Here is a 461,373-nt window from a genome sequence, read left to right as displayed (position 1 = left end):
TTCCATTAACATACCATATGAGGAACAGGTTCTGAAAATAATACTATTTTTGTCGAAATTATTAATTAATAACCATATGAGAAAAAAAATGATGGGTTTATTACTGGCTGTTTCTTTGACTGCGGTTTCTAAAGGACAATGTTTGAAAACAGTTCATACACAATTTGAAACGGTAGCTGCGATAAGTGCTGATGGAAATATCTGGGAGTGGGGAAGCAACCATTATGGGCAGTTGGGGACAAATGATTATACAGACAGAGGCACGCCCTTCCAGCTTACCACATCAGGTGACTGGAAAAGCGTTTCACATTCCTATATGTCGACAGTAGCCTTGAAGAATGACGGAACCCGTTGGGGATGGGGAGAAGGGAATCAGCTTGGAAATGGATCTACATCTCCGGTTCATTTACCTGTACAAATAGGTACGGATCATTGGAAAGCAATCTATAATGGGCTTTTTACCGTTTACGGTGTTAAAATGGATGGAACTCTCTGGGTTTGGGGAACGGGAATTGAAGGTCAGTTTGGAAACGGAACTATGCCGGCTGATCCTTCATTAGTCCCTGTACAGGCTGGACCGGATACAGACTGGCAGTTTCTGGCCGTAGGCAGTCACCATACACTTGGGCTGAAGAACAACGGAACATTATGGTCCTGGGGAAACAACGGTGTGGGGCAGCTAGGTATAGATAGCACAGTAAGTAATTTTTCTATCCCGCAGCAAATAGGAACAGATAGCAATTGGAAAACCGTTTCTACAAAAGGAGGTTATAGTCTGGCACTGAAGTCGGATGGAAGCTTGTGGGCCTGGGGAGCGAATGAACATGGTGAACTGGGTGATGGGACAACAATCCAACGGAGATCCCCGGTACGTATTGGGAATTCCTTTGATTGGAAAATAATTACTACAGCTACTTATGATAAAAGTTTTGCAATTAAGAACGATGGAAGTTTATGGGCGTGGGGAAAAAATGAATATGGCGGATTGGGGGATGGAACTACCATACAACGAACCTCTCCTATACAGATTGGAAATGATTACGACTGGAAAAGTATAGACTGTGGGGCCCTTCAATGCGTAGCAATAAAACAGGATAATTCCGTATGGTCGTGGGGAGGAAATCATTCCGGGCAGCTTGGAAATGGAACTATTTCAGCGTCATTTACACTTACTCCTACTATGGTTATGGGACCTTGTTCTTTGCTTGGAACTGCTGACAATAAGCTTTTTTCAGCAAAGCAGGTAAAGATCTATCCTAATCCAGTGTTAGAAAAGATTCATTTTTCTAAAGAAATCAAAAGCATCAGGATTTACAGTGTAACCGGTGCGCTGATAGAATATTTTTCAGATTTAAACACTAATGTATTGGATGTTTCGACATTGCTACCTGGAACATATACTATAGATGCGGTTACTGTTGACGGAAATAATTTGCAGGAGAAGATAATCAAAAAATAATGATGACCCGGTGACAACTGGTTTTATTACAAAATAAAAAACAGCACCATTAGATTTCAATGGTGCTGTTTACATTTAGTGTTTTTACCTTAGTTATTGGTGTTCGAAATTGTTTTTTTATTGGATTTAATCACTTTATCATCTAATGCTTCATCATTATGGTATGAACATTTTAACTGAGGGAATACACTCTGGGAACCATTTAACGGGAGGATCATTTAGATTAAACTGAATATTCTGATTGACCCTGTCCGAAATATGGGATTGATCAAAATTGATGGTACTTTTTTCAATCGAAATTGTGTTTTATATATGCTGAATGGTTTAGTTCGTGCAAATATACACAATTAGACACTATGTAGTGTTTAAAATAATAAAATTTTTCTTAAACTTGTATAATTGAATCTCAAATCATGGAAAGAAAACCAGTAGCCGGCAGTATCCGCAACAAAGAACGAAGTAAAAAAAAGTTTTTGGATGCCGTTGGAAAAATTCTGAAAACAAAAGGATATGCCGCATTGAAGGTCAATGATATCGCTGCCGTTGCCGGAGTGGATAAAAAAATGATCTACACCTATTTTGGCGGTATGGACGGCCTTATGGACGAGTATATCCGTTCCAGGGACTACTGGAGCAATGTATTAACCGAAGGAGAAATGCCCGAAATAAATGACGGAGGAAGACTGCTCACAGAGGCCATGCTCCATCAGCAATATGATTACGTAGCTAAAAACAAAGAGCTGCAGAAGCTGTTGATCTGGCGTTTATCCGAATACCGGAAATCCCTGACAAAAATGACCAATCTGCAGGAAGAAAACGGCGAGCATCTTTTTAAATTGATTATTGAGCCCCATTTCGGTGAAAAGACGCAGAGCTACCGGGCCATAACAGCGATTATTATTTCCGGGCTTTATTACCTGAACATGTATTCTGCGGTGAATGGCAGTGTCTTTTGCGGAATAGACCTTAGTACACCTGAAGGACGCGATGAAATTAAAAAAGCGGTGTCTTTTTTAGTAGATCAGACCTACGAAAATCTCTGATGCTTTTTTTCTCACGCAGATTATGCAGACCGTGCAGATTTTTTTAACCTCGGATTTACACAGATTTCCACAGATTATTTTGAGAAAATTATTTTCTACAACTGCAATAAAAACCGACATAGGAAAATGGGCGTTAAAAAATAAACCCTGTGAGCGTTAAGAAAATTCTACTGTCCGAAGCACGGCACTGCGATTGATCCGAAGAAGAAATAGCAAATCCGCGCAAGTTTTAGAATTTTTAGAGAACAGGATTTATTTTTAGCGGAAGTTTCCCGGTCTTGAACTTTTGCTTCTTTTGTTTGACTAGGTCGAATCTTTGATTTCAAGACAAAAGAAGATATAAAGAAAAATCAAACTATTTATTAGAAAATATCATGCAGATGACGCTGATTAAGCGATAATATGGATAAAATCTGCATTATCTGCTTGATCAGCGAGAAATTTTAAAACGTTTTGCTTAAAAAAAAATCTTGATTTTTTTAACTATTCTTATCTCCTTAATCAATCTTAATGTTTAAGAAAGGCCAAATTTGATGGTTTATGATCTCACGCAGATGGAGCTGATTGAGCAGATAATACGGCTAAAATCTGCATTATCTGCTTGATCAGCGAGAAATTCTAAAATGTTTCGCTTAAAAAAAATCTTGATTTTTTCTTAATTATTCTTACCTTCTTAATTCCTCTTAATGTTTAAAAAAACAGCAGCAGAAGGCAAAACCTGATGATTTTATGATCTCTCGTAGATTACGCCGATTAAGCAGATCATAAAGATAAAATCTGCATCATCAGCTTAATCAGCGAGAAATTTTAAAACGTTTCGCTTAAAAAAATCTTGATTTTATCTTAACTGTTCTTATCTCCTTAATTCCTCTTAATGTTTAAAAAAAACAGCAGCAGAAGGCAAAACCTGATGATTTTATGATCTCTCGCCGATTACGCCGATTAAGCAGATCATAAAGATAAAATCTGCATCATCAGCTTAATCAGCGAGAAATTTTAAAACGTTTCGCTTAAAAAAATCTTGATTTTATCTTAACTGTTCTTATCTCCTTAATTCCTCTTAATGTTTAAAAAAAACAGCAGCAGAAGGCAAAACCTGATGATTTTATGATCTCTCGCCGATTACGCCGATTAAGCAGATCATAAAGATAAAATCTGCATCATCTGCTTAATCTGCGAGAAATTCTAAAACGTTTCGCTTAAAAAAATCTTGATTTTACCTTAACTATTCTTATCTCCTTAATTCCTCTTAATGTTTAAAAAAACAGCCACAAAAAAAGACTATCCTTGTGAGATAGCCTTGTAGGTTTTATATTTTCCGGATTATTTTATCCCTTATGATAAGGACACCCCGGAGGAGGATTCACTGAACTGTCCGGAACATTCATTTTAGGTGTTTTATCAAAAAACTGTTCCTCTATGATGGCTCTCTGATCCGCAGGGATATCCTCCAGTTTACGAAGCGTATTTACCTGGATATGAGGCCAGCTCGTGGTACCGCCGTCATTTCCGAAATCAAATTCAAAAAATACAATCTGCTCATACTGCAACTGTAGAATTTCTTTTCCGTCCTCAATCACGGTTTCAATCCATAAACGGAAATCTACTTCAACGGTAGGAACAAATCGGTTTACAAAAGGAACATTTAAAATTCCGCCCTGAGCGCCGGTCTTCATTTTTGAGGACATCTGAACAAGGACGTAATTAGCCACCTCCTGACCGCTTAACGTATCTCTCAGCCGTAAATCTGGTCTTACTGAATAAGGATAGAGATCATCGGCAAGAATGCGCTGGGTATAAATTTTATTCGAACCCGGGTCATTCTCATCGGTCAGCTTTTCGTGAACCCATGCCGGTGCCGGCTCATCAAGATTAATAGGATTTTTAGCGCTTGCACCGGCTCCTCCCATCGTTTGTGAAATGGCAAGATGATCCGTCTGCCAGGCAGCATCACCATACGGGAATTGCGGGGAACCGTTAATTAAATAGTTGTTACCGCTTGGTGCAATATCCCCCAATAAGGTAATGGTGCTGCCATGCGGGATCACACCGCTTCTTGAAATAGAGTAGTCCGGAATAAAGTAAGGCCCGGTGATGCCGTCCCCCGGTTTTATTTCCTGAGCGGGAATGATTTCATAATACTCCTGTCCCGGCTCCAGCTGGCTTAAAAGGATATATTTTTTATTTTTCTCGTCTGCTGACACCTGAACCAGAGGTTCATCCCTGTATTTCCCGGTATAGCCATAATTTTTAAAATCTTCATCAGAGAAAGCATGAATACCACGGTCTTTTTCAATGGACTCTTTGGTGGCAGCATGATTGTAAACGTCACTCAGCCAAAGGTACATCCCGTTTTCCTCATGAATAGAGGTGTATTGCAGGGAAGGCTGGCCTTCTGCTTTGTTGACACTCTTAATCGTCTGCTCGTATTTCACGGCTCCGCAAAACAATTCGCTGGCACCGCCCCGGTTACGGACACCACCGGGAACCAGGGAAAAGGTCAGCTTCTCAATATATTCTTCACTGTCAAAACTGAATTTACCGGGAATTGTTCCTGGATTGGTTCCCGGGGAAGGCATGATGGTCGTGTGAATTCCGCTGCCTAACGAAGGACGGGTTACATTTTTATTGTAATTCGCGTTATAGCTCACCCATGTTCCATCCAGTGCTGCAAGGACTCCGTAATCCACGTTATCCGCTATGGCCTGCAAATTTTCTTCCTTGAAAGGTGTTACAGGATCATCAATAAGAAGTTTTGAATAGCCGTCCATTATTTGAGCAAGGGTACCCTGGCTGAGGTCCTGACTCTTACGGAATAATTCACTTCCTTTTTCGAGGCTTTGTTTTTTTCGTTTAAGCATGATGTATAGTTTTTATGGTTATTAATTAACTGGATATTCAAAAGTAGGTCCTGCATTCTGCTGGGCGTTCAGCGGCTGGCTTATCAATCCGGTAGCCTGCTCCTTCAGGTCATACAATTGCGGATTAGATTCAAAATCTGCATTTTCGGATTGGCTTTCATAGGATACGCTGCGTTGCATTCTACCGGCAGAGCTTTTCCTATTGATCAGAACGGATCATTTCTTTAAAATTTGATGGTTAAAGTATCTTCAACTCCGGTTGGGAGACCGCAGTATCGATTGAGCTAGACCTGCCGGACCCGGGATACAGTTTCATAACCCATCTCTTTTTTCAGGAAAGGTAAGTGGTTGTTTAAACGATCCATTGTTATCAGTTTTTGTTTACTCAAAATTAGAAACAATGTGGTACGGGATGTTCAGTATTTCTACGTAATTTTTATTTGTTTTTTGTTGAAAAGTCCCTTGGATAAAAGAGTTCAAGCGTGTTTTATTGTTGCTTAATTTAGAATTATTTTAAATTACGAACGATGAGGTTTCGTAAAAAATAAAAACATGCGGATAGAACCATTGTTTTGAAAATAATCAGAAAGAATAGAAGTGAAAAGATCAGCCGGATCTCTTAGATGGTCAGTCCATGGTTGTTTTTTACCTCAGCCATCACAAATGTACTGTGTGTACTCCCGATGGAATCTACGGACCCCAGTTTATTAAAGACAAAATCCTGATAATGCTTCATATCCCGGACCTGAACTTTAAGCAGGAAATCAAAATCTCCTGAGATATTGTAGCATTCGGCCACTTCTTCTATTTCCAGGATTTCCTTTACAAAATCGTAACCTACGGACCGGTCATGGATCTTTAATTTGATCTGGCAGAAAACAGTAAACCCGCGGTTCAGTTTTTCAGCGTCCAGAACGGCGGAATATCTTTTGACATATCCATCCTGTTCCAGCCTTTTTATCCTTTCAAAAGCGGGCGAAGGGGAGAGATTGATTTCTTTAGCCAGTTCTTTAACAGTCAGTTTGGCGTTTTTCTGAAGCAGCCTGAGCAGCTGAATATCCTTATCGTCAAGATGGTCCATAGAATAATATTCTTTAATACTTTTGAATTATGCTAATTTAAAGAATAAAATTTGGTTTTTATTTTTAATTGCGGATTAATTTGCTTAATTAATAAGCATTGATTATTTATATATTCTGTATGATTAATTTTACTCAAAATTAAAATCTGCAATAAATGCAGGTTTGTAATAAAATACAGTTCTTTATATACTTCATCAAACAGGAAAGGTTTTACTTAAGGTAGATTAATAGGGAATCGTGTGAGAATCACGAGCTGTCGCGCAACTGTAAGTAACACACCAAAGGTTTTTGTCCTTGTGGATCCACTGCCGAAAGCGGGAAGGATGGCAGAAACCGTTACAAGTCAGGAGACCTGCCTTTACTGAATTGACAATGCTTTCGCGGGATGAAGCTTTGGATCATCAAGATGATATGTATCTGTACGCTTTTCGTAACCGGATGGCGTTCAGGTTGGTCATTATTTTTCCAGATTTTCTACCCGTTCAGGCATTACGAAGCATTTCAAGGGCTTTTCAATTAAGTTTAATTAAAAGTGAAAAACATGCAAACTCACATTCTGGGCTATCCGCGTATTGGTAGCAAAAGAGAACTCAAAAAAGCCTGCGAGCAGTATTGGTCAGGTAAAATTGTTTTGGAAGAACTTCTTACAGCAGGAAGAAATATCTGCAGCCAAAACTGGAATATTCAGAAAGAAGCAGGAATAGACCTCATTCCCTGCAATGATTTCTCGTATTACGATCAGGTTCTGGACATGAGCTTAATCGTAGGTGCCATTCCGGCGCGTTATCATGAAGTGGCTCTTAGAAATAACAGCTCTGAGCTGGATCTTTATTTTGCCATGGCCAGAGGATATCAAAAGGAAGGGTTGGATATCACCGCGATGGAAATGACGAAATGGTTTGATACCAATTACCATTATATCGTCCCTGAATTTTATAAAAATCAGCAGTTTAAGCTGAATTCAAATAAAATATTCAATGAATTTTCCGGAGCAAAACAGGCCGGAATTAATGCAAAACCGGTAATTATCGGCCTTGTTTCTTATCTGCTTTTAGGAAAAGAAAAAGAAGAGGGATTTGATAAGCTGGATCTTGCTGAAAATCTGCTTCCGGTATATATTGAGATTTTATCCAGACTTCAGGAGCAGGGAGCGGAATGGATCCAGTTTGATGAACCGTTTTTAGCATTGGACCTGACTGAGAAAGCAAAAGAAAAATACCAGTGGGTATATGAGAAGATCAGAAAGCAGTTTCCAAAGCTGAAATTCATTCTGGCCACCTATTTTGATGGATTAAAGGATAACCGGTCACTTGCTCTTTCCCTTCCGGTAGATGTTCTGCATATTGATCTGGTAAGAGATCCGGAACAGCTGGATGAGGTGCTTCAGGCAGTTCCTGAAAATGTAGGTCTGTCATTAGGCGTGGTAGACGGAAGGAATATCTGGAAAAATGATTTTGAAAAATCCCTGACATTTATTGAAAAAGCAATAGAAAAATTAGGTGCTGAAAGGATCTTTATTGCTCCATCGTCTTCATTACTGCATTCACCTTGCGATCTGGATTTTGAAACGGATCTGAATCCTGAAATTAAAAACTGGCTGGCCTTCGCCAAACAGAAAGTAAAGGAAATAGTGACGCTTAAAGAACTGGCAGCCGGAACTCCGGACGAAACTATTCTTACCGCTTTTGAAGACAATAAAAAGGCAGTGGCAAGCAGAAAAACATCTTCACTGATTCATAATGATGCAGTAAAACAAAGGACTGATGCCGTGACAGAAGCAGATTCCCGCAGAAACAGCTCCTTCAAAATAAGGAAAGAGGAACAGCAGAACGTATTACAGCTTCCATTGTTCCCAACCACCACCATTGGCTCATTCCCGCAGACGGCAGAAGTGAGAAGCTGGAGGGCAAAATTTAAAAAAGGAGAATTGACTGCAGAACAGTATCATACTTTACTAAAAGAAGAAACCCAAAGAACGATCCGCTGGCAGGAAGAAATAGGAATTGATGTACTGGTTCACGGAGAATTTGAACGTAATGATATGGTTGAATATTTCGGAGAGCAGCTGAAAGGATTTGTATTCACGAAAAACGGCTGGGTTCAAAGTTATGGAAGCCGCTGCGTAAAACCTCCGGTTATTTTTGGAGACGTTTCCCGTCCTGACCCAATGACGGTATACTGGTCTCAATACGCACAGTCACAGACGGAAAAGTGGGTAAAAGGAATGCTAACCGGCCCGGTAACGATTTTACAATGGTCTTTCGTACGTGATGATCAGCCGCGTTCGGAAACGTGTAAACAGATTGCTTTGGCCATCCGTGACGAGGTGGTGGATCTTGAAAGAGCAGGCATCAGAATTATCCAGATTGATGAACCGGCTATCCGGGAAGGGCTTCCTTTAAGAAAATCCGAATGGCAGAATTACCTGAAATGGGCCGTAGAAGCCTTCAGGATTTCATCCAGTGGAGTGGAAGATGCAACCCAGATCCATACCCATATGTGCTATTCCGAATTTAATGATATTATCAAAAACATAGCAGATATGGATGCAGATGTGATTACCATTGAATGTTCACGCTCACAGATGGAACTTTTAAATGCATTTGCGGATTTCAAATATCCGAATGAGATCGGTCCGGGAGTCTATGACATCCACTCGCCGCGGGTTCCGTCAAAAGAAGAAATGATCGAACTGCTGATCAAAGCCCAAAAAGTAATTCCGGCAGAACAACTTTGGGTAAATCCTGACTGCGGACTGAAAACAAGACACTGGGATGAAACGGAAAAAGCCCTGATTGCGATGGTGGAAGCTGCCAGACAATCAGCTTTTGCATTGGCGGAAAGTAATTAATTTAATTTTTCACCCATATTCCATACATTCTGATGCAGAGCAGGCGTAAAGCTTGCTCTGCTATTTTTTTATATTCAAATTAACCCAATATTTTCAGAATAAAATCACCCAAAAGGGTACCTGAAAAGCTTGTGGTTTTGGCTTAGATTTGTTTGTGAAAGCACTTCGTATCATCATTAACAAAAAACTCAAAATCATGAAAATTTCAATTCTTTTATTGGCATTTTTAGCCATTCTAAGCTGTACTGATAAAAAATCAGAAGCTCAGTCAAGACTTTGTACCGAACTTTATTCCGATCCTTTTTACTGGTCACCTATTCAGCCTAAGGCTGCTGTTGTGAAGAAAAGTCTTTGGCCGCATTCAGTTCATTTTCCGTTGAAGATCACTGTGAAATTTTTAAACGGAACGGAATTTCAGAAAAATAAAGTCAGGGAATATGCAAAACTGTGGGTGGAAGCTTCTGCAGATGGTAGTGAATATAAATTCCATACAAAGAAAAAAGTTAATTTCCGGTTTATTCCTTATGATGTAACTACCAGTGGAAACACTGCAGATATCCGGATTTTCTTTCATGAAGGTGGCTCTTCCTCTTACATTGGAACAGACGGTAAGACGATACCGCAGGACAAGCCCACCATGTTTTTTGGCTGGATCAATGAAAATGAACCTGAGGAATCTATAAAGCAGGTAGTTCTTCATGAATTCGGGCATGCGTTGGGATTTATGCACGAACATCAGCATCCCGGAGCGGTTATTCCCTGGGATAAGGAAAAAGTATACGAATATTACAAAAATAGCCAGTCTCCTCCCTGGACCAAAGAAATGGTGGATTATAATATATTCTACAGGTACAGCGTAAGCACAACCAATTATACAGCCTATGACCCTAAATCAATTATGCATTATGCGGTTCCTGCCTTTTTAACGGTAGGAGGATATTCCACTCCCTGGAATTCAGATCTGTCTGCTTTGGACCGGTCATTTCTCAAGCAGATTTACCCTTATCATCCGTGCATTGTAAATGAAAGCTGCTGTTATGATAAAAACGGGAAGCAGATATTATGCCCCTGATAAAAACAAAATATAAAGAAACCCGGAGCCTGGGCTCCGGGTCAAAAAACAATTGGATATAAAAGGATAAAACGACTATTTTTAATGATATGAATAGGTTATTCTGTACAATTCGGACACTGTTTTACCTGTCCGTCTGTATGCTGCAACGGCTATTTTGAGAAGATAAAGTGTGAGAAATGTATCAAAGGGTTCCTGCTATGATCGCAGGAGGAATCAACAGAAGAGAATCTGCTGATGTAATGGCTTACTTGTATTTAACGAATGTAGCCTGTACCTTTTTGGTTTTGATATTGGTGGTGATTGATCCTCCGGTGTAGGTATTGTTTTTGCTGCCGTTTTTCATATTCCCGAAATCACTTTTCTGGCTTCCGGTAACTTCTTCGGTCAGTTTCATAACTACGCCGTCTGCTCCCTGTGCTTTACCCAGCTCGATCACTTTCTGCTGCACGGCATTCAGAGAGCTGAATCCCTGGCCTACATCCGTTGTTCCCATTATTTCGTGTTCTCTTTTGATATCGGCGGCATCAAAGTATACGTCTACATGCTGAGTGGCTGCATAGGTTTTCCCGAAATAAGACGGTGCACACGATGTAGCAGCAGAGAGCGCGAAAATTCCAATAGACTGGATGAATAATTTTTTCATTGTTTCTGAATTGTAAATTAAATTGTTAGATTTTATGTTGATGATTATTAGTTATTGCTTATTACCTATTACTTATTATTTATGGTGCAGATTCAATGGCGCCGGGATTTTCTTTACCTTTATTGGTCAATACTTTGTCCATCATTTGCGCCATAAATGAGTCACGGTAGGTCTGGCCGACAGGGATTTGGTTTTTTGTAAACTCGAGCTGTACAGTGTTTCCCTGAATCATAATGATAAACGGAACAGCGATGATAAAGGATTTATGGATGCGCATAAAACGTTCCGCCGGCAGTTTTTCTTCAAGTCCACCGATATTCAGGAGGGCCATGATCTGTTCACCCTCTGTGGTATGAAAGCAAACATATTTACCCTTTCCTTCAATATAGATAATATCGTGGGTATTAATTTTCACAAGCTTTCCTTTGTATTCCGTTTTCACCAGGATAAAGTCCTCCGTTTCGTTTTTAGGAGCCGAAACCATTTCCTGTGCACGCTGTACCGCCATAAGGAATCTTGGAAAGAAGATAGGCTTCAGCAGATAATCCACAACCTGATGATCAAATCCTTCAAGCGCATATTCACGGAAAGCGGTGGTCAGGATCACTTTGTAGCGGCCATTCAGGACCTGCAGTAATTCTATCCCGGACATTCCCGGCATCTGGATATCCAGAAAAATAAGGTCAACGTCCGTGCTGTTAAGCAGTTGTAATGCTTCCGCGGGATTGGTGGCAGTACCTACCAGTTTCAGGAACGGAGTCTGCTCAATATGCAGGGTCAACAGCTCTATCGCGTGGGCTTCATCGTCTACTACAATACAGTTCATCATAATTTACAGATTAATGATTATTTCGTTTAAATAATAATTGTCATCTTCTTTAATGGTAAAAGAATGCTTGATCCCGTACATCAGCTGAAGGCGCTGCTGTACATTGCTCAGGCCGATTCCTTTGGAAGGTTCTTTCGGACCGGTTTTCTTCTTATTGCTCACCAGGAAGTATATTTTACTTTTCGTGGCGATCAGTTCAATAGATACCTGGTTTTTCTCATCGGTAAGGTCACCATGTTTAAAAGCATTCTCCACAAGGGTAACGAAGGCCAGAACAGGGATAGATGCATAATTCGCCTGAATATCTTCATAATACCTTATTTTGAGATTGTGGCTGAACCGGATCTGATTCATTTCAATTACCTTTTTCATATGTTCAGCTTCTACCGCTAAGGGAACGGTACCCAATTCTCCCCAGTCATCAAGGGCATAGCTCATTATTTCGGACAGGAGATGTACGGCATGGGCGGCTTCCGGACTGCTTTTTAGGGTTTTTGTATAAATAAAGCTCAACGAGTTAAACAGAAAATGAGGGTTGATCTGGTATTTAATTGCAGCAAGTTCTGCTTTAAGCTTTTCTTTTTCCAGTTCTTCCTTATGTTTACGCATTTCATTGGAAGTAATTGAGGTGGCAACAAAATAGGCGATCAATGCAATAAGAACATCCAGAACGGCAGTGGTAATAAAAAATATTCTCAGTGAGTGATCAATAGCTGATGAAGGATCCGGCTTTACGATGAAAAAATTCCATACATATTCATACACGGTAAGCAGGATAAAAAATACAGCGCACTGAAGGATCGTTGTTCTCCATTTTCTATTCCGTGTCAGTGGGATCATGACATGGTAGATCAGAAGATAATACACAAGTGTTCCCTTAATAATCGTATGAACCGCATTGATATAAATTTTGTTGCCCGGACCAAACTGCCGGAGCGTTACCTCAAGCCCCTGAAGTCTTACCAGAAACAGAAATACCGCAACATTCCATGCTGTATACAACATAAAGATGACCAATATTTGTTTCCATTGTTTTCTGACCGACTCTAACATTTTAACGCTCACTTTAATTTAAGGTATAAATTTTTTGTTATATCTGATAAACAGACTATTCATACAAATAATGCTCTACTAAAATTACAACAAATCTCTTTTGACACTGCAATATTAGTTCATCTTATACTCCTGCTAAAATATAATACGTCAATAGCCGGATTAGCACCATCAATAATCGTATTGTAGCAACATTATGTATTTAATAAGAGTAAAAAAGAAGAAAAAGGGAAAATGAAATTAGAAAGATCTATGAATCACAGAAAATTTATTATTTTATGCTTACTAATACTAATAATCTCCAAGATCATCTGTGAAAATCTGTGCCATCTACGGGAGAAAAAATTAACCACAAAAGGGACAAAAGTTTTTGAACACTTTAGTGATTTTAAGTTTAATATTAGAATGCGTAGAAGTTCACATAAGTTTTTAAAAAATCAAAGATTTTTATTTACCATCCTAAAAAATCTGCTTTATCTGTTCGATCTGCGAGAGGAAAATTAACCACAAAGTGACAAAAGTTTTTGAACACTTTAGTGATTTTAAGTTTAATATTAGAATATGTAGAAGTTCACATAAGTTTTTAAAAAAATCAAAGATTTTTATTTGCCACCCTAAAAATTCTGCTTCACCTGTCTGATCTTCGGGAGGAAAATTAACCACAAAAGGGACAAAAGTTTTTGAATACTTTAGTGATTTTAAGTTTAATATTAGAATGCGTAGAAGTTCACATAAGTTTTTAAAAAATCAAAGATTTTTATTTGCACCCTAAAAAATCTGCTCCATCTGTCTGATCTGCGGGAGGAAAATTAACCACAAAAGGGACAAAAGTTTTTGAACGCTTTAGTGATTTGAAGTTTAATATTAGAATGCATAGGAATTTACATAAGTTTTTTAAAATCAAAGATTTTATTTGCCACCCTAAAAATTCTGCTGTATCTGTTTGATCTGCGAGAGATAAAAATCTTTAAGCAAGAACCAGATAAAAAAAGCAGAGATCAATTCTCTGCTTTTTCTTTTTTAACGGCCTGATGCATGAAAAGGATAATTCCCAGGAGCATCACGGCAATAGCCAGATAACGCCACGCAAGTCCCTGCTGCTCCGTCACATTTCCGCTGACAGAAATAATAAAACTCGTCACAGAAGTAATGACGTAGACCAGTCCACCCATTAATCCACCCGCAGTTCCCGCATTTTTCGGGAAATAGAGCATACTCGTGGTAAAAAAAGAAGTAAACAGTATCCCGGAACAGATATGTATGAAAAAGGCAAAAGGAACCATAATGAAGAGACTTTCCGCATAGAAACTGGTAGTGATCAGTCCGGCGATCAGGATCAGCTGTAAAATAATAGGCTGAAGGATTCTTTCCTTAAAATCAAGTTTAAGCCTGCGTTTTCCTATAAATCCGCCGATCATCCATGAAAAACCTAAGATCAGAGTACAGTATCCTATTACCACAGGGGTAAAATGGAATGTATTTTCAATGATAAAAGGTCCGGTAATATTGAAAAGCATCACAATGGAGTAGCTCAATCCCAGGATAATAATTCCGAGCATAAAAATCCTGTTTTGCAGCATCATCTTGTACAGGGAAATGTTTTCCGAAAGATTCAGCTTCTTTTTCTCCGGAAGGCTTTCCCCACTGAAAAACCATTCAAACAGAAACAGGATGCCTGCATATAAAGCCAGGAAGTGAAAATTGGCATGCCAGTTAAACAGTTTTTCCAGGTACCCTCCAAGGAAAGGAGCCAGAATGGGCCCGCACGACCATACAATCGTGAAATAGCTCAGGTAGTGTTTTACTTTTTCAGAGTCGTAAAGATCTACAAAAATGGCGCGCGTGGCTACTACGAGGATAGAAACCGCGGCTCCCTGCAGAATACGCAGCAGGCAGATCAGCAGAATACTGTCCGTCATTGTGATCAGGATGCTGCTGATGATCAGTAAAAACAAGGCAACAAGTTTGGGACGGTACCGCCCGATACTGTCCAGGATTCCTCCTACAAAAAGCTGCGAAATCCCGTAGCTGAGCAGATAGGAAGTCAGGGTGATCTGGATGTCTTTTTCAGAAACCTGCATTTCCTTCGCCATTGAAGGAAAGGAAGGCAAATAAATATCAGTGACAAACCCCGAAAGCGGGATAGACACAAAGGCCATAATGGTTATTAATCTGATTCTTTTTTCAGATGCTTCTTTCAACAACATATTCATTCGTTATTTACTATGCAAAAATAAGCCGGGAATTATTAAGATGAATTTTAAAAGACAAAGTAAAAATTACAAAAATCAAAGAATTAAACTGTGCTTTTAAATTTCAGCGGAGAAACCTCAGCATGTTTTTTAAAGAAATTATTGAAGTGGGAGGGCTGCTCAAAACCAAGCGTATACCCAATTTCAGCGATATCCCAGTTGGTGTACTTGAGCAGGTTTTTAGACTCCTCAAACACCCTTTCCTTAATGATCTGGGTGGTCGTAAGATGAGTGACCGATTTTACCGATGAATTCAGGTGATTAACATGCACATTGAGATGATCTGCAAAGTCGGAGGCCGTTTTTAAAGCCAGCGGGTAAGCCGGCGAATCCAGTGGGAACTGTTTGTTGAGCAGTTCGTCAAATAAGCGGTACAGACGTACATTGGCGGGAAGCTCATCAGGATTGATATCATCTACACGGTTCTCCAGGGCCAGGTGTAAAACGGAAGCGAGGTGGCTCTTGATACTGCTGCACCGGAAAGCATAGGCCGAATTGTTCAGTTTATACATCTGCTCAAAATAAAGATTGGCAAGCTGGGCCTGTTCATCCGTTAAAAATACAATAGGCTGGCTCCATTCCTTGAAGAGGGAGGTCTTTTTAAACAGGTTGAATTCTGTATTTCCATTGAAAAACTCCTGATTAAACAGGCAGAAATAGCCTTCCTGAAGATCACCGTCGCATTCCCATGAATAAGGAATATGGGGCGAAGGAAAAAACAGGGCAGGACGGTCTACATACAGCTTGTGGGCGCCGTACTGAAAGGTTCCTTTTCCCAGGATAAAGCTTACTTTATAATAATCACGGCGGTTGTATGGGCTTTTAAAGCTGCAATACTTCCGCATGGAAATATTGAAGTGTGATTTTCCGGTCTCAAAATCATCCGAATCAAACATTTTCATCTGATTCTTCCGCAACCGGTTGTAATAATCTTCAATAGTTTCAAGCTGATCACTCATGAGTTAAAAATTATAAAAATCAAAGATACGGAAACCTGAATTAACTTTGAATTATTTTCAATGACACAGTGATAATGAACACTATAGATATCGTCAATTTATACTGAATCATTATCCATCTGCTAAATCAGCATCATCCGCGGGGAAATTAAATATTATATCAACCACAAAAGTCACAAAAGCTTTACAATCCTAAAATACTAAGTCCAGGGAGAAAGAAAATCTCAGATTTTCATAAAACTTAAGTGTACTTCTTGACGGAATGATTTTAAACTTCAAAATAACTACAGTGTTAAAAAACTTTTGTGACTTTTGTGGTTAATTTTTTTCTCCCACGGATTATAGATTTTCACGGATGATTACGGATATTTTTAAACCATTAAGATCAGTGAAGGAGATAAGATTATTTAAGGGAAATCTAAAGATTTTTTAAATGAAACTTTCTAAAGCGAAGCTCAAACTTAATATTCTTAACAACTTAAATTCATCTTAACGGTTCATTTTTTTTTGATCTCTCGCAGATCAGGCAGATGGAGCAGATTTTTAGGATGATAAATAAAAATTTTTGATTTTTTAAAAACTTATGTGAACTTCTACGCATTCTAATATTAAACTTCAAAATAATTTAAGTATAAAAACTTTTGCGGTTAAAAAAATTAACCGATTTCTAATTGAAGAATATGCGATGGCAGCTCAAATGGCCCGGCCACAGAATCAGCAACAACACGGAATCCTGCTTCTTTTAAAAACTCCAGAAGAGGATCATGCGTCATCATATTGATCCAGATGATATCCGTGAAACTGGCGGCAGATCTGCTTTTTTTCCAAAGTGACTGTCTGGTCTCCTCCGAATCGAATTCCGGAAGGATCACAAAGCTGATTTCCGTGGCTCTTTTTTCCTCAGGCAGGGAAGGGTGGCTGGTGCCGCTTTTGATGATGCTGTATCCGGCCGGCCGGTCGTCTGCATAGGTGATGATCATCTGGTTGGAAAGATTATTCAGGTCATTGATCATTTTTCTGGGATCAATGTTATTTTGGATATATTTTTTGATATCATCTTCAGGAACCATGCCTTGGTGTAATGTATAAACGGAAGAATCAATAAGGCGTATAAGATCAGAAATTCCCTCTTCAGAACCCACTGTAAATTTCGAATTGATATTCATGAATATTTTTTTATTCAAATTTAGAAGATTATAGCGTTAAAAAGGGATACAGTTCTGATTTATTTAACCAATACAGTTCATAGTGTAATTAAATTTTGTACTTTATAGCTGATCTTGTGTTGTGAAAAAGCATAAACCGGAATAAAAATCGGAAGATAAAGTAATTTTATCATAAATAGCAGATGATTAATAGTGTTTATAAAGCATAACAATTTAAAGATAGAATCTATTACATTTCCGTTGTTTTATTATCGGAAATAGATTTTGAAATGTATTGAAAATTAAAAATAGTTTGAGGAAAACTTTTCGTTACATAAATATTTTTTAATTTCGCAGGATTCAAGTCATTTGTAAATCTACCCATTGAGAACGACGAGGCATTTTAAAAATTTCCTTACGGCAATATTTATTGCTGTTTATGCCTTTGCTGTTTCTCCGGCAGAATATCTCCACCGCCACCTTCTTCATGGTCAGGATGCAGGAAATATCTTCCGGCAACCCACAGAAGAATATGGAAAGATCTTTAAGAAAGCCTTTTCCTCTTGTGATACCAAATGTCCGATCTGCCATCATAAATTGTTGGCCGAAGAAGAAACCGGGAATATTTACAGTGCTTCATTCTCACTGACAAAAATTACAGGAAAGATCCTTTCTTCTCCTGAATTTCTATTTTCTTTTACCTTATTTTCTTTAGCGGACAGAGGCCCTCCGGCTGTATTATAATTTTTTAAATATCCGATGCCTGCTTTTGCGGGCTGAACCTTTTTATTATTTAAACACTATAATACATTTTTCATGTCAATATTACAAGCTATTGAGCTTAGTAAGCAGTACAGCCATGTTACTGCACTAAGTGGTCTCAACATATCCGTACAAAAAGGAGAGGTTTTCTGCCTTCTGGGACAGAACGGCGCCGGTAAAACCACGACCATTAATATATTTCTGGGTTTCTTGGAAGCAAGCTCCGGTCAGGCGCTTATCAATGGAATTCCTGTAGAAATCAATGGGGAAACCACTAAAAAGTTTATCGCCTATATTCCGGAGGTCGTTCAGCTTTATCCTCATCTTACAGGAATTGAAAATCTGGATTTTTTCAGTCAGATGGCAGGTTTCCGGTATTCCAAAGAAGAACTGGGTAAGTTTCTGGACAATACAAGTCTTCAGAAAACTGCCCACGACAAAAAGCTGTCAGCCTATTCAAAAGGAATGCGCCAGAAAGTTGCCATTGCCATTGCTGTTGCTAAAAATGCCGATCTTATTTTAATGGATGAACCTACTTCCGGTCTCGATCCGAAAGCCACTGCAGAATTCACCAGAATCTGTAAAGAGCTCGCTGCTGATGGGAAAACCATTATGATGGCTACCCACGATATTTTCAATGCCGTAAATGTGGGAACCAGGATCGGGATTATGAAAGAAGGAAGTCTGGTGCACACCCTTGAAGCCAAATCTGTGACGGCAGACGAACTGCAGAAGATCTATCTGGAAACCATTTAAGAACAGGGAATGAAGTATTGGTATATCACAGTTGCACTGGCCGTCGCCAGTGTGAAGGTCTGTGCGCAGCAGACATTATCCGGCGAAGTGGTGGGAGATCATCATCAGAAAATAAAAAATGTCCGGATCAGCATTAAAAATAAAGAGAATACATATGAAACAACAGCTCAGGACGGAACATTCAGCATTCCGGATTTTAAAAGCGGAGTCTATGAGATAAAAGCAGATGCAGAATCTTATGATACATACATCGAACAGATTGAAGCAGACAGCACGTTTTTGACAAATAATCTGGTGATACGGCTTTATAAAGTCGGGGCTATTCAGGAAGTGGAAATTATAGGCAGGGCATCCAAAAAATACTACAGCGATTATTCATTCTCGGCTACTAAAATAGGAGTTCAGAACAAGGATATTCCTTTTTCCATTTCTACCGTGAGCAAGGAAATGATCAGTGACCGTCAGGCTTTTCAGATCGGGGATGCCGTTAAAATGGCCAGCAGTGTAACGCCGGTAAGCTACTACAACCAGTTCAGCATCCGGGGAATTGCTCAGAATGAAGAAGGGACCATCATCAACGGAATGCGTACGCGGCAGTATTATTTTATGCAGCCTATTACCACCAACCTTGAGAAAATTGAGGTGATAAAAGGTCCTGCGAGTGCTGTGCTATCAAGCGTGGATCCTGGCGGAAGCATTGTTCTGGTCACTAAAAAGCCGCTGAAAACACCTGCGAAGGAGGTGAGTATGAGTGTGGGGAGCTTTAGCACAATAAGAAGCTCTCTGGATTTTACAGGCCCTTTAAACAAAGAGAAAACCCTTCTATACCGGTTGAATGCAGGATATGCCCAGGCACAAAGTTTCAGGGATATCCAGTCTCAGAAGAGCCTTCTGGTTTCCCCTTCGTTTTCCTATGTTCCCAATGACAGGACCGCTATCAATGTAGAAATGATCTACAGCGACCTGAATGGTAAAATAGACCGCGGGCAGCCGATTTTCGGAGCGGTAGACGGAATGACGGATCTCCGGAGCACGCCCATCAGCTTCAATCTGGGAGCAGTGAATGATTATTTTAAATCAAAAGAACTGATCATCATGTCCAATTTCACCCACCGGTTCAGCGATAAGATCAGCATCAATGCCTCTTATATGAAACAGACCTGGAAAGAAGACCTCCAGGAGCACAGAACCACCAATGCTTTCGGGGTAGATGTCAATAATAAACCTATTCCAACCCTTGCCGGGATGCAGATGGTACAACGGAACCAGTTCTGGAATACGGATAACCTTAATGCTTATCTGGTATTCAATGTAAAAACCGGTCCTGTTGAGCATAAAATTCTGGCAGGTTATGATTTGATCAGCACTCATAAACACAAAGGAGGAGCACAGAACACGGCAAGAGGATACCTTTTGACCAACGGGAAAACGGCTTCGTCCTATAATCCGCAGAATGCAGATGCCTATCAGATGGTGACCGTCAACGGAATTACCATGCCCAAACCGAATGTGGAACATTTTGACCTGTCTAATCCGGTATACAGCATTAAAAATCCGGATGAATATGTTTTTTCCAAAACGGCACTACCGGCAGCACTGATCCGTTCCCATGGAATTTATTTGCAGGATCAGATCAAATGGAACCGTTTCAACCTGTTTCTGAGCCTGAGACAGGAATGGTTCGAGGATATCACCCGGTATAAGGAGAACAATGAAATCAAAGTGAAAGATACAAAGCTGATCCCAAGGATAGGTCTGACCTACAATGTCAGTGAGCAAATCAACGTATATGCTTCCTATATCGAAGGATTCCAGCCCCAGTCGAATACGGCATCACTGGCCCCGGTCACTATTCCCGCAGGCAGAGCCTTTGATCCGTTAAAAAGCAATTCGAAAGAGATCGGTATGAAGGCTGATTTCTTTAATAAAAAACTGCATATAGACCTGGCCATCTATGAAATCCGACAGCAGAATATCCTGCTGAACGCCAATGATCCTGCAGAACCCGACCGTCTGGTAACGAGGGGGCAGGAGCGGAGCCGCGGTTTTGAGATGGACATCATAGGAAATATACTTCCCGAATGGCAGGTTTTCGCTTCTTACGGGTATAATGATGCAAGAATTGTGGATGATATCAATCCAGCACTGATTGGGGCAAGAAAACAGAATACTCCGTTTCATAGTGCGAATATCTGGCAGAAATACTGCTTCAGAGATTCTTCTTTCCTTAAAAATATGGCTGTAGGTCTGGGCGTGCAGTATAGCGGGAATAAAGTTCCGATGTACAACCGCTCATTTGTGGTGCCTGCCTATACCGTTTTCGATGCGGCTGTGTACTACACCCCAAAACAGGGACCCGTGAGTATTTCTTTCAATATCAACAATCTGTTTAATACGACTTACTGGCTGGGGGCACAAAATTACCTTCGACTGTTTCCCGGAGCTCCGAGAAATGCAGTGCTTACCGCCGTATATAAATTTTAAATCTACAACAATGAGAATATCTATTATCCGTCTGATTTCCATACAGCTTTGGAAACAGTCATTACAGAACAGGGCGGTTATTTTTCTTCTGCTGATCCTCAGTGTCCTATTTGTATTTGCAGCCTATACCGGCTGGAAGGATTATAAAGTACAGGAAGATATCAGGATAAAACACCAGGCAGAGGTACGCCATCAGTGGGAAGAAAAACCGGACAAGCATCCTCACAGAATGGCGCATTACGGCTATCTGATCTTCAGGGCGAGATACCCATTAAGCTTTTTTGACTACGGTCTGGAGCGGTATATGGGGAATTCCGTATTTCTGGAAGCTCATAAACAGAATACCGTTAATTTTTCCGAAGCCGGCTTTTCATCGGGAATGCTGCGTTTTGGGGAAGTAAGTACAGCCATGATCCTTCAGACCCTGATTCCTTTATTCATATTTTTTCTCGGATTCAGCTGTATTTCGGCGGAACGGGAAAATAATACCCTGAAAGTTTTGCTGAGCCAGGGTGTACGATGGAAAGAACTGCTGGCAGGGAAGATCCTGGGACTGTTATACCTCGTAGGAATGGTTTTTATGCCTGTTATGCTTCTGTCAGTCGTGATGTGGCTTTTCCTCACCGGCTTTAAGTTTAATATAACTGAGTTTTTACGTTTATTATTGATTGGTGGGACTTATTTTCTCTATTTCTTTATCGTATGCAGTATCTGCGTACTGGTGTCTGCAGTGAGCAAAACCTCAAGATCTTCTCTGATCAAACTGATAGGGCTGTGGCTTTTGTTTATCGTAATTATTCCGAGAACGGCACAGGCTTTTGGGGCTTACCTTCATCCGGCACCGTCAAAGATAGATTTCGATACAAAAGTAGAAAATGAGCTCGTGAAAACGGGAGACAGCCATGACCCCAATGATATTTACTATAAGGGAATAAAAGATTCCCTGCTGCAGGCTTATAAAGTAGAAACCGTGGAGGAACTGCCTTTTAATTACAGTGGTTATATTATGGCTGAAGGAGAGAAAATCAGCTCCGGGATTTATAACAGACACTGGGCAAGACAGCTTGAGATTTATGATGAGCAGAATAGCGTGAATCATTCACTTTCTTTTATCAACCCTTTCCAGGCGGTGAGAGATCTGTCTATGGCACTTACAGGATCAGATTTTAATTCCTATGTCAGCTATCAGGGGCAGGTGGAAAGTTACAGGTATCAGCTGGCTCAGCTGATGAATAAACTGCAGATGGAAAATATCAGTAATAAAAAGCCAAAGGAAAATGAAAAGCCATACACCATCAGCAGGGACCATTGGAATGAACTTCCTGATTTTAAGTATCAATACCTCAGCCAGACCGCATTGTTTCAGAATGAAGTGGCGTCTGTGCTTTCCCTTTTGGTGTGGGCATTGGGCCTTCTGGTTGTCCTTCATTTTATGTCTAAAAAAATAAAAGTAAGTTAATCGTGTATTTATTATTATTTAAAAACTTTATCCGTTCCCAGTCTGCCTATCTGGGAATGTTGTTCCTGCTGTTGTCGGGACTGGTAAGTATTTTTGTGGGCAGGCAGTTTATAGATCAACAGAAAGCAGATATTGAACATACTTCAGTGTATCAGCAGGAGCATATTCAAAGGTATACAGGCTATATAAAGAATGATCTGGGCCTTTTACTGTATTATCTGAAGTTTGGATTAGTCAATGAAACGGACAACCTGAATGCGCTGTCAATAGGGCAGCGGGACGTGAATCCATCCATCCAGAGTGTTACGATCAGGAACCTGGAAGGGCAGAAATATGATACGGATTTAAAAAATCCTGTCAGTTTGCTTCTGGGAAGCCTGGATCTGGGATTTGTGATTATTTTTCTCTTCCCGCTGGTTATTATATCCTACTGCTACAATCTTCTTTCGGAAGAAAAGGAAGAAAGTACATGGATATTACTCTCCGTGCAGTCTCAAAACCCTTTCCGGGTTCTGTTTAAAAAATTTGCAGTCCGTTTTGTGGTAATCGCCGGAGTTCTTCTGGTTCTGGTTCTTTTGGCTGTTTTTATTTTAAATCTTAAGTTCAATGCAGTGCTGGCGGGTTTTGTCCTGGTTTCGCTTTTTTATATTATGGTATGGTTTGCGCTAAGCTTCTGGGTGGTTTCCTGGAATAAAAACTCCAGGGCTAGTGCGGCCGGACTTCTGTGCTTCTGGATTGTGCTGACGATTATCTTTCCTGCGGTTCTCAATAATTTTATTTTAAGCAAATATCCTTTGCCGGAAGCTTTGGATACTGCTATTGAACAGCGGGAAGCGTATCATGAAAAATGGGATACGGATCAAAAACCGACCCTGGAAAAGTTCTACCAGCATTATCCGCAGTTCAGATCATTTGGCTTTCCGAAAGAAAATTTCAGCTGGCTCTGGTATTACGCCATGCAGCAGATGGGAGATGATGAGTCGAAAAATCAATCGGATCAGCTGAAGGCAAAACTCTGGAAGAGGGAAGAAATGAGCCGAACGCTTTCTTATTTTGTGCCGGGTTTGCATGTACAGCTTCAACTGAATGACCTGACGGGTTCCGGACTGGCGGATCAGCTGAGGTTTATAGAGGCCACCGAAAAGTTCCATGAAAACAAAAGACTTCATTTCTATCCTAAGATTTTTGTAAATGAGCCTACAGGGAATATCAACTGGAAAAACTTTCCGCTGGAATATTATAATGAACGGAGTGCCATCAACTGGTGGGCTGCACTCGGTCCGCTGCTGTTGTTCAGTGTACTTTTTTATTATTTAGGGGTAGTCAATTTCAGAAGGCAGACGGTTTTGTAACATTGGTTTTAAGGTTCAGGAAAATCTGTTTTAAACAGAATTTTGGAATCAGAATAAATATTTTCTTTCTGCAAATGAAATAATATTAGAATAAGTGTTCAAAAGTCCCTTTACACCTAAGAAAAGTGCTTGTTTTTTACCGGAAACATAAAAAATTAAGATCCAAAGGGTGAAAAGCGGAAAAAAATAACATTTTAGTCTAAACTTTTTGGGCTGGAGTTAGGCTGGAATCACCATAAAACCTATATTTGCAGCCTAAATTTTAAAAATAATGAAAGAACTAATTGAAAAAATCAACGCTGAATTCGAAGCGTTCGCAACTGAGGCTAACCAACAAGCAGAAAAAGGAAACAAAGCTGCCGGTACAAGAGCTCGTAAATCAGCTTTGGAACTTAGCAAATTGTTCAAAGAATTCAGAAAAGTTTCTGTAGAAGAAGCTAAAAAATAATTCGTTCCCAAAGCCGGCTCGCAGAGCCGGTTTTTTTATGCCTTATTTCCCCAAAAACCTGATCATCACATCAATTCTTTAAAGACCTCAGCAGATCAGCAAATTTATTTTCTCAGCATACTTTCTTTTAGCGATCCGGTTATATATTTGTATACTTGGTTTTTTTAATCGGTTATACTTATATCATGAAATATTTTTGCCTTTTTGCTTTATTCCTTTTTGGATTTTTTTCCGCCCAAAAACTAAAAGTAGTAGATTCTGAAAGTGGAAAACCCGTTTCCCAGGCACGTATTATTCTTCAGCATCAGATTGTTTATACTAATGAAGATGGCTTTGCTCCGGTAAGCTCTGATGCTTCCGGCTTTGAAATTAAAGCTTCCGGTTATCAGAAAAAGAATGTTTCCGTATTTAATTCAGTGATTAAGCTGGTTCCTTTGTACAGGAATGTGGGTGAGGTTAAAATTGTGAGTGTAGATATTAAGAAGCTCTTTCAGGATGTGCATAAAAATTATCAGAAAAGATACTATAATGGTCCTTCTCTTTATGATGTGGTGTATAAAGAAAAAAAATCGGACAATAACCAGCTTTATTTCCTGGTGATTGCTGAGGCAAAATTATGGAGCAAAAGCAATCATTATAATTACTCAGATGGCCGTCATAAAAATTATGATGAAATTCTCCAGATGCAGCTGAATAATGTAAAATACCTCAGAAATATAAAATCCGATACCATCTTTACAACGGGAAATAATGAATTCTCTCATGAATACATGGGCAATTATTTTTTCAATTTTGAACTGAACCGTACCCTTGGTCATATAAAGGATGGTGATTCAAAGTATTCCGGTAAAATGATCTTTGAAGAAGGAGATGAGCAGCTGATTACCTTCAAAATCAAATCAGGGGTAGGTATTGAAATGAAAGGAGAATTCAGGTATAATAAGACAGACAAAGTAATCACTTATTTTGAAATTCATTATCTCCAGAGCGGTTATCCGCCAATCAGGAGAGAGACAGCAGAAGGAATAGGATATGATTATCAGCTTGGCGATGCTTCCCTTATTTTTGATTTTTACAGGAAAGACGGCATGTATCTGCCTGCCCTGACCAGATTTGAGGCCGATAAGTATTCAGCTTTATATCTTGGAAAAAAACATGAAAGGAAATTCAGCAGGGAAATCATCTATAATACCTTTGAAAAATCAGATGCGCAGGGTCTCAGCCAGAAAATGGATTTCAGTAAAAACATCTGGGAAAACATTCCGACCAAAGAAGATAAAAGCGAAACCATTCTCCTTTCCACCGAAGAACAGACTTTCGTTAATGAGAAATAGATGAGAATGCAAATTAACCCATTTGCTTTTTCGCCATTTTACCCTTTTTGCCTGTTCGCTTTTCCGCCTTTTTGCCCTATCTTTAAGCATTCAATATATGTTATGAAGATAAATAATTTTTTTGTTGTGCCCGCCGTGGTGCTGGCCGCTCAGTTTTCATGGGCACAGGTAAAGGTGGATCCCAAAGAAAAGCTGGATCCGATTGTAAAAAGTTTTGTAGATGAAATCAATAACAATTCCCAGCTGGAAAATATGGCGTATGAGCTTCTGGACAGGATCGGGCCGCGTCTTGTAGGAACCCCTGAAATGCTGGCTGCCAACGAATGGTCTGCAGAGAAACTTCGTTCATGGGGAGTAGAATCCAATCTTCAGCAATTCGGAACATGGAAGGGCTGGCAGCGCGGAATTACCCATGTAGATATGGTGTATCCGCGTGTGAAATCATTGGCTGCAACCCAGCTTGCATGGAGTCCGGCGACGAAAAAGGCAATAGAAGCTGAAGTAATTGTACTGCCGAAAGTTTCTTCGAAAGCTGAGTTTGATGCATGGCTTCCAGCCGCGAAAGGAAAAATTGTGCTGATGGCGCAATATCAGAAAATCGGGCGTTCTGATGAACAGATCAAAGAATTTGCAACCACAGAGCTGTATGAAAAGCTGAAAGCAGAAAAAGAGCAGGCCGGAAAAGACTTCCGCGATTATGTGAAGAACATCGGCTATGATAACAATACCCTTCCGGAAGCTTTAGAAAAAGCAGGAGCAGCTGGAATTGCCATTTCCAACTGGACCGGAATCATGGGTGCGAACAGGATTTTCGGAGCGAAAACTTCAAAGATCCCAATGATAGACATTGATATAGAAGATTACGGCATGCTTTACCGAATGGCTGAAAAAGGAACAAAACCGAAGATCAGGCTGGAAGCACAGTCTAAAATTCTTCCTGATGCGAAGAGTTTTAACACAATCGGAATGATTAAAGGAAAAGAAAAACCTGAGGAATATGTTATTCTTTCTGCTCACCTGGATTCATGGGATGGTGCACAGGGTGCTACGGACAACGGAACGGGAACTCTTACTATGCTTGAAGCGATGAGAATCCTTAAAAAATATTATCCGAATAATAAAAGAACCATTGTGATCGGGCTTTGGGGAAGCGAAGAACAGGGACTGAACGGTTCAAGAGGTTTTGTAGCCGATAATCCACAGATTATGAAAGGAACCCAGGCTGTATTCAATCAGGATAACGGGACCGGACGGGTAGTCAATATCAGTGGACAGGGATTTGCAGACTCGTACAGCTATATCGGGAAATGGCTGAACGGTGTTCCGAAAACAGTGAGAGACCACATCAAAACAGATTTTCCTGGAATGCCGGGCGGCGGCGGTTCGGATCATGCCTCATTTGTAGCGGCAGGAGTTCCGGGGTTTTCTTTAGGGTCCCTGAACTGGGGCTATTTTGGCTATACATGGCATACCACAAAAGATACGTATGATAAAATCGTTTTTGATGAAGTAAAGAATAATGTGGTTCTAACGGCTGCGTTAGCCTATATGGCATCGGAAGACCCTGAATTTACCAGCAGAACAAAAAGGGTAATGCCTCAGGATGACAAAGGCGAAACGGTAAAATGGCCGGAAGCTAAGGAACCGAGAAGAGATTCCAAAGAATATAAATAAAATATCAGTTGTTAGACTTCAGATATGAGGTCAAAGCTGCACAAATTATTGTGCAGCTTTTGTTTTTGACGGGTAAAGAAGGTTTCTTATTTCCTGAATTTTATTTTCCTTAACGATGTAGGTTTTACAGATTTTATTGTTCAGGTTCATACTGAAATTCATCTGAGTAGATTCTTTTTCCCATGTATGGTTTACCGGCGGGATATAATCTGAAAATATTGGATGGAAATTCGCAAGACATAGAAAGTTTCGTTTTAAAGATAATAACAGACCGGGATAATTTCCAAAATCATCAATTACCCTTATTTTAAAAACAGTTTTTCCTAAAGTGGTTCCACGGTACAATTCGCTTACAGTCCCTGAAATAATAACACAGGGAATAGAATAAAGAAAACAGAGGATCACTATTTCTTTAAACAGAAAAAAGAAAATAAGGAAGAAGGGTATTATATCAATCAATTTAGCGAAAAGCCTTTCTCTTTCGCTGCCTTTATAAGTAGTATCATAGGGGAAATCATATTCATAGGAATTATAAATCCTGTACCCGTATTCATCAAATTGGCGGGTTGGTCTGCGAATGATTCTTCTCTCCTTAAGTTCGGATATTCTCACGGATGTTTTTTTGATTTGTATTTTTTCCAATTATTCAAAAATAAAAATAATAGTTCAATAAAACACGTCAGGTTCTGTCGCTTCCGGCGTTTACTTTTGCTTTAATAGAGTTTATGAGGAATTCTGTTATTAACCAAAATTAACCCAAAAAAACAAAATTTTATGATTTACGCAAATGCATTTTTTACACCGGGTAACAGCTATCCGAATGACGACATTGTACAGCTGGTAGATAACTACACTCATCAGGCTGTTACATATAAAAAAGTGGGAACCGCTGTTGAAGATGGTGTGATCTACCGGAAAAAAGATAATGATTTTTACGAAAGACAATGGTCAGGGTATGTCAATATATTGTGGTGGAATATCAGGGAAACCGGAATTTTAGCACCTACCGTTACCCAGCGTATTAATCAGGCCCTAGCGATGGGATATGATACATTTTTTGATGAAATGTCTATTGAGATTGAGGGAACCTTATATCTACAGTGCAACCAAAAAATCCTATCCAATAACTGTAGTATAAAGCAGAAATCAAAAAGCAAGGAAATTTTTAACTGTGAGGGTAAAGAAAATATTTCTATTAAAGGGTTCAGTTTAGAAGGAGAAGGAGATGAGTATGAAGGCGGTGCCAGTTCCAGAAATGTAGGTGTTATGGCTCACCGGTCTAAAAATATTATTATCGAGAAGAATATGTTTAAAGATTTCACTTATTCCGCCGTATCAGGATGGGGAGGTGTAGAGCATTTTATTTTCAGATTCAACAGGGTTAAAAATGGATTATTTACTCATGCCTGGGCAAATATCAATTACAAAAAAGATAATGCTGGTATTGTAGTAGCCGGAAAAAACATCACTATTTTGAAAAACTATTTTGAAAATTCATCACAGGGTATTTATATCGCCGAAAATTCTGATGTTGTGAGTGTTTCAGATAACGACGTTGAAAATACAATTCTTGAGCATGGAATGTACCTTGATTCCGGTATTTCAAATCTTACGGTGATTGGAAACAGAGTACGGAATACGTTGAAAGCAGGGATCAAACTTCAAAATTATGAGTCTTCAGAGGATACTGATGATCATTATGTTAGTAATAATATTGTGATTTCCAGTAATATTATTGAAAATACAGGTGATGGAGGCGATGGGATTTTAATTAATAATACAACATCGCCGGCGGTTCCCCAGCTTTATGCAAAAAATGTGGTTGTTTCCGGAAATGTGATCAGAAATGCTGGTCAGCACGGAATTAATATCAGGTACGTAGATCTTGGAGTTATTTCCAATAATGTGGTTAATAATACTGCTGCCACAGGAATTTATATCTCAGATACAAAAGGGGTAGAAGTCAGCCATAATAATATCAGAACAACACAGGAGAACGGGATTATGATTGAAGCCCATAATTATTTATTATCAGCTAGTTTCAACACCATTGAAAACCCGGCAATGAGAAACTCAGGTCTCACAGATCTGTTAACAGGGATTACTATACGTGGAACGCTAAATAAAGAAATTACTTTAAGAAACAATAAGATGATAGGGAGTGGTAATACTATGGAATACGGAATTTTTGTTGAATTTATAACACCTACGGAAGGAAATCCGGTGAAAAAGACTTTTCAGGAGACTTATGAAATTGTAGGAAATACAGTCCTGAATGCTGTTACTCCATATAGATTTAACAGTGATATAGCTTTAAGGCTACTTAATAACAATTACAAAAATTTATTATCAAGTCCGGGTCAGGAATAGTAAAAGGCTAATAAGTTTTATTTTTAATGATTAAAACTGATGAGGCTGTCTCACTTTTGAGACAGCCTCATCTATATTAAAGTCAATTAATTCCCTATTGAAATAGATTTTCCAATTCTGAAAGCCTTGAAATCGAGGGCTGGTATTTCCGGTCATTCAATGTTCCGAAACCATATTCACAGAAAATAAACGGCAAATGGCTGGCTGTAGCGGAATTATAATCCGTTTGGGTATCCCCGATATACACTGAATTTTCAGAATTTAAGTGATTCCTTTCCATAATCAGCCGGATATTCTCAGATTTCGGTTTTCCGGTCCGCCCGTAAGATTCAAAATCTTTAAACAGGTTTCCAAACTGAGTAAATTCCAAAAATGCTTCAATATAGTCTTCCTGACAATTGCTGACGATAAAAAGAGTATGGCTTTTTGCCAGACTTTTCAAGGTTTCTTCCACACCGTCATAAAGAATACCACCATGGATATGTAAAAGCTGATTCTCATTTCGTACAATTTCAGAAAGAACTTCATGAACCTTCTGATCAGAAATTCCGGGAACAATATCTCTTAAAATATCATCAGCCAGCAAGCCCATATATTGGTTCATATCTTCAGGTTTTAAATCTTTCTGAATCAGTTGATGTTTATTTAAAACCTCGTTCCATATCGTGATGATGGTTGCTCTGGAATCCCAAAGTGTTCCGTCCAGATCGAAAATTAAATTTTTAGCGCTCAAAATGAGTAATGAATTTATCGTATTAATTAATCGTAAGGAAGTTCAAAGTTGTGTTTACAGGATCATGCTTAGCTGCACTCTTTTTCTGGTTTCATCCACATCTGTCACTTTTACACGGACATGCTGATGGAGTTTTACCACTTCATTGACATCGGAAACAAACCCGTCTTTCAGCTGAGAAATATGAACCAGCCCGCTTTCCTTAATCCCAAGATCCACAAAACATCCGAAGGCAGTAATATTATTGACAATTCCGGGCAAAATCATTCCGACTTTTAAGTCTGTGATTTTTTTTACATTCGGATCAAATTCAAAAATTTTGGCTGCTTTTCTCGGATCCAGTCCCGGTTTTTCCAGTTCTTTTACAATATCCTTGATTCCCAGGATTCCAATCTCTTCCGTAGTGTATTTTTCAGGCTGGATCAATGCAATTTTCTCCTTATTGGCGATCAACTCATGGGTTTTAATGCCTAAATCTTTAGCCATTTTCTCTACAATTCCGTAAGCTTCAGGATGAACCGCAGAATTATCCAGAGGATTTTGAGCATTGGTGATCCTAACGAACGCTGCAGCCTGCTGATAAGCCTTTTCTCCAAGCCTCGGAACTTTTTTCAACTGTTTTCTGTCTTCGAAAGGACCGTTTTCAGTTCTATAATTCACAATATTTTCTGCCATTTTTTCACCGATTCCCGAAACATAGCTCAGGAGGGATTTGCTGGCTGTATTTAAATTGATTCCTACAGAATTCACACATTTCATCACGGTAGTATCAAGCTCACTTTTCAGCTGGGTCTGATCTACATCGTGCTGATATTGCCCTACACCGATAGATTTGGCGTCAATTTTTACCAGTTCCGCAAGCGGATCTGCCAGTCTTCTCCCGATAGAAACAGCGCCACGTACCGTCACATCATAGGACGGAAATTCATCCCTTGCAATTTTGCTGGCCGAATACACCGATGCGCCGGCTTCCGAAACCACAAAAACCTGCAAAGGCTTATCGAAAGCAATTTTTTTAATAAAGAACTCAGTTTCACGGCTTGCCGTTCCGTTTCCGATAGAAATCGCTTCAATATTGTAAGCATTCACCATAGACCGGATCTTTTTCATGGCCATTCCGCTTTCATTCTGCGGAGCATGGGGATAAAGGGTTTCATTGTGGAGAAGATCACCTTTTTCATCAATGCAGACCACTTTACAACCGCTTTTATATCCGGGATCTATCGCCAGGATTCTTTTTTCACCCAACGGCGGGGCAAGAAGTAACTGGCTGAGGTTTTCAGAGAAGATCTCAATGGCTTTTTTATCCGCTTTTTCTTTGGCTTCCTGCAAAGCTTCATTCGAAATGGCTGGCTCCAGAAGTCTTTTATAGCTGTCTTTTATCGCTACAGCAATTTGATCCGAACTTTCATTATCGGATTTAATCACCGCTTTTTCTATAAAGTCTATTGCTTCTTCCTTATCAATTCCGATATTTAGTTTTACAAAACCCTCCGATTCAGCTCTGAGCATAGCCAGAAGCCTGTGAGAAGGAGTTCGCGTAAGATTTTCTTCCCATTCAAAGTACTGTGAGAACTTTTGGGCTTCTTCTTCATCTTTTTTGGCCTTTACAGCCTTTGAAGTGATCATGGCTTTACGTTGGAAAAGTCGGCGCAGGTTTTTGCGGACATACATATTTTCATTAATCCATTCTGCCATGATATCTCTGGCTCCCTGAAGCGCTTCTTCCTCATTGGGAACTTCAGCGTTCAGATATTTGGAAGCCAGGAACTGCAAATCACTGCTTTTCTGGCTCATAATAATTTTAGCTAATGGTTCCAGTCCTTTTTCCTTAGCGGCATCAGCTTTTGTTTTTCTGCGTTTTTTGAAGGGCAGATATAAATCTTCAAGCTCAGGAATATCAAAACTTTCTTCAATTCTTTGTTTTAATTCAGGCGCCAGGGCATTCTGTTCTTCAATTGCTTTTAAAATCGCTTCCTTTCTCTTTACGATGTCTTCAAACTGCTTGCTGATCTTTGAAATCTGCTCAATCTGCACTTCATCCAGATTTCCGGTCTTATCCTTTCTGTATCGTGAAATAAAGGGAATGGTGCAGTCTTCTGCTAACAGTTGTAAAGTATTGTTGATGCTCTTCTCGGAAATATTGAGCTGCTGCTGTATAAATGTTACGGTCGTCATTACTTTGTTTTCGGGAAGCTAAAATAATGTTTTGGAATGAGAAAAGGCGAGTCGCCCCGCCTTAAATGTGTATTCTTAATTAATGAAATCAATGAATCGGATTTAATTAACAACCGCAATCGCCATCCCGTCATATTCTTTGGCACCTACAGTTTGCATAATGGTGGCGGTAACTTTTGGATGGTCAGCCAGCAGCTGATTAAACCGCTGTACGCCTTTCACTCTTTCATCAGTTGTGTTTTCATCAAGGACTTTGCCTTCCCGGATCACATTGTCGCAAATAATCATGGTTCCCGGATGTGAAAGCTGTAATGCCAGTTCAAAATATTCAGCATAGGGAGGTTTATCGGCATCAATAAAAATAAAATCAAAAGCTTCTTCACCTTTGGCAATAAGTTCGTTTAATACATCCATCGCCTTGCCAATCCGCAGATCAATTTTATCTGAAAGTCCGGCTTTTGCAATGTTTTCACTGGCAACCTGAGCATGATGAGGATCGAATTCCACAGTAATTACTTTTCCGTCCGCGGGAATAGCCCTTGCCATCCAGATGGTGCTGTATGCTCCTAAAGTACCCAGTTCCAGAACACGCTTAGCTTTACAGGTAAGCAGCATCAGCTGCAGAAATTTGCCCTGAGTGGCTGTTACACTGATCTGAGGCATGGAAGCCTTATCCAGAGACGCTATGGTTTGTTGTAGAATTTCATCTTCAGGTGCAACCAGATTACTGATGTACTGATCTACTTTTTCAAATAACTGCTGATTCATAGGTTTTAATTTTCGTGATTGGAAATAGCTCAGGAGGAGGTTTATATATAGGCGTATTGTCCCGGAGCTTTACTTAGGCTAAAGTTAGTCAATTTTGAAATGAAATTTAAAACCTTATTTCACGTTCATAGATTAATAGTAAGCAGTAAAACCAGATTTTTTTTATTTCTTGATGTATGTTAAGATGATAATTAATATGGTTTTTCTATTTTTGGAATCTTAAAATGAATATTTTAAAACAATTTTCTAAACAAACAAACAATATGAAAAAACTTAGTGTAATCGCATTAGTAGGAATTGGGTTGCTTGCAGCATCATGTAATAAAGAAAAATCAGCAGAAACTACAGCTGCCACTACTGAGCAGACCGTAGCAGAAAGCAAAGGAGAAGTATTAACAGTAGACGCTGCTACTTCTGTAGTAAACTGGAAAGCTTTCCACAAAGGAGGTATGGCTCCACGTTGGGGAACACTTAACGTGAAATCAGGTGATCTTAGCATTGAAGGAGGTCAGCTTACTGCCGGAAACTTTGTAATTGACATGAACTCTATCAAAGTAGATCCTGCTTCTGTAACAGAAAAAGATAAAAAACCTGCAGATCTTGAAGCACACTTAAAAAATCCTGATTTCTTTGATACGGCTAAAAACCCTACATCAGATTTCAAAATTACAAGCGTAGCAGATCTTAAAGAAGCTCCTGCAGATGCGGTAGCCGGAGCGAATAAAACCGTAAGCGGAAACCTTACATTATCAGGAAAGACAATGAACGTTACTTTCCCTGCTAAAGTAGATGTTGCTGAAGGTTCAGCGTCTGTTCAGGCTAAATTTACAGTGAACAGAGCAGACTGGGGGATTAAATTCGGTACTTCAGAAGCAGATCCTGCGGAATGGATGATCAGCAAAGACATCGAAATTGCAGTAGATGTAAAAGCTAAAAAATAATTCGTTAGATACAATTTTCTTAGGGCTGCCTTTTTAGAAAGGCAGCTTTTTTATTTAGACATATCCTCATAAAAGTACTGTAATAATATTTTTATATTTATGAAAACACGGGACCTTCGACACTCGAAGCCACCGTCTAATTCACTACTTTTGCACAGATGATATACATTTTCCTTTTGTTAAACCTTTTCACACTGATAATCTTCGGATGGGATAAAAGACTTGCTGTAAAGCATAAAAGGAGGATTCCGGAAAACACGCTTTTAGGTTTGGCTTTTATGGGCGGAACGGCAGGAGCGGTTCTGGGAATCCTGATTTTCAGACATAAAATTTCAAAACGATCTTTTTTACTGAAACTTACAGGAATTATTTTGGTCCAGGCGGCATGCATTTATTTTTTTCAAAGATATTGGGGAACTTAATTCATAAAATCCAATCATATATTCTTTATCTATGCTAAAAATTGATTGATAAAATATTCAATTTTAAAGCATTAACAGGGCGGAGGACAGAAAATGCTCATTATGAATTTGTTAATTAATTGATATTCTTGCTTATTATTCATTAGAAATCACTATTTTTGCACCCGTAAAAATCATTCATGCAAAACATTAGAAATATTGCGATTATCGCGCACGTTGACCACGGGAAGACGACTTTGGTTGACAAGATTATTCATGCTACAAACATTTTCAGAGAAAATCAGGAAAGTGGAGAATTAATAATGGATAACAATGATCTTGAAAGAGAGAGAGGGATTACGATCTTATCCAAAAATATTTCTGTTACCTATAAAGACACAAAAATTAACGTAATTGATACACCTGGTCACGCCGATTTCGGTGGGGAAGTAGAAAGAGTTCTGAAAATGGCGGATGGGGTAATTTTGTTGGTAGATGCCTTTGAAGGGCCGATGCCTCAGACAAGATTCGTACTTCAGAAAGCTTTGGAGCTGGGATTGAGACCATTGGTGGTAATCAATAAAGTAGATAAGCCAAACTGTCGTCCGGACGAAGTTCACGATCAGGTATTTGATTTATTCTTCAACCTTGATGCGACTGAAGAGCAGCTGGATTTCCCAACGTTCTACGGATCTTCAAAACAAGGTTGGTTCAACACTTCATTAGAGCAGACTGAAGATATTTTACCGTTATTGGATGGTATTTTACAGTATGTTCCTGCACCGAAAGTATCAGAAGGAACCCTTCAGATGCAGATCACTTCTCTTGATTATTCTTCATTCTTGGGAAGAATTGCCATCGGGAAAGTGACAAGAGGGGAGATCAAAGAATCCCAGTGGATTGGTCTTGCTCAGGCAGACGGTAAAATTGTAAAAGGAAAAGTAAAGGAATTATACGTTTTCGAAGGTTTAGGAAAGAAAAAAGTAACCGAAGTACAGGCAGGTGATATCTGTGCTGTAGTAGGTTTCGATGCTTTCCAGATCGGGGATTCTTTCGTGGATCTTGAAAACCCTGAGCCGTTGGAAAGAACAGCAATTGATGAGCCTACACTGAACATGACGTTCTCTATCAACAATTCACCTTTCTTCGGAAAAGACGGTAAATATGTTACCTCAAACCACCTGAAAGAAAGATTGTACAAAGAGTTAGAGAAAAACCTGGCACTTAGAGTTCAGCAAACTGATGATGCCAATACATTCCTTGTTTTCGGTAGAGGTATTCTTCACTTATCGGTTTTAATCGAAACGATGAGAAGAGAAGGATATGAAATGACGATTGGTCAGCCGCAGGTTATCCTTAGAGAAATCGACGGAGAAAAATGTGAGCCTTACGAATCTTTGGTAGTTGACGTTCCTGAAGAATATGCTTCAAGAGTAATCGACCTGGCTACTCAGAGAAAAGGAGATCTTCACATTATGGAAACCAAAGGGGAAATGCAGCATATGGAATTCGAAATTCCTTCAAGAGGTTTGATCGGATTACGTTCCCAGATGTTGACAGCTACTGCAGGTGAAGCTATTATGGCACACCGTTTCACAGAATACAAGCCTTTCAAAGGGGCGATTCCTGGAAGAAATAACGGGGTATTGATCAGCAAAACTCAAGGTCCGGCAACTGAATATTCTATTGCTAAACTGCAGGACAGAGGTAAGTTCTTCGTAGATCCGGGTGAGGAAATCTATGCAGGGATGATCATCGGTGAACAAAACAAGCCTGGTGACCTGGTAGTAAACATCGTGGAAGCAAAACAGCTGAACAACATGAGAGCTTCCGGAAAAGATAAAGATACCGGTGTTGCTCCGAAAATCTTATTCTCTCTTGAAGAATGTATGGAATATATTCAGGGTGATGAAGCGATTGAGGTAACTCCGAACTTCATCCGTATGAGAAAGAAACTACTTTCAGAAGAAGAAAGAAAAAGAGTGGAAAGATCAGCGAAAGCTTAATCAATTCCTATCAATATAATAAAGCCCCGAATTTTTCGGGGTTTTTTTATGAGACTATGCCTTTAATTGTTTATTTTGGCATAATAATCTCTTAGAAAGAATAAATTTAAAGCAGTTTGCAGACGATGAAAATGAATATTATAAAACTGACCGTTTTAGCCGGAGTTTTTACACTATATACAGGTTGCTCCGTACAGAACAATACGGTAAAAGCAACTCCAACAAAAACTACTACACCTAAACCCAGCGGCACAAAGCCCATACCTAAACAGCAGGTATCCGTAGCTAATCCGGTGACGGGAACGCCCGCTGCAGACGATACATTCAGAACAACACTTCCGGAAATTAAACGCGAATTCCGTGGCGCATGGATTGCCAGTGTTGCCAACATCAACTGGCCTTCAAGGAATAATCTGACCGTTGACCAGCAGAAAGCAGAAGCCATCAGTATGCTTGACATGCTTAAAGAAAATAATTTCAATGCTGCGATATTCCAGATCAGACCTTCGGCAGATGCCTTGTATACAAGTAGCATAGAGCCCTGGTCGTTCTTTCTGACCGGACAGACCGGAGCTGCTCCTTACCCGAACTATGACCCGCTTCAGTTTTGGATTGAAGAAGCCCATAAAAGAGGAATAGAGCTTCATGTTTGGTTAAATCCTTACCGTGCCCATCATTCCAATGGAGGCGCTGTAAACAGTATGTCGATGGCCAGCAGGCTCTCCGATATTGTCATAAGGCTGAAGAACGGGATGTACTGGTTTGATCCGGCAAACAGGAGAACACAGGATCATGTTTCCAATGTGGTCAAAGATATTGTAAAGAGATATGATATAGATGCCGTGCATTTCGATGATTACTTCTATCCGTATGCAACCTACAACAGGGGCGCAGATTTCCCTGATAATGCAAGCTGGAACGAGTATCTGAGAAGCGGCGGTACCTTATCCAGAGCAGACTGGCGAAGAGATAATGTGAATAGGTTTGTGGAAAGGATCTACAAGGAAATTCATGCAGAAAAAAATTACGTAAGATTCGGGATAAGTCCTTTCGGAATCTGGAAGCCGGGTTATCCTGCCGGGATTGTAGGGTCTTCACAGTATGACGAATTATATGCCGATGCCAAATTATGGCTGAATAAAGGCTGGGTAGATTATTTCTCACCACAGCTCTACTGGCCCATAGATTCAAAAGGGCAGGGCTTTGAAGCTCTGTTAAACTGGTGGAAATCTGAAAATACTATGAACCGCCATCTATGGCCGGGACTGAATACCGTTGAGATCAAAGTATCAGACCGTCCTTCCGAAATCAGAAACCAGATCGAAATTTCCAGACAGGTTTTAAAGAATGATGCCGGAGAGATTCATTGGAGTATTGCTGGGCTTACAAAAAACCCGGGGATGCTTCCTGTCCTGAAAAACGGACCATACAAAGAAAAAGCACTGGTCCCGAAAACTCCATGGATAAAAGCTGTTCCGCTACAGACGCCTACGATTTATGTTGCAGATAACGGAAGCTCGGTACAGGTAAGTTGGAGTATTAAAAATGCTTCTGAAGTTTTCCAGTGGGTACTTTTCACCCAATACAACGGAGTCTGGGAAACCGAAATTTTAACAGTGGATACCCTTACGAAAGAAATCCCAAAAACCAAAGACGGGAAAAAATTAAATGCAGCCGCTATAAAAGCTGTTGACCGATTAGGAAATGAGAGTGATTATATGGCGAAGAAGATAAAATAGATGGTACAATGCAGACGGGCAAAAAACGAAAATGCAAAAAGCAAATTTGATTATTGGCGGCTTAATAATTGGCGATTATCAGAATATAAATAACGGAACCGGTTCAGAAATGAGCTGGTTCTTATTTTAGAATAACTATAAATAATATCTGTAAAATGCTTTATTTCATAGTTTTATTGTTTTAACTTAAAGTTAAATTTGGAAAGGACAATTTGCATCGGAACCATTTTTGTATCTGTATTATTATCACAAAAATATAGCATTATGAATACCAACAGACTTTCCCCAACAATGGAAAAAGCATTGAGCGATCAGATGAACAAAGAAATTCACGCCTCACACGTCTTCCTGTCCTATGGAATATGGGCGGATGATAAAGGATACCAGGGAATTGCCAACTTTTTATACAGGCACGCGCAGGAAGAGAGAAACCATTCCATTAAATTCATGGAATATGTTCTTAACAGAGGTGGAAAACCAAAAGTAGATGCTATCCCGGCACCTCCGGCTGATCCGGATTCTTTGACCGCCTGTTTCGACGGAGTTTTTAAACATGAAGTGGATAATACTACAGCCATCTACAGAATCGTAGATCTGGCTTTAGAAGAGAAAGACTGGGCAACATGGAATTTTATGCAGTGGTTTGTTCAGGAGCAGATAGAAGAAGAAACCCTGGCGTCCAACCTGATCGATAAACTGAAAATTGCAGGAGGAGACAGAGCCACCGATGAATCTTTATTTACTTTAGATAAAACATTACAGGAAGCACCAAACGATGTTCCGCTGGCCCAGGACGCTACCGGAGATAACCCATAAAACCGATTGTTGAATTAAAATTATTAAAAATCTGTCAGAAGCCTGGCAGATTTTTTTATTATGAATCTCCCTCAAAATTCCCTATCTTTGCACGCTGAAAGTTCAAGATTCAACAAATCGGGTGAAAAGCCTTATAATTTTAAGCATTGAACTTTAGACTTTAAACCTTTAAACTTTGAATTTTACAATATGAAATGTGGAATCGTAGGCCTTCCGAATGTAGGTAAATCAACGCTCTTTAATTGCCTGAGCAATGCTAAAGCCCAGTCAGCAAACTATCCTTTCTGTACCATAGAGCCGAACTTAGGAACGGTATCCGTGCCGGATCAGCGACTGTTTGAGCTGGAAAAATTAGTAAACCCTGAGAGAGTACTACCCGCGGTTGTTGAAATCGTAGATATTGCAGGTCTTGTAAAAGGCGCCAGCAAAGGGGAAGGACTGGGAAATCAGTTTCTGGCCAATATCCGTGAGTGTGAAGCTATTATCCATGTTTTAAGATGTTTCGATAATGGAAATATTATCCACGTAGAAGGTTCTGTAGATCCGCTTAGAGATAAGGAAATTATTGACATAGAGCTTCAGCTGAAAGACCTTGAAACCGTAGGAAAAGCAGTTGAGAAAGCTAAAAAGTTCATTAAATCCGGAAAGAAAGATGATATCCTGGTATACGAAACCCTTCAAAGCCTGGAGAAATTTATTGAGGACGGAAAAAATGCAAGAGAATTTCCTGTAAACGATCTTACAAAAGCAATCATCGACGATATTCAGCTTTTAACGAAAAAGCCTGTACTTTATGTTTGTAATGTAGACGAAAATTCCATCAAAAACGGAAACGAATGGGTAGGAAAGATAGAAGCAATGGCTAAAAATGAAGGAGCAGAGATTGTAGTTCTTGCCGCACAGATTGAGGCTGATATCAATGAGCTTGAAACGTACGAAGAGAGAGAAATATTCCTTGAAGAGCTTGGCCTTGAAGAGCCGGGAGTAAACCGTTTGATCAGAAAAGCCTACGACCTTCTGAAACTTCAGACGTATTTTACTGCAGGAGTGAAGGAAGTAAGAGCATGGACGATAGGACAGGGATGGACGGCACCACAGGCAGCAGGAGTAATTCACACAGACTTCGAAAAAGGTTTCATCCGTGCAGAAGTAATCAAGTACAACGATTATATCAGCTACGGGTCTGAAGTAAAAGTAAAAGAAGCCGGAAAACTTTCTGTAGAAGGTAAAGAATACATTGTTCAGGATGGAGACATCATGCACTTCAGATTCAACGTATAAGAAAATATTAAAGTTAGTTATTATAGAAAAACGCTCCAGGGTTTATCTCTGGAGCGTTTTTTGCAATTGTTCTGCAAATTTAACCGATGAAATACGTCTATCTTTTAATATCTGTACTATTCATTTCCTGCTCGGAGAGTATTGAAAAGAAATGTTTTATTGATGATAAAGATGATATATTTAAAGGCTATGTGGAAAAAGAAACATATACTGTAAAACAGATTCTTGATGATCAGCCGGATTATCTGGAAATCGTTAATCTCAAAAGATACAGAACTTTTAAAAAAGATAGTACTGAAGCACGCTTATTTGGATATTCTCTTGAAGAAGCTGAAAAGAAATGGAAAGCCGATCAGGAAGAATTTGAGATTTTCAGGGCAAAGTTTTCAGATCAGTTTGAATATTCTCACAAACAGCTTTTAAATAATGTGTGGTATGCCCTGGGAAGCAATAGTCTGGGGTATTGGTTGTTGAAAATTGAAAAAGGTCAGGCAGATGCCTATTTTCTTGGAATCAGTTTTAGCCATTATTATATTAACAAAGTCCAGGAGAATCCTATTGTAAAGGATGGTTTTTTTCAGGCTGAAGGAAGTCTGGTAAAAATTATAAAAGTACCGGGACTTCCGGGATATGATGATTATTCAGCTATGGAAGACGGTAAGCTTTTTAAAATTAAATTGAAAGATTTAATGATAGACTCTGATAATGATGGATATAACGATATATTTGAGAACAGTTTGGGTCTGAATGCCCGTAGTAACGATACAGATGGAGATGGAATAAATGATTTTGATGATATGAATCCTATGTTCAAATCTGAGAAGAACAAGTTTAGTCAATTATACGAAATGCTGTTGCCTGATTATGGTGCATTGAATTTTAAAAAGCTTCATTATTCTTTTGCTGTTTATGAAAGTGATTGTGATTATTTTCACCAGATCAATCCCGGATTGAGAGTATTATTTATTCCTGAAAAAGAAAGCAAGCAGGGGTATTATGTTCGAATGACGGATGTAGTCGGAGGAAGTATTTCAAAAATCAAAAGAGATAAGAAGGATCCCGATAAATTCTACATTTACACATCGGGGAATAGCTTTACGAATGATTATTCCGCTGAATTTAAGAACGGTAAATGGATTCTTGAAATAACAGGAGGAACTGTTGTTTAAAACTACTGTTCAGAATTGAGCAATATATTTAATGGAGATAGCAGAAAAGGGATCATAACAGAAAAACCGCCTCAGGAGGCGGTTTTTATAAGGTATTTCTAAGTTTATATAACTTCGATAGGATCTATAATGATAATACGGCACTTTGCTTCAGCACAGCCATTACCATACTTTCTGCACTCTCCGGTAGCCGGATCAATGCACTGCTCCTTACCACCTGTAATAGATCTTAATTCTCTTTTGTTCAATTTTTTCCCCTTGTCTAAGTGTAAGTTTTTCATGGTTCTTTGGTTTTAGTTGATGTTGAATTTAAAAATTAAAGTTGAGGTCTGCATTCTTTCTGTGCACAAACCTTTGAAATAATTGTACATCCAAAAGGATCAGAAGATGGTTCGCATGGCGGGTTCTGGCAAAGTACCGGCTCCATACAGTTCAGGAGACCTCCTGCGATAGTTTTTAATTGTTTTTTGCTTAGCTTTTTTCCTCCTTGTAAAAACAGGTTTTTCATTATTTTGATTTTTAGTAGGTTAGTTGGAAACGAATATATGGAAAATATCCACATATTTCACCTGTTGAAGAAAAAAAACTATATTTTATGTTTTCTAATTAATAAAAGCAAAAAGCCTACTTCAATCAAAGTATTGTATTCTGTATGAAAAGCAACACTCTGCTTAAAAATCTTTAGATTTTCTCTTAACTATTCTTATCGTCTTAAATCATCTTAATGTTTAAAAAGTTAATCCTGCAAATCTGCAGGATAAGGATGTCACCACCTAAACTTTTGCAGCACATAAAAAAACCGTTCACTATCGAACGGTTTATGTATTTCCTATAAAGGATCAATAATTGGCCTGCATTGCAGCTGTGCGCAGCCCATTGATATTTTTCTGCAGCCTCCGGTCATTGGATCAATGCAGTCCATTAATCCCCCAGTAATGCTTCTCAACTGTTTTTTGTTCAGTTTTTTTCCTTTTGGTACATCTTGATTTTTCATTGTTTTGATTTTTAGTGAGTTAGTTGAAAACTAAGTTAATAAAAATCTTCAAATGTATATCACCTGATGAAGAAAAAAGTAAAATATTTTTTAATTTTAAAATCCTGCTAACTTTGTATATTTGAATTTTACAAATCATCGGTTATGGAAAAGATTGCTCATGCCTCCCTGGAAGATTTTTATAAAGAGATGGCTGCCAAGCTGGGAAAAGACCTTGAAAGTATTTTTCCGAAAGGGCTTCACAAAGATATCGGGCACTTTAATGTATTCGATATCCGGCAGACGATAGAACGGGCGAAAACCACCTCAGAAATGCCCTATAACCGCAGGAAATACTATAAAATCAGCCTGATCAGGGGTAAAAACAGGGCTGAGTATGCAGATAAAATTATAGCGATCAAAAAAAATGCATTGTTGTTTGCAACGCCAAAAGTTCCTTATCATTGGGTTCCTGAGGACCCCGCACAGTCAGGAAGTTTCTGTGTCTTTACCGAAGATTTTTTCATTAAGGCACAATCGAGGTTTTCCCTGGAAGATCTGCCGATATTTCAGCCCGGAAATATTCCTTTATTTGAGATTGAAGATGAGCTGGCAGATGAAATAGAAACCCTGTTTACTAAAATAAAGCAGGAAATAGCCTCCGATTATGTTTTTAAATATGACCTGATCAGAAACTATGTGCTGGAGCTGATCCACTATGGACAAAAACTCCAGCCTGCCGCAACATTATCTGCTTCCAGCAACGCTTCATTAAGGGTGGTTTCATTATTTATAGAGCTTTTGGAAAGACAGTTTCCCATCGAATCTTCCGAACAGAGGCTTCAGCTAAAAACCGCAAAAGATTATGCCGACAGGCTGGCGGTTCATGTGAATTATTTAAATAAAAAACTCAAAGAAAACACTGGGAAGACGACAACGGAATTCATCGCGGACCGGCTGGTTCAGGAAGCAAAAATCCTGCTGAGACAAACCAAATGGAATGTTTCCGAGATCTCCTATGCGCTCGGTTTTGAAGAAATCGCCCATTTTTCCAACTTTTTTAAAAGGAAAACATCAGTCACCCCAATGGAATTCCGGTCGTGATTTGATTTTTGCAAATTTCAGATTGATTGGGGCAAAGGTTTCTTCTGCAGAATGTGCCAACTTTGTATCATTAAATAACAACAGTAAATCATACTAATAATGAATACAAAATCAAAAATCGCATTGGTAACCGGTGGAAGCCGCGGACTTGGAAAAAATGCAGCCCTTAAAATTGCCCAGAAAGGATTAGACGTTATCATAACCTATAACAGCAGCAGAGAAGAAGCGGATGCTGTGGTCAATGAAATAAAAGCATTGGGGCAAAAGGCCATTGCTTACCAGCTTGATACCAGGGATGTGAAAAGTTTCGATGCATTCATTAAAAACATCACAGATTATCTGGAAAGTGAAACCGGAAATTCAAATATTGATTATCTGGTTAATAATGCAGGAACCGCTTTGTACGCACCCATTACGGAAACTACTGAAGAACAGCTGGATGATATTGTAGATGTTCATTTCAAAGGAGTCTTCTTTCTGACCCAGAAAATGCTTCCTTTTATCAATGATGGCGGAGGAATCATTAATATTTCATCAGGACTGGCAAGATTTGCTTTACCCGGATCATCCGTATATGGCTCTATGAAGGCGGGAGTAGAGATGCTGACCAAATACATGGCCAAAGAATTAGGATCCCGCAGGATCAAAGCAAATGTAATTGCACCGGGAGCGATAGAAACAGATTTCGGAGGCGGAAGAACCAGAGATGATGAACATGTGAACTCAATGGTATCAAGCATCACAGCGTTGGGAAGAGCCGGACTTCCGGATGATATCGGCGGAGTAGTGGCCTTCCTGTGCACGGATGATGCCGGCTGGATCAACGGGCAGAGAATTGAAGCTTCGGGAGGAATGTTTTTGTAGAGGCGAAAAAGCGAAGAGGCAAAAGGGCAAAACAGCGAAAAGGTAGATTTGCTAATTTGATTTTACGAGATGTAAAGCAAAGAAGTAATCCTATATAATAGCCATAATAAACCGGTTCTGAAAAAGGACTGGTTTTTTTTCGTCGCGGAATGAATAGATAAGAAGTTTTATCAAATTTGCCTACCTTTAATATCAATAATAAACTTCATTCCTATGATTAAAGAATTTTTTAACCAGTTTCCCTATATCCTCGTAGGGCTTGAAGTTCTTTATCTTATAGGAATTATTTTTCTGGCTGGGAAAATTATCATGGATACGAAGAATACAAGTAAAACCCTGGCCTACCTCATGCTTATTATTTTTCTTCCTGTGGTGGGCATTATCATTTACTTTGTTTTTGGAGTGAATTACCGGAAAAATAAATTTTATACCTTTAAAATAGAACGGAATGAGCAGGTGTATCAGGCCGTTAGCACGTATATCAGGGAAACTCATCATAAAACCCTGGAACATCATAAAGAGGACATAGATCAGTTTCTGACGACCATTAATTTTCTTTATAATGCAGGACATTCTCCTTTGTCACAGGGAAATCATGCAGAAGTGCTGATCAACGGAGAAGGTAAATTTGAAAAAGTTTTTGAGGTTCTTGAAAGGGCCGTTCATCATATTCATTTGGAATATTATATTTATGATAATGATGAGATAGGGAACAGGCTGGCTGATGTATTGATCAGAAAGGCTGAAGACGGCGTGATTGTCCGTTTTCTGTATGATGATATGGGAAGCGGAAAAATAGGAAAAAAACTTCTGAGCAGACTGAAAGATGCCGGAGTGCAGGTTTCCCCTGTTAATAAAATTACGTTCAGGCTTTTGGCTAACCGGGTTAATTACCGAGATCACAGAAAAATGATCATTGTGGATGGGGCAGAAGTTTTTACAGGTGGAATCAATGTTTCCGATAAGTACATTAACCCTAACCCCGGTCAATATTGGAGGGATATCCATCTGTATATGAAAGGAGAGGCGGCTTTCTACTTTCAGTTTCTGTTTTTCAGCAACTGGGTTTTTGCAACGGAAAAAATTCCTGAAGTCTCCCAGCTTTATTTTACAAAAAAGGAAGGCGGGGGAAATTCATTGATTCAGACGGCGGCCAGCGGCCCGGATACCCAACCTTCTATTATGCTGAGTACAACATCTGCGGTGCTTTCTGCTAAAAAGAGAATTTATATTGTTACTCCTTATTTTGTTCCGGTTGAAACGGTGCTGAACGCGATTAAACAGGCTGCTCTTTCCGGTGCTGACGTCAGATTGATGGTCCCGAAATCCGGTGATTCCGTTATTGTAAATGCGGCTGCCTATTCTTACTACGAAGAGCTTTTAGAAAATAAAGTGAGGATATTTTTTTACAAAAAAGGTTTTATTCATGCCAAAACAATGCTAATAGATGATTATTTTTCATCGGTAGGTACAGCCAATATGGATGTGCGGAGTCAGGAACTGAATTTTGAAGTTAATGCATTGGTTTTTGACCAAAAGATCAACAGGAAACTTCAGGACCTTTTCCATGAGGATATGAATGACTGCGAAGAAATTTCCCTAGAATCCTGGAGAAAAAGGCCAAAATCCAAAGTTTTCTTTGAACATATGGCCAGACTGCTTTCTCCGCTGATATAAATTTTAAAGCCTGGAAAGGTTTTCTGTAGCTCTTTCCAAAGTCTCCTGTTTTTTGCGAACATAATCTGGACGCAAAGGAAGCTTAGAAAGCAAAGAAAGCCATTTGCCTTTTTTGCTTTCTTTACCATCTTAGCCTTTTCGCCATTTAGCCTCTTTGCCCTTTTGCCATAAAATCACAGTTTAGATAGGTTTTCTATAGCCCTCTCCAACGTTTCCTGTTTTTTCGCAAAACATAATCTGATCACATGATCGTTCCTTTTATTTTTGTAGAATGAGGAAAAGGGAACACTGGCTACTTTATGGTTGATGGTAAGTTCTGAAGCGAAGTCAAAATCATTTTTATCGGAAATTTTATCGTAGGTAAGGGCCTGGAAATAGGTTCCTTCACAATCGAGGAGTCCGAATGAGGTTCCTTCAAGGCCTTTTCTGAGGAAATCCCTCTTTTCCTGGAAAAAAGTATTCAGGTGATTGTAATGTTCATCGTTTTTCATGTATTCCGCCAAAGCGAGTTGGATAGGGGTATTTACACAGAATACATTGAACTGGTGAACTTTTCTGAACTCATCGGTAAGATTTTTAGGCGCTGCACAATAACCGGTTTTCCAGCCGGTAACGTGAAACAGTTTTCCAAACGACGCAACAAGAAGACTTCTTTCTTTCAGTTCGGGATAGCGGCAGATGCTCAGGTGCTTGTTTCCGTCAAAAACAATATTTTCATATACTTCATCACTGAGGATAAGAATAGAAGTATCTTTCACAAGTTTGATCAGCTCCTGCAGGTCATTTTCCTTTAAGATCTTTCCGGAAGGGTTATTCGGGTTGTTCAGGATAATCATTTTGGTTTTGTCGCTTACCAGATCTTTTACGATATTCCAGTCGATCTCATAATCCGGGGCTTTCATTTCAAAACGTTTTACAATGCCTCCGAAAAGCTCTACGGTAGGCTCATAACAGTCATACGCAGGTTCAAAAATAATTACTTCATCATCTTTTTTCACAAATGCCGCAATGGCAGTGAAAATAGCCTGGGTTCCTCCTGCGGTTACTGTAATTTCGGAATCAGGGTGATAAACGGCCTGGTTGCTGTTCTCAATTTTTCTTGCTATTTCTTCCTTTAGCGGGATCATTCCTCCCAGCGGGGCGTATTGGTTGAAGCCTTTTTGAATGAAATGGGTCACATGGTCCAGCAGTTCAGGATCCGGCATAAAGTCCGGAAATCCCTGAGAAAGGTTGATGGCCTCGTTTTCGTTGGCCAGTTGGGTCATCTGGCTGAAAATAGTGGTCCCTACATTGGAAAGCTTGGATAAAGGAAGTTGTATCATGAAGAGCAATTTTATTAAACCGAATTTAATTTATTTTTCGCAATCATGAAACAGTGATACGCAAAAAGGCTGCTTCTTCCGAAACAGCCTTCTATTTATTTTGCGTTATTTAAAAGAGTAGCATAGATTCTACTCTGTTGTTGCAATAGCCCAGGATTCCCCAGAACATTACGGTAGAACCACCCCATCCTGCAAGTGAAACCAGATGTTTTTTGAAGAATTTCTTATCATACAAATGTTCCACCATGTAGAGATGCTGTCTTTTGTAGCAACCAATTTTATTATTCCAGTTATCAAAGAACCAGAATCCAAGAGTAGGAACGAAGGGTGACATCACATATTTATTGGACCCATACGGGATAATGTCATCATACACCCGCAGCCATCCCGGACTGAAGGCTCCAAAGAAGGCCTGATACTGCTGGTTTTCAAAGGCATAATAGCTGTCGGGAAGCTGTTCTCCTGCTTCTGCCATCTGAACCAGCCCATTGACTTCGGCGTATTTTTGTATGGTTTCATTAAATGCTTTGGTTTCACGGAATTTCAAACCTTTCTGGTCACCGTAAACAAGGTATCTTTCTTCGCTGGAAAAAGTTCTTACGGTAATGACCGCAGACTGGTCTACAGGATTTTTTACGAGAGACGCTACAGGATACTTACCTTCGAGATCTGCAATCATGTCGACAGGCTGGCCGTCTGAGAAGTATTCAACGCGTACTTTATCAATGTTGATACCGTCCTGGGCAAATTCTTCCCGGATTTCCGGTGGTGCCGGTGGCAGGTCGGAGTTTTTGTTTAGCGCAGTGGCTGTTTTTTCTGCCACTGGTTCTTCAAATTGTTCATTGTTTTCACGGCAGCCTGATAGAATAAACAGGCATGCTGACAATCCTAAGATGGTCATGTTTCTGAGTTTCATATACAATAGTTTTTATGGTTGGTTAGTTTTTGAGAGCCGGATCATCTGAATAATATGGTCCGACTCTCATTTTAGTTTTAAATAAAGTTAAATGGATTATCAATTCCCTTTTATGTGAATTGGTAAGTGTAGGTGTTTTTCTAGTAAGTGTCAACAAATCAGAGATAAGTGTTAATTTTCCCGGGATAATTGGAATGAATAAAACCATTTGTTTTAACAAAAAAAGTCATAATTCACATCAATTTTGAGGAATAGAACCCGGATGGTAAAATCCTGGACCATATCATTTTGAATATCATGCTGATATTTACTGTTTGCCTGAAAGATCTTACCGGACTAATTCCTGCATTCCGTAGTGCAGGATGGCTTTTTCTTTCAGAGGATTGGTGCTCCAGTCTTCCCATTCGCAGGTGTAGGGATCATACCCGCATTTAAGCGGAGCAGAATACAGATCGTCCGGATTATCAGTGTAAGCACGACAATCGGTGCAGATATGCCTGAACTCACAGTCTTTACATTTTATAATCAGGTCTTTTGTAATATTCCAGTATTTTTTAAATTCCGGATGGTCCACAGCTTCCTGCAACGAGGTGCTTCTGATGTTTCCGAAACTTTCTTTCATACTGGGGCAGTTTTTGATATTGCCTTCTGTGTCTATACTTATCTTGCGGTTGAGACAGGAGTTATGAGCTAAAGACTCGGTGTACGTTGGAATATTAACCGAAAATAAACTGGTGTCTACCATCCCGCAGTGGTACTGACTGGTGATATGCTTTTCAGTCTGCAGGATGAATCCCATACCGTAAAGCCCCTCCTTGTATATTTTTTTTTCTGAAGCTCCGGATAGAGTAAGGTTACTGATTTTTCCGTTTGCGCTGACAAAAGATTCTGCTTTTTTATAAAATTCCCCGTCTTCTTTATCGAAAGGAAGTATAATTTCGACAGATTTGATCTGTGAGGGATTGATAAGTGCCATTATCCTGTCCAGCTCCTGCCATGTAACTTTTTTAAAGAACCGGAACTGAATGAAATTACAGCATAAAACTTCCAGTTGTTTTAAGAAAGATCCGTTAAAATAGGGGAGTTCATTCCACGCGTCCAGTATACAATGGGAAATATGGGCGGGAAACAACCATTCTTCAGTCATTTTTGGAAAAAGGGGAAAGTCCTCTGAGGAACAATAAAATGCCAGCTCATTTTCTTCCAGGAACTCAAAATATTCTTTTAATATTTCATTTCCTTCATCATCCAATTGTGAAACGGTTTCGGGGATATCAATATACCTTCCGTCCTTGAACAATGCACTGAAGGCATTCGGGACAGGGTAGATGTTCTGGCGCTGCAAATCGCAGATGACAGAACGTTCGGCCCCTTGTACGATGATACAGTGGCTGTACAAAAGTAATAATGTCTCAGTTATCACAAGAGAAATGTTTTAGAGTATGGTTTATAAAAAGGATCGGAAATCATAATCCGGGCATTGTATTTACCCAATTCTATGGATGCAGGCTTTTTATTTTCTTTATTTCTGCTCACATGTATTTCCCAGCTATCTACATTAAGAGGTAAAGAACCTCTGTTATCATCAATCCATTTTTTTATTTCTTCTTTTATTTTATCTTCTTTTTTCATCATCTTTCTTTTATAAGTTCAAGAGCAATTTCTCTTTCAATATCATAATTGCAGTTTTTTGACAGCCACTGGAACTGGCCTACAGGATTTACTTCCAGAAAGACATATTCTTTTTCAGGGGTGTAGATCATGTCTATAGAACCACAATTCAAATCAATGCTTTGCATAAAATGGTGCAGTTTTTCTTCAATTTCTTTTGGCAGCTGATAGGGAACGCATCGGTTCGGCCGTTCGGTATCATAATTCCTGAAATCTATTTTTGTTTTTTCGTTGGCTTGCGAGAAGATAGCCATGGTGTAGAATTTACCCTTCAGATAAAATATGCGGAGCTCATACTTTTTTTCGATGTATTGCTGGTAGAAAGCAGGGAATGACGTTTTTATATTCTGTTTCTGATCTACATCTTTTATATTGATCATTTCAGTCGCACAATGCATATGAACTTTATAATCATCGAGATTTAATTCATAATTACTGGAAGAAATAGCTTTTGTAATAATCTTTGTATGTTTTTGAGCAAATAGCAGTAATTCTTCAGCTTCATTGGTGATTAAAGTATCGGGAATTCTTAATCCTGTCTGTGATGCTACGATCAGGTTATCTGTTTTATTAGTGCCATTATCCGAATATGTATTGATTCTATTTTGGGAATGGGTTATGTTTTTATCAATTAATTTTAAAATATAATCCATTTCTTTTTTAAGATAATTCTGTGTAGGATAAGAAACATGAGAGGTTTTGTGATCCTTTGGTAAAGCTATCTCATCAAAAGAAAACGCACCCCTTCTGTACCATCTCCGGCTGATTTCATCAGAATCAAAAATGGTATTGATCGTGCTTCCTTTTATCCGGACATCTTTATTGATATGAATGGATACCTTATCAAGGGAGGCGATATCATTCTGCCGTTGTATTTTTTTGTGAATATCTAAATACAGAATCCAGTCAAGGATGTTGTTTGTAGAGGAATCATTCTGTGCCGACTGTATAAAAATCATACGAATAATTATTACGAAAAATATAATGGGTTAAAAATTCCTTCTAACCCATTATATTTTCTATTCAACATCACATGGAGATTACAATTTTGCTTCCATCTTTCAGATAAAGAATTTGTGTGGTCCAATGATTGGTGTCATTATTATAGACATTGATGTCGCTGGTTGTTGAAATTTCACGCCCCTGATAATAAGCAGGGCCACCGCCGGTTGCAACATTATATCCTCCTTTAATGACGCTCATTTTATCAGCTGTCATTGCTTCAAATTTCTCTGATTTTAAACTTTCTAGTTTCATGATATTGTGATTTTAGTTCTACTTCTGTCTTACCGCCGTGAAGTAATTGTTCAGCGTACAGCATTTTACTCAGGTGATCGCTGTGTCCTGTTTATTAAAAAAAATAATTAAAGAATTTTAAGACTATTTCGACTGAAAATAAGTAAGTCAAGAACTTAATTTACTGATTGAACAGTCTTATTACTGAATAGAAATAAAGTACTATTGTTTGTATGTTCCTTCAAAAATACATTTTCCATTAACATCATAAAGATATATTTTTTTGTCGGATATAGATACTTCATCACTTGCGTATTGCATCCCATTAGCCCAAACACCGTCTCTTGTACAGTCACCACCAAACACACGTTGCATTTGTTTTTTGTTAAGGACTTCGAATTTCTCTGATTTTAAACTTTCCAGTTTCATGATATTGTGATTTTAATTGTACTTCTGTCTTTCCGCCGTGAAGTAATTGTTCAGCGTACAGCATTTTGTTCAGGGATAGCTGTATCTTCCTGTTTCCTTTTTGATGTGAGGCCAATAAGGATAAACCTGTAATCCGTCGCGACCGGAATATACTTGCTGGTAACAATGTATATACAAGTTTAATCAGATTATGGTTAGAAATCCAGCCATAATTAGTAAGTGTAATGAGTTTGTAATTAAGTGAAAATAAAAATCAGTTAAGTGTGAATTAGTTTTGTCGGGAAAATCACTGACATGATTATTCTATAAAATCTATCCTGGCAAGGAAATCATTTTTCTTGCGTACGGAAACGTCAAGCACGGAATCATCCGTCATAATGACCTGCCCGCCTTTTCCTTTGATATATTCTTTAAGATGGAACAGATTGATCAGGTGCTTGTGATGAATCCTGAAAAAATTATACCTGATAAGATGTTCCTCAAAATCATGAAGTGTTTTGGAGACAATAATTTTGGTCTTATCTGTCAGATAAAAAGTAGTATAGCTTGAATCCGCTTCACAACGGATGATGTCATTAATATTGGTCAGTTTGAAACCCTGAAGGGTCGGCAGGCTGATTTTATTGTCGGATAATGAAATACCGGAAGAGCCTTTATTTTTTTTAATATGTTCCAGGACCTTATTGATGGCAATGATGAAATCCATTTTGTTGATGGGCTTCAGCAGATAATCTGCCGCACTGTTTTTAATAGCCTGAATCGCAAATTTTTCAAATGCCGTAATGAAAATAATCTGGGAATCCAGCTCCCTGAATTTTGAGAGCAGATCGAAGGCGGTACCGTCTTTCAGCTGAACATCCAGAAAGATAATGTCCGGTGAATTTTTGGAAAGATAGATATACGCTTCTTCCACACTGGATGCCTGAAATACAGTTTGGATCTCAGGAAATTCATTTTCCAGGAGGAGAGCAATATAATCTCTTCCATCCTGTTCGTCATCAATGATGCATGCTTGTATTTTGGTTTTCATAGGGTTTTATATAAAGTTTGATCTGAGTTCCCGGCCTCTGCTCTTTTTCAGAAAGGTCATAAATCTCTAATAGTATATGAGTCTCAAAAAGCTGCCTGAATGTTTCAATTCTTTTCTGAGATAATTTTACCCCGAAAGAATCTGCTTTTGCCTGTCTTCCGCTGCCGATGCCTACACCGTTGTCTTCAATGGTAACGCAGAGGGAGGTTCCGTCATGGTCAAATAATATCTCTATTTTTCCTTTTCTGCCCTTTAAGCCGGCCACTCCATGTTTGATGGCGTTTTCTACAAATGGCTGTATCAGCAGGGAAGGCACGATCCAGTTTGTATCCATCTTTTCAGAAATCCTGATGCGGTAATCAAACAGGTCTTTTAACCTGAGTTTTTCCATATCCAGATATAAAGACAGATATTCCGACTCTTCTTTGATGGGCATAAATGTTTTCTCAGAATAATGCAGGGTTTTCCTGATCATCCGGGCAAATATTTCAAGATAATTTTCCGTTTCCCGGTAATCTTTTTTATAGAGGAGAAACTGTATGGAATTAAGACAGTTGTAAATAAAATGGGGATTGATCTGTGCTTTAATGGCCTGAAGTTCCAGCTCGGCAATCTTTTTCTCATAATAAAGCGTTTCCAGCTTTTTATTTCTTTTTTTCTGGAAATACAGGGTAATGGCTATAAATAGAGCTGCAGCGCCGAGACTGATGATCATGGTCTTAAACCACCAGGTCTGCCAGAATTTCGGACGGATTTCAAAATAAAGCTTAGTAGGAGCATAAGACCGATTCCCATTGTACCCAATTCCAAAAACGGTAAAAGTATAGTTTCCCGGAGGCAGGGAATAAAAACTTATTTTCTGGGAACTGCTGGTCTGCCATACATTACTGAGCCCTTCAATTCTATAGCGGTAACTTATTTTTCCCTGTGAAGTAAAATCAGGGAAACTTACATTGAACGTAATATCATTATCGGGTGTTTGTCCCGTCAATGCCTGGTGGATATCGAAAATCTCCTTACCCCCGATCACAACAGAATTGATGATTACTTTTTTGTTAATAAATTTTTTTTGTTCCATCAGGCTTCTGGCCGAAAGAATACCAAGTCCCTTTGATGTACCTACAAACACAGTATCACCGGACAGTACGCAGCCGGCTACCGTATTGGAAGGAAGTCCGTCTGTTTGGGTGAAATTATTGATTTTAATATCATTTCCTCTCAGTTCTATTCTGCTGAGCCCATAATTGGTGCTTGCCCAGAAGATATTTTTATTCTCAACTTCTATTTTTTTGATCTGGCTGGTGGGCAGGCCTGTATTTTCGTTGATTTTCCGGATAATTGAGTTTTTATCAAAGAGAATGATCCCGTTCAGATTAGTTGCTCCGGCATATAAATTCTCTCCGAGTTTTTTCAGATCTGTGAAATAATACCCCTCCAGGAAAAGTTTTTTCTTTTTGGTAATTGTACTCACTTTATACAGATCTTTAAAACTTCCTGCAAACAGGCTGTCACGGGCATAGGGAAGGGCAGTATAGATCCTTTCTTTGCTGAGCACATCCGTATATTTTCTCGAACCATAGTTGTAGGCAAAAAGTCCTTCTGATGTACAGAGCAGTACAGATCCCGGTGTATAAGGAACAATATTTTTCAACACAAAATTGTTTAAAGAATGTGTCTCTTTGGATTTGATGTCATACTGAAAAAGCCTGCTCGTAAGACCGAATATAACTGTATTTCCTTCTGCAAAAATAGCTTTGTGCTCTATTCTGATATTCTTTTCAAAAATGAGATCCGTAACTTTTCCGTTGTGATAGACACCGCTTTTAGCTTCATTGTATCCAAGATATATCCCGTCATTGTTTTTGCCAATAACCGTAATGTGTGAGGTATTATTACTGATGGGGAGATGAATATAGTTTTTGAAAAAACGGTCTGCAATGAAAAAAAGTCCGTTGTTACGGGTAGAAAACCAGGTGTTGTTGTCCTTATCTATCAAAACATCACTGATGATGTAGTTTTCCATCATTTTTACAGGCCTTGAGAATTCTCTATTTTCCAGGAGCGACTCTTTGAAGTAAAGTGCTCCGCCTGATTTCAGAAACAGCCAGAGCCGGTAATTATTATCAACAATATGTTTGCCTATATTTTCCTGTACCCGGTAACTTTTAATTTTTTTAAAATAAGTCTTGTTATGCAGCTTATAAACATTAATATTTCTTTTATTTCTGAACACGAAAATATTACCTTTTCTGATGATGAAAGTACCTTTATCAGCGGTAATATTACAGAAGGTTTTCTTTCTGCTGATAACGTCATAGGCTATAATATTTTGATTGCTGCCTTTAAGATAAAGAATATGATCAGCCATGTTCAGGCCAAAGGCATAATAACCAGCCATAGATTTTTTTTTTGTAGCCAGCGGAATTCTGTTCACTTTTCCGTTGTTGTAGATATAAATGGTGTCAGGGCTGTAGGTGGAGTGTAAATACAGAGAACTTCCATCAATGTAATAGTCAGGATTATAAGAGAACTGTATTTTCTTAATTTCGCTGTTCATATCTGAGTTGATTACCTTTCCATTTTTGAAGTAGGCAAAATCATTCAGAAAAGGAGCAATGAAAACTTCTCCGTTGGAGAGGGGAAAACAGGAAAGGACATCAATGTTTTTCAATCCGTTTTTGCTGCCGAAATGTTTGAATTCCTTCCCATCAAACCGGAACATTCCGTTATCGCTTCCTATCCAGAGAAAACCGGAAGCATCCTGACTCAGCGAGTAGGTATATGAATTATTCAGGCCGTCTTCTTCATTATAATTGACCATCCCTGGGATCTGAGAAAAAAATAATGATGAGGAGTGCATGAGAAAAGAAAATAAAAGAAAAAGAAATATTTTTTTCACTCGGCATTGAATAATGCTGTAAATATATAATTTGCTTGATAATAATGCAATATAAACAGGGAAATAAGCTTTATTCCTAAATGAAAAAGCAGCAGAAACTTTAAAAATTTCTACTGCTCGTAATGATTTGTGTTTTATTTGCTTAGTTTTTAAAAATATATGAATATCCTATAATCAATTATTCTTTAATTAATTTGTGAACTGTAGCAGATCCTTTGGCATCCTGGATTTTAACAAGATAAATACCTTTATGCAGTTTATTTATGTTCAATGTTATAGAGTTTTTTCCAGCCTCTGCTTTTTGAGAATGGTCCATTACTGTTTTTCCCTGCATATCGGTCACTACAATCTTCACAGTAGTTTTATATTGGGATTCCATTGTTAATGTAACATCATCTTTTGCCGGATTTGGAACGAGTTTAGATGGGATCTCTGTAATACTTTCTTTTGGAATGGTAGGGCTTGGCGGGGTCTTTTCCATTCCGAAATTTTCAGAATCTCCATTGTTTTTTAACGTTTGTGCAGCATTCCAGAAATAGTTTTGCATAAACCCATTATTTCCCCTGTAGAATAATTTGTTGCCAGGTCCTACGCCTATAGAACCAGCTACATTATTGGCATTGGGAGCCTGCCAGCTGGTCTCCACCCAGTCATGAATCCAGGTATTATTGTTACTGCGGTAGTATAGATGCATCTTCCCGTCAGTACCACGGTAAAAAATCTGGTTACCTTCCCCAGCACTTACATCTCCGTACACATTGGCATCATTGTTTGTTCCCAGCCATTCATGCTGCCAGGAATTGGAGCCCCAGTAGTATCTGTGCATCCTATTGTCTGCGCCACGATAATAAACTGTATTGTTATTGTTTTTATCAATACTGATAGCTCCCGGAGCGGAATGGATATTATTATTTGAAGAAGCGTTACTTCCGGCAGGGTCCACATAGGCATGTACCCATGCATTATTACCCCAGTAATACATCTGCAGTTTTCCGTCTCCGCCTCTATAAAATATCTGTCCACCATTGCCCATTACAATATCTCCTGCAATTTTGGTATTATTATTAACAGCTCCTGAGATCACACCATGGTGCCATGCGTTATTACTCCAGTACAAAATATGCATTTTATCATCAGTGCCCCTGTAAATCACATCATTGTTGTCACCTAATACCAAACTATGGGGTGCAACATGTACATTGCCTCCTACCACACCATACTGCCAGGTATTGTTGGCCCAATACATTGTTCCTACATTTCCATTGGCATTTCTATAAAACACCTGATTTCCCAAACCTACAGCAATATCTCCACTTACTGCAGATGATCCGGAAGGCTGAACCGCTCCATGCTGCCAGCCTGCAGCAGTCGAGTAGTACAAATTAATTTTGTCATACTTTGTTCTGTAGAAAATTTGGTTACCAAGCCCAACTTGTACAACGTCATATGGACCGTTGTTAACTTTCCTGCTGTCATAATCTGACGGGAATTTGTAATGTCTCCAGCCAGCAGGGATAAGACCTTGTATGGATATTTGATTGGTATTACCAGGATCCAGATGTTCTTTAAGGCTTTGATTTGATGTTCCATTATTCCATGCTACAGATAGACGGCCAAAATGTGATATATTATTGGGAGGGCATACATATTTTGGTTTTGGTTCAGAAAATATACCGTTGGTAAATCCATCAATCTTTGTTGCAGTAGTGTGCCCCACAATTTTTCCTTCCTGATTGAATAAGGGGGATCCTGATGAGCCTCCTTCTATAGTACCGCTGTCAGGCCATGATTCCCACATTGTCCCTGATTGCCATCCTAATACAGGTGACGTATTAGGAGCTAAGGTTTGATTATCTAAAGTTATTTTTTTTGGATTTCCGTTAGGATGGTGAATCACAACACCTCTGGAAGGATTGTTTCCGGATCTGTCCCAACCGGGAAAATAGGGCTTATAAGAAGATGGTATTCTATCATTCAATTGAAGCAATAGCATATCAGAATAATTATTAGAGCTTACCCGGGTAGCTCCTGATATTTTAATAACATCATCGTTTTTTCTGTAATCTGAGTTAGGTCCGTCGCAATTTTCCTTCTCATGGTTAAAGTAGAAAACGCTGTTTGCGGGGTTGCTCAGTAAACCATAACAATGGTCAGCGGTCAGGAATAAAGGTTTTCCGTTAGTAGCCGTATTATTGATTAAAGATCCCGAGCAAAGTCCTTTACCCCCAATGGTAATAAGAGCAACCCCTCTTTTGTGAGTCTGCCATTCACTGCCGATATTGCAGTTAATATCATTGTGACATTTCAGGATTTTACCAGGTTTCTGGGTACCGCTTGCCAGATCAAATACATCAAGGAAATCATGAGATACATTACCTATAGTGAAGTATGGTGTTCCTTCTTTATAGCTGCTGTCTTTAATAACGAGTTCTACGATGATGATGCTTCCGGGGATCAGTTCAGTGGGAAATATGCCGCTCTCCGTATTGTAGGTCTTGGTGACCGGACCTACCACATAGCTCATATCTTCGTTATAAATAAAAAGGCTGGTGTCATCCGGAAGGCGCATGTTTTTGAAGATCAACATCATGGAATAAGCGTCTTTTGAGCTGATTCTGTACCGCCATACATGAAGATCATCTACTTTTTCCCATAGACCGGAATTTGTGGTTGTGATGTCAGTATCAAATTTTTTTGCAAAAATAACAGGAGCCGGCTGTTGGTCAGAATTATTTTCCTGCAACGTTTCCTGAATACTGAAAGCTGGACATACAAAAGTTTCGATGTCGGTGCTCAAACCATCATAAACGGTTGTTGTAGGATTCAGCAGAGCTTCCTGGGCTGATAATGCATTTCCCAGCAATGCGAATAGAACGAGGGGAATATTTTTTCTAAAAAGAATAGGTATTGTTTTCATAGTTATAGTTTAGATTAAAAGTTTTTATACGTCTGAACAATCCGGCAACGAATATTGGGATAAATTAAAACACATTCCGGCCCACAGGCTGGAATGTGTTTCACAATCATCATTATTTGGGCTCTACCCATGGAAGACCTCCCCATGGCATTGTGTAGATAGCTGGAATCCCGCCAATAGGTTGGTTGGGATTTAGAACAATAGGTGGCTGGGCTGGATTAATTGCCCCCGGACTACTTGGCGTAATAAAAGCGGTTCCACCTGCAATAGAATTCATTTGTTTTTTCTTAAGGACTTTTCCCGTGATTTTTTTCATGATAATTTTTTTTGGTTAACATGACGAAAATAAAGAAGAGCTTTAATAAAAAACAGGAACAACTAGTAAGTGCGTAGGCCGGGAAAGTAAATGCGAAAAGGAAAATTTTTAATCAGTATTCCCTATTTTATGAAGAAATTCATTTTTTTTTCGGAAAGATACATCCAGAACGGAGCCGTCACTCATCACAACCTGTCCGCCTCTGCCTTTAATATATTCCTGAAGGTGATCCACATTAATCAGGTGCTTGTGGTGTATTCTGAAGAAATTAAGCTCGGGAAGGGTCAGTTCAAATTCATGGAGCGTTTTGGATACCATTATTTTCGTTTTATTGATCAGATAAAACGTCGTATAGCTTGAATCTGCTTCACAACGGACGATATCGGCAATATTGATGACTTTGAATCCCTGAAGGGTAGAAAGAATGACTTTATTATCCTGCAGGGGATTGGTATGCACAGGCTGTGTTTTTTTTATATTTTCCAAAGCCTTGTTGACCGCAACAATAAAATCTATTTTTTTGATGGGTTTCAAAAGATAATCGGTTGCTCCGTTCCTGATGGCCTGGATGGCATAGTTTTCATAAGCCGTAATAAAAATGATCTGTGAGGGAATTTTATTGAATTTTGATAACAGATCAAAGGCTGTACTCTCATTAAGCTGGATATCTAAAAAAATAATGTCCGGGGTAATTTTTAAAAGATTTTTATAGGAATCTTCAATATTTGAGGCCTGAAAAACAATCTCAAACTCAGGAAACTCTTTTTTCAGTAAAAGGGCAATATAATCTCTCCCATGTTTCTCATCATCGATGATGCAGATTCGTGTTTTGGTTTTCATATGGTGCAATGTATAGTTTAACTTGTGTTCCTCGTCTTTTTTGTTCAGAAAGATTGATGATTTCCAAACTGATATCGGTTTCAAAAAGCTGCTGGAAGGTTTTAATCCTTTTTCTGGATAATTTCAATCCAAAGGAATTTTTTCTGGTAAGCGGTTCATTTTTAATACCTGTACCGTTATCTTCAATCGTAATGCACAGTGTTGAATCCTGCTGATCAAAAGAAATTATAATGTGGCCTTTCCGGTTTCTTAAGGCTGAAATTCCATGTTTGATGGCGTTTTCTACAAAAGGCTGTATCAGCAACGATGGAATCACCCAGCTTTTACTGACATTCTCAGAAATGTATATTTTATAGTCGAAGGCCTCATCCCAGCGCAGTTTTTCCATGTCAAGATACAGGGACAGATAGGCAATCTCTTCTTCTATGGGCATAAATGTTTTTTCCGAATAATAAAGGGTCTTCCGGATCAGATCTGAGAAAATATCCAGGTAATTATCCGCCTCTTTATAATCTTCTTTTAACAGCAGAAACTTAATAGAATTAAGACAGTTATAAATGAAGTGAGGATTGATCTGTGCTTTAATGGCCTGCAGCTCCAATTCCGCAATCTTTTTTTCGTGGTAAAATTGTTCCAGTTTTTTATTTCTTTTTTTCTGCAGATAGGAATTGATGAGAGCGGAAATCATAACTATGGCAATGGCCGCCAGCAAAAGTTTGAACCACCAGGTCTGCCAGAATTTTGGTTTGATTTCAAAATAAAGGTTAGAGGAAGTATAAGACTGTTTACCGTTATAGCCAAGGCCATACACGCTGAAAATATATTTTCCGGGTGGAATGGAGTTGAATATGATCTTCGGGGAACTGCTGACCTGCCACACATCATCAAGTCCTTCCACTTTGTATTTGTAACTTATTTTTCCCTGCGAGGCATAATCGGGAAAACTTAGGTTGAAAGTGATAGGGTGGTCGGTATAACCGGTGAGGTCTTCATTCAGATGGTAATATTCATTATCCTTAATGGTTACGGAATTGATAATAACTTTTTTATGGATGAATTTTTCCTGGGTTAACAGCTTTTTGATAGAAAATACTCCCAGCCCTTTGGAGGTACCGATGAAAGCAGTATCATTCCTTATGACGCAGCCCGCAACAGCATTGGAAGGAAGGCCATCCGTTTGCGTAAAATTATTGATAAGGAATTTACTGCCTGTGAGTTCAATTCTGGATATCCCGGAACTGGTACTTGCCCAGAACGTATTTTTATTTTCAATCTCTATTTTTTTTATCTGGTCGTCTATTAATCCATCTTTCTTTTCAATCTTCCTGACAATGCCTTTTTCATTGAAAATAATGATCCCGTTGAGGTTGGTGGCTCCCACATACAGATCATCCCTTAATTTTTTGAGGTCTGTAAAATAGTACCCTTTCAGAAATAAAGTCTTTTTTCCCGTCCTGATATTCAGTTTGTACAGATCGCTGAAATTCCCCGTAAACAAGCTTTCTTTTGTGTAGGGAAGAGCCGTATATACCCTTTCATTGAGCAGGTTTGTAGCTTTTCCGGTTTTTAAATGGTATGATACCAGATTTTGGGCGGTGCAGAACAGGACCGTATCCCGGTTGTAAGGAACAATATTTTTTGAATTGTACAATAGCTCTGTACTTCTGTTTTGGAATAGATCGTAAATAATAATTTTATTGGACAGTCCGAAAATAGAAACATTATCGTTGATGTACACCGATTTATTTTCATCCTTACTATTTTTGTTCAGATTAATATCCCGTATTTTGCCGCTTTTGTCGATAATCGCTCCTGCTGACTTGTTGTAGCCCAGGATAATATGGTTGTCATCCCTGGCAATCGCCTTGATATATTCGGAATTATCTTTTACAGAAGATCTGATGTAGTTGGCAAACAGTGTTTTGGTAATGAAAAATACACCGCTGTTCCTTGAATTGAACCATACATTATCATCCTGATCTGTCAGAACATTGTTGATCACATATTCACCCAGTATTTTGACGGGTTCTGCAAATTCTTTTCCGGGTTTCTGTAAGGGCTGGTCAAAGTATAATACACCTCCGTTTTGTATATTCAGCCACAGCTTATTGTTTTTGTCGATCATCCCGTAGAACACGTCCTCCTTTGTGTGATAAGTATGAATTTTCCTGATGGTATATGCGTTGGTTAGCTGATAAATATCTATCCGTCCTTGATTGTTAAACACAAAAAGATCATCCTTTTCACAGATAATTGCTCCCGGATTGATTTTTATTTCCTTTTCTTTCCCGGTCATCATATTGTATGCGAGAATTTTGCCTTTCTGTGGTTGGTTTAAATAGAGATGGTTCGTTCGGAAGTCAAATTTTATAGTTTCAAACTCTCTTCCTCTGTAATTTAAAAGAATCGGGGTCTTTCTTACTTTTCCATTTTCGTAGATAAAAATATTTTCAGGATTACCGTTGCCGTACAGATAAAGCCTGTTTCCGTTGCTGATTATTTTAGGGATCGATCCCGAAAACTGGTTTTTTACATAATTATTGATATTTAAATTGATCACCCTGCCGTTTTTCAGATAAGCAAAATCATTCAGAAAGGGAAGGATAAAGATCTCGCCATTGGGCAGGGGTTCACAGGATATAATGTCAACGTTTTTCAGTCCTTCGTTTTTACCATACTGTTTGAATTCCTTACCGTCAAACCTGAATAATCCGTTGTCGCTGCCTATCCATATAAATCCGTTGCGGTCCTGTTTCAGACGGTATGTATATGAGCTGTTCAGGCCGTCTTCTTCATTATAATTGATCATTCCGGGAATCTGGGCAGGAAATAATGATGAAAACAGTTCTATGCAGGAAAATAAAAGAAAAATAAATATTTTTTTCACATGGTATTGAATAATGTTGTAAATATATAATTTGATTGATAATAACACAATCTTTATAACTGAATATTGAAAAATTCAGACTGAAAAAATTCGGATAATTTTGTACAATTTCGTACTTTTGTATGTTTGCTGAAATCATATATGTCACAAGAAATAAATCCAATCTACTCCGAAGATAATATCAGAACCCTCGACTGGCAGGAACACATCCGTCTGCGCCCCGGAATGTATATCGGGAAGCTCGGAGACGGGTCTTCCGCAGATGACGGTATTTACATTCTCCTGAAAGAAATCCTGGATAACTCCATTGATGAGTTCAGAATGAAGGCAGGGAAAAGAATTGAAATAAAACTGGATGACGGTAAAGTCAGTATCCGTGACTTTGGCCGTGGAATTCCTTTGGGAAAAGTAGTAGATGCCGTTTCCAAAATGAATACGGGAGGAAAGTACGACAGTAAAGCCTTCAAGAAATCCGTAGGTCTGAATGGGGTAGGTACCAAAGCGGTCAATGCACTTTCAGAGTACTTCCGGGTAAGATCTTTCCGTGAAGGAAAAATGAAGGTGGCGGAATTTTCCAGAGGTCTCATCACCGAGAACCACGAAGAAAGAGACACCTCAGACCGTAACGGGACTGAAATTTCTTTCATTCCTGATGGTGAAATCTTCCTTCATTTCAAATACAGAAAAGAATATATCGAGAAAATGCTGCGCAACTATGCGTATCTGAATCCCGGTCTTAAAATTCTTTTCAATGGGGAAACCTACTATTCTGAAAACGGTCTTAAAGATCTTTTGGAGGAAGAAATGGAAAATGAAATTCTCTATTCCATTATTCACCTGAAAGATAATGATATAGAAGTAGCGATCACGCATTCTGACAAATCACAGACGGAAACGTATTTTTCTTTTGTAAACGGACAGAATACCACGCAGGGGGGAACGCATCTTAATGCTTTCCGTGAAGCCTATGTAAAAACGATCCGCGAATTTTTCAATAAGAATTTTGATGCATCAGATATCAGAAAGTCTATTATTGCAGCGGTTTCCATAAATGTGGAAGAACCCGTATTCGAATCCCAGACCAAAACCAAGCTTGGATCCAATGATATGGGACCCAACGGACCCACAGTAAGGACCTTTATTATTGATTTCCTGAAAAGTAAACTGGATAATTTCCTCCATAAAAATCCTGAAATTGCCGAGGCGATCCAGAGAAAGATCCTCATCTCCGAAAGAGAAAGAAAAGAACTTTCCGGAATTCAGAAGCTGGCAAGAGAAAGAGCCAAAAAAGTATCTCTGCACAACAAAAAACTGCGCGACTGCAGACAGCACTATAACGATCAGAAAAACGAAAGAAAAGGAGAAACCCAGATCTTCATCACCGAGGGAGATTCCGCATCCGGATCTATTACAAAATCCAGAGACGTGGAAACGCAGGCCGTATTCTCCCTGAAAGGGAAACCGCTGAACTGCTACGGGCTGACTAAAAAAGTGGTGTACGAGAATGAGGAATTCAACCTTCTGCAGGCTGCCCTGAACATTGAAGAAAGTCTGGAAGATCTCAGATACAACCAGGTGATTATTGCTACCGATGCCGATGTGGATGGGATGCACATCCGTCTTCTGATGATCACGTTCTTTCTTCAGTTTTTCCCGGATCTTATCAAAAACGGACACCTTTATATTCTTCAGACCCCATTGTTCCGGGTTAGAAATAAAAAGGAAACCAGATACTGCTATACAGAAATGGAAAGAATAAAAGCATTGAATGAGCTTGGCAAAAACCCTGAGATTACCCGATTTAAGGGACTTGGGGAGATTTCACCGGACGAGTTCAAGCATTTTATAGGGAAAGATATCCGCCTGGAACCTGTGGTAGTAGGAAAAGATCAGACCATAGAGCAGCTATTGGAATTCTACATGGGTAAAAATACACCGGATAGGCAGGTGTTTATCCTTGAGAACCTGGTAGTGGAAGATACAGATATTGATAAAAAAGAGATATTGGATGAAGCTATGAATTAAAAACTAATAACAACCAACCAGACACAAAACGAAAAAAATGAGACTTAGTAACCGCAACAAAGCTTCTGTGTACAATTTTGTACATACGCTTCTGCTTATGATGGTCATATTTGGCATCGCCGTATTTTTATTGAATGAATACAGGTTCAACGCCTTAGAAGAAGAAAGTTATATCTTTCTTATTGTTCCAGTCATACTTTTAATAACTTTTCATCTGAATGGCAGACAGATCTTTGAATATGACAGTGATGGGGAAGCACTGAACTTTAAGAACAGGAATATCATCCCCTTTTTGGACAGGCCCCTTCATGATGAATTTCCAAAATATAAACTGATCTCCTATGAGCTTGTAAAAATTTTGTTTATCAAAAGATTATACATTAACATATCAAGCAGGAATGGTGGCTCTACCATACTTAAATATGAAATATCCTATTTGAGTAAAAAAGAAATAAATGATTTAAAACTCTCTCTGAATAAAGTAGTGATAGCTAATAAAGAGAAAAACGATTAAAACTGATGATGACAGACGAAAACTCGCACGAAGGTGAGAGCTTGAAAAAAGTCTCAGGACTTTATAAAGACTGGTTTCTGGACTATGCTTCCTATGTAATTCTTGATAGAGCGATTCCATCCGTGTATGACGGGCTCAAGCCCGTTCAGAGAAGGATCATGCACTCTATGCGGGAACTGGAAGACGGACGTTATAATAAAGTGGCCAATATCGTGGGGAATACCATGAAGTATCACCCTCACGGGGATGCCTCCATTACGGATGCTATGGTACAGATAGGGCAGAAAGAACTCCTGATAGATACCCAGGGAAACTGGGGGAACATCTATACCGGAGACTCTGCTGCTGCGGCCAGGTATATTGAAGCCAGGCTGACCCCTTTCGCACTGGAAGTGGTCTTTAACCCTAAAACAACGGAATGGGCAAAATCCTATGACGGAAGAAATAATGAACCTATTGATCTTCCCGTAAAATTCCCGCTGCTTCTGGCACAGGGGGTAGAAGGGATCGGGGTAGGGCTTTCCACGAAAATTCTTCCCCATAATTTCAATGAGCTGATTAACGCATCCGTGGCTTACTTAAAAGGAAAGAAATTTGAACTTTTCCCGGACTTTCTCACCGCAGGATATCTGGATGTTTCCGAATATAATGACGGGCACAGAGGAGGAAAAGTGCGGGCAAGAGCAAGAATTACCCAAACCGACAAGCACACGCTCGTTATTTCCGAGCTTCCTTTCTCAAAAACAACCACCGACCTGATAGATTCTATCCTGAAGGCCAACGAAAGAGGAAAGATCAAGATCAAAAAGATAGAGGATAATACTTCTGATAAGGTGGAAATCCTTGTTCATCTTCATAATGATGTGTCGCCGGATAAAACCATTGATGCCCTGTATGCATTCACGGACTGTCAGGTAACGATTTCTCCGAACGCGTGCGTGATCGTAGGAGACAAGCCTATGTTCATGAATGTTTCCGATATCCTGAAAATGAATACGGATCACACCGTTTCTTTGCTTAAAAAAGAACTGGAAATAGAGCTTCACGAACTTCAGGAAAGCTGGCATTTCTCCTCACTGGAAAGGATCTTCATCGAAAACAGGATCTATCATGACATTGAAGAAGTAAAAACCTGGGAAGATGTTCTGAAAACGATTGATAAAGGGCTAAAACCTCATACCAAACATCTTTTAAGGGCGGTAACGGAAGAAGATATTTTAAAACTGACCGAGATCAGGATCAAGAGGATTTCCAGATTCGATTTAGATAAATTTAAAGAAAACATCGCAGCCCTTGAAGGTAAAATAGAGCAGGTGAAACATCATCTGGCCAATTTGATTGCGTATGCCATTGAATACTATTTAAACATTCAGAAAAAATACGGTAAAGACAGACAGAGAAAGACCGAGCTCAGGATTTTTGATACCATTGATGCCACAAAAGTAGCGGTAGCCAACGAGAAGTTCTATGCCAATTTTGAAGAGGGATTTATTGGAACCTCTTTGAAAAAGGATCAGTACCTGTTTGACTGTTCAGATATTGACGATATCATTATCTTCAGAAAGGACGGAACGATGAAGGTGGTAAAAGTAGATGCCAAAACATTCGTCGGAAAAGACATCCTGCATGTAGCCATCTGGAAAAAAAATGATAAAAGAACGGTCTATAACATGATCTACCGCGAAGGCAGGGACGGTCCTTATTATATGAAACGTTTTTCCGTAACTGCGGTGACAAGAAACACGGATTATCCGCTGGCTTCGGATAAAAAAGGCTCGGAGACTCTGTATTTCTCAGCCAATCCGAACGGAGAAGCAGAAACGGTTACCGTTCTTTTAAAACCGAATCCAAGGATCAGGAAGAATAAAATGGAAATTGATTTCTCCGATCTGGCGATCAAAGGAAGAGATTCCAAAGGAAACCTGGTCACCAAATATTCCGTGAAGAAAGTAGATCTGAAGGAAGAAGGCGTTTCTACACTGGCTCCCCGCAAGATCTGGTTTGATGATACCGTAAGAAGGCTGAATGCAGATGCGAGAGGAACACTTCTGGGAAGTTTCAAAGGGGATGACAGGATTCTGACCATCAATACCAACGGTGAAGTAAAGCTGGTTTCTTTCGATCTGGGCAACCGTTTTGACGACGAATACCTGGTACTGGAAAAATGGAAGCCGCAGCAGCCGGTAACCTGCATTTATTATGACGGGGAAAAAGACATGTACTTTATCAAAAGGTTCCTGCTGGAAAATACGGTGAACCTACAGACGTTTATGCCTTCCGAACATCCCAAATCGTTTATTGAAAACGTGATTGTGGCCGATGGAGCAACGGCAGAGATTATTTTTGCCAAAGACAAAGGAAAAGACCGTGATCCGGAAACCATCAGTATTGATGAGTTCATTGCTGTAAAAGGAATAAAGGCAATTGGGAACCAGTTTACGAAATTTAAAGTTAAAACGATCAACATAACGGTTCCGGAACCGGTAGAAGAGGAACCCGAAGTGTATGAAGAGCCGGAAACCGGAGACGGTATTGTGGATGATGACCGCACCGTCATAGGAGATCTTTTTGAAACCGGAGAACCTGAAAATTAAGAATTAAAATTATGAATATTCTAATCGTATTTATTATCATTACAGCGATTATCAGTTTTGTTGCCTTCAATAATCCCGGTATTACTGAAAAATATAAATTCAATGTAGGTGCCATCCTGCACAGAAAAGAATACATCCGTCTGCTTTCATCGGGATTTCTGCATGCAGATATCATGCACCTGGTGTTTAATATGATGACGCTGTATTTCTTTGGTCCTGTGGTGATGCAGGGATTTGGAACTGTAGGCTTTGTTATTATTTATCTGGGATCTATATTGCTGGGGAATTTTCTCTCTATGTACATCTATCAGAAACAGCCATGGTATTCAGCGGTAGGGGCCAGTGGAGGAGTTTCCGGGATATTGTTTGCTTCCATAGCACTGTATCCTCAGATCGGGATTTATATTTTCTTCATTCCGATTCCGGTTAAAGGGTTTATTTTCGGATTGCTGTATTTCGGGTATTCTGTTTACATGATGCTGAATCCGAGACCGCATGACAATATAGGGCATGCAGCACACCTTGGCGGAGCTTTTCTAGGACTTGTTTATGCCGTGGTAACTGCTCCGGACATGGCAATGCATAATGCGCTGTACCTGGGGATAATGTCTCTTCCGTTGATCTATCTGGGGTACGAAATTTTTATCAGAAAAAGAATAGGATAAAAGCCTATCTTTAATAAAAAATACCAAAACCAATGAACACATCAGAATTAAACCGTTTTATCGTTGTATTAATCTATGGTTCATTGGTTTTGCTTTCCTTACTGAAGCTTTCCAACCCTTTGCGGGTCAACAGAAAGGCCAATTTCTGGTTTGGAATCTTCCTTTTCCTTTGGTCAAGCTTCTGGCTCGATGAGGTTCTTACTTTGGTCAAAGATGCTCAGGTTGAAGTTCATTCTATTATTTCAGTTCAGGTGATTCAGTACCTCACCCCTGTAATGTTTTATTTCAGTGTATTGTTTTACACCAATCCGTCCTTTAAATTTAAAATTTCAGACCTGAAATATTTCATCCTGCCCATTATCTTCTGGATCAATATCATGCTGCAGCGCTTTGGCGGATTTGAAGATGATGCTGTTTTTAATTTTGTATTTATTGGGTTAATTCTTTTTCAGGCCTTATTTTACACCGGTTTGTCTTATCTTACGATCCGCAGACATAAAAAAAGGATTCAGCAGTTTTCTGCCAATACGGAAGGGATCAATCTGAACTGGCTGGAATATATCACGATTATCATTTTTGTGATCAACATCATTTATGTGGTTTACAATTTATCCTATGATTCCACAGCTCTGAATTTCTTTATCAACGGAGCTTTCCTGCTGGTTATTTATTTCGTAGGCTATTATTCATTAAAGCAAAAAGAAATTTACCCTTTGGAAGAGAAACAGCGCGAAGAGCTGATCTCCATAGATGATGATCCGGAAACGGAAGAAGTAAGGAAAAAGCTGATCTCCGATGAAGAGCTGATCAGAATAAAAAACAAGCTGGAAGAAATCATGAGCAGACAGCAGCCTTATCTTGACAGTGAGCTTAACCTAATCCGGCTTTCAGAACTTTTATCCATTTCTACCCATCATTTGTCTTATGTGATCAATACCGGCTTTAAAAAAAATTTTTTCCAGTATGTAAATGAATACCGGATTGAATATGCTAAAAAACTTTTAAAAGATTCCCAAAGTAAACTGTCTATTTTAGGAATTGCCTATGAATCTGGATTCAATTCCAAGACTTCTTTTAATACTACCTTTAAAAAACTGACAGATCAGACTCCTTCCGAGTACAAAAATGGTTCAGGTTTATAAATTTTAACGTTCTAATTTCTGTAACTTTCTGTTTTTTAGCAGATTGTAAGGTTGTTTTTTAGTGTTGGAAATTAGGTTCACTCAGATAATACTGAACATTCAAAGACCATTTTCACGATAGCTTTGTACCATAAAATTGTGTTATGGATACCAAAGAATCATATGCTGTAGTTACAGGTGCCAGTCAGGGGCTGGGAAAAGCATTTGCCGAAAACCTGGCAGGTAAAAATATCAATGTTATTCTGGTAAGCCTTCCGGGTCAGCATTTAAAAGAGTTCTCGGAACAGCTTGAAAAAACTTACCGGATTAAAGCCCATTACTATGAAGTGGATCTTTCAATAAATGAAAATGTCATGAAGCTCACAGAATGGATTAATAATTCATTTAATATCCATATCCTGATTAATAATGCAGGGCTGGGAGGGACTAAGAAATTTGTAGATGCATCGCCTTCCTATATCAACACGATCCTGCAGGTAAATGTTACGGCTACCTCATTGATTACCCATCAGCTGTTGCCCAACCTTTTAAGACAGCCTAAAGCCTATATCTTAAATGTATCGAGCATGGCTGCATTTTCACCTATTGGGTTCAAAACGGTCTATCCTGCTTCCAAAACTTTCATCCATTCATTTTCCAGAGGGCTTTATGAAGAGCTTAAAGACACCAATGTATTTGTCAGTGTAGTGAATCCCGGTGCCATGAAAACCAATGTTGATGTCTGTAAAAGAATTGAAAAGCAGGGTGTTTTGGGAAAGCTTACCCTTCTGGACCCCAATAAAGTGGCTGCCTACAGCATCAGGCAACTTTTCAGAAAAGATTCCGTTATCATGGTGAATCCTATAAGCTGGCTAGTGATGAAAATCCTGCCGATCTGGATCAAACTGCCTTTGATGACCAGTGCCATAAAAAAAGAAATTGAAGCATGAAAAAAGTTTTCGTGACCGGAGCCACAGGGCTTCTGGGTACCAATACCATTATTAAATTATTACAATATGATTATTCTGTTACTGCTCTGGTGCGCAAAAAAAGCAGCTGGATGGGCCAAGAAAATGAAAATCTCAAACTCGTAGAAGGAGATCTGTTCTCAGATATTTCCGCACATCTGCAGGATGTGGATACCTTTATTCATATTGCGGCAGAAACCAGTCAGGATCTGCTGCATTATGAAGATTATAAAAAAACAAATTATGATGCTGCTGTGCATCTGTTTGCCCAGGCTTCAGCGGCTGGAGCAGAGAAATTCCTGTTCGTAAGCACAGCCAATACGCTAGGTTACGGTAATTCTGCCGTTTGGGGAAGCGAAAAGGCTCCGCAGATTTATCCGTTTACCCATTCCTTTTATGCGCAGAGCAAGCTGGAAACTGAAAATTATCTGCTTCAGCAAAACAGGGACACCAAAGTGGTTATTGTAAATCCTACTTTCATGATCGGAGCCTATGATCGTAAACCGAGTTCCGGGAAAATCATCTTCTGGACCTGGAAGAAAAAACTTGTTTTCTATCCGAAAGGAGGGAAAAATTTTGTTCATGCTGAAGATGCGGCAGAAGGAATTATAAAAGCTTCCGAATACGGAAAAAATGGCGAAAAATATCTGCTGGCCAACGAAAATCTTAGCTACAGGGAATTTTTTAAGAAAGTGAATACACTAACCATGCAGAATCCTGTCATGATCCCAATTCCCAATGCAGGTCTGGCCATACTGGGAATAATAGGGGATGTCCTGAGAAAACTGAAGATAAGGACCAGCCTTAGTTCTCCAAACATGAAAGCACTGAGAATTAATAATTTTTATTCAAACCGGAAATCAGCAGAAGAACTGGGAATCCGGTATCAGCCTGTTGATAAAGCTGTGGAAGACGCAATTCGCTTTTTTGAAAGAAAAAACACAGAAATTAAAACAACTGGACCGGGTTAAAGAGTTCAAAAGAATTTAGAGATAGGATTTCCTGTACCTCTTATTTACGTAGTTGTCTGTGAAAATCTATGTGATCTGCGTTGAAAAAAATTAACCACAAAAGTCATAAAAGCTTTTTTAACACTTAAGTATAATTAAGATTAAATTGCTGCTGCGAAAAAGTGCACTTAAGTTTTTTGAAAATCTTAGATTTTCATTCATTATGCTAAAAATCTGCTCAATCAGCTTGATCTGCGGGAGATAAAGATAAAACCATTAAGATTGATTTAAGTTTTTAAGAATATTAAGTTTGAGCTTCGATTTAATGCATACAGTTTAAAAAATCTTTAGATTTCCCTTAACTATGCTTATCTCCTTCACTCTTCTTAATGTTTCAAATCTATCCGCGATTATTTAAAAATCTGTGCGATCTGTGGGGGAAATTCACCACAAAAGTCACAAAAGTCTTTTGACATTTGAGTTTAAATTATTACTATAGATAAGTACAATTAAGTTTTTTGAAAATCTTTGGATTTTCATTACGCTAAAGTCTGCTCAGTCAGCTTGATCCGCGAGAGATAAAGATAAAACCATTAAGATTGATTTAAGTTTTTAAGAATATTAAGTTTGAGCTTCGCTTTAATGCACACAGCTTAAAAAATCTTTAGATTTTCCCTTAACTATGCTTATCTCCTTCACTCTTCTTAATGTTTCAAATCTATCCGCAATTATCTGTGAAAATCTGTGCGATCTGCGTTGAAAAAATTTAACCACAAAAGTCACAAAGTCTTTTGACATTTGAGTTTAGTTTAAATTTAAATTATTACTGCAGATCAGTACAATTAATTTTTTTGAAAATCTTTGGATTTTCATTCATTACGCTAAAATCTGCTCAATCAGCTTGATCCGCGAGAGATAAAGATAAAACCATTAAGATTGATTTAAGTTTTTAAGAATATTAAGTTTAGGCTTCGCTTTAATGCACACAACTTAAAAAATCTTTAGATTTTCCCTTAACTATGCTTATCTCCTTCACTGATCTTAATGATTCAAAAATATCCGTAATCATCCGTGAAAATCTGTGCGATCCGTGGGAAAACATTAACCACAAAAGTCATAAAAGTTTTTAAACACTTTTTTTTTAAGTAAATAAATTAATTCTTAAAAGAACACTTAAGAATAATTAGCTTCCAAGTCTGTTCAAAGCCTCATCCAAAGTTTCAGCAAAGTTGATATGTCTCGTTTTATTGCTTTCAAAGATAAAATCCCTGATACTTTTGCTTTCATACTTTTCAAAATTTCCTACGATAGCAAGGCCGATCCGGTAATTGGAGAATTTCTGTAAAATATCTCCCGCTATTTTTGTTTTCAGATCAAAGAATTCCGGCGTGATATTCTTCTCATACAGAATCACTTTATCAAATCCCTGGTAATAAACATTTCCAAGAAGATCCAGTCCATCCTGAGCAGATTTGATTATCACTTCGTCAGAAATAATTTCTGCAATTTTTATATTATGAATGTCATGAGATTTAATCTCCATATGGTTCTATTCTATGGTTGTTTTCATATCTTTTAAAAAATTCCCAACAGGAAATGCATCTCCCTGATTAGTCAGTGCTATGATACAGCTGTTATGTTTCAGGTCTCTCCAGAATATTGCCCGGAAGCCGCTCAGACCGCCGGTGTGACTGACTGATTTCCCGCCTTTTGATTCTTCAATAAACGACCCGAAGCCGTAGTTGGAAGCTTTTCCGTCAGACAGTGTAGCGGGTGTGTACATAAGATCAGTATTGCTTTTATTGATCAGCCTGAAATTCCTTAGTGCCTGATCGAAGCGGTACAGGTCTCTTGGAGTAGAGTAGATGCCGCCATCGCCGGTGGTCAGGATTGAATAATCATCCGGCTGTTTCTCGTTATTATAACCTCTTGCTCTATTTTTATGAGCACATGAGGATTCATAAACCCAGGTGTTTTTCATCCCCAAAGGGATAAAAATATGTTCATTAAGAAAAGTTCCGTAAGATTGCTGTGAAATTTTTTCTATGATTAAAGACAGAATAATAAATCCGCTGTTACTGTATTCAAATGTACTGCCGGAGGGGAATTGCAGCTTGTTTATCCCGCTTAACCACTTCAGTACTTCCTGATTGGTTAATCCTTTTTTATGAATGATCAATTCATAATCCTTGATGCCCGAGGTGTGTGTTAGAAGCTGTCTGATAGTCACATTTTGGGCATATGCAGGCAGGTCGATATATTTTGAGGCTTTATCATCGTAATGAAGCAGTCCTTTTTGCTGCAGAAGCATAATGGAAACTGCCGTAAATGGTTTGCTCAAAGATGCGATGTAGAAGGGTGTTGTTTTATCCAGCTTTATATTTTTCTCAATATTGCTGAGTCCTAATGCAGTATCACAAACAGCTTTTCCATCTTTTAAAACCAAAACAGAACCATTGAATTCTCCCTTGTGATAATACTTTGAAACCACCTCACAAGGACTCTTTTCACAGGATGAAAGCTGCAAAATCAGAAACAGACTGAGCAGGAAAGTGAATAGGGAAGACTTCATACATATTATTACGAAACTAAAATTACTTATTTCTTCCCGATTATAAAACGGTCATTTTCAGATAAATCTTTGATGAGTTGTACATCAGAAAAATGTTCCGTATATAATTCCAGCGTTTCAGGTCCCAGCTTTTGATTAATTTCCAAAAACAGAAGCCCGTTATCATTTAAATGTTGTTTGGAGTCTTCAGCAATTTTCCTGTAAAAGATCAGGGCATCCTGAACAGGGGAGAAAAGTGCCATTTTAGGCTCAAATTCTTTCACTGAATCCGCAATCTCAGTTTCCTCTTCAATCCCGATATAGGGCGGATTGGAAATAATGATATCATAGTTTTCCTTCAGCTCAAAATGGAGATAGTCTTCATAAATAAAATGAATGTCCAGTTTATGGTATTCAGCATTTCTCCGGGCAGTCTGCAGGGCCTTTTCAGAAAAATCAATCGATGAAATTTCAGCCGTCGGAAAATGTTTTTTCAGGACAAGTGGAATTACACCACTCCCGGTTCCGATATCAAGAATCTTTAAACCTTGAATATTAAACCTTGAACTTTGAATTTTCCTGATAGCAATTTCAAGCAGTTCCTCCGTTTCAGGACGAGGAATCAGAACATGTTCATCCACGAAAAGCAACATTCCGTAAAATTCAGTTTCGCCAAGAATCTGCTGATAAGGCCTGCCGGTTTTTAATTCAGCAATAGCTTTCAGAAGCTGCTTTTCATCATCAATAAGAAGTTCCTGATGAGCCAGTTTTCTTTGGGTAAAAGAATCAAAGCCAACAATTTTTTGGATAAAAACAGAGTATAAAAAAGTGCTTTCCGACTCATTATAAAGACCGGAAAGCTCTGTTTTGAAATATTTTTTTAAAGCTGATATCGTCATTTATCTCGTGAAAACCAGTTTTGTGTCGGTAGATTGTTCTTCATTGATCAGGTAGCCTTCGTAGTTGAATGCCTTTACATCATTCAGGGTTTTGGCATTGGTTTCCGCACAGAACCGTACCATAAGCCCTCTGGCGTGTTTGGTATATACCACGATGGTTTTCAGCTTTCCGTCTTTTAATTCATAGAAGTCAAAATCAATGACTTTATGGTTCAGCTTTTTCCTGTCGATTACTTTTCCGTATTCATTACTGGCCAGATGGAGCAGGATTTCACCTTTTTTCATTTCGGAATTCAGCTGTTCCGTGATTTTTTCCCTCCAGAATTCGTACAGATTTTTATATTGATCGAATTCAAAATGACGGCCCATTTCCAATCGGTACAGCATTACTTTATCGGATGGCTTCAGCAGACCATACAGCCCTGAAAGCATTCTGTAGTTTTTCTGAAGATAATCCACCGCATTTTTGTCCAGTGTTTTGGCATCCAGTCCTCTGTAAACTTCGCCGGTAAAAGCAAACAAGGCAGGTGCAGATTCTTTTGCCGTAGGTTTATCTTTCCATTTTTGGTTTCTTTCCCAGTTTTCATCTGCCAGTTTTGGAGAGATTTCCATAAGCTCAGAAAGATATTTGGGCGATTTATGTTTTAAATAAGACTGTATAAAAGCAGCTTCCTGAATGAATTTCGGAGTGGTAGATCTTAAAAGGTCCGTTGAGTTTTCAACGTTCATCAGTTTGGCCGGAGACGTTATAATTTTCATAATGTTAAAATGCAGATAAATGTTTAATGTCCATAAAATTCATAATCATCATAGACACAAAGTCGTACATAAAATGGCTGATGATTAGTATTTTAATGTTTGAATATAGTTTATAAAATACAGCAAAAACAATTCCGATAAAGAATGGGACAACCACCTGTCCGATGGTTCCGTACGTGCTGTGTAAAATGCCGAACAGTGCAGCAGAAACAAAAATACCAAGGAATTGACTGTTATATATTTTTTCAAATCTCGGCTGAATGTATCCCCGCATGAGAAGTTCTTCCACAACGCCTGCTGTAAGGCAGATAGAGATAATTAGCATATAATTGTTCCTGAAAAGAGAAGCGATCTGAATCACTTTTCTGCTTAAGTTTTCCTGAGCAAAAACCTGAATGATAAGATTCAGAACAGCCCCGCCGAAAGCACATATAATGTAAAGACTTATTATGGCTTTAAGGTAAAAAAGGACAGGATATTTCTTTTCTTTCCATAAGAGAAAAGGGTCCTTTTCCAGGAAAAAATTGTACAGAAAGATCAGTAGAAGAACAGTCCACAGCGCAAGCCGTGTATATAAAAAATTAGTTGCCGTAAAAGCTTTTACCCCGGTGACGAAATAAATAAGCGGGAAAGCATAAAGCATTGCCACTGCCAGAAAAACAAAGGTTAAAAGAATTCCCAGCGCATATTTTCCATTCAGACTCATATTTCCTAATGACCTGTTTCTCTATGTCCAATTAAATAATTCCCTTTCCCTGACGGATAATTTCCGGTTCTCCGGAGGTGAGATCCACAATAGTAGACGCTACATTATCACCATACCCTGAATCGATTACGATATCTACCAGATGGTCATACTTTTCAGCGATCAGTTCGGGATCTGTAGAATATTCAATGATCTCGTCATCATCTTTGATAGAAGTTGAAGCAATAGGATGTCCCAGTCTTTCCACAATAAGCTGTGGAATGGGATGGTCAGGAACACGGATCCCAATAGTCTTATGGTTTTTATAGGCCAGGGGAACACTTTTATTGGCATCCAGAATAAAGGTAAACGGTCCCGGAAGGTGGCTTTTCAGAAACCTGAAAACGGAAGTATCTATTGGCCTTGTAAAATCTGAAAGATGGCTCAGATCATTACAGATAATAGAGAACTGAGCCTTATCCAGCTTGATTTTCTTGAGCTGGGCCAGCTTTTCCATGGCTTTTATATCAAAAATATTACATCCGAGGGCATAGATGGTATCGGAAGGATAAATAATCAGCCCGCCATTTTTTAAGGTTTTAATCACCTCATTCACAAGATTTTCCTGAGGGTTGTCAGGGTAAATTTTCAGTATTTTTGCCATTAAACAAAGATACAAATAATAAAATAGTTTTCATAAAAGTCCTTTATTTAAAAGAAAAATTAGGATTTTCAAAAAATAGCCGTATCTTTGCACTCACAATATCGCGGGATGGAGCAGTAGGTAGCTCGTCGGGCTCATAACCCGAAGGTCATCGGTTCGAGTCCGGTTCCCGCTACTAAGCAAGTGCTTTCGGTAAGCACTCTAAAAATACACCGCGGGATGGAGCAGTAGGTAGCTCGTCGGGCTCATAACCCGAAGGTCATCGGTTCGAGTCCGGTTCCCGCTACTAAGCAAGTGCTTTCGGTAAGCACTCTAAAAATACACCGCGGGATGGAGCAGTAGGTAGCTCGTCGGGCTCATAACCCGAAGGTCATCGGTTCGAGTCCGGTTCCCGCTACTAAGCAAGTGCTTTCGGTAAGCACTCTAAAAATACACCGCGGGATGGAGCAGTAGGTAGCTCGTCGGGCTCATAACCCGAAGGTCATCGGTTCGAGTCCGGTTCCCGCTACTCAATAAGTAAAACGGTATAGCAAAAAGTTATACCGTTTTTTTATGTATGATGCAGGAAATCTTGGCTTATACATGATGGTTATTTCACCGGATCAGAGGATTGGGTTTCCCATTCGAAAATTTTTTCAATTCCAAATCTTTTGGCAACACTTTTGCCCGTGCTTCCGGGAACAGACGTGCTACCTGAAAAACTTTTCCTGTCTTTTTCTTTCAATTCTATAAGTCTTTTCATTTGAACTTTTTCTAACTTGGGAAATTGAGGATTGTAATCAATTACATCTGTATTATCCAATTCCACTTTTATAGCTTTCCATAAATCATAATTTAGTCCGTCTGCCCTGACGTCGAGAATTGCACCCGGTAAGCCATAGAATTTAAAAGGTCCCACAGAATAAGGTATTTTTTTTGCAAAATAAGCAGTTATATTTGACCCTCTAAATTTGGCTGTAGCTTTAGTACACTCATAACCTAAAATAGATTTGGTTGAATTTTCATCTATTATCCAATCTATTTTAGGGACAGCATCATGGACGAAATACTCATTTTCTGCGGAATATCCTATGCTTTCTGTAAAGAAAAAGTCTTTTGAGTCCTGTATGGAACTGTTTATAGTTGAAATGAAATAATAGTCTTTTCCTTTCTTTTTTTTATCATACTCCGGGTTTGTGTAAAGCACATTTCCATCTTGTTTAGAAACGACATTTGTTCCGTTAGTGTACAAGTCCTCATAAACATTCGCTATAGGAGACCTAACACTTAAATATTTTATATGTAATTGTTTTTGTGCTAATAAAGCTGACGAAAACATGATAAAAGAAAGAAAAAAATACCTAATCATAATTACAATTTTAGTTCACATCAGTGCTTATTTCAGTTTGCTGCTGCTGCTCAACTCTAAATCCTTTCTCTCGCAAATCTGCAATGACTCCAGCCTGATAAGCCATACATGATGCTAAATTTGGTTGATCCGAAGTAAACCATTGCTGATCATATATTTTCCCTTCAGCATTGTAAAATGTTACCATGACAACACATAGTTGAAATGTCACTTCAGCACTTTCTTTACTTTCAATTTTGTTTTCAACCGTTTCTTTAGCTCCCATAAGGCCGACAACTCCGAATGCTGCCAATAAAATAATTTTTTTCATAATTGTCTTTTTTTAATTGTTATTTGTGATTTCATTCTGAAGACAAGTATACAAATTATTTGTTATTCACCATTGCGGGAATACGTCTATCCTAAACTCTCTTTCTTTTGTATAATTTCAGTATGATTAGTTGCTGTTTTGTATTAATATTTTCTTTACCCAACAGATTTTGTTTCAAAATTTAAATCCATTATAATCTGTAAATCAGTTAGAAATGAATAAAATACCTTCCGGATTTTGCCTTTACTTCCTTTTCTGTCTTTGAAATTTACTAAACACATTAATTCAAAGATTTTTTCTTTTTCCAAAAATCATATTCTTCCTTCATACAATGCCCGCAGGGACGGTAGTTATGTTCCAGCGCTTCAGTTTCGGATACAAAAAATACCCGGTTTTCTCTTTTTATCCTCTTACCTGATGCACAATGGAGCTTTCCATAAATTTTCAGCTTTCTGTTTCCCCCGAAACGGATTTCTCCTTTCCTGATCTTGCTCCTAAGTACGAAGCCCGATAAATCAATATGCTTCTCCATACCGTAAATTTCAGGATTTAAAAGCGACTATACAATCCGGAATATGCTGTTTCCCAATATGAAATTTAGAAAACTGAGATTACAATAATCACACAATTACTTATCACCAAATCACTATAGCACCACATCATCAAATTAACACATCACCACATCAAAAGTAGAATTACTTCTACAAGCTTTGCGATTTAATTCTACATTATTTTTTTGAGCTCTACAGGTACGAATCTTACTTTTGTACTGCTCATACAAATCAGGGGAAGACTGATGGACAGAGCTTATTTATGTTTATATCTCCGCCTCATTTTCTACTTTTTCCCGAATGTTTTTATGATTAGTACATAACTGCTTTCCCGGCGGAGATTTTTTCTTATGCTTGAAAAATGGTTCATCCTTGATATGATGATTTAAATGTATATGTTCCCACCCAAAAGAGAGTCACGGTTTTGTATTCTCTTTTTTTATATCGTCTTTATCAGAAAACTCGGTTTATAGAAAATATGGTCATTTATTTTTGATGTAAAACGGAAAATAATTCTTTCTGAAGAGGGAATAAGGCTTTATTACGGGAGAAATGTGTTAAGTATAATAATACCCTGGAACTGGTTAGATTTGAAGAACATCCGGATACGATCCTGAAAATTTCTCGTGAATTTCAACAGAATCTGAAAAACATTAATCCGGAATTAAAATAAAAATCCCGCTTTTGGAAGCGGGATCGGATATGTTTTAAAATAAATATTATTGAGGGATCTGAGCGAAAGGGGTAAGCTTGTTGTCATCGGACATCGTCTGTCCTAAAAAGTCTTTTTTCTGCTCTCCCTTCATTCTTCCGGCAGCTTCACTGGCATTAAAATAGGCTTCGCTGAGTTTCGTAGTAATTTCAGCCGGTTTGAAATCAAATTTTGTATCTCCTTCTACCCCAAGATATCCGTTCTTTCTGGTAAGGTTTGAAATATAATTGTTGTAGTTGATGAAAGTATTTCTCAGGTATTGGGTATGATATTCCATACATTTTTTAGCTTTTTTGGAAGAATTGTTAAGGATACAGTTCTTCATATTGTTTCTGTACAGGAACCATTCGGACTCCAGAATACCGTATTCTTTTCCTAATGCGGTTTTACCATTCGTTACGATTGTGTTGTCCCCTTCTTTTTCAGCAATCGTCTGTAAGTGCTTCATCACCAGTGGAACAGTGTTCTCAATTTTAGTTTTGGTTTCCGGCAGAATACTGAGATCTGCAGCAGGAGAATTTTTCTTTTGAGCTGTAGTAACGTTAAAAATAAGCAGTAATAGTACAATCAATAAGTTATATCTTTTCATGAGAAATTTTTAAAGCACTAAAATAAATATATTTTCTCAGTTTAAACGAATTCATTTTAATTTTATTTAATAAAAATTAACAAGTTTTAAGAATTTATAGCCTATTGTGAATTTTTTCTGACAATTAAACAGGCGATAAATGGACTGTATTAAAAATTTAACATATTTTAATAAAATTTATCTAATTGATTAACAATGGATTATGTAAATTTATGTTTTATCACTAAGAAATTAGTTGTTTGAATGGATTTTATTTCTACATTTGTATAACTAATTTCTTAGTGATATAGAAATAAGTTAAAATAATCGATCACTTTTAATGATAAATGGACAGGATATGAAAATTCAGAATTTAACAAAAGCAGAAGAACAGGTAATGCAGTATGTATGGAAACTCGAAAAAGGATTCCTGAAGGATATTCTTGATCTGTTTCCGGAGCCCAAGCCTCATACCAACACGGTATCTACTATTTTGAAGGTATTGAAAGACAAAGAATTTGTAGACTATCATGTACACGGAAGGCAGCATGAATATTTTCCTCTGGTTACCAAAGAGCAATACTCCGGGAAAACCATGAAAAGTCTGGTGAAAAATTATTTCAAGGGATCTTATAAAAGTGCCGTTTCTTTCCTGGTGGAAAAAAATGAGATGACTGTAGAAGATCTTGAAATGCTTCTGAACGAACTTAAAGAGAAAAACTAACATATCATGGAAACTCTACTTCTGTACTTTGGAAAAGTAATAATAGGCTCCGGTGTAATGTTTTTATATTACCGGTTGTCTTTAAAAGACAAGACATTCCATCATTACAACAGATTTTATTTGCTGTCTGCAATGATTATATCGCTGCTGCTGCCCCTCATCAGGGTAGAAGATTTTACGATAGAAGTAAATAATGATATGTATATGCTTCTTGATAAGATACAGAATTTTAATACTGATAAAAATATAGACAATGGCCACATTTATTTTAGAATTATTTTTTCAGCTTTGGGACTGGTTTCTCTCTATTTTGTAGGGAAATTAATGTTCGGAATCTTTAAGATTCAGAGACTTAAAAAGCAGTTTCAAAAAGAAAGTTTTGACGGGATCAATTTTTACCGTACAGACCTGACTGAAGCTCCGTTTTCATACTTTAAAAACCTTTTCTGGAAGAATACCATCACATTGGATTCTGAGGTAGGGGAACAGATTTTAAAACATGAAATGGTTCATATTGAGCAGAAACACTCTTTCGATAAGATATGTATTGAGATCATCACCTCTGTTTTCTGGTTCAATCCGTTTTTTCATATCATTAAAAAAGAAATCAGTCTTATTCACGAATACCTGGCTGATAAAAAAGCCGTAAAACAATCGGACACCAAAGCATTTGCGCAGATGCTTTTAGCAAGCCACTTTTCCGGAACACAGTTGCCTGCTGCCAGTCCGTTTTTAAGTTCAAATCTAAAAAAACGACTCAAAATGTTACAAAAACCTAAAACCAAATTCGGATATGCGCGGAGAATTTTTGCATTACCGGTTTTATTTTCAGTGGCCTTTGCCTATATGGTGAATGCCAAGAACAAGGAAATTAAAGAAACCAATATAGCGATTGAGGAAGCCGTTTCTCAGATCAAAAAAGACACCATCCCTCAGACAACAGGGAAACTGGAAATCGTAAGTCCAAAACCTTTCAAAGAGTCTGCCAGTAAGAAAGAACTGACAGAGCTTGGAAAAAAGATTGAAGAAAAAAGCAAGGCTTTAAAAAACCTGAAGCCGGAAAGTAAAGAATTCCAGAAAAACCTTGATGAGATTGGTGAGCTTTCCGGAAAGATCGGGAAAATCACAAGTTCGGATGATTTTAAAATGGCACATTCCCTTTCCCCGGAAGATTCAAAAAGAATTAAGGAATTTTTCAAATCCGATGACTGGAAAAATAATATAAAAGAGCTTGAAAACCTTGATATAAAAATCCCTGACCTTTCTGATCTGAATTTTGATTTTCCTGATGCGCCGCCTGCATATCCTAAGGCGCCTGATGCTCCCAGAGTAAAAGTGTTAAGGTTTAATGATGCCTTTTATCATAATTGGAGCTCTGCTGATACCAAAGAATCAAGGAGAGCTATTAAAGCTGCAAAAGCAGCACAGAAAAAAGCAGACAAAGCCAGAGACGAGGCTATAAGGCTGGGTGAAAAAGCCAGAGTAATGGGAGAAGAAGCCAGGATGCAGGGCCAGGCAGCGAGAATAACCGGTGAAAAAGCAAGACTGGACGGGGAAAAGGCAAGAAGGGAAATTGAAAAAGTAAGGCTGGAAGTTGCCAGAAAAGTAACAGATGGGGCTAAAGGAAATGTGTACTTTTTTAAAACTACCGATAGTGATAAGCCTATGATGAACAGAACCATGGAGATGAGTGCAGATTTCATGAAAAAAGATTCCAATGGTAATATTGCTTTAAACGGAGTGAGAAAATTTAAAGTAACCGGTGGTTTGGATGATACCAAAGTTTTCCTGGACGGGAAAGAAATCACCAGGGAAGAAATGAATGCCATTAAGCCTGAAACCATTGCCAGAGTTATGATAAATAAAGCAAACGGGGCAGGTGGTTCAAAGGGAGAAATAAGAATTGAGACAAAAAAATAAAGTACCGTTAAGCTTTGCCAGTGATTCTTCAAAATTGGCAAAGCTTTTAAATAAACTAAGGAAAAAAGTATAAATGATGAAAAATAATTATTTCATTTTATTATTGGTTCTGGGAGTATTCGCGAACGCGCAGGTCAACAGATTCTTTTACGATTATAAATATATTGCAGATTCTACAAACAGGGCGGAAGTGAAAAGTGATATTATGCTTCTGGATATTGATAAAGACGGATCCAAATATTACAGCCGTGAAAAGTTTGTTTCTGATTCCACCACAAAAGCTGATATTGCCAAGCAGATGAAAGGCGGTTTCGGAGGAAGTATTAATATTAAGAGAAATATGAAACCCGGAACAATCTTTACCACGGTGACTAAAAAGTATCCGGATTTCGGAGTGTCTTTTTCCGATAAAATAGGAAATACCACCTATAAAGTGGCAGAAGATCAGAAACCGGAATGGAAAATCCTGCCGGATAAAGAAAAAATAGGCGAATATAACACTCAAAAAGCGACCACCAATTATGGAGGAAGAAGCTGGATCGCATGGTTTTCCACAGATATTCCTTTCCAGGACGGACCGTATAAATTTTATGGACTTCCGGGGCTGATTATAAAAATTGAAGACACCACCGGTTCCCATATTATGACTTTAATCGGAAACAAAAAATCTGGAGCAGCTTCAGAAGAAGATATTCAGATACCGGGTCTCACCATGGTAGGCATAGGGGGCAAGGAAATAGAGGTGAGCAAAAAACAGTTTAAAAAAGCCTGGAAAGACTACCTTACAGATCCTACGAAAGATATGAAACAAATGATGAGCACGCTTCCTGCAGGTGCTGTGGTTAATATGAAAAATCAGGACGGAAAAACCATTGACCCCAATGAAATGTACAGGAATATAGAAAAAAGAGCAAAAGAAGATGCTTTAAAAAATAACAATAAAATAGAACCAGACCTATACAAATAAGTACGTTTCTATTAGATAAAAACAGGATGGTTATTAATAATCATCCTGTTTTTTGATTATTAACCCTATCTTTAAACCTTAAACCTTAAACCTTAAACTTTGAAATGCAATTTATGACAGAAAAAGAAAAATGTGCTGCCGGGCTTTTATATGACGCCAATTATGATAAAGAACTGATTCATGAACGGATTGCCTGCAAAGACCTATGTCTGGAATACAATCATCTGAAGAACTCTGATGCCGAAAACCGGGACCGTTTAATCAGGCAGATCCTTGGGGAAGCCAAAGAACGTATTTGCATAGAACCAAATTTTTGGTGCGACTACGGATACAATATTAAAGTAGGAGAAAATTTTTATGCCAACCATAATCTTACCATCCTGGACTGCGCTGAAGTGAAGTTCGGGGATAATGTTTTCATCGGCCCGAACTGCAGCTTTTATACCGCCGGACATCCGCTTGATGCCAAACAGCGCAATGAAGGCCTGGAATATGCCCATCCGATTAGCATAGGAGATAATGTATGGCTGGGAGGAAATGTGGTCGTCCTGCCCGGTGTTTCCATTGGAAATAATGCCGTGATAGGAGCGGGAAGTGTAGTCACCAAAGATATTCCCGATTATGCGGTTGCGGTGGGAAATCCCTGCAGGGTAATTAAAAATGTTGAAGAAAATTTAAAATCATATTAATCATGATCATGAAAAAATTAGCCATCTTATTCATTCTGCTGTTAACCCTTTCAGTCGGTGCTCAAAGGCAAAGATTCATGTATGAGTATAAGTATAGCATTGATTCTACTGCAAAAAATACCCCGGAGACTGAAATAATGTTTCTGGATGTTATTCCGAAAGGATCTAAGTTTTACAGTAGTGATGTTTTTAAATCGGATTCTACCTGGGCCGCTGCTATGGATATGTGTGCTAAGCGTGGAATAGAAACGGATCTTTCAAAAATTAAGTTCAAGGGTAAAATTCGTTATAGTGTTGAAAAGTCATATCCTGATTATTCGGTCAATTTTTTCAATTCTCTGGGTATGGATATGTATAGGGTAGAGGACGGCAGAAAGCAAAAATGGAAAATTCTTCCTGAAAAAGCAAAGATCGGAGAACTGACTGCTCAAAAAGCTGTTTGTGAATTTGCCGGCAGAAAATGGACCGCATGGTTTACCACAGACGTGCTTATTCAGGACGGACCCTATAAATTCTATGGACTTCCCGGACTTATTGTAAAGTTAGAAGACTCCAGCCAGACACATTCATTCGAACTAAAGGGAATTAAAAAGCTTCCGGAAGGGTATGAATGGAAGAATTCCGGAGAGAATAGTTTTAACCTTATTAAATTGAATGAAGCAAAATATAAACAAGCTTTTAAAGATTACTGTAAAGATCCCATGAAAAGTGAAAAGCTGATGCAGGCACAAGGCCGTAATATTATGGAAATTGATGATTCAGGAAAACTGGTAAAAACATCTGATGCGAAGAGAAAAGAAAGAGAAATGCAGTTGATCAATCAAATTAAAAAAGAAAATAATATTCTGGAACTAGATCTGTTGAAATAAAAAGAAAATCCCGGAGCAAGAAAGTTCCGGGATTTTTATATCTGAATAGCTTTTAATAATTAAGCTAATTTTTGAGAATCTGCCACAAACTGAGCCAGTCCGCTGTCTGTTAAGGGATGCTTCAGTAAGCTCAAGATCGGAGGAAGTGGAGACGTGATCACATCTGCCCCGATTTTAGCACAGTCGATGATGTGCATGGAATGACGGATAGACGCTGCAAGGATTTCAGTTTCATACATGTAATTGTCGAAAATTAATCTGATTTCCTGGATAAGTCCCAGTCCGTCTGTAGAGATATCATCCAGTCTTCCCAGGAAAGGAGAAACGTAAGTAGCTCCGGCTTTAGCTGCCAGAAGCGCCTGTCCTGCTGAGAAAATCAGCGTACAGTTGGTTTTGATCCCTTTGTCGGAGAAATATTTTAATGCTTTGATCCCGTCTTTGATCATTGGGATTTTCACAACGATATTCGGGTGGATTGCTGCCAATTCTTCCCCTTCTTTAATCATTTCTTCATAGGTAGTAGAAAGTACTTCAGCAGAAATATCTCCGTCTACAAGCTCACAGATCGTTTTATAGTGATTTTTGATGGCTTCGCTTCCCTGAATTCCTTCTTTTGCCATTAAGGAAGGGTTGGTTGTTACCCCATCTAAAATTCCAAGGTCTCTGGCCTCTTTAATCTGCTCTAAATTGGCGGTGTCAATAAAAAATTTCATTTTGTTTGATAGATTTATTGTTGCAAAGATAAGAATTCCGTTTGTGAGTGGAAAGTTTTAATTTTGTGTAGATGTCAGATGTCAGATGTCAGATGTCAGATGTCAGATGTCAGATGTCAGATGTATTATCTTTGCTTATTGCTTATTGCTCATATACAAACAAACATGAAAAACACCAGTTTCACTGCAGCCCTTGATATTATAGGAATTAATCCCTTTGTTTTTGTTCCGGAAGACATCTTAGCCCTGATTTTTGAGAAAGCAGGGAAGGATAAAAGCCCGGTTCCCGTAAAAGGTACGGTAAACGGAAAAGAATTTCAGCAAAACCTTATGAAATATAGGGGAGAATGGAGGTTGTATGTGAACCTTGTGATGCTGAAAAATTCACCGAAACGAATAGGGGAGGCGCTTGAAATTTTTATAGAATATGATGATTCAGACCGGAGTATTGCAATCCATCCTAAACTGGATGAAGCGATTAAAGCCAGTCCTTTAGCTTCCGGTAATTTTGAAAACCTGGTTCCATCCAGAAGGCATGAACTGATCCGGTATATCAACAATCTGAAAACAGAAGCGAGTATTGACAGGAATATAGAAAAGATCATGCGGCATCTCCATGGGGAAACGGATTTCTTTGGGAAGAAGATTGATTAAGTTTGTGGAAAGGGTTGGAAGAAGGAAGAGAGAAGATGGAAGTTCATGTTGGACAGGTATACACTTATTGTATAGTTGAATAAATTCTAAACTGGGATTGAAACGACGACTAAAAATAAAAAAATCCGGATTTCTCCGGATTTTAACTATGAATTTAAAGCTTTGCTAAGTTTTAGAGCGTCCTGATTGGTAGGATCATACTCCAGGGATTTAGCAATATGTTGTTTTGCCTTGCCTGGGTCAGTTTTCTGTTCTGTAAAGGCAAGATAGAAATAGGCGTAGGCCAGATTCTTTTTATTTTGTTCTACTTCTGCAGGTTTTACAGCGGCTACATATTTTTCATAGGCCAGTTTTGCATTGGCATCATCTTTAGCTGATTGGTAGGCATAAGCCTGACTGTAATATGATGGAGCCCAATCCGGCAATAAAACTGATATTTTTTTCCATGTATCTACTGCGTTGGTCCAGTCTGAAGCATCCTGATAGGCGGTTGCCAATTTCACCAGTGCATCCGTATCTTTCGGATTGGCTTCAATCTGCTTTTTAAGACCTTCAATAGATGTATCTCCTGTTTGTGCTGTAGTGGCTGTAGTTGTTGTGCTGGCTGCCGTATCTGTTTTAGTAGTCTGTGCATTGACAAGACTTGCAGTTCCGGCAAATATTAACCCCAGAAATAAGTTCTTAATATTGATTTTAGTCATTTTCATAATCTTACATTTTTAAAATTCTTTTTTCTAAAATCCAAGAATAATTCCAGAAAACCTCAAATTTTAGAAGCTTTAAGTTTTTTTAGAAGATATTAACGGATCAATTGTTTTTTTTAGCTTAATTTTTGATTCGTCGGTGTTTGAGTTTATCTTTGTATCAGTTTTTCACATAATCACTATAATTTTCCTGAAATGAATATCATATTAGCGTCCACTTCCACCATTTTCGGTGGTGAATATTTAGAATACTTAAGAGAAGAATTAATCACATTATATCAGGGTATTGATGAAATTATTTTCATTCCGTTCGCAAGGCCCGGCGGTATTTCTCACGACGATTATACCACAAAAGCACGTTCATTTTTTGAAACCATCGATATAAAAGTCAAAGGCCTTCATGAATTTGAAAACAAGAAAGAGGCCCTGAATCATGCCAAAGGATATTTTACAGGCGGTGGAAATACATTCCTCTTGGTGAAAACCCTGCATGAAGAAGGTTTAATGTCGGTTTTAAAAGAAAATGTTGAATCCGGAAAAGCGTATCTGGGATGCAGTGCCGGGAGCAATATAGGAGGACAGAATATGAAGACTACCAATGATATGCCTATTGTATATCCGCCAAGCTTCGATTGTATGGGATTGGTTCCTTTCAATCTCAATCCGCATTATCTTGACCCAAATCCAGACTTGAAGCACAACGGGGAAACCAGGGAAACAAGGATCAGAGAATTCCTGACTCAGAATGATGTAAAAGTAGTCGGCCTCCGTGAAGGAAACTGGATCAGAAGGACAGGAGACACCATTACGGTGGAAGGAAGTGAGCTGACGAGGATTTTTGAAAAAGATAAAGAACCTTACGAAATAGAGGCAGGCAGCCTGCTTTAAGCCATTAAAATCAAACTCTTATTTTTATTATATTTGATTAAGAATTGAATATAATGTTGTGAAATACATTCCAAAGCGTCAAAACCGTAGCGTTGGAATGGAAAACCCGGATTTATCAAAAAAATTGCAATGAAAAAAACACTTGCAGTGCTTACACTGTCGGTTCAGATGATTTCTGCTCAGAATATTGCGCAGAAACTGGATAAAGCCACCAAAGACCTTATGGAATCTTCGGGAGCGGTGGCATCCGGATTATCGTTCTACGTTACCGATGAAAACGGGACGCTTATTTACGAGTATCAGGGAAATAAAGGTCTTTCCACAGCTTCTACACAGAAAGTTTTCACCGCAGCAGCAGCTTTGGAAACATTGGGAAAAGACTATACTTTTAAAACAACCGCCGGATATTCCGGAAACCTGTCTTCAGGAACATTGAACGGGGATCTGATCATCAGTTCCAACGGAGACCCTACGTTGGGAAGCTGGAGGTATGAGGCCTGTAAACCGGAAAATTTTAAAAAGAAGTTTATTGAAGCGGTAAAGAATTCAGGAATCAAAAAGATCACGGGTAATCTGGTGGTTGATGATTCTTATTTTGACCATCAGACGATTCCGGGAGGATGGCCGTGGGATGATCTCGGGAACTATTACGGGGCCGGTGTCTGGGGAGTTAACTGGCGGGAAAATCAGTTTGACATTAATATTAACGGGACCGAGTTTAAAGGTTTTTCCTATCCATTGGGAAATATTAAATGGCTTAATGACCTGAAGGCAGGAGGAAGCTCGGATCAGAGTCTTATTTTTACTGCTCCCCATTCTGAAGTCGCATTAATAAACGGAACATTGCCGGCTGGAAAAACAGTGACGGTTTCAGGGGCTCTTCCCAATCCGCCGCTTCAGCTGGGAACCGAAGTTGGGCAGTGGCTTAAAGAATCCGGTATTGAAATCTCAGGAAAGACGGTAACGGCTTCACAGCTCGAACTGGAAGGGAAATCTGCTCCGGCAGTGGCAAAAAATACCATTCTGACCTATCAGTCGCCGACTCTGGATAAAATCGTATATTGGTTTTTAAGAAAAAGTGTCAACCTGTATGGGGAAACTTTAATTAAAACCTTGGGAAAGGAAAAGAAAGGAAATTCCAGCTTTAAAACCGGAGTGGCTTATTTAAAAGAATTCTGGAAATCAAAAGGTATCAACCCGAATATGATCAATTTTGCTGATGGAAGTGGTCTTTCACCCCAGAATTATGTAGCCGCGAAAGCAGAAGTCCAGGCGTTGCTGTATGCAAAAAAACAATCCTGGTTTGATGCTTATTATGATGGTTTTCCGGTTCAGGAAAACGGAATGAAGATGAAAAGCGGAACCATGAGGGATACCAAATCTTTTGCCGGCTATCACACCGCGAAAGACGGAAAAAAATATACATTTTCAATCATTATCAACAACTATCAGGGAAGCGGAAATGCAGAACTGCAGAAAATCCTGAATGTTTTAAAATAACAGATTTTGAGGAAATCCATATTTGCCAGGCTGAATAACTGGATCATATTTTTGCTGATGACCATTGTGGTGGTGACCATTGTGGTCGCTTCAACTATTCTTATCAATTTTCTCAGGAAAGAGGAAATCAAAAGGGTAGATATCCTCGTAAGTGCGCTGAAATTTCAGCAGGAAGTAACACCAAGTCTGGAAGTACAGGAACTGATCCTTAAAATATACAGCTCCAATACAACCATTCCAATGGTTGTGCTGGATCGGGAAGACCGTCCGATGGTTCATAAAAATATTCCACAGGAAATTGAAAAAGATCCTGTTCTGGTTACCCTTTTAGCAAAAAAAATGGCAAAAAGCTATCCGCCTATTGAAATCAAAGTTCCGGACGGGAACAATCAGTTTGTGTATTATGACAACTCTCAGATTCTTAATAATTTACGCTATTTTCCTTATTTCTTAGGTTTTTTTATTCTATGTTATTTCCTGTTTTCATTCTGGTTTTTGAGGACTATCAAGAAAACGGATGAAGGATACCTCTGGGCCGGACTGGCAAAGGAAACAGCCCACCAGATCGGAACTCCTTTATCATCTATGATCGGCTGGATAGAAATTATGAAGCTGGATCATCCGGATTCGGACGGTGTACATGAAATAGAAAGAGATATCGAAAGACTGAGGACCATTTCCGAACGTTTCTCAAAAATAGGCTCGGTTCCTGAGCTGAATGACCTGAATTTTAATGAAACCATTTCAGAAAATTATGATTATTTAAAAACCCGGATTTCCAGAAAAATAGATTTCAGCCTGCACCTTCCTACCTATACTATTCTGGTGCCCCATAACAAGATTCTGATGAGCTGGGTGATTGAAAACCTTGTAAAAAATGCGGTAGATGCCATGAAAGGTGAAGGAATACTGGAAATGTATGTCTTTGAAAGAAATAAAAATATCCTTGTTGAAGTAAAAGATTCCGGAAGCGGAATGACCAAACAGCAGGTAAGAAATGTATTCAAACCGGGATATTCAACCAAGAAGAGAGGCTGGGGACTGGGACTTTCACTGGCCAGAAGAGTCATTCATGAATACCACAACGGAGACATTAAAATTTCCCAGACCGAAGTAGGGAAAGGAAGTACTTTTAGAATCACAATTAAAAAAGGAAAAGCGTAAATATATCGTTTTCTTGCTGCCTAACGAGTCTAAGGCTTCATCAGACTTTTATAGTATTAAAAAAAGTTAAATCCTTCTGATGCCGGTTGGATTAGATAAATTATAGATAAATTTGCACTTCTTTCAGGCCTCAATTGATTCCAATGGGCCCTTTCAGCAATTTACATTTCGATTGTTCAATTAAATACGATAAAAATTATGAAGAAAAGTGTTAAGGTTTTTACGGTGTTGTTTTTATTTTTAATTAATTTTTTTAATGCGCAGGTGCGTGATTTTGTCATTGAGAAACCTTTTGGTGAAAACCTTTATCTGTACAAAACCTTCGGTGTTTTTGGCGGTAAAGAATATTCTACCAATGCGCTCTACCTTGTGACCAAAAAAGGAGTGGTGCTGTTTGATGTTCCCTGGCAGAAAACCCAGTATCAAAGCCTTATGGACACCATAAAAAAGCGTCATAATTTACCGGTAATTGCTGTATTTGCTACGCATTCACATGAGGACAGAGCCGGAGACCTGAGCTTTTACAATAATAAAGGAATCAAAACCTATGCAACAGCCAAAACCAATGAGCTGTTGAAGAAAGAAGGAAAAGCAACCTCCAATACCATAACAAAGACCGGAAAAAAATATAAGATCGGCGGCGAAGAATTTGTAGTAGATTTTCTGGGTGAAGGCCATACAGCAGATAATGTGGTGGTATGGTTTCCGAAATATAATGTTCTGGATGGTGGCTGTCTGGTAAAAAGCAGCTCTGCAGTTGATCTTGGGTATACGGGAGAAGCCAATGTACAGCAATGGCCTGCAACTATGAAGAATCTGAAGGCCAAATATCCTGCCAGCGCCAAAGTGATCCCCGGCCATGACGAATGGAAAGGAAATGATCATGTAAAACATACGCTGGAACTTTTGCAAAAGCAAAGCAGCAAGTAACAAAATAAAAAAGCGGGAAAATTTTTCCCGCTTTTTTTATACCTGTATTTTTATTATTTCTTTCCGGTCAGCCATTGGCTTTGCAGCTTCTGTTCTGCTGCGGTTGGGCTGGCTTTATACTGAAGCGTTTCTATAGTCATTTTATCCAGTATGGCCTTACCTTTAAGGTCTATCTTATCTGTTTTATCACCATTTTTTCTGATAATGGTAACGGTAACATTTTGCCCTTCTTTAATGGTTTTGGTATAGTTGATGAAATCCTGAATCTTCTGGATATCAATAGTTTTTCCGTCAAGCGCAAAAATCTCGTCTGTAATTTTAAATCCTATGCTTTTGGCGAAAGGAGAGAGTGCAGAGCTTTCGTCAAATACGAACGTGTTGTTCTTATCGTTAAACCCTGTCTGGTTAGGATCTTTAATGAACCAGAAAAGAGGCGGTGTATCCTGCTTTTTAGCTTCTACGCCTACCATGCTCAGGTATTCTGCGTATGGCGTCGGCTGGTTGCCTGCGATATATTTATTGTAAAAATCCTTCACCTGAGGGTATCCGGTAACCGTAACCAGTTCATCAATCAGCTTGTCATCTTTGAACGGCTTGTTTTCCCCGAATCTCTGGGACAGCTTTCTGATCATATCACGATAGCCCATTTCCCCGTTGGACAGTTTTCTGAGTTCAATATCCAGACACATAGCCAGTAACGCTCCTTTCTCATACACGTTTCTATACTGGTCTTTGTATTCATCCTTCAGAACGTTTTTACTCATCACCGTAAAAGGCATGGTATCATCGTAGTTCTTTGAATTGGTAATTTTCTCATTGATTCTCTGCAGGAATTCGTCCTTATTGATCAAACCTTCCTGGATCTGGAAAAGATTGGCAAAATATTCCGTTCCGCCTTCGTACATCCAAAGATGCTGTGACATTTTAGGATCGGCATAATCAAAATAATGAATCTCTTCAGAATGTGTTTTCAGTGGATTTACGGTATGGAAAAATTCATGCGAAACCACGTCTGTGATTGTTTTATCAATCGCTTCTTTCGGCATCATTTCAGGAAGTACCACACTGGTGGATTCGTGATGTTCCAGTGCCCCGAAACCTTTGATCTGCGGACCGTCACCTCCGGAAAGGTAAAGCATGATCGCATATTTTTTATTGGTATTCATGTCACCCAGGAATTTTTTCTGGGCCATTACCATTTTTTCAAGATTATCTTTGAAGTCTGCCGCTTTGTATTTTCCTGTCGGAGAATAAACACCCAGTACCAGATCCATTCCTCCGGCATTGAAGGTAATATAATCAGGTTTGGTGTACATCAGCGGCGAATCCGTTACTTTGGCATAATTAGCGAGGGTAAAGGTATCTGTAGCATCGGATTTGTCCTGGTCTACCAACGCGGTTGTTCCATAGAATCCGGCCGGCTTCTGAATGATCAGCTGGTAAGGAACATCCTGCATATTATCAATATATCCAATGAATCCATGGGTATTGATCATAAAGATTTTTCCTTCTTCGATATCGGTTCCTGACGGGGAAAATACAGCCTTGTGTTTTGAATTGTCCATTTCATCATCAAAACTGTCATTCACGAGGTAGGTTACCTTGCTTAAATCTTTAGCATTTTTTAGTGAATACGTATTATCATTAACCTTGGTATACGTTAGTTCCCTTCCTTTATTATCATAAAACTTGATGCCTTCCACAAATCTTCCGTAATCATCTACAGAATAAGTACCGGGAACGGTTTTAGGAAAATGAAATTTGATGTCTCCCGATTTCATTTTAGGGAATTCCATCGTTACGGCTACCTTGTCGTCTTTTACATTCACAAGATCAATCGTTGTTTTGATGGACTGGGCATTGGCCATAAAGGCTGCGAAAAGACCCAGGCTGATTGCTGCTTTTCTCATTAGGTTTAAATTTTTATAGTTAAATAGTAGTTTTTTTATCAGTTTGTTACGGGGGAAGACATAAAGTTTTCTTAAAATTTGTGAGGGAGAGGCAAAAAGGTAAAAAGGCAAAATTGCGAAAAAGCTTTTGGAGGTTTAAATATAAAAAGACTACCTCGTATTTTGCAGTTTCACCCTTTCGCCTTTTTGCTCTTTCGCTTTACTGAATGTTATTATAATTAATAAAATAGTTCTTATTAAACTCTACCGGACCGTTTTTCTTAAGTTTAATTGTCTGCCAGTTTTCCGTTGGGGCGATGGTTTGATCACCATTAATCATAAGAGGAAGTTTCAGATCTTTAACCACATCGGTGTAACGGAATTTTAAAGAATCCCCCGTTTGAGAATATTCAAGGGTAGGGATTTTTGTCGTTCTTAAATACTGATTGAAGATGGTGGAAAGATCAATTCCTGATTTGGATGACATATAATCTTCGATCTGTTTGGTGGTGACCGTCTGATGATAGAAATCTTTACCCAGTCCTCTCAGGATCTGTCTGAATTTTTCATCATTATTGATCACCTGGCGTATGGTATGCAGCATATTGGCTCCTTTCGGATACATATCACCGCTTCCTTCATTTCTTACACCGTATTTTCCAATAATGGGAACATCGTTCTGGATCATATTACGAACCCCGATTCCGTATATATCCGCTGATTTCTTATCCATATATTTCTCCGTGAAAAGCACCTCGGAATACATGGTGAAACTCTCATGGATCCACATATCCGCCTGGTCTTTGGCGGTAATATTATTGGCAAACCATTCATGGCCGCTTTCGTGGATAATGATATAATCCCAGTTGAGTCCTACACCGGTTCCGGAAAGGTCTTTGCCCAGATATCCGTTCTTATATCCGTTTCCGTAGGCTACATTGCTCTGGTGTTCCATTCCGAGATAAGGAGAGTCTACCAGCTTGTAAGAATCCTCATAAAAAGGGTAGGGCCCGAACCAGTATTCAAATGCGGAAAGCATCGGTTTTACCTGCTGAAACTGCTTCTTTGCTTTTTCCAGGTTGTGGTCCAGAACCCAGTAATCAAGGTCCAGTTTTCCTTTTTCACCGGTAAATGTATCTTTAAAATTGACATATTTGCCGATATTAGGGATGATAGAATAGGCGTTGATCGGATTTTTAACTTCCCAGGTATAAGCCGTTTTTCCTCCTTCTGTTTTTTTGCTGATCAGTCTTCCGTTTCCTATGCCTACAAGGTCGTTCGGGGTAATAATCTTCATAATGATTCCGTTGTCCGGCTCATCACTCCAGATATCTTTGGTGGGAAGCCATATGGAAGCACCGATTCCTTCATCGGCAACACTCATCCACGGATTTCCATTTTCATCCTTAGCGAAAACCCAGCCGCCGTCCCAGGGTGCGTTTTTTGCAATCACAGGATTACCGGAATAGCTGACATCAATGGTATATTTTTCTCCCTTTTTGAATTTCTTTTTAGCGGTAACAAAAATAAAGTCACCATCCTGATTGTATTTGGAAACAGGGAAATTAGCCTCTACTTTGTCCGCTTTCATTGGCTTTTGAAGATCAATCTGAAAAACAGGATCGGTGATGTCCCTGGTGATTTCAAAACTGATTTTGTTATAGCCTTTGATACTTTTCTGTGCAAAATCAGGTTCCACGGAAAGATCATATTTTTTTACATCCCAGAAATTTCTGAATTGGGTATCAGATCCTTTTAAAGTATCCTGTTTGGTGAAAGCTTTATCTTGCTCGAAAAACTGTCCGAAAGCAAGCCCCGAAGCAAATAAAAGTGTATATGTCAGCTTTTTCATTTAAAATCAAATTAAATTCAACCAAAAATAGAAAAATTAATGTCAATTATTTAGATTTTAGTACAAATAGTTTTAGATGACGTACTAAAAGCAGATGATCCAAAACAATCCGCTCAGGTATACCCAAAGCAGGGAAAAAATAATGTGGACAATGGTTTCAAAAGTTTTTCCTTTCCATAACGCTGAAGAATAACCAAAAAACTGGATGAACAGCCGGATGGTCCAGAAGACGGCAAATCCAAGGGCAATTTTTCTACCGAAAGCGGTTCCTGTAAGCTCTTGCGGGGAGGTTACACAAAGCAGGCCCATAAGAAATACCGTTAAGGCTATAAAGATGGTATGAACCCACATCATTTCCCGGTTCATCAGGCTTAATGACTGAAGTTCCTTTTCCCAGTTAAAATATTTCGGGAAAATAATATGAACACATGCTAAAACAATTAAAAGCGTTCCTGTGATCTGTAGGTGAATTTCCATGGCATTGGATGATTAAGGTGTAGAAATAAAAACTGACATAAAAGAGGTGAATTTTACCTCTTTGAATGATGCAAAACCGGCATTAATAAAAGCATTTCTCCATACAGCTTTTGAGAAAAAATGAGTAAAGCCTACAGAAAAAGCCAAAAAATTCGGAAAATCCCTCAGGTGCTCTACCATAATTATCTTCCCATCCGTTTTGCATAAGCGGCGGCATTCTTTTAAAAAGATGATCTTTTCTTCATGTGACCTTATTTCGTGTACAGCAGAGAGCAGAAAAATAATATCAACTGACTGATCAGGCAAAGGAATTGAACCGGTATGTATCTGTTGGGTGTCTGGGTATACAATACTCACTTTTCTGGCTCTTACTATAGCCGGTTCCGTATGCCGTTTCGCATCATAAAAATCAAATACTTTTAAATGGGCTTGTGGAAATTTGTCTTTGATAATGTAGCTCGTTTCATCAAACCCCGCATTGATATTTAAAATATTTTTTGCTTTTGACTCATCAATGGAACAGTCTTTCAGCCACTGAAACTCATAATACCCCGAAAAATCATAGATGTATGCTGATACTATTAATGGCGTGATAAGCCCATAAAGAAATGCAGCTATAATAATCCAGTATAAAAGATCCGGCCATTCAAATATCTGATGACTGGCTGTTATTAAAGCTAAAACTCCTATTCCTATAATATAAAAATGACGGTTGAAGCTTAGAATATTCAGGACACCCTGAAATTTTCTTCTTTTTGTTTCCATGATTCAATTTTTCCTTTTTTCCAGTAGTATGGAATGTTGTTAATGATAAAAGCATTGGCCAAAACAGCGTTTTCCAGTTTAAGCGTATCTAAAAATCCGAAATTATAGTTGAGAATCTGTACCGGTGCGGGAGTCCAGTTTTGTCTTACCCCTTCGATGATAAGTACTTCCCGGGTTTCTTTATTGTAGGTAAAAGTGAATGGCAGCGGCCCTGCAAATCTCCTTGCTTCTTTCCAGTCTGCAAAGGGAGAGTTGGGTGAGAGAGGAATATTTTCTTCTTTTTTACTGATGCTTACTTTAAATTTTGACTTAACAGATTGTATTTCTTTTACATTTCCCTTTTCCTTCTGCTGAATGTCTGTTGTGGAATAATTGTAATGGGTAAATAGATTACCCATCACTTCCATTTTCTTTTTATCCGTTTCAGATTTAAGAATATACAGTCCGCGCAGGTTTTTTCCGGTATTGCTCCTGTATCTTACAAATACGCGGTAGCCGATCAGGAAAAAGTCATTTCCCATGAACTTCGGAAACCCTTTTGGGCGTAAATTTTTTGTCTGAACCATTGCTGCTGCTACAAAAGCCCATTGATCCTGGAAAGTATCGAGTTCCAGACACTCCGGAATAAGAGGTTGCAGCTGTTCTTTGGGAACTGCAAACGTCAGTACAAGAGAGCTTTCAAAAAAAGCTTCTACTGAAAACGGATGGTTTTTTAAAAAGTCAAACATGATGGTTTAGTTTTTTTGGATTTAAATGAAACTCATTAAAATAAATAAGTACAATAAAGAGAAAAGCAAATAATGAATTGTACCTGCCCCAAAGCAGTAAATCAGGAGCCAATATAAATTCAAGGATATTCATAGATGCAATGATTGTAATTTGAGCGAGTGCATTGAATCTGGAATGAATTCCCGTTATAACCCAGACCGCCATTACAATTTCTGAGCAGCCGATCAGAACCGTTAAAAACCTTGAATAATGACTGTCTAAAATTCTTGCAACAATCTCCTCATGACGCGGAACAAAATTCAGTATTTTACAGAAGAGACCATTAATAATCCAGACTGTAGCTATACCGTAATTGATTATTTTATAAATGCTTTTCATAGGATTAAGAATTAGTCTTGTTAATTTCTATTCAAAGATAAAAATATTTTTGAACTTTCAGTAATTATTGAAAATAAAATATTAAAAAAATTAGAATGACACGGATAACTGATAAAAACCAAAATAAAAAGCCCGGCTTTTAGCCGGGCTCTGAGATTATAGAATAAAAGGTTTATTTCTTAATGAACTTCAGTTTTGAAACAGTTCCTTTGTCCTCAATCGTAATAACGTATACTCCTGTGCTTAATTTAGCTACCGGGATTTTCTGACCGGAAACAGTACCGTTCATTACAGACTGTCCTGCCATATTAAAGATGCTGAATTGTGCCTGGGAAGAAATATTAGTCACATTCAGAACATCATAAGCCGGGTTAGGATAAATCTGTACAGAGATATCGTCTTTCACTACATCGCTGGTACCTAATGCCTGAGGAAGAATTTTTACCGCATAATCTTCAACTTCCCCGTAAGCGAAGATGGAACATCCGCTGGTTGGCTGGTCATCATAGGTAAGGATAACTCTCATTGTTGTATTCAGAGGTCCTGCATAAGCATCCGCCGGTACTGCAAATGTTGCTGAAACCGGTGTAACAATATTGGCTGCGCTGGTATGGATCATTTCAGAAGCAGAGAAGTTTCCATCCCTGTTGAAGTCTATCCATGCCGTTACCCCGTCATTATACTGATCGGCTGTCCACTGTTTTGTAATACTCACGGTATTACCGGTAGAACCTTGTGTAAGGGTAATCAGTTTGGAAGGGTCAGTTGCATAGTTGGTATATGCTGCACCGGCACTCGCATTTGACATTGGAGTTTGTCCGACAGGAGTTACCGTAACATTTGAAATAAATTCGTCCGCAGGACTGGCAGAGGCGTTGCTACACAATGTATAACCTAATGTCGTAAAGTTAGCCACTGCAGAGAATGTTCCGGTGGTAGAACCACAGATGTTGGCTATCTGGTATTCATACTGTGAAGCATTATCCAGTCCTGAAAGGAAAGATGAGTTAGCCGTTACCGTAGCGGAAATCCAGGTAGGAGCTCCTACTTTTCTGTATCGGATGGTGTACTGGCTTCCCTGAAGTGCAGCCCAGTTGATATTGGCCGAAGACATAGTTATTCCCGAAACAGCAATTCCTGTAGGCTCTACGGTAGAACATGCCGAAGAGTTGGCACTCACTGTTGCATTACCAATGGCATAGAATACATTGTTAATCGCACTTACCCTGATCTTCACAGCGGAACCGTTAGCCAGTCCGGTGAACATAAATGGTTCAGCTCCGTCATTTGGAGTAGAAGGGGTAATTACGGTCCAGGTTGCTCCATTATTGGTTGTGTAGTCAATTTTAACATTCTGCACATTATACGTACTGTTGTTGGTATTGGCTACGTCCCAGGTGATCGCTCCGGCTGTATTATTATAAACATTCGTTGAAGTTACTTTGAATGGACCTTCATTTCCTACTTCCAGATTGATTCTTTCGCTCTGAGTCTGTTGTTTTGTAACATCAGGGTTGTTGTCTCTTACGGTTACTTTGAATCTCATTCCTCTAGGAACCGTTGAAACAGTTTCCCAGCCGGCCACATTTGAAACAGAACCGTTAAGAACTGTCGTAAGAAGAGGGAAATATCTTGAAGGGGATGCAGAAGGCATTACAGATCTGAAATTAGCTCCATGTCTGCGGGTAGCACTTACAGCTCCGAAAGTAGCCTGAGCAAGATCATACTGTTCCCATGTATAAGTCATCGGGTCATTTTGGGCATCGGCAGCATCAGCTGTCAGGACAAATGCCGTGTTTTTTGGAATCGTTCTGCTGGCCAGGGGCTGAATAACAGGTGCAGTATTGGTGGTGATCGTAGTAACGGTACCGCAATCCTGGGAATTTACATAAGCCTGTACTTCTTCAATATTTTTTACGTGGAAGTAAGCATCGGAATTCATCTGAACATTGGCATTGGTGATACCGGCGTATCCCATAATGGTAGATCCTGATCCCGGTTCCATATGGGCACCGTGCTGAGCAAGCGACATGGTGTGCGCCCCTCCGAACTGGTGGCCAATTTCATGAGCTACAAAATCAATATCATAGGTATCTCCGAAAGGCTGGTCTACGATTAATGGAGAAGTAATTCCCGCTCCTTTTGATGTGGCGTCATTGTTATTAGCAGGATTTCTACATACATTTCCAACATCACCGGCACTTCCGCCACCGCCTCTGTGTCCGAAGAAATGGCCAATATCATAGGCATTATTTCCTATAGCAGCAGTAATGGCCTGCTGAACCTGAAGATTCCATGCTGACGGAGCACTATAATTTCCACCGCCACTGTTAATTACAGGGGAATAGGGATCTGTGTTAGCATCCGGGAAGATCAGTTGAGGAAGATCCAGAACATTCATATGAATACCAAAATCTTTTTCAAAGACCCCGTTTACTCTTGCCATAGTAGCATTGATACGGGTAGCTGCACCGGGAACGCCTCCTGCAAGCTGAGTATATTCACCATTTACGGAGATGGCTAATCTGTAAGTTCTGTATTTAAGGTCATTGCTTTTATTGAAACTTCCTGAACCCAGAACGTTTTTAGACTGAATTAAGTTGCTTATCTGTTTTTTTGAATGTTCAGGCTCAGCTGTTGTACATTCAAAAGGTTTTCCGCCTTGCGTTTTATTGGATTTGAAGAATACGCCATACACATCTTTTTCTTTATTGATAGGTTCAATAAACTCGTATTTTCCTGTAGTAGCGTCAAAAAGCATGGATTGGAAGTCATTTGGCGCCGTACTGAATCTGATCTGCTTATGCGGGTTGTCTATTCCGATCCCTGAATAAGCCCCCAGCTCATAACGGTCTGCCATAGATTTTTCAACTACAGGAGCGCTGTATACTGAAAATCTTTCTATTTTTCCATCGGCCGTAGGTAAGGAAATAATTACCGGACTGGCTCCGTTTCCTGCTTCAGGTGCATTTTTTAAAAGTGCTCTGATGGAGTTCACGTCTACCTTATAAGAATAGAGTACATTGACTTCCTTCCTTACGGGCGCAACTTTTTGAGCTACGGGCTCCCAGTTTTGTGCATGTAACCCAATAAAACTTGAAGCTAATGCACAAACAAGAATAATTCTCTTTTTCATAAAAATTTCTATATATCGTTTAAGCAAATATAGGATTATTTAGTATTATATCAATATTTAGTAAATTGTTTTATGTGTTTTTAATTGTACATTTTTAAGTTAGTTTTGTGAAAAAAATACTATTAATCAAATATTTAAGTTATTTAATTCTTTAATAATTTATTATTTATAAGATTGGATAAATTTTTATAAAAAGTATTTTTTTAACTACATCAATAAAGAATCCTGTTAAAGACTTTTTCAATCTTTAATAATATATTGAATCAATGTACTGAATAAAGAAACTTTCTGCTAAAAGTTATTTAGCTGACTGAATCGTAATTTTGCGAATAGGCGAATAGGCGAATAGGCGAATAGGCAAAAAAGTCTGTTAGCCTTTTTGCAATTTTACCATATTTATTTCTGTACTACAGGTAAATTTCCGGCTGCCTTCTGAACCTTCTTATAGGTAAAGGAACACATGATAATACTGATCTCATAAAGAACAAGCAGAGGAAAAGCTGCCATCAGCATACTCAAAACATCTGCAGGGGTAATAATAGCGGCTACCACCATAATCAGAACAATAGCATGACGACGGTAGGTTTTCATAAACATAGGCGTAAGGATCCCTATGCTGGTAAGGAAATAAATCAGAATAGGGAAGAGGAAAATAACTCCCATTCCCAAAATCACCTGTAAAAACAGAGTGGTATAATCACTTAAATCATAAAGTGGAATAATGATGTCGGAGATTTTGAAGATCACCCCGAAATTAACGGCAAACGGAAGAATCAGGAAATAACCGCATAGAACTCCGGTCATAAACAGGATCCACACCGCATTGATAATAAATATGGAATTCTTTCTTTCTTTAGGATGGAGCGCCGGCCCGATAAAACGCCACAATTCCCACACAATATAAGGAAAAGCACCTACGATACCACCGAAAACAGACACAGCCATCATTACATTGAACTGCTGATAAAGTCTTTGTACACGAACGGGGAATTCTTTCGGAAGCTTGATACTGTCTTCCCCTAAAAGCATTCTTGAAAAATGATTGACTACCTTGAAAGTTGGAAAATCATTTCTCGTAGGCCCAAAAAAGATATGGTCCATGATCCAGTTGATATTGAATCCTACGGCTATTGCAACAATTATTATGGCAATAATTGAACGGACAAGATGACCTCTTAATTCTCCAATATGTCCCAAAAAGGACATTTCTTTTTTTTCGTCCATAGTACTAGAGTCTATTCAGGTAGCAGATCCGGTGAGACCGGCTATTTAAGTCTGCGAAATTATGAAATAATAATCAGTATTCAGAATTATTGACGCGGATTTTATTGAAGTTGAACCCGCAAATATTTTTAAACCTGATTTTCAGAAAAAAAACAGACGGTATTGATGGATACCGCCTGATTGATTTATATATTGCAATGATTTGAAAAGATTAATTGATCCCTTCATCAAGCAGGGTGTGCAGGTCAATAATCCCGAAGTAATTTCCGTTTTCGGTGACGATGAGCTGGCCGATGTTATTTTCTTTTAAAATTTTCATAGCCTCTTTCGCCAATGTATCTTTTTCAATCGTTTTAGGATGGGCAGACATGATGTCTTTTGCCTGGATTGTAGTGATATCATCTCCTTTCATCAGCATTCTCCGTAAATCCCCGTCGGTAATAACCCCGATGATTTTTTCTTCGTGAGTAACCACCGTGATTCCATGGCTGGATGCACTGATCGAGATAATGACATCCCTTACCGGAGCGTTTTCTTCTACCTGTGGCTTTTGCGGCGATAAAAACTGATCTACTTTCGAAACCAGGTTTTTCCCCAGACTTCCTCCGGGATGGAATTTAGCAAAATCATTCTCCCTGAAATCATTCAGTTCCATTAAAGCTACGGCTAAAGCATCGCCCAGCGCCATCTGTATGGTGGTAGAGCTTGTGGGTGCCAGTTTATTCGGGCAGGCTTCAACGTCTACGTGAGTGTCCAGGACAATTTCAGAGAACTCTGCCAGTTTGCTGTTTTTATTCCCGGTCATTCCAATAAGAGCGGAAGAATAGTCTTTTAAATAAGGAACAAGGTTGGCTATTTCGGGAGAGTTTCCGGAATTGGAAATGCAGAGTACCACATCTTGCTTCTGAATCACGCCAAGGTCTCCGTGTATCGCTTCCGAAGCATGCAAAAACTGGGAGGGAGTTCCGGTAGAATTCAATGTTGCCACAATTTTATTGCCCACGTGGGCAGATTTTCCTATTCCTACAACAATTAATTTCCCCTTTGCGGAATGAATAATTTCAACTGATTTGGCAAAATCTTCATCAATTCTGTTCTTTAATTTTTCAAGTTCTGAAATTTCTATCTCCAAAGTGCTTTTAGCAATTGAAATAATATCGGCTCTTTCCATTTTATAAGTATAAGGTATACAAAAAATCCCCTGAAAAACGTTATATTTAAAAAAGAATATTTAATATAAGTTTTATTTTTTATAAATTCGTTCGCTTTTATTTTAAGCAGAATTTTTATAACTTTGGGTTGGATGCAAATTTAGCAATAGAAAATTAGATGAGTGCAAAAAAAGCCAATTTATCAGGCGAATTGAAAAAGTATTTTGGGTTTTCTACATTTAAAGGCCAGCAGGAACAAATCATAGAAAACCTACTAAGTGGGAAGGATATATTTGTCTTAATGCCGACAGGGGGTGGTAAATCATTATGTTATCAGCTTCCGGCACTTATTTCAGAAGGTACCGCAATCGTAGTTTCACCTCTTATCGCGTTAATGAAAAATCAGGTAGATGCGGTAAACGGCCTTTCATCTGATGACGGGGTGGCGCACGTATTAAATTCATCATTAAATAAGACACAGACAAAACAGGTTTTTGACGATATCAAAGCAGGAAAAACCAAACTCCTGTATGTAGCTCCGGAATCATTAATCAAGGATGATTATCTGGATTTCCTGAAAGAAGTGAAAATCTCTTTTGTAGCCATTGATGAAGCCCATTGTATTTCAGAATGGGGACATGATTTCAGACCGGAATACCGGAACCTTAAATCAATTATCGACAAGATCGCCGATGTTCCGGTGATTGCTTTAACCGCAACGGCAACACCAAAAGTCCAGGATGATATCCAGAAAACACTGGGTATGGCTGATGCATTGGTATTTAAGGAAAGCTTCAACCGTCCCAACCTGTATTATGAGGTACGCCCGAAAGTCAATATAGATAAGGAAATCGTAAGATTTATCAATCAGCACAAGGGAAAATCGGGAATTATCTATTGTCTGAGCCGCAGAAAAGTGGAAGAATTTGCCCAGCTGCTTCAGGTAAACGGAATCAATGCACTTCCGTACCATGCAGGTCTTGATCAGAAAGTAAGAGTGGCCAATCAGGATAAATTTCTGATGGAAGAAGTAGATGTGATTGTCGCGACCATTGCATTTGGGATGGGTATCGACAAGCCGGATGTACGTTTTGTGATCCATTATGATTTTCCTAAATCCCTGGAAAGTTATTATCAGGAAACGGGAAGAGCGGGAAGAGATGGCGGAGAAGGGTACTGCCTGGCTTTTTACGATCCAAAAGATATTGAAAAACTTGAAAAGTTTCTTGCTCAGAAGCCTGTTTCCGAAAGAGAAATCGGGTTGCAGCTCTTAAATGAAGTGGTAGGCTATGCTGAAACTTCAATGAGCAGAAGACAGTATATCTTATATTATTTCGGTGAAAATTTTGATCCGGTGAAAGGGGAAGGAGCAGATATGTGTGACAATTCTTCCAATCCTCCAAAGTTAAAAGATGCAACGGCCGATCTGAATAAAGCTTTGAAACTCATTAAGGATACCGGAGAAAAATTCAAGTCCAAGGACCTGATCTCAGTGATCATGGGAAAAGAAAATGCCGTTACGAAATCATATAAATTAGAGCAGACTTCTCATTTCGGTTTTGGGAAAGAGGAAAAAGACAATTACTGGAAAACCATTCTGAGACAGGCTACTGTTCAGGGTTTTCTGCAAAAAGATATTGAAACCTACGGGGTTTTAAAAATGTCTGAAAAGGCAAGAAATTTCTTAGATGGAAAATCAAAAGAACCATTCCTGATTGCTGAAGACAGGGAATTTGACCTGAGCCAGGCCAAAGCGGAAAGCGAACAGGTACAGATGCAGGCTGGTACAGGCCTGGACCAGAATCTGTTCGGACAATTAAAAGATCTGAGGAAAAAAGTAGCCAAAAAGCATGGAATTCCGCCTTATACGGTTTTCATGGATCCCAGTCTGGAGGACATGACCGTTCAATATCCTATTTCACTGGAAGAAATTGCGAAAATTTACGGAGTAGGAGAAGGAAAAGCCAAAAAGTACGGAAAAGAATTTGCCGACTTTATCAGGGCATACGTTGAAGAAAATAATATCGAGCGTACTCAGGATATGGTTCTGAAACAGGTGGCTAACAAATCCAGTCATAAAGTTTTCATTATCCAGAGCACCGACAAAAAAATTGATCTCGAAGACATTGCCAGAGCCAAGAATCTTTCCATGAACGAACTTTTGAAGGAAATGGAAAGTATTGTTTATCAGGGAACAAAACTGAATATTGATTATTATATTGAAGATAATTTCGATGAAGATATTGTAGACGGTTTCATGGAATTCATGACCGAATCTGAAAGCGACAGCATGAAAGTGCTTCTCGATGAATTCGGAGATGAGCTTTCTGATGAAGAAGTAAGAATGCTGAGAATAAAATTCATCAGTGATGTAGCAAACTAAGACAATCTCTTTTTAAATATCAAAGCTCTTCCTACCGAAGGGCTTTTTTTGTGGCGAACTTGTGAGGTATTCATTGCTTTCCGTTGTTCGGTTTAAGATTTAAGGTTCAAAGTTTAATGTTTTAAAAGTTTTAACGTCTAAAAAAAATCTGCTTTATCTGCATAATCTGCGTAAAATTATTTTCTTGAGACATTAAGAGCAGTTAAGAAGATAAGAAAAGTTAAGAGAAAAATCTAAAGATTTTTTTAAGTGATAGCGCATAAGCGAAGTTCAAACTTAATATTCTTAAAAGCTTAAATTAATCTTAACGGTTTAATTTTTTCATTTCTCGCAGATAAAGCAGATTTTTAGGATGATGAATAAAAATCTTTGATTTTTTTTAAAAAACTTACGTGAACTTCTTTTCTCAAAATTTTTAAACTTAGAAATAACTAAAGTATTCAAAAACTTTTGTGACTTTTGTGGTTAATATTAATTCTGCAATGGTATTAAAACCGATCAATCAGCCATTATTTGAAACTTACCAAAACTTTTTACTAATTTTACACTGATGAAAAAGATTTCTGTCATATTTATTCTGCCGGATCTGGAAACCGGTGGCGCAGAAAGGATTGTTACCACTATTGCGAATCATCTTTCCAGAGACCGTTTTGAACCCAAAATCCTGTTGCTTCGCAAACAGGGCGGATATCTTAATTTTCTAAAAAAAGATGTTGAAATCATAGATATCAACACGGAAAGGATCAGGCATTCCTTAAAGCCTATTTTAGGGGAAATCTACCGCAGGAAACCGGATATTGTTTTTTCCGGTTTTGGTGAAGTGAATGCATATCTGGCTTTATTTATTAAACTTTTTCCGAGAACAAAATTTATTGCAAGAGAAACGAATGTGGTGACGCAGCATGTAACCCGGAAAGAGATCAAGTTTTTCTACAATTTTTACAACAATTATCAGAAAATTATTGCACAGAGCGATGATATGATGCATGACCTTGTTGATAATTTCAATATCAGGAAGAAAAAAATCATCAAAATAAACAACCCTGTTGATTTTGATTTTATCAATGAAAAACTGGCACATTCCGTAAAACCTGATTGCTTTAAATACAATTTTAAAAATGTGGTCGCTATCGGGAATCTCTCTTCAAGAAAAGGATTCGATAATCTTTTAAAAGTCTTTTCGAGATTGAAAAATGAAAATATTTTATTGCACATTCTGGGCGATGGAAAAGACCGGGAAGTTTTGCATCAGATGAAAGATTTTCTGGGGCTAAAAAACGTTATTTTCCACGGCAGGCATGATAATCCGTACCAATTTTTGAAGTTTGCGGACCTTTTTATCCTTTCTTCGCGGTATGAAGGTTTCCCGAATGTCCTTCTGGAAGCCGGAGCATGCGGAACCTATTCTCTGGCCAACAACTGTCCCGGGGGAATCAATGAAATCATCCAGCATCAGGTAAACGGAGAAGTTTCAAACATTGAAAATTATGAAGATTTCTCTCAGAAAATTATGAAAGTGCTTCAAGGAAATTATAACCGTGATGCTATAAAAAATTCCATACGGTCCAGGTTTTCCAAGGATATTATTCTGAATAAATATGAGAAAGCCTTACTGGATTTGATGAAATCATAATAATTCTGTCAGGATATATAGATTCTTATTTTTACATTTGGCCTTTTAATTTTATCCGAAAATCAATGAACAAAGTCCAGCAAATAGGTTGCGCTTGTGAGAAGCCTACCCCGAATTATACTGAATACAGAACTTCTGAGTTAGGAATAGACCACACAAACGGAAGATATGGAGAAGTAAGTATCCAGCAGTGCAAACTCTGTCAGAGAATATGGATTCACTATTTTGTTGAATATGAGCATTATCCCAAATCAGGGAGATGGTATAAAGGAATTGTCAGCAAAAAAGATCGTTCGCATATCACCCCTGAAAATGCAGTAGAATTTCTGGAAAGTCTTGAATGGTATGTGTATGGAGGCTCTTTTTTTGAGAGCACGGGAGCGTTTGGTCATGGAAAACTGAATGTGTGAGTGCTGTAAAAAAAATAAATAACCTGAGTTCGGGATAAGAGATTTCTGTTTTTATCATATGGTCAGGAAGTTTGAAGGCAGAAGAGGGAAGTTATTGAAGTCTGAAAGCAAAAATTTTAAAATAATATTCATTTTTAAAGCCAGCTTTATCAAATTCTATGGCTGGTGTTTAATATGAGTGCCTGGTATTAACTTCCAGCCTCATTCTTCCAGCTTCCAGCCACTTCACCTTAAATTTCTTATCCCGAACTTAAGTTAAATAATAAAACAATAAAAACTAAAATCATAACCAGATAAAAAAACATGAATAGCCAAATAAAGGAAGAAATCTATAACAAATACAAAACTTACCTTGCCGGAAATTATAATGAAAAATATATCTATCGGTTAATTATTCAGGAAGGTTATAACCAACAGGATGTAGATGAAGTAATGAAAGACATCCATGCAGATCAGCAGAAAGTATTAAAACAAAAAAATAAATACCGCTCTGTTATAAGTATTCTGTTATATATAGCAGGTACCGCTGTACTTATTTCGGGAATTGTGCTGATGATGCTGGGAGGAATTAAATTTGGAATTGCTTTGATTATTTTTGCTGTAATTATATGGATCAATGCCAATAGATAGTACTTATTTTTTTAATCTTAACTTCAATACATAAACTTGATAAAACTCACTTGGGTGCTTGGTAATTTATATGTAAATTTGTGAGAATTAAGAATGATAATAATAAATAAATTCATATAAAAAATGAGTCAATTCGATGTTACCGTAATCGGTTCCGGTCCTGGAGGTTATGTAGCTGCAATCCGTGCAGCTCAATTAGGTTTCAAAACAGCTATTATTGAAAAATATTCAACTTTAGGCGGAACTTGTCTTAACGTTGGATGTATTCCGTCAAAAGCGCTTTTAGACAGCTCTGAACATTTCGAAAACGCAAAACACAATTTTGCAGGTCACGGAATCATTATCAATGAGCCGCAGGCTGATATCGCAAGAATGATCGAGCGTAAGAACGAAGTGGTAAAGCAGAACACAGATGGGATCAACTACCTGATGAGCAAAAACAAAATCACTGTTTTTGAAGGATTGGGAAGCTTCGAATCTGCCACTCAGATCAAAGTAACTAAAAACGACGGTTCTTCCGAAACCATCGAATCCAAATATACCATTATCGCTACAGGTTCCAAGCCATCTTCACTTCCTTTCATTTCTCTTGATAAAGAAAGAGTGATCACATCTACAGAAGCATTAAACCTTAAAGAAATTCCTAAGCACCTGGTAGTAATCGGTGGAGGAGTTATCGGTCTTGAATTAGGTTCTGTATACTTGAGATTAGGAGCTCAGGTAACGGTGGTAGAGTTTATGGATAAGATTATTCCGGGAATGGATGGTGCTCTAAGCAAGGAATTGACTAAAGTTCTTAAAAAGCAGGGGATGAAATTCATGCTTTCCACGGCGGTCTCTGCGGTTGAAAGAAACGGTGATACCGTTAAGATCACTGCAAAGGACAAAAAAGGAGAAGAAGTTGTGGTAGAAGGAGATTACTGTCTGGTATCTGTAGGAAGAAGACCTTATACAGACGGTCTTGCTCTTGAAAAAGCAGGAGTGGAACTTGACGAAAGAGGAAGAGTAAAAACAAATGACCATCTTCAGACTAATGTAGCGAACATCTACGCCATTGGTGATGTGATCAAAGGAGCAATGCTTGCCCACAAAGCTGAAGAAGAAGGAGTTTTGGTTGCAGAACAACTGGCGGGACAGAAACCTCACATCAACTACAACCTGATTCCTGGTGTGGTTTACACCTGGCCTGAAGTTGCCGGAGTAGGTAAAACCGAAGAGCAATTAAAAGAAGAAGGAGTAGCTTACAAAGTAGGTTCTTTCCCAATGAGAGCATTAGGAAGAAGCCGTGCAAGTGGTGATATTGATGGTCTTGTAAAAATCATTGCAGACGAAAAAACGGACGAAGTTTTAGGAATGCACATCATTGGAGCAAGAGCTGCCGATCTTATCGCAGAAGGTGTAATTGCTATGGAATTCCGTGCAAGTGCTGAAGATATTGCAAGAAGCTCTCACGCTCACCCAACCTATGCTGAGGCTATTAAAGAAGCAGCATTGGATGCTACGGCAAAGAGACCGATCCATATGTAATTTTTGATTGAGAGATTTAAAAATTCAAATATTTAATAATTAGAGAAGCATTTTTGCTTCTCTTTTTTTGTGATTTATTTCATATTAAAACAAAAGAAATTTGTTTTTATTTAGAAGAAATATAAATAAATTTATCCCTTACTATTGAAATAATTTAACAAATTTTTATTCTATGAAAAAATCTTTACGGGTATTGAGCTTTTTACTGTTACTCATGCTGTGTGGCTTTGCAAATGCTCAGCTGCAGGATGTTATTACCCTGAAAAAAATTGAAGCCTATGGTCAACAGTATACTTCCAATGTTACTCTTTATAAAAACGCTCCGGTCACTATAAAAGTGTCTTATTCAGTGCTGAAGCAAACCGCATCACATACCAATATCGCTGCGTCTGCTTATTTTGTGGCAGATATGGCAACCGGCTCTCCATTACAAATTCATGTTCACTCTGGTCCGGGATTCCCTATTAACTATGGGCAGAGCGGGGATTATGAATTTTATACCCAGGTACAGAATGCATCCATGCTGATCAAATCAGCCAATTCCGGAAATTTATACTTAAGATTAACTTCTTCAGCAGGTGGTGTAATCGCTTATTCTAATAAATTCAACACAACATTCTCAGATCCTACTGTTTTAAACAATACTATCTCAGGAGGCGGGCTTGTGGAATATATGGGTACCGGACCTTATATTGCTGGTTCCATACCAACCATAATGCCACCTGGAGGAACCGTTAAGTATTACTGGCAGAAAAGAATGCCCTGGAATCCCGCTTCAAGCAGCTTCTCCTGGACCAACATCAATGTTAATTCCCTGAATTACGTACCATCAGGAACTGTTAATATGAATCATTATTTTATAAGAAGAGCTGTACAGACTGAGCATTTTGGAACCTTTTTCAGTAATGAAGTCGAAGTCAAAGTGAATATTGGAGGTAATAATCTTGAATTGAAGGTTGATGAGACGAATTCACTTTATATTCAGGGTTACTATCCCGGAGGAGGTGAAGGTTTAGCTTCCATGACCTATCAATGGCAGGAAAAAATAAATTCTGTCTGGACAAATATTACTACAGATATCGGCAACCGACATAAATTAATGATTCCTTCTACAGCGGTTCCGAAATATTACAGACGTGTCGTTTCATCTCCTGGAGTAGCAGATAATATCAGTAATGAAATTGTAATAAACCCCGGTATTTATGGAAATACGATTTATAAAACCCAGAATCCAACTCTGGGAGTCGTATATGAAGGTGAAAAAATAATGCCCGGACATATTCCCCAAATGAGCAGGTTGGTAACTTATATGTTTGATGGACACCACTACAGTACAGAAGATCCTATGACTTTCCAGTGGCAGAAAAAAGAAGTAGGAGGAACATGGCAGGATATTATAGGAGCTACCAGCGAAATTTTCAATGTTGATACTCCGTTGTATGTAGATACAGAATTCAGGAGAAAAAGCAGTACTCCGAATTTGGGAGACAACTACAGTAATCCGATAATGTACGTAATTTCCCAATTTCCTGGTATAGCCAATAATAATATTCAGTTTGATTCAGGAAATGTACAGAACATTATGGGAAGTATCCCTACAGGTGGAGATGGAAACTTTGAATACCATTGGGTAGTAGATACACTTCCGGATGAATCGATTGGTGCTATACCAGCAATGGTCAATACTCAGAACAGTACAATAGACGGATTGGCAAGTACATATCCTATGAATATGGATGAATATTACTTCACGCGTTATGTAGTGTCAGATGGGGTTTGGCAGCCATCAAACACCATTAAATACTCATATACCAATGGAATTCTTCTTAAACAGGCCCTTCAGGCTAAGAATTTGAAAATGTCAGTAAATGGCCCTGAAAAGAAAATTCTGGTGATGGAAAATAAGGGAGAAGTACTGTTTAATTTTAAAAATTACAGTAAAGATAATGTTCAGATCTATCTGACAGGATTAAATGGTATGCAGTCTGAAAAGATCATTACAGCAACCATTGATAATGATAATTTTATGAGCAGCTGGAAAATTCCACTTTCTTATCTTCCAGGAGTTTACTTCTATAAAATCATATTTAGTAATGGAGAAGTAAAAAATGGAAAGGTAGTTTTGAAAAAATAATAATCGTAGAGGCAGTTTTAAACTGCCTCTTTTTTTGGTTCTTATCTACTAATAAGTAACTTTAATAAAAATGATTGATTTGTCCTGTCAATACCCTCTTTTAGCCTATTTTTAAATACGAACAATCACGATATTTGAATAAAAATATCAGACAATATGGAAAATAAAGAATTAGACTTATATTTTAAGCGTATAGAAGCAGGAATACCAGATAAAAATATAGAAAAACTTGAACTTCTGAAAAAGATTCATCAGCTGCATCCAAAGCATATTACCTTTGAAAATCTGGAAACATTTACAGGGAAAACGCCTTCCTTAAAGGTCGATGTAATATTTAATAAATTGGTGACAAATCGCCGGGGAGGATATTGCTACGAACAGAATTTATTGTTTAAAAATGTCCTGGAAAGCTTAGGATTTACTATCAGAATGCATCTGGCTCGGGTAATGTGGGGTAGCAGGGATGGTTCCGGAACCGCCCGTTCACATATGATGCTCACTACAGAAATTGAAGGAATGCATTATCTGGCTGATGTTGGTTTTGGCTCGATGACGCTTACTGCACCCATCTTATTGAAACCTGATGTTGTACAGGAAACTCCTAACGGACAATTCAGGCTTGTCAATGAAAATGGTTTTTACAGGCTGGAAGTATTAAAAGAAGAATGGCTGCCTATCTATAAATTTTCACTGGAAGAAGCAGAATTTTCAGATCTGGAAATGGCGAACTGGTATATTGCAACCGGCCCGGATTCGGTATTTAAGAGGTTTTTAATGATTACCAGGGTGGATGAGGATGCCAGATATGCTCTTTTTAACAGTACATTTAATATCCGGTGGAATGACGGAAGAAAAGAAAGTTCGGATATTTCAGATAAGGATCAGTTAACTTCTATTTTGAAAACTTATTTTAATCTTCATGATCTTTCTGATGAACTATTGGAAATGACTTTTGAAAAGCTGAAAGATATGCAGGCAGAATTCAGTGTGCCCCAATAACCGGAGCATATCAGGAATGAATTTTTTTACATCAGTTTTAAACGGTCATAAAAAGCAGAATTTTTCACCGGAGCAATATTAAACTGAACTCCAAAAGTGATTCCTTTAAAATATTTCTCCTTGTGAATCGGAAATGCGTACCCTGTATTAAGGTACATAAAATTAAACAGGGAAAAGCCTATTCTGGGTTCTATTGAATATGGGTTTACCGATACGCCTATCAGCTGACTTTTAATATTGGTATAATATATATTGGCTTCCGGAAGGAATTTATCTTTATGGTGAACAGAAGTGTAAAGCATGGATGCTCCTGCAACCAGAGACTGTTCCCTGGCGGTATTGACTTTGAATTCCAGGCCGGACTGCAGAACATTTCTTCCCGTATAACGGTAAGCAATATTAAAGGAAGTCTTGTCCCATTGGGCATTTAATACTGTGGTGATGAAAATAAAAAAAAGAACAACATGTTTTTTCATATCCCTAATTTTAGTCTATCAAATGTACACGTTTTATTGACTCTTAAAAGCATAAGAAGCCGTGGAAATAAGGCAATACAAAAGGAATGGTTTAAAATCTTCAATTTTCCGTACCTTTGTGGCTAATTTTATATTCAATGCAACCCGGAAAAACCCAGACTTTAAAAATTTCAGATAAAAACAATTCAGGATGGATCCTGACGGATGAATCAGGTGAAAAAGCTTTTCTTCCAAAAGTATTTACCAGCGATGAAAAAGAAATCGGTGATGATGTTGAAGTTTTTGTCTATCAGGATGACGGTAAATTAAAAGCTACCACTGAAATTCCACTGGCTGAAGTAGGTGAGTATGCGGTAATGAGCTGTGTACAAAGTCTTCCGAGCGGAGCTTTTATGGATTGGGGAATCATTAAAGATCTTTTTATTCCTTATAAACAGCAGAAATCCAAAATTATTGAAGGTAAAAGATATCTGGTCTATCTTTACATAGATGAAGATCTGGAACTGATTACCGGGACTACAAAATTCAAAAGAAACCCACAGTATCAGGATCTTCCTTTCCAAAAAGGAGATAAAGTAGATTTACTCATGATGAATGAAAGTGAGCTGGGCTGGAATGTAGTGATCAATAAAAAATACATAGGGCTGATTTATGCTTCAGATGTATTTAAAAAGCTCTATCCATTATCCGAAGAAAGCGGTTATATCAAGGCTATCCGTGAAGACGGTAAAATTGATGTCTCCCTGCAGCCTGAAGGTTTTGAGAATATTGATGAATTCAGACAGAAAATCCTGACTAAGCTGGAAGAAAACTACGGGCTCCTTTATTTATCCGACAAGTCTTCACCTGAAGAGATCAAAGATGAGCTTCAGATGAGCAAAAAGAATTTCAAGAAAGCACTTGGAGGACTTTATAAAGATAAAATCGTGGAGATCTCTGAGGATAAAATAAGATTACTGTAAAATGTAAAATATGGGCTGTTATTAAGACAGCCTTTTTTATGGCTTTTTGTTAAGTTCAGCATAGGTTTCGGCGGCCCTTTGGGCCGCCGAAACCTATGCTGAACCCAAAACTTTCTACACAAATCTAATTTCCCATTAAATAAATTGAATTAAAAACATGATGTAAATCATAACAATTTTGTTTAATTATTTTGTTTAACAATTTTGTCAAAAACAGAATTTGATTTACATTTGCACAAAATTGTTTAACAATAATGTCAAATCAAGCGAAAAAAGACCAAACACAGGAATTGATCAAAGAGATAGCGAAGAATTTATTCTTTGTGAAAGGGAAATTTGATGCTACTACCCAGGAGATTGCGGATGAAGCCGGAGTAAACAGAACGCTTATTAATTATTATTTCCGTTCAAGAGACAATCTGATCCAGATCATTTTTGATGAAGCTCAGCGGGTAGAACAGGAAAAATCCAAGATCATTCAGAATGCAGATCTTCCTTTTAAAGTAAAGATCAGCAAATTTATAGAGGGAAGCCTTTCTACAAGCCTTCAGTATCCGTACCTGGAAACTTACATCGTTTCACAGATCAATAAAGGAAACTGCCATCAGAAAGAAATAGAGGAAGATGTACTAGAAACTCTTTATAAAGATATCGAAAAAGAGATGGAACTGGGAAATATTGAAAAAATGGCACCCGTTCAGTTTATCCTGAATATGGTTTCACTTCTTGTATTTCCGAGTGCTGTGAGACCTTTATTCATGGAGAATCTGATGATCAGTGATTCAGAATATGACCAGATAATCTCTGAAAGAAAAGAGATCATTATCAATATGCTTTTCAAAAATTAAAAAAATGTTAAAGTATTTTACGAAATGATTCGTCCTTTAGAAACAAAACATAGGCTAGAAAATTTAATTAAAAAAATAAACGAAGTATAAATTATGAAAAGAAAACGTATCACTGCTAAAAAGCTAAAAATTGGGATAGCTGCGGCGTTTATGATTTTCGGCTTTTCATCAGTATCTGCCCAGCAGCAGGTTTCTTTACAGGAAGCCATCAAGCAGGCCCTGCAGAATAAAGCAGAAGCCAAGAAAGCGGCCTTGCAGATCAAGAAAGCGGAGTATAAAATTGATGAAGCCAGAGCAGGAGCTTTACCACAGATCAGTGCCACGGCAGGTTTAACCTACAATCCGGTTATTCAGGAATCTTTACTTGAGTTCGGAGGCGAGAGAATCAGAGCCCAGCTGGGACAGCCATGGAGCTCAAGTGCAGTAGTGGAGCTAAGACAGGCTTTATTTGATCAAAGGGTTTTTACCGGTCTTAAGGCGGCAAAATCTACAAGAGAGTTCTATGTATTGAATGCCCAGCTGACCAATGAACAGATCATTGAAAATGTAGCTACAGCTTATTATCAGGTGTTTGTACAGGAAGAAAATCTCAAAACAGTAGAAGCGAGCTATGCCAATACCGAAAAAGTAAGAAACGTAATCAAAAGCCTTGTTGATAACGGACTGGCAAAATCCATTGATCTGGACCGTACAAACGTACAGCTTACCAATATCGGTTCCAACAAGCAGCAGCTGATTAATTCCGTTGAGCTTTCCAAAAATGCTTTAAAATTTTATATGGGAGTTCCGATCGGGACAGACATCGAGCTTGAAGAGAAAACCATCGAGCCAAAACCTGAACTGATCGCCAGTAACGTGAATCTTGACAACCGTACCGAACTTAAAGTTCTGACTAAAAACAGGGAACTTCTCCAGTTTAATAAAAAAGCAACAGAAGCTTATCTGTATCCTACAGTAAGCCTTACAGCCAATTACGGCTGGGCCGGTATGGGGAAAAAATTCCCTCTAACCAACGGATTGAATAACGGCGTTCTTTGGAGTGATTATTCAGCAATCGGGCTGAACATCAGTGTTCCGATCTTTACCGGAGGGGCAACGAAAGCTAAGATTCAGCAGGCTGAAATTGATATCCAGGATATCGATCAGGACATTCAGAAAACACAGCTGAGCCTGGATCTTGATCATAAAAATGCTGTTACCAATATGGAAAACGCCATTATCAATATTCAGAGCATGAAAGACAATGTAGAGCTTGCTGAAAGAGTTCAGAAAAATACACAGTCAAACTATCAGTATGGTCTGGCAACGCTTACCGAAGTACTGGATTCTGAAAACGCTTTAACGCAGGCAAAACAGAACTATTCAAATGCATTGCTGGATTACAAGCAGGCTGAGATCAAGTTAATTAAAGCTAAAGGGGAACTGAACACACTACAAAATTAATAATAAACTAAAATGAAAAAAACTTTAATATATATCATCGTAGCTGCGGTACTGGTAGGTCTGGCAGCATACAAGATTGCTGGTAACAAGGAAAAGCAGACTCAGGAGGTAAAAGAGGTAGCCAAGCAGGTAGATAAGATCAATGTAAACGTTGTTACCGTAAAAAGAGAAAATATTGACACGGATTATTCTGCCAATGGAACATTCCTTCCCAAGCAGGAAATGAATCAGTCTTCAGAGATTTCCGGACGTATCGTAAGCGTTCTGGTAAAAGAAGGCTCTAGAGTGGGAGCAGGGCAGGTTCTGGCAACCATCAAAAGAGATGCTATTGAGGTGGATGTAACCCAGGCTCAGAATAACCTTCAGAATGCCATTATGGACAATCAGCGTTACGAAAATGCATACAAAACCGGAGGGGTAACCAAGCAGCAGCTTGATAATTCAAGATTACAGCTTAAAAATATGCAGGCTGCCGTACGTGCTCAGGGCGTGAAAGTAAATGACACCAGCATCCGTGCGGGAATCAGCGGAACGATCAATAAAAAGATGGTGGAGCCGGGAACCGTGGTTTCTCCGGGAACCGCTATGTTTGAAATTGTAAACATTAACAGCCTGAAACTTTCCGTTTTAGTGGACGAAAGCCAGATCGGAAGAATTCAGTTAGGTCAGGAAGTTCCTATTAATGTAAATGTTTTACCGGAAGATTCTTTCGTAGGCAGAATTACCTTCATTGCTCCCAAAAGTGATGCTTCCCTGAACTTCCCGGTTGAAATTGAAGTACAGAACAAAGGAAATCTGAAAGCAGGGATGTACGCAACGGCTACATTTAAAACCAACAACGGAGCGGAAACCCAGAATATGCTGACGGTTCCTGCGGAAGCGTTCGTAAACGGGGTAAGTTCCGGGCAGTTATTCGTGGTTCAGAATGGTGTTGCGAAACTGATCAAAGTAACCATTGGAAAAGTATATGGTGACAAAGTTCAGGTATTAAGCGGACTGAATGGAGGAGAGCAGGTAGTAACGAGCGGACAGATCAACCTTGACAACGGTTCTAAGATAAACATTATAAAGTAGAAGGTTTATGAAGTTAGCAGAAATATCGATTAAAAGACCCTCGCTGGTAATTGTATTATTTACAATTCTGACGCTGGGAGGTATCCTGAGTTATTCACTCATGGGATACGAATTGATTCCGAAGTTTGAAACCAACATGGTAACCATTTCCACCGTGTATCCGGGAGCTTCTCCTGCCGAGGTGGAAACTTCCGTAACCCGGAAAATTGAAGATGCCGTGGGTTCCCTGGAAAACGTGAAGAAGGTGGAATCTTCCTCTTACGAAAGTTTGTCCGTAATCATGGTTCAGCTGAATGACGGAGCCGATGTGGATTATGCATTGAATGATGCTCAGAGAAAAGTAAATGCCATCCTTGCAGACCTTCCGGATGATGTGGACGCACCATCCCTGAACAAATTCTCACTGGATGACTTACCGATTATCACGATGAGTATTTCATCTGATAAACTGAACAGCAAAGACCTTTATGACCTTTTGGATAAAAAGATCGAACCTATTTTCTCCCGTGTAAACGGGGTAGCTCAGGTAGATCTTGTAGGGGGACAGGAAAGAGAGATCCAGGTGAATCTGGACGAGAAAAAACTGCAGGGATACGGACTGTCAATTGCAGACGTACAGCAGGCGATTCTTTCTTCCAACCTTGATTTCCCTACCGGAAGTTTGAAAACCAGATCAACAAAATCTACCATCAGACTTTCAGGAAAATATAAATCGACTCAGGAAATGAATAACCTGGTAGTTTCCAATAAAAACGGAGCTCAGGTTCGCTTATCTGATATTGCCACGGTTTTCGATTCCCAGAAAGATGCTGAAAAAGTAGCGAGATTCAATCAGTTTCCTACGATTTTGATGCAGGTGAAAAAGCAGTCGGATGCCAATGCAGTAGCAGTGTCTGAAAGTGTTCAGAAAACCATTGCAACGGTAGAGGCTGCCTATAAAGTACAGGGTGTAAAAGTAAAAGTGGTAAACGATACAACAGACTTTACCCTTGAATCAGCGAACCACGTTATTTTCGACTTATTCTTAGCGATTATCCTCGTGGCGATTGTGATGTTATTATTCCTTCACAGTATCAGAAACGCCTTCATCGTAATGGTTTCTATCCCGGCTTCACTGGTGGCTACGTTCATCGGAATGAATTTAATGGGATATACCCTGAACCTGATGAGCTTACTGGGGCTGTCGCTCGTGGTAGGTATCCTGGTGGATGACGCGATTGTGGTACTGGAAAACATCTACCGTCACATGGAGATGGGGAAAAGCAAGATCAGGGCAGCTTATGACGGGGCTTCTGAGATTGGATTTACCGTAGCAGCCATTACCCTGGTAATTGTGGTGGTATTCCTTCCGATTGCGATGAGTTCCGGTCTGGTAGCCAATATCCTGGCACAGTTCTGCGTCACGGTAGTTATTGCAACCCTGTTATCGTTATTGGCTTCATTTACCATTATTCCTTGGTTGTCATCAAGATTTGGTAAGCTTGAGCATTTAACAGGTAAAAACTGGTTCCAGAAATTCATCCTTTGGTTTGAAGGTTTAATTGACAGATTTACACACTGGATTACAGGAATCCTTGAATGGTGTCTGAAAACTACGTTAAGAAGAATTTCTACAGTAGTGATCACCTTCATCGTTCTGATCAGCTCATTCATGCTGGTGGCGTTCGGTTTCATTGGTGGAGAATTCTTCCCTCCGATTGACCGTGGACAGTTCCTTGTTCAAATGGAGTTATCAAAAGATGCAACCGTTGAAAAAACAAACCAGCTTACCTTAGACGTTGAGAAGTTTTTAAGAAATGATAAAGATGTTGTGGACCTTATCACCACCGTAGGACAGCAGTCTACAGGTTTTGGTGGAGCTCAGGCTACTACGTACCAGTCGGAGGTTCAGGTAAATTTAACAGATAAATCTGAGCGTTCTGAAAGTACAAACATCAAGGCTGCGAAAGTAAAAAGAGCTTTGGAAGAGAAATTCACAGGGGTTGAGTTTAAAACAGCACCAATCGGTATTATGGGAGCAGAAAATGCCCCGATTGAAATGGTGGTAACCGCTCCGGATAACGCAACTGCGGTAAAAGAAGCAACAAGAATCCTTGAATTACTGAAAAAAGTTCCGGGAGCAGTAGATGCTGAATTATCTACCGATACAGGTAACCCTGAAGTTCAGGTGAATATCGACAGAGATAAAATGGCTTCCCTAGGCCTGAATCTTTCAAGTGTAGGACAAACGATGCAGACGGCATTCAACGGAAATACAGACGGAAAATTCAGAGCAGGAGAGTACGAATATGATATCAACATCCGTTTCGGTGATGCGAACAGACAATCCATTGATGATGTGAAAAACCTGATGTTCACCAATCCTCAGGGTGAGCAGGTTCGTCTGAGCCAGTTTGCAGATGTAAAAATGGGTTCGGGACCGAGTTTGCTTGAACGTAGAGATAAATCTCCTTCTGTAAAAGTAAGAGCAAAAGCAGTAGGTAGACCTGTAGGGGACGTTGCCAATGAATGGGCCAACCAGTTCATGGACGGTAAAAACAAACCTGTAGGGGTAGATTACATCTGGAGCGGGGATATGGAAAACCAGCAGGAAGGTTTCGGTACTTTGGGTATTGCTTTATTAGCGGCTATCGTATTGGTATACCTGGTAATGGTTTCCCTGTATGACAGTTTCGTGTATCCGTTTGTGGTATTGTTCTCCATTCCGCTGGCGATGATCGGGGTAATGGTGATCCTGGCCTTGACGGCAAACTCACTGAACATCTTTACGATGCTGGGGATGATCATGTTGATTGGTCTTGTAGCGAAAAACGCGATCCTGATCGTCGACTTTACGAACGCCAGAAAAGAGGCCGGTGCCAATACACATGATGCATTGATTCAGGCCAACCACGCACGTCTTCGTCCGATCCTGATGACCACTATTGCGATGATCTTCGGTATGTTACCGATCGCATTGGCAACAGGAGCCGGAGCCGAGATGAACAAAGGTCTTGCATGGGTAGTTATCGGTGGTTTAACATCGTCTCTATTCCTGACCCTGATTATCGTACCTGTAGTATATTCCCTGTTTGACTCTATTCTACGCAGAATGGGTAAACATGAAAAAGTAGATTACGACGCCGAAATGAAGGCAGATTACGTACACAAAGAACTAAGTGAAGACGGATATACTCCTAAGCACGTAGACTAAATATTTTAACCTTAATTAGCCTAAAATCGCCTCAGAATTTCTGGGGCGATTTTTTAATTGATGGGATTAAAAGATTTAAAAATTAAAAAATTAAAAAATTAAAAAATTGAGAGATTAAGGGTAATATTATCCGGTTTCTTTGTTAGGATTCGCAAAGGCGCAAGGTTTAAAAATAAAATGTTTTTAAGGCGCGAGAAAATCAAGATTTTCAGCAAAGATAGATGAGTTGATTGCGGTTACTTCAATCATTGGATTGACGGCATTATACAATTTTATCGCAGATAAAATCCTTGCGCCTTAACAACATAAAATAAATAAAAATCTTGCGTCCTTGCGATATTCCAACTCTAAAAATAGAAGCTTAAATAATCTTTCTCTATTAAATATTGAACAGAACTTCAACGGGATTTTCATAATCTCTCAATTCCCAAATCTCTTAATCTAAAATAAAAAAGGCTTCCAGAACTGATCTGAAAGCCTTCATGTATTTTATATGGAAAAAATTAATCCGCCATAGCCTCGCCGGCCTTTCTGTAGATAAAACTTCCGTAGATATGTCTTCTTGCAAAACGGCTTGGTGAATCCGAATTAACCATTTTAATATACGTGTTTCTTGGAACACCAAGGTATTCGTACATATTTCCGTTCAGGTGCTGAATTTTCAAAACCGCTTTTTCAAGATAAAAATCCTGAATATTGGATTTTGTAATGGTTTCAGTATATTCCTCTTTGTATTTTTCCTGTGTCTCCGGATTGATGCTCACCAGAAAATGATAGGCTTCAATCACAGATTTGCTTTTTTCCTCTGCTTCAAGTTTTCCGGCTTCATCATTGATAAATTTATCAGGATGTGTGTCTTTCATCGTGTTCCTATAAATGGTTTTCAATTCCTTTAAAGTAACCGTTTTATCAACTTCAAGAAGCTTTCTGTATTCGCCTAATTTTTTCATAACTCTAGAATCCTTATTTCGGGGTGCAAAATTAAGGAATTTAATTTATAAAATCATAAGTTATTCATTATTAATTTATTTGGAAGTTGGAAGGGGGTAGAGGAAGTACCCAATTACTTGTTATTGTTTGTGATAAGATGTTTTATTCCATATGCCTGTCCCATCGCTTATGCCATGCCTCTATGGAATCCAGTTTAACGGGATCAGTTTTCCTGCCAAGATCATCAGTGACTTCTTTAAAATAATTCGCATTGTCATATTTTTTGAGCAGGAAATAAATCTGCTCATTCGACGCGAGATAATTTCCGGAGGAAGTGTATTTCGTCCGATAGGCAATATCTTTCATCAGATTTTTGGCATCTTCCGTTTTATACCAGATTGTTGCTTTGGTAAGGTCTTCAAATTCGAAAAAAATGTCATCTGCCCGGAAAGTATTCCCCTTTATCCGTTCGTCATAGAACTCTCTTAAAATTGGAAAATAAGACGGTTTCGGATGTTTTCCGATGTATTCTACGGTAAGATTCATATGAATAGAACCTTTGTCAAAAATATTTTTCTTCAGAAAATCTTTAATGATCAGGCTGTCTTCCGGTTTGTTGTAATTGGAAAAATAATTGAGGAGGGTATAGTCTCCCATATAATGATCGGCTCCCGTTGTGATCATTTTCCTGACAGAGGAGTAATATTTTGGATCCGGGTTTTTCTCATGATCAAGCATATACATAAAAACATAGCCGTCAAGATGTGTTTTATGTTCTATGTCTGTGAGAATGGCTTCAAACAGTTCTTTTTTCTGTTCTTTAGTAAAGATATTTTTTCTGCTTTCCCAGAAGAGCATAGCTTCAGGAACCGTCATTGCATTCAGGGTATCATAGCTGGTACTGATGATGGAAGTCTTCTTATTGTCAAGGTTTTTCATCAGGACATCGAAACATTCTTCAGGGTATTTTTCCAGCAGGATCTGAAAAAAATACAATGCAACCTCTGCGTTTTCATGAGAAGAAAGCCGTATGATATCTGTTTTAGAAAATTCATTCAATAGATTTTTTCTGAAGCTTTCGTCAAATCTGGATGTATCCTTTTTGCTGATCTTCTGAATGATGTCCTGCTGCTTTTCGCTGTAATTACACGATGAGAGAGAGAATAAAAGTACGAAAGATAGGATTGCAGGTATTTTCATTAAAGAAAATATTGATTTAATCATTATTACTTAAATTTTTAAGTTCATTAATATCTTCAATATCCTTTTTTCTTCCATTTGATCTTTTATCATCTATCAGATCATTCAGGCTGATAAAATACATATTTACACCACCAGACTGAACCGTTTTTTTTCTAAGGTCTGCAATTGAATAGCTGGTTTTGGACCGGATTTCAGGAAGAAGATCTAGAGTGAAATCAGCAAATTCCAGTTTAAAGTAAGATTTTTTTGGATTTGGATTTTTCTCTGACCTGTATTTTGTAACATCTTTTCCCAAATCTTCCAGGGCATTGATGATACTGAAATAATTTTCATAGCTTGGATTGTACCAGATATCAATATCTGGCTTTTCGGAAATACTGCCATCCATATTTGTAGATTGTCTGTAGTATCCATAATAAGCTACTGCAGTACCGCCTATAATCATATATTGTATGGAATGTTTTTCGAAAAGCTCACAAATAGATAGCAGGCTGGTTTTGAAATCATTTTCCATATAAAAACTAATTACTTTTTCTTATCGGAAGACTGTTGAAGAGACTTGATAAATATTTCGAATTTTTTGTGTTTTTTATCCGCAGAATCTTTATCCAGAGCTTCGTGTTCACTGGATTTAAGTTGTTTGAAAGATGAATATTTTTTAACTGTTTTCATTCTGGATAAAAAACGATTTGTTAAAGCTAAGTTACAAAATATATTGTCTGCTTTGAAAAGAAAAATTATATTGTCTCAATCTCCACCACCTTCCTGCCATAGTCTCCCAGATACTCCGTCAGAAGTTTTTCATAGACCTTATATCCGTCATCTACATTCGTGAAAATTACAATTCCGTCTTTTGTTTTGGGAAGAAGAAAAAAGATGGTCTGCACGCCCTGATCGGCACCACCATGAGATAGGGCAATCTAGCCATCACCTAAATCGTAGATCTCGAATCCCAGCCCGAAAGACTTTCTTTTTTTGGTCACTACTTGTCCGGTTTTCATTTCATTAAAAACCTGTTTGGAAAGTCCATCACCATTCATTATACTGATTAAAAACCGGCTGTAATCAGACACGGTTGTTATGAGGTCGTCGGCTGCATTGGCTGTAGATGTTTTAACGGTCGAATACATTTTTCCCTCTTTGTCATAGCCTTCTGAAAATCGCAATGCATCCTTTTTCTCATCCCAGAGATAAGACGTGTCTTTCATTTTTAACGGCTTAAATATAAGTTCTTTTGCAAGTTTGTCCAGAGTGGTATTGAATTTTTTTTCCATAGCCTTTCTCAGGTACTCAAAACCCTCTCCGGAATACTGATACTTTGTTCCGGGATCAAACTGGAAATTCAGTTTTTTATCGGGATTCATCCATCGCCAGTTGGGAAATCCAGTCTGGTGGCTGAGGACAAGCCTTGTGGTCAGTTTTTTATTTCGGGGATCCTGAGCAACATCGGGATCCGTCCAGTAATTACTGAGAGGTTCATCAAGATTCCATTTTTCCGAACTGACCAGTTTTAAAGCAACGATAGCCGTCACAGGCTTTGTGAGTGAAGCGACATTGAATAAAGTGTTTTCAGGTGCGGGACTTGTTCCATGAAGCGCTCCGTATATTTTTACTTTTTCGGTTTTTCCGTTTTTAATAATGCTGAGACCAACCATCGGAACTTTATTTTCCTTCATCCACTGCTCAAAAGCCTTGTCTTTATCAATCTTGGAGGTCTCGTTTGATGAATGCTGTTGCTGCTCACCTTGCTTTTTTTCTGTTTGTGCAGATGCAAAAGACATCATAAGACAAACGCTCAGGCATAGGATCGATTTTTTCATCGGTAAAAATAGTTTCATAATTAAGATAATGCCAAAACTACAACAAATTTCATACGATATATATTAATTTCTCTGCCCTATTTCGATGGACTATTCACAAAAAAAACAGCACCCAACCGGATACTGTCTCTATAATCTTTAAATTCTTAAATCTTAATTTTTAAATCAATCTTACGGCTCATCACATTCCTGCTTCAGCTTCGTAAAGATCTTATCAAATTTTTCATATAACGTAGGCTCCTTATTAGGATCCGGCCTGAAGCTTCCGTTGGCACAGTTATAAAAGCCTAAGCCAATAAGGTCAATCAGTGCATAATCATCTTTTTGAAGGTCATTGAGCTGATCATTAAACTTTGTCATTATTGATTGCGGATCAGAATTCTTTTTGCTCTTTTCCTGTGCAAACTTTTCCCAGGCATCATACATTTTCTGTTTGTCGGGAGAAGTTACTGCATCAATATATTGCTTGCAGGTACTGTAAAACTTACTGTTCCTCAGGGTTGAAGGATCTGAAAAAGCATTAAGTTCCTCTTTTTTCAGCTGATATTCGTTTTCAAAAACCTGAATGGTTTCCTGCTGGAGCTTTTTCCATTCCGGAAGATTGATGACTTTAAGGCTGTAAAGCTCTTTTTTCTTTTCCTGGTACTGCTTGTCCAGCTGCTGCAGGTATTGATTTTTATTTTTCCTGATCTTGTCAAGATCGGAAAGGTTAAAAACCATATGATTGTCGAAATGAACGCCGCTGTAGGTATACAGAAGTTTAAAAACACCGTCGATCTCTTCTTTTTTATACTTCTTAGGATCAAAATAGCCTTTATTATCACAACTGAAAGTCTGGTAATTGTACTGCACCAGATTGTTCGTTTTTTGTCCCCAGACTGTTACAGAGGTAACTATAGAAAGAATTAATATTATTTTCTTCATGAATTTTATGATTTGGATTTTCGTCTAAATAATTAAGGTCAAAAATACTTCTTTTGATGTAAGAATTAGAGTTTGTCAGTGTATTTTTAATGATATAATCTTAATAAACTACCCTACAGATATTTCACCTGATTATTTTTAATCACCTTATCTTCATTTCCGGCTTCATATGGGTTTCTATAAAATGTTTTTAAGACGTAAATACTGCAGCAGCATAATGGTTTTGGCGTCCTTAATTTCTCCATGATCCACCATATCCAGAGTCTTATCAAAAGAAAGTTCCAGAACCTCAATATTTTCTCCCTCTTCTTCCAGCCCACCGCCATTATTGATCTTCATATCAGGCGCATATTCTGCAATAAAAAAATGAAGAATCTCCGTTACGGAACCCGGTGACATATAGGCTTCAAATATTTTCTCCACTTTTGAGATTTTGTAGCCGGTTTCCTCTTCTGTTTCTCTTTTGATGCAGTCTTCAGGGTTGTCTTGGTCCAGAAGCCCGGCACATGCTTCGATGAGCATTCCCGCTGAATTTCCATTGATGAAAGTCGGAAGCCTGAACTGTCTGGTCAGGATCACAGTACCGGAAACTTTGTTGTAAAGCATAATGACGGCACCATTTCCCCTGTCGTAAGCTTCTCTGCTTTGGGTTTCTATGGTTCCGTCTTTCTTTTCAAGATGATAGGTGACTTTCTTCAGGGTGTACCAGTTATCAGAAAGGATTTCTGTGTCGATGATCTGTATGTCAGGATTATGCATTGGGAATATCTTCAATGTTATAGTATATGGTTAAGCCACGCTCCCGGGCTATTCTTACGTCTTCATCCGCACCTTTTGAAGCGCCTTCAATTCTGAGGACGGCATCACATTTTTCCAGAATGCGGTGGGCGATTGGGTATTGTATTTCCTGCCATGCCTCGTCCCCGATCCGGGTAGAACCTGCAAGATGGATTAGAGGGAGTGCCAGCCATTCTCCAATAACAGGAATATGACCTTTTCTGAAAACAGGAAGAGCCGCCGCTTCCAGTTTATCCAGATTCTGACGGATCAGTACCGGATCATCATTGGTGCCGCTTCTGTAAGGGCCTGCAATTAGTATAAGCATAATTTTTTTGAGTAAAATAATGGAATTATATTTCTTAAAAAAATAAGATAGTTTAAGAGTACTCCTATTTTTGTTTATTCGTTTTGATGCTGCTTAAAAACTCAGGGGTAATTCCAAGATAAGAAGCAATCTGTTTCTGTGTGACCCGTTCTGCAGCCAGTGGATATTTTCGGAGAAATGCATCATAGCGTTCTTCGGCTGTCAGCGAAAGATTTTCGATGGTTCTGAGCTGCTCCCTTATATAAGCATTCTGCATCATGATCCTGAAGAATCTTTCAAATTTTGGGACTTTACGATAAAGCTCATCCAGACTTTTTTTCTGTAACTGAAGCACAGTACTTTCTTCCAGCGCTTCAATCGTCAGCATGGCAGGTTTTTCATTAATAAAGCAAAACATATCCGTAATCCACCAGTCCGGAACAGCAAACATAATGGTAGACTCCTTTCCTGACGGATCCAGATAAAAAGCTCTGAGAATACCTGACTGTACAAAATTGATTTCCCTGCAAAGATCCCGCTGTTTAAGAATCAGTTCCTTCTTTTGAATGGTTTTCTCTTTTAACAATGAAAGGAAATAAGAGGTTTCATCTTTGTTGAGAGTAATATGACGGAATATATTTTTTAAAATTAAACTTTCGTCCATAGGATCAGGCTCTTAATAAATTTTCCAGTGCTTCTTTCAGGTCCGGATGTGTAAAACTAAATCCTGCTTTCTGTATTTTTTCTGAAGAAGCTCTTGAGCCTTCCAGCAAAGCATCTGCCAGTTCTCCAAAGATTAGCTTTAAAACAAATCCGGGAACATTAGGCATAAAAAGGGGCTTTTTCAGTACTTCTGCAATTTTCTTTGTCAGATTTTCATTGGTGGTATGCTGAGGAGAAACGGCATTGTACGCTCCGTCAATAGCTGGATTTTTTAAGGCTGTTTCGTAGATCGAACAGATATCGTTAATATGAATCCATGGCATATACTGTTTTCCGCTTCCTAAAGCTGAACCTACGCCGGCTCGTATAGTGGGAAGCATCTTTTTTAATGCGCCGTCTTCTTTGGACAAAACTACAGCTGTTCTTATTTTCACCACTCTTTCGGCAAGATTCTGTTCCTTAAAATCATCGGCCGCTCTTTCCCATAAAACCACTACCTCGCTGAGAAAATCATTTCCGGGCGGATCGTCCTCAGTATAGATTTCATTTGTGGTCACGGTTCCATAATAATTAATTCCCGAAGCAGAAATAAAAGATTTAAGTTTAATATTTTTCTTTCTTACAGTCTCTAAAAGAAGGGCAGCAGAATCTACGCGGCTGGAAATAAGTTCCTGTTTTCGTTCCTTAGTCCAGCGTTTTTCAGAAATATTGGCTCCGGCCAGATGAATAATGTGGGAAACATTATCTAAAGCGGCCTCATCAATTGTTCCGTTTTTAATGTCCCATTCAAAATCATGATCATGCTTTTTCTTTCTGGTGAGGAATCTTACCGTATATTCTTCCTTTATTTTTTCGGACAGCTTACGGGCAATCATACCCCCGGCGCCGGTTATCAGAACGATTTCTTTCATACTATTTTTTTAGAAATTATGGTGTCTGGTTTTTTACGATCAGGATAAAATCATCTTCAAGTATTTTATAGCCGTAATCATAGATGAATCTATATTCAGAGCCGTTTTTATATACTTTCAGGTTGGTAAAATAATCAAAATCAAACCCTAAAGTATCCATTCTTGACCTGGCTATTTTTGCTTTGCCGTCTGTATTCAGTTCCAGAAGGATTCGGTAATTCTTGCGCAGCTTGTTATTCACATTGCGCATGAGGTTGGTAGAATCCTTATTCTGCTTATTATTGTAGGCATTCCGGCAGGCGTCATTGCAGAATTTTTTATCTGACCTTCCTATAATTTTTTCGCCACATTCAAGACAGTTCATGTTTTTTATTTTTTCAGTTTGTGTGGATGGCTGTGTTTTTTCTTTAATAACCGTTTGAATCTGCTGTGGGAAGGGTAGCTTCTGTTCGGGGTGATATTATTGAAGAAAAGAGCAGCCAGTAAAAGAATAATACAACCTGTCAGAACAGGAGAAACAACATACCAATAGCCCAGTTCCGGAATTTTTCCTGTGGAGCTTACCGCAATCAGGGCTGTGGCTCCTCCGGGAGGATGAAGGGTCTTGGTATACTGCATCAGCACAATGGAAAATGCTACAGCCAAAGGGGCAGATAACCAGATAATATCAGGAACGATTTTATAAACGGTAACTCCGACTAGTGCGGAAATAACGTGTCCGCCAACTAAATTTCTGGGCTGGGCCAGGGGACTCTGGATGGCACCGTAGATCAGAACACTGGATGCCCCGAAAGATCCGATCAGGAATATATTTTCGGTGGCAGATAAGGAATGCGACTGGATAAATGCAATAATCCCTATTCCTACGAATGCTCCCAGAAATGACCAGAAATGTTCTTTGTAATCTACCAGGGTTTCTTTATAGATCACGTATTTGGATACTCTCAACGTTCGTTTAATAGTCTTCTTCATTAATCTTCTTTATTTGTTATAATTTGAATTAAATTTTTCACAAAAGGTTTTGTGTACATTCCGTCTTCATCATAATCCGGATCCAGGATGGTTATTTCTATTCCAAAACATAGCGGAGAGTGAATCAATGGGATCAGGATTTCATGAAGGTTTTTATAATCAATACCTTCCTCCATTCTACTGTCTACTGCGGGCATCAGTCCGTCTTTTAAAACATCGACGTCGAGGTGGATAAAGAATCCATCAAGGCTTTTCTCTTCAACCATTTTCAGGAAATCTGCTGCCGTTTTTCCAAAACCATTTTTCCGGAGATGAGGAAGATCAAAATAATGGATATCAGATTGAACGATCTGGTGTACATATTCCTCATCGTCCGTTTCCGCATTTCCGGCGCAGAAAATATTTTCCTCCAAAAAGTAAGGCTTAAGTCCCTGAATATTGGTTAATTTTTCATGCCCTGTTCCTGTAATAATGGCGAGGTCCATTCCTGCAGCAGCTGCGGTAGAGGAGAGATTTGGTGGGATAAAATCTGTATGTCCGTCCAGATAAAACAATCCGAAATTACCAAGCTTCTTTAAAGCCAGCGCTGAGCCGATCAGGATGCTGCAATCACCGCCCAGCATAATGTGTAATGCACCTTTCTGATGATTATTCAGGATAAGATCTGCCTGTTTTTGAGCATATTTAATAATTTCATCCGCATTTAAAACACCTGATGCCTTATCAAGCTCCATTTTATATTCCGGTGCATCGAGTCTGTAAACAGTACTGGGATTGATTTTTTTGTGAAAATCAAATTTCCTGAGCCAGTCCGGAAGTTTTTTTACACCAGGCTCAGATTCATGTTCTTTTTTCTTCAGTCCGAGATTGAGAGGAAACTCAAAGATGATGATATCCCTTTTCATACAGGATGTTTCCTCAAAGATACTGAATTATCCGGTTGCAAACGGATAAAATTATGCCTAATTATGTTGTCCAAAATCGTAATCCACAAGAACTGAAATAGAAAATTAAAAGAATAATAAAAAATGATTTAAAATTTTATCTGATAATAACAAAAACTAAGTTTTTATGAATTGATAGAAAAATAAATTAGTAGTTAATCTTTTGCGACTTTCATCCAATGATGCTGTTTTTTAGGTATTTATCCGGTTACAAACGATTACAAACGAATTTAAATAGTTTATAACCGACTAAGCTGCTGCGCTGTGACCATCTTTGCAACAGAGATTTGAGAAAGACAGTGAACGTCTCTTATCTGAATTATTAATCTTAAAAATTTTAAAGCTATGTCACTAAGAAACAAAGTAACATTAATTGGTTACACAGGAAAAGAAGTAGAAATGATGAACTTCGAAAACGGAAATGTAAAAGCAAGTGTGTCTTTAGCCACCAGCGACCATTACACCAATGCAAAAGGCGAAAAAGTGGAAGAGACCCAATGGCACAATCTGATTGCTTTCGGGAAAACGGCTGAGATCTTTCAGAAGTATGTTTCTAAAGGAAAAGAAATTGCAGTTGAAGGAAAGCTTACATATCGATCGTATGATGATAAGGATGGTGTTAAAAAGTATATAACAGAAATCAGAGTAGATGAGATCTTGCTTTTAGGAGGCAAATAATCTAAAAACACAAATGATGAAAGTAAAAGTTTTTAAAATCAGACTTCCCAAAGAATTTTTGTATAAAGATCAGAAGATGCTTGATGATTTCCTGGAAGTGAATGAAATTATAAAGGTGGAGACCGCTTTTGTAAATGATGAATGTTATTGGTCCGTCATCCTGTATTTTGAAGAACTGAAAACAGTTAAAAATACAGTGAAGGAACCAAAGGCAGTAAAATATTCTGCAGAACATGATGTTTTAAGCTCCGACGAAGAAAAAATTCTAAATGCCCTGAAGTATTGGAGATCTGAGAAGGCGAAAGAACAGAACCTCCCCACTTATTTCATTGCGAGCAACAAAGAACTCATGTCTGTGGCCAAGTACAAGCCTGTAAAGAAAGAAGAACTGCTGGATATTAAAGGTTTCGGAAAACATAAGATTGAAAATTATGGTGAAGAAATCCTTGAGATTCTTGAAAGTGTCTGATTTTCCCGATGAAACAATAACAATACATCGTAAGCTGGAGAAGATTGCTTCTTCAGCTTTTTATGTTTCGGAAAAGTCCTTTCAATTCCTTATTTTTGCAAGGCCTATTAATTGATCCAAACTTAAGTGTTCTTTTAAAGCATTTTTAGGATAAACTTCAATGTAACTTAAGTGGTTTACTTTTGTACCTCTTGAGGTTTAAAGCTTTGGATCTGTTTAAGGGCAATTAATTATTATTATCATTTATCAATTATAAAATGAAGCCAAGTTTAGCAAAAGGAACGAGAGATTTTACAGCACAGGAAGTTTCCAGAAGAAAATATATCATTAATATTTTACAGAATAATTTCGAATTATTTGGGTTTCAGCCACTGGAAACACCAAGCTTTGAAAATCTTTCTACATTAACGGGAAAGTATGGAGAAGAAGGTGATCGACTGATTTTTAAAATTTTAAATTCAGGAGAGTATGCATCAAAAGTAAATCAGGAAGATTGGGACAATAAAAACCATCAGAAACTTATCTCCCAGATCTCTGATAAAGCTCTACGTTATGATCTTACCGTGCCTTTTGCAAGATTTGTAGCAATGAATCATGGTAAACTAACTTTTCCATTCAAACGCTATCAAATTCAGCCGGTTTGGAGAGCAGACCGTCCCCAGAAAGGAAGATTCAGAGAGTTTTACCAATGCGATGCAGATGTGGTGGGAAGCGAAAGCCTGCTGCAGGAAGTAGATCTGGTTCAGCTGTATCTTAAATCATTCTCGGATCTTGGAATTCCTGTGACCATTCATATGAACAACAGAAAAATCCTTTCCGGTTTAGCGGAATATGCCGGTATTACAGATAAGCTGATTGATTTTACTGTGGCTTTGGACAAACTTGACAAAATTGGAAAAGAAGGGGTTGTAAAGGAGCTATTGGAAAGAGAAATATCCCAGGAATCCATTGATAAATTAGAATTTTTATTCAACCAGTCAGATGATGCACTGGAAAATCTGCTTCAGCTGAAAGAAAAATTTGCAGCCAGTGAAATTGGTCTGAAAGGAGTGGAAGAACTGGAGTTTGTTCTTACACAATCTTTGAACCTTGGAGTAGATATGCAGAATCTGGTGTTTAATATTACTTTAGCCAGAGGTTTAGATTATTATACAGGCGCTATCTTTGAGGTGAAAGCTGATGAGGTGGCTATGGGATCCATTGGTGGCGGCGGAAGATATGACAACCTTACGGAAGTTTTCGGAGTGAAAAATATTCCGGGAATCGGGATTTCATTTGGCTTAGACAGGGTATATCTGGTGATGGAAGAGCTTAATCTTTTCCCTGAAGAAGCTTCATCGAAAATAGAATACCTGTTTGCTAATTTCGGAGGAGAAGGTGTTACAGATGCTTTAAAACTGATTATGCAGCTAAGAGAAAAAGGAACTTCAGCCGAACTCTATCCCGAAAATGCGAAACTGAACAAACAGTTCACCTATGCAGAAAAGAAAGGGATTAAAAACCTGGTGTTCTTAGGTGAAGAAGAAGTTAAAAACGGAACAGTTACTTTTAAAGACCTTGAGGCAGGAGAACAAAAGACTCTTTCTCTGGAAGAGTTTTTAGACCTGTAAAAAATATTTTAGATTAATAATCCCGTTACAGAAGCTGTCTTTTGATGATTCAAAGCAGGCATTTGTAATGGGATTATTATTTTATAAGACTGCAATTCTTTGTTGTTTCCGTTTTATTTTTACTATTCAGAATAAACTTTTTATATTTTTTATCATTCCAAAAGAAAAAATAATTACATTTGTCCTAATTTTATATGTATGAACATACCAACAAAGAATTTTACCATTGATCATAAAAGTAAGTTACCTTTACATGTACAGGTTGAAGAGCTTTTTCGTTCGCTCATCAAAGTAGAACCTTACAATAAAGGTGCATTACTTCCAAAAGAAGTGGATCTCGCGAATCTTTGGGGTGTTTCAAGAAATACAATCCGGCAGGCAACCAATAAGCTGGAACACGAAGGACTGATTGTTCGGAAAAAAGGAATCGGAACCCGTGCTGCGGAAAAGAAAAGCTTGGTAACCGGATTGGACCATTGGTATAGTTTCACGAGAGAAATGCAGGAAAAGGGAGTTGAGGTGATTAATCTGCTTCTGAAAACAGAATCAGTCAGCTCAAATGAAACAATATTTAATTTTTTTGATTGTTCTCCGGCCAAAAAGATATTCAAACTCTCCAAATTAAAAGGAGAAAATGCCGAGGAACCTATCGTGTATTTCGAAAGTTATTTTCATCCAAGGATAGGACTAAGCAATAAAGATGATTTCAATATCCCTTTGTATACCATGCTGCAGGATCATCATGGGGTAGTGGTGCATCAGTCGAGGGAGAATATCAGTGCCTGCCAGGCAGGTACAGTGATAGGGAAGAAATTAAAAGTACCGGCCGGTTTTCCTGTATTAAAGCGGGAACGTTTTGTGTATGACATCAATGGAAAGGCGGTAGAATATAATATAGGATATTACAGGTCTGATAAATTCACCTATACCATTGAAATTGCCAAGTCTTCTGAAAGTTAGATTTCATTTTTATTTATATATGTTCAAACATTCTTACATAAAACTTAAAATATAAAACTTATGAGTAACCGGTTTTTCATTTTGTTATTGCTTTTCATTGTATCTGCTCAGCATATGTACGGGCAGAAAAAAGTCCCTTTTTTTGGTAAGATAGAATCTGTAAGCGGATATGCCCGTGAGATAAGCGGCGAAAATATCAGCTATTTTTCAGCATTTCCGGAACATGCCACTCAGGCCTTACTTACACGCACCACAGATGGAAACAAAATAATAGAATGGGAAACGGCTCCGGTACCTGTAAAAACTTCCGGCCCTTATGTTTATTTCAGCTGGCTGGTATCGCACTCTTCAGGAACCAGTGGGGGAGAACGTCATTTTGATCTTTCTATTAATGATCAAAAGGCACTTACCCTTACCACACAACCAGGCAATAAGCAGTCGGACTGGATTTCCAAAGCGGCTGACAGTACGGCTTTTGTATTTCATCAGACCAAAACAGACGGTTTAAAAGACTCTTATGGCATTGCTTATTTACGGATTCCGGTTAATAAAGTAAACCCAGGAAAACCTCTCCGTCTGAAACTGACAGGGCATGCACAAAACAGCAGGGATTGGTTTATGACCTACAAATTTACATTTCAGGAAAAAATGGATGCAGTACTCACACCGTTCATACTGAAAGATGGAAGACGGGTTATAACCCTTACCACACTTCATTTTGGAAAAGATCAAAAAATAACCGCTAAAGTGAATAATCAGGAAACCTATTCCTTTACAATGCCAGATGGGGTTAAAAGTTTTGAAATTCCGGTACCGGCAAAAGAAAGTTCCGTACAGTTGAGTGTGAGCTCGGGAAAGCAGCAACTTTACATAAAAACATTGGGGGTTGAGAAAGTAGTGCCGCGGACCCTGTACTTTATTCATCATTCACATACGGATGTAGGATATTCTCATTTACAGGCGGAAGTAGAAAAAATTCACACCAAAAATATTTACGATGCACTCAAAATGATTGAAGAAACCCGTAATCTGCCAGAGGAAGCCCGTTTCAAATGGAATGTAGAAGCCCTTTGGGATGTTGAAAACTTTATGCAGAAAGCAAGCCCTGAAGACATACAGTCTTTTGTAAAAGCTGTAAAAGAAGGAAGTATCGGACTATCGGCCATGTATGCCAATATTTTAACAGGATTGAGCCAGCCTGAGGAATTATTCCACTATACAGAATATGCACAAAAACTGGAAAAAAAATATGGTTTATCTGTTAAAAGTGCCATGATGTCTGACGTACCCGGCTTTGCATGGTCTTTAGTTCCTGCATTGGCTGCCTCCGGGGTAAAATATTTTTCCAGCGGCCCTAACTATCTGGGTAAAAGCAATCCTTATCTCGGAGACCGTGTTGGGCACTTTGTGAAAAACTGGGGCGATCGTCCGGTGTGGTGGGAATCACCTTCCGGTAAAGAAAAAATATTATTCTGGACGGCAGGAAGAGGCTATTCTTCATGGCATGGAGTTCATCCCGGTGATGTTTTTGAAAACGGACAGAAAAAAATTGCAGAATATCTGGAAGACCTTACCAGAACCAATTATCCTTATGAAATGGTGCAATGGCGTTACAATATTGTAGCGGATAACGGACCGATTGATCCGTCTGTGTCAAAATTTGTAGACGAATGGAACAAAAAATATGAATCTCCAAAAATTGTATTGAGTACCAATGAAAAAATGTTTGAAACCTTCGAGAAAAGGTATGGCAACCAGATTCCTACGGTAAAAGGGGATATCAGCCCTTATTGGGAGGATGGAGCGATGTCTACGGCGAAAGAGGAAGGGATTAACAGAAACAGCAGCCTTAAATTACAGCAGCTGACCACTCTTTACTCAATGATAGATCCGGGAAAATATAATGCCGATAAATTTTATGATGCCTGGAGAAATGTGATCCTTTTTCACGAGCATACCTGGGGGGCTTTCAACAGCATTACAGCCCCTGATCTTCCCTTCGTTACCGATCAGTGGAAAGTAAAGAAACAGTTTTCATTGGATGGAAATACTCTGGCTCATACGCTGGACGAAGATCTCTTAAAACCGATTACCGGTTCTTCCTCAAAAAGCATTGCCGTATTCAATACCTCATCGTGGGCTCGAAGCGGAGCTGTAACCATTTCCGATATGGCTGATGGAAATGCTGTTCAGGATTCGAAGGGTAATCAAATTCCGGTACAGAAACTTAGTGACGGGAAGGCCGTATTCATGGCATCAGATATTCCTCCGCTGGGTTCCGCTGTATATAAAGTGATTGGAAAAGAAGCAAAAGCTGCAAGCCCGTTCGTGATCTCAGATACCCGGGTATCCAATGGAAAAGTGACTGTAGAATGGGATGTCAATACAGGAAGCATTACAAAATTTACAGATAATACTACGATAAATCATGCAGGAAATTTCAATAACCAGGGATTGAACAGCTATTGGTATATACCGGGTTCAAACCCTGAAGAAGCAGTTTCCAGCACAAATGTTAAGGTCAGAGTATTGGAGAACGGGCCGGTTATGGCTAAAGTTTCTTTAACATCTGAAGCACCTGGTGCCCGCAAACTTGAAAGAATCATCACCCTGTTTGCCGGCAGTGATGAAGTATCCCTGGAAAATATTGTTGATAAGACATCGGTCAGAACCAAAGAATCTGTGCATTTTGGCTTTCCCTTTAATACCGAATTTAAGAATATAACAGTGGATGCGGGCTATGGGAATATGAAATATTTAACAGACCAGCTGCCCGGCTCCAATATGGATTACTGGTACAGCCGCCGCTGGCTGGATGCTTCTTCAGCGAAAAAAGGAATACAGTGGATGATGATTGAAACTCCGTTAATGGAAGCTTCCGCCATGATAGACGAAAGAATGGTGATTGACAGTGCCCACAAAAGATGGAAGGATAAAGGAGTATCAGGGACTACCAACTGGTTCAGCTATGCCATGAACAATTACTGGCATACCAATTACAAAGCAGATCAGGAAGGGCCTGTGCATTATCATTATGCACTTCGTCCGCATGATGGATTTAATTCTGTAGATAACGAAAAGTCGGCTGCTGCATTTACCCAGCCTTTGATTGCAGTGAGAGCCAATGAAAAAGTATCGGCAGGAAGTTTATTTAAAATGAGCAATGACAGGATGGTGGTGACAACCGTTACCCCGCAGGAAGACCGGAGTTTCCTGATCAGATTGTATAATCCGGACGAAAAAGAACAGATTAATACTTTTATATGGGAAAAACTGAAGCCGAATAAACTTATCAATTTAAAGACGGGAAAGGCTTTGTCAGTTAATGATAGTATAAGTGTAGCCGGGATGGATGTTGTGGAAATAAAAGTGATCCCGTAATCAGCTATAAATTTAAATCAAAGCGATGTCGAAACCAGCTATTGTCATAGACATGGGAGGAACCCGGATTAAAATAGGAGTTGTAAAGGACAGTGTAATACTGGCTTCGGCCTCCATCGATGCAGATTCCGGGAATGGATTGAGAAACAGGCTTCCCTACATGGAAAAGACGGTGAAAGACCTTATGAATGAGCATAAACTTACTCCTGAAGATATGGCCGGATTAGGAATTGCTTCCCCGGGGATCATCGACAGCAATGAGAAGAAAATACTTTCCATAGACAAAAAATTTGGTGATGCTCCGGAAATTGATCTGGAAGAGTGGTGCCGGAAAGCGTTTGGCCTTCCTTTTTGCATAGAAAATGATGCCCGTGCCGCCCTCTTGGGAGAATGGAAATATGGAAGAGCAAAAAATTATGACAATGCTGTTTTAATGACGTTGGGAACCGGAGTAGGAAGTGCGGCTGTGATGGAAGGGCATCTTCTGAGAGGAAAACATTTTACAGCAGGAATACTGGGTGGGCATTTCATAATCAATTATAAAGGAGAAACCTGCAACTGTGGCAATAAAGGCTGTGTAGAAACCGAAGCCTCTACATGGAAACTTCCTTCCATCGCAAAGGAATACAGTAGTTTTTCCGATAGTAAAATTGCTCATGTATCCCCGATAGACTACGAGCTTATTTTTAAACTGGCAGGAGAAGGAGATTTTACAGCTATGGAAATACGGGAGCAAAGCTTGCAAGCCTGGACTGCTTGTGCCATTAATCTCATTCATGCGTATGATCCGGAAATATTGGTACTTACCGGAGGTATTATGGCAAGCAGTTCTTATATCATTCCTTACATCAGACAGCAAGTTGAAAACCATGCATGGACACCTTGGGGGAAAGTGAAAATTGAAGAAGCTGAATTTCCTGCCTCTGCGGCTCTGCATGGAATGGCTTATATGGTAAATAGCTCCGAATAAATGTTAACAAGGACAAAAATCAAAGTTTTTTTAAAGCTAATGTGCACTTTATCAGCAGCAGAATTTTAAACTAAAAAGACTTAAGTGTTAAACAACAGAGAATTAATGAAATCGAATTACAATAAATTTCCGGTCATTCCAATCAATGGTCACAGCTGTACAGCAGGCTGGGAAAATATCATCAGTACATGCAAAGACTACAATCATCGGGTCATAGCTATAGAATGCTATCCGGGAGTTTATGAGGACGAAATTACTTCTCAGATACAATTGCTGCTAAATCCTGAACTGATAATCAATACGGCAGAGGCAATGAAGTCAGAAGTTGAAATTACTACACTGGTCCAGCCTTATGTCACCGACGATCCTGTTTTCGGGTATATGAGCTCTCTTGAACTGGAAGATTATTTTGATGAAATAAAGATATCTGAGCTGAAAAACATAATGAAGGCTGTTGACGGGTGTGTAGCAATCATCGGGCCGGGAGCGCTTTTACTGAACCATCAGCCGGATTTAATCCTTTATGCGGATATGCCGCGTTGGGAAATACAGATGCGTTACCGGAATAATACAGCATCTAATCTCGGAAAAACAAACAATACAGATCCGTTCTCCTACCAATATAAGCATGCCTATTTTGTGGATTGGCGCGTCTCTGACCGCTATAAAAAAAGGATACTGAAAACCTGCGATTTCATATTGGATACCACTAAACCCGGTCATCCTAAAATGATCACGGTGGATGCACTGTATGATGCACTGGAGCAAATCGTAACTAGACCATTCCGGGTTGTTCCGTTCTTCGATCCGGGACCTTGGGGAGGGCAATGGCTTAAAGAAATTTGTGACCTGGACAGAAGCGTACAGAATTTTGCCTGGGGCTTCGACTGCGTTCCGGAAGAGAATAGTTTGCTGCTGGGCTTTGGAGATGAAGTAATGGAAATACCATCCTCCAACCTGGTCTTTTTTCAGTCTGAAGCCTTACTGGGAAAAAAGGTGTACGAAGGTTTCGGGGATGAATTTCCCATCCGTTTCGATTTTCTGGATACCATGGAGGGCGGCAATCTGAGCCTTCAGGTTCATCCTTTGAAAGAATATATCAGGGAAAAATTCGGGATGTCTTACACTCAGGATGAGAGCTACTATATTCTGGATGCTGGAAAAGATGCTTTTGTATATCTTGGACTTAAAGATCATGTACAACCTGAAATGATGATGAAAGATCTGGAACGTGCACAGGCTGGTCAGATAGCTTTTGAAGCAGAAAAATATGTAGAGAAATGGCCCGTCCGGAAACATGACCATGTATCCATACCTGCAGGAACGGTTCACTGTTCTGGAGCTGATTCCGTGGTGCTGGAAATAAGCGCTACCCCTTACATTTTTACTTTTAAATTGTGGGACTGGGGACGTATGGGACTGGATGGACAGCCGCGCCCTATATCACTGGAACACGGCAGAAATAATATCCAATGGAACCGTGATTCTTCATGGACAAAGGAAAATATCCTTCAATTGACGGTTTCCGTAGCAGAAGGAGACGGCTGGCGCGAAGAACGTACGGGACTGGATGCCTGGTCATTTATGGAAACCCGCAGACATTGGTTTACTAAAAAAGTGATTCATCATACGCAGGGTATTGTGAATGTTTTAAATCTTGTGGAAGGAAGGGAGGTCATTATAGAAAGCCCGGATAACAGTTTCGAGCCTTATATTGTCAGTTATGCTGAAACGTTTATCATCCCGGCTTGTGTCGGGGCCTATACTATTACTCCTTATGGCGAAAGTGAAGGCAAAGAATGTGCAACTATAAAAGCAAGCGTCCGTCCGGAAATGATTGCCGGTAAAATTTTAAACAACTGATATGAAACAGACTGGAAAATCAAATATGATCTATAAGGCCGTGCTGGTAGCATCAGTCGGTGGTTTACTGTTCGGCTACGATACAGCTGTTATTTCCGGCACAATTGGCTTTATGCGCACGTATTATCATCTGTCTGATGTAATGACAGGCTGGGCGGCTTCCTGCGCCTTATTGGGATGTCTTGCCGGTGCGATGTTCTCCGGAAAACTGAGTGACAGGATAGGACGGAAAAAAGTATTAATGATCTCTGCATTGTTGTTCACGGTTTCTTCTTTCGGAACGGCATTGGCTCCGGATCTTTCATTTTTTGTGATATTCAGGATTATTGGCGGAATGGGAATCGGGATTGCTTCCATACTTTCGCCTATGTATATTTCGGAAATGGCTCCTGCAGAGATTCGGGGGAGGCTGGTTTCAATCTTTCAGCTTGGTATTGTCACCGGAATTTTGGTGATTTATTTTGTGAATGCCTATATTGCAGGAATCTATGACGAAAACTGGAATGTTTCCCATGGCTGGAGATGGATGTTCGGTTCGGGAATTATTCCTTCCGTATTTTTTCTGTTGCTGCTTTTTACAGTCCCGGAAAGCCCGCGCTGGCTGGTTCGGCAGAAAAGATATTCTGATGCGTTCAGGATTCTCAATCTCATTCATGGGAATCAGAAAGGAAATGAGGAGCTTATTTCTATCAGACAATCACTGGAGGATACAACCCCTTTTTCATGGTCAAATCTGAATAATGTAAAATTGAGGAAACCGTTGATCATAGGTATTCTGCTGGCGGTTTTTTCACAGATCACGGGGATCAATGCCATTATGTACTATGCTCCCGAGATCTTTAAATCAACAGGGGTAGGATCGGGATCTGCTCTTTTCCAGACGATCATTATAGGAATTATTAACGTGATCTTTACTTTTGTGGCCATAAAATATGTGGATCGCTGGGGAAGAAAAACATTATTGCTGTACGGGATCACAGGAATGATTATCTGTCTGGGGATTGTGGGCTATGCTTTTTATCTGAACCAGAACGGATACATCATTCTCATTGCCATTCTCGGATATATTGCCAGTTTTGCGATGTCGCTGGGCCCGCTTACTTTTGTGGTCATCTCAGAAATTTTTCCTACCAAAGCACGCGGAACCGCAATGTCTGTCGCTACTTTTTTCCTGTGGCTAGCTGTTTTTGCGGTTTCACAAACTTTTCCTGTCATGATGGGTTCTATGGGTACTGCCAACACATTCTGGATATACATGTTTGCTGCAATTATAGCGTTGATTTTCGTGTGGAAAAAAGTCCCTGAAACCAAAGGCAAAAGTCTTGAGAAGATAGAAGAGGACTGGTGCAGAAAATAGGACTATAACTTTTGTTTTTCTTTGTAGTAAAAATGTTTTAAGAAATCAGTCATTTCAAATTGTAAAAATTACTTATTTTTAAAACAAATATTAAATGTGTACTCCATAAACAGGATTTATCCCGTCTATGTGATCAAATAGAAACATATAACCATGATGAACACTCAATGTGCTTTGTGCGGAACCCCGCTTACTTCCATGGATACGCTGCTGGGTGAAAATAAACTTTCAGATGGGGGAAGCCTGTGTAATGCATGTCTGGATAAACTGAGCAGTACCCATCAGGAGCTGCTTTATAATCTGCATTCATTCAGCATCAGTGATATTAAAAATCTTAAGGTAGGAAATACGGCACCGGAAGCAGCGCTGTCACGGGAAGAGGAAAACGAGGTAAAAAGCTTGTCCACATTCAGTAATCCTGATGAAATGCCTCATGATCTTTATAAAAAAAGACTGAAAGAGATCAAATACCAACTGGCACAGGTGGGAGCCAATCTTTCCATGTTTACAAAAGGGGAGATCAAAGAATTGCCCCGTATTCTGGCTGTGGATGAAGTGATTCTAGCTGCAACAGATGCCCAGTTTCTGAAAACGGTAGATGCAGGGATGCTTCTGGTAACCCCAAAACGGATGATTTCTGTTTCAAAAGCGATGTTTTCGCCGGTAAAAGTGAATGAATACCTCAATGAAAATATCACTGCAGTAAGCTATGTAGATCATCAGCTGTCACCGATTATTAAAATACATACCGAAGGCAAAACGGTTGATTTTGAATGTTTTTTTGACAGGCTGGATGCAGAACGGTTTTACGGATTTATCCAGAAAATCTATAATCAGGAAGAGGCTCAAAAAAAAGTACAGGAAGCAAAAGAAGCGACATCGGATCTTATTTTGGACCAGTTGGAAAAGTTGGGAAAATTGAGGGAAAACGGAATCCTGACCCATGAAGAATTTACAGAGCAAAAAAAGAAACTTCTGGATCAGCTTTCCTAATAAACAGAAACCCATGAAAGAAGCAACAACTCATGAGATTGTCGGGAAATGGCTGAAGGCCTGGTCACTATCAAGACAGGTTTCGCTTCCCGTGGAATATAAATCCGGTTTCAAAGTAGATGTAGGAGACGAAAAGCAAAAAGCCAGGTATGTGTTTTCAGAACTGAATGACGATTTTCTGGAGCTCTCCCAACAGATCGATGAGCCCTGGGTTTATCTTAAAGTATGCATCTCTCATGATCAGGTACAAAACGTGGTTCCCCGGAAATGGGACATACAGCCTCCCGGATATATGATGAAATGCTCCGGCCCAATGAAAAGTCCGGGCAGAAAGCTTGCTGACGTTTATCATCTGGAGTATGAAAAATACAATGCTGCAACCCTTGTAAAGATCATCGCTGAAAACGGCGAAACGGCTTCTTCCGGTTACATTGTGCTTATGGATGATCTTGCTGTATATGACAGGATTATCACAGACGAAAAACACCAGAGAAAAGGGCTGGGTTCCTTTTTAATGCTGGAACTTGAAAAAATAGCATTGGCTCAGGGAATTTCCAATCATTTACTGGTGGCAACAGAAGAAGGAAAAGCATTGTACGAATCCTTAGGATGGGAATTTTACAGCCATTATACATCAATAGTAATTTCAAAGTAGATTAAATTTAAACCGGATTTAAAAAAATTCAGGAAGAAATGGTAATTTAGGTACCTAAACTATTGCTATGAGTGAAATGTCAAGACTCGATGAAATAAAAGAAGAACTCGAAAAACTGGATATCAGTCCTACTATTTTTGCAAGAAAGGAAATCCGTGAACTTCCCGAAATCCTTTCCAGAACTGAAAAGATTATTTATCTGGTGGAAGGCAGGAATAAAACCACCAACCATCATATTGTTCTGGTTGCAACCGACAGACGCCTGATTTTTGTAGATAAAGAATTTATGTACGGATTAAAAGTGGAAGATTTTTCCTATGATAAAGTCAGTTCCATACAGTATGAAACCTCATTGATGCTGGGTTCCATAGATGTTCATGTATCAGATAATATTGTGGAGATCGACGGGGTTGGAAAATATGAGGCAGAACTCTTCTGTGAAAGAGTCAGGGACTTTATGGCCCGCCCAAAAGATTACATTCAGAATATACCCGAACCTACCGTTTTAGATCAGCTGGAACAACTGGGAAGATTAAAGGAAAGCGGAGTGTTAAGCGAAGAAGAATTTAATGAACAGAAGAGAAAACTGCTAGATCAGTAAATCGAAAATGAAGCCCTTGCATTTGTTGTTAACACTCATAATGGCCTGTTCCTGTACCAACCAAAAGAAAAACGACGCTTATATAAAAGAAACTGATCATCAGGTTCATTTACTTGATTCCGGCATCAGATTAAAAAAGGAAACCATCATATCAGGGATTGGAGACGGAGAGAATGACAGAACAGTATTCACTGTAAGTCTGATTTATAATCCCGGACAGCCGGAATATATAAAAATTGAGAAAAAAATTGACGCTGATTATACCTACAACAATCAGTTTTATTACATCAACCAAAAACTGGTTAAAGCGAAAATAAATAGAAAAAGTAATACAAATTCTGAAGCAGACTATTCAGCGGAATACTATCTGCAACGGAATTCATGCATTAAAACAATTAATGAAGACCCGGAGAAATCTGACTGCCGTAAAATAAAAGCCGATTCAGAAACTGCTCTTCTGGACGTATTTCCTTTACTTCCGGGAAAATTAAAATAATAAACAGACCATCATGGAAAATTATCTTGAAATCAATAAAAACTCCTGGAACGCCAAAGTAGATCCGCATCTGAAGTCAGATTTCTATTTTGTAGATGAATTCCTTAAGGGACGAAGCTCACTGAACTCAATAGAACTCGACCTGCTGGGAGATATAAAAGGGAAAACCATTTTGCACCTGCAGTGCCATTTCGGGCAGGATTCTATTTCACTCTCAAGAATGGGAGCAGATGTTACGGGAGTGGATCTCTCTGATAAGGCGATTGAAACCGCAAAAGATCTCGCCCGGAAATGCGGAACAGATACAAATTTTATCTGTTCAGATGTGTACAGCCTGCCGGATATTCTGGATCAGAAATTTGATATAGTGTATACCAGTTACGGAGTCGTGGGATGGCTTCCTGATCTGGACAAATGGGCAGGAGTGATCAGCCATTTTCTAAAGCCGGGCGGAAGGCTTGTCATGGCAGAATTCCACCCTGTAGTCTGGATGTTTGATGATGATTTTACGAAGGTGGCCTATAATTATTTTAATGAAAAACCGATTGTGGAAACCTATGAAGGCACGTATGCAGACCAGTCTGCGGATATTGTCCAGGAATATGTGATGTGGAACCATTCCTTAGCAGAGGTTCTCCAGAATCTGATCAGCCATGGAATAGAGCTGGAAGTATTCCGGGAATTCGACTGGTCACCATATCCCTGTTTCCGTCACGTAGACGAATTTGAAAAAGGAAAGTGGAGAATTCCGCAATTTGGAAATAAAATCCCGATGGTATATGCTTTGGTAGGTAAGAAAAAATAAAAGGCAGGAAGAGGGAAGAAGGGAGCTGGAAGCTACTACCAGGCGTTAATAGTAAAACCCAGCTTTAAAATTGCATGATGTATTTTAAAGAAATTAATAAAACTTTCCTTAATCAAATCAATCGAAGATTGATGCTCCTTTGCTCTCTTTAGAATATACAGTACAAGAATCAGCCTTTGCGTGAAAAAAATAAAAGCATTCACAAATAAAAAAAGTCATCACAATCCTGAGACTGTGATGACTTTCTATATATGAATGTTAAAAAAAAACTAACCTGATTTTAGCTTACTGAATCTTCAGCTTTTGTTTTAGCTTCATCTACTTTGTTCTGAACCTGGGAAGCCACTTCATTCGCTTTATTTTTCATATCATTTCCCCATTTATTCAGATTGTCTTTAGCCGTATTGATTTTATCTTTTACTGCCTGCTTTTCTTCAGGAGTGGAATTTTTGTATTTCCAATATGCTAAAGCACCAATACCTAATAGAGCTAATAAACCTTTTGCTTTGTTTCCCATGATTTCTATTTTTTAAAATTGTGTATTAAAATTTGTTACTGGTAAACATGTAAAATGCGTGCCAAAAAATTAGGACACCATGATAAAAAAATGTTAAAATTATGAAAAGACCTTAAATTCTTCACCATCAAAACTTGCAAATACCATCGTAGGATAAGAATCCTGATGATACATATTTCCGTCTTTGTCAATGGCAATAGCGCCTGCAAATCCGTCGATGGTTTTCAGTTCCTCAAAAGTCTTGTTAAAGGCCTGTTCAAGGCTCATCCCATCAGTGGTTCTGGTGACAATCTTGGCGGCTGTCGCATTGCTTACAATATCTTCTCCTACGCCTGTACAGCTTACGGCACAGATGGCGTTGGCATAATTTCCCGCCACCGTGGCTGAATCTGAAATTCTTCCGGGAATCTCAAATCCTTTTCCGCCGGTAGAAGTGGCTACAGCCAGTTTTCCGTCTTTATCAAGTGCCACACAGCCTACGGTACCTTTTCCTCCGTTAGCTATTTTGGCTTCATATTCTTTTCTTCTTTGGGGAATTTCAGTGGAGAAATTTTCGAAACCGTGCTCAGAAGCATAGATTTTCGCTCCTTTTCCTCCTAAAACGCGGTCATCTTCCCCAATCAATTCTTTGGCCACCAAAATTGGATTTTTCACCTCCTGAAGATTGATTACTCCACTCAGTTTCTGGGTTTCACCATCCATAATGGCCGCACTCATCCGGATCACGCCGTCACTTTGGATCTGCGAACCTATTCCTGCATTGTACAGCGGATCGTCTTCCAGCAAAGAAACAGCATAAGCAGCAGTCTCAAATGCAGAATGATTCTGAAGATATTCAAAAGCCTTTTGGGCAATCTGTTTCAGGGAATTCTGTTTGGCAGTTTTTACTTCATGGCTCTGATCACTTTCAGAGAAGAAACCGCCGTGGATGATTATTTTCATAGTTTGTATCTGTCAATTGTGAAAAATCAATGATCAATTTTAAAGATAAGGATAAAAATTTCAGATGGTGAAATGCCTGTTCAATAATTGACTATTGACTATTCACCATTCACATTATTTATCCTGCGGTATCGGGTTAAACTGCGAGTTTTCGATCGTAAGTTTTTTCGTGGTAAGATCATAATGATCATTCATAGACATCACATGAACCGTAAGATTATCAATGGAAATAGGTTCTCCTAGATTGATATTGGTAAGATTGGTATCTTTAATGAATCTTCCGTCTACCAGGATGACAAGGCCGGATCCTACTGCAGTCATCACATCATTGTGGATGAAAAGTCCGGTATCTTCACCAAGTCCTATCCCTAAGGTTCTCGGATTGTTCACAACAGCCTGGAAAAGTCTCCCGATTCTTCCTCTCTGTACAAAGTGGGTATCAATAATTACATTGTCGATAAGTCCAAGACCCTGGGTGGTTTTTATTTCACCTTTTAAAAGAGACTCCGAGCTGCTTCCCTGATAGATCATATTTTCAGAAGCCGCAGCAGCACCGGCAGAAGTTCCGGAGTATATAAAGTCCTGTTCCTGGTATTTCAGTAAAATAGTATCGTGGAATCTTGTACCGCCAAGGATAGACGTTAGCCTTAGCTGGTCCCCTCCAGTGAACATCACTACATCAGCGGCATTGGCTCTTGCGGCCATGGCATCAGAATTGGCTTCATCCCGGTTGTGGATATCAATGATATTTACATTTTTGGCTCCTAAAAATTCAAATGCTTTTTTATATTCCGTCCCTACAATTTGTGGGATTTGTGAGGCTGTGGTAACAATTTCGATGACAGAGTTCTCCTTGTGCTTGGATTCGTTTATGATCTTTCGCAAGATCCCTCTTTCAAAAAAGTTAAGATTTTTTTCAATATTCTGGTCGAAATCGGTTTCTGCAAAGCTTCCTTTGTTTACAGCGCCTCCGATAATAATAAGTTTTCCAACGGGTTTCATCATAGTGCACAAATTTAAAAAATAATTAACATTTAGCGAAATTCATAGCACATTTTAAATTGATTTTTAATGTTTTAGGATTGTTAATTTTTTCTTATTTTTTCTTGAGAAATCTTTAAGCGTGGTATAGTTTCGTTTAGGCTTTTACATTATCTTTGATTTCTGAAGGAGTTATTGTTAACAGATAAAAATACAAATAGATTATGAAAATTGAGAAGATACAGGCACTGCGCGGCCCGAATATCTGGAGTATCAGAAGGAAGAAGCTGATTCAGATGAGGTTGGATCTTGAGGAAATGGAAAATTATCCTACCAATAAGATCGACGGGTTTAGGGAAAGGATTGAAAAACTGATCCCATCTTTATTTACTCATAGATGCTCAGAGGGAGTGGAAGGAGGTTTTTTTCACCGGATTGAAACAGGAACCTGGATGGGACATGTCATAGAACATATCGCCCTGGAAATACAGACCCTGGCCGGAATGGATGTCGGATTCGGAAGAACGCGTGAAACAAAGTCGCCAGGTGTTTATAATGTAGTTTTTAATTATATTGAAGAAAATGCGGGAATTTATGCTGCGGAAGAATCTGTAAAAATTGCCCAGGCTTTAATTGAAGATAAAGAATATGATCTGAATGCCTGTATCCAGAAGCTAAAGGAGATCAGGGAGCGCGTACGTCTTGGTCCTTCTACGGGAAGTATTGTAGAAGAAGCTGTTTCAAGAAAAATCCCATGGATAAGACTGGGAACAAATTCCCTGGTACAGTTGGGTTATGGGGTAAATCAGCAGCGTTTTCAGGCTACCATAACCGGAAAAACAAGTTCTATTGCCGTAGATATTGCCTGTAATAAAGAATTAACCAAAAAAATGCTTCACGATGCGGCAATCCCTGTTCCGGTAGGCGATCTTGTAGTGGATGAAGAAGGCTTAAACGGAGTGATCAGAAAAATAGGTTATCCGATTGTTTTAAAACCACTGGACGGGAACCATGGAAAAGGCTCATCCATCAATGTTAATAATTGGGAAGCTGCAAAATTAGGTCTGGAACATGCCCAGAAATATTCCAAAAAAGTAATTGTAGAAAAATACATCACAGGATATGATTTCAGGGTACTGGTGATTAATAATAAAATGGTTGCTGCGGCAAGAAGAGTACCAGCCCACGTAGTAGGAGATGGTGAATTGAATCTTCAGGAGCTAATTGACAAAGAAAATAAAGATCCGAGAAGAGGCTATGGCCACGAAAACGTTCTTACGGAAATAGAGGTGGATAAAGATACGCTGGAGCTTCTTGACAAGCTGCAGTATACACTTGAAACAGTACCCCAGAAAGGAGAAGTGGTGTATCTGAAATCTACAGCCAACCTATCTACCGGAGGAACCTCCATTGATGTTACGGACATGGTACACCCGGAGAATATCACCATGGCAGAAAGGGTTTCCAAAATTATAGGTCTGGATGTCTGCGGTATCGATATTATGGCTGAAAACCTTACCCAGCCGCTGAAAGAAAGTGGCGCTGCCATTATAGAAGTGAATGCTGCACCGGGATTCAGAATGCACCTGGCCCCAAGCGAAGGTCTTCCGAGAAACGTAGCGGCTCCGGTAGTGGATATGCTGTATCCTCCGGGAAAACCTTGTACCATCCCGATTATTGCGGTAACCGGAACCAATGGAAAAACAACAACTACGCGACTGATCTCACATATTGTAAAAAGCAACGGCTACAGAGTAGGCTTCACTACTTCCGACGGGATTTATATCCAGAATACGATGCTTTCCAAAGGAGATACTACCGGACCGCTTTCTGCTGAATTCGTCTTAAAAGATCCTACCGTTGAATTTGCCGTTCTGGAAACTGCCAGAGGAGGGATTCTGCGTTCGGGATTAGGATATTCACAGTGTGATATCGGGGTTTTGACTAATATTGAAGAAGATCATTTGGGACTGAATGATATTCATAATCTGAAAGACCTTACGAAGGTAAAAAGAGTGGTTCTGGACAGTGTAAAGAAAAACGGCTGGAGCGTTCTGAATGCAGACAACGAATATTCTATGAAGATCATTAATGATCTTGACAGTAATGTTGCAATCTTCAGTATGGATGAGAACAATCCGCATATCGTAAAATTTGCCAAAGAAGGAAAGATCACCTGTGTGTACGAAGAGGGTTTTGTAACCATCAAGAAAGGTGACTGGAAAATCAGGATCGGAAAAGCCAAAGATTTCCCTATTACAATGGAAGGCAAAGCCAGATTTATGATCGAGAATGTGCTGGCAGCAAGTTTGGCGAGTTATCTGTATGGCTTTGGAATTGAAGATATTTCCAACTCTTTGAGAACTTTCATTCCAAGTGCCCAGCTTACACCGGGAAGACTGAATATTTTTAAATTCAAAAGCTTTAAAGTACTCATTGATTTTGCCCACAATCCGTCAGGATATGAAGCCATCGAAGATTATCTTAAAAATGTGGAATCTACCAAGAAAATAGGAATTATCTCAGGGGTAGGCGACCGGCGTGACGGTGATATCAGAGAGTGTGGGAAAATTGCCGGTAGAATGTTTGACCATATCATCATCAGAAATGAAAAGCATCTGCGGGGAAGAACGGAAGATGAAATCAACGGACTGATCATTGAAGGCATGCAGTCTTCAGGAAAAGATGTAAGCTATGAGATCATTCCAAAAGAAATTGAAGCTTTAAAACACGCAATGGGCATGGCTGAAGACGGAACCTTCATCACTGCATTAAGTGACGTGATTTCCAATGCCATTGATCTTGTACAGGAATACCAGGCACGGGAACTCCTTGAAGATGATAAAAATTCATAAACTCAATAAATAAACATAAAAAACGGCTGAATTTTTCAGCCGTTTTTGTTTTTTCTCTCGCGGATTAAGCAGATCCGTCAAATGTTTTTATGCATTAAATCTGCATCATCAGCTCAATCTGCGAAAGATTTTACATAAACATATTGGAAAAACGCAAAGACGCTAATTTTTTATCTGCTTTCTGCTGTTAAGGCGCAAGGATTTTATCTTCGATAAAATTGTATACCGCCGTCAATCCAAGGAATCAAGTAACCTTATTCATCACATCTGTCTTTGCTGAAAATCTTTGATTTTCTAGCGCCCTAAAACAGTTTATTTGTAAAAACCCTTGCGCCTTAGCGTTTTCCAACAAACCATAGATTAAATCTGCCGGATCTGCTTAATCCGCGAGAGATTTAAAATAAAAAATTATTCCTCCGCAAAAAACGCATTGGAACTTCCAATCCAGATCGCATCTTTTTTGTTAAAATCCACATTCACCATCGCAGCTTTGGTCATTCTTCCCAGGTTTTCAAGGAGAACGGGACGGTCTTCATTTTCATGCCAGATATAGAGAAGGCGGATTTCCGCTTTTGAAAATTCTCCGTTGATATCTTCAAAGATCGGTTCGTAGTTTACTTTTCGCTGCAGAATATAATTTTCTTTATCTTCAATAGCTTCCGTAATTTCTCTTGTTGGGTTCAGATTTACTCCGCTTCCGGCAAATGAAAATAAAGGTTTCAGTACAAAATTTTCAAGGTTTTCAGTGTCCGGAAACTCGTGGAGAAAGTAGCTTTTCGGAACAAACTGATGATTCAGCATCGGAAGAAGGTACTTTGAGATCTTAAAGAACCAGTTAGGGTGGGTGATCCATTGTACATCAAGTTCGTCACGGAAATCAAAGCCTGCTTTTAAGTCGGGAATCCTGTCCAGCTCATCAAAAATCACACGGTTGTAGATTCTTTTGATTTCAGTAGGCTTTCCATCGTTTTCATAGAATAATTTTTTGCCTTCTTTTTTCACTTTGGTCAGACATACGGTTTTAATTCCTAATAATTTCTCCGTTAAGGCGAAATCAATGGCTGTTTTCTGTTTCTCAGGAAATATTTCAAGCAGGATAACATGTTGAGGGTTTTCTTCCCCTATGATCAGTTTTTTTAAATGATTTTTAAAATCATCATGGGGCATTTTGTTTTTAATTTCCGAAAGAAAAGGATACACCTCGCAGAACGTATCCTCAAAAGTCTTTTGAAAGGCATACAGAGACGGAAAGGCCTGAAGCTCTATAAGCTGTGGCTCAATTGCTCCGTTATCGCTGCGGCAGATGCCGAAATCAATGGTGAAAAAGTGGGGCTGACAGGTATCATTGAGAACCCTGCAGTTATCGGGAACAGCTTTATAGAGGACTTCAGCAGGAAGTTCTTTAATCTGGTCTATAATGCTTTCGCTGGCATCCAGAAGTTTGTTTTTAAACTCATTCGTAAGGAAAAGTGGGCTTTCTGAAATTCTGAAGGCCGGTTCTATGCCTCCTTTTTGTGCCAGGGATTCTTTAAGCTGGCTGTATTTTTCCTGTGAAAACTCCTGATTGAACTGTTTTCTGTATTTCGGGATCATATTTTTTCTTTGTGATTTGATTTTAAAAAATCGAGCATTTCTGCCCGATTTAATTGTTTTTTATTGTTTTAACGTAATTCCGGAATAAAATATTAATATAAAAACCGAATAATTTTTACCACAAAAGGCACAAAAGATTTAAACACTTTAGGTCACTTAAGCTGGTTTAAAATAATCCTGTGTAAAAAAGGTCACATAAGATGAAAATCAAAGATTTTCAAATTCTTAAGTGTTCTTCTCTTCGATTAGAATCATTGCTTATTTTACATAAGTGTTTAAATCTTTTGTGTCTTTTGTGGTTTATATTATAATTTCACGTTTTTTCTTTAAGCTAAAACCTCACATCCCTTCAAGATGTTTTTTTTTGCGGATTGAAGGAATCTCGGCAGGATCTGGCTTCTGGTAAGGATGATCTTGTCTTCATCGTCAATTCTGTCTACGGTTTCAAGATATTTCTCCATTCCGAAGTTCTCGATCATCGCTTCTTTATTTTTCTCGTCCTTAAGATTTTCAATCATGCCTTTTGGATCAGCTTCCGGATGAAACTGGGTTCCGAATATTTCATCTGAAAACCGTACGGCCATAACCGCTCTTTCCAGGTTGATATGCGGTCTGAATTTCTCAATAGCCGTGATTTTCATTCCCAGTTCTTCAAAACGTGCCATATCCGGCTCAATAAATTGATACGCCCTGGAATCTACCGCGTAGAAAGGGTCCTGAAGATTTTTGAATAAAAACTCCTGCTCGCCTTCTTCCGTTTTGTGAACCGGCATTACTCCGAAAGAATAGGATCTTCTTTTGCAGATATTTCCCAGTTTCCAGTGAATGCTTGCCAATTGGAATGAATGGCAGATCAGGAACAGGTATTTTTTATCTTCATGATACTGGTTGTGCTCCAGGACACCATCCAGAAAAGCGGCATAGCGTTCTTCCCATTCAAGACCTTCCCGGTGTGGATTCCCCGGTCCGCCTGAAGAAATAAAGATATCGAAATCATTGATGTCAGGCATTTCATTTTTGAACCTTACGTCAAATGTTTCAATAATTACATTTTCCTCAGAGCTTTGCTGGAATGCTTCCGAGATCTCTTTAATATTTCTAAAGCCTTGATTCACATGGTTGTTGTTCATGTCAATCAATGCAATTCGAATATCTTTCATACTACTTCATATTTTTTGCAAAGTTACCAAAAATATTATGAAGCGTTTCCTTCATGTGTTATGCCATACTCTGTTTCAGAGATCATATAGTCTACTACTTTGGTAAGATCGCCGGTCTCACGGAAAACTTTAAGCTGTCTGTCGGCTCCTGTTCCGTTTTCCAGAATGGTCCAGGCATATTCCACTTCTTTTCTGCAGTCGAGTTCATCCACCACATCATCAATGAATTCCAGTAATTCCTTAAGAAGATGCGGATAAGGAACGGATTCCTCTTTCCCGAAATCAATCAGATGGGCTTCAATACCGCTTTTGGATGCTCTCCATTTGTTTTCGTTCAGCAATAATCTTCTGTAGCTTCTGAAACTTAAGTTCTGCTGGTGAAGTTTATAGATTTTCGCGACTAAACTTTGCATAATGGCCGCCATACAAACCGTTTCGTCTATCCTTAAAGGCATATCACAAATCCTGAACTCAATCGTAGGGTAGAACGGATGGACCCGCAGATCCCACCAGATTTTCTTGGCATTGTCAATGGTTCCGGTTTTTACAAGAAGGTCTACATAGCTGTCAAATTCAGCTAATGAATTGAAATAACTTGGGATACCTGTCCTTGGAAACTTGACAAAAATTTCCTGTCTGTACGATTTGAAACCTGTATTTCTTCCTATCCAGAAAGGGGAATTGGTTGAAAGCGCATAAACGTGCGGAAGGAAATAACGCATCACATTCTGAATTCTTACGCCTTCTTCACGGTTGGGAATTCCGATATGAACGTGAAGCCCGAAAATCAAATTTCCGCGGGCAACATCTCCCATATCATCTACAATTTTGTTGTAACGTTCACCGTTCGTGATCGTATTATGTTCCCAGTTCGAAAAAGGATGGGTTCCGCCTCCTGATACCCGAAGTCCCTGTTCATGGGCGGTATTGATCAGATGTCTTCTCAGGTTGGTCAGTTCGGCTCTGGCTTCTTTAATATTCTGGCAGATGCCGGTTTCCATTTCAATCATGGATTCATGCATTTCGTGCTTTAAATTCTCACTTAAAACCGCTTTACCGCCTTCAATGATTTTGGAAACATGAGATATTAAGTCTCTGCTTTCAACATCAATGATCTGATATTCTTCTTCGATTCCAATAGTAAATTGATGCATTTTTTTTTCGTGTTTTTTTATTTTTTTCAAAGGTTATTTTACGGAGTCTTTTACAAACGTACCCCAGGAAATATTAGGCGTTCCGGGAACGTATTCTTTAGCTTTTTCAATGGCAAGCTTAGCAGCATGCTCTACAATCCATGCAAAGTTTTCTTCACCTACAGAGTTTTTATCAGCATCAGGAGCAGGATTACAGAAATCTATTGCATACGGAATCCCGTCTCTGATCGCAAACTCTACGGTATTGAAATCATAGCCAAGCGCTTCATTCATTTTTATGGTATAGTCATGAATTGTTTTCAGCAGTTTTTCAAGATCTTCTCCCTGGGTCTGATGCGTGGTGGCATATCTCAGGTGATGAGGGTTACGCGGTTCGTAAGGCATAATGTGGACATATTTTTTACCCAGACAATACACCCTGTAGTAATCGTCAAAAACAATTTCTTCCTGCACCATCATTACCAGCTGTTCGGTTTCGCTTAATTTATCCCAAAGGTCTTCCGGATTTTCCACACGGTATACGCTTTTCCATCCGCCGCCGTCATGAGGTTTCATATAAGCGGGAAAACCGACATAGTTAAAAATATATTCCCAATCGTGAGGGAATTTCAGGTTTCTGAACGATGTTTCTGAAGTATCCGTAGGCCTTTCGTGTGAAGGCAGCAATACCGTCTTAGGAAGCGGAATTCCCAGTTTTGTCATTAATGCATTATTGAAAAACTTTTCATCTGCACTCCACCAGAACGGGTTATTGATAACATAAGTGCCGTTAAGCGCTGCATTTTTAAGATACGCTCTGTAGAAAGGAACATCCTGTGAAATTCTGTCGATAATCACCGCATACCCATAATCAGCACCCTGCTCAAGTTTGTCGATATTTACTGCTTCAGCAACAACTTCTCCGCCGCCCAGCTCGTTCACCTTATCGATAAATGCCCAAGGAAACGTATCTTCCATACCGAATAGAATTCCCACTTTTTTTGCCATAATTTTTGTTTTTAAAATTGGTGTGTGTATAATTAATTTGTGTTATTAAATGTACAGTTTTTTAAGAAAAAAATGTACCGATAAATGTCGGAAATACCATTCTCCATAACGGCCAGTCATGATTGATCCATTTTCTTTCGTCATACCAGAAGTCAATCCCTTTTACACTCAGTATTTCTGCCATTTCAATATTTTTATCTTTGCAGATATCCTGATCAGAGGTGCTCAGAACAATGTGCATATGCTTGTATTTCCAGGCTTCATCATTCCTTACAAATTCCCTCGGACAATTGAAATATACCAGCTCATCCGAATATCCGTCCATGAAATTTCTTATGCTGAATGCTCCCGAAAGGCAAAACAGATGGGAAACCACATCCGGAAACCTGAATGCAAAATTGGCTGCATGATATCCGCCAAAGCTTGCTCCGGCCACAGCTACACGGTGGGTTTTGTGGATCTTCTGGATGTACGGTACAAATTCCTGAATCAGGAACTGCACATACAGTTCATAATTTTTTATTCTGCTCTGAGGCGAAATCTTGTCATCATAAAAACTCCAGCCGTCGATGGTCTGAACATTGTAAAGCTTCACTTTCCCCTGTTCTATAAACCAGTTGATGCTTCCGTTAAGGTGGAAATCATGATTTTGAGTGTACTGGCCCTGAGAAGTAGGAAACATAATGATGGGATGTCCGTAATGTCCCGTAACTTCTACTTTAAGGCTTGTTCCTAATATATTTGAGTAATAATCTGTATGTTCTATATGCGGCATTGATGTATTGCTTTTGTTATGGTTTTTTTAATTTAGTAAGGTTTGTTTTGGGCGGAAGGATATTCAGCATGTCAGCCTGTATTTTTTCGGCAGCACTGTCGAGCCTTTCCTGGATCACTTCCGGATCGCTTGATTTGTAAACAATTCCTACGTGATGATCAATGGGAAGGAACTTCACTACTTCTTCACTTTCAAAGGTGCTGTAGTCGGGCTCTTTGTCTTTGATCAGGGCTACGATCAGACCGGAATAATAGCCGGTAGGCTTAGCTGTTTCATAATGGTTTCCACGAAGCAGAGCGTCTTCAATTCTGGCCCACTCTCGCCAGATATTAATGTTGCTGGATGCTTCCACGAGGTCCGGAATATGCGCACCTCCCACTCTGGAGGAGGTTTCCAGGAAATACCATTTCCCGTCTGCTTTTCCGCGGATAAATTCGGTGTGGGTGGCTCCGTTAAGCAGTCCGAAACTGGACAGAACTTTGGTATTCGCTTCATCCAGGGCTTTGAATTCTTCAGAATATCTTCCTAATGTTTTTGATCGGAATACACCGCCTTCATGAGAAACCTGCATAGGGGGAGCAAGATATTTGGAGGCTGATGTGAACACAATTTCTTTATTGAATGTCAGGCTGTCTACATGATAAACATCTCCCGGTTTAAAGCTTTCCAGTAAAAACAGGTGTCTTTCGTCACCCAAGGCTTCCAGCTCGTCCCAGAGTTCATCTTTGGAAGAAAACTTTTTTATTCCTGATGCGGATGCTTCCGATCGTGGTTTCAATACCCACGGAGCCGGAACTTTATCTACAAAGCTGTTGACTTCATCATTATTAAAAACAGCGGTAAATTCCGGGACACTGATCCCCGAATCTTTCGCTTTCTGGCGCATAGCCAGCTTGTCTCTGAAGTACCGGTGGGTAGTTTGCCCCATCCCCGGAATGCGGAAAGTTTCCCTGATGAGTGCTGCTTTTTCCACATCATAGTCATCCAGTGCCACTACGGCATCTACTTTTCTGGTTTTCATAAGATGAGAGAATCCCTGGATGAGATGTTCCAGATTCCAGACCGACGGTCTTAATTCAGCCATATAAAATACCTCGTCAATAGCATGCCACGGCCAGTTTTTTTCTTTCAGGCTTTCCGAGGTGACCAAAATAATTTTATTACCGAGCTTCTTCATTTCATCCATGAAGTCATAGCCCTTATAATAGCATGAAATACACACTATGATTTTCTCCTCCATATAATGTTTTTTAATTTTTAGTAAATTATCAAAAATAAAAGCAAATTTCTATTGATTAATTAATGTTAAAAATAGAAATAACATGCGTTTTTGAAAATGTACACTCAAGTATACAGAGAAATTTTGTAAAAAACTAATTTTTACTGATAATTTTCAATTAAATCGGCCAGTAATTGTACTCCATAGCCGGTTGCTGCTTTTTCCTTAGCATATCCCATACTTCCAAAGGCAACCCCTGCAATATCCAGATGGGCCCATTTTGGGTGGTTTTCTGTAAACTGTTCGAGAAATTTGGCGGCAATAATACAGTCCCCGATAGGCTTCATGGAGATGTTCTTAAGGTCGGCCACATCAGACTGGATGTCATCTTTCCAGATGTCCCATAAAGGCAGGTTCCAGACCCTCTGATTGGTTTGGTCTCCGGTTTTTATTAACCGGTTTTTCAATTCTTCATTATTTGAAAACATCGCACCGCAGGTATCCCCGAACATTCTCACGGAGCTTCCGGTAAGGGTAGCAAGATCGATAAGAAAATCCGTCTTGTAATTTTTGGCAAGATAAGACAGGCCGTCTGCAAGGATCATTCTGCCTTCCGCATCGGTATTGAGAACCTCAATGGTTTTTCCGTTATATGCTGTAATGACGTCGCTCGGCAGGAAAGCCTTTTCAGAAATGGCATTGTCTGTGATAGGAAGCACTGCCACAATATTTACGGGAAGATTCATTTCTGCGGCATAGATCAAGGCTCCGATAACCGCTGTGGCGCCACCCATGTCAGATTTCATATAATGCATATTGGTATGGTCTTTCAGTGAAATACCTCCTGTGTCAAAAAGAACACATTTTCCTACCAGTCCAAATGTTTTAGCATTCTTAACGGAAGTTTTATATTCGATGATTGTGAAAGCGGCATCATAAGCACTTCCCTGATTGACCGACAGGTAAGCTCCAAGTCCCAGCTCTTCACATTTTTTTCTGTTGAAGACCGTATATTTAAAATCATATTTTTTGGCTAAATTTTTTAAATATGAACTTAAGATATCAGGCTTTTTAAGATTGGCAGGCTTATTCAGCCATTCCTGACACGCGGTTTGCCCATTGGTCAGTGCTTCCGCTTTTGAAAGGACGGCATCTAATTTTTTCTGACTAAAATTTTCAAAATGAATTTCAAACTGAGGATTCCAGAACGCATGCTTTCGATCAAAAGGATAGGTGTAAGTTCCCAGCAGCAATCCTTTGATAAATTCTTCAAACTGTTTTTCATTCATGAAATCTGCCAGTACGAGGGTCGGAGTAGTCTGAAGTTTATCTTTCTGGGTCTGGGAGAATTTAACGGCTACCTGCTGGATTTCAAAATTCTGCAGGGTTGATTTTCCTAACCCGATCATATAAATAATGCTGTCTTCATCTGCCTGGATAAAAACTTCATTTTTTTTTCCGGAAAACAGGGTAGCAAGATTTTTATGGTGCTTTTTTCTTGCTTTTTCCCAGGCTTCTTCGGTGAAAAGCTGAAAGATCTGGGTATAGTTTTTATTTTTTTTGTTGATTAATTTCATAAGTTTAATTTTTAATACTCTGTTGCTGTGGCTTTACTTCTACCGGGTTTTCCGTATTGTCATAAAACAGCCATTCAATAGCTCTCGGAAACTCCTGAGACCAGTAGAACTCACTGTGTGTACCTTCCGGGTTGATGCTGGTCCTGAATTCAAAATCAAAAAGATTTTTCTTTTCCCAACGCTTCAGATACTCTTCAAAAACATGGATTCTTTTTACCATTTTAGAACCTTCCTGGCCGCCTCCGTAGAGGTAGATCTTTGTTTTGAAAGGCACCCTGAAGCTCATCATAGGGAAGTTATTATTAGGTTCCACCCAAAGTGATGGTGAGAAGATCAGAAGCTTGGAATATACTTCAGGATATAAGAATCCGCTGTAAATGCTGATCAGTGCACCTAAAGAGCTACCCCCAATCCCCGTATTCTCCCGGTCTTTCTTTGTGCGGTAGTGTTCATCCACAAAAGGTTTTAAGGTATCCGTAATGAAGCGGATGTATTTTTTTCCTTCAGAGCCGTTTGCTACATTGTCATTATCAAAAATATACTCATTGATGCGTTCCTCGCTCCCATGTTCTATTGCGATAATAATAACGTCACCACGCCCGTATTCGGCAAGGATAGACAGCTTTTTGTCGATTTCCCAGTTGCCGTAGCCGCTTCCTTCATTGAAAAGATTCTGGGCATCCTGAAGATAGAGGACTGGGTAGCTTTTGTCCGATACATAATAATCATAGGGGAGTACAGCCCATATCTTGCGGTAACGTTCCAGCTGCGGAATATAAAATTCCTCCGAAATAACTTCAGCGATCGGAAAAAACTCTTTTTTGAACGGACCCCAGTTGAGTCTCCACTTTTCAATACTGTCAGATGTTTTTCCTGCTGTTTTTTGCGCTTTGCGGTTGGGGGTAATACTTCCGTATTTATCCAGTTCTACATTTTCCCAGCCTCCTTTGGTGAATTTGTATTCTACCGTGTCCGGAAGAACCTGGTCATCTATTTCTATAAAGTAGGAGTGTGGATCCAGCTGTTTAAGCTGATAATTGCGGTCTCTGGGGTTCCAGTTGTTGAAATTTCCGGTGATATACACCGCTCTGTCGTCGCTTTCTTCTGTATAAAGTTCAAACCTCATCGTATGTGTTTAATATAATTGGGTAGCTAAATTTATAAAAAAGATTGTTTTAAAATCATAAAAAAATAAATGTAAAAAATAATATATTTGATTAATCTGCCTAAAATTGAAGAATTGATGGATGGAAGCAGGAGGATGGAAGAGTGAAGCTATTGAAGTAGAAATAATAGCTACCAGATAGTTTATCGCTATCCTTGTCAAGGTTTGGAACCTTGACAAGGATAGCGCCCGGTAGCTTCCATCCTCCTTCTTCCATCTTCCAACTCGCTCTGATTTTCGTTCCCAAACTAACGTTAATTAACATAATAATAATTTGATTAATTATTAACCGTTATTGCACGGAATTTTCGTAGTTTCAGAGAAAAATAAAGTACAACGTTATCTTGATGAATTCTGTAAAAACCTATACGCTGTTCACAGACCACGATGTCTACCTTTTTAAGGAAGGAAGGCATTATAAGCTGTATGGGAAATTCGGAGCGCATTCTGTAGAAAAAGATGGGCTGAAAGGCGTCTATTTTTCGGTATGGGCTCCCAACGCAAAAAAAGTTTCTGTCATCGGAAATTTCAATAACTGGAATCACAAGGATCATATTCTGTTCCCGAGATGGGACGGATCAGGAATTTGGGAAGGCTTTATTGCCGGGCTCACCTGGGGTACTTTGTATAAATATGCGGTAGAAACTGCCAGAGGTGAAATTCTTGAAAAAAGTGATCCCTATGCTTTAAGTTGGGAGCAGAATTTGCAGGCTGCATCATTGGTTTCCACCACCTGGTATGAGTGGGGTGATGAAGAATGGATGGAAAAACGCTGGAAAATAAACAGTCTGGATGCCCCATTATCTGTTTATGAGCTTCATTTGGGTTCATGGGTCAGGGAAGGCAGTGCACCGGACAGATATTTAAACTACCGTGATATTGCAGGAAAACTGGTTCCTTATGTAAAAGAAATGGGTTTTACCCACGTAGAGTTCATGCCGGTAATGGAATATCCGTATGATCCGAGCTGGGGCTATCAGATTACGGGATTTTATGCTGCAACTTCAAGATTCGGATCACCGCAGGATCTGATGTATCTGATTGATCAGCTGCATAAAAATGACATTGGCGTGATTCTGGATTGGGTACCTTCACATTTTCCGGGGGATGCCAACGGGCTGCACCGTTTTGACGGTTCTTATCTTTATGAACACGAAGATCCCAGAAAAGGCTTTCACCCGGACTGGAAATCCTATATTTTCAATTATGGAAGAAACGAAGTCAAATCTTTCCTGATTTCCAATGCCATGTTCTGGCTCACACGCTATCACGCAGACGGGCTTCGTGTGGATGCGGTTACTTCCATGCTTCATCTTGATTATTCCAGGAATGAAGGGGAGTGGGAACCCAATATTGAAGGCGGAAATGTAAACCTGGAGGCTAAAGCTTTCCTTCAGGAATTCAATACGGCGGTGTATAAAGAATTCGGAGACAGCATCATCACCATAGCGGAAGAAAGTTCTGATTTTCCATTGCTTACAAAACCCGTTCATGACGGAGGGGTAGGCTTCGGAATGAAGTGGATGATGGGCTGGATGCATGATACTTTGGACTATTTCAAGGAATATCCGGAAAACCGGAAATACCATCACCATAAAATCACTTTTGCATCCGTGTATATGTATAATGAGAATTATATGATGCCTTTGTCTCATGATGAAGTGGTTCACGGAAAAGCAAGCCTGATCTATAAAATGCCGGGTGACGAATGGCAGAAATTTGCCAATCTCCGCGCCCTGTATGTCTATATGTATACCCATCCGGGAGCCAAGCTGCTCTTTATGGGAGATGAATTTGCACAGACCGGAGAATGGAATTTCACCAGAAGCCTCGATTGGCATTTGCTGCAGTATCCGGTACACAAAGGAATGCAGAATTTGGTCAAAGACCTGAACCATTTGTACAGGGATGAATCTGCCTTATATGAAAATCAGTTTGATAAAAACGGTTTTGAGTGGGTCGAAGCAGACGACCTGGAAAATTCTGTGTATGTTTATCTCAGAAAGGGCAAGAGAAGGGATGATGTGTTGATGGTGGTTTTAAATTTAAAACCGGAAGTTCTGGACTACACCATCGGGGTGAATGCAGGGACCCATTGGGAAGTTGTTTTTAATTCTGACGATGAGCAATACAGCGGAAGCGGGATTCAGGCTGAAATTCTGAATGAACGGTACGAAGATTGGATGAGACATCCCAAAGCGGTGACCTTAAAGCTTCCTCCGCTGGCAGGAATTATTTTGCGCCAGAAAAAAGATAAAAAGTATAAATTACACCGAATAAAACATAAAAAGTAATACTAATGCTGACGTCCGAAAATGAAAAGAAAGAATACAAATGAAACTAAAACAATGGTAATATATCACTTAAGTACAGAATGTTATCCGGTAGCAAAAGTAGGGGGTCTTGCGGATGTTGTAGGAGCACTGCCCAAATATCAGAATAAAATAAAAGGAATAGAAGCTAAGGTAGTGATGCCTTGGTACAATAAGCCTTTCGTTCACGAGCATGAATTTGACATTGTTTTTGACGGTTTTATCCATCAGGGGGAAAATATGCTGCAGGTACAGGTGTTGAAGGAAAAAACAGATGCTTTGGGATTTGAGCTGTATATGGTGAAAATTCCGGGTCTGCTGGACCGGGATAACCCTTATGGCTATCAGGATGAAAGCTACCAGTTTCTGGCATTCCAGCATGGTGTACTGCATTGGCTGAGTGCGATGAAGATCCGTCCGGATGTATTGCATTGCCACGATTATCATACGGGATTGGTGCCATTTATGACCAAACATTGTCCGGAATTTGAATTCCTGAATGGGGTAAAGACCATCGGAACCATCCACAACGGAGAATACCAGGGAATGATGAGCTGGAATATGGCTAATTATATGCCTTCCTTTGATTCCTATAAATGGGGCTTAATGGACTGGAACGGCTATATGAACCCGCTTGCCAGCATGATCAAATGTTCGGATGCTTTTACGACGGTGTCCGAAGGCTATCTGGAAGAGCTTTTCATCAGTTTCCGGGGGCTTGAAAGCCTGGTGCGTGAAGAATTCGGGAAAGCTTATGGAATCATTAACGGAATTGACACGGAAGTCTGGAATCCTGAAACAGACCCGATGCTGGATTTTAATTTTAATGTAAAAAATGCGGTAGCGCAGAAGAAGAAAAACAAAGAAAAACTTTGTAAAGAATACGGTTTGAAACCCGAGCTTCCTCTTTTCGCTTTCATTGGAAGATTTGCCACGGAAAAAGGAGCAGATTTTCTGCCGGATGTGGTGTGGAGAAGTATTAAACAGAGCTATGGTGCTTTAAATATTATGATTTTAGGTTCCGGGAACAGCTATATTGAAAATAAACTTAAGGAATATCAGCATACCTACACCAATTTTGCATTGGATCTGGGGTATAAAGAGCATCTTTCCCACAAGATATACGCTTCTGCAGATTTCCTGCTGATGCCGTCAAGAGTGGAACCTTGCGGATTGAATCAGATGTATTCCATGAGGTATGGTACGGTTCCTGTAGTAAGGTACACCGGAGGGCTCCGGGATACTGTGGAAGATATTTCTACCGGAGGGGCAGGACTGAATTTTACCTATCCGGGAGTAGATGATATTGTCCATGCGATGAACAGAGCGCTGGCAATTTATAACCAGAAAGGCGTGATGGAAGACCTTATCCAGGCCAATATGAATTTTGATTTTGCATGGGAGAAATCTGCAGAAAAATATATAGCTTTATACAATAACTGATACATATGAAATTTTCCGGTTTTCTTCTGATGGCAATGACCGTTCTTTTTTCATGCAAAAAAGAAGATCAGGGCAGTTATCATGGAGAATATTACTGGATTTATACGTATGGATATCCAAACATGGATTTTTTCGAGGCAGCAGAAGGAGTTTCAGAAAAATGGAAAATTAAATACCATGCTGTTTCCGGATGTATGATTGATCAGAAACTGATGGACAGCGTGGATATACAAAATAAAAAGACCTATACAGCCATTGAAGAAAAATTGGGAAAAGGCTGGAGAGAGAAATACAATAATGATATTGATAATTTCATGATGAAGAAAGTAGATGTAATGGATGTTCTGATCACCAATAAATTATTCAGAGATGAACTTAAAAAGCATTATATTGAGATCTATAATCTGGATAAAGAAGTGTTTGAACTTAATGACCAGGGTGAGTTTAAAGTCATTGTTTACAATAATGACCTCAGATATGAAAATAAAGAATGCTTTAGATTAGCAGTAAATACCAAGAATAGAACAGTAAATTTAATACAATAAAACGCAATATACTTATGAAACGAAATGTAATCTCCATTGTTTTGGGAGGCGGCAGAGGGACAAGATTATTCCCGTTGACATATTCGAGATCAAAACCGGCAGTTCCTATTGCAGGAAAATACAGGTTGGTAGATATTCCTATTTCCAACTGTCTGAACTCGGGGCTGAATAAGATTCTGGTACTAACCCAGTTTAATTCAGCTTCTTTGAACTCACATATCAAAAATTCGTATCACTTCGATATTTTCAGCAAAGGCTTTGTGGATATCCTGGCGGCCGAGCAGAATGTGGAAAATGAAAGCTGGTACCAGGGAACGGCAGATGCGGTGCGTCAGTCTATGAAGCACCTGGAAAAGTATGATTATGACTATATCCTGATTCTTTCCGGAGACCAGCTGTATCAGATGGATTTCAGGGAAATGCTGGATTTTCATATTGAAAACGGAGGTGATCTCACCATTGCCACCATTCCCGTCGTTGCAAAAGATGCTACAGGCTTCGGAATCCTGAAATCTGATGATGAAGGGAATATCACTTCTTTCTACGAAAAACCGGAATACGATATACTGGATGGCCTGAAATCCGAAGTTTCCGAAGAAAATAAGCACAAAGGAAAAGAATACCTGGCTTCAATGGGAATCTATATTTTTACGAGAACAATCCTTAAAAAAATGTTTGATGAAGGGGCAGGGGATGATTTCGGAAAGGATATTATTCCTAATTCCATAGGGAAGTACAAAACATTGAGCTATCAGTATGAAGGATACTGGACAGATATAGGAACCATAGAGTCTTTTTATGAAGCGAATCTTGACCTTTGCCAGGATCTTCCGCAGTTTAACCTGTTCTCTTCTTCACCTATCTATACCAGGGCAAGGATGCTTCCACCTTCAAAAATCAACGGTTCTTATGTAAGCAAAGCCGTTTTTGGAGACGGCTGCATCATCATGGCGGATAAGATTGAAAACTCCGTGATCGGAAACAGAACCAGAATCGATAAAGGAAGCACCATTGTAAATTCCTACGTTATGGGTGCCGATTTTTACCAGAATACCACAGAAATTGTCCTCAACGACAGAAACGGACGTCCTAATATGGGGATCGGAAAATACTGCTATATTGAAAAAGCAATTCTTGATAAAAACTGTTATATCGGAGATAATGTAAAGATCATCGGCGGAAAACACCTTCCGGATGGAGATTACGGAACCCATTCCGTTCAGGATGGCATCGTAGTGGTCAAAAAAGGAGCAGTGCTTCCTTCAGGAACACATATAGGATAAGAAGGAAGCTGGAAGCTGGATGAGGGACGTACTGAAGCTGAAAAGAATCACTCAGATTGTTCCTAATAACTTTTAAACTTTGTTTAAACAGTTAATTTAAGACTAAAAATCAATTAAGTCAGGATATAAACTTCCATCTTCCCTCATCCATCTTCCTGCTTTAAACTTCAATCCGGTTAATGAGTGTTAAACATAAAACTAGAGTGATCAACATATTGGTCACTTTTTTTATTTGTATTACTTTTGTGTGATGCGTTTTTTTAAAATTACAGCCCTGATTCTTGTTCTGCTGGTAGGAGCTTATGCTGCTTCCATGTATTATTTCGTGGATGAAAATAAAGATTTCAAAATTGAAAAAGAGATTGATTATCCGCTGGATAAGGTCTTTTCCCAGTTTAATAATCTCCAGCATTTCACCCGCTGGAACAATTTTTTCACGAGCTCACCGACTATCGATATAGATTACTATACTCCGTACGAAGGGCAGGGAAGCGCCATCAGCTATGTAGATCCGAAAAATGATACAGACGGGGAAATGTTCATCCGGTATGAAAATCCTGCCAAAAGCCTCAGATACCAGCTTTTTGAAGACAGAAACGAGAACCCTACCGTAGTGGATGTTCAGTTTAAGCCGGTGTCTGCAGAAAGAACAAAAATAACCTGGCATGTGCATACTCCCAAACTTTCTGTGCTGAGAAGGGTGGAGAATTTCTGGACGGAAGACCGGTTCGCAGAAAATATCGATAAAAGCATGGTGAATCTCAAGAACGTGCTGGGCAATAAAGTGGAAAAAGACAACCAGATGGCTTCCATCAAATACGACAGTCTGATGGTGGAAAATGAAGAGGATAAACTGCTTTTGGGGATCAATGTAAGTGCATCCAACAAGAAAGAAGCACTGTACAAAAATATCGTGATGAATTACAGTAAGATTTATAACTATATCACGATGGATCTGGGTAAAAAAGACGATGAATTCGGCTTTCCGGTACTGATCACCGATGCGGATAACTATAAAGACAAAGAGGTTTCCTATTTCCTGGGAATTCCGCTTTCAAAAAAGTTCGGGGTTACGGACAATAATTTCAGTTTCCGGACGGTAAATCCATCCCAAAATTACGTGATCTATTACAAAGGAAATTACGAGGGCAGAATTCGGGCAGTTCAGCAGCTGATTCAGAAGGCGAAAAAAGACGAAATGCGCTTCGGAGATATCCGTCAGACCTTTATTGAACGTCCCGTTGAAGGGCAGGAAGTAAATATGAAGCTCTCATTATCAGTGTTTAAGTAATTTTTTTTTGATTATTTTTTTCTTAATATTTTTTAACGGTCTCAGGCTGTCTTAACTCGGTTTTTTTTATTAAATTTGAAGATTAATTCTACAAATAAATTTTAATAATAGATAAACTGTAATAATGGACAGATTTTCATTCCTAAACGCAGCTCATTCTCAGTTAATTGAGGATTTATACCAACAGTACTTAAAATTCCCGGATTCTTTAGAGCCTTCATGGAAAGCCTTTTTTCAAGGTTTCGATTTTGCTTTGGAGAACTATGGAGATGATGATAACATTCAATACATCCAGGCTCCGGCCAATGCTGCTCCTGCAGTACAGCAAATCTCTCAGGCAGTAGCCGGAGGAGAAGTTCCTGAGCACATCAAGAAAGAGTTTAAGGTAGTTAACCTTATCGAAGCTTACAGAACGAGAGGGCACCTGTTTACCAAAACAAACCCGGTTAGAGAAAGAAGACACTATACACCGACCTTAGACATTGAAAACTTCGGTCTGAGCAAGGAGGATTTAAATACAAAATTCAACTGTGCTGTTGAAACAGGAATGAAAGAGCCTGCCACACTACAGGAACTGATTACTCACCTTGAAAACATCTACTGCGATTCTATCGGGGTGGAATATACATACATCAACAACGTTGAAGAAAAAGATTTCATTAAGAAGTGGCTTCAGGTGAACGAAAATCACCCGAGTCTTTCCGCGAATGAAAAAACTGAGATTTTATTAAAATTAAATCAGGCGGTTGCTTTTGAAAATTATCTTCACACAAAATTTGTAGGCCAGAAAAGATTCTCACTGGAAGGAGGTGAAACGTTGATTCCTGCTTTGGATCAGCTGATTTCAAGATCTTCACAGCTGGGAGTGGATGAAGTGGTATTGGGAATGGCCCACAGAGGAAGACTGAATGTATTGACCAATATTTTCGGAAAATCGTACAAGCAGATCTTCTCGGAATTTGAAGGAAAAGAGTTTGAAGAGGATGTGTTCTCAGGGGATGTTAAATATCACTTAGGATCATCTAAAATTGTAAAAACAGCTTCCGGTGAAGAAGTGGCGATCAACCTTACCCCGAACCCGTCTCACCTTGAAACGGTAGCTGCCCTTGTAGAAGGGATCTGTCGTGCGAAAATTGATGATAAATACAAAGGTGACGGTTCTAAAATCTTACCGATTGTTATTCACGGTGACGGTGCGTTAGCTGGTCAGGGTATTGCTTATGAAGTGGCTCAGATGATGACCCTTGAAGGATACAGAACGGGCGGAACGGTTCATATTGTAGTGAACAACCAGGTTTCCTTTACCACGAACTATGCTGATGCCAGATCTTCCACTTATTGTACAGATATCGCAAAAGTAACGGAATCTCCGGTAATGCACGTTAATGCAGACGATGCCGAAGCAGTGGTTCACGCCATGCATTTCGCAGCAGATTTCAGAGCGAAATTTGGAAAAGATGTTTATATTGACCTTTTAGGATATAGAAAATACGGGCATAACGAAGGTGATGAGCCAAGATTTACGCAGCCTAACCTGTATAAATTAATCTCAAAACACCCGAACCCGAGAGAAATCTACAAAGATAAATTATTGAAGGACAGCATTACGTCCAATGATCTTATCGCAAAAATGGAAACTGAATTCAAAGCGCTTTTAGATAAAGACTTTGATGCTTCCAAAGAGATCGAGAAGAATGTTATGGATGTATTCATGGCGGACGACTGGACCAACTACCCAATCGGGAAAAGGGGGGCTGTTCAGCTTCCTGTAGATACAAAATATGACCTGGCGAAGCTGAAAGAGCTGGCAGTTAAAATGTCAACTCTTCCTGCTGACAAAAAGTTCATCAATAAGATCACGAGATTATTCGAAAACCGTCTGAAGGCTATCGATGGAAATTCACTGGACTGGGCACTTGGAGAATGGCTGGCTTATGCTACGCTTCTTGTAGAAGGGCACAATGTAAGAATATCCGGAGAAGATGTGGAAAGAGGAACATTCTCCCACAGACATGCGGTAGTGAAAACAGAAGATACCGAAGAAGAATATATCCCGTTAAGACATATTTCAGAAAGCCGATTTGATGTATACAACTCGCACCTTTCAGAATATGGGGTATTAGGTTTTGACTATGGATATGCCATGGTTTCCCCTAATACACTGACCATCTGGGAAGCGCAGTTCGGAGACTTTGTGAACGGTGCTCAGATCATCGTAGACCAGTATCTGGCTGCTGCAGAAGAAAAATGGAAAATCCAGGACGGATTGGTGATGTTATTGCCTCACGGTTCAGAAGGTCAGGGGGCAGAACACTCTTCAGCAAGATTAGAAAGATTCTTAACGCTTTGTGCGAACGAAAATATGGTGGTTGCTAATGTGACTTCACCAGCCAACTATTTCCACTTATTAAGAAGACAGCTTAAATGGTCATTCAGAAAACCGTTGATCGTAATGAGCCCTAAATCTTTATTGAGACACCCGAAAGTGGTTTCTCCGCTTGAAGATTTTGCGAATGGTGCATTCCAGCCGGTATTGGATGATCCTGCAGCAGATGCTAAAAAAGTAGAAAAACTGGTGCTTTGTTCCGGTAAATTATACTTCGAGTTATTAGCGAAGAAAGAAGAGCTTAACTGTGAAAATATTGCACTGGTAAGACTGGAGCAGCTGTATCCGCTTCAGGCTGATGCTATAGACGCTATCTTAAGTAAATATGACAGCAGAACACAGTTGATCTGGGCCCAGGAAGAACCTGAAAATATGGGAGCATGGTCTTATATCCTGAGAAACTTCAGAGATACAGGAATCCAGGTAGTAGCTCCGGTACCAAGCGGTGCTCCGGCTCCGGGTAGCCACAAAATGTTTGAGAAGAGCCAGAATGCTGTGATCAACAGAGTTTTCGACAGAGATGATGCACCTGTAAAAAGACCCGTTACCGTATAATTAAGAATAATATTCAATTAAAAAAATAAAAAATACTCAATATGTCAGTTTTAGAAATGAAAGTTCCTTCACCGGGAGAATCCATTACAGAAGTTGAAATTGCAACTTGGCTTGTGAAAGATGGTGATTATGTAGAAAAAGATCAGCCTATCGCAGAAGTAGACTCAGATAAAGCAACTCTTGAATTACCTGCTGAACAAAGCGGTGTGATTACGCTAAAAGCAGAAGAGGGTGATGTAGTACAGGTTGGCCAGGTAGTTTGTTTAATTGATATGGATGCTGCAAAACCTGCAGGAGCAAGTGCACCTGCTGCTGAAGCTCCAAAACAGGAAGAAGCGCCGAAAGCTGCTGAACCGGCTAAACAGGAGGCTCCAAAACCTGCTGCTCCGGCTGCTGCTGCACAAACTTATGCTACGGGAGCTCCATCTCCTGCTGCTAAAAAGATCCTTGATGAAAAAGGTATCGAAGCCGGACAGGTTTCAGGAAGCGGAAGAGACGGAAGAATCACTAAAACGGATGCAGAACTGGCTGCAGTTCCTGCATTGGGAGGAAGCCCTCTTACAGCAACAGGTTCAAGATCTACAACTACTACCAAGCTTTCAGTTCTAAGAAGAAAAATTGCTCAGAGATTAGTATCTGTAAAGAATGAAACAGCGATGCTGACTACTTTCAATGAAGTGGACATGTCTGAAATCTTCAGATTAAGAAAGCTGTATAAGGAAGAATTCGCTCAGAAACATGGAGTAGGACTTGGTTTCATGTCTTTCTTTACAAAAGCGGTAACAAGAGCCTTACAGATGTATCCGGATGTAAACGCATCTATCGACGGAGATTTCAAAGTAAACTATGATTTCTGTGATATTTCAATAGCAGTTTCAGGTCCTAAAGGATTAATGGTTCCTGTGTTGAGAAATGCAGAAAACATGTCTTTCGGATCTATTGAAGCCAACATTAAGGACCTTGCGACTAAAGTAAGAGACGGGAAGATTACAGTAGATGAAATGACGGGAGGTACATTTACCATTACAAACGGAGGTACTTTCGGATCTATGATGTCTACTCCAATTATCAACCCTCCTCAGTCTGCAATCCTCGGTATGCACAACATTATCCAGAGACCGGTAGCGGTTGACGGGCAGGTGGTGATCAGACCAATGATGTATGTGGCTATGTCTTATGACCACAGAATTATCGACGGAAAAGAGTCTGTAGGATTCCTTGTAGCGGTAAAAGAAGGTATCGACAATCCTGTTGAAATACTAATGGGAGGTGACGAAAGAAAAGGCCTTGGACTATAAAATTTAATAAAATTTTAAGATAACTTATAATCTCGCCTTAAAAAGGCGAGATTTTTGTATTTATTATAAAAACTAAAGTGATGTTCTCAAAAGTGACTTCCAATATCAGAGTTTCAGTAATACCTGAATATGATAGTAAAAACAGTTATCCTTCCGAAAACCGTTACGTTTTTAAGTACAATATTACCATAGAAAATGACGGAAGCTTTCCTATTAAAGTACTGAAAAGGAAATGGCTCATCTTTGATGTAGGTTTTGGATACACAGAAATTACAGGTGATGGTGTGATCGGATTAACACCGGAGGTTTCCATAGGTGAAAATTTCTCTTATTTTTCCAATGTGATGCTCCGGTCCGGAGTAGGCAGTATGAGCGGAAAATACCTTGTTAAAAACCTGGATACCCAAGAAACTTTCGAGATAGAGATCCCAAAATTCAACCTGTTGTCTGAAGTGTTAAGCAACTAGTATTATTCTTTGAGGAATTGATGTCTGCTTATTCCTTTCGGGGATTTGATTTCCAAAAAATACCCTCCTTTGGGCAGGCTGGAAACATCTATTTTGTCATCTGTAGAATTTTGCTGGATGAGTTTTCCTTCGGAACTATAAACTTTAATCCATTCAATGCTATCAGTGGCTTCTATTCCGATAAAACCATTTTTTACAGGATTTGGATAAATTTTTACGGCGGTATTTTTTACTGTAGTTTCTTTCGTTCCCAGAACTCCGCTGTCATAAAAAGCCTGGTCTCCAAGATGATTGGTAGCGACTAAATTTTTTGTATTTCCCGAATAGGTAATCTGGTAATTATGCTGTGTGGAATTGAATGCAAAATAATTCGTGTATTGATTGAAAAAACTAATGTTTTCAGGGATTGTACATGTTTGATTGGCTCCTGCACCATAGGTCCAGAAAGCAAAGCTGTTTGGTGTAATTTCCGTCAGATAGATCATCCCCCAGATACTGGCCCCACATACAGGGCTGCTCATGTTGGTGGTTGCCGGTGATCCCGGAGTGGGAGTGAAGGTCATCGTAGGAGAACCCATCTCACTGTTCTGGGGAAGCATATAGGAGGTATTGTTTTTACCACTTTTCTCAGATACCATGTGGTATTGACTAGCTCTGAGCTTTGTGCCTGAAATAAGCTGCTGACAGTGAAGACAGCCGGAAGTAAAATTTTTTTCATGAAGTTGGTGTTATAGTTTTTTAATATATCTGTTTAAAAAAGAATCATGTATTTCTTCATTTTCGGTGATAATTAATTTTTCAAAAGCCAGGAGTGAAATTTTTGCACAAGCTTCCGCATCGTCACCCGCCCGGTGGTGATTCAGGCTGATCTGGTGATGCTCTGCCAGGTGTTTCAGTCCGTATCTGGGAAGGTAATTCCAAGATTTTTTAGCCAGCTGTATGCTGCACAGATAATTCAGTTTTGGGGTAAACATCCCGTAATGTTGAAAGCAGCCCCTTAAAACACCTGCATCGAAGCTTGCATTGTGGGCAATCATGAGGCTTCCGTACATCATTTCCTCCGCTTCATACCATATTTCATCAAAGGTAGGCGCATCCTTTACATCTTCAGGAGTAATTCCATGAACGTCAATATTGAATCTGCTGAAATAAGGGAAACTGGGTGGTTTGATCAGCCAGGTCCTCGTTTCCACGATTTTGGAATCCTGAACCACGCAAATTCCCATCTCGCATGCCGAGCTTTTTTCATGTGTTGCCGTTTCAAAATCTATTGCGCAGAAGTCCATTTTTTTGAGTGATAAGTTATGAGTTGTGAATGATAAGTTGCTGGTTGCGGGTTTTGTTTAATGTTCAGAAGTTCAGGGTTTAAAGTTTTTGAAGTTAAGGATTTTTCCCGTAAGCATAAAAAAGTTCTTTGATATTTCAGAGATTTGTATTTTCCCTAATCCCTAATCCCTAATCCCTAATCCCTAATCCCTAATCCCTAATCCCTAATCCCTAATCCTATTTCCTGCCACCTAAAAAATACTTAAAAATCAGCCATTCCGATTGGTAGAATTCAGTTTTCTGATGCTGCTGACGCAGTTTCCATGTTCCGGGAAGCTGGGCATAAAATCCAAAATGGGCCCTTACAACCGCCCAAAGGTGTGGAAATCCGTTTTTCAGGCCAAAATAGATTCCTGCAATTCCGTCTAAACACAATCTGAAAAAAATTAACCAAACCAATCTTGGAAAGGGAAGGTTTTTCAGCATCATGGAAAGGTTATTTCTGATGTTCAGATAGGTTTTCTGCGCGCTCTGCTTGTTCAGGGTTCCGCCACCTACATGATAGACCCTGGATTTTCCGGTATAGAAAATTTTCTTCCCGGAATTAATGAACCGCCAGCAAAGATCAATTTCTTCCTGATGGGCAAAAAACCGCTCATCAAATCCCTTTTGTTCCCAGAAATCCTTTGACCGGACAAAAAAACTGCAGCCTGATGCCCAGAAAATCTCCGTTTCATCATCATACTGTCCGTAGTCTTCTTCCAAATCATCAAATACACGCCCACGGCAGTAAGGATAACCCAGATTATCGATAAGGCCACCTCCTGCACCGGCAAATTCAAATTTGTTTTTATGATCAAAAGATAAAATTTTAGGCTGTATAGCGGCAATGGAAGAATCTTTCTCAAACAGGTCCAATACAGGATTGATCCAGTTTTCAGTAACCTCCACATCCGAATTGAGGAGGCAGTAATATTCGTTTTTAATTTCTTTTAAACCTTCATTGTAACCGCCTGCAAAACCATAATTCTTAGTGTTTTTAACTATTTTTACAACAGGGAATTGCTTCTGCACAAACGCTACAGAATCATCCGTGGAAAGATTGTCGATTACATAAATATCTGAATTTTCAGAAAAGCGGATAACACTGGGAAGAAATTTCTCAAGCCAGTTTTTACCATTCCAGTTCAGGATAACAACGGCTAATTTTTTAGACATCGGGATTTATTTTTTATCGCCATCAAAAGTTTTAATGGAGCTTTGATATTTCCATTTTCTGTGTGACCAAAGATAGTTGTCGGGACTTTTATGAAGGGTGTTTTCAAGAAGCTTATGGAATTTGTTGACCACTTCATGTTCTGTGAATTTTTCTCCGTCCGGATAAATTCTGTGGTAATTTACCTGGTAATAGCCCCGTTTTACCTTCTTCATTTCGCAGTAAATAAAGGCAAGGTCCATTCTGGTAGCCAGCTTATCATACCCGATGAATGCAGGAGTTCTCTGGTTCAGGAATTCCAGCCCGTAATTAACGTGCGCTACATGGGGCGTCTGATCAGCTACAAACATATAGGCAGATTCACCGTCATTTTTAGATCGGAAGATGTTCATAATCACCTCATTGGCCTCCAGTGCTTCATTTCCGAATTTGTTTCTTACTTTTTTCATCTGGTTTTCCCAGAAATCGCTGTTGACTTTTCTGTAAACAGGATGGCAGTGTTTCTGCGGGATAATGGTAGCAAGCGCATTGATCCATTCCCAGTTAAAGACATGCCCGGCCAGCAGGATAATGTTTTTGCCTTCTGCTTTTGCTTCATGAAACAGTTCCTGGTTGATATGCTGCATTCTTACGCGTGCTTCCGTTTCAGAAATACTGAAAGATTTTATGGTCTCTACCAGATAGTCTGAGAAATTAAGATAGAATTTCTTTCTGATGCCCGTGATTTCTTCTTCAGATTTTTCGGGAAAAGAATTACGAAGATTTTGAGTAATTACCTTTTTCCGGTAGCCTACAAGATAATAATTCAGGAAAAATATAACGTCCGAAAAAATATACAATACTTTAAGCGGAAGTTTTGAAATGAAATATAATATTTTGATAAGGAAATTCATAAAACATGCAAATCTAGTGATAATAAAATTATGGTTCTATTTTTGCTTGCAATAAGTGTTATTTTTTTTTATTTTTATGTTATGAAAAAATTGTCAATCATAGCTTTTCTGGGATTAAGCGCCATTGGTTTTGCCCAGAATACTACAATTGTTCCGGAAGGTAGAAAGAAGGATAACGCCCTTCTGGTAAAAGCTGACCATGCAGAACTGGACGCGAAGAAAAAAGCAGGAGAGGAAAAGGCAAAACTTCCCAAGCCGTATGACCCGAAATCCAATGCTGAAGCAGATATCAATACATTAATTGCCAAAGCAAAAAAAGAAGGGAAGAACGTCATGATCCAGGCCGGTGGAAACTGGTGCATCTGGTGTCTCCGTTTTAATAATTTTGTTCAGACCACGCCTGAGTTGAAGGAAACGGTAGATAAGAACTATGTATATTACCATTTGAATTATTCTCCTGAGAATAAAAATGAAAAAGTTTTTTCCAAATATGTTGATGTTAAAGAACAGCTGGGCTATCCGTTTTTTATTGTTCTCGATAAGAACGGAAAAGTGGTTCATGTGTTGAAAGACAGTTCGGTTCTGGAAGAAGGAAAAGGATATAGTAAGGAAAAAGTGAAAGAGTTCTTTAATCAGTGGGCTCCGAAATCATAAACAAAAACCGGGAAATTTCCCGGTTTTTTATTTACAGCAGTTTCCTGATCCAGCTTAATTTCTTTTCAGAATAAGGTGGGTATTTTATATCAGGTTCGCCCCAGGTTGCTTTCTCAAGGATGGCTTTCTGATGCGAAAAGGCTTCAAAACCATACGGTCCATGATAACTTCCCATGCCCGAAGCACCGACACCTCCAAACGGCAGCCGCTCGTTGCCCAGATGCATAACCACATCATTGATGCACCCGCCGCCAAAAGATAATTTCGTTGTAAACGCCTCTTTTTCCTCTGAATTCCGGGTGAAAAGATAGGCCGCCAGAGGTTTTTCCAGCTCAAGGATAGTATTGAGAACCAGGTTAAAATTGGTGAAACCCATCACCGGAAGTATCGGTCCGAAGATCTCTTCCTGCATCACATCATCTTCCCACTCAACAGGATTAAGGATGGTTGGTTCTATATGGAGTTTTTCAGTATCATAATTTCCGCCGAAATAAATTTTATCCTTCTGGATCAGTTGGATCAGCCGGTCAAAATTTTTACGGTTAATAATTCTGGTGTATTGTTCAGAATCTGCAGTATATTTAAATTCTGTGATGTATTTTCTAAGCATTTCCAGAAACTGTTCCTGAACGGACTCTTCCACAAGCAGATAATCGGGGGCTACACAGGTCTGTCCGGCATTGAGGAATTTTCCCCACACGATTCTTTTGGCTGCAACCTCAAGATCGGCATCTTTGGTGACAATGGCGGGAGATTTTCCACCTAATTCCAAAACGACAGGCGTTAAATTTTCTGCAGCTGCTTGGTATACAATCTTCCCGACTTTTGTACTTCCTGTAAAAAATATCTTGTCAAATGAGATTTTTAAAAGTTCCGTGGTTTCATCAATACCGCCTTCGTACACATAGAGGTACTCTGGAGGAAAATTGTCATTGATAAGTTGGGACATTGCTTTCATTGTATTTTCCGCTATCTCGCTGGGCTTTAGAATACAGCAGTTTCCAGCAGCCAGTGCCGCAATCATAGGAGAAAGAGATAGTTGATAAGGATAATTCCAGGCACCTATTACCAGAATGCAGCCCAGAGGTTCCTGATGGATTTTACTTGTCCCGATCTGATTCACTAGGTTTGTTCTGACTTTTTTAGGCTTTGAAAGTGAATTCAAATTCTTCAGATAATAATTAATATCGTTGAGAACAAAAGAAATTTCAGTTGTAAAAGTATCGAATTTCGATTTTCCGAAATCCTTGTCAATAGCTTCGTACAAAAGATTTTCGTTATTCATGATTATATCCCGGAGCTTTTCAAGATACATTTTCCTGAACTTGATATTCTTGGTCTGCTGTGTTTTGAAGAATGCTTTCTGGCGGGATACGGTTTCCTGAATGTCCATATGATCAAATTTCAGGAAGTACAGCAAATTTTCGGCCTAAAATTACATAATATTCCTCACTGCGATTTTTACAGGATGGTATAGCAGTAGAGCGAACGCAGTAATCAAAGCCAGCCAGAACAGGCCGGTGAAAATTTCCATATTGGAAAGCAGGATGGATTGAGCCATTATTTTGGCTTTAAATGCTCCTGCGGTCACCGATAAAGACTCATTGACGGGAAGTTTCGAGATATTGGCTCCGAAAAGCTGACTCCACTGGCTGTAGAAAACGGGATTAGTATCGGTTAGGTCGGAGCTTAACGTGTCGGAATGTTTTAACGTTAGAAACAACATTAAATTTTGCATTAAAGCATAACCAATGGCAGTGGTCCAGAAACGGGTGGTAGTTCCCAGTGCGGTTGCATTGGCCACATATTGCTCCGGCATTCCGGAAATTAAAAAGAAAACAAGTGGTGTAAACAGCAATCCCTGGGAAATTCCCTGCAAAAACAGAGGTGGGCAAATGGTGGAAAGCGTAGTGTCGGGATAAAAAGTATAGGTAAACCAGGCACAGTCTATTGCCAGAAGCAGGAAACCTGAAAAGAAAACGATCCTTGAGGAAACGCCGCGTATCAGGCAAATTCCGGATATCATTACCCCCACAATAGTTCCGGCTACATTCCAGTACTGGATGTTGACGATATAATCCCACGGCCATTTCCAGACGATTGCCATAATGCTGTAGACATTATTCAATCCTGAACGGATCAGGTAGAAAATAAAAAACAGGATCATCCCTGCAATAACATTTTTTGAACCAAAAACTTCAAAATGAAAAATGGGCCTTTTGGAATTCCTCTGTTTCAGCATAAATAACCCTCCTGAAAGCAGGAAAATAAAAACGCACATAATAATGGTGTCGGACTCCAGCCACATGAGTCTTTTACCGTAAATAATAGCATAACCTCCGGACTGAAGACATGCCCAAAGCAGGAACCAGCTTGTAATATCCAGCTGATACAAGGGCATCTTAGGAAAAAACCGGTTGGTATTAAATAACGCAATCCCGATGATGAGCACAAATACATGAAAATATACTATCATCAGGATCATATGCTGGAAATCATAATCCTCAATGCTCGATTTCAGCAGGGATGTGGTGATGGTACCGCCCGTCAGCATAATGGTATACATAAAAAGATAGGCAATTACTTTGGCATGCCTGGTTTTTAATTCTGCAATAATCAGAGGCAGGAAGATGGCACCTTCCAGCAGCCCGAAGATGCCTTCCAGAAAACGGATGACCAGAATGACCTGGTAGTTATTAGTGACAGATAAGGCATACAAAATAATGACAGAAACAGACGCCATAAGCAGGATATAATACTTCACGCTGAAATAGGCCATAAATCTCTGTAAAACCAGAAGCGTAACCACAAACGTCCCATACATTAAAATCATTAAATACTGGATGTCATCCGGATCCACATCCATAAAAGAAGACGTGAAAGCACTATTGGAGTGTAATAGCGACAAAAGCATCAGGTGAGGAAACAAAGCCAGCACCAGAAGCGGAAGCTTCAGCCACTGCGGGACCCATTTGCGATATACGGTGTTGTGTTGCATGTCGATGTGATGATGTGATAATTTGTTGATACGATGATGTGTGTAAACGCAAATTTGCGAATTCGCTGTTTTGCCTTTTTACCCTTTCGCCCTTTCGCTAAATTTTCTTCGCGCTCACCAGAACATTCATCCCGGAAAGAAGCTTTTCATTATTTTTATTATTATCGAGGATGATTTTCACCGGGAACCTCTGTTCAATCTTGACAAAGTTTCCGGTAGCATTGTCGGGTTTTACCAGGGAAAACTGGGAACCTGAAGCGGGGGATACGGAAAACACTTTTCCTTTAAATTCAAGATCGGGATAAGCATCTGCGGTGATGGTTACCTCCTGCTGTGAATCTATTTGTCCGAGCTGGGTTTCTTTGTAATTCGCGATGATCCATTTTTCTTTACTCACAATTTGTACGAGCGCCTGACCTTCTTTAATCAGCTGTCCTTCCTGGATGGTCTTTTTTCCAACCCAGCCATCGTAGGGAGCAGTGATCACGGTATAGGAAAGGAAAAGTCTGGCGTTGCTGAGGCTTGCAGAACTCTGCCGGATCTGGCTTTTTACGGGAGCGACTTTGGATTGTTGCTCACTGGCACCCGCTCTTATGGCATTTTTCTGCTGTTCCAGAGCTAAAAGATTGGCTTTGGACTGTTCGTAGGAAGCTTTTACGGTTTCAAATTCCTGTTCTGTGGCGGCATCTTCTGCTACTAGATTCTTGTATCTCTTGAAATCCTGTTCCGTTTTCCAGATATCAATTTGGGCGGAAGCTATTCGGGCATCAATGATCTTTGAATCACTTTCTTTAGTATTGACCCCACTTTCAATGGTGGTAATGCTTTGTGTGTTGGCATGAAGGCCGGCTTCAGCTATTTTCACCTGATTGACGAACTCCCTGTTATCGATCACAATTAGAGTATCCCCTTTATGCACAAACTGGTTTTCTTCAAACCGGATGGTCTTGATAAATCCTGAAACCTTACTGGAAACCGGGGTGATATACTGCTCGATCTGTGCATCATTCGTAGTGACATTTTTTCTTGAGAAAAGATAAAAGCTGACCATTCCCGTAATCCCGCTGATGATCAGGATCCAGGCCAGCAGGGTGATGGTTTTGTTGATTCTTTTTTCCTTTTGTGTCAGTTGTTTCTTTGCCATAGTTTTTATAGATTTCCAATAGTGTACTGGAGCTGGTAATATTTTAATTGTCGGTTGATTTTTACGGAAATCAGATTGGATTCTGCTTCCAGATAAGCGTTGTCAGCATCAATGAGTTCTGTGATCAGGCTTAATTTATTCGCATATTTTGTTTTTACAATGCGGTAGTTTTCTTTAGCCTGGATGATGGCTTCTTCTGCAATTTTTATTTTCTGATCGGTTTCTTCAAATTTTTTAAAAGCTTCATAAACGGTATGTCTTATGCTCTCCTCATTTTCCTCAATCTGAAGCCGGGCCAGATGAATATTTTCCCGGGCTTCCTGCATTTTATATTTATTTTTATACAGATTTTCGATGGGATAGGTGAGATTTACCCCAATCATTCCCAAGCGGTAGGCATAAGGTTCTGGAGGGAAAAAAAGCATATTCGGATATTTGGTAAAATATTCGCCTCCGGCTGTGATTTTCGGTAAATAATTTGCCTTTATCAATTTCTGATCCAATTCTTTAAGGGAAAGGTTTTTATGGGCCATTGCTGCGGACTCATCTCTATCTAAAGCAGTTTCAGTCAATTCATCGATGTAAGGAATCGTTACATTTTCAGAAATGAGATCTTCCGTATCCACATGCATTTCCTGTCGTTCCGGAAGGGAAAGAAGGGTTTTAAGCTTATGCTCTGCTATTTGAACATCATTATTCAGTTCTGTCCAGCTCATGGTATGGTTCGAAAGCTGTAAAGAGGTTCTAAGGACTTCATTTGCCGTTACCAGTCCGTTAGCTTTTAAAGCTTTTACCTGTCTGATATTCACAGAATCTTCCTTCATTTTATCGTTGATAAGGTTCTGTTGCTCTTTCAGATGATGGATCTGTAGAAAGGCTGTGATGATCTCCATTTTAAGCTGTCTTTCATCCAAATGGGCTTTTAAGGCTGAAATTTCAGTGTCTATGGACGCTTTCTTTTCGTTATTTTTAATTTTTCCACCCATATACACCGGAATTGATGCAGACAGGGTAAAATCATACATTCCGTTGATCACGTCATATTTTGTGGCCTTATTGAAAAACCCGTTCTGATGCTGGAAAAGATTGGTCACCTGGTTATAGCTGGTATGAAATTCAACATCCGGAAGCTTTTCCATGGACAGATCCTTTTCCCGTGTGACTGCCATTTCCTGTTTTAGATGGCTGATCTGAATTTTTTTGTTGTGTTGTAAGCCTGTTTCTATTGCCTGCCGGAGGCTGAGATGGCTGTAATCGGTCATTTGTGAGTGTAAAAAGCTGCCGGTCAGCAGAAAGCACAACGCAATGCACTGATATCTGCATGCGTTAAATATCATATTCATAATGTAATTAAAAGATTTTTGCTAAAATGATTTTGATTCGGCAAAGTTACGATCCGGGTGATCTGACCCTATTTGTGAAAACAGAAAAAGATTTGTTCATTTACGCCAAATTGATTTTTTCTTTTTAATTTTACATGATGAATGACAGCCATTTTAAAGCAGTAGAAGAGGAAGACGCAGAGTTTTATGTCTATCATGTGCTTACGGGCAATGTAACAACGGATGTGCATTACCACAGTTCTGCGCAGCTGGTCTATGCAGAAGGAGGAATCGTTCATGTTTTTACAGACCTCAGACACTGGTATCTTCCGGCAAGATGCTTTATGTGGATTCCTGCCGGAACCCCTCATTATATTTTTTCAACCAGCCCGAAGGTGGATCTTTACAATTTTTACTTTAAAAAAGAAGAAAATGAAAATGGCTTTTTTGATGAAATTAATATTTATTCAGTCAGTCATCTGCTTAGAGAAATGATTTTATACACAAAAGAGTGGGATGGGAAAATCACAAAGAATGATACTTCAAAATATTATTTCCTTAAAGCCCTGAAAGGAATTCTTCCAGAAAAGAGAGATAAAAAACTGGCTTTTCCGGTACAGCATCCGTTCCCTAAAGATGAAACGCTGCTAAAGATTGCGAAATACATTCATGCCAACCTCGAAAAGCCGCTTACCATTGAATCTACGGCGAAAGAATTCGGAATGAGCACAAGAACCCTTTCCCGCAAATTTAAAGAGATTTTAGGAATGAATTACGTTCGTTTTCTGCGTGCGTTAAGAATTACACGTTCTCTGGAACTTATGTTGGAAGGAAAGTACAATATGTATGAAATTGCGATGATGGTAGGGTATAACAGCCTTTCTTCGTTCAGTAATATCTTCAAAAAAGTCATTGGAATACCGCCTACGGAGTATCAGCAGAAGCTGAAAGGGAGTCATTAGAAGTTGGAGGACTGTAGAGTTTGAGAGTTTGAAAGTATTAGAGTTTTGAGCGAAAGTATTGAATTAAGACAAACATCCGGTGGCTTAGGCCCTCAAAGCAACCAACACTAATATCTAGCGCTTAATATTTGAGATCTAATGTCAGTTATCTAAAGCGCTACCATCATTACTACATTTTACTTTCAACATGAATACAGAAAAAAACCACTTCAAACGAAGTGGTTTTGTATGTTGAGAAAATCCTCGGCTTATTAAGCTTCTTCTTCAGATTGTACTTCCTCTTTTTTAGCAGCTGGAGCAGCTACTACAGGAGCGTCAGATACGATGTCGAATTCATAGTTGTACTCAACATTTCTGTGAAGTCTGATAAGAGCTGAGAATTTACCAGTTCTCTTGATTGTGTTACCAGGAATTTTGATGTATTTTTTCTCTACAGAAACACCAGCTTTTCCTAAAGCTTCAGCAAGATCAGCATTGTTGATAGATCCGAATAATTTATCACCAGAACCTACTTTTGCAGGAATAGTAATAGAAGTTTTCTTCAATTGATCAACTACACCATTCGCAGCAGCGATTAATTTAGCTTCTTCTTCTTTTCTTGCTTCCAAAGTAGCCTCAAGAGCCGCTTTGTTTTTTGGAGTAGCCAAAAGTGCAAATCCCTGAGGAATCAGGAAGTTTCTTGCATAACCAGGCTTTACGCTTACTGTATCGAACTCAAGTCCTAAGTTTTCTACGTCTTTTTTAAGGATGATATCCATTGTTGTTGTCCGTTTTAGAGTTCCGGGTTCCGGGTTTTATGTTCCGGGTTTCCCATCCCTTCGTTAGAATTTATTTAATTAATTCAGCAACAAAAGAAGAGGTTGCCCTCTTCTCTTATTTATTTTTTTGTCTTATTTCAATAAGTCAGCTACGTAAGGTAGTAAAGAAAGGTGTCTTGCTCTTTTGATTGCAGCAGAAACTTTTCTTTGGTATTTTAAAGAAGTACCGGTGTATCTTCTTGGTAAAATTTTACCTTGCTCGTTTACAAACTGTAATAAGAAATCAGCGTCTTTGTAATCAACGTGCTTAATTCCGTATTTTTTGAATCTACAATATTTCTTTTCAGATTTTGTATTGATATCAAGCGGAGTAAGGAATTTTACTTCTGATTCTCCTCCAGCTGAGGCTTGTTTAGCCATTTCATCTATTGCCATGTCTTGTCTTTTTTAAAAAATAGGGTTAATAATTAAGCTTTAGCCGCTTTTAGTTTAGTTCTTCTAGTTACAGCGTACTCAACAGCATGCTTGTCAAGCTTTGTAGTCAGGTAACGGATTACTCTCTCGTCACGCTTGAATGCCAATTCTAAATCAGCAACTACAGTACCTTCACCTTTAAACTCAATTAAAGTGTAAAACCCATTCTTTTTCAATTGGATAGGGTAAGCTAATTTTTTTAATCCCCAATTTTCTTTAGCAACGATTTCGCAGTTCTTTTCTTTGATAAGATCTACATACTTGTTCACTGCTTCCTCTACCTGTGACTCAGATAGAACGGGAGTTAAAATGAAAACAGTTTCGTAATTGTTCATAATGTTAAATGAATTTGTTAATTATTTCGAGGTGCAAAATTAGAAAATATATTTGTAATATGCAATACAAGGAGTGAAATTGTTGGGAGGTTTTCGGTTTAACGTTCAAGGTTCAAGGTTTAATGTTCCAAGATGCGGGATTCAGGTTTAAGATTTCCGGGTGCAGGTTATCAGTTGATGGTCCTTAAACTTTAAACCTTGAACGTTGAACCCAAAACAGGAAATTACTCCTTCTCTCTGATTTCCGTCAGAAAGTTCACCTTAATCACATCGTACAGAGAATGTCTGCTCACCAGGATTGAAGCAATGGAAGAAACCATTCCGGCAAGCATCAGGTGAAAGATCAGCGAATGCCTGTCCGTCATTTCCAGCACAATAATGGCGGAAGTAAACGGTGCCCTGGTAATTCCGGTAAGGAACGCTACCATTCCGGCCAGGATAACCACATTGGTTTCGTTCGGCGTCAGATGAATGGCTCCGGAGATCACAGAACCAATGCTGGCACCTGCAGTGAGGGCAGGAGCAAAAATTCCGCCGGCACCGCCTGATGTAAATGACAGGGCAGGACCGAGCATCCTTAAAATCGGGACATACCAGTCCTCATGCTTATCCTTTGTAAAAAGAACCCGCTCCATAATTTCTTTTCCTGAACCGAGGATTTCACGGTTAATGAAATACGCTATAGAAGCGATAAACAGGGCGCAAGCGATCAGAAACAGGATATTGGCCTTATCTGTTTTCAGTTTTCTTTTTTTCCAGTCGTTCATTTTTAGCATGGTTACGGAAAGCTGGCTGGCCAGGATGCCCGCCGTTCCTGCGACAAGAATGATAGGAAACATAACCATTAATGAAACGTCATTCGTTTTCGGATATCCGAGGTATAAATAGGAACCGGCTAACGTTTGAGCAGTGAGGCCGGCAATAATCACCGCCGTAAATAAAGCCGTTTTGAAATAATTAATATGCGTTTTTGAAAGTTCTTCCACGGCAAATACAATTCCTCCCAAAGGGGTATTGAAAGCCGCTGCAAGTCCCGCTGCCGCACCGGTCATAATCATGTTTTTCTTGGATATTTTGGGCCACCAGTGGGGAAGGTATTCATTCACTTTTCTGAATACGGAACCGGCTATCTGAATGGTGGGACCTTCCCGTCCTACAGCTCCGCCGCCAATAACGAGAACAACGGATGAAATAATTTTAAAAACGATGATCTTAAGGCTTAAAAGGCTTCTGATTTTTGTGTGCTCTTTCGGGTTGGCAAGCTCCACGGCTGCCATTACCTGAGGGATCCCGCTGCCTTTTGCGTTGGGTGCAAATTCTTTTACCAGCCACCAGGACAGAACGAAACCGATAGGTGCAATAATGAAGATCATCCAATCATGCCAGTTCATCATGAAATTCAGGAGATTCTCTCCCCACGCGAATATTTTGGCATACATCACGGCAAAAAAGCCGGTAATTACAGAACCTATCCAGAAAGGAATGGCCTGCAGCAGATTGTTCTTCAGCTGCTCGTTACGGATATTGTCAAAGGATTTTTTAACACTCTTTCGGATAAGGTAGAGGAATTTCAACATTTGCAGGTTTTGAAATGTAAAAATAAACTTTAATTATGAAATGAGCCTGTGTTAAGACATTTCTGTTCCGATAGGGCAAAAATAGTATCGCCTGGCTTTAGTAATATAAAAAACCTCCGATAAAATCGAAGGTTTCTGTATGGTAAGATATTTTGAACAAGTGTTTTGTAACCGCCTGTCAATCATTATCTACTATATCTCTGTATTCAGATCCCAGTTCTGAAGGTAGTCATGAACATGTTTCAGCATCATTCCGCCCAAAGATCCGTCTACCACTCTGTGGTCGTAAGAGTGAGACATGAACATCAGCTGGCGGATGGCAATCACATCACCGTCTTTGGTCTCAAGAACCGCCGGTTTTTTAACGATGGCACCAATTGCCAGAATAGCTACCTGAGGCTGAGGAATAATAGGAGTACCCATCAGGTTTCCGAAGCTTCCTACGTTTGAAATAGTATAAGTAGCACCCTGCGTATCTTCAGGTCTTAATTTTTTGTTTCTTGCTCTGTAAGCCAGGTCGTTGATGGCTTTTGCCAATCCTGAAAGGGATAACTGATCAGCATTTTTAATAACAGGCACGATAAGGTTTCCGTCCGGTAAAGCCGTTGCCATACCAATATTGATGTTTTTCTTTTTGATGATATTTTCACCGTTAACAGAAACATTGATCATCGGGAAATCCTGGATGGCTTTCACTACAGCTCTCACGAAAATCGGCATGAAAGTAAGTTTTTCACCTTCACGCTTTTCAAAGATATCTTTATGCTTGTTTCTCCATTTTACAACGTTGGTAACGTCTGTTTCAATGAAAGAAGTAACGTGCGGAGCAATTTGTTTGGCTTTCACCATGTTTTCAGCGATGATCTTTCTCATTCTGTCCATAGGGATGATTTCATCACCCGCGGCTGTAGACACTGTAGAAACCGGTGCTGAAACCGGCGTTTTTGCAACTGCAGGAGCTGCCGCCTGTGCCGGTGCAGCCTGCTGAACAGGTTGATTTCCTCTGTTGGAAACATAGGCCAGTATATCTTCTTTGGTAATTCTTCCTTCCAGGCCGCTTCCTTTGATGGATTTAAGCTCAGATTCGGAAATATTTTCCTGTTGTGCGATAGATTTTACAAGTGGTGAAAGGTAAAGATCTCCTGAAAATTCTGCCGGAGATGCAGCTTGTAAAGGCTGTTCAATGGTTTTTAAAGTTTCAGCGTCCGGAGCGGCTGCAGGAACTTCTGTCTGTACTTCTTCTGAAGCGGTAGCACTGCCTTCTCCTTCAATTTCTAAAATGGCAATGGCTTCACCCACTTTTGCAACTTCGTCCTTCTGTTTCAGAATTTTTACAATTTTCCCCGAAACCGGTGTCGGAACGTCTGAATCTACTTTATCTGTTGCAATTTCAACTACGGAATCATCCTCTTTTACATTATCACCTTCATTGAATAACCAAGTGATAATCGTCGCTTCCATAACACCTTCTCCCATGGAAGGAAGCAATAATTTGTATTCTGCCATTTTTAATTTTTAGATTTTGACAAATATATAAAAAAAATCGGTTTTTTTATGAAATATATAATCTTACATAAATTCAACGTAGATATTCTCGCCTACATTGAGTCCAAAGAGGCTTTTGGCCCCGTTTTTTTTACTTCCTTTATAGATGGTAAGCTCCAAAAGCTGACTGTCATTGAAGATTGCTGCAGACTGCCCATGGAATTCCGTTTCCCTGGCCCAGTCGGAAACCACTTCCGTATGACTTGAAAACACCTTTGAAAGCGTTAAATTCCTGAATTTGATGGTAAAACCTTCATTCCCTTTGCCGCTGCTTTCGAAAAAGTCTTTACTGATATTTGAGATTATATTTCCGAAATTATCAATATAAGTAACTTCTCCGATGATCATCTTTTCAGACTCGTTGAAAACCGGTTTGGGGAACAGAAGCTGCTTCGCCGAATGGATTTTCCGTCCGATCACTTCAGGAAGCCCGCCATTGGCTAAATGAACAGCTACAGGTACGAAAACATCTGTGGATGTGAAGTTCACAATATCATCAAAACGGCTGTTTAGAGTAATCTCATAGATGGCTTCCGGTTTGATGTCGAAGAAGATAAGGCTCAAAAGTCCGTTGTCTGCGGCCAGAAAATAGGAGCCGTCGGCTTTGTACAGGATATTTTTCCGTGATCTGTTGTAAAAACTGTCCACAGAAAGGATATGAATGGTTCCTTTAGGAAAATATTTATAGGCATTTCTTACAATATATGAGGTCTGTATAAGGTTGAATGCCTGGATATCGTGGGTTATATCAATAATATTAACCTCAGGGTTTAGCGTCAGAATTTTGCCTTTCACAGCAGCGACTCTGTAATCTAAATTTCCGAAATCCGAAGTAAGGGTAATAATTGACATGGATTGGTGGTAGAATAAATAGTGTATAATGCAAAGTTATTTAAAATAAAAAGAAAGCCCGAAAGATTGTAGAAAAGAATTGACAGAAATTTGAAAAAAAGCTTTAATTTTAAAATCTAAAAAAATAAAAAAACTGCATGTTTGAATTAACATATGATTTGGAAGATGTCGATGTAAAGACCTTCTATGGCGTTAATAACCAATATTTCAATTTATTAAAATCAAGCTTTCCCACTATTAAAATCACCGGAAGAGATCATTTTATCTTTGCGATGGGAAATCAGGAAGCTCTGGATATATTAAAGCAAAAACTTGATGATATTGTCAAATTTATCTCTAAAAATAACTCTATTGCCCTAAAAGACGTTGAAAATATTCTAAATATCAAGGACGAAAATGAAAAACAATTGGTTTTTGATCAGGATATTATTGTAAAAGGAGTAAACGGTAAGGTGATCAAAGCCAAAACCACCAACCTTAAGAAACTGGTAAAAGAAACAGAGAAAAAGGATATGGTGTTTGCCATTGGCCCTGCCGGAACCGGAAAGACCTATACCAGTGTTGCATTGGCAGCGAGAGCTTTACGGGATAAGGAAGTAAAAAGAATTATCCTGACTAGACCTGCGGTAGAAGCCGGGGAGAGTCTCGGATTTCTGCCGGGAGACCTTAAAGAAAAGCTGGATCCTTATTTACAGCCTCTTTATGACGCATTAAGAGATATGATCCCCCACGAAAAGCTGGAAGGGTTTATGGAGAAAAAAGTCATTGAAGTAGCTCCATTGGCTTTTATGAGAGGACGTACGCTTGATGACGCTTTTGTGATCCTGGATGAAGCCCAGAATACCACCCATGCCCAGATGAAAATGTTCCTGACAAGAATGGGGATGAATGCCAAATTCATTATTACAGGAGATCCTACACAGATCGACTTGCCTCCGAAACAGCAATCCGGACTGAAGGAAGCGATGAGAATCCTTAGAGATGTTAAAGAAATAGGTTTTGTGCACCTTACTGAAGAGGATGTAGTAAGACATCCGGTAGTGAAAAAGATCATTCTGGCGTACAACGAGGAAGATAAAAGGCTGAAAGATTAGGCAGTAATTGTCTGAATTTTAATTTGTTGGATTTGATTTTTAAAGAATTTTACACTTAATAATTTTTGTTTGTGAGATTATTTTTAAGCACTATTTGGTGTTCTAAAAAAAAATATTAGTTTTGTTGCCGAATACTAAAAATAAATCATGAAAAAATTATTACTCGTTGCAGCAGCGGCTGTAATTGGCGTTAATCTAAGCGCTCAGGAAACCAGATTTGGTGTAAAGGCTGGTTATTCACTTTCAACTTTAAAATTCAAAGACAACGGAAATTCTGAAAGTACAGATCCTGCACATACTTTCTATGGAGGTGTTCTGGTAGAGCACAAATTAAGTGATAAATTTGCCCTTCAGGGGGAAGTTTTATATTCACAATTAGGAGGGAAGATCACGGAAAGAGTAGAGGATGAAGATGATGCAGGTACATTCTTTAATATTAAGAACAAAACCACTTTTGGAACGATTCTGATCCCGGTTTCTGCCAAATATTTCATTACAGAAGGTTTGTCAGTTTCTGCCGGAGCTAATTTCGGACTGATCATTTCTGCAAAAACAAAGACGGTAGCAGACCTTGGATTGGGAATGATTCCTGGATTTGAAATTTCTGCAGATGATGAAACGGATATTAAAGACCAGACCAATACTTTGAATATCGCTCCTTTCTTAGGCGCAGAATATGCATTGGAAAACGGATTGTTCTTTGATGCAAGATACAATATGGGAGTTTCTAATTTAGCAAAAGATTCCGGAGATGGAAAATTGACGAACAGCTTCTTTCAGGTAGGTGTTGGTTTCAAATTCGGAGGGAATTAATTCTTAAAACTGAATACAAGACATAAGGGCGGGACAGAATATTGTTCCGCTTTTTTATTTTTATGATGAATAGGTATTGTTAACTTTATGTTAACAAAGAAAATATTTAGTAATTTTGTGGTATCAATCAAACTATTTAAAATAATGAAAAAACTATTTTTACTAGGTGCTTTTGCGCTGTTAGGCGGTGCAGCACACGCACAGGAGGGTTTTAAACTGGGTGGCCACATTGGAGTACCGGTAGGGGATGCCGCTGATGCTTCTTCATTTACATTAGGGGTAGACGCTGCCTATATGTGGAATATTACAAAAGGTCTGGACCTTGGGGTTACTTCAGGATATTCACACTTCTTCGGAAAGGATAATTTTGATGACTTCGGATTTATTCCTGTAGCGGTTTCCGGAAAATATAAATTCTCGGGGGCACCTATCTTTGTAGGTTTAGACCTTGGTTACGGAATTTCTGTAAAAGATGGAGTAGACGGCGGATTCTACGCACAGCCTAAATTCGGATACCAGATGGCTAAGGGTGAGCTTTATTTAGGCTACCAGACCATCAGCAACAAACGCGATTACGGATGGTATACCGCAAGCTGGAACGTAGGAGCGATCAACATCGGATATAACTTCTTCCTGAAATAAGGGGATGTTAAAGATAATATCAGAACTCCGGCCGTCAGGCCGGAGTTTTTTTGTCTGTTTAAAGCTTTAATACACCCCAATTATATTAATATTAAGGAATAATCAGCTGATATTCATAAACATTTGTTTAATTTTAAGATATAAAGGCTTAAATATTAACGTTTTAACTTTGATTTATCCGCAATAATTGCCAATAATCAGAAACTTGATGGAAAATGATAAATCTAAAAAAATAAGTATATTTCAGTCTTGTTGAAAAATTGTAATTTTTTTATTCTAAATATTGTGAAAAATTTAAAAGCCCATGGTTACTGCATTTTATTTTCGGAAAAGTATCACTCCTCATCAATGATATTAATCACGTTAACAAATTTTAATATTAGAAAGGGCCACTGTAAATTTGCCCTCAGAAAGTATTAAAATTTTATACAATGAAAAAATTAGTATTAGCTGGTGCTGTTGCACTTTTCGGTTTATCTAATGCACAAATTGCAAAAGGAACTGTTTATGTATCTGGTCAGGTAGGATTTTCTCAGGAAAGCGACAACAATACAGATAAAAAAGTATCTGAAATCAATATTATCCCAACAGTAGGGTATTTTGTAAACACTAACCTTGCTATCGGTTTAGGAGTTGGTTACAAAAACGGAAAAACAACAGTTGAAACTAACCAGTCTCAGACAGTAGGTAACATCACTACTACTTCAGTTGGAAAAACAAAAGACATCAACAATGCAATCGTTGTTGAGCCTTTCGCTAGAAAATACTGGACTTTAAGCGATAAGTTATATATCTTCGGTCAGTTATCAGTTCCTATGGAATTTGGAAGCGGTAAAAATGAAGTAGAAGGTACGGTAACTACATCTTCTTCTACCGGTACTCCTGCCACTACAACTACAAGTGTTTCTACAAGTACTGATAAGCCAAAGTCAACTTCAATCGGAGTTAGCATCAAGCCAGGTTTAGATTATTTCTTGAACAAAAACTGGACGATCGAAGCTACTATCGGGGAGTTCGGTTACAACAACAAAAAATATGACATCGACGGTGCTAAGAGTGTTGATAACTACAACTTCGGGTTGAATTTATCTACTGTAACTATCGGAGTTAAATATGTTTTTGCTAAGTAATTAACAAAGCATTCAATTCAATATAAAGCCCTAAGATTCTTAGGGCTTTTTTATCTGGAACATTTTTTTAAAATAATAATCATGAAAAAAATCTTATTGGCATCAGCTCTTGCTTTATTTGCAGGAATGAATGCACAGACAACATTCGGTGTAAAGGCAGGGTATACTTTATCTAAACTTAATTCCAACGAAAACAGCATTGAATTTGGTGGAATCTCAGGAGATTTAAAATCAAAATCCGGGTTCTATGCAGGCGCTTTGGTTGAGCATAAACTGAATAATAAATTTGCGCTTCAGGGAGAAGTGGAATATGCCAATTTAGGAGGAACTGCAAAAGTATCGTTGCCGGGAGGGATTTCCGTAACTGAAAAACTAAACTTCAACAGAATTGTCATTCCTGTATCGGCGAGATATTATGCAACTCCGGAGCTGGGTCTTTATGCAGGACCTTATGTGAGCTTTAAAACAGGCACAAAAGTAAAAATGGAGGTGAATGGGGCACCATCAAATCCACAGGGGATTAATGCAGGGGAAGAATACCTTGAAAAAGCCTTTGATGATAACTTAAAGTCTACAGATTTCGGGTTATTCTTTGGTGCTGACTATAACGTGTACAAAGGTCTTTTCGTAGACGCACGTTACAGCTTTGGATTGACCAATATGATCAAAGATCCTGTAAATGATGAAAAGCTGAAGATGAATTTCTTCCAGATCGGACTCGGTTACAAGTTCAAATAAAACAAAAAACTCTCAGAAATTCTGAGAGTTTTTTTATATCTTGTTTGTTGTCGGTAAGGTTTATTTGCCCATCATACCGCCCATACCCGGCATATTCGGCATTTTGCTCATCATCTGCATCATCTGTTTCCCCTGAGGTCCCTGCATCATCTTCATCATTTTACCCATCTGCTCAAACTGTTTCATCAGCTGGTTCACGTCTTCAATTTTTCTTCCTGCCCCTTTGGCAATTCTCTGCTTTCTCTGAGTATTGATAATGGATGGTCTTCTTCTTTCATCCGGAGTCATAGAGTAGATGATCGCTTCAATATGTTTGAAAGCATCATCGCTGATTTCCACATCCTTGATGGCTTTACCAACCCCCGGGATCATTCCCATAAGATCTTTCATATTACCCATCTTCTTGATCTGGTTAATCTGCTTCAGGAAATCATCAAAACCGAATTCATTTTTAGCGATTTTTTTGTGTAATTTTTTAGCTTCTTCCTCATCAAACTGCTCCTGAGCTCTTTCTACAAGGGAAACCACGTCTCCCATTCCCAGGATTCTGTCAGCCATCCTTTCAGGGTAGAAAAGATCCAGCGCTTCCATTTTCTCTCCGGTAGAGATGAATTTGATTGGTTTTTCCACTACAGAACGGATCGTTAATGCAGCACCCCCTCTGGTATCACCATCTAATTTGGTAAGAACAACACCGTCAAAGTTCAATGCATCATTGAATGCTTTTGCAGTATTCACGGCATCCTGACCCGTCATGGAATCTACTACAAACAGAGTTTCCTGAGGTTTGATGAAATAATGCACGGATTTGATCTCGTTCATCATCTGCTCATCAATGGCAAGACGTCCTGCGGTATCCACAATCACTACATCATGACCGTTGGCTTTTGCAAAATTAATTGCATTTTCAGCAATAGTGGAAGGGTTGGTAGAGCCTTCTTCCGTAAATACAGGAACCCCGATCTGTCCACCCAGCACCTTAAGCTGATCAATCGCTGCAGGACGGTAAACGTCGCAGGCAACCAATAATGGTTTTTTAGTTCTTTTTGTCTTTAAATAATTGGCCAGTTTTCCGGAGAAAGTAGTCTTACCCGAACCCTGAAGCCCGGCAATAAGAATCACAGTTGGTTTTCCTGAAAGATTGATACCTTCCTGGGAACCTCCCATCAGATCTACCAGTTCGTCATGAACAATTTTGGTCATCAGCTGTCCCGGAGTAAGGGAAGTAAGAACATTCTGTCCTAAAGCTTTATCCTGAACTCTTTTGGTAAGATCTTTTGCAACTTTATAGTTAACGTCGGCATCTACCAATGCGCGACGGATTTCCTTTACGGTTTCCGCTACGTTGATTTCCGTGATTTTTCCGCGTCCGGAAATATTATGTAGAGCCTTGTCTAATTTATCCTGTAAACTATTGAACATATTTATTGTAAATTATAGGTCTGCAAAAATAAGGAATTTTTGGCATATACAAAGTGTTCAGGCACGTAATATTATATATATAATGTTTTTGGATGTAAAACGGCAGATAGTAACTGGCCCCTCTAACCCGTGTCAAGGTTTAAAACCTTGACACGGGTTACCGGCAATAATCCTCATCTTCCGTCTTCCACTTGTATTAGGCTGCTGCTTCAACCGAACTCCAATATTGGAAACAAGCAAAAGCTTTCCTTCATGATAAAAATCAAATCATAACAAAATACGATAGAAAAAGTCTATTTTTGCGATCAGTTAAAACAAACCTTGTATTGAAAGGTTGAAAATAAGTTCTATAATGAAGTTAAATCCTAACATACTGGTTACAGTATTATTTTTTTTAACGTTTCTGATTCATTTTTCCCTCTGGAAATTTGTTTTTCACTTAGATGAGATTATTATTGTTAAATTTTATCTTTTTTTAAGTGTGATGTTCATGATGATGATCACGCTGATTGTTTTAATTAACAGGATAGTCCCTGAATTTTTAGGATTGTCTGTAATTGGACTGATCCTTTTAAAATTCGGTTTAATGTACCTAATCAGGAAAAAATTGAACTTTGAAGTGATTCCGGGCTATAAATTTCATTTTATTATCCCGTATTTTGTCCTGACCACGCTGCTTACGTACTATGCGATCAAGCTGATTAATCATGACAAAAAACAGTAAAATTATTTATTGAAACTAGAAAAAATATTATATTTTTGCACAACGAAAAAAACCTATCAATGTTTAAGAAATTCGCAGTTTTATTCTACAGTATTTTTGTATTAAACTTAGTGTCTGCACAGCACGGTGAGACTCCTGCTGGAACAGCTCCGGCTCAGGAGCTTTCGGAAAAAGACAAAGTAAGTAAAGAAAACAAGGAGTTCATAGATCATCACTTACTGGATGCTCATGACTTTACATTGATGGTGGATAAAGAAGGTCATCACATCGGTTTCCCTCTTCCTGTTATTTTTTATGATAACGGTTTCCACAGCTTTATGAGTAACAAGGAAGGGTTTATGCACGGAGAGCCTACTGAAGTAGACGGATCTCATTATGTACTTCACCACGAAAAAATTTATAAGACAGATGCAGCAGGAACTTTAACTCTTGATGATCACGGTCATCCTACTAATGAGAAGCCTTTGGATCTTTCTATTACAAAGAGTGTACTTATTCTTTTATTAGTATCCATCTTTATGTTGGTATTATTCGGAGGAATGGCTAAGTCTTACAAGAAATCTGTTGTTCCTGCGGGAGCTGCAAGATTCCTGGAGCCGCTGATCATTTTCGTAAGAGATGAAGTAGCAATCCCGAACATCGGTCACAAGTATAAAAGATTTATGGGATACTTACTGACTGTATTCTTCTTTATCTTATTCCTTAACGTATTAGGACTAATGCCTTTCGGTATCAATGTTACCGGTAATATTACCATGACATTCTTCCTGGCGATCCTTACATATCTAATTACTACATTCTCTGCCAATAAAGATTACTGGAAGCACATCTTCTGGATGCCGGGAGTACCTGTACCAATGAAACTGATCATGTTGCCAATCGAATTGTTAGGAACCATCACCAAGCCTTTCGCATTGATGATCCGTCTTTTTGCCAACATGACGGCAGGACACATCGTAGTAATGAGTTTGATCGGATTGATCTATGTGTTTAAGAACTTCGCAGCCGGTGTTGCATTCCCGTTCTTAACGTTAGTGATCTATTTATTGGAAGTATTGGTTGCATTCTTACAGGCTTATATCTTTACGATGTTATCCGCTCTGTTTATCGGAATGGCTGTACAGGAGCACGAGCACGAACATCATGCAGCTCACTAATTGGAATTATAAATTAAAGTAAAACAAATTTTTTAAAATTATATATTATGGAAATCCCTAAAATTGTAGGTGCTGGTATCGTAGTACTAGGTGTAGGTATCGGTCTTGGTAAAATCGGAGCTGCTGCTCTTGAAGCTATCGCTAGACAACCTGAGCAATCTGGAAAAATCCAAACAGCTATGCTTATCGCTGCTGCACTTGTTGAAGGTGTTGCGTTTGCTGCTCTATTCGCAGTAAACTAATTAAAATCAAACCATTACCCGTAACGGTTGGTTACAGGTAATGGTTATTTAAGAAAAAAAGTAATAATTATTTATACATTTATATAATGGAATTAATTCACCAGTTTTCATCAGGATTATTTATTATCCAGTCTGTTATTTTTCTAGCATTATTATTTTTGTTAGGCAAATTTGCTTGGAAACCTATTTTAAAATCTATCAATGACAGAGAAACTTCTATTGTTGATGCTCTTAATCAAGCTAAATTGGCAAGAAAAGAGATGGAGACTTTAAAAGAGGATAACGAAAGAATTATTCGTGAAGCTAAGATCGAAAGAGATGCGATCCTTAAAGAAGCCAGAGAAATTAAAGATAGAATCGTAGGTGAGGCTAAAGATGCTGCAAAAACTGAAGGAGATAAACTGATCGAAGCAGCTAAGCAGACTATCCAGACTGAGAAAAATGCTGCTATGGCAGATATCAAAACTCAAATCGGTGCTTTATCTGTAAACATCGCTGAATCTATCCTTAAGCAAAAGCTGGACAACAGCGAAGCTCAAAACGAATTAGTTCAAAATTATTTAAACAAATCAAACCTTAACTAAGAATGCTTACATCTAAAGTAGCTAAAAGATACGCACAGGGACTGATTGATTTCACCAATGAATCAGGTCAGACCGCTGCTGTATTTTCTGAAATGAAAGATGTAGTGAAGATCATGTCTGAATCTAAGGATTTGAACAAATTTTTCCTTACGCCTTACATTGATTCCAAAAAGAAAATAGAGGCAGCAAACGAAATTTTTAAAGGTTTTTCGGTTTCTTCACAGAACCTGATCAGATTAGTGATCAAACACGGCCGTGAAAGCCAGTTGAAAAATATCGCTCAGGAGTTTATCAATAAAGTAGAGGACATCAACGGGGTACAGAGAATTACTCTTACCACAGCGACTCAGCTTTCCAAAGAGAACCTTGATCAGATCTTAAGATCTACCAATCTTGTAAAAGAAGGTTCAAACTTTGACCTGAACTTAAATGTGAAGCCTGAAATTTTAGGAGGTTACATTTTAAGAGTAGGTGATCAGCAGGTAGATGCGTCTGTAAAGACCAAATTGAACCAAGTTAAAAAAGATTTTCAGTTAAATTAAAGAAAAAACAACCATACAATGGCAGAAATAAATCCGGCAGAAGTATCTGCGATCTTAAAACAGCAATTGGCCAACTTCGACACTCAATCCAACGTTGAGGAAGTAGGTACAGTTTTAACCATCGGTGATGGTATTGCTCGTGTATACGGGTTAGAAAACGTACAATACGGAGAGTTGGTGAAATTTTCTAGTGATGTAGAAGGTATTGTACTAAACCTTGAAGAAGACAACGTAGGTGTTGCGCTACTTGGGGAAAGTAAATTAGTAAAAGAAGGAGACACAGTAAGAAGAACAAACAGAATCTCTTCTATCAAAGTAGGAGAAGGGATGTTGGGAAGAGTAGTAGATACTCTTGGTAACCCTATCGATGGTAAAGGTCCTATTACTGGGGATTTATACGAAATGCCATTGGAAAGAAAGGCTCCTGGAGTTATCTTCAGACAGCCGGTAACTGAGCCTTTACAAACAGGTATCGTAGCGATTGACTCTATGATCCCGGTAGGAAGAGGGCAAAGAGAGCTTATCATTGGTGACAGACAGACAGGTAAAACTACTGTTGCAATTGATACGATCATCAACCAGAAAGAATTCTTTGATGCAGGTAAGCCTGTATATTGTATATATGTTGCGATCGGTCAGAAAGCTTCTACCGTAGCACAAATCGTTAAAACCCTTTCTGATAAAGGAGCTTTAGCGTACACTGTAATCGTTGCGGCTAACGCATCAGATCCGGTTCCTATGCAGGTATATTCTGCAATGGCTGGAGCATCTATCGGGGAGTTCTTCAGAGACACCGGCAGACCTGCATTGATCGTTTATGATGATTTATCAAAACAGGCGGTGGCTTACCGTGAGCTTTCTCTTCTATTGAGAAGACCACCGGGCCGTGAAGCTTACCCTGGAGACGTTTTCTACCTTCACTCAAGATTATTGGAAAGAGCAGCAAAAGTAATTGCTGACGACCAGATTGCGAGCCAGATGAACGACTTACCAGACTCTCTAAAGCCAATCGTAAAAGGAGGAGGTTCATTAACTGCCCTTCCGATTATCGAAACTCAGGCTGGTGACGTTTCTGCGTATATTCCAACCAACGTAATCTCCATCACAGACGGACAGATCTTCCTGGAGTCTGACCTGTTCAACTCAGGGGTTCGTCCTGCGATCAACGTAGGGATCTCTGTATCAAGGGTAGGAGGTAACGCTCAGATCAAATCAATGAAAAAAGTATCTGGTACTCTTAAATTAGACCAGGCACAATATAAAGAATTGGAAGCGTTTGCTAAATTCGGTTCTGACCTTGATGCTTCTACTTTAGCAGTTATCTCTAAAGGGGAAAGAAACGTTGAGATCCTTAAGCAGCCGGTAAACTCTCCACTTCCGGTAGACAGCCAGGTAGCGATGATCTACGCAGGAACAGAGAACCTTTTAAGAAACGTTCCGATCAGAAAAGTAAAAGAATTCCAGATAGAATACATCGAGTTCCTAAGATCTAAGCACCCTGATACAATGGCGGCTATTAAAGCTGGTAAAATCGATAACGATATTACCAACGTTCTTAAGCAGGCAGCTAACGATTTAGCTTCAAAATATAACTAAAAAATTCAATGTTTAAGGTTTAGAATTCAATGTTTTAAACCTTAAACTTTAGACCTTAAACCTTGAACCACAATAATGGCAAACTTAAAAGAAATACGAGGCAGAATTAGTTCAATTTCATCTACGATGCAGATTACACGTGCTATGAAAATGGTTTCCGCTGCGAAACTTAAAAAAGCACAGGATGCAATCGTAATGCTAAGACCTTATTCTGAAAAACTACAGGAGCTTATCCAGAATGTAAATTCCAGCTCTGATCCTGATCAGATTTCTGTTTATGCTCAAAAAAGAGAGGTAAAAAGAGTGCTTTTCATTGCTGTTACTTCAAACAGAGGTCTTGCGGGAGCTTTCAACTCGTCTATTGTAAAAGAGCTTAATGCCCAGTTTCAGAACAATTCTCAATATGAGGTAGAAGTTCTTTCAATTGGTAAGAAAGCTTATGACGCAGTAAGAAAAACACGTGCGGTTTACGCTAATGAAAGTTCTGTTTTTGATAATCTGAACTTCGATACTGTAGCTCACGTGAGTGAAGGGGTGATGACAAGTTTCAGAGAAGGTAAATTTGACGAAGTATATTTGATTTATAATAAATTCGTTAATGCAGCTACACAGGAAGTAACCACAGAGCAGCTTCTTCCGATTTCAATGCCGGAAACTACGGAGCCTCAGGTTGAAACAGATTATATTTTCGAACCGAACAGAGCTGAAATCTTAGATAATCTGATTCCTAAATCGATCAAAACTCAGGTTTTCAAAGCCATCCTGGATTCAGTGGCATCTGAGCACGGAGCGAGAATGACTGCAATGCACAAAGCAACAGACAACGCACAGGCTCTTAAAAATGACCTGGTGATCTTCTACAACAAAGCAAGACAGGCTGCTATTACAAACGAGATCCTGGAGATCGTTTCCGGAGCAGAAGCTTTGAAAAATTCATAAGGAATTATTTTAATATCATACTAAGCATCGACATGGTCGGTGCTTTTTTGTTTAGATTGGAGACAGGATAAGGTTTAAAATTATTAAGCAGTTAAGGTTTCAGAAGTCAATCAATGAAAATTTCAATTCTTCTTTGCCCCGTAGAAACGAATATCTTATTAAATCCGTATTCCGACTCAAAAAATATTTTGAGCCTATTTTTCGCCCTCTAAAAACTTCTATCTTCAACCATCCCATCTTCCTGCTGAAAAATTGCATTCCCAAAATGTCTTAACCCCAACTCAGGTTATTTTTATTTTATCTATCTTTGTAGCTAAAATTATATAATTTCTAAATGGACTCGGACATAGTCAGGCTTTTGCTAGCCTTATTTCTTGTTTTATTAAATGGCTTTTTCGTAGCCGCAGAATTTTCAATTGTTAAAGTTCGTTACTCACAAATCCAGCTGAAAGCTGCAGAGGGTAACTCCATGGCCAAGCAGGCGGAACACATTATCAAACATCTTGATGAGTATCTATCTGCAACACAGCTTGGTATTACATTGGCATCCCTTGCATTGGGTTGGGTAGGTGAAAGTGCTTTGCACCACGTTGTTGAAGGTATTTTCCATTCTTTGAATGTAGATTTCACCCAGGCAACCATTACTACTATTTCAGTGGCGACAAGCTTTGTACTGATTACCGTAATGCACATTGTATTTGGAGAGCTTATCCCAAAATCTATAGCGATCAGAAAATCAGAAGCGACTACAATGGCTACGGCAGTTCCATTAAGAGTTTTTTACACGGTTTTCAAGCCGTTCATCTGGTTGATGAACCTGATGTCGAATACATTCTTAAGATTGGTAAAAATACATCCGGCTTCAGAGCAGGAAATTCACTCTACTGAAGAACTTCAGCTCCTGGTAAAACAGAGTGCCGATAGCGGAGAGATTGAAGAAGAGAATTATGAGATTATCAAGAATGCATTTGATTTTACAGATCATTCTGCCAAACAGATCATGGTTCCGAGACAGAATATCACCTCAATTGATTTTGAGGAAGAGATCAATGAAATTATCAACAAGATCATGGACAGCGGTTACTCCCGTATCCCGGTATATCTTGATTCCATAGATAACGTAATCGGGGTGTTCTATACCAAGGAAATTATAAGGGAATTCGTTAAAAGAAAAGGTGACCTTACCCATGAAGATCTGAAAGATCTGATGCGTGATGCTTTTTTCGTGGTGGGGAGTAAAAAAATCTCAGACCTTCTGAAGATATTCCAGCAGAAAAAACAGCACCTTGCCATCGTTATTGATGAATTTGGAGGAACTGAAGGTATTATTACCCTTGAAGATATCCTTGAGGAATTGGTAGGGGAAATACAGGATGAAGAAGATGACGAAGACAAGCTGGTAGATAAGATAGGCGATAATATTTATTGGGTTCAGGCTACGCAGCCATTGGATGAGATCAATGAATATCTGCCTAAAAGACTGCCGCTTTCAGAAGAAAGTGAATACAATTCACTGGCTGGATTTATTCTGCATGCCCTGGAAGATATTCCGGAAGAAAATGATGAATTTGATCTGGAAAATTACCATTTCAAGATTCTGAAAATGAACAATAAAAGCGTAGAGCTTGTAGAATTGGTTTATGAAGGCCCGAATGTTCTGAATGATCTGGCTGATAAAATTGGGGAAGTTTAATGGATAAAAAGATGTTTTTTTATAACAGCATAAAAGATTACGAAGATCCGAAACGGCAGTATGAAGAGGAAGTATTGGTTTTGGATGACACAGATGAAGTCTATAAGCTTGTTCTTCATAACGATGATGTTCACACGTTTGATTATGTGATCGATTGTCTGATCGAAATCTGCAAACATACACTGGAACAGGCAGAACAATGCACCATGCTGGTCCATTATAAAGGCAAATGCACGGTAAAAACAGGCGCTCTGGATTTGCTGAAGCCTATGCATGAAAAACTGCTTTCAAGAGAATTAACAAGCGAAATCGTATAAGTGAAACTCCACCTTTGGGTGGAGTTTTTGTTGAAAATGTAACTTTTGTTGCAAATTACTCGCTTTTTGGTGATAAATATGTTTAAATTTATTTATATTAGCAAATACAACGCACTATAAAATATAAATCAATGAAACAAAAAATTACTTCGATGCTTCTTTGCGGTATATTATGCTTTTCCGCATTAAATGCCCAGACATCATCTTTTGAAACCCCGGCCAGAAGCTGGATAAAAGAAAACACAAGAACTTTAGGAATTCCGGGATTCAGTACACTTAAACTTAGCTCAGTACGTAAAGGAAATACAGGCGAAACACTGCGTTTTCAGCAGATGATCAAAGATGTTCCTGTTTTTCAGTCTGAAATTTTAGTTCACTTCAATAAGGAAGGCAAATTAAGCTATACGGCGACGGAAAGTCTGAAAAAAAACCTGAAGGAAGTGGATACTGTTCCTTCTATATCTGCTGCTGATGCGTTCAAAAAGGCTATCGTGGCCAGTAAGGGAGAAGGAGCGATTACTTATCAGGAAAATAAACTGTTTGTTTATATAACGGATGAAGGTGATACCAAGCTGGTGTATAGAGCTGTAATTAATCCTTATGACAATCCTGGCAGCTGGGAAACGATTATTGATGCAAAGACAGGTACTGTAGTAAGCGTAAAGGATATTGCCGTATACCACCGCGGACATGAAGGCGACTCTGATGACCACAAAAAAAATAAAGCACCTAAAACACAGAAAAAAAACAGTTTTAAAGCTTCCGGCTCCGGCTATGTTTTTGATCCGGATCCGTTGTCGAAAACAGGATCTGCCTATACAGGTAATTTTGTAGATAATAATGACGCAACCAATGCCAGCCTTGATAATGCCAGAACTTTAGTGACTTTATCTGATATAGAGTTTGCCAATAATGTTTATAAATTAAAAAATGCTTACGTAGAAATTGCCAATGTAAGTAATCCTAATTCAGGATTATTCACTCAGGCTACCAACCAGTTTTTATTCAATAGAAGTGAATTGGGCTTTGAGGCGGTAAATGTATTCTGGCATGTAGATAAAAGTTTGAGATACATCAATGAAACATTGGGAATAACCTGCAGGCCGACAACGAATGGAGGGGCTGTTCTTTACGATCCTCACGCTTTAAATGGAGCCGATAATTCCAGTTATAGTACTTCCGGAGTGCTGCAGTTTGGCCAGGGAGGCGTAGATGACGCTGAAGATGCAGATGTTATTATACATGAACTGGGACACGGAATTCATCACTGGCTTTCCGGAGGAGTTTCCAATTCAGATGGATTAAGTGAAGGATGTGGTGATTATTGGGCGCAGTCCTACAGCAGAAGCTTAAATCAATGGGCTTCTTCAGCTCCTGAGTATAACTGGATGTTTAACTGGGACGGGCACAACCAATATTGGGCAGGCAGAATCACCAACTATACTGTTACGTATCCAGGAACGGGAGCAATCCATACAAAAGGACAAATCTGGGCTTCTGCACTGATGAGAATCTGGAACAGAATAGGAAAAGAGAAAACAGACAGAGCCTTTTTGGAAGGACTGGATTTAACAACCTCCAGCACAAACCAGCAGAATGCCGCTATTGCCGTAAGACAGGCTGGAATTGATATGTTAGGACAGTTTGGATTCAATTGTAATGATATTACGGCGATGACAGAGGAGTTTACCGCTGCCGGATATGTACTTCCGGAATACAACTGCGCCCTGAGCACAAAAGAAGTGAAGAAAGAAAACCAGGCTTCCGTATATCCGAACCCTGCTACTGACGCAATCTTTGTTGTATTAAAAGGAGATAAGGAAGAAAAAGCCGAAATCCATAACATGGAAGGTAGAAAAATAATGGAAACGACGATCGGAAACGGTAAAAATAAAATAGATATTTCGAACCTTCCGTCCGGAAATTATATCCTGACCGTAAAAGGAATTGATTTATCTTCAAAATTCATCAAGAAATAAAAGTTTTGAAAACCTTTTAAATCCGGTGCTTAGTCACCGGATTTTTTGTTAAAACCAAAATCTGCAGGGATTGTTTTACTTGCATTCATCTAAAATAGTATATTTGTACCAACTATAAAGAAACAAAAAAGGAATGCTTGTAATAGGAATTGCCGGAGGAACAGGATCCGGCAAAACTACAGTTGTTGACAAGATACTGCAGCAGCTTGATATTGAAGGAATGAATATCCTTTCTCAGGATAATTATTATCATGATAATCAGAATCTGACTCTTACCGAGAGAGAAGCTCTGAACTATGACCATCCAAAGTCCATAGATTTCGATTTGATGATCAAACATGTGAAAGCTTTAAAAAATAACGAGCCCATTGAACAGCCCGTTTACAGCTTTGTTACTCATTCCCGAACCGGCGACCATGTCACTGTAGAACCTAAAAATGTATTGGTAGTAGAAGGTATTCTGGTCCTTACGAACAAAGAACTGCTGAAGGAATTCGATTTGAAAGTATTTGTTCATGCTGATTCTGATGAAAGGCTGATCAGGAGGATCAGGAGAGATACACAGGAAAGAGGAAGAGACCTTGGTGAAGTGCTTCACAGGTACCAGACCACACTGAAACCAATGCATCAGGAATTTATAGAACCATCGAAGAATGAAGCAGATCTTATCATTCCGAATATGAGACAGAATTCCGTAGCGATTGATTTTTTAACTACTGTTATCAAAAATTCGTTGAGAAAACATTAAAATGAAAGAAAACAAACTTATTAAAGACATCCAGCCGAAGTCTGAAACATTCAAACTGATCCAGAAATATGTGCTGAACAAATATACCATTACCATCTGTATGTTTCTGGTATGGATGATTTTCTTTGATAAAACCTCTTTCCTTGTTATTCATGAACTGAACGGTGAGATCAGCCGATATGAAGACCAGCTGGAATATTATAAAAAAGAATATGAAAAGAACGATGCTTTTTATAAGAAGCTGATGAACAATAAGTCGGAAAAAGAAAAATACGCAAGGGAAAATTATTTTATGAAAAAACCAAATGAAGAAATCTTCATTCTGGTAGTAGACAGCGCTGATGCTGCTAAAAAATAAAATGTCAATAGTGAATGGTCAATGGTCATTTTTTATTAATTTCCAATTGACTTGCGAAGCAAAATTCACAATTGATCTTTCACAAATTAACCAATAGTCCATGTCCAATACAGATATACTTCCAAACTGGGAAAACTTAGTAAAAAAACAACTTAAAACAGAAGATATTTACGCTGTCCTGAAGAAAGAAAACCTTGAAGGGATAGAAGTAAAACCTTTTTACAGTGAAATTCAGAAGCCCGTGGCCAACCTGCCAAAAGTGGAAGAAAATACTCATCTGGTAGCAAGATACCATGAAAGTCTGGAAGAAGATGTATTTGCATTTATTTTGGATCAGAATGTAGAAACGCTGGAGCAGAAGACTCTTTTTGTTAATAATAAAGACCTTGCCGGGCATATCAGTCCTAAGGAAGAGGACCAATATTTCTCGCTGATTGATGTTTTTAACGAAAATGAAGGCATTATTGATGATCAGCTTGCAAAGGAACTTTTATCCAAGGACTTCAAAAGAAATATTTGTATAGATATTTCACTTCACCAGAATGCCGGGGCCGCCATTTATCAGCAGCTGGCCATTGCACTGGCAAAAACCAAAGAACTTGCAGAAGTTTACGGACCTGATATTTTAAATAAACTGATTTTCAGGATTGCAGTCGGAGGGAATTATTTCTTTGAGATGGCAAAGCTGAGAGCATTTAAAATAGTTTTTAACCAGTTATCCAAAGAATATGGCTGCAATGAAACCCCATACATTTTTGCGGAAACATCATTAAGGAACAAAGCTATTGCAGACACCGAAAATAACCTGATCCGTTCTACATTAGAGCTCGCTTCTGCGATGATTGCCGGAGCAGATGCCGTTTTCAGCAACAATTACCTGGTTGACAGAAGCACGGACAATTCCGAAGAAATTTCCTTTAAACAACAAATCGTGATGGCATACGAAAGTATCATTAATGTATTTGAGGATGCGTCCAACGGAAGTTATTATATTGAAGACATTACCCGTCAGATCGCAGAAAAATCCTGGACGCTCTTTGTTGAGATTGAAGAGGGCGGTGGATATCTTGAGCTTTTAAAGCAGGGAACGATCCAGAAAAAAATCTATGATCAGGCTGTTCAGGAGCAAAAATGGGTGGAAGAAGGAAAAATAAAGCTGATAGGAGTAAATTTATACCCCAAATTAGAGGTTAAAAGATCAATTGAGGATCTCTACAACGAAAAAGAAATAAAACCCGTACGATGGGCTGAAATGTTTGAATAATTTCATTTTTTTATAACAAAAAATATGCACAAGCATCCGTATAAATCTGTGCCATCTGTGGTTAACTCAAAAAATAATCTGAAATGATAGAAAAACTGATCGACCTATTTGAATACACCTATCATTTCAACAGAGAAATGATCAAAAAGATTTCAGAAAATATATCAAAAGTTGATGAAAAAACAATCAGTCTGATCAATCATACACTCAATGCCCAGCAAATCTGGAATGCAAGAATATCAGGAGAAGAGACCTTTGAAGTATGGCAGATCAATCCTTTCGAAGCGCTTGAAAACATCAACCACCAGAACTTTCTGAAAAGCACTGAAATAGTTCAAAGCCAGGATCTGGATACAAGAATTGGATACCGTAATTCAAGGGGAGACAGGTTTGAAAACAGTATTTTTGAAATGCTGTTCCATGCCGTTAACCATTCCACCTATCACCGTGGTCAGATCAATACGCTTCTTAAACAGAACGGTATCAAGCCGATATTGACGGACTATATTTTTTATAAAAGATAAGAAGGCACTTTGATTCTTCAGTAAGCCAGGTTAAGTTTTTAAAATTCCAAATGCCATACTGAACGGAGTCAAAGTATTTCTATTGATATGCGGGCGTTTTACAATATTATGAAAATTCAAAAAATCTGTGGGAAATAACTTAATCAGCAAAGAAATCCAGGACTACATCCATGCCAATCTAAACACAGATCTGCATACCCTTCTCCTGAAAAAATCAACATTTCCCGAAGTTTCCATGCAGGAAATCGTCCAGCAGATCAAAGGAAAGCAGACCGCGCAGAAAAAATTTCCCTTTCTTTTAAAGGAAGGAATTATTTTTCCGCCCCAGCTGAATCTGGAACAGGCATCCTCAGAGAAAACAGCTCTTTATAAATCGCAGATGTTCAAAGGTGAGAAATTCATTGATCTTACCAGTGGTTTCGGAATTGATGCCTATTACCTTTCCCAAAATTTTAATGAAGTTACTTTGGTGGAACAGAATCCGCAATTGTTGGATATTGTAAAGCATAACTGGGCTGTATTAGAGCGGGATGCAACTTTTATAAATCAAAACCTGGAAGATTTTCTGAATGACAGTCAGGAGCATTTTGACATTATTTATCTGGATCCGGCAAGAAGAGACCAGAACAAAAATAAAGTTTTTCTTCTGGAAGATCTTTCACCCGACATTCTTCAGATCAAAGAAAAGCTTCTGTCAAGAGGAGATCAGGTGGTGGTCAAGCTTTCTCCCTTGATCGATATAAAATATCTGGTCTCTGTGCTGCCGGAAATTTTCAGGATAGAAATTATCGCAGTAAGAAATGATGTAAAGGAGGCTGTTATTTTCCTGTCCAGTGAGGAAAAGGATGAAATTATGGTGAACTGTGTGAATCTCGAAAGTGAAGAATCTGCATTTTTATTCAGGTTTGGAGAAGAAGAAAAAAGCCAGGCAGCTTATTCCGAGCCGGAAAAATTCATATACATCCCGAACAACAGTATTTTAAAAGCAGGTGTTTTTAATCTGATCTCTGAAAGATTCGGACTTAAAAAGCTGCATCCCAATACCCATATCTATACTTCAGATCAAAAGGTTGATGATTTTCCCGGGAGAGTTTTTGAGATGGAAATTATTGAATCTAAGCAGATTAAAAAGAAAGACTCTTTCAATATCATTTCAAAAAATTATCCTCTGAAACCGGAAGAAATCAAAAAGAAATATGGGATAAAAGACGGCGGAAAAGACTACCTTATTTTTACACAATCCAAAAAAGGTAAAATTATTTTAAAATCAGTATAAAAATGTTGCCCCAAAAAGCAGGATTTCTTAATTTTGGGCAATTAAAAATTCAAGCTGGAAATCGCTTGCTGTTAAAATAAAGATAACCGGCTAAAAATTGCGATTCCACAGACCTTAAAAAATAAATTTTACATATGAAAAAACTAATTATATGTTTAGCTGTTGCAACGGTAGCCGTAAGCTGTAAAAAAATCCAGGCAGGAGGAAACAAGAATACGCTGAAACTGGAAGAAGGAGTAGAGAGATATTCTGATGATGCTCAGGGTGGAGGCGAAGCACACGGTCACGAGGCTGCAGCGGGTCACCATGAGGCAGCCCCAGCTGAAAAGCACGAAACTGCAGCTCCTAAAACAGACAGTACAGCAGCAGTAAAACCTGCTGAAGCTGAGAAAGCTCCGAAGACTGAACACTAATTAAGAGTACACAATATAAAGAATGTCCTGCCATGGTGCAGGACATTTTTGTTTAACAGATCCAATTCTTGAAATTCTTTTCCAAAAAAAAGACCAACTTTTTTGGAAACATACTTACTCTAGGCTGTTCATATACAAGATTTCTGATTTGTTTTCTCCGAGAATCTTCTTTTATAAATAAATACACTACCGAAAATATGATTTATTGAAGAGCACTATTTTTTGAAATTTTTGTTTACCGTTAAATCTACTATTTTAATGGTATCTCTACTTTTCTTTATCACAAATACACTGCCATTTCCATAATGTAAAGAATCTTTATTGTTATTCGTTAAACGGGCGGTCAACAAATCAGCATCAATGATCGTCTTTTCATACTTAAACAGACTATTAGCTACAACGATTGACGTTTGTCTGTCAACAATGACATTTGTAACCTTTGTCTGCCCCTTAAAAGATGCTAAATCAAATATGTCATTTGTATAATAAGTCTTGTACTTGTATTTAAAATTAAAATAGAAAGAGATTCCTAAGATGATCACAGAAAAGAGAATGAAATATTTCCGGGCTTTCTGAAAAACCAGTAATATACAGATCAGGCTAAAGAGAACATACGGCACCATAAATCTTGGTTCCAGCCCCGAAAAAAAAGTTCTGTATCTTAATAATACAATATAGCAATAATAAAAAATAGCCAGTACAAAAATATAAAGAATGTATCGGGAATATTTCTTGTAGTGTTTTAAATAAGTTCCAAAAGCTGCAATCATTAAAAATAAAATGGAGAAAAAATAAACATGATATTGCCTCTTAAACTCATGATAGTGGCTTATATTGAATGATCCTTTTATAATTTTTAGTAAGCTGTCAGAATTAGGTATTCTGTTTTCTCCGGTGATACTCCCTATAAAGTAGAGTCTGAGGATAAAAACAATCAGTAATGGCAAAGTAGTTAATACTAAGAGAAGTGATTTTCTATTGATGCTAAATCCATTCAGGTAGATGATACTAAACGGAATCAGAAAAATGCCGGTATGCTTTGTTTCAACCAGCAAAAAGAATAATCCGGCCAGAATTAAATGACTTCTTAAAGAATAATCAAAATTTTTGATAACATAAAGAATGGAAATAATGCAAAAAACAAATAAAGGTTCTGCCGCATTTGATTTATAAATACCATGGAAAAATGATAAGATCAGGATTGCAACAACATAACCATTTTCTCCTTCCAGGATCTTTCCAAGCAGCTTATAACTGGCAATAAATAACGACAAGCTCAGACTAAATAAACTTATTTTCAAAGGTAGACCAAGATAAGAAACAGCTGCTATAAGCAGAGGATATCCTAGTGGCCAAACCGTGCTGTATTCATTATTGGAATAGTAGAACCTTCCTTCTTTAATATAATTAGCCAGGCTTATGTAATCATAAGTATCTCTGGATAATGAGAAGAAAAAATAAGTGTAAATAGAAAATAGCAGAACTAGACCCAGTTCCATCATATAATTTAATCCTTTAGAATTTTTCATTTTGTGTTTTTGTGCATGGAAAAAATTGCTCATGGATAAATCATTATTACATAAACAATTTTATTTGGAAATATGATTTTTGATTATAAATAGCCACAACTTGATCTGCCAGGTTAGTGATATAGCTGGATTTTATTACTGTTGTCGCTTTTCCAGTTGGTGTTGCTCCTGCTATTTGGCGAAGATGAAGTCTAATACTTTAAGTTCATCATTTTTGGATGCTATAGATGTTTGGATGTATATTTAGCTGGTTTAGCCATGATAATTATGCCGTTATAGACAATAACTTAGCAGCCTTTCAACTTATGAGGGGTTGGAAATAGCATTGGATGTGATTGACATTTTTTTTCGATTTTAAGTTGAACATTTGTGAGGTGGTAAAACAAAATAAAACCCGCATAAAATCAAAATAAAATGCTGATGAATAAGAAAAATTGCCGGGTTTGTGTAATTTTGGTTATGATACTATAAAAAAATAATGGTATTTCTTCACTTTTCATTTATTTATTTCGCCGTCTGTAATGAGTTTTTGATCAACTTATCCATATAAACTTGAAAAATTACCCGTACAATTTACCAGAAGTTACATGGGTAATCTGTAGAAAGTATATGAGTGATTGTTTTATACGGTTTTAAGCGTATATAAAATGGCTTTCACCAGGAATCATTATAAGACGGAATATGCTGTAGATTCCAGCCATTACTTCTTGCATTTCCCGTCTTGCTTTATTGATAAATAAAAATGAATGAAAAAAAGTATTCCCTTTGCTTACTAAATTTTACTCTTATTCGGAAAATTATCTGTTTTTGCTTGCTGCTGCAGGCCAATTTTTTTATTTTTAACAAAACAAATTTTAAAATGCAAGAGACATTAAATTACATCAACGAAAACAAACAGCGTTTCGTGGATGAATTATTTGAGTTATTGAGAATTCCTTCTATTTCTGCAGATCCGGCCTATAAGAACGATGTATTGAAATGTGCGGACTTGTGTGCAGAACATTTGAGAAATGCAGGAGCAGATCATGTTGAAGTATGTCAGACAAAAGGCTATCCGATTGTTTTCGGAGAGAAAATATTAGATAAAAACCTTCCTACGGTATTGGTATACGGGCACTATGATGTACAGCCTGCTGATCCGCTTGAATTATGGAGAAAACCACCTTTTGAGCCGTACATTGAAAAAACTGAACTTCACCCGGACGGAGCGATTTTCGCCAGAGGTTCCGCAGATGACAAAGGACAGTTCTTCATGCATGTAAAAGCTTTTGAAGCGATGATGAAGACCAATACACTTCCTTGCAACGTAAAATTTATTCTGGAAGGTGAAGAAGAAGTGGGATCTGTGAGCCTGGGAGATTTCGTTAATGAAAATAAAGAAAAACTTTCCTGCGACTGTATCCTGATCTCTGACACGCATATCTACAGCAACGAACAGCCAACGGTAACAACTGGTTTAAGAGGATTGAGCTATGTGGAAGTGGAAATTGAAGGACCAAACAGAGACCTTCACTCAGGGCTGTACGGGGGAGCGGTTCCAAACCCTATCCACGTACTTTCCAGAATGATCGCCAAACTGATTGATGAAGACGGGCATATTACCATTGATGGATTTTACGACAACGTAGAAACTGTATCTGATGCCGAAAGAGCAGATATGAACAAACTGAAGGATAATCCTGAAGAGTTCAAAAAGTCTATCGGGCTGAATGGAGTGGAAGGTGAAAAAAGCTATACTACGCTGGAAAGAACCTCCATCCGTCCAACTTTAGACTGTAACGGAATCTGGGGTGGATATACCGGAGAAGGGGCTAAAACAGTAATTCCTTCCAAAGCTTCCGCTAAAATTTCAATGCGTCTGGTTCCTTATCAGACTCCTGAAGAAATCACAGAAAAATTCACTAAGTATTTTGAGAAAATTGCTCCTGAGAACGTTAAGGTTAAAGTAACACCGCATCATGGAGGAATGCCTTATGTTCTGCCAAGTGATACCAAAGAGTTTTTAGCAGCCAAACAGGCCATGGAAACGGCATTTGGTAAAGAAGTTCTGCCCTACAGAAGTGGAGGAAGTATTCCAATCACCGCAATGTTTGAAAAAGTATTGGGCGCTAAATCCGTATTGATGGGCTTTGGACTGGATTCGGATGCCATTCACTCACCCAATGAACATTACGGACTTTTTAATTTCTACAAGGGAATTGAGAGTATTCCATTATTCTTTGAAAATTATTCGAAATAATAAATAGCTTATAAGCATATTGATAAAGCGTTCCGGAATCGGAACGCTTTACGCTTTTTTATGAGAATATCCCTATCAAATGATATTTTTTTAGATGTGGTATGTGTTTATTTTTAGTTCTACCTAAAAATAATACCATGAAAAAGAACTATTTATTTGCATTCTGCTTGTTTTCAGCATTTTATTTGGCGCAGCAGCAGGTGGTTTCCTTTGAAACACTGGATGGATTTTACACAGGAGACATCAATGGACAGGGAACTTGGATCAGTACGCCCACAGGCGATTTCCCTGCTAATGTCCTCAACCAGACAGTTTGTTCAGATGATGCCTCTGATGGTTTTCATTCCCTCAGAATTATAAAGGAAAATACGTATGGAACCCAGTCTATCCCTATTATAGGAGCATTTAATAATCTTCCTGTCATGCTGCCCTATAATAATTTTACGGTTTCTTTTGATATGAAGATGTCTCAGCTTAACGGATCCATCTTTAGTTTTCAGGGACTGAGCAGTGCGGATGAAAAATTCGTCGTCAGATTGGATTTTGATCATACTGGAACAGTTAAAGTACTTAAAATGATTTCAGGTGTACCGGTCATGGAATCTGTATCTGCTATCTGGGAACCCAATCTTTGGTACAGTCTTACAGTGATGGGAACTGCTACAGGTATTAAATATTATCTGAATGGAATGCTGATTTGTTCAGGCACGGCCGCAGAATCAATAGATATGAATCAGCTGCGTTTTGTACATGATAATACTGAGGGAACAGCTTTTATTGATAACGTCAAAGTGTATAATGAAGCCCAGCTTTCATCATTAGATAAAACTTTGAACAAAAATACCGTCAATATCTATCCGAATCCGGCTGCGGATTTTATTTCAGTCTCTGTTGCCGGAAAAATAAAAAGCTCTGAAATATTTGATGTTGCAGGAAGAAAAGTGCACTCAGGATTGGAAAATGATAAAATAGAGGTGGCAAAGCTGCCGGCGGGTCTGTATTTAATCAATATTAAAACAGAGAATGGAAGTTTTTCCGGGAAATTTATAAAAAAATAATCATAACGCGATATGATATTGACTTTCCATTATTTACGAGATAATAATAATCATTTGGTGAATGTTTTTGTGATTTAATGATTTTTTAGTTAAAATATTTTTATTGTAGGAATTTTTTAGAAAAATAATTTAAATATTATATAATGTTTAAAATGGATTAAAATAACATATTGTTGGATTTATTGTTTAAAAAATTATTTTATTTCATATTTATGATTAATATTTTACCTATTTAGAATAAAAGTTCTATATTTACCAGGTAAATAAAAAAAATAACATGAAAAGAAATCTACTAGTTTGCTTAGCATTAGCTTCAGCAATTTCAACTTCTGCACAGCTTTTAGAATCCGACAACTATAATTCCTATACTATAGGAAATGTAGCTACTTCTACAGCAGGCACCGTGGCCGGACAAGGAGGTATGACTGTCTATAATGGAGCGGTTACTGATTTTCAGATTGTAAATGGTGATGCAGCTCATGGAAAATACCTTCAGGTAACAGGTGGAAATGATGGTGCGGCTACATCTGCACGTTACGTTTTTAAAAGCGGATTGGAGACAGCCTGGGCTGCAAGAACGCCTGGAAACAACATTGTTAAAGGAAGAGCCGAAATTTATACCGGAACCTCTACCAATCAGCATGCATCTGGAATAGCCCTTTTTGGTGCTGATGACGGAATTGTAGGAGTAAGATATAATTCTCAGACAAAACTGATGACAGGACTGGCTTATCTTGATACAGGATTAAACGCTGCCTTTTATACGATTACAGGGATCTCCGCAACTGTTTACCCAGCTAATACATGGGTAACCGTGGGATACAGTTATAATAAGACAACCGGAGAAATCACTTATACAATCGGAAACGCAGCACCTATTACGCTGACAGTAAGTGGAGCCACTACCGTAGCAGATATTGATCCTACGGAATTTGATGTGTACAGTTCTCCTTACAGAGCTTCTGCAACAGCTCCTGTAAATGCAGGACCAACTACTTTTGGTATCGATAATTATTCCGTACATGCCGGTAACAATACTACCTTGGCAACTGTTGAAAATGATGCCAGAAAATCTTCAATTATTGCAATCGGACCAAATCCTACGGTTGATTATCTGAATATCCTTACCGAGATGAAAATCAGTAATCTTGAAATTTATGATATGTCCGGGAAAAAAGTTCCGGCTCAGCTTGAAGGAAATAAAGTGGATGTAAAAAATCTTAATTCAGGAAGCTATATCGTAAGCTTTGAAACAAAAGACGGGAAAACAGTCGAAAAATTCATTAAAAAATAATACCTGTAAAATTCAGGACCAGCAAAACGCCTCAATTGGGGCGTTTTTTTTATTTTTAGAGGACTAAAAAAAATTAAAAATATGTCAGATCAGAAAGTAGCCTATATTACAGGGGGAACAAAAGGAATCGGTTTCGGGATAGCCCGGATATTGCTTGAAAATGGTATTTCAATAGCTTTTTCAGGACGAAAGCAAGAGGATGTGGAAAAAGCAGAACAAGAGCTTAAACAGTATTCAGAAAACGTTCTGGGGATCGTTTCTGATGTAAGAAGCCTCGAAAACGAACAGGAAGCAGTACAGCAAATAACGGAAAAATTTGGCAGGCTGGATTTTGTGATTGCGAATGCAGGCCTTGGAATATTCAAGCCTGTCGATGAGTTGAGTGCCGAAGAATGGAACTCTATGATAGAAACAAATCTCACAGGTGCTTTTTATACTTTAAAAGCCACTGTGGAAGAATTAAAAAAGACAGAGGGATATTATATCACGGTTTCAAGCCTGGCAGGGGCCAATTTCTTTGAAAACGGAACCGGTTATAATGCTTCAAAATTCGGAGTGGTAGGATTTACTCAGGCTGCAATGATTGATCTCAGAAAATATAACATCAAATCTACGGTCATTATGCCAGGTTCTGTGGCTACGAATTTCAACGGAAATATCCCTTCAGAAAAAGACAGCTGGAAGATCCAGCCTGAGGATATGGGAAATCTGGTTCTGGACATTCTGAAAATGAATCCAAGGGTTTTGCCAAGTAAGATCGAGTTTAGGGCTACTAAACCGGCATAAAAAGGACCGGAAGCCGGAAGAGTGAAGCAATTGAAGTTTAAAGGACATCTATATTAGTTTAATAGTTTTAAACTAGTTATTGGTTATGATAACGGTAAGAAATTTTCAGTCCGATACTGACTTCCAGCTTCCTTCTTCTGGCTTCCCTCTCTTTAACATATTGGAAATACATAAAATATTTTTAGTTCAGGGCAACCTTTTTAAAATTAGGTGGTCTTATCAATAGAAAGTGATTTGCAGAAACTTATTAAGGATTTTCCGGATAAGTTCATAAGATGGTTGAGAAGCTTTATAACCTTCAGAAGTGGCCTGAAATCAGCTTAAACAGGGGATTTGTATATCTTGCTTCCGGGATTTAAAACTCCCTAATTTTAGGTATTGATTTCATTTTTAAATTGAACTAGGTTTGCAGGCATAAAGCGAAAAATGTAAATAGATTGCTTGGAATTTAAGATAATTATTAAGTAGGCTTACTCATAATTGTTATATTGATATCGAATTTAAAAAAAATATTTTATGAAAAAAGTTTTATCAATGGGCGCATTTGTATTCGGTCTGGTTCAGACATTCAATGCCCAGTCCTTACAAAGTGATGATTTTAATGCCTACACGATAGGGAATGTGGGTACTTCCATTACCCCGACAGTACCAGGGCAAGGTGGATTTTATACGGACTTTGTGGGAGGCTCCAATTCAGATGCCCAGATTGTAAACATAGATGCGGCGCATGGTAAATCTTTGCAGCTTACAGGAAGTGCAACGGGAAGTGGAACAAAGTATATGTGGAAAAAAGGATTAGATATAGCATGGGCCTCAAGAACAGCGGGAAATGATATCCTTAAACTGGAATTTAATTTGTACACGGGAAGCGCTACAGGAGGCTCTGGCAGGGGAACTGTTTTAGTTTATGATGGAACAACCCATAAAACACTGCTTGGGGCCGGATATGATTATGCCTCGAAAAGAGCGATTGGGATAGCCTACTATACGAATACTGCGACTGGAGTAACAGGGAATTATCTTTTTTATCTTGAGCCCAATACCTATACATATCCTGCCAATACATGGATTAAATTAAGGTGTACATTTAATAAAACTACAGGAGTAGCTACCTGGACTAGCCCCGGAGGTACCGTTTACAGCCCGTCGGGAACATATACATCGGCTGCTGTAGGGGTAGATCCTTTTGAAATGGATTTTGTTTCAGCAGTTGAGACAGGAAATACGGTAGCTCATCCTACTTCTTTTGATGACTATACACTCATCGCTACCAATGCAACTGTATTAAACACAAAAGAAGTGATTGCAGAAGATGACAATATTTTGGTTTATCCTAGTCCGGCCACTGATATTATTACACTACAGTCTAAATCACAAATTACCAAAGCGGAAATTTATGATACAGCAGGAAGAAAGATGAATACGAAACTTGAACATAATAAAATTGATGTCAGAGGTCTTAATCCGGGAGTTTACGTCATCCATATGGAGAGTCACGGAGCTGTGTTTTCTAAGAAATTCATCAAAAAATAATACAGGCATCATCCATAATAAAATAAAAACGCTCTACATCAGAGCGTTTTTATTATTTTTAATGCGCTGAATAATAAATCGATATATATTATGCATGCATAATATATTTTTTGTTTATATTTACAGGAATTAAAAATATAAAATCCCGGCATTGAACCAATGGGTTTTCATGCGATAAAGGGAGAAAAATAAAATAGTACACATGAAAATATTAGTTTGTATCAGTAGTGTTCCGGATACTACTTCCAAGATTAACTTTACAGCAGATAAATCTGCCTTCGACAAAAATGGAATTCAGTGGGTAATCAATCCTTTAGATGAATTTGCATTAACAAAAGCAGTTAAACTTCAGGAATCTCAGGGTGCAACTGTAACAGTGATCAACGTAGGAGATGCTGCTACAGAACCGGTGGTTAGAAAAGCATTAGCGATCGGTGCCAATGATGCAGTAAGAGTAAACCTTGATCCTAAAGACAGCTATTCTACAGCAAAAGAAATTGCTGCCGTAGCGCAAAACGGAGGGTATGACCTGATCCTTTGCGGTAAAGAATCCATTGACTATAACGGAGGTTCCGTACCTGGAATGGTAGCTCAGCTATTGAATCAGCCTTTCGTGAATGCATCGGTAGGATTGGATGTAAATGGAAGTGAAGCCACTGCAGTAAGAGAAATTGAAGGTGGAAAAGAAACGATATCAGTAAAATTACCTGCCGTAATTGCAGGACAAAAAGGATTGGTAGATGAAAAAGATCTGATCATCCCGAATATGAGAGGAATCATGTCTGCAAGAACAAAGCCTTTGCAGGTGGCGGAGCCGTCTTCTTCTGAAGTGAAAGTTCAGGGAGTATCTTATGACAGCGTACCGCCAAGAGCTGCTGTGAAAATGGTTTCTCCTGACAATCTGGATGAATTGGTAAGATTACTTCACGAAGAAGCTAAAGTAATCTAAAGGTTAGAAGCTGGAAGCCAGAAGAAGGAAATTAAAAAACCTTGGACTGAATCCAATTTCTTAATCTATTAATTTTCAATCTTTTAATTTTTAAATTTAAAATAATGGCAGTATTCGTATACGCAGAAAATATAAACGGAGTTTACAAAAAAGCAGCTTTTGAAGCAGTTTCTTATGCTAAAGCAGTGGCAGATCAGGCAGGAGATACCGTAACGGCAATCTCTGTAAACCCAACAGATTCTTCAGATTTATTATACAAATATGGAGCATCCAATGTAATTAATATCAAAGACGAAGGTCTTAAAAACTTCTCAGCAAAAGCATTTGCCCAGGCTGTAAGTGAAGTGGCTGATGGAAATGTTATTGTTTTCCCTCACACTACAGACGCTTCATCTATCGCTCCAATGCTTGCAGTAATGAAGAATTATTCTTTAATTACCAATGTTCTGGAAGCGCCTGAAAGTCTTTCTCCGTTCCAGGTGAAAAGAAGAGCATTCTCAGGAAAAGGGTTCATGCATGCAAAAGCTGAAGGAAGCGGAGTAATTGTTACCGTATCTCAAAATGCTTTCGGAGTAAAGGAAAGTGCAGTGTCAGGTTCAGAAGAAGTGAAAAACCTGTCAGTAGCCAATGAAGATACTAAAGTAATCTCTCATGAGCAGAGCTCAGGGAAATTAGACCTTAAAGAAGCTGAAATCGTTGTTTCTGCAGGAAGAGGAATGAAAGGTCCTGAAAACTGGGGAATGGTTGAAGAGCTTGCTAATGTTCTGGGAGCTGCTACAGCATGTTCCAAGCCGGTTTCTGATATCGGATGGAGACCGCACACAGAGCACGTAGGACAAACAGGTAAAGCTATTTCACCTAACCTTTATATTGCAGTGGGTATTTCCGGAGCCATCCAGCACTTAGCTGGGGTAAACTCTTCTAAAACAATCGTAGTAATCAATAACGACGCTGAAGCACCATTCTTCAAGTCTGCTGATTATGGGGTAGTAGGAGATGCATTCCAGATCATTCCTGCTTTAACGGAGAAAATTAAAGCCATTAAAGGATAAAAAGTCAATAGTGAAGAGTCAATTCGCCTTGCTTGTCAATTAATAATCATTCATTTGCGAAGCAAAATTCACTATTGATAATTCACAATTTACAATTCACTTATAACATAAAAGCTCGGGCTTTTCCGGGCTTTTATTTTTGCGTAAAAAACTGAAAACACAACAAAAAATTAATCTATATTTGTACCTATGGATTATAAACAGCTAATTATTCGCGGAATATCGTACAGCCAGACCCAATCAGGGGCGTACGCTTTGTTATTGGAACATGAAGAGACACATATAAAATTACCTGTTGTCATAGGAAATTTCGAGGCTCAGTCTATTTCGCTGGGACTGGAAAAAGATATCCATCCGCCACGTCCGCTTACCCATGATCTGTTCACCAAATTTATCGTTTCTGCCAATTATGAATTGGTTTCTGTTATTATCTACCAGATCGTAGATGGCGTATTTTTTTCTAATATCAATTTTAAAAATAAAGCCAATGATGAGGAGCTGATCCTGGATGCAAGAACTTCTGATGCAGTGGCCATGGCCGTAAGGTTTGATGCTCCCATTTTTACCACGCAGCAGGTTCTGAATGAAGCAGGAATCCTTCTTGAACTGGAAGATGTTTCAAAAGAAGATCAGCCGTTCTCAGAAACCGTACAGTCTGAAGATAATTTAAAAGCTGTATCTATGGAGGAACTTCAGAAATTATTGGAGGATGCTGTAAAAGAAGAGGATTTTGATACCGCTCTGGAAATTCAGGAAGAAATCAAGAGGCGGAAAAAGAAAATTGATTAAGAGATACTTTATACTAAACTATGAATTTAAAATTACGACTGACCATCCTCAGCTTTCTCCAGTTCTTCGTTTGGGGAGCATGGCTGATTACGATGGCTAATTTTTGGTTCGGTACAAAACACTGGGACGGAACACAGTTCGGAGCTGTTTTCGGAACCATGGGAATAGCTTCCATTTTTATGCCGACCATTACCGGGATTATTGCTGACCGCTGGGTAAATGCCGAACGGATTTTTTCGGTACTGCATATTCTGTATGGTATTATACTTTTTATACTGCCTCATTCCGCAGATCCCAACTCTTTCTTTTATCTGATGCTTCTGGCCATGTGTTTTTACATGCCAACCATCGCCCTGGCGAATTCTATTTCCTACACCGTTCTGAAAAACAGTAATCTGGATGTGGTGAAAGACTTTCCGCCCATCCGTGTCTGGGGAACCATCGGGTTTATTGTAGCCATGTGGATTACCAACCTTACCGGGAATAAAGCCACTGAAGGACAGTTTTACATAGGGGGAGCCATTGCCATATGCCTGGGAATCTATGCGCTGACGTTACCGAAATGTCCGCCGCAGAAACTTATCGATAAAAATGCACCGCTTTCCGAACAATTGGGACTGAATGCATTCAAGCTTTTCGGAAGCTATAAAATGGCTCTGTTCTTTCTATTTTCAATGCTTTTGGGAGCTGCACTTCAGCTGACCAATGCGTACGGGGATGTATTCTTAAGCGAATTTTCACATTTCCCGAAATATGCAGATTCATTTGTTGTACAGAGATCCACAATTATTATGTCTATATCTCAGGTATCAGAGACCCTGTTTATCCTTGCAATTCCTTTCTTTTTGAAGAAATTTGGAATTAAAAAGGTAATGCTGATATCTATGCTGGCCTGGGTGTTGAGATTCGGGTTCTTTGCCTATGGTGTGCCGGATGGCTTCGGGCTTTCACTGATTATCCTTTCCTGTATCGTCTATGGAATGGCGTTTGACTTCTTTAATATTTCAGGCTCTCTTTTTGTAGAAACTACAACTGATAAAAAGATAAGATCATCTGCACAGGGATTATTTATGATGATGACCAACGGTTTCGGAGCTCTTTTCGGAAGCTATATTGCCGGTTGGGCCATTGATAAATTTTTTACCCACAAATTCACAAATGCTTCAGATCTGTCCGCTTATCTGGATACCACAGCGGATAATCCCACTTTTCTTGAGATCCTTAAAAACAGCTTTAATTCAGCGGTGAATGCAGACGGAACACTTTCTAATGTAGTGATGGTGAAAGACTGGCAGAACATCTGGCTTTCTTTTGCAATGTATGCGTTGGTGCTTGCTATATTTTTTGCCATATTATTCAGGCATAAGCACAATCCGGAAGAAGTTTCTTCAGTAAAACATTAATTATAATCAATTGATTATTAAAATATTAAATTGCACTTTCAAAAAAAGTGCAATTTTTTTTTATTTTCGGGCAACCTTTTATTATAAACCCCGTCTTATAGATAGAAACTGAAACATGGAGAATCTTGAAAAGAATTTTTTACTGGCAAAAAAACAGGACCGGCGAGCCCAGAAAGCTCTGTACGAGATGTTTTCAGCTAAAATGCTGGCCATAGCCAATTCTTATGTCAATAATATCCATGATGCGGAAGATATCCTGATCAATGCATTTATGAAATGCTTTACCAAGCTGGATGAATGCAGGGAATGGAAAAGTTTTCCGTTCTGGCTTAGGAAAATTATAGTGAATGACTCTATAAGCTTTGTCAGGAAAAACAGGAACATCCTCTATGCCGATATTGAAATTGCAGATGATTATTCTGATGACGATGGAGATGAGCGGCTGGAAGAGCTCAATGTTGAGGAAATCCTTTCACAAATGCCAACAGGATATAGATTGATTTTCAACTTATATGTCTTTGAAGAGAAAAAGCATCAGGAGATTGCAGAAATTCTGAATATTTCAGAAGGTACCAGTAAAAGCCAGCTGAGTAAAGCGAAAAAATGGCTGACGGAATTTTTAAAAGCTAAACAAAATGAGAAAAGAGATACTGAAACAATTAAAATCTGACTATGAAAAGCTCGAAATAAAGCCTTCTGCAGACCTTTGGGACAGGATGGAGCGGGAGATGGGAGATGAGCCGGCTGTGAGCCTTAAAAAGCCGTTTCAGTGGTGGGGATACGCTGCTGCCGTATTATTGGTATTGCTTTCGGTAGGAACCGTACTTTATTATAATCTCAGAACTGAAACTGATCATAAAAAGACAGATTACATCGTGAAAGAGAAGTCTCGTAAAAAAGTGAATCCTGTCAACTCAGATCTTTTCGTTCAGCCTGTGATTTCTGATGAAAAAGCTCCTCATAAAAATGAAATAAAGATAGCTGCAGAATATTCTAAAAAAATAGTAATCCCGGAAAAGGTATTAACTCCCGGAAAAGAAATACAAGTAAATGAAACTGTAATTCCTGAACAGAAGGAACAACAGATTGCAGGGCATCACACTGAAGAGATCAGAACCGTTCAGGAAAATAAAGGAATTAATCATTCTGATCTTGCTGTAATGGCAGAAGCGAACAGGCCAAAATCAAATTACATCAACCCGGATGAGCTTCTTTTGGGCAGGGAATTAGATAAAACCCGTGAAAGATCAAACAGGGAAGATCGGAAATATGGGGTCATTAAACTCCATAAAATAGTTCCGGATGTAGGTAATGTAACCGTTTTGGGAGTGACCGTTTATCTGGATCCCAAATAAATCATCAACACTTTATAAAAATAAAATACTGTTCTGAATGGAACAGGGAGAGCATATTGTCAAAAAAAATAAAAAAACATGAAAACCAAGTTTGCTTTAATGGCGGCTGCCCTTGCTTTTACGTGCAGCTTTGCCCAGGAAACCCCGGATGTTAACCAAAAGATATCACAGTATTCTAAAAAGATCGACAGCATCGTGGTAGCCGAAAAATCAAAAATGAACATAGAGCTGGATGTGATAGATCGTCAATTTAGTGAAAAGAAGATCACCTCAGAGGAAAAACAGAAACAGCGTGAAGAAACAGCTTTTAAATACCAGCAGATCATTAATGATAAGGTAGATGCACAGCAGGGAGAGCTTCAGCAGGCAACCCGGGAGATTGTAAAAAACTCCGTATTGATGAGCCATGATTCTGCCGGTTCTAAAAATGAAGCATGGCTGGGTATTGATGGGATTAATATGAAGTTTGGAGACAGAAAGAACACCAATGATCCAAGATATTTCCTGAAAACCCTTGACATCTCGGTAAGTCTCATGGGAAGCGGACTTACTTCAAAAGACCAGCCTTTCAGCTTTTATAACAAGGATTCGGAGACGAGGAATACGGTTTTCAATTCGTCCCAGTTTGCGCTCCGCTACGAAGCCCAGATCGGAGGCTTCAAAAGCCCGGTTTTCTACCGTTTTGGTTTAGGAATGAGGACAGACCAGTATGTGCCTAAGTACGGAAATGTTTTCAAACAGGAAAACACGAATCTTTTTATAGATGATTTCAACAGGGGAAATTTAAAGAGCACAAGACTCAATATTACTTATATCTACATCCCTGTGGACCTGAGGTTTGTTTTAAATCCTAGCTACACAGAGTATGAGGGTGTGAAATATCTGGACAACAGAAAAAGACAGCTGAGCCTGATCATGGGAATTTATGGCGGCGTAAAGGTAGGAAGCGTGAACTATATTAAGTATTCCAATGAGAATACCAAAAGGATGGTGGAAAGGGAAAGAATTATGAACGGGATCAACGATTTTGTTGTTGGAGGGAAATTTGGAATCAGTTATGCAGGCATTAAGCTTTTTGTTCAGAAAGATTTTAATCCGATATTTAATAACAGCGCCCTGCTGAAGAAAAAATATGGACTTCAGTTCGGCATCGAACTCGCTAACCTAGATTTCTAATTAAATATTAAAAGTTCGTTTTCATTGAATTAAATGCAATTTTTGTGGTTTTTCTTTATAACTAACAAGCGTTTGGGTAGAGATCAACCGTTTTTGAAACACACTGGTTAAAAGTGTGTTTTTTTTTGTATTTTGGCACTTTAGTAAATATGAAAAATATTCAGTTATTAGGATTGATTTTAGTAGTGGCAGGCAGTTTTCTGCCTCTTGTTCATGTGCCCATTATCGGCAACTGGAACTACTGGAAGCTGGACCACTATCTGGCCATTGCATGCTGGATTTTTTCGGCATGTGCCGTTTTTGGAATTGTGAATAGCAATACTAAAATAGTGAGATTTTTCGGAATCCTGCTGGTCCTGTTATTTGCATTCACGCTGGTAGCCGTTAAAATGCAGTCTCTGGACTATTTCAGTTTTCTTCCGTTTAAATCCTGGAGAGAAGCTTTTGCAGGCGTTGTAAAGTTGAAATGGGGATGGATTGTAGAATTTTTAGGGGCTTTCCTGATGATTGTGGCGGCTGGTAATAAAAAAGTTAATAAACGCACGCAGATATGAAACATTTAAAAATAGCATCAGCAGCTTTATTGATGTTGATATAAAATTGTGGAAACCCAGAATAGTATGATCAAAGTGCACTCCAAGATTGGAGACAGCAAGTTTGAGCTTATTAACATTAAAGTAAAAAAATAGAAAAGTATATCAGGGCCGCAAGGCTGAAAATTTTGTTTAAAAAGTAAAATATAATACACATGAAAGAAGTATTCATCGTTTCCGCAGTAAGAACACCTATCGGGAGTTTTATGGGAAGCCTTTCAACGGTTCCGGCTACGAAGCTGGGATCTGCTGCTGTAAAAGGAGCATTAAATAAAATCAATCTTGATCCGAAAAACGTTCAGGAGATCTATATGGGAAATGTTCTGCAGGCAGGAGAAGGTCAGGCACCGGCCCGTCAGGTGGCTTTGGGAGCAGGGCTGTCTATTGAAACACCTTCTACTACGGTAAACAAAGTATGCGCTTCCGGAATGAAAGCCGTAACGATGGCTGCACAGGCTATTAAAGCAGGTGATGCGGATGTGATTGTTGCCGGAGGTATGGAAAATATGTCTATGGTTCCTCATTACTATAATGCAAGAGTAGCCACGAAATTAGGCGATATTAAAATGCAGGACGGTATGGTTCTGGATGGTCTTACCGACGTATACAATAAAGTACATATGGGAGTATGTGCAGAGAAATGTGCCGTAGACTACAGCATTTCAAGAGAAGATCAGGATAATTTTGCAATAGAATCCTACAAAAGGTCTGCAAAGGCATGGAGTGAAGGGAAATTTACAGAAGAAGTGGTTCCTGTGGAAATTCCTCAGAGAAAAGGAGATCCTGTCATCTTTGCTGAAGATGAAGAATACAAAGCAGTAAATTTCGATAGAATTGCAACACTTCCTACGGTATTTAAAAAAGAAGAAGGCACAGTAACCGCTGCCAATGCTTCTACATTAAATGACGGAGCTTCTGCTCTGATCCTTGTTTCCAAAGAAAAAATGGAGGAGCTGGGTCTTAAGCCTTTGGCGAGAATCGTTTCTTATGCTGATGCAGCTCAGGAGCCTGAAAACTTCACAACAGCACCGGCTAAAGCCCTTCCGATTGCCCTTAAAAAAGCAGGTCTGGAGGTTTCTGATATCGATTTCTTCGAATTCAATGAAGCATTCTCTGTAGTAGGACTTGCGAACAACAAGATATTAGGATTGGATGCGGCTAAAGTAAATGTAAACGGAGGAGCCGTAGCCATCGGGCACCCGCTTGGAAGCTCAGGATCAAGAATCATCGTTACGCTAATCAACGTATTGAAGCAGAATAACGCCAAATATGGTGCTGCAGCGATCTGTAACGGCGGTGGCGGGGCTTCTGCCATTGTGATTGAAAATATGTAATATTCACCTTTAGAATATATTGCCATTAAGGAATCGATAATTTTTATAAATTCTTATCGATTTCTTAATGGTTTTTTTATTTTTGTGCTACTAATATTTATTTGAAATGTCTGAAATTGAGAATCAACAACCTCAAAACATAAAGAATAATCCGCGGATTATGAAGGCCTGGGCCGTATACGACTGGGCAAACTCAGTATATTCGCTGGTGATTACTTCTACTATTTTCCCTATTTATTATTCCATACTGACCACGGCTTACGAGAAAAAGGAGTACGTGGAGGAAACAAAATCATGGATTGACGTTCCGGTAAGGCATATGATAAAGATTTTCGGGAAAGAATACCAGCCGGATGCGGTGTACGGATATTCACTTACAATATCATTTTTTATTGTAGTGCTGCTTTCTCCGTTCCTGTCTTCGCTGGCGGATACCATTGGAAATAAAAAATCATTCCTGCAGTTTTTCTGTTACCTGGGTGCCACTTCCTGTATGGGGCTGGCCATGTTTACAGGCATGCATAACGTATTTTTAGGCCTTTTATTCAGTATTACGGCGAGTGTAGGCTTCTGGGGAAGCCTGGTGTTTTATAACTCCTTCCTGCCGGATATTGCCACGCGTGACAAGCAGGATGCGCTTTCTGCCAAAGGGTACGTATATGGATATATCGGTTCTGTGGTATTGGTTGTCATTTGTCTGGTACTGATCCAGGTTTTTGCAAAAGGAGCGGCACAGCAGCTTTTGTTTACAAGAATCAGCTTCCTTTTAACAGGAGCATGGTGGTTCGGTTTTTCCCAGTACACGTTCAAGCATCTGCCGCAGTTCGGGGATGTGAAGGAAAAGCTTCCGAAAGACCTTGTTCTGTTGAATTATAAGAATATTTTTAAAAAACATGAAGAGCAGGGTGGTTTCTTTGAGGTTTTGAAAGACAATATGAGCTTTTATAAAGATATTGCAAAAGAAAGTTTTCATGAACTGTTTAAAGTTGGAGGCGTATTGTTTAAGGATAAAAACTTAAAATTCTTCCTTTCAAGTTTCTTCTTTTACAGCGTCGGAATGCAGACTATTTTCCTGATGGCCACATTATTCGGAAAGAGTGAGATCAACCTGGCTCAGGATAAACTGATAGGAACGCTTCTGGTGATTCAGATTGAGGCTATCATCGGGGCGGTGATCTTCTCCAGGTTATCCAGAAAGATAGGAAACAAGAATGTAATTTCCATAGCTATTGTATTATGGATTGTCGCATGTCTTTGGGCCTATTTCCTTAATAAGGAAAACCCTACGGTAGAATACCAGTTCTATGGAGTAGCAGCGGTAGTTGGATTGGTAATGGGCGGACTTCAGGCGATGTCAAGATCTACATATTCCAAGCTTCTTCCGGAAGATTCCATGGAAAATACCACGTACTTCAGTTTCTATGACGTATTGGAAAAAATAGCCATCATTATCGGGACGTTTATCTTTGCAACATTGATTGAACATTTCAATAATATGCGTATCGCTGCACTTTCTATGACCATATTCTTTGCAGCGGGACTTATCCTGATCCGTTTTCTGAAAGTAAATATGCTGAAAAGCAGAGATACCCTGTAAAATCAGACAACACTTTGATTTTAGTAAAATAACAAGAGATGTCTTAAACTTAAGGCATCTTTTTTATTGAAGAACAATGAGATGAAAGAAAATTATTGTGTTTCAAATTAAGGTTCAGATCAATGAACAAAGTTTTATATTTGTGGGAGCTGTCAGCCACGTAGCTGGCATTTTAATTGTATCACATTCAAAAAAATAAATTAATATGAAAATTATGAAAAAAGCACTGGCACTTTGTATTCTTTTCGTGGGAATCAGTGTTACCTACGCACAAACAACGGTGAAAACCACCAGCACTCATGGCAAAAGCACCAAAAGTGATAAGAAAATCGAGGTGGACGGCGTGGGACATAAGCAGACCTATTCGTCAGATGGCGGAAATGCAGAAGTGGCCGGCGTAAATAATACAATTACCATTAACGGCTATGCTGCTAAGCTGGAAGTATCCGGTTCGGGAAATACGGTTTTTATCGATAAGGTTTCGCGTATTGTGCTGGAAGGAACTAATAATAAAGTCTTCTATAAGGCATCTACAACAAAATCAGGAAAGGCTGAAATTTCTTCAACGGGAGTGGGGAATAGTGCAGTGAAAAAATAACAGGACAGTACGGAATAAAATACACAGGGAGTTGGATTGTCATATTCAGCTCTCTTTTTGTTTTTATTATCCCGGATTCAGATATTTTTAGTATGCTGATTTTTTATTGTGATTTACTCATTAATTAAATATAAATCCTATTTATTTGTCACTAAATATTGATTTTTTTTGTTTATTTGCAGATCTAATTAACTGTAAAAATGATAAGGAAAATTCTACTATTGTGTCTGGCGCAATGCTTTGTCCTTGGTATGTCACAACACCTGAGACCCATTGCCCAAAAAATTTATGAATCTCATTCCGCGAAAAGTGATTTTCAAAAGTATGATCTGTTTCAGGTTAATAAATCTTCAGGCAAACTTGCCCAATACAAACGTGCTGCAACCGATATTACGGTGATCAATTTAAAATCTGCCGAGCTGGAAAGGCTGGTGAAAGAAAAACCGGAATACCTTGAAATAAGCTTCCCTTTCAACGGGGATCAGCAAATTACAGTGGAGCTCTATAAAAACCGGATTTTCACAAATGATTTTAGAGTGGTAACCAATAAGGGTAACATTGTCAATTACACTCCGGGAGCTTATTATATCGGAATAGTAAAAGGAGATAATACTTCTGTGGCTGCTTTCAGTTTCTTTAATGATGATATTGTAGGGATAGCTTCCACTTCTGAACTGGGGAATGTGGTGCTGGGAAAAGCAAAAAATGCAGAGGATTTTGTAAGCTATTCAGAATCTAAGCTTACCGGAGCCAATCCTTTTGTATGCGGAGTAGATGAGCTGAAAGAAAATCAGGAGAAACACATCTCATTCGATCCGGCAGCCGGTAAAAAAGCCATGACGGAAAACTGTGTACGAATCTACTATGAAGTATGCTTTAAGCCTTACCAGAATAACAATTCCGACGCGACTACAACCACCAACTGGCTGACAGCGGTTCACAACAATATTGCTGCACTGTACACCAATGATGAAATCAGGGTGGCACTGAATGAAATCTATATATGGACCACACAGGACCCTTATACAGGAGCACCTAACGCCAATCTTTCCAATTTTAGAAATAACAGGCAGACCTTTAACGGAGACCTGGCACACCTGATCAATGCTCCGTCTACTACAAGTGTTGCTTATATTAATTCTTTATGCGGAACCTATAAACATGCGTACTCAGGTATTTCTCAGACGTATTCCAATGTGCCGGTATACTCCTGGACTATTCAGGCCATGACGCATGAAATGGGGCACAGCCTTGGATCTCCTCACACCCATGCATGTGCGTGGAACGGGAACAATACGGCCATTGACGGATGCGGTGCACAGGCAGGGTACAGCGAAGGCTGTACAGGCCCGATTCCTTCTTCTACAGTTAAAGGGTCAATTATGAGTTACTGTCATCTGGTTGCAGGAGTGGGGATCAGCTTTAATAATGGTTTTGGTCCGCAGCCTGCCGCATTGATCAGAAATACGGTAGATTCAAAACCCTGTTTGGGAACCAACTGTACTACCGCCTGCAGTACGACCATTACCCAGATGAATATTTTGGATATTACCCAGATTTCAGCCAATGCAGCCTTTACAGATGCCGTTTCTACATCCTGGAAATACAAACTGACCAAAATGGATGAAACCTTGGTGCAATCCGGAAATACCAACTCTACCACCATTAATTTTAGCAGCCTTCAGCCTGCAACATATTATAAATTGTCTGTAGGAACTACCTGCTCAGGATCCAATGCCTATCAGAGAACCCAGGTATTCCTCACAGACGCGGCATGGTGCGACGGGGCGCTGTTTACAGACACCGGAGGCCAGACTGCAGGATATGGAAATAATGAGACGGTGATCAAAACATTCTACCCGTCTTCGGGAGCACTTACAATGACTTTTACGGATTTTGCCCTGGAGCAGGATTATGACTTTATGTATGTGTACAACGGTCCTTCCACAACATCTCCATTATTTGCCAACGGAAATAACCTGACCGGAAATACAGTTCCGGGACCATTTACTTCTACCCATCCATCCGGAGCAATTACTGTAAGATTTGTATCTGATCCGGGGGTTACAGGAAATGGCTGGAAAGCCGGGTTCTCATGTAATGTTTTAGGAGTTGATGAGGTCACTAAAAATGAAGGACAGGTGAGTATGTATCCTAATCCAGCTAAAAATATAATTGTTATTTCGTCTAAGGATGCGTTAAAATCCTATAAAATTTATGACGAAGCAGGAAGGCTTATCATGTCTGCCTCTTCATTAAAAGAAAACAAGCAGGAAATCAATATTTCATCCATGCTTGCAGGAAATTATGTAGTAACAATAGAAACAGAGAAACAGACAGTCAATAAAAAACTGATCAAACAATAGTATATTTTTGTCTGTTTAATAGTAAAAGCCTGATTATTTCAGGCTTTTCTGTTGGTACCAAGTCAAATGAGTTATGTTCTTTATAATATAGTAAAAAAGTGAAAGGGTTATTCCTGTAAAAAAATAAGAATTCGGCTCGGGTTTTGCTTATATTCAGCGGAATAATTTTAACTTTGTAAAAAGATTTATTGTCAAAATGACGAACCCTCTGTTTTATGCAAAAATAATTCTGTTTGGAGAATATGGGATGATTGAAGACTCCCAGGGGCTTGTAGTACCTTACAGTTTCTATAAAGGAACCCTTAAATTCTCAGATTTAAGCTCTGAATTTGAGCTTAAGTCCAACAGACATCTGCAGAAATATTCTGATTTTCTTGCTGCGCTTGATCTTTCTGATGATTTTAAATTGGATATCAACCGCTTTAAAAACGATATTGAATCCGGACTTTTCTTTGATTCCAATATTCCTCAGGGATATGGAGTGGGAAGTTCAGGAGCTCTGGTAGCGGCTATTTTTGAAAGATATGCCATCCGCAAACTGGATCCTGAACAGATTTCAAAAGATAATCTGAAAAAATTAAAATCTGTTTTCGGTGAAATGGAAAGCTATTTCCATGGCAAAAGTTCAGGGATGGATCCGTTGATCTGCTATATGAACCTGCCGATTCTTATCGAAAATAAAGAAAACCTGGACCGGGTTTCTATCCCTGAAGGAGAGGAAGGAAAAGGAGCTATTTTTCTTATTGACAGTGGAATTACCGGAGAAACCGGACCTATGATTCAGATTTTCTTCGAAAAAATGAAAACGGAAGGTTTCCGCAAAACATTAAAAGAAGAGTTCATCCGTTACAACAACGCATGCATAGAATCTTTCCTTAAAAAAGACATGAATCCTTTCTTCAGAAACCTGAAAAAGCTTTCACACTGGGCATATGAACATTTTCGCCCGATGATTCCTGAAAGTATTTTCAACATCTGGAAAAAAGGTCTCGATTCCAATGCCTATTATCTGAAACTCTGCGGAAGTGGCGGTGGCGGATATATTCTGGGCTTCACTAAAGATTACGCGAAAGCGGAAAAAATGCTTGAAGGCTTCCAGAAAGAAGTGATCTACAGATTTTAAACAGACTGGAATGAATTCTGAAAAAGAAACTTTCCAATCTAAAAATGATGTCTCTAAATCTCTATTTTACAGATTCTCACAATTCGTGGGCTTTCTGATTGGTGCAAGGTTCTTTGTTGCAGTTTTACTCACTTTTGCTCTGTATGTATCTACGTTCTTCCTGTTTAACCAGGATGAAACGTTCAGGAAATTTGTTTTTGACTTTAAAGTACACGGCATTATTTTCTGTACGGTAATCACTATTTTGGCAGGAGGAATTATCAATCAGTTTTATGACCTTGAAAAGGATCATGTGGTAAAACCTTTCCGGACCAGGATCCAAAGCTTTATCAAGCAGAAGTATTTTTTATATGCCTATCTGGCACTCACTGTGATTTCTCTTGGTGTGGCGTGGATGATTTCACACAAAGTTTTTGTTTTTTTCCTGGTTTACCAGTTTTTTATGTGGTTTTACAGCCATAAATTAAGCCGGATACTGATCATCAATAATCTTACTTTCGTAAGTCTTACTTTATATCCTTTCTTCGGAATGATGGTGTATTACGAAACTTTTTCCAGAAAAGTAATGCTCATGGCCATTTTTCTGTTCCTGATTCTTTTATGCATCGATATTGTGAAAGACATGCTTACGAAAAGCGTAGATAAAGCATTTGGATATACTACCATTCCCAATTATTTTAAGCATAAAAATACCTTGGTCATCATCATTTCCCTGCTGGTGATTACAATGGCTGTTTCCATGAAACTGATTACAAGAACAGGAATATCAGGTTTTATGGCCTATTATTTTACGGGAGGGCTTTTTGTGTTTATTGTATGTATCTATCTTTTGCTGAATGCTTCCCGGAGAAGTAAATTCTTCACACTCAATATATTAAGATTTTGGGTGTTTGTGGGAATTATTGCCATGCTTTTGAATGGAATTGAAAGTAAATTATAGAAAAATTTCTTTAAATAAACTGTGGTTATTCTTACCTTTGCAAAACTAAATTTAATAAAAGGAATGCCCATTTTTAACGATACCAAAGTAGCATTTGCAGACAAGTCTGATGCACAATTGAGAAAGGCGTACTGGATGTTTAAAATGATTGAACAGCCTGCTCTTACCAGCCTTGGAACTTCTGTCCTTAATTTTACGGTACACAATAATTTTCCGTTCGTTACGGGAATTGTAAAAAGTACTTTATTTGAGCAGTTCTGCGGAGGCGAAACCCGTGAAGAAAGTATGAAGGTGGTGAAACAGCTTTTCAAAAGAGGCGTGGGAAGTATTTTCGATTACTCCATTGAAGGCAAGGAAGATGAAGAAACCTTTGATGCGGTGTGCAAGGAGATTAAAGATATTATCAGATTTTCTGTTGGAAATCCTGCTATACCTTTTATCGTATTCAAGCCGACTGCTTTTGGAAGAATCGATCTTTATGAAGCAGTAGGAAAAGGAGCTGAACTTACATCAAGCCAAAAGGAAGAATGGGAAAGGGTGGTCAGAAGATTTGACGAAGTATGCAGCCTTTGTCATGAAAATGATAAGAAAGTGATGGTAGATGCTGAAGAAACATGGATGCAGGATGCAGCGGACCAGCTTTGTGAGGAAATGATGGAGAAATACAACCGGGAAAAACCGATTGTCTGGAATACCATCCAGATGTACAGAACCGGAAGACTGGAATATATGGAAGCCCATCTTCAGAGAGCAAGAGAGAAAAATTACTTTATAGGCTACAAGATCGTTCGTGGAGCTTATATGGAGAAGGAAAGAGCAAGAGCAGCAGAAAAAGGCTATGCAGATCCAATTCAGCCGACTAAAGAAGCATCTGATAAAAACTATAATGCCGGGATTGATTTTGTTATGAATCATCTGGATAAAGTTTCTGCATTCTTTGGAACCCACAACGAGATCTCTTCTGAGCTGGTGATGGATAAAATGAAATCCAGATCTCTTGAAAATGGGAATCCACATGTCTATTTCGGACAGCTTTACGGGATGAGTGATAATATTACCTTCTACTTGTCAGATAAGGGTTATAATGTGGCTAAATATCTTCCGTACGGGCCTGTAAAGGATGTGGTTCCGTATCTTACCAGAAGAGCCAGAGAAAACACTTCTGTAGCCGGACAAACCGGCAGAGAATTGGGCCTGATTAAGAAAGAACTGGACCGAAGAAAGAAATAATAATTTATTGTAAAATACCAATATCAACCTGCAGAAATCCTGCAGGTTTTTTTGTTTGATATAGGTTGAAAATAGGAGCATATTCTATCAACTCGGTGTTTTTAATAATTAGTTAAAATTCCGTATAAATTAATTATGTATTAAAATTATTCACTTTTTGTTGTTTATTTGAATATGATTTATTACATTTGATTGAATCATAAAAAACTAATACATGAAAAAAATTCTACTTGTTGCCGGCTTGATAGCGGCTAACTTTTCCATGGGACAAACCTACGCTAACGGAGGTTTAAGTACTGGGGCTACTTCTAAAGGCGGTACTGCTGCACCTGCCGGATACACATGGTCTGAACTTCAGAATAATACAGGAAATACTACAGAATCCAATACCAGCTTGGGATTGGGAGGAACGTCAAGCTCCGCCACAGCAAACTTTTTTCTGGCTGATGACTTTACGATTCCGGCTGGAAGTTCCTGGCAGATTACAACCATAGATTTTTTTGCCTACCAGACAGGTTATGCAGGAACTACAGCTCCCTTTAATACCGTAAGAGTCAATATATTCAGCTCTGATCCTTCGGTAGCAGGTGCTGTAAGTGTATTTGGTGATGATACTACCAACAGATTTTCAGCAGGAGCCGATGCTCTGATGTACAGGACCGGAAATACTACTGTGCCTGTTACAGTAGCTCCTGGGACCACCAGGAAAATATGGAAGGTAACAGCCAATACGCCAAAAACTCTGGGACCCGGAACCTATTGGATCAAGTATCAGCTGCAAAATGTAGTGATGGCTAATGCTGGCTTTTTACCACCGATTACGATCGTCGGAAGCAGGGGACTTCCTGCTTTTAATGCAAAACAGTTTGATGCCATTGCCGGAACATGGGCGCCGATAATAGATGGCGGAAATCCTGCAGCAGCTCCGGATGTTCCGGTGGATATGCCGTTTGTGATTACATTTACATCCACCACACTGGGAACACAGGAAACAATGCAGTATGACAACAGGGTACAGGTATATCCTAACCCGGCAAAAGACAGTTTCAGAATTAATAATCCTGAAAAATTAAAAATAAGCACCGTGGAAATCATGGATGCTTCCGGTAAGCTGGTAAGAACATTGAAAGGTTCGGATGAATATCAGGTTTCAGATCTGCCGAAAGGAAATTATATACTGAAAATTAAGAATGAAGGCGGACATACAAAAATTACAAAACTAATAAAGCAATAGCTTTAGTTTTCTTCTTCAAATATTTTTATCCTGGCCATTTTCTTGGCCAGGTTTTTTATGGTTCAAAACTCTCGAATTTTCCGTTTTCATAAAACAGAACAATCCGTTTTATTTTATTGGATTGATTTTCAATAGCTTGGCTTATAATCTGATTTCTGGTATTTTCTAATCGCTGAGAATCTGCTAAATTTTCCTGAGTCTTATATGGGGGCGGTATAAATGATTCTCGCGGGCTCTCCTGAACTAACTCTATTTCATCTTCTGTCCCAAAATCTTCATCATCTTTCATCATCGTAAAAAGATCGGGAAGCGGAGTAGGTTTTACTTTCTCATCCTCTGGTTTTTCTTGTGGGATAGAATCAGCACTTGGTAATTCTGACTTCAGCATTTCACCTTCCCCGGTAACCAGCCAGTCCCAAAGGATTTCAGGAAAACGGGATTTGATCTTGATAATAAATTCCAGTGAAGGTTTGTTTCTTCCTGAAGTGATGTGTGAAATAGAAGAACGCTGTACATCGATCTCATCTGCAAATTCAGAAGGACTGAGATGGTAGTGCTCTATAACTTTGGAAATTCTCTCATTTAAACTCATAAAAATAAGTTATTGATTGTTTTACAAATGTAAATAAAATGATTTACATTAACAAATTACAAATGTAATTAAATGCGATGTTTGTAAATAAACAAATGTAAATAGTTTTAAGTACATTAATATACAGGTATTTATGAGCTTTACTTTGTATTCAGCATAGTTATTTAACTTTGTAAATAACATATTCTATTAATTTCTTGCTCTGGATCAATTCACTAGTATACTTGTTTAAATTATGCATAAATTCATAAAAGAATACCTTTAAATACGTAAATTTCAATCATTTGAATAATGTTTAATGTTTTGAGCAATCATCAGGAAAAACTGAGTAATTTATCATAAATAGGCTATATACATATGTAAATAACAGAATAACACCTTAATAGTAAGGGTATTATCTATTTAATGAGTCCTTAGTCGTCTTTCCAACTATACATTTTTAATATGTTAAATATGCCAAAGTTTTTAGCCGGAAAATAGATAAATTTTAAGGGAATAAGGCCAAAATAGCCCATTAACATCTGTAAACAGAATAATGGAATAGAGTTTTCCACAATATTCCTGTTTAGTTATTTTATACGTATTTGCTTATAGATAGGCTATTTTTCACTTAAAGTAATATTGCAAATGTAGTTAAGATGAATTTTATAATTAATTGAATTTCAATTATTTGATTATTTATAATTACATTATTCTCAATTAACAATTTTATCCACAGTCAAAATGACAGATCGTGTTGTTTATGTAAATTACAAATGTTAATTTATTTTTTCTGTTCAAAAATCATTAAATTTGACTCTTGTAAATTATTTGTAATGAAATTTGAACAGATCTATTCTCCCAACCCTGATTTCTCAAACCGCTATATTTCCCCTGAAAAATTATTTACTTACCTACAGAGCAATCTCAGCGGTTACATTAGGGAGATAGGAAGATCATATCTGGATAAACCTATTTATCAGTTAAGCATCGGAACTGGAACCATTAATGTTTTGGCATGGTCACAGATGCACGGGAATGAATCCAACGCTACGCATGCGATGCTGGATTTGCTTCAGACCTTAGATAAAGCTCCGGAAATGAAAGAGCATCTTTTCGGCAAAATCACACTGGATTTTATTTTTATGCTCAATCCTGACGGCTCTGAAAGATGGACCCGATTGAATGCTGCAGATATTGACCTGAACAGGGATTTTCATAATGAGGCCAGCACAGAAATCAAATTTCTTAAAAAAGCAGCGGCTTCAAAAAAATATGATTATGCACTGAACCTCCATGAGCAACGGACCATTTTTACTACAGACGGTATACATCCTGCTACTTTATCTTTCCTGGCGCCTTCTGAAAATGTGGAACGTACAGTAACGGATAACAGGAAAAAATGTATGGCGGTGATTGGAAGAATATATGATGAATTGAAAGAATTAATTCCTGATCAGATCGGAAGATACTCCGATGAGTTTTACCCGACTTCCACAGGAGATAACTTTATCAAGGCCGGAATGCCCACTATTTTATTTGAAGGCGGACATTTCGCTGATGATTATACCAGAAAAGAAACTCGGAAATATTATACGGTTGCTTTATATTATGCGTTGAAAGCAATAAGTGAACTTAATTCAGACATTGAAGGCTGGGAAAAGTATCTTGAAATTCCCGAGAACCAGGAAACTCATTATGATATTATTTACAGAAATGTAAAACTAAATACCGATCACGAATGTATTCTGGATGTAGCAGTACAATATCGCGAAATGAAGGAAGAAGGAAAGGATGAAATATCTTTTATCCCTTTTGTAATGGAGGTGGGAGATGTGAAGAAGAGAAAAGGATGGATAGAGATAGACTGTACCGGGAAGAAATTTGTAGCTCCAACCAAATATCCTAAACTGGATGCTCCGGTGGAATTTACGATTGAAGATTAAGGAATAAATCTGCAGGATCGGAATGATCTGATATAATATGACAATAAAAAACGTCCTCAAAAATAATTGAGGACGTTATTTTTTATCATAAGGAATTATTAGTTCACCACCTTGATTCCGTTAGCTACAAATCTTATTTCTTCTTTAGGTGTAGTAATGGCATCAATTTCAGCCTGAGGTTTTTTAGCATCCTCCGCATAGTGCTTTTGCTCGTCAACAGAAGTTACCTTTCTTTCCGCAGTACCCTCTAATACTACATTTTTGCCTTTTAGAGCGGTAGGAACGAAAAACGCATAATCCTTCATTTTTACGAAAAACTGGGAGTTATCTTCGGTCTGGATCGTAAGCCAGCATCCTTTTTTCTCACATACATCGGTTACTTTTCCTTTAACGGCCACACCTTCCATCTTTTTGTTCTCTTTTTTAAGCTTCTTGCTAAGTTTATCTACACTGATCGCTTTAGATTCAGAAGCGGTACCTGCTCCGTAAGTATCCCCTACAATAGCATTTCCTGCCGGCGGTCCTGATTTTTTCTGGGAGGTCTCCTGTGCAAAAGCCAGGGCTGAAAAACTCACGGCTGCTGCCACTACTATGGTTTTGAATTTCATTTTTAATATTTTTTTCAAAAGTACTAATTAAAATTGAATAATAATTAGATAAAAGGTTGATAAAAAACAGGTGATACAGGAAATTTTAAACAAATATAAAAATCAATGAGAGATTTGTTTATATTTGACGCCTATACTTGACTATGCAGAAAAAACTGAAACTTTGGGACGCCGTGATGCTGGTAATGGGGTCCATGATCGGAAGTGGAATATTTATTGTAAGTGCCGATATGATGCGGAATTTAGGTTCCGGATTCTGGCTCATCATCGTATGGGTTATTACCGGAATAATGACGGTGGCTGCAGCAATCAGCTATGGAGAGCTTTCAGCACTGTTTCCGAAAGCTGGCGGACAATATACCTATCTGAAGGAGATTTTCGGTAAAAGGATGGGGTTTCTGTATGGGTGGGGTCTGTTTACAGTGATCCAGACCGGAACTATTGCGGCCGTTGCCATGGCTTTCGGAAAGTTTACGGCTTATCTGATCCCGTCGTTAAATGACGCAGCCCCTCTTTTCCAGAGCGGGGAATTTAAGATCACATGGATACAGATTCTTGCGATAGCAGTGATTCTTTTGCTTACCTATATCAATACAAGAGGAGTTCAGAGTGGAAAGCTGCTTCAGAATGTATTTACAGGTTCAAAAATTATAGCTTTATTAGGTCTTATCGCGGTAGGATTTATATTGGTGGATGTTTCACATATGGCGGAAAACTTTAGCCTTGGCATGGACTCTTTTAACAATCTTAAAAAAGACCTTAGCGGAAATTTCCTTAAAGAAGGCTGGCAGTCTATCGGGGGAATGACGCTTCTGGGTGGAATAGCAGCAGCCATGGTCGGTTCTGTTTTCAGTTCAGTAGCTTGGGAGAGTGTAACTTTTGTATCAGGAGAAGTGGAAAATCCAAAGAAAAACATCGTTAAATCGATGATCTACGGAACTTCTGCGGTAATGATCCTGTATTTAGCCGTTAATTTTGTTTATTTAAATGCCCTCGACAGGGACAGTATTGCTTTTGCAGCTAATGACAGGGTAGCCGTTGCGGCATCCCAGAATATTTTTGGAAGTGCAGGGACGATTATTATTGCCATACTTGTAATGGTTTCTACCTTCGGATGTGACAATGGACTGATCCTGGCAGGGGCAAGGGTGTTTCAGACGATGGCAAAAGATGGAATGTTTTTTAAATCTGCTGAGAAAAACAATAAAAATGAAGTTCCCGAAAATGCGCTGTGGATGCAGGGAATCTGGGCCTCGGTTTTATGTCTCAGCGGACAGTACGGAAATTTACTGGATATGATCTCTTTTGTAATTGTTCTGTTTTATATGATTACCGTATTCGGGGTTATTTATTTAAGGTTTAAAAAACCGGAGCTTGAAAGACCATACAAAACCTGGCTTTATCCGGTGACGCCTATTATTTATCTCCTGATTGGAACAGGATTTTGCGTATTGCTTTTAATCTATAAGCAGCAATATACCTGGCCCGGATTTTTAATGGTGTTGCTGGGACTTCCTGTTTATTATTTCATTAACAGAAAAAAGACTGCAGATCAATAGCAGATTTGAACTGTATGCTTCATACTTTAAGGCTTCCGGATTTGTCCGGGAGCCTTTATTTTGTACGATATTTTTAATCTATTTTTCCTTTTTATTTCATTAAAATGTGTATTTTGGTAGTCCGTTTTAAGTAAACTAGACCATGAAGTAAAAATTAGAAGCTGACTATGGATACACCAAATTACAGAATGCCTTTTTCCCCTTCCACACTAATGACAGAGGGGGGAAGCATTGATATATGCGATATGGGCGAAAGCATAGCCCACAATATCATGCTGCTCATCACTACCAAAAAAGGCGAAAACAGATATGATGACAATTACGGAAACGACGTTTGGAACCTGGAATTTGATAATGGAGTGACCAGTGCCGTTTGGGAAAGCGTTTTCATCAAAAGCCTCAGAAGGCAGATTCAGGAATATGAACCACGGATCGTACAGGCACAGGTAGATGCTCACATTCAGTTTGTAGAACACAGCTACGACACCAAAGAACACACAGAAATCAAAAAGAAAGTAAGAATTGCCATCAATGCAAAAATGGAGGCAACGGGGGAGCGTTTCAGCTTTTCCACAGAATTATTTTTAAGTCCGATGTCTATTGACTAATTAACCGCAAGAAAAATTTATGAACTTAGATCAAAATATATATTCCAAAGAGTCTGTAAAAGCGAGAATGCTTCAGAATGCCACCAAAGTGTGGGGTCTGAAAAGCCCGCAGTCTCTGGACCCTTTTGTAAAATTACTGATAGATGCGTTCAGTACGGAAGTCTTTAAAGCCAATAACGAGATTCAGACAGTGAACGCCCGTATTCTTGAAAAGCTGGCTAAACTTCTGACGCCGTCTATTTATACCCATCCGATTCCGGCCCATGCGGTGGCTTTTACGTTACCGTATGAATCTTCGGAAGTGCTGCTGGAACACACGGAATTTTTCTTCCGCAAGCAGATGACTTCTACCGTGAAGTCAGAATCAGATAAACAGCTTAATATCCCGTTTACTCCGGTAGGGAATGTAAGGATCAATAAAGTACAGACGGCCGTAATGTTTGTAGGGAATACATGTTACAGTGTAGATGACCGGCTGAATAAAATTCCTGTGGCAAGATTCCAGGGAAAGCCTGAGGATTACAGAAAAGTGACCATCGGAGTGGATGTCAGCAGATACGCCAGTGAGAATTTTCCTAAATATGTAAGTATATTCTGTTCAAATCCTGCTTTTGAACATATAGATTTCGTTTATAAACTTCTTCCATATATTACGGTAACCAGCAATGGAAACCCATTATTTGTAAGGGAAGGACTGAGCTATCTTACCAATAACCAGCAGGATGGTTACGAGCAGATGTTCAGGGAGCAATCTATAAGGAATAAAGTTATTGAAGATATCAAAAGTATTTACCGTCATAAATTTATTGAGATCACCGGAATTTCAAACAGCCTGTTTTCGGAGCCGGGACAATTGCCTCAGAATCTTGATTTTCTTAACGGAAAAGAAGAGATCAGAAAACAGATTGGTGACAAGCGGTATCTGTGGCTTACTTTTGAGTTTCCACCGCAATTTTCTGCTGAAATATTAGATAATTTCTCCTTTGTGTTAAATGCTTTCCCGATCTACAACAGAGGCTGGAAAAAAACAGAATACAGCCTTGATATTATGGGGAATAATATTCCTCTGGTTACGGATGAAGGTGAACATTTCCTGTATGTAGATGAGGTTCAGGACGGTGACGGAAGAAGATATACTGAAATTCCTTTTACGCCTGCGGATGACCTTAAAAAAGGTCTTTACACCGTAAGAAAAGGAGGGATGGAGCGTTTCACCAATAGAAATGCGGTCGATATGATCGCCAATGTACTGGAGCTGACAAGAGATGAGATCGCTGCATTTTCACTCTTAAACAGGGATAATGTGAAGGGCGTCCTGAGCGAAATGTCTGATAAAATGAAGACGATGGTTCAGAAAGTAAACAATGCCAAGAGAAATATCAGGCAGGAACTAAACTATGTGATCATGGAACCTGTAGAAAAAACGGATCATACCTACGCCTCTTTCTGGGTAACGCATTGCACACTTGCCAATCATATGCGTCCGGGAACAGAGCTTTCCAATCAGCTGAAATCGCAGACGGTGGTACTTCTTACGGAAACAATCGGAGGGTCTGAGGAACAAAAGGGAACAGACAGTATTCAGGCTTATAAATATGCCCTGACAACAAGGGACAAGATCATATCCCTGGAAGATGTTAAAAATTTCTGCAGAATGATCCTGAAAGATGAGCTGAAAGAAGTAAGGGTAAGAAGAGGAACCATGATCAGCAACCGCCCTAAAGAGGGTTTTGTAAGGACGGTGGAAGTAGAGCTGATTCCGCAGAATTATTCTTTTTATGGAAGAGCTTACTGGGAAAATATGGCGAATATCCTGAGAAACCAGATTATTTCAAAAGCGATCGACGGGATCGAGTATGTAGTAAAAATAAGCAATGAAGACATTGATATTGATGAAATATAAACCGAACTAAACCCACAAACTATAAAATATGAGAAAGATTATTGTACTTGCAATGGCCCTGACTTTTACGTCAGTCAGTGTAATCAGCTGTAAAAAAGATGTCAGCAAACTAGGGAAATCCATGATGAATATCGGCGGAGCAAACGATGCCAATGCAATCATTGAATTCAATAACAATTTTTTAGATTCTTACAAAAGCACATCCAGACATATAGAAAGTATTATGAAATATGCTGATGCAGCCTTAACGAAGGCAAAAGGGCAGGATGTACTGATCATGCCTATTGTGATCAGCTCTATGGATTATTCATTCAGCAAGATCAAAGAAGTGCCGTCTGGTTTTGACAAAGACAAAGCAGCAATAGAATCTGATTTTAATATCTATAAGGCTAAAAAGGAAAGCATAGAGAAAAAGTTTGAAGAACTGAAGTCTTATATGACGTCTGAAGATTATAAAGACGATAAAGGAGCCAAAGCAGAAACCCTGTCAAAAGAGATCGAAACGGAAGCCAAAGCCTTATTCATCGCAGGAGAAAATGTGGTAGCAAAGATCAAACCCGCCACTGATGCAGCCGAAGAAGTGATTCTGAAAGATCATCCTATGAAAGAATATATTATTTCTTCCAAAGGGGTGATGAACTCGCTCGATTCCAATCTGGATGTACTGGATAAACAATACGCCGGAACGTTCAATGAAGCAGAAGTTCAGAAAAAATATGATGAACTGGCGAAAGCAGTGGAATCAAATTCAAAACTGGAATTTAATGTGAAAGATCCTCAGTATGCTTACAAGAAATCACAGTTTGAAAGCTTTAATAAAACAGCTTCCGGATTCCTGGATACCTACAGAAAGGTGATCCGTGATTCCAAAGGAACAGGAAAAATCTCAGACTCAGATATCCAGCAGATCGATTCTGCTTATGAATCTGTATTGAATTCCTATAATTCTTTTGTGAAATAAAATCAGACAATGAACAAGGCTGATATGTTCTTTCAGCCTCTTTTAAATAGATAAGCCATTTTACAATTTGTGAAATGGCTTTTTTTGATTGGTTAGGAAATTTTAATCCAGCTTTTTATTCCAGTTTTCTGAAACAAAATCATTAAGCTTCTCTCTCATCACGATGTGGCTGGCTTCCGGAAGCCTGATGAGCTTTTCAACCCTCTGAAAGCTTTCCTTTGTTTTTGGCACTTTATTATTCTCAATATAAGCATTACAAAAGTCGACAACTTCATAACCTTCTTTTTTGTTTACCCTTTCACGATCACGTATGGCAACATAATCAGGATCATCCTTTTTTGTAGTGGTAAACACATAATCTTTTTTTAAAAGATCTGTTTCATCAAAATTTTCCATAATATTTATTTTAGTAACATCAAAAATACGCTGCTTTTTTATGCATACATTATGGCTTTCCGTAATTTGAAAAAATTATTTAACCCCATTAGTGGGTTTAATTATTCCACTGGGATTCATACTTTAAAATTTAACTAAAATTAAACTTTAATAAAGACTTTCCTGTTTATTCAATTCCATAAAATTCCGTAATTTTGCACATCGTGATTTTCATGCAGGATCACTCCAGATTATGAGTAAATCAACAGAATATATAGAAGTTTACGGTGCACGTGAACACAATCTGAAAAATATTAACGTAAAGATCCCACGCAACGAACTGGTGGTGATTACAGGACTTTCCGGAAGTGGAAAATCCTCCCTGGCTTTTGACACCATCTTTGCGGAAGGGCAGCGCCGGTATATTGAAACGTTTTCAGCTTATGCCCGCCAGTTTCTAGGCGGTTTGGAGCGTCCCGATGTAGATAAGATCGAAGGACTTTCACCCGTGATTGCCATTGAGCAGAAAACCACTAATAAAAACCCGAGATCTACGGTAGGAACAGTTACTGAGCTTTATGATTACCTTCGTCTTCTCTATGCAAGGGTTTCTGACGCCTATTCCCTGTCTACCGGTAAAAGGCTGGTAAGCTACACGGAAGATCAGATCCTTGAAACGATTAAAGAAAACTACAAGGGAGAAAAGATTATGCTGATGGCTCCTGTGGTACGTTCCAGGAAAGGTCATTATCACGAACTTTTTGTACAGATGGCCAAAAAAGGTTACGGACAGGCAAGAATTGACGGAGAGCTTCAGGACATTGAATATGATCTTAAGCTTGACCGTTACAAAACCCACGATATAGATATTGTGATTGACCGCTGGATCATCGGCGAAAACGCATCGGAATCCAGAATGGAAAAATCCCTGCGTACCGCCATGGAAATGGGCGAGGGTATTATCGGAATCCAAAAGCTTGGAAGTACCGACATCGAATATTTTTCCAAAAACCTGATGGATGCTGAAACCGGCCATTCATTGGCACTTCCGGAACCGAATACATTCTCGTTCAACTCTCCGAAAGGAAGCTGCCCGGACTGTAAAGGACTCGGGACCATCAAAAAGATCAATACAGACTATTTTGTTGATAATCCTAAACTTTCTATCAATCAGGGGGGGCTTTTACCGCTGGAAGATATTAAATCCAACAAATGGATTCTGTCCCAGATTAAAAACATCCTTGAAATCTTCGGATTGGGAATGGCAACGCCTGTGCAGGACATTCCGGAAGAAGCACTGGATTATATCTATAACGGATGCCACAAGGAATTTAATAAAGACCTGAAATACGCTGGAATCACTAAAAAGATTAAAATAAGCTTTGACGGCCTTATTCCTTTTATGGAGGAAATTATTGAGGAAAGGGAATCCTATGAAGCGGTATTGCTGGAAAGACATTTTACAACGGAAGAAACGTGCCCGGTATGTGGGGGAACGCGTCTGCAGCCTTCCAGCTTAAGTTTTAAAATTGACGGAAAGAATATTGCTGAGGTTAATGCTTTAAGCTTATCGGATTTAAAAGAATGGTTATCTGATGTTAAAGATAAATTCTCAGAAAAAAATAAAATTATCGCTCACGAGATCTTAAAAGAGATTGAAACCAGGCTACAGTTTCTTCTGGATGTAGGTTTGGATTATCTGAGCCTGAGCAGAAGCTCAAAAACTCTTTCGGGTGGAGAATCTCAGAGAATTCGTCTGGCTACGCAGATAGGTTCCCAGCTAGTGAATGTGTTGTATATTCTGGATGAACCGAGCATCGGGCTGCACCAGAGAGATAATGAAAGACTGATCAATTCGCTGAAGAACCTCAGAGACATCGGAAACTCCGTATTGGTGGTAGAGCACGATAAAGATATGATCCTGGAAGCCGATGAGGTGCTGGACATCGGCCCTAGGGCCGGAAAGTTCGGGGGAGAAATTCTCTGGCAGGGAAAACCGAAAGAACTGGTCAAAGCCGATACCATTACCGCACAGTACATCAACGGAAAGAGAAAGATAGAAGTTCCTGCAGAAAGAAGAGCAGGAAGCGGTAAAAATATTCTTTTGAAAGGGGCTACCGGAAACAATCTTAAGAATGTTACCCTCGATATTCCATTAGGAAAACTGGTAGTGGTAACCGGAATTTCAGGAAGCGGAAAATCTTCCCTGATCAACGGAACTTTGTACCCGATTCTTAACAAACATTTTTACAGGGCGGTTCAGGAACCTCTGCCTTACAAAAAAATCGAAGGCCTTGACAATATTGATAAAATTGTAGATGTAGACCAGACTCCGATTGGTAGAACCCCGCGTTCGAACCCTGCTACATATACCGGAATGTTTACAGATATCAGAAACCTGTTTGCAGAACTTCCGGAAAGTAAGATCCGTGGCTATAAGCCGGGAAGGTTCTCATTCAACGTAAAAGGCGGAAGATGCGAAACCTGTCAGGGCGGTGGATTGAAAGTCATTGAGATGAATTTCCTTCCGGATGTCTATGTTCACTGTGAAACCTGCAACGGAAAGCGTTTCAATAGGGAAACCCTGGAAGTTCGCTACAAAGGAAAATCTATTTCCGATGTGCTGGACATGACGATTGATGAAGCGGTAGATTTTTTCCAGCCGATTCCTAAGATCTTTGCTAAAGTAAAAACACTTCAGGATGTAGGGCTGGGTTATATTACGCTTGGACAGCAGTCAACAACCCTTTCCGGAGGAGAAGCACAGCGTATCAAGCTGGCGACAGAGCTAGCGAAAAGGCAGACAGGAAATACATTATATATCCTGGATGAACCTACTACCGGACTGCACTTTGAGGATGTAAAGATCCTGATGGAAGCCATTAATCAGCTGGTAGAGCTGGGAAACTCATTTATCATCATTGAACACAATATGGATGTCATTAAACTGGCGGACCATATCATTGATGTAGGTCCTGAAGGCGGAAAACACGGCGGACAGATCGTAGCGCAGGGAACTCCTGAGGAGATAGTAAAGTCTAAGAAGAGTTTGACCGGAAAGTTCTTGAAAAGGGAACTGGAATAAAGATTTAAAACTGTTATGAAAAGTTTGTCCCAAAAAGAGGGAAGAAATACAAGATATTTTGAAATTCAGGAAGATGGAGTTCTTGTAAGAACCAATATAGCAAAAGCATTTAACGAATATAAAATTCATTTCACGGATATTTATGATGATGAAAGTGTTTTCAGAAAAACAAAAGATTTTGTCCTGATAGGGATAGCTGTATCCGTAGTACTTAACTCAATAATGCTTACGATTATTATTAATGAAAGTTATCAGCTTTCCCAATCTGCCGGAATGATTGTTTTTGTTATTGCGATGATGCCTGCTTTTGTGATAACAGCTCTCTGTAATAATGAATTTAAAATAGAAAATGCTAAGAATATTGCGGCTTCAAAACCACTTTTATTTTCTTACCGAAAGAAAGAAATGGAAGAGGTGGATGCATTTATTGCTGAAATAAAAAAAGGCAAAAAGGAATATTATCTCAGAGAATACTATAAGGTGGATAAGTTGATTCCTACTCAGACCCAAATAGCAAGGATTCATTGGCTGTATGAAAATAAATACATTACGGAAAGTGATGCCGAGTTTATTATTGAAGAACTTGAAACCCAAAGAATAATCAGAGGTCAGTAATACATAAGAGAATAGAATAAGAAAAAAATTTGTGAAAACTGGTTTTTATTTAGTTTTTTCGCATTTCATGATACATCTTTTCGAGTCTCACCCAATACTCCTCCTGCATCCATCCATACCTCGCATAACTGATACTGATCATCATGGTATTTATCCTGTTTCTGGCAACAAGATGATCGGTAATGGCCTTAATCAGTATTTTTTCATTAAATCCGGCCCATTCACCGGCCGGCTGCATCAGATTGGATTGCAGAACAGGGAAAACCTCATACCTGTTGATACTTTTTATCTCCTCAAAGGTATAAGGACTTTCCAGAATGGTTTTAGCGATATACCGGAAATCGGAATCCTGAAGTTCCGTATCCAGATAAAAATCAGAAAGAGCGATCCAAATAGGGGTTCGCTCTTTAATATCTATTGGTGGTAACATTGTAATAGATTAAAACTAATCGTCTCTTTTATAACGGAGAGATGTAGACTTCTATTTTGGTACCATCATAGTTGAATGTTCCGTCTTCATTCTTTTTGCCCAGTACCCATTTCATATCCACGGGAATGGACCATGCCGTACCCAGTGAAAATCCGTTCACCGATCTGATTTCTGCCCCGTTTCCGGTAGTAACAGCAGAATGGAACCACGTTTTATCCCTTAGTCTGTAAAAACCAATGGCTTTTCCTTTGGGAATGATAGCATAACCATCCCATTTGTCGCCCGCAGAATAATTGAATTTATTAAGCCATCCCTGGGCACGGTACTGTACAAGTTCGTCCGGAGAAATAGCAGCACCCCTCATATAAAGGGCATAGGCTACTACATCATGGCATATGCCTTTGTTGTAATTGCCCATCTCATCCTGTCCGGAAAGCAGACCGTTGGAAATCTGTGATTTTTTTGCTGGCTCGAATTGCCCGACATGGGCTCCTTTTGGTGTGATCATTTTAATATTTTTAGTGATTAAGTGTGATGATTTTGGTTATCTAAAGATATAAAATAAATTTTAAACAGTTTTTCCTGTAATGATGCGGGTAATGGCTTCATTACAACCTATGAATAATGAAAGTTTTAAATATAAAACTGTAATAAATAGTGGGAAACTTCGTTATAAATTTGTCAAACATAAAATTAAAACGATATGAAAAATCTAAAGAAACTGACAAAAACTGATTTGAAATCCGTGTATGGAGGTCAACCTAAGAAATATTGCGTATACTGCGAATGGATGAACAAAGTAGTTTGCAGCGAGGTTCCCATCGCGCAATGTCCTTAAAAAACGAAAGCTGCCTTTCAAAGCAGCTTTTTTTTATGGGTAAGGTCTCATAATTATTTTGTACTTTCAGCAAACTCCCTGAGGCTTGCTTTCAGATCTTTAGAGTTTCCTATGCTGTCAAAGCGGATGTTGTCAATTTTCCAACCTTTACTATTATTAATCAAATGAATCTTGTCTGTCCACGTTACTTTTGGCGGAGATAGGGTATATTCAAAATGCACATCTGCATCTGCTGAGGTTCCGGAAGCATCTATTGTCACAGATTTTATGGTGTAGCTGCTATATCCCTCGTATAAACTTGAAAAAACAGCACCTTCAAACAGCAGCGGCTTTTCATCAGGATGATCACTGTTTTTTACTTTTTCTATATCTTCTTTGGAAGCAGTAATCGCTTGTTCTAATACTTTTTTCAGCTCCGGTGAGAACAGGTCGTCAGAGAACGGCTTCTTATAAAGAGCATCATTAGAACTTCCGTACTGGGAGTACAGTTCGTTGATTTTTTGATTCACCAATGTCTGTGCAGATGCAGAAATATTGGTTTCGTTTTTTTTACAGCTGATTAAAAGTGTAAAAAGACCGAGGCATACAAGGAAGTGTTTCATCATGTGGAGATATGCAAGGAGCCGTCAAATCACATGCCATATCCTAAAAATCTTATTCTGTTTTTAGCTGTAAAAAAATTGAACAGCCAATCATAAAAATGTATACATTTGATTATAAAATACAATCTGTGAATCCTATTCTTGATGTGGTGATCCGTTCCCTGTGCGTTTATCTTTTCATGGTAATTGCTATCCGTCTGTTTGGTAAGAATCAGCTTTCCCAACTCAATGCGGGTGATGTGGTATTGCTGCTGCTTATTTCCAATGCAGTTCAGAATGCCATGGTAGGACAGGATACTTCACTGCAGGGCGGTCTTATAGCAGCACTTGTACTTTTTGCGGCTAATTTTATTTTAAAAAGACTGATGTTTTCCAACCGGAAATTTGAAACCTTTATGGAAGAAGATCCGGTGATCCTGATTAGGGACGGCGTAATAGACCAGCCGGCTCTGAACAGGGTGAAAATTACAAAAGACGAATTAGAAGAAGCCATAAGAGAACATGGGGTGGAAAAAATAAAAGATGTGAAGCTTTCCATTCTTGAAGTGGATGGGAATATCAGCGTCATTTCGGAAGATGAGCAGCACAAGCAGACTCATTATTCGCGGATAAAAAGAAAGAATAAAAGAAAATACCATTAAATACAATGAACTACGAATTAAGAGAAATGCTTCCTAACGATGAGAAGAGGGTGCTGGAAATTTTTAAACAGGGTATCAACGGAGGAATTGCCACCTTTGAAACTGAGCTTCCAACACCTGAGGCATGGAATATGGAATATTTCAACGACTGCCGGTGGGTGCTTGAAAATGAAAGCAATGAAGTAGTAGGGTGGTGCGCTTTGAGACCGGTAAGTAAAAGAGAATGCTTCAAAGGAGTAGCTGAAGTGAACATTTATTTCGATAATATGTATCAAGGTAAGGGTTTGGGGTCAGTTCTGCTTAAAAAGATGATTCTTGACAGCGAGAGCCATGGCTTCTGGACGCTCCAGGCCAACATCTTCCCTGAAAATGAAATATCCATAAGATTTCACCAGAAAAACGGATTCAGAACAGTAGGAGTCCGTAAAAAAATAGGAAAACTCAACGGACAGTGGAAAGATCTTATCCTGATGGAAAAGCGAAGCGACACCGTAGAATGAGTAATGAGCAATAGGTAATCATTAATACAATGAATCTTTCAATCTTTTAATTTTTTAATCTTTTAATCAAAAAATTGGCACTAACCTTGTTATCTCCCTCTTGAAATTTGAAAAAGTAGAAAATGAAAAGTTTAATTAAAGTAGTTGGAGTAGTAACGGTCTTTTTCATGATGACTTCATGTGTGGTGCATGATCATCACGTAAGAAGAGTTCCTCCGGGACACGCCAAGAGAATGTATGGAGGAAGCGCAAGATACTATGCGCCGGGTCATGTGAAAAAAAAAGTGTATTATTATGATTATGACGACAGACGTCATGGCCACAGACACAAAGGCAGAAAACATTACAGAGATTGAAAAAAAATAAAAAAGCCCCGGATTTTTCGGGGCTTTTGATTGGTATAAAAATTAAGACCAGGGCTGGGAGCTGGAAGAGGGAGGCTGGAAGGTAACATTTGACAATTATTTTACTATTCTCGTAGAATCTAAAGCAATAGTCTTAATAAATATAAACGGCCGGTTATATTTAGACTTCAATTACTTCTTTCCTCCAGCTTCAGGCTTCATATCTCTATCCACTCACATATACTATTCAGAATCTGGATTTTTTAGGATTCAGGAAAGTATTGAAAATCATCACTTCCTGCCCGAATTTCTTCTCAATCCGTTCGGAAATATTCAGCATTTCACTTTGGATAAAGTCTTCCCTTACATCATCATTATCAAACATCAGGAGAAGATTATAATTCTTCCCTTCTTCTATGAAATCACTGTGTACTTCAGATAGGATATATTTGTTCACATCCATGAGGTTTTCTGCCATCAGAACCAGTGTTTCGTCGATATAATTTTCCCATTCTTCAATATTGTTTTTCGTGCAGTGGAAAGTTATACTCAATAAGCTCATATTTTATGAATTTTTAAGATTTTGTGGATAAATTCTAGAGCAAAAATCGGTAAAAATTTCGTAAATTAGCCCGTTAATAAAAATTGGAAATAAATAATTTTCAGACGCACAGCTAAAGGTCTGACTGTCATTATAATAAAATTTGTTTATGCAAAAAGAAGGAGAAAGACTGATTCCTATCAACATTGTTGATGAAATGAAATCGTCTTATATCGATTATTCGATGTCGGTTATCGTTTCAAGGGCGCTACCGGATGTAAGAGACGGCCTGAAACCCGTTCATAGAAGAGTACTTTACGGTATGTATGGACTAGGGGTTTTTTCTAATAGAAAATATTTAAAATCTGCAAGGATTGTTGGGGACGTTCTGGGTAAATACCACCCGCACGGAGATTCCTCTGTATATGATGCAATGGTGAGAATGGCTCAGGAATGGAGCCTACGTTATCCCCAGGTAGATGGCCAGGGTAACTTCGGTTCAATGGACGGTGACCCGCCTGCAGCAATGCGTTATACCGAAGCAAGACTGAAAAAAATCTCCGATGAGGTTCTTTCTGATCTTGATAAAGAAACGGTTGATTTTCAGAATAACTTTGATGACAGCTTGCAGGAACCTACCGTACTTCCTACAAAAATCCCGAATCTTTTGGTAAACGGAACATCCGGTATTGCAGTTGGTATGGCCACCAATATGGCGCCGCACAACCTTTCGGAGTCTATTGATGCAATTTGTGCTTATATTGACAACAGAGAAATCACGATCGATGAACTGATGCACCACATCACAGCTCCGGATTTCCCTACAGGAGGTATTATCTATGGCTATGATGGGGTAAGGGATGCTTTCCACACCGGAAGAGGAAGAGTAGTGCTGAGGGCAAAAGTGAATTTCGAGGAAATCGGAAACAGAAATGCAATCATCGTTACTGAAGTTCCTTACCAGGTTAATAAGGCGGACATGATCGCCAGAACAGCGGAACTGATCAAAGATGATAAAATTGTAGGTATTCATGAGATCAGGGACGAATCAGACAGAAATGGTCTCCGTGTCGTTTATGAGCTGAAGAATGATGCCATTCCTAATGTGGTCCTGAACCTTTTATATAAATATACGGCACTTCAGACTTCTTTCAGCGTTAATAATATCGCGTTGGTTAAAGGAAGACCTGAACAGCTGAACTTAAAAGATATCATCCATCATTTCGTAGAACACAGACACGAAGTGATTGTGAGAAGAACCCAGTATGAGCTTAAGAAAGCAAAAGAAAGAGCTCATATTTTAGAAGGTTTCATGAAGGTGATCGGAACTCAGGATGCTTTAGACAGAGCTATTTCCATAATCCGTCACAGTGCAAACCCGCAGGCTGCAAAAGAAGGCCTTATAGAAGCATTCGAACTTTCTGAAATCCAGGCTCAGGCCATCCTTGATCTTAGATTGGCACGTCTTACAGGAATGGAGCTTGACAAGATCCGTGATGAGTATGACGCAATCATGAAAGAGATTATGAATTTGGAAGATATTCTTGCCAATGAGCCAAGAAGATTCGAGATCATCAAAGAAGAGCTTCTTGAAATCAAAGAAAAATATGGTGACGAAAGAAGAACTGCAATTGATTATTCAGGTGGAGAAATGTCCATTGAGGATATTATCCCGAATGAGGCTGTGGTTCTTACCATTTCACATGCAGGATACGTTAAGAGAACTTCTCTTTCTGAATATAAGATCCAGAGCAGAGGCGGTGTAGGAAACAGGGCAGCCACAACAAGGGATGAAGATTTCCTTGAGTATATTGTTTCTGCCACCAACCACCAGTATATGCTGTTCTTCACAGAAAAAGGAAGATGTTATTGGTTAAGAGTATTTGAAATTCCTGAAGGGTCCAAGACTTCAAAAGGAAGAGCGGTACAGAACCTGATCAATATTGAGCAGGATGACAAGATCAAGGCTTACATCAGAACCAATAACCTGAAGGATGCTGAATACGTAAACCAGATGAGCGTAGTAATGGTGACCAAAAACGGAACCATTAAGAAAACCTCTCTAGAAGCCTATTCAAGACCTAGAGTGAATGGTGTGAATGCTATTGAGATCAGGGATAATGACCAGTTGTTGGGTGCTTACCTTACGAATGGTAATTCTCAGATCATGATTGCTACCAAAAACGGAAAATGTATCCGTTTCCCGGAAGAAAAAGTGAGAGAAGTGGGTAGAGGATCTATCGGGGTACGTGGGATTACCATGGAAGATAATGACGAGGCAATTGGTATGATTGTTGTGAATGATGTAGACAAAGAAACAGTACTTGTAGTATCTGAAAAAGGGTATGGCAAGAGAACTGCTGTGGAAGACTACAGAATTACCAACAGAGGAGGAAAAGGAGTTATTACCCTGAACATTACCGAAAAAACAGGAAACCTGATCGCTATTCAGAATGTGACAGACGAAGACGGATTGATGATCATCAATAAGTCCGGAGTTGCCATCAGAATGAATATGGATGAAATGAGGGTGATGGGAAGAAATACTCAAGGAGTAAGAATGATCAACCTTAAGAAGAATGACGAAATTGCAGCCATTGCAAAAGTAGAAATGGATAAGGATGTAGAAGATGTTTCTGAAGAAAGTGAAGAAGGAACAGGAATTATAGCGGATAACCAGGAAAACAATACACAACCTCAGGCTGAAAATGAAAATCCGGCCGGAGAAAATGAGAATTCAGAATCTGAAGAATAAATTGTACAATTAATATAATATAGTTATGAAGAAACTCATTTTAGGTATAGCAATCGTGGCTTCTGCATTCGTTTTCGGGCAGAAGGGTGATGTGAATGCCAAACTGCAGGAAGCTAACAAAGCGGCAATGGATGCATACAATGCAAAAAATTATTCCGCTGCAGCACCTAAGTTTTTAGAAGTGTACAACTTACTGAAAACCAATGGTCAGGATGATAAGATTTATATGTATTATGCAGGGTTAAGCTATGCTTTGGCAAATAACAGCGACGAATCCATCAAAATATATACGGATCTTGTTAATTCCGGATTTACTGGGGTTCAGACAACGTATACTGCAAAAGAGAAAAAATCCGGACAGGTAGTGCCTTTGGATAAAACGACCTGGGATCTTATGAAAAAGAACCCTGATTATTCAGATTTTAAAACTGAACAGTCTGCAAGTGTGGAGCCGGATTTGTATGAAACACTGACAACATTGCTTCTTAACGCCAAAAAGCCTGCTGAAGCGCTTGTAATCATTGAAAAAGGTTTGGCAAAATATCCAAATAATACCAAGCTTAAAGATGCTCAGGGTACCGCTTATTACGAATCAGGAAATACCGATAAGTTCATGGCAAATCTTAAAGAGCAGCTGGCTAAAAATCCTAATGATGCTACCAACTGGTATAATCTGGGAGTAATCCAGTCTAAGAACCCTGCCACAGTGGAAGATGCCATTGCGTCATTCAAAAAAGCAACTGAGATTAAGCCTGATTTTGATAATGCTTACCAGAACCTTGTGTACACGGTGATCGGTGACGATGCTAAAACGGTAGAACAGATCAACGCTTTAAGAAAAGACAAGCCGGATGAAGCTACCAAGCTTATCGATGGAAGAAGAGAGAGATTTGCAAAAGCACTTCCATATGCTGAAGGATGGTACAAAGCAGCACCGGAAAACCTGGATGCCGTTACAGCTTTGAAAGAAATCTATGTGGTAACGAAGAATATGGACAAGGTTAAAGAAATGAAAGCTAAAGAAGCTGAACTGAGTGCGAAAGCAAAAACAAAATAGTTCTTTAGTAAGAATATACAAAACCGGAGCAGAAATGTTCCGGTTTTTTGTTAAACCTGACCATCAAAAACCAGAAAAGCTGATTATTGATTCTGCCGTAATATTTATTCAGCCTTTTTCTTCAGGGCATTTATCAGCATATCGATAGATTCGTATCGTTTGATCTGATATTTTTCACATACAATATCAACATTTCCTTTCCTCCAGTATCCTTCCGGGCAAACAACCATCAGTTTATTGGTCCTGGCATAAAGTCCAAGTTCCAGTAAGCTTATGGGGCTTTGTGATTTAGGAGTAAAATACATGATGATAATATCTGATTTTTCTAATGCTTCCAGCTCCCATTCTAACTGTTTTCTGAAGTTAGGTTCTGTGCTTACAGGCTTCCAGTCCTTGTTCCAGTCATCCCGTCTTGGATTGAATAATATAATATCTTTTTCAGATAACGCTCCGGTAACCTTGGCTTGCCAGTCTTCAGCGTTGCCCATATCAATACTGCCGCCGAGAAATATTTTTAACCTTTTATCTTCAGCAGGTAATGCTGCCGGAGATTTTACAACCGTGACCTTTTGAGCAGATATACTCAATGATAAAATGTTAAATGCTAGTGAGAGGATTACTGATTTCATAAAATTGTTTATTAAATTTAGCTTAAGGAAAACTACTCATTCTTTATCCTAAATTAATAAAATATTTCTTACACATTCTTTTAATCCCATTCCTGGATTTATAATAAAAAATGTCACATTTATCTGTGGGTTATTATCATCAAAAATCAATGTTAAAATTCTCTGTAATTCCGTATCTTTGAGAAAAATTTTTACAAAATGATTGAGTGGAAAACCGCCAAAGAATACGAAGATATTACCTATAAAAAATGTAACGGGGTAGCAAGAATTGCTTTCAACAGACCGGAAGTGAGAAATGCCTTCAGACCCAAAACAACTTCAGAACTCTATGATGCTTTTTATGATGCTTATGAAGATTCTTCAATAGGCGTTGTCCTGCTTTCAGGAGAAGGACCAAGCGCCAAGGACGGTGGCTGGGCTTTCTGCAGCGGAGGCGATCAGAAGGCCAGAGGTCATCAGGGATATGTTGGGGAAGACGGAAGACACCGTCTGAATATTCTTGAAGTACAGCGTCTGATCCGCTTTATGCCGAAAGTGGTTATTGCAGTGGTTCCGGGATGGGCTGTAGGAGGTGGACATTCCCTTCATGTAGTGTGCGACCTTACTTTAGCCAGTAAAGAGCATGCTATTTTCAAGCAGACCGATGCTGATGTAACAAGCTTTGACGGAGGGTACGGATCTGCATACCTTGCTAAAATGGTAGGCCAGAAAAAAGCCCGTGAAATATTCTTTTTGGGAAGAAACTATTCCGCTCAGGAAGCTTTGGATATGGGAATGGTCAATGCTGTAATTCCACATGCAGAACTTGAAGATACAGCTTACGAATGGGCTCAGGAAATACTGGCAAAATCCCCGACTTCCATCAGAATGCTGAAATTCGCCATGAACCTTACCGATGACGGTATGGTAGGGCAGCAGGTATTTGCAGGAGAGGCCACGCGTCTTGCTTATATGACGGAAGAAGCTCAGGAAGGAAGAAATGCATTCCTTGAAAAAAGAAAACCGGACTTCGGAGAAAATCAATGGATATCTTAGATTGTAAAAAGTACAATGTAAAATGTATTAATGACATGCCGTTATACTTTTTACATTGTACATCATACATTATACAAAATTATGTCAGATTGGATAAAAGCCGCAAGGCTTAGAACACTACCGCTTTCATTAAGCGGAATTATTATGGGAGCTTTTATTGCAAAATGGAGGCTTTACGGCGAAGGAGGAACCTGGGACTGGAGGATTTTTGCACTGGCACTATTGGTGACCCTTTTGTACCAGATTTTATCAAATTACGCCAACGATTATGGAGACGGTGTAAAAGGAACAGATGCCAAAAGAATCAACGAAGCGGAAGCAAGGGCCGTCGCTTCAGGAAGAATTACGGCCAAACAGATGAAAAATGCAGTGATTCTTTTCTCGGCATTGTCACTGGTGGCAACAGTTGCTCTTCTGTATATAGCATTTTTCCCTGATTTTATGAAGGAATTCTATATATTCATCGGGTTAGGTGTTGCATGTATTCTGGCGGCCATAGGATATACTGTGGGGAAAAAGCCTTACGGATATATGGGATTGGGAGACCTTTTCGTATTTGTATTTTTCGGGCTGGTTTCAGTATGCGGAAGTTATTTCCTGTTTACAAAAACCTTCAGCTGGGATATGCTGCTGCCGGGAACTGCGGTGGGTATGATGAGTATGGCGGTTTTAAACCTGAATAATATGAGAGATATTGAAAGCGACAGGCTGTCCGGTAAAAACAGCTTTGCATTGAGAATAGGCTTCAGAAATGCAATGATCTACGAAATGGTCCTGCTGCAGCTTCCTTTGGTCTTAATTCTTATATTTTTAGGAATAAACGGTTTCTTACAATCCCAGAATTATTATGTTTTCATTGTAATGATCCTGCTGATTCCGATGGCTAAGCTCAGAAGAAAAATCATGTCTGTAAAAGAACCTAAAGAACTGGATCCTTTCCTGAAGCAGGTAGGTATTCTTACGTTTACTATGGCAGTTCTTACAGCAATAGGACTTAATTTTTTTAACTAAATAAATCACAATTGTTATGAATTCAGATACTTACGTTGAAGCTCAAATGCTTATCAGAAAACCGGTTGAAGATGTTTTTCAGGCATTCATCAACCCTGAAGTAACCACCAATTTCTGGTTTACAAAATCTACCGGAAAACTGGAAGAAGGAAAGAAGACAACCTGGGAATGGGAAATGTACGGAGTAAAATCTGATGTACTGGTTCACAAGATCATCCCTAATCAGCTGATCAAAACGGAATGGGGAGATCCTGCCGTACAGGTGGATTATGAATTCAAAGAAATGGAAAAAGGGACCCTTGTGGTAATTAAAAGCTATGGGTTCAGCCAGACAGGTGAAGACCTCTTAAAAGAAATTAATGATAATACAGGTGGTTTTACGACTGTCTTAGACGGGTGCAAAGCCTATCTTGAACATGGAATTAACCTGAGACTGATTGAAGATAAGTTTCCCCAGAAATAACAAGTCAATGAAGAATATCGGATATAAGATGGTCTCTTGTTTATCCATTCTCCTGGCTCTTATTCTTATGTATGATGTGGTTAAAGAACTGCGGGATGGCATGTCTGTTTTTGACATCTATTTTCTCCCGTTCTTTACCGCTCTAATAATTATAGGCAATGGAGTACTTGCTTCTTTGCTGGTGGCAGGAATAATTAACCTCAAAAACCATTATTGATTCTTCAGATATTTATCATCATACCAGCCTGCATTTTGTTGTATCAGATTTTATTCAATTCAACAATTTCATGCAGTTAATTAAAAATCAATTAAAAATGAAAATACAATTTTTAGGACAAAACTGTTTTTTGTTTACATACAAAGACAAAACAATTTTAAGTGATCCTTTTTACAACTATAAAAAAGCGGAATCAGGCTTTGATATAACGGCACAGAAAATCGATTATATCCTTTTGACGCATGCCCATGGCGATCATATTGCTGATGTGGAAGAAGTATTGCAGCATCATCCCGAAGCCACAGTGATTGCAGTTCCGGAGATCTGTGCGTATTTCAAAACGGCGAAAAATACAGACGATGTGAACTTAGGAGGGTCGGCAAAAATCGATGATCTTAAAATTTCCATGGTACCGGCTCATCACACAAGTTCATTCCCGGATGGCAGCTACGGAGGAGTTCCTGTAGGGTATATTTTCAGACTTCCTGAAGGTAAGAATATCTATCTGGCAGGAGATACCGGAGTAATGGCGGATATGGAGCTGTTTCCAAGACTTTTTGGTAACCTTGACCTTTCGATCCTTCCTATCGGTAGCCACTATACGATGTGCCCGCGAAAAGCAGCTTTTGCAGCAGCAGAATTATTGAAAACTCCGAAAGTAATCGGTTGTCACTTCGATACTTTCCCTGCCATTGAGATCAACCATGAAAGTGCACTGAAGCATTTTGCAGATAAAAATGTAGAGCTTGTTCTACCAAAATTAGGGGAGACGTTCGAATTTTAATAAAAAACCAAAGGTAATTTGAAAATCAGAATGGAAATGCTGAAGAGTATAAAAACAAAAAAAGATAATTTTCCAATTACCTTACTTCAGTTTAAAACAAAAAAAATGGCAAGCTACCTACATCACACCGCTACGACCGATTACCTTTGCTGTGTTCCCACCCTGGAGGATTCTCAGGAGCTGGTTGTGTAGGACTTGCCGTTGCAAAGGTAGGAATAATTTATAAACTTCAAAATATTATTAAAGAAAATTAGTTGAAAAAATGCTGTGATAGCGCTAATCAGCTGAAATTTAGAGCAATAATTTTTCAACTTTTTTTAAAAAATCAAACATGACGAAAAGTCCATCAACACTAGGAATTATACTTTTTATCGCTACAATGATTATTTTTTTTGTAGCGTATTACTTTTTCTCCGGAATCAATTATTTTGATACCTCTTTGAAAATCAACGCATTCGTTCTACCTGTTTTATATGTGGGAGCAGCCTTCTGGTCTGTAAAATCTTTCTGGAACAAAAACAGAATCGTTACTTTCAAAGATGCGTTCTCAAGAGCCTTCGTTCCTATGTTTATCGGGGGAATACTTTCCATTTTCAGCATTTATGCGTTCCTGAATTTTGTGGATCCCGATGCTAAAAAACTGCTGAATTACCAGTATGTACAGAGACAAAAAACGGAATTGGATACTGAATATCAGTCTGCAAGAAAAATCATGAAGCATCAGAAAGATATTGATGAGCTGGATAAAAAATACAAAGAAAGGCTGCCAAGCTTTTCTCCTGAAGCCATCAAAGGAAAAGATATGCTCACAGCGAGTCATTTTTCAGGATATTTTGCAGCAATTCTTATATTTTACGTAGTTTTGTCAGTGTTTTTTGGTGCGTTTTTCAGAACGAGAACCGTATATCAGGAAACAGAAAATCAAGAGTAATTTTTTATTAAAATTAAATGAATTTATCTATAGTTATTCCGTTATTAAACGAAGAAGCTTCCCTGGAGGAGCTTTTTTCCAGAATTGATAAGGTCTGCAATTCCAGCGGCTTATCCTATGAAATCTGGTTTGTAGATGACGGAAGTACAGATCTTTCGTGGAGCATTATCGAGAATATGCGGATTCAGCATCCTCAGATCCACGGAATTAAATTTTCCCGGAATTACGGAAAATCCCAGGCACTTCATGCCGCTTTTGAAAGAGCAAACGGAGATGTGGTCATTACCATGGATGCCGACCTGCAGGACTTTCCGGAAGAAATTCCTGAGCTTTATAAAATGGTTATCGAGGATAATTATGACATCGTTTCAGGCTGGAAGAAGAAACGTTTTGATAACGTGATGACGAAAAATGTTCCGTCCAAACTTTTCAATGCAGCAGCAAGAAAAGTTTCAGGAGTATACCTTCACGATTTCAACTGCGGTTTGAAAGCTTATAAAAAGCAGGTAGTAAAATCCATTGATGTATACGGAGACATGCACCGTTATATTCCCGTACTGGCTGCCAATGCCGGATTCAGAAGAATTACTGAAAAGGAAGTACAGCATCAGGCGAGACCTTACGGAACTTCAAAATTCGGAACCGAAAGATTTATCAGAGGGTTTCTGGATCTTGTAACGCTTTGGTTTGTAAGCCGTTTTGGCGGAAGGCCGATGCATTTCTTTGGTGCAGTAGGAACCGTAATGTTTATCGTAGGTTTTCTTTCAGCATTGTGGCTAGGAGCTTCAAAACTGATTGATGTGGCAAGAGGAATTTACGGACATCTGATCACCAATAATCCATGGTTTTATATCGCCCTGACGATGATGATTATGGGAACGTTACTTTTTATAGCCGGCTTCCTGGGAGAAATGATTATCAGAACCAACAGGGAACATAAAAACTACAATATTGACGAAGTGATTTAAAAATTTTAATTCACTCATCAAACATATAAGCATCCCGAAGAGTTCTTACTCTTTGGGATTTTTATTCTTTTAAAATAAAAGTTTTTTTTTTGGCTATCACATTAAACAGATCACGTATGTTTTTTAACCACAGAATTGTACAGATTTTCACGGATAAGTACAGCTCTTTCAAAAGCTGACTATTCCAACTTTGATAACTCCGACTTAGGAAACTGGAGCGTAAAGAAAATAAATCCTGTGAACGTTAAGAAAATTCTACTGTCTGAGTGCGGCACAAATACAGAACCGAAGCAGCAATAGTAAATCCGCACGAGTTTTAGAATTTTTAGAGAACAGGATTTATTTTTAGCGTAAGTTTCCCGTCTTGAACTTTTGCTTCTTTTGTTTCAAGACAAAAGAAGATTAGAAAAAATAATAAATTTCCGAAGATGTTTCAAGATAAAAACAAACTGCTAAGATTGATCTGTTTTCCATAAATTAAGCAAATCATANTCTTTCAAAAGCTGACTATTCCAACTTTGATAACTCCGACTTAGGAAACTGGAGCGTAAAGAAAATAAATCCTGTGAACGTTAAGAAAATTCTACTGTCTGAGTGCGGCACAAATACAGAACCGAAGCAGCAATAGTAAATCCGCACGAGTTTTAGAATTTTTAGAGAACAGGATTTATTTTTAGCGTAAGTTTCCCGTCTTGAACTTTTGCTTCTTTTGTTTCAAGACAAAAGAAGATTAGAAAAAATAATAAATTTCCGAAGATGTTTCAAGATAAAAACAAACTGCTAAGATTGATCTGTTTTCCATAAATTAAGCAAATCATATAGATTTTAAGCTTATTATAATAAAATACATTAGATAGAAATAAATACTAAAAGCCTGAAGAAAATATTACACAATCAATTTTATCAAAGAATAAAATCCTTGCGCCTTAAAGCATAAATATAAAAAATGCGCCTTTGCATTAACCAAAAAAACAGGTTTTCCATGATAAAAAACAACAGAAAAACGGTAAGAAAGCATAGTAGCACATCGTTTCCGGAAGCGTTTTTTATTATATTTGTACAGTAATACAGGAAACGCAAAATGCACTGATCTTACTATGAATCAAAAAAACTGTCTGAACTGCGGTCACAGAATCTCCGATGAGTTTTGCCCTCATTGCGGACAGAAATCCGGTACAGCCAGAATAACTCCTAATTCTTTGATTACCGGTGATATTTTAGGCTCCATCTGGCATATTGAGGCCCGTTTTTTTCGTACCCTAAAACATATTTTATGGAGTCCGGGAAAAATGGCCATGGATTATATTGCAGGGAAAAGAGTCAGATATTATAATCTGTTTTCCTTATTGCTGATCCTTTTTGGTTTTAATGTATTGGCATTACATTTTTATATGGATTTATCTTCCATAGAAATTAATGAAGAGAATTCAAAATTAATAGATTTTTTTTCCAGATATTCCAAGGCCAGTTTATTTGGATTAATTCCTGTGATGGCTCTTAACGGCTGGATGCTCTTCAGACGGGCAAATCTTAATCTTGCGGAGCATGTTATAATCGCTGTAGTTGCCCTTTGTGGAATTTTGGTGATCTTGCTGGCTGATGATTTTATCAGTATTCTTCAGCTGTACAGTCCCTTGAGAAAAATCATGAATGTCCTGGACAAGATTTTGGTTTTTGGCCTTATCTTGTTTCCGGGTTTTACTTATTTTAATGCTTTCAGGAGTTTTTATCCTGTCTTTGGGCTGATCTGGCGGACGCTTGTGTTTTTCCTGCTGATGCTGATTGAAATAGCCCTGATTTTTATTGTTATATATAAAATATTTTAAATTGATTATGAGAAAGATAATAGGTGTAGGTCTGCTTGCAGCGATGGTTTCCTGCGGAAAAGTATCCCCCAAAGGTAATATTGAAAATAAAGAAGTTCCTGTTGAAAATTTTAAAAATATTTTTCTCAAAGGGAAATTCAGGGTTTTCTACGCCAGAGGAGAGAAAAATATGGTGAATGTGGAAACGTATCCCAATGTGTATGATAATTTAGATATTGAAGTAAAAGATGACGGGTTATTCATTACCGAATCAAACGAGACGAAGGGAGTGGATTTTTACAATATCACCATTTATTCGAAATATAATCCTGAAAAGATAAGTATCTCGGATTCTGCAGAAATGAATATTTCGAGCGAAATTAAGACCGATAATTTTAGGCTTAATTTAAAAAATTATGCTACTTTTATGGGTTCGGTAAACACAAGAAGAGCAGAAGTGGAGATGCAGAACAGAAGCCGGGCCAACTTTTTGGGACGTACCAAAGATGCGGTGATAAAGATTTCTGATACAGCCAGTCTCATTGCGCCTTACTGGAAAATAGAAAACCTGAAGATTGATTCAAAGAACGGAAACTATGCAGAAGTGAATGTAAAAGATTCTTTAAAAGGGAATATTCAGAATACAGCAAAATTTGTATATTATAATGATCCTATCCGGGCTTTTAAAATTGAAAAGACAACCCGGGTGGAGAATAAAAAACTGGAGTGATAAGAGAGCTGGGAGATGGAAGAGGGAAGTTATAGCAGAGAAAAAACAAAACATGAGTTTCAAATTTGAAAAGTTGATTATCTGGCAGAAGTCCATGGAATTTGGAGAAGAAATTTTTAAATTGTCTCGAAATTTTCCAAAAGACGAAGCTTTTAATTTAACTTCACAAATAAGAAGAGCATCTGATTCTGTGGCACTTAATATTTCGGAAGGAAGTATTTTGCAGTCTAAACCGGAATTTAAAAAATTTTTAGGATATGCAATAAGGTCCTTAGCCGAAACTGTAACCTGCTTGTATAAAGCAAAAAACAGGAATTATATTTCAGAGGTTGAATTTTTAAAAATATACAATGAGTGTTATAATTTAATGAATCAGATTATTGCATTTAGAAACCAACTAAAAGAATGAAAATTAACGTCTGGTAAAATAACAGCTGAAAATTATAATAAGAAACCAAAAATAATGAGTTGAAGTAAAAACAGAAAATGTGAATTTGATGTTGATGAGTTCTCCCATCTCCGTTCTTCCATTTTCTGGCCAAAAAACAAAATAGTAAAATAAAAGCAGAAAATGTGAATTATGAGTTGATAAGTTCTCCCATCTCCATTCTTCCATCTTCGAGCTTAAATAACAGAATAATAAAATAAAAAGCGGAAAAGTTGAATTCAGGGTTGATAAATTTCTCCCATCTTCATACTTCCTGCTTCCAAACTGAAATATATATGACAACATTAGAAAAAGCACAACTTTGGTTAAGTGATACATTCGATATAGAAACAAGAAATGCCGTTCAGGCTCTGATCGACAGCAATTCTCCGGATCTGGAAGACTCTTTTTACCGGGAGCTTGAATTCGGGACAGGAGGAATGCGCGGTATCATGGGAGTTGGAACCAACCGTCTCAATAAATATACTTTGGGACAGGCTACACAGGGACTGGCCAATTATATGCTTCAGCAGTTTAAAGGAGAGGAAATTAAAGTGGCCATCGCTTATGATGTGCGTCATAATTCAAAAGAATTCGGGAAACTGGTGGCTGATGTTTTAACAGCTAACGGAATTAAAGTACTGCTTTTCAAAGATCACAGACCTACTCCTGAACTGTCCTTTACCGTTAGAGATAAAAAATGCAACGGAGGAATTGTCCTTACAGCCTCTCACAACCCGCCTGAATACAACGGGTATAAAGTATACTGGAATGATGGAGCACAGATTGTTCCACCACATGATGAAGCGATCATCAATGAAGTGTATTCTGTGAAATTTGATGAAATTAAATTTAATGGAAATGACGATCTGATCGAGTGGATCGGTGAAGAGCAGGACGATGTATATATCGATGCATGTATTGAAAATTCAACTTACCAGAATGTAGGGAAGGAGAATCTGAATATTGTTTTTACCTCTATACACGGGACAACCTATACCACGATTCCAAAAGCTTTGGAAAAAGCAGGATTCAAAAAAGTGGATCTGGTAAAAGAGCAGATGATCCCAAGCGGTAATTTCACCACAGTAGAATCTCCGAACCCGGAAGAACCTGCAGCTCTTGAAATGGCAATGGACCTGGCAAGAATCACCAACGCGGATATCGTGATCGGAACAGATCCGGACGGCGACAGGCTGGGAATTGCTGTAAGAAATCTTGATGGTGAAATGCAGCTTTTGAACGGAAACCAGACCAATACCATTCTTACCTATTACATTCTGAATGAATGGAGAAAACAGGAAAGAATTACCGGAAAAGAGTTTATTGGATCGACCATCGTAACTTCAGATATTTTCTTTGATATTGCGCAGAAATTCGGAGTGGACTGTAAAGTTGGATTAACCGGATTCAAATGGATCGGGAAAATGATCCGTGAAGCAGAAGGAAAAGAAAAATTTATCTGCGGCGGTGAGGAAAGTTTCGGCTTTATGACAGGAGATTTTGTCCGTGACAAAGATTCCTGCGGAAGTATCCTTGTGGCGTGTGAAATTGCGGCATGGTGCAAAGCCAATGGAAGAACCATGTATCAGTACATGATTGAGATCTATCAGGACCTTGGCATGTATTACGAAGGGCTGGTGAATATCGTCAGAAAAGGAAAAGAAGGTGCTGAAGAAATTCAGAATATGATGAAAAACTTCCGCGAAAATCCACCGAAAGAACTGGCAGGATCATTAGTGGAGGAAGTAAAAGACTTTAAAGAGCAGACCAGCTTCAGCGTTTCAAAAAATGAAACCAAAGTGATGAACGACATTCCAAAATCGAATGTGCTGATTTATTACACCCAGGATGGAACCAAAGTATGTGTAAGACCATCCGGAACAGAGCCAAAGATTAAATTTTACATATCTGTGAAAGATTCCATTACCTCTGAAGCAGATTTCAGGGATAAATTGAAATCTCTGGAAGCGAAAATAGAAGATGTAAGAAGAGATTTACAACTCAATTAAATTAATGTAATAATGTATCAGTCTACCGGTTTACCAATTATGGTTACACTGCTAGATTGATACATTGTTAGACTATCATATTAAAATAATTAAATAAAAATAAAGTGAAAGTTTCAAAATTAGCGGCGAACCTGATCGGTTCCGAAATTGTAAAAATTGGTAATGAAGTAAATGATTTAAAAGCAAAAGGAGCGGAAATAGCCAATCTTACTATTGGTGACCTGAATTCTAATCTCTATCCCATTCCGGCACTGCTGAAGGAAGAGATTCAGAAGGCCTATCAGAATAACCTGACGAATTATCCGCCTGCCAACGGACTTTTATCTTTAAGAAAAGAAGTTTCCAAAGACCTGAAAAGCAGATGGAACCTTGATTATTCACCAAACGATATCTTAATTACAGCCGGATCAAGACCTTTGATCTATGCGGTTTACAAAACCATTGTTGACGAAGGAGACAAAGTAGTATATCCTACACCTTCATGGAACAACAATCACTACGCGTACCTGACTTCTGCAGAAGCTGTAGAAGTGAAAACAACAGCTGAAACCAATTTCCTTCCAACAGCAGATGATCTGAGACCGCACTTGGGAGGTGCAGTTCTTTTAGCATTATGTTCTCCGCTGAATCCTACAGGAACTATGTTTACAAAAGAGCAGCTTTCCGAAATCTGCGAGCTGGTTCTTGAAGAAAATAAAAAAAGAGGGGAAAACGAAAAGCCTTTATATCTGATGTATGATCAGATCTATTCCAATCTTACTTTTGGGGCAGATCACGTAGATCCGGTTTCTCTTTTCCCTGAACTGAAAGAATATACCATTTACATCGACGGGATCTCCAAATGTCTTGCTGCTACAGGTGTACGTGTAGGTTGGGGATTTGGTCCTTCTCATATTCTGGATAAAATGAAGGCGCTTCTGACGCACGTTGGAGCATGGGCTCCGAAACCGGAACAGGAAGCAACAGCGAAATTCTTTGAAAACCCTGAAAATGTAAATGTTTTCGTAGAAGATTTCAAAGGAAAATTAGAGGAAAGTTTAAAGGTACTTCACGGAGGAATCCAGGATTTAAAAGGAAAAGGATTAGCTGTAGACAGCATTGAACCGATGGGAGCGCTTTATCTTACCATCAGATTAGACTATATCGGAAAAACAAAGCCGGATGGATCAGTCATTAATGATTCTTCTGATCTGGTTTTCTATTTAATTAATGATGCAGGCGTAGCATTGGTTCCGTTCTCAGCTTTCGGAGAAGCAAAATCTGAACCTTGGTTCCGTGCTTCTGTAGGAGGTTTGGCTGTGGATGAGATCAAGGTCATGCTTCCAAAACTGGAAAATGCTTTAAATGCATTAAAATAAATACTAAAACGTTATAAGTTATTAATGATGAGTTATGAGTGAAAGTATTGTTGGAAAGAAGAGTTTTGAATTTGCAGTTAACATTGTTCGTTTTTATAAAAGAATAATTACTGATAAAAAAGAATTCACACTTTCCAAACAGATGCTTCGTTCAGGAACTTCTATTGGTGCAAATATTAGGGAGGCCCTCAATGCACAAAGCAGAATGGATTTCATTCATAAACTGTCCATTTCGCAAAAAGAATGTGATGAAACACTGTATTGGCTGGAGCTCCTATATGCTACAGATTATATTTCTGAAGAAGAATTTGAAAATTTAAGAAATCAGGCGTCTGAACTCTTAAAAATTATAAGAAGTATAATTATAACTACCAAGAATAAAAACTCATAATTAATAACTTATAACTTATAACTTTAATATACAATGAAAATCATCGCTGTTATTCCCGCACGTTACGAAGCCAGCCGTTTTCCGGCCAAGCTGATGCAGATGCTGGGAGAAAAAACCGTCATTACCACAACGTATAAGAATGTTGTGGAGACAGAACTGTTTGATGAAGTTTTTGTAGCAACGGATTCAAAAATTATTTTTGATGAAATTGTGAAGAATGGAGGAAAAGCAGTGATGACCGGGCAACATGAAACCGGAAGCGACCGTATTGCGGAAGCGGTACAGAACATCGACTGTGATATTGTGATCAACGTTCAGGGTGACGAACCTTTCCTTAAGCTGGAGCCTCTGAAACAGCTTATTCAGGTATTTAAAGAAGATGATAATCAGGAAATTTCACTGGCTTCCCTAAAAATAAAACTGACGGAAAAAGAAGAAATTGAAAACCCGAATAACGTAAAAGTGATCACCGATAATAGCGGATTTGCCCTTTATTTCAGCCGTTCTGTGATTCCTTTTCACCGGGAAATTTCTTACGAGGTAGCGTATTACAAACACATTGGAGTATATGCCTTCCGAAAACATGCCCTGCTTCAATTCTCAAAACTGGAAATGAAACCTCTTGAAATATCAGAAAAGATAGAATGTATCCGTTATCTCGAATATGGGATGAAGATCAAGCTAATTGAAACCAATTTCATCGGAGTGGGGATTGATACACCGGAAGATCTGGAAAAAGCAAGAAAACTGATTTAAAAGCTAAATGGCTAAACCGCAAAATCGCAAATAGGCAAATTTGCAAATCAGCCTTTTCGCCATTTAGCTTTTTTGCCTTTTCCATTGCTTTTCCCCAAATTCCCCTTATATTTGAATAAATAAGTTACTGGTTAAGGCTTTATTTCTGATTGTATTGTTTTTCGGTTGCCATTTGAAATGTCAGGATCTGAATGATAAAAAATTCTATGCCCAGCTCAATCACAGCTGCAGAGCCACAACAAGCGGGGCGTTTGATATTTATACATTTCTCGTGCTGGAATTTAAAGATAATAAAATGTATCCGTCATACCTGGAAATGCCTTCCCAACAACAAAACAGCATAGAAGACCCTATTGCTTATACATTTGAAAATAAAGCAGTACATCTTGCAAAACCGTTAGATTCTAAAGAAAATCTGGGACAGGTTTTTATGTATAAAAATGGAAATCTGGTGCCCAAAAACAAACAAAATAAATCAAAATTTATTTTTAGACCTTCTTTAGATGATTATTTTAAAAGAAATAAATGAAAAAAATAATATACTTAGTCCTTTTGACACTTACCACGTCTTTGTATGCGCAGACAGCAAAGGAAATTATAGATAAAAACATTGAACTGTCCGGAGGATTAACCAATTGGAAGCTTCTGAATTCAGTACTGCTACAGGGAAAAGTGATTTTAGGAATTAAGGATGAATATCCTATTAAAATTTACCAGCAGCGTCCTAATCTGACTAAAACGGTGATTTCTATTGGAGGAAAAGAAACCGCCATCGAAGGTTTTGACGGGACTAAAGGGTATGCTATGAACTATGCTGCCAATAAACTGCAGGTATATCCTGAGTACGTTTCTGAAAGCTTTGACAATGATTTTATCGATTGGGAAAATAAAGGTTTCGAGGCTAAATATCTTGGAAAAGAAAAAGTAGGGGATATCTACTGCCACAAAGTGGAACTGACGAAAAATGTAAACAAGAATTTGTATTATTTTGACGTGAAATCCTATATGCTTTTGAAAGAAGTTAAAAAGGATGAAACCCTTTTATACTCGGATTATAAGAAAGTAGGAAATCTGGCAATGCCTTTCAGAATAGAATCATCAAGCACTAAGAAAGATGGTGATTATGTGATGGTTTTGAACAAAATTGATATCAATAAAGTATTTCCGGGCAATATTTTTAAATTTTAATCCTGCTACTTAAAAAATTAGAAAAAATGAAAAAGATTTTCTTATTAATGCTTTCTTTTGTCGCATTTTTACAGAGCTGTATCAATCAGAAAAGTGAAGCCTCTCAAGCTAAAACCAAAGAACTTATGGGAAAAACAATATATGATTTCAAAGTTGAAAGCCTTGATGGTAACGAGATCAACTTTGCAGATTTCAAAGGAAAAAAGATCCTTATCGTGAATACCGCCTCAGAGTGCGGATTTACGCCACAGTATGCAGATCTTGAAAAAGTGTACGAAGAGTATAAGGACAAACTGGTGATTGTAGGTTTTCCTGCCAATAATTTCGGTGCTCAGGAGCCCGGAACCAACGCAGAGATCGGTGCTTTCTGTCAGAAAAATTATGGGGTAACATTTCCACTGGCGGCAAAAGTTTCTGTAAAAGGAGAGGATACAGCCCCTATTTTTAAATATTTAACGGAAAAAGAATTAAATGGAGTAAAGAATACCAGTATTCTCTGGAATTTTACAAAGTTCTTACTTGATGAAAACGGAAAGCTGATCGATACTTTCGTGAGTACCACAAAGCCTACGGACGAGGCGATTACAAAATATCTGAAATAAAATAAACTTATAAATAAACGCTTCGGCTCCTCTTAGCATGACAATCTAATACTAAGGTATTTTTGAAACTGTCACGCGGAGCGGAGCCGAAGCGTTTATATATATACTATTTCAGCTGATCCTCCTTTTTGATCTTCTCATCCTGTTGCACAATCAGCTTATGCTCGTCTTCCAGCTTTTTATGTTCAGCCAGTATCTTCTGATCTTCTTTCATCATCCTTTCGTGATCCGCCTTTAATTCGGCCAGATCCAGCTTACCTTCTTTGTGCTGTTGCTCAAGCGTATTATGTTGTGCTATAATTTCTGAATGCGAGTCAATAAGTGCTGCGTGGCTTTTCAAAATAACCTGATGGTTAGCTTCTGTTTTGTTGTGTTCGCTTGTTTCAGGCTCTTTTAATGCGCTGTGTACCTTGTTGAATTCCTCATGCTCTTTTTCCATTTTGGTGTGGGATTCTTCCAAAAGATTGTGGTCTGACTCCAGCTTGCTGTGTGCTGCAGATAATTCTTTTTCCAGACTTGCGTTATCATTTTTACATGATCCCAGGCTAAATACTGCCAGTACGCTGGCTGTAAAAAATACATTTTTCATCATTTTGATTTTAAGTTCAGACAAATATACAGTATAAAAATAAAATATATTTATTTCGTAATAAAATGATATAAATAATGAATTTTTTTGTTATTTATTAATCAAATTGATTGTTTTGAATAAAAAATAACGTTATTTAATGAATAATTATTGCTATTAAAAACGCGAAACCACTAGTTTTCCACTTTCTTCTCAGCAAAACAGAAAATGTTTCCAAGTTTAATACTGGAATAACCATTACTTTTTATTTTGGACGAATTGATCATTGCTTTGGCCAAAACCTCCGTGGGCAAAGGCTTCTGACTTTCCAGCAATCCGAGTTTGTTGGCAAATTTTATAATCCTGCTACCCAGAACTTCTCCTGTTCTTTCAGAGTCTTTTCTTTCAAGCATTCCCGGTTTGAAAATAGTGATTTTGGTGAAATGCAGCTGTTTTACAGCTTCTTCCAGCTCGCCTTTCATTCTGGAATAGAATATTTTAGAAGTAGGATTGGCTCCATAGGCCGACACCAGGATATAATCTTCTACTTCGTTTTCTTTGGCAGCTTTGGCAAATTCATACTGATAATTGTAATCTACCTTTTTCTGTGCTTCTTTTCCCCCGGCGGCTTTTAATGTTGTCCCAAGACATGAAAATGCAACATCACCCTTTACCATATCTTTCCAATCTTCCGGGCGGTCAAAATTGACAACATGAACTTTCAGTTTATCATTCTGAATATCAACCGGTTTCCGGACAAAAATATTCACTTCATCAAACTCTTTATCGTTAAGTAGCTGTTTGACCAGATCTTTTCCTGTGGCACCTGTAGCACCAATGACTAAAGCTTTCATAATAATTGTGATATATTGGGGTGATAATTTCTTTCTTAAATTTACTACATTTGAAATTAATATCAATGATCATTAATTACTTATCATTTATAAATTCATGGATGCTAACGAAATTCTAGATTACTGCCTCGCGAAAAAAGGAGTTACTGAAACTTTTCCCTTTGATAATGAAACGCTTGTGATGAAAGTAGGAACAAAAATGTTTCTGCTGATGCCTTTGGAAAAGCAGACATTAAGCATCAACGTAAAAACAGATCCGGAATGGAGTGCGGAACTCCGCGAACAGCATCCACAGATCACCGGTGCATTTCATATGAATAAAACCCACTGGAATTCAGTATTCACGGATGGTTTAAAAAGAGATCTTATTTTTAAATTAATAGATCAGTCGTATGAATTGGTGTTTAATTCATTAACGAAAAAGGCGAGGGAGGAGATTGTAAATAGCTAGAACTGAAATTCCCGGGTAAGTCTTTTTCCGTAATCCAACTTTTTTAAATTCAATCTTATTACGTTTGTTAAAAAAATTCTATGTTTGGATTTCAATAAATGAATATTGTTTCAAAAAAAGTTTTTTTTTTTAGGAAGCATATTTCACTATTTTATATTAAAATTTCAATACAAAGAATTATTCTATGTTTAAAATACTGTCAAATATTATCATGTTACTTTATATTTTCTAAAGAATAAAAAAAACAACGATTTAACATAATGAATTTTTCAAAGAAAAGTGAAGTTTGCTTTTGTTTTCTGTTTTGATTTTATATTTATTTGTGTTTAATAGCTGCGTGCTTTTTAAAAAACAAAATGATAAATTAAAATTATTGAGAAATGAGAAAAATTATTTTAGGACTGTTTTTAACAGCTGCAATTTCGGGGTTTTCATCTGCTAGTAATATGGCCGAAAGACTAATTGAAATACCGGATTCAATATCAGATAATAGCGAAACTAATCAAGATGTTTCAGAATTTGAATCTTTTTTTAGTTGTGCCTATAAATACATAACAAGATCTTATAATTGTGATGGAACTTTCAATACTATTGCTGGCCCAACACTTACAAATGAGCCTTGTGGTGATAATGAAGAAGGAAGTATAGTTTTTGTAATAACCAGGGTTGATGGTTGTCCGCAAGGAGGCCCAATTGATCCGGATGATAGTATCTATTAATAATCATAGGAACGAAAGTTCCTATTTTTATTACATCTTTAATGAACATAAAGCATAATATGAAGAAAAAAATTGTCCTATATATTTTTCTATTATTTACAATTTATATATCTGCACAAAATACAATAGTAGAATATAATTTCAGATTGGTTCCTTTTGGTGATAGCAGTCGGGAATTTTTGATGTATAATGATAAAGAATCATATTATTTTGATTTTGTTGATGGTAAAAAAACTCCGGTTAATGAAATTATAAATAATTATAAAATTATCCGGGGAGGACAAAAAGCATATCGAAAACTAGACGATATTAATAAAGTTTTCCGCATCAACGCATATCCAACTTCCGGGCACAAGCATTATCTGATCATTGATGATAAGCCATCTATCGATTGGAAAATTGGAAAAGATAAAAAAGACATTTTAGGTTATACTTGTACAAGCGCTACCGGGAGCTTTAGAGGTCGGGAATATACAGTATGGTTCACTACACAAATCCCGGTGTCTTTGGGACCTTGGAAATTAGACGGTTTACCGGGATTAATATTAAAGGCAGAAGATAAAGGTGGTACATTTGCTTATGAAGCTGTTCAAATTATTAAAAATTCAAACCTTGAAATTCCGGCTTCTGTATTTGAATTCATGGAAAAAGTTGATAAAAATAAAATAAAAACTTACAGAGATTTTATAGAACAGGAAAATATTTCTTTTAAAACAATACAGGAAAAATCAATTGCTAATTTACCAAAGGGAACCAGCGGTAATATGATTGTTCCGCCACTTCGTGAATATATCAGAGAAACTTCTTTTGAATGGGAAGAATCTAAAAAGCCTTAATGAAAAACTTATGTTTACTACTTTTTTTACTATTTCTAAAAATCTCTGCACAAACTGAGATTAAAGGATTTATAGTATCAGAAGAGGTACAGCCAGTTTCGAGGGCGAATATAATTCTTACAGATTCGCAAGACAATATTATAACTTTCGCCTTTAGTAATAAAGACGGAAGTTTTTTGTTAAAAACGGATAAGTTTGGTGATTTTATTTTACAAATTTCAGCAATGGGATATTCAGCTAAAAAAATTCCCATTTCTTTTATTAAAAAAGGAACCAGCATTGATCTGAAAACCATAAAACTAGAAATTGAGAAAGTAAAAGAAATAAAAGAAGTCATTATTAAAAGAACAACCCCTATAAGATTAAAAAAAGATACAATAGAATATAATGCTCAAAGCTTTTCTAACGGTACAGAACAGAACGTAGAAGAGCTTTTGAAAAAGCTTCCTGGAATTACTGTGCAAAGTGATGGTAAAATAAAATTTGGCAACAAGGAAGTTGAAAGAGTAATGATAGAAAATGATGATTTATTTGAGAGGGGTTATCAAACATTAACTCAAAATATGCCTTCACAGCCTTTGGATAAAATTCAGGTTCTTAAAAATTATTCCAGAAATAAGCTTCTCAAAAACATTGAAGACACAGAACGTATTGCCCTTAACCTTACTTTAAAAGAAAATGCTAAAGGAAAATGGTTTGGAAATGTTTTACTGGCTTCTACAAGCTATAAAGAAGATATGCGGCAGGGAAAACTTAATATTATGAATTTTTCGAAAAAGACAAAAAATATATCTTTTGACAAATGCCAATAATCTTGGATTAAATGAGATGAAAGGAATTGAATATCTTGTCAGTCCAAATTCTGAAAATGGTGCCGAAAATATCGGAACAAATATTAATACATTATCCATTATTAATCTTCATCAGAAAAATTTTCAATTTGAAGAAAAAAGAACCAATTTTAATAATGACAAACTAGCTTCATTCAATTATATCTATAATTTTAAAACTGACTGGAAACTGAAATTTGTTACAATATTTAATGATATTGAAAATAGAAATTATATCAACAGTTTTTACAGATTCAATTATGGAGACTTAAATTTTACCAATATTGAAGATAAAACCTGGAAACAGAATAATAGAAATATCATAGGAAAGCTTGAGATTTCAAAAGAATTTAAAAACAACTCAAATATTCAATTTTATAATAAAATTTCATCCTTGAATGAAAATAATAACAATGTTTTCCTTTTCAACGGGCAGCTTAATAATCAAATAGGAACGAATCGACTTTTTGCTAATGAGAATAAGTTGGTCTACACAAAGAAAATGGATTCATCAAAAGCTTTTGTTGTGGTTGCAAGATATATTTTCCAGGATCGCCCATATGACTTTACCGATAATAATGATGTTTTTCAATATATTATTAATAACGTAAGTGCTCAGAGAATAAATCAGGTTATCAATTCTAAAATGCATTTTGGTGGCGCTAAAATTTCATATCTGAAAAAATATTCCAAAAATCAATCGTTTGAAATCCAGCTTGGAAATGAGTTCAGAAAAGATCAGTTAAATTCCGATTTGACTGTGTTTGATTTGAATAATCAAAAGATTATTTTCGATAATAGTCAATTTGTAAATAATTTAGAATTTTCACAAAACAATTTATTCTTACAAGGGAAATATCAAATAAAAAATAAGAAATGGAGTTATGGCGTAATGTTTTTAAACCAGCTAATTTCTTCAGATTTTAATAATGAAAATAAATCAGGCTTTTATATTTCTCCTCAGGTTAATTTAGGATATAAAAGTAACAAGGCAGGTAATTTTAATCTTAATGCAGGAAGAAAATTTTCAACAATTTCCATAAATGATATGTACGTTAATTATATTTATCAGGGCAATAGAAATTTTAAACAAAGTGATACCGGTTTTGCTGTGTTGCCTGATTTCAATATTGGGTTTAGTTATAATATCGGTGAAATGACATCCGAATATCTTAATTTTAATATCAATTATTTCAGAAGTGAAGATTATCTTTCAAATAATATGATTGTAAATCCAAATTTCACTTTCAATCAGAGTATTCTTGTGAAAAACAATAATACGTTATCATCAAACCTGGAAGTGAGAAAATATATTAAATTTCTGAAATCCAGAATAAGTTTGATCAGCTCCTATATGCTTTCTGATTACGAAAACAGTATTAACAATAAGCCATTGATACAATCAGAATTCTCCAATAAAAAAGTAGGTTTTGAAATGAAGTCCGGATTTACAGGCTTTGTAAATTATGAGCTTGGATATGAATGGTCTTTCAATAAAATTGTATCAGATATAAATTCGAATGATTATAAAGATCAGAAAGGATTTTTTAATCTGTATTTTGCTGTGAATCCTCAATTTAGAATTGAATCTTTATTAGAATATTACAAGTTTGGTAATACTCATCAGAAAACAACTCAGTTCTGGGATATGAAATTAAATTACAACTATAAAAAATATAACACTAATATATTTCTACAGGGAAATAATTTATTAAATTCTGATAGCATTCAAAAATATTCAATAAATAATATTAGTGAAAGTTTGTATACCCAAAGACTTTTACCTATTCACATTATTTTGGGGATTAACAAAAATTTTTAGAACTGAAATTCCCGGGTAAGTCTTTTATCCTCATCCAGTCTTTCAATCAACTTTTCAAGGCCCTCAAATTTAATTTCGTCATGGAGAAAATCCCTGAACCTCACGGTGATCTTTTCATCATAAATATCTCCGTCAAAATCCAGAATATAAACTTCAACGGTTAATTTTTCTCCGTTCACGGTAGGGTTGGTACCGATGCTCAGCATGCCTTTATACTGTTGGCCTTTTACTTCAGTTTCTACAATATAAGCCCCTTTTTTAGGAAGGAGTTTTATAGATTCGGTTTCAATATTGGCAGTAGGATAGCCGATGGTGCGGCCTATCTTTTTCCCGTGAACCACAGTTCCCGAAACAGAGTAGGAGTAACCCAGCATTTCATTGGCTTCTTTGATATTTCCCGCTAACAGGGCGTTGCGGACTTTCGTTGAACTGATATTGTTTTCGTGGATATTGATGGCCTCCATCTGTTCCACATCAAAATCCAGCTCTTTGGAGAGCTTTTGAAGAAGTTCGAAATTTCCGCTTTTATTTTTCCCGAATGAATGATCATAGCCTATAATAAGGTATTTCACATTTAATTTGTCGATCAGAATCTGGCGTACAAATTCCTCTCCGGTAAGATTTCTGAATTCTTCATCAAATTCTTTCAGGAAAAGATGATCGATGCTGTATTTTTCCATCAGATCCTTTTTCTCATCCACTGTATTCAGAAGTTTAAGATCCTCATTCGGATTAAAAACAAAGCGAGGATGCGGCCAGAAAGTAAGGATTGCAGTTTCCAGATTATTCTCTGTACCTACTTTTATCAGTTCATCGATGATACTTTTGTGCCCCAGGTGAACTCCGTCAAACATCCCTAAAGATAACGCTAAAGGCTTTTGAGAGGAATAATCTTTAAAATTCTTGAAAACTTTCAAAACGGAAAAATTTTGACTGCAAATATAAAGATAATGTAGCAATGTACCAATTTAACGGTTTACCAATATTCTCAACCGGTATCATTGTTATATTGGTACATTGGTAGATTAGTAAATTAGTAAAAAGTATGATAAAAATCTTTTTTTTACCAATTGTGGGTTTATGAAGAATCATTATATTTGCACCAAGAAAAAATTTAGCAATGGCAAACCAAATTAAAGGTAAAATTTCTCAAATTATTGGTCCGGTAATCGACGTTGTCTTCACAGATGTGGAAGCAGTTCCGGCAATCTATGACGCGTTGGAAATTACAAAAGAAAACGGTGAAAAAGTAATCTTAGAAGTAGAACAGCATATTGGAGAAGATACAGTAAGATGTATCGCAATGGACGCTACAGACGGTCTTAAGAGAGGTCAGGATGTAATCGGGTATGGAGATCCTATTACAATGCCTATCGGAGAGGCTGTAAACGGAAGACTTTTCAACGTAGTTGGTGATGCTATCGACGGACTTCAAAATATTTCTAAGGAGGGTGGTCTTCCAATTCACAGACCGGCTCCAAAATTTGATCAACTTTCAACTTCTGCAGAAGTTTTATTTACAGGTATTAAAGTAATCGACTTGGTTGAACCTTACGCAAAAGGGGGTAAAATTGGATTGTTCGGTGGTGCCGGTGTAGGTAAAACAGTATTGATCCAGGAGTTGATTAACAATATTGCAAAAGGACACGGAGGTCTTTCTGTATTCGCCGGAGTAGGTGAAAGAACGAGAGAAGGAAATGACCTTTTGAGAGAGATGCTTGAATCAGGGATTATCAAGTATGGTGATGCCTTCATGCATTCTATGGAAGAAGGCGGATGGGATCTTTCCAAAGTAGATTTGGAAGCAATGAAAGATTCTAAAGCAGCATTCGTTTTCGGACAGATGAACGAGCCGCCAGGTGCAAGAGCGAGAGTAGCCCTTTCCGGTCTTACATTAGCTGAGTACTACAGAGACGGTGGTGAAAGCGGACAAGGTAGAGACGTACTTTTCTTCGTAGACAACATCTTCCGTTTTACACAGGCTGGTTCTGAGGTATCTGCACTTCTTGGTCGTATGCCTTCTGCGGTAGGGTACCAACCAACGCTTGCTTCTGAAATGGGTGCGATGCAGGAAAGAATTACCTCTACTAAAAACGGTTCCATTACTTCAGTACAGGCAGTTTATGTACCTGCGGATGACTTAACTGACCCGGCTCCTGCAACTACGTTTGCTCACTTGGATGCTACTACGGTACTAGACAGAAAAATTGCTTCATTGGGTATTTACCCTGCGGTAGATCCATTGGCTTCTACATCAAGAATCCTTGCTCCGGAAATTATCGGTAACGAACATTATGACTGTGCTCAGAGAGTAAAAGAAATTCTTCAGAGATATAAAGCGCTTCAGGATATCATTGCGATTCTTGGTATGGAAGAACTTTCTGAAGAAGATAAATCCGTTGTTTACCGTGCGAGAAAAGTTCAGAGATTCTTATCTCAGCCTTTCCACGTAGCTGAACAGTTTACAGGTATTCCGGGATCATTGGTAGATATCAAAGATACCATCAAAGGATTCAACATGATTATGGATGGTGAATTAGACCACTTGCCGGAAGCTGCTTTCAACCTGAAAGGAACTATCGAAGAAGCTATTGAGGCAGGACAAAAAATGTTAGCTGAAAACGCGTAATTAAATTAGACATTAAGATATCAGATTATAGACATGAGACTTTAATGTCTGAAATCTGAAGTCTGAAATCTTCAAATCTAAATTAAAATGAATATAAAAATTTTAACACCAGAATACGTAGTTTTTGAAGGAGAAGTAGAATCTGTATTGTTGCCTGGAAAAAATGGTGAATTCCACATCATGAAAAACCACGCAGGAATTGTTTCTTCTTTAATCGGAGGTAAGGTGAAGCTTTTTACAAATGCTGTAGAAGAAGCTTATGCTAAAAACCTGACGAAAGAAAATGAGAAAGACTCTGTTTTTTCTTATCCTATCAAAAGCGGTGTTGTAGAATTTAATCATAATAAAGGAATCATCCTTTGTGAATAATTAAATGAAAAGCTAAATATATTTTCAAGAAAGTGTAACTTTGGTTACACTTTTTTTTATGTTGTGTAAAAGTCTGATTTTATGAAGAAAAGTACAATCATATTCTTTACCCTTCTGGGAATCCTCTTTAATGCCCAGAATTTCAGAACCAAAAGAGGGATTATAAGTCTCGATGATGTTCACGTCGCTAAAATTTCAAACAAATCCAATACCTATACTTTTATGGATCTGAATGAAACCCCGATTTATACTATAGAATTTGTAGATAAAAGCATTGTGGATTCAGTACGGGACAGCTATATTAAACTGAACCGGGTCTATAACCGGGATAAGACCATAGAGCTGGACTATATTTCACCGTCTGCCTTTTCGGGTGAAGAAAAATCTGCCGTCTACACTTCCATAAAAAGCTTGAAAATTATTGACAATAAAGGGATCAATATTAAAAATCTGGATGAAATTTTTAAAAATTTACCCAAAAGAAAACTAGATTCCAAAACAAAAGACGCATATACCACCAGAAGCAAAATTGATAAACTTAATATAGAGGTCAATAAAGTGGGAGAGATCCTTTCCAATGGTGTTCCTGTGGGATATTTTACTAATCTTCCTGTAAGTTTTGGATCAGAAGATACCATTTCAGATAAAACATTTGTAGATATAGAGATCTACGACGCCAAAAGCAAACTGATCGGGAGATATATTACCACTACCAAACAGCTGAAAACAGCAGGAGGAAAAAGCTTTACGCTGTACAGGGAAATGTCCGGGAGAGCATCTATTCTAAAATATCCCACTTATAAGGCTATTGCAGAAAGAATGGCTATGATGGATCCTAATTTTATCAAAATTCAGGAGAAAGTAACGGTAGGACCTGTTGAGAAAGATACGACGGCAAAATAGAAATTGAACCCGGTTTTTTATTCTTCAAAATTGAAATAATATCCTAAGTGTGGGGGAATGAAGCTTTCAAGAATATTGAGCAGAGTTTGCTTTAAAATCTTCAGATTTTACTTTAATGATTCTTATTCCTGTAAATGATCTTAATGGTATAATTCAAATATTATAAATAATCCCGGAAATAATACTACTTCCGGGACTTTTTTATTAGTTAAATTTTTTAAGTCTACAGACTTAAAATCACGCCGTTTTCTTTTAATTGCTGCATTGGTTTCGAAAACCAGAACAATTCAAAATCATCAAATTTTTCTTCAAACAGATTTTTAAGCTGCTGAGCAGTTATTCTTTTTGAATTGTTTATAGAATTTTCTTCCAGCACCTTCATCAACCATTCTGCTTTATCCTGTTCCAGAGCAATCTTTACGATGTTGGTTTTTAAGTGGAATGTAAGAAGCGTATACGTGCCTGAGTATTTCTTTTTATTTTTTATGCGATTCTCAGCGATTACGTTTTTAGCTAAAAATATAACTTTAGCATTTCCTTTAAAACTGAACTGTGTGTCATCCAGCAGACAGTCGTGAATATAATCAGGATGTATGGTAGTTCTTGGAATTTTAAAATCAAACCATTCCTGCAGCGGAAATTCAAAATTGATTCCGTGCATATAATTGAAAAGAGATTTCTTGAGTCCAAAACTGAACTTACTGTGATCGATTCCTGTTGTGTCCTTAAAGTCAATATCGTTATTGGCAAAAACAATTTCCTGTTTCATAGGAACGACCCCAAATTTTTCAGGCTCTATTCCTACCGGCGAATGGGCGGTCATGGCAAACTGGTGCCAGAAGCCACTCTGAAGAATTCCCATTTCAAACATCTGCCGGATCATCTCCAGGGAGTCTACCGTTTCCTGAACGGTTTGGGTAGGGTAACCATACATCAGATAGGCATGGACCATAATTCCGGCTTCCGTAAAATTTCTTGTCACCTGGGCCACCTGTTCTACGGAAACTCCTTTATCTATTAATTTTAACAACCGGTCGCTGGCCACTTCAAGCCCTCCTGATACTGCCACACAACCTGAAAGTTTTAACAGGTAACATAAATCACGGGTAAAACTTTTCTCAAAACGGATATTGGTCCACCATGTGACCACCAGATTTCTCCGCAGGATTTCCAGCGCTACTTCCCGCATCAGGGCTGGAGGTGCTGCTTCATCCACAAAATGGAATCCTGTTTCTCCGGTTGTTCTGATGAGTTCTTCCATTCTGTCCACCAGGATTTTTGCAGAAATGGGCTCGTAAATTTTAATATAGTCCAGTGAAATATCGCAGAATGTGCATTTCCCCCAATAGCAGCCGTGGGCCATGGTTAGTTTATTCCACCTCCCGTCGCTCCATAAACTGTGCATCGGATTGGCAATTTCGATTACTGAAATATACTGGTCCAGATGCAGATCAGTATAATCAGGTGTACCAATATCTGCCTGCTTATAATCGTGTCTTTTGGAATTATTTTTATAAGTAACTTCCTGGTTTTCAATTAAAAATGTTCTTTTGTATTCTGCGGTTCCTTCTTCAGCAACTAAATTTTCATGAAGAAGTTCAAGTGGAAGCTCACCATCATCAAGAGTGATAAAATCAAAAAACTCAAATACCCTTTTGTCTTTTAACTCCCTTAATTCCGTATTGGGAAAACCGCCGCCCATCGCCGTTTTGATATGAGGATAATGCTCTTTAATAAACCTGGCACATCTGAAACCTGCATATAAATTTCCGGGAAAAGGGATGGAAAAGCAGACCAGCTTTGGCTGGATCCTTTCTAATTCTTCCTGAAGGATTTTCAGTGTAAAATCATCAATAAATGATTGTTTACCAGATAATTTCGAATATAACTCATCAAAAGAATTGGCACTTTTTCCCAAACGTTCCGCGTATCTGCTGAATCCGAAATCCGGATCAATATTTTCGATAATATAATCGGAAATATCTTCCAGATACAGGGTCGCCAGATGTTTGGCCTTGTCCTGAAGTCCCATATTTCCAAATGCAAATTCCATATCATCCAGCTGATTGAACCGGGAGGCTTCAGGAAGGAAATTCATGCTGCAGATCTGTCTGGCAAGGGTAGGAGTTTTGCCCTGAAGAAAGGGAATAACCTGATCTATTGTTTTTAAATACTCTTCCCGGAGTGTGTAGATTCTCTGTGAGTTTTCAGATATTTCTCCGGGATTGATCTCTTTATTGAAAATTTTCTCTAATCCACTCTTTGAAAACAATTCCAAAATCACATCCAGTCCCAGATCGATCTGATAGCTGGAAATATTTTTAGTATTCAAAAAGCCTTTGATATAAGCCGTAGCCGGATAAGGTGTATTAAGCTGGGTAAAAGGCGGAGTGATGAGAAGAAGATCTTTCAACAGAAAATTTTTGCAAAGGTATTTTAAATTCACCTAAAATGAAAAAACTAAGCAGGAAAGTTTAGGCTTTATTAAATTGGGAGGATCGCTGGAGGTTTGTTTAATGAAACGAAATAATAAAAATATCTGAACTTGTCAGGCATTTTTTATGATCTTTTTTTCACGCTTTGATTGTCTGTGGTCGGCAATAACATTCAGAGTTACACCGGACAGGATAAGGACAATGCCGATGAGAAGATTCTGGGTAAAATGTTCATGAAACATGAAAACGCTTACCATCACGGCAACTACGGGTTCCAATGCTCCTAAAATGGCTGTGGGTGTTGATCCGATATATTTGATAGCGTACACTAAACACAGACTGGAAATTACAGTCGTAAGAAAGGCGAAAATAATAAAATTGATAAAGACAAATACTGAAGGAATCGCAAAAGATTCACCTGCCAGGGATGCTTTACTCATAAAAAATACTGAGGTAAAAAGCATAGAGTAGAAGGACAGCTTGAATCCGGATACTTTAAGTCTGGATTTATTCACAATCACCATGTAAAGCGCGTAGAATATGGAACTCAACATCACTACGCCGAGTCCCGCAAAATTGATCTCAAAACCCTGTCCTTTCAGACATAAAACAATGACACCGGCAAAAGCCAAGAGTAATGATAGTACCGACAGCTGCGAAAGTTTTTCCTTATAAAAAAAGAACATGATCAAAGCCACCATCACCGGATAAATAAACAGAACGGTAGAAGCAATTCCCGGCGTAAGATAATCGTAGCCTATAAATAAAAACTCAGAAGAAAGGGCATAGCAGACTCCCAGAACGGCAAGGATCAGAGCTTCTTTTTTATTGATCCTCAAACCTTGTTTGCTGTAAAGCAAATATGTGCCAACCATTAAGGCAGAAAATAAAAATCTATAGAACAGCGTAATATCCATAGAAAAATGAGCCTTTTTAAGGGGCAGGATGAAAATGGGAATCAGCCCGAATGAAACAGACGACAGGATCCCCAGCATATAACCTTTGAACTTCATTCTTATATATTGAAAAGGTAAAATATTCCATAAAAAAACCACTGAAACTGTTCAGTGGTTTTATCTTTTCTCATTAGATCGGCTTAAAACTTAAACCCTGCTCCTGCAGCAGTTTCTGTTCCTGCTCTTTGTAATGACCACTTACTAATTTATCGTGAATGGCTTCAAAAGCCGCCAGTGTTTCATTAATTTCCGCATCCGTATGGGAAGCTGTAGGAATTAATCTTAACAGGATCATTCCCTTCGGAATAACCGGATATACAACTACAGAAGTGAAAATTCCGTAAATTTCCCTTAAATCTTTTACAAGAAGGGTAGCTTCTACCGGAGTTCCCTGCATCATAACAGGAGTTACACAGGTATTACTGTCCCCGATATTGAATCCTCTTTCCTTAAGACCATTCTGAAGCTTATAGGTATTTTCCCAAAGTTTAGCTTTAATTTCAGGTCTTGTTCTTAAAAGTTCCAGTCTTTTCAATCCTCCGATAACCATAGGCATGGTAAGAGATTTTGCAAAGATCTGAGATCTTAGATTGAATTTTAAATATCTGATGATTTCTTTATCTCCTGCAATGAATGCTCCGAAACCGGCCATAGATTTAGCGAAAGTAGAGAAATAGACATCAATCTGATCCTGACATCCCTGCTCTTCACCAGCTCCGGCTCCTGTTTTCCCAAGAGTACCGAATCCATGGGCATCATCTACTAAAAGTCTGAAATTATATTTGGATTTAAGATCGCAGATTTCTTTGATTTTTCCCTGTTGGCCTCTCATCCCGAAAACTCCTTCTGTAATCACAAGGATACCGCCTCCGTTTTCTTCAGCTACCTTAGTGGCTCTCTGAAGGTTCTTTTCAAGGCTTTCAATATCGTTATGTCTGTAGGTAAATCTTTTTCCTGAGTGAAGTCTTACACCGTCTACGATACAGGCGTGAGAATCCACATCATAAACGATCACATCATTTCTGCTGACGAGAGCATCAATGGTAGAAACCATTCCCTGATAACCGAAATTCAATAAATATGCTGATTCTTTTTGTACAAATTCTGCCAGTTCTTTTTCCAGCTGAAGGTGCTGATCTGTTTCTCCGGACATCGCTCTGGCACCCATAGGGTAGAACATTCCATATTCTGCAGCCGCTTTGGCATCAGCTTCTATCACCTCAGGGTGGTTGCATAGTCCCAGATAGTCATTGGCACTCCAGAAAATCACTTCTCTTCCCTGAAACTGCATTCTCGGACCAATAGGTCCTTCCAGTCTCGGGAAAATAAAATAGCCTTCGCCGTAATCTGCAAACTGTCCAAGAGGTCCCGGATTTTCTTTTATTCTTTCAAAAATATCCAACATTTTGTATAAGTAAATTTAAAAAGCCTTTCCTGTAGAACACAAAAGGCCTGATTTGTATCGTAGGTTATTGATTTTTATTTAATGAATTCAGTTTTGAAAACTTCATCGTAATTATGTACACAGTTATTTACGAAACCTTGCTCAGCCATCCATTTATCACTATAAACTTTGGTGATATACCTTGACCCGTGGTCCGGGAATATAAGGACTATCATATCATCTTTGGTCAGCTCGTGAGATTGGGAATACTGGATAAGCGCCTGTGTTACCGCTCCTGTGGTATATCCTCCCATAATAGCTTCTTTAAGCGCTATTTCACGGGTTCTGTAAGCAGACATCTCATCATTTACCCTTACAAATTCATCTATTTTGTCAAAAAGAAGGGCTGCAGGAATCAGATTTTTTCCCATTCCTTCGATCTGATAAGGATGTACATCTTCTTTATGGATTTCTCCGGTTTCATGATACGTTTTCAGAATAGATCCATCCGCATCTACGCCGATGATCTTGATATCCGGATTTTTTTCCTTTAAAAATTTACCCGAACCTGATAATGTTCCACCTGTTCCAGTGCAGGCAAAAAGATGGGTTACCTTTCCTTCTGTCTGCTCCCAAATTTCAGGACCCGTAGTCTGGTAGTGTGCATCAATATTCAATTCATTGAAATACTGATTGATGTAAACTGAATTTGGCGTCTCTGAAGCTATTCTTTTAGCTACCTCATAATACGATCTTGGATCATCTGCTGCAACATTGGCCGGACAAATATATACCGTAGCGCCCAATGCCTTTAGGTAAGAAATTTTCTCAGGCTTTGTCTTGTCGCTTACTGCCAGAATACATTTATATCCTTTAATAATACAGACCATCGCAATAGAAAACCCGGTATTTCCTGACGTAGTTTCTACAACTACGGAATCTTCCTTTAATAAACCTTTTTTTTCAGCGTTTTCTATAATATGAAGTGCTATTCTATCTTTTGTGGAATGTCCAGGATTATATGATTCTAACTTGGCATAAACGGTTGCAGGAATATCTTTTGTAACAGTATTAAGCTTCACCATAGGAGTATTTCCTATTAGGCCAAGAATATTATCGTAAACATTACTCATTATTTGTTATTTTCAATAAAAATCTGACCGCAAAAATACAAAAAAATAAATAATTACTAAACTTTTGTTTGATATCAAGCCTGCGATTCAGCAAAATTTATTTTTTGATTTGCAATCTTTGATGAAGTACGATCACAAATACTGCGCCAAATTTTTTAAATTTTGTTAAAAACACCATGGAATGCTATAAAAGCCTTATTTTCGCATAATTGATTTAATACTATGAAAAATTGGACTTTTAAGCAATGGAACACCGTTTTAGGATGGGTGATTTTTGTCATTGCATTTTTCACGTACTTGTCGACCATAGAACCAAATTTCAGTTTCTGGGATTGTGGCGAGTACATTTCCTCTGCTGTCAAACTGGAGGTAACGCATGCTCCCGGGGCGGCCTTATTTCAGATCGTGGGTGCTGTGGCAGCCATTTTTGCTTTAGGAAAAGGCGAAAACTATTCGATTGTGATCAACGCGATGTCTGCATTATTCAGTGCGCTGACGATTTTATTCCTGTTCTGGACGATCACTCATTTTGTAAGAAGACTTTTAAACAAGGATTTTGATGAAATCACGAAACACCAGGAAATCTCAATTCTTTTTGCAGGAGCGGTGGGCGCATTATGTTTTACCTTCTCGGATACGTTCTGGTTTTCAGCAGTAGAAGGAGAGGTGTATTCCATGGCGTCTATGTTCATTGCCTTATTAGTCTGGCTGATCACCAAATGGGAAAACGAATATCTGGCGAAGGACAGTGAAAGATGGATTATCCTTATTTTCTTTGTATTGGGACTTTCTGTAGGGGTACACATGATGGGGATGCTTGCCGTTCCGGCGGTATGTCTGGTTTATTACGCAAGAAATTATAAATTCACCTGGAAAAACTTTATCTGGGCGAATGCCATTACCCTGGGAATTCTGATCATTGTATTTAAAATTATTTTCCCATTGATTATGACGATGTTCGGAAGACTGGAAATATTCTTTGTGAATGGTCTTGGACTTCCTTTTCACTCAGGAACCATTGCAGCCTTTATTTTAATGACGGCGGCTTGTTTCTTCATGATCAAATACGCAAGAAAAGCGAAGAAAAATATTTATCAGACTGCTGCATTATCAGTAGTTTATATGATTATCGGGTTCTCATGCTGGATGGTAATTCCTATCAGAGCCAACGCAAACCCTCCGATGAACCTTAACGATCCGGATACCGCCATCGGAATGCTGGATTACTATAACAGAGAGCAGTATGGTGACTGGCCTACAATCTATGGACAAAACTATACCGCTTTCCTGGATGCAAACGGAATTGAAAAGAATGAAGACGGAAGCTTCAAAACCCAGAAAACAGGTGAAATCTATGAAAAAGATGAGAAAACCGGAACTTACAGAAAAACCGGTGACCGTTTCAATTATATCTTCAGCAAATCTCAGGTGAGCCTAATGCCGAGGATGTTCAATGAAGACAAAGACGTAATGGCAAACTATATTTCCATGTATGGTGCTCCTGATTTTACCTTTAATTATGGGAATGAAGATGTGGCAGATAATCCACAGGCGAAACAGATCTTTGATGAACTGAGAACAAAATATGAAGATAAATCCATTACAGCAGCAGATTATTTAAAGGTTAAACCTTACAACCTGATCAATGTTCAGAAGCCTTCACTGGCTCAGAATATGGATTATTTCATCACATTCCAGAACGGGTATTATTTTGTAAGATACCTGATGTGGAATTTCGTGGGAAGACAAAATGACCTCGAAGGAAACATGGAAAACACTAAAGGAAACTGGATCTCCGGGATTTCTTTTATTGACAACGCATTACTTGGAAACCAGGAAAAGATGCCTGCGAAATTCCAGAATGAAAGCACCGTAAAATTCTTTTTCTTACCATTGATCTTAGGATTAATCGGATTCTTTTTCCAGTTAAACAGGGATTTTGGAAGATTCTATGCTTTACTTTCTCTATTTGTTTTAACCAGTGTGGGGATTATTTTCTATACCGGAGTAAAACCTTTTGAACCAAGAGAAAGGGATTATGCGATGGTAGGCTCATTCTATGCTTTTGCCATCTGGATCGGTCTTGGAGCCGGAGCTATTTTATGGTTTATTCAGTCTAAAGTTAAATCGAACGGAGCCAATATTGCTCTGGGAGTTGTTTTATTAGGAGTACCGTTTATGATGGGCCTCCAGAACTATAATGTACATGACAGAAGCAACAGGTATACCGCTTATGACTATGCATATTCCGTATTAAAATCACTTCCGAAGAACGATATCCTGTTCGTTTACGGAGATAATGATACCTATCCGGTGTGGGCTATCCAGGAGACGGAAAGATTCAGAGATGATGTGAAAGTGGTGAACTTCACGCTTGCTTCCACTCCATGGAACTTAGACCAGATCAAAAGAAAAACTTACAACGCAGCAGGAATTCCAAGTGAATTAACGCATGAAGACTACAGAGACGGTGTGAATGACCAGATCTATATGATGAAAAAAGAAGATTGGGAAGGTGTTTTCTCAATGCTGAAAGAGCAGGGCGTTCCGGATACACAGTTCGGGGCTTTCAGAAAATACCTTACACAGGATTCTTTAACATTGAAAGAGGCGGTAGATTTCATTAAATTTAAATCTCCTGAAAAAGATGAACTTTTAAAGATGTATTTCGGGGAAGAGAAATATGAAAAATATAATATTCTTCCGGTGAACAAATTTATCCTTCCGGTAAATAAGGAAAATGCTTTAAAAGCAGGAATCATTACCCAGGCAGACCTTCCAAACGTAGTGAACCAGATTATGATCACTTACAAAGGGAACACTTTATATAAAAACAACCTGATCATGCTGGATATGCTTGCCAATTTCGACTGGAAGCGTCCTATCAACTTCTCATCAGGAGGGATCTACGACAGCGAAAATATTTTCTACCTGAATGAATACCTTCAGTTCGACGGATTCAGCTACAGACTGGTTCCTATTCACACTGCTGAGAATGCAGACGGAGATATGGGTAGAGTAGATACCAATTCTTTATACAATGTAGTGAAAAACTTCAGATGGGGTAATTTTAAAGATTTAAACACCCACTTTGATGAAACCGCTACTTCCAATATCATGAGTTACAGAATGTCAGCCAGCAGAGCGGCTTCGGCACTGGCATTAAGCGGACAGAAAGCTAAAGCGGTAGAACTGCTTGATCTTGCATCCAAAGAAATTCCTGCGCAGAAATTTAATGATCCACGTTCATTAAGTGCTATGGTTACGGGATACATTATAGCCGGACAGGAGAAAAAAGGTCTTCAGCTTGCAGAAATCCTGAAAAAAGGAATTTTTGAAGAATATGATTATTATTTAAGCCTTGCTCCGGCAGACCAGAATTTTGCAAAAAGACAGATGAGAGCGAAACCTATGGAATATTCTCTTGTGGTAGCAGCCGTGACCGATGCTTATAATAAATTGGGTCAGAATGAAAAAGCCTACAGCTACCTGGTGAAATCCATTGAGCCGATTGATAAAAAATTCAATACTTTTATTAAGGATCTTCAGCAGATGGGTAAAGAAAAAGCAAGGGATGAATCTGAAAACGTACAGAAGATCACGCCATTCTACCAGTATTTATTTGATGTGATGGAACCTTATGATTCTACTTATTCGAAAGAAAAAGAAAATCAGATCACCACAGCCATTATTAAAGTAACACAATAATACAGCTTATAAAAAACGGAACTTCGGTTCCGTTTTTTTTGTTATTGGGATTCCTGATTTTAAGATTATATTTGTGAAACTAAAAATGCGTGATGGCTAAGAATAAAAATAACAGGCTTCCGATCTATGCCGTGGTTTTTACGGTTGTTTTTAAACTTCTTTTTTTACTGACTCATTACATCCAGGAAGATGCGTTCATCACCTGGAGGGTAGCCCAGAATCTGCTGGACTACGGAGTCATAGGATTTAACGGAGCTACCAAAGTTTCTGCTTCCACAACCCATTTATATGTTTTTGTATCCTATCTTTTCAATCTGATTTTCGGGAAAGAATATTTTATCGAACCCCTGCTGGTCTTTAATTCTGTTCTTTTTACAATAGGAACACTGCTTCTGGCCCATTTAACGCTTAAAAACCCATGGCATAAGGCTATTTTTATATTTCTGATCGGAATATTGCCGCCTTCCATCAAGATATCTATCCTCGGAATGGAGTATGGAATTCTTTTCTTCCTGGAAATGGCTTTGCTCTACTATGGCTTCAACAAAAATAAAAAGTGGGCTTTGATTTTTCTGCCTGCCCTGATCATGTTTACAAGAATTGATACCGTTATTTTCCTGGGAATTGTATTTCTTGTCGATATTTTCTGGAACAAGAAGATCAGATGGAACTATATTTTTGGAGGAATTTTGGGAATTGTATCCGTCCTTTCTTTCAACTGGCTGTACTTCGGGGAACTGGTGAATAACACAATTGTTGCCAAGAAACTTCTCTATGAACATGATTTCACTTTTGCACAGAACCTCAATTATTTTCTGGTCAGCTTCGGGAATTACTGGGGAATGCTTAAACTTCCCGGAAACTTCAATCCGGTGACCCTTATTATCCTGATTTTTGAACTTTTATGCTTCATTTATCTGGTACGTCAGAGAGAAAAGAGGAATTATTTCCTGTGGATGATCTTTATTTTCGGTTGGGTAAAACAGATTATTTTTATTTCCCAGAAAAGCTTATTCGACTGGTATTACTGGGTGCCGCAGCTGCTGCTATTCGTTCCCGTCCTTATTTTCGTATTGGAGCAGAAAGAAAAAAGAAAGCTGTGGCTGTCTTTATTGGTCGTATTTTATATTGTTCCGATGCTGGCTTTCCAGACTGTACATTCCATCGCAACAGGAAACGGAGAATGGAATTACCGAAGAGGAATCGGTGTGTTTCTTGATGCTTTCGAAAAAGATAAAAAGCAGTGGATCCTTCTGGAACCGGCTGGCTACATCCCTTATTTTTCAGGATTAAAAACCATTGATGAAGTAGGGCTGGTAGACAAACAGATTCAGACAGAAATAAAAAAAGATAAAGCGAATTACTGGATCAATACCGTAAAAAACAGAAAACCCAAGTATCTTCTTTCCTACAAAAATTTATTTCAGGGTAAAGATGCTCTGTATTATCAGACCCATTATAAACTGATGAAGGAATTCAGGATCAAAGACAACCTGAAAAGCGACAATCCTGTTCTGGAAAAGATCTATCGCTTCAAGCCATCCGGAACGGATTACAACTTGTATATTAGAATTGATTGAAAGATTAAAAGATTAAAAAATTAAAAGATTTAGAAATTACGAGATTAAGATGCCCGTGCTTTAAAGCACTCTTACTCTAAAGCTCTCTAACTCTCTAACTCTATTCCCTGCAACCTAATCCCTATAACCTAATCCCTAAAAAATGAAATACTGTGCTTTTCTCCGCGGCGTCAACGTAAAAGGAACCAATATGAAAATGGCCGAGGTATGCCAGGTTTTTAAAGACGCCGGAATGCAGGAGGTGAGTTCTGTACTCGCTTCAGGAAATATTGTTTTCTCTTCTGATAAAAAGGCGGAAGACTTGAAAAATATTTTAGAAAAGGCGATGTCTGAACATTTTTCTTATGATGCATTTCTGTTCGTAAAACCCGAAGAGGAAATAAAAGTCTTCTGGAACAGCATTCCTTTTGAAAAAAATGAAGAGCTGCATATTTATGGCTTTGTTGGAAATCCCGGAGTGGAGAAAGTTTTAATGGCAGAATTTGAGGCTGCTTCCAAAGCTGAAAGCGAAAAAGCACAAATTGTGGAAGATTTGTTTTACTGGCAGGTCCCGAAAGGAAATACCCTGGATTCTTCTTTTGGAAAGGTCCTTGGAAAAAAGAGCCTTAAAGATCAGTTCACCAGCCGTAATATCAATACTTTTGAGAAGATCCTGAAAAAAATGAACGGATAAATATAAATAATCTCTCGCTGATTGAGCAGATTTTGCAGATGACGCATGTAATTAATTGCGATATCATTTTTTACAGTTTGTTATATGATTTAAATAAAAAAATAAAATCTGCGTAATCCGCGAAATCTGCGTGAATTATTTTTTAACCACTGATTTTCACAGATAAGCACAGATGATTCCATATAATATTTTTCACAGAAATTTTTAATTTTTCTTTTGATATTTCTAAAAACGCTTTTATTTTCCCTAATCCCTAATCCCTAATCCCTAATCCCTAATCCCTAATCCCTAATCCCTAATCCCTAATCCCTAATCCCTAATCCCTAATCCCTAATCCCTAATCCCTAATCCCTAATCCCTAATCCCTAAACTCTACCCTCAAATAATTTCCGATTCTGAAACTTTATAAGTATTTTTACTGAACTTTTTTAATTCAAATAAAAATGATCCAGTATTTAGATAATATTCATCACAAAGATTCAAAAAACTTTTTCCTTATTGCCGGCCCATGCATCATTGAAGGCGAAGACATGGCATTGAGAATTGCAGAAAAGGTAATCAGCCTGACCGACAAATACAATATTCCCTATATTTTCAAAGGAAGCTTTAAAAAAGCGAACAGAAGCCGGGTAGATTCTTTTACCACCATCGGTGAAGAAAAATCCCTTGAAATCCTTAAAAAAGTAGGGGAAACCTTTAATATTCCTACCACTACGGATATTCATGAAAATGAGCATGCTGCCTTGGCTGCGCAATATGTGGATGTACTGCAGATCCCAGCTTTTCTGGTACGTCAGACCGATCTTTTGGTGGCTGCGGCAGAAACCGGGAAATGTGTAACCCTGAAAAAAGGACAGTTCCTTTCTCCGGAATCCATGAAATTTGCAGTGCAGAAGATTACAGATTCCCACAACCAGAAAGTGGCTATTATTGAAAGAGGAAATTCATTCGGATATACGGATCTTATTGTGGATTACAGGGGTATTCCTACCATGAGGGAGTATGCACCGGTTATTCTGGATGTTACCCATTCTTTACAGCAGCCTAACCAGAGTTCAGGGGTTACAGGCGGAAGGCCAGACCTTATTGAAACGGTGGCTAAAGCAGGAATTGCAGTAGGGGCGGATGGAATTTTTATTGAAACCCATCCTACACCGGAAACGGCTTTATCAGATGGTGCGAACATGCTAAGACTAGATTTACTGGAAGATTTGTTACAGAAATTAACAAGAATCAGAGAATCCATTTTGTAATTGTCAAAAAATCCCTATTTTTAGAAATTCTTAAAATATTTCGTTTGAAAAAACTAGTTTTACCACTAAGCCTTATGGTTCCCGTGCTGATTTTCTCTCAAAACAGAAAAAAAGATACAACGGCAAGAGTAACCGACATTGAGGAAGTAGTTTTCCAGAAAAAAGTAACCGGGAGAACCAGCGACCTTACCAACGTAAAAATTTCAGCAAAAGATGCTAAAGGAATTGCAACTGTAGGCGGAGGAATTGAAGGACTACTTAAAACCCTTCCTTCCGTAAACTCCAATACGGAGCTATCTTCCCAATATATGGTACGTGGCGGAAACTATGACGAAAACCTGATCTACATCAATGATATTGAGATTTACAGACCTTTCCTGATCAGAAATTCACAGCAGGAGGGGATGAGTATCATCAATCCGGATATGGTGGCTGCGGTAAACTTCTCTGCAGGTGGTTTTGAGCCGAAATATGGCGATAAAATGTCGTCAGCTCTTAATATTTACTACCGTGAACCTGAAAAATTTGAACTTTCAGGGGAGGCCAGTTTAATTGGCGGAAGATTAACGGCCGGTCTGGCGTCAAAAAATAAAAAACTGACCGCTTTATTTTCAGGGCGATACAGGAATACCAATCTGGTACTGAATACCCTGAACGAGGACACCGATTTTAACCCTACCTACTGGGATTTCCAGTCGTATATCAACTACCATTTCAGCGAGAAATTCTCAATGTCGTTCATTGGATATTACTCCAAGAATGATTACGAAATGATTCCTAAAGCGAAAAGCGTAACGTTTGGAAGCCTTAATCAGCCTATTACCGTAAATATTAATTATGGTGGCCGGGAACAGGATATGTACAAAAATATGATGGGAACCGTTTCCCTGAACTTTAAGCCCTCTGATCAGTGGAAATTTACCTTGGACAGTTTTGCCTATCAGAACAGGGAAAAAGAATACTATTCCATCGCGTCCGGCTACGAAATCCAGACTTTTGATCCGGTAACACAAGCTCCAAACCCTTCCTTTGACGGAGGCGGCCAGATAGAGCATGCCAGAAACGACCTGTTTGTAAGAACCTACGGAACACAGTTCAGGGCTAAGTTTTCTCCTAACGTAAATACGGATATTGAAGTAGGGGTAAAATATGAAAAAGAAAATCTGAATGACAATACCAATGAATGGAAGCTGGTAGATAATGCAGGCTACAGTATTCCACGTCCTATTGATGACCCGAGAACGGGAATGTCAGGAGACCTGGAGCTGTTCTATCAGATTGCAGGAAAAAATAAAATAGAGCCTTCGAGACTGTCGGCTTACGGACAGTATTCACAGAAATTATACTGGGGAGCAAGCAAAGTACTTTTCAATGTAGGAGCCAGGGTTTCCAACTGGAGCTTTAACAAAGAAACGATATTTTCACCAAGATTCCAGTTTGCGATAAAGCCTGACTGGGATACGGATATGCTCTTTAAACTTTCGGGAGGGATCTATTATCAGGCTCCTTTCTATAAAGAGATCAAAGACCTGGACGGAAACTTTAATACCAATATAAAATCCCAGCGCTCCATGCAGCTGATTCTTAGTAACGACTACGAATTTTATATGTATGACAGACCGTTCAAGCTGACTACAGAGGCTTATTACAAGAAAATGGATGATTTGATTCCGTATTATATGGACAATGTAAGAATCCGTTATTCCGGTAAAAATAATGCTTCAGGATATGCGTACGGAATTGATACGAGATTATTCGGGGAATTTGTGCCCGGAGTAGATTCATGGTTGTCTGCAAGTTATGCAAGGGTATATGAAAATATTGATGGTAGAGGAGATATTCCAAGGCCAACGGATCAGAGATTCAGGTTTGCGATGTTCTACCAGGATTATATGCCTAAATTCCCATCCATGCGTGTAAACCTTACGTTGGTATATGCTATGGGACTTCCGAACGGAGCCCCTGTTTTTACAGATCCTTATCAGTATCAGAGAACATTGCCGGCTTATAAAAGAGTGGATTTAGGACTTTCAAAAGTATTCATCGATTCCAAAGACAAGAAAAAACGTTACGGATTCTGGGGCAATTTTGAAGAACTTACCCTAGGGGTTCAGGTTTTCAATGCCTTCAACATCAACAATACCGTGGCCAATCAGTGGATCACGGACTACAATTCAAATGTAATGTATCCGGTTCCGGTACGTCTTACAGGACGTTTCTTCAATGTGAAACTGGAATTTAAACTGTAGGTTAGAAACTAGATTTTAGAAGTTAGAGAATATCGGCTCAATCTGCAAAATCAGCGTGAATAAAAATAATACAAAAGCTTCTGAATAATTTCAGGAGCTTTTTTCATGATCCTGAATTTTATAACAAGTATACCGAATTTTATAACATGGTTTTCAGGGATATTTTTAACTTTGTCTCACCAATGAAAAAGATTCTTGCCATATTTTTCTCTGTTTTCTACTTCGGATTCTCTTCCGGAGCAGCATTCAGCGTTCATTTCTGTATGGAGGAATTTGTTTCCGTAAGTCAGAAAACCACCGATATCTGTGGGAAATGTGGTGTTAAAGAAAAGAAAGGATGTTGCAAGACCGAGGTTAAAGTCGTAAAAGTGGATGATTCGCAAAAATCAGACCTGCTTAAAATCGACTTTTCAAGTCAGATTGTGCCAACGTTTACTCAGCACGAATTTTTCTTTACCGACAAGTCTTTTTCAGCTTCAAAATTTACCCGGATAAGAATCAACGGTCCCCCCGAATACCAGCCGGTTCCTATCTATCTCAATCATTGTAATTTTAGAATTTAAGATCCGTCTGTTGTCTGGTGTGAATCAGATGGTCATGCTTTCATAGACAACACGGATCAACGCAACATGCGTTTCCATTATGTATTCTTTATTAAAAATTAATTCTAAAATTTAAAACAATGAAAAAGTATATCATTACAGCAACATTATCTCTATTCTCCATTATTTCACTTTCTGCACAGTCTAAAAAAGATGCTCAGGTTTCAAAACTGTACCAGAACTATATCGCTATTAAATCTGCGTTGGCTTCAGATGATGCTGATAAAACCTCAAAAGCCGCTGCTGAATTTATCAAAACAGCTTCAACAGTCGATTATAAAGTGGTTTCAGAAGGTAACCTTAATATTCTGAGAAAAGATGCCACAGTGATCTCCGATGCCAGAAATATTACAGCACAAAGGGAAACTTTTTCCAATCTTTCTGAGAATATGATCGCTTTAACCAAAGAATTTAAACTTTCCGGGCAGCCGGTTTATGTCCAGTATTGCCCGATGGCAGATTCAAGCTGGCTGAGCAATGAAAAACAAATCCAAAACCCATACTACGGAAAATCCATGCTTTCTTGCGGAAGTGTAAAGTCAGAAATAAAATAATTATCATATTTAATTTTAAAACAATAAGTTGTATAGCTTAAATTCTAATTGACTTTAAGTTGTGCAGCTTGTAAAAAGCTTGAAATATTATGAGAAAATTAATGATATTTCTGGTGCTTTTGTTCTCTGTTTTTACTTTCGCACAAACAACAAAAATCTATTATACCTGTCCGATGCACCCTGAGGTCGTCTCTTCAAAACCGGGAGACTGTCCGAAATGCAAAATGACACTGGTGAAGAAAACCGTTGTAACAAAACCAAAAGTCACGGCAAAGCCACGACCTAAAGCGGAGTCTAAAACAGTACAGAAAGCCACAGAAGTAAAGCCTAAGATTAATAAGATTGAGGCTAAGGTTAAGATTAAGCCAAAACAAAAACCAAAAACGACAGAAACAAGGTCATTACATGAGTATAACGCTGCTGGACCTCAGTCTAAGCCTCAAACTCAACCTAAATACACCTGCCCTATGCATCCGGATGTTACTTCCGATACACCCGGGAAATGTCCAAAATGCGGAATGGAACTGGTAGAAAAAGAAAATCATCAGCATGTTCCTGCAGAAGAACCTAAAAAGGACCGGTCCGTATTCAAAAGAAATTCTGAAAACGGAAAAGTGACCTTTGGAGGGAAAACGGTACGCTACGACCTTTACGTGAAAGATACGATTGTGAATTTCACGGGTAAAAACCGTAGGGCAATTGCCATCAACGGAAAGCTGCAGGCGCCAACCTTATATTTTACGGAAGGGGATACGGCGGAGATTTATCTTCACAATATGCTTAAAGAAAATACAGGGCTGCATTGGCATGGGGTAATTCTTCCCAATGAACAGGATGGAGTTCCGTATCTTACGACAAAGCCTGTAACACCTGGAGAAACACATCTGTATAAATTCAGGGTTTCTCAGAACGGAACCTATTGGTACCATTCCCACGAAGCCTTACAGGAACAGATCGGGATGAACGGGATTCTGGTCTTTAATAAAAGAGAAGGAGAGCCTGCACCAACCTATACCAAGGAAATTCCTGTACTGCTTGGAGACTGGAGCGATGAAGACCCGATGCAGATTGCGAGAAGGCTCCACATGGCCAATACAGACTGGTATGCCATCAAGAAAAATGCAGTACAGAGTTACTGGGAAGCAATAAAATCCGGGAATTTCGGTACAAAAGCGCTGAATGAATGGAAGAGGATGGAAGCCATGGATGTAAGCGATGTGTACTATGATAAATTTCTGATCAACGGACTTCCAAGCTCCGATTATTCTCAACTGAAGGCCGGTGACAAAGTGAGGCTCAGAGTAGCCAATGGAGGATCATCCACCTATTTCTGGCTGAATTATGGAGGCGGAAAAATAAAAGTAGTCGGAAATGATGGGAATGACGTGGTTCCGGTAGAAGTTGACCGACTTATTATCGGGGTTTCTGAAACCTATGATATTGAAGTCACCATTCCTGAAAATAAAAGCTTTGAATTCCGCTCCACGTCAGAGGACAGGATAGGCCATGCCTCCCTGTGGCTGGGTTCCGGTGAAAAAGTGGAAGCTCCCAACCTGCCGAGACTGATGCTGTTTGAAGGAATGAAAATGATGAACGGAATGATGGAAATGAGCGGAAATATGAAGCCGATGAATATGGAGATGGGTAAACAGATGATGGATATGAATGAAGTGATGTATCCTGAGCTTCCTGAAAGCCAGAGAAAAATGACAATGAAGCATATGAATGAAATGATGGGGATTAAGAATAAGGAAGAAGACCATTCAAAGGAGGTTTCGGGAGCTTCAGCCACCAATCATGATAAGCATGCCGGAATGGATATGAAGGAGGAAAAAACCATCAAAAGACTTTCGTACAATCTTTTGAAATCTCCCGAAAAGACCATCTTGCCTGATGAGAATGTAAGAGAACTGAAGTTTACGCTGGAAGGAAATATGAACCAATATCTATGGACACTGGATAATAAAACAGTCACCGAAACCGACAAGATTCTGGTGAAAAAAGGAGAAATACTGAGGATTACAATGTATAACAATTCCATGATGCGCCACCCCATGCACCTTCATGGTCATGATTTCAGGCTGATTAATTCAAAAGGAGAGTATTCTCCGCTGAAAAACGTGGTGGATATCATGCCTATGGAAACCAATACGATTGAATTTGCCGCCAACCAGGATGGCGACTGGTTTTTCCACTGCCATATTTTATACCATATGATGGCGGGAATGGGAAGGATATTCAGCTATGAAAATTCAAAACCCAATCCGCAGCTGCCGGACAGAAAACTGGCCTGGAAAAATTTCCTGAAGGATAATAAAATGGTTAGTTCTATGGCCATGCTGGATGTTGCGAGTAATAAAATGCACGCAGAGTCTATGACGATGTTCGGACCAAGATGGGCCAATCTGAACGAGTTTCATTCCAACTGGGATTTTGATCATTTTGAAGGCAATGTAAAAGTGGGAAGATTCCTTGGAAAATTCCAGTGGGCGCTTCCGTATGCCGGTTTCAGAATTCAGAAAAACCATGAGATCATGGAAAGGAAGATGGCCGAAGACATGGGTATGAAGTTCCGTGGGAAAAAGACCTGGTTTGGCCAGCAAAAGGCTTCAAAAGACCAGTATGCTTTTATGGTTGGGGTTCGGTATCTTCTGCCGATGCTGGTTACTGCAGATGCCAGTGTAGACCAGAACGGAAAAGTATTACTGGAGTTAAGCAGGGAAGATATCCCGATTTCCAGGAGGATAAGAGGAAACTTCACCCTGAACTCAGACGGAGAATTCTCAACAGGTTTGCGGTATATCCTGCAGAAATGGCTTTCCGTTTCAGGAAATTATGACAATGAAATGGGCTGGGGAGCCGGACTTACTTTAACTTATTAATAAGAAAGCTGCTATATTTTGGCAGCTTTTTTCTTTCTATTGAAATTATCATTATTCTCTAGCTTATTGGGCAGATTTTGCAGATGATTATTTTTTAATTCAAAAGTTTAAATCCGGATTTTAATGCTGATATCATAAAAAAGCCGTTTCATTATTTCATGAGACGGCTTTCTTTATTACAATACTGAATCAGATCAGTGATAGAGAGTTTTTATTTGGTTGTTTTCTGAGCAGCGCCTGTTGTTTTTTCTGCTGGCGTATAGGTAACTTTTGTAATGTCAACCGTCATTTCTTTCAAACGTTTGGCGACCGCTTCCGGCATATCTTTCTGATATCTTCCTCCTATAACTTCAGCAAGGAATTTCTCAGTTTCCGCATACATGGCCATATTATTTATAGGTTTTCTGAATCCGTGCCCTTCATCATCTGCCAGGATATAATTCACTTTTTTTCCTTTTTCACGAAGAGCGATGACAATCTGGTCTGCCTCAGCCTGCTTTACCCTTGGATCATTCGCTCCCTGGATAATCAATAAAGGCTTTACGATTTTATCTACGCTGAACAATGGACTTGCTTCCTTCATGCGTTTTTTACCCTCCTCTGTATTGGGATCACCCACCATTCCATAAAGAGAGGCGCGGGCTGCTTCCCAGTAGGCAGGCACAGAATCCAGCAGCGTAAACAGATTGCTTGGTCCTACAATATCAACACCCCCTGCATACAGATCAGGAGTGAAAGCCAGACCTGCCAGTGTTGCATATCCTCCGTAACTTCCGCCCATGATCACCACTTTGTTTTTATCGGCAATTCCTTTATCTATCAGATACTTTACACCCCATGTGATATCGTCCTGCATCAGTTTCCCCCACTGGAGGTCTCCGTCGTTTTTGAATTTTTTTCCATAACCTCCGCTGGCTCTGAAGTTAGGCTGAAGAACAGCATATCCTCTGTTGGCTAAAAACTGTACAGTTGAACTGTAGCCCCAATAATCTCTCGGACCTTTTGGACCTCCGTGCACTAAAACCACAACCGGAAGGTTTTTTCCGGATGATCCCGCAGGCACCGTCAGATAGGCGGGAATTTCAAGGCCGTCACTGCTTTTGTAGGTAACAGGCGTCATAGGAGCTAAATATTGCTCTACCTTCTTCAATGCAGGTCTTGGTGTATACTGGAAGATCAGTTCTTTGGTTTTGGCATCGAAAAAATAGGATTCGGAGGCGTATTTATCCCCCCAAACTGCGATTAAAAACTTAGAATAATCCTTTGTTGAGCTGGCAAAATCGACTTCTCTTCCCGGAAATTTACTTTGTAAAAATTTATAATTAGCTTCCCATGTTTTATCTTTCCAGTAGTTTTCAGTTTTATCTCCGGTGTAGGAAGTTGAAATGATCTTTCTGGTATTTCTGTCCATAGACAGCCCGCCGAAATCTACTTTTCCTTTAGGATCACTTTCTATTTTTGTCATTTGTTTGGTTTTCGGATCCATCAAATATAGAGCAGATTTATCCAGATCGCCTTTGTCCGTTACCAGATAAAATTTAGAATTGTCTTCATTCCAGTTTGCAATATAAGCACTTTCCGTAACCAATGTTTCATAGATGGGAGTCAGTTGGTCACCGTTTTTATACATGAACTGAGTGGTTCCTTTTTCATCCGTTTTAGAGAGAACTCTTAGTTTTTCATCCCAATCGAAATCATAGCCTGTAACCCTGTCTTTATTTTCGTAAATCTTTTTCAGTTCTCCGGTTGAAATCTTTAAAGAATACAGGTCGTGCCATGCTTTATCACGGTTATTCAGGCCGATCATCAATAAGTCAGGATCTTTTCTGCTGACCATCTGAATCTGGGCGGTCACATCATTCAACGGGGTTAAATTCCTGGATTCCGGAACGCCTTTATCGGCTTTTGCCATAGGATCTACCGCAAAAATATTCATATTTTCGTTTCCGTTATTGTCCTTTACGTACAGGATGTATTTTCCGTTTTCGGACCAGAAATAACCGGCCAGTGGACGTTTGCTGTTGGTTAGCGGACGGGCTTTATCAAAAGGTTCATCTACCTTTTTTACCCAGATATTCATTATTCCCTCGTATTGTTTCATAAACGAGATCCATTTTCCGTCAGGACTTAGCTGTCCACCGGAAATTTCGGGGTTTCCATAAAAGAGTTCTCTGTCCAGCAACGGGACTTCCTGTGCCTTTGTGGTCACCAGACCTACTATTAAGGCTAATACATAAAAGATTTTTTTCATTTTTTAAGTTTATGATATGGAGTAATCACTTATAGCTGATTTATATAATCGCATATCTTATTGGTAGCTATTATTTTATGATTGTTACAGCGTTTGATGATATTGTTTTTTCATCTCGCAGATAAAGCAGATAGAGCCGATTTTTAGCATTATGAATAAAAATCTTATCGATGAGATGGATAGACGAATGATTGAACGCGTGAAGTATTTTGCCAAAGATATCATTGCATGCTTCTGTTTGCTCCCCAAAAATTAGGAAGCCTATTATTTTCTATCTTTTCCGGATTAATAATCCTTTTGTTTTTGTACAAGGATTTTACCCTAATCAGAATATTCAACTTGCAGCATTAATGATAAAAATTACACAAAAGTGGTATTTTCAATTATTTTCTGACTAACTACATTTGAATTATAATAGAAAAACGAATTACCCTTTAAAGTATAAATTAAAAATTTATATTACTGGAAGTAAGTAAAAAACAAAACTTAATTGATAATTTTTTAATACAATAAAAACTAATAATTATGGCTTTCACAGTAAACAATATGGATTTTTCAAGTCAGGAAGAATTTGTAAATTATGGGAGAGGATGTGCAACAAAAATCCCTACTCCGGTAGATATTATGCTCGTAGACAACGAAATTTCTGCAAATAAAAGCAGACGTGTATTATTTGATAAATTAGACATTGAAGTTAAATTTCATCATATAACTTATGGTGCCAGTGGGCTGGTAAATAAACAACAAAGAGAAAAACAAATTACCCTGTTAAATGATGCATTTAAAGGAGCGGGAATAGTATTTTCATATAATGAAGAAAGTGTTCAGTACATTGATAATCAGAATTGGTATTATATGGGGCATGGTTCAATATCTGAACGGGAAGCTAAAAGTTCTTTGGGAGCAGATGCCAGAAAATATTTGAATTTTTATACCGGTGGGCTTAGAGCGGGTTTATTAGGGTGGGCTACTTTCCCTTTTGATTTAGCCGGAGATCCTACGCTTGATGGCGTAGTAGTTTTAGATGAATCTTTACCTGGTGGAAAAGCAGGACCCTATAATTTGGGAATGACGGGCGTACATGAGGTTGGTCATTGGTTGGGACTTTATCATACTTTTCAAGGGGGTTGTGATGGGATAGGTGATCATGTGCATGATACTCCTTCACACAGCAGTCCCAATTATGGAAAGCCGCCGGTTGGGCAATCCCATAATGCCTGTATGGTAGGGGAACAGGCTCCGATTCATAATTACATGAATTATGTTGATGACGATTGGATGAAAGAACTAACTCCAGCACAGGAGCAAAGAATCAAAGAACATATTTTGATGTACAGAACTGGTTTATTAGCACCAAACCTCTGAAGTATTACAGTTCAAAACTAAAGACAGATCAGCCAGATAGAGCAGATTTTTAGCATGAATAAAAATCTATGATTTTTTTAAACCTAGTGCACGTTTAAGCATTGCTTTATTCTACTTAAAAAACTAAAGTGCTCAAAAACTTTTGTGCCTTTTGTGGTTACTATTTTTTCAAACCACAGAAGGCACATATTTTCATAGATGATTGCGGATATTTTTTGAAACATTAAGAAGAGTGAAGGAGGTAAAAGTAGTTAAGGGTGAAATCTAATGCCTTTTTAAATGATGCTCTTAAAGCGAAGCTCAAACTTAATATTCTTAAAATCTTAATAGAACCTTAATGGTTTAATTCAATCTCTTGCTAATCAAGCAGATCATGCAGATTTTTAGGACCAGGGATAAAAACCTTTGATTTTTTAAAGCTTAAGGGTACTTTAACCATCATTTTATTCTTCTTAAGAAATTAAAGTGTTCAAAAACTTTTGTGCCTTTTGTGGTTAATATTTTTCAAACCACAGAAGGCACATATTTTCATAGCTGATTAAGGGCATTTCTGTAAAAAATCAAACCTTAGATTTCCAGTTTTACAATTTTCTCTGCCAGTTTGTAGCTGGAGCTTTCCGGAATCAACCGCATAAAGAAATTCCGCATGGCATTTCCCTTTTCCCACTGAGACATTTTTCCGATCTTCCAGCTGGTATTGACCACATAATCCACTTTTTTTCTTCTGATCTTTTGAAATTCTTCAAAAACATAATTAAAATCCCGGGTGTTTTCCAGAAGTTTCCCGATGACATAGGCGTCTTCAATAGCCTGGCATGCACCCTGGCCCATATTTGGAGTTGTAGCATGAGCCGCATCACCGATCAGGCAAAGGTTTTCCGAATGCCATGAAGGAATAGGAGATAAATCTATAATATCGTTGAGTATAATATTTTCTTTTAAAGTAGCTTCAAGAATGCCTACAGCAAGAGGGTGGAAATCTTTAAAATATTCAGGTAATTCCAGATTAAGCTGATGTTTTTCTTCATTCACTACGGCATACCAGTAAATTTTTTGCTCAGAAATTTTCACAAAGCCAAAACGTTTTCCTTTCCCCCACATTTCAAAGGCTTCATGGCTCAGATGTTCCGGAAGATCAAGCTCTACAAGTCCGCGCCAGCACTTTTGTCCTGCATTTCTGATGGTTTCTGTTTTTAAAATCTGATTCCGGATTTTGGATTTTATGCCATCAGCACCAAATACAATCTGAGTTTCTGCCCGGGTTCCGTTGTCAAACTCTAAAGTATAGTTTTCATGCTTTTCAATCTTTTTTAAAGAGTGGTTGAGACTGATGTGTTCATATCCTACATTTTCAGCCAGAATTTTTTGCAGCTCAGCCCTGTGAATGGCTACATTACAGGAATTATATTTTTTTTCGAGGGCAAGGATATTGGTTTTGGTGATCGGTTTCAGGGATTCGTCGGTGATGGAGATTCCATGGATTTTATTTCCTGCGTTTTCAATTTTTTCTTTTAAGCCTAACCGGTCAAAGATCTGCATGGCATTAACAGCCATCATAATTCCGGCACCAACGGGCTTGATTTCCTGTGCAGATTCGTAGATGGTAAAATCGATCTGTTGCTGTTTTAGGACATTTCCCAGTGTCAATCCGCCAATTCCGGCGCCAATTATTGAAATTTGATTCATATTAATTGATTTAAGCTGCTTCTACAGGGATAAAATATAATTTTCAGAAATCTTTTTAAATCCGTATTTATTAAAAAAGTGGTGGGCACCTTCATTGTCGGTTCCGCTTTCAAGCATGATAAAACTGATATTCCATTTTTTAGATTCTTCCAGGGCTACCTTCAGCAAAGTGCTTCCAAGCGATTGTCCGCGAAGAGAATAATCCAGCAGCATATCTTCCAGGACTGCATAATTTTTGAATCCGGCAATCACATTGAAAATCAGCATTCCAATGATTTTTCCTGCCTCGTTTTCAGCAATCAGTATATTTAATTTTGAGTTATGATCTGCATCGAAGCCGGAGTTTAGCTGATGGGTGAGTATATTCTTAAGATCCGGACTCCAGTGGTTGGAATCTAAAGCCCTTCCGGAAATAATTTCTCCATGGGAAATGTAGGAATCTGTTTTATGGGCAATAAAAAAATCAACCAGTTCTTCCGTCCGCGCAGTATCCGTAAGCCATTTCGTGGTATAATTCATTATTTTGTATTTTTGAGTTCATTCAGCAATTGATTCTGCTTATTGATCAGGTTTTCCAGGTTTTCTGTTTTCAGAGGATGTGCTTTCTGGTATTTTTCGATTTCAGGAATTGTTTTCCTGATTTTAAAAGCAGTGTACAGGTTGTTGATGGTATCGCTGTTTGCGTTGACTTTAGCGATCAGTTCCTTTACTTTGCTTATTTTAAGATCATACTGATCAGAACTCATTTTGATCTCTTTGTCCAGCTGCTGTTTCAGAAGTGAATCTTTAACGGAAGCTGCCTGGTTATGGGCATCAAGATAGAATGATTCAGATTTCCGAAGGGTTTCGCCATAGATTGCCAGAACTTTTCTGCTTTCTTCGTCTATTGCTATGATTTTGTCGTCCAGGGCTTTCAGGTTTTTATCATTTTTGATCAGCTCATAGTAAATTTCATCCACCATATTTCCTTTGCGGTAGCTCTTCAATGAACCCGAAACAGAGGATTCTGCATTATCCACGGCATTTTCTACAACCGGAGTATTTCTGGACTGGTTTTCTTTACAGGAAAGCAGTGATAATGCCAGGGCAGAAGCGAAAAATATTTTGTTCATAATTTTTAGATTTGGTTTTATTTTGTATTAGTTGAAGATACTTCAAAAATTGTTACAGCTTGATTTTAAAGTTCATATTTCTTTCTGCCCGGCTGCTTTACCGCAAGGATAGGTAAAGAAATTGTAAATACGTTAATTTTTAAGATAAACAAAGGCTTTTCACTTATAAAAGGAAAATGCCAGACTGGTTTGCATAAAAAAACGGAGCCTGAAAACAGACTCCGCTACATTGTTTTTTGCGCTAAATTATTTACCTAAGTAAGACTTAAGAATCTTGCTTCTGGTGTTATGCTTTAGTCTCTTAATTGCTTTTTCTTTAATCTGACGAACTCTCTCTCTTGTAAGATCGAAAGTTTCACCGATTTCCTCTAAAGTCATCGGGTGTTTTCCGTTCAGTCCGAAGTATAATCTTACCAGATCAGCCTCTCTTGGCGTCAAAGTATTCAATGCTCTTTCGATCTCAATTTGTAAAGATTCAAGCATCAGGTCTTTGTCCGGGCTTGGAGATTCTCCGGAACGCAATACGTCATAAAGATTAGAATCTTCACCTTCTACTAAAGGCGCATCCATAGACAGGTGTCTTCCGGAGTTTTTCATAGATTCCTTAATATCTTCCTCACTCATGTCAAGCACTTCAGCCAATTCTTCCGGGGAAGGTGGTCTTTCGTTTTCCTGCTCGAGGTGTGCGTAAGCTTTATTAATTTTGTTGATGGAACCAATTTTATTTAACGGAAGCCTTACAATTCTTGACTGCTCAGCTAACGCCTGTAAAATTGACTGACGAATCCACCATACCGCATAAGAGATAAATTTGAAACCTCTAGTTTCATCGTACCTTTTTGCCGCTTTCATCAGTCCTAAATTACCTTCATTAATCAAATCGGGTAAAGAAAGACCTTGATTCTGGTACTGTTTGGATACGGAAACTACGAAACGAAGGTTGGCTTTGATTAGTTTTTCCAGTGCAGCTCTGTCGCCTGCGCGGATTCTTTGTGCCAGTTCTACCTCTTCGTCCGCAGTGATCAGTTCCACTTTACCAATTTCCTGCAAATACTTGTCTAATGAAGCAGTTTCCCTGTTGGTAACCTGCTTAGTGATTTTTAATTGTCTCATCTATTTTTATCCTCAAAAAAGAGTTACTATATATTATACGTATGACAAAGCAGAAAGGTTACACCAGTTTTAATTATTTTTTAAATTTAGGGTGGGAGAGGCAGGAGTAAAGAGCCAAGATATCAGATGTCAGATTTGAGACTTTAAACAGGATCGTGTAATTTTAAACCTTAAACCTTAAACTTTGAACTTTGAACTCCGAACTTTGAACAAAAAAAGCGAAACCGAAGTCCCGCTTTTATATTACATCAGCCTGGTGATCAACTGTCAACCAGCAACTGTCAACTTTTAAAACAAATCATTAAGTACCTTTGCCAGTCTCAGACCTCCGTAAAGAAGCTGTCTTTCAAGGGTTTCATTGAATTTGTACTGGTAGTCGTATGATAATTTCGATCCGTCAGGAGTCTGTGCATAGATTTTATTGGCGATCTGATGAGAATCGTACAACCAGTCTTCCAGAGTTCCGGACTGAATCTTTGCTACTTCATCTTTGGATTTGATGTCCAGCAGGCTGGCATATTCCGTGTAACTGTATTTCTGTGAATCTACCAGTTTCCCGTCCCATACGGAATGAAGATTGGTTTTGTCCCCGAAATACGTAACATTGATTTTGTTCCCTCCAAGGTCCTCAGCTCTTCCTACGTGAAGCGGCTGGGCAAGGTCTCCCATCATATGAATAAGGAAGATCAGGGCAATTTTTCTGTCTTTTTCAGATGTTTTTTCATTTTTGATCTGGCTGGACAATATGTTTACCTGTGTATAAAGGCTTGGTCCTGACTGCATTTTCAGATTCTGGTCAAAATTTTTAAAATCCACCTGCGGATCAATATTTACATAATGCCATGTTGAAGCCTGTTTCCAGACTCCTGTAGTATCAGATTTGATGAAATCCGGCCAGTTAGCCCAATAGGCAAGACGTTCCTTACCCATTATTTTTCTGATCTCTCTTCTTGCTTTTCCGGATAAATGGTTTTCTGCGATCTCCGCAATTACCCTGTGACCCGTCAATCCCCATGCATAAGAATAGAGTGAAGATGAAATGAATGCTAAAATCAGAATTTTAGAATAAATACTTTTCATTATAAATAACATTTTATAAGCTGCAAAGATACGGCCCTGTTTCGGAACCTGTATCAATAATGATCATTTTCTTGCCGAAAGACTGTTAATAAAATTTAATCTCAATAGCGCAGAAAGCGTATAAAATACTATAGAACTTAAAAATAAGCACTTAATAAAGATAAGTAACTGAATAACAGAGATAAGCTTTAATCGCTTAATCCGGCGTCCGAAATCATCTGAAAAGCAGTATTACCGTATTTTTACGGAATTTGTCGCAGATTATTCCTTTTAATGTCAATAAATTAGTATTTTTAAACGAAAATTATAGCCAAATTATTTTTTCAAACTTACGAGATATATTATCTTTACAAGTCATAATCACAGGAAACACTATGTATGAGAATAATATTGTAGACATGTATTACAATAAGCTGCAGACGGACTTCAAGGCAGAGGCTGTGGCCGTTAATCTTTTGAAGTATCACCGTGCTGTAAGCAATATATTTATAGAAAGAATCGGGATCAATGACCGTGCTTATCTGAAGGATATCAAAAGCATTTCAAGCAGCTACCTGGGATTTGATGAGGAAGTTTTTACGATAGAAACATACAGGGAAGGTATCTATGACTATCTCCCTGAAGGGTTGTTTCATCCCCCGTCTTTAGGAGCTTCCAGAAAGAATGTAGATACGGTAGTCCGAGAGATCCGCAAGCAGAAAAAGGTGGAAGATGATGCGCGAAAGTTTTTCCGGCCTTTTGAGCTGGAAGTATTTTTTACCGAAATCAGTTCACTGCTTAAAGAATCTGAATTCGATATTTCAAGTAACACGGACACCCTTCTGGATACCGTAAGTGAACTCTGGCCTCTGGTAAAAATGCTTGACGAGCAGAGCGCCTATATTTTTATCTATATTCTGCCATTTTTTCACCAGATCAGGGGGGATAAAAGATGGTTTGAAAGATGCATTACTGCTTTTCTGCAGGTACCGGTAGAAATTACTTTTGCCCCGAATATTATAGACAGAATTGAAAGAAACGACGATTCTATGCTGCTGGGGAATTCCAGGCTGGGAGTGACGTATATTCCTAGTGGAAAACATATGGACGGACAACGGAACTGGGTAGTCAATATCGGCCCCATTCCTTATACGGAAATGAAAAAGTATATCCCGGGAAGCCCGTTCAGGAAAGTTCTGAAGGCCCTGTATGATTATTTTCTTCCGGTAACGGTAGATGTGGAAGAGAATTTTGTTACGGAGAAACAGGAGTATTCATTCAGTCTTGAAGATGATGAAAGAAATGCCAGCCGTCTCGGATATTCTACCTTCCTCTAAAATAATTTGTTATATTTACAACGATCAACATAGTCTAAAATTGTAAAAAAATCGAATGGAAATTTCTTCAGTAAAAGGTATTTTTTTAAGGTATATTTTAATGCCTTTAATCGCGGTAATCATGATGTTTATTCTGGGGTTGATCAGAAAAAACAAACCTGCGATCAAGATGAAAGTGGTGATTATTTACTTTCTTCTGTGCAGCTTATGTCTGGCTTTGCCGGGGATTTTTGGTTTTGCCGAAAATCTTTTTAATCCATACTGGTATCTTATCGCCCAGGTGTTTTATCTTATTTTTGGGATCATACATGTCAATTTACTGCACAGGTATTTCAGGAAGCATATTGACTCTTTAGGAATGAGCATTTTGTTTGAATCAATACTTTCATTAACCTGTATGGCTTTCGGAGGATTTTTATTTACTCTGATCTTCGGCTGGATAAGCAAAGGGCTGGGATATCCGGTAATGGCCGCTACAAGTATCTCGATTTTTGTGGTTCCCATGGTATTTTATTACTGCTATGTTCAGTTTATCAGCATACCTTTTGATATCTATAAAACATGGAGATATTCTCCGGATCAGAAGCTTCCGGATTTTGAAGGGGCAGATTTCGACAGACTGATGGTACTGAATGTAGAGCTGAGTAAAAATCTTGAAGATTCAAACAGGTTCAGAATTAAAGCCAAAACACTGCCTACCGGAGTAACCTTCGGAGACTGGTTCTACAGGGTAGTGGACGATTATAACCATAAAAATCCGAGTTCTATTATTAACCTTTCGGACATAGATAAGGAGCCTTATTACTGGATTTTCTATACTAAAAAATCGTTCTTCAGTTTTAGAAAATATATTGATTTCGATCAGGATATCTCTGCGAACGGCATTTCAGAAAATGAAGTGGTGATCTGCAAAAGAGTGATCCAGCATGCGGAAGAAGGAGTATTGAACAAATCATAATCACAGAAAATTTAAAAAGTATTAACTATGATACAGCCTATAAAACATTTTGCGATCAATTGGGTAGACGGGATGAAAGTATCCCAGAGACACCTTAATGATCAGGATAATTTTTTAATTGACACCATCAGAGATTCCAGCTCACTTGGGATCAACACATATAATTATGGACTTCTGCCTATTTCCAACGAATTTACGGATAAAACTATTTTTGATGTACACAACACGGCTACGAATGATGTGCAGCTTGTGATCAAAAGATGCAGCGCCATCACTATGGCGGGTTACCGTATCGATTTGAGTGACAGAAGGGTCAGCGTGAAATCTCTTGCGAAATCTATGAATGAAGAACAGGCAGACGGCGATTATTACATTCTGATCTCCGTAAACCCTTTTGATAAGGTGCCTTTTGGAGATATTGACCCTGAGGAAATTCCACCGCGTCACCCAAATGCACAGCCTAATCACCATATCGAACTGCTTCCTGTGACTTCATTGAACAGCAGCTATTCCGGAGGAAATTATCTGATTATCGGGAAGGTAGATCTGAAAGCCAATATTGCCCAGGTAGATTCTAATTTTATTCCGCCTTGTACTTCCATTCAGAGCCATCCGGTACTGATTGATTATTACAACAGCTATGCGAAATCTATAGGAAACCTACAACAATACGCATTTAAAATTATTCAGAAAGCATCTCATAAGAACCAGAATACGGCATTGGCACAGAACGTTAAATTTTTGTGTACTACTATGGTGAATACCTTTGGGGATATGTATTTCCAGTTCAGGAATATTATCCCATGGCAGCCGCCTGTATTTCTGATCGAGTCTTTTGCGAGACTGGCTCTTCACCTGTATAATTCTACCCAGCTTCTGGTACCTGCGGAACTGGAAGAAATGCTGAACTATAGTTTGGAATGGAGTGAAATTGCACCTCATACATTACTAAATCAGCTTTCCATTGTAGCAGAGACCAATTATGACCACCACAATTGCGGAGAACCTTTATTATACATTCAGCAGATGCTTCGCAGCCTGGAAATTATTTTCTCCAAATTAAGCGAGCTTGATTATATCGGTCAGAGAAAAGAAAACATCATCGTTAACGAGCAGGAAGTTTCTTCAAACACCAATCCGAAAAGAGGCTGGAGTGTTTTAGATTAATTTTTGTTTAAAAACATTTGCAAATAAAAAGGGATTCTTGCCAGGCAGGAATCCCTTATTTTTTTCGGCTTGAGAAATCAGTTTTTAAACAGTTCGGCGGCAACCGCTGTATTGGCGTATTCTTCCATCCGTGTAATCAGTCCGTTTTCTACTGTGTAGACCTGGACCCAGCTTTGAGTAAGCATTTTTCCGTTGCTTTTTATTTTCTGGGTTTCTTCACCAAGTGCCACAACAGTATTATGATCTCCGGCAACCATTTTGTTGACCTTAAAGCTCAGAACATCCACGCTTGAAAAAATATTGCTGACAAAATCTGCAATGCCTTCTTTTCCTGTGTACGTGCCATTGTAGGGAATCGGGGAGGTGCCATTATAATTCCACACGGTATTTTCGGATACGGTTTGCTGCATTCCTTTGACATCTCCTTTTCCAAAAGCGGCAAACATGGTGTTGACCACCTGAATATTGGCCTGATCGGTATTGATCTGCGGAGTTTCAGAGTCATTATTATCACAGGAAAATAAAACAAAGGAGGTTAAAAGTAGGAGGAAAATCCCTTTAAAGGCAAAGCTGGCCGTTCTCATTGATTTGAACATCATCTTATTCATTGTTTCTGGTTTTATGGCAGAACATTGTATTCTGCTCTGTTTGACCATGCAAAATTACTGTTACGACCTATGTTTTATACGATGGATTTCCTTGCAGAAACTGGTTTCCTGGATGAAACCATGAGAAATAATGATAAGATTAATGGTACAGCTCCATGAATAGTTTTCTACCTATTGACCAATATAATTTCCGTCGCTTTTTTACTGAGGATTTCTTTATGATTATCAATTTCTATGGTCATGGATTTATCAAAATCTTCAATTTTTATAATTTTGATTCGGGTGTTCAGAAGCAGCTTTCTTTCGTTCAGATAGCTCAGGAAACCGTCGTCCGAAAGCGTAACGGAGGCGAAAACCACAGTTTCTCCGGGTTTACAGGCACTCAGTTTCTGCAGATCCTGTGAGATAATATTTCCGTCTTTGTCGGGGATGGGTTCGCCGTGCGGATCAAATTTAGGATAATCAAGGATTTCATCCATTTTATCAAAAAATACCTGCGAATGCACATGCTCCAGCTGTTCTGCAATTTCGTGGACATTTTCCCATCCGAAATTCATTTTTTTCACAAGAAACATTTCGGTAAGCCTGTGTTTGCGGACCACCAGTGCGGCTTCACGTCTTCCACTATCTGTAACGACCAGTGGCTTGTATGTTTCATAAATAACCCATTTTTTATCTGCAAATTTCTTCATCATGTTATTCACGCTGGGCATTTTCACGTTCAGAAATTTGCTGAGTTCATTGATGGTCACTTTCCCTTCATGGTCAACTAAATGAAACAAAGCCTTCAGATAATTCTCTTCTGTTAATGTTGTTCTCAAAATGTTAGATGATTTTCAATACAAATCTAACAAAATATTATGTAAAACCGGCTCTTGTTATTTTAACTTTTTTTAATTTTACTGTATGAAATTTTCATTTAAAAACGACTATTCAGAGGGATGTCACCCGAATATTCTCAACGCACTTTTACAATATAATCTTGACCAGCAAGCCGGATATGGAGAGGATGAATATTCTTTGGAAGCCAAAAAACTGATCAAAGAAAAAATTAAAAATCCACATTCTGAGGTGTATCTTGTTTCCGGAGGAACACAGGCTAATCTTATTGTAATTTCATCAGTTCTGAAACCTTATCAATGCGTTATATCAGCAGCGCCGGGACACATTCTGAACAACGAGACCGGAGCTATTGAAGCTACCGGACATAAAATTTTAAGCATTAACACGGAAGATGGAAAATTAAGACCGTCAGATATTATTCCGGTTCTTGAAAGCCATACCAATATTCCGCACCAGGTAATGCCGAAACTGGTGTATATCTCAAATTCTACAGAACTTGGGACGGTTTATGGGACTGAAGAACTGAAAGAACTTTCAGATTTCTGCCGCTCAAAAGGATTGTACCTGTTCATGGACGGGGCCAGGCTGGGCCATGGATTGACGTCTGAAATCAGTGATCTGACCCTGGAAAGGGTAGCGGAACTAACGGATATTTTTTATCTGGGTGGAACGAAAAACGGAGCGCTGATCGGGGAAGCTATTGTTATTAATAATCAGAATTTGCAGCAGGATTTTGCTTTTAATATCAAGCAGAAAGGTGCATTATTGGCCAAAGGCCGTCTTCTGGGGATCCAGTTTATGGAGCTGATGAAAGATGATCTGTATTTTGATCTGGCAAGACATGCGAATGTGCAGGCGATGAAGATTAAAAAAGCGATGAAGGAAAAAGAAGTACAGTTTCTGTCTGATACCTATACCAATCAGATTTTCCCGATCATCAGTAATGAGCTTATTGAAATTCTGTCGGAGAAATTTGAATTTTATGTCTGGAAAAAAATAGATGAAAAAACATCTGCCATTCGCCTGATTACTTCCTGGAATACGGGAGATGAAGCAGTGGAGACTTTTATAGAATTGATTGAAAGAGCGCTTTAATACAAAAAAGGTGGCTTCGAATTCCTTAGCCACCTTTAAGATTATTTTTCTTCTGTCAGTATTTTTTTAATTCCGGCAATAACCTCGCTTTCAAATTGTTTTACTTTCTGCTTTTTCATCATCATATAAATTCCGATCGGGAAGCAAAAAATAAGATAAAGAACCGCTGAATCGAGGCAGGTTTCAGTGCTTAGCTTTCCTATTTCAGGATTGGTATTGAGCTTTACGTTTCCGGTTAGGGTGAAACCACTTGTTCTCACCTGAAGTGCTCCAAAGCTTGTCTGAATTTTATATTGCGGAAAGGTTTTCTTTAAACCTTCTATCAGTTCATTTTTTGAAAACGGCTGAAATTGAAAATGTTGCATAATAAGTATTTTGTTGTTGTATCAAATTGAGACATTGTACCAGCAAAAATCATGCAGAGTATTTCAAATGGAGGAGAAATATTGTGTTTTGGAGTAGGCAGGATGGAAGCTGAAAGAGGGAAGAAGGGAGTTATTGTTTGACGGATAACTACTTACAGTTTTTTGAAATTACATTTTCATTGGTTAAAAATTAAATAAGCCTTGTGTAATCTCATTCCCGACTACAATGACTTCCTTCTTCCCTCTTCAGACTTCCATCTTTTACTTACTTTAAAGCCTTTGCAACCAGTTTACAGTCTGCCGGCTCCAGTTTCTGGCCATCTTTGTAGCTGATCTTTTTTTCATCGGCGTATCTGGACTGTCCATCTTCTTCTTTGTGATCTCCGATTCCTTCCGTTAAAACATTATCCTTCTGAATGAAGAAAATGTCTCTTTTGCTTTTTGTTCCCTCAGATTGAAATTCATAGGTCAGTTTTAGCGTATCTCCTGCTTTAAAACCTGTGACATCGCCTTTTGAACTGTCTTTTTCATGATTTTTATAGGCTATTTTCCCGGTGATGGTACCCAGGTTATCATCTATGGATGCAAAAACACTGTCTTTCCCGGTAACGCCTATGTAGCAGAATGATTTTGGACCTAATGTATCTATGACCGGCTCGTTTACAGCTGTTGTATCAGCAGTGGTCTTTGGTGCAGGGGTTTCCGTTTTTTTATTGCAGTTTATAAGGAAAACTGATACGGACCCCAGTAAGATTATTTTTTTCATACCCAATATTGTTATATTAAATTCAAATTTCTGTGTGCTAAATTAATAATTGTATTTAAATATGAAAGATAATTGATTATAAATATGATTATTTAAATCTTGAAAATATACTGGATATTCGTTTCAACTTCAGAAAAATGTTTACTTTTACTGTAACCAAGTAAATATTCTGTTTTGAGAACAGCTCTTAAACTTATTATTGCTTAGATCAGTCTTATAACCACAGGCTGATCATTCTTTCGTTCGGATAATTCTATCTGAACAGGTTTTTATTTCAATCCTATTATTTAGCGTACTATCATCGGTATTCCTGTTTGAGATCCTATTGATCATAAATCGGGCGATAACCGGTATCATTTGTAGCCATTCATTTCTAAGATGTAATCGTTACTGCCGTATTTAAACTGTACTGCTGAATAATATGTAAAAAATCCAACAAAGAATATTAAGCACGAATACGTAATGAGTACAGAATATATATGGGAAATCAAAGCCAAAAATTCCCCACTTCTAAAAAAGAAATGCAATCACTGTGACAGCAACAGGTTTCAATGCAGTGATAAATTCAGACTGAATGCCCAAAAAAAGAATATTGATATATGGTTAATTTACAGATGCGTAGAATGTAACAACCGGTACAATCTGACTGTATTTTCCCGCATCAGAACAGAGTCTATACCTAAAGATCTGTTTCTTAAAATGTCTGAAAATAATTGTGAGATCGCCTGGCAGTATGCTTTTTCTCACGAACTAAGACGGAAAAATAATGTAGAAGCCGATCTGGACAGCGTAGAGTATGACATAGCGCATGAGGAGATTCCGGTAAAAGAAATGCTGCTTCTCGAATCTGAAACAGTCACATTTAAACTAAAATACCCTTTTGATTTTCACCTCAGAATGTCAGCGGTTATCAGGAGATGCCTGAATCTGTCATTGAGACAGCTGGATCAGCTAATTATTAACAGCGCGGTTTCTGTCAATGGGAGGCCATTGCAAAAGAAACATAAAATTAAAAACGGAGATATGATTACGATTAACAGACAAAGTTTAATACTCATACTTTCCAAAGAAAACCATTAAAAAATAAAACCCGCAAACTAAGATTTGTGGGTTTATTTATATTTAAACTGTAAAAATTGAAGCGGTCAATATAGCTAAACCTTAAGCATTCCTCTAAAGCCTCTTGCTGCGTAATAAGAATCTGCTCCGTTGTGATACATAAAAACGGTGTTGTACCTGCGGTCACAGAAAATGGCACCTCCCAGTTCTCTGATGTCGGCTGGTGTTTTCACCCAGCTGGATGTTTTAAGGTCAAACTTTCCGAGCTCCTGAAGGTTACGGTACTGTTCTTCGGTGAGAAGTTCTATTCCCATTTCGGCAGCTTTATCGATGACATTATTTTCCGGTTTATTGGCTTTTCTGGATTCCCAGGCCTGGTAATCGTAGCAGAGACTTCTGCGTTTCGGGCTTTCGGGAGAACAGTCGAAGAATATATACTCATCTGATTTTTTGTCGTAGCCCACTACATCGGGTTCTCCTTCGGAACTTTCCATTTCGTTCAGTGACCAGAGTTTTTCAGGAGCAGCTTCCAGTTTTGACTGGATCTTTTCCCAGCTCAGGCCTTTGTGGCGGTTCATATTTTTCTCAAAACGGGTTTTTAAAACTTTTAAAAGTGCTTCGCGTTGTTCGGCTGTCAGTTTCTTTTTGCTCATATCAAATTTTGTTTAATCATTTTTTAATTAGGGATAACAGGTATCTTTTTGCTTGCAGGTCTGAAATACCACGAAATAAGAACCAAAACCAGCAATAATAAAGCCGGAAGCGTTCTTGCCATTGTATCTCCAATAATGATGTGCGAGATCAATGCGCCAGACATTACGAAAAAGAACCCTGCATACGCCCATTCTTTAAGAAGTGGCCTTCCCGGGATTAATACGGCAATCACACCCAGGATTTTCCATACCCCGATAAGGGTCATCAGGTAAGCGGGATAACCAAGATTGGTGAAATTGGCCAGTTCGTCTTTGTTTTTCATGAGCTGTACAATGGCTGTAGAAACCATTCCCAGTGCCATCCAGATCGTGAAGATCCAATAAATGATATTGTTTCTCTTTTGTGATTTGTTGTTTGTTTCCATGAGGTTTATTTTTACTATTAGTCGTTTAGTCCTTGTCCGTTGAGAATTTGAGGAATGCATTTTTCAATCCTGGCTTCCCTGGTTTTAGATTGTTTGGCTGATGAAAAGTAGAGGAGATACGCTCTCTGTCTACCAGGTGTAAGGGATTCAAAAGCCTCTTTCAGTTCCGGACTTTCATCCAGTTTACTTTTAAATTCTTCCACGATTTCAAATTCTTTGGTTTTCTTCATTTCCACTTTCGCTCCTGATTCTTCAATCTCAACGGCTTCAAACATATAAGCCCGGATAATTTCTTCCAGATCATTAATTTGCTGCACATCAGTAAAACGGATCTGCCTTGCAGCCTGCACATTTTCAGATTGCTGGATTAAAATCTGATCCGGATCTTTCATCAAAGCTCCTTTAAAGAAGAGTAGGGCACAATATTCTTTAAAACCGTGAATCAGGAAAATATTTTTCCCTTCAAACGTATAGCAGGGGCATCCCCATTTTAAATCTTCTATGAGTTCGGTGCTTAGGGCAATTGCTCTTAATTTTTCAAATTCTTTGTGCCACTGCTGGCTTTTATCAAAGAAAAAATCAACTTTTGGATTCATGTTTTTGGGTTTGAGGGTTTGAGAGTATTAGATTATTAGAGCGGGAGAGTTTTAGGATTCGTGGTGTGGCCTGCAACCTATTATCTGCTACCTGCCACCTAAAACTTCCTGTAAACGGTTATGTGCCATATTAATTCCCTGAGCAAATGGCATTTTCAGGTGCTGATCTCTGAAGTCTATGGACTTGTAAATGGTCTGAATCGTTATTTTGCTGGTAGTATCCGTTAGTTTTTCAAATTCTAAAAACTCAATCTGAACCGGAAATGGGGTGTTTTCCATCTGGAAGGTTCTGATTATTCTCTGATCGGGAATGATCTCATGGATGGTTCCATTGGCGCTGAAAACGACATCTCCCTGAGAATTGGAGGTTTCAAAACGGTAGCTGCCGTGCTGCCTGTTTTCCATTTTGGTCACTTTGGTTCCCATCCATTGTTCGAAAAGTTCAGCTTCTGTATAGGCTTTGAAAAGCAGTTCTACAGGAAGATCGAATTCCCGGATGATAAATATTTCCTGCTTGCCGTCTTCGGCGTGAATTTTTGTTTTAAGTTCCATATTTTGAGTTTTAGAGTGGGAGAGTATTAGTGTTTTAGAGTTTTAGTGTGAGTTGTATGGTTTTATTACTCATTACTTATTATTCATATTCTGGTAGGCTTTCATCACGCTTTCCAGCTTGTTGAACTTTTCGTCCCACATTTTGCGGAAAGGTTCTATAAAATCGGCTATTTCTTTCATTTTATTGGGATTGAGGTGATAGATAATTTCGCGGCCGTTTTGTTCAGATCTTAAAAGTTCGCACTCGGTAAGGATCTGGAGATGCTTTGAAACAGTGGGTCTGGCCGTATCGAAATTGGATGCAATGGAGCCAGCAGTCATAGATTGAGCTGCTACCAGCATTAAAATAGATCTTCTGGTAGGATCTGCTATGGCCTGAAATACATCTCTTCTTAAATTCATTATGTAGTTATTTGACTACAAATTTAAATGAAGTTATTTGACTACGCAAGTGTTTTTTATAAAATTTTCAATTTTAATAACAAAATTGCATTGAGTTAATGAAGTTTATATCCTTCAGTAGAAAAGTTGAGAACAAAATTTTGGTTTTAAACCCGGAGACAAAATATTTGAATTCAGATTGAGGAAAGGAAAAAATCTGCGTAATCTGTTGGATCTGCGAGATATTCTTTCTTATAAACGCAAAGTTTCTAAAATGTGGGCTGCTTTATTTAGGGAGCTAAGAATGGGCAAGTGAACTTGCCTGATGAAGGAAATGGATAGGTTTCGGCTGCCGGAGGCAGCCGAAACCCTTTGCTTTAGAATTTATTTTGGAAGAAGAATGTAGTGAATTTTTATTTCACTTTCCTCATCGCAAAGGTTTGCTTCATCTTTTTTCCATTCATCGTTCCTGAGATTTCAGCAACAAGGGAATCCTTGCTTATTTTTTTGTAGGAAATTATCTGCGGAAAATCATTTTGTGGATTTTCGAAAACAATATATGAAGGATCAGAAGTGTTTTTTGAAACAAAATCTACCGGAAGCCCGGCATGCTGGTTGGCAACAGAAACGATATAGTGCAGTTTTTTGTCTTTTTCAAGCAAGCGGACAGATTCGGAAATAATTGTGTCTTTATTCTTTATGTAATAGCTTTTTCCCTGGAATTCACTGCTGCTTTTTACAGCCCAGGTTTCATACATACTTCCTTTTGGAGTTTTGGTTTCCCAGGTTCCGATAAGCCATTCCAGTTTTCTTATTTCATTTTGCTTTATGCTCCATGCAGATAGAATAGTTAAGCCGATAATGGAAAAGAAGAGTTTTGTTTTCATTGTCTTGATTTTATTTAATAAGACAAAGTTCAGGATCTGGTACAGGCCAAAATTGTAAAAATGCGACAATATCAATCGGATCCATAAAATAGATAAGACATTTTCAGATTTTCACCGTAAAATTCTTTTGGAGTAAGCCCTGTAAATTCTTTGAAATCCTTGATGAAATGAGCCTGATCATAAAATTCAGATTCGTGGGCTAATGCAGTGAGGCTTGTAAATTCCTTAGTAAGTAATAGTTTTAAAGTACTCTGAAGCCGGATTGTTTTTGAAAGCTGTTTAGGACTGAGGCCTACCGCAGAAGAAAATTTTCTTTCAATCTGTCTGCGGTTGATATGGGTTTGTTGAGAAAGTTCGCTAATAGAAATCTGACCATTAGCTGTAATAATCGTGTCTATCGTGGATTGAACAACTCTGTCAATAGCAGTGGCATCAAGTCTTTTGAGTAAAAACTCTTCAACATGCTTAATTTTTTCTGCCGGTGTTTTGGATTCTAATATACTTTTTTCCAATCCAATTCCTGGTCCTCCAAACAATCTGTCTAGTGAAACAGCTTTATCATCCATTTCTTTTATGGGAATGCTTGCAAACGGCATGAATCCTTCATAATGAAAACGCACAGAGAAAATTCCTGTAGTACCTGTTGGTTCTATAACCAAAGGTTTTGTCAGTTGTCCAAAAACACAGCTTCTGGGCTGAACTACAGCTTGGCCGTCTTCCATATATTGTTTATACAGGTCTCCGTAATGGAAAATCATTTCCATACAACCATCGGGAACAATCGTTTGCTGCCGGGGAGTTTCTTCCTCCGGACTTTCTAAGATCCAGTAGCACTTTATCAGTGAAGACAGTTCTGCACAGGGAAGAAAGGTTTGATAATCCATGATATAAAACTACTTAATAAAATTAAAAGTAATTAGATAAACAGATATAAATGTAAGGCTCCGGAAAGTGTAATGAATTTTGTTTAAAAATTATGAAAAGAAAATCCCGTCCATTTCAAATGTGGAAAATTACAAAACTCCCATATAAAGGGTCTTTTTCAAGTCATGTACTATACTATCTGCCTGGAAAATAATAAGGCAGATGGCCATTTATTTAAAGACTTAAAAATTAAAGGATAAAAGGATAGAGAAGGTTGTTGCGGTTTAAAATTTCTTGTTTTTTAGGTAAAACTTAGGCTTCTTTCTGTGACCAAAGCACAAAGAAAATTAAGATATATACTTCCGAAAGTCTCTTTTGATAAGCAGGAAACTTATAAAAGCTATAGATGAATAATGCCGGAATTATTTCATTAGTGAGAATTAAGAACTTTACCAGCCTGGAAGATTTTAAAAAAATAAGGTGAAAATTTGCGCAATAATCTCAAATTACAGAAAGTCAATATTTTTGATAATGAAATAACCGAATTTAAAGCATATGGTTCACTGGACCTTAAAGAATTGAATCTCAGTTGTAATACTTTATTAAGAATTAAATCTGGATCAGTTTACCATAACTGTGAAGCCATAAAGAAGCAGAATTAGAATCTTAAAGAATTTAATTGGAAATATACTTCTTTATAGGGAGTAAATTTTTATCCTATAATTTATATTATGTTAAATTGAATTTTTTCAACAATTATAAAGCCTGCCTCATATTTCTTTAATTACTTTCCTTTTTGTGCGTTTGTGCGTCTATAGCTTTCTAAATTCTTTCGAAACCATCATCGCTCCAGCGTTCACTGCCGACCCCATGACGCACAAAAAACAACTCATCAGGGTCATATTTCTGTTTTATCTTACGGAGTTTTACATAATTGCTGCCCCAAAAAGATTGTTGCCATTCAGGTTCAAAAAAATAACTTTCTGAAACATAGGAACCGGTGTTTACAGCTACTTTACGTAATTCTTTCATGGCTTTATCAATATGGCCGGCATTTCTCTGAGCTCTTTCCAAATCAGGTTCATGCCCTGAAACACTAGGGAAAACAGGGCCCTCTTCAGTTCCTCCGGCTATAATAGCGAGAGCAAAAGCCTGTAATACCGAAGGATTCATCGCAGTATTTTGTGCGTTCTGAATCACTGATGATGGTGCACCGGCCATACCCTTGTTAAAATGAATTCCTACCGTCCAATGCCGGCTGGCTGCAAATAATGCCTGTGCCAATGACTCATGTTTGTTTTTCTGTAAGAGCTGGTCTGGTAACCAGGCAGAATGGTATGAATACCAAAACTGACCGGCTTGTTCCTGATCTCCTGACCAAAAAATATTTTCTGAAGGAGCACCTTCTCTGTCATCGTGAACAATTGCAGATGGAGCATACTTACCAATAATTTCAGCATTCCACATATATTTGCCGGGCAGCAATGCAACATTCAATGGTGATTCCCAGGAAAAATCCTGCTTATTGGTATTGATCCAATCTTCAAATGTCTTCCATATTTCTTTAGCTTGTTGTAATTCCACATTGATGATGCTCATATCAATAACAAAACGGTTATCGGAATATAAGCGGACCTGTTCTCCCCAATGCGGGTTAAAAAGCTGCTCACTGTAGAAATCTGCAAAATATTCAAGGAGTTTTCCAAACGCCTGGTCAGATTTAGCCCGTATAGTTCCGGAAACAACACCAAACCAGGAAGGCAGATCATGGGTTTTTAACGTCACTTTGGTAACAACACCAAAGCTTCCGCCCCCACCTCCTTTTAAAGCCCAAAACAGATCAGGGTACTGATAAGCGTTTACGATCAAAATTTTCCCGTCTGCTGTTACATTTCCGCTTCCAGCAAAGAAGCTGAGGCAAGTCCATAATTTTTGGAATAACTGCCGAATCCCCCACTTTGAATTAATCCTGCCACACCAACTGTGGCACATCCTCCACCTTGTACATATCTGCCGCCTTTAACACTTACAGTGTTATATACTTGCATCCAAATGGCTCCTGCTCCAATAGTTACCGCCTTTTGTGACACTTGATCATTTGATCCTGACGGAATAAAAGCGTCATGCAGTTCTACTTTGTTCATCGCTTTTGTCCATCCCAACAAAGAATCCGGTGCATTGGAAGTACCTTGATAGCTATGTCCGCCTCCTTTTATAACTAATCTTAAGTTATTGATACGAGCAAAATTTACTGCTGCTGCCACATCACCGGAATCCTCTGCCCGTACAGCATATACGCTTACTGAAGCGGTCCAGGCATTTAACCACCCTGATATTTGAGTAAGAGCAGGATAATCTCCTATGTAGTAAGGATTTTTTATATTGTCAAAAATCTTCTCACATGATTGATTCTTTGTTTCACCCTTACAATCCTTAAACGGAGACTCTAATTTTATAAGACGGCCTTTAATCTTTTGGGATAATTCGGTCCAGCTTTTTTCAGAGGGCCATTGAGTGTCTCCCGGTCTGCAACGTTTGTGCAGAAAACGTTTCGCATCGTAACCGGCAAATAAAGAACGTGGTATACATATCGCTGCAGATAATGTAAAAGTCAGCTTCAGGAAATCAGCTCTATTCATCTTTATAAAAATATAAATATGCAGTAAGATAATTAAAATACTTTAACAGAGAGAACCTGAAAGTTGATATTATTTAAACAACAATAAATAATATACGAACGGCATCATTTATTGAGGCTAGTCTGTGATCAGTCTATTTTCTCTATCAATTGGCAGGAAAACTGAAATTGTAAAAAATTTAAATCAATTCTCATCAGGCAGGCGGTCTTTTTCTTCTTTTTTCCTGTTGAATCTGTAAGCAACTGTGAGATTAATAACCCTTCCTACTCCATAAGCTGTAGATTGTAACTGATAGTCAGGGGTATTGAGTTCCTGTCTTTCAATAAGAGAATCAAATATATTGTTAAAAGCCATACTGACGGTCATTTTTTCTTTCAGTATATCTTTGCTAACCGCTATATTCAGACGGTATACAGCTTTATTCACAGATTGTATATCCTGAAATTTCCCTCTGTAACTGAACATGGATTCTATAGCAAAGTTCTTGGGAAATTTCATCTGGGAATTAATTTTTGCAGTCCACATGGTATCTGCAGATCCATATTGTTTTCCTTCAAACTCCCCTTTCTGCCTGAAACCGTAATAATTAAAGTTCAATGCCAGATTCCACCAGGCGAAAGGCTTGTAAGTACTTGAAATCTCCAAGCCATATCTTTCTTCATAATCCAGATTGACAGGTGTCCGGAGAAAATTTCCATCTTCTGTTTGTTTAAGAACATACTGGAAATAATTCGTCGTATGTTTATAATATATGGACGGAGTCACTGTAAATTTATTTATTTTGCTTAGCAAAGACCATTCTATGGAATAGGTATAGGTGGGATCAAGATCCGGATTACCGATGGTAAGGTTCCGCAGATCAGAAAGGCCGCCAAATGGATTTAACTGCCAGAATTCCGGGCGGTTGATCCTTCTGCTGTAGCTTAGCTGAAGATCCGTGTTTTCTGTCAGCTTATACCCTAAATGAAGTGTCGGAAAAAAATCAATATAGTGTTTATCGGCTGTAAATAAACCTTTACGGTCCGAAATGCCAATCAGGGATAATTCTGTGCGCAGCCCTAATAAATAGCTCCATTTATTTTTTTTGTTGCCCCATTGCATATAGGCCCCGAACAGATTCTCATCATAATTAAGCTTATTTTCATAGTCCGGTAGAAGCACTCCGTTTGATCTCGCCCAGTAATCACTTTTTATGGCACGCAGATCTCCCCTCACTCCTATTTCAAGCTTACTGTTGTCTTTTTCGCTTACATAATCGCTTTGGATGTAGATATCATTGCTGCTTTCTATATTCCGGGTCGTAAGACGGTCATCAGGACCTTCATCCGGAAACAGATTACGTTGGCTGATATTCTGGTTTTCATCATCGTTCCAGAAATCATATCTCAGGCTGGTTGTCCAGCTTTTATCCTTCTGTTCAAAGGTTTTCACATGGCTCAGCTCCAGTTGGTTGTATTTTTTTGGTTCTTTATAATGTTCGAAACGGAAGACTGAACTGTGCGGTGTATCATCTGCATTATAGTAGTCATAATCATAATCCGTGTTATTCCTTACGATTAAGGTACTGTGGTAAAAACTGCCGGTTAATGTATTTTTAGGATTGATATAATAATCACCGCCAATGTAAAAATTATAAGCCTGGTCGCGTCTTTCTGTCAGGTCATTTTGCCTCAGTATATTTTTTACGCTGCTATTTAAAGTGGTCTGTACCCTTTCGGTTCTGATCTGCATATCCCTGAAACGTACCCCCATATTGCTGAACAGGTTAAATTTTTCTGTTTTGTAACTGAGATTGATGTTGCCGTTGTAATTCGTGGGATCCCCGGCACCGGCCTGTATGGAACCGTTTAGGCCGGATAAAGTATTTTTTTTCAGGACAATATTGATGATCCCTGCCGCACCCTGGGCTTCATATTTTGCAGAAGGATTGGTAATCACCTCTATTTTCTCGATATGGCTTGCGGGTATCTGTTCCAGTCCGTTGTTCATGGATATTACGGAAGGTTTGCCGTTAATAATAACCCTTACCCCTGCATTTCCTCTCAGGCTGACGGTTCCGGCTGCATCTACGTTTACCGAAGGTACATTGTTCAGGATATCATTGGCATTTCCTCCTTTAGACAGGAGATCTTTTCCTACATAGAAAGTCTTTTTATCCAGATTAATTGATAAATTGGATTTTTCACCAGTGATGTTTACTGTTTCTACCTGCTGGTAATCTTCCTGCAGCAATATATTATCTAAATCAGTATCCCCGCTGATCTCTTTATTTTGAAGGAAAACAGGTTTGAATGAGGCCGCCTGGATTTTCATATCATATCTTCCTGTATTGGCTTCAATTCTAAATTCCCCGTTTTTATCGGTGCTGATGGTCTGTAATTTTTCAGATCCTTGTGCTAATAAAATGATGGTGGCGTTTTCCAAAGGCAGCATGGTTTGCTCACTTAGGATACGGCCTTTAATGTTGATTTTTTTAACATCCTGGGCTGAAACAGTATACAATATACAGGATGTGGACAGAACCGTTGAAATCACCTTTATAACATTCATAGTTTTAAATTTCTTGGTACGAAGATGAGATATCGGAACATTCAAAACCGGAAGCGGCGTTATATACCTGGCAACAGGACCTGTATGATTTCTAATATGGGATAAACAGGTTTCGTCTGTAATTTTGGCTTATTCGTAGGCCTGTTGAGGATATTCGTCTTTAAGTATGATTATTATATCAATGAAATAGTATATTTGATGTGAAATGACGATTCTAGAAAAAGCAATACGCTACAGTACAATCTACCGTGTTTCCGGCCATATCCTGTTTTGGCTGGTGGTTTTTATTGTACCTCAGTGTCCGGAAGGAACCAGTCTGAGGGATATGGTGATCAATAATGCGTTTTATATTTTCTTTTATATGCTGGCATGCTATTTTGTTGCCTATTTTATTATGCCTAAATTCCTAAAAGGTGAGAATTATGGTTTGGTTATTCTTTATTTTATCATTGGCAGTTATCTCATCAGTGCCTTTTCAAGGATCATGGTGGTGCATGTACTGGAACCTCTTACCCGGCAGCCTCCTTTTGAAAAGGAATCAATTATCGAAATCCTTACTGATATAAGAAAGCTTGTTGTGGTTTATTTTTTACAGAATTTTTCTCTGGCCTGGATCTTCGGATTCATTAAGCTGGTTAAAGACCAGTATATAATCAAGCAGCGCACACTGCTGCTGGAAAAAGAAAAAACTGAAGCTGAGCTGAATGTGCTTAAAGCCCAGCTCAATCCTCATTTCTTATTCAATACCCTGAATAATATTTATTCTTTATCACTGGTTAATTCACCTGTTACTTCGCCGTCTATAGCGGGCCTGTCGGAAATTCTGGACCATGTGCTTTACCGCTGTAACAGCAGTTTTGTTCCTGTTTCGTCAGAAATTAAATTACTGGAAAATTATATCAATCTGGAGAAATTAAGGTATGACGAACGCTTAACGGTCAATTTCAGTCATTCCGTAGACGAGGATCACAATATTGTACCTCTGCTTCTCCTGTCGATCGTAGAAAATGCTTTTAAACACGGCGCCGGCGAAGATATCGGCCACCCTGAGATTGGCATAGAGCTTAAATTGAATGCCGGGAATTTCTATTTTAAAGTCTCCAATACATTTGAGATGGAAAAGAACAGCGAGAGAAATGAAAAAATAGGCCTTGACAATATACGCAAACAATTAGAACTGGTTTACCCGCAGAATCATAAGTTTAAAACCTATGCGGAAGGAAGTACTTTTGTAACTTTCCTCACCATAACACTCTTTAAACCTGTAAAGCCCAAACCCCATCATGAAAGTGAGATGTCTTTTAGTTGATGATGAGCCTTTGGCCATTCAGCTTCTTAAAAACCATTTGGAAAAACTGGATATGTTTGAAGTTACTGCAAGCTGCAGCAACGCGGTTAAGGCTTTGGAAGTACTGCGTACCCACACCATAGATCTTATATTTCTGGATATTAAGATGCCGCAGATTTCAGGGATAGATTTTTTAAAAACACTTAAAAATCCGCCGGCGGTGATTGTTACTACTGCGTACAGGGAATATGCACTGGACGGCTATGATCTGGATATTGTGGATTATCTCTTAAAACCTGTTACTTTTGACCGTTTTTTCAAGGCAGCCGACCGTTATCTCAGAACGGTTCAGCCACAGCTTCCTGTATCCGCAGTTCCTGCAGAAGAGCAGTATATTTACTTGAAGTCGGGAGGGAAATTTCACAAAATATATGTAGATGATATCCTGTATGCTGAAAGTTTAAAAGATTATATCACCCTTCACTGTACCCATCAGAAAATAACAGCCAAATATAAAATCAGCGATCTGGAACTTGAATTGAAGCCTTTCCAGTTCTTACGCATCCACCGGTCTTTTATTGTAAATCTTAAAAAAATAACAGCCTTTACGGCAAATGATATTGAAATCGGGCAGCAGGAAATACCTATCGGGACCAATTATAAAGAATATGTTTTCCAGATGTTAAAAAGCAATTATACCCAATCTAAGTAATTGCTGTATTGCTCTTTATAGTGAAACAACAAAGGAGTAGCTGATCTACTCCTTTGTTTATTATTTATATCCGGCCAAAATCCGGGGAATTATTTCAATGCCCAGATGGCTCCGTTTTTGGTATTTGTTTTAAGCAGAGTTCCTTTGGCTGCCAGCTCGTTCAAGATGCTTTCGCTTTCCTTTCTGTTCGTTCCGGAAAGTTCAGAAAATTCTTTAGCGGTAAGGGTTGGAAATTTTTGAAACAGGGATTTCCAGTCCTTGTGGTACTCTGTTTTTTTAGCTTCCGGAAACAGTTTTAAGACGGAGGTTTCATAGAACGGATACGGTTTGGAGCCATAAACCGTTTCTTTTCCGTTTTCATTCGCAAAAAAGATAGTAGGAAACCCTCTTACACCGTATTGTCTTGCCAGCTGTAAATCTTCCTCAAATAGCGTTTTGGCTTTACCGGCTGCATCTGTTTTTAGCTGGTTAACATCCAGTCCTGCTTTTTTGGCAGCTGTTGCGATATGTTCCCATTTGGCAATATTTTTCTTTTGTAAAAAAACCATTTCCCTCATTTCCCTTAAGAAAACAATAGCCTTATCTTTATCCTGAAGCTGTGCTGCCTTAAAGGCGATGGATGGCGGATAAGAAGAATCCAGAGGGTCTTCCAGCCACAGATCCCCGTCTATAGGCATATCATAATAAATGCTCACTTCATCCCAATGGTGGGCTACATCAGAAGGTTTGCTGATGCCTCCGCTGTTATAACTCCAATCCTTCAGGAGTCCTCCCATATGATAATCAATTTCTATATTATTGCCATATTCCAGTTTCAGCTTTCTCAGCTGAGGCTCTATTCCCCAGCATGATGAGCAGATAGGATCTGTGAAATAGATTACTTTTACAGGCTTTTCCGTATGCTGAACACTTACTTTTTGCTCCCCGGAATGGGAAGGTACTTCACATACACCGGATACGGGATCACAAATCAGAGGATTGCTTTTTGAGTCTGTTTTCATTTTGTCATTTTTTGCCGTCTGCCCTGTGCAGGTGTTCAGTGCGGAGAGCAAAGAAATTACGGAGAGCAGTTTAATTTTAATCATTTTTTATGGGTTTGGGAATATGGATTGATGTAATTAATTGTTTTTTTGATTATCCAATGGGAGCTTTGTCCAGCAGGGATAAAGTTTCATTAATGTTGAATATTCTGCTTTCTATATGGGTGTAGCCCCATTTTTGGAGACGTTCAGTATGCTTATTCAGATAATTTTCGGCGGTTGCACGGCTTTCGAAAAGGTAGATACCGCCAGCCAGGTTCTCGGCCTGGTTTTCGGTCCATATTTTCCACAGACAGCCAGGCTCCGTAATAATGTTTTTGGCCAGTTCTTCCATTTGGTTCGCCATTTCATCGCCAAAAGGACCCTGATGAGGAAACTGTACATAAACTACTACTTGATTCATGGTTGTTTTAGTCTTAAAAGATTAGCATTCAAAAATACAACGAAATTATTAATAATATATTTCACATGAATGAGATAATTTATTTTTATAAATTGCCTCTTTATTGTAATATATCTTATATTTTTAGATTACAAATTTATAAAGTTCCGGGTTTCTTTATGCTATGGGTTTCCTTTTGGAAACTAATGTTCCTGATGAAACCGGCTTTTATTAATTATCTTTGCAGGGAGATTCGCATTAAAATAATAATATAATGAAGAAAGAGCCAATCATCAACAATTCCCCGGGATGTAAATCCAATATAATAGCAATCAGGGATACCATGGAAATTTTATCCGGTAAATGGAAATTTCATATTATCGGAACCTTAATATTTGGCGGAAGGCTTCGTTTTATGGATCTTCTCCGGGAAGTGGAAGGAATAGGAACCAAGATGCTGTCAAAAGAGCTTCAGGATATGGAAATGAATCACCTGATTTCCCGAACCGTTTTAAACACCAAACCCGTAACCGTAGAATATGAAATTACGGAGTACGGCAGAACGCTTACGCCTATCATTGAAGAAATAGCCAACTGGGGCATTTCGTACAGAAGTAATTTATATTGTACAAAAGATTAAAAGCAGCTTTTCAAATGAACCCATAAAAAAAACCGCTCTGAAAAGAGCGGTATGTTTTATTATACTTGCTTGGCTTAACAAGTAGTTCCACATGAAAGTAAACGGATGTGTACCACTCCATTCACCACACATTGTACCTGGCATAATGTATTTCCTACAAGAGTTCCTGCAGCGTTCACTGCTCCTCCTACAGTATTACCTACACCTCCTACAACGCCACCTACGATAGTGCCTACTCCGCCTACTACTCCTCCTACTCCTCCTACTACACCTCCAAGGCCACCGATAACTCCCCCGATATTATCAAGCAGTCCTTCTCCTGAGATTGTTTTCAATTCGTTTCTGTTTAATTTTTTTAAGTTTTTCATGAGTATAATTTTATATTGTTAATACATCACTAAGATATGAATAATTATAATATAAACATATTGTTTAATAAAAAATAATTAAAATTATTTATAGTTTAATATTTCGTTAATATAAATGATATTTAATGAATATATCATTTTATTAAACTTATCTTTTGTTATTGAATTTTTTTGAATTGAAAATGAATATTTTACATATATTTGAATAATGGAGAATATGATGTTTTTCGTCGAAAATGTGGAATAGCATTTTACTTTTATATTTTATGGTTTAGCTCAATTTCATAATATGACAAGGCATTAAGAATTCCTGATATCAAAGAAATTCTCTAATATTTTACAATTCATTAACTTTGCATAACGATTAACCACAAAGAACATCCTATGTCTATAACCAATGAGCAGGAACTGGCAGGAATGCAGAAAGCCAGTGAAGCAGTTGCCTGTACTTTACGTGAAATGATTCGTTATGCCGAACCGGGTATGACCACAAAAGACCTTGATGAATATGGAGCAAAAATTCTTTCGGATTTCGGGGCCAGATCTGCGCCTTACCTCACGTATGGTTTTCCGGGCTGGACCTGCATCAGTGTGGACAATGAATTTTGCCACGGAATTCCCACAGGTAAACGGATACTGAAAGAAGGAGATCTCATTAACATCGATGTTTCTGCAGAACTCAATGGGTACTGGGCGGATAACGGAAGCTCTTTTGTGATCGGAAAAGACCTTAACGGGCATCAGAAACTGGTGGATGCTTCCAGAGATATTTTAAAGAAAACGATCAGCCACATCAAAGGCGGCGTAAAAATAGCGGATATCGGCTTCCTGATGGAGACTGAAGCTAAAAAACGCGGCTTTAAAGTGATTAAAAACCTCGGCGGGCACGGAATCGGAAGAAGCCTTCATGAGCAGCCGGATGAACTGATGAATTACAAAAACCGTTATGATTCAAGAAGATTTAAGAAAAACTCCGTGGTGGCCATTGAAACATTTATCTCCACTTCTTCCAATATAGCCGTGGAGCTGAATGACGGCTGGACCATGGTGGGAAACAAAGGCGGTTATATGGCACAGCATGAACATACCATTGTCATTACGGATGGAGCTCCCATTATTTTAACGGAAATGAATAATATCCTGAATTAAGAGATTTTAGAATATATAAATGGCATCTGAATAACCCCAGATGCTTTTTTTATGTCTGAATGATCAATCCGGGAAATGAAAAGCTTCCGAATGGCTTGATTTTAGATAGTAATAAATCGTTATCATTGCCAAATGTATAATCAAAATTATGGATTTATGGAAAAGTTTAAAAAAATAATTTTGAAGATTCTTAAATGGACAGGAATTTCAATAGCAGCCATTCTTTTTTTAATGTTTATCATTCCCATTTTGTTTCCGGGAACCATCTCCGAGCAGGTAAAAATATTTGCCAACAAACATCTTGCGGGAAAACTCGATTATAAAAAAACACATCTTACTTTTTTCCGGCACTTCCCTTCCCTCACGGTTTCTGTGGATGATCTTGTTTTGCAGGGTTCCAGGCCTTTTCAGAATGATACACTCTTGGCCGCAAAAGAAGTTGCAGTGGGAATTAATCTTAAAAATCTGATTTTCAACCGTGAAGTAAAAATTGATGAAATTTATGTAACGGATGCCAATGCCAATGTGTTTGTCAACACTAAAGGAGAAGCCAATTACAATGTATATGTTTCAAAACCTTCCGGAAAACCGAAAGATACAACGGAAACCGGAGCTTCCATAAAACTGGATCTGATCAGATTAAAAAACTGGAATATCAGATATAATGACCATTCTGCACGGGTACTGGTAGATGCCAAAGGATTGAATTACACCGGAAAGGGCGGATTGAGTGAAGATATTTTTGATCTTCAGACCAATCTGGATATCGATAAAGTAGATTTCAGCCTGAACAGAATTTATTATGCCAAACAAAAAACTTTACATGCCGACCTGATTACAAGGATCAATACCAACGCACTGACTTTTGTCCTGAAAAAAAATGAATTACGGATCAACGACCTTCCTTTAAAATTCATTGGGTTTATCAGTATTCTTAAGGATGGATACAATATGGACATCAAAGCCGCTTCGGAAAAAACAACCATCCGGGAAATGATTTCCGTCCTTCCCCCGCAATATCTGGATTGGGCAAAAGATACTAAAATAGAAGGCAACAGTGATCTTTATTTCCACATCAAAGGAAGATTCAGCGAACCGAAAAACATTAAACCCCGGGCTAAAGTCCGTTTACTGGTGAAAAACGGCTTCGTCTCCAACGGAAAAGCTCCGGTGCCGATGAATAACCTGAATATGGATCTTAATGTGGATCTTCCTGCATTGGACACCAATCAGGTGGCTGTAGATCTGAAAACGTTGAGCTTTGATCTCGGGCCCAATAATAATTTCCGGGCCCGTGTAAAAACCAAAGGGATGAATGAAATGCAGGTAAATGCTGATATAAAGGGTGCTGTAGACCTGCAGACACTCGGTCAGGCGCTTGGGTTGAAAGATATTGATATCCGGGGTCTGATGGACACCAATATCAAAGCAGACGGAATTTTTAGTATGGACAAAAAGCTGTTTCCAAGAACGGACGGCTATCTTCATCTGAAAAATGGTTTTCTTAAAACAAAATATTATCCCAATCCAATTCAGAATATCAGTTTAATAGCTGAGATTTCCAATACGGATGGAACTTTCAGAAGCCTGGGGGTACAACTGGACCCTTTCAGTTTTGATTTTGAAGGCAATCCTGTTTTTGTGAACGCCGATCTCCGTAATTTTGAAGATTTGCTCTATAAAGTAAGGGCAAAAGGAGTGCTGAATGTAGGAAGAATTTATAAGGTCTTTGCAAAAAAAGGATTTGACGTCAGCGGGCTGATTATGGCGGATCTCTCACTGAATGGGCGGCAGAGCTATGCTACAACTGGGCAGTACAGTAAGCTTGATAATAAAGGAACTTTAATTTTAAAAAATATTAAGGCCACCACAGAATATCTTCCCAAATCATTTTTCATCAGAGAAGGAAACTTCCGGTTTGAGAATGAGAAAATGTGGTTCACAAAATTTTTCGCTACTTACGGGAAATCTGATTTTGCATTGAACGGATATCTTTTAAATACCATCAATTATTTTATTGAAAGAAAAGGAACGCTTCATGGAAAATTCGGGCTGAATTCCGGTTATATACTGATTGATGAATTTATGGCGCTCAAAAACGGTGACAATATCGATAAGTCTATTGATGTGGAATACGCAAAAGTTGAGAACCCAAAGAGCAGCGGTGTGGTTATTATTCCGAAAAACCTGGATGTTTCCCTGGATGTCGATGCTAAAAAAGTTGAATTTAAAGGACTGGCTCTGAATCACCTCAAAGGAACCGCTTCTGTGAATACAGGGCAGGTTTATCTTAAAAATACCTCGTTTGATATTATAGGAAGCCGGATGAATATTGATGCCCGTTATCAGGATGAATCCCCGCTGACGGCTAATTATGATGTTTCTCTTAAAGTTCTGGATTTCGATGTTCAGAGGGCTTATAAAGAAATTGATATGGTGCGGGAAATGGCAACGGCTGCTAAAAATGTAAAAGGGATCGTATCTCTGGATTATAAACTGAAAGGCGATTTTGATAAAAATATGAGCCCCATTTACCCTTCACTGGAAGGCGGAGGAATTGTCAATCTGCGGGATGTGGAGGTGAAAAATCTGAAAATGCTTTCTGCAGTGGGTGATAATATCGGAGCAGAAGCTTTTAATAATCCTGATATGAAAGGCGTAACCATTGAAACCCATATCAAAAACAACCTGATTCATGTGGATAAATTCACCTTTAAAGTTTCGGTTTTGAGGCCTTCAATCAGTGGAACAACCAGTTTCAACGGGTTACTGGATTTACGGGTAAGAGTGGGACTTCCGCCGGGCGGGTGGATTGGTTTCCCTATTGTAGTTACCGGAACCCACAGCAAGCCGAAAATTAAAATCTTCAGCAAAACGGGACAGGGAATTGTTGATGCACTTTACAATCAGAAATCCAATAAAGTGATCCGAGAGGAAAAACGGGCCGAGAAAAAGACCCGCCGCCAGCAGCGTAAAGAAAAAGAGGCCCAGGAACAGAAAGCTAGAAATGCAGAAAAGAAGATCAATAAAGAGCTTAAAGAAAAATAACTGAAAAGCTGTCCTTTTGGGCAGCTTTTTGAATGAAGGAAGTTCTTCACTGAAATTTCTGTCTTGGCAGCCCTATCTCATGCGCCTGTGGATAAGGTTTTCTGGAAGTCATGCTCACATCTTCCCTGATCTTTCCGTGGATGTCATACTGCTTTTCCTGATCATAAGCATATCTGGGATCAGGAATCATGGGTATTTTAGCCATTTTATGGATCGTAACGGTCGGGAAATGATAATCCACTTCTACCGTTCCCAGCAGCAGGTAGCATCCGCCTCCCTGAAACGGATATTCATCCAGGCTGTCCGGAAAATGGGCCGTATCAAAATAGTCTCCGTTGACATCAATCCACGTTCCGAAATACATTGTCCCTTTTTTGGTGGGAACATGCTTCCTCGAGATCAGGTAAGCCAGCATTTTGACCTGTCTTTTGTGATATAGTAATAAATCCTTCACAAAAACGGAGCCCCTGTACCCGGTCTTCAGCAGATCAAACGGACTACAGGAAACCGGAAATCCGATGATTTCAATTTCATCAAAAGCATCTTCAAAATCTTCCCGTTTCAGCTGTGGAAGCTTGTATTCCCGGACAGGCTCCTCAATGAGCATCAGCCCTCGGTTTTCAGGTTTAAAATTTATCAGAAGCAGCCGGGCTTCCACCAACAGTTCGTTTTTAGGCTTACCGGTAAAACGGAATGCTCCGATAAAAATCAGGGTTTGGATGGTCTCTATACCTACGGGAACCCGGCGGATAAAATCTTCCAGTGACCGGTAATTTCCGTTTTTTTTCCGTTCCTCTGAAATTCCTTGGGCCCATCGGGTCTCCAGCCCCTGCAACAGAAGAAAACCCAGATAGATTTCCTTTCCTTTTAATACCGTCTGATATTCACTGGTGTTCACACAGGGATTTTGGATGTGGGCTCCGGACATTTTAGCCTCATGAATATAAACCTCCGTACGGTAAAAACCTCCCTGGTTATTGATCACCGACACCATAAATTCCAGCGGATAATACACTTTGAGATAAAGACTTTGATAGCTTTCCACAGCATACGACGCAGAATGTGCCTTACAGAAAGAATACCCCGCAAAAGACTCAATCTGGCGGTAGACCTCTGCAGAAAGCTCTTCCGGATGCCCGAGTTCACGGCAGGAATTAAAGAAATTGTTTCTTACTTCCTGAAGTTTGGACAGGGACCGCCCTTTTCCGCTCATAGCTCTTCTCAGGATATCACCGTCAGCTAAAGACAGCCCGCCGTAATACTGAGCAATTTTAATTACATCTTCCTGGTAAACCATAATCCCATAGGTTTCTCCCAGATGCTCTTTAAAAACCTGGTGGAAATATTCAAACCTGTCAGGATGATTGTGTCTGAAAATATATTCGCGCATCATTCCGCTCTGGGCTACCCCGGGCCGGATAATGGAGGAAGCGGCAACCAGTGTTCTGTAATCGCCGCATTTTAATCTTCTTAGAAGCCCGCGCATGGCTGGGGATTCTATATAAAAACAGCCGATGGTTCTGCCTTCAGCAAGATGTTTATTGGCAACGGCTTCGTCTTTGGAAATACTTGTATCACGGATGTCAACGTTAATTCCGCGGGTTTCTTTAATCAATTTTACGGTATCGTTAATCGTTCCCAGGCCTCTTTGGGACAGGATATCAAATTTTTCCAGGCGTATTTCCTCAGCAACATACATGTCAAACTGAACAATGGGAAATCCTTTGGGTGGCATTTCAAGGGCTGTGAAATGGGTAATGGGCTCTTCAGAGATCAGGATCCCGCAGGAATGCATACTCCGTTGATTGGGGAATTTTTCCAGCAGTTTGCCGTATGTATACACCGCTTTTATTATAGGATCAGGTTTTTGAGCATCAAGAGATTTTGTGGCCAGGCTGTCCAGCTCTTCTTTCGGCAGCCCGAAAGCTTTGCCGACTTCCCTGCATATGGATTTGTATTTGAATTCTACATTGGTTCCGCAGAATGCCACATGCTCCCTGCCATACCGGTTAAAAATATACTCCAGCATGGTATCTCTTTCCTGCCAGCTCCAGTCGATGTCAAAATCAGGCGGGGTCTTGCGGTTTAGATTTAAAAACCTTTCAAAATAAAGATCCAGTTCAAGCGGACATATATCAGTAATTCCAAGGCAGTAACTTACCATGCTGTTGGCCCCGCTTCCCCGTCCTACATGCATGAATCCCATCCTGTTGCTGTACCGGACAATATCCCAGGTGATCAGGAAATAGGAACTGAAATTGAGTTCATCAATTACTTTCAGCTCTTTTTCTACCCTTTCTCTGGCGGTCTTATGTTCTAAGCCATAGCGCTTTTTTAAGCCTAAATAAGCCAGCCTGCTCAGGAACTTCAGATCAGTTTCTTTGGATTTTGTAAAATGCAGTTTGTTCCTTACTTTCCCAAAGTCAAAGTCAAAACTGCAGGATTTAAATATTTTTTTTGTATTCTCAATAATTTCAGGATATCTCTGAAATGCTTCCAGTATACTTTCTTCAGTTCTGAAATATTCGGATTTCCTGCATGTATTAACGTCATCAAGCTTGCTGAGTAGTGTATTATGCTCTATAGCCCGGAGAATACGGTGGAGGTTATATTCTTTTTTAGTACGGAACGTAACCGGCTGAAGAATCACCATTCTGGAAATTATTTTCTGAAGTTCAGGACGTACAAGAAGAGTGAGCTCCTCTTCCCGGATCCCGATAAATTCATTGGATTTAAGTGTTTCAGGAATATTTTCAAGCGGATAAATCACAAATACTTTATTAAATTCAGGAGCCGTTTGAGACAGATCCTGTCCTTCACAGTTATAACCGGTGATCATTTTGTTGACTTCTCCTATCCCGCTGAACTCTCTGGCAATGGTAATATACAGCAATTCATTTCCTTTGCGGATCTCAATACCTGCTATAGGTTTAATCCCTTTTTCCTCACATTTTTTCTTGAATTCGTAGATCCCTGTGATTGTATTAATATCTGTCAGGGCAAGTTCTTGTATTCCCAAAGCAACTGCCTGCGAAACAATATCATCAATAGATAAGGTGCCATAACGGAGGCTGTGATAAGAATGACAGTTAAGATACATAATCTAAGTTTTTAATCCTTACTTTCCAAAATCAAATCCGGATGCTCTGCCTACAGCATTGGCCCCAAAACGGTTTTTCAGATGATCCATTGTCTGGTAAAGGCTCATCTGTTCTTCGGTATCTTCAAAAAGGTTCATCTGGTGATTGCCATGAACCAGCCCGGTAAAGCGGAGCCCCACCAGACGGAGCCTCATTCTTCTGGTATAAGCTTTGTTAAAAAGGTCCAGGGCAACCCTCGACAAAGTATGATCTGCAGAGGTATAGGCAACCCGCGACTGTTTGGTTTCCGTATCAAAATTGGCATAGCGGATTTTTACGGTCACAGTGGAAGTCAGCCATTTTTCTTTTCTGAGCTGATATGCCAGCTGTTCAGCCATTCCGGACAACAGCCGTTTTAATTCATGGATATCCATGGTATCAGAGCTGAAGGTTCTTTCTGTAGATATTGATTTTCTTTCAGAATAGGGAATAACAGGATTTTCATCAATGCCATTGGCTTTTTTCCATAATTCGGTTCCGTTCTGGCCTATCATCTGCTGGAGCACCAGGACGGGCATTTCGGATAAAGTCCGGATGGTACGTATTCCCACCCTTGAAAGCAGCTGAAAGGTCTTGTCCCCCACCATCGGAATTTTTTTTATGGACAGCGGATCAAGGAAGGGTCTGATTTCCTGCAGCTTAATTTGCATTTTTCCGGGTTTTGCTTCTCCGGTTCCTATTTTGGACACTGTTTTATTGGCAGACAGCGCAAAGCTTATGGGAAGGCCGGTTTCCTTTTTAATGGCAAGGGCAATTTCTTCCGTCCATTTATAGCACCCGAAAAATTTATCCATCCCGGAAAGATCGAGGTAAAACTCATCAATACTTGCTTTTTCCATTAAAGGAACTTTTTGCTGTATAATATCTGTGACCAGATGGGACATTTTGGAGTACATTTCATGGTCTCCCTTAACTATCTGAGCGTCCGGGCAAAGCCTGAGAGCCATTCTGATCGGCATGGCTGAACGTACCCCGAACCGGCGGGCTTCATAGGAACATGATGCCACAACGCCTCTGTCTCCACCTCCGATAATCAGGGGAATATCATTGAATTTAGAGTTAATAAGACGTTCACAGGATACAAAAAATGTATCCAGGTCCATATGTACAATCGAGCGTTCCATGATACAAAATTAGATATGTTTTGAATCAGTTTTTGTATTTTTAATGATATATTTTGTATCAATATTCAATTTATGAGTGATAATAAGGGTTTTCTTTATATTGGAATTTAGCGGTAAAAATATTTTGGATAAAGCTACCTTCAATGGCCTGAATTTATCTTTTTTGCTAAAAAAGATTAGTAAAAAGCAAAGTTAAGCAAAACGATTAAATCCGTTGCTATACAATGTTTTATAAAGAAGTAGTCTTTATTTGGAACTCGGTGTCTGATAGGTTTTGGGCTTGAAATGACAAAGTTAAGTTACTAATTCGTTACCGATTAATAGAGGTTCCTTATTAGTTTAAACGGTTATATTTCAGTGTTTTGCACTTATTTTTATATTTCCTTGTAACTCAATGTAAATTAATTTTAAACATTAAACATTTGAGTTATGACGCAGACAAAAAAATCAACGTTCAAACTGCTTTTCTACTTGAAAAAGAACGAACTGAAAAAAAATGGTAATGCTCCGATTATGGCACGTATTACCATTGACGGAACACCTAAAACTTTCGGGACAAAGTTAGAAATTGACCCTAGCAATTGGGATCTAAAATATGGAAGAGTTGAGGGTAAAAGCGCAACAGCTTTAAATATTAATAAAAAGTTGGATAACATACGTGGGCGTATTGACAAAATTTATGAAGATATGCTGAAACACGAGGGGTTTGCTACTTCCCAAAAAGTAAAGCTTTCATTCTTGGGTGTTGGTGTAATGGATGATGCAATTCTAAAAGTCTTCAATGATAAAAATGAGGATTTTAAAAAATTGGTTGACAAGGAAGAACGTTCACAAAGCACCTACAACAAGTACATCACGGTTTATAATCATCTTACCGCTTTTATTAAAGAACGCTATCATCGTGATGATATGGCTTTTCGGGAATTGACTGGAGATTTTATTAGGGAATTCGATTTTTATCTTCGGTACGATTTACAGTCTACACATAATACGGTTTGGGTTTACACGATGCCCGTACTAAGTCTGGTAGAATTGGCTATAAAAAAAGGTTTGATACGTGATAATCCGTTTCAAGATTATGAAATTAATATGGAAGAAACCGACAGGGGTTATATTCTTAAAGAAGATGTAGAAAAACTGATGATGTGTGCACCGCCCCACCCACGGTATGAGCTTGTAAAAGATCTTTTTATTTTCAGTTGTTTTACCGGACTTGCTTATGCGGATATTAAAAAACTAACAAGGAACAATATTCAGTCTTTCTTCGATGGCCATCAATGGATCATCAGCAGAAGAAAAAAATCAGATATTGCTTCTAATGTTCGATTAATGGAAATTCCAAAACGTATCATAGAAAAATACCTCGGTAGCACTCGTAATGAGTTTATCTTTCCAGTTCCAACTAATGTAACCTGCAATACTCACATTGGCAAATTAATTGAAAAAGCTGAAATTATAACAGAACAAAAAGTAACTTTTCACACCGCAAGACACACATTTGGAACGATGTTTTTGACCGAAGGCGTACCTCTTGAAAGCCTTAGCAAAATGATGGGACATAAAAACATTTTAACCACACAGATTTATGCTAAAATTACCAGCCAAAAGATTAGTAAGGATATGGATTTGGTAGCTCCTAAATTTAAGGAGATTGAAGAAGCGTTTTTACAGGTTATATAGTTAATCACAATTTGATAATTACTAGCAGAACTTAACGGTTCTGCTTTTTTTATGCCCATATTTTATAGTCAAAGCACATTTACTTCGCTCTGCTATTCCCTTTCTGTAAAAGAGCTTTTCGGCTACTTCTGGAACAGAAGATTAAAAAATGTTGCCATCTACGCTTCCCACACAAATACATTTTTCTAATCCTCTGTTAATGTGTCTTTGATAGCCCCACCGCTTTAAAAAAGTGTTTTAAAAATTCAGCGAATTGGAAGTGTTATTTCAATTCACTGTAAACCATTTCTCAATGCCATCTTCTTGGCTTCCACATTCATTTTATCCAAAGACCCGTATGCTTTTTTGTCCCATTTCAAGAGCAAAGGTATTTCCGTGTTCTTAACGCGTCACAAAGGTCAAGCAAGTTTGGAAAATAATCTCCACCCGTTGGGTAGTATTTTTTTCCAAAACCTTGGTGATGCTAAACACGAACCTTTTATGCTCGTGAAACGAAACATAGCATACTCCGGCTCTTTAAACGAATAAAAAAAAATGTCAGATACGAAAATTAAAAACATTGGAAATGGTAATGAAACGAAACAGCACCTCCTCTCATTGCCGAATAAATCTAAAAAAAATCAAAATCAATAACTAAAAATTAAAGAATATGAACATCACAGGAAGACTGACAAGGGATGCGGAAGTACGCACAACGTCACAGGACAAACAAGTAGTAAACTTTTCAGTAGCGACCAACGACAGCTACCGTAACAAGCAGGGCGAACGCATAGAGCAAACCACCTATTTCGACTGCTCCTATTGGATAAGCCCGAATGTAGCCAAGCTACTTACAAAAGGCACTTTGGTAGAACTATCGGGACGAGTAAGTACAAGAGCGTGGACAGGTAATGATGGAGAGCCAAGAGCAGGATTGAATTTCCATACCTCACAAATCAAATTGCACGGCGGTGGCAAAAAATCGGAAACGGCACAAGCTACCACAAGCACAAACAATAACAAGGCAGAAGACGACCTCCCATTTTAATCAAGAACATTCAATCCATTTTTTATATCAAAATTTTAAACATTATGGCACATAATATCAATTTCAACGAGAGAACAGGACGTTATTCATTTTTCAGCGTTCAGCAAAAAGCGTGGCACGGTTTAGGGCAAATCGTAGAGCAATATCCAACAAGTGAGGAAGCTATCAAACATGCAGGATTAGATTACGAAGTCGTAAAATCCCCACTATTTACCAAAGGTTCCGGCATTATCGAAACCACCAATGGTATAGAGATAGGCAGTAGCGAATTAGAAGTGCCTAATTATTTCGCCAACATTCGCACCGATAACAATGCCGTATTGGGCGTAGTCGGTAAGGATTACCACATCGTACAAAACCGTGAAGCCTTTAATTTCTTTGATGCTATTGTAGGCGGTGGCGAGGGCATTCTGTATGAAACCGCAGGAGCATTAGGCAACGGTGAACGCATTTTTATCACAGCCAAACTGCCTGACTATATTCGTGTGGGTAATGGCGATGATGTTACGGAAAAGTACATTTTCCTTACCACTTCGCACGATGGTAGCGGAAGTATCACAGCCGCATTCACGCCTATCAGAATTGTTTGTCAAAATACCTTAAACGCTTCATTACGCAGTATGACTAATGTTGTCCGTATCAAACACACTTCGGGAGCAAAAGGACGTATCGAGAACGCTCACAAGATTATGGGACTTGCCAACACATTGAGCAACCAATTAGAGGGCATTTTTAATGAATGGGCAAAAGTAAAGGTATCAGACCGTGAAGTTAAAAAGCTAATCCAATTGGCACTTTGCCCGAATAAGGAAACGCTTGACCTTATCAAAAAAGGTGCAGAAGATGAAATTTCCACCGTGTTCAAAAACACCGTTGAAGATGCTTTTGCATACGCAATGATAAGCGACACCCAACAAATGGATACGACAAAAGGAACATTGTTCGGAGCTTATAATGCGGTTACAGGTTACTATCAGAACGTAAGAAATTACAAGAATGATGAAGCCAAGTTGCAGAGCATTGTATTGGGTGGCACTGCTCAACTCAAATCACAGAAAGCATTTGAATTGTGTAATGGTTTTGCTTTAGATGGTGCAGAAATCCTAAACCTTAATTAAATAACAACAGGCTACCGCTTTAATCGGTGGTAGCCTACTAAAAACAAAAGTTATGGCAAATTGGTGCAGTAATACAGTTGTATTCGAGGGGAAACCCGTAACAATCACAGCAATACAGGAACTTTTTCAATCAATGAAGGAAAAGGAAGAAAAAACCGAAGAAGGGCAACTACCCGAATTTATTTCTAAAAATAATGGTGGTTATTTCTTCAATATCTATTGGAATGAAGGCGATGAAGGGCAATTTCAGTATGAAACAAAATGGTCGCCCAATATAGAAGTAATTCAAAAGATAGCGGAACATTACGAAGTGAACTTTACACAGGATTATGAAGAAATGGGCAATCTTATATATGGTAGGGCAACATTTTATGAAGCTACTCACAGATATTTATTTGGAAGACGAAGATTTTGAACAATACGGGTTTGATGAAGAAACGGACACCTACCATTTCGAAGGAGAAATTTACGAAAGTGATTACGAGATATTGGAAACCTTGTTGGAACGAAAAATCAAAAATCAGCAACCTTAAAATCTACCGCAATGGAAATAGTAACAATAATAGCCACAAAGTTTGTACGCCACGATGTACCCGAATTGGCAACCCTGCAAAATGCAAAGGTTTACTTATTAAGGGAAAAACTGAACAAAGGCGAAAAATTGAACCGAGCCGAAAAAAATTGGCTTGCAGAAGCAGTAAACCGAAACGCCTATTTCAAAAGAGCTGTACCGCTTATGGGTTATCGCTTTGGATTTGAGGATGTTTTAAAATCCTATATCGTAAAGCAGTACGGCAGTTGGGCAGAATACAACGCTCCCGACAAAAAAAGTCTTCGAAGTATCATCTATGGTAGGATTGACCAAATAGCGGAAATCAGTAAATAACACTTAAAGCCAAGTACGATGAAAATCATAGATAAAAAAGGGAATTGGATTGAAGTTACCGACCTCATAAAAGCTATTCAACAAACAGGTTGGTATAAAGAATATCTGCACGACCCACCAACAGAAACAGACAAGGAAAGACAGGAATATTGGGCAGATATGCACAAGAAACTTAAAAAAGAAAAAAGTAATAACAATTAAAATTTAAGAACGATGAATACAAATTTTTTCAATCAGATACAGCAGTTGGACTTTACAGGAGTATTGCAACTGAACATTTCAAAAGGAATAGAAAGCAACCTAATTGTAACGGTATTGCTCAACAACGAAGCGTGTGGAGATAGTGCAAAAAATCTAATTCCCCCATTGACATTTAACGCCACGCCCCAAGAGTTTGATGAGGGATTTTTTGAGCAGATAACCACACCTATACAAAAGGTATCGGGCTTAATGGTGGATATGGAGAAATTTCAAAAGCAACTTGATGAAGCCAAAGCACAATCGGCAATCGAGAAAGCAAAAACCGAAAAAGAGAAAAAAGAAAAAGAAGCCAAAGACAAGAAGTTTAAAGATGCAATGGCAAAGGCGGACGAGTTGGAAAAAGAGGGTAAGTTCCGTGAAGCGTGGATAAAAGTACCCGATTTAACGGAGTTTCCCGAAAAAGCAGACGAGATACGCAAACGCAAAACAGCATTATCCGACAAATTCGCAACACCGAGCCTTTTCGGAGCAATGGACGAAGCAAAACCCGAACCACCAATAGAACAAGAAATTACTGCCGATTATCCTATTGATGAAACAGACGAAGATGAAAAGAATAGTAATCATTAAAACAGAACATTATGTTATTAGCAACGCAATTAGAAAGAGTTTTTATACTCAAAGATAAAGGACAGGACATCAGACTGACCGACCCAGAACCACGTTGGAGCGTGGAAGCCGTGATGAATTTTTATGCCAATATGTACCCCATTCTGACAACTGCAAAAGCATCTGCACCGCAAATTAAAGATGATGCAGTCGAGTACAAATTTGAAAGCGTAATGGGTACGAAAGGTTAACCAAATATTAAAGCGATGAATTATGCAACGCAACATCATATCGGGAACTATCAGCATACCCGAACAAAAACGACAACGGCAATTGCGCCGACAGTTGGGCGAGTTCGCCAGTTGGATGCAAAGACCAAAGGACGCAAACCAAGTGCAGAAAGACAAGCAGAAATCCGTACCGATAGCAATGCTCCCAATGGTATTCTAAAGTGTACGTTTCTGCCCAAACTGAAAACAGCACAATCCGTAGAGGCTTGTCAGAAAACGGAGAGGGATTTTTACAAGTCCCTTTCCAAGCTTTCCAATCATTACAGCATTGAACCAATGCAAACCAAAGATTTTGAATTTCCCTACAAGATGGCATTGGCTATGTGGGATATGGAAACCAAAGTGAAGCGTACCAATATCAATTGGGATGGTTTCAAATTGATACAGGATAGCGGTAAAACCTATTTTTTGAGCGAGGAACGATACCGCACAGGAACAACTTTGTATTATATTCCTATTGCACCACTCTTTAAAATGCTCAAAGACCCGAAGCATAAAATGACTGCACAGCTTCTACTATCGGTGTATAGTTATCTGTACCACATTGCCCAAATTCCATATTACAGACAGGAAGAAAGCTATTTGTATTGGCTCTACGAAATGATGAACGATTGGGTGGAACAGGACGAGGAAACGGAAGAAACTGAAAGCTATAAAAGTGAATTGAGAAATGCCGAATACATTGGCGATAGAATAGAACAAAAGCTATTTAATCGAACTAATCTAAAGGTATTTGAACAGCGTTTGAACCGATTTAAAAGTGTTGATATGTTCGACAAGGAATGTTGGCAAATAGCTTGTAATGCGTTCGCCCTTTTTACGGAATATCCGAATGAAACCATTTTCAGAAATGCCTCCTTGCCCGAAAAGGACCCTTATAATGATGATGACGAAAATGAAGTAATCGGAATGGAAAAGTACATTTCATTTATTGCAGATACCAAAGGTTGGTTGTACGAAAGCCTTTCAGATACCATCAACAATGAATTTAACGAGTATGGAGCAATGGAAGAACCAACTATTTCCAAACGGTTTGATGGAAGCGATATACCAATATCCAACCTCGATTTTGAGAACCGTTTGTTTGATTTATTGAATGATTTGAGTGGATTATTATACGAATACAAAACAACAGAAAAATGAACACAACAACAGATATAACAGACCATTTTGGAACATTGTACTATCCGAAATCCGCTTTGGTTTTCTATGAAACCAAAGGAACTGAAACCGATATGTACGTGGAGCATTTCGATATGGACAGCAACGGAACGCCAATCAATGCCCACCCATTGACGGTAAAGGAAGCAAACGTATTGGTAAAGTCTTTACAGACTGATGAAGAAAAGAACACAGCCTTTTTAAAACCAAAGGGAATATTGCCTACAAATATTCTGCATATCAACCCAAGTGCTGAAAAAGGTACGGTACTTTGGTACACCAAAACACAACAACGGAAACTGTATTTTGTGGATAGTTTGGGCATACCCAACGGAATGTCACAAGTACCGCCAATGCTATGGTTAGCGAGCAAAAGCAGTCTTACCGTATTTGCTTTGGCATATGACAGAAGACCCACCGAGAAAACGCCATTGCATTATGCACCTTTCTTCAATATCTACGAAAAGGGCAATGTATGTATGGGTACGGTAAGCATAGACATTAAAAATTCGGCTTCGGTTGAGGAATTTATCCGAGCGTGGGAGCATTATTTTTTCAATTCCTATTTCAGCCATTCTTTATGCGAGAACTTGACGAAAACAAATATTGTAAATCTTTGGAAAGACCTTATTGGTACTGATAAACCCTTTCCGAAAGAAGTATTAAAAAAGAACAATAAAACCATTAAAAATCTATTGTGATGAATACAGAAAAAACCGCAGTTCATTTTACAGATAATTACCTGCTCAATCCTACCAATCCGATTTCGATAAACCTTATCGGAGCAGGTGGTACAGGCTCAAAAGTATTGACTGCTTTAATGGAAATAAACGAAAGTTTGATTGCGTTGGGACACGCAGGGTTACAAGTCCGCCTTTGGGACGATGATGTTATCACGAGTGCCAATTTGGGCAGACAACGATTTGCAGAAAGTGAAACAGGATTATATAAATCCGTTGCTTTAATCAATCGTTGCAACCGTTGGGCAGGTACGAATTGGAAAGCCGAAACGGTAAAATTTGAAAAGGACAATTTTGGCAGACCACCCGAAAAAGCAAGGGCAATCATTACCATTACTTGTATGGACAATGTACAGGCGAGGTTTGGCGTTGCTGAAATTCTTAAAGAAATAAGTTACCGCAGACACTACCAAGATGAGCCAAAATATTGGTTGGATTTTGGGAACAGCCAAGATACAGGACAAGTGATATTATCCACTATCGGAGAGATAAAGCAACCCAATTCAGAAAAATACCAAACGGTGGCAAGCCTGCCATTTGTTACCGATGAATTTGGCGAATTGCTGAAGCAATCCGAACAAGAGGACAGCACGCCAAGTTGCTCACTTGCCGAAGCATTGGAACACCAGGATTTGTTTATCAATTCCTCATTAACCCAAATGGGTTGTTCTTTGCTATGGAACTTGTTTCGCAGGGGAATGACTGAATACAAAGGATTTTTTCACAATCTGAAAGATTTCCGCACCCACCCGATAAAAGTTGCCTAAAAGCCGAAATCGGCGGGCAAAAATGCAATTCCTTCCTACGGTCGGAAACGCATTTTTGCGGTTTAAAGCGGATGCAATCACTTTGCAAAAATGCACCGGCCCACAATTCCCTTTCCTTACATTTTACCAAACAGGTTGCGAGTTTTTTGCGTGGGATATTCAGTATCCCATTTTTTGTATTTGGTAATGACTTCTTTTCTTTTCACACAGCGACCAAAGAAAAGAAGCAAAAGAACGTCGCCTGATTAATGATGGTTTATAATAGAATATTTGCCATAACCCTAGCATCTAATTCATTAAATTTGTCCTTAAAACAAATAGACTAATTCCTATACAAAATACCCAAATTTTCTAAATTATGGGGTTAGCGGTAAAGCTATAATACAGGTCATAAAAGATGAAATACTTAGTAAAGGACGAGGAACTCGAATTGAAATATGAAGCAGGTAAAGGTGCTTGGACATATCACATCCAAGTACCTAACACTAAACATATCGTAGGAAAATGGGGTTCATTGAAAGTATCTGGTACAATTGACAACTACACAATTGACAGTATTAATTTGTTTACGATTGGAGGACAAGACAAGCTAATTTCAATTAATGACAAAATCAGGAAAGCAATCAGCAAAAGTGGTGGCGACACTGTAACTGTGACACTTTACTTATTGACTTCAAAGGAGCCGATTACAGAAAAAGAAATATTAGATACTTTTAGAAATTCGGGTGTTTTAAAATCGTTCAATAAATTACCAAAAGAAGATAGGATCAAAATTATTGAAAAAATATCCTCTACAAAATCCGAGGACAAACAAGTAAATCTAATTTTGAAATATATTGACCAATTGGGTGACGACAATGATTAAGCAGTCTTCACTTGATTTCCTTTCTACTCTCAAGCACAATGGTTTGAACAAAAAAATGGCATTACTTTAAAACTGTCAGTAAAAATAAATTTCAAAATGATTGAAACTGAAATCTCAATAACCGTAAACAGAAAATCCGATATTACCTTATTAGAGCAAACAATCGTCGGGAACAAGTTCCAATTTCCGGTTTACATTCGGGAATATGAATTTAGCTATCAAATAAATTTTACAAGTGATTATGAGGAATGGGAATTAGACACGGCTATTCTCAATTCTTTTCCTGGATATGAATTTACCACCGACCTCGAAAAAGGACGGAAGGAAATACGGATACAAATATCCCGATACCAATCAGAATTATCGACTGATGGCTGGGGAAGACGGATTGAAAATCCTTTGGATGAAACGAAATATCTTGTAAAAGCATCGGTAAATAAGCCTGAAAAGTTCAACCCTAAAATCAAAGTTTTGTTCGAAGATAAAGAGCAGTACTACTTTGTAAATATTGCAGATGGTGTTAACAGTGCTACTGAAGAAAAAGGTTTTTTGCTTCTGGATCATTTTAAAACCAATAACCCTGATGAAGCAACATTTTTTGATAGATTATACAAATCTCCCTTAGAAGCTTTTCATTCAGGATACTACAAGTTGTCCAAAGTAGTGGATCAGGATTTTGGCACTTACCTTGAAAACAAAAAGAAAGAAATCAGAGAAATTCAAAAACAACCACGAAAAATCATCAGAGATTTTATAAACGCCTGTAACAGTTCCGATGAAAGTAGTATCCTGAAAAATCTTGACGAAAATATCATTTTTGAAGTTCGTAAAAACTGGAAAACATTATTTGAAATCGAAGGGCTTTCAAAATTCAAAGAGTATCTGAACTCATCCGATCAACAATTGTGTGGTAAGAATTTTAAAATCAGGTCATCTTGGAGTTTTAGTTTACCCAACGTGACTATTGGAATAAAATATTTTCCGCCAGCTACAGAACAGGATATGCACCCTATTCAAAAATATGAGCAGATAAGGTTTGTACTAAATGATAAAAAAATCGCTAGTATTTTGTATGAGAATTAGTGAATTTTATCCTAATTGATAACGGCTTCTATTACTTTTCTAAAATATTCCGCATCATTACCAATCAGCAAGTAACTTGAAAAACCAATATCTAAAAGATATTTACCCACTTTCGCATCATCAATATCACTATGTGCAATAAGTTTTATTGTTGGATATTTTGTTCTTAATTCTTGAAGTTCAACCAAAACATTCTTGTTGTAAAAATCAAGGTCGATAATACAAATTTTAGGGAGTTCATTTAATGAAGATAATTTTGATAGTCCATCTTCAATGCTTTCTGAACGAAATAAGACTTCAGTTCCTGAAGCAATGAGGTCTTTGCAAATTAAATCTAAAATTGGGCTTTTATCATTGATAAAGGCGAGTGTAATTTTTTGTTGGGATGTACCAGTTTTCATATCATCATACTTTTTTAAAGTTGATGTAGCCCTGCACAAAAAGAAAGCGCAGGCCACTACACTTACCGCACATTGAGGCACTGGTATACCCGACAACGAATAAGCGAGCGCCCACGCCTATGACATGAGCGTTCTTCCTTATCGTCCCGTTGTCTAAAAATTACCAGTTTTCAATGTGGGACTTAAAGCAAAAACACTTTAAGTATTTCTATATTTTACATAGCAAAGATACTAAACTCTTGCTATTAGATGTATTAATGCAATAAAAAAGCTTAGTCTGAATTAGTTTTGTGATTGATATAATTCTGCTCCAATATTGTCATCAAATCTGTTTCCTTATAAATAATTTTGCCACCAATCTGAATATACGGCAGGATATTATCATCACGATATTGCTGTAAAGTGCGTTTGCTAATGTGTAACAGTTTGCATACATCTTCGCCCGACAAATAAATTTCTCCATTCATTACGGGACGATAGTTTTTTAATATGCTTTCAATACGGTCTCTCAATATCAAAATCATTTCTTGATGGGAAATGATTTCTTCATTATCATTCGTCAGTAAATCCATTATCATTGGTATTGTACGGCTGTCCAGCTTCGAGCAAAGCCCGTACGTCCGAGAGTTTATAATAATTCTTGCGGTTCAGTTTGGAATAAGGCAATAGTCCTTTATCCTTGTAGGTCTGCAAAGTCCGTTTGGTAATGTTCATCATCAAACACACTTCCTGGTTATCGAGCCATTTTTCTTCTTTGAAAATTGAAGTGTATTTCATTGTGGCATTTTCGGTCAATTCCAAAAGTGCTTTCAGTTCATTTGTCATTCCATCCAATGCGGATTTTTGTATTGCGATAACTTCCATTATTTGCTCAATTTTGCTGTGGAAGTCGAATTTATCAAGGATTTGTAAAGGCTTGGAAAATGTGGTATTGATTGTCGTTGAAAGGCAGTATTTGTCGCCACGATATAAATTTCAAGATAGTTTATTTTGTAAATTTGAAGAATATAGGTTACTGATAAATTAATTTTAAATGGCAGTATTACAAAAAGGCAATTCAAATTATCCGTTTTGGGGAGCATCAATAAATCTAATCACTGGACTTGACCCGTTAGGCCTTCAAACAACCTCAGAAGCGACTTACGCCACTATGTTGCCTGGAATTTCCAATTTGACTAATCGTCTCCGTTATTATGGGTTTTATTGTTGGCTTTTAGACTTCTATTTCAAGACCGAGAAGAAAGGCAACTCAAAAGAACAATATCGTTTTATCCGCAGAGCTGAATTGATGATTGCCATAATTATGCAAAGCGAGCGTAAAGGAGTTCAACAGATAACAGGAAGTAACTTTGCTTCAAACCTAATAAATACAGCTGAGGAAACTTATTTTGACTTAGCCGAAGGAGCAGACAAGGACAATACCGATAAAAATGTTTATTGGAAATATCCATCCGGTGCATTCGGACAATATTATTACGGAGCAATGCAGGCACTTTCCTTAATTATTACAGCAATAAATGATGATGGAGATGTTATTTACAACATTAGTAAACCACACCCAAGACAAAAAGTTTCTGGGGAACAATTAGCCGAGGCTTTTGAAGGATCATTGTCACCACAAATAAAAGAGTTATTTTATATTAATATCAAAAAAGGAAAACTCTACCAAGATGATATTTCAGAACTGATAAAGTATTTTGCGATTGATACGATACAAACAGAAAATGCCGAATGGCAACTATATGTAGAAATGCTTTTGGACAAAGACGATCCAAGTCAAGAAATGGAAGAACGTTTTACTTTTCACAGAAGGGAAACAATTTTGTCGCTCTTAAATACAGCTGTTAAAAATGAAAATAATTACGACTGGTATAGATTTCTATTGGAAAGTTACCGAAAGAAATTGGGAACAAATGGTTATCCTGAAACGGAAACTAATATTGGTTGGTACTGCTATCAATTAAATGAGTATTGGCAGTACAGTTGCGGAACAATATTTTGGGCTGTATTACAACATCTTTACGATTTCCAACAAGACCAATATCTACCATTGTTTGTAAAGAAATTTTCAAGCAGTATTACAAATGAAATATGCAAAGAGCTAAAGCAAGCTACAGAGCCAACAAGTTCACTTGCAGAAATTTTGGAGTTAATCCCTGACACAGAAGATGAGGAAAACATCAAAAAGGAAATTGATGGAACAAACGACCCTGTTATAGTAGCAAAATATGGCTTTATTCTTTTGCTTCAAATATTCAAAAATAATAGAGAGCAACTTCATCCATTGAAAGAATTTATGAGCAGAAAAAAGATAGAAAGGGATGGGAATATGGTTGATGGTATCTTGACAGTTCACACAGCAGAAAACGATACACTTCAAGATTTTGTTGAACAATTTATTTTACGCAAAATTATTTACAGGCACTCAATGGTTGCACTCAGAAAAATGGGCAACGGCTCACAGGCTACTCACAAATTTTTTATTGAGGAACAATACATCCGTTTCATAGATACATTTCCTCCAAGAAACACATCGCCAAGAATGAACGCCTTGCAAAACATAATGTTTGATTTGCAGGTAATCAACGACCAAAGGATTTTATCGCAATTACATAAGAAACTTTTGGTTGACTGATGATACTAGAAAGAGAAAACATACTAACATTGATAGGAAGCAGAAGATATCATTCTGCAATTCTTACTACCTTCAGCTTTGACTTTTATTTTTTTGAAATGAAAGCAATGAAATGGTTGCGTTCTTGTGGCGTGAGAAACATCAACGTTTTTATTGATGGACATTATTATTCAGAGTTAATGCAACAAGTGACAGGAGAAGAAATGCAACTTTCTGCCGGTTATTCACTTTATCCTGTTTTTCAAAAGTCAGTATTCCATCCAAAAATTTGGATGTTGTTTGGTGAAAAAGAAGGATTGCTTATTGTTGGTTCTGGAAACCTTACAAAATCTGGAAATGGCAACAATGATGAGATTTGGGGAGCATTTCATTTTGATATTCGTTCAACCGAAAATTCATCAGTCTTTTCGTCAGCTTGGGATTATCTATCAACTCTTTCATCGTCAGTTAAAGGACAGATGAATGAAAAAACTACAAAATGGATACTTGAACATTCTAAATGGCTGAATGAATTGCCAAAGACAAAACCATTTCAATTTTTCGAAACGTCGCAAAAAGAGAAGGTTGCTTTCCTGTTTAATACTGAAACAACTTCTATTTGGAACGAACTTTTAAAACATCTTAGCAATGAGAAAGTAGTAGAAATAACTACCATTTCTCCATATTATGACAAAAATGGGAAAGTATTGCAAGAACTTAATTCTCTTTTTCCTTCAGCCATAGTAAAAGTCATATTGGATGAAAGTGGTTTAATCCCTTCTGCAATGCAAGTGAGCAAAGCGTTTACATTTTACGATTGGTGTGATGCAGGCGTAAGCAAAATCCAATATGCAAAATCTGGAAACTCAAAATCAAAACTTCACGGGAAGATTATTCATTTCAAGACAAAAAATGGAAAAGAGTTTTGCTTGTTCGGTAGTGCCAATATTACACCTGCAGGATTGGGATTATTGGGCAAAAATTCAAATGCAGAAGTTTCACTTCTTATTCAGTCAGAAAAAGGTGGACTGTTAAATCAATTAGGCATAAAACTGAAAACAAGCAATAGTAAAACCCTTGATGAATTTACAACGACTACAAGTAAATCAATTTATGAAACTATAATCGAGAATAATCAATTTAAACTACAACTGCTATCGGCAGAGTTGATTTATGATGAATTTATACTTCATTCCAATGGCACCTATACCGATGAATTTAAGGTTGTTTTCTTCGATAAACAAAACCGATTTTTGTATTCCAAAACATTCTCAAATTATGAGAAAGAACTAAAAACAAAACTCAATTTAGAATTAGGCACTTTCCAATATGTGCAATTGACAAATATTAGTGAAGAGATTATCTCTAATAAACTTTTGATTTCAGATTATTTCCTCTTGGCAAAAACGCATCCTAATCCAAAGACAGAGGAAATTGAAAAAATTTATAGCGAAATCCAAAATGGAGAGCTGAGCAAAGTTCTCGACTTGTTGCATTATGCAATCTTTGATGAAACAGAAAATGAAACAGGAGCCAGCTTTTTAGATAGTAGGAGAAGCACGTTTACAAAGCTGAATGATGACAAAGAACCTGAAAAACTTTACGATCTCTCTTCCTATAAAGCAATAGAAAATTCTGGATTTGAAAAAAACCTTCTACTCTCTTCTCTTTCCCTACGTGTTTTAGATGTTTTGAAGTTCATCAATTTAAATGGAATTTCAACAAATAAACAAGCTGATATAAGTATTGATGAGCAAGAAGACGATTTAGGCAACATAAATGGAAATGAGGAAGGAGAAGTGGCAACGGTTCGTAACCTCTCTTTTGTCATTCTTAAATCTGAAAAAAGAAAGTTGATGAACTACTTTGATAACCTTTACAATTACCAACAAGAAATTCTCTATGGGAATAGTCGACCAAAAACATATAGGCCTACACTTACAGATTTGACTAAATATTTAATCGCTCTTGAGTTGATAAGTGAATACGGAGGGAAATCTGCAAAGTATGACGAACAAGACTCGCACCATTTTTTCAGTTATTTACCATTTGTAGACGATTATGACAATAACAATGTAAAGGGTTGTTGTTTAAACTTAATTGGCGACTTTTTGATGCTGGCAAGAAGCGGATTTAAAGCGTATGAATTTGACTATACAAAAAAGAAAATCGAGGAACTAAAAAAAGAGGCACTCATAAATACAATTGTTTGCTTAATTAACAATCGATGGAAAGATGATGAATTACATTACTTTTTTACTATGGCTTTAAATGCACTTCATTATTTAGGTTGTAGGAATGTAGATGATTTCAATAGCAATTTTGTAGAATTAAAATCCAAAATTAATATTAGAATTTCCGAGCTGAAAAACAGAACAAAGGGATTTGAAAAAAACTTAGAGATATTTTACGAAAGACTATGTCCTTCGTTTATAAAAGTGATTGAACAGATTGAAGATAAGAACTTTGATGCATCAGCAGTTAACGGGCAAATTATTTACAAATCGCCTTGGGGTTATAGCTACGTTCAGTACGTAAATAAAACAAACGATTTTACTTTAATCAGACCTGGCTTTATGTGGGACTATGATAAAGAAGATTACATAAAACACAGTCCAGACGAAATTTATTTACCTCTAAAACTCTCATCTTTTATATGCACCGATTTGTAAGTTAAAAAATCGGATAACTTTTGGGTTATCCGATTTGCGCTATTTAAGTCCTGTTTTGTAAGTGTTATCAAGTTTGTTATGAATAATTGTAGCTACAACCAATACTTCAGTCATTTCTGAAAGTTGAGTGTCTTCTAATATTTTCGGGTTATGCGCTTTTGGATTTCGGTACATAGAAAAAAATCCTTTACAGAAGTTGCCGAAACCCTTATGCTCACTTTCTTCGCTTGGATTATTCAGCATATTAAAAGCAAGCATAGGTCTTTTGTCTTTTCCTAAAGCAAAACAATCATCAACCAGATCTGCTCCATCTGAAGTATAGCCACTTTTCTGCCTAAGTCTTTCCGCAACACTTTTTGTGATTTCTAGTATAGAGTGAAAATAATTTTCTTTCAGCCATTCGGCTTCGCAGTATGGTAAAATTTCTGAATGAACTCCGATACCGTGTACTTTTTCTTTGATTTTAAGTGACCTGCTTTTAGCTTCTGAAATGGTTTTAGCCTTTTCAACTAGTCGGGGTTGTCCGGTTTTATCAATTTCTATCCCTTCGTAAACTAATTTTTCATTGATAGTTGTTCTGTCTCTTTCTAATTCGTCTTCGGAATTATATCTTTTAGGATTTAATAACCTAACTACAAATGCCAATACATTATTTCCACAATTGTCTTGTATTTGCTTTTCTTTTAATGCATAAAAAAGTCTGTCGGTTTTGTTTGTACCAATTTGCGATTGAGAAATATTAGCACCAGCTAAATGTTCTGTGATTTTTGTATGCGTTAATAGATTTGATATAATGTCAGATATATTTCGCAAGGTTATGTCATCAAAGGATTTTGTCATTTAAAAATGATTAATTCTGTTTCTGGATTTCCATGTTTTGGATTTCCCTATCTTTTTTCTCACGAGAATAAACCCAAAGTGATAAAAGTCCAAATATAATCAATCCATAAGCTATCCATTTACCAACCTTTTCAATAAATTTAATGAAAACCGAACTTTCATAAGATGAAAAACCTTCGGCTCCCATCGGACCACGCCTGTAAAACTTTCGTCGGTTAAGCCAATAGCGAAGTCCTAAACCTGCAACCAAAAATATTATCCCTATAACCAATGATGCAACCATAACAATAAGCTATTATATTCTACTCTTTGAATTTATGAAAAATATTTGTCCCTCTATTCAATTTCAAACTCTTTTGGATATTGAACAATACCACTGATATTTAGTAAAGCATTTTCAGTTAGTTCAATTGCCATACAGTTGGCATCGGGAACATCAAATGGCAACTTAATTCCAAATTCTTTTGTCAGTTTATAACCGAACTTTGGATAATAATTTTCGTGTCCTAACAATACCACAGAACCAAATCCTAATTCTTTCGCTTTATGATGTGCGGCTTCAATCAGTTTTGCACCGATACCGTTGCCTTGAAATTCCGGTAACACAGCAACCGGAGCCATAGCAAGTGAGGTATTTATTTTCCTATCGGCATCTATGATATTGATTTTGGTAAGCAATATATAACCGACAATCTGATTGTTCACTTCTGCAATGAGCGACAATTCAGGAACGAACGCATCGGAACTTCTTAAACTTTCGACTAAATATTGCTCTTTGTGGTCGCTATATTCCTCTTTCTCAAAAGCATTTTTTATCACCTCAAAAACAGTTCCGAAATCTTCCTTTACTTCTTTTCTTATCTCCACTTTCATAAGCGTAAAGGTATAAAAAAAACCTGCCCGATTGGCAGGTTTTAACTCCTTAATCACTACTGTTAAACTGAAAACTTATCTTTCTTTCGTTGCCAAAGCTGTCGGAAATCCAAACCTCAAAAGATTGTGACACGGCAGATGTTGAAGTGTAGTATAAGCGAAACTGATCTGTCGGTAACGGGTACAAATCGTTTGGTAAATATGGTTGCTCATCGTAATACCGCAATGTGCCTTGTCCGTCAAATTGGAAATAGCGAAGAAAATACTGTGTGTTGCTATAATTGCCTGTTCGCTGTATGGCAATGCGTATTTCTACCGTCTGCCCATTGACTATATCTTTGGGAACAGGCATCACGTTTACCTCGAAAGGAAAATCGTTCTGTATTTCGAGTTCATCATCTTTGCTACAAGATACTAAAATTACCGAAGCTGTGAGGATTGCCAGCAATACATATATTGAGCTTAATCCTATTCTGAATTTATTGAATATTGCTATCATCGTTTTTACGTTTTAAAAATTAAACCTTAACCCCATACCTGCTGATGGTCGGAACTGTTCCAAATCTGTACCCCAAAAGACTTTTGTGCGTCCTTGTAGCACCAACACAAATCGGTCTGATAGGTACGTTTCCAAAGTTAGCCGTCCACCAGCTCCGTAAATGAAATTGTCTTCACTCAAAATCTTTGCTCCGTCATACAACATCGCTTCGCCACGATTGATACTTTCATAACCGACCACACCTGTTATCCCGAAGTTCAGCGTAATGTTTTTACGGGCATCGCCCAAGAGAAAGAAACTGTAACCACCTTCGGCTGTATAGGTTTCCTGCGGTATGCGGAGGTCTTTGTAGTCGTGGTATTGGTGCGTGTATTCCAACGCCCAAAGCTGGTAGTTACCATGTTTACCGTTCACGGTCATTCCAATATTGAGGTAATAATCATTACCAATTTTATCGTTGGATACTACACCTGTACTTACTTCCAGTCCTTTCTGTTTTGGGAGCATTCTTTGTGCCTGTGTAACCGTGATGGCCATCAAAATGAACATCACGGTATAGATATACTTTTTCATATTATTGCATTAAAATGTTATTAAAATTTTAGGTGCATATCGTTTATCAAACGAGCTTTGATTAAGTCTGAATTTTCGACCTGCAAAGTTTGATGTCTGCCACCGTTCTTCTCGAAAATCTCAATCAACAGTACCTTGTCATCGGCAATGGTAAATTGGTCTAGCAGGAATACGTTTTGTTCGGTTAGTTTTCCGCCAATCTCGTCCAAAGGTTTGTATGTTCTAAGTGGTATCATAGGGCGTTCTTGTACTACAGTACGTTTGGCTACCTTTTTATCTACTACTTTGAAATTGATAAAATCAATCTGGAAAGGCACATTGGTTTTATTTCTCAATTCCGTATGGAAATAGTATTTGCCGTTGTGGATATAAATGCCTTTGAGAATAAACTGTATGCCGAAGCTTTTTGCCCCAATGTGCTTTACAATACGCTTATCATTTTTGTAAATCGTTTCCAAAAGCAATCCTGCCAGTGAAGGCGAATTATTGCCCAATTCTTCAAAAAGCACATCGTTACCGTTAGCTTTGTCTACTGCCTTTTGCATTGTGAGCAGGTCATAACTCAATGCCTCGGGATAGGAACTGTAATATACATTGAAACTGTAAAAACGTCCGTCATTGGTAATGACCGAAAAATTGGTTTCAGGTTCGAAATCCCTTACAGATGCTTTTACACGCAAAACATTTTCCGCATCTTCTGCTTTTCCTGCAATTAGATATTCGCTTCCCAAATCCACATAACGGATAGCGGTCGGAAAAATCAAGTGCGAAGTTTTATCGTAGGTAACTTCCATTTTATACGGTTCTATCTTGCCTAATGCAAGCGGAGTTCTGATGCTGTCTTGTGCAAAAGATTGTACGGCAAAGCCGAGTATGAGGGCAATTGTCCAAAAGGTTTTTAAAATATTTTTCATTGTTTTATTTGTTTGAATTCAACATTATTGTTTAGATACAAGGAAGACCTGATGTCCTGCTTTCAGCGTAACTTTTGGGGTTCTTACCTTTTTAGCAAAATAGCCCGAAATTCCATGTACCACACCACGACTAAGGTCTGCGGCAACCTGCTGTCCAGCATTTTGCGTGAGCATTACGCTTGTTCCGCCTGTCTGGCTCATATTGCCTGCCATTTCGGTAAGGGCATTCATTTCGGGCGAATACGGAACGTACAAGCCTTGCTGTCCGTCCAAATCGTAAATGGTTATATCTACCGGGATGATATTGCCCTCCAGTTCTATCGAGGTAACTTTTAGTTGTAAACGCCCTCCCTGAAATTTCGCATTAGCCGTTAAAATCGTTCCTTTTGGAATGGTACGGCTCGGTGTTTTTGCAGGCTCTAATAATCGTAAACGCACACCTGTTTCGCCAACTACTGTTTGGGCATCGTGTACACAGGCTTTGATACTGTTTTTGGGTTGTGCCATTTGTTCCAAAGAACCAGCGGTATAAAACCCACGGTTCTTTGTTTCGCTCCAATCCGCTAAAAAAGCACTGTCCGATGGTTCACGGTAAAGGGCTGATACTGTATTTTTTCTTGCTGATGTGAACGATACAAAATGCTCTTTTTGGTTAGTAGCCATAGCACTAACAGCATCCGGAACAGCACCATTAGCAGGTGTTGAATTTTCGGTATTCGCATTTTTTGGCAGATACTTTGCTGCCATTTCATAGGATTTCTCCATTAGCTTCAATTGGTCATCAACTGTGGCCACAGGTGGCACATCCTTTTCTGATAATTTTTCTTTCAATTCGTCCACCTGCTTACGCAGTTCCATTGTTTCAGCGTTATCATCTTGATAAAAGGAACTCAATGCGCTTTGGCTATTTCGATAGCTGTTCAAAGCAGGGTTACTGCTTCTTGCCGAATTTCTCCCACTACCGCCAAAGCTGTTGTTTTCCTCTTCTTCATTAAACGGTTCGTCGGTTGGCTCTTCTTTGTCTTCTGTATTCCAGTAGTCTGAAAGTGTAGCCAATGCATTGCGTTTTTCCTGCTCTTTGCGTTCGAGCATTTCCTGTTCATACGCCTTGCCTTTGTCTGCAGGCATTCCAGTTCCAGTAGCCTCTGGTACCGCATCGTTCAGCCCTACATTTTCAATTGTCTTTTTGTCTTCGGATGGTTTAAATATGAGGTACATACAACCCACGAAAACAATCGCCATTAAGCCGAAAATTAAGGGCTTTTTGAGCTTCTCCTTATTATTCTGTGTGCCGTCTTGCAACACATCAGCAGTTGCTGTCGAGTTCCCCTCCGTTACCCGAACAACCGATTTTTTGTTCTCATTTTCTTTCATAAATTTGATTTTTTAAAATTGTTGATACACTATCCTGCAATCTTGCAGGACTTCCATTTTTTTTGAGGACAGGATTTTCGATATGCTCTATGATCATATCGTTTCCAGACTTTGAGGTATCGTACCAGACTTTGAAAATTACACCTGCGGTAAGCAGTAGATATCCCACAAAAAAGTACAGGGTATATTGGTGCTGCTTGCGCACTGGCAATGCCTGCCAACGTTCGTCGAGCTTATCAAAATACCTATCCATATTTGCTCTTAGTTTTTTCATACTCTTAATTTTTTATGATGATGTTAGAGCTTGAACCGCTTGGAGATTTTACCCACATTTTGCTTTTGTTCATCATTAACCAAAGCAATAACCTCAACTGCATTGGGTACGACTATTAAAGAGAGGTTTGTCAGTTCCGATTTTTTTAGCAATTGCCCAAATTGGTCTTTTCTTGCCACCTCCATTCTGTTGAGTGAGAATTTGCCGTTCAGATAATTTACCCATATACTGCATTCTACACTTGGCTTGTCTTCTCCCGACCATTGTAGGTAGCCTGTCAACAACAAGTCTTGTTTAGGCAAAGTATCTGCACCTTTTTGGCAGCTTTCAAGGTAATCGCTGATACTTTCTTTCAGCTTTCCGGCATACGCACCCTGCGTATGAAAATAGCCGTTATATCCTTTTTCTATAAGGATTTTTGCGAACGTGTTTAAATCTGATAATGTTTCCATAAGATTGTTTTTTAGCGTTCGATGACTTCTATATCCCTGTTTTCCACAACTGCAAATTTTTCGATATTGAAGCCTTGTGGGTTGTTGTCAGAGCGAACGGAGTTGACTAGGTAGCAGGAAGTAATTAAGTTACGTCTGGTTACATTGCTTGACCGAATGATGAATTGTTTTGCATAGGTTCGTACCGCATAAGGATGGGTATCGAAATTGCAGACCACACTATCTACTTCGATGCGTTGCTGTACGTTTCCTGATATAATACGACTGTAATAGCCTTTTTCTGACAAGTCTTTATAGTAGTCGAAGGCACTTTTGTCGGCAAGATTGAATGCCCTGCTCATATTGCTTTCTATAGCGTTTTTGTCGGGAGCAAGTGTAAAAAACAGCTCGTGAAAACGTCTGACGTGTTCCCTTGCTTCCACAGGTCGGTTGATACTTGCATCTTGCGATAAGGCAAGCATCAAAGATTTGCCGTTATCCAATACATAGATTTTTTGGCGTTGTTCTTCTGCAAAGCGGTAGGACTGCCATACGGCATATCCTACCACGCCAATACAGAGAACCGCAAACACAATGGCATATAGTCTTATCTGCCTAAAGCTGTTTTCGATATTTCTTAGCGTTTTAAATTCCATTTTTTTGAATGATTTATTGTTATTTATTAATCAGTTTACCGCCGATGTTTCCTACTGTAGATCCTGCACCAGCACCCGCAAGGTTTCCTGCCTTCATCGCTGTTTGATTTACATTACGAGTAAAGTTTCCTGCACCTCCGGCTTGGATTACCCAACCTGTTACTGTTGGAATTGTGAAGTAGCCAACGATACCGATAATCATAAAGATGATGTACACCGTATTGCTCGTATCGGGTATGTAGGTCGGGTCGGCAAGCATTGCTATATCCCTTTCCAGTATGAGGGATTGTATTCTTGCCAGCATCGAGCTGAACAAATCGGAAACAGGAAGCCAGAGATATACGCTGACATATCTCGTGATCCACTGTGTGAGCGTGGACTGAAATCCGTCCCAAACGGAAATAGCAAAAGCTATTGGCCCCAGTATCGAAAGGACTATCAGGAAAAATGTTCGTATGGTATCAATAACTAAAGCCGCCGCCTGAAAGAGTATTTCCAATAAATTGCGAAACCAATCCTTTATTGCTTTCTCTATCTTGTAGGCTTGCCTGTCCATATACATTCCTGCCATTGTACCAACGTCCGATGGCGACCAGCCCAATTCATCCAGCTTTTTATCAAACTCTTCGTCTGATGCCATATAGGCGGTTTCGGGATTTCGTACCATTGCTTCGTATTCCAATTGGTCTTTCTGTTGCTGGAGTTGGTTGAGGTCAAGCACCTGGTCTTCGAGTATGGCGTGAGTTCCTGTAACTACCGGGCTTAATACTGCATTAATGGTTCCCAACACGATGGTTGGAAAGAACATTATACAAAGACCCAGAGCGAATGGACGCAGTAACGGAAACACATCGATAGGCTCGGCTCGGCTTAAAGCCTGCCAAACCTTTAATGCTACATAGAACAACGCACCCAATCCCGCCAATCCTTTAGCCACAGCCGCCATATCACCTGCAAGCGGCATCATATCGTCGTAAAGTGAACGAAGGAGTTCGTGAAGATTATCCCATTCCATTTTTACCAGTATTTTTGGTTAGAAGTTCCGTAGAGTTCAAGAACTCTCTGTGCGTCGTTTTTCTTTTTCGCTCTTAGGTAGCTTACAGAAATGTTCTTATTAGTGTAGTAGCGTACAAGGCTGTGGTAATCCTTTACCTCTTTGTACACACGATCAATAATATCCATACGCTCTTTGTCGTTTAGCGAAAGGCTTGAAGAGGTTATAATTTGCTTCAATTCTTTCAGCAGTTCGGTACTTTCATTGAGCAGTGCCGAATAACCATTGCCGATTGCAACCAATTCCTGTGGTGTGAAATTGGGATCGTTCATCATTTTTCCAAAGTTCTGAACATATATTTCGGACACATCACCTACCAACAATACGGTTTGCTGTACTTTACGGGCATCTTTCACAAGGTTGTTGATAGCTTTTAGCTTGTCGTAATATTCCTTACCCTGATCGTACACTTTCTTTACTTCGTTGAAGTTCTTTACTACATTGCTCACGGTGGAAGAAGTCTGTATGATTTCGTTCGCACTGTTGATAATTCCTGATGCCAGATTTGCAGGGTCAGTTACTACAAATTGGGCTTTAGCTGACGGTGCTACGGCGAGCATTAGTGCCGTACACACCAGATACAATACTTTTTTCATTGTTTCTGAATTTTTAAATTGTTAATTGACTATTGATTTACTTTGTCCCGCCTTTGCATTGCGATATGCTTGATGGCGAGTTCTACATTGCCGTCCAGTTCAGCAGCAAGCTGCATCACTTCCATTTTTTCGGTTTCTTCGGTGGTGTAAGCAAGGTTTTCCTCCAAACTAACTTCGGTGGCATAGACTGCCGAGTGCGTACCACCTAAGCCTATCCAAACCTCTTTGTAAAGTCGGCTTGCATCGTTGTTCATATTGATAGAAAGTACCTGCCCTTTTTCCTTATCTGTAAGCCCCAACATCGCCTGTATATCATCAAACTTGTTCATATACTTTCGTTGGTCTAAAAGGATTTTACAGTCAGAGTTATTGATGATACTTTCTTTGACGATAGGCGATTGGATAATATCATCGACCTCTTGCGTTACGACAATCGCTTCTCCGAAGAATTTGCGGACGGTCTTAAAGAGATACTTGATGTATTCTGCCATTCCTTCTTTGGCAATCGCTTTCCAAGCCTCTTCAATTAAGATGAGTTTGCGAATACCTTTGAGCCTACGCATCTTGTTAATGAAGACTTCCATAATGATAATGGTAACTATGGGAAAGAGGATTTTATGGTCTTTTATCGCATCAATTTCAAAGACAATAAAGCGTTTGGAAAGCAGGTCTAACTGCTTATCGGAATTGAGCAAATAATCATACTCACCGCCCTTGTAGTAGGGTTCGAGTACGTTAAGGAAATTGGCAATGTCAAAGTCTTTTTCCCTTACCTGTTTTTCTTCGAGTACCTTGCGGTAATCGCCTTTTACATACTCATAGAAGCCATTGAATGATGGATAAATATCTTCCTGTTTGATGCGCTCGATATAGCCTGATACAGCATTCGATAATGCTACTTCTTCTGAACGGGTTGGTGGTTCATCATCACGTTTCCAGAGTGTCAGTATCAAAGTCTTGATACTTTCACGCTTCTCAATATCGAATACGCCATCATCGGTATAGAAAGGATTAAAGGCAATTGGGTTGTCTTCTGTATAAGTAAAGTAAACACCGTCTTCGCCTTTGGTTTTACCTTTAATGAGTTCGCACAAACCTTGATAAGAATTTCCGGTGTCCACAAGCAAAACGTGAGCGCCTTGCTCGTAATACTGCCTAACCATATGGTTTGTGAAGAACGATTTACCACTTCCCGATGGACCGAGTATAAACTTGTTCCGGTTTGTGATTATGCCACGCTTCATAGGCAAATCCGATATATCCAAATGGATAGGCTTTCCGGTCAGGCGGTCAGCCATTTTGATACCGAATGGCGAAGGCGAATTGTGGTAATTGGTTTCTTCCGTGAAGAAGCATAATGCAGGTTCGATAAAGGTGTAAAAACTTTCCTCTGCGGGAAAATCACCTGCATTACCCGGTATTCCTGCCCAGTACAATGTTGCTACATCGGTAGTGTTGTGTCTGGGTTTACATTCCATCAATGCTAAAGCACTACCACAATCATTTTTTAGCTGTTTCAGTTCTGCCGGATCATCCGACCACGCCATAATGTTGAAGTGAGCACGAACAGAAGATAGCCCAAAACTGTGGGCTTCGTTTAGGTACTTTTCTATCCACTCTTTGTTGATTTGGTTGGCACGACTGTAACGAGCCAGTGAGTGCATATTCCTTGCGGACTTCTCAAACTTTTGTAGATTGGCTTCGCTGTTATCCAAAAACAAATATTGGTTGTAAATGTGGTTGCAGTTTAACAACAAGCCCACAGGTGCGGCGAATGACAAACGGCAATCACTTCGGTCGGTAGATAGCTTTTCAAAACGGGTATCAGCCGATACCGTTCCGGGTAAATCGTCAGTATCGGACAAGGTGTGCAGGCTCAACCTTTTGTTCCCGATACGGACTTCTTCCGTTCCGAGAGCGATGTCCTGCATCGGTGTTCCAGCTTCCCTTGATAGCGTAAGGTACTGTTCCAATAATCCCTGTTTTTCGTCCGTTCCGATAATGTCATCTTCGGTAAGACGTTGCAGGGTTATAAAACCGCTATCGTTTACGATACGTTCAAATTGTGCCACTGCTTCCATAAAGCGGTGTATCGTTTCCTTGTTCCTGATTTCCTTTGGTATCAGCGAACCTTTGCAAAGCGATGAAAAATTACTTTGCATACGCATACGCTCTTTAGTTGTCTTGGTTAAAAAGAGGTAGCAGTAATGGTTTAGGAACGATCGCTCATTAAAATGACGTTGGTAAGACTTCGATAAAAAGCTCTGGTCTTCGATTGCCAAATTGGGCGTATAGCTTTCCTTAATATACCAATCCTGTTTGTGAATAACTGTAAAATCAGGCAAGGTCTTGATAGCCTTATGCCAGGCGGAATGAATGGCTTCATATTCCGCAGAAGCTACAGTAAACAGTTCCGGCAAACGAACCTCAAAGCAGGCGGTAATATCTGCATCTTTGGAAAGAATGCAGTTGTTTTCTACCGCCAATAAAGGAAATTTATTTTCCAGCGTTGTTGTTTTAGATACATTTCTCATACTGCATTCTGTTTAGATGTGAATTTTAAATAGAGGTGTACAGGCTTGCGACAGATGATGTATCGAGGATGCCTTTTATTAGCGGCTATCTTCATTAATCCGTGTTCGCCGTATTTCCTGTTCAGTGAAAAGGTCTGCCACACAATCAGCGAAGCACCGCCTGCTCCGAGAAAAAGGCAGATGTAAGAGTTTACGCCAGTCATATATAGTATCATCACGAAGATGAGTGTACCGAGTAGTCCGCCAGCGAAAATGAACAGGTATTGCGCTTTCAGACCCTTAAATTCCACCGTCCTTCCAATGCCTTTGTTTATGTTGTAACTGTTCATAAAGCAAAGGATTAAAGGAAGAATGAACGCAGGATGGTAGCCGCTACGATTAAGAAGATACACGCACCGAACCAGCTTGCCGCAGTCTTCGATGTGTCGGGGTCGCCTGAGCTGAATTTATTGTACACCTTAACACCTCCGATTAACCCGACGACCGCACCGATGGCGTAAATTAATTGGGTTGCTGGGTCGAAATAAGAGGTTACCATTTGGGTAGCCTCGTTGATACCTGCTGTACCGTTTCCCTGTGCGAAAGCACCAATTCCTGACAGCATAGCCACGGCTGCCAGCAAAACTTTTTTTCTCTGTTTTTCCATAATTGAAACACATTAATTTGTTATTGTTATCCCGCACCTTGCGGACTTTCGGGACAAAGGTGTTTCAGAAATTAGAGCGTTGTAAGAAAGTGGCAGTCAGTGGAATTGTTTGGCGGTGAGTGGCGTTATAGAGATGAAAAAAAGAGGATATATATTTATTGGACAATGTTTATTTACTATCTTCGCAAAATGAAATTTATATCTTTAATATTAGCCGTTTATGTATTGCTGTTATCAGCAGTACCGACTTTTATTGAGGATAAATGTATGCAGGAGCATACAACCGAGCAAGGACAAAACGGACAGGAAGACCAAGATTGCAATAAGGGTTGTTGTTCGCCATTTTTTAGCTGTAATACCTGTACGGGATTTGTTTTAATTACTTTTCATTTTTCGGTTACACATTCAGTAAAAGAACCGCAAAGAAAATTAGGAACAATGCCAACACCGCCTGTTTCTGATTTTCCCTTTTCCGTTTGGCATCCCCCACAGCTTGTTTAATATCTAGTGCTTTCAGCACAGTTTATTTCCTGCGGTGCTTAGCACCGCTATAATCCATTTATTCATATTAAGCATCATTTTTACAATGAAAAAAATACTTATTGTGTCATTTTTTATGGCACTAAACCTTTGTGTATATGCACAAAATACGTTCAAAGCTGTAATTAAAGACAGTGAAAAAAAAGAGCTTTTAATGGGCGTAACCGCACAGGTTACGGGAACTACAATCGCAACAACTTCAGATGAAAACGGACAAATCATATTAACAGGTATTCCAAACGGTTTGCAGGAAATTCAATTTAGTTATGTTGGTTTTGCCCAACGTACCGACAGCTTTAATTTTCCGTTAAAAGATACAACCCCGATTGAAATCCTACTTTCTGAACAATCGGAAGATTTGGAAGAAATCGTTATTTCATCAACAAGAAGTACAAGAACTATCCAAAATATCCCTACAAGAATTGAATTTATCGGAGGTGAAGAATTGGACGAAAAAGGCAATATGAAAGCAGGGGATATTCGTATGCTTTTGAGTGAGAGTACAGGTATTCATGTACAAACCACATCGCCCACAAGTGCCAACGCAAGTATTCGTATTCAAGGGCTTGACGGACGATATACGCAAATCTTAAAAGACGGTTTCCCGATTTATTCGGGTGCTTCAAGTGGGTTAGGTTTGTTGCAAATCCCACCCCTTGACTTAAAGCAGGTGGAAGTTATCAAAGGTTCAACTTCCACGCTGTATGGTGGTGGAGCAATAGCAGGTCTGGTCAATCTGATTTCCAAAACACCAACGGAAGAAAGGGATTTACGCTTTCATTTAAACGGAACATCGGGCAGAGGTTTAGACATCAACGGTTTTTACGGACAGAAGTTTAAGAAAATCGGAACGACAATATTTGCTTCGCACAATCGCAACGGAGCTTACGACCCTGCACAAATCGGGCTTTCTGCCATTCCCCAATTTGAAAGGTATGTACTGAACCCTAAATTATTTGTTTACTTCAATGATAAAACAAAAATGAACTTTGGTATCAATACCACCATTGAAAACCGTTTGGGTGGCGATATGCTCTACATCAAAGGCAAAGGAGATAACACCCATCAATATTTTGAAGAAAACAAAACACAGCGTTATTCCACTCAATTTGTTTTTGACCATACTGTAAACGAAAACAGTTTTGTACAATTCAAAAACAGCGTAAGTTATTTTAACCGCAATACGGCTATTCCGAATTACGAATTTGAGGGAACGCAGACCGCTACTTTTACGGAAGCAAGCTATACGCACAGCAAAGAAAAATCGGAATGGGTAACAGGCGTTAATATTTGGACTGATAATTTTAAAGAAAAACAGATTACTGCATTTCCGTTGAGGGATTATACTCATACCACATTCGGGGCTTTCGTTCAAAATTCTTTTAAGGCTACCGATTGGCTTCAATTGGAAGCAGGTTTAAGGACGGATTATGTGATTGATTATGGAGCTGTTTTTTTGCCAAGAGTATCGGCATTGTTTAAGATTGCAAATGGATTGACTTCACGTGTCGGGGGCGGATTTGGCTACAAAACACCAACCATTTTTACCGAAGAAAGCGAACGCATACAATATCAAAACGTAATGCCTATTAACGATAAAACCAATAAATTAGAAAGGAGCTACGGAGCAAATGCAGACATCAACTACCGTACTAATATAGGCGATGATTGGACATTCAGCATAAACCAATTGTTTTTTTATACTTATCTGGATAATCCTTTGTTGCTTCAAAATCCATCTGCTAATCTTTATCAGTTCATCAATTCATCGGGCTACATACATACTAAAGGAACAGAAACCAACGTAAAAATAGGATATGATGATTTGAAACTGTTTCTGGGCTACACCTTTACCGATACCCGATTGATTGAAAACGGAACAACTACCGAAAATCCATTAACCCCAAAACACCGTATTAACTCTGTACTGATGTATGAAATTGAGGATAAATGGAAGATTGGTTTAGAAGCCTATTATTTCAGTCCGCAAAAGCTCAATGACGGAACAATAGGAAACGATTATTGGACATGTGGCTTTATGGCTGAAAAGATTTGGGAAAGATTTTCTTTATATATCAACTTTGAAAACTTCCTTGATACAAGACAGACACGTTTTGATAACATTTATACAGGTACTATAACCAACCCTGTTTTTAAAGATATTTATGCACCATTGGACGGATTTGTAATTAACGGAGGAATAAAATTTAAACTTTAAAAGATGAACAAAACAATATTCAATATTACAAAAATGGATTGCCCAAGTGAGGAGCAGTTAATCCGTATGAAACTGCAAAACTTTGATACGGTAAAATCATTAGAGTTTGATATTCCAAACAGAAAGCTGAACGTTTATCACAATGGAAATCCCGACCCGATTTTAACGGCTTTGGGAACACTAAACCTGAATACTACATTGATTTCAACTGAAGAAAGCAATGCAATTTTTGAAACAGATACAAATAATAACCAACGGAAACTACTTTGGACTGTACTGATTATTAATTTCGTTTTCTTTGGATTGGAAATGGTGTTTGGCATTTTTTCCAATTCAATGGGTTTGGTAGCTGATAGTTTGGATATGCTTGCGGACAGTATCGTTTATGCTTTGGCTTTATTCGCTGTGGGTGGAACAATAGCAAGGAAAAACAACATCGCCAAATTTGCAGGGTACTTTCAAATCCTATTGGCTGTTATTGGTTTTGTTGAAGTTATCAGGCGTTTTTTAGGCTTTGAAAAAATGCCCGATTTTCAAACTATGATTATCGTTTCTGTTTTGGCACTAATGGCAAATATATTTTGTCTTTACCTGTTGCAAAAGAACAAAAGCAAAGAAGCCCACATACAGGCAACTATGATTTTTACATCAAACGATGTTATTATCAATTCGGGTGTTATCGTTGCAGGGCTTTTGGTTCATTGGCTCAATTCAAGCTATCCCGATTTGATTATCGGAGCTATTGTATTCTTAGTTGTGGCAAGGGGGGCATACAGAATATTGAAGTTGGCGAAATGAGTGAGAAAAAATTGAGCCTGAAAAACTAAATTTCAGGCTCATTTAAAATCTTCTATTTTTTTACACAAACTCCCCAATGTCAAAATCACTCAAATCACTTTTCCGCAAATTGGAAGAACCGGCTTCCGTTTCAGATGAAAGGGTGCTATCCAAAAGCTCGGCTATTTTTCGGGAAGCATCTTCCATGGAATTTTCCAATAGGTTGAATAACTCAGTTCCCTGTATTTTTTGAACTATCGCTATCGCTGTTTCCTTTTGGGCTGGTTCCAATTCTTCTTTTTGGAGCAACACCCCCACGGAGCTTAGTTCTTCAAAGGTAACCCCTTGGGCAAAACCGTTATCACCACCGGATATTCCGTACCTGTTCCATTCTTCTTCCTCTTCATCCAAATCAGGCATATTTCTGAAAACTTCGTCCAGCTCTTCCTGCGGAATTTGAACACTTACGTTTTCATTTTCGTCGTATTCAATGTCTAAATTAGCAGGGTTTATTTCGTTTTCCTGAATTTGGCGTTCAGAGGCAGTGTTTGGCACTGAAAGGCGTTCTATAGGTTTGGGCTGTCCCATAATATCGGGTAAGTTCGGGTTGACTTTTTTATGCGGAGGGTCTTGTTTCGACCTTTTATGAATTACAATTTTATCCTGCAATAGCAGGACAATGACTATGAGTAGGCATATCACAATTACTATTTCCATAGCTTATAGAATAGGTTTAAAATGTTCGTTGAAATAATCGGTAATATCTTCACCGTACTCCCTGAAATGATGTTCGAGAATGTTGTCAATGTAAGAGTAGAGCGTTGTTCTTTCTTCCCTTGTCAGTTGAACGATGCGGAGCAATCTTTCGTGGTATTCAGGGCGTATGTAAACGACCTTGCCGTTACGCCCCGATGGAAACCGATTGACCAAAAACGTTTCCTCATAGTCCACTTTTTTTGATGAACTGTTACGGGCTTTTTCCCTTGGCTTGGTTTCCTTTGGTACATCCTGCTTTTTGTTATTGCTCGGTGGCGCTACAAGCTCATCGCCGCTTATGATGTTCATAAGGTATTCCTCATCAACATTGGGCTTTTCAAAATCGTTGTTTTTGTTATTTGAAGCCATACTTACTGTTTTTATAGATGAGTGATTTTTAAAAATTCCTCGACAAACAAATCCATTTTAGTTGCTTTCATTAACTGTGGTTCGGCAGGCAGCAAACTTGACCTGAATACATAACTGCCTGTGTCGTCTGTTTCCTTTCGGAAACGCTTGCTGTCCATTATCCTTGTTTCCATTATGGGCAGGTTGAGTTCTTTGATGACAATTTGATAAGCATCATACAATCCTGTTCTTTCCCTCCCGTCCACTTGGTTCCAAAATAGCCACATCTCTTGTTCGGGATTTCCCTCGTCCGTTTGGGGAAGTCCGAGAAAGGCTTTGGTAAAGCCCAATGTACTTTCCACTACCAAACGATCGGCAGTAATGGGCGAAAAGATAAAGTCCATTTTTTTCAAGGTAGTCAGTACGCCTTTGGTATTGGCTGTTCCGGGCAGGTCGAAGAAAATAACATCCGGTACAACAACCGACTGGCTTCTGTATTCCGATGCTTTCTCCAAAGCTGTTTCAGCTTTGCATTTAATAATCGGGTACGCTTTTTTGTTGATGGCTTGAAACTGCTTCATTGCCGCCTTTTTATGGTAGTCGTTCTGCATTATGGTTCTCTTATCCCGTTCACGCATATTGGTCAGGCTGTGTTGCGGAAAGTCGCAGTCCATCACCAGCACATTAAAACCTAAACGGTAGTGAAGCACACTTGCCAGCAAAGTGGTCATTGTAGATTTTCCCACACCGCCTTTTTGGGTGGAGAAGCTGATTTTTAAAGTTTTCTTTGTTGTTTCCATTATTTAAAAATTTATTGTTACACACTTTATTTGTTTTGCAGGATTGAATATTGGTTTATCTGATTATTACCTCATTCCTATATTCCTGCATTCCCTTTTGGGTACTTTCCTGCACAGGTATTTGCTTTCATTTTTGCCTTGTCAGGTACATTCTTTGGCAAGTGGCAAAACTTGCAACAGGTAAATTGCTTTACCGCTTTTATGCTTTTACACTTTTATTGTTTTATGCTTTTAAAACCTTATGCTTTTATTCCAAACTGCCTGTTTGCAAACCTGATTTTCTTCTTTGTTGAAATACTTTTTTTACTACCTGCACTAAAATTATACGGCAAATAAAGCGATTGATTTAACCGCTGATTGAGCTGTGGCAGTGTTTGGCGTTCAAAGGCAGTGTTTGTCCGGCTATCGCCTTGCAATACTCTTTCAAAGAGGTCTTTACTTTGTGTAATGAATTTTATTAACAGATTTATGCGAAACCGAATGGACAAAATGGAGGATAACAATGACGGCATCGAGCCGTTTTTCCCTGTTACATTTAATCCGTCACGAAGTGCGGATTTTTGTGTTCACCGGAACACGGCAAGTTGTGTTTTGAGGCACTCGAAACCGAGTTCGTGCCTCAAAACAACTTGCCCTGCCGGGAGCTTAAAAAACGCCTTCCGAAGTCAGCGTTTTGTGTGTATTTAAAAATGGATTAGTGATGAACGAGAACAATAACAGAAAGCAAAATAAAGGCGGACGGAAGGCAAAAACCGACCCAAGTATCCACCGCCACGTCTTTCGTCTTACTGATGAAGAAAATGCCAAACTTTTATCGCTTTTTGAAGCATCGGGAATGCCAAATAAAGCAAAGTTTATCATTTCTCTTCTGTTTAATAAGGAAATGAAATCGGTTAAAATTGATAAAGGAACGGTTGATTTTTATATGCGGCTGACTTCATTTCACAGTCAATTTCGCTCCGTAGGCGTAAACTATAATCAGATTGTAAAGCTGTTGTACAAGCATTTTTCTGAAAAAAAAGCTGCAGCTTTCCTGTATAAACTTGAAAAGCAGACGGCAGAAATGGCGATGCTATGCCAAAAAATCATTCAGATAACTGAAGAATTTGAAGCAAAAAATTTGAAAAAATAGCAGTAAAAATGATAGCAAAAATCGGAAGAAGCGGAAATTTATACGGAGCGTTGGCGTACAATCAGCTCAAAGTGGAGAATGAAAACGGACAGATTTTGTTTGCAAACAAGATGATTGAAACTGCCAACGGTCATTATTCCGTGACACAATTAGCACAATCTTTTGCTCCTTACCTCATTGCTAACCGCAATACCGAGAAACATACGTTGCATATTTCGCTCAATCCTGATCCGAATGACAAAGTAAGCGATGATAAGTTTAGGGAAATGGCAGAACTATATATGAAGGAAATGGGTTATGCCGAACAGCCTTTTGTAGTGTTCAAACATACCGATATTGACCGTAGCCATATTCATATTGTTTCGGTTTGCGTGGATGAGCAGGGTAAAAAGATTTCAGACAAATTCGAGAAAATGCGGTCTATGAATATATGCCGTGATCTAGAAAAAAAATACAGCTTGATACCCGCGACGGAAAAAAAGCGCAATCAGAATGATAAGGTTTTCCATCCACTAAATTACCAAGCTGGAGATGTAAAAAGTCAAATTGCTTCGGTTATTCGACACTTGCCAAACTACTACAAATATCAAACATTAGGCGAATACAATGCCTTGCTTTCCATGTTCAATATTACAACAGAAAAAATTGAGGGCGAATTGCAGGGAAAGATGCAGCAGGGCTTATTATATATTCCCTTAAATGAAAAAGGCGAAAGAGCTGGGCATCCATTCAAGGCTTCGCTGTTCGGAAAGAACGCAGGGCTTCCAGCTTTGGAATTGTATTTTGCAAAATGTAAAACCGCTTTGAAAGACAACCCAACAAAACAGACCCTAAAATCCGCCATTACTATTGCTTTGCAAACCACAAACGATGAACCGGCTTTTAAAAAGCAGTTAAGGGAACAGGGCATTAACGTAGTAGTACGCCGGAATGATACAGGACGTATTTATGGTATCACATTTATTGACCACAATTCCAAAGCAGTTTGGAACGGTTCACGTTTGGCAACAGAACTTTCTGCCAACACCTTTAATGATTATTGGAACAATAACATCAAACCGGATATTAAAGAACCTGCCGTTTTACAACCCAAACTATCCACATCAAATGATGCGGATCTTCCTGCGGAAGAACCACACCATTTGTTCGACTTCTTAACTACTGACAAGCACGAAGACGGTTTGATTGAAGCATTGGGCGGTTTATTACCCGAAGCCCAGGGCGAAGATTACGAGGAACAGGACTTTGCCAATAAGATGAAGAAGAAGCGCAAACGCCAAAGAGGGCAGAAATAATATTTAGCCAAACACTGCCACAGAACGCCACTGGCTGCCACATTTTTAGAGCCACTGCATAGAGCCTTTAAATTCACGCCCGAACATTAAAACTTAAAATAATGCAGGGAGAAGACGATTTAAGAGGACTTGCCAAGATAATGGCTTTTATGCGGGCAGTCAGTATTCTTTTGGTGCTGATGCACCTTTATTGGTTCTGCTACGGTTTCTTTTTAGAACGTGGCTGGACGTTGGAAGTAATCAACAAGATATTAGGCAATTTCGACCGGACAGCAGGTTTATTTTCACATACCCTTTATACCAAAGCATTTGCTTTGGTTTTACTTGCTTTGAGTTGCTTAGGCACAAAGGGCGTAAAGAATGAGAAGATAACCTGGTCTAAAATTTACGTGGCTTTGGGCGTTGGCTTTGTGCTGTTCTTCCTGAACACACCATTGCTGAAGCTATCTCCGGCAACAGGCACATTCCTGTATATCCTTACTATCTCTTTAGGCTATATCGCTTTGCTGATGGCGGGGGTATGGATGAGCCGATTACTCCGTACTACCCTGATGGACGATGTTTTCAACAATGAGAACGAGAGCTTTCAGCAGGAAACCAAGCTGATGGAAAACGAGTATTCCGTTAACCTGCCCACCAAATTTTACTACAAAGACAAATGGAACAACGGTTGGATAAACATTGTCAATCCTTTCAGGGCATCAATAGTTTTGGGTACTCCGGGTTCAGGCAAATCTTATGCTATCGTAAACAACTACATCAAGCAGCAGATTGAGAAAGGCTTTAGTATGTACATCTACGATTTCAAGTTCGACGACCTTTCCACCATTGCCTACAATCATTTGCTGAAGCACAGGGATAAGTACAAAGTTCAGCCGAAATTTTACGTGATAAATTTCGACGACCCACGCAAGAGCCACCGTTGCAACCCGCTCAATCCCGACTTTATGACGGATATTTCAGATGCCTACGAAGCCGCATATACCATAATGCTGAACCTTAACAGGTCGTGGATACAGAAGCAAGGGGATTTTTTCGTGGAAAGCCCAATTATCTTATTGGCTGCTATTATTTGGTATCTGAAAATCTATGAGGATGGCAAGTATTGTACATTCCCACACGCTATTGAATTACTGAATAAAAAGTATTCGGACGTATTCACGATTTTAACATCATACCCCGATTTGGAAAATTATTTGTCGCCCTTTATGGATGCGTGGCAAGGCGGAGCGCAAGACCAGTTGCAAGGACAAATAGCATCGGCAAAAATTCCGCTATCAAGAATGATCAGCCCGCAACTATACTGGGTAATGACAGGTGATGATTTTACGCTTGACATCAATAATCCGAAAGAACCGAAAATTTTGTGCGTAGGCAATAATCCCGACAGGCAGAATATTTATTCCGCAGCTTTGGGTTTGTACAATTCTAGGATTGTAAAATTGATAAATAAGAAAGGGCAATTAAAAAGTTCCGTTATTATAGATGAGTTACCTACAATCTATTTCAGAGGGCTGGATAACCTTATTGCAACTGCAAGAAGTAATAAAGTTGCAGTTTGTTTGGGTTTTCAGGATTTCTCTCAATTGATACGGGATTACGGTGACAAAGAAGCTAAAGTTATTCAGAATACCGTTGGTAATATTTTCAGTGGTCAGGTGGTTGGAGAAACAGCAAAAAGCCTTTCGGAACGTTTCGGGAAAGTATTGCAGAAACGTCAGAGCATATCTATCAACAGAAATGATACGTCAACTTCTGTTTCCACCCAATTAGATAGCCTTATTCCGGCTTCAAAGATTTCAACATTGACACAGGGTATGTTTGTAGGTTCTGTATCGGATAATTTTGAGGAACGTATCGAGCAAAAGATATTTCACGCTGAAATAGTAGTAGATAACGAAAAGGTAGCTGCCGAAACCAAGGCTTATCAAAAGATACCACAAATCTTATCTTTTGTAAATGAACACGGCGAGGATAGGATGAAGCAGGAAATTGAAAGTAATTACAAACAGATAAAATTAGACATCCTGAATATTGTTACAAGTGAACTGGAGCGTATCAAGAATGACCCGAACTTACAGCATTTGGTACAATAGTAATGCTACAACCGCCCAATATACATTTTCAATATAAAGGAAATATCATCGTTGCCGATCTTTAACGATTTTTATGGCTTTGTTGATTTACTATTAAATTTAAGTTAGCAAGTAAAAACCATCTTTAGCTTTGATCTTTGTTTTCAGATGATTTGCTACTTTTTCTTTTATTATAGCGTTTCATTTTGTCCGATGTTCCACAATATTTTGGGTTGCACCATTTGCGGCTTGCATTTCTCGTTTCATCCAAAAAGACCCACCCGCATGTTGGGCATTCCTTTATTCGCTTTAAGTTGTGATCGGTTAGCAGATGAACCAATGAATTTAAGACTTTCCAAACAGGAAACAAAAAGTCATTGGAAGTATCTATCTGATCCATAAAGAATTTATTTCCATCATACTGCAACCGCTGTCTCGATAATGCATCAACCACCAAAAGATTTGCTTCGGGCAAAAACAATAGTTTTTTATCATCATTTCTTTGGGCAACCGCAGAAATAAGTCCCTGTAAAATCCTACGTATTTCTCTAATACGGTTAAGCGCAGCCAAAGCCTCTTGGGGATGTACACTTTCCAATTCCCTTAATATCTGGAGACGTTGAGAATGAAAAATTCCTAATTTAAAACACCAATCAATAAAATCATTGTAATTGTTAAGATAGTCATAATTATACTCTGATTTCCAGGAGTTTACCGTATTTACAAAATTACAGCACAGGATATTGCTATCAATTACCAATGTTTCTATGCTACGAAATTTCCCCATATTGCAAAGTTATGCTATTTATTGTTTAACCGAAAGATACGGTCTCAATTCTTATGGTGTATTACCTCAGGAAGCAAAATTTAAATAATCGGAATAGATTTTTTTGCCAATACTATTGTCTGTATTATAAAAATACTTAAATTTACTATCTAAATTAAAGTAGATGGTAAATATTATTGGATTTTATGTAGCGTTTTTAATGTCGCACTCGTATTATCTAAAAATTTTAATTACTTAAAAACTTAAAAAATGAAAACAAATTTAATTTATGTAGCCTTCGCATTACTTTTTTGCTTTGCAATTACTTCATGTGAAAAATCCGACAGCGATCCGGAAACAGTTCTTGAAAGCAATCTACTTAGGAGCGCCGGAAAATATGCTGAATTGGTAGAAAAAAGAAGTGGTGGAAAAGACGATTTCAATATTGAGGACATTAAAAGAAACGGCAATATGCTTAACATTACAGTAAAAGGCGGTTGTAATCAAGATGATTTTCACACTGTTTGGGACGGTTCTATAATGTTTTCCAGTCCAGGGCAAATTAATCTTGTGCTCTATAACAAATCTCTAGAAGACTGTGGTTTAGAAAAACAATTCAATATTAACGTTAACCTTAGCAAGATTGTTGGAAAGTACGATCCCAAAGACTTTATTTTCAACGTAGCCAATGGTTCAAAAAAACAGGACAAATCTTTAAATCCTAATGGGTCTATTACAATCAAGTAACATTTAGTTCATTAGATCATATCCAATGTAATAATAGCATTCGTCAGTTCAATTCTGTAATATAAAATTGAACTGACGAATTTTAGGACTAATAAACATGGGTATCCCTAACAAACTTGATGCTTTAAACTTCATTGAAATATTTTATTAAATGGAAACACATCTAAACAATTTTCAACATACAATTGAGGAGTTAATTGAAATATTAGAAGCTTTTAATACTAAACAGCTAAATACAAATCCTTTTCCAAAGAGTTGGACAGCGGGTCAGGTAGGTGATCATCTTTTAAAGTCGTATGGCTCATGGAAAATTTTCAAAGGAGTAACGGTATTTGCTGATAGACCGTATGACGAGAATTGCAAAGCATTAAGTGAGCTTTTTTGGACTTTAATATAAAACTAATTGCAGAACCTTCGGACGTTTTCTATCCTTCGGATGGATATATTGAAAAGGAGGATTTAATTTTAAATATACGGACAATAAGTGACAGTATTATTAGCTTCTCAAGCCGATACGACCTTAAAGTGCTTTGTTTAGATTTTGAATTTCCAACATTAGGATATATGACACGGTTTGAATGGTTACACTTTTATGTTGTGCATACTCAAAGACATATTAAACAATTAGCAAAAATGTTAAGCATTTTAAATATCCATAATGGATAAGCCCCTATAATTAATAAAAATCAAAATGAAACTTTTCGGAACGCCTGTTATACTATTATTATTTATATCATGTAATGAAAAATACAGTGCAAACCTCTATTTCAATGCAGAACAGCCATCAAAAGGTAGAGCATCATTATTTGCAAATGGGATTATATCTACCCATTTAAACGAATATAACATAACTTTTTCACCAGGCGGAAATGTGGTGTTATTTACCATTGCAAATAACACTGCTGCAAATAGGTTCTACACAATTTTTATTACAAAAAAGGAAAAGGGCAAATGGACAAAGCCTCAAATCGCCCAATTCTCGGGACAATTTAGCGATGCCGATCCATTCTTTGATCCCCATAGTGATAAACTCTACTTTATATCAACAAGACCGGTAGTACCAGGAATGTTAAAATTGGACTTTGACATTTGGTGTGTAGAATATAAAGATGGGGATTTTAGCCTTCCAAAACATTTGGGCAGAGAAATCAATTCAGATAAAGACGAACTCTATCCTGCTATCTCAAAAAAGGGAAACTTATACTTTTCCACTGAACATGGAGAAAATGGTTACGATATAATGGTTTCTAAATATAACAATGGTAAGTTTCTCCAGCGAGTAGGTTTGGACGGCTTCCTTAATACCAAAAATATTGAATTTGATGCCTTTGTTGATCCTGATGAAAAATATATAATCTACACTGGGATGGGCTATAAAGATAGTTATGGAAGCGGAGACTTATATATCAGCTATAAAAAAGATGATTATTGGACACATGGAACAAATATGGGAAAGAAAATCAATTCGGTTCACATGGATCAATGTCCTATGGTTTCACCGGATGGTAATTATTTGTTTTTTACTTCATTTAGGGACAGTCAACCTTACGATGACAAAGAACCAATGACAACAAAAATATACCTCGATATATTAAACTCGCCTTTTAACGGGCTCGGTAATATTTTTTGGATTGATTTTCAAAAATTTTCCGACTGAAAAACTTAAAAGTAGAATGGAAATAGATACAGAAAGACTTGAGATAACACCCTTAGTGAAAAAAGATGCAGCTTTTATTGTTGAACTTTTAAATACCGAGGGATGGGTTAAAAATATTGGAGACCGTAACATCCGTTCAAAAAAGGATGCGAGGGAGTACATCCAAAAGGTGACAAACAATCCCCACATTACTTATTGGACAGTGAAGTTAAAACATGGACGCTTACCAATCGGTCTTGTGACCATGATAAAGCGGGATTACTTACCATTCAACGATGTAGGCTTTGCTTTCCTCCCCCAGTTTTTCAATAAGGGCTATGCGTTTGAAGCCACCAAATCTGTTCTGCTGGCCTTGATAAGCCACAATGCGTTTGAAAATATCTTGGCGATCAGTCTTAAGGAGAATATAGCATCAATTAAGCTGATCGAAAAACTCGGTCTGACATTTGAAAAAACAATTGAACATGAGAATAATATACTTGACGTCTATAAGGCATCTAAGGAAAAATTGATTTTAAGTTTGCCGAAAACGGAGCATGAAGTAAAAATTTCTTGCCATAAGATAACCTGACCAAAAGAAAAGTTGTGATAATTTTATAATATAAAATTTAACGGATGGAGAAATCGAAAACCAATAGTGATGCCCTAATACTTTCTGCCGGAGAAGGTAGAAAGTATAACTGCGGAATGATGACCGCAGTTATCAAAACTAATGAATTTGAAAAAGCAAGACACTTTATAAACCTATAAAAGCCAAATGGAACCAATAAAAATATTATTCGCTCATAGCGGTGGTGGACAGGGAAGTAAAGGACAAGGTAGTTTTGACTTAGTAGAGTACCTAAAGAATGAATTGGGAGACGAATTTGAAATTCTTTACCCAATTATTGATGACCCAGAAGCTCCAACCTATCAAATGTGGAAAAACCTTTTCACGAAAGAGTTTAAGAAGTCAGACCAACCAACTGTCCTAATTGGACATTCATTAGGAGGTTCAATGTTACTAAAATTTATTTCAGAAGAAAAGCCAAATCTTTTGATTTCATCACTGCATTTAGTTGCAACACCTCTTTGGGGAAAGAATGGCTGGGAAGTGGACGACTTTGAACTGAAGGAAAACTTTGAAGTGGAACTCAAACAAATAAAAAGGATATTTCTCTATCAATGTAAGGAAGATGCAATTGTCCCTTTCAACCATTTGAATTTCTATAAAAAAGCATTTCCTAATTCAACCGTAAGAGTTTTGAAAGGGACAGACCACGCATTTGTGAATGGTCTATATGAATTGGCTGACGACATTAAAACAAACATTCGTGTTTAAAAAATAAAAGAAGGAACAACGACCCACTAACAACAGCTAAGTGGTTATCGTAACTCACAACCTTAAAAAGGATAGAAATAACAACTAAATAAAATTGATATGCAAACAAATCATCAATCAAAGTATCAGACCATTATCAAAGCGCCAATTGATAAAGTATGGGATGCATTAACCAATCCCGAAATGGTAAAGCAATATTTCTTCGGTTCAAATCAGGAAACGGATTGGAATGTTGGCAGTAAAATCTCATGGACAGGGGAATATGAAGGAACACCTTACGTAGACAAAGGCGTGGTTTTGGAGTATTTGCCAAACGAGAAACTTTCGTATAGTTATTTAAGCAGTTGGATTGTATTGGAAGATAGGCCCGAAAATTATCTATTGGTGACTTATGAAGTAACCCAAACTGAAAATGGAACAGAGCTAACGATTACACAATCAAACTATGACGAGGAAAAAGCAAAACATTCTACCGAAAATTGGGGCGTTATCATAGACGGACTAAAAAAACTAATTGAATAAAAAATTACAAATGAAAATTTCACTGTTCTCCTTATTCGTAATCTTTTTTGCATCATTAACTTTTGGACAGAAGCCAATACCCGAACAAACAGGTGTTGTCAAACCCTTTATTCTCGGTGTGATTGATGAAATACAGTCAAAAGAACTGAATGAAAAAAGGATATTGAATATCTATCTGCCCGAAGGCTATAATCCTAAAGACACGATACGTTATCCGGTCATTTATTTACTTGATGGTTCAGCAGATGAGGATTTTATCCATATCGTAGGGCTTGTGCAGTTCAATAGTTTTGAATGGGTTAACCAGGTTCCAAAATCAATAGTAGTGGGTATCGCAACGGTGGACAGGAGAAGGGATTTCACATTCCCTACAAATGTAACTGAAGATAAAAGTGCAAATCCGACCTCAGGGCATTCCAACAGATTTATATCGTTCATTGAAAAAGAGCTGCAACCGTATATACAGGAAAAGTATATGACCAGTTCTTCAAAAACCATTATCGGGCAATCGTTAGGCGGGCTTTTGGCAACTGAAATCCTGTTTAAAAAACCGGAACTTTTTAACAAGTATATCATCGTCAGCCCCAGTTTGTGGTGGGATAATGGGTCGTTATTAAACCAACCTCTTGCTCGTTTTGAACACAAAGATATTTATATCGGAGTTGGAAAAGAAGGTTTGGCTCCCACTAAAATTCCCCGGGTAATGGAAGTAGATGCAAATGTTCTAGCTGATAAAATCAAAAACCTGAAAAACAGGAACGTGAACGTTTACTTTGATTATTTGCCACTGGAAAACCACGCAACAATAATGCATCAGGCGGTTTTCAATTCATTTAGACTTTTTTACCCATGATTTTAACTAAATAGGATTAAACCTAAATGGAAGCCTTTTTTTACTTAAACAACATGTTTATTCGGAAACTAAGGAATGTTAGTGATTATAAATAAGCCTACTGAATAATAACATAAAAAAACTTAAATTAAAATCAATGTATGCAATTCTAATTCAATTAACAATAAACCCTCAATTTGCTTCAGAAGCAGCAACCACTTTCACGAATAGTATATTACCCAAGGTTAAAAGTGCACCGGGTTTTATCGCGGGGTATTGGGTAGATCCGGTCAATGACGAAGGTTTTGGATTTATTCTATTTGAGAATGCGGATCAAGCTAAATCTGTTTTGCCTCCTACGATTGATTGGGCAGCCCCAGGAGTGATTATAAATAAATTTGACATGAGAAGGGTGGCAGTTTCAATTCCTTGATAATCGATTAAAAATGGGAGCCAAAAGACAAAAAAATCAATAAAATTGAAGACGGATTACCAAGTCTGATTAAAAGATATCAAAAAATGGATGAAAATATCACATTGATTTTTTTACCACAGGCAAAGCATGAAACATTAATTCACCAAGCTATTTCGAATTTCGCAACAAGAAGAATTGCGGTCTTATTTAGACAGGAGGTGGGTTAACAAAAATAGTATACTGTTAACAGCAATCTTAAAATTTAAAATAAAAATAGGATGAAGAGTAAATTATTAGAAATGAACAACGTTGGTATCGTTGTAGAAAATCTTGATAAAGCAATTGGTTTTTTTACAGAAATAGGGCTTACACTGGAAGGGCGTATGATAGTTGAAGATGAATGGGCTGGCCGTGTAACTGGGCTTGGAAATCAATCTGTGGAAATTGCGATGATGGTGACACCCGATGGCCACAGTCGCCTAGAACTTTCAAAATTTCTTACTCCTGCAACAATTTCAGACCACAGGACAGCACCAGTTAATTCACTTGGCTATCTCCGTATTATGTTCAGGGTCAACAATATTGATGAACTGTTATCCAGACTTTTGAAACTCGGTGCTGAACTCGTTGGAGAAGTGGTAAACTACCAGAACGTCTATCGGCTATGTTATATAAGAGGAACAGAAGGGCTTCTGATTGGATTAGCCCAGCAACTTGGTGAGCAAACAACGAAAGATATCTTAGAAAATTCTTGACATTTAATGAGAAAATTGCTGCGACCAACGATACCAAAAGTATGTGCTTAGCGACAGATGTAAAGATTATTTATCTAATTTTCAGTTGTTTATAATTAAATTTAAAAATAATTTCAAAAAACATTTGACCCTAACGTTACGTCATATCATACCTTTGTACAGTCGATAAATAATAAGAAAGAATGAAAACTCTTACAGTTAAAAAATTGGCGGAAATATCGGGTGTGAGCGTACGCACACTTCAATATTATGATCAAATCGGCTTGCTCCGTCCATCAGTAAGAACCGAGAAGAAGTACAGGCTTTATGGAAATGACGAGTTATTGCGCTTGCAGCAAATTCTGTTTTTCCGTGAACTGGACTTTCCACTCAAGGATATTCTAGAAATGATGGATGAGTCTGACTACGATCTGGTTAAAGCGCTGATGCAGCATAAGTCGGCACTGCTCAACCGTAAAAGAAGAATTTCTGACTTATTGAGAACGATCGACATCACTATTAATAATCTTAAAAAAGGAGAAATGATGAAAAATCCAGAAGAATTGTACAAAGGTTTTCCCAAAGAAGTTGGAACGACCTACAGAGAGGAAGCAATTAATAAGTACGGCGCGCAAACCGTCGAACAATCTGAAAAAGAGCTCATTAAGCTTGGTAAGTCAGGTGTGGAAGCTCTTCAAAAAGAAATGAAAAATGTTTTCAGCGACCTATTTGCACTGAGAAACGATAGTCCGGAATCGGACATCGTACAGCAACACATTGCAAGGCATTATGATATAATTAACAAATTTTGGGGTAATTCAGTTGTGCCAGATCAAAAAGCTTGTGCTTATGCGGGTCTTGGTGATCTTTTAGTAAATGACGAGCGCTATTTAGCTAATGTTACAGACGGAAATCCGCAACCTGAATTTGCGCTGTTCTTGCAGAAAGCAATGAAATATTTTGCTGAAAACAATTTGGAAAAATAATGTAAGCAAAAAACAGTTAGGGAAAGTCCTGATAACATCGGGCTTTCCCTTATCCTAATAAAAGATTGAAATATGAATGAAATAGATCTAATTAAGGAATTTCAACACATTGAAGACAACTTCAACCAGGCGGTAGTCACAAACGACATCGCAGAAATAAAAAAATGTATCACATCCGATTGGGTGTTGGTAGACAGTCAAGGTGGAATTATACAGCAAGAGCGGTTTTTTGAAGTACTGAAACAAGGGCTGCTATCCCATTCGGTGATGAGCAAAGAAGTGTTGCGGGTAAAAATGTACGGAGATATAGCATTGGTAACTGGCCGGGGGCAAAATACCGGAACCTGGCAAGGAGAACCAATGGAAGCTGATGAATGGATTACAGATGTGTACAAAAAAGACGGTGACGAATGGTTGTGTGTACTGACCCATTTGACCCCGGTAAAAAAATAATTAGTTATGGTAATAGTTGAAAAATTGCTGAAACTGGCACTTTCCTTTCCTGAAACCACGGAGGAACCACACTTTGAAAAGACTTCTTTCAGGGTGAGGAAAAAAATATTTGCAACGTATGATGATAAGCTAAAAAGAGTTACCGTAAAGTTATCAGAAATAGATCAGGATATTTTTTCTTCCGCAGATAAATCTGCCATTTATCCGGTTAAAAACAAGTGGGGCAAGCAGGGCTGGACTATAATAGAGCTCGAAATGGTAAGTTGGGAGCTTTTCGTTGAAGTTTTGACAACGGCGTTCTGCGAAGTCGCACCCGAAAAACTAGGCGCCTTAGTTAGATCAGATAAAAATGGACTAAATAACTAAATATACGCTTGCATGGCCATTGAATTTACTGATATAAGCAACCAAAAGCTACTATTAAAACGGCTAACTGAAAAAGATGCTATTGCATTTCACAGTTTGTATTTCCAAAAAGACGGGCAGGAAAGTGAAAAAGTCGAATCAAAGGAGAACAGCAGAGCAGCTTTCGAGTTTACTGAAAATATCATTTCACAATGCAATGATATTTTCACAATACGCACCACCGTAAACCCAGAAAAAATCATTGGAGATTGCGCATTGCACCATTGGGACAAACTGAGGAACGAAATTGAAATCGGCGGCTCCCTGCTTCCCGACTATTGGGGAAAAGGTTTGATGGCAACAGCCTTTCTCTTATTGATCCCCTATGCACAGCGGGAATATGCAATAAACAAAGTCGTAGCGAATACAACCGCTGAAAATATAAACGCATTAAATTTCGCCGAAAAACTAGGTTTCAGAATAGTAGGAACGATGGAAAACAATGTACTGTTAGAAAAAGATTTATGAGGTTTTCTGGCAAATTAATTTAAGACCGAACAATGACAAAACGTGAAGAAATTATAAAAAATTATGTTGACGGCTATAATGCATTCGACATTGACAAGATGGTCCGGGATTTTAACGAAGCTATCATTTTTAAAAACATCAATAATGATGAGGTTACGATGGTGTTAAACGGGATTGAAGCGTTTAGAAAACAAGCTGACCAGGCAAAATCCTATTTTGAAAGCCGGCTGCAAACCATAAAATCTTTCAAGCATAAGGGCGATACCACCGAAATTGAAATAGATTACATTGCAACTTTAGCTTCTGATCTTCCCAACGGATTAAAAAAAGGCGAGCAAATTGATTTAAGCGGAAGATCCATATTCAAATTTTCTGAGGATCAAATTGTTGAGTTAATCGATATAGCTTAGTAAGTGGTACAGATACGAACCATTTAAAAAATTGATCTGACAATGACAATTGAAACACACCATACCAACAGTTTAAAAATAGCTGAAATTATTTCTGACGACATCATCTTAAGATCTGTCAAAGACGGATTGGATCTATTGGGCGATCTTTACTATCAGGGATTTGATAAGATTCTTATTCATGAAAAAAACATTACGCTCGATTTTTTTGATTTAAAAACTAAACTTGCAGGTGAGATACTCCAAAAATTTGCTCAGTACCGAATGCCTTTAATCATTATAGGTGATTTTTCAAAATGTGAAACCCAAAGTTTAACGGACTTCATTTATGAAAGCAACAAAGGCCGACAGATCAATTTCGTTGGCTCTCTGTCGGAAGCAATAAAACGATAACTCATCGGTACTTTGGGATTTGCCATTTTAAGAAAAGAAATCTGATTTCGAAAGTGAAACACAGCAAAATAAATGAAAAACATGTAAATAAAATACGATGAGAAAAGTAATTGCAACAATCAATACGACACTAGACGGTGTTTGCGACCATACTGCAGGAATTCCTGATGATGAAATACATCAACATTACACAGATTTACTGCGCCATGCGGATGCTATTCTGTTTGGGAGGGTAACGTATCAGCTTATGGAATTTTGGCGGACTTTAGTTGAAAAACCCTCCGGCGAAAAATCAATGGACGACTTTGCCGCGGTTATAGATAATATCCCAAAAATTGTTTTTTCCAGAACCCTCGAAAGCGTAGACTGGAAAAGTGCAAGGTTGGCGGATCAAAATATAGAAAAAGAGATATTAAAGCTTAAACAGTAAACGGGGAAAGACATCCTTATTGGTAGCCGAAGCCTGATATTACAACTGATGAAACTTGATTTGATTGACCAGTACCAGCTCTGTATACACCCTATGGTGGCAGGAGGCGGTTTGCCGTTGTTTGAAGACATAGACAGAACTGTTTTTAAACTCAATAAAACAAAAATATTCGGCAATGGAGCCGTAATGCTTTACTATGAACCGACAACGAAAAGCGCTACAAAAGGCCAATGACATCCATCATGTTAACCATCTTATAACAAAGAGAAATGTCAGAGAAGTTACAATCAGTGCTCAAAATGTTTTCCGACTTTGACGAAAACCAGCTGGTTAGAATATTAAGTTGTTTTAAGCGAAAATGCGTCAGCAAAAATGATGTTTTATTACATGAGGGAAGCATTTGCAAAGAATTTTACTTTGTGAAAACCGGTTGTGTCCGTATATTTTTTGTAGATAAAAACGGGCATGAAAAGACAAGATACATTATGCTCGATAATCATATTGGAACAGCTTTAACAAGTTTCATTTCTCAAAAGCCCTCCATAGAAATGATAGAAGCGCTTGAAGATACCGAGCTTTTAGCAATCAGTCATGCGGATTTTTATCGTCTGAATAGCCAAATGGATAATTGGAGAAATTTTTATCAGCGGATTTTGGAAATGGCTTATTCGTTTCAAAACAGGAAAATTGAGCAAAGGGTAACCCTAACAGCGAAGCAACGATATGAAATTATTTTGAATGAAAATCCTGCCTTAGTTCAACAGGTATCCAACAAGATATTGGCGTCTTATCTGGATATCCGGGAAGAAACTTTAAGTAGGCTTAAATAAAAATAGAACGATTTTGACCTATGTCAATAGCAATATGTGTGAAACAAAGCATTTTTGCATTTACAAAACGCAATGCAATGGAAAAACTCACACAACACAATTATTGGACAATAATCGCAACGGGACTGATAGCATTTGTTCTCAGTGGAATTTGGTACAGCCCGATGGTTTTCGGCGAAATATGGGAGACATACCGAAACCCACCAAACCCCGAAATACCCAGATGGACGATGGTGTTTGCTCCCTTAAGAGAATTGATTGTTGTCTATGTGCTGGCGAAATTAATTCTCATATTAAATCTGGTACAATGGAAACACACATTAAAACTGGTTCTTCTTCTGTGGATATCATTTCATGCGGTCGGGATGATTGGAGCAATTCTCTGGGATAACATGCAATGGCAGTTGGGTGCTGTCCATGCTGGCGACTGGTTAATGAAAATGATATTTATGGGAATTGTGCTAACCAAATGGCTTAAAAGAACACCAGTATCTCTAAAGAATTAATAATTAAAATTTAATAACATGAAAGAATTTGTATTAATGTTCCGAATGGACATTACCAATGAGAAAGTACAACCAACTAAAGAGCAAATGAAAATTTACATGCAGCAATGGACGGTATGGATAAATAAAATTTCAGAAAACGGCCAACTTGCCGACGGTGGAAATCATTTCTCAAAAGAAGGAAGGGTATTAAAGCCCAATGGCGAAATTATTGAGAAACCGCATACTGCGGACGATATTTCTGTGGCAGGATACTTAATTATACTAGCTGATAACATGAATGAAGCAATAAAGATCGCTAAGAAATGCCCGATCCTGAACGGAGAGAACACAAGTGTTGAGATAAGAGAAACTGCACAACCAGGATAAATTTTAGTGATGGCGATACACAAACGTGAAATACTAAATCAGGCAATCAATTTTTTTTGGTCGATACTTTGTATTGCTCCCATCTTTTGGTTTTGGTTCCAAGAGGGTATCAACAACCTATATTTTTATTTGTTTATGGGATTATCAATAATTATAGGTGTATTGCCCGAGAGTGTTTTTAACTTATTGGCATTCAGCTCTCAAAGAAATTTTTACGAGCGTATTGGTATAAAATATATCCGGAAATTTGTTCAAAACGGCGATGCCGTCAATTCATTGAACAGCACTAAGGCGACAGTCATTAAAGGAAAAAAATATTTTCGGACCTACACAAAAACCATTGCGATGTACGAAAGATATCATTGGATCTGCCTCACCTTTTTTCTTCTTACTACATTATATTGTTTCGTCAGCGGTCATATTAAATTCGGTATATTAATATTAATTGCCAACATATTGTATAATTTCTGTCCAATATTATTGCAACAGTACAATAAGATCAGATTAAAAAAACTACTTAATGACTAAATGGAAAAAGTACTGACTTTTCCACTTAATAATTAAGACTTCAAGATTTTAAAATGACTAAATTTTATAATGAAATACTGTGTAAACTTGAAACGGCAATCCAAGATTTGGAGATTGAGACAGACTACTCAATACAGCGTATAGAAACAGTTATTGACTTAATTATAAAAAGTTTATTAGAATTAAAACAGTTTGTCTTAGCAAAAGGATTTAAGAATACGGATGATGAAATCCATTTTTTCAAATATCAAAAACCAATCATTGTTGCCAAATTGATATACTATAATTCTGTCTATAAGATAGAAGCAAAGAAGCCCTATGGAGATAAGCAAATAAAAAAATTCCTGAACAAAGAATTAATTAAACTCAAAAAGTTTTTCGATAACAATATTGATTTCTACAAATATTACCGGAGTAATAACTCCTTTCTTGACGATAAATTTTTTGTGCGGGGAAAACACGATATAAGATTGTGGCTGGACACCTTTTATTTTGAAGCAGACCACCGTTTTTCTACTTCACACGATTATAAAGTTGCTAAAATAATTGCCAATGATCTCATACAAGTTTATCTTGAAGACCAGTTAAATAGTAATCATACCAAGATTTCTGACAATTCTTCACTCAATTGGACAGGAAGCAAAACAGCACTCATAGAGCTTATTTATGCATTGTACGCCCACGGTGTATTTAACAATGGGAATACAGACATAAAATTGATTGCCAAAACTTTTGAAGATGCTTTTAATATTGAGTTAGGCGATTTTTACCACACGTTTATGGAATTGGAAGCCCGTAAGATAAACCGAACGAAATTTCTTAACAGCCTATGTGAAGCACTGGTAAAGAAAATGGACGAGCAAGACGAGAAGTAAAGATCGCATAAGGCAGACTGATTAATAAATTCTATTTATAACAATTCTATTATTTGCTACTAAGGATTAATTCATTACCCAATTAAATTTTTTGCGTAAATTTACAACTCGTTAATAGCTCAAGATGTAAATTGAAGATTGCAGCAGAAATAAGAAAACTTTATAAACCCATTCAGCCGGCTGTAAAGCAATCGGATGGAGATGTGATGTACAACGAATTTCTGCCCCATATAAGTTTACAACCTTACATCTATTGTTATTGGCAGCTTAGAACAACAAAACCTCTTTTTTCTGAATACAGTTATCGTGTGGTTGCTGATGGTTGCATAGATATTGTTTTCAGCCTTGACGATCCTGAAGACAGCTATGTAATGGGCTTTTGCAACACGTACAATGAGTTTCCTCTAATCGGTAGCTTCAATAAGATTGGTATCCGCTTTCTGCCTACAATGTTTCCCCAAATATTCCGATTAAATGCTTTGGAAGTGAGCAACAGGCTTGTAGAACTCCAGTTGATAATTCCTTATATATCCCGGTTTATTGCGCACAATATTAATGAAAATCAAAACATAGACGAAGTTGTTGCCATTCTCGATAGCTACTTCGTCAAACTTTTTTCCAAAGTAACCTTTGACGGTGATAATCGATTATATGAAGCTATTGATATCATATTAAAGAACTGTGGAACCCTTGATGTCCAAAATGGACTGAACACTGGGATCAGTGCAAGACAATTAAGAAGACTTTTTGAATTTTATGTAGGCGATACTGCCAAAACATTCAGTAAAGTAGTTCGTTTTCAGAATATCCTCAACGCTAAACCATCCACCCAGAGCCTTCGGGAAAACAAGCTTTTTTTCGATGCGGGTTATTATGATCAATCGCACTTTATAAAAGAGTTCAAGAGCTTTTACGGTGTTACTCCCGGCAAAGCATTTGAGAATTATTAGGTTGATATAGTGTCATTCAATGGACATTATTCTAGTAAAGCGATTGTAGGTTGTAAACTTGTATAGATTTATTGATAGGGACAGCCACAGCCTAAATTTGCTGTATTCCTGCACTAAACAATTAAATTATTTGCAAAAACTAAACTGAGATAAGTTTATTTCTTAGTGCTAGGTAAGTTTTGAGAAATCTCGAAAACAGGTCTTTCTTATACTTAATTTCATCCGAACTCCAATGTGTCCGTTTTGTACTATTGTATAATTATTTTTTCTTACAGATTTGTGTCGAAAATAGAATTTTAATTGAGTTGGTTGAGTATAAACCACAGAGAAGCGAATTGGTAATTAAAATTGCGATAAAAAAACATCTATTGAAGCTTTAAAATTAATGATTGAAATTTTTAGAACAAATGTGATTGAAGCAGCCGAGGCAAAAAGCATAATTGAAGTGATATTGTCAAAATATCCTGATTTAGAAGTAAATTTTGATCTGGAAGACTGCGATAAAATTCTTAGGGTATGCGGTTTTAATTTCAGCAACCTCGAAATTTCAGAGCAATTGCATAAAATGGGGCATCGATGTGAAGTATTAGAAGGATAAAAATTTAGTAGCGGGAAGTCACAAAATGCCAACAAAACCTAATAACCAAAAAAATCTAAAACGCTAATTAGAATTTTAGTAATACTAATATAATTAATAGCTATTGATTAATCCTCTCCGGTATTTTGTCCGTTTTTTACTATGCCAGAAACTTCAATTGTTTGTTTTTTGTACATGGAAAAATGAGCATTATGTCACAAAGATTAATAATTGAGAACATTGAGCCATCCGCAATTAATGTTTTGTTGAAGTTGGAACAATACTTAGATACCGTTTCGGTTTCAAAAACTAATCAATATTTGATAAAAATCCGGGCCTCGCAAATTAACGGCTGTACCTACTGTATAGATATGCACTCCAGACACGCCTTAGAATTTGGAGAAATGCCAGAGCGCATTGATTTGATTAGTAATTGGAGAAATAATACCAATTCCTTTTCAGAAGAAGAACAATTGTTACTTGCAGTTACCGAAGAAATAACCTTGATAAACGAAAAAGGCTTGAGTGATGATTTGTATCGCAAAACAGAATTATTTTTTGGGCAAAAGCAGACGGTACAAATCGTTATGGTTGTCATTACCATCAATGCCTGGAACAGGCTTGTTGTTTCATTTAAAAGTGCCCCAACGCATTGAAAACAGTAAGAATTGAAAGGAAATTAATTCCGTAACAAATTGAATATTTTGATATGAAAAATAATTTGGCTAGAATAATCCTAATAACCGCTTCAGCAGTTTTACTGTTTTTTGGCTTGCTGCATTTACACGGCACATTTTACTCAACGGATCTTCATCCTGAAGATGCGAGCCTACTGGATGCCCTGCAATCAACTCATATAAAAATGGATAAAACCGGAAACTTCTGGAACCTGTGGATAGGCTTTAATGCCATGTTTAGTCTTGGACTAATTTTCATCGGCGCTATTAATTTATACTTTTCGGTAAAACAATTCAAGACATTGGTGAGCAATCGTTTTATATTGTTATTGACCATATTTTCCAATGGCTATTTAATATGGATTGGGAACCGATATATGATCGCTGCTTTTACTATCAGCATGGCCATTCCATTCTTGCTTTATGCAACAGGTTTTTTATTAATAAGGTTTAAATATTTCAATAATGATCAAATTATATAAAATATGCAATTGGCTATTGTTTGCCTTTGCTGTTCTGCATTTCGTTTATCCATTTTTTGATACGTTTCAATTTGATGAAGAACTGATGTGGTATCATTCCGGTGGGCTTTCAATGCTATTGATTTTTTCAATCAATTACATTAATTCCAACAGCACATTAAAAATGATCCAGAGGATTGCCAATCTATGTAATGTTGCAACTGCATTATTTATTTTCTTCTTGTGCATTGCAGTACCAGAAATTCAAGTGTATGTTTTAAGCTTGATTATTTCGGCAACAACTATTATTTCATTTAGAAAATCGTTTCAAACAAATATTAAAAATTAGATAAGCTTTTAAGGGCTGATGTATTCTTAAATATGTAGAATTGAACAAACCGTTGAAATTAAAGCTGACAATTTATTTATAAAAGAACCATGAACAAACAAGTTATAGTACCTTACAAAACCTCCAACAAGAGCAAATTGGCGCAGGTTGAAAAAATGTTCAACGGCATCTCTAAAAATTACGATTTTCTGAACCGACTGATAACATTCGGAATGGATAAAAAGTGGCGGAACAATGTTTTAGAGCTTATCAAGAAGACCAATCCACAAAACATTATTGATGTTGCAACGGGTACAGGAGATATGGCAATTCTATTTTCAAAAACAAATGCAAAAAGCATTGTTGGTGTTGATATTTCAAAAGGTATGTTAGAAGTAGCCAACAAAAAAATAATGAAATCAAATCTGCAAAAGAGAGTTACAACAGAACTCAGCAATGCAGAGAATTTAAGCTTTAAGGATAACACTTTCGACGTTGCATCCGTAATATATGGTATTAGGAACTTTGAAAATCTGTCAAAAGGATTATCAGAAATACGCAGAGTGTTAGTTAAGAATGGCAGACTTGTTATTCTTGAAACATCGCAACCTACCAACCGTTTTCAACAGGCTTTTTATCTATTTTATACAAGGATACTAATGCCATGTATTGCAAATATTTTTTCAGAAGATAAAGATGCCTATCAGTATTTGTCAAAATCGGCAATCAATTTTCCATCCGGATCTGAGTTAAAAAAGATCATTCAAAATGCAGGTTTCAAAAGCGTGAGCTCATACCCGCAATTTTTTGGAGCTTCAACCATTTACTATGCAAAAAAATAGAAATAAATATAAACTTATCAGATTTTAATACAATGAACAAGAAAATGAAGTTTTCAGAAAGTATAAAAATATATGCCTCTAAAGAAAAGGTTTGGAAAACACTTTTATCAAAAGAATTTTATCAAATATCGTGGGGTGCTGCACTCTCTACGACGTGGCAAACAGGTTCGCCCATTCTATTTACAGGAACTTGGGAAGATGTTGAGTACTTTGATAAGGGCATCGTTAAAGAACACATCAAAAATAGCTTTCTGAAATTTACATACTGGAGTTCTTTTTGGGAAGCCGAAGACACTCCGGAAGAATATTGCGACATATCGTATTTGGTAAAACAGTTAGATGAATATAGCTGCGAGTTTACGATTACCCAAGTCGGATTTAGGGATCAGGTTCATTATGAGGATACCGTAAAGCTTTGGGAAAACACCAGTCAAACACTTAAATATCTATCTGAAAAATTTGAACTAACATCAATTAACAATGCCGTTTTCAATGAGATTGCTTCGATTATAACAACATTTCCTGCCGAAAAATACAATGCTGAAACATCAGAAAAATGGAACCCGGCTCAAATCATTGAGCATATTATTATTGGCAATACAGGGATGAAGCAATTCTTAACCGAAGTACCTTACGCTTCGGATATTCCTTTTGATTATAATGTTCAGGCGATACGGGATTTTATGCTGAACAATGATGTGAAGTATCAAGCTCCCGACTTTTTAATTCCTGCCACTAAGCAATACGATATAAATCAGTATCGCGAGTTGCTGCTAAAGTTGCAGGCAGAATTAAATGATTGCATCACAACATTGAGCTTTGAAGATAAGTGCGGAACCTCAGATATGCCTCCATTTGGATATATGAGTGTATATGAGTGGCTGAATTTTTCTGTGTTCCACATTTTTCGTCATAAGGAACAACTAAAATCCTACAGGTAAATAATGTTCCCAAAGTTCCTCATAGCTCTGATAACGACAATTTTCAGCCTGCAAAGCTGCAAAGCTCAGATTAAATCGGTAAATGAATACAATCGTATTGTTTTAAATGGCGTAGAGCACGGAGTGTTCATAAAAGGTAATAATACCAAAAATCCGGTCTTACTCGTATTGCACGGTGGACCCGGTTTTTCAGATTTCTATTTTTGGCAAACTCATAACAAGGATTTAGAGCGACGTTACACTGTTGTCACATACGATCAAAGAGGAACCGGGTTATCCTACAATGATGTGATTGCTCCTGAAAGTATGACATTCGACCAAATTGAAAGAGATGCTTTGAGTTTGATCAATATATTGAAAGAACGGTTCAAAAAAGATAAGATCTTTCTTGTGGGCTACTCCGCTGGCACTATCACGGGTGTCAATCTTGTCAAAAAACACCCATCACTGTTTTATGCGTATATAGGTGTTGGTCAGGTCACAAACTTGTATCTGAACGAAAAGACTTCGCTTAGCTATTCAATCCAGCAGGCAAAATTACAGAAAGATATCACAGCTTTATCACAATTGCAGGAACTCCAAAAGCGTTACCCCTCGCAAACGAAAAATGACCTGCAAGACCTTTATTTATCACGGAAATGGCTTAGGCACTTCCACGGCGATTTTTGCAAAGGCACAAGCGTAGGACAGCTCTATAAGAATATGGACACGTTTGCCAAACAACATTACAACGATAGCCTGATTGCGAAAGGGCAATCATTCACGATGGAAGCTATGTGGGCAGAAGTGATGAAAGTTGACTTGTTTAGAACGGCAAAGGAGTTAAAAGTTCCGGTTTATTTTATTGCAGGTAGGTGCGACTACAATGCGCCATCTAAGCTTGCATTTAAGTTTTACAAGAAACTAAAAGCACCATCTAAAACATTCATTTGGTTTGAAAATTCCGGGCATTACGCACCATTTGTAGAAGCTGAAAAGTTCAATAGGCTTTTATTGGATGAAATTTTAGCGAATGAAAAATTATAACCCATACCCTTATAAAGTAAAAAACCGTCAAACAGTAAATTTTGTCCGTTTTTTACTATCCCAAAAGGTTTTCTTCTGCCAACTTTGAACGATCGAATAAATTCAATAACAATGAGAAAAGTAGTTTTAATCATTATGGCATTCTGCATAACTGCAAATGTCTATTCACAAACAAATTCAACCACTAAAAAAGAAATCAAAATGAAATTGAACGCTGGTATCCTAACAGAAAAATTGGAAGAAACAAAAGCCTTTTATCTTAAAACATTGGGTTTTGGTGTAAGCTTTGAAAACGAGTTTTACATATTATTGCACACGCCCGGCAAAGAAGCGGAAATAAGCTTTCTATTGCCCAACCACCCAAGCCAGCAACCATTCTTTCAAAAGCCCTTTCAGGGGCAGGGAATGTATCTTACCATTGAAGTGGATGATGTGGATAAGATCTATCAAGAATTAAAGCAGAAAGGTGTCAAAATCGAAATAGACATACGTAACGAACCGTGGGGCGACAGGCATTTTGCAATTAAAGACCCAAATGGCATTGGTATAGACATCGTAAAATATTCAGCACCTCAATAGAAGATAAAAGATATGACAAATAAAAGATTACTTAAAATGAACAACATCAGTATCGTCGTAGAAAACCTCGATGATACCATTTCATTTTTCTCAGAATTAGGAATGACACTTGAGGGGCGGGATAGCGTTGATGGCGAATGGGCAGGACGGGTAACAGGACTTGGAAATCAATCCGCAGAAATAGCGATGATGGTTACACCAGACGGACAAAGCCGTCTTGAACTTTCTCGTTTTATAAAACCGGAAACCGTTTCAGACCATAGAACAGCACCTGTTAATTCATTAGGTTATTTAAGAGTGATGTTTGAGGTGAAGGATATTGAAGAGGTAATGTCCAGACTATCAAAACACGGTGCTGAACTCGTTGACGAAATAGTCAGCTATGAAGATATATATCGGCTCTGTTATATCCGTGGTGTTGAGGGGCTTCTTATCGGGCTTTTTGAAAAAATCAACAAAAATTTATAGTGATGTTTTTGAATATAAAACGAAACCCTTTATAAACGATTAGAAGAAATTATGTTGAAATATTTGAGCCTATAAAAAATTGATTACACCATACAAGAACCTTAAATCGAAGAAACATATGAATTTAGAATTGAAAATATTACAACCAGAAAATATTAGGGAATTTAAAGATCTTATAGCTGTTTTTGAAGATGTATTTGAAATGAAAGATTTTAGTTGTCCGAGCCAAGTTCACCTGCAGAAACTTTTAGGTCAAGAAACTTTTTATGTGATTATTGCAAAATCCAACGACCAAATTATAGGTGGGCTTACGGCTTATGTGTTAGACCAATATTATTCAGAAAAACCATTAGCTTATATATACGACCTCGCTGTATTGACAAATCATCAAAGAAAAGGTATTGGTAGAAAGCTGATAAGGTTCACAAATCAATTTTTCAATGAAAAGGGGTTTGAAGAGGTCTTTGTCCAAGCGGATGAAATTGATGATTATGCTATAGATTTCTATCGTCAAACTAATCCAACAGAAGAAGAAAACGTACGTCACTTTTACTACAAGCTATAATAACGATTAAATAAATAATGGAACGAGAGTATTTCCATTTGGAGCAAAAGCTTAGGCAATTGTTTTATCCAAAATCCTAAGAAACTAATTGCTGAAGATGAAAACAGTTGAGATTTTTAAAACAAATGTTCTAAATGGTAAAGAAGCTGGCAACATTATCACTTTTCTTATCACAGTATATCCCGAATTTATAATAAATTTTGACCTTGAAGATACGGACAATATCCTTAGAATTGAAGCTAACCAATTTGAGATTGAAGCAGACAATGTAATTAAATACATGATTGAGTTGGGATATAGTTGTGAGAGAATAGAATAGGTTATTAGCGAATTATTCGTCTAGCAATCATCAAGATTATCAAGTGGCTAGATGTATAAATTCCATACAATAGATAAAAGTCGTCATACATCATATCTTCCAATACTTGTCTGACTAAAAGGGTATGTTTTGAAGAGAAAGATTAACCATACTGAGGAAGAAAAATTAATGATTTGATGAGAAAATCAATTTGATTTTAAAACAACATTGTCCGTTTTTTACAATGAATTCCTAAAGACTTGTAATTAATTTGCAATATAAATTCATTCACTACATGACATAGCAGCAGCTGCAACAACACATTTATTAATTTTGGAATAGATTTGAAATGAACACTCTTTTGATTATAGCCAATGTAGTAGTTTTGGCATCAGTAATTTTCCATATATTTTGGGGAGATAAAGATATTAAATTGATTGAGCCGGATAATTCCGAGCACAAGAAATTTGAAAACTGGATCATGGCAAGAGGTGCATTCCACGTTGTTTCAGTGGATATGCTGATGATTACTGCCGGACTTACGTTAATAAATTTCACAGACCTATTAGATCCGCATCGAACAATTCTCTTGCAGATTATGAGCCTCTATTTTCTGCTGTATGCGGTCATTTTCTTTATCGTGATAGCATTGTCAGGCACATTGCCCCAAAAATTTCTGAAACTGTGCCAATGGGCATTGTTCCTGATATTAAGCGGACTGATTTATTTCGGTATCTAATTAAAGATTAATTGCTTTGATATTTTTTGAATAAGCGCATAGAAAACGAATGAAATTTTGAAAACAAAACAAAAATGTATGGAGCATATTGAAAATAAATTAGTGCCCGAAAACCCTAAGCATAATCCATTTGCACAAACGTTCTTCCACGGAACTAAAGCCGACTTAAAAATTGGCGATCATATTTATCCGGGGCATCAATGCAATTATATGGAAAATAGAAAATTGAACCACGTATATGTGGCATCTACATTGACGGCAGCAATATGGGGTGCAGAGTTGGCTTTAGGCGATGCGCAACAGCGGATTTACTTAGTCGAAGCTACCGGAGAAATTGAAAATGACCCAAATGTTACGGATAAAAAAATGCCAGGCAACCCTACGATGTCGTACAGATCTTCGAAACCTTTTAAAGTCATTGGAGAATTGGGAACTTGGCAACCTCATTCAGCAGAGGAAATTCAAGCTATGCAAGATGGTCTTCGCAGGCTGAAAGAGCAAGGGCATAACCTTATTATTGACTGATGGTAGCACCAAATAGTCTTCAAATTAAGAATAGACGAAGGCTTTGTATTCAGAACATCGTTATTGAATTAAGAACCAACCCTATTAAGCATCAGAAACAATGAAACGAATAGCATTTTACAGAGCTATTCTATGGGCAGGCGTTTTTATAATGGTTGTGACGTTATTGGTTTCTTCCTGCATACGATTGGCCAGGGTAACACATTCCTTAAATTACGGCGAAATCCCTGCTGTCGACACCATTGATATCGGATATGTGCAAAACCCAGTTTTAACGTTCCTGCATATCCTGCCGGGATGTTTCTTTATGCTTTCGGGTGCTTGGCAGTTCATACGCCCAATGAGAAATCGCCTTATTCACGTTCATCGATGGAATGGCAGGATATATATCGTCTTGGGGTTGGTAATAGGAATTACCGGAATAACAATGGGAATAAAGTTAGGTTTTGGGGGTATGGCGGAAGCATCAGCATCCATAGTTTTCGGCTTGTTTTTCCTATATGCCCTCCTAAAAGCCTATTGGTGTATTAGGAGAAAGCAGTTCATATTGCATAGAGAATGGATGATAAGGGCATACAGTATAGGCTTGGCAGTAGCTACCATACGACCGTTGACCGGACTGTTCTTTAGCTTTACCGATATTCCATTCCATACTTTTTTCGGGATATCATTTTGGATAGCTTTTATCTTAAACACAGGTATTGCAGAAATGTGGATCAGGTATACCCGAAGTGGCTCCGGAAAGAAAGTAAAATCATTATCATAGAATATTTTGTTATAAATCAATTAATTAGAGATTATGCAGGTAAAATACAACACAACAATTGTTCAAAGGGGAAATACCACAGGTATTAAAATTTCTGAAAATATCCTCGAACAACTAAACGGTGGCAAAAAGCCACTTGTGAAAGTAACCTTGAACGGCTACACCTATCGCAGTGCAGTAGGGAAAATGGATGGCGAATTTATGATTAGTTTGAGTGCTGAAAACAGGGCGAACGCTAAGGTACAAGGCGGTCAGACCTTGGAAGTAACCATCGAATTGGACAACGAACCACGAACAGTAGAACTCCCCGCAGAGCTTCAAGCCGAATTTGACCATAACGCAGATGCCAAATCAGCATTTGAGAAACTTGCGCCAAGTCGGAAAAAAGCAATCGTGCTTTCAATCAACGAAGCCAAAACCGACGAAACAAGAAAGAAACGGATTGAAAAAGCGATTAACTCTTTAAAAGATTAAAATATGACAACAACCGTACTTTGGATTGGAAAAATTCTTAAAATTCTTGTTTGCCTGTTTTTTGTTTTTGATGCGGTAATGAAAGTCATCAAGAGTAAAAGCTCAGTAGATGCCACCGTTCAGCTTGGCTTGCCACCAAACTGCGTACAGTTTATTGGGGCGATTTTATTAATAGCAACCGCACTATATGCTTTTCCGAAAACTTCTTTTTATGGATTGCTTTTGGTGTTAGCCTATCTTGGAGGTGCAGTTGCTATTATGTACGCCTCTAAACCGGATAGTTTATCCTTTTTGTTTCCGCTTGTTTTTGGGTTGCTTGCAGTTATTGCAGAATATTTTCTTAACGACAGTTTCAGAAAGGCTTTGCAATTGAATTAGCAATCGAGCCAATTTTTTAAAGGAATTATAGTTAGAAAAATCCATATTAACTTTTCTCATTCCAAAAATTTATCGGTAGATGAACATCATAGTAATCATCAATTGCTTACTGATTACGGAAGGTACTTTTTTTTAAGAGCCTAACAGGATTGGGATTGATATTGTAAAAAATATCATACCGTAGAAACACAAAGCAAAATTCCTTTGAGGAAAAATATTACAAAATATTAATCACATAGAAATGGGTACAACATTCAGTATTACTGAAAAATTTGGCAAAGAGTTGGCAGAATTGCTTGCAGAAAAGATTAGTATAGTATTTCCACAATTTCCCAATGAAAATTTTATAAATGATGTAGATCTTGCAGTTATAGGGAAATCATATACACAACGGATTGATGCTATTGCAGATCTGCTGTACAAATATTTACCACAAAGTTATCCTAAAGCACTTTCGGTTTTGATGCAGATTTTGGGAGAACCTAATCCAAATGAAACAGGAATGTTTACGTATTACTATTGGTTGATGCCTATCGGAAAGTTTGTAGAAAAATTTGGTTTGGAAGATTTCGAAATATCACTGAAATCCATTGAAGAAATCACTAAAAGAAATACAGGTGAATATGCCATTAGACCATATATAAGAAAGTACCCTAAAGAAGTATTGGCTAAGATGTCAGAATGGGCAAAATCACACGATTTTCATCTACGTAGATTGGCAAGTGAGGGACTGCGGCCAAAATTACCTTGGGCTTCCAAACTTGATACATTTAATGATACACCTCAGCCAGTTTTCGAGATTTTAGATTTATTGAGAGAAGATGATGTGAAATTTGTTAAAAAATCTGTCGCTAACCACCTGACTGATTGGCTAAAGGTTAACAAGGAACAAGTATCAACATTAATTCGGGAATGGAGTAAATCCCCTAACCCTAATACACAATGGATCGTGAGATATGCGACCCGAAAAATCAAGGCTTAATTATTATATGAGTATTGGTCGATAACATTATTGCAGAAAAAATGAATACGGAAATTATAATTTGTGAATGGATAATTTTTACAACGAATTGCTTTACGAATTGGAAATGGAAATCGACAAATTGGAAATTGAAGCCGATTGTCTGATCCAAAAGATAGAAACTGTTATACACGAAATAGTTAAGTGTTTATCAAAATTAAAGGAGTATATCCAAAAAAGAGGATTTAATAATACGGAAGAAGAAATTCGCTTTTTCAAACATCAGAAGCCTGTCATTGTTTCCAAACTAATTTATTATAATGCCATTTATAAAATAGAGAGTAAAAAACCAAATGAAACAAAGTCTGCAAAGAAGTACATTCATACTGAATTGAAAAAACTCAAAAGGTTTTTTGATAATAATCTTGAATTTTATAAGTATTATCGTACTAATAATACCTTTATTGATGATCAGCTTTTTGTTCGGGGTAAGTATGACATTAAGTTAAATTTGGACACAATCTATTTTGAAACAGACCATTCCTTCTCCACTGTTGCCGATTACAAAGCTGCTAAAATACTTGCTAACGATTTAATACAGGTTTATCTTGAAGATCAATTAAATAATAGACACTATAAACGGGTACATCGAAAATCTCCTTTGACCTGGACAGCAAGCAAAACTGCATTGACGGAACTTATTTATGCACTTCATTCACAGGGTGTATTTGACAGAGGAAATGCAGAGATAAAACTTATTGCGAAGACATTTGAAAGTACTTTTAATATAGATTTGGGCGATTTCTATCATACGTTTATGGAGTTGAAAGCCCGAAAAATAAACCGTACCAAATTCCTTGACAGTTTGTGTGAAGCTCTGATAAAGAAAATGGATGAACAGGACGAGAGGTAGTGTTTATATTATCCCTCTTGGCAGATGAGTACCTTTTGTCTGAATAATACTACCAGCAACAATGGGTGTATGCTCTTGTTTCTCAACTTTATTTTCGGCTTCATCGTTGGCGTCTTCTTTAGATTTTTTCATAGATAGCAGTATCTTCCGTTCAATGGCAGCCAATTCCGTTTTGAGTTCACTCAATCGGTTTTCCTTAGACCACGTACCATTAACCACTTCCTGAAGAACAGGTAAATCTTTTTGTGTTTCCGCAATTTTCTTTTGCTCCTGTTCGATATAGCCGGGCAATTTCTCCAGTGCATTAAGGAAGTTCATAGCCGCCAGCTTCTCATCTTTAGCAATTAAACCGTTGTTGTAGGTATATTTGATATTGCACTCTCCCTGCACTAAAAAGCGGTTTACCCGTATATCCACGCCCTCCTTTTCGGACATTTCGGTTTTTACCAACAGCGTAAATCCGTACAAACTACCGATTTCTTCATACTGACCTCCGGTGCGGGCTTTGTCCGCAAGCTGGTTGAGCTTTGCACCGATTTGTTTAATATCCGCATTGGGCGGTAAACCGTCCAACTGTACAGGATTTGCAATTGTACCGTCCGAACGTTTTTGTATGCGTTGCTGTAAGTTTTCCCAATCGAGGCTCATTCTGTTTAATCGGGATTGCGTACTATCCAGCAATTCCGTAAAGTCTTGCAGCTTGTATTTGGCACTGAACTTGGAACGGTTAAACGCCTGTTTTTCGCTTTCCAATCCGGCAATCTGTTTTTCTAATTTGGCTTTATCCAACAGGTCGGTATTTCCTGATAGGATAGCCACGTATTCCGAAAAGTTCATTCCTGATTTTTCGTCCATACTGCCCTCGTCAATCGTTCGTTTGCCGAGATTGTTGTTTTTTAATTGGTCTATGAAAAGTTGCTTATTGTACAGGAGGTTAAACTTATAGCTATCCAATGATTTTTCTACGGCATAGATAATCACATCTACTTTGTTATCGGCAAAGAACTTGGCAATCTCATTGCCTTTACGAACAGCTCTGCCATCCCTTTGGGCAAGGTCGCTCGGTCGCCACGGCGTATCTAAATGATGAACGGCAACAGCTCTTTTCTGTGCGTTTACACCTGTACCCAACATACTTGTAGAACCGAACAACACACGGATTTTACCCTCGTTCATTCCCTTGATAAGCTCCTTGCGTTGCTTATCATTTTTTCCCTCCTGTATAAACCGGACTTCGTGTGCAGGTATGCCGTGGTCTTCCACGAGCTTGCGTTTGATTTCGGAGTACACATTCCATTCGTCCGGCTTGTATGTTCCCAAATCGGAGAAAATGAACTGCGTTCCTTTCTGTGCGTTGTATTGGTTGTAATACTTGGCAATGTTTGCCGCACAATGCGAAGCCTTATTATCGGGGTGGTCATCATACGCACCGCTTACCATCCGCATATCCAAAGACATTTTGCGGGCGTAGTCCGTTGCGATAAGCATCTTTGCTTTTTCTTCGCTTTGTGATAAAGGTTCTCTTCCTAATAAGGTAGCATTTCCTGTTTTGGCAAACTCCATTAGCTTTTTGATAAAATCTTCCTGGTCTGGAGTAGGCGGTATGTTATACAATACCTCGTTCTTGTTGGGGCGGTCAATGCCTATATCTTTTGCCGTTCGGTAATCTGTGATTTCCGAGTAGAATTGCGCCAGCTCCGGCACTTTGATAAAGTAGCGGAAACGCTCTTTTGCCACAATGTTGTTAGCAACCGAAAATTCATAATCGGTTGTTTTCCTTGCATAGATAGCCGCCCACGCATCAAAAGAATGAATGCCCTGTTTTTCCAATGCCTGTGGTCGCAGGTATTTAAACAGTAGGTACAGTTCCGTTAGTGAGTTGCTGATGGTAGTACCTGAAAGAAAGGTCGCTCCCATATCCGCATTTGTGCGTTCCTGAATGGTACGGATAGCAAAGAGCAGGTTCAATGCCTTTTGGCTGCCATCCACATTGCCCAATCCGGCAACCCTTGTATGCCTTGTATTGAACATCAGGTTTTTGAATTGGTGGCTTTCGTCCACAAACAAAAGGTCGATGCCCATCATCTTAAAATCCACCACATCATCTTTGCGGTTCTCAATATCGTGTTGCAGGGTTTTGAGTTTTACTTCGAGATTTTCTTTCCGCTTGATTACTCCGGCAAGCATCCCTCTGGTAACTTCCTTGCCTTGCGATTGCAGGGCATCAAGGTTACGCTCTACGCTGTCTAATTCTATTTGGAGTATTTCTTTTTGAATTTCGGGCGATTGCGGTATCATTCCGAATTGGTCGTGTGTCAGTATCACACAATCCCAATCGTTGTTTTTAATGTCGCCAAAAATCCGCAGGCGTTTTTGGGGCGTAAAATCTTCTTTGCCCGGAAACAGGATTTTTGCGTGTGGGTAAGCAGTGCGGTAGGCTTCAGCAATTTCGTGAACATTACTTTTCAGCCCAATAATCATAGGCTTATGGGCTAACCCCAAACGCTTCATTTCCTGTGCAGCCGTACACATTACCAACGTTTTTCCTGCACCTACTTCGTGGTCGCAGATAGCACCGTTGTTCAGCTTTATCATCCAAACGGTGTCCTTTTGGCTTGAATACAGGTCTTCAATGCCCAATGCCTTACGGTCTAATCCCGGAAAGTCCTGATGGCTGCCGTCATAGTTCGGACGGACGAAGCAGTTAAACGTATCGTTATATTGGTCAGTCAACCTGTTTTTAAACTCATCGTTTTGGGCGTGAAGCCAATCGGTAAAGGCGGTACGGATTTCATCAAACTTGGTGTTCGCCATTTGTATGGCTTCCATATCCCGTAACTTGACCTCTTGGTCGCCAACCATCACTTTTTTGGTAATATCAGGCGTGGTATTGACAAGGGCGTGTTTGAGCAGGGCAATCCCGTCAAACGTCCGGCTTTCGGCTTTGACGGCGTATTTCTCCCAAATGTGCATATTCCCCTGATGGCACTTTACGGAAAAGTCATCGGAACTTTCGGAATAATGAACGAGTACATCTGCATCGAACAGGTTTGAAGCAAAACGGGCGTAAATGCCTGTGGGTATCCAGCGTTCGCCCAAATTAAAATCGAGTTCCTCAAACTCAATTCGTCTTGGGCGGGCTTCTTCCAAAACCGTAAGGCTTGCTTTGGCTTCGGTATCATCGGGATTGCGTTCGAGGTAGGTTCGTACCTCTTCGGCTTTCTCCACCACGTTGCCAGCAATCCAGCGTTCGGATATTTCATATTCCTTTTGTAGCGGATTGTAGTAAATACGACCATGTAAGGCTTCTTTCAACGCATCATCGGTCATACTGCTGATTTCGGACATATAGCTCAAATCCACGCTGCCGTATTTGTTTAATGAAGCAGCTAACGCTTCTTCGGGATTGTCCGTTGCAATGCTTACCGTAGAAAAACTAACAGGTCGGCTGAATATATCCGCTTTGTGTACCACGCCACCAACAACACGCTCCAAATAAGGGATTTCCTTACCGGAACTGTCTGTTTTGATGAGCTTGATATTATCCGCACTGTTGAAGTTTCCGTACGTTTTGACAAAGGCATCGTAAAGGCGGTTAAGGTTTTCCCTTTCTTTTTTGTATTCAGTTTGGAATTTTGCTTCTTTAGTGTAAAGCTCTTGGTAAACATCACGCACCCCGATATAAGCTTCGGCTCTTGCTTTTTGTAAGGATGATAATTGCAGGGGATGGAATACAGCCATACCGTCTTCCGTATCTACATCTTGCAGATGACCAACCCAACCTTTATCCACCACAAGACAATCGTTACGGTGAAACGGTTGCAGTTCGCCACTATATGGAGAGGGTTCGGGAACAACGTTAGTTATGCTTGGCTTTTCAGCTTGTCCGTTTCCGTTAATACCCGAAAACAGGTCGCCCACAGCTTCCTGTTTTTTGCCATTTGCTAATGTATTTTCATTGATAGCTCTATTGGTAATAGGAGGTGTATAGGGTTGCTGTATTGCACTACTACTGAACAGGTCGGGCTGGCGACCCATTGTACGGCGGTTTGTTTTAATGCTTTGCCTTTGGGATTGTGTCGTTCTTTTGGGCGGAGCAGCAACCATTACAGGCTCGTCAACACTTTCAAACAGGTCAAAAATGCTTAGTTGCTTTAATTCCTTTGGGCTTTCCCGATGAATTACAGATGTGGATATTGGTTGTGGTTTTTGTTGAATAGTTACAGGTTCGATAATTGGAGGCGTAACGTTTGGTGTCGGTATAACAGGCTCATTGTTTCGTTCGTCTCTGTATAAATTCAAATTCAAGTGCTTGCCAAAGTCTTCGGAAAGCATCTGTTTGAGATCATTGGCAGTTCCCTCAACGCCGCCTTTATGTGTATAGATTAGGGCTGGTTGTCCATAAGGGTCGGTATCTAATTTACGGTCGGTATGCACAATTCTTGTGCTGTCCTGAAAGAGTGCATTGCCCGGTGTATTGTATTCTGTTTGGCTGTTTCGGCAAAAAAGTTCTTCACCTTCGGTCAAACCTTGTTTTGCCGTATTCTTTTGCAGGATAATCAGGTCGCTGCCAACCTCTGTGCCTGCATATTCCGTAAAGAGGTTGTTAGGCAAGCGAACAACTGAAACCAAATTGTTATCCTGCATCAACGCCCTGCGTATCGGCTCGTTTTTCGGGCTGTTAAGGATGCCCTGTGAAGTGATGTAAGCCAGTAAGCCGCCCTCACGGAGCATATCAGTACCTTTCAGGAAGAAGTAATTATGTATGCTTCGGGATGCCTGTACTTTTGCACTGTCCTTGCTTCGGGAATAGGAAAGGTCGAAAACGGAAGTATCGCCAAATGGAATATTACTGGCGATTACATCAAAGCTGTTTTGTTCCTTTTCGGAGATTTCCTCAAAACCGCTTATGCGGATAGTGCTTTCGGGATACAGCTGTTTTAAAATCTTGCCTGTGAGCAAATCCTTTTCATAAGCAGTAACACTGGCTTTTTGATTTTCTGAAAAGGATTGTATGAAAGACCCGATACCAGCGGAGGGTTCGAGGAATTTATCAATGTTCAGACCGCTTTCACGCAAAGTTGCAGAAATCGCATCTATGACCTGTGGCGGTGTATAAAAAGCCGTCAGAACAGAGCTTTTCATACTATCCACATACCTGCGGTATTGCTTTTCGTCTTCGGAATTTTCTTTGAGTAGCTGGTGGAGCTCCTGCGTAATCGGGAAAAGGTCGTGTTCAGTCTTTCTCCAATTGTTGATGTCTATTTCGTTCGCTATGGGGTTCAATACGAATTTAAGACCGCCAAATCCGCTGTATTGCATCATTAGCAGTCTTTCGCCTACGGTGGCTTGCCGTTTCTCCTTTTCCAGTTTAAAAGCAATTCGCAGGGCATCAATGTTCTGTTGGAGATGTTGCTTTTTACTGAAGCCCATTTTCCTCTATCCATATTGCGATGGTTCCGGTTATTTCGGTATAGAGCAGGTCAAACTCATAACCGTATGCGAAATCATCGGTTAGTTCATAGCCGGAGAAAACAGGCTCGCAAACAGGAAACATTTTAAGGGAGAACGGTCGCAGTTCCTCATCTGCCATTATGGTATCAAACTCATTGCATACCACCTGAAACACGGTATCGAATTTGGAGAAATGCAAGCCCTCAAAAAGTATGTAATTGGCTATTTCGTTGCATTGCTCAATAGCGTTTCCCGAACTAAAAGCCCCCTCGTAGGCATTGGCAGCCCACGAAGAACGTTGCTCAACAAATTTTTGGTCGTTTGCTTTTTCGGGGAAGCTGGTATTTAATAATTCTTGTAATCGTAACCTGAAATACGATAGGTCTTTTTGCTGTGTATCCATACTATAATTTTGTTTAGAATTTTACTTGAAGCCTAAAATTATAGCAGTAGATAAGTGCCTTTGAAGATGTGGCAGGATTTGGCGTTGAGAGGCAGGATTTGGCGTTAAAAGATATAATGCCAAAGATTAATTTGTACCTTTGTTAAGGTCGTAAAAAGGTATATATGAATACACTCTTTATTAAAAATATGGTTTGCAACCGCTGTATTATGGTGGTGCAAAATGAATTGGATAAATTAGGTTTGACTGTAAAAAAAATCAAACTTGGAGAGGTAACATTGGATAAAGAGATTACACCAGAAGAAAAAAATAATTTAGATAAGGTTTTAATTCCATTGGGCTTTGAACTCATTGACGATAAAAAAAGCCGCATCATTGAAAAGATAAAAAATATAATTATTGACCTTGTGCATCATCAGGACAATGACACCAAATCCAATCTTTCAGATGTATTAAGTAGTCAATTGCACCACGATTATAATTACCTATCCAATCTCTTTTCGGAGGTGGAGGGTATTACTATTGAAAAATACTTTATTGCCCAAAAAGTAGAAAAAGTAAAAGAGCTGTTGGTATATGATGAACTGTCTTTGAGTGAAATTGCCTTTCGTCTGAACTATTCGAGTGTAGCCTATTTAAGCAACCAGTTCAAAAAAGTAACAGGACTGACACCGAGCTATTTCAAACAAATAAAAGAAGGTAAAAGAAAGCCGTTGGATAAATTGTAAATCTTACAAATCATTCCCAAAATTTCACAATAGCGTCCATTAATATAATAGCCAATTTTGTATTGTTAATTAAAGCAAGCAATTATGGCAACGAATAATAAAGAAACCATTTATCTTCCTTTGGAAGATGTAGAAAGTGAACATTGTGCATTAATCGTTGAAAAAGGATTAGCACAGGTTAAAGGTATCGCAACCCACAAAGTAGAGCTGAATAACCGCAGGGCAGCTATCACGGTAGATAATAGCGAAGCAATAGGCGAAGCGGTTAAAGCTATCAAAGACTTAGGTTATGGTGTTTCCACCATAAAAAATACATTTCCAGTAATAGGTATGACCTGTGCCTCTTGTGCGAGCAGTGCCGAAAGCATTGTAAAGCATCAGGAGGGCGTTATAAATGCCTCCGTAAACTTTGCTACGGGAAACCTTACCGTTGAATACCTGCCTAATATGACCGATGCTTCAAAATTGCAAAAGGCGGTACAGTCAATTGGGTACGATTTGTTGATTGAGGAAGAAAATAAGCAGCAGGAAACATTAGAAACTATCCACGCTGAAAAGTTCCAAAAGCTAAAGACCAAAACCGTATGGGCTATTACCCTGTCATTGCCTGTTGTAGTGATAGCAATGTTCTTTATGGATATACCTTATGCCAATCAAATTATGTGGGCATTTTCTACACCTGTTGTATTGTGGTTGGGCAGGGATTTTTTTATCAATGCCTGGAAGCAGACAAAACATCGTTCAGCCAATATGGATACATTGGTAGCATTGAGTACAGGTATCGCCTACCTGTTCAGTGTATTCAATATGTTGTTTGCCGACTTTTGGCATCAAAGAGGATTACACGCCCACGTATATTTTGAAGCAGCAGCCGTAATTGTCGCATTTATTCTGTTAGGAAAATTACTGGAAGAAAAAGCCAAAGGCAATACCTCTTCAGCAATAAAAAAACTAATGGGCTTACAACCTAAAACCGTTATTGTGATACAAACGGACGGAACGGAAAAACAGACCGCTATTGAGGATGTAAACGCAGGCGACGTTATCCTTGTAAAGCCGGGCGAGAAAATTGCCGTTGATGGTATGGTTACTTCGGGCAGTTCTTACGTGGATGAAAGTATGTTGAGTGGCGAGCCTGTACCTGTACTGAAAAAAGAAAACGAAAAAGTATTTGCAGGAACTATTAACCAAAAAGGAAGTTTCCAGTTCAAAGCGGTTAAAGTGGGAAAAGAAACAATGCTTGCCCATATCATCAAAATGGTGCAGGACGCACAAGGAAGCAAAGCACCTGTACAAAAATTGGTGGATAAGATTGCGGGTATCTTTGTTCCGGTTGTGATAGGGATTGCCATTCTCGCATTTATCCTATGGTTTGTTTTAGGAGGCGATAACGGGATTGTTCAGGGGCTATTGGCAGCCGTTACGGTATTGGTTATTGCTTGTCCCTGTGCTTTGGGATTGGCTACACCTACGGCTATAATGGTTGGCGTTGGCAAAGGTGCTGAAAAAGGTATTTTGATAAAAGATGCCGAAAGTTTAGAATTAGCCAAAAAAGTTGATGCCATTATTTTAGATAAAACAGGAACAATTACAGAGGGTAGACCAGAGGTAACAGGCGTTCAATGGCTGAATAATGATGATGCGTCCAAAGACATTTTATTAAGCATTGAAAAGCAATCCGAACACCCATTGGCAGAAGCAGTAGTAAAACACTTGGACAGAGCAGCAATCATAACCTTAACACAATTTGACAGTATCACAGGTAAAGGAGCAAAAGCCGACCATAATAACGAAACATATTTTGTAGGCAATAAAAAACTGTTGGCAGAAAATAACATTACTATTGCGGAACAATTACAAAAGCAAGCCAATGAATGGGGCAAACAATCAAAAACTGTTATTTGGTTTGCCGACAGCAAACAGGCACTTTCCGTATTAGCCATATCAGACAAGATTAAAGAAACATCGGTAGAAGCCATCCGCCAAATGCAGGAAATGGGCATTGACCTGTATATGCTGACAGGCGACAACGAAGCTACAGCCAAAGCCATTGCGGAGCAAACAGGCATTAAGCATTACAAAGCAGAAGTATTGCCACAGCACAAAGCAGATTTTGTAAAAGAATTACAAAGTAAAGGTAAAGTAGTGGCAATGGTTGGGGACGGTATTAATGACAGTACCGCTTTGGCAACAGCCGATGTGAGTATAGCAATGGGCAAAGGTTCGGACATTGCAATGGACGTCGCCAAAATGACCATCATTTCATCAGACCTGACTAAAATACCGCAGGCAATAAAATTGTCAAAACAAACCGTAGCCACCATTAAGCAAAATCTGTTTTGGGCATTTATCTATAATTTAATAGGTATTCCCATTGCGGCAGGTATTCTCTATCCGATAAACGGTTTCCTATTAAACCCGATGATTGCAGGTGCAGCAATGGCATTGAGTAGCGTGAGTGTAGTAACTAACAGCTTGCGGTTGAAGTGGAAAAAGTAAAACAGTAAATCTCACAAATCAAATAAGAAATTCCACAATAATACAGAATGGCATCGTACCGAAATTTGTATCAATAAATAACATTCTAAAACAGTAAAAAAATGGAAAATAAAAATCTTCAATTCAAAACAAATATTAATTGTGGTGGTTGCGTAGCATCAGTAAAACCACATTTGGATAATGCTGATGGCATCTGTCATTGGGAAGTGGACACAACAAATAAAGACAAAGTATTGACCGTGAAATCGGAAGGAATGACCGAACAGGAAATTATAGATACGGTTAAGAAAGCAGGCTTTACAATAGAACCACTAATCAAAAAATAATTTTAACCTATAAATACCTGTTTGATTAGATAGTTTATAACAATTACAACAGATAATTAAATAGGTATTTACTCAAGGAGCATAAAAATGACAATAGAAATATGTCATTTAAACATTTTTATCTGAAATTCTATATTTGAAGTTTATGAAATGCAAAAGATAGCAATTAAAAGAAATAATTTCATAATTTTGTAGTGTTGAAAAATTTGAGTAAACATATCAGCTTTGTCATCTTATTGTGTTTGGGCTTTTTCCTAATGCCAAGCATAAGCTATGCTTGTGCAAAAAAAACAGCTAAGACAGAACAAAAAAGTTGCTCAAAAGAAAAATCTGAAAAATCTCACCATAAAGACAGTTGCAAGGACAAGTCTTGTAAAAAATGTAAGGATGGTCACGACTGCGACAGCAATTGTAAACACGGCTCTTGTGGATGTAGTACTTCTTCATCTTCTGTTAGTTTACAAATACCAATAGATTTAAAAATAACAACCCCTTTTGCCGAAACTAAAAAGCAAAAATTCGGGTTCAAACAAGCCTACTATTCTTCGGGCTACTCTTCCATTTGGCAACCGCCTAAAATAAGCTAAAACGGTGGCTTGATAGCCACAAATATGTCTTGTCGAAAGCTATTTAGTTTTCGCACAATCTTTGTTTATCTTACTAAATTAAAAATTTTCAAAATGAAATCATTATCAAAAATAGTGATGGTAATCGTTGTATTACTATCGTCAGTAAACAGTTTCGCACAAATCAAGAATGCGAAAACAGAAACCGTAAAAGTTTATGGCAATTGCGGTATGTGTAAAGCCACTATCGAAAAAGCAGGAAACGTGAATAAGGTAGCCAGTGTAGAATGGAATAAAGATACCAAAATGGCTACGCTCAACTATGATGATAAAAAAACAAATCAGGATGAAATATTGAAACGAATTGCTTTGGCTGGTTACGATAGCGAAAAATTTTTAGCACCTGATGATGTTTATGCTAAACTTCCTGGATGTTGCCAGTACAGCAGAGAATTAAAGCCAGTCGCAAAATCTAATGATGCGGGTATGCATATGAAAAATGAACACGCCAACCATAACCAAAGCGATATGGCTAAAAAAAATACCGCTGAAACGCAAAATGCAACACAACTTAAAGCCGTTTTCGACAATTATTTTTCAGTGAAAGATGCTTTGGTAAAAACTGATGCAGGTACTTCATCGGCAAAAGCTGCCGAATTGGCAAAAGCTATCAAAGCGGTAGAAATGGCAAAACTTTCTACTGACGAACATACAACTTGGATGAAAGTAATGAAAGACTTGACAGTAAATGCCGAAAAAATTTCCACTTCTAAAGATGTTGCAAAACAAAGAGAAACATTCGCTTTGCTTTCCAAGAATATGTACGAATTAGCTAAGGCATCAAAACAAGAAACACCTGTTTACTATCAGCATTGCCCAATGTATAACAATGGTAAAGGTGCAAATTGGTTAAGCAAAGAAGAAGCAGTTAAAAATCCATATTACGGTTCTCAAATGCTTACTTGTGGCAGTGTACAAGAAACTATTAAATAACAAATAAAAAGCAATTGTTATGGAAAGTATGAAAAACCAACACGGAATGCAACATACCCACAAGAGTGAAGAAAATAATTCCAATCATTCTTTGGCAATGTACAAACGCTTTGCTGTAATGGCTGTTGCAATGTTTGTAGCTATGTATTTTATTATGTATGCTATGATTGACGGATTGAATAATCTTATCCCAAACATCAACAATTTATATATGACGCTGCTAATGGTTTCAGCAATGTTGATTATTGAATTATTGATAATGAAAGGAATGTATCAAAACAAAAAAATCAATTGGGCTGTAATTACAGTTTCTCTTGCGATTGGTATCTTCTCGTGGTTTGGCATTAGGGAGCAAATAAATGTGGGCGATAAGCAATTTGTAAAAGGGATGATACCGCATCACGCAGCAGCGGTATTAATGTCCGAAAAAGCTAAGCTTACCGATCCCGAATTAATTGAGCTACAAAAAAACATACTCGAAACACAAGCAAAGGAAATCGAATTTATGAAGCGAAAGCTGAAAGAATTTGAAAACAAGTAAACAACAAAAATTTCTTTAATAACATTAAATAGCATTAAAATGAAAAATATATTTTTCTCCATCATCGCATTGGCAACGGTTGCAACAATAACAGTTTCGTGCAATCAGTCTTCCAATAAAAATAGCACCCAACAGGCTAATGATAGCACCGGAGTATCAGAAACTAAGGATTTATCATCAGCGGTACAAAATGATACTGTAGCTACTGTTACTTCAACAGATATGTCTTCTCAGAAAGAGGAAAAGTCCACTGTAAAGGAACAAGCACAAAACTTTACAATCACACCGATAATTAAGGATTATTTGGCTTTGAAAAATGCACTCGTTGCTGATAATGATAAAGCAGCTGCAAATGCTGGAAAACAACTTTTTGCTACTTTAAAGAAGGTGGATATGAAAACCATACCTGCCAGCAAGCATAAGGAGTTTATGGATGTTTTCGAAAATGCTAAGGAAAATGCAGAACACATTGGCGACAATGCTGGTAAAATAGACCACCAGAGAGAGCATTTAGCATCGTTAAGTAAAGACGTTTCCGACCTTATCGCATTGTTTGGAACAACTCAAAAATTATATCAGGACTATTGCCCAATGTACAATGATGGCAAAGGTGCAGTTTGGATTAGCGAAGCTAAAGCAATAAAAAATCCGTATTACGGTAGTCAGATGCTTACCTGCGGTTCTGTAAAAAAAGAATTTTAAAATGAACAGAGTATTAAAGATAATATTAGCAATAGTGCTGTTTATTTTTATTGCAATTCAATTTTATCAGCCTGCCCTTAATGTAGATAAAGGGCAGGTTTACACAACAGATTTTACCCAATTCTATAAAATGCCTGTTCAAGTAAAAGCGATGTTTCAAACCTCTTGCTACGATTGCCATAGCAACAATACCAACTATGTTTGGTACGATTACATACAGCCCGCAAGAGCATTGGTAGAGAGCCATATCAAAAACGCAAAAGAAGATTTGAATTTCAATGAATGGGGTACATACTCAAATAGGAAACAAGAAAGATTATTAAACTCAATCAAAGAACAAATAGAAACGAAGCAAATGCCCCTGTCCTCATATACACTGATGCACAAAGATGCAAAACTGAATGACGAGCAAATCAAAACATTAACCGACTGGCTAAAAGAACAGGAATAAGTTTCATTAATAAAATATCAAAATGAATATACCCATAAATAGTAAAAGGAGATTGTTGCAAGCGGTATTTATACTGCTGTGTTCGCAATCCGTTTTTGCACAAAAAGTAGTGAGATATGAGCTGTATGTAAAAGATACGCTTGTAAACTATGCAGGCAAAGAAAAAAGAGCTATTGCCGTAAATGGACAAATACCAATGCCTACACTTACTTTCACAGAAGGCGATACAGCCGAAATAGTAGTCCATAACCAATTAAAAGAAAGTACCTCGCTCCATTGGCACGGTGTGTTCCTACCTAATAAAGAAGATGGTGTGCCGTGGCTGACACAAAAACCTATTAAGGCAGGTACAACTTATACCTATCGTTTTCCGATTATCCAACACGGAACGCATTGGTATCATTCCCATTCAGGTTTGCAGGAGCAAATTGGAATGTATGGCAGTTTTGTAATGAAAAAACGTAATGACGATAAAACCTTTAGAAAAGGAATTGATGATTTGCCGACCGTACCCATCATTTTAAGCGAATGGACAAACCTAAATCCCGATAACATTAACCGCATGTTGCATAATGCCAATGATTGGGCTGCGATAAAAAAGAACGCTACACAGTCCTATGCGGAAGCCATCAGAGAGGGAAATTTCAAAACCAAATTGACCAACGAATGGAAACGTATGTTGGCAATGGACGTAAGCGATGTGTATTATGACAAAATATTAATCAACGGAAATCATACTACCGATTTAAAAACAGTTGATGGCAAAACACTAAAAGCAGGAGATAAAGTAAGATTAAGAGTATCAAACGGCGGAGCATCATCCTATTTTTGGTTACGATATGCAGGCGGTAAAATTACAGTAGTAGCCAATGATGGTAATGATGTAGAGCCAGTAGAGGTAGATAGATTAATCATTGCGGTTTCCGAAACTTATGATATTGTGGTAACAATTCCTGACGATGGAGTTGCCTACGAGTTTTTAGCCACAACCGAAGACAGAACACAATCGGCAAGCTATTTTGTAGGCAATGGTATCAAACAGTTAATATCGCCACTCCCAAGATTGAAATATTTTGAGGGGATGAAGATGATGAACGATATGATGAAGATGAATGGAGATTTGGACGATATGGGTATGAAAATGAGCCTGAACCAAATGGATATGAATGTGGTAATGTATCCCGAAATTACTGGAGAGGCTAAACCTAAAGAAGACCATAGCCAACACAATATGAATATGGATAATGAACCCAACCGTTACAATGCAAATGCTTTGGGAGAAATAAAAACGCTGAATTATGCAATGTTACAATCTCCTTACAATACGGAACTCCCTAAAGATGCTCCGGTCAAAGAATTGAAGTTTACCCTTACAGGAAATATGAACCGATATGTATGGAGTATGGATAATAAAATACTTTCTGAAACCGATAAAATACCTGTAAAAAAAGGAGAAATTTTACGCATCACCATTTACAATAATTCGATGATGCGCCACCCGATGCACCTGCACGGTTTTGATTTCAGGGTAATCAACGGTAAAGGCGAAAAATCACCACTTAAAAATGTTTTGGATATAATGCCAATGGAAACAGATACCATCGAATTTTTAGCAAATGAAGAGGGAGATTGGTTTTTCCATTGTCATATACTTTACCATATGATGTCGGGGATGAACAGGGTATTTGCTGTTGACGATTATCAAAATCCGTATTTGCCCAATAAAAAGCAAGCCTACAATAAATTACAGCGAGAAAGCAATATGCCGCACTTTATGGCACAGAATGATTTTGCAACCAATGGTAACGATGGCGAAGCAATGTTTCAAAATGCAAGATGGTCTTTGGGTACAGAATGGCGTTTAGGCTACAACGATATGCACGGCTATGAAGTAGAAACACATTTAGGAAGATACATCGGAAAAATGCAGTGGCTTATGCCCTTTATAGGTTTTGACTGGCGTTATCGTAAAATGGGAATGGATGAGCACGAAACCAATTTATTCGGACAGAAGAATGAAAAAGATACACGCAGAGCAGTTAGTTTAGGTTTTATGTACACCCTACCAATGCTCGTAAACTTTCAGGCAGAAGTATATCACGATGGGATTGTTCGTTTATCGTTGATGCGTGAAGACATCCCTGTTTCAAAAAGATTAAGAGCTGGCTTTATGGTCAATACCGATATGGAATATATGGCAGAATTAAAATATATTATCAATAAAAATATTGGCATTCGTACACATTATGACAGTGATATGGGATTGGGCGTAGGAGTGAGTTTGAATTATTAAAATAACGTCGAAACAAAAGGCTAAAAACTAACTCAAGGAACCGAAAGCTTTTTTCAATCTTTGAGCTGCCTCAGCTATTTATCTCAACATTAAAATAATACACGAGAATGATAGAGCTAATAAAAACAATACCCGCATTTCCTGTTCGAAAAATTGACAAAGCAGTTGATTTTTACGAAGCCAAATTCGGTTTTACTTGCCGGCATCAAGAAAAACACTTTGCAATTTTAGTTCGTGACAATATAGAACTCCATTTGTGGGCTTCTTGTAATTACAATTGGAAATGGAAAAGCATTTTTCTATTTCTAAAACCGATTAGTAGCGGGGCAGAAAGCTTTTTAGCAGGAACACACAGTTGCAGAATTGAAGTAAAGGGAGTTGAAGAGCTGTATAAGGAGCTAAAAGAAAAAGAGGTACTTCACAATGAAAAAACAGAGATAGAAAGTACCTATTATGGCACAAAAGAATTTGCAGCATTAGACTTATACGGAAATCTTTTATCCTTTTATGAAAATGTATAAAAAGATGTTTTTGTATTTTAGTATTTGCTTAAATAAACAATTTGTTTATCTTTGTATTTATGGATAATCTTTCTTGTATAAGGCAGCAGGCGGACGTTAAGCAGATAATGCGTTGCAAAGACCGGATTAGTGAAATCAAAGGGACAGTTGATTATTTATCCAGCGGACTTGAGTTAGCGGGTAACAATGTAAGACTGAAAATACTTTTCCTTCTTTATGAAGAAAAGCAACTTTGTGTTTGCGACCTAAGCGATATTCTCGGTATGACCATTTCGGCAGTTTCTCAGCACTTGCGAAAACTCAAAGACAGAAAACTCATTGAAACGGAAAGACAAGCGCAAACTATTTTCTATTCGTTGGCAAAAGAGTATGAAAAAATGCTCAAACCTTTTTTCAAAATCCTTAACGAAAACAAAATTTTGGAAGCAATATGAAAACAGAAAAAAAATTAATCGGTGCAGGACTTTTGACAGCAATTGCTTCGTCTTTGTGCTGTATTACGCCAATTTTGGCTATAGTTGCGGGTTCAAGCGGAATTGCTTCTACCTTTTCGTGGCTCGAACCTTTTCGACCTTATTTTATTGGTATGACTGTTTTAGTTCTTGGCTTTGCTTGGTATCAAAAACTGAAACCTCAAAAACAAAGTGACTGCAATTGTGAAACAAATCAAAAACCAAATTTTATGCAAACGAAATCATTTTTAGGAATTATTACCGCTATGTCAGTTCTGCTTTTATCATTTCCGAGTTATGCTCACATCTTTATTCCGAAGACAAAAAGCGTGTCAATTGTAACCTCGACTTCTAAAATTCAAAAAGTTGAATTTACTATTAAAGGAATGACTTGTTCTGGTTGTGAACATCACGTAAAGACAGAAATTAACAAACTAAAAGGCATTGTTGAAGTTGTTGTTTCTTACGAAAACGGTAATGCAATTGTAAAGTTTGACAACAAACAAACTACCATCGAGCAAATCGAAAAAGCTATCAACTCGACTGGTTACAAGTCAATAAAAAGAAAAATTATTTCATAATGGACACTATTTTAATATCAGAAATCACTTGTCCAAATTGTGGACATAAAAAATCCGAAGAAATGCCAACCGATGCTTGTCAATTTTTCTATCAGTGTGAGAGTTGCAAAACAACTCTAAAACCTATAAAGGGAGATTGTTGCGTGTTTTGTAGTTACGGTACAGTAAAGTGCCCACCTATTCAAGAGGGAAATGCCTGTTGTAAATAAATGAAAATAGGTAAAATTTAGCTTCAATATTTATAAGTGTCTATATAAAGTTAAATATAATTTACGGTCAATGAGGCTATTGCATTGTTCATTAACACATAAGTTTTGATAATGAAATATGATAAAATACTCGGTTTACTGAACCGACTGTTATATGTAAATATTGTATGTGAGGAACAATAAAAGGTTTAGGTGTTCTATAACCCCTTCTGAACATTTCAAAGTAACTGAATGGATAAATTTTATAATGGAACATTGTGTAAACTGGAAACTGCAATCAACGAGTTGGAGATTGAAGCAGATTATTCCATACATCGTATAGAGGCTGCTTTCCATAGCTTTAAAAATCTCTTCAAATTTTTGGTCAGCTTCTAATTGTTTCAGTTCAATGTTATCCAAACGATGAAACAAAGAGGCATTACTGATAAGCATACGCCGCATTTCTACAAAGGCTTCCATAATTTCAACACTGACTTTAACCGCTATATCTGAGCGGAGTATGGCAGAAGCCATTGCGACCCCTTGTTCAGTAAAAACATAGGGCAAATACCGTCTTCCACCGTAGCTTAAACTTGAGGTTCCAATTTGGAACCTCAAGTTTTCAACTTCCTCTTCGGTCAGTTGAAAGCAAAAAGAAACGGGAAACCTTTCAATATTTCTTTTTACGGCTTTGTTGAGGTTTTTTGTTTCCACTTGATATAAGGAAGCGAGGTCGCTATCCAGCATCACTTGCCTTCCACGTATGGAATAAATCAGATTTCTGATTTCCTTTGTGCTAATGGTAGGCTTATTTTCCATTACTTTTTGTAGCTTTTATTTTTGGCAAACTCAAAAGAGGTTTTGCAATCCTCATTCAACACGATATAAGCATCGAATTTCTTTCCGGCTTTGCTTTTCATTCCTTTGATAAGTGAAGTTTTCTTTTTATTGACAAGGTTTTCAATATCGGCTAAGCCGATTTGTACGCCACACACATTGCGGAACTGTACCCAATTACAAACTTCATCAGGACACTTCACTATTTTATCACGGATAATGAGTTGCTGGCTTTTGCATTTCGGGCAAACCAATTTAGGCAGGTTGTTTTGGGCAATGGAAGCTTGTAACAATTCATTGGTAATAGATGAGGCGTAAGTTTCCATTTCTTTTTGAAATGCCTCTGCATCTGTTTCGTTATTTTCGATTTTTTGCAAAGCCAATTCCCATTCGGCGGTCATTGCCACATCCGCAATTTTACGGTCTTTGACCAATTCGTACACCTGCAATCCTTTTTCGGTAGGGATTAAGGATTTCTTTTCCCGTTGGATATAATTGCGGGTAAACAAGGTTTCAATTATTGCGGCTCTTGTAGCCGGAGTGCCAATACCGATATTTTGCAAGGCTTTCCGTTCGTCTTCATTTTCGATTTCCTTTCCTGCACTTTCCATAGCCGACAAAAGCCCTGCTTCGGTATATAATACAGGCGGTTTCGTTTTCTTTTCCAAAACGGAGGCTTCTTTTATTTTAAGTTCATCGCCTTTTTTTATTTCGGGCAAATCCTGTACAGGTTCGGTATCATCATCGGAGAAACTGCCTTTGATGGAACGCCAGCCTGCTTCGATAACCTTACAACCCTTTACTGTAAAATCATAATGCAACGCTTGTAAACCTACATCGGTTATCTCTTTGATGCAGGCTTGTGAAAGGGCTTCGAGCAATCGAAAGGCAATCATATCATAAACGGAGTTTTCCTTTGCGTTCAGGGCTGATGGGATTTTATCAGTAATCAATAATCCGTGGTGGTCGGTAACACGCAAATCGTTTACAATACGTTTATTGAACCGTCCCCATTTCAATTTCCCTACGGCTTGCTTGCAGGTTTCGCTGTCCTGCAAAGCCCTTACGAGGTTGGGGATTTCTGCCCACATATCTTCAGGAATGTACTTGCTTCCGGTGCGTGGGTATGTGATAAACTTCCTTTCATAAAGGCTTTGGGCAATATTGAGCGTTTCTTCCGCAGAAAGGTTCAGCTTTTTGTTGGCTTCTTTTTGCAAGCCAGTAAGGTCGAACAATAGAGGCGGTTGCTCTGTAATACTTTTGGTTTCCACCGATGTAACCGTTGCCGTTTTACTTCGCTGAATGGATTTCAGCGTATCATCGGCAAGTTTTTGGTCTTCCCATTTGGTTTTGGAAATGCTTTTAAAATCTATCAGTTCTTTGTTGTGCGATAACTGTATCTGCCAGTATTTCTTTACCGAGAAATTTTTACTTTCCAAATAGCGTTTGCATATCAAAACCAGTGTAGGCGTTTGCACTCTTCCGAGCGAATAAATGCCATTTCCTGCGGCTATGCTCAACGCCTGTGTAGCATTGATGCCCACGAGCCAATCGGCACGGCTTCTTCCTTGTGCCGCCTGATACAATCCATCAAATTCTTTTCCGTCTTTGAGGTTATCAAACCCCTGCTTAATGGCTTTTTCGGTAAGCGAACTAATCCAAAGCCGCTCAAAGGGCTTGTTGCATTTCAGGTATTCATAAATGTACCTGAAAATGAGTTCGCCTTCACGTCCTGCATCGGTGGCTACAATGATGCTGTTACTACGGTTAAAAAGCTGTTCGATGACTTTCAGTTGCTTTAATGCACCCGTATCCGCTGTATAACCTTTGTCTTTTTTGACCTTTCGGACGGTCAGCAAAAACGGGTTTGGGAGTATTGGCAAAGCTGCTTTGTCAAATCCCAAAATCCCGTAATCTTCGGGCATTCCCAATCCTATTAAATGACCGAATGCCCACGTAACAAAATAGCCGTTACCTGTCAGGTAGCCGTCCTTTTTATCGGATGCTCCCACAAGTCCGGCTATTTCCCTTGCTACGCTTGGTTTTTCTGCGATTATTGTTTTCATACTTTACTACATTTTTCTGCCTTTGGACTTTGCAGGTGTTTCGGATTTTTCCTGCTGTTGTTTGTTTTTCGGTCTTTGTTGCCCAGATTTTAAAGGCTCGTTGATATTTTTGGTCGCTTCGTTGGTCTTGCCCTCTGAATTGACGGCGGTTTGCGTTTTGTGGGCTTCGGCAGGTTTTGCCTGTGCTTTAACCTGGCTTGGAAATTGGAAGTTCGTTTTTCCTGTTTCTGCATTGAAAGTGATATAACCCTGATACGGTTGCCCTTTCTTATCTTTCAATCCGTCAATGTAAACGGTTTGCCCGGCTTTGAAATCCTTATGCTGCTCATCGGTCAGTTCTTTGCCCCTGAATGTTTTTGGAGCTTCCTGCGGCTGGCTTTGCTGATTACTTTGTCCGTTGTTTTGAGTTTGCCCATTGCTTTGGGTCTGCCTGTTGGAGTTATTGCGGTCAAACAGGAACTCAACATAACGCTTGTCTGCATTGAACTGTACCGTTGCCGAAAACTCCGTTCCTTTGGTGGAAATCATACCCTCTAACTTTAGTGGTTTACCCTCTATTAAAGTTTGCTTTTGCTCATCGTTCAGTTTCACGCCTTTAATTTCATCGGGAATTTTTATGAAATCCGTCCGCAACGCAATTACATCATTTGTTAGCCTGTCTATACTGATAATGGACGGCATCAGTTCGCCCGTTTTGGTATTGGTCAGGTTAACTACACGCCCCATATTACCTGTTTCGAGCAGGTTCTTTTTGTCCTCATCGGTAAACTTGTGTCCGAAAAACTCAAAATGGAGGTTTGGTTCTTTTTTGATGCCGTGTATTGCTACAATAACATTTCCATCTTCGGCTTGCTGTAAAGACAATCGGGCATCTGTGCGGAGAATAGTACCGCCGAAATTAACGCCTATCGGCAAAAGTTCATTGGTTTTATAACCTCGTAACAAAGGGTCAAGCAGGTTTCTTTTTTCAAGATACTCCTTGCTTAATCCGAGGTTTTTCATTGTGTCCCAATCAATCTGCTCCGGTTTGTAGCGGTACTCGCTGGCTTCCGGTGTTGTTTGTGTTGTTGCCATATTTTTTTGATTTTCTTGTTTTTTATCCTGTTGCGGTTCTGTTTTTACTTCGTGTTCTTTCATCACTTTTTCACCTTCGGGAGTGGGCTTATCAACCTGCTTTTGCATTTCCTGTGCTTTTTTAACCGCAATAGGTGCAGGCACTTTGAAAAATGAAAAATTGGTAGGGTTCTTTAGCTGGCTGAAAAAATTAGAGAAGAAGTTGGAAAAAAAATCACCGCTTTTATCCACACGCATAAACTGGTTTTGGTTTTTCTTAGTGGGGTCAACGGTTTCCATTTTCCCGTTCTCGTCAATACTCTTTATGGCTTGGATTTTCATTTTTTCTTTATCCAGTACCAATAATATGTCCGATAATTGTTCGGGCATTTCCTTCTTATTTGTCGTTTCTTCGCTCATAATCTGAAAAATTTAAAGTTTACCGCCGAATGTAAATGAAGCGTTGGCTGTATCGCCCGAAGTGGCACTCAAAGGCAGCCTTTGTCTTTCATTGGCGTTCATTTGGTTGAGGGTGGGTTAAAGCTCTCTCTTATGAACTGATGTACATCGGATAGCTTGTAATACAGCTTTCCGCTTATCGTATAATAGGGTAGTTTGCCAATGGAGCGATACCGTTGCAGGGAGCGGTTGCTGATTTTAAGCATTTGAAGCAAATCCTGGTTATCCAGCAATTCCTCGCCGTCTATGCTGTTGCGTTTCTTTTGCAGTTCATCTATATTGTCGCCCAGCATATCCAAGCGACCCATTAAGCGTTCCATCCACGCCAAAAATTCCATTCTGTCAATATTCATAGGAATATACTTTTAAGGGTTCATACCTATTTTTTATCTGTCTTTAGCTTTCTGCCTTTTTCGATAAAGCTTTTGCCTTTTGCCATAAGCTCCTGCATAAATTCATCACTGCTCTGTACGGCATTGGCATTGAGCATATCCTTAATTGCTCCTATGGTGTAGAAATATTGACCATAGATTTTTGAATAAGCAATCTCGCCTTTGGTACGCATACGCCACAGCGTTTTCTCGCTGATGTGCAGGTATTGGCATACCTCGTGGTTATTGAGCCACAGATCATCATAGCTTTTATCTTCCTGTCTTTTCAGATAGTCGGCAATGGCATTGATACTGCTGTTAAGCTGTTGCCAGGCTTCCTCTTCAATGGTTATTATTTTCATTGCATATCATTTAAAGTTCTTTATGCAAAATTGTGAAAGGTGGCAGTGTTTGTCTGCCAATGCTTGCCAATTGGTTTGGCGGTTTTTTGAAATTTTCTACAATTTGGTAAACCCTTGTTTAATAAGGGTTTTAGGGATTTAAGTGAGTTTAATTATGAGGTTGTATCAACATTTGCCAATTGGCAGATATGGGCAAAGAAAAAAGCAGTACGTTTTGGGTACTGCTTTCAAATCTTTATTTTGATATAGCTAAAGGTCTTTATCCATATATTCTTCGAGGGATATTTTAAGCTGGTCTAAAAATGCAGTTCTTGAACCTGCTCTTGTTTTCATTCGGTGGAAAGAATGATGAATATCGTTTAACGGAGTTCTAAACAGCACTTGAAAAATCAAAGCCAATTTTCTTATCCCTATTTTTCCGTATGCAATGGAATTTGAAGCATAGAGAGCGTATATGAGCTCAATAAGTGCATTTTGAGAATTTGTCCATGAAATATCCTTATTTGTATCTAAATTCTGTAAAATCGTGTCTGTGTTTTCTTCGGGATTGATTTTGCTGAGCATGTAAGTATAAAGTAATTCATTAGCAATAATATGTGCAATCTTATTATCATAATACGTTGAGAAGCTGAGGTCAATTTCAAATACGCCACTTTTCAAACCATCGTGATAATTGATCTTTCCAAGTTTGAAATAAGTATGGTCACGATCTGTTCTACCAGCTCGGTAATATCTATAAAAATCTTCATTACAAATATTTTCCTTATATTCTGATTTCAGATTTTTTAATAGGTTTTCGTAGTAGCTATGATGTATTTTGCCGTTATTGACAGGACAGGTTGTTTCTATGCGGAATACTTTATTGTAGTAAATTAGTTTTCCTAATATTTGCGGTTTGATATTCCTGAAAAATTCAATCTCCTGTTGTTCATCTTTAAATCCGGCTTGTAAGACTTTGATTTTTATGGCACAGAGCAGTTCTTTTAGGAACAACGTCATTTGATAAGCCTCATTCGCTGTTGGCATCATTTGAGAAGATAGTTTGTCTTCTTGATAATGAATTTGCGATAATATTTTATTCAACACGATTTCCATAGCATAGTCGTTTAGAGGTTCTCACAATTTGTTTCGGAGTTGCATCTATTGTTGATATGTCAAAATTTGGGAATAATATTGAAACTATTATCACAGTTTCTCCCCAGTGGGGAGATTTTATTTGTTATTAAGTAGAAGGAAAGGGTAAAAATAAAGGATAAAGAACCAATACTCTTTACCCTTTATTTTTTATATTTGCAATATTGATTTACAAGGTAATCAAATGAAAATAAGTGCAGTAAGCACCATTACTAAATCGTTACCGATAGTGTTTTCCACTCTTGTAAACTACTCTTTATTAGCCGCTTTGGGCTATATTAATCTTTTTTATTAAAAATAAGAACATGAAACACTTTAATTTTCAGCGCTAATCCCTGATTAATTCTACTTATTGAAGCAAAAGACTTGTTTGTTTTAAATTGTAATTCGTATTTTTGTTGATATATTTCGTATCAATGTCAATTTTTTCAAATAATATACGCTTTCTAAGAGCAAAGAGAGACCTTTCCCAACAGTCTGTAGCCAATGAACTGGCGATTTCCCGTGTCCGGTATTCCAAATATGAAAACGGGGTTTCGGAACCGCCTATTGAACTGCTGGTTAAAATGTCTAAATATTTTCATGTCAGCATTGATCTCCTGGTTTCCGTAGATATCCGTAAATATCCTCTGGAAGAAATGCTGAAGCTTCCGGATAACAGGATTGTACTTCCGGTAGCGGTAGACAGCCATGGAAATGATACTATTGAGATCATTCCGCAGAAAGCTTCTATGGGATATCTGGAAGGCTACAGTGATGTTGGCTATATCGAAAGCCTTCAGAGAATTGCGCTGCCTTTTCTTAACAATGGTAAATACAGGGCTTTTCCAGCTGACGGAGATTCTATGCCGCCGTTCAGGAACGGTTCCTATATTGTAGGAAAATACGTAGAGGGGATCAGTGAACTGAAACCCGGAAAGACCTATGTTTTCATCACATTGAATGACGGGATCACCTACAAACGTTTTAAGGAAATTAAAGGAAATTCAGTCTGTGTAAGTGCAGATAATACATTCTATGAACCCTACGATATCCCGTTCAATGAAATTGTGGAGATCTGGCAGTATGCATCAGGGATTTTCCCTGAAGATTTTGAGCCGGGTGATTATGAAAGTTATAATTTCAAGGAAATGTTCAGGGAACTGAAAAAGGATATTAAAGATCTGGACCGTAAAGTTTCAAAACGAAGAAAAGTTTAACAGAATGGAAGCTGGAAGTAGAAAGATGGGTGTAATTGAGCCGATAACTTCCTTCTCCCGGCTTCAAACTTCCTTTCTCTATCTATCAGATTAATATACCGTATAATGGACCAGTTAAGTTTATTCAATGCTGATGAATATTTTCGTTTTCCAACAGAGCTGCTGGAGTATACTGAACATTTTATGGCAGACAACGAAGCTTCCCAACTTGAGCAGCTTCTGATCCGTACTGTGCCCTGGAAGCAGAGGACCCAGAAAATGTACGATAAAACGGTTCTTACCCCACGGCTGACGGCCTGGTATGGTGATGATAGTAAGAATTACAGATTGGGAGGGAATGATTTTACAGTGAATCCCTGGTTACCGGAATTATGGTCTCTGAAACAGCAGATCGAAACATCATCCGGATACCGCTTTAATTCCGTTTTGCTGAATTTATACCGCGATGGTAATGACTCCGTTGCATGGCACCGCGACAAAGAAAGTGAACTGGGAAACCGTCCTGTCATAGCTTCCGTCAGTCTGGGACAGGTAAGGAATTTTGATTTCCGTAAAGCAGATGACCATCAGAACAAATACAGCCTGCCGCTTCAGCATGGATCGCTGCTGATCATGAAAGGAGATCTCCAGCTGCATTGGGAACATCGGATTGCAAAATCTGTAAAACCAATGAAACCCCGCATTAATCTTACGTTCCGGATGATCCGCGAAGCATAGCCGTTTATTTTTTCAGCTCAATCCACACCGGTGCATGATCACTGCTTTTTGTCCAGCCGCGGACATGGCGGTCTACTCCACCGGATTTTAAAGCTGAATGAAGATAAGGGCTCAGCAGGATATGATCCAGTCTGATGCCTGCATTCCGGTCATAGGCCTTGTACAGATAGTCCCAGAACGTATAGATGGTATCATCAGGATACAGGGTCCGGATGCTATCCAGCCAGCCTTTGTTCAGCAGGTCTTTGTAAGCCTTTCTTACTTCTGTTCTGTATAATGCATCATTTTCCCAGCGTTCGGGTTTGTAAACATCCACAGGCTCCGGAATAATATTATAATCACCGATGAGAACAGCGGGAAGCTCCATTTTTATAAGCTGGTTGGTTCTTCTTTTTAAACGTTTGATCCAGTCTAATTTATATTCAAATTTAGGACCCGGATAAGGGTTACCATTAGGAAGATACATGCAGGCGACCACCATCTGATCTATGATAGCTTCAATATAGCGGCTCTGCACATCTTCAGGGTCTCCAGGCAAGGTATTCTGAACTTCTGTGATTTCAAGGTCTTTTGCAAGTATGGCTACCCCGTTCCAGCTTTTCTGCCCTTTCCATATAGCCTGATAGCCGGCAGCATTGATTTCTTTTAAAGGAAAACGTTCCTGAGGTGCTTTTAATTCCTGAAGGCATACAATGTCTGGCCGGGCTTCTTTCAGCCATTGCAGCAAAACAGGCAGGCGTCCGTTGATTCCGTTTACGTTATAAGTAGCGATCTTCATATTTGGAGGATTGTGTGGTTTTATTAAGGCAACAATTATTCCACCCTTTTTGAAAGAAATATGCTCAGTCCAGTAAAAATCAGATACCACATTTATGCGCATAATATTATATTGGCATAATTTATTCATTGGTCTGAATGATAAAATGGAATTCTATACAAAAATTTACCATTCTGGAAATCGGCCAGGGACCAAACTAAATGACCGTCAAGGTGATGATTTCCAGACTGAATCAAAAATAAATCATCTTATGAAATATAATAAAGCCTTAGCCTATAAAAAAGAAGCTTTAGAAAAAGCGGATGAATCCGTTCTTCAGAATTATCATATCATCATCACCCCTGCTGATACTGCAGAAAGTGCTGAATATATTGAAGAATTTTCAAAAAATCCGGATGATTTTCAGGACAGCAGCTGTAAAAAATACTGCTCGAATGATGAGTATGAGGTCGTTAGTTTCAGAAAAGAAAAAGAAGATTAATCACTTCGCGATTTCATTTTTGTATGGCCTTTAATCTGTAAAAATCATATCCCCGCACATGGTCTGGTACCACATTAATGCCCGGAATCCGGGACTAATATTATCATTGCAGGGTTAGGTATAAAATAATCAATCACTAAATTATCATATTATGGAAACGAAAAAAACAGCAAAAAGAACGGTGTCGAAAACTACAGCTAAGAAAACAGGAAAAACGCCTGCTAAAAAAAATGCAGCCAAAGAGCTGAAAGATTTATTTGAAGATTCTCTGAAAGATATCTACTGGGCGGAAAAAGCTCTTGTAAAAGCCCTCCCCAAAATGCATAAAAATGCTACGGATAAAAATCTGAAGGCAGGCATTGAAAAACACTTCAACGAAACCAAAATTCACGTGAAAAGACTTGAAGAATGTTTTGCCGCAATTGGAAAAAAGGCTCAGGCTAAAAAATGTGATGCCATGCAGGGATTACTGGATGAAGGGAAAAGCATTATGGAAGAAACCGAAGCCGGACCTGTAAGAGATGCCGGAATTATTGCAGCTGCCCAGAAAGTGGAGCATTATGAAATTGCCACTTATGGAACATTGGCTGCTTACGCTAAAGTTCTGAAAGAAAAAGACTGTCTTAAAAATCTGCTGGCTACCCTTGCCGAAGAAAAAAAATGTGACGAATTGCTCACAAAGGTTGCAGATACAGCCATCAACAGCAAAGCAAAATAAGCAATATTCAATTAAAAGAGGCCTTTTTAAGGTCTCTTTTAATTTTAATTTCCATTTATTTATTCATGCTTCTGATCTGTTCGCTGATCTTAATCCAGTTGATGCTGTCTGCTATATGGAGTTCCTTATCAAACTGCTGTTTCCAGTTTTTCCCCAGCTTATGCTCAAGACTTTTGAAATAAAGATCATTAGACCGCTCAGCCTCTCTTTGTAGCTTTCTGGTTTTATCATCTATCTCACATCCGGTTTCTACCCGTTCATAGCATAATCCCCATTTTTTTACCAGGCTGTCAATGGCATAATAGGCTCCTTCGGGAGGAAGTTCACCGACCCTGATATCCTTCCAGCAGAGCAATTCCGTTTTGTCTGAAGTTTTCGTTTTAGCATTGGCTGATTGGGCCTTTTTCGAAGTATCCTGACTACAGGAGACCTGGAAAAGAAACATAGCCAGGACTATTATTGAGTGATTATATTTTTCCATAACAAAATTTTAAAATGTGATCTCTTTTTTACCGATAAATTCCAGTACCCGGTTTCTTGAAATTACCTGGTTGCCTGCAAAAAATTCATCATCATCCAGACGGGCCAATGAAACGGTAGACTGTCCGGAAAGCCATGAGACAAACTGCTCTCTGTTTTCAAATACTTTGGATGCCTCAAGATAGCCGTCATAAATTTCTCCGTAGAAAAACCGTTGATGCTCATCAGCCTGCATTCCCATTCCGCAGTAATCCCGGTGACTGTAGCCTAAAATCTTTCCGGTTTGTAGCTGATCCGCAACCAGATTGGCTATCCTGTGTCCGAACGGCGTTCTATTTTCCGGCAATTCCAGATAGGCTAAATACTCTTCATTGTTCATAGGTGAATGATTTGAATTTCAATGATCTGCGTGGGCAAAATCATTCTGGTTTGAAATTAATCATTTTTTGCCAAAGTCTTATTTTTTTAAGTAATAGATTATAAAGAAATGATGATATGAACACTTTGATAATAAGTATCTGATGCCTACATTTGCTTTGTCTTAAACAATAAATACAGCAGATTTGAAACTTCCCCTTTCCTATTACCTGAATCAGGATGTTATTTTCCTGGCTAAAGATCTTTTGGGAAAAATTCTTTTTACCGAGATTGACGGGCAGATTACGGCCGGCATTATTGTAGAAACCGAAGCCTATTTCGGGGTGGTAGATAAAGCTTCCCATGCGTATGGCGGGCGGCGTACCGAACGGACTGAGACCTTATACAGCCAGGGCGGCGTTTCTTATGTGTATTTATGTTATGGAATTCATCATCTTTTCAATGTGGTGACGTCTGTGGAGGGTGAGCCTCATGCGGTACTGATCCGCGCTGTAGAACCTCTGGTGGGACAGGACATTATGGAGCTGAGACGTAAAATGTCTTCTACAAAACCTGCTATTTCATCCGGACCCGGTTCAGCAGCTAAAGCTTTGGGTATTGATCGTAATTTTAACAGGAAACATCTCACCGAAAGCGAAATCTGGATTGAAGATCACGGAATCCGGTATGCCCCGGAAGAGATTGTTGCCGGACCGCGTATTGGAGTAGCATATGCCCAGGAAGACGCTTTACTGCCGTGGCGTTTTTATATCACAGGAAATAAATATGTGAGTAAGCCAAGATCCTGACAAACAGTTTATATCTGCGTTGCCTTAAGCATCAGGTAATGCAGATCCGTGTTTTTAATAAAAGCCGGCAAAAGCTCCTTTCCCGGACCGTAGACGGCCACTTCCACATAATCTCCCGAGTGATCCATGCTGATCCAGCCCACAGAATTATGCTTTTTCTGAATATCCGAATACGCCTTAAAAGGCAGTTTTTTGTAGTTGTAAATTCCGGTTTCCTGTTTTTCCAACCCTGAGTAAAAGCTTAATAAATACCTGGCGTCATCATCGGCAAGACTTATTTTATTGGTTTCATAAATCCAGTCTTTCATCTTCTGAAGATTAAAATCAGGACGAATGGCATTCAGGATATACTCGTTGGTATATTGGTAATGAGAGATGCTGTTAAAATTTTTAGTGGCATCCGGACCATAAATAGTTCCGGGATTGGCATTTCCATGATCTGTAGTAATGATTACCAGTGTATTCTGGTCTTTTTCTGCAAAATCCATAACAGTTTTTACTGCTTCATCAAACGCAAGCTGGTCATGGATCAAAGCCGCAATATCATTGGCATGGGCAGCCCAGTCTACTTTTCCGCCTTCTACCTGCAACACAAAGCCTTCCGGATGGTCTTTCATCTGATCTATTGCGGTTTGGGCCATTTCGGCAAGAGAAGGTGTGTTCTGGAGTTCAGCAATATGAGCCCTGTCGATGGAATACGGAAGCGCCCCGGAATTGAAAACACCCAGAAGCTTCTTTCCCTTTTCAATATTTTTTAAATTAGCCCTGTTGTTAAGGATCTGATAGCCTTTTTGTTTGTAAATCCCATACACATCTTTCTGATCTTCTCGTTTTAAAGGATTAAAGAACTCATCGCCACCGCCCATCATCACATCAAAACCTATTTCAGCATACATTTCTGCAATATCGTTTTCTGCATTTCTGCTGTCTGAGTTCACACAGAACCCTGCCGGAGTGGCATGGGTAATGGTTACCGTGGTTACACATCCGGTCTTTTTTCCTGCTTTTTTAAATTTTTGCCAGGCCGGAACATATTTTTCACCATGAGAACCGATGTTAAGAACTCCATTTTTCACCCGGAAGCCTCCCCCAAAGGAAGAACTTGCTGCTGCAGAATCTGTAACGATAGAACTTGCAGAGGCCGTGTCCATCAAAGCCCTGGATACTTTATTTTCATCATACAGATTCATCCAGTTGGTGGTTTTGCCTAAAATATTTCTGGAATAGAGATCGGCCATAGCCAAAGTTCCGGAGCTCATCCCGTCACTGATCATAAAAATAATATTTTTTGCTTTTTTCCTGGGCTCAGGAATTTCTTTCATGGAATTGGCGAAGAAATCAGCCGGATTTAAAGTAAGCAGGCCTGAAACTAATGCTGAACCTTTTAAAAATTGGCGTCTCTCCATGGTCGTAAGATTTTGTAATGCAATTTATTGGGTAATTAATACTGATGACATAAAGTGGCGTTAATTAATTATGAATTTTCCGGTTAATGCCGGTGGTTCTTAAAGTTGATAAGGTGACCCGCTATCAGTCCTGCTGCTCCTGCATAAATGAGTGGAATATGTACTTCAAAGATAAAATCCGCCAGAACTGAAATGGAGATTAAAATAATGGAAGCCCAGAATAAAGCCTTCAGCCAACGTCTGGTCATGGATTTTGTAACCTTGTACACCACGAGAGCTCCGATGATCAGGAAAGCCAGGTCAATATAGGGATTGTGCGATATTCCCAGTGGAATGATCATCAGTAAAGGAAAGGCAATGCAATGGATAAGACATAGAACTGCTGCAGAAATTCCCACTGCATCTAATATTTTCGATTTCATAAAATAAGGGATTTAAATTTCTTGTTGTAAGTCTGGGGCAAAGGTATAGAATAAAATTCAAATATTGCAACTTTGTTGCATTAAATTAAAACACTCCCTACTTTGCGACCTACGATTAAATTTAAATTCCCTGATCTTTTTGATAAAGTCAATAAAAATACTATTTTTATTTTCAAAAAAGTAAACACCCATTATGCCGACTGAAGCTTCCCATAAGCTGATTCCGATGACGGATTTCGTTATTGAATACTACGCCAACGAAGGATATGCCGATCTCCAGACCCTGAGACTGATGAAAAATTATGCCGGTTTTTTAAGAAAACCCCTGACATTGGGAATGCTGGTTCCCGTGGATACGCAAGGAAACGTCCTGAAAGAGCCCAAGAATTATTCCGCCTGGAAATCCTTGGATCATAATGACGGAAAAAGAGATACTACGGCAGGTTTTGAAGAATATATCCACTATCAGAAAGCAGAACAGCACTGTCTGTTGGAAGGATTTTCCGTAGCATATAATGGGTATTCCGTAGTAAGGCTTGTTGCTTCCTATAATGAGAGTATTGAACTTTCTTTTAACAAAAGCGACCTGATGTCATCCACATTTACAGATATTGAATCGCTTACTGTTTTTGATGCCATTTACCTGACTACTCTTGCCTTAAAAATGATTGGGATCACGAAATAATTTCTCTTCATAACATAATATAGATACCACATTTTTAGTAATATTAATGATTTGTTCTCATAAAGGCACAGAATGTGTATTAAAAGAAAACATAACATTAAAATTTAAAGTCATGAGAAATTTATTATGGTTAGTAGCCGTCATCTGTATTATTGTCTGGCTTCTTGGAATGTTGAACATTATCCCGGGAATCAGTACGAGTTATTTAGTGCACGTTCTGTTGGTTATCGCTATCATTGTGGTGCTTTATAATATTATTTCCGGTAAAAGACCTCTTTAATCATCAACTAATTTTTACTGGGTATCAAATAAAAAACGGGTCAGAAATATTTTTCTGACCCGTTTTTTATTAGTTTCTGAAGTTTTAATTAAGTTTCAGATGCTTGCTGATAAAGCCTTCCAGCTCTTTTCCATGAAGGTTTTTAGCAATGATCTTTCCCTGTGTATCAATAACCACATTAAAAGGAAGTTCTTCAATGGCATAAGCTTTAGCAACAGGGCTCCTCCAGAATTTCAGATCGCTCACCTGTGGCCAGCTGATTTCAAAACGGTCGATGGCTTTCTGCCAGCTTTCCTTATTCCGGTCTAAAGAAACACCGAGTATTTCAAACTCCTTTCCTTTTGTTTTTTGATATAATGTTTTCAGTTCGGGCTGTTCTTCCATACACGGTGAACACCAGGTAGCCCAAAAGTCAATCAGGACCAGCTTCCCTTTTAAAGACGAAAGGCTGAAAGGAGTACCGTCATTTTTCGATAATGTAATTTCCGGGGCCTGCTGCCCTATTTCGAGCTTAGCCTGCTGTGCAGCTGCATATCCTGTAAGAATCAATACAGAGAATAAGGTAAGAATAGCTTTCATATTATTCATTGATAGGATAGTCTTTATCCAGCCAGTCAGCTTTAATATTTTTTGGAAGATTCAGAAGTTTTGCATTTTTGAAACCCATTTCCTGAAGGAGATTAAAAGCAGGACGGATGTTCGGACATTTTACAAACGGACAGCATCCACAATAGATCACCACTTCCTTATCTTTTGGAATATCCTTTAAATAATTTCTTAATTTTTCAAGATTTTCAGGCTCTCGGGTTGGTCCGATATCCACAGAGCCTTTAATAATAGCTTCCGGCCCTACTGAAATAACGACCATATTTTTTGTTTTACTTTCAGTAATTCTTGAGGCTAAAAGCGCCGGATCCATCAACTGGCTTTCCGTCCACGGATCCTGTTTCTGCTGTGCTGTAAGCTGGCTGAACATCGAACACACCAGAAAAGCCATCATAAACAAATATTTCATTCTTCTTTTTTAACAAAGATATGAATTTACACACAGTATGATCAGCATAGTTTTGTTTGAAGTAATTTAAGTGATCCCATCTCAAATATTTTATATATTTATTGTAGGATAATAAAAGGACAAACAAAAGTAAATCAATACCATGGACGAGAAATTCCAGCCTTATGTGATTATTGTAGGTTCCGGCTTGGCAGGTCTCACGGCTGCTATGGAAATTACCAATTCCGGAAAAAAAGTACTTCTGCTGGATCAGGAAACGGAGCAGAATATCGGCGGACAGGCATTCTGGTCGTTCGGAGGTCTGTTTCTGATCAATTCTCCCCAGCAGCGCAGAATGGGGATTAAAGATTCCTATGAGCTGGCTCTTCAGGACTGGAAAGGGACCGCCGGATTTGACCGTAAAGAAGATTACTGGCCAAGAAAATGGGCGGAAGCTTATCTGAAATTTGCCGCTAATGAAAAATATGATTATGTTTCCAGACTGGGCATTAAATTTATGTTTATGGTAGGCTGGGCAGAGCGTGGTGATGGTTCAGCAACAGGCCACGGGAATTCTGTGCCACGCTTTCATGTCAGCTGGGGAACGGGAACAGGAGTGGTGAAACCGTTTGTGGATAAAGCCTATGAAGCTCAGAAAAAAGGACTTTTACAGATGAAATTCAGACACAGGGTTACTGAACTGATCGTGGAAGAGGATGCTGTGAAAGGCCTTAAAGGAGACATTCTTGAAAATGACGATAAAGAGAGAGGTGTAGAAACCAACAGAAATGTAATTTCCCGTTTTGAATATCATGCTCCTCACGTCATCATTGCATCCGGAGGAATTGGAGCCAATCATGAACTGGTCAGGAAAAACTGGCCGGAAAGATTAGGAAAAGCCCCGGAAAATATGGTGTGTGGAGTCCCGGCTTATGTAGATGGAAAAATGATTGGAATTGCCGAAAGTTCCGGAGCGCATATTATCAATCCGGACAGAATGTGGCACTATACGGAAGGCATACAAAACTGGAATCCTATTTGGCCGAAACACGGCATACGAATACTTCCCGGACCGTCTTCACTCTGGTTTGATGCCAAAGGAGAACGCCTCCCCGCCCCATTCCTGCCTGGTTTTGATACGTTGGGAACGCTTAAGTATATCCAGGAAACCGGTTATTCCTATTCCTGGTTTATTCTGACGCAAAAAATCATCAAAAAAGAATTTGCCCTCTCCGGATCAGAACAGAACCCGGATATTACCAATAAAGATTACGGCCTTTTCCTGAAAAGAATCTTTGGAAAGAAAGCACCGGGTCCTGTAGAAGCTTTTAAAGAGCACGGAAAAGATTTTATCGTTTCAAACAATTTGAAAGACCTGGTGGAAAGAATGAATCTTCTGTCCGGAGATCATCTTCTGGATTATGATAAAATTAAAGAACAGATTGAAGCCAGAGATATGGAACTGGACCATAAGTTTTCAAAAGATACTCAGGTGAACTATATCAGAAATACCAGAAATTATTTAGGAGACAAACTCGGACGCGTGGCAAGCCCCCATAAAATACTGGACCCAAAGAATGGCCCCCTGATTGCAGTACGACTTAATATTCTTACCCGAAAGACACTGGGTGGCATAAAAACAAATCTGAACGGACAGGTTTTAAAAGAAGACGACTCTGTGATCAAAGGACTGTATGCAGCAGGTGAAGCCGCAGGCTTTGGCGGCGGCGGAATGCATGGCTACCGGGCACTGGAAGGAACATTTCTTGGTGGATGCATTTTTTCAGGAATGACGGCGGGGAAATATATTGCAGGACTTTGAAAAAGTCAATGATGAATTCTTCTCCGAAGATCAGTGATGAATTTTTTCATTTAAGTGAGGAAGGCGAAGAAAGCGGAGAAAGCAAATTAAAGAAAAAATAACACAAAACTTAAAAATACAACGATGAATACTTATTTTGATAATAAAACAGTCTGGGTCACCGGGGCTTCTTCCGGCATAGGTGAAGCGCTTGTGAATGAGCTGGCACAAAAAAGCAGTGCAAAAATTATTCTTTCATCAAGAAATAAGGAACAGCTGAACGCTGTGGCACAAAAAGCAGGGTTACATGCCGACCGTTTCTATGTTTTACCTCTGGACCTTGCAGATTATAAAAAAATGCCGGATATTGCCATGGAAGCTATAGAAAAGTTTGGAAAAATAGATATCCTGGTCAATAATGCAGGCCTTTCACAAAGATCTCTGGCCATGGATACCGATATAGAAGTGGACAAACGCCTTATGGATATTGATTTCGTAGGGACGGTAGCCCTGACGAAAGCTATACTGCCCTACATGATCCGGAATGGTGGCGGGCAGATTGCAGTAGTGACCAGTCTCATGGGAGCTTTCGGAGGCCCGATGCGAAGCAGCTATGCAGCCGCTAAACATGCCCTTCACGGTTTTTTCGACTCATTGCGGGCCGAATTATATACAAAACAGATTGGTATTACCCTTATCTGTCCCGGGTTTATACAGACCAATATTTCTATTAATGCCGTCACAGGTAACGGTTCCCCACAGGGAACAATGGATGACGCTACAATGAAAGGAATGCCGGCTGACGTCTTTGCCCGGAAAATGCTTTCTGCCATTTCAAAAAAGAAAAACCAGGTAGCCATTGGCGGTCAGGAAGTGATGGGGATCTATCTCAAGAGGTTTTTTCCCGGGCTGTTGGCCAAGATTGTCCGTAAAGCAAAAGTAGTTTGATGAGAAGCGAAAAGGCAAAGAGGCTAAACGGCGAAAAAGCTTATTTGTAAATTTGCCCTTTAGCCTTTCACCTACTTAATATTGTTTTCCGTTTCAAATTCAATTTGCGTTTTGAACAGTTGTTCATCTGCCTTAAAAACTTTCTGGTACAGCTGCTGTTTTTCATGGCCAAGCTCAAGCCTCCGGTCCTGTGCTGCCCGGATTTGCTTATCTTCTTTTCCGTACCGCATGATCTTCTCTTGCTCTATTTCTTCTCTCGAGAATACAAAAAGGTCTTTAAGCAATGTATAATAATCAACCGCTGCTTTCTGAACTTCTTTTCCTTTTTTCACACCCTCTGTGTCTGCATTTCTAATGTCCTGAATAACCCGGTTGAATTCAGTTTCTTCTTTGCTGACGATATCCAGAGCTTTTGAATAATCATAAGCGATCAGATGATTCAGTTTGATTGATTCAAGGCCTTTTTCGCCAATTACCATCGCGGTCACCTGGGATTCTTTCTTTTCAAGAAGTTCGTTAAGATGCGTTGCCTTTTTATTCGTACATGAATAAAAGACGGTAAGGATTAAAACAACTGATGCAGAAGGGTTAGAAATTTTACGAATCATAAGAATCAGATTAATAAGCAATTAAATATATGAAAATAATTTCTTGTGGCTGAGCTGAAAATTGTTTTCTCATGCATCTACGCGATCTTCATCCAAAATCTTATAGTTGATTTTGCATTTATAGATTTGTAATCAAAGCAATTTTAAAAAGTGGACTTCCTCTTTAACTATTATCCGGAATTTGTGCCTTCTCATAAATCAGGCCTTCATATTGCAGTTCACTCCAGAAGTTGGCAGGAATATTTGAATGAAGAGCATTCACGTTATCCTGAACCTGTTCCGGGCGGCTGGCTCCGGGAATAATGGACGCAAATTCATCAGACGCCAGCACAAAATGAAGGGCAGCATGCACGGGATCTGTATTATATTTTTTTGCTATTTCAGTAATTCTGGCCCGTTTTTCAGCCATCCCTTTAGGAATGACGTCTTTATAATTGTACCGCTCTCTTCCGGCAATATATCCCGAATTGTATCCTGCCCCGGAAACCAGCTTCACGCCTGCTTTTTTTACGGCGGGGAGGAGCCTGTCAACCGCATCTTCATGTTCCAGTATTGAATACTGCGTTGCGGAAAGACAGATATCCGGGTCTGCAGATTCTATACAGTCTAAAATTGGTTCGATTTTATTAACTCCCATTCCCCAGGCTTTGATTGTTCCCTGATCACGCAGCTCGGAAAGAACTTTGAACGCTCCTTTCCTCGCCTGTTCCAGAAAATAAGGATACCGGTCCCCTACCTGATCTTCAGATAGGTCATGTACGTAAACGATATCGATATGATCCAGTCCGGTCCTCTTCAGGCTGTCTTCGATGGATCTTTTAACTGCATCTGCAGTATAATCATGTTTAAAATCATAATTAAGCGGATTCTTCCACATCGTCGGAGGAACTTCGGATTCCGGTACTTCGTGAAAAAGTCTACCCACTTTAGTTGAAAATATAAAATCATTTCTTTCTTTATCCTTTAAAAACTCCCCGAATCTTCTTTCGCTTTTAGTGAGACCATACCAGGGAGAAGTATCAAAATAACGTACTCCCAGATCCCACGCAGTCTGTAAAATTTTTAAGGATTCCTCATTACTTATGTCCTCAAAGGCTGTTCCTATAGCTACTCCGCCTATTCCTAATCTGTGCTTTTCAGTTAAAATATCCGCTTTCATATGATCATATTTAAGTGTTGGTACTAAAACGGATGCAAACATCATGCTTTTCATTTCATATATTATGTTAAATGTTTGAAATATGGCTCAATTGGTCCTGTTATTGAATGAAATATGTACACCACTTCAATATCAGTTCATATGAAAAAGCACATCATAATCGTAGGAGGAGGATTTGCCGGCATTAATCTTATCAAATCCCTCAGAAACGATAAAAGATTCAGGATTACGCTGGTTGATAAAAATAATTACCATTTTTTTCCGCCGCTGATTTATCAGGTCGCGACGTCATTCATTGAAGCCTCGAATATCAGCTATCCTTTCCGCAAATTATTTTCCAATGATAAAAATGTCAGCTTTCACATGGGAAGCCTTGTCCGTGTAATTCCTGAAAGTAAAACCCTTGAAACCGACACCGGAAATCTGCAGTACGATTATCTCGTTCTCGCTATGGGAACTGAATCTAATTTTTTCGGAATGGAAAATGTGCAGAAATGTGCCCTCCCGATGAAAAACATAGAAGAAGCCCTCTATTTACGGAACCATATTTTGCTGACCCTGGAAGAAGCGGCCCGGAATAAAGATATAAAAGAAGCTGAAAAACTTCAGAATATTGTGATTGCAGGTGGCGGGCCTACCGGTGTGGAGCTGGCAGGAATGCTGGCAGAGATGGGAGGATATATTGCTCAGAAAGAATATCCCGAGATTAAATTAAGCCTTTCTAACCTGTATCTCATTGATGCCCTGCCCTCTTTACTTTCGCCGATGAGTGCCATGGCGCAGAAAACAGCTTACGAAACCTTGCGGGAACTGGGCGTGAAAATCCTTCTGAATGTTTCCGTAAAAGATTATAAAGACTGTAAGGTGATTTTAAGTGACGGCAGTTCAATAGAAACAGAAACCCTGATCTGGACTTCCGGGGTTATCGGCAGGGAAGTTCCGGGAATGCCGGAAGAAAGTGTGGGAAAAGGAAGAAGGCTGTTGGTGGATGCCTACAATAAAGTGGAACATACCCAAAACATATATGCACTTGGCGACCTATGCCTGATGCTTTCTGAAGAAAAATATCCTAAGGGGCATCCCCAGCTGGCGCAGGTGGCCATTCAGCAGGCCAAAAATTTAGCCGCCAATTTTCAGCGTGTGGAACATGAAAAAGTACTGCATGCTTTTGAATACAATGACAAAGGCAGCATGGCCATTATTTCAAAATTCAACGCGGTGGTGGATCTTCCGAAACATTCTTTTAAAGGATTTATTGCGTGGCTTACCTGGCTTTTTATCCATATTATTCCTCTCATCGGATTCAGAAGCAAAGTTCAGCTGGCACTGGACTGGTTCCGTCTGTTTATCACCAATAATCCTTCCATAAGGCTTATCCTGCATCCCAAAAGAAATACCGGCGAAACTACGCTTTAAAAAATATTAATCCTGTCGGGTTTCTGCCTGATAAAAACAGAGAAGAATAAAGATCATGTATTGATACAAAATAACCTCTTATTCAGAGGTTATTTTTGTGTAGTTAATTATTATTGTTCAACAATGGTCAGTACGTTATATCCTCCTGTATTCAGAAGCGGACGCTTATCCGGATCCCAGGATACGTTAATCCATACAAAAGGCCTTAGCTTGTCCCCTGCATTCAGGTATAAACTTGCGGTAGATGCCGATCCTGCAATAACAGCATTGGGAGGATTTCCCGTGTCCTGCGGATACCCGTTATTGGTTTTAATTCTCTGTATAACTGTATTGGAGGAATTTCTCACTTCCCAGATCGCTTCCGTTTGATTTTGTCCAAAATTGGTATTGATCTGGCTTGGTGCGAGGGCAAAAGTAAAAGTAACGAAGTATACTCCTGCTCTCGGGGCAATAAACTCCCCTGTGGCCGGATCAAAATTGGTTCTGGGCTGTCCGGAGTCTGAATCCAGTTTTTCTGTCCATGAGGTAAGATAGGCCGAAGATCGGCCGGGAATACCGTCTGTATAATTCCCTATAGGCCACAATCCGGTTTCAAAAACGGTAGAATTGTTATTGGTCTTTTCAGCCATGACAATAATTCTCGGTTTTCCATAAGGAAGGATCGGAACCCAGACTGTTCCGTCAGAATATTCTATATATCCCTGTACCCCGATAGCGGGGTTCGGGTTGTACCGCATCGCTCCGGCTCCGGCTTCAGCAGCAGTTTGATTGGTCATTCCTATAGCCATGGAGCCATTGGTACCGTTTCTGAGGTCGATTGCTGTTTTTGGAGTGGCAACCCCTACTCCTATTTTTCCGGTTTTATCTATAATCACTTTTTCAGCAGTACTGATTTCCATGGCATTGGCCGGGCTGGGATTACTGTTTCCAATACCTATTTGGGCGAATATCAGATGAGGAAGAACACCAAGGCCAAGAAAAGTTATTGTTTTTGTATTTAGTTTCATCTTGCGTTGTTTTTATAATTCGTAAATGCTGATACTGTTGTTGGTACCACTGTTGGATGTGTTTATATTCCTGCTGCCTCCAAAGTTCTGGAATACCTTAAACTGTATGGTGTTGCCCGCTGACAGGTTAAAAATAGCGGTACAGTTGCCTCCTACAATATTATTGACCGTTGAAACATCCCATGCAGGATAAGAATTGACACTTCTGTAAGTCTGGATATTATTCGCAGCGGTATTACTCTCTATAATGGTCTCGATCCTTGAATTCTGGGCAATATTGCCATCAGCCAGCGTAATATTGAAAGAAACAATATAAAACCCGTTTCTTGGAGCTGTGAAGGTTCCGGTAGTTCCATTGAAATTGGACTGAGCGTCTGTCAGCACAGACCATCCGCTGACTACAGTGGTGGAATTATTGGCCAGTGCCTGTACACTGCTTTTATTAGCCAGAACCAGTGCTTTCGGAGGTAAGGTCATGGGGAGGTTGTGCCAGGATACACCATCGGAATACTGGATAATATTCCCGGTGCTGTACCGAATAGCCCCACCGCCGGCTGCAGCGGCTGTCTGCGTGCTTGTTCCAAGGCCTATAATTCCCTTTTGGTCTGCTGAACGGACATCCACTTTGGTTTTGGGATTTAAAAGTCCTACTCCCAGCTTACCTTCGGAGGTTACCACCATATCGTTTAAGATCTGAGGAGCAGATGGCGGTACACTGCTGTTATCTCTGGCTCCGTCTATGTGAAATGCCTGCATCGGATCTTTGGTGAAAACTCCCACCTGTGCCTGCAGAAAGAACGGCAGGAAAAAGATCAGGAACTGATATCTATTCTTAATTTTCATTTTGTATTTTTTAATGTTCTATAATGGTCAGGTTGTTGAATCCGGCATCCGGGTGGGTCCAGTCCGCATTTACCCTTAATGCTCTTGCTCCGGATCCTGTAATATTCTGATTAAGTTGTGGCCGAACCGTCTGTCCGGCGGCCAGATTTACAGTAATCACTGCAGAACCTCCCACCTGTGCCTCTTCATTACCACGGGCAAATGTTTTATAAGAACGTGCCAGAATAGCATTTGTGGTAGGGCTGTAAAACTGGCTGGTTACTTCAGAAGAATTGGCGACTGTGCCTGAAACGAAATTGTATGTCATCAGAAATGTGTAGACTCCGGCTCTGGGTGCTGTGAAAATTCCTGTAGCAGGCTCAAAACTGTTAGACAGGTCCCTCACTTCGTCCCAACCGGTAATATTCACATCTGTATTATAGTTTACAGAAAATGCATTAGTCATTCTGGCCACTACAACAGCTTTGGTAGGCAGGACAAGCGCGGCCTCCCAAACGTTTCCGTCGGAGACCTGAATTCTCGCCTGTGTGGGCTCATACCTTACAGCTCCGGCCCCCGCCGCACTGGCGGTCATGGTAGTAGAGCCCAGTCCTATTGCGTTCTGTGATCCGGCCGACCGCATGTCCAGTTTTACAACGGGATTTAAAACACCCAAGCCGATAAAGCCGGTATTTTTGATCATTACGTCATTACTGAGTTCTGCAGGAGTGGGTGAAGCGGTATTGTCTTTTGCACCGTCTATGTGCAGGGCTCCCAGCGGGTTGCTGGTACTGATTCCTATCTGCGCAGCAATAGGCACCGAAGCCAGAACGGCCAGGGATAGCAATTTTTTTTTCATTGAATATGTGTTTTATAATTTAATTGGGGTCTGATGATCTTAAAAAATTTATGAACATCAAAACCGAAGTGCAAAAATAAATTATTCTTCTTATTCATTTCCCTACTTGTGGAAATAAGTCTTATTGAATGCATACAAAATTTGAAAAAATATTTCAGGTTTTAAAATACTTAGTGTAATATATTCTGAAAAAAATACATTAATTAAATGCTTTAACTCTTTGTTTTGCATTTGTTTACAGTTGTATTTTCATCAACAGATTGATTCAGTTCTATTTCTACTTTTTTAAAGGAATTTCTTTTTCCAGCGGGCAATTGTATTCCGGCTCAGATTAAAATGTCTGGCAAGTTCGGCATTGTTATACCGGTTATTTTTCTGGAAATTGAGGATTTCAAGAATAGATTGCCGGTCAAAAGAGCGGTGTTTCTGGTTAAAAGTGAAGGCTGTCTCTTCTTTACCATTGAGGATGCTGCTGCAGGTGATAACATCCAGAATGGAAAAATCCTGTTTTGATAGTACCGTTGTTAATGCTTTTTTCTTTTCGGGGAACTTTTCATTGATGAGATCTGTGTAGATTCTTTTGTAATCGGGGATATTTTCCATTGTGTTTTTTTGTTTCTCGCTTTATCTTTCCATCATATTATATTTGTGCAGCCATTTATAGAGCGTGCTTTTTGGAATTTTATACTCGGAAATCACATTGGATTTCGTCATTTCTCCTTTCTTTATTTTGTCCAGAACAAATTCTATAATCTCTTTGGTATACAGGCTTTTGCGAAACACCGGCAGTGAATCCGGTATTTTTTTCTTCCGTATATAATCCATAGAAGACTGCGGTGCATATAAAATTAAATGCTGGGAATAGACCCTGAAGAAATCATATTCCAGAAGTTTGGACCAGCGGAGCAGCAGTTCCGTGTCAAAAGCAGAAGAATTATACATATCCAGGACTTCTTCTTCCCTGCAATTGAGGAATTTACAGATCCGGGACATTTCAATGCCGTTTCTGGTTACTTTTTCTTTGATCATTAATCCAATGTTCAGATTTTTAAGATCCATAGTTTTATCTAGAGTTTGTGTTTTTTTATACAGAAAGGAAAAGCAATAGGTCAAAATTCCTATTGAGGGAAGCTGAGAACTTTGACGGGATTATTGCTTTTCATACTTGTGTTTTAGAATTTTCAGCCTGATTTTATTGATGATCATACAGCATACAGAATCCTTTTGCAATAGTATAGTTTTCTCCTGAGATCTGAAAAAATCAGATGTTGCAAATTCTGAATCTCTCACGATATGAAGAAACAGTTTTGTAAAGAACAGTAAAAGGAGATTTGATCAGAATTGCTGTTTTTCATTTTCATTATTTGTATCAGTAGAGAAGAAAATGCAGGCATTTCTGAAAAAAACACCAGTCCTGGGTTGCATTTTTATGGAATGAAGATAAATTGATTTTAGTTGAGTTATTCTAATTTAAACTATTTATTACCAATTGATTAAAAATATTAATTTATATTATAAATTCTGAAAATATAACGCTATTATTAAGTAGTATTTGTTAATATTGTGCTTAATTTGCTCTTTCAAAATACACAAGATGAAAAATACCGTTGTTCTTCTGTTCTGTCTGATATATGGGCTGTATCATGCACAACTGAATCCTGATTTTTCTACCATATCACGCATTGATTCAGAAATTTCCCGGGCTGATGAGCTGGCCAAAACCAATCCCGCGAAATCCATAGAGCTTTACAAGAACTTATATCAATCTTCCAAAAAGATAGGATATAAAAAAGGAATACTCGAAAGTATCACTATGCTGATGGCCAGGTATTATGATGCAGGCAATCATAAACAGGTGATTGATCTGAGTGCAGAGGCTGAAAAACTGGCCCATGAGGTGAAGGATACCGCAAAGCTGGCGAATATATACCGATTACGGGCATCGTCTTACACCGAACTGGGGTTTAACGATGAAAGTATCAGGGAGTTCAAAAAAGCTTTAAAGATATCCGGAAACATAAAGTCCAACGACAAAAAACATTATCTACAATCTTTAATCTATACCGGAATCTGTGGATATTCCGCCCATATCAATGCGCCGCTGGATTCTGTGATCCATTACCAGAAAAAGGCCTTTGAAAGTGCTAAAGCTATAAGTAATGACAAGGATTTTACCTCAAAAAAATATCATCTTCTGGCTTTATCCAGTGTCAATTTAGGAATGACCAGCGTGGCTTCCGGGCGTATAAAAGATGCTGAAGACTATTTCCACAAAGCACTGGAAATCTCTCAAAATGAGTCTTATGCCATACCGAGAAACCTCAATATTACCATTCTGAACGAATATGCATGGCTTTATTATGATCAGAAAAAATATGACCAAGCTGTACAGTATGCAGGAAAAGCTGAACAATTTGAAAAGGTTATCAGCCTGCCTTATCTCCGAAGGGATATTTATGAAGTAAGTTTTAAATCTTATGTAGAACTTGGAGAAAAAGAAGCATCGAAAAAATACATGAACCTCTACACCAGGCTGAATGACAGTCTTGTGAATGAAGAAAAGAAGACCATTAATTCTCCTGTAAAGCAGATTATGCATGAGCAGGGACAGGCCTACACATGGAATCTTTGGAAAATACTGATGTTTTTTATGGTTTGCATTATTGTTCTGGTGGTTTCAGGCTTATTTTTCTGGAAAAGAAATCAGAAAAAACTTCATGAAAGATATGATGCTGTCATTAAAAAACTTAAAGCAGCCGAACCCCGTCCCGAAGAAAATATAAAACCTGAAATATCCGCTGAAAAAAGCATTTATATTACGGATGAAACAGTAAAGACAATCCTGAACAAGCTTGAGAAGTTCGAAAAATCCCAGAAATTCATTAAAAAAGATCTCAGCCTTACATCCCTGGCCAATGACCTGAATACCAATACCCGCTACCTTTCGGAGATCATTAAACAATATAAACATAACAGTTATAACAATTATATCAACGGACTGAGGATAAGCTATATCACCAATAAACTTTATGAGAATCCCATTTACAGGGAGTATAAAGTCAGCTATCTTGCCGAAGCCTGCGGGTTTTCTTCAAGGGAAGTTTTTGCCGTTATCTTTAAAAAAGAAACCGGGGTAAGCCCTTCCTATTTCATCAGTAATCTGAAAAAAGACAGTCTGGAATCAACTTTATAAGAACAATACTTCTTGACGGACTAAATTATAAAACATTCAAATCCACATTAATTAAACGCTTTATTTGACTTAAAATCAGTTGATTATTTTAGATTTAATCTATTCCGGCATTGCAAAAGGGATGATATTTATAAAGATATTCATAAATTTACGGAACCATTACCGCTTTAAAAATTGGTTCCCCCGTGAAAATTCACAATAAAAAAAAATACTTAAGCTTTCTAAAATTCAAAAGAGATTTTCAGGAATATGGGCTGGAAAAGGCCCGAAGCTATGAGCTTATCCTCCACTGGCTGAACAACAGGCTGAGCCGGAATCAGTTTCTGGTGCTCTCCGGAATCCTGGTGGGCTGTACGGCTGGTCTGGCAGGCGTAGTGCTGAAAACCCTGGTGCATACCATTCACAATTTTATTACCCATAAAGTTCATTTTGAATACCAGATTCTATTTTATATTGTCTTTTCGTTCCTGGGAATTGTACTTACTACGGGTATCGTCATTACTTTGTTTAAAGGACAGGACAGAAAAGGAATTGGTGCTATTCTGTATGAAATTGCACAGAATTCCAGTATTGTGGCCTCTGTAAAAATGTATTCACAGATTATCCAGAGTGCTGTAACGGTGGGACTTGGAGGGTCTGCCGGACTGGAAAGCCCTATTGCAGTAACCGGTGCCGCCATAGGATCCAATTATGCCCAGACATACAGGCTCAGCTATAAAGAACGGACACTTCTGCTGGCTGCAGGAGCTACTGCGGGGATTGCATCTGCATTCAATGCTCCTATTGCAGGGATTATGTTTGCATTTGAAATTCTTTTAACCGGGGTTGTTTTTACGGATTTCATTCCTCTAGTTGTTGCGGCGGTCTGTGGGAGTCTTTTGTCGAGGGTATTGCTTCAGGAAGATGTTCTTTTCAGATTTTATACCAGAGAGGCATTTAACTACAAAAATTTACCATACTATCTTATCCTGGGGATTGTGACGGGACTGTATGCCCGTTATTTTGTTGTCATTTCCCAGAAAGTAGAACATTTTATCAAGGGACTTAAGCTTTCAAGGATGCGTAAAGCCATGTTCGGAGGGCTGGTGCTTTCATTACTGTGTGTTCTTTTTCCTCCGCTTTTCGGGGAAGGCTATGATACGGTGAAAGCATTTACGAACGGAAACACCCACTCTATCATCCGGAACAGTTTTTTCAGATATTTTGAGATCGGAGACTGGACTATAGTGATTTTTCTGGTATTGGTATGTCTTTTAAAAGCCTTTGCGACGTCTTTTACCATATTCAGCGGAGGAAATGGCGGTAATTTTGCACCGTCGCTTTTTGCGGGTGGTACGGTAGGTTATTTGTTTGCGATAGTCTGTCAGCAGATCGGGTTTACGGATGTTCCGGTAACGAATCTTGTTCTGGTGGGAATGGCCGGAGCCATGAGCGGTGTATTGTATGCCCCTCTTACTGCTATATTTCTGATTGCAGAATCCAGCTTTGGATATGATCTTTTTATTCCACTCATGATTGTAGCCATTATCTCATATCTTATTGCCAAGTGGTTCTCCCCTATTTCCCCTGAACTGAAATCCCTGGCTGATGAAGGAAAAATATTCACGAATAAGCATGATAAAAACCTGCTTTTTGCTTTAAGAACGGAAGACTTCATCGATAAGCATTCACAGACCATCAATGAAAATGCATCAGTCACGGAATTATTTGAACTGGTAAAAAACAGCAATAAAAATATTTTTGCCGTTACAGACGAAGCAGGAAAAATGAAAGGAATCCTTACTCTGGATGATATCCGGCCGTATCTTTTCAATATGGAGACAGATCGCTCCATGATGGTTTCCCAGATTATGAAAGTTCCACCGGCCGTAATTTACAGGGAAAACAAACCGTTGGATATCCTTCAGATCTTTGATGATACCGGGGTGTGGAATCTTCCTGTAACCAGTGATAAGAATGATTTCATCGGATTTATTTCAAAATCATCTATTCTGATGAGTTACAGACAGCTTTTAAAGGAATATTCCGATTAAGGTATTTTGTAAAGAATCCAAAGGTTTTCGAACAGTCCTGAATCGCAAATATTTTAAACCATAAAAAAGCACAGATCTTTTGACCTGTGCTTTCTATTGATCAGAATTTAAACTATTTACTTCTTAATTATCTTAACTGTTTTAAAAGCATTGACTTTAGCATCTTTCAGAGAAAGCAGATACTCACCGGAAGGATATTTGACAAAGTCTTTATTGATGGCTTTTTCAATAGATTCAGGGTTTCCGCTCGAACTGAAAATCATCTTTCCATCCATCCCGAAAATCTGTGCACTGTAATTTCCTGATGCATTTTTTATCTGAATGTGGATCACACCATCCCGTTCAACAGGATTAGGATACACTATAAGTTGTTCAGGATCTCTATTTTCCGTTTTCTTTGCAGAAAGTGTTGAATAAGGATACACCAGGATTTTCTGCCCGTCATAGCCTACTGCATAAACAGCGGCTGCATTGGCCGGGTAATACACTTTGGTCGTCTGATTGGTGGTATCACCCGTACCCGTAACAGATACATAAATCAGTTCATTATTCGCATTGAAGGTTTCATAGGCTACTGCGTTCTTCCATACACTGTGCTGTACGGTAAGATAAGCATTGTTTAAAGTAGCGCCCTGCCCTGTTTGCCCGCTCACCGGAAGATGATCGCGGAAAGCTGCAATGCTGCGGGATGATATATAATGCATGACAGGAGAAACTGGGGTCTGGTAATTTTGGGCCTGTATATGGGCAATAGTAGCATCAATCTGAGCCTGGGTAATCGTCAGCTGCCCAACACCGTAATCATCAATAGCTCTGTTTATTGGCCTTAAAAATCCGGTTTTGATGAAGAATCCGGTTAAATCTTCCTGCGTCGCTGCACAGGTATTTTTCACAAAGTTCAGAAGCAATTCACCGTTTGAAACCCCTGAGGCATTATAACTTCTTGCCATATTGGCCACCATTCCGAACCAGTGTGCATAATCTATTCCTGTATAATTAGAAGGATAATTAAAGGAAAGAACCGGTGCGTTTCGGGATGCTCCGGCCAACTGATAGTACAGTTCAAGCTGCCAGAAAGGAACCAACACTTTGAAAACATCTGTATTGGCATTCCCCTGCAAAGCTTCCTGATTGACAACAGTATTCAGGATGGCTCCGTTTATTCTTCCTCCTGCGATGCTGGTCATTCCTGTTGCCGGTTCCACAGATTCCCTTTCCAGACGGGACATGCCGTCATTTTGTGGGTTCATATGATAATCTACCCATGTGCTGTGCATATTATTGGTCACTTCTGTAGTCCCAATCCATTTCAGGTCCGGCCTGATCTGGTTAATGTGTCCAAATTCATGGGCAATTCCCCATAAAGACAATTGATTGATATCGGCAAGACTTTCTTCACCCCAGTCAGAATCCATATTGATACCCAGTCCGCCTGCATACCAACCTCCGCCATTATTACTGTAGCTGAACATACGGTTTTTCGGAACTAAATTATATTTATACAGGCCCATCACAAGCCATTCATTCTTTACAATAAGATCGTATTTCGCCGTAAGTTCTGCAGGATTAAAGGGAGCATAATTTTTCAGCATACTCTTTTTATACACCAGATGGGAATGTTCCCCCACCACATCAATCATGTTATAGGCAGTGTTCGTCAGATTCGTTTGCCAGTCGCTTTGTGTAGAAATCTGATGATGATAGAGACCGTTGACCTTACCGGAAACAATATTGATTTTTACATCAGGCAACGCAGTGTTGGTATTATAATAACTGATGTATCCCAAGCCACTGTTGGAAGGCTGAAATACATTCAACCCATTATGAAGCTGATAGTAGGAAGTAGTACCACCCAGAACGGCAGAAAAATCCTTGATCTGCAACGAGATATTGGCTCCGGCAGGGATATTCTGAACAAACATTGCGATCTTACTCCCCTGTTCAAATACAATACCTGTAGGGTTTTCAAAGCTATTGTAACCACTTCCCACCTTTAAATGACCTGTAGTAACAGCAATTGGGGGATAAACCTTATACTCCTGAACCCGGTATTTGCTTATGTAGGTTCTGTTGAACAGGCACTGCGCTAAACCTTTATAGAATGGGGACGCCATAGCATTTATATCTGCCTGTGTAACGGAAGGTAATAATGCTGAATAAAGACTGTTTGTGAAAATGTTCATATAAGCATTTCCTGCTCCGGAAGAGCCTGTTTTGTAAAAGCCCATTTCAGCACAGCTTGCAAAGTTCCCCTCACCGCTGTTTACGGTAATCCTGATGTTTAAAGGAGTGATCTGATTAGGAAAATAGACATTCATAGGAGCAGAGGAATTCTGAAAATCAAAAGACATCAACGTTACAAACACAGAATTTGATGTAGTATTGTAGCTGATGCTTACACTTCCAAAGCGGCCGTTGCTTCCGCTGGTTCTCGGGGTATATTTCAGATAATCAACAGGAGTAACTCCATCTAACCTGTAATTTAACACCACCGGGAAAACAGTATTTCCCCATGAAGAGTGATAAAGCGTATTGACATCATTATCATAAGATTTATCGATATTTTCTCCTGACTGATAGGAGGAAGCGGTGGTTCCGGAGGGAATAATGGTAGCTTTCACATCATTAGCCCCGTTTACACTTAATTCAGCTGTATTGATGCTACAGTCTGTACCGTCAGCAATCACAGGCTGGGTTTCCGAAAAGAATTTCATCTCTGCACAGCTTGAGTAATTTCCCATGCCTGCGTTGACTGAAATTTTAATGCTGTACGGATTCTGGAGAGCTGTTGGGAAAACAACTTCTTTATCCTGATGATCAGACGCCCAGCTTACATTACTGTTTACCGGGATGAATGTATTGGGTGCCGCCTGGGTACTGTAAGAAATACTCACGTTGGTCCATATCCCGTTGGTTCCTCCGGATTGTCTTGGAGTGTAAACCAATTTTTTAATACTGGTCACATTGGAGGTGAAATAATACTTCAGCTCATCCGGGATCCCGCTCTGAGACCATTTTGAATGATACATGGTGCTGTTATTGCCATCAAGCGTCCTGGCAACTTCACTTCCCGGTTGTGCCGGCTGTAAGGATGTTCCCGCATATACAGGAACCTGATAGAGCTGTGAAAACAGGGGCAATCCCCATGCAACAAAGAAGAAAAAAAGTAGTTTTTTCATATACACTATTTTAAGATTATTGGTTAAACACTCAGTGGTAAAAAAAAGAATCAGGGGCATTATTTTCTGTAATAATTTCCGCCAGTTCCATCGCGCATCCCCAGGCTACAGTAAACCCGGAGCCTCCGTGCCCGTAATTATGAAAGATGTTTGAATAATGAGAATCAAATGTAAACCGGACTTTGGTTCTTTTAGGTCGCAACCCTACAATCTCTTCAATAATTTCAGGCCTTTCCTGAGACAGCCCTGCCTTACGGAAACGTGATAAAATCAGTTCGGTGTCGCTTTTTTCTACATTTATATTCCAGTCATTAAGATAATCTGTCCCTCCAATAATGCAATCGGTGCTTCTTCTGATCATATAGCTTAAAGCTCCATTTTCAGTAGAGTTCACAAATGACTGCACATCGAGTGGTTTCACCCTCAATATCTGTCCCCGCATAGGGACAAGTTCATCATCCCTGCAGATTATTTTGGCACCCAGTCCCGTACAGTTCACGACCAGGGTATCCAATTCGCTCAGCTGATGTAACGTGGTGATTTCTTTTTGTTCAAATTGTCCTCCATCAGCCATAAAACGATCGAACAGATGCGGCAGATACAAAGGAGGTTCGGCAAGAGGAACGGTAGCAACATAAGCTTTTTCGGCTCCACGAGGCAGCTCCTCTATTCTGGCAGAGCGGATGGCTTCTTTTGGGAGCTTTTGTACCCATGAAGTATCGGCTGATGCATTGTAAATAATAGTAAAAGGAATAAATGAAACCCCGCTGCCCGGAAATTGTTCCCGGATATAGCGCTGATAAGACAAACTTCCCCATCTTGCAGCGTCTTCCAAAGGTTCTATAGCAAAGGGAAACCAGATGGCACCCACCTTTTCAGATAATGTATTTTCGTAACTTTCCCGGGCTATTATTCTTACCTTCCAGCCGTTTTCCTGCAGGGCAATGGCGCTTGTGAGTCCCGCGATACCACATCCTGCTACCGTTATCTGTTTCATTTATTATTTATTTTTATACTTATTGCTTTTTACTGCAACCAAATCCCTTGCTGTATATAAATTTTATTTTAATAAACCATAGAAAAGTCCTCAGTGTATGACATTCTTTTAATAAAGCATGCATTTTTACAAATATAACCATTGTCGTGATTCGTTGTATATGAAACTTTACGACAGCTTATAAGCTTCATTGTGAAAGATTTAACCCTAATTATGTTTCTTGGAAAGATAAATTTCCGAAAACTTCTTTACCAATTGTAAGCAGCATGTTATGAAAATTTTCTGAGTATTGCTTAAGCCTTAAAAGCAAAAGCGGCCTGAAAAGACCGCTTTTATTCTATTCAATGAGTATATCAGACTATGGACATGGCGTCTGGGAGTAACCTCCGTTGCCGTCCGGTTTGGCATTGACTTTCTTAAAATTACCGTTACTGTCCATTTTGGTAAGTGCAATTCCTGAATTGTATTTATCCAGAACATAAGCCATTCCTGTTTCCCTGTTCGGGATATCTGCGTAGTCTGCAAACATATCTCCTGAAAAGTTAGGCGCAAAGCCCGGAACCTGATGAGGAGGAACATTAGTCACAAATGACTCAAACAAGCTGGCATTGGTGATCACCAAAGCATAAACAGTTCCGTTTGGAGTAACCACATATCTTGTTTTGAAACTTGGATGGTTGTTGTAGTATTTGATCATACTGTACACATCTCCTGCAGATGGCGGCGTATTTCCGGGATGGTTATGGATATCGGCTTCAGGATAGTTGTAGGGGTTACTGATATCCCCCTGAGTAGCATTCAATTCCTGTACACCGGTTGCCTGAAGCTCACCGTTTGGTGTATCTCTTCCAAGGCCTACTCCATTCTCTTTACCGTTTTGGTTGAAATTGTTCAGGATACCTTGTTTGGCATCACTAAACTTTTGCGTTTTGGAATTGTCCGTTGCTTTTTGTGATCCTTCTTTGGCTTTAGTACAAGGGTCGTTGGGATTATTGGCAGGTGGAATCACCACAATCGGAGGAATCGGCGGACCGGTAGGCGGCTGTGGATTGGTTGGCGGATTAGGCACGGTAATCACAACTTCTTCTATGGAACCGTGGCATTTCTTACCACAGGAGTCCATATCTCCGTCTCCTGAGCGTGCAGAGGAAATATCTGAAATAATTTTTCCGTCTACCACCTTGATCTGATACCTCATAGAACCTTTCAGTGCAATATACGTCACGTTACCTGTCATTTTTTTCATGATCTCATGAGCGCCTAACCTGTGATCCTCTGCTGAAAAGTCTCCAATGGATTCAAATTTCCATAAATGACCGGAAACCTGGTCACCGTCAATCCTGAATGTAAGCTCTTCGATCAGTTTTTCACTGTCATTTTTTACCGGAACTGTGATCAGGATAACACTGTTGTCATGTTTAAAAGTTCTTGCATTTTCCCATTCAATTTGCTTTCCTGAAAGCATTTCCAGATCTTTTACATAATCTTTCCGGATGTAGGATAGTGGATCTTCTTTAAGCTGTACGGTTTCGGTTTCAGCTTCAAAAGCATCGTGGACGCAACCCTGTAAGGAAAACAGGGACAGCATGCCTCCCAATAAGATAAGGGGCAGCAGTTTCTTCTTCATAGTTTTAATTTTTTAAAGGGTCGCAAATATATTGATAAATCCAATAAATGAGAAATAGTTTATGAATAGTTTTCTATTAATTAATTTAAAGTTAAAATACATTTACTTCCTGCATTCCACCTGTAATATACCTAGATGTCGGTATTTGAGAAAAATGAATTAAATAGTAATTTCAAAGTCAATATTAATAGAAAATATATGGACCATTCAATACAAAACAAACTGGATCAACTAGAAAAAAAATATCTGAAGCTTAGACTCATGTTTATACTCATCCTGTTTTTGATTGTATCAGTTTTAGTATTTTTATCTTTTAAACAGTCTTCTGTACGTACAGACAATATACTTGAAGTTAAGGGGTTGGTTGTTAAGGATGATCAAGGCCGACCAAGAATTATTATCGGGGCTCCGATTAAAAATATTAAGGGAAGAAATCGTCCGGATGAATTTTACGGGATGGCATACATTGACCCGTCCGGGGCCGACAGAATCACTATTGGCAGCTATCTTGATCCTATGACAGGGAAAGGGGTTGCTCCGAGAAGAGTACAGGGTGCAGGAATGCTTATCCATTACAGAGAAGGCGTAGAACGGGGTGGTTATGGTGTTTTGGATGATGATATGGCTATTCTTACTCTGGATTGGCCCAAAAAGGGTGAAGCCATCGCTCTTTCTTCCGGTAATAGTTTTTCTGCGATCGGAATATTTCATAAAAGACCTGTAGGTCAATATATGGAAGCTATTACTATAGGAGCATTAGCTAAAGAATCCCGGTCATTTTTAAAGGTTTCCGACACTTTGGATAATCAGAGACTTTTGCTAAGTCAGGAGGGATCAAAGGAAATAGATGTGAAATATTATGATAAAAACGGTAAAGAAATCAATAAATCTAAATCTCTTAGCCCAAAATAAGTTTAAGTATTGGAGTATTTATAAAAGCGTGCAAATAATTTTTATTTACAATTTTCGGTGCAAAGGTCCTGCTACAGACGAAAAAAAACTCTGACTTAAGTCAAAAACAACTCGTGGAACTTACTCAAAATCCAATAAACCATCTGTCAGCTTTTTCCACTGGATCTTGGAAATCCCTATCATTCCGCCGGCGGCTACAACAATATTTCTTACCGTGTCAATCAGTTCTGCATTAAGATTCGGGCTTTCATTACGCCCGTAAACTGCAGCCTTCAGGTTTTCCGTTGTTCTTGAGATCATAAACGTTGAGGTAGCTTTGGAACTGTAAAAATGAGCGATATGATCATTCTTTGCGTTATTAGGATCTTCGGAAGGTCTGCAGGTCATGCAGATACTTTCAGAATTGAGCTCTTCACAGAAACAGATATCGGTAACTTCTACCCAATCATAGCCTTCCGCTTCTTTTTCTCCCGGACCCGGAATGTCAATCCTTATAAAATCACCTTTCTGAGGATTTCTTTCCGCGAGATCTCCTTTATGATCATAGAGTCTGAAGGCTGCAAATCCTTCTCCGCAATAGCTTTGCCATTGATTGACTGAGAAAAATCTATTTTGCAATATTTCAAACTTCAACGGAAGTAGTGCAGGTTCAAATTTTTTTTCACTTTCGGTATCGTGAGATCCACCATGCTGCTGCTCCGGAACGCCTTTGATCTTTTTCGTTTTCATAAGTTCAATTTTGTACTAAATTATAAAAATCAAAAGGGCTTCTTTATGAGCACAGTCACAAGGCAGCCATTCAGATAACAGAAAACCTCTCAGCTGAGAGGTTGGTTTTAACACGTAATGTATTGGGATATGGAATTAATAATGCATACATCAAAAATAAAAAGAATTAGTACTGCCGTTTATGACTGCAGTCATAGGGAAGTCAATTCCTTATGAATTTGTTAAAGTTTGCTTATTATAGAGACTTTTTATAAAGTAATATCTATTTTTGGCCTTTAAAATTCAAAAGCTGCGGCTTTGAAATTAATTCAATACCCAATCTTTTTATACGGTATGCTGGCCGGCAGCAGCTATTTTATGTGCTTATGATAATAGATGAAGAATTTTTGCTTTCCTCAGGAGCCGAATTGATTAATTACGCGGCGAATGACCTGATTTTTAAAGAAGGAGAAGTACCGAAGTATTATTTTCAAATCAAAAAAGGGACAGTAAAGATCACCAATTTTCATGAGGATGGACGGGAAATCATCCACAGTCTGCCTTTTGACGGTCATAGCCTGGTGGAAACGGCATTGTTTATTGATAAAAATTATCCTGTAGATGCCATAGCAATGACCAGTTGTGAGATTATCCGGCTTGATAAAAATAAATTTCTTGAAATCATCCGGAATTCACCGGATCTTTTCTCAAAACTCTACAGCTACACGGCGGAAAGGATGTATTACAGGCATGTGATGCTGAATAACATTTCTGCACCCGATCCGGGAACAAAAGTAAAGCGGGTAATGGATTGTATGAAAGCATACAATCAATATACAGCAAAATATTCTTACCAGTTTCCGTTTACAAGACAGCATCTGGCCTCCCTTACCGGATTATGTGTAGAGACCGTGATCCGCGTGGTAAAGAAAATGGAAAAAGAAAAGACGGTGAGAATAGAAAACGGAAAAATATTTTACTGAAAATTTCTGTTCTGATAACATTCTGGTTATAATTATAAATAATAACTCCATTATTTCTGTTTTTTTTATTGGGATACTCTTAAAGAATTATAAAATAAAGAAAATAATGATTATATGAATGTCAGTAGTTATTTTCAAAAAAATTGATAATTTTTTAATATTTATAGCCTTGTAGTGTTTTACATAATATAAATTTTGTTTATATTTGTGGATCGAAATAATTTTTTTTCATCATTTGTGTTTTTTTAAGGTCTCCTCACTAGGGGGCCTTTTTCATTATATGTATTCGTAATTGTTTATTTCATGCTTAAGTGAAAATACGCATCCGGAAATTTGGTGTTTTCTACGCAAGGATATATCCCTTTAAAGAGAGAACTTTGACTTGTTAAACAATTAAAAACATTACACCATGTCAACATTCAAAATTAATATCATTGCAGGTCCGCTTTGGAGCAATGATGAAGCACAAAAAATCGGAGGCCGTATTGCTGCGGCACATTTAGGCAAATTCACAGGAGAGTGGAAAACTATCGTTGAAGGCCAGATGAGCGTTATCGAGGTTGAATACAATACAGAGCCTTCCGGAAGTACAGAATATACAATGCCCGTTTTAGCAGGACCTATCTGGAGCGACGAGGATGCGAAAGAAATATGTCCTTCCATATGTGCTTCTTACGGAGGTACCTGGAACGGACAATGGAAGACAGTCGTTGAAGGTAAAATGAGCGTTTGCGAATGCACATTCAGATTCTAGAAATTATTTTTAGATTAATACTGATCTCCGGGACATCCGGAGATTTTTTTGTTTTAGAATATTACATAAACCCTTTTTTACAGGATCGTTTTCATAAAATCGGTAGGCCTGAAATGCATTACAGACTGAAAACTTCTCGTAAAAGCCTGAACACTCTTATACCCCACTGCATAAGCCGTTTCAGAGATGGTAAGATCTCCGGAAGTGAGGAGTTCGAGGCTTTTTATAATCCTCAGGATCTGCTGGTATTTGCTCAGCGTCATGCCTGTTTCTTTTTTAAAAATCCGTTCAAGGCTTCGTAAGGAAAGAAGAGAGGCCTCACTGAGATCTTCTATTTTAATATCTTCCCGATAGTGATTATGCAGATATTCAATAGGCTGGGATAAACGTTTGTCCTTTGGCAGGCTGATGTGAAGCTTTAAAGAATGCTCCACAAAACGGGGCAGCTCATTAAAAAGTGCTTTTAAAAAAACGAATTCATCGGGATCATCAGCCAGTTTTTTAGACCATCTTTCCGAATATCTGATCATTTCCTTTAAAACAGGCGGAACTGAAAAAACATGAAGCTCCCGGTGGAAAGAACTATGCTCCTCTACTTCCGCAAACATAATCATCAGCCTGATCTTCTCCGAATGTGAATTGGTTTTATGAATGGCCCCCGGTGGAATCCATGCAGCATGGTTCTGTGGAAGCAGGTAGATGTTCCCGTCTACGGTAATGTATTGAAATCCGCTTTCTACATACACCAACTGGCCTCTTTCATGGGCGTGGAGAATGTCGTCATGACGCCAGTTATCCTCAAACCATACGAAATACGGCTTGTCCAGTTCATCAATAGCTATGGTATCATGCGAATTCATGTCGTTTTAAGTTAAAACTTTGTCAAAATTAAACAAAACAACTGAATTAATTTTGCATAAAAGATATTATTTAAATGAAGAATCAAACAAGAAAAAATGCCTCTTATATTTTAATGCTGATCAATGTGCTGGTGGTGATCCTTGTATCCAGCAACCTGAGATCCCCTATTATCGCCGTTTCGCCGGTTCTGGGTGATATTAAGGAGGTTCTGAAACTGGACAGTTTCCAGGTGAGTATGCTTACTTCTATTCCTTTGTTTATGTTTGCCACATGCTCTGTACTGGTCAGCAGGTTTTCCCATCGGTTGAGCATCAGCAGGTTTCTGCTGTATTCTCTTATTATTCTGAGTTTCGGACTGTTCCTCAGAATTACAGGTTCTCTGTGGATGCTTTTTGCCGGGTCGGTTTTTATAGGTTTGGGGATTTGTATCGGAAATGTGGTAACTCCCGGATATATTAAAAATAATTTCCCGAAACAGATCGGTTTAATGACAGGAATTTTTGCCGTTTCCATGAATCTGACGGCAGCCCTGGCTTCGGGCTTCAGTGTAAGGATTGGTGAGTGGACCGGTTTCGGATGGCGTGGTTCACTCGGCATATGGCTCATCATTGCCGGACTTGGGCTATTCGTTCTAGTATTGGAATTGTTATTTAATAAAAAGAATCCGGGGCAGTCAAAGGCAGCTTTAAGTACCTCCGACTTTAATATGTTCAGATCTGCACAGGCATGGAATATCAGCTTGTTTATGGGCTTGCAGTCCCTTTTCTATTACTGCATGATGGCCTGGCTGCCTTCTTTCCTTACCGATTGTAAAATGCAGAGTGAAAATACCGGCTGGGTTTTGTTTGTCATCCAGATCACCATGATTCCTATTGCGTTTCTGGCTCCCATTATTGCCAGTAAAATGAAAGACCAGCGGATTCTTATCGCTCTGATCTGCGCAGGTATGTTTGGAAGCACCATGATGTTTGTATTCCTGCAGTCTCAATGGATCTATGTGAATGCTTTTATGATCGGTATTTCCAACGGATTGTCATTCAGTTTATCCATCCTTTTCTTTTCAGCGCGGACAAAAAACAGTGCCAATGCGGTGAAAATATCAGGAATGGCTCAGTCTGTAGGTTATCTGATTGCAGCATTCGGTCCTCCGGCGTTTGGAAAACTGCATGACTGGGATCTTTCGTGGAAAAGTTCTTTTTATTTCCTGAGTTTTGCCGTTATTCTGATGTTTTATTTTGGAATGAAGGCGGCGAGAAATAAGTTTGTTGAGGATTAAGACCTTTGTCTCAGGTTACCCGTTTCCGGTTGCTGGCTTCCACCCATTCGTCTTTGCAGCATTTGGGACAGTTTCCTGCTGATCCTTCCGGTTTGGGTTCTGTATGTCCGCAGAACGTACAGGAATAATGACCTTCCTTAATAATGTTTTTTAAAGTTTTATCGAAAGATTCCGGCATTATCGGGAGTCCGTATTTTACATCATTGTCTTCAAAGTAAAACACACTGATTTCGCCGGAAATTTCTTCGATCGCTGTTTCTATCTGTCCAAGCTGCGAAATTCCTTTCAATCTCAGTTCTGCAAAAAATTCGTCACTGCCTAAATTTTCTTTTTTAAAATTTTCAATGGAAAATTCACCGTTCCGGATCAGACATATGGAGCTACCTTCCACCAGCTTTTCAAACTTTTTACTTCTCCCGATAAAGAAAGTAACAATACTGTATAAAAGAATAATAATGATAAAAACGAGAATGGAAGAGATAATCCCCACATCTTTATTGAACATCGGGTCACCCGCTGCAGACCCCAGACCGATAATAACCACCAGTTCAAAGATAGAAAGCTGCTTCACTCCCCTTTTCCCAAGCACCCTTAATCCTATGATAATAGCAAGGAACATAATAGCTGTCCGTAGGATAATTTCCAAAAGAAAGGACCATTCTTCATGACCCAGGAACAGTTCTTTCCAGTTAAGCTCTAATAAAAACACGGACATCATAGCATTAATTTTCAAAAAATGCATTCAAAAAATGAGCCATTGGAAGCATTACCGGTGGCTAAGGCTCCCGAAGCCACCGATATGTATGAAGATTTAACGGCTTACAAGCGTATTAATCAGAGAATACCTCTCCATCCTGCAAAACAAAACATCTGTCCTGAACATGATGTTCATGAATTACCCGCTGAATAAATGCCCGGTCTTCCTTACAATGGCTGACTGCTTCAAGGTGGGTAACCAAAACGGAGGCATCCGGTGCTTGCCTGCAAACTTCAATAATATCTTTAGCGGTCATGACAATAGGATCTCCCACGACAAAAGTGGCTGCTCCGCCTGCTACAATAATATTCTGAGGCTGATGTTTGTCTATTTCGGCGGCAATACCCTCATACCAGATGCTGTCGCCAACGATATAGGTAGCTGTTTCTTCCGTTTTAAATACAAATCCGTTCACTACTCCCATTTTTTCTCCTATTTCTCCGGTTCCGTGACGCCCTTCCGTGATGGAAATACTGATGTTTTCCCATGTTAGAGCGTCTTTAATCGGAATTATATTCGTGAATCCGGCCTGAGAAATAGGTTCTGCAATGATTTCCGGACATAGCAGCGGTATATTTTTATCAAGAAGCTCCATCGCCTTTTCATCCCAGTGATCGGGATGAAGATGGGTAACTGCCACAGCATCTATCTCAGAGAGCTTTTCTTGTAATTCCTCTTCACTGAACGGAAGATCTACCAATGGATTCATCAGTTCATTACCGGTCATAGGAAAAGGGCCTAGAGAACCTTTTGTGCCCAGCATGGGATCAATTAAAATCTTTTTTTCTC

At 38.6% G+C, this 461,373-nt stretch carries 449 protein-coding genes, 4 tRNA genes, 1 other RNA gene and 1 riboswitch (1 of these 455 cut by a window edge); of the genes, 270 read left to right on the top strand and 184 right to left on the bottom strand.

Annotated elements, in window-relative coordinates; genetic code table 11:
- Nucleotides 1-88 precede the first annotated feature (88 nt).
- Nucleotides 89-1,459 (top strand): T9SS type A sorting domain-containing protein, encoded by a 1,371-nt coding sequence (locus tag B7E04_RS16210; protein WP_165439460.1) that lies wholly within the window; start codon nucleotides 89-91, stop codon nucleotides 1,457-1,459.
- A 413-nt stretch (nucleotides 1,460-1,872) separates the two neighbouring features.
- A complete protein-coding gene (locus tag B7E04_RS16205; RefSeq protein WP_080779550.1) occupies nucleotides 1,873-2,502 on the top strand; it encodes a TetR/AcrR family transcriptional regulator in 630 nt (209 codons plus the stop codon).
- A 1,328-nt stretch (nucleotides 2,503-3,830) separates the two neighbouring features.
- On the opposite strand, the gene B7E04_RS16200 is transcribed toward B7E04_RS16205, so the two are convergent.
- From B7E04_RS16200 to B7E04_RS16195, 3 genes are all read right to left on the bottom strand, one after another.
- Nucleotides 3,831-5,363: a peroxidase, FMP-type gene (locus B7E04_RS16200; protein ID WP_080779549.1), complete on the bottom strand. Its 1,533-nt coding sequence runs from the start codon at nucleotides 5,361-5,363 to the stop codon at nucleotides 3,831-3,833.
- A gap of 21 nt (nucleotides 5,364-5,384) precedes the next feature.
- Nucleotides 5,385-5,543: a hypothetical protein gene (locus tag B7E04_RS22210; protein ID WP_165439459.1), complete on the bottom strand. Its 159-nt coding sequence runs from the start codon at nucleotides 5,541-5,543 to the stop codon at nucleotides 5,385-5,387.
- Nucleotides 5,544-5,982: 439 nt separating this feature from the next.
- Nucleotides 5,983-6,444: an Lrp/AsnC family transcriptional regulator gene (locus tag B7E04_RS16195; RefSeq protein WP_080779548.1), complete on the bottom strand. Its 462-nt coding sequence runs from the start codon at nucleotides 6,442-6,444 to the stop codon at nucleotides 5,983-5,985.
- Between the two features lie 189 nt (nucleotides 6,445-6,633).
- Nucleotides 6,634-6,819, top strand: a riboswitch (cobalamin riboswitch).
- A 167-nt stretch (nucleotides 6,820-6,986) separates the two neighbouring features.
- Here B7E04_RS16195 and metE point away from each other — a divergent pair.
- Both metE and B7E04_RS16185 read left to right on the top strand, forming a co-directional pair.
- The gene (gene metE / locus B7E04_RS16190; RefSeq protein WP_080779547.1) at nucleotides 6,987-9,296 is read left to right on the top strand and encodes a 5-methyltetrahydropteroyltriglutamate--homocysteine S-methyltransferase; all 2,310 of its coding nucleotides are present in this window, start codon (nucleotides 6,987-6,989) and stop codon (nucleotides 9,294-9,296) included.
- Between the two features lie 196 nt (nucleotides 9,297-9,492).
- On the top strand, nucleotides 9,493-10,368 hold the full coding sequence (locus tag B7E04_RS16185; protein WP_139785420.1) for a M12 family metallopeptidase: 876 nt from the start codon (nucleotides 9,493-9,495) through the stop codon (nucleotides 10,366-10,368).
- Between the two features lie 247 nt (nucleotides 10,369-10,615).
- On the opposite strand, the gene B7E04_RS16180 is transcribed toward B7E04_RS16185, so the two are convergent.
- From B7E04_RS16180 to B7E04_RS16150, 6 genes are all read right to left on the bottom strand, one after another.
- Nucleotides 10,616-11,014, bottom strand: a complete 399-nt coding sequence (locus B7E04_RS16180) for a hypothetical protein (protein ID WP_062647660.1) — start codon at nucleotides 11,012-11,014, stop codon at nucleotides 10,616-10,618.
- A 79-nt stretch (nucleotides 11,015-11,093) separates the two neighbouring features.
- Nucleotides 11,094-11,843 (bottom strand): LytR/AlgR family response regulator transcription factor, encoded by a 750-nt coding sequence (locus tag B7E04_RS16175; protein ID WP_080779545.1) that lies wholly within the window; start codon nucleotides 11,841-11,843, stop codon nucleotides 11,094-11,096.
- 3 nt (nucleotides 11,844-11,846) lie between these two features.
- Entirely contained in the window at nucleotides 11,847-12,848 is a 1,002-nt protein-coding gene (locus B7E04_RS16170) for a sensor histidine kinase (protein WP_228439964.1), read from the bottom strand.
- A gap of 1,046 nt (nucleotides 12,849-13,894) precedes the next feature.
- Nucleotides 13,895-15,100, bottom strand: coding sequence for an MFS transporter (locus B7E04_RS16160; protein ID WP_080780722.1), 1,206 nt, complete (start codon nucleotides 15,098-15,100; stop codon nucleotides 13,895-13,897).
- A gap of 92 nt (nucleotides 15,101-15,192) precedes the next feature.
- Complete coding sequence (locus tag B7E04_RS16155; RefSeq protein WP_080779542.1) at nucleotides 15,193-16,107, bottom strand: helix-turn-helix domain-containing protein; 915 nt, start codon at nucleotides 16,105-16,107, stop codon at nucleotides 15,193-15,195.
- A 656-nt stretch (nucleotides 16,108-16,763) separates the two neighbouring features.
- Nucleotides 16,764-17,273, bottom strand: coding sequence for a hypothetical protein (locus tag B7E04_RS16150; protein WP_080779541.1), 510 nt, complete (start codon nucleotides 17,271-17,273; stop codon nucleotides 16,764-16,766).
- 363 nt (nucleotides 17,274-17,636) lie between these two features.
- On the opposite strand from B7E04_RS16150, the gene B7E04_RS16145 reads away from it, so the two are divergent.
- The 8 genes from B7E04_RS16145 (at nucleotide 17,637) to B7E04_RS16110 (ending at nucleotide 27,521) form a co-directional block, all read left to right on the top strand.
- Nucleotides 17,637-17,996, top strand: a complete 360-nt coding sequence (locus B7E04_RS16145) for a hypothetical protein (RefSeq protein WP_080779540.1) — start codon at nucleotides 17,637-17,639, stop codon at nucleotides 17,994-17,996.
- Nucleotides 17,997-18,068: 72 nt separating this feature from the next.
- Nucleotides 18,069-18,770, top strand: coding sequence for an ABC transporter ATP-binding protein (locus tag B7E04_RS16140; RefSeq protein WP_080779539.1), 702 nt, complete (start codon nucleotides 18,069-18,071; stop codon nucleotides 18,768-18,770).
- A 9-nt stretch (nucleotides 18,771-18,779) separates the two neighbouring features.
- On the top strand, nucleotides 18,780-21,254 hold the full coding sequence (locus B7E04_RS16135; protein WP_080779538.1) for a TonB-dependent receptor: 2,475 nt from the start codon (nucleotides 18,780-18,782) through the stop codon (nucleotides 21,252-21,254).
- 10 nt (nucleotides 21,255-21,264) lie between these two features.
- Nucleotides 21,265-22,713: an ABC transporter permease subunit gene (locus tag B7E04_RS16130; protein WP_080779537.1), complete on the top strand. Its 1,449-nt coding sequence runs from the start codon at nucleotides 21,265-21,267 to the stop codon at nucleotides 22,711-22,713.
- Nucleotides 22,714-22,715: 2 nt separating this feature from the next.
- On the top strand, nucleotides 22,716-24,065 hold the full coding sequence (locus B7E04_RS16125; protein ID WP_080779536.1) for a DUF3526 domain-containing protein: 1,350 nt from the start codon (nucleotides 22,716-22,718) through the stop codon (nucleotides 24,063-24,065).
- A 271-nt stretch (nucleotides 24,066-24,336) separates the two neighbouring features.
- Complete coding sequence (locus B7E04_RS16120; RefSeq protein WP_040994607.1) at nucleotides 24,337-24,513, top strand: histone H1; 177 nt, start codon at nucleotides 24,337-24,339, stop codon at nucleotides 24,511-24,513.
- A 185-nt stretch (nucleotides 24,514-24,698) separates the two neighbouring features.
- The gene (locus B7E04_RS16115) at nucleotides 24,699-25,847 is read left to right on the top strand and encodes a hypothetical protein (RefSeq protein ID WP_080779535.1); all 1,149 of its coding nucleotides are present in this window, start codon (nucleotides 24,699-24,701) and stop codon (nucleotides 25,845-25,847) included.
- A 102-nt stretch (nucleotides 25,848-25,949) separates the two neighbouring features.
- Entirely contained in the window at nucleotides 25,950-27,521 is a 1,572-nt protein-coding gene (locus B7E04_RS16110; RefSeq protein WP_080779534.1) for a M20/M25/M40 family metallo-hydrolase, read from the top strand.
- Nucleotides 27,522-27,566: 45 nt separating this feature from the next.
- On the opposite strand, the gene B7E04_RS16105 is transcribed toward B7E04_RS16110, so the two are convergent.
- On the bottom strand, nucleotides 27,567-28,133 hold the full coding sequence (locus B7E04_RS16105; protein ID WP_165439458.1) for an RDD family protein: 567 nt from the start codon (nucleotides 28,131-28,133) through the stop codon (nucleotides 27,567-27,569).
- 162 nt (nucleotides 28,134-28,295) lie between these two features.
- Between B7E04_RS16105 and B7E04_RS16100 the strand changes: the two genes are divergently transcribed.
- Nucleotides 28,296-29,891: a right-handed parallel beta-helix repeat-containing protein gene (locus tag B7E04_RS16100; RefSeq protein WP_080779532.1), complete on the top strand. Its 1,596-nt coding sequence runs from the start codon at nucleotides 28,296-28,298 to the stop codon at nucleotides 29,889-29,891.
- Nucleotides 29,892-29,985: 94 nt separating this feature from the next.
- Here B7E04_RS16100 and B7E04_RS16095 read toward each other — a convergent pair whose 3' ends face one another.
- The 3 genes from B7E04_RS16095 to B7E04_RS16085 all read right to left on the bottom strand — a co-directional run bounded on the left by B7E04_RS16095 (nucleotide 29,986) and on the right by B7E04_RS16085 (nucleotide 33,570).
- Nucleotides 29,986-30,624 (bottom strand): HAD family hydrolase, encoded by a 639-nt coding sequence (locus B7E04_RS16095; protein WP_165439457.1) that lies wholly within the window; start codon nucleotides 30,622-30,624, stop codon nucleotides 29,986-29,988.
- 54 nt (nucleotides 30,625-30,678) lie between these two features.
- Nucleotides 30,679-32,802 carry a Tex family protein gene (locus B7E04_RS16090; RefSeq protein WP_080779530.1) on the bottom strand — a complete coding sequence of 708 codons (2,124 nt, stop codon included), beginning with the start codon at nucleotides 32,800-32,802 and terminating at the stop codon, nucleotides 30,679-30,681.
- Nucleotides 32,803-32,904: 102 nt separating this feature from the next.
- Nucleotides 32,905-33,570: an O-methyltransferase gene (locus tag B7E04_RS16085; RefSeq protein WP_080779529.1), complete on the bottom strand. Its 666-nt coding sequence runs from the start codon at nucleotides 33,568-33,570 to the stop codon at nucleotides 32,905-32,907.
- Nucleotides 33,571-33,833: 263 nt separating this feature from the next.
- Here B7E04_RS16085 and B7E04_RS16080 point away from each other — a divergent pair, with 263 nt between their 5' ends.
- The 7 genes from B7E04_RS16080 (at nucleotide 33,834) to B7E04_RS16050 (ending at nucleotide 41,923) form a co-directional block, all read left to right on the top strand.
- Nucleotides 33,834-34,511, top strand: a complete 678-nt coding sequence (locus B7E04_RS16080; protein ID WP_080780721.1) for a YceI family protein — start codon at nucleotides 33,834-33,836, stop codon at nucleotides 34,509-34,511.
- A gap of 158 nt (nucleotides 34,512-34,669) precedes the next feature.
- Nucleotides 34,670-34,933 carry a DUF1294 domain-containing protein gene (locus B7E04_RS16075; protein ID WP_080779528.1) on the top strand — a complete coding sequence of 88 codons (264 nt, stop codon included), beginning with the start codon at nucleotides 34,670-34,672 and terminating at the stop codon, nucleotides 34,931-34,933.
- A 179-nt stretch (nucleotides 34,934-35,112) separates the two neighbouring features.
- Nucleotides 35,113-36,918 (top strand): translational GTPase TypA, encoded by a 1,806-nt coding sequence (gene typA, locus B7E04_RS16070; protein WP_062647616.1) that lies wholly within the window; start codon nucleotides 35,113-35,115, stop codon nucleotides 36,916-36,918.
- Nucleotides 36,919-37,043: 125 nt separating this feature from the next.
- On the top strand, nucleotides 37,044-38,657 hold the full coding sequence (locus B7E04_RS16065; RefSeq protein WP_080779527.1) for a glycoside hydrolase family 10-like protein: 1,614 nt from the start codon (nucleotides 37,044-37,046) through the stop codon (nucleotides 38,655-38,657).
- 264 nt (nucleotides 38,658-38,921) lie between these two features.
- A complete protein-coding gene (locus B7E04_RS16060; RefSeq protein WP_080779526.1) occupies nucleotides 38,922-39,473 on the top strand; it encodes a ferritin in 552 nt (183 codons plus the stop codon).
- A 189-nt stretch (nucleotides 39,474-39,662) separates the two neighbouring features.
- Nucleotides 39,663-40,754, top strand: coding sequence for a redox-regulated ATPase YchF (gene ychF / locus B7E04_RS16055; protein WP_080779525.1), 1,092 nt, complete (start codon nucleotides 39,663-39,665; stop codon nucleotides 40,752-40,754).
- An 86-nt stretch (nucleotides 40,755-40,840) separates the two neighbouring features.
- Nucleotides 40,841-41,923, top strand: a complete 1,083-nt coding sequence (locus tag B7E04_RS16050) for a hypothetical protein (RefSeq protein ID WP_080779524.1) — start codon at nucleotides 40,841-40,843, stop codon at nucleotides 41,921-41,923.
- A gap of 104 nt (nucleotides 41,924-42,027) precedes the next feature.
- On the opposite strand, the gene B7E04_RS22205 is transcribed toward B7E04_RS16050, so the two are convergent.
- From B7E04_RS22205 to B7E04_RS21985, 3 genes are all read right to left on the bottom strand, one after another.
- The gene (locus tag B7E04_RS22205; RefSeq protein ID WP_165439456.1) at nucleotides 42,028-42,204 is read right to left on the bottom strand and encodes a hypothetical protein; all 177 of its coding nucleotides are present in this window, start codon (nucleotides 42,202-42,204) and stop codon (nucleotides 42,028-42,030) included.
- Nucleotides 42,205-42,239: 35 nt separating this feature from the next.
- Nucleotides 42,240-42,431 carry a hypothetical protein gene (locus tag B7E04_RS16045; protein ID WP_139785419.1) on the bottom strand — a complete coding sequence of 64 codons (192 nt, stop codon included), beginning with the start codon at nucleotides 42,429-42,431 and terminating at the stop codon, nucleotides 42,240-42,242.
- Nucleotides 42,432-42,752: 321 nt separating this feature from the next.
- Nucleotides 42,753-42,917 carry a bacteriocin gene (locus tag B7E04_RS21985; RefSeq protein ID WP_139785418.1) on the bottom strand — a complete coding sequence of 55 codons (165 nt, stop codon included), beginning with the start codon at nucleotides 42,915-42,917 and terminating at the stop codon, nucleotides 42,753-42,755.
- A gap of 144 nt (nucleotides 42,918-43,061) precedes the next feature.
- Here B7E04_RS21985 and B7E04_RS16040 point away from each other — a divergent pair, with 144 nt between their 5' ends.
- The 3 genes from B7E04_RS16040 (at nucleotide 43,062) to cls (ending at nucleotide 46,541) form a co-directional block, all read left to right on the top strand.
- Nucleotides 43,062-44,000, top strand: a complete 939-nt coding sequence (locus tag B7E04_RS16040) for a helix-turn-helix domain-containing protein (RefSeq protein WP_080779522.1) — start codon at nucleotides 43,062-43,064, stop codon at nucleotides 43,998-44,000.
- Nucleotides 44,001-44,099: 99 nt separating this feature from the next.
- The gene (locus tag B7E04_RS16035) at nucleotides 44,100-44,864 is read left to right on the top strand and encodes an SDR family NAD(P)-dependent oxidoreductase (protein ID WP_080779521.1); all 765 of its coding nucleotides are present in this window, start codon (nucleotides 44,100-44,102) and stop codon (nucleotides 44,862-44,864) included.
- 213 nt (nucleotides 44,865-45,077) lie between these two features.
- A complete protein-coding gene (gene cls / locus B7E04_RS16030) occupies nucleotides 45,078-46,541 on the top strand; it encodes a cardiolipin synthase (RefSeq protein ID WP_080779520.1) in 1,464 nt (487 codons plus the stop codon).
- Between the two features lie 173 nt (nucleotides 46,542-46,714).
- Here cls and B7E04_RS16025 read toward each other — a convergent pair whose 3' ends face one another.
- The 13 genes from B7E04_RS16025 to B7E04_RS15965 all read right to left on the bottom strand — a co-directional run bounded on the left by B7E04_RS16025 (nucleotide 46,715) and on the right by B7E04_RS15965 (nucleotide 63,004).
- Nucleotides 46,715-47,863 (bottom strand): methionine aminotransferase, encoded by a 1,149-nt coding sequence (locus B7E04_RS16025; protein WP_080779519.1) that lies wholly within the window; start codon nucleotides 47,861-47,863, stop codon nucleotides 46,715-46,717.
- Between the two features lie 109 nt (nucleotides 47,864-47,972).
- A complete protein-coding gene (locus tag B7E04_RS16020) occupies nucleotides 47,973-48,779 on the bottom strand; it encodes a hypothetical protein (protein ID WP_080779518.1) in 807 nt (268 codons plus the stop codon).
- A 328-nt stretch (nucleotides 48,780-49,107) separates the two neighbouring features.
- A complete protein-coding gene (gene gwsS, locus B7E04_RS16015; protein WP_165439455.1) occupies nucleotides 49,108-50,202 on the bottom strand; it encodes a grasp-with-spasm system SPASM domain peptide maturase in 1,095 nt (364 codons plus the stop codon).
- On the bottom strand, nucleotides 50,199-50,411 hold the full coding sequence (locus tag B7E04_RS16010) for a hypothetical protein (RefSeq protein ID WP_165439454.1): 213 nt from the start codon (nucleotides 50,409-50,411) through the stop codon (nucleotides 50,199-50,201). The genes gwsS and B7E04_RS16010 overlap by 4 nt, the downstream gene beginning before the upstream one ends.
- Nucleotides 50,411-51,409, bottom strand: a complete 999-nt coding sequence (gene gwsG, locus B7E04_RS16005; protein ID WP_080779515.1) for a grasp-with-spasm system ATP-grasp peptide maturase — start codon at nucleotides 51,407-51,409, stop codon at nucleotides 50,411-50,413. Before gwsG ends, B7E04_RS16010 begins: the two co-directional genes overlap by 1 nt.
- A 70-nt stretch (nucleotides 51,410-51,479) precedes the next feature.
- Nucleotides 51,480-51,707, bottom strand: a complete 228-nt coding sequence (locus B7E04_RS16000) for a hypothetical protein (protein WP_139785417.1) — start codon at nucleotides 51,705-51,707, stop codon at nucleotides 51,480-51,482.
- Between the two features lie 201 nt (nucleotides 51,708-51,908).
- Nucleotides 51,909-52,115, bottom strand: a complete 207-nt coding sequence (locus B7E04_RS15995) for a hypothetical protein (RefSeq protein WP_080779513.1) — start codon at nucleotides 52,113-52,115, stop codon at nucleotides 51,909-51,911.
- A gap of 298 nt (nucleotides 52,116-52,413) precedes the next feature.
- Complete coding sequence (locus B7E04_RS15990) at nucleotides 52,414-53,145, bottom strand: LytR/AlgR family response regulator transcription factor (RefSeq protein WP_080779512.1); 732 nt, start codon at nucleotides 53,143-53,145, stop codon at nucleotides 52,414-52,416.
- The gene (locus B7E04_RS15985; protein WP_165439453.1) at nucleotides 53,114-55,966 is read right to left on the bottom strand and encodes a sensor histidine kinase; all 2,853 of its coding nucleotides are present in this window, start codon (nucleotides 55,964-55,966) and stop codon (nucleotides 53,114-53,116) included. The genes B7E04_RS15990 and B7E04_RS15985 overlap by 32 nt, the downstream gene beginning before the upstream one ends.
- 256 nt (nucleotides 55,967-56,222) lie before the next feature.
- On the bottom strand, nucleotides 56,223-58,961 hold the full coding sequence (locus B7E04_RS15980; RefSeq protein WP_080779510.1) for a T9SS type A sorting domain-containing protein: 2,739 nt from the start codon (nucleotides 58,959-58,961) through the stop codon (nucleotides 56,223-56,225).
- 112 nt (nucleotides 58,962-59,073) lie between these two features.
- Nucleotides 59,074-59,277: a hypothetical protein gene (locus tag B7E04_RS15975; RefSeq protein WP_080779509.1), complete on the bottom strand. Its 204-nt coding sequence runs from the start codon at nucleotides 59,275-59,277 to the stop codon at nucleotides 59,074-59,076.
- 108 nt (nucleotides 59,278-59,385) lie between these two features.
- On the bottom strand, nucleotides 59,386-60,117 hold the full coding sequence (locus tag B7E04_RS15970) for a LytR/AlgR family response regulator transcription factor (protein ID WP_080779508.1): 732 nt from the start codon (nucleotides 60,115-60,117) through the stop codon (nucleotides 59,386-59,388).
- Entirely contained in the window at nucleotides 60,083-63,004 is a 2,922-nt protein-coding gene (locus B7E04_RS15965; RefSeq protein WP_080779507.1) for a sensor histidine kinase, read from the bottom strand. The genes B7E04_RS15970 and B7E04_RS15965 overlap by 35 nt, the downstream gene beginning before the upstream one ends.
- 141 nt (nucleotides 63,005-63,145) lie before the next feature.
- Between B7E04_RS15965 and B7E04_RS15960 the strand changes: the two genes are divergently transcribed.
- From B7E04_RS15960 to B7E04_RS15930, 7 genes are all read left to right on the top strand, one after another.
- The gene (locus B7E04_RS15960; protein ID WP_080779506.1) at nucleotides 63,146-65,029 is read left to right on the top strand and encodes a DNA topoisomerase IV subunit B; all 1,884 of its coding nucleotides are present in this window, start codon (nucleotides 63,146-63,148) and stop codon (nucleotides 65,027-65,029) included.
- 37 nt (nucleotides 65,030-65,066) lie between these two features.
- On the top strand, nucleotides 65,067-65,543 hold the full coding sequence (locus tag B7E04_RS15955; protein WP_080779505.1) for a hypothetical protein: 477 nt from the start codon (nucleotides 65,067-65,069) through the stop codon (nucleotides 65,541-65,543).
- Nucleotides 65,544-65,548: 5 nt separating this feature from the next.
- Nucleotides 65,549-68,137, top strand: coding sequence for a DNA gyrase/topoisomerase IV subunit A (locus tag B7E04_RS15950; protein ID WP_228439962.1), 2,589 nt, complete (start codon nucleotides 65,549-65,551; stop codon nucleotides 68,135-68,137).
- Between the two features lie 11 nt (nucleotides 68,138-68,148).
- Nucleotides 68,149-68,802, top strand: coding sequence for a rhomboid family intramembrane serine protease (locus tag B7E04_RS15945; protein WP_080779504.1), 654 nt, complete (start codon nucleotides 68,149-68,151; stop codon nucleotides 68,800-68,802).
- Between the two features lie 32 nt (nucleotides 68,803-68,834).
- Nucleotides 68,835-69,944 carry a helix-turn-helix domain-containing protein gene (locus B7E04_RS15940; RefSeq protein ID WP_080779503.1) on the top strand — a complete coding sequence of 370 codons (1,110 nt, stop codon included), beginning with the start codon at nucleotides 68,835-68,837 and terminating at the stop codon, nucleotides 69,942-69,944.
- A gap of 143 nt (nucleotides 69,945-70,087) precedes the next feature.
- The gene (locus B7E04_RS15935) at nucleotides 70,088-70,873 is read left to right on the top strand and encodes an SDR family NAD(P)-dependent oxidoreductase (RefSeq protein WP_080779502.1); all 786 of its coding nucleotides are present in this window, start codon (nucleotides 70,088-70,090) and stop codon (nucleotides 70,871-70,873) included.
- A complete protein-coding gene (locus tag B7E04_RS15930) occupies nucleotides 70,870-71,862 on the top strand; it encodes an NAD-dependent epimerase/dehydratase family protein (protein ID WP_080779501.1) in 993 nt (330 codons plus the stop codon). Before B7E04_RS15935 ends, B7E04_RS15930 begins: the two co-directional genes overlap by 4 nt.
- Before the next feature lie 1,162 nt (nucleotides 71,863-73,024).
- On the opposite strand, the gene B7E04_RS15925 is transcribed toward B7E04_RS15930, so the two are convergent.
- Genes B7E04_RS15925 through B7E04_RS15900 form a run of 6 tightly spaced genes read right to left on the bottom strand, consistent with a single transcriptional unit; the run spans nucleotide 73,025 to nucleotide 77,399 of the window.
- The gene (locus B7E04_RS15925; RefSeq protein WP_080779500.1) at nucleotides 73,025-73,384 is read right to left on the bottom strand and encodes a DUF4180 domain-containing protein; all 360 of its coding nucleotides are present in this window, start codon (nucleotides 73,382-73,384) and stop codon (nucleotides 73,025-73,027) included.
- Between the two features lie 6 nt (nucleotides 73,385-73,390).
- The gene (locus B7E04_RS15920; protein WP_080779499.1) at nucleotides 73,391-74,413 is read right to left on the bottom strand and encodes a serine hydrolase domain-containing protein; all 1,023 of its coding nucleotides are present in this window, start codon (nucleotides 74,411-74,413) and stop codon (nucleotides 73,391-73,393) included.
- 26 nt (nucleotides 74,414-74,439) lie between these two features.
- A complete protein-coding gene (gene prmC, locus B7E04_RS15915) occupies nucleotides 74,440-75,291 on the bottom strand; it encodes a peptide chain release factor N(5)-glutamine methyltransferase (protein ID WP_080779498.1) in 852 nt (283 codons plus the stop codon).
- Nucleotides 75,292-76,050, bottom strand: a complete 759-nt coding sequence (yaaA, locus tag B7E04_RS15910) for a peroxide stress protein YaaA (RefSeq protein ID WP_080779497.1) — start codon at nucleotides 76,048-76,050, stop codon at nucleotides 75,292-75,294.
- Nucleotides 76,051-76,054: 4 nt separating this feature from the next.
- Nucleotides 76,055-76,756: a CPBP family intramembrane glutamic endopeptidase gene (locus tag B7E04_RS15905; RefSeq protein WP_080779496.1), complete on the bottom strand. Its 702-nt coding sequence runs from the start codon at nucleotides 76,754-76,756 to the stop codon at nucleotides 76,055-76,057.
- 31 nt (nucleotides 76,757-76,787) lie between these two features.
- The gene (locus B7E04_RS15900; RefSeq protein WP_062647541.1) at nucleotides 76,788-77,399 is read right to left on the bottom strand and encodes an L-threonylcarbamoyladenylate synthase; all 612 of its coding nucleotides are present in this window, start codon (nucleotides 77,397-77,399) and stop codon (nucleotides 76,788-76,790) included.
- A 102-nt stretch (nucleotides 77,400-77,501) separates the two neighbouring features.
- Between B7E04_RS15900 and B7E04_RS15895 the strand changes: the two genes are divergently transcribed.
- From B7E04_RS15895 to B7E04_RS15880, 4 genes are all read left to right on the top strand, one after another.
- Nucleotides 77,502-77,574 (top strand) — tRNA-Met (locus B7E04_RS15895).
- Nucleotides 77,575-77,612: 38 nt separating this feature from the next.
- A tRNA-Met gene (locus B7E04_RS15890) sits at nucleotides 77,613-77,685 on the top strand.
- A 38-nt stretch (nucleotides 77,686-77,723) separates the two neighbouring features.
- A tRNA-Met gene (locus B7E04_RS15885) sits at nucleotides 77,724-77,796 on the top strand.
- Between the two features lie 38 nt (nucleotides 77,797-77,834).
- Nucleotides 77,835-77,907 (top strand) — tRNA-Met (locus B7E04_RS15880).
- 81 nt (nucleotides 77,908-77,988) lie between these two features.
- Here B7E04_RS15880 and B7E04_RS15875 read toward each other — a convergent pair.
- The 4 genes from B7E04_RS15875 to B7E04_RS15860 all read right to left on the bottom strand — a co-directional run bounded on the left by B7E04_RS15875 (nucleotide 77,989) and on the right by B7E04_RS15860 (nucleotide 80,909).
- Complete coding sequence (locus B7E04_RS15875) at nucleotides 77,989-78,747, bottom strand: GLPGLI family protein (RefSeq protein ID WP_080779495.1); 759 nt, start codon at nucleotides 78,745-78,747, stop codon at nucleotides 77,989-77,991.
- A gap of 10 nt (nucleotides 78,748-78,757) precedes the next feature.
- Nucleotides 78,758-79,057, bottom strand: coding sequence for a hypothetical protein (locus B7E04_RS15870; RefSeq protein WP_228439960.1), 300 nt, complete (start codon nucleotides 79,055-79,057; stop codon nucleotides 78,758-78,760).
- A gap of 280 nt (nucleotides 79,058-79,337) precedes the next feature.
- Nucleotides 79,338-79,589 carry an Ada metal-binding domain-containing protein gene (locus B7E04_RS15865; RefSeq protein ID WP_080779494.1) on the bottom strand — a complete coding sequence of 84 codons (252 nt, stop codon included), beginning with the start codon at nucleotides 79,587-79,589 and terminating at the stop codon, nucleotides 79,338-79,340.
- Between the two features lie 738 nt (nucleotides 79,590-80,327).
- Nucleotides 80,328-80,909: a hypothetical protein gene (locus B7E04_RS15860; RefSeq protein WP_080779493.1), complete on the bottom strand. Its 582-nt coding sequence runs from the start codon at nucleotides 80,907-80,909 to the stop codon at nucleotides 80,328-80,330.
- A 337-nt stretch (nucleotides 80,910-81,246) separates the two neighbouring features.
- Between B7E04_RS15860 and B7E04_RS15855 the strand changes: the two genes are divergently transcribed.
- The 5 genes from B7E04_RS15855 (at nucleotide 81,247) to B7E04_RS15835 (ending at nucleotide 86,057) form a co-directional block, all read left to right on the top strand.
- Nucleotides 81,247-81,612 (top strand): BlaI/MecI/CopY family transcriptional regulator, encoded by a 366-nt coding sequence (locus tag B7E04_RS15855; RefSeq protein ID WP_080780718.1) that lies wholly within the window; start codon nucleotides 81,247-81,249, stop codon nucleotides 81,610-81,612.
- Between the two features lie 6 nt (nucleotides 81,613-81,618).
- Nucleotides 81,619-83,532: a M56 family metallopeptidase gene (locus tag B7E04_RS15850; RefSeq protein ID WP_080779492.1), complete on the top strand. Its 1,914-nt coding sequence runs from the start codon at nucleotides 81,619-81,621 to the stop codon at nucleotides 83,530-83,532.
- A gap of 73 nt (nucleotides 83,533-83,605) precedes the next feature.
- Complete coding sequence (locus B7E04_RS15845; protein WP_228439958.1) at nucleotides 83,606-84,499, top strand: GLPGLI family protein; 894 nt, start codon at nucleotides 83,606-83,608, stop codon at nucleotides 84,497-84,499.
- A gap of 113 nt (nucleotides 84,500-84,612) precedes the next feature.
- A complete protein-coding gene (locus B7E04_RS15840; RefSeq protein ID WP_080779491.1) occupies nucleotides 84,613-85,188 on the top strand; it encodes a sugar O-acetyltransferase in 576 nt (191 codons plus the stop codon).
- An 8-nt stretch (nucleotides 85,189-85,196) separates the two neighbouring features.
- Complete coding sequence (locus B7E04_RS15835) at nucleotides 85,197-86,057, top strand: GLPGLI family protein (protein WP_165439452.1); 861 nt, start codon at nucleotides 85,197-85,199, stop codon at nucleotides 86,055-86,057.
- Nucleotides 86,058-86,116: 59 nt separating this feature from the next.
- Here the strand turns inward: B7E04_RS15835 and fsa are convergent, their stop codons facing one another.
- Nucleotides 86,117-86,770 (bottom strand): fructose-6-phosphate aldolase, encoded by a 654-nt coding sequence (fsa, locus tag B7E04_RS15830; RefSeq protein ID WP_048506812.1) that lies wholly within the window; start codon nucleotides 86,768-86,770, stop codon nucleotides 86,117-86,119.
- Between the two features lie 165 nt (nucleotides 86,771-86,935).
- On the opposite strand from fsa, the gene B7E04_RS15825 reads away from it, so the two are divergent.
- The gene (locus B7E04_RS15825) at nucleotides 86,936-87,424 is read left to right on the top strand and encodes a YdeI/OmpD-associated family protein (protein ID WP_080779489.1); all 489 of its coding nucleotides are present in this window, start codon (nucleotides 86,936-86,938) and stop codon (nucleotides 87,422-87,424) included.
- Between the two features lie 146 nt (nucleotides 87,425-87,570).
- Here the strand turns inward: B7E04_RS15825 and B7E04_RS15820 are convergent, their stop codons facing one another.
- On the bottom strand, nucleotides 87,571-88,131 hold the full coding sequence (locus tag B7E04_RS15820; protein ID WP_080779488.1) for a tetratricopeptide repeat protein: 561 nt from the start codon (nucleotides 88,129-88,131) through the stop codon (nucleotides 87,571-87,573).
- Between the two features lie 192 nt (nucleotides 88,132-88,323).
- Between B7E04_RS15820 and pepE the strand changes: the two genes are divergently transcribed.
- The 4 genes from pepE (at nucleotide 88,324) to blaIND (ending at nucleotide 92,610) form a co-directional block, all read left to right on the top strand.
- Nucleotides 88,324-89,016 carry a dipeptidase PepE gene (gene pepE, locus B7E04_RS15815; protein WP_080779487.1) on the top strand — a complete coding sequence of 231 codons (693 nt, stop codon included), beginning with the start codon at nucleotides 88,324-88,326 and terminating at the stop codon, nucleotides 89,014-89,016.
- A gap of 129 nt (nucleotides 89,017-89,145) precedes the next feature.
- Complete coding sequence (gene dacB, locus B7E04_RS15810) at nucleotides 89,146-90,516, top strand: D-alanyl-D-alanine carboxypeptidase/D-alanyl-D-alanine endopeptidase (RefSeq protein ID WP_080779486.1); 1,371 nt, start codon at nucleotides 89,146-89,148, stop codon at nucleotides 90,514-90,516.
- 3 nt (nucleotides 90,517-90,519) lie between these two features.
- Nucleotides 90,520-91,680, top strand: a complete 1,161-nt coding sequence (locus B7E04_RS15805; RefSeq protein ID WP_228440043.1) for a sensor histidine kinase — start codon at nucleotides 90,520-90,522, stop codon at nucleotides 91,678-91,680.
- A 198-nt stretch (nucleotides 91,681-91,878) separates the two neighbouring features.
- Nucleotides 91,879-92,610, top strand: coding sequence for an IND family subclass B1 metallo-beta-lactamase (blaIND, locus tag B7E04_RS15800; protein WP_080779484.1), 732 nt, complete (start codon nucleotides 91,879-91,881; stop codon nucleotides 92,608-92,610).
- A 53-nt stretch (nucleotides 92,611-92,663) separates the two neighbouring features.
- Here blaIND and B7E04_RS15795 read toward each other — a convergent pair whose 3' ends face one another.
- From B7E04_RS15795 to B7E04_RS15755, 9 genes are all read right to left on the bottom strand, one after another.
- Entirely contained in the window at nucleotides 92,664-94,520 is a 1,857-nt protein-coding gene (locus tag B7E04_RS15795) for a M61 family metallopeptidase (protein ID WP_080779483.1), read from the bottom strand.
- Nucleotides 94,521-94,719: 199 nt separating this feature from the next.
- Nucleotides 94,720-96,351 (bottom strand): M1 family metallopeptidase, encoded by a 1,632-nt coding sequence (locus tag B7E04_RS15790; RefSeq protein WP_080779482.1) that lies wholly within the window; start codon nucleotides 96,349-96,351, stop codon nucleotides 94,720-94,722.
- A gap of 84 nt (nucleotides 96,352-96,435) precedes the next feature.
- On the bottom strand, nucleotides 96,436-96,828 hold the full coding sequence (locus B7E04_RS15785; RefSeq protein ID WP_080779481.1) for a hypothetical protein: 393 nt from the start codon (nucleotides 96,826-96,828) through the stop codon (nucleotides 96,436-96,438).
- Between the two features lie 12 nt (nucleotides 96,829-96,840).
- Complete coding sequence (locus B7E04_RS15780) at nucleotides 96,841-97,593, bottom strand: class I SAM-dependent methyltransferase (protein ID WP_080779480.1); 753 nt, start codon at nucleotides 97,591-97,593, stop codon at nucleotides 96,841-96,843.
- Nucleotides 97,557-98,321: a DUF2071 domain-containing protein gene (locus B7E04_RS15775; protein ID WP_080779479.1), complete on the bottom strand. Its 765-nt coding sequence runs from the start codon at nucleotides 98,319-98,321 to the stop codon at nucleotides 97,557-97,559. The genes B7E04_RS15780 and B7E04_RS15775 overlap by 37 nt, the downstream gene beginning before the upstream one ends.
- A complete protein-coding gene (locus B7E04_RS15770; protein WP_080779478.1) occupies nucleotides 98,314-98,700 on the bottom strand; it encodes a DoxX-like family protein in 387 nt (128 codons plus the stop codon). Before B7E04_RS15770 ends, B7E04_RS15775 begins: the two co-directional genes overlap by 8 nt.
- A gap of 172 nt (nucleotides 98,701-98,872) precedes the next feature.
- Nucleotides 98,873-101,836 (bottom strand): reprolysin-like metallopeptidase, encoded by a 2,964-nt coding sequence (locus B7E04_RS15765; protein ID WP_080779477.1) that lies wholly within the window; start codon nucleotides 101,834-101,836, stop codon nucleotides 98,873-98,875.
- Nucleotides 101,837-102,232: 396 nt separating this feature from the next.
- On the bottom strand, nucleotides 102,233-103,060 hold the full coding sequence (gene tatC / locus B7E04_RS15760; protein ID WP_062647481.1) for a twin-arginine translocase subunit TatC: 828 nt from the start codon (nucleotides 103,058-103,060) through the stop codon (nucleotides 102,233-102,235).
- 211 nt (nucleotides 103,061-103,271) lie between these two features.
- The gene (locus tag B7E04_RS15755; protein ID WP_080779476.1) at nucleotides 103,272-104,231 is read right to left on the bottom strand and encodes a KpsF/GutQ family sugar-phosphate isomerase; all 960 of its coding nucleotides are present in this window, start codon (nucleotides 104,229-104,231) and stop codon (nucleotides 103,272-103,274) included.
- Between the two features lie 158 nt (nucleotides 104,232-104,389).
- Between B7E04_RS15755 and recQ the strand changes: the two genes are divergently transcribed.
- From recQ to B7E04_RS15720, 7 genes are all read left to right on the top strand, one after another.
- Nucleotides 104,390-106,594 (top strand): DNA helicase RecQ, encoded by a 2,205-nt coding sequence (recQ, locus tag B7E04_RS15750; protein ID WP_080779475.1) that lies wholly within the window; start codon nucleotides 104,390-104,392, stop codon nucleotides 106,592-106,594.
- Nucleotides 106,595-107,144: 550 nt separating this feature from the next.
- A complete protein-coding gene (locus tag B7E04_RS15745; protein WP_080779474.1) occupies nucleotides 107,145-108,227 on the top strand; it encodes a glycosyltransferase in 1,083 nt (360 codons plus the stop codon).
- Nucleotides 108,228-108,292: 65 nt separating this feature from the next.
- Nucleotides 108,293-108,637, top strand: coding sequence for a hypothetical protein (locus B7E04_RS15740; RefSeq protein WP_080779473.1), 345 nt, complete (start codon nucleotides 108,293-108,295; stop codon nucleotides 108,635-108,637).
- Nucleotides 108,638-108,940: 303 nt separating this feature from the next.
- Nucleotides 108,941-109,267 (top strand): hypothetical protein, encoded by a 327-nt coding sequence (locus tag B7E04_RS15735; RefSeq protein ID WP_080779472.1) that lies wholly within the window; start codon nucleotides 108,941-108,943, stop codon nucleotides 109,265-109,267.
- Between the two features lie 123 nt (nucleotides 109,268-109,390).
- A complete protein-coding gene (gene lpdA, locus B7E04_RS15730) occupies nucleotides 109,391-110,794 on the top strand; it encodes a dihydrolipoyl dehydrogenase (protein WP_080779471.1) in 1,404 nt (467 codons plus the stop codon).
- Nucleotides 110,795-110,966: 172 nt separating this feature from the next.
- Complete coding sequence (locus tag B7E04_RS15725; protein ID WP_139785416.1) at nucleotides 110,967-112,928, top strand: hypothetical protein; 1,962 nt, start codon at nucleotides 110,967-110,969, stop codon at nucleotides 112,926-112,928.
- Between the two features lie 156 nt (nucleotides 112,929-113,084).
- A complete protein-coding gene (locus B7E04_RS15720) occupies nucleotides 113,085-113,927 on the top strand; it encodes an arylamine N-acetyltransferase family protein (protein WP_080779469.1) in 843 nt (280 codons plus the stop codon).
- Between the two features lie 26 nt (nucleotides 113,928-113,953).
- Here B7E04_RS15720 and B7E04_RS15715 read toward each other — a convergent pair whose 3' ends face one another.
- Complete coding sequence (locus tag B7E04_RS15715) at nucleotides 113,954-114,403, bottom strand: hypothetical protein (protein WP_080779468.1); 450 nt, start codon at nucleotides 114,401-114,403, stop codon at nucleotides 113,954-113,956.
- A 137-nt stretch (nucleotides 114,404-114,540) separates the two neighbouring features.
- On the opposite strand from B7E04_RS15715, the gene B7E04_RS15710 reads away from it, so the two are divergent.
- The 5 genes from B7E04_RS15710 to B7E04_RS15690 all read left to right on the top strand — a co-directional run bounded on the left by B7E04_RS15710 (nucleotide 114,541) and on the right by B7E04_RS15690 (nucleotide 121,923).
- Nucleotides 114,541-115,365, top strand: coding sequence for a CvfB family protein (locus tag B7E04_RS15710; protein ID WP_080779467.1), 825 nt, complete (start codon nucleotides 114,541-114,543; stop codon nucleotides 115,363-115,365).
- 254 nt (nucleotides 115,366-115,619) lie between these two features.
- Nucleotides 115,620-116,213: a TetR/AcrR family transcriptional regulator gene (locus tag B7E04_RS15705; protein WP_080779466.1), complete on the top strand. Its 594-nt coding sequence runs from the start codon at nucleotides 115,620-115,622 to the stop codon at nucleotides 116,211-116,213.
- Between the two features lie 93 nt (nucleotides 116,214-116,306).
- Nucleotides 116,307-117,656 carry a TolC family protein gene (locus tag B7E04_RS15700; RefSeq protein ID WP_080779465.1) on the top strand — a complete coding sequence of 450 codons (1,350 nt, stop codon included), beginning with the start codon at nucleotides 116,307-116,309 and terminating at the stop codon, nucleotides 117,654-117,656.
- Between the two features lie 12 nt (nucleotides 117,657-117,668).
- Nucleotides 117,669-118,730 (top strand): efflux RND transporter periplasmic adaptor subunit, encoded by a 1,062-nt coding sequence (locus tag B7E04_RS15695; RefSeq protein ID WP_080779464.1) that lies wholly within the window; start codon nucleotides 117,669-117,671, stop codon nucleotides 118,728-118,730.
- A gap of 7 nt (nucleotides 118,731-118,737) precedes the next feature.
- Nucleotides 118,738-121,923 carry an efflux RND transporter permease subunit gene (locus tag B7E04_RS15690; protein ID WP_080779463.1) on the top strand — a complete coding sequence of 1,062 codons (3,186 nt, stop codon included), beginning with the start codon at nucleotides 118,738-118,740 and terminating at the stop codon, nucleotides 121,921-121,923.
- A 503-nt stretch (nucleotides 121,924-122,426) separates the two neighbouring features.
- Here the strand turns inward: B7E04_RS15690 and B7E04_RS15685 are convergent.
- The 14 genes from B7E04_RS15685 to B7E04_RS15630 form a co-directional block, all read right to left on the bottom strand.
- Nucleotides 122,427-122,873 (bottom strand): KTSC domain-containing protein, encoded by a 447-nt coding sequence (locus tag B7E04_RS15685; RefSeq protein ID WP_080779462.1) that lies wholly within the window; start codon nucleotides 122,871-122,873, stop codon nucleotides 122,427-122,429.
- Between the two features lie 142 nt (nucleotides 122,874-123,015).
- Nucleotides 123,016-124,053 (bottom strand): hypothetical protein, encoded by a 1,038-nt coding sequence (locus B7E04_RS15680; RefSeq protein ID WP_139785415.1) that lies wholly within the window; start codon nucleotides 124,051-124,053, stop codon nucleotides 123,016-123,018.
- A gap of 16 nt (nucleotides 124,054-124,069) precedes the next feature.
- Entirely contained in the window at nucleotides 124,070-124,570 is a 501-nt protein-coding gene (locus B7E04_RS15675) for a hypothetical protein (RefSeq protein WP_080779460.1), read from the bottom strand.
- An 11-nt stretch (nucleotides 124,571-124,581) separates the two neighbouring features.
- A complete protein-coding gene (locus B7E04_RS22200) occupies nucleotides 124,582-124,728 on the bottom strand; it encodes a hypothetical protein (RefSeq protein ID WP_165439451.1) in 147 nt (48 codons plus the stop codon).
- Between the two features lie 65 nt (nucleotides 124,729-124,793).
- Nucleotides 124,794-124,943: a hypothetical protein gene (locus B7E04_RS22640; protein WP_317043799.1), complete on the bottom strand. Its 150-nt coding sequence runs from the start codon at nucleotides 124,941-124,943 to the stop codon at nucleotides 124,794-124,796.
- A 33-nt stretch (nucleotides 124,944-124,976) separates the two neighbouring features.
- Nucleotides 124,977-125,876 (bottom strand): serine hydrolase domain-containing protein, encoded by a 900-nt coding sequence (locus B7E04_RS15670; RefSeq protein ID WP_317043798.1) that lies wholly within the window; start codon nucleotides 125,874-125,876, stop codon nucleotides 124,977-124,979.
- Nucleotides 125,877-126,047: 171 nt separating this feature from the next.
- Complete coding sequence (locus B7E04_RS15665) at nucleotides 126,048-126,800, bottom strand: hypothetical protein (protein WP_080779459.1); 753 nt, start codon at nucleotides 126,798-126,800, stop codon at nucleotides 126,048-126,050.
- Between the two features lie 177 nt (nucleotides 126,801-126,977).
- Entirely contained in the window at nucleotides 126,978-127,559 is a 582-nt protein-coding gene (gene nudK / locus B7E04_RS15660; RefSeq protein WP_080779458.1) for a GDP-mannose pyrophosphatase NudK, read from the bottom strand.
- The gene (locus B7E04_RS15655) at nucleotides 127,552-127,905 is read right to left on the bottom strand and encodes a DUF4406 domain-containing protein (protein WP_080779457.1); all 354 of its coding nucleotides are present in this window, start codon (nucleotides 127,903-127,905) and stop codon (nucleotides 127,552-127,554) included. Before B7E04_RS15655 ends, nudK begins: the two co-directional genes overlap by 8 nt.
- A 64-nt stretch (nucleotides 127,906-127,969) precedes the next feature.
- A complete protein-coding gene (locus B7E04_RS15650) occupies nucleotides 127,970-128,548 on the bottom strand; it encodes a Crp/Fnr family transcriptional regulator (protein WP_080779456.1) in 579 nt (192 codons plus the stop codon).
- 4 nt (nucleotides 128,549-128,552) lie between these two features.
- Nucleotides 128,553-129,458 (bottom strand): TIGR01777 family oxidoreductase, encoded by a 906-nt coding sequence (locus B7E04_RS15645; protein WP_080779455.1) that lies wholly within the window; start codon nucleotides 129,456-129,458, stop codon nucleotides 128,553-128,555.
- A gap of 16 nt (nucleotides 129,459-129,474) precedes the next feature.
- A complete protein-coding gene (locus B7E04_RS15640) occupies nucleotides 129,475-129,822 on the bottom strand; it encodes a hypothetical protein (RefSeq protein WP_062647423.1) in 348 nt (115 codons plus the stop codon).
- A gap of 5 nt (nucleotides 129,823-129,827) precedes the next feature.
- The gene (locus tag B7E04_RS15635; RefSeq protein ID WP_080779454.1) at nucleotides 129,828-130,430 is read right to left on the bottom strand and encodes an HPP family protein; all 603 of its coding nucleotides are present in this window, start codon (nucleotides 130,428-130,430) and stop codon (nucleotides 129,828-129,830) included.
- Nucleotides 130,430-131,335 carry an arginase family protein gene (locus B7E04_RS15630; RefSeq protein WP_080779453.1) on the bottom strand — a complete coding sequence of 302 codons (906 nt, stop codon included), beginning with the start codon at nucleotides 131,333-131,335 and terminating at the stop codon, nucleotides 130,430-130,432. Before B7E04_RS15630 ends, B7E04_RS15635 begins: the two co-directional genes overlap by 1 nt.
- A gap of 384 nt (nucleotides 131,336-131,719) precedes the next feature.
- On the opposite strand from B7E04_RS15630, the gene B7E04_RS15625 reads away from it, so the two are divergent.
- The 13 genes from B7E04_RS15625 (at nucleotide 131,720) to B7E04_RS15565 (ending at nucleotide 146,212) form a co-directional block, all read left to right on the top strand.
- Nucleotides 131,720-132,052 carry a single-stranded DNA-binding protein gene (locus B7E04_RS15625; protein WP_080779452.1) on the top strand — a complete coding sequence of 111 codons (333 nt, stop codon included), beginning with the start codon at nucleotides 131,720-131,722 and terminating at the stop codon, nucleotides 132,050-132,052.
- Between the two features lie 13 nt (nucleotides 132,053-132,065).
- Complete coding sequence (locus B7E04_RS15620; RefSeq protein WP_228439956.1) at nucleotides 132,066-132,521, top strand: HRDC domain-containing protein; 456 nt, start codon at nucleotides 132,066-132,068, stop codon at nucleotides 132,519-132,521.
- Nucleotides 132,522-132,778: 257 nt separating this feature from the next.
- Nucleotides 132,779-134,131, top strand: a complete 1,353-nt coding sequence (hisS, locus tag B7E04_RS15615; protein ID WP_080779451.1) for a histidine--tRNA ligase — start codon at nucleotides 132,779-132,781, stop codon at nucleotides 134,129-134,131.
- 198 nt (nucleotides 134,132-134,329) lie between these two features.
- Nucleotides 134,330-135,091 (top strand): GntR family transcriptional regulator, encoded by a 762-nt coding sequence (locus B7E04_RS15610; RefSeq protein WP_080779450.1) that lies wholly within the window; start codon nucleotides 134,330-134,332, stop codon nucleotides 135,089-135,091.
- Nucleotides 135,092-135,151: 60 nt separating this feature from the next.
- A complete protein-coding gene (locus tag B7E04_RS15605) occupies nucleotides 135,152-138,472 on the top strand; it encodes a glycoside hydrolase family 38 N-terminal domain-containing protein (protein WP_228439954.1) in 3,321 nt (1,106 codons plus the stop codon).
- A gap of 25 nt (nucleotides 138,473-138,497) precedes the next feature.
- Nucleotides 138,498-139,442 carry an ROK family protein gene (locus tag B7E04_RS15600; RefSeq protein WP_080779448.1) on the top strand — a complete coding sequence of 315 codons (945 nt, stop codon included), beginning with the start codon at nucleotides 138,498-138,500 and terminating at the stop codon, nucleotides 139,440-139,442.
- Nucleotides 139,443-139,547: 105 nt separating this feature from the next.
- Nucleotides 139,548-141,305: a class I mannose-6-phosphate isomerase gene (locus tag B7E04_RS15595; protein WP_080780715.1), complete on the top strand. Its 1,758-nt coding sequence runs from the start codon at nucleotides 139,548-139,550 to the stop codon at nucleotides 141,303-141,305.
- Nucleotide 141,306: 1 nt separating this feature from the next.
- Nucleotides 141,307-142,662 carry a sugar porter family MFS transporter gene (locus tag B7E04_RS15590; RefSeq protein WP_080779447.1) on the top strand — a complete coding sequence of 452 codons (1,356 nt, stop codon included), beginning with the start codon at nucleotides 141,307-141,309 and terminating at the stop codon, nucleotides 142,660-142,662.
- A gap of 153 nt (nucleotides 142,663-142,815) precedes the next feature.
- Nucleotides 142,816-143,655, top strand: a complete 840-nt coding sequence (locus tag B7E04_RS15585; protein WP_080780714.1) for a PH domain-containing protein — start codon at nucleotides 142,816-142,818, stop codon at nucleotides 143,653-143,655.
- 13 nt (nucleotides 143,656-143,668) lie between these two features.
- A complete protein-coding gene (locus B7E04_RS15580) occupies nucleotides 143,669-144,310 on the top strand; it encodes a GNAT family N-acetyltransferase (protein WP_080780713.1) in 642 nt (213 codons plus the stop codon).
- Nucleotides 144,311-144,377: 67 nt separating this feature from the next.
- Nucleotides 144,378-144,911: a PH domain-containing protein gene (locus B7E04_RS15575; RefSeq protein ID WP_080780712.1), complete on the top strand. Its 534-nt coding sequence runs from the start codon at nucleotides 144,378-144,380 to the stop codon at nucleotides 144,909-144,911.
- A gap of 40 nt (nucleotides 144,912-144,951) precedes the next feature.
- Complete coding sequence (locus tag B7E04_RS15570; RefSeq protein WP_080779446.1) at nucleotides 144,952-145,407, top strand: hypothetical protein; 456 nt, start codon at nucleotides 144,952-144,954, stop codon at nucleotides 145,405-145,407.
- Nucleotides 145,408-145,420: 13 nt separating this feature from the next.
- Nucleotides 145,421-146,212 (top strand): class I SAM-dependent methyltransferase, encoded by a 792-nt coding sequence (locus tag B7E04_RS15565; RefSeq protein ID WP_080779445.1) that lies wholly within the window; start codon nucleotides 145,421-145,423, stop codon nucleotides 146,210-146,212.
- 280 nt (nucleotides 146,213-146,492) lie between these two features.
- Here B7E04_RS15565 and B7E04_RS15560 read toward each other — a convergent pair whose 3' ends face one another.
- From B7E04_RS15560 to B7E04_RS15550, 3 genes are all read right to left on the bottom strand, one after another.
- The gene (locus B7E04_RS15560) at nucleotides 146,493-146,729 is read right to left on the bottom strand and encodes a YtxH domain-containing protein (RefSeq protein ID WP_062647388.1); all 237 of its coding nucleotides are present in this window, start codon (nucleotides 146,727-146,729) and stop codon (nucleotides 146,493-146,495) included.
- Nucleotides 146,730-146,828: 99 nt separating this feature from the next.
- A complete protein-coding gene (locus tag B7E04_RS15555) occupies nucleotides 146,829-147,671 on the bottom strand; it encodes an isoaspartyl peptidase/L-asparaginase (RefSeq protein ID WP_080779444.1) in 843 nt (280 codons plus the stop codon).
- A gap of 114 nt (nucleotides 147,672-147,785) precedes the next feature.
- Nucleotides 147,786-148,673, bottom strand: a complete 888-nt coding sequence (locus B7E04_RS15550; RefSeq protein ID WP_062650334.1) for a cyanophycinase — start codon at nucleotides 148,671-148,673, stop codon at nucleotides 147,786-147,788.
- Nucleotides 148,674-148,876: 203 nt separating this feature from the next.
- Between B7E04_RS15550 and cphA the strand changes: the two genes are divergently transcribed.
- Nucleotides 148,877-151,507 (top strand): cyanophycin synthetase, encoded by a 2,631-nt coding sequence (cphA, locus tag B7E04_RS15545; protein WP_080779443.1) that lies wholly within the window; start codon nucleotides 148,877-148,879, stop codon nucleotides 151,505-151,507.
- Nucleotides 151,508-151,915: 408 nt separating this feature from the next.
- Here cphA and B7E04_RS15540 read toward each other — a convergent pair whose 3' ends face one another.
- The 8 genes from B7E04_RS15540 to B7E04_RS15505 all read right to left on the bottom strand — a co-directional run bounded on the left by B7E04_RS15540 (nucleotide 151,916) and on the right by B7E04_RS15505 (nucleotide 161,098).
- The gene (locus B7E04_RS15540) at nucleotides 151,916-153,100 is read right to left on the bottom strand and encodes an ATP-grasp domain-containing protein (protein ID WP_080779442.1); all 1,185 of its coding nucleotides are present in this window, start codon (nucleotides 153,098-153,100) and stop codon (nucleotides 151,916-151,918) included.
- A gap of 326 nt (nucleotides 153,101-153,426) precedes the next feature.
- Nucleotides 153,427-154,260 (bottom strand): type 1 glutamine amidotransferase, encoded by an 834-nt coding sequence (locus B7E04_RS15535; protein WP_080779441.1) that lies wholly within the window; start codon nucleotides 154,258-154,260, stop codon nucleotides 153,427-153,429.
- Nucleotides 154,261-154,295: 35 nt separating this feature from the next.
- Nucleotides 154,296-155,414, bottom strand: a complete 1,119-nt coding sequence (locus tag B7E04_RS15530; RefSeq protein ID WP_080779440.1) for a carboxylate-amine ligase — start codon at nucleotides 155,412-155,414, stop codon at nucleotides 154,296-154,298.
- Nucleotides 155,415-155,447: 33 nt separating this feature from the next.
- Complete coding sequence (locus B7E04_RS15525) at nucleotides 155,448-156,401, bottom strand: ATP-grasp domain-containing protein (RefSeq protein WP_062647379.1); 954 nt, start codon at nucleotides 156,399-156,401, stop codon at nucleotides 155,448-155,450.
- Between the two features lie 61 nt (nucleotides 156,402-156,462).
- Nucleotides 156,463-157,176, bottom strand: coding sequence for an alpha/beta hydrolase-fold protein (locus B7E04_RS15520; protein WP_080779439.1), 714 nt, complete (start codon nucleotides 157,174-157,176; stop codon nucleotides 156,463-156,465).
- Nucleotides 157,177-157,192: 16 nt separating this feature from the next.
- Nucleotides 157,193-158,416: an ATP-grasp domain-containing protein gene (locus B7E04_RS15515; protein WP_080779438.1), complete on the bottom strand. Its 1,224-nt coding sequence runs from the start codon at nucleotides 158,414-158,416 to the stop codon at nucleotides 157,193-157,195.
- Between the two features lie 140 nt (nucleotides 158,417-158,556).
- Nucleotides 158,557-159,972 carry a leucyl aminopeptidase family protein gene (locus tag B7E04_RS15510; protein WP_080779437.1) on the bottom strand — a complete coding sequence of 472 codons (1,416 nt, stop codon included), beginning with the start codon at nucleotides 159,970-159,972 and terminating at the stop codon, nucleotides 158,557-158,559.
- A 4-nt stretch (nucleotides 159,973-159,976) separates the two neighbouring features.
- On the bottom strand, nucleotides 159,977-161,098 hold the full coding sequence (locus B7E04_RS15505) for an alpha/beta hydrolase-fold protein (protein WP_080779436.1): 1,122 nt from the start codon (nucleotides 161,096-161,098) through the stop codon (nucleotides 159,977-159,979).
- Between the two features lie 386 nt (nucleotides 161,099-161,484).
- On the opposite strand from B7E04_RS15505, the gene glgB reads away from it, so the two are divergent.
- From glgB to apaG, 8 genes are all read left to right on the top strand, one after another.
- Nucleotides 161,485-163,431 carry a 1,4-alpha-glucan branching protein GlgB gene (gene glgB / locus B7E04_RS15500; RefSeq protein WP_080780711.1) on the top strand — a complete coding sequence of 649 codons (1,947 nt, stop codon included), beginning with the start codon at nucleotides 161,485-161,487 and terminating at the stop codon, nucleotides 163,429-163,431.
- A gap of 54 nt (nucleotides 163,432-163,485) precedes the next feature.
- Nucleotides 163,486-164,892, top strand: a complete 1,407-nt coding sequence (locus B7E04_RS15495; RefSeq protein WP_080780710.1) for a glycogen synthase — start codon at nucleotides 163,486-163,488, stop codon at nucleotides 164,890-164,892.
- A gap of 5 nt (nucleotides 164,893-164,897) precedes the next feature.
- A complete protein-coding gene (locus B7E04_RS15490; protein WP_080779435.1) occupies nucleotides 164,898-165,437 on the top strand; it encodes an FEKKY domain-containing protein in 540 nt (179 codons plus the stop codon).
- Nucleotides 165,438-165,451: 14 nt separating this feature from the next.
- On the top strand, nucleotides 165,452-166,720 hold the full coding sequence (locus tag B7E04_RS15485) for a glucose-1-phosphate adenylyltransferase (RefSeq protein ID WP_080779434.1): 1,269 nt from the start codon (nucleotides 165,452-165,454) through the stop codon (nucleotides 166,718-166,720).
- 250 nt (nucleotides 166,721-166,970) lie between these two features.
- A complete protein-coding gene (locus tag B7E04_RS15480; protein WP_080779433.1) occupies nucleotides 166,971-168,011 on the top strand; it encodes an SRPBCC domain-containing protein in 1,041 nt (346 codons plus the stop codon).
- 124 nt (nucleotides 168,012-168,135) lie between these two features.
- The gene (locus B7E04_RS15475; RefSeq protein WP_080779432.1) at nucleotides 168,136-170,952 is read left to right on the top strand and encodes a 2-oxoglutarate dehydrogenase E1 component; all 2,817 of its coding nucleotides are present in this window, start codon (nucleotides 168,136-168,138) and stop codon (nucleotides 170,950-170,952) included.
- A 41-nt stretch (nucleotides 170,953-170,993) separates the two neighbouring features.
- On the top strand, nucleotides 170,994-172,250 hold the full coding sequence (odhB, locus tag B7E04_RS15470; protein ID WP_062647358.1) for a 2-oxoglutarate dehydrogenase complex dihydrolipoyllysine-residue succinyltransferase: 1,257 nt from the start codon (nucleotides 170,994-170,996) through the stop codon (nucleotides 172,248-172,250).
- 80 nt (nucleotides 172,251-172,330) lie between these two features.
- A complete protein-coding gene (apaG, locus tag B7E04_RS15465; RefSeq protein WP_185117082.1) occupies nucleotides 172,331-172,717 on the top strand; it encodes a Co2+/Mg2+ efflux protein ApaG in 387 nt (128 codons plus the stop codon).
- 2 nt (nucleotides 172,718-172,719) lie between these two features.
- On the opposite strand, the gene B7E04_RS15460 is transcribed toward apaG, so the two are convergent.
- The 4 genes from B7E04_RS15460 to B7E04_RS15445 all read right to left on the bottom strand — a co-directional run bounded on the left by B7E04_RS15460 (nucleotide 172,720) and on the right by B7E04_RS15445 (nucleotide 176,092).
- Nucleotides 172,720-173,355, bottom strand: coding sequence for a T9SS type A sorting domain-containing protein (locus B7E04_RS15460; protein ID WP_080779430.1), 636 nt, complete (start codon nucleotides 173,353-173,355; stop codon nucleotides 172,720-172,722).
- A gap of 90 nt (nucleotides 173,356-173,445) precedes the next feature.
- The gene (locus B7E04_RS15455) at nucleotides 173,446-174,003 is read right to left on the bottom strand and encodes a 3'-5' exonuclease (protein ID WP_080779429.1); all 558 of its coding nucleotides are present in this window, start codon (nucleotides 174,001-174,003) and stop codon (nucleotides 173,446-173,448) included.
- 217 nt (nucleotides 174,004-174,220) lie between these two features.
- On the bottom strand, nucleotides 174,221-175,201 hold the full coding sequence (locus tag B7E04_RS15450) for a glycosyltransferase family 2 protein (RefSeq protein WP_080779428.1): 981 nt from the start codon (nucleotides 175,199-175,201) through the stop codon (nucleotides 174,221-174,223).
- Nucleotides 175,202-175,207: 6 nt separating this feature from the next.
- Nucleotides 175,208-176,092, bottom strand: a complete 885-nt coding sequence (locus B7E04_RS15445; RefSeq protein WP_080779427.1) for a lysophospholipid acyltransferase family protein — start codon at nucleotides 176,090-176,092, stop codon at nucleotides 175,208-175,210.
- An 81-nt stretch (nucleotides 176,093-176,173) separates the two neighbouring features.
- Here B7E04_RS15445 and B7E04_RS15440 point away from each other — a divergent pair, with 81 nt between their 5' ends.
- Nucleotides 176,174-176,746, top strand: coding sequence for a thioredoxin family protein (locus B7E04_RS15440; protein WP_080779426.1), 573 nt, complete (start codon nucleotides 176,174-176,176; stop codon nucleotides 176,744-176,746).
- A gap of 31 nt (nucleotides 176,747-176,777) precedes the next feature.
- Here B7E04_RS15440 and B7E04_RS15435 read toward each other — a convergent pair whose 3' ends face one another.
- The 4 genes from B7E04_RS15435 to B7E04_RS15420 all read right to left on the bottom strand — a co-directional run bounded on the left by B7E04_RS15435 (nucleotide 176,778) and on the right by B7E04_RS15420 (nucleotide 182,231).
- Nucleotides 176,778-178,139: an aldehyde dehydrogenase gene (locus B7E04_RS15435; protein WP_080779425.1), complete on the bottom strand. Its 1,362-nt coding sequence runs from the start codon at nucleotides 178,137-178,139 to the stop codon at nucleotides 176,778-176,780.
- Between the two features lie 42 nt (nucleotides 178,140-178,181).
- Nucleotides 178,182-179,744, bottom strand: a complete 1,563-nt coding sequence (locus tag B7E04_RS15430; RefSeq protein ID WP_080779424.1) for an MFS transporter — start codon at nucleotides 179,742-179,744, stop codon at nucleotides 178,182-178,184.
- 97 nt (nucleotides 179,745-179,841) lie between these two features.
- Nucleotides 179,842-180,888 (bottom strand): HlyD family secretion protein, encoded by a 1,047-nt coding sequence (locus B7E04_RS15425; protein ID WP_080779423.1) that lies wholly within the window; start codon nucleotides 180,886-180,888, stop codon nucleotides 179,842-179,844.
- A 5-nt stretch (nucleotides 180,889-180,893) separates the two neighbouring features.
- A complete protein-coding gene (locus B7E04_RS15420) occupies nucleotides 180,894-182,231 on the bottom strand; it encodes a TolC family protein (RefSeq protein WP_228439952.1) in 1,338 nt (445 codons plus the stop codon).
- A gap of 134 nt (nucleotides 182,232-182,365) precedes the next feature.
- Between B7E04_RS15420 and B7E04_RS15415 the strand changes: the two genes are divergently transcribed.
- Nucleotides 182,366-183,172 (top strand): helix-turn-helix domain-containing protein, encoded by an 807-nt coding sequence (locus B7E04_RS15415; protein ID WP_080779421.1) that lies wholly within the window; start codon nucleotides 182,366-182,368, stop codon nucleotides 183,170-183,172.
- Nucleotides 183,173-183,423: 251 nt separating this feature from the next.
- On the opposite strand, the gene rplI is transcribed toward B7E04_RS15415, so the two are convergent.
- From rplI to B7E04_RS15385, 6 genes are all read right to left on the bottom strand, one after another.
- Nucleotides 183,424-183,930, bottom strand: a complete 507-nt coding sequence (rplI, locus tag B7E04_RS15410; RefSeq protein WP_080779420.1) for a 50S ribosomal protein L9 — start codon at nucleotides 183,928-183,930, stop codon at nucleotides 183,424-183,426.
- A gap of 132 nt (nucleotides 183,931-184,062) precedes the next feature.
- Entirely contained in the window at nucleotides 184,063-184,365 is a 303-nt protein-coding gene (gene rpsR, locus B7E04_RS15405; RefSeq protein ID WP_034706728.1) for a 30S ribosomal protein S18, read from the bottom strand.
- 32 nt (nucleotides 184,366-184,397) lie between these two features.
- Complete coding sequence (rpsF, locus tag B7E04_RS15400; RefSeq protein ID WP_062647331.1) at nucleotides 184,398-184,739, bottom strand: 30S ribosomal protein S6; 342 nt, start codon at nucleotides 184,737-184,739, stop codon at nucleotides 184,398-184,400.
- A gap of 224 nt (nucleotides 184,740-184,963) precedes the next feature.
- On the bottom strand, nucleotides 184,964-186,316 hold the full coding sequence (locus tag B7E04_RS15395; protein ID WP_080779419.1) for a chloride channel protein: 1,353 nt from the start codon (nucleotides 186,314-186,316) through the stop codon (nucleotides 184,964-184,966).
- Between the two features lie 192 nt (nucleotides 186,317-186,508).
- Nucleotides 186,509-187,822, bottom strand: coding sequence for a dihydrolipoamide acetyltransferase family protein (locus tag B7E04_RS15390; protein ID WP_080779418.1), 1,314 nt, complete (start codon nucleotides 187,820-187,822; stop codon nucleotides 186,509-186,511).
- A gap of 63 nt (nucleotides 187,823-187,885) precedes the next feature.
- Entirely contained in the window at nucleotides 187,886-188,713 is an 828-nt protein-coding gene (locus B7E04_RS15385; protein WP_062647322.1) for an SAM hydrolase/SAM-dependent halogenase family protein, read from the bottom strand.
- A 137-nt stretch (nucleotides 188,714-188,850) separates the two neighbouring features.
- Here B7E04_RS15385 and B7E04_RS15380 point away from each other — a divergent pair, with 137 nt between their 5' ends.
- The 5 genes from B7E04_RS15380 to B7E04_RS15360 all read left to right on the top strand — a co-directional run bounded on the left by B7E04_RS15380 (nucleotide 188,851) and on the right by B7E04_RS15360 (nucleotide 193,130).
- Nucleotides 188,851-189,807, top strand: a complete 957-nt coding sequence (locus B7E04_RS15380) for a PhoH family protein (RefSeq protein ID WP_080779417.1) — start codon at nucleotides 188,851-188,853, stop codon at nucleotides 189,805-189,807.
- 147 nt (nucleotides 189,808-189,954) lie between these two features.
- Nucleotides 189,955-190,620 carry a porin family protein gene (locus B7E04_RS15375; protein ID WP_080779416.1) on the top strand — a complete coding sequence of 222 codons (666 nt, stop codon included), beginning with the start codon at nucleotides 189,955-189,957 and terminating at the stop codon, nucleotides 190,618-190,620.
- 144 nt (nucleotides 190,621-190,764) lie between these two features.
- On the top strand, nucleotides 190,765-191,262 hold the full coding sequence (locus tag B7E04_RS15370; RefSeq protein ID WP_080779415.1) for a hypothetical protein: 498 nt from the start codon (nucleotides 190,765-190,767) through the stop codon (nucleotides 191,260-191,262).
- Between the two features lie 431 nt (nucleotides 191,263-191,693).
- On the top strand, nucleotides 191,694-192,392 hold the full coding sequence (locus B7E04_RS15365) for an outer membrane beta-barrel protein (RefSeq protein WP_080779414.1): 699 nt from the start codon (nucleotides 191,694-191,696) through the stop codon (nucleotides 192,390-192,392).
- A gap of 81 nt (nucleotides 192,393-192,473) precedes the next feature.
- Nucleotides 192,474-193,130: a porin family protein gene (locus B7E04_RS15360; RefSeq protein WP_080779413.1), complete on the top strand. Its 657-nt coding sequence runs from the start codon at nucleotides 192,474-192,476 to the stop codon at nucleotides 193,128-193,130.
- A 60-nt stretch (nucleotides 193,131-193,190) separates the two neighbouring features.
- Here B7E04_RS15360 and ffh read toward each other — a convergent pair whose 3' ends face one another.
- Nucleotides 193,191-194,552: a signal recognition particle protein gene (gene ffh, locus B7E04_RS15355; protein ID WP_048504315.1), complete on the bottom strand. Its 1,362-nt coding sequence runs from the start codon at nucleotides 194,550-194,552 to the stop codon at nucleotides 193,191-193,193.
- 490 nt (nucleotides 194,553-195,042) lie between these two features.
- Between ffh and B7E04_RS22460 the strand changes: the two genes are divergently transcribed.
- From B7E04_RS22460 to B7E04_RS15275, 16 genes are all read left to right on the top strand, one after another.
- Complete coding sequence (locus B7E04_RS22460) at nucleotides 195,043-195,276, top strand: hypothetical protein (protein ID WP_228439950.1); 234 nt, start codon at nucleotides 195,043-195,045, stop codon at nucleotides 195,274-195,276.
- Nucleotides 195,277-195,335: 59 nt separating this feature from the next.
- Nucleotides 195,336-196,433, top strand: coding sequence for a F0F1 ATP synthase subunit A (gene atpB / locus B7E04_RS15345; RefSeq protein WP_080779411.1), 1,098 nt, complete (start codon nucleotides 195,336-195,338; stop codon nucleotides 196,431-196,433).
- A gap of 47 nt (nucleotides 196,434-196,480) precedes the next feature.
- A complete protein-coding gene (atpE, locus tag B7E04_RS15340) occupies nucleotides 196,481-196,675 on the top strand; it encodes an ATP synthase F0 subunit C (RefSeq protein ID WP_002979108.1) in 195 nt (64 codons plus the stop codon).
- An 86-nt stretch (nucleotides 196,676-196,761) separates the two neighbouring features.
- Nucleotides 196,762-197,259: a F0F1 ATP synthase subunit B gene (locus B7E04_RS15335; protein ID WP_062647306.1), complete on the top strand. Its 498-nt coding sequence runs from the start codon at nucleotides 196,762-196,764 to the stop codon at nucleotides 197,257-197,259.
- 2 nt (nucleotides 197,260-197,261) lie between these two features.
- Nucleotides 197,262-197,801 (top strand): ATP synthase F1 subunit delta, encoded by a 540-nt coding sequence (atpH, locus tag B7E04_RS15330; RefSeq protein ID WP_080779410.1) that lies wholly within the window; start codon nucleotides 197,262-197,264, stop codon nucleotides 197,799-197,801.
- Nucleotides 197,802-197,819: 18 nt separating this feature from the next.
- The gene (gene atpA, locus B7E04_RS15325) at nucleotides 197,820-199,397 is read left to right on the top strand and encodes a F0F1 ATP synthase subunit alpha (RefSeq protein ID WP_062647301.1); all 1,578 of its coding nucleotides are present in this window, start codon (nucleotides 197,820-197,822) and stop codon (nucleotides 199,395-199,397) included.
- Between the two features lie 75 nt (nucleotides 199,398-199,472).
- Complete coding sequence (gene atpG, locus B7E04_RS15320; protein ID WP_080779409.1) at nucleotides 199,473-200,336, top strand: ATP synthase F1 subunit gamma; 864 nt, start codon at nucleotides 199,473-199,475, stop codon at nucleotides 200,334-200,336.
- Nucleotides 200,337-200,670: 334 nt separating this feature from the next.
- Nucleotides 200,671-202,029 carry a hemolysin family protein gene (locus B7E04_RS15315; protein ID WP_080779408.1) on the top strand — a complete coding sequence of 453 codons (1,359 nt, stop codon included), beginning with the start codon at nucleotides 200,671-200,673 and terminating at the stop codon, nucleotides 202,027-202,029.
- An 11-nt stretch (nucleotides 202,030-202,040) separates the two neighbouring features.
- A complete protein-coding gene (locus B7E04_RS15310) occupies nucleotides 202,041-202,346 on the top strand; it encodes an ATP-dependent Clp protease adaptor ClpS (RefSeq protein WP_080780709.1) in 306 nt (101 codons plus the stop codon).
- Between the two features lie 131 nt (nucleotides 202,347-202,477).
- The gene (locus B7E04_RS15305; protein WP_080779407.1) at nucleotides 202,478-204,325 is read left to right on the top strand and encodes a T9SS type A sorting domain-containing protein; all 1,848 of its coding nucleotides are present in this window, start codon (nucleotides 202,478-202,480) and stop codon (nucleotides 204,323-204,325) included.
- Nucleotides 204,326-204,458: 133 nt separating this feature from the next.
- Nucleotides 204,459-205,073 carry a uridine kinase gene (gene udk, locus B7E04_RS15300; protein WP_048506915.1) on the top strand — a complete coding sequence of 205 codons (615 nt, stop codon included), beginning with the start codon at nucleotides 204,459-204,461 and terminating at the stop codon, nucleotides 205,071-205,073.
- Between the two features lies 1 nt (nucleotide 205,074).
- Entirely contained in the window at nucleotides 205,075-205,431 is a 357-nt protein-coding gene (locus B7E04_RS15295) for an FtsB family cell division protein (protein WP_080779406.1), read from the top strand.
- 100 nt (nucleotides 205,432-205,531) lie between these two features.
- A complete protein-coding gene (locus tag B7E04_RS15290) occupies nucleotides 205,532-206,695 on the top strand; it encodes a methylmalonyl-CoA mutase family protein (protein WP_080779405.1) in 1,164 nt (387 codons plus the stop codon).
- 83 nt (nucleotides 206,696-206,778) lie between these two features.
- Entirely contained in the window at nucleotides 206,779-207,219 is a 441-nt protein-coding gene (locus B7E04_RS15285; RefSeq protein ID WP_080779404.1) for a DinB family protein, read from the top strand.
- Nucleotides 207,220-207,346: 127 nt separating this feature from the next.
- Nucleotides 207,347-208,495 carry a class I SAM-dependent methyltransferase gene (locus tag B7E04_RS15280; RefSeq protein ID WP_139785413.1) on the top strand — a complete coding sequence of 383 codons (1,149 nt, stop codon included), beginning with the start codon at nucleotides 207,347-207,349 and terminating at the stop codon, nucleotides 208,493-208,495.
- A 134-nt stretch (nucleotides 208,496-208,629) separates the two neighbouring features.
- The gene (locus B7E04_RS15275; RefSeq protein WP_080779403.1) at nucleotides 208,630-208,908 is read left to right on the top strand and encodes a hypothetical protein; all 279 of its coding nucleotides are present in this window, start codon (nucleotides 208,630-208,632) and stop codon (nucleotides 208,906-208,908) included.
- Between the two features lie 215 nt (nucleotides 208,909-209,123).
- Here the strand turns inward: B7E04_RS15275 and B7E04_RS15270 are convergent, their stop codons facing one another.
- Nucleotides 209,124-210,437 (bottom strand): hypothetical protein, encoded by a 1,314-nt coding sequence (locus tag B7E04_RS15270; RefSeq protein WP_139785412.1) that lies wholly within the window; start codon nucleotides 210,435-210,437, stop codon nucleotides 209,124-209,126.
- Between the two features lie 859 nt (nucleotides 210,438-211,296).
- Here B7E04_RS15270 and B7E04_RS15265 point away from each other — a divergent pair.
- From B7E04_RS15265 to B7E04_RS15165, 21 genes are all read left to right on the top strand, one after another.
- A complete protein-coding gene (locus tag B7E04_RS15265) occupies nucleotides 211,297-212,676 on the top strand; it encodes a dipeptidase (protein WP_080780707.1) in 1,380 nt (459 codons plus the stop codon).
- A gap of 137 nt (nucleotides 212,677-212,813) precedes the next feature.
- Entirely contained in the window at nucleotides 212,814-213,734 is a 921-nt protein-coding gene (locus B7E04_RS15260; protein ID WP_165439450.1) for a T9SS type A sorting domain-containing protein, read from the top strand.
- A 277-nt stretch (nucleotides 213,735-214,011) separates the two neighbouring features.
- On the top strand, nucleotides 214,012-215,028 hold the full coding sequence (locus tag B7E04_RS15255) for a T9SS type A sorting domain-containing protein (protein ID WP_080779400.1): 1,017 nt from the start codon (nucleotides 214,012-214,014) through the stop codon (nucleotides 215,026-215,028).
- Between the two features lie 81 nt (nucleotides 215,029-215,109).
- Nucleotides 215,110-215,814 (top strand): SDR family oxidoreductase, encoded by a 705-nt coding sequence (locus B7E04_RS15250; protein ID WP_080779399.1) that lies wholly within the window; start codon nucleotides 215,110-215,112, stop codon nucleotides 215,812-215,814.
- A 516-nt stretch (nucleotides 215,815-216,330) separates the two neighbouring features.
- A complete protein-coding gene (locus B7E04_RS15245) occupies nucleotides 216,331-217,347 on the top strand; it encodes a T9SS type A sorting domain-containing protein (protein ID WP_080779398.1) in 1,017 nt (338 codons plus the stop codon).
- A 202-nt stretch (nucleotides 217,348-217,549) separates the two neighbouring features.
- A complete protein-coding gene (locus tag B7E04_RS15240; protein ID WP_080779397.1) occupies nucleotides 217,550-218,296 on the top strand; it encodes an electron transfer flavoprotein subunit beta/FixA family protein in 747 nt (248 codons plus the stop codon).
- A gap of 104 nt (nucleotides 218,297-218,400) precedes the next feature.
- A complete protein-coding gene (locus tag B7E04_RS15235; protein ID WP_080779396.1) occupies nucleotides 218,401-219,348 on the top strand; it encodes an electron transfer flavoprotein subunit alpha/FixB family protein in 948 nt (315 codons plus the stop codon).
- A gap of 189 nt (nucleotides 219,349-219,537) precedes the next feature.
- Nucleotides 219,538-220,137 (top strand): bifunctional nuclease family protein, encoded by a 600-nt coding sequence (locus tag B7E04_RS15230; RefSeq protein ID WP_080779395.1) that lies wholly within the window; start codon nucleotides 219,538-219,540, stop codon nucleotides 220,135-220,137.
- 20 nt (nucleotides 220,138-220,157) lie between these two features.
- On the top strand, nucleotides 220,158-221,540 hold the full coding sequence (locus B7E04_RS15225; RefSeq protein ID WP_080779394.1) for a nucleoside permease: 1,383 nt from the start codon (nucleotides 220,158-220,160) through the stop codon (nucleotides 221,538-221,540).
- A 115-nt stretch (nucleotides 221,541-221,655) separates the two neighbouring features.
- Nucleotides 221,656-222,210, top strand: coding sequence for an RNA polymerase sigma factor (locus B7E04_RS15220; RefSeq protein WP_080779393.1), 555 nt, complete (start codon nucleotides 221,656-221,658; stop codon nucleotides 222,208-222,210).
- Entirely contained in the window at nucleotides 222,176-222,895 is a 720-nt protein-coding gene (locus B7E04_RS15215) for a hypothetical protein (RefSeq protein WP_080779392.1), read from the top strand. The genes B7E04_RS15220 and B7E04_RS15215 overlap by 35 nt, the downstream gene beginning before the upstream one ends.
- Nucleotides 222,896-222,973: 78 nt before the next feature.
- Nucleotides 222,974-224,071: a hypothetical protein gene (locus B7E04_RS15210; protein ID WP_080779391.1), complete on the top strand. Its 1,098-nt coding sequence runs from the start codon at nucleotides 222,974-222,976 to the stop codon at nucleotides 224,069-224,071.
- Nucleotides 224,072-224,220: 149 nt separating this feature from the next.
- Nucleotides 224,221-224,625, top strand: coding sequence for a hypothetical protein (locus tag B7E04_RS15205; protein ID WP_080779390.1), 405 nt, complete (start codon nucleotides 224,221-224,223; stop codon nucleotides 224,623-224,625).
- Between the two features lie 194 nt (nucleotides 224,626-224,819).
- Complete coding sequence (locus B7E04_RS15200) at nucleotides 224,820-225,998, top strand: acetyl-CoA C-acyltransferase (protein ID WP_062647245.1); 1,179 nt, start codon at nucleotides 224,820-224,822, stop codon at nucleotides 225,996-225,998.
- Nucleotides 225,999-226,104: 106 nt separating this feature from the next.
- Nucleotides 226,105-227,595, top strand: coding sequence for an MFS transporter (locus tag B7E04_RS15195; RefSeq protein WP_080779389.1), 1,491 nt, complete (start codon nucleotides 226,105-226,107; stop codon nucleotides 227,593-227,595).
- A gap of 205 nt (nucleotides 227,596-227,800) precedes the next feature.
- A complete protein-coding gene (locus B7E04_RS15190; RefSeq protein WP_080779388.1) occupies nucleotides 227,801-228,193 on the top strand; it encodes a DUF3060 domain-containing protein in 393 nt (130 codons plus the stop codon).
- A gap of 200 nt (nucleotides 228,194-228,393) precedes the next feature.
- Nucleotides 228,394-230,559 (top strand): T9SS type A sorting domain-containing protein, encoded by a 2,166-nt coding sequence (locus B7E04_RS15185; RefSeq protein WP_080779387.1) that lies wholly within the window; start codon nucleotides 228,394-228,396, stop codon nucleotides 230,557-230,559.
- Between the two features lie 196 nt (nucleotides 230,560-230,755).
- Nucleotides 230,756-231,682 (top strand): mevalonate kinase family protein, encoded by a 927-nt coding sequence (locus B7E04_RS15180; protein WP_080779386.1) that lies wholly within the window; start codon nucleotides 230,756-230,758, stop codon nucleotides 231,680-231,682.
- A gap of 10 nt (nucleotides 231,683-231,692) precedes the next feature.
- Entirely contained in the window at nucleotides 231,693-232,622 is a 930-nt protein-coding gene (locus tag B7E04_RS15175) for a UbiA family prenyltransferase (protein ID WP_080779385.1), read from the top strand.
- Nucleotides 232,623-232,685: 63 nt separating this feature from the next.
- On the top strand, nucleotides 232,686-233,852 hold the full coding sequence (locus tag B7E04_RS15170; RefSeq protein WP_080779384.1) for a proline dehydrogenase family protein: 1,167 nt from the start codon (nucleotides 232,686-232,688) through the stop codon (nucleotides 233,850-233,852).
- A 214-nt stretch (nucleotides 233,853-234,066) separates the two neighbouring features.
- On the top strand, nucleotides 234,067-235,086 hold the full coding sequence (locus tag B7E04_RS15165; protein ID WP_080779383.1) for a T9SS type A sorting domain-containing protein: 1,020 nt from the start codon (nucleotides 234,067-234,069) through the stop codon (nucleotides 235,084-235,086).
- Nucleotides 235,087-235,141: 55 nt separating this feature from the next.
- Here B7E04_RS15165 and B7E04_RS15160 read toward each other — a convergent pair whose 3' ends face one another.
- Entirely contained in the window at nucleotides 235,142-235,678 is a 537-nt protein-coding gene (locus B7E04_RS15160) for a helix-turn-helix transcriptional regulator (protein ID WP_080779382.1), read from the bottom strand.
- 815 nt (nucleotides 235,679-236,493) lie between these two features.
- Between B7E04_RS15160 and B7E04_RS15155 the strand changes: the two genes are divergently transcribed.
- A complete protein-coding gene (locus B7E04_RS15155; protein ID WP_080779381.1) occupies nucleotides 236,494-237,603 on the top strand; it encodes a M14 family zinc carboxypeptidase in 1,110 nt (369 codons plus the stop codon).
- Between the two features lie 98 nt (nucleotides 237,604-237,701).
- On the opposite strand, the gene B7E04_RS15150 is transcribed toward B7E04_RS15155, so the two are convergent.
- Complete coding sequence (locus B7E04_RS15150) at nucleotides 237,702-238,211, bottom strand: DUF4920 domain-containing protein (protein WP_080779380.1); 510 nt, start codon at nucleotides 238,209-238,211, stop codon at nucleotides 237,702-237,704.
- A 143-nt stretch (nucleotides 238,212-238,354) separates the two neighbouring features.
- Here B7E04_RS15150 and B7E04_RS15145 point away from each other — a divergent pair, with 143 nt between their 5' ends.
- The 4 genes from B7E04_RS15145 (at nucleotide 238,355) to B7E04_RS15130 (ending at nucleotide 243,242) form a co-directional block, all read left to right on the top strand.
- Entirely contained in the window at nucleotides 238,355-239,770 is a 1,416-nt protein-coding gene (locus tag B7E04_RS15145; RefSeq protein WP_080779379.1) for an APC family permease, read from the top strand.
- Nucleotides 239,771-239,937: 167 nt separating this feature from the next.
- On the top strand, nucleotides 239,938-240,378 hold the full coding sequence (locus tag B7E04_RS15140) for a GPW/gp25 family protein (protein ID WP_062647220.1): 441 nt from the start codon (nucleotides 239,938-239,940) through the stop codon (nucleotides 240,376-240,378).
- Nucleotides 240,379-240,397: 19 nt separating this feature from the next.
- Nucleotides 240,398-242,281, top strand: a complete 1,884-nt coding sequence (locus tag B7E04_RS15135; protein WP_080779378.1) for a type VI secretion system baseplate subunit TssF — start codon at nucleotides 240,398-240,400, stop codon at nucleotides 242,279-242,281.
- Between the two features lie 28 nt (nucleotides 242,282-242,309).
- A complete protein-coding gene (locus B7E04_RS15130) occupies nucleotides 242,310-243,242 on the top strand; it encodes a DUF3829 domain-containing protein (RefSeq protein WP_080779377.1) in 933 nt (310 codons plus the stop codon).
- A 102-nt stretch (nucleotides 243,243-243,344) separates the two neighbouring features.
- Here the strand turns inward: B7E04_RS15130 and B7E04_RS15125 are convergent, their stop codons facing one another.
- Nucleotides 243,345-243,638 (bottom strand): hypothetical protein, encoded by a 294-nt coding sequence (locus B7E04_RS15125; protein WP_080779376.1) that lies wholly within the window; start codon nucleotides 243,636-243,638, stop codon nucleotides 243,345-243,347.
- A 232-nt stretch (nucleotides 243,639-243,870) separates the two neighbouring features.
- On the opposite strand from B7E04_RS15125, the gene uvrA reads away from it, so the two are divergent.
- Together uvrA and B7E04_RS15115 are read left to right on the top strand one after the other, a co-directional pair.
- Nucleotides 243,871-246,702: an excinuclease ABC subunit UvrA gene (gene uvrA / locus B7E04_RS15120; protein WP_080779375.1), complete on the top strand. Its 2,832-nt coding sequence runs from the start codon at nucleotides 243,871-243,873 to the stop codon at nucleotides 246,700-246,702.
- A 15-nt stretch (nucleotides 246,703-246,717) separates the two neighbouring features.
- Nucleotides 246,718-247,317, top strand: a complete 600-nt coding sequence (locus B7E04_RS15115) for a hypothetical protein (RefSeq protein WP_080779374.1) — start codon at nucleotides 246,718-246,720, stop codon at nucleotides 247,315-247,317.
- Between the two features lie 49 nt (nucleotides 247,318-247,366).
- Here the strand turns inward: B7E04_RS15115 and B7E04_RS15110 are convergent, their stop codons facing one another.
- Together B7E04_RS15110 and B7E04_RS15105 are read right to left on the bottom strand one after the other, a co-directional pair.
- Nucleotides 247,367-247,747, bottom strand: coding sequence for a DUF7079 family protein (locus B7E04_RS15110; protein WP_080779373.1), 381 nt, complete (start codon nucleotides 247,745-247,747; stop codon nucleotides 247,367-247,369).
- A gap of 28 nt (nucleotides 247,748-247,775) precedes the next feature.
- The gene (locus B7E04_RS15105; protein ID WP_080779372.1) at nucleotides 247,776-248,255 is read right to left on the bottom strand and encodes a hypothetical protein; all 480 of its coding nucleotides are present in this window, start codon (nucleotides 248,253-248,255) and stop codon (nucleotides 247,776-247,778) included.
- A gap of 195 nt (nucleotides 248,256-248,450) precedes the next feature.
- Between B7E04_RS15105 and B7E04_RS15100 the strand changes: the two genes are divergently transcribed.
- Entirely contained in the window at nucleotides 248,451-248,585 is a 135-nt protein-coding gene (locus B7E04_RS15100; RefSeq protein ID WP_080779371.1) for a bacteriocin-like protein, read from the top strand.
- 53 nt (nucleotides 248,586-248,638) lie between these two features.
- Here the strand turns inward: B7E04_RS15100 and B7E04_RS15095 are convergent, their stop codons facing one another.
- Nucleotides 248,639-249,190, bottom strand: a complete 552-nt coding sequence (locus B7E04_RS15095; RefSeq protein ID WP_139785410.1) for a DUF3828 domain-containing protein — start codon at nucleotides 249,188-249,190, stop codon at nucleotides 248,639-248,641.
- A gap of 125 nt (nucleotides 249,191-249,315) precedes the next feature.
- Here B7E04_RS15095 and B7E04_RS15090 point away from each other — a divergent pair, with 125 nt between their 5' ends.
- The 3 genes from B7E04_RS15090 to B7E04_RS15080 all read left to right on the top strand — a co-directional run bounded on the left by B7E04_RS15090 (nucleotide 249,316) and on the right by B7E04_RS15080 (nucleotide 250,684).
- Nucleotides 249,316-249,828 (top strand): DUF421 domain-containing protein, encoded by a 513-nt coding sequence (locus B7E04_RS15090; protein WP_080780706.1) that lies wholly within the window; start codon nucleotides 249,316-249,318, stop codon nucleotides 249,826-249,828.
- Between the two features lie 5 nt (nucleotides 249,829-249,833).
- A complete protein-coding gene (locus B7E04_RS15085; protein WP_080779369.1) occupies nucleotides 249,834-250,328 on the top strand; it encodes a GNAT family N-acetyltransferase in 495 nt (164 codons plus the stop codon).
- A gap of 122 nt (nucleotides 250,329-250,450) precedes the next feature.
- On the top strand, nucleotides 250,451-250,684 hold the full coding sequence (locus B7E04_RS15080; RefSeq protein WP_080779368.1) for a hypothetical protein: 234 nt from the start codon (nucleotides 250,451-250,453) through the stop codon (nucleotides 250,682-250,684).
- A 235-nt stretch (nucleotides 250,685-250,919) separates the two neighbouring features.
- Here the strand turns inward: B7E04_RS15080 and B7E04_RS15075 are convergent, their stop codons facing one another.
- Nucleotides 250,920-251,234: a DUF4286 family protein gene (locus B7E04_RS15075; RefSeq protein ID WP_080779367.1), complete on the bottom strand. Its 315-nt coding sequence runs from the start codon at nucleotides 251,232-251,234 to the stop codon at nucleotides 250,920-250,922.
- 148 nt (nucleotides 251,235-251,382) lie between these two features.
- On the opposite strand from B7E04_RS15075, the gene gyrA reads away from it, so the two are divergent.
- Together gyrA and B7E04_RS15065 are read left to right on the top strand one after the other, a co-directional pair.
- Entirely contained in the window at nucleotides 251,383-253,968 is a 2,586-nt protein-coding gene (gene gyrA, locus B7E04_RS15070) for a DNA gyrase subunit A (RefSeq protein ID WP_080779366.1), read from the top strand.
- A gap of 25 nt (nucleotides 253,969-253,993) precedes the next feature.
- On the top strand, nucleotides 253,994-255,025 hold the full coding sequence (locus B7E04_RS15065) for a tetratricopeptide repeat protein (RefSeq protein WP_080779365.1): 1,032 nt from the start codon (nucleotides 253,994-253,996) through the stop codon (nucleotides 255,023-255,025).
- Nucleotides 255,026-255,129: 104 nt separating this feature from the next.
- On the opposite strand, the gene B7E04_RS15060 is transcribed toward B7E04_RS15065, so the two are convergent.
- Complete coding sequence (locus B7E04_RS15060; protein WP_080779364.1) at nucleotides 255,130-255,654, bottom strand: nucleoside 2-deoxyribosyltransferase domain-containing protein; 525 nt, start codon at nucleotides 255,652-255,654, stop codon at nucleotides 255,130-255,132.
- A gap of 198 nt (nucleotides 255,655-255,852) precedes the next feature.
- On the opposite strand from B7E04_RS15060, the gene B7E04_RS15055 reads away from it, so the two are divergent.
- The 5 genes from B7E04_RS15055 to B7E04_RS15040 all read left to right on the top strand — a co-directional run bounded on the left by B7E04_RS15055 (nucleotide 255,853) and on the right by B7E04_RS15040 (nucleotide 259,164).
- Nucleotides 255,853-256,689: a 1,4-dihydroxy-2-naphthoyl-CoA synthase gene (locus tag B7E04_RS15055; RefSeq protein WP_040994924.1), complete on the top strand. Its 837-nt coding sequence runs from the start codon at nucleotides 255,853-255,855 to the stop codon at nucleotides 256,687-256,689.
- 81 nt (nucleotides 256,690-256,770) lie between these two features.
- Nucleotides 256,771-257,700, top strand: a complete 930-nt coding sequence (gene menA / locus B7E04_RS15050; protein WP_080779363.1) for a 1,4-dihydroxy-2-naphthoate octaprenyltransferase — start codon at nucleotides 256,771-256,773, stop codon at nucleotides 257,698-257,700.
- A 16-nt stretch (nucleotides 257,701-257,716) separates the two neighbouring features.
- Nucleotides 257,717-258,163 carry an SRPBCC family protein gene (locus B7E04_RS15045; RefSeq protein ID WP_080779362.1) on the top strand — a complete coding sequence of 149 codons (447 nt, stop codon included), beginning with the start codon at nucleotides 257,717-257,719 and terminating at the stop codon, nucleotides 258,161-258,163.
- 7 nt (nucleotides 258,164-258,170) lie between these two features.
- Nucleotides 258,171-258,380, top strand: a complete 210-nt coding sequence (locus B7E04_RS21980; RefSeq protein WP_139785409.1) for a hypothetical protein — start codon at nucleotides 258,171-258,173, stop codon at nucleotides 258,378-258,380.
- Nucleotides 258,381-258,477: 97 nt separating this feature from the next.
- Complete coding sequence (locus B7E04_RS15040; protein WP_080780705.1) at nucleotides 258,478-259,164, top strand: metal-dependent hydrolase; 687 nt, start codon at nucleotides 258,478-258,480, stop codon at nucleotides 259,162-259,164.
- 103 nt (nucleotides 259,165-259,267) lie between these two features.
- Here B7E04_RS15040 and ffs read toward each other — a convergent pair.
- Nucleotides 259,268-259,365: signal recognition particle sRNA small type (ffs, locus tag B7E04_RS15035), an RNA gene on the bottom strand.
- A 130-nt stretch (nucleotides 259,366-259,495) separates the two neighbouring features.
- Between ffs and B7E04_RS15030 the strand changes: the two genes are divergently transcribed.
- From B7E04_RS15030 to B7E04_RS14970, 12 genes are all read left to right on the top strand, one after another.
- Nucleotides 259,496-260,095: a DUF4199 domain-containing protein gene (locus B7E04_RS15030; protein WP_080779361.1), complete on the top strand. Its 600-nt coding sequence runs from the start codon at nucleotides 259,496-259,498 to the stop codon at nucleotides 260,093-260,095.
- A 17-nt stretch (nucleotides 260,096-260,112) separates the two neighbouring features.
- Entirely contained in the window at nucleotides 260,113-261,063 is a 951-nt protein-coding gene (locus tag B7E04_RS15025) for a glycosyltransferase family 2 protein (protein ID WP_080779360.1), read from the top strand.
- Nucleotides 261,064-262,160: 1,097 nt separating this feature from the next.
- Nucleotides 262,161-262,889, top strand: a complete 729-nt coding sequence (locus tag B7E04_RS15020; RefSeq protein ID WP_139785408.1) for a DUF3667 domain-containing protein — start codon at nucleotides 262,161-262,163, stop codon at nucleotides 262,887-262,889.
- Between the two features lie 7 nt (nucleotides 262,890-262,896).
- Nucleotides 262,897-263,598 (top strand): GIN domain-containing protein, encoded by a 702-nt coding sequence (locus B7E04_RS15015; protein ID WP_080780704.1) that lies wholly within the window; start codon nucleotides 262,897-262,899, stop codon nucleotides 263,596-263,598.
- A complete protein-coding gene (locus B7E04_RS15010) occupies nucleotides 263,558-264,007 on the top strand; it encodes a four helix bundle protein (protein ID WP_228439945.1) in 450 nt (149 codons plus the stop codon). Before B7E04_RS15015 ends, B7E04_RS15010 begins: the two co-directional genes overlap by 41 nt.
- 314 nt (nucleotides 264,008-264,321) lie before the next feature.
- Nucleotides 264,322-266,037 (top strand): phospho-sugar mutase, encoded by a 1,716-nt coding sequence (locus B7E04_RS15000; protein WP_080779357.1) that lies wholly within the window; start codon nucleotides 264,322-264,324, stop codon nucleotides 266,035-266,037.
- 104 nt (nucleotides 266,038-266,141) lie between these two features.
- Nucleotides 266,142-267,395 (top strand): pyridoxal phosphate-dependent aminotransferase, encoded by a 1,254-nt coding sequence (locus tag B7E04_RS14995; RefSeq protein ID WP_080779356.1) that lies wholly within the window; start codon nucleotides 266,142-266,144, stop codon nucleotides 267,393-267,395.
- 34 nt (nucleotides 267,396-267,429) lie between these two features.
- Nucleotides 267,430-267,786, top strand: a complete 357-nt coding sequence (locus B7E04_RS14990) for a four helix bundle protein (RefSeq protein WP_080779355.1) — start codon at nucleotides 267,430-267,432, stop codon at nucleotides 267,784-267,786.
- A 33-nt stretch (nucleotides 267,787-267,819) separates the two neighbouring features.
- Nucleotides 267,820-268,542: a 3-deoxy-manno-octulosonate cytidylyltransferase gene (gene kdsB, locus B7E04_RS14985; protein WP_080779354.1), complete on the top strand. Its 723-nt coding sequence runs from the start codon at nucleotides 267,820-267,822 to the stop codon at nucleotides 268,540-268,542.
- 172 nt (nucleotides 268,543-268,714) lie between these two features.
- Nucleotides 268,715-269,071, top strand: coding sequence for a hypothetical protein (locus tag B7E04_RS14980; protein WP_080779353.1), 357 nt, complete (start codon nucleotides 268,715-268,717; stop codon nucleotides 269,069-269,071).
- Entirely contained in the window at nucleotides 269,068-269,730 is a 663-nt protein-coding gene (locus tag B7E04_RS14975; RefSeq protein WP_080779352.1) for a histidine kinase, read from the top strand. The genes B7E04_RS14980 and B7E04_RS14975 overlap by 4 nt, the downstream gene beginning before the upstream one ends.
- Nucleotides 269,731-269,756: 26 nt before the next feature.
- Nucleotides 269,757-270,332, top strand: a complete 576-nt coding sequence (locus B7E04_RS14970; protein ID WP_080779351.1) for a glutathione peroxidase — start codon at nucleotides 269,757-269,759, stop codon at nucleotides 270,330-270,332.
- Between the two features lie 106 nt (nucleotides 270,333-270,438).
- Here the strand turns inward: B7E04_RS14970 and B7E04_RS14965 are convergent, their stop codons facing one another.
- Nucleotides 270,439-270,921: a hypothetical protein gene (locus tag B7E04_RS14965; RefSeq protein ID WP_139785407.1), complete on the bottom strand. Its 483-nt coding sequence runs from the start codon at nucleotides 270,919-270,921 to the stop codon at nucleotides 270,439-270,441.
- A 173-nt stretch (nucleotides 270,922-271,094) separates the two neighbouring features.
- Complete coding sequence (locus B7E04_RS14960) at nucleotides 271,095-271,754, bottom strand: NAD(P)H-binding protein (protein ID WP_080779349.1); 660 nt, start codon at nucleotides 271,752-271,754, stop codon at nucleotides 271,095-271,097.
- A gap of 97 nt (nucleotides 271,755-271,851) precedes the next feature.
- Between B7E04_RS14960 and B7E04_RS14955 the strand changes: the two genes are divergently transcribed.
- From B7E04_RS14955 to B7E04_RS14930, 5 genes are all read left to right on the top strand, one after another.
- A complete protein-coding gene (locus B7E04_RS14955) occupies nucleotides 271,852-272,205 on the top strand; it encodes an MmcQ/YjbR family DNA-binding protein (RefSeq protein ID WP_080779348.1) in 354 nt (117 codons plus the stop codon).
- Between the two features lie 380 nt (nucleotides 272,206-272,585).
- The gene (locus B7E04_RS14950; RefSeq protein WP_080779347.1) at nucleotides 272,586-272,924 is read left to right on the top strand and encodes a hypothetical protein; all 339 of its coding nucleotides are present in this window, start codon (nucleotides 272,586-272,588) and stop codon (nucleotides 272,922-272,924) included.
- A gap of 59 nt (nucleotides 272,925-272,983) precedes the next feature.
- The gene (locus B7E04_RS14945) at nucleotides 272,984-273,760 is read left to right on the top strand and encodes a GLPGLI family protein (RefSeq protein WP_228439943.1); all 777 of its coding nucleotides are present in this window, start codon (nucleotides 272,984-272,986) and stop codon (nucleotides 273,758-273,760) included.
- Complete coding sequence (locus tag B7E04_RS14935; protein ID WP_139785406.1) at nucleotides 273,760-274,572, top strand: carboxypeptidase-like regulatory domain-containing protein; 813 nt, start codon at nucleotides 273,760-273,762, stop codon at nucleotides 274,570-274,572. Before B7E04_RS14945 ends, B7E04_RS14935 begins: the two co-directional genes overlap by 1 nt.
- Complete coding sequence (locus B7E04_RS14930) at nucleotides 274,556-276,412, top strand: TonB-dependent receptor (RefSeq protein WP_080779344.1); 1,857 nt, start codon at nucleotides 274,556-274,558, stop codon at nucleotides 276,410-276,412. The genes B7E04_RS14935 and B7E04_RS14930 overlap by 17 nt, the downstream gene beginning before the upstream one ends.
- Here the strand turns inward: B7E04_RS14930 and B7E04_RS14925 are convergent.
- A complete protein-coding gene (locus B7E04_RS14925) occupies nucleotides 276,409-277,329 on the bottom strand; it encodes a bifunctional riboflavin kinase/FAD synthetase (protein ID WP_080779343.1) in 921 nt (306 codons plus the stop codon). The genes B7E04_RS14930 and B7E04_RS14925 overlap by 4 nt on opposite strands.
- Nucleotides 277,330-277,532: 203 nt before the next feature.
- On the opposite strand from B7E04_RS14925, the gene atpD reads away from it, so the two are divergent.
- The 3 genes from atpD (at nucleotide 277,533) to B7E04_RS14905 (ending at nucleotide 280,313) form a co-directional block, all read left to right on the top strand.
- Nucleotides 277,533-279,041 carry a F0F1 ATP synthase subunit beta gene (gene atpD / locus B7E04_RS14915; protein WP_062647129.1) on the top strand — a complete coding sequence of 503 codons (1,509 nt, stop codon included), beginning with the start codon at nucleotides 277,533-277,535 and terminating at the stop codon, nucleotides 279,039-279,041.
- Nucleotides 279,042-279,128: 87 nt separating this feature from the next.
- On the top strand, nucleotides 279,129-279,410 hold the full coding sequence (locus B7E04_RS14910; RefSeq protein WP_080779341.1) for a FoF1 ATP synthase subunit delta/epsilon: 282 nt from the start codon (nucleotides 279,129-279,131) through the stop codon (nucleotides 279,408-279,410).
- Between the two features lie 81 nt (nucleotides 279,411-279,491).
- The gene (locus B7E04_RS14905; protein ID WP_080779340.1) at nucleotides 279,492-280,313 is read left to right on the top strand and encodes a hypothetical protein; all 822 of its coding nucleotides are present in this window, start codon (nucleotides 279,492-279,494) and stop codon (nucleotides 280,311-280,313) included.
- Nucleotides 280,314-280,536: 223 nt separating this feature from the next.
- On the opposite strand, the gene B7E04_RS14900 is transcribed toward B7E04_RS14905, so the two are convergent.
- From B7E04_RS14900 to B7E04_RS14885, 4 genes are all read right to left on the bottom strand, one after another.
- Complete coding sequence (locus B7E04_RS14900) at nucleotides 280,537-282,726, bottom strand: B12-binding domain-containing radical SAM protein (protein WP_080779339.1); 2,190 nt, start codon at nucleotides 282,724-282,726, stop codon at nucleotides 280,537-280,539.
- Nucleotides 282,727-282,861: 135 nt separating this feature from the next.
- Entirely contained in the window at nucleotides 282,862-283,761 is a 900-nt protein-coding gene (locus B7E04_RS14895; protein WP_080779338.1) for a DMT family transporter, read from the bottom strand.
- A gap of 73 nt (nucleotides 283,762-283,834) precedes the next feature.
- Nucleotides 283,835-285,106, bottom strand: a complete 1,272-nt coding sequence (locus B7E04_RS14890; RefSeq protein WP_185117086.1) for an aminotransferase class I/II-fold pyridoxal phosphate-dependent enzyme — start codon at nucleotides 285,104-285,106, stop codon at nucleotides 283,835-283,837.
- Nucleotides 285,107-285,183: 77 nt separating this feature from the next.
- Nucleotides 285,184-286,221, bottom strand: a complete 1,038-nt coding sequence (locus B7E04_RS14885) for a PLP-dependent cysteine synthase family protein (protein ID WP_080779336.1) — start codon at nucleotides 286,219-286,221, stop codon at nucleotides 285,184-285,186.
- A gap of 222 nt (nucleotides 286,222-286,443) precedes the next feature.
- Here B7E04_RS14885 and B7E04_RS14880 point away from each other — a divergent pair, with 222 nt between their 5' ends.
- The 8 genes from B7E04_RS14880 (at nucleotide 286,444) to B7E04_RS14845 (ending at nucleotide 299,722) form a co-directional block, all read left to right on the top strand.
- Nucleotides 286,444-289,929: a glycosyltransferase family 117 protein gene (locus B7E04_RS14880; RefSeq protein WP_080779335.1), complete on the top strand. Its 3,486-nt coding sequence runs from the start codon at nucleotides 286,444-286,446 to the stop codon at nucleotides 289,927-289,929.
- A 92-nt stretch (nucleotides 289,930-290,021) separates the two neighbouring features.
- Nucleotides 290,022-291,509, top strand: a complete 1,488-nt coding sequence (locus B7E04_RS14875) for an LTA synthase family protein (RefSeq protein ID WP_080779334.1) — start codon at nucleotides 290,022-290,024, stop codon at nucleotides 291,507-291,509.
- Nucleotides 291,510-291,651: 142 nt separating this feature from the next.
- A complete protein-coding gene (locus B7E04_RS14870; RefSeq protein WP_080779333.1) occupies nucleotides 291,652-292,182 on the top strand; it encodes a DUF1697 domain-containing protein in 531 nt (176 codons plus the stop codon).
- 443 nt (nucleotides 292,183-292,625) lie between these two features.
- Nucleotides 292,626-293,435, top strand: coding sequence for a 3-deoxy-8-phosphooctulonate synthase (gene kdsA / locus B7E04_RS14865; RefSeq protein WP_080779332.1), 810 nt, complete (start codon nucleotides 292,626-292,628; stop codon nucleotides 293,433-293,435).
- Nucleotides 293,436-293,479: 44 nt separating this feature from the next.
- Nucleotides 293,480-295,684 carry a TonB-dependent receptor plug domain-containing protein gene (locus B7E04_RS14860; protein WP_080779331.1) on the top strand — a complete coding sequence of 735 codons (2,205 nt, stop codon included), beginning with the start codon at nucleotides 293,480-293,482 and terminating at the stop codon, nucleotides 295,682-295,684.
- A gap of 182 nt (nucleotides 295,685-295,866) precedes the next feature.
- Nucleotides 295,867-296,247 (top strand): HYC_CC_PP family protein, encoded by a 381-nt coding sequence (locus B7E04_RS14855; RefSeq protein WP_228439941.1) that lies wholly within the window; start codon nucleotides 295,867-295,869, stop codon nucleotides 296,245-296,247.
- Nucleotides 296,248-296,366: 119 nt separating this feature from the next.
- On the top strand, nucleotides 296,367-296,840 hold the full coding sequence (locus tag B7E04_RS14850; protein ID WP_080779330.1) for a DUF3347 domain-containing protein: 474 nt from the start codon (nucleotides 296,367-296,369) through the stop codon (nucleotides 296,838-296,840).
- Nucleotides 296,841-296,929: 89 nt separating this feature from the next.
- Nucleotides 296,930-299,722: a multicopper oxidase domain-containing protein gene (locus tag B7E04_RS14845; RefSeq protein ID WP_185117081.1), complete on the top strand. Its 2,793-nt coding sequence runs from the start codon at nucleotides 296,930-296,932 to the stop codon at nucleotides 299,720-299,722.
- A gap of 211 nt (nucleotides 299,723-299,933) precedes the next feature.
- On the opposite strand, the gene B7E04_RS14840 is transcribed toward B7E04_RS14845, so the two are convergent.
- A complete protein-coding gene (locus B7E04_RS14840) occupies nucleotides 299,934-301,973 on the bottom strand; it encodes a S9 family peptidase (protein WP_080779329.1) in 2,040 nt (679 codons plus the stop codon).
- Between the two features lie 525 nt (nucleotides 301,974-302,498).
- On the opposite strand from B7E04_RS14840, the gene B7E04_RS14835 reads away from it, so the two are divergent.
- Complete coding sequence (locus B7E04_RS14835; RefSeq protein ID WP_080779328.1) at nucleotides 302,499-303,338, top strand: zinc metalloprotease; 840 nt, start codon at nucleotides 302,499-302,501, stop codon at nucleotides 303,336-303,338.
- A gap of 567 nt (nucleotides 303,339-303,905) precedes the next feature.
- Here B7E04_RS14835 and B7E04_RS14830 read toward each other — a convergent pair.
- From B7E04_RS14830 to B7E04_RS14810, 5 genes are all read right to left on the bottom strand, one after another.
- Complete coding sequence (locus B7E04_RS14830) at nucleotides 303,906-305,024, bottom strand: FAD-dependent monooxygenase (RefSeq protein WP_080779327.1); 1,119 nt, start codon at nucleotides 305,022-305,024, stop codon at nucleotides 303,906-303,908.
- A gap of 21 nt (nucleotides 305,025-305,045) precedes the next feature.
- Nucleotides 305,046-305,543: a GNAT family N-acetyltransferase gene (locus B7E04_RS14825; RefSeq protein WP_080779326.1), complete on the bottom strand. Its 498-nt coding sequence runs from the start codon at nucleotides 305,541-305,543 to the stop codon at nucleotides 305,046-305,048.
- A complete protein-coding gene (locus B7E04_RS14820; protein ID WP_080779325.1) occupies nucleotides 305,543-306,136 on the bottom strand; it encodes a hypothetical protein in 594 nt (197 codons plus the stop codon). The genes B7E04_RS14825 and B7E04_RS14820 overlap by 1 nt, the downstream gene beginning before the upstream one ends.
- Nucleotides 306,137-306,382: 246 nt before the next feature.
- Nucleotides 306,383-307,249, bottom strand: coding sequence for a sigma-70 family RNA polymerase sigma factor (locus B7E04_RS14815; RefSeq protein WP_002979276.1), 867 nt, complete (start codon nucleotides 307,247-307,249; stop codon nucleotides 306,383-306,385).
- Between the two features lie 288 nt (nucleotides 307,250-307,537).
- Nucleotides 307,538-308,329, bottom strand: a complete 792-nt coding sequence (locus tag B7E04_RS14810; RefSeq protein WP_080779324.1) for a S1/P1 nuclease — start codon at nucleotides 308,327-308,329, stop codon at nucleotides 307,538-307,540.
- Between the two features lie 374 nt (nucleotides 308,330-308,703).
- Here B7E04_RS14810 and B7E04_RS14805 point away from each other — a divergent pair, with 374 nt between their 5' ends.
- Genes B7E04_RS14805 through B7E04_RS14795 form a run of 3 tightly spaced genes read left to right on the top strand, consistent with a single transcriptional unit; the run spans nucleotide 308,704 to nucleotide 311,770 of the window.
- On the top strand, nucleotides 308,704-309,645 hold the full coding sequence (locus B7E04_RS14805) for a type VI secretion system baseplate subunit TssG (RefSeq protein WP_080779323.1): 942 nt from the start codon (nucleotides 308,704-308,706) through the stop codon (nucleotides 309,643-309,645).
- Between the two features lie 55 nt (nucleotides 309,646-309,700).
- Nucleotides 309,701-310,603 carry a TssN family type VI secretion system protein gene (locus tag B7E04_RS14800; protein ID WP_080779322.1) on the top strand — a complete coding sequence of 301 codons (903 nt, stop codon included), beginning with the start codon at nucleotides 309,701-309,703 and terminating at the stop codon, nucleotides 310,601-310,603.
- A 27-nt stretch (nucleotides 310,604-310,630) separates the two neighbouring features.
- The gene (locus tag B7E04_RS14795; RefSeq protein WP_062647074.1) at nucleotides 310,631-311,770 is read left to right on the top strand and encodes a hypothetical protein; all 1,140 of its coding nucleotides are present in this window, start codon (nucleotides 310,631-310,633) and stop codon (nucleotides 311,768-311,770) included.
- 77 nt (nucleotides 311,771-311,847) lie between these two features.
- Here B7E04_RS14795 and B7E04_RS14790 read toward each other — a convergent pair whose 3' ends face one another.
- Together B7E04_RS14790 and B7E04_RS14785 are read right to left on the bottom strand one after the other, a co-directional pair.
- Nucleotides 311,848-312,369, bottom strand: a complete 522-nt coding sequence (locus tag B7E04_RS14790) for a nuclear transport factor 2 family protein (protein WP_228439939.1) — start codon at nucleotides 312,367-312,369, stop codon at nucleotides 311,848-311,850.
- Nucleotides 312,370-312,545: 176 nt separating this feature from the next.
- Entirely contained in the window at nucleotides 312,546-313,199 is a 654-nt protein-coding gene (locus B7E04_RS14785; protein WP_080779320.1) for a metal-dependent transcriptional regulator, read from the bottom strand.
- Nucleotides 313,200-313,284: 85 nt separating this feature from the next.
- On the opposite strand from B7E04_RS14785, the gene B7E04_RS14780 reads away from it, so the two are divergent.
- A complete protein-coding gene (locus B7E04_RS14780) occupies nucleotides 313,285-314,316 on the top strand; it encodes a threonine aldolase family protein (RefSeq protein WP_080779319.1) in 1,032 nt (343 codons plus the stop codon).
- A gap of 41 nt (nucleotides 314,317-314,357) precedes the next feature.
- On the opposite strand, the gene B7E04_RS14775 is transcribed toward B7E04_RS14780, so the two are convergent.
- Both B7E04_RS14775 and B7E04_RS14770 read right to left on the bottom strand, forming a co-directional pair.
- Nucleotides 314,358-314,681 (bottom strand): hypothetical protein, encoded by a 324-nt coding sequence (locus B7E04_RS14775; protein ID WP_062647065.1) that lies wholly within the window; start codon nucleotides 314,679-314,681, stop codon nucleotides 314,358-314,360.
- A 265-nt stretch (nucleotides 314,682-314,946) separates the two neighbouring features.
- Nucleotides 314,947-315,447, bottom strand: a complete 501-nt coding sequence (locus tag B7E04_RS14770; RefSeq protein WP_080779318.1) for a hypothetical protein — start codon at nucleotides 315,445-315,447, stop codon at nucleotides 314,947-314,949.
- A gap of 462 nt (nucleotides 315,448-315,909) precedes the next feature.
- On the opposite strand from B7E04_RS14770, the gene B7E04_RS14765 reads away from it, so the two are divergent.
- A complete protein-coding gene (locus B7E04_RS14765; RefSeq protein WP_080779317.1) occupies nucleotides 315,910-316,527 on the top strand; it encodes a DUF1062 domain-containing protein in 618 nt (205 codons plus the stop codon).
- A 74-nt stretch (nucleotides 316,528-316,601) separates the two neighbouring features.
- Here B7E04_RS14765 and B7E04_RS14760 read toward each other — a convergent pair whose 3' ends face one another.
- The 10 genes from B7E04_RS14760 to B7E04_RS14720 all read right to left on the bottom strand — a co-directional run bounded on the left by B7E04_RS14760 (nucleotide 316,602) and on the right by B7E04_RS14720 (nucleotide 326,053).
- Nucleotides 316,602-317,159, bottom strand: a complete 558-nt coding sequence (locus B7E04_RS14760) for a DUF4256 domain-containing protein (protein WP_080779316.1) — start codon at nucleotides 317,157-317,159, stop codon at nucleotides 316,602-316,604.
- Between the two features lie 23 nt (nucleotides 317,160-317,182).
- On the bottom strand, nucleotides 317,183-317,584 hold the full coding sequence (locus B7E04_RS14755) for a DoxX family protein (protein ID WP_080779315.1): 402 nt from the start codon (nucleotides 317,582-317,584) through the stop codon (nucleotides 317,183-317,185).
- Nucleotides 317,585-317,601: 17 nt separating this feature from the next.
- Nucleotides 317,602-318,180: a YdeI/OmpD-associated family protein gene (locus B7E04_RS14750; RefSeq protein WP_080779314.1), complete on the bottom strand. Its 579-nt coding sequence runs from the start codon at nucleotides 318,178-318,180 to the stop codon at nucleotides 317,602-317,604.
- 87 nt (nucleotides 318,181-318,267) lie between these two features.
- Complete coding sequence (locus tag B7E04_RS14745; protein ID WP_080779313.1) at nucleotides 318,268-318,732, bottom strand: SRPBCC family protein; 465 nt, start codon at nucleotides 318,730-318,732, stop codon at nucleotides 318,268-318,270.
- A gap of 72 nt (nucleotides 318,733-318,804) precedes the next feature.
- On the bottom strand, nucleotides 318,805-319,134 hold the full coding sequence (locus tag B7E04_RS14740; protein ID WP_080779312.1) for an ArsR/SmtB family transcription factor: 330 nt from the start codon (nucleotides 319,132-319,134) through the stop codon (nucleotides 318,805-318,807).
- 392 nt (nucleotides 319,135-319,526) lie between these two features.
- Complete coding sequence (locus B7E04_RS14735) at nucleotides 319,527-320,000, bottom strand: DUF6265 family protein (protein ID WP_080779311.1); 474 nt, start codon at nucleotides 319,998-320,000, stop codon at nucleotides 319,527-319,529.
- A 71-nt stretch (nucleotides 320,001-320,071) separates the two neighbouring features.
- Nucleotides 320,072-320,884: a helix-turn-helix domain-containing protein gene (locus tag B7E04_RS14730; RefSeq protein WP_080779310.1), complete on the bottom strand. Its 813-nt coding sequence runs from the start codon at nucleotides 320,882-320,884 to the stop codon at nucleotides 320,072-320,074.
- A gap of 802 nt (nucleotides 320,885-321,686) precedes the next feature.
- Complete coding sequence (locus B7E04_RS22455) at nucleotides 321,687-322,733, bottom strand: BBE domain-containing protein (protein WP_228439937.1); 1,047 nt, start codon at nucleotides 322,731-322,733, stop codon at nucleotides 321,687-321,689.
- Nucleotides 322,734-322,750: 17 nt separating this feature from the next.
- The gene (locus B7E04_RS22450) at nucleotides 322,751-323,503 is read right to left on the bottom strand and encodes an FAD-binding oxidoreductase (RefSeq protein ID WP_228439935.1); all 753 of its coding nucleotides are present in this window, start codon (nucleotides 323,501-323,503) and stop codon (nucleotides 322,751-322,753) included.
- A 183-nt stretch (nucleotides 323,504-323,686) separates the two neighbouring features.
- Complete coding sequence (locus B7E04_RS14720) at nucleotides 323,687-326,053, bottom strand: TonB-dependent receptor (RefSeq protein ID WP_080779309.1); 2,367 nt, start codon at nucleotides 326,051-326,053, stop codon at nucleotides 323,687-323,689.
- A 205-nt stretch (nucleotides 326,054-326,258) separates the two neighbouring features.
- Here B7E04_RS14720 and B7E04_RS14715 point away from each other — a divergent pair, with 205 nt between their 5' ends.
- Together B7E04_RS14715 and B7E04_RS14710 are read left to right on the top strand one after the other, a co-directional pair.
- Nucleotides 326,259-327,362 (top strand): sensor histidine kinase, encoded by a 1,104-nt coding sequence (locus B7E04_RS14715; RefSeq protein WP_080779308.1) that lies wholly within the window; start codon nucleotides 326,259-326,261, stop codon nucleotides 327,360-327,362.
- Entirely contained in the window at nucleotides 327,337-328,053 is a 717-nt protein-coding gene (locus B7E04_RS14710) for a LytR/AlgR family response regulator transcription factor (protein WP_080779307.1), read from the top strand. Before B7E04_RS14715 ends, B7E04_RS14710 begins: the two co-directional genes overlap by 26 nt.
- 89 nt (nucleotides 328,054-328,142) lie before the next feature.
- Here B7E04_RS14710 and B7E04_RS14705 read toward each other — a convergent pair whose 3' ends face one another.
- Together B7E04_RS14705 and B7E04_RS14700 are read right to left on the bottom strand one after the other, a co-directional pair.
- On the bottom strand, nucleotides 328,143-329,054 hold the full coding sequence (locus B7E04_RS14705; RefSeq protein WP_080780700.1) for a ClpXP adapter SpxH family protein: 912 nt from the start codon (nucleotides 329,052-329,054) through the stop codon (nucleotides 328,143-328,145).
- Nucleotides 329,055-329,187: 133 nt separating this feature from the next.
- Nucleotides 329,188-329,496 (bottom strand): monooxygenase, encoded by a 309-nt coding sequence (locus B7E04_RS14700; protein WP_080779306.1) that lies wholly within the window; start codon nucleotides 329,494-329,496, stop codon nucleotides 329,188-329,190.
- 253 nt (nucleotides 329,497-329,749) lie between these two features.
- On the opposite strand from B7E04_RS14700, the gene B7E04_RS14695 reads away from it, so the two are divergent.
- Nucleotides 329,750-330,115 (top strand): winged helix-turn-helix transcriptional regulator, encoded by a 366-nt coding sequence (locus B7E04_RS14695; protein WP_080779305.1) that lies wholly within the window; start codon nucleotides 329,750-329,752, stop codon nucleotides 330,113-330,115.
- A 74-nt stretch (nucleotides 330,116-330,189) separates the two neighbouring features.
- Here the strand turns inward: B7E04_RS14695 and B7E04_RS22195 are convergent, their stop codons facing one another.
- On the bottom strand, nucleotides 330,190-330,483 hold the full coding sequence (locus tag B7E04_RS22195; protein ID WP_165439448.1) for a bacteriocin-like protein: 294 nt from the start codon (nucleotides 330,481-330,483) through the stop codon (nucleotides 330,190-330,192).
- Between the two features lie 384 nt (nucleotides 330,484-330,867).
- On the opposite strand from B7E04_RS22195, the gene map reads away from it, so the two are divergent.
- Both map and B7E04_RS14680 read left to right on the top strand, forming a co-directional pair.
- Nucleotides 330,868-331,632 carry a type I methionyl aminopeptidase gene (gene map / locus B7E04_RS14685; RefSeq protein WP_080779303.1) on the top strand — a complete coding sequence of 255 codons (765 nt, stop codon included), beginning with the start codon at nucleotides 330,868-330,870 and terminating at the stop codon, nucleotides 331,630-331,632.
- A 156-nt stretch (nucleotides 331,633-331,788) separates the two neighbouring features.
- On the top strand, nucleotides 331,789-334,680 hold the full coding sequence (locus B7E04_RS14680) for an AsmA-like C-terminal region-containing protein (protein WP_139785405.1): 2,892 nt from the start codon (nucleotides 331,789-331,791) through the stop codon (nucleotides 334,678-334,680).
- A gap of 46 nt (nucleotides 334,681-334,726) precedes the next feature.
- Here the strand turns inward: B7E04_RS14680 and B7E04_RS14675 are convergent, their stop codons facing one another.
- Both B7E04_RS14675 and dinB read right to left on the bottom strand, forming a co-directional pair.
- The gene (locus B7E04_RS14675) at nucleotides 334,727-337,780 is read right to left on the bottom strand and encodes a DNA polymerase III subunit alpha (RefSeq protein WP_080779301.1); all 3,054 of its coding nucleotides are present in this window, start codon (nucleotides 337,778-337,780) and stop codon (nucleotides 334,727-334,729) included.
- An 18-nt stretch (nucleotides 337,781-337,798) separates the two neighbouring features.
- Nucleotides 337,799-338,944 (bottom strand): DNA polymerase IV, encoded by a 1,146-nt coding sequence (dinB, locus tag B7E04_RS14670; protein WP_080779300.1) that lies wholly within the window; start codon nucleotides 338,942-338,944, stop codon nucleotides 337,799-337,801.
- Nucleotides 338,945-339,373: 429 nt separating this feature from the next.
- Here dinB and B7E04_RS14665 point away from each other — a divergent pair, with 429 nt between their 5' ends.
- The 13 genes from B7E04_RS14665 (at nucleotide 339,374) to B7E04_RS14605 (ending at nucleotide 349,371) form a co-directional block, all read left to right on the top strand.
- Nucleotides 339,374-340,624: a site-specific integrase gene (locus B7E04_RS14665; protein ID WP_002978330.1), complete on the top strand. Its 1,251-nt coding sequence runs from the start codon at nucleotides 339,374-339,376 to the stop codon at nucleotides 340,622-340,624.
- A gap of 649 nt (nucleotides 340,625-341,273) precedes the next feature.
- The gene (locus B7E04_RS14660; protein WP_002978328.1) at nucleotides 341,274-341,651 is read left to right on the top strand and encodes a single-stranded DNA-binding protein; all 378 of its coding nucleotides are present in this window, start codon (nucleotides 341,274-341,276) and stop codon (nucleotides 341,649-341,651) included.
- 44 nt (nucleotides 341,652-341,695) lie between these two features.
- Complete coding sequence (locus B7E04_RS14655) at nucleotides 341,696-342,769, top strand: DUF932 domain-containing protein (protein ID WP_002978326.1); 1,074 nt, start codon at nucleotides 341,696-341,698, stop codon at nucleotides 342,767-342,769.
- Between the two features lie 52 nt (nucleotides 342,770-342,821).
- Complete coding sequence (locus B7E04_RS14650) at nucleotides 342,822-343,184, top strand: DUF1281 family ferredoxin-like fold protein (RefSeq protein WP_228439933.1); 363 nt, start codon at nucleotides 342,822-342,824, stop codon at nucleotides 343,182-343,184.
- Nucleotides 343,185-343,313: 129 nt separating this feature from the next.
- On the top strand, nucleotides 343,314-343,655 hold the full coding sequence (locus B7E04_RS14645; RefSeq protein ID WP_002978322.1) for a hypothetical protein: 342 nt from the start codon (nucleotides 343,314-343,316) through the stop codon (nucleotides 343,653-343,655).
- Nucleotides 343,656-343,673: 18 nt separating this feature from the next.
- Nucleotides 343,674-343,856 carry a hypothetical protein gene (locus B7E04_RS14640; protein ID WP_002978321.1) on the top strand — a complete coding sequence of 61 codons (183 nt, stop codon included), beginning with the start codon at nucleotides 343,674-343,676 and terminating at the stop codon, nucleotides 343,854-343,856.
- 12 nt (nucleotides 343,857-343,868) lie between these two features.
- Nucleotides 343,869-344,486: a PRTRC system protein E gene (locus tag B7E04_RS14635; RefSeq protein WP_002978319.1), complete on the top strand. Its 618-nt coding sequence runs from the start codon at nucleotides 343,869-343,871 to the stop codon at nucleotides 344,484-344,486.
- An 11-nt stretch (nucleotides 344,487-344,497) separates the two neighbouring features.
- Nucleotides 344,498-344,716 (top strand): PRTRC system protein C, encoded by a 219-nt coding sequence (locus tag B7E04_RS14630; protein WP_002978317.1) that lies wholly within the window; start codon nucleotides 344,498-344,500, stop codon nucleotides 344,714-344,716.
- A gap of 111 nt (nucleotides 344,717-344,827) precedes the next feature.
- Nucleotides 344,828-345,898, top strand: a complete 1,071-nt coding sequence (locus B7E04_RS14625; RefSeq protein WP_449384829.1) for a hypothetical protein — start codon at nucleotides 344,828-344,830, stop codon at nucleotides 345,896-345,898.
- Entirely contained in the window at nucleotides 345,895-346,617 is a 723-nt protein-coding gene (locus tag B7E04_RS14620) for a PRTRC system protein B (RefSeq protein WP_002978313.1), read from the top strand. The genes B7E04_RS14625 and B7E04_RS14620 overlap by 4 nt, the downstream gene beginning before the upstream one ends.
- Nucleotides 346,617-347,423 carry a PRTRC system ThiF family protein gene (locus tag B7E04_RS14615; RefSeq protein ID WP_002978311.1) on the top strand — a complete coding sequence of 269 codons (807 nt, stop codon included), beginning with the start codon at nucleotides 346,617-346,619 and terminating at the stop codon, nucleotides 347,421-347,423. The genes B7E04_RS14620 and B7E04_RS14615 overlap by 1 nt, the downstream gene beginning before the upstream one ends.
- Before the next feature lie 397 nt (nucleotides 347,424-347,820).
- Nucleotides 347,821-348,288 carry a DUF1905 domain-containing protein gene (locus tag B7E04_RS14610; RefSeq protein ID WP_065719241.1) on the top strand — a complete coding sequence of 156 codons (468 nt, stop codon included), beginning with the start codon at nucleotides 347,821-347,823 and terminating at the stop codon, nucleotides 348,286-348,288.
- Nucleotides 348,289-348,384: 96 nt separating this feature from the next.
- On the top strand, nucleotides 348,385-349,371 hold the full coding sequence (locus B7E04_RS14605; RefSeq protein WP_002978287.1) for a hypothetical protein: 987 nt from the start codon (nucleotides 348,385-348,387) through the stop codon (nucleotides 349,369-349,371).
- 11 nt (nucleotides 349,372-349,382) lie between these two features.
- Here B7E04_RS14605 and B7E04_RS14600 read toward each other — a convergent pair whose 3' ends face one another.
- The 3 genes from B7E04_RS14600 to B7E04_RS14590 form a co-directional block, all read right to left on the bottom strand.
- Nucleotides 349,383-349,772, bottom strand: coding sequence for a response regulator transcription factor (locus B7E04_RS14600; RefSeq protein WP_002978285.1), 390 nt, complete (start codon nucleotides 349,770-349,772; stop codon nucleotides 349,383-349,385).
- Nucleotides 349,773-350,044: 272 nt separating this feature from the next.
- Nucleotides 350,045-350,344 (bottom strand): helix-turn-helix domain-containing protein, encoded by a 300-nt coding sequence (locus B7E04_RS14595; RefSeq protein ID WP_041461439.1) that lies wholly within the window; start codon nucleotides 350,342-350,344, stop codon nucleotides 350,045-350,047.
- Nucleotides 350,325-350,636, bottom strand: coding sequence for a helix-turn-helix domain-containing protein (locus tag B7E04_RS14590; protein WP_002978282.1), 312 nt, complete (start codon nucleotides 350,634-350,636; stop codon nucleotides 350,325-350,327). The genes B7E04_RS14595 and B7E04_RS14590 overlap by 20 nt, the downstream gene beginning before the upstream one ends.
- 169 nt (nucleotides 350,637-350,805) lie before the next feature.
- On the opposite strand from B7E04_RS14590, the gene B7E04_RS14585 reads away from it, so the two are divergent.
- Nucleotides 350,806-352,407: a hypothetical protein gene (locus B7E04_RS14585; RefSeq protein WP_002978280.1), complete on the top strand. Its 1,602-nt coding sequence runs from the start codon at nucleotides 350,806-350,808 to the stop codon at nucleotides 352,405-352,407.
- On the top strand, nucleotides 352,407-355,058 hold the full coding sequence (locus B7E04_RS14580) for a phospholipase D-like domain-containing protein (RefSeq protein ID WP_080779299.1): 2,652 nt from the start codon (nucleotides 352,407-352,409) through the stop codon (nucleotides 355,056-355,058). The genes B7E04_RS14585 and B7E04_RS14580 overlap by 1 nt, the downstream gene beginning before the upstream one ends.
- A 39-nt stretch (nucleotides 355,059-355,097) precedes the next feature.
- On the opposite strand, the gene B7E04_RS14575 is transcribed toward B7E04_RS14580, so the two are convergent.
- From B7E04_RS14575 to B7E04_RS14505, 15 genes are read right to left on the bottom strand one after another with little or no spacing between them, the layout of a single operon-like run.
- Nucleotides 355,098-355,898, bottom strand: coding sequence for a TIGR02391 family protein (locus tag B7E04_RS14575; protein ID WP_080779298.1), 801 nt, complete (start codon nucleotides 355,896-355,898; stop codon nucleotides 355,098-355,100).
- Nucleotides 355,899-355,908: 10 nt separating this feature from the next.
- Entirely contained in the window at nucleotides 355,909-356,181 is a 273-nt protein-coding gene (locus B7E04_RS14570) for a molybdenum ABC transporter permease (RefSeq protein WP_002978274.1), read from the bottom strand.
- Nucleotides 356,182-356,234: 53 nt separating this feature from the next.
- Nucleotides 356,235-356,771 (bottom strand): GNAT family N-acetyltransferase, encoded by a 537-nt coding sequence (locus B7E04_RS14565; protein WP_185117080.1) that lies wholly within the window; start codon nucleotides 356,769-356,771, stop codon nucleotides 356,235-356,237.
- Nucleotides 356,772-356,820: 49 nt separating this feature from the next.
- Complete coding sequence (locus B7E04_RS14560) at nucleotides 356,821-357,270, bottom strand: DUF3872 domain-containing protein (RefSeq protein WP_002978269.1); 450 nt, start codon at nucleotides 357,268-357,270, stop codon at nucleotides 356,821-356,823.
- A gap of 12 nt (nucleotides 357,271-357,282) precedes the next feature.
- A complete protein-coding gene (locus tag B7E04_RS14555) occupies nucleotides 357,283-357,843 on the bottom strand; it encodes a conjugal transfer protein TraO (protein WP_002978267.1) in 561 nt (186 codons plus the stop codon).
- 20 nt (nucleotides 357,844-357,863) lie between these two features.
- Nucleotides 357,864-358,757: a conjugative transposon protein TraN gene (traN, locus tag B7E04_RS14550; RefSeq protein ID WP_002978264.1), complete on the bottom strand. Its 894-nt coding sequence runs from the start codon at nucleotides 358,755-358,757 to the stop codon at nucleotides 357,864-357,866.
- 24 nt (nucleotides 358,758-358,781) lie between these two features.
- On the bottom strand, nucleotides 358,782-360,131 hold the full coding sequence (gene traM / locus B7E04_RS14545) for a conjugative transposon protein TraM (protein WP_080779297.1): 1,350 nt from the start codon (nucleotides 360,129-360,131) through the stop codon (nucleotides 358,782-358,784).
- Nucleotides 360,118-360,405, bottom strand: a complete 288-nt coding sequence (locus B7E04_RS14540; protein ID WP_002978260.1) for a hypothetical protein — start codon at nucleotides 360,403-360,405, stop codon at nucleotides 360,118-360,120. The genes traM and B7E04_RS14540 overlap by 14 nt, the downstream gene beginning before the upstream one ends.
- 23 nt (nucleotides 360,406-360,428) lie before the next feature.
- On the bottom strand, nucleotides 360,429-360,857 hold the full coding sequence (locus tag B7E04_RS14535) for a hypothetical protein (RefSeq protein ID WP_080779296.1): 429 nt from the start codon (nucleotides 360,855-360,857) through the stop codon (nucleotides 360,429-360,431).
- Nucleotides 360,858-360,868: 11 nt separating this feature from the next.
- Nucleotides 360,869-361,492 carry a conjugative transposon protein TraK gene (gene traK / locus B7E04_RS14530; protein WP_002978256.1) on the bottom strand — a complete coding sequence of 208 codons (624 nt, stop codon included), beginning with the start codon at nucleotides 361,490-361,492 and terminating at the stop codon, nucleotides 360,869-360,871.
- A 19-nt stretch (nucleotides 361,493-361,511) separates the two neighbouring features.
- The gene (gene traJ, locus B7E04_RS14525; RefSeq protein WP_059136909.1) at nucleotides 361,512-362,507 is read right to left on the bottom strand and encodes a conjugative transposon protein TraJ; all 996 of its coding nucleotides are present in this window, start codon (nucleotides 362,505-362,507) and stop codon (nucleotides 361,512-361,514) included.
- Between the two features lie 2 nt (nucleotides 362,508-362,509).
- Complete coding sequence (locus B7E04_RS14520; protein WP_002978253.1) at nucleotides 362,510-363,142, bottom strand: DUF4141 domain-containing protein; 633 nt, start codon at nucleotides 363,140-363,142, stop codon at nucleotides 362,510-362,512.
- Between the two features lie 29 nt (nucleotides 363,143-363,171).
- Nucleotides 363,172-365,676, bottom strand: coding sequence for a TraG family conjugative transposon ATPase (locus B7E04_RS14515; protein WP_080779295.1), 2,505 nt, complete (start codon nucleotides 365,674-365,676; stop codon nucleotides 363,172-363,174).
- Nucleotides 365,673-366,005, bottom strand: coding sequence for a DUF4133 domain-containing protein (locus B7E04_RS14510; protein ID WP_080779294.1), 333 nt, complete (start codon nucleotides 366,003-366,005; stop codon nucleotides 365,673-365,675). The genes B7E04_RS14515 and B7E04_RS14510 overlap by 4 nt, the downstream gene beginning before the upstream one ends.
- 11 nt (nucleotides 366,006-366,016) lie before the next feature.
- Complete coding sequence (locus B7E04_RS14505; protein WP_026706465.1) at nucleotides 366,017-366,322, bottom strand: DUF4134 domain-containing protein; 306 nt, start codon at nucleotides 366,320-366,322, stop codon at nucleotides 366,017-366,019.
- Between the two features lie 99 nt (nucleotides 366,323-366,421).
- On the opposite strand from B7E04_RS14505, the gene B7E04_RS14500 reads away from it, so the two are divergent.
- The 3 genes from B7E04_RS14500 to B7E04_RS14490 all read left to right on the top strand — a co-directional run bounded on the left by B7E04_RS14500 (nucleotide 366,422) and on the right by B7E04_RS14490 (nucleotide 369,878).
- Nucleotides 366,422-366,823 (top strand): hypothetical protein, encoded by a 402-nt coding sequence (locus B7E04_RS14500; protein WP_228439931.1) that lies wholly within the window; start codon nucleotides 366,422-366,424, stop codon nucleotides 366,821-366,823.
- 85 nt (nucleotides 366,824-366,908) lie between these two features.
- On the top strand, nucleotides 366,909-369,080 hold the full coding sequence (locus B7E04_RS14495; protein ID WP_026706463.1) for a TonB-dependent receptor: 2,172 nt from the start codon (nucleotides 366,909-366,911) through the stop codon (nucleotides 369,078-369,080).
- 3 nt (nucleotides 369,081-369,083) lie between these two features.
- Nucleotides 369,084-369,878, top strand: coding sequence for a cation efflux transmembrane domain-containing protein (locus B7E04_RS14490; protein ID WP_026706462.1), 795 nt, complete (start codon nucleotides 369,084-369,086; stop codon nucleotides 369,876-369,878).
- A gap of 60 nt (nucleotides 369,879-369,938) precedes the next feature.
- Here B7E04_RS14490 and B7E04_RS14485 read toward each other — a convergent pair whose 3' ends face one another.
- Genes B7E04_RS14485 through B7E04_RS14475 form a run of 3 tightly spaced genes read right to left on the bottom strand, consistent with a single transcriptional unit; the run spans nucleotide 369,939 to nucleotide 371,761 of the window.
- Nucleotides 369,939-370,574, bottom strand: coding sequence for a conjugal transfer protein TraD (locus B7E04_RS14485; RefSeq protein ID WP_080779293.1), 636 nt, complete (start codon nucleotides 370,572-370,574; stop codon nucleotides 369,939-369,941).
- A gap of 3 nt (nucleotides 370,575-370,577) precedes the next feature.
- Nucleotides 370,578-370,982, bottom strand: coding sequence for a DUF3408 domain-containing protein (locus B7E04_RS14480; protein WP_059136911.1), 405 nt, complete (start codon nucleotides 370,980-370,982; stop codon nucleotides 370,578-370,580).
- Between the two features lie 11 nt (nucleotides 370,983-370,993).
- A complete protein-coding gene (locus B7E04_RS14475; RefSeq protein WP_080779292.1) occupies nucleotides 370,994-371,761 on the bottom strand; it encodes a ParA family protein in 768 nt (255 codons plus the stop codon).
- 700 nt (nucleotides 371,762-372,461) lie between these two features.
- On the opposite strand from B7E04_RS14475, the gene mobA reads away from it, so the two are divergent.
- From mobA to mobC, 3 genes are all read left to right on the top strand, one after another.
- The gene (gene mobA, locus B7E04_RS14470) at nucleotides 372,462-372,893 is read left to right on the top strand and encodes a conjugal transfer protein MobA (RefSeq protein WP_080779291.1); all 432 of its coding nucleotides are present in this window, start codon (nucleotides 372,462-372,464) and stop codon (nucleotides 372,891-372,893) included.
- An 8-nt stretch (nucleotides 372,894-372,901) separates the two neighbouring features.
- The gene (mobB, locus tag B7E04_RS14465; RefSeq protein WP_080779290.1) at nucleotides 372,902-374,188 is read left to right on the top strand and encodes a conjugal transfer protein MobB; all 1,287 of its coding nucleotides are present in this window, start codon (nucleotides 372,902-372,904) and stop codon (nucleotides 374,186-374,188) included.
- A 101-nt stretch (nucleotides 374,189-374,289) separates the two neighbouring features.
- A complete protein-coding gene (mobC, locus tag B7E04_RS14460; RefSeq protein WP_080779289.1) occupies nucleotides 374,290-376,284 on the top strand; it encodes a conjugal transfer protein MobC in 1,995 nt (664 codons plus the stop codon).
- A gap of 124 nt (nucleotides 376,285-376,408) precedes the next feature.
- Here mobC and B7E04_RS14455 read toward each other — a convergent pair whose 3' ends face one another.
- Nucleotides 376,409-377,050 (bottom strand): CGNR zinc finger domain-containing protein, encoded by a 642-nt coding sequence (locus B7E04_RS14455; RefSeq protein ID WP_080779288.1) that lies wholly within the window; start codon nucleotides 377,048-377,050, stop codon nucleotides 376,409-376,411.
- Nucleotides 377,051-377,299: 249 nt separating this feature from the next.
- Here B7E04_RS14455 and B7E04_RS14450 point away from each other — a divergent pair, with 249 nt between their 5' ends.
- From B7E04_RS14450 to B7E04_RS14250, 41 genes are all read left to right on the top strand, one after another.
- On the top strand, nucleotides 377,300-377,776 hold the full coding sequence (locus tag B7E04_RS14450; RefSeq protein WP_080779287.1) for a hypothetical protein: 477 nt from the start codon (nucleotides 377,300-377,302) through the stop codon (nucleotides 377,774-377,776).
- Nucleotides 377,777-377,927: 151 nt separating this feature from the next.
- Nucleotides 377,928-378,173 carry a hypothetical protein gene (locus tag B7E04_RS14445; RefSeq protein WP_080779286.1) on the top strand — a complete coding sequence of 82 codons (246 nt, stop codon included), beginning with the start codon at nucleotides 377,928-377,930 and terminating at the stop codon, nucleotides 378,171-378,173.
- 294 nt (nucleotides 378,174-378,467) lie between these two features.
- The gene (locus B7E04_RS14435) at nucleotides 378,468-379,433 is read left to right on the top strand and encodes a TolB-like translocation protein (RefSeq protein ID WP_080779284.1); all 966 of its coding nucleotides are present in this window, start codon (nucleotides 378,468-378,470) and stop codon (nucleotides 379,431-379,433) included.
- A gap of 16 nt (nucleotides 379,434-379,449) precedes the next feature.
- The gene (locus B7E04_RS14430; RefSeq protein ID WP_080779283.1) at nucleotides 379,450-380,004 is read left to right on the top strand and encodes a GNAT family N-acetyltransferase; all 555 of its coding nucleotides are present in this window, start codon (nucleotides 379,450-379,452) and stop codon (nucleotides 380,002-380,004) included.
- 44 nt (nucleotides 380,005-380,048) lie between these two features.
- Nucleotides 380,049-380,183 carry a hypothetical protein gene (locus B7E04_RS22545; protein ID WP_262484661.1) on the top strand — a complete coding sequence of 45 codons (135 nt, stop codon included), beginning with the start codon at nucleotides 380,049-380,051 and terminating at the stop codon, nucleotides 380,181-380,183.
- 7 nt (nucleotides 380,184-380,190) lie between these two features.
- Nucleotides 380,191-380,754, top strand: a complete 564-nt coding sequence (locus B7E04_RS14425; RefSeq protein WP_080779282.1) for an alpha/beta hydrolase — start codon at nucleotides 380,191-380,193, stop codon at nucleotides 380,752-380,754.
- Nucleotides 380,755-380,853: 99 nt separating this feature from the next.
- On the top strand, nucleotides 380,854-381,276 hold the full coding sequence (locus tag B7E04_RS14420) for an SRPBCC family protein (RefSeq protein ID WP_080779281.1): 423 nt from the start codon (nucleotides 380,854-380,856) through the stop codon (nucleotides 381,274-381,276).
- Between the two features lie 10 nt (nucleotides 381,277-381,286).
- The gene (locus B7E04_RS14415) at nucleotides 381,287-382,129 is read left to right on the top strand and encodes an alpha/beta hydrolase (RefSeq protein ID WP_080779280.1); all 843 of its coding nucleotides are present in this window, start codon (nucleotides 381,287-381,289) and stop codon (nucleotides 382,127-382,129) included.
- A 136-nt stretch (nucleotides 382,130-382,265) separates the two neighbouring features.
- Nucleotides 382,266-382,541 (top strand): hypothetical protein, encoded by a 276-nt coding sequence (locus B7E04_RS14410; RefSeq protein WP_080779279.1) that lies wholly within the window; start codon nucleotides 382,266-382,268, stop codon nucleotides 382,539-382,541.
- Between the two features lie 260 nt (nucleotides 382,542-382,801).
- Nucleotides 382,802-383,278 (top strand): VOC family protein, encoded by a 477-nt coding sequence (locus tag B7E04_RS14405; protein ID WP_080779278.1) that lies wholly within the window; start codon nucleotides 382,802-382,804, stop codon nucleotides 383,276-383,278.
- A gap of 182 nt (nucleotides 383,279-383,460) precedes the next feature.
- On the top strand, nucleotides 383,461-384,243 hold the full coding sequence (locus B7E04_RS14400; RefSeq protein ID WP_080779277.1) for a MerR family transcriptional regulator: 783 nt from the start codon (nucleotides 383,461-383,463) through the stop codon (nucleotides 384,241-384,243).
- A gap of 72 nt (nucleotides 384,244-384,315) precedes the next feature.
- A complete protein-coding gene (locus tag B7E04_RS14395) occupies nucleotides 384,316-384,696 on the top strand; it encodes a nuclear transport factor 2 family protein (protein WP_080779276.1) in 381 nt (126 codons plus the stop codon).
- A 6-nt stretch (nucleotides 384,697-384,702) separates the two neighbouring features.
- On the top strand, nucleotides 384,703-385,062 hold the full coding sequence (locus B7E04_RS14390) for an MmcQ/YjbR family DNA-binding protein (protein WP_080779275.1): 360 nt from the start codon (nucleotides 384,703-384,705) through the stop codon (nucleotides 385,060-385,062).
- Nucleotides 385,063-385,074: 12 nt separating this feature from the next.
- Nucleotides 385,075-385,569, top strand: a complete 495-nt coding sequence (locus B7E04_RS14385; protein ID WP_080779274.1) for a GNAT family N-acetyltransferase — start codon at nucleotides 385,075-385,077, stop codon at nucleotides 385,567-385,569.
- A gap of 32 nt (nucleotides 385,570-385,601) precedes the next feature.
- Complete coding sequence (locus B7E04_RS14380) at nucleotides 385,602-385,979, top strand: nuclear transport factor 2 family protein (protein ID WP_065719265.1); 378 nt, start codon at nucleotides 385,602-385,604, stop codon at nucleotides 385,977-385,979.
- A gap of 42 nt (nucleotides 385,980-386,021) precedes the next feature.
- Nucleotides 386,022-386,372 (top strand): DUF4180 domain-containing protein, encoded by a 351-nt coding sequence (locus tag B7E04_RS14375; RefSeq protein WP_080779273.1) that lies wholly within the window; start codon nucleotides 386,022-386,024, stop codon nucleotides 386,370-386,372.
- 97 nt (nucleotides 386,373-386,469) lie between these two features.
- Nucleotides 386,470-386,802: a dihydrofolate reductase family protein gene (locus tag B7E04_RS22695; RefSeq protein WP_394334771.1), complete on the top strand. Its 333-nt coding sequence runs from the start codon at nucleotides 386,470-386,472 to the stop codon at nucleotides 386,800-386,802.
- 12 nt (nucleotides 386,803-386,814) lie between these two features.
- Nucleotides 386,815-387,036 (top strand): dihydrofolate reductase family protein, encoded by a 222-nt coding sequence (locus B7E04_RS22690; RefSeq protein WP_394334776.1) that lies wholly within the window; start codon nucleotides 386,815-386,817, stop codon nucleotides 387,034-387,036.
- A 35-nt stretch (nucleotides 387,037-387,071) separates the two neighbouring features.
- Complete coding sequence (locus tag B7E04_RS14365; protein WP_080779272.1) at nucleotides 387,072-387,632, top strand: Crp/Fnr family transcriptional regulator; 561 nt, start codon at nucleotides 387,072-387,074, stop codon at nucleotides 387,630-387,632.
- A 77-nt stretch (nucleotides 387,633-387,709) separates the two neighbouring features.
- Complete coding sequence (locus B7E04_RS14360) at nucleotides 387,710-388,138, top strand: DUF1761 domain-containing protein (protein WP_165439447.1); 429 nt, start codon at nucleotides 387,710-387,712, stop codon at nucleotides 388,136-388,138.
- Nucleotides 388,139-388,156: 18 nt separating this feature from the next.
- Nucleotides 388,157-388,507, top strand: coding sequence for a YciI family protein (locus tag B7E04_RS14355; protein ID WP_080779270.1), 351 nt, complete (start codon nucleotides 388,157-388,159; stop codon nucleotides 388,505-388,507).
- A 9-nt stretch (nucleotides 388,508-388,516) separates the two neighbouring features.
- On the top strand, nucleotides 388,517-389,035 hold the full coding sequence (locus tag B7E04_RS22685; RefSeq protein WP_065719271.1) for a glycosyl-4,4'-diaponeurosporenoate acyltransferase CrtO family protein: 519 nt from the start codon (nucleotides 388,517-388,519) through the stop codon (nucleotides 389,033-389,035).
- A gap of 53 nt (nucleotides 389,036-389,088) precedes the next feature.
- On the top strand, nucleotides 389,089-389,910 hold the full coding sequence (locus B7E04_RS14345; protein WP_080779269.1) for an RteC domain-containing protein: 822 nt from the start codon (nucleotides 389,089-389,091) through the stop codon (nucleotides 389,908-389,910).
- A gap of 131 nt (nucleotides 389,911-390,041) precedes the next feature.
- Nucleotides 390,042-390,860: an AraC family transcriptional regulator gene (locus B7E04_RS14340; RefSeq protein ID WP_065719273.1), complete on the top strand. Its 819-nt coding sequence runs from the start codon at nucleotides 390,042-390,044 to the stop codon at nucleotides 390,858-390,860.
- Between the two features lie 385 nt (nucleotides 390,861-391,245).
- Complete coding sequence (locus tag B7E04_RS14335) at nucleotides 391,246-391,458, top strand: hypothetical protein (protein ID WP_065719274.1); 213 nt, start codon at nucleotides 391,246-391,248, stop codon at nucleotides 391,456-391,458.
- A gap of 191 nt (nucleotides 391,459-391,649) precedes the next feature.
- Entirely contained in the window at nucleotides 391,650-392,093 is a 444-nt protein-coding gene (locus B7E04_RS14330; protein WP_065719275.1) for a carboxymuconolactone decarboxylase family protein, read from the top strand.
- A gap of 53 nt (nucleotides 392,094-392,146) precedes the next feature.
- The gene (locus tag B7E04_RS14325) at nucleotides 392,147-392,596 is read left to right on the top strand and encodes an LIC_13387 family protein (protein ID WP_065719276.1); all 450 of its coding nucleotides are present in this window, start codon (nucleotides 392,147-392,149) and stop codon (nucleotides 392,594-392,596) included.
- A gap of 417 nt (nucleotides 392,597-393,013) precedes the next feature.
- A complete protein-coding gene (gene ubiE, locus B7E04_RS14315) occupies nucleotides 393,014-393,745 on the top strand; it encodes a bifunctional demethylmenaquinone methyltransferase/2-methoxy-6-polyprenyl-1,4-benzoquinol methylase UbiE (RefSeq protein ID WP_080779268.1) in 732 nt (243 codons plus the stop codon).
- Nucleotides 393,746-393,777: 32 nt separating this feature from the next.
- The gene (locus tag B7E04_RS14310; protein WP_080779267.1) at nucleotides 393,778-394,686 is read left to right on the top strand and encodes a DinB family protein; all 909 of its coding nucleotides are present in this window, start codon (nucleotides 393,778-393,780) and stop codon (nucleotides 394,684-394,686) included.
- A gap of 3 nt (nucleotides 394,687-394,689) precedes the next feature.
- Nucleotides 394,690-395,712, top strand: a complete 1,023-nt coding sequence (locus B7E04_RS14305) for an alpha/beta fold hydrolase (protein ID WP_080779266.1) — start codon at nucleotides 394,690-394,692, stop codon at nucleotides 395,710-395,712.
- A gap of 201 nt (nucleotides 395,713-395,913) precedes the next feature.
- Nucleotides 395,914-396,291 carry a VOC family protein gene (locus B7E04_RS14300; RefSeq protein ID WP_080780697.1) on the top strand — a complete coding sequence of 126 codons (378 nt, stop codon included), beginning with the start codon at nucleotides 395,914-395,916 and terminating at the stop codon, nucleotides 396,289-396,291.
- A gap of 12 nt (nucleotides 396,292-396,303) precedes the next feature.
- Nucleotides 396,304-396,759, top strand: coding sequence for a VOC family protein (locus B7E04_RS14295; RefSeq protein ID WP_080779265.1), 456 nt, complete (start codon nucleotides 396,304-396,306; stop codon nucleotides 396,757-396,759).
- A gap of 118 nt (nucleotides 396,760-396,877) precedes the next feature.
- Complete coding sequence (locus B7E04_RS14290) at nucleotides 396,878-397,324, top strand: GNAT family N-acetyltransferase (RefSeq protein ID WP_080780696.1); 447 nt, start codon at nucleotides 396,878-396,880, stop codon at nucleotides 397,322-397,324.
- Nucleotides 397,325-397,421: 97 nt separating this feature from the next.
- Nucleotides 397,422-397,643 carry a methyltransferase type 11 gene (locus B7E04_RS14285; protein WP_080779264.1) on the top strand — a complete coding sequence of 74 codons (222 nt, stop codon included), beginning with the start codon at nucleotides 397,422-397,424 and terminating at the stop codon, nucleotides 397,641-397,643.
- A 328-nt stretch (nucleotides 397,644-397,971) separates the two neighbouring features.
- Complete coding sequence (locus tag B7E04_RS14280) at nucleotides 397,972-398,361, top strand: hypothetical protein (RefSeq protein WP_080779263.1); 390 nt, start codon at nucleotides 397,972-397,974, stop codon at nucleotides 398,359-398,361.
- A gap of 78 nt (nucleotides 398,362-398,439) precedes the next feature.
- On the top strand, nucleotides 398,440-398,886 hold the full coding sequence (arr, locus tag B7E04_RS14275) for an NAD(+)--rifampin ADP-ribosyltransferase (RefSeq protein ID WP_080779262.1): 447 nt from the start codon (nucleotides 398,440-398,442) through the stop codon (nucleotides 398,884-398,886).
- A gap of 100 nt (nucleotides 398,887-398,986) precedes the next feature.
- Nucleotides 398,987-399,652, top strand: a complete 666-nt coding sequence (locus B7E04_RS14270) for a DUF2306 domain-containing protein (RefSeq protein ID WP_080779261.1) — start codon at nucleotides 398,987-398,989, stop codon at nucleotides 399,650-399,652.
- A gap of 33 nt (nucleotides 399,653-399,685) precedes the next feature.
- A complete protein-coding gene (locus tag B7E04_RS14265; RefSeq protein WP_080779260.1) occupies nucleotides 399,686-400,126 on the top strand; it encodes a YdeI/OmpD-associated family protein in 441 nt (146 codons plus the stop codon).
- A 3-nt stretch (nucleotides 400,127-400,129) separates the two neighbouring features.
- Nucleotides 400,130-400,504 carry a DoxX family protein gene (locus B7E04_RS14260; protein WP_080779259.1) on the top strand — a complete coding sequence of 125 codons (375 nt, stop codon included), beginning with the start codon at nucleotides 400,130-400,132 and terminating at the stop codon, nucleotides 400,502-400,504.
- Nucleotides 400,505-400,745: 241 nt separating this feature from the next.
- Nucleotides 400,746-401,486 carry a DNA alkylation repair protein gene (locus B7E04_RS14255; RefSeq protein WP_080779258.1) on the top strand — a complete coding sequence of 247 codons (741 nt, stop codon included), beginning with the start codon at nucleotides 400,746-400,748 and terminating at the stop codon, nucleotides 401,484-401,486.
- Nucleotides 401,487-401,553: 67 nt separating this feature from the next.
- The gene (locus tag B7E04_RS14250; protein ID WP_080779257.1) at nucleotides 401,554-402,378 is read left to right on the top strand and encodes an RteC domain-containing protein; all 825 of its coding nucleotides are present in this window, start codon (nucleotides 401,554-401,556) and stop codon (nucleotides 402,376-402,378) included.
- A 3-nt stretch (nucleotides 402,379-402,381) separates the two neighbouring features.
- Here the strand turns inward: B7E04_RS14250 and B7E04_RS14245 are convergent, their stop codons facing one another.
- Together B7E04_RS14245 and B7E04_RS14240 are read right to left on the bottom strand one after the other, a co-directional pair.
- On the bottom strand, nucleotides 402,382-407,811 hold the full coding sequence (locus B7E04_RS14245) for an N-6 DNA methylase (RefSeq protein ID WP_080779256.1): 5,430 nt from the start codon (nucleotides 407,809-407,811) through the stop codon (nucleotides 402,382-402,384).
- Nucleotides 407,798-408,235, bottom strand: coding sequence for a DUF1896 domain-containing protein (locus B7E04_RS14240; protein WP_028298702.1), 438 nt, complete (start codon nucleotides 408,233-408,235; stop codon nucleotides 407,798-407,800). The genes B7E04_RS14245 and B7E04_RS14240 overlap by 14 nt, the downstream gene beginning before the upstream one ends.
- Before the next feature lie 164 nt (nucleotides 408,236-408,399).
- Between B7E04_RS14240 and B7E04_RS14235 the strand changes: the two genes are divergently transcribed.
- The 13 genes from B7E04_RS14235 to B7E04_RS22445 all read left to right on the top strand — a co-directional run bounded on the left by B7E04_RS14235 (nucleotide 408,400) and on the right by B7E04_RS22445 (nucleotide 419,097).
- Nucleotides 408,400-408,963 (top strand): helix-turn-helix domain-containing protein, encoded by a 564-nt coding sequence (locus tag B7E04_RS14235; protein ID WP_026706441.1) that lies wholly within the window; start codon nucleotides 408,400-408,402, stop codon nucleotides 408,961-408,963.
- An 84-nt stretch (nucleotides 408,964-409,047) separates the two neighbouring features.
- Nucleotides 409,048-411,462 carry a heavy metal translocating P-type ATPase gene (locus B7E04_RS14230; RefSeq protein WP_080779255.1) on the top strand — a complete coding sequence of 805 codons (2,415 nt, stop codon included), beginning with the start codon at nucleotides 409,048-409,050 and terminating at the stop codon, nucleotides 411,460-411,462.
- Between the two features lie 101 nt (nucleotides 411,463-411,563).
- Nucleotides 411,564-411,788, top strand: coding sequence for a heavy-metal-associated domain-containing protein (locus B7E04_RS14225; protein WP_026706439.1), 225 nt, complete (start codon nucleotides 411,564-411,566; stop codon nucleotides 411,786-411,788).
- A gap of 206 nt (nucleotides 411,789-411,994) precedes the next feature.
- The gene (locus B7E04_RS22190; protein WP_165439445.1) at nucleotides 411,995-412,375 is read left to right on the top strand and encodes a hypothetical protein; all 381 of its coding nucleotides are present in this window, start codon (nucleotides 411,995-411,997) and stop codon (nucleotides 412,373-412,375) included.
- A gap of 93 nt (nucleotides 412,376-412,468) precedes the next feature.
- Nucleotides 412,469-413,347: a DUF3347 domain-containing protein gene (locus B7E04_RS14215; protein ID WP_080779254.1), complete on the top strand. Its 879-nt coding sequence runs from the start codon at nucleotides 412,469-412,471 to the stop codon at nucleotides 413,345-413,347.
- Nucleotides 413,348-413,366: 19 nt separating this feature from the next.
- Nucleotides 413,367-413,888, top strand: a complete 522-nt coding sequence (locus tag B7E04_RS14210; RefSeq protein WP_080779253.1) for a DUF305 domain-containing protein — start codon at nucleotides 413,367-413,369, stop codon at nucleotides 413,886-413,888.
- A gap of 39 nt (nucleotides 413,889-413,927) precedes the next feature.
- Nucleotides 413,928-414,590: a DUF3347 domain-containing protein gene (locus B7E04_RS14205; protein ID WP_065719295.1), complete on the top strand. Its 663-nt coding sequence runs from the start codon at nucleotides 413,928-413,930 to the stop codon at nucleotides 414,588-414,590.
- Between the two features lies 1 nt (nucleotide 414,591).
- Nucleotides 414,592-415,041 carry a heme-binding domain-containing protein gene (locus B7E04_RS14200; RefSeq protein ID WP_065719296.1) on the top strand — a complete coding sequence of 150 codons (450 nt, stop codon included), beginning with the start codon at nucleotides 414,592-414,594 and terminating at the stop codon, nucleotides 415,039-415,041.
- A 22-nt stretch (nucleotides 415,042-415,063) separates the two neighbouring features.
- Nucleotides 415,064-417,334, top strand: a complete 2,271-nt coding sequence (locus tag B7E04_RS14195) for a multicopper oxidase family protein (protein WP_080779252.1) — start codon at nucleotides 415,064-415,066, stop codon at nucleotides 417,332-417,334.
- 107 nt (nucleotides 417,335-417,441) lie between these two features.
- The gene (locus B7E04_RS14190; protein ID WP_228439929.1) at nucleotides 417,442-417,855 is read left to right on the top strand and encodes a VOC family protein; all 414 of its coding nucleotides are present in this window, start codon (nucleotides 417,442-417,444) and stop codon (nucleotides 417,853-417,855) included.
- A 59-nt stretch (nucleotides 417,856-417,914) separates the two neighbouring features.
- Nucleotides 417,915-418,289 (top strand): ArsR/SmtB family transcription factor, encoded by a 375-nt coding sequence (locus tag B7E04_RS14185; RefSeq protein WP_080779251.1) that lies wholly within the window; start codon nucleotides 417,915-417,917, stop codon nucleotides 418,287-418,289.
- On the top strand, nucleotides 418,286-418,888 hold the full coding sequence (gene merTP / locus B7E04_RS14180) for a mercuric transport protein MerTP (RefSeq protein WP_080779250.1): 603 nt from the start codon (nucleotides 418,286-418,288) through the stop codon (nucleotides 418,886-418,888). The genes B7E04_RS14185 and merTP overlap by 4 nt, the downstream gene beginning before the upstream one ends.
- Nucleotides 418,888-419,097, top strand: coding sequence for a GDCCVxC domain-containing (seleno)protein (locus tag B7E04_RS22445; RefSeq protein WP_080779249.1), 210 nt, complete (start codon nucleotides 418,888-418,890; stop codon nucleotides 419,095-419,097). Before merTP ends, B7E04_RS22445 begins: the two co-directional genes overlap by 1 nt.
- A 150-nt stretch (nucleotides 419,098-419,247) precedes the next feature.
- On the opposite strand, the gene B7E04_RS14170 is transcribed toward B7E04_RS22445, so the two are convergent.
- From B7E04_RS14170 to B7E04_RS14145, 6 genes are all read right to left on the bottom strand, one after another.
- Nucleotides 419,248-419,895 carry an ORF6N domain-containing protein gene (locus B7E04_RS14170; protein ID WP_449384828.1) on the bottom strand — a complete coding sequence of 216 codons (648 nt, stop codon included), beginning with the start codon at nucleotides 419,893-419,895 and terminating at the stop codon, nucleotides 419,248-419,250.
- Complete coding sequence (locus tag B7E04_RS14165) at nucleotides 419,895-421,979, bottom strand: type IA DNA topoisomerase (protein ID WP_080779248.1); 2,085 nt, start codon at nucleotides 421,977-421,979, stop codon at nucleotides 419,895-419,897. Before B7E04_RS14165 ends, B7E04_RS14170 begins: the two co-directional genes overlap by 1 nt.
- A 6-nt stretch (nucleotides 421,980-421,985) precedes the next feature.
- On the bottom strand, nucleotides 421,986-423,452 hold the full coding sequence (locus B7E04_RS14160; protein ID WP_080779247.1) for a DUF3945 domain-containing protein: 1,467 nt from the start codon (nucleotides 423,450-423,452) through the stop codon (nucleotides 421,986-421,988).
- 98 nt (nucleotides 423,453-423,550) lie between these two features.
- Nucleotides 423,551-423,844, bottom strand: a complete 294-nt coding sequence (locus tag B7E04_RS14155) for a helix-turn-helix domain-containing protein (RefSeq protein WP_080779246.1) — start codon at nucleotides 423,842-423,844, stop codon at nucleotides 423,551-423,553.
- Nucleotides 423,845-423,870: 26 nt separating this feature from the next.
- The gene (locus B7E04_RS14150) at nucleotides 423,871-424,224 is read right to left on the bottom strand and encodes a helix-turn-helix domain-containing protein (protein WP_080779245.1); all 354 of its coding nucleotides are present in this window, start codon (nucleotides 424,222-424,224) and stop codon (nucleotides 423,871-423,873) included.
- A gap of 249 nt (nucleotides 424,225-424,473) precedes the next feature.
- Complete coding sequence (locus B7E04_RS14145; protein WP_080779244.1) at nucleotides 424,474-425,319, bottom strand: RteC domain-containing protein; 846 nt, start codon at nucleotides 425,317-425,319, stop codon at nucleotides 424,474-424,476.
- A gap of 455 nt (nucleotides 425,320-425,774) precedes the next feature.
- On the opposite strand from B7E04_RS14145, the gene B7E04_RS14140 reads away from it, so the two are divergent.
- Nucleotides 425,775-426,557, top strand: a complete 783-nt coding sequence (locus B7E04_RS14140) for an XRE family transcriptional regulator (RefSeq protein ID WP_080779243.1) — start codon at nucleotides 425,775-425,777, stop codon at nucleotides 426,555-426,557.
- A gap of 105 nt (nucleotides 426,558-426,662) precedes the next feature.
- A complete protein-coding gene (locus B7E04_RS14135) occupies nucleotides 426,663-427,274 on the top strand; it encodes an alpha-ketoglutarate-dependent dioxygenase AlkB family protein (RefSeq protein WP_080779242.1) in 612 nt (203 codons plus the stop codon).
- A 4-nt stretch (nucleotides 427,275-427,278) separates the two neighbouring features.
- Here the strand turns inward: B7E04_RS14135 and xth are convergent, their stop codons facing one another.
- Nucleotides 427,279-428,052 (bottom strand): exodeoxyribonuclease III, encoded by a 774-nt coding sequence (gene xth / locus B7E04_RS14130; RefSeq protein WP_080780694.1) that lies wholly within the window; start codon nucleotides 428,050-428,052, stop codon nucleotides 427,279-427,281.
- Between the two features lie 250 nt (nucleotides 428,053-428,302).
- On the opposite strand from xth, the gene B7E04_RS14125 reads away from it, so the two are divergent.
- Nucleotides 428,303-428,533, top strand: coding sequence for a hypothetical protein (locus tag B7E04_RS14125; protein WP_139785404.1), 231 nt, complete (start codon nucleotides 428,303-428,305; stop codon nucleotides 428,531-428,533).
- A 151-nt stretch (nucleotides 428,534-428,684) separates the two neighbouring features.
- The gene (locus B7E04_RS14120) at nucleotides 428,685-429,251 is read left to right on the top strand and encodes a YciE/YciF ferroxidase family protein (protein ID WP_080779240.1); all 567 of its coding nucleotides are present in this window, start codon (nucleotides 428,685-428,687) and stop codon (nucleotides 429,249-429,251) included.
- A 55-nt stretch (nucleotides 429,252-429,306) separates the two neighbouring features.
- Here B7E04_RS14120 and B7E04_RS14115 read toward each other — a convergent pair whose 3' ends face one another.
- Together B7E04_RS14115 and B7E04_RS14110 are read right to left on the bottom strand one after the other, a co-directional pair.
- Complete coding sequence (locus B7E04_RS14115) at nucleotides 429,307-429,732, bottom strand: hypothetical protein (protein WP_080779239.1); 426 nt, start codon at nucleotides 429,730-429,732, stop codon at nucleotides 429,307-429,309.
- A 9-nt stretch (nucleotides 429,733-429,741) separates the two neighbouring features.
- Nucleotides 429,742-430,110, bottom strand: a complete 369-nt coding sequence (locus tag B7E04_RS14110) for a hypothetical protein (RefSeq protein ID WP_080779238.1) — start codon at nucleotides 430,108-430,110, stop codon at nucleotides 429,742-429,744.
- A gap of 184 nt (nucleotides 430,111-430,294) precedes the next feature.
- On the opposite strand from B7E04_RS14110, the gene B7E04_RS14105 reads away from it, so the two are divergent.
- The gene (locus B7E04_RS14105; RefSeq protein ID WP_080779237.1) at nucleotides 430,295-430,897 is read left to right on the top strand and encodes a DNA-3-methyladenine glycosylase; all 603 of its coding nucleotides are present in this window, start codon (nucleotides 430,295-430,297) and stop codon (nucleotides 430,895-430,897) included.
- An 8-nt stretch (nucleotides 430,898-430,905) separates the two neighbouring features.
- Here B7E04_RS14105 and B7E04_RS14100 read toward each other — a convergent pair whose 3' ends face one another.
- On the bottom strand, nucleotides 430,906-432,303 hold the full coding sequence (locus B7E04_RS14100; RefSeq protein ID WP_080779236.1) for an alkaline phosphatase: 1,398 nt from the start codon (nucleotides 432,301-432,303) through the stop codon (nucleotides 430,906-430,908).
- 83 nt (nucleotides 432,304-432,386) lie between these two features.
- Entirely contained in the window at nucleotides 432,387-432,725 is a 339-nt protein-coding gene (locus tag B7E04_RS14095) for a MerC domain-containing protein (protein ID WP_080779235.1), read from the bottom strand.
- A 193-nt stretch (nucleotides 432,726-432,918) separates the two neighbouring features.
- Here B7E04_RS14095 and B7E04_RS14090 point away from each other — a divergent pair, with 193 nt between their 5' ends.
- Together B7E04_RS14090 and B7E04_RS14085 are read left to right on the top strand one after the other, a co-directional pair.
- The gene (locus tag B7E04_RS14090; RefSeq protein WP_080779234.1) at nucleotides 432,919-433,410 is read left to right on the top strand and encodes a hypothetical protein; all 492 of its coding nucleotides are present in this window, start codon (nucleotides 432,919-432,921) and stop codon (nucleotides 433,408-433,410) included.
- Nucleotides 433,411-433,522: 112 nt separating this feature from the next.
- Nucleotides 433,523-433,690 (top strand): lmo0937 family membrane protein, encoded by a 168-nt coding sequence (locus tag B7E04_RS14085; protein ID WP_117614940.1) that lies wholly within the window; start codon nucleotides 433,523-433,525, stop codon nucleotides 433,688-433,690.
- Between the two features lie 84 nt (nucleotides 433,691-433,774).
- Here B7E04_RS14085 and B7E04_RS14080 read toward each other — a convergent pair whose 3' ends face one another.
- A complete protein-coding gene (locus B7E04_RS14080; RefSeq protein ID WP_080779232.1) occupies nucleotides 433,775-434,278 on the bottom strand; it encodes a TlpA family protein disulfide reductase in 504 nt (167 codons plus the stop codon).
- Nucleotides 434,271-434,705 (bottom strand): rhodanese-like domain-containing protein, encoded by a 435-nt coding sequence (locus B7E04_RS14075; protein WP_080779231.1) that lies wholly within the window; start codon nucleotides 434,703-434,705, stop codon nucleotides 434,271-434,273. Before B7E04_RS14075 ends, B7E04_RS14080 begins: the two co-directional genes overlap by 8 nt.
- Nucleotides 434,706-434,847: 142 nt before the next feature.
- Here B7E04_RS14075 and B7E04_RS14070 point away from each other — a divergent pair, with 142 nt between their 5' ends.
- Together B7E04_RS14070 and B7E04_RS14065 are read left to right on the top strand one after the other, a co-directional pair.
- Nucleotides 434,848-436,506: an FAD-binding dehydrogenase gene (locus tag B7E04_RS14070; protein ID WP_080779230.1), complete on the top strand. Its 1,659-nt coding sequence runs from the start codon at nucleotides 434,848-434,850 to the stop codon at nucleotides 436,504-436,506.
- Nucleotides 436,507-436,629: 123 nt separating this feature from the next.
- Nucleotides 436,630-437,433 carry an SDR family oxidoreductase gene (locus B7E04_RS14065; RefSeq protein ID WP_080779229.1) on the top strand — a complete coding sequence of 268 codons (804 nt, stop codon included), beginning with the start codon at nucleotides 436,630-436,632 and terminating at the stop codon, nucleotides 437,431-437,433.
- A gap of 71 nt (nucleotides 437,434-437,504) precedes the next feature.
- On the opposite strand, the gene B7E04_RS14060 is transcribed toward B7E04_RS14065, so the two are convergent.
- Entirely contained in the window at nucleotides 437,505-438,041 is a 537-nt protein-coding gene (locus B7E04_RS14060; protein WP_080779228.1) for a hypothetical protein, read from the bottom strand.
- A gap of 163 nt (nucleotides 438,042-438,204) precedes the next feature.
- A complete protein-coding gene (locus B7E04_RS14055) occupies nucleotides 438,205-439,200 on the bottom strand; it encodes an aldo/keto reductase (protein ID WP_185117079.1) in 996 nt (331 codons plus the stop codon).
- A 141-nt stretch (nucleotides 439,201-439,341) separates the two neighbouring features.
- On the opposite strand from B7E04_RS14055, the gene B7E04_RS14050 reads away from it, so the two are divergent.
- Nucleotides 439,342-440,616, top strand: a complete 1,275-nt coding sequence (locus tag B7E04_RS14050; protein ID WP_080779227.1) for an NAD(P)/FAD-dependent oxidoreductase — start codon at nucleotides 439,342-439,344, stop codon at nucleotides 440,614-440,616.
- A gap of 110 nt (nucleotides 440,617-440,726) precedes the next feature.
- Here the strand turns inward: B7E04_RS14050 and B7E04_RS14045 are convergent, their stop codons facing one another.
- From B7E04_RS14045 to B7E04_RS14025, 5 genes are all read right to left on the bottom strand, one after another.
- Nucleotides 440,727-441,623 (bottom strand): hypothetical protein, encoded by an 897-nt coding sequence (locus tag B7E04_RS14045; RefSeq protein WP_080779226.1) that lies wholly within the window; start codon nucleotides 441,621-441,623, stop codon nucleotides 440,727-440,729.
- A gap of 12 nt (nucleotides 441,624-441,635) precedes the next feature.
- Nucleotides 441,636-442,466: a complement C1q domain-containing protein gene (locus B7E04_RS14040; RefSeq protein ID WP_080779225.1), complete on the bottom strand. Its 831-nt coding sequence runs from the start codon at nucleotides 442,464-442,466 to the stop codon at nucleotides 441,636-441,638.
- A 10-nt stretch (nucleotides 442,467-442,476) separates the two neighbouring features.
- The gene (locus B7E04_RS14035; RefSeq protein WP_080779224.1) at nucleotides 442,477-443,304 is read right to left on the bottom strand and encodes a complement C1q domain-containing protein; all 828 of its coding nucleotides are present in this window, start codon (nucleotides 443,302-443,304) and stop codon (nucleotides 442,477-442,479) included.
- 285 nt (nucleotides 443,305-443,589) lie between these two features.
- Nucleotides 443,590-443,907 carry an AsnC family protein gene (locus B7E04_RS14030; protein WP_080779223.1) on the bottom strand — a complete coding sequence of 106 codons (318 nt, stop codon included), beginning with the start codon at nucleotides 443,905-443,907 and terminating at the stop codon, nucleotides 443,590-443,592.
- Nucleotides 443,908-443,928: 21 nt separating this feature from the next.
- Nucleotides 443,929-444,363 (bottom strand): transposase, encoded by a 435-nt coding sequence (locus B7E04_RS14025; protein ID WP_080779222.1) that lies wholly within the window; start codon nucleotides 444,361-444,363, stop codon nucleotides 443,929-443,931.
- A 535-nt stretch (nucleotides 444,364-444,898) separates the two neighbouring features.
- On the opposite strand from B7E04_RS14025, the gene B7E04_RS14020 reads away from it, so the two are divergent.
- Both B7E04_RS14020 and B7E04_RS14015 read left to right on the top strand, forming a co-directional pair.
- Nucleotides 444,899-446,497 carry a tetratricopeptide repeat protein gene (locus tag B7E04_RS14020; RefSeq protein ID WP_080779221.1) on the top strand — a complete coding sequence of 533 codons (1,599 nt, stop codon included), beginning with the start codon at nucleotides 444,899-444,901 and terminating at the stop codon, nucleotides 446,495-446,497.
- A 185-nt stretch (nucleotides 446,498-446,682) separates the two neighbouring features.
- Complete coding sequence (locus tag B7E04_RS14015) at nucleotides 446,683-448,530, top strand: chloride channel protein (protein WP_080779220.1); 1,848 nt, start codon at nucleotides 446,683-446,685, stop codon at nucleotides 448,528-448,530.
- 116 nt (nucleotides 448,531-448,646) lie between these two features.
- On the opposite strand, the gene B7E04_RS14010 is transcribed toward B7E04_RS14015, so the two are convergent.
- The 3 genes from B7E04_RS14010 to B7E04_RS14000 form a co-directional block, all read right to left on the bottom strand.
- Nucleotides 448,647-451,709 carry a M60 family metallopeptidase gene (locus tag B7E04_RS14010; RefSeq protein WP_165439444.1) on the bottom strand — a complete coding sequence of 1,021 codons (3,063 nt, stop codon included), beginning with the start codon at nucleotides 451,707-451,709 and terminating at the stop codon, nucleotides 448,647-448,649.
- A 31-nt stretch (nucleotides 451,710-451,740) separates the two neighbouring features.
- On the bottom strand, nucleotides 451,741-452,706 hold the full coding sequence (locus B7E04_RS14005; protein WP_080779218.1) for an FAD-dependent oxidoreductase: 966 nt from the start codon (nucleotides 452,704-452,706) through the stop codon (nucleotides 451,741-451,743).
- 358 nt (nucleotides 452,707-453,064) lie between these two features.
- Nucleotides 453,065-454,333: a hypothetical protein gene (locus tag B7E04_RS14000; RefSeq protein ID WP_080779217.1), complete on the bottom strand. Its 1,269-nt coding sequence runs from the start codon at nucleotides 454,331-454,333 to the stop codon at nucleotides 453,065-453,067.
- 198 nt (nucleotides 454,334-454,531) lie between these two features.
- On the opposite strand from B7E04_RS14000, the gene B7E04_RS13995 reads away from it, so the two are divergent.
- Nucleotides 454,532-455,245 carry a hypothetical protein gene (locus tag B7E04_RS13995; RefSeq protein ID WP_139785403.1) on the top strand — a complete coding sequence of 238 codons (714 nt, stop codon included), beginning with the start codon at nucleotides 454,532-454,534 and terminating at the stop codon, nucleotides 455,243-455,245.
- Between the two features lie 120 nt (nucleotides 455,246-455,365).
- On the opposite strand, the gene B7E04_RS13990 is transcribed toward B7E04_RS13995, so the two are convergent.
- Nucleotides 455,366-455,974 (bottom strand): hypothetical protein, encoded by a 609-nt coding sequence (locus B7E04_RS13990; RefSeq protein WP_080779215.1) that lies wholly within the window; start codon nucleotides 455,972-455,974, stop codon nucleotides 455,366-455,368.
- Nucleotides 455,975-456,339: 365 nt separating this feature from the next.
- On the opposite strand from B7E04_RS13990, the gene B7E04_RS13985 reads away from it, so the two are divergent.
- Both B7E04_RS13985 and B7E04_RS13980 read left to right on the top strand, forming a co-directional pair.
- Nucleotides 456,340-456,936 (top strand): Crp/Fnr family transcriptional regulator, encoded by a 597-nt coding sequence (locus B7E04_RS13985; protein WP_080779214.1) that lies wholly within the window; start codon nucleotides 456,340-456,342, stop codon nucleotides 456,934-456,936.
- A 409-nt stretch (nucleotides 456,937-457,345) separates the two neighbouring features.
- Nucleotides 457,346-457,690, top strand: coding sequence for a mannan-binding lectin (locus B7E04_RS13980; RefSeq protein WP_080779213.1), 345 nt, complete (start codon nucleotides 457,346-457,348; stop codon nucleotides 457,688-457,690).
- Between the two features lie 77 nt (nucleotides 457,691-457,767).
- Here the strand turns inward: B7E04_RS13980 and B7E04_RS13975 are convergent, their stop codons facing one another.
- Complete coding sequence (locus B7E04_RS13975; protein WP_080779212.1) at nucleotides 457,768-458,550, bottom strand: AraC family transcriptional regulator; 783 nt, start codon at nucleotides 458,548-458,550, stop codon at nucleotides 457,768-457,770.
- 74 nt (nucleotides 458,551-458,624) lie between these two features.
- Here B7E04_RS13975 and B7E04_RS13970 point away from each other — a divergent pair, with 74 nt between their 5' ends.
- On the top strand, nucleotides 458,625-459,827 hold the full coding sequence (locus B7E04_RS13970) for a CynX/NimT family MFS transporter (protein WP_080779211.1): 1,203 nt from the start codon (nucleotides 458,625-458,627) through the stop codon (nucleotides 459,825-459,827).
- 10 nt (nucleotides 459,828-459,837) lie between these two features.
- Here the strand turns inward: B7E04_RS13970 and B7E04_RS13965 are convergent, their stop codons facing one another.
- The gene (locus tag B7E04_RS13965; protein ID WP_228439927.1) at nucleotides 459,838-460,545 is read right to left on the bottom strand and encodes a DUF421 domain-containing protein; all 708 of its coding nucleotides are present in this window, start codon (nucleotides 460,543-460,545) and stop codon (nucleotides 459,838-459,840) included.
- 112 nt (nucleotides 460,546-460,657) lie between these two features.
- Nucleotides 460,658-461,373: the 3' portion of an MBL fold metallo-hydrolase gene (locus B7E04_RS13960; RefSeq protein WP_080779209.1), read on the bottom strand. It continues 46 nt past the right edge of the window; the window shows 716 of its 762 coding nt (coding positions 47-762); its start codon lies off the right edge, out of view — the gene reads right to left on this strand; the stop codon is at nucleotides 460,658-460,660.

Origin of the sequence: Chryseobacterium phocaeense (assembly GCF_900169075.1) — a bacterium.
Classification (GTDB): Bacteria; Bacteroidota; Bacteroidia; order Flavobacteriales; family Weeksellaceae; genus Chryseobacterium; species Chryseobacterium phocaeense.
This window is presented reverse-complemented; position numbering and strand designations above follow the sequence as displayed.

Bases quoted from the DNA above. Each gene is read 5' to 3' on its own strand.
- B7E04_RS14585 (WP_002978280.1), top strand. From the start codon at position 350,806: ATGGCAGTATTACAAAAAGGCAATTCAAATTATCCGTTTTGGGGAGCA.
- B7E04_RS14540 (WP_002978260.1), bottom strand. From the start codon at position 360,405: ATGAAAAAACTAAGAGCAAATATGGATAGGTATTTTGATAAGCTCGAC.
- B7E04_RS14060 (WP_080779228.1), bottom strand. From the start codon at position 438,041: ATGATTCGTAAAATTTCTAACCCTTCTGCATCAGTTGTTTTAATCCTT.
- B7E04_RS16140 (WP_080779539.1), top strand. From the start codon at position 18,069: ATGTCAATATTACAAGCTATTGAGCTTAGTAAGCAGTACAGCCATGTT.
- atpD (WP_062647129.1), top strand. From the start codon at position 277,533: ATGGCAAACCAAATTAAAGGTAAAATTTCTCAAATTATTGGTCCGGTA.
- B7E04_RS14880 (WP_080779335.1), top strand. From the start codon at position 286,444: ATGAAAAATTGGACTTTTAAGCAATGGAACACCGTTTTAGGATGGGTG.
- B7E04_RS15860 (WP_080779493.1), bottom strand. From the start codon at position 80,909: ATGAAAAGATATAACTTATTGATTGTACTATTACTGCTTATTTTTAAC.
- B7E04_RS14805 (WP_080779323.1), top strand. From the start codon at position 308,704: ATGTATGAGAATAATATTGTAGACATGTATTACAATAAGCTGCAGACG.
- B7E04_RS22545 (WP_262484661.1), top strand. From the start codon at position 380,049: ATGGAGAAATCGAAAACCAATAGTGATGCCCTAATACTTTCTGCCGGA.
- B7E04_RS15475 (WP_080779432.1), top strand. From the start codon at position 168,136: ATGGACAGATTTTCATTCCTAAACGCAGCTCATTCTCAGTTAATTGAG.
- B7E04_RS14660 (WP_002978328.1), top strand. From the start codon at position 341,274: ATGAACATCACAGGAAGACTGACAAGGGATGCGGAAGTACGCACAACG.
- B7E04_RS16170 (WP_228439964.1), bottom strand. From the start codon at position 12,848: ATGTTGTATACAGCATGGAATGTTGCGGTATTTCTGTTTCTGGTAAGA.
- B7E04_RS14855 (WP_228439941.1), top strand. From the start codon at position 295,867: ATGAAAAAGATTCTTGCCATATTTTTCTCTGTTTTCTACTTCGGATTC.
- B7E04_RS15040 (WP_080780705.1), top strand. From the start codon at position 258,478: ATGAAAATACAATTTTTAGGACAAAACTGTTTTTTGTTTACATACAAA.
- B7E04_RS14075 (WP_080779231.1), bottom strand. From the start codon at position 434,705: ATGAAATATTTGTTTATGATGGCTTTTCTGGTGTGTTCGATGTTCAGC.
- B7E04_RS14385 (WP_080779274.1), top strand. From the start codon at position 385,075: ATGGCCATTGAATTTACTGATATAAGCAACCAAAAGCTACTATTAAAA.
- B7E04_RS14565 (WP_185117080.1), bottom strand. From the start codon at position 356,771: ATGAAAGTGGAGATAAGAAAAGAAGTAAAGGAAGATTTCGGAACTGTT.
- B7E04_RS15635 (WP_080779454.1), bottom strand. From the start codon at position 130,430: ATGAAGAAGACTATTAAACGAACGTTGAGAGTATCCAAATACGTGATC.
- B7E04_RS14360 (WP_165439447.1), top strand. From the start codon at position 387,710: ATGGAAAAACTCACACAACACAATTATTGGACAATAATCGCAACGGGA.
- B7E04_RS14245 (WP_080779256.1), bottom strand. From the start codon at position 407,811: ATGGGCTTCAGTAAAAAGCAACATCTCCAACAGAACATTGATGCCCTG.
- B7E04_RS22195 (WP_165439448.1), bottom strand. From the start codon at position 330,483: ATGAAAAACTTAAAAAAATTAAACAGAAACGAATTGAAAACAATCTCA.
- B7E04_RS15770 (WP_080779478.1), bottom strand. From the start codon at position 98,700: ATGAAAAGCATTTATAAAATAATCAATTACGGTATAGCTACAGTCTGG.
- B7E04_RS14085 (WP_117614940.1), top strand. From the start codon at position 433,523: ATGAGAAATTTATTATGGTTAGTAGCCGTCATCTGTATTATTGTCTGG.
- B7E04_RS15450 (WP_080779428.1), bottom strand. From the start codon at position 175,201: ATGTCTAAAAAATTAGCCGTTGTTATCCTGAACTGGAATGGTAAAAAC.
- B7E04_RS15570 (WP_080779446.1), top strand. From the start codon at position 144,952: ATGGCCTGTTCCTGTACCAACCAAAAGAAAAACGACGCTTATATAAAA.
- B7E04_RS22200 (WP_165439451.1), bottom strand. From the start codon at position 124,728: ATGAAAACAGTTAAAAAATATTCATCTTTCAAACAACTTAAATCCAGT.
- xth (WP_080780694.1), bottom strand. From the start codon at position 428,052: ATGAAGATCGCTACTTATAACGTAAACGGAATCAACGGACGCCTGCCT.
- B7E04_RS14495 (WP_026706463.1), top strand. From the start codon at position 366,909: ATGAAAAAAATACTTATTGTGTCATTTTTTATGGCACTAAACCTTTGT.
- B7E04_RS15585 (WP_080780714.1), top strand. From the start codon at position 142,816: ATGATGAACACTCAATGTGCTTTGTGCGGAACCCCGCTTACTTCCATG.
- B7E04_RS15935 (WP_080779502.1), top strand. From the start codon at position 70,088: ATGGATACCAAAGAATCATATGCTGTAGTTACAGGTGCCAGTCAGGGG.
- B7E04_RS14390 (WP_080779275.1), top strand. From the start codon at position 384,703: ATGGTAATAGTTGAAAAATTGCTGAAACTGGCACTTTCCTTTCCTGAA.
- B7E04_RS14615 (WP_002978311.1), top strand. From the start codon at position 346,617: ATGAATACAGAAAAAACCGCAGTTCATTTTACAGATAATTACCTGCTC.
- B7E04_RS13985 (WP_080779214.1), top strand. From the start codon at position 456,340: ATGATAATAGATGAAGAATTTTTGCTTTCCTCAGGAGCCGAATTGATT.
- B7E04_RS14240 (WP_028298702.1), bottom strand. From the start codon at position 408,235: ATGGATACACAGCAAAAAGACCTATCGTATTTCAGGTTACGATTACAA.
- lpdA (WP_080779471.1), top strand. From the start codon at position 109,391: ATGAGTCAATTCGATGTTACCGTAATCGGTTCCGGTCCTGGAGGTTAT.
- B7E04_RS14790 (WP_228439939.1), bottom strand. From the start codon at position 312,369: ATGATGTTCAAATCAATGAGAACGGCCAGCTTTGCCTTTAAAGGGATT.
- B7E04_RS15835 (WP_165439452.1), top strand. From the start codon at position 85,197: ATGAAAAAATTAGCCATCTTATTCATTCTGCTGTTAACCCTTTCAGTC.
- B7E04_RS15245 (WP_080779398.1), top strand. From the start codon at position 216,331: ATGAAAAAAGTTTTATCAATGGGCGCATTTGTATTCGGTCTGGTTCAG.
- B7E04_RS22450 (WP_228439935.1), bottom strand. From the start codon at position 323,503: ATGAATAGAGCTGATTTCCTGAAGCTGACTTTTACATTATCTGCAGCG.
- B7E04_RS16035 (WP_080779521.1), top strand. From the start codon at position 44,100: ATGAATACAAAATCAAAAATCGCATTGGTAACCGGTGGAAGCCGCGGA.
- B7E04_RS15630 (WP_080779453.1), bottom strand. From the start codon at position 131,335: ATGAAAAGGGATATCATCATCTTTGAGTTTCCTCTCAATCTCGGACTG.
- B7E04_RS15315 (WP_080779408.1), top strand. From the start codon at position 200,671: ATGGACTCGGACATAGTCAGGCTTTTGCTAGCCTTATTTCTTGTTTTA.
- tatC (WP_062647481.1), bottom strand. From the start codon at position 103,060: ATGGACGAAAAAAAAGAAATGTCCTTTTTGGGACATATTGGAGAATTA.
- B7E04_RS15230 (WP_080779395.1), top strand. From the start codon at position 219,538: ATGGATTATAAACAGCTAATTATTCGCGGAATATCGTACAGCCAGACC.
- B7E04_RS14100 (WP_080779236.1), bottom strand. From the start codon at position 432,303: ATGGAGAGACGCCAATTTTTAAAAGGTTCAGCATTAGTTTCAGGCCTG.
- mobA (WP_080779291.1), top strand. From the start codon at position 372,462: ATGAACGAGAACAATAACAGAAAGCAAAATAAAGGCGGACGGAAGGCA.
- B7E04_RS14120 (WP_080779240.1), top strand. From the start codon at position 428,685: ATGGAAACGAAAAAAACAGCAAAAAGAACGGTGTCGAAAACTACAGCT.
- B7E04_RS14975 (WP_080779352.1), top strand. From the start codon at position 269,068: ATGAAAAAAATAATATACTTAGTCCTTTTGACACTTACCACGTCTTTG.
- B7E04_RS15455 (WP_080779429.1), bottom strand. From the start codon at position 174,003: ATGGACTTCTGCGCAATAGATTTTGAAACGGCAACACATGAAAAAAGC.
- B7E04_RS15235 (WP_080779396.1), top strand. From the start codon at position 218,401: ATGGCAGTATTCGTATACGCAGAAAATATAAACGGAGTTTACAAAAAA.
- B7E04_RS15200 (WP_062647245.1), top strand. From the start codon at position 224,820: ATGAAAGAAGTATTCATCGTTTCCGCAGTAAGAACACCTATCGGGAGT.
- B7E04_RS14250 (WP_080779257.1), top strand. From the start codon at position 401,554: ATGGATAATTTTTACAACGAATTGCTTTACGAATTGGAAATGGAAATC.
- B7E04_RS14425 (WP_080779282.1), top strand. From the start codon at position 380,191: ATGGAACCAATAAAAATATTATTCGCTCATAGCGGTGGTGGACAGGGA.
- B7E04_RS15210 (WP_080779391.1), top strand. From the start codon at position 222,974: ATGAAAACCAAGTTTGCTTTAATGGCGGCTGCCCTTGCTTTTACGTGC.
- B7E04_RS14490 (WP_026706462.1), top strand. From the start codon at position 369,084: ATGAACAAAACAATATTCAATATTACAAAAATGGATTGCCCAAGTGAG.
- B7E04_RS15560 (WP_062647388.1), bottom strand. From the start codon at position 146,729: ATGGGAAACAAAGCAAAAGGTTTATTAGCTCTATTAGGTATTGGTGCT.
- B7E04_RS15105 (WP_080779372.1), bottom strand. From the start codon at position 248,255: ATGATCACACCAAAAGGAGCCCATGTCGGGCAATTCGAGCCAGCAAAA.
- B7E04_RS14700 (WP_080779306.1), bottom strand. From the start codon at position 329,496: ATGAATCAAGTAGTAGTTTATGTACAGTTTCCTCATCAGGGTCCTTTT.
- B7E04_RS14895 (WP_080779338.1), bottom strand. From the start codon at position 283,761: ATGAAGTTCAAAGGTTATATGCTGGGGATCCTGTCGTCTGTTTCATTC.
- B7E04_RS15870 (WP_228439960.1), bottom strand. From the start codon at position 79,057: ATGAAAAAAATTATTTTATTGGCAGCATTCGGAGTTGTCGGCCTTATG.
- B7E04_RS16020 (WP_080779518.1), bottom strand. From the start codon at position 48,779: ATGAAACTCAGAAACATGACCATCTTAGGATTGTCAGCATGCCTGTTT.
- B7E04_RS14265 (WP_080779260.1), top strand. From the start codon at position 399,686: ATGCAGGTAAAATACAACACAACAATTGTTCAAAGGGGAAATACCACA.
- B7E04_RS14480 (WP_059136911.1), bottom strand. From the start codon at position 370,982: ATGGCTTCAAATAACAAAAACAACGATTTTGAAAAGCCCAATGTTGAT.
- B7E04_RS14475 (WP_080779292.1), bottom strand. From the start codon at position 371,761: ATGGAAACAACAAAGAAAACTTTAAAAATCAGCTTCTCCACCCAAAAA.
- B7E04_RS15375 (WP_080779416.1), top strand. From the start codon at position 189,955: ATGAAAAAATTATTACTCGTTGCAGCAGCGGCTGTAATTGGCGTTAAT.
- B7E04_RS14665 (WP_002978330.1), top strand. From the start codon at position 339,374: ATGACGCAGACAAAAAAATCAACGTTCAAACTGCTTTTCTACTTGAAA.
- rplI (WP_080779420.1), bottom strand. From the start codon at position 183,930: ATGGATATCATCCTTAAAAAAGACGTAGAAAACTTAGGACTTGAGTTC.
- B7E04_RS14680 (WP_139785405.1), top strand. From the start codon at position 331,789: ATGGAAAAGTTTAAAAAAATAATTTTGAAGATTCTTAAATGGACAGGA.
- hisS (WP_080779451.1), top strand. From the start codon at position 132,779: ATGAAGCCAAGTTTAGCAAAAGGAACGAGAGATTTTACAGCACAGGAA.
- B7E04_RS15655 (WP_080779457.1), bottom strand. From the start codon at position 127,905: ATGCTTATACTAATTGCAGGCCCTTACAGAAGCGGCACCAATGATGAT.
- B7E04_RS15955 (WP_080779505.1), top strand. From the start codon at position 65,067: ATGAGACTTAGTAACCGCAACAAAGCTTCTGTGTACAATTTTGTACAT.
- B7E04_RS14650 (WP_228439933.1), top strand. From the start codon at position 342,822: ATGGCAAATTGGTGCAGTAATACAGTTGTATTCGAGGGGAAACCCGTA.
- B7E04_RS14445 (WP_080779286.1), top strand. From the start codon at position 377,928: ATGGAAACACATCTAAACAATTTTCAACATACAATTGAGGAGTTAATT.
- B7E04_RS14485 (WP_080779293.1), bottom strand. From the start codon at position 370,574: ATGGAAATAGTAATTGTGATATGCCTACTCATAGTCATTGTCCTGCTA.
- B7E04_RS15115 (WP_080779374.1), top strand. From the start codon at position 246,718: ATGAAAAGTTTGTCCCAAAAAGAGGGAAGAAATACAAGATATTTTGAA.
- B7E04_RS14935 (WP_139785406.1), top strand. From the start codon at position 273,760: ATGAAAAACTTATGTTTACTACTTTTTTTACTATTTCTAAAAATCTCT.
- B7E04_RS14745 (WP_080779313.1), bottom strand. From the start codon at position 318,732: ATGGAACTTAAAACAAAAATTCACGCCGAAGACGGCAAGCAGGAAATA.
- B7E04_RS15370 (WP_080779415.1), top strand. From the start codon at position 190,765: ATGAAAAAACTATTTTTACTAGGTGCTTTTGCGCTGTTAGGCGGTGCA.
- odhB (WP_062647358.1), top strand. From the start codon at position 170,994: ATGTCAGTTTTAGAAATGAAAGTTCCTTCACCGGGAGAATCCATTACA.
- B7E04_RS14990 (WP_080779355.1), top strand. From the start codon at position 267,430: ATGAGTGAAAGTATTGTTGGAAAGAAGAGTTTTGAATTTGCAGTTAAC.
- B7E04_RS16025 (WP_080779519.1), bottom strand. From the start codon at position 47,863: ATGATACAACTTCCTTTATCCAAGCTTTCCAATGTAGGGACCACTATT.
- B7E04_RS14270 (WP_080779261.1), top strand. From the start codon at position 398,987: ATGAAACGAATAGCATTTTACAGAGCTATTCTATGGGCAGGCGTTTTT.
- B7E04_RS14760 (WP_080779316.1), bottom strand. From the start codon at position 317,159: ATGAGCAAAAAGAAACTGACAGCCGAACAACGCGAAGCACTTTTAAAA.
- B7E04_RS15495 (WP_080780710.1), top strand. From the start codon at position 163,486: ATGGTAATATATCACTTAAGTACAGAATGTTATCCGGTAGCAAAAGTA.
- B7E04_RS15360 (WP_080779413.1), top strand. From the start codon at position 192,474: ATGAAAAAAATCTTATTGGCATCAGCTCTTGCTTTATTTGCAGGAATG.
- B7E04_RS15265 (WP_080780707.1), top strand. From the start codon at position 211,297: ATGCAAGAGACATTAAATTACATCAACGAAAACAAACAGCGTTTCGTG.
- B7E04_RS13995 (WP_139785403.1), top strand. From the start codon at position 454,532: ATGGACCATTCAATACAAAACAAACTGGATCAACTAGAAAAAAAATAT.
- B7E04_RS15605 (WP_228439954.1), top strand. From the start codon at position 135,152: ATGAGTAACCGGTTTTTCATTTTGTTATTGCTTTTCATTGTATCTGCT.
- B7E04_RS14365 (WP_080779272.1), top strand. From the start codon at position 387,072: ATGTCAGAGAAGTTACAATCAGTGCTCAAAATGTTTTCCGACTTTGAC.
- B7E04_RS15920 (WP_080779499.1), bottom strand. From the start codon at position 74,413: ATGAAGTCTTCCCTATTCACTTTCCTGCTCAGTCTGTTTCTGATTTTG.
- B7E04_RS15435 (WP_080779425.1), bottom strand. From the start codon at position 178,139: ATGGACATTCAGGAAACCGTATCCCGCCAGAAAGCATTCTTCAAAACA.
- recQ (WP_080779475.1), top strand. From the start codon at position 104,390: ATGAGTGCAAAAAAAGCCAATTTATCAGGCGAATTGAAAAAGTATTTT.
- dacB (WP_080779486.1), top strand. From the start codon at position 89,146: ATGAAAAAAACACTTGCAGTGCTTACACTGTCGGTTCAGATGATTTCT.
- gyrA (WP_080779366.1), top strand. From the start codon at position 251,383: ATGCAAAAAGAAGGAGAAAGACTGATTCCTATCAACATTGTTGATGAA.
- B7E04_RS14885 (WP_080779336.1), bottom strand. From the start codon at position 286,221: ATGAGTAATGTTTACGATAATATTCTTGGCCTAATAGGAAATACTCCT.
- B7E04_RS14720 (WP_080779309.1), bottom strand. From the start codon at position 326,053: ATGAATGTTATAAAGGTGATTTCAACGGTTCTGTCCACATCCTGTATA.
- B7E04_RS15310 (WP_080780709.1), top strand. From the start codon at position 202,041: ATGTTTTTTTATAACAGCATAAAAGATTACGAAGATCCGAAACGGCAG.
- B7E04_RS15075 (WP_080779367.1), bottom strand. From the start codon at position 251,234: ATGAGCTTATTGAGTATAACTTTCCACTGCACGAAAAACAATATTGAA.
- B7E04_RS14070 (WP_080779230.1), top strand. From the start codon at position 434,848: ATGGACGAGAAATTCCAGCCTTATGTGATTATTGTAGGTTCCGGCTTG.
- B7E04_RS15165 (WP_080779383.1), top strand. From the start codon at position 234,067: ATGAAAAAAATTCTACTTGTTGCCGGCTTGATAGCGGCTAACTTTTCC.
- B7E04_RS14020 (WP_080779221.1), top strand. From the start codon at position 444,899: ATGAAAAATACCGTTGTTCTTCTGTTCTGTCTGATATATGGGCTGTAT.
- B7E04_RS15790 (WP_080779482.1), bottom strand. From the start codon at position 96,351: ATGAAAAAGCTGACATATACACTTTTATTTGCTTCGGGGCTTGCTTTC.
- B7E04_RS16010 (WP_165439454.1), bottom strand. From the start codon at position 50,411: ATGAAAAAAGAAGATAAAATAAAAGAAGAAATAAAAAAATGGATTGAT.
- B7E04_RS14575 (WP_080779298.1), bottom strand. From the start codon at position 355,898: ATGACAAAATCCTTTGATGACATAACCTTGCGAAATATATCTGACATT.
- cls (WP_080779520.1), top strand. From the start codon at position 45,078: ATGATTAAAGAATTTTTTAACCAGTTTCCCTATATCCTCGTAGGGCTT.
- B7E04_RS15480 (WP_080779433.1), top strand. From the start codon at position 166,971: ATGCGTTTTTTTAAAATTACAGCCCTGATTCTTGTTCTGCTGGTAGGA.
- map (WP_080779303.1), top strand. From the start codon at position 330,868: ATGTCTATAACCAATGAGCAGGAACTGGCAGGAATGCAGAAAGCCAGT.
- B7E04_RS13980 (WP_080779213.1), top strand. From the start codon at position 457,346: ATGTCAACATTCAAAATTAATATCATTGCAGGTCCGCTTTGGAGCAAT.
- B7E04_RS15505 (WP_080779436.1), bottom strand. From the start codon at position 161,098: ATGAGGTTTGAACTTTATACAGAAGAAAGCGACGACAGAGCGGTGTAT.
- B7E04_RS15715 (WP_080779468.1), bottom strand. From the start codon at position 114,403: ATGAAAAAACATGTTGTTCTTTTTTTTATTTTCATCACCACAGTATTA.
- B7E04_RS15855 (WP_080780718.1), top strand. From the start codon at position 81,247: ATGAAAATTCAGAATTTAACAAAAGCAGAAGAACAGGTAATGCAGTAT.
- nudK (WP_080779458.1), bottom strand. From the start codon at position 127,559: ATGCATAATCCTGACATACAGATCATCGACACAGAAATCCTTTCTGAT.
- typA (WP_062647616.1), top strand. From the start codon at position 35,113: ATGCAAAACATTAGAAATATTGCGATTATCGCGCACGTTGACCACGGG.
- B7E04_RS14125 (WP_139785404.1), top strand. From the start codon at position 428,303: ATGAAATATAATAAAGCCTTAGCCTATAAAAAAGAAGCTTTAGAAAAA.
- B7E04_RS15875 (WP_080779495.1), bottom strand. From the start codon at position 78,747: ATGATTAGGTATTTTTTTCTTTCTTTTATCATGTTTTCGTCAGCTTTA.
- B7E04_RS14005 (WP_080779218.1), bottom strand. From the start codon at position 452,706: ATGAAACAGATAACGGTAGCAGGATGTGGTATCGCGGGACTCACAAGC.
- B7E04_RS14305 (WP_080779266.1), top strand. From the start codon at position 394,690: ATGTTCCCAAAGTTCCTCATAGCTCTGATAACGACAATTTTCAGCCTG.
- B7E04_RS13965 (WP_228439927.1), bottom strand. From the start codon at position 460,545: ATGATGTCCGTGTTTTTATTAGAGCTTAACTGGAAAGAACTGTTCCTG.
- B7E04_RS15705 (WP_080779466.1), top strand. From the start codon at position 115,620: ATGTCAAATCAAGCGAAAAAAGACCAAACACAGGAATTGATCAAAGAG.
- B7E04_RS15595 (WP_080780715.1), top strand. From the start codon at position 139,548: ATGAAATCGAATTACAATAAATTTCCGGTCATTCCAATCAATGGTCAC.
- B7E04_RS14730 (WP_080779310.1), bottom strand. From the start codon at position 320,884: ATGGATTATCAAACCTTTCTTCCCTGTGCAGAACTGTCTTCACTGATA.
- B7E04_RS15225 (WP_080779394.1), top strand. From the start codon at position 220,158: ATGAATTTAAAATTACGACTGACCATCCTCAGCTTTCTCCAGTTCTTC.
- B7E04_RS15415 (WP_080779421.1), top strand. From the start codon at position 182,366: ATGATGAATGACAGCCATTTTAAAGCAGTAGAAGAGGAAGACGCAGAG.
- B7E04_RS15780 (WP_080779480.1), bottom strand. From the start codon at position 97,593: ATGGAAACAAAAAGAAGAAAATTTCAGGGTGTCCTGAATATTCTAAGC.
- B7E04_RS15020 (WP_139785408.1), top strand. From the start codon at position 262,161: ATGAATCAAAAAAACTGTCTGAACTGCGGTCACAGAATCTCCGATGAG.
- B7E04_RS15125 (WP_080779376.1), bottom strand. From the start codon at position 243,638: ATGGAAAATTTTGATGAAACAGATCTTTTAAAAAAAGATTATGTGTTT.
- B7E04_RS14045 (WP_080779226.1), bottom strand. From the start codon at position 441,623: ATGAAACTAAATACAAAAACAATAACTTTTCTTGGCCTTGGTGTTCTT.
- B7E04_RS14840 (WP_080779329.1), bottom strand. From the start codon at position 301,973: ATGAAAAAAATCTTTTATGTATTAGCCTTAATAGTAGGTCTGGTGACC.
- B7E04_RS15260 (WP_165439450.1), top strand. From the start codon at position 212,814: ATGAAAAAGAACTATTTATTTGCATTCTGCTTGTTTTCAGCATTTTAT.
- B7E04_RS15135 (WP_080779378.1), top strand. From the start codon at position 240,398: ATGAACTTAGATCAAAATATATATTCCAAAGAGTCTGTAAAAGCGAGA.
- B7E04_RS15195 (WP_080779389.1), top strand. From the start codon at position 226,105: ATGTCTGAAATTGAGAATCAACAACCTCAAAACATAAAGAATAATCCG.
- B7E04_RS16210 (WP_165439460.1), top strand. From the start codon at position 89: ATGATGGGTTTATTACTGGCTGTTTCTTTGACTGCGGTTTCTAAAGGA.
- B7E04_RS15840 (WP_080779491.1), top strand. From the start codon at position 84,613: ATGACAGAAAAAGAAAAATGTGCTGCCGGGCTTTTATATGACGCCAAT.
- B7E04_RS14825 (WP_080779326.1), bottom strand. From the start codon at position 305,543: ATGAATTATACCACGAAATGGCTTACGGATACTGCGCGGACGGAAGAA.
- B7E04_RS16080 (WP_080780721.1), top strand. From the start codon at position 33,834: ATGAAAAAACTTAGTGTAATCGCATTAGTAGGAATTGGGTTGCTTGCA.
- B7E04_RS15665 (WP_080779459.1), bottom strand. From the start codon at position 126,800: ATGAAGAAAATAATATTAATTCTTTCTATAGTTACCTCTGTAACAGTC.
- B7E04_RS14740 (WP_080779312.1), bottom strand. From the start codon at position 319,134: ATGAATTTAAGAAGAGATGTATTTCAGGCCATAGCAGATCCTACCAGA.
- B7E04_RS15030 (WP_080779361.1), top strand. From the start codon at position 259,496: ATGACGAAAAGTCCATCAACACTAGGAATTATACTTTTTATCGCTACA.
- B7E04_RS15395 (WP_080779419.1), bottom strand. From the start codon at position 186,316: ATGTTGAAATTCCTCTACCTTATCCGAAAGAGTGTTAAAAAATCCTTT.
- B7E04_RS16045 (WP_139785419.1), bottom strand. From the start codon at position 42,431: ATGAAAAACCTGTTTTTACAAGGAGGAAAAAAGCTAAGCAAAAAACAA.
- B7E04_RS15645 (WP_080779455.1), bottom strand. From the start codon at position 129,458: ATGAAAGAAATCGTTCTGATAACCGGCGCCGGGGGTATGATTGCCCGT.
- B7E04_RS15670 (WP_317043798.1), bottom strand. From the start codon at position 125,876: ATGAAAAAATCGATCCTATGCCTGAGCGTTTGTCTTATGATGTCTTTT.
- B7E04_RS15240 (WP_080779397.1), top strand. From the start codon at position 217,550: ATGAAAATATTAGTTTGTATCAGTAGTGTTCCGGATACTACTTCCAAG.
- B7E04_RS14570 (WP_002978274.1), bottom strand. From the start codon at position 356,181: ATGGTTGCATCATTGGTTATAGGGATAATATTTTTGGTTGCAGGTTTA.
- blaIND (WP_080779484.1), top strand. From the start codon at position 91,879: ATGAAGAAAAGTGTTAAGGTTTTTACGGTGTTGTTTTTATTTTTAATT.
- B7E04_RS15995 (WP_080779513.1), bottom strand. From the start codon at position 52,115: ATGAAACTGGAAAGTTTAAAATCAGAGAAATTCGAAGTCCTTAACAAA.
- B7E04_RS15515 (WP_080779438.1), bottom strand. From the start codon at position 158,416: ATGGAGGAGAAAATCATAGTGTGTATTTCATGCTATTATAAGGGCTAT.
- B7E04_RS15745 (WP_080779474.1), top strand. From the start codon at position 107,145: ATGAAAAAGATTTCTGTCATATTTATTCTGCCGGATCTGGAAACCGGT.
- B7E04_RS15600 (WP_080779448.1), top strand. From the start codon at position 138,498: ATGTCGAAACCAGCTATTGTCATAGACATGGGAGGAACCCGGATTAAA.
- B7E04_RS14050 (WP_080779227.1), top strand. From the start codon at position 439,342: ATGAAAAAGCACATCATAATCGTAGGAGGAGGATTTGCCGGCATTAAT.
- B7E04_RS14225 (WP_026706439.1), top strand. From the start codon at position 411,564: ATGGAAAATAAAAATCTTCAATTCAAAACAAATATTAATTGTGGTGGT.
- B7E04_RS16135 (WP_080779538.1), top strand. From the start codon at position 18,780: ATGAAGTATTGGTATATCACAGTTGCACTGGCCGTCGCCAGTGTGAAG.
- B7E04_RS14290 (WP_080780696.1), top strand. From the start codon at position 396,878: ATGAATTTAGAATTGAAAATATTACAACCAGAAAATATTAGGGAATTT.
- B7E04_RS15160 (WP_080779382.1), bottom strand. From the start codon at position 235,678: ATGAGTTTAAATGAGAGAATTTCCAAAGTTATAGAGCACTACCATCTC.
- B7E04_RS15170 (WP_080779384.1), top strand. From the start codon at position 232,686: ATGCCCATTTTTAACGATACCAAAGTAGCATTTGCAGACAAGTCTGAT.
- B7E04_RS15580 (WP_080780713.1), top strand. From the start codon at position 143,669: ATGAAAGAAGCAACAACTCATGAGATTGTCGGGAAATGGCTGAAGGCC.
- B7E04_RS15380 (WP_080779417.1), top strand. From the start codon at position 188,851: ATGTTTGAATTAACATATGATTTGGAAGATGTCGATGTAAAGACCTTC.
- B7E04_RS15270 (WP_139785412.1), bottom strand. From the start codon at position 210,437: ATGAAAAATTCTAAAGGATTAAATTATATGATGGAACTGGGTCTAGTT.
- traJ (WP_059136909.1), bottom strand. From the start codon at position 362,507: ATGGAATGGGATAATCTTCACGAACTCCTTCGTTCACTTTACGACGAT.
- B7E04_RS14620 (WP_002978313.1), top strand. From the start codon at position 345,895: ATGAACACAACAACAGATATAACAGACCATTTTGGAACATTGTACTAT.
- B7E04_RS14065 (WP_080779229.1), top strand. From the start codon at position 436,630: ATGAATACTTATTTTGATAATAAAACAGTCTGGGTCACCGGGGCTTCT.
- B7E04_RS14300 (WP_080780697.1), top strand. From the start codon at position 395,914: ATGAAATTGAACGCTGGTATCCTAACAGAAAAATTGGAAGAAACAAAA.
- B7E04_RS15845 (WP_228439958.1), top strand. From the start codon at position 83,606: ATGATGAAAAATAATTATTTCATTTTATTATTGGTTCTGGGAGTATTC.
- B7E04_RS14735 (WP_080779311.1), bottom strand. From the start codon at position 320,000: ATGAAAACAAAACTCTTCTTTTCCATTATCGGCTTAACTATTCTATCT.
- B7E04_RS14755 (WP_080779315.1), bottom strand. From the start codon at position 317,584: ATGGAAACAAACAACAAATCACAAAAGAGAAACAATATCATTTATTGG.
- B7E04_RS15305 (WP_080779407.1), top strand. From the start codon at position 202,478: ATGAAACAAAAAATTACTTCGATGCTTCTTTGCGGTATATTATGCTTT.
- B7E04_RS13975 (WP_080779212.1), bottom strand. From the start codon at position 458,550: ATGAATTCGCATGATACCATAGCTATTGATGAACTGGACAAGCCGTAT.
- dinB (WP_080779300.1), bottom strand. From the start codon at position 338,944: ATGGAACGCTCGATTGTACATATGGACCTGGATACATTTTTTGTATCC.
- B7E04_RS15720 (WP_080779469.1), top strand. From the start codon at position 113,085: ATGGAAAATAAAGAATTAGACTTATATTTTAAGCGTATAGAAGCAGGA.
- B7E04_RS14510 (WP_080779294.1), bottom strand. From the start codon at position 366,005: ATGAACAGTTACAACATAAACAAAGGCATTGGAAGGACGGTGGAATTT.
- B7E04_RS16050 (WP_080779524.1), top strand. From the start codon at position 40,841: ATGAAATACGTCTATCTTTTAATATCTGTACTATTCATTTCCTGCTCG.
- B7E04_RS14405 (WP_080779278.1), top strand. From the start codon at position 382,802: ATGAAGAGTAAATTATTAGAAATGAACAACGTTGGTATCGTTGTAGAA.
- B7E04_RS16100 (WP_080779532.1), top strand. From the start codon at position 28,296: ATGATTTACGCAAATGCATTTTTTACACCGGGTAACAGCTATCCGAAT.
- B7E04_RS14205 (WP_065719295.1), top strand. From the start codon at position 413,928: ATGAAAAATATATTTTTCTCCATCATCGCATTGGCAACGGTTGCAACA.
- B7E04_RS15535 (WP_080779441.1), bottom strand. From the start codon at position 154,260: ATGAAAGATATTCGAATTGCATTGATTGACATGAACAACAACCATGTG.
- B7E04_RS15825 (WP_080779489.1), top strand. From the start codon at position 86,936: ATGAAAAACACCAGTTTCACTGCAGCCCTTGATATTATAGGAATTAAT.
- B7E04_RS15460 (WP_080779430.1), bottom strand. From the start codon at position 173,355: ATGGTATCTGAGAAAAGTGGTAAAAACAATACCTCCTATATGCTTCCC.
- B7E04_RS14430 (WP_080779283.1), top strand. From the start codon at position 379,450: ATGGAAATAGATACAGAAAGACTTGAGATAACACCCTTAGTGAAAAAA.
- B7E04_RS14750 (WP_080779314.1), bottom strand. From the start codon at position 318,180: ATGAATCCAAAAGTTGATTTTTTCTTTGATAAAAGCCAGCAGTGGCAC.
- B7E04_RS15850 (WP_080779492.1), top strand. From the start codon at position 81,619: ATGGAAACTCTACTTCTGTACTTTGGAAAAGTAATAATAGGCTCCGGT.
- B7E04_RS15085 (WP_080779369.1), top strand. From the start codon at position 249,834: ATGAACTACGAATTAAGAGAAATGCTTCCTAACGATGAGAAGAGGGTG.
- B7E04_RS21980 (WP_139785409.1), top strand. From the start codon at position 258,171: ATGAAGAATATCGGATATAAGATGGTCTCTTGTTTATCCATTCTCCTG.
- B7E04_RS15795 (WP_080779483.1), bottom strand. From the start codon at position 94,520: ATGAGAAAAGCAGCAATCAGCCTGGGTCTTTTCGCAGCCTTTATGGCC.
- B7E04_RS15755 (WP_080779476.1), bottom strand. From the start codon at position 104,231: ATGGAAAGAGCCGATATTATTTCAATTGCTAAAAGCACTTTGGAGATA.
- B7E04_RS14450 (WP_080779287.1), top strand. From the start codon at position 377,300: ATGAAAACAAATTTAATTTATGTAGCCTTCGCATTACTTTTTTGCTTT.
- B7E04_RS15555 (WP_080779444.1), bottom strand. From the start codon at position 147,671: ATGAAAATAATCATCCACGGCGGTTTCTTCTCTGAAAGTGATCAGAGC.
- B7E04_RS15045 (WP_080779362.1), top strand. From the start codon at position 257,717: ATGAATTCAGATACTTACGTTGAAGCTCAAATGCTTATCAGAAAACCG.
- B7E04_RS15945 (WP_080779504.1), top strand. From the start codon at position 68,149: ATGAATATTCTAATCGTATTTATTATCATTACAGCGATTATCAGTTTT.
- B7E04_RS14090 (WP_080779234.1), top strand. From the start codon at position 432,919: ATGCCGACTGAAGCTTCCCATAAGCTGATTCCGATGACGGATTTCGTT.
- cphA (WP_080779443.1), top strand. From the start codon at position 148,877: ATGAAAATTGAGAAGATACAGGCACTGCGCGGCCCGAATATCTGGAGT.
- B7E04_RS14200 (WP_065719296.1), top strand. From the start codon at position 414,592: ATGAACAGAGTATTAAAGATAATATTAGCAATAGTGCTGTTTATTTTT.
- B7E04_RS15205 (WP_080779390.1), top strand. From the start codon at position 224,221: ATGAAAAATATTCAGTTATTAGGATTGATTTTAGTAGTGGCAGGCAGT.
- B7E04_RS16040 (WP_080779522.1), top strand. From the start codon at position 43,062: ATGGAAAAGATTGCTCATGCCTCCCTGGAAGATTTTTATAAAGAGATG.
- B7E04_RS14230 (WP_080779255.1), top strand. From the start codon at position 409,048: ATGGCAACGAATAATAAAGAAACCATTTATCTTCCTTTGGAAGATGTA.
- B7E04_RS16075 (WP_080779528.1), top strand. From the start codon at position 34,670: ATGATATACATTTTCCTTTTGTTAAACCTTTTCACACTGATAATCTTC.
- B7E04_RS15640 (WP_062647423.1), bottom strand. From the start codon at position 129,822: ATGAACTGTCTTGAATGTGGCGAAAAAATTATAGGAAGGTCAGATAAA.
- atpG (WP_080779409.1), top strand. From the start codon at position 199,473: ATGGCAAACTTAAAAGAAATACGAGGCAGAATTAGTTCAATTTCATCT.
- B7E04_RS14965 (WP_139785407.1), bottom strand. From the start codon at position 270,921: ATGAAAAATGTATTTTTTACAGCCAGCGTACTGGCAGTATTTAGCCTG.
- B7E04_RS15080 (WP_080779368.1), top strand. From the start codon at position 250,451: ATGAAAAGTTTAATTAAAGTAGTTGGAGTAGTAACGGTCTTTTTCATG.
- fsa (WP_048506812.1), bottom strand. From the start codon at position 86,770: ATGAAATTTTTTATTGACACCGCCAATTTAGAGCAGATTAAAGAGGCC.
- B7E04_RS14380 (WP_065719265.1), top strand. From the start codon at position 385,602: ATGACAAAACGTGAAGAAATTATAAAAAATTATGTTGACGGCTATAAT.
- B7E04_RS14330 (WP_065719275.1), top strand. From the start codon at position 391,650: ATGTCACAAAGATTAATAATTGAGAACATTGAGCCATCCGCAATTAAT.
- B7E04_RS15000 (WP_080779357.1), top strand. From the start codon at position 264,322: ATGACAACATTAGAAAAAGCACAACTTTGGTTAAGTGATACATTCGAT.
- B7E04_RS15550 (WP_062650334.1), bottom strand. From the start codon at position 148,673: ATGAAACCCGTTGGAAAACTTATTATTATCGGAGGCGCTGTAAACAAA.
- B7E04_RS14000 (WP_080779217.1), bottom strand. From the start codon at position 454,333: ATGAAGAAGAAACTGCTGCCCCTTATCTTATTGGGAGGCATGCTGTCC.
- B7E04_RS14515 (WP_080779295.1), bottom strand. From the start codon at position 365,676: ATGAGAAATGTATCTAAAACAACAACGCTGGAAAATAAATTTCCTTTA.
- apaG (WP_185117082.1), top strand. From the start codon at position 172,331: ATGTTCTCAAAAGTGACTTCCAATATCAGAGTTTCAGTAATACCTGAA.
- B7E04_RS14715 (WP_080779308.1), top strand. From the start codon at position 326,259: ATGACGATTCTAGAAAAAGCAATACGCTACAGTACAATCTACCGTGTT.
- B7E04_RS15985 (WP_165439453.1), bottom strand. From the start codon at position 55,966: ATGGTCAATTATAATGAAGAAGACGGCCTGAATAATTCATATACCTAC.
- B7E04_RS14505 (WP_026706465.1), bottom strand. From the start codon at position 366,322: ATGGAAAAACAGAGAAAAAAAGTTTTGCTGGCAGCCGTGGCTATGCTG.
- B7E04_RS14170 (WP_449384828.1), bottom strand. From the start codon at position 419,895: ATGGAAAATAAGCCTACCATTAGCACAAAGGAAATCAGAAATCTGATT.
- atpH (WP_080779410.1), top strand. From the start codon at position 197,262: ATGCTTACATCTAAAGTAGCTAAAAGATACGCACAGGGACTGATTGAT.
- B7E04_RS14455 (WP_080779288.1), bottom strand. From the start codon at position 377,050: ATGGGGAAATTTCGTAGCATAGAAACATTGGTAATTGATAGCAATATC.
- B7E04_RS15735 (WP_080779472.1), top strand. From the start codon at position 108,941: ATGAATAGCCAAATAAAGGAAGAAATCTATAACAAATACAAAACTTAC.
- B7E04_RS14600 (WP_002978285.1), bottom strand. From the start codon at position 349,772: ATGAAAACTGGTACATCCCAACAAAAAATTACACTCGCCTTTATCAAT.
- B7E04_RS15520 (WP_080779439.1), bottom strand. From the start codon at position 157,176: ATGCCGCATATAGAACATACAGATTATTACTCAAATATATTAGGAACA.
- B7E04_RS15765 (WP_080779477.1), bottom strand. From the start codon at position 101,836: ATGAAAAAGAGAATTATTCTTGTTTGTGCATTAGCTTCAAGTTTTATT.
- B7E04_RS15445 (WP_080779427.1), bottom strand. From the start codon at position 176,092: ATGAATTTCCTTATCAAAATATTATATTTCATTTCAAAACTTCCGCTT.
- B7E04_RS15185 (WP_080779387.1), top strand. From the start codon at position 228,394: ATGATAAGGAAAATTCTACTATTGTGTCTGGCGCAATGCTTTGTCCTT.
- B7E04_RS15190 (WP_080779388.1), top strand. From the start codon at position 227,801: ATGAAAATTATGAAAAAAGCACTGGCACTTTGTATTCTTTTCGTGGGA.
- B7E04_RS15215 (WP_080779392.1), top strand. From the start codon at position 222,176: ATGAGAAAAGAGATACTGAAACAATTAAAATCTGACTATGAAAAGCTC.
- B7E04_RS14595 (WP_041461439.1), bottom strand. From the start codon at position 350,344: ATGGATTTACTGACGAATGATAATGAAGAAATCATTTCCCATCAAGAA.
- atpA (WP_062647301.1), top strand. From the start codon at position 197,820: ATGGCAGAAATAAATCCGGCAGAAGTATCTGCGATCTTAAAACAGCAA.
- B7E04_RS15675 (WP_080779460.1), bottom strand. From the start codon at position 124,570: ATGGAAAATGATTTCAAAACCAGCCTGCTATCTATTTGTGAGCTTTTC.
- kdsA (WP_080779332.1), top strand. From the start codon at position 292,626: ATGATCCAGTATTTAGATAATATTCATCACAAAGATTCAAAAAACTTT.
- B7E04_RS16130 (WP_080779537.1), top strand. From the start codon at position 21,265: ATGAGAATATCTATTATCCGTCTGATTTCCATACAGCTTTGGAAACAG.
- B7E04_RS14580 (WP_080779299.1), top strand. From the start codon at position 352,407: ATGATACTAGAAAGAGAAAACATACTAACATTGATAGGAAGCAGAAGA.
- menA (WP_080779363.1), top strand. From the start codon at position 256,771: ATGTCAGATTGGATAAAAGCCGCAAGGCTTAGAACACTACCGCTTTCA.
- B7E04_RS15145 (WP_080779379.1), top strand. From the start codon at position 238,355: ATGCAGAAAAAACTGAAACTTTGGGACGCCGTGATGCTGGTAATGGGG.
- B7E04_RS15775 (WP_080779479.1), bottom strand. From the start codon at position 98,321: ATGTTTGACTTTTTAAAAAACCATCCGTTTTCAGTAGAAGCTTTTTTT.
- B7E04_RS14705 (WP_080780700.1), bottom strand. From the start codon at position 329,054: ATGAAAACAGACTCAAAAAGCAATCCTCTGATTTGTGATCCCGTATCC.
- B7E04_RS16120 (WP_040994607.1), top strand. From the start codon at position 24,337: ATGAAAGAACTAATTGAAAAAATCAACGCTGAATTCGAAGCGTTCGCA.
- B7E04_RS14830 (WP_080779327.1), bottom strand. From the start codon at position 305,024: ATGAATCAAATTTCAATAATTGGCGCCGGAATTGGCGGATTGACACTG.
- B7E04_RS14145 (WP_080779244.1), bottom strand. From the start codon at position 425,319: ATGGAAATCGTGTTGAATAAAATATTATCGCAAATTCATTATCAAGAA.
- B7E04_RS16185 (WP_139785420.1), top strand. From the start codon at position 9,493: ATGAAAATTTCAATTCTTTTATTGGCATTTTTAGCCATTCTAAGCTGT.
- B7E04_RS14190 (WP_228439929.1), top strand. From the start codon at position 417,442: ATGATAGAGCTAATAAAAACAATACCCGCATTTCCTGTTCGAAAAATT.
- B7E04_RS15725 (WP_139785416.1), top strand. From the start codon at position 110,967: ATGAAAAAATCTTTACGGGTATTGAGCTTTTTACTGTTACTCATGCTG.
- B7E04_RS15175 (WP_080779385.1), top strand. From the start codon at position 231,693: ATGAATTCTGAAAAAGAAACTTTCCAATCTAAAAATGATGTCTCTAAA.
- atpB (WP_080779411.1), top strand. From the start codon at position 195,336: ATGTTTAAGAAATTCGCAGTTTTATTCTACAGTATTTTTGTATTAAAC.
- B7E04_RS22695 (WP_394334771.1), top strand. From the start codon at position 386,470: ATGAGAAAAGTAATTGCAACAATCAATACGACACTAGACGGTGTTTGC.
- B7E04_RS15700 (WP_080779465.1), top strand. From the start codon at position 116,307: ATGAAAAGAAAACGTATCACTGCTAAAAAGCTAAAAATTGGGATAGCT.
- B7E04_RS15690 (WP_080779463.1), top strand. From the start codon at position 118,738: ATGAAGTTAGCAGAAATATCGATTAAAAGACCCTCGCTGGTAATTGTA.
- B7E04_RS14375 (WP_080779273.1), top strand. From the start codon at position 386,022: ATGACAATTGAAACACACCATACCAACAGTTTAAAAATAGCTGAAATT.
- B7E04_RS14185 (WP_080779251.1), top strand. From the start codon at position 417,915: ATGGATAATCTTTCTTGTATAAGGCAGCAGGCGGACGTTAAGCAGATA.
- B7E04_RS15970 (WP_080779508.1), bottom strand. From the start codon at position 60,117: ATGAAAACCAAAACACGAATCTGCATCATCGATGATGAGAAACATGGG.
- B7E04_RS15385 (WP_062647322.1), bottom strand. From the start codon at position 188,713: ATGTCAATTATTACCCTTACTTCGGATTTCGGAAATTTAGATTACAGA.
- B7E04_RS15565 (WP_080779445.1), top strand. From the start codon at position 145,421: ATGGAAAATTATCTTGAAATCAATAAAAACTCCTGGAACGCCAAAGTA.
- metE (WP_080779547.1), top strand. From the start codon at position 6,987: ATGCAAACTCACATTCTGGGCTATCCGCGTATTGGTAGCAAAAGAGAA.
- B7E04_RS14335 (WP_065719274.1), top strand. From the start codon at position 391,246: ATGATTGAAATTTTTAGAACAAATGTGATTGAAGCAGCCGAGGCAAAA.
- B7E04_RS15110 (WP_080779373.1), bottom strand. From the start codon at position 247,747: ATGTTACCACCAATAGATATTAAAGAGCGAACCCCTATTTGGATCGCT.
- B7E04_RS15905 (WP_080779496.1), bottom strand. From the start codon at position 76,756: ATGAGTCTGAATGGAAAATATGCGCTGGGAATTCTTTTAACCTTTGTT.
- B7E04_RS22205 (WP_165439456.1), bottom strand. From the start codon at position 42,204: ATGAAAAACTTACACTTAGACAAGGGGAAAAAATTGAACAAAAGAGAA.
- B7E04_RS14780 (WP_080779319.1), top strand. From the start codon at position 313,285: ATGAAATTTTCATTTAAAAACGACTATTCAGAGGGATGTCACCCGAAT.
- B7E04_RS16195 (WP_080779548.1), bottom strand. From the start codon at position 6,444: ATGGACCATCTTGACGATAAGGATATTCAGCTGCTCAGGCTGCTTCAG.
- B7E04_RS14905 (WP_080779340.1), top strand. From the start codon at position 279,492: ATGAAGAAAAGTACAATCATATTCTTTACCCTTCTGGGAATCCTCTTT.
- B7E04_RS15960 (WP_080779506.1), top strand. From the start codon at position 63,146: ATGTCACAAGAAATAAATCCAATCTACTCCGAAGATAATATCAGAACC.
- merTP (WP_080779250.1), top strand. From the start codon at position 418,286: ATGAAAACAGAAAAAAAATTAATCGGTGCAGGACTTTTGACAGCAATT.
- B7E04_RS14280 (WP_080779263.1), top strand. From the start codon at position 397,972: ATGAACACTCTTTTGATTATAGCCAATGTAGTAGTTTTGGCATCAGTA.
- B7E04_RS14815 (WP_002979276.1), bottom strand. From the start codon at position 307,249: ATGAGACAATTAAAAATCACTAAGCAGGTTACCAACAGGGAAACTGCT.
- B7E04_RS15650 (WP_080779456.1), bottom strand. From the start codon at position 128,548: ATGGACGAAAGTTTAATTTTAAAAAATATATTCCGTCATATTACTCTC.
- B7E04_RS15220 (WP_080779393.1), top strand. From the start codon at position 221,656: ATGGAGAATCTTGAAAAGAATTTTTTACTGGCAAAAAAACAGGACCGG.
- B7E04_RS16150 (WP_080779541.1), bottom strand. From the start codon at position 17,273: ATGAATATCAATTCGAAATTTACAGTGGGTTCTGAAGAGGGAATTTCT.
- B7E04_RS21985 (WP_139785418.1), bottom strand. From the start codon at position 42,917: ATGAAAAATCAAGATGTACCAAAAGGAAAAAAACTGAACAAAAAACAG.
- B7E04_RS15060 (WP_080779364.1), bottom strand. From the start codon at position 255,654: ATGAAATCAGTAATCCTCTCACTAGCATTTAACATTTTATCATTGAGT.
- B7E04_RS15685 (WP_080779462.1), bottom strand. From the start codon at position 122,873: ATGAAAAAATTAGGCGAATACAGAAAGCTTCTTGAAGTTGATAAAACG.
- yaaA (WP_080779497.1), bottom strand. From the start codon at position 76,050: ATGAAAATTATAACGTCTCCGGCCAAACTGATGAACGTTGAAAACTCA.
- B7E04_RS15255 (WP_080779400.1), top strand. From the start codon at position 214,012: ATGAAAAGAAATCTACTAGTTTGCTTAGCATTAGCTTCAGCAATTTCA.
- uvrA (WP_080779375.1), top strand. From the start codon at position 243,871: ATGAGTAAATCAACAGAATATATAGAAGTTTACGGTGCACGTGAACAC.
- B7E04_RS14435 (WP_080779284.1), top strand. From the start codon at position 378,468: ATGAAACTTTTCGGAACGCCTGTTATACTATTATTATTTATATCATGT.
- B7E04_RS15055 (WP_040994924.1), top strand. From the start codon at position 255,853: ATGATTGAGTGGAAAACCGCCAAAGAATACGAAGATATTACCTATAAA.
- B7E04_RS15130 (WP_080779377.1), top strand. From the start codon at position 242,310: ATGAGAAAGATTATTGTACTTGCAATGGCCCTGACTTTTACGTCAGTC.
- gwsG (WP_080779515.1), bottom strand. From the start codon at position 51,409: ATGATTTTTATACAGTCGGCACAGAATGATTCCTCTACAAACAACATC.
- B7E04_RS14850 (WP_080779330.1), top strand. From the start codon at position 296,367: ATGAAAAAGTATATCATTACAGCAACATTATCTCTATTCTCCATTATT.
- kdsB (WP_080779354.1), top strand. From the start codon at position 267,820: ATGAAAATCATCGCTGTTATTCCCGCACGTTACGAAGCCAGCCGTTTT.
- B7E04_RS14235 (WP_026706441.1), top strand. From the start codon at position 408,400: ATGAATACACTCTTTATTAAAAATATGGTTTGCAACCGCTGTATTATG.
- B7E04_RS15940 (WP_080779503.1), top strand. From the start codon at position 68,835: ATGAACACATCAGAATTAAACCGTTTTATCGTTGTATTAATCTATGGT.
- B7E04_RS15620 (WP_228439956.1), top strand. From the start codon at position 132,066: ATGATGAAAGTAAAAGTTTTTAAAATCAGACTTCCCAAAGAATTTTTG.
- B7E04_RS15695 (WP_080779464.1), top strand. From the start codon at position 117,669: ATGAAAAAAACTTTAATATATATCATCGTAGCTGCGGTACTGGTAGGT.
- B7E04_RS16085 (WP_080779529.1), bottom strand. From the start codon at position 33,570: ATGAATCAGCAGTTATTTGAAAAAGTAGATCAGTACATCAGTAATCTG.
- B7E04_RS22210 (WP_165439459.1), bottom strand. From the start codon at position 5,543: ATGCAACGCAGCGTATCCTATGAAAGCCAATCCGAAAATGCAGATTTT.
- B7E04_RS15950 (WP_228439962.1), top strand. From the start codon at position 65,549: ATGATGACAGACGAAAACTCGCACGAAGGTGAGAGCTTGAAAAAAGTC.
- B7E04_RS13990 (WP_080779215.1), bottom strand. From the start codon at position 455,974: ATGAAAACGAAAAAGATCAAAGGCGTTCCGGAGCAGCAGCATGGTGGA.
- B7E04_RS13970 (WP_080779211.1), top strand. From the start codon at position 458,625: ATGAAGAATCAAACAAGAAAAAATGCCTCTTATATTTTAATGCTGATC.
- B7E04_RS15980 (WP_080779510.1), bottom strand. From the start codon at position 58,961: ATGAAAACAATACCTATTCTTTTTAGAAAAAATATTCCCCTCGTTCTA.
- B7E04_RS14555 (WP_002978267.1), bottom strand. From the start codon at position 357,843: ATGAAAAAGTATATCTATACCGTGATGTTCATTTTGATGGCCATCACG.
- B7E04_RS15180 (WP_080779386.1), top strand. From the start codon at position 230,756: ATGACGAACCCTCTGTTTTATGCAAAAATAATTCTGTTTGGAGAATAT.
- B7E04_RS15390 (WP_080779418.1), bottom strand. From the start codon at position 187,822: ATGGCAGAATACAAATTATTGCTTCCTTCCATGGGAGAAGGTGTTATG.
- B7E04_RS16110 (WP_080779534.1), top strand. From the start codon at position 25,950: ATGAAGATAAATAATTTTTTTGTTGTGCCCGCCGTGGTGCTGGCCGCT.
- B7E04_RS14025 (WP_080779222.1), bottom strand. From the start codon at position 444,363: ATGGATCTTAAAAATCTGAACATTGGATTAATGATCAAAGAAAAAGTA.
- B7E04_RS14640 (WP_002978321.1), top strand. From the start codon at position 343,674: ATGAAAATCATAGATAAAAAAGGGAATTGGATTGAAGTTACCGACCTC.
- B7E04_RS14010 (WP_165439444.1), bottom strand. From the start codon at position 451,709: ATGAAAAAACTACTTTTTTTCTTCTTTGTTGCATGGGGATTGCCCCTG.
- B7E04_RS14135 (WP_080779242.1), top strand. From the start codon at position 426,663: ATGGACCAGTTAAGTTTATTCAATGCTGATGAATATTTTCGTTTTCCA.
- ffh (WP_048504315.1), bottom strand. From the start codon at position 194,552: ATGTTCAATAGTTTACAGGATAAATTAGACAAGGCTCTACATAATATT.
- B7E04_RS14115 (WP_080779239.1), bottom strand. From the start codon at position 429,732: ATGGAAAAATATAATCACTCAATAATAGTCCTGGCTATGTTTCTTTTC.
- traM (WP_080779297.1), bottom strand. From the start codon at position 360,131: ATGAAAGAAAATGAGAACAAAAAATCGGTTGTTCGGGTAACGGAGGGG.
- traK (WP_002978256.1), bottom strand. From the start codon at position 361,492: ATGGAATTTAAAACGCTAAGAAATATCGAAAACAGCTTTAGGCAGATA.
- B7E04_RS14970 (WP_080779351.1), top strand. From the start codon at position 269,757: ATGAAAAAGATTTTCTTATTAATGCTTTCTTTTGTCGCATTTTTACAG.
- ubiE (WP_080779268.1), top strand. From the start codon at position 393,014: ATGAACAAACAAGTTATAGTACCTTACAAAACCTCCAACAAGAGCAAA.
- B7E04_RS14325 (WP_065719276.1), top strand. From the start codon at position 392,147: ATGAAAAATAATTTGGCTAGAATAATCCTAATAACCGCTTCAGCAGTT.
- B7E04_RS14835 (WP_080779328.1), top strand. From the start codon at position 302,499: ATGGCTTTCACAGTAAACAATATGGATTTTTCAAGTCAGGAAGAATTT.
- glgB (WP_080780711.1), top strand. From the start codon at position 161,485: ATGAATTCTGTAAAAACCTATACGCTGTTCACAGACCACGATGTCTAC.
- B7E04_RS14950 (WP_080779347.1), top strand. From the start codon at position 272,586: ATGAGAAAAATTATTTTAGGACTGTTTTTAACAGCTGCAATTTCGGGG.
- B7E04_RS16155 (WP_080779542.1), bottom strand. From the start codon at position 16,107: ATGAGTGATCAGCTTGAAACTATTGAAGATTATTACAACCGGTTGCGG.
- B7E04_RS15290 (WP_080779405.1), top strand. From the start codon at position 205,532: ATGTCCAATACAGATATACTTCCAAACTGGGAAAACTTAGTAAAAAAA.
- B7E04_RS14035 (WP_080779224.1), bottom strand. From the start codon at position 443,304: ATGAAAAAAAAATTGCTATCCCTGGCCGTTCTGGCTTCGGTGCCTATT.
- B7E04_RS15425 (WP_080779423.1), bottom strand. From the start codon at position 180,888: ATGGCAAAGAAACAACTGACACAAAAGGAAAAAAGAATCAACAAAACC.
- B7E04_RS15575 (WP_080780712.1), top strand. From the start codon at position 144,378: ATGAGTGAAATGTCAAGACTCGATGAAATAAAAGAAGAACTCGAAAAA.
- B7E04_RS15990 (WP_080779512.1), bottom strand. From the start codon at position 53,145: ATGAAAACCAAAATACAAGCATGCATCATTGATGACGAACAGGATGGA.
- B7E04_RS14110 (WP_080779238.1), bottom strand. From the start codon at position 430,110: ATGAACAATGAAGAGTATTTAGCCTATCTGGAATTGCCGGAAAATAGA.
- B7E04_RS14645 (WP_002978322.1), top strand. From the start codon at position 343,314: ATGGAAATAGTAACAATAATAGCCACAAAGTTTGTACGCCACGATGTA.
- B7E04_RS15015 (WP_080780704.1), top strand. From the start codon at position 262,897: ATGAGAAAGATAATAGGTGTAGGTCTGCTTGCAGCGATGGTTTCCTGC.
- B7E04_RS15440 (WP_080779426.1), top strand. From the start codon at position 176,174: ATGAAAAAATTGTCAATCATAGCTTTTCTGGGATTAAGCGCCATTGGT.
- rpsF (WP_062647331.1), bottom strand. From the start codon at position 184,739: ATGAACAATTACGAAACTGTTTTCATTTTAACTCCCGTTCTATCTGAG.
- B7E04_RS14535 (WP_080779296.1), bottom strand. From the start codon at position 360,857: ATGGAAACATTATCAGATTTAAACACGTTCGCAAAAATCCTTATAGAA.
- B7E04_RS14875 (WP_080779334.1), top strand. From the start codon at position 290,022: ATGGCTAAGAATAAAAATAACAGGCTTCCGATCTATGCCGTGGTTTTT.
- B7E04_RS22685 (WP_065719271.1), top strand. From the start codon at position 388,517: ATGGCGATACACAAACGTGAAATACTAAATCAGGCAATCAATTTTTTT.
- B7E04_RS15900 (WP_062647541.1), bottom strand. From the start codon at position 77,399: ATGGCAAAAATACTGAAAATTTACCCTGACAACCCTCAGGAAAATCTT.
- B7E04_RS14810 (WP_080779324.1), bottom strand. From the start codon at position 308,329: ATGAAAAGTATTTATTCTAAAATTCTGATTTTAGCATTCATTTCATCT.
- B7E04_RS16060 (WP_080779526.1), top strand. From the start codon at position 38,922: ATGAATACCAACAGACTTTCCCCAACAATGGAAAAAGCATTGAGCGAT.
- B7E04_RS14675 (WP_080779301.1), bottom strand. From the start codon at position 337,780: ATGTATCTTAACTGTCATTCTTATCACAGCCTCCGTTATGGCACCTTA.
- B7E04_RS15925 (WP_080779500.1), bottom strand. From the start codon at position 73,384: ATGGAGATTAAATCTCATGACATTCATAATATAAAAATTGCAGAAATT.
- B7E04_RS14140 (WP_080779243.1), top strand. From the start codon at position 425,775: ATGTCAATTTTTTCAAATAATATACGCTTTCTAAGAGCAAAGAGAGAC.
- B7E04_RS14195 (WP_080779252.1), top strand. From the start codon at position 415,064: ATGAATATACCCATAAATAGTAAAAGGAGATTGTTGCAAGCGGTATTT.
- traN (WP_002978264.1), bottom strand. From the start codon at position 358,757: ATGAAAAATATTTTAAAAACCTTTTGGACAATTGCCCTCATACTCGGC.
- B7E04_RS14605 (WP_002978287.1), top strand. From the start codon at position 348,385: ATGATTGAAACTGAAATCTCAATAACCGTAAACAGAAAATCCGATATT.
- B7E04_RS14795 (WP_062647074.1), top strand. From the start codon at position 310,631: ATGATACAGCCTATAAAACATTTTGCGATCAATTGGGTAGACGGGATG.
- B7E04_RS14395 (WP_080779276.1), top strand. From the start codon at position 384,316: ATGAATGAAATAGATCTAATTAAGGAATTTCAACACATTGAAGACAAC.
- B7E04_RS15610 (WP_080779450.1), top strand. From the start codon at position 134,330: ATGAACATACCAACAAAGAATTTTACCATTGATCATAAAAGTAAGTTA.
- B7E04_RS15930 (WP_080779501.1), top strand. From the start codon at position 70,870: ATGAAAAAAGTTTTCGTGACCGGAGCCACAGGGCTTCTGGGTACCAAT.
- mobC (WP_080779289.1), top strand. From the start codon at position 374,290: ATGCAGGGAGAAGACGATTTAAGAGGACTTGCCAAGATAATGGCTTTT.
- B7E04_RS14030 (WP_080779223.1), bottom strand. From the start codon at position 443,907: ATGGAAAATATCCCCGATTACAAAAGAATCTACACAGATCTCATCAAT.
- arr (WP_080779262.1), top strand. From the start codon at position 398,440: ATGGAGCATATTGAAAATAAATTAGTGCCCGAAAACCCTAAGCATAAT.
- B7E04_RS14775 (WP_062647065.1), bottom strand. From the start codon at position 314,681: ATGCAACATTTTCAATTTCAGCCGTTTTCAAAAAATGAACTGATAGAA.
- B7E04_RS14630 (WP_002978317.1), top strand. From the start codon at position 344,498: ATGTTATTAGCAACGCAATTAGAAAGAGTTTTTATACTCAAAGATAAA.
- B7E04_RS14260 (WP_080779259.1), top strand. From the start codon at position 400,130: ATGACAACAACCGTACTTTGGATTGGAAAAATTCTTAAAATTCTTGTT.
- pepE (WP_080779487.1), top strand. From the start codon at position 88,324: ATGAATATCATATTAGCGTCCACTTCCACCATTTTCGGTGGTGAATAT.
- B7E04_RS14095 (WP_080779235.1), bottom strand. From the start codon at position 432,725: ATGAAATCGAAAATATTAGATGCAGTGGGAATTTCTGCAGCAGTTCTA.
- B7E04_RS14655 (WP_002978326.1), top strand. From the start codon at position 341,696: ATGGCACATAATATCAATTTCAACGAGAGAACAGGACGTTATTCATTT.
- B7E04_RS15420 (WP_228439952.1), bottom strand. From the start codon at position 182,231: ATGAATATGATATTTAACGCATGCAGATATCAGTGCATTGCGTTGTGC.
- B7E04_RS14420 (WP_080779281.1), top strand. From the start codon at position 380,854: ATGCAAACAAATCATCAATCAAAGTATCAGACCATTATCAAAGCGCCA.
- mobB (WP_080779290.1), top strand. From the start codon at position 372,902: ATGATAGCAAAAATCGGAAGAAGCGGAAATTTATACGGAGCGTTGGCG.
- B7E04_RS14165 (WP_080779248.1), bottom strand. From the start codon at position 421,979: ATGAAAACAATAATCGCAGAAAAACCAAGCGTAGCAAGGGAAATAGCC.
- B7E04_RS16175 (WP_080779545.1), bottom strand. From the start codon at position 11,843: ATGATGAACTGTATTGTAGTAGACGATGAAGCCCACGCGATAGAGCTG.
- B7E04_RS14960 (WP_080779349.1), bottom strand. From the start codon at position 271,754: ATGAAAGCTTTAGTCATTGGTGCTACAGGTGCCACAGGAAAAGATCTG.
- atpE (WP_002979108.1), top strand. From the start codon at position 196,481: ATGGAAATCCCTAAAATTGTAGGTGCTGGTATCGTAGTACTAGGTGTA.
- B7E04_RS16115 (WP_080779535.1), top strand. From the start codon at position 24,699: ATGAAATATTTTTGCCTTTTTGCTTTATTCCTTTTTGGATTTTTTTCC.
- B7E04_RS15295 (WP_080779406.1), top strand. From the start codon at position 205,075: ATGAAAGAAAACAAACTTATTAAAGACATCCAGCCGAAGTCTGAAACA.
- B7E04_RS14635 (WP_002978319.1), top strand. From the start codon at position 343,869: ATGAATACAAATTTTTTCAATCAGATACAGCAGTTGGACTTTACAGGA.
- B7E04_RS14590 (WP_002978282.1), bottom strand. From the start codon at position 350,636: ATGGAAGTTATCGCAATACAAAAATCCGCATTGGATGGAATGACAAAT.
- rpsR (WP_034706728.1), bottom strand. From the start codon at position 184,365: ATGGCAATAGATGAAATGGCTAAACAAGCCTCAGCTGGAGGAGAATCA.
- B7E04_RS14820 (WP_080779325.1), bottom strand. From the start codon at position 306,136: ATGAACAAAATATTTTTCGCTTCTGCCCTGGCATTATCACTGCTTTCC.
- B7E04_RS14150 (WP_080779245.1), bottom strand. From the start codon at position 424,224: ATGAAAATAATAACCATTGAAGAGGAAGCCTGGCAACAGCTTAACAGC.
- B7E04_RS15100 (WP_080779371.1), top strand. From the start codon at position 248,451: ATGAAAAATCTAAAGAAACTGACAAAAACTGATTTGAAATCCGTGTAT.
- B7E04_RS14945 (WP_228439943.1), top strand. From the start codon at position 272,984: ATGAAGAAAAAAATTGTCCTATATATTTTTCTATTATTTACAATTTAT.
- B7E04_RS15975 (WP_080779509.1), bottom strand. From the start codon at position 59,277: ATGAAAAAAATCACGGGAAAAGTCCTTAAGAAAAAACAAATGAATTCT.
- B7E04_RS15680 (WP_139785415.1), bottom strand. From the start codon at position 124,053: ATGAAAATACCTGCAATCCTATCTTTCGTACTTTTATTCTCTCTCTCA.
- B7E04_RS15250 (WP_080779399.1), top strand. From the start codon at position 215,110: ATGTCAGATCAGAAAGTAGCCTATATTACAGGGGGAACAAAAGGAATC.
- B7E04_RS15525 (WP_062647379.1), bottom strand. From the start codon at position 156,401: ATGGCAAAAAAAGTGGGAATTCTATTCGGTATGGAAGATACGTTTCCT.
- B7E04_RS14295 (WP_080779265.1), top strand. From the start codon at position 396,304: ATGACAAATAAAAGATTACTTAAAATGAACAACATCAGTATCGTCGTA.
- B7E04_RS14695 (WP_080779305.1), top strand. From the start codon at position 329,750: ATGAAGAAAGAGCCAATCATCAACAATTCCCCGGGATGTAAATCCAAT.
- B7E04_RS14210 (WP_080779253.1), top strand. From the start codon at position 413,367: ATGGAAAGTATGAAAAACCAACACGGAATGCAACATACCCACAAGAGT.
- B7E04_RS16180 (WP_062647660.1), bottom strand. From the start codon at position 11,014: ATGAAAAAATTATTCATCCAGTCTATTGGAATTTTCGCGCTCTCTGCT.
- B7E04_RS16205 (WP_080779550.1), top strand. From the start codon at position 1,873: ATGGAAAGAAAACCAGTAGCCGGCAGTATCCGCAACAAAGAACGAAGT.
- B7E04_RS14215 (WP_080779254.1), top strand. From the start codon at position 412,469: ATGAAATCATTATCAAAAATAGTGATGGTAATCGTTGTATTACTATCG.
- B7E04_RS15155 (WP_080779381.1), top strand. From the start codon at position 236,494: ATGAAATTTGAACAGATCTATTCTCCCAACCCTGATTTCTCAAACCGC.
- B7E04_RS14080 (WP_080779232.1), bottom strand. From the start codon at position 434,278: ATGAATAATATGAAAGCTATTCTTACCTTATTCTCTGTATTGATTCTT.
- B7E04_RS16065 (WP_080779527.1), top strand. From the start codon at position 37,044: ATGAAAATGAATATTATAAAACTGACCGTTTTAGCCGGAGTTTTTACA.
- B7E04_RS14520 (WP_002978253.1), bottom strand. From the start codon at position 363,142: ATGAAAAAAGTATTGTATCTGGTGTGTACGGCACTAATGCTCGCCGTA.
- B7E04_RS15510 (WP_080779437.1), bottom strand. From the start codon at position 159,972: ATGAAATTAATCAACAAAAAAAATAAAAACTATACCCAGATCTTTCAG.
- B7E04_RS15140 (WP_062647220.1), top strand. From the start codon at position 239,938: ATGGATACACCAAATTACAGAATGCCTTTTTCCCCTTCCACACTAATG.
- B7E04_RS15065 (WP_080779365.1), top strand. From the start codon at position 253,994: ATGAAGAAACTCATTTTAGGTATAGCAATCGTGGCTTCTGCATTCGTT.
- B7E04_RS14560 (WP_002978269.1), bottom strand. From the start codon at position 357,270: ATGATAGCAATATTCAATAAATTCAGAATAGGATTAAGCTCAATATAT.
- B7E04_RS15865 (WP_080779494.1), bottom strand. From the start codon at position 79,589: ATGGAGAAGCATATTGATTTATCGGGCTTCGTACTTAGGAGCAAGATC.
- prmC (WP_080779498.1), bottom strand. From the start codon at position 75,291: ATGACGATATCAGCTTTAAAAAAATATTTCAAAACAGAGCTTTCCGGT.
- B7E04_RS15490 (WP_080779435.1), top strand. From the start codon at position 164,898: ATGAAATTTTCCGGTTTTCTTCTGATGGCAATGACCGTTCTTTTTTCA.
- B7E04_RS14770 (WP_080779318.1), bottom strand. From the start codon at position 315,447: ATGAAAAAAATAATCTTACTGGGGTCCGTATCAGTTTTCCTTATAAAC.
- B7E04_RS15590 (WP_080779447.1), top strand. From the start codon at position 141,307: ATGAAACAGACTGGAAAATCAAATATGATCTATAAGGCCGTGCTGGTA.
- B7E04_RS15430 (WP_080779424.1), bottom strand. From the start codon at position 179,744: ATGCAACACAACACCGTATATCGCAAATGGGTCCCGCAGTGGCTGAAG.
- B7E04_RS14345 (WP_080779269.1), top strand. From the start codon at position 389,089: ATGACTAAATTTTATAATGAAATACTGTGTAAACTTGAAACGGCAATC.
- B7E04_RS14955 (WP_080779348.1), top strand. From the start codon at position 271,852: ATGGATGCTAACGAAATTCTAGATTACTGCCTCGCGAAAAAAGGAGTT.
- B7E04_RS14255 (WP_080779258.1), top strand. From the start codon at position 400,746: ATGGGTACAACATTCAGTATTACTGAAAAATTTGGCAAAGAGTTGGCA.
- B7E04_RS14285 (WP_080779264.1), top strand. From the start codon at position 397,422: ATGAAAACAGTTGAGATTTTTAAAACAAATGTTCTAAATGGTAAAGAA.
- B7E04_RS16200 (WP_080779549.1), bottom strand. From the start codon at position 5,363: ATGCTTAAACGAAAAAAACAAAGCCTCGAAAAAGGAAGTGAATTATTC.
- B7E04_RS22445 (WP_080779249.1), top strand. From the start codon at position 418,888: ATGGACACTATTTTAATATCAGAAATCACTTGTCCAAATTGTGGACAT.
- B7E04_RS14410 (WP_080779279.1), top strand. From the start codon at position 382,266: ATGTATGCAATTCTAATTCAATTAACAATAAACCCTCAATTTGCTTCA.
- B7E04_RS14040 (WP_080779225.1), bottom strand. From the start codon at position 442,466: ATGAAAATTAAGAATAGATATCAGTTCCTGATCTTTTTCCTGCCGTTC.
- B7E04_RS14710 (WP_080779307.1), top strand. From the start codon at position 327,337: ATGAAAGTGAGATGTCTTTTAGTTGATGATGAGCCTTTGGCCATTCAG.
- B7E04_RS14355 (WP_080779270.1), top strand. From the start codon at position 388,157: ATGAAAGAATTTGTATTAATGTTCCGAATGGACATTACCAATGAGAAA.
- B7E04_RS22460 (WP_228439950.1), top strand. From the start codon at position 195,043: ATGATGATGATCACGCTGATTGTTTTAATTAACAGGATAGTCCCTGAA.
- B7E04_RS15820 (WP_080779488.1), bottom strand. From the start codon at position 88,131: ATGAAAATGACTAAAATCAATATTAAGAACTTATTTCTGGGGTTAATA.
- B7E04_RS15710 (WP_080779467.1), top strand. From the start codon at position 114,541: ATGCAACCCGGAAAAACCCAGACTTTAAAAATTTCAGATAAAAACAAT.
- B7E04_RS16000 (WP_139785417.1), bottom strand. From the start codon at position 51,707: ATGAAACTAGAAAGTTTAAAATCAGAGAAATTTGAAGCAATGACAGCT.
- B7E04_RS14155 (WP_080779246.1), bottom strand. From the start codon at position 423,844: ATGAATATTGACAGAATGGAATTTTTGGCGTGGATGGAACGCTTAATG.
- B7E04_RS15485 (WP_080779434.1), top strand. From the start codon at position 165,452: ATGAAACGAAATGTAATCTCCATTGTTTTGGGAGGCGGCAGAGGGACA.
- B7E04_RS14610 (WP_065719241.1), top strand. From the start codon at position 347,821: ATGAAATACTTAGTAAAGGACGAGGAACTCGAATTGAAATATGAAGCA.
- B7E04_RS14310 (WP_080779267.1), top strand. From the start codon at position 393,778: ATGAACAAGAAAATGAAGTTTTCAGAAAGTATAAAAATATATGCCTCT.
- B7E04_RS15335 (WP_062647306.1), top strand. From the start codon at position 196,762: ATGGAATTAATTCACCAGTTTTCATCAGGATTATTTATTATCCAGTCT.
- B7E04_RS14765 (WP_080779317.1), top strand. From the start codon at position 315,910: ATGAGTACAGAATATATATGGGAAATCAAAGCCAAAAATTCCCCACTT.
- B7E04_RS15540 (WP_080779442.1), bottom strand. From the start codon at position 153,100: ATGATCCCGAAATACAGAAAACAGTTCAATCAGGAGTTTTCACAGGAA.
- B7E04_RS14870 (WP_080779333.1), top strand. From the start codon at position 291,652: ATGAAATACTGTGCTTTTCTCCGCGGCGTCAACGTAAAAGGAACCAAT.
- ychF (WP_080779525.1), top strand. From the start codon at position 39,663: ATGAAATGTGGAATCGTAGGCCTTCCGAATGTAGGTAAATCAACGCTC.
- B7E04_RS14845 (WP_185117081.1), top strand. From the start codon at position 296,930: ATGAGAAAATTAATGATATTTCTGGTGCTTTTGTTCTCTGTTTTTACT.
- B7E04_RS15095 (WP_139785410.1), bottom strand. From the start codon at position 249,190: ATGATGAAACACTTCCTTGTATGCCTCGGTCTTTTTACACTTTTAATC.
- B7E04_RS14400 (WP_080779277.1), top strand. From the start codon at position 383,461: ATGAAAACTCTTACAGTTAAAAAATTGGCGGAAATATCGGGTGTGAGC.
- udk (WP_048506915.1), top strand. From the start codon at position 204,459: ATGCTTGTAATAGGAATTGCCGGAGGAACAGGATCCGGCAAAACTACA.
- B7E04_RS15150 (WP_080779380.1), bottom strand. From the start codon at position 238,211: ATGAAATTCAAAACCATAGTAGTGGCAGCAGCCGTGAGTTTTTCAGCC.
- B7E04_RS14800 (WP_080779322.1), top strand. From the start codon at position 309,701: ATGGAAATTTCTTCAGTAAAAGGTATTTTTTTAAGGTATATTTTAATG.
- B7E04_RS15530 (WP_080779440.1), bottom strand. From the start codon at position 155,414: ATGCATCAATTTACTATTGGAATCGAAGAAGAATATCAGATCATTGAT.
- B7E04_RS15285 (WP_080779404.1), top strand. From the start codon at position 206,779: ATGATAGAAAAACTGATCGACCTATTTGAATACACCTATCATTTCAAC.
- B7E04_RS14055 (WP_185117079.1), bottom strand. From the start codon at position 439,200: ATGAAAGCGGATATTTTAACTGAAAAGCACAGATTAGGAATAGGCGGA.
- B7E04_RS15625 (WP_080779452.1), top strand. From the start codon at position 131,720: ATGTCACTAAGAAACAAAGTAACATTAATTGGTTACACAGGAAAAGAA.
- B7E04_RS15025 (WP_080779360.1), top strand. From the start codon at position 260,113: ATGAATTTATCTATAGTTATTCCGTTATTAAACGAAGAAGCTTCCCTG.
- B7E04_RS14910 (WP_080779341.1), top strand. From the start codon at position 279,129: ATGAATATAAAAATTTTAACACCAGAATACGTAGTTTTTGAAGGAGAA.
- B7E04_RS16090 (WP_080779530.1), bottom strand. From the start codon at position 32,802: ATGACGACCGTAACATTTATACAGCAGCAGCTCAATATTTCCGAGAAG.
- B7E04_RS15740 (WP_080779473.1), top strand. From the start codon at position 108,293: ATGAACAAAGTCCAGCAAATAGGTTGCGCTTGTGAGAAGCCTACCCCG.
- B7E04_RS15275 (WP_080779403.1), top strand. From the start codon at position 208,630: ATGAAAAAACTAATTATATGTTTAGCTGTTGCAACGGTAGCCGTAAGC.
- B7E04_RS14160 (WP_080779247.1), bottom strand. From the start codon at position 423,452: ATGAGCGAAGAAACGACAAATAAGAAGGAAATGCCCGAACAATTATCG.
- B7E04_RS14415 (WP_080779280.1), top strand. From the start codon at position 381,287: ATGAAAATTTCACTGTTCTCCTTATTCGTAATCTTTTTTGCATCATTA.
- B7E04_RS15785 (WP_080779481.1), bottom strand. From the start codon at position 96,828: ATGGAAATTCACCTACAGATCACAGGAACGCTTTTAATTGTTTTAGCA.
- B7E04_RS15365 (WP_080779414.1), top strand. From the start codon at position 191,694: ATGAAAAAATTAGTATTAGCTGGTGCTGTTGCACTTTTCGGTTTATCT.